The sequence below is a fragment of the Pseudarthrobacter siccitolerans genome, assembly GCF_001046895.1.
Classification (GTDB): Bacteria; Actinomycetota; Actinomycetes; order Actinomycetales; family Micrococcaceae; genus Arthrobacter; species Arthrobacter siccitolerans.
Window position 1 is genome coordinate 56,065 of the sequence record NZ_CAQI01000053.1, and the last position, 442,703, is coordinate 498,767.

Sequence of the window (442,703 nt, forward strand, 5' to 3'; positions counted from 1 at the left end):
GGGTGATGCGTTCGTCGCCTCATCCCGGGCCCTTGATGTCCACCTGACGGGTCTCCGGGCCAAGCTTGGACTTCCGGGCTTCATCATCAACGTCCGGGGCGTGGGCTACCGCATCGAGGCGGATTCTGCGTGAGGCTCCGCGTCCTCGGGGTCCTGAGCGTCCTGTCCGTCCTTCTGGTCCTCATCGCGTCCAACACCATTCTGGCCTCGGCCGGCAGAGAACTTACCCAGGAACTCCAGATCAACCGGGCCGCGTCCCTGAACCGGCTCGCCCAGGTTGCCTTCGATGCCGGGGCCGACGGCGGCGACGTCACCCAGCTGCAGGCCGAAATGGACCGGTACTCCGAGCTCTACGGCGAGGGCGTCCTCATCCGGCTGCAGCAGGGAACCCTGCGCTCCGGCGGCCTCAGCGAGGACAGGGCCGACGTGCGCGATGCCCTGGCCAGGGCGGGCCTGAACCTGAGCGACACCACGTTGGCGCCGCTTCAACCCTTCGGCACCGGCCCGGCAGTGATTTCCCGCTCCTTCGGAAGTGCCAGCCAGGTGCTCGGGGCGGCCGTCCTGGAAGTCAACCAGGACGCTGCCCGGCAGAAACTGCGCGAACGCTGGCTCGCCGTCGGACTGGCCGCAGCCGCCCTCGCGGCCCTGCTCCTCATCGCCGCGGCCCGGGTGACCCGTTGGGTGCTGCGCCCGGTCCACCGGCTCAATGCCGCCGTCGCCGAGCTTGAAACGACCGGCCGGAGCGGCCGGCTGCCGGAGGAAGGCCCGCCCGAGCTGAGGGAGCTGAGCCGGTCCTTCACGTCCATGGCACAGAGTGTCAGCGACAGCATCGAAGCCCAGCGCCAGCTCATCGCGGATACCTCCCATGAGCTCCGCAACCCGGTGGGAGCGCTGCGGTTGCGGATCGACCTGCTGCAGCTGGAGCTGAAGACCGCCAAGGAGCGGGTTGCCGCCTCCGCCGTCGTCACCGAGCTTGAAAGTGTGGAGGAGATCCTGGACGGCGTGTTGAAACTTGCCGCGGCGGAGCACCGGGCCTTCGCGGACTCGGCCGGAACCCCGTCCGGAGGCCCCTCCCCCGACGACCGGACTCCTATTGACCCCTTTCCCGTCCTGCAGGGGGAAGCCGAACGGGCAGGACCCGCCGCTCGGCTGGCGGGTGCCTCCATCGTGCTCGGGAGCCCGCCTCAAGTGCCGGCACTGATCTCCTGCCGCCCGGACGACCTTTCCCAGATGGTTGGCGAACTGCTGAACAACGCCATCAAGTACGCCGGCGGCGCCACCATTGCGGTTGGAGTCAGCGCACGCGGCAACACTGTGGTGATCGAAGTGTCCGACGACGGGCCCGGGCTTTCGTTCGAGCAAAGGTCAGTGGCCACCCGGCGTTTTTGGCGCTCGCCGGAGCACACGGCGGTCAGCGGTAACGGCCTGGGCATGACCATCGTGGACAAACTTGCCGTGGCGAACGGCGGACGCCTTCTGCTGGCCGCGGCACAGCCCCACGGCCTGCTCGCCTGTCTCGAGTTCCCGCGAGCCGGCTCAGAGCTGGGAGACGAACCGGCAGGCGGCACGGCATGAGTGACCCGTCTTCCCTTCTGACCGCACCCTCGATATCCAGGCGTTGGGTGCTCAAAGCCGGTACGGCCGCTGGACTGGCGGGAATTGTGCTGCCGGCGCTGGGCGCCTGCACTCCGGAAGACCGGGTGGATTCTTTAGTTGTGGCTGGTGGCGAGCCGGGCGGTTTCTACCTCGAGTTCGCTACCCTGCTTGCCGCCTCGCTGCAACGCAACGGGGTGGCCCGGCAAGCCACTGCCCTCCAGACTGGCGGCAGCCTGGACAACCTCGAGCACCTCCTCGCCGGGCGGGCCACGTTCGCGGTCGCCCTTGCTGATTCGGCGGCCGAAAAGGCAGCGGGGAGGATCGCATCCGAGGCGGGAATCGCAGCCCTCGGCCGGGTCTACGAAAACTACGTCCACTGTGCTGTCCGGCAGGCCAGCGGTCTTCGCGCCATCTCGGATCTGGCAGGCAGGACGGTGGCTGTGGGTGAGCCGGGGTCCGGAACGTCCCTGACCACACCGCGCCTGCTCGAAGCAGCCCGCCTTACTTCCGTCACCGCCGGTGGTGCCGCCAGCGGTGGCGGACAAACGGTGACGGTCCTGAACCTGGGACTCAATGACGGGCTGTCGGCACTCCGGGACGGATCAGTGGATGCCTTGTTCTGGTCCGGCGGCGTGCCCACCGCCGCCATCGCCGCCGCGCACCACGACGTGGGCCTCGCTTTCCTGGATCTGTCCGTGCTGCTTCCAGTGCTGCGTGAGGAGTACGGCACCTTTTACGACCGGGTGCTTATCCCGGCCGGAGCGTACGAGGGGCTTCCCGCAGTCTGGACGGTGGGGGTGACCAACCTGCTGCTGTGCCGGAGCGATCTGGGGGATACCACTGTGAAGCGGACGGTGGAGCTGCTCGTGGGCCGCGCGGAGGAGCTCATTCCCCAGTCCAGCCTGGGCGTCCAGTTCCTCAGCCCCGAATCCCTCATCAACACCGCCGGCCTGCCGCTGCATCCTGGAGCAGCTGCCGCATACCGCGAGCTCCACGGGTAGTTCCGGCGTACCGGCCTATGCCATTCGAAAAAGCCTGGACTGACCCTGGAATCGGGCCCCCACTACCACTTGAAGTTGCGTGGCAGTCGGTGTCACAGCCCTTGCATACGCTCTGACCATGAATACGCCACTTAATTCTATAAATCAGCTTCATACCATTGGCCTCAACGAGCGCAGAAGCGTCTCATTTGATGTGGGCGTCATTTTCTTAGGCGGCCTGTTCATATGGGCGATGCTCATACTTCTCCTGTCGGGACCCGACTGGTCCGTGGAGGTTCGCGAGGTGTCCTTTCTTGACGGACGGATCCTCGGTGCATTCCTGGTACTGTCCCTCGATCCCACCGGTATCACGCAGTTTGTCGCCTTGGCCGGCGTGGTTCTCGCTTTGAGCCGCTTTGACCGCCATTCCTCAGAAGATCTGGGAATGGAAGACGCAGTCAGGCTCTGGACCCGACTTGAGTTCAGGGTGCTGATTCAGTTCTTCCTAACCCTGGTCGCGGCATCTGCTCCATATCGCGCCATCAGTTGGATAATCCTCCACGTCAATGAAGTCGGCTGGGATCAACAGGCCGCTGCAAGTGCTGGGACCTGCATCATTCTCTGGCTGCTGCTACTGCTGGCTGGACCGACGTCAACGTTCTACGGCCTTAGCGAGATTCAAAGGAAGTGGCGTGTTGTCGACGTACTCCACAAGGCTGGAATTCTTGAAAGAGCGTGGGGCTACCGATGGGGTCAAGACCTTTACGACAGCGACATACAGAGTCGGGTGGCTCTGCGTATCATCGGCAACTGGTTAGCAATTTGTGGCCTGTCTGTTGCGTGCGTTGATGCATTAGGGAGGCTCTTAGATCCGGCATACCAGCAGCTTTCTGATCCACAGCACATCCGGTTCTTGATCTTAGTCGGGGTGAATCTTGGAGTCCTCGGCTTTGCCGGAGTTCTAGTAGGCGTGGGCCTGGCTCTGTTGTCGATAAAGGCGAGAAATGAAGGACGAGCAAAGGGTTCCTATATAACGCGTGTGTTTGCTCTGGCCGTCCCCTTTCTGTTTGCGACTGGGACCGTGATCGCAGTTGGCATGCCCTACCTTCCCCTGCTCAGCGCCATTTTGTTGATTGGCTTAGTTCAACTGGCATGCATTCGGGGGCTATTAAGTGACAAGCCTTTGACTAAGCAGGCTTGGAACCCGGTTCGTATATTCGTCCAGAATCTGAGGTATCTCATTCATAGACGCGCGCACTTACGTTCCGTAGCGCTTCAGGCTCGATGGCGCTCAGCTATCGAGGGGCTGGGATCGCGTGAAGGAAAAAAAGCATTAAAAGAAGCACGGGGCTGGAGGGCCTCGCAGAATCTTCGCCTGCCGTTCTTGAACTCCTGACCCCGGCGTTAACTCCCGGAGTGCGCCTGCAGGAAGCTGTACACCTCGGTTTCGTCCACGCCCGGGAAGGCTCCGGGCGGCATGGCGGCCAGCAGGTGCGAGTGGGCGCGGGCGGACGGCCAGGCGTTCCCGGCCCATTCGGAAGTCAGCGATTCCGGCGGCCGCTTGCAGCAAGTGGGATCCGGACAGTTGGAAGTAGCCCGCGCCGTCGTCTCCCGCCCTCGGAACCACTTCACGTGCTGGTAAGGAACGCCGATGCTCAATGAAAACTCGCCGCTGGGCGACCGTTCAGTGCGGGCGGTGCACCAGTACGTGCCGGACGGAGTGTCCGTGTACTGGCTGTAAGCGCTGAACTTATCCGGCACGTCAAACACTGCCCGGGACGTCCAGGCCTTGCAGGACGGCTGCCCCTCGATGGCGCCGGTGTGATCCTGCGGAAAATTCACGCCGTCATTCTCGTAGGCCTTGTAGATGATCCCGCTCTGGTGCGTCTTCTGGAAATGGGTGGTGATTCCCAGGTGCTTGGTGGCCAGGTTGGTGAAGCGGTGGGCCGCGGTTTCGTAGGAAACGGCGAACGCGTCCCGGATATCCTCGACCGCGATCTCCTTCGCTGTCTTGGCTTTTTGCAAAAATTCCACCGTTGCCTGCTCGGGGAGGAGTAGGGCGGCGGCGAAATAGTTGGTGGCCACCCGCTGCGCCAGGAAGTCACCGTAGTTCCGGGGCGTCTCATGCCCCAGAACGTAGTGGCCCAGGGCCTGCAGCAGCACCGAGCGGGGATCGTGGTCCTGCCGCTGGCTCTGCGTCAGATAAATTTTGCGGTTCTTCAAATCTGTCACTGACCGCGTCGAATGAGGCAAATCGCCCACGTGATGGAGGGTAAACCCGAGGTGCGCCGCGATGTCCGCGATCACGTGCTGGCTCAGCGGCCCGGTGGTGTAACCCACCTCTTTGAGGACCTTCTGCGCTTCGGCCTCATACTCCGGAAAGTAGTTGCCCCGCTCCCGCATCATCGCCCGCAGTTCACCGTTGGCCCGGCGGGCTTCTTCCGGGGTGGCCACCTGCTCGTTCATCTTGCGTTCGAGCTCCTGCAGCAACCCCACCTGGGCCTCGAGCACATCCAGCGGAAGCCGCGAGCTGATGCGGATTTTGGGCAGGTTCAGGGATTCATAAAGCCGCCCGCGCTGGTACCGTTCGAGCTCGATTTCCAATGCCGCCCGGCGGCTGGGAGGTTCGGCCCCCAGCAGTTGGTCGATGGTGACGTTAAGGGCCCCCGCAAGGTGCTGGAGCAGGGTCAGCTTAGGCTCACGCTTGCCGTTTTCAATCAGGCTGAGCTGGCTTGGAGCGGTGCCAACGGCGGCGCTCAGGTCATCGAGCGTGAGCCCGGCTTGTTTGCGCAGATGGCGGACGCGGCGGCCTAGGGCAATCACGTCCAGTTCCGCTGCGGCGGTGGACGGCGGTTGGGACACGTCCCTGTTCCAGCTTGAAGGTGGCATTTCTGAAGAATACGGGAAGAAGTGCATTTCTTTCCACACCTTTCATCTAGAAAGGGGGTTGAAAGTGCTGAAAAGTAGTGGCTACGGAAAGAAACACCGCACCGGAAAGCCGGTGGGAACCTCAACGACGCGGTTCCCACCTACTCCATCCGGAGCTCAACCAAGGAGATCAACGATGACTGCAGCATTTGAGCCCACCCAGCAGACGCCCGAACAGCAGGCCGCCGCCCTGGAGCTCGAGTGGGCCGCCAACCCCCGCTGGGAAGGTGTGACCCGGGACTACTCAGCCTCCGACGTCGTCCGCCTCCGCGGCCGCGTCTCCGAAGAGCACACCCTGGCCCGCCGCGGTGCCGAGAAGCTGTGGAAGCAGCTCACCGAAGAGCACAAGACCGGCGGCTACACCAATGCCCTGGGCGCCCTGACCGGCAACCAGGCCGTCCAGCAGGTCAAAGCCGGACTCCGGGCCATCTACCTTTCCGGCTGGCAGGTCGCTGCGGACGCCAACAACTCCGGCCACACATACCCGGACCAGTCCCTCTACCCCGCCAACTCCGTCCCCACGGTGGTGCGCCGGATCAACAACGCCCTGCTCCGGGCCGACCAAATCGAATTCTCCGAGGGCGTCCAGACCGTTGAGGACTGGCTGGTCCCGATCGTCGCCGACGCCGAGGCCGGCTTCGGCGGCCCGCTGAACGCCTACGAACTCATGAAATCCATGATCCAGGCCGGTGCCTCCGGTGTTCACTGGGAAGACCAGCTCGCCTCGGAAAAGAAGTGCGGCCACCTCGGCGGCAAGGTCCTGATCCCCACCCAGCAGCACGTCCGTACCCTGAACGCCGCCCGCCTGGCCGCCGACGTCGCAGGCACCCCTTCGGTGGTTATCGCCCGCACCGACGCCGAGGCAGCAACCCTGATCACCTCGGACGTGGACGAACGCGACCAGGAATTCATCACCGGTGAGCGCACCCCTGAGGGCTTCTACAAGGTCCGCAACGGCATTGAACCCTGCATCGCCCGTGCCAAGGCCTACGCCCCCTACTCGGACCTGATCTGGATGGAAACCGGCACCCCGGACCTGGAGCTGGCCCGCAAGTTCGCCGAAGCGGTCAAGGCCGACTTCCCGGACCAGATGCTCTCCTACAACTGCTCCCCGTCCTTCAACTGGCGCAAGCACCTGGACGACGCCACCATCGCCAAGTTCCAGCGCGAACTCGGCGCCATGGGCTTCACGTTCCAGTTCATCACCCTGGCCGGCTTCCACGCCCTGAACTACTCGATGTTCGACCTCGCCCACGGCTACGCCCGCGAAGGCATGAGCGCCTACGTCGAACTCCAGGAAAAGGAATTCGCCTCCGAATCCCGCGGCTACACCGCAACCAAGCACCAGCGCGAAGTCGGCACCGGCTACTTCGACACCATCGCCACAGCGCTCAACCCGAACGCGTCCACCCTCGCCTTGGTCGGATCGACCGAAGAAGGCCAGTTCCACTAAGTCTTTCCCCCTTTCCCGTTGCCCTATCACTTATGGTCCTCAATCCCTGCTTTTGAGGACCATAAGTGATAGGGCATCAGCGGACTTTCAAGGAGTCACTCCAATGAACAGCTTTACTGACAGCTTCACGATCAATGGCATAACCCTGACCGCCCAGCCGATTTGCCGGCAGGACGAGGTGCTGACACCGGATGCCCTGGCCTTCATTGCAAAGCTGCACCGGGCCACTGCTGAGCGGCGCCAGGAGCTGCTGCAGGCCCGTCGGACCAGGCGTGCTGACATCGCCGGCGGGCAGGATCCGAGGTTCCTGCGGGAGACCGAGCACATCCGCAACGATCCGTCTTGGCGGGTGGCTCCCCCGGCCCCCGGCCTGGAGGACCGGCGGGTGGAGATCACCGGGCCCGTGGACAAGAAGATGACCATCAACGCCCTGAACTCCGGCGCCAAGGTCTGGCTGGCGGACATGGAAGACTCCTCCACCCCCACCTGGCGCAACGTGATCAAGGGCCAGCTGAACCTCACCGACGCCCTGGAACGCCGGATCGACTTCACCAGCCCCGAAGGCAAGGAATACAAGCTCCGCCCCGCCGGCGAATTGCCCACCATCGTGGTCCGCCCCCGCGGCTGGCACCTGCCCGAAAAGCACATGCTCATCGACGGCGCCCCGATCGCCGGCGGGATCGTGGACTTCGGCCTGTTCTTCTTCCACAACGCCCGCCGCCTCCTGGCCCAGGGCAAAGGCCCGTACTTCTACCTGCCCAAGATCGAAAACCACCTCGAAGCCCGGCTCTGGAACGACATCTTCATCCTCGCCCAGGACCTGCTCGGCATCCCGCAGGGCACCATCCGCGCCACCGTACTGATCGAAACCATCACCGCAGCCTTCGAAATGGAAGAAATCCTTTACGAACTGCGCGACCACGCCTCCGGCCTGAACGCCGGCCGCTGGGACTACATCTTCTCCCTCATCAAGAACTTCCGCACCCGCGGCCCCCGCTTCGTCCTCCCGGACCGCGGCCAGGTAACCATGACCCAGCCCTTCATGCGCGCCTACACCGAACAGCTGGTCCGCGCCTGCCACAAACGCGGCGCCATGGCCATCGGCGGCATGGCAGCAGCAGTCCCCAACCGCAAAGACCCCGAAGCGAATGCCAGCGCGTTCGAAAAGGTCCGCGCGGACAAGACCCGCGAGGCCAACGACGGATTCGACGGCTCCTGGGTGGCCCACCCCGACCTCGTGCCCGTCGCCCGCGAAGTTTTCGACAGCATCCTGGGTGAGAAGCCCAACCAGCTCGACCGCACCCGCGAGGACGTCACCCCGGACGACCGGGCCCTGATCAACGTGGCCGCGACCCAGGGCACCATCACCGAACAGGGCATCCGGAACAACATCGAAGTCGGGATCCGCTACATCGAATCCTGGCTCCGCGGCAACGGCGCCGTCGCCATCCACAACCTCATGGAAGACGCCGCCACCGCCGAAATCTCCCGCTCCCAGCTCTGGCAGTGGATCTACGCCCGGGCCATCACCGACCACGGCGAAATCATCACCCACCACTGGATCGAGGAACTCCTCGACGAAGAATTCGCCCGGCTCGAACGCTTCGACGGCGACCGCTTCGAAGACGCCCGGGACATCTTCGAAGAAGTCACCCTCGGCCACGACTTCCCGTCCTTCCTCACCCTGCCCGCCTACGCCCGCTACCTCACCGAAGCGCGTGAAAAGGCAACTGTGGAGGAGCTGGCCGCAGTGTAAGCGGCGAGCAGGGAAACCCAACTTCCGTCCGCCGGGCCAGCACGCCCTTCGCAACAGGCACCTCCGAAATCCGGAGGGCCGGCCCGGCGACGGAGCACCAGCTGAGCACGCCCGCGCATCGGAAGGCCTTACCTGCCACAACACCCCCGGACGCTCTCTCACTTAACGTGCGAAATCAACCGACGCTCTCTCACTTTCCAGAAGAAAGTGAGAGAGCGTCGGTTGTTAAACCACATTAAGTGAGAGAGCGTCGCGGGCCGGGCGACGGGGAAGGGCAGACGACGGCGGCGGTCCGGCTAGCGCCCCTTCGGCACCCGCCGCACGGACAGGGTGGAGGCGACGAAGAATGTCAGCACCGACGCCAGGATGACCAGCAGGGCCGGTGTCCAGGAACCCGAAACATCGTGGACAAAGCCCACCAGCGGGGGTGCCACCGCACCGAAGCAATAGCCCAGGCCCTGGACGGTGGCGGACATCCGGCCGGCGGCAACCTGGTCCCGGGCCAGTTTGATGATGGCGATGAAGATCAGGGTGATCCCGCCGCCCTGGGCAACACCGCCAAGAACAGACCACAGCCACCAGAGCCCGGGTACCAGCAGGAGGCCGGCGGGCACGGACGTCCACAACATGCCCAAGGTGACCGCCGCCGTCGTCGTACTGAAATACTTGGCGGCAAAAGGCACGCCCAGGCCGCCCACGATGGCGAACACCTGGAACAGCGAGGACCCGGCGCCCGCTGCCGAAGCGGACATTCCGAGTTCGTCGTTGAGGTAGCTGGGCAGCCATGCCGTGAGGGCGTAGTAGGAGAATGCCTGGCCGGCGAATGCCGCCGTGAGCCCGGCAGTGGTCCAGGCCGAACCGGCCACGGCCGCCGGCCGCTGACCGTCCGGAACGGGAGCGGCGGCTGGCACGAAGGCGGCACGAAGTCCGATGGCGAGGAGCCAGCACACGATGGCCGCCACCGCCAGGAGCGCGGTGGACGCGAGCGCGAGCTGCCACCCAGCTAGTTCGGCCAGGGGCGCCGTGACCATCGATGTCACGAATGAGCCCACGTTCAGGGCAGCCGTATAGACACCCATGGCTGTTCCCTGCCGCAGCGGCGGGAAGTCGCGGCGGATGATGAGGGGCGCGGCGATGTTGCCGATGGTGATGGCCAGGCCGATCACCACCGTCCCGGCCAGCACCAGCGCGGGGCCGCCGGCGGACCGGATGATGACGCCCGCCAGCACGCCCAAAATGGTGACGGTCACGGCGAATTCGGCGCCGCAGCCGCGCGCCACCAGCGAGGCAAGGGGTGCCGCCAGCGCGAAGCACAGCACCGGAATGCTGGTGAGCAGGCCCAGCACCACCGGTGAAAACCCCAGGTCCGCCTGCATCACGTCCACCACGGGGGCAACGGCCACGAACGGGCCCCGCAGGTTCAAAGCCAACAGACCGATACAGGCCAGCAGGATCCAGGTCCGCGGAAGCCGGGACAGGAATCGGGCGCTCACCGGCCGGGCGTGGGGGTTGGATCTTTTTTCATCACCCTCATTGCTATCACGGGCATTACGCGGGCCAGTCCCCGATTGCCGCGCCGTCCTGCCATACGATGAACATCACTGCCGCAGACTCCGGGACGAAGGACACAACATGCAGCATCGGCTTGCCATCCTTGATGACTACCAGGACGTGGCGCAGGGATTCGCCGATTGGTCCTCCCTGGCGGCCGACGGCGTCACTGTCACCACGTACCGCGAACCGTTCCCCTCCCCGGAGGTTCTGGAGTCCGCCCTGGCTGATGCGACGATCGTCATCGCCATGCGGGAGCGGACTGCCTTTCCCCGCGAAGTGCTCGAAAAGCTCCCTGCCCTCCGGCTCCTGGTCACCACCGGAATGGCAAACGCGTCCATCGATGTGGCCGCGGCGGCCGACCTCGGCATCACAGTCTGCGGCACCCCTGGATCCCCCACCGCTGCCCCGGAGCTGACGTGGGCCCTGCTCCTGGCCCTCGCCCGCAACATCCCTGCAGAGGACAGCTCGCTGCGCGCGGGGTCATGGCAGAGCACGGTCGGATTCGAACTGGCGGGCAGGACCCTCGGCGTGGTGGGCCTGGGCAAGATCGGCCGCAGGATTGCCGCCTACGGGAAGGCCTTCGGGATGGACGTGCTGGCCTGGAGCCAGAACCTGACCGATGAGGCGGCCGCCGAGGCAGGGGTCCGGAAAGTATCCAAGGAGGATCTTTTCCGGAATTCCGACGTCGCCACCCTCCATCTGCGCCTGTCTCCCCGTTCGGAAGGCATAGTGGGCGAGCCGGAGCTGAGGCTGCTCGGCCCCGACGGGATCCTGGTGAACACCGCCCGCGGGCCGCTGGTGGACCAGGACGCGCTGGTCCGGGCGCTGGCGGAAGGCTGGATCGCAGGTGCCGCGCTGGACGTCTTCGACCACGAGCCCCTCCCGGCAGGCCACCCCCTCCTCACCGCCCCGAACACCGTGCTGTCCCCGCACCTCGGCTATGTCACCCGGGAGAGCTACCGGCAGTTTTACGGCGGGGCGCTGGAAGACGTAAAGGCCTGGCTCGCCGGCTCGCCGCTGCGGGTTCTTTCGGTCTAGGACCGGCGCGCCTCGGAGGGAGGCAGCCAAGGAGTTCCTAGCCGGCGGCCTGCAGGGTTGCCTCCACGGCAGCGGGAGACAACACATGCTGCGTGACCATCTGGCTGGCGCCCAGGATGGCAGCCCTGTCCCCGGCCATCGAAAGGGCGATCCTCAGGTGGGCCGTGGCAAGGGGCAGGGAGCGCCGGTAGACCACTTCGCGCACCCCGGCCATCAGGTGCTCCCCCGCCTGGCCCAGGCTTCCGCCAATCACAATGACTGACGGATTGAGCAGGTTGACCACCGCGGCCAGGACGTCCCCCACGTCGCGTCCGGCCTGGCGCAGGACCTGGATGGCCTGCAGGTTCCCCTGCGCCACCAGCCGCAGCACGTCGCTGCCCCTTGCGGCGGGCAAGCCCTGGCGGTCCAGTTCAGCGGCCAGGGCCGGGCCTGAGGCCAGCGCCTCCAGGCAGCCGTAGTTGCCGCAGCGGCACAGCACGTCGTCGCCGCGCGGGACCCGCACATGGCCAAGGTCACCGGCGGTGCCGTTGGCGCCGCGCTGCAACGTCCCGCTGCTGATGATTCCGGATCCCACTCCGGTGGCCACCTTGATGAACAGGAAATTGTCGTGTTCGGGCCAGTGGGCGGTCCGCTCCCCGAGGGCCATGATGTTTACGTCGTTGTCCACCAGCACGGGGACCGCCAGCGAGCGCTGAACGTAAGATACGACGTCGAACCCGTCCCAGCCCGGCATGATGGGCGGCTTAACCGGCCGTCCCGTCACGTGTTCCACCGGCCCCGGCAGGCCAATGCCCACTCCCGCCACGTCCTCCGCGCTGCGTCCAGCCGCGTCCACGAGCAGCAGGCCTTCCCGCATCACGCGGTCAAGTACTGCCTCCGGCCCGTCCGCCACGTCCTGCGCCAGGCGCTGCTCGGCGAGCACCTCGCCGCGAAGGTCAGTGACAGCGACGATGACGTGGGTGGCTCCAACGTCCACTGCCAGCACCACGCGGACGGCGGGATTGAAGGCAAAGCGCGACGGCGGCCTGCCGCCGCTGGAGTTGGCCTCCCCCGCAGGACCCACCAGGCCGGAAGCGATGAGGGCATCGATCCGGGACGCCACGGTGGAGCGTGCCAGCCCGGTGGTCAGGGCCAGTTCGGCGCGGGTGCGTGCTTTGCCGTCACGCAACAGCTGGAACAGCACGCCGGCCCCTCCCTGGGCAAGGGCAGGCTCAGGCACGGCGCTGCTCCCCGCTGTCTTGGTCATAGGACATAGATAGCACGGCCACTTCTGCATGTCACGCCAGCGACTTTTGCTTGACGCGCAGCAAAAGCCATCCTAGCGTTGCAGTAGCCGAAGAATTTGTGGCCGGGCCCACCCCGTGTCCGGATCCACCGCCGCTCCGGAACCTCCCAGAAACCAGGAGACTTCAATGTCCTACTCGCTCCAGCTCTACACCTTGCGGAACGCCATCCAGGAAGACCTCCCCGGCACCATCCGGAAAGTAGCGGAGATCGGCTTCACCCAGGTGGAGCCGTACAACTTCGTCGCCACGGCACAGGAACTGGGGGCGGCGCTGCGGGAGAACGGCCTGACCGCACCGTCCGGCCACGCCCCGCTGCTGAGCCAGGACCAGGACCAGATCTTCGCCGCCGCCAAGGAACTGGGCATCACCACCGTCATTGAGCCGTACATCCCGGCGGAGCGCTGGCAGAGCGCCGAAGACGTGCAGGCCACAGCCGCGCTGCTGAACGAGGCAGCCAAGAGGGGCGCCGAATACGGCATCCGGGTGGGATACCACAACCACCAGTGGGAGCTGGAGTCCATCATCGAGGGACGCACGGCGCTGGAGTACTTCGCAGACCTGCTGGACCCCGAGCTGGTCCTTGAGGTGGACACGTACTGGGTTGCGGTGGGCGGGCAGGACCCGGTGGACATCCTGGGCAAGCTCGGAAACCGCGTGAAGTTCATTCATATCAAGGACGGCCCCCTCACCACCGACACCAAGGCCCAGCTGCCCGCCGGCCAGGGCAAAGTGGCCGTGCTGGACGTCATCGCAGCGGCGACGTCGCTGGAAGTCGGCGTGGTGGAGTTTGACGACTACAGCGGCGACATCTTCGAGGGCATCAACGAGAGCCTGTCGTTCCTGATGGCTTCAGGCGAAGGAATCAAGGCATGAGCGCCACTGGTACAGGCCCGGTGGGCGTTGCCGTTATCGGTGCCGGGAACATCAGCAAGCAGTACCTGGACAACCTCACCGTTTTCCCGGACCTCAAAGTGCACGTCATCGCCGACCTGTTCGAGGAAGCGGCCCAGGCACGGGCCAAGGAGTACGGCATCCCCGAGTGGGGCGGGGTGGAGAAGGCGCTGGGCCACCCCGACGTGGACATCATCGTCAACCTGACCGTCCCGGCCGCCCACGTGGAAGTGGCCACCGCCGCCGTCAACGCCGGGAAGCACGTCTGGACCGAAAAGCCCTTCTCGCTGGACCGCGAATCGGGCCTGGGCCTGCTCAAAACCGCTGACGCCGCAGGGCTCCGGCTGGGCTGCGCGCCGGATACCTTCCTGGGCGCAGGCCTGCAGACGGCGCTGCGGATCATCCAGCGCGGCGATATCGGCACTCCGCTGACGGCCATGACCACGTTTCAGACTCCCGGGCCGGAATCCTGGCACCCCAACCCGGCCTTCCTCTTCCGGCACGGCGCCGGGCCCCTGTTCGACATGGGGCCCTATTACCTCACCACTTTGATCCAGGCGTTCGGCTCCATCCGCAAGGTGGCCGCCGTCGGCTCCAAGTCCAAGGACGTCCGCGCGATCGGTTCCGGCCCGAAAGCCGGCGAGGAATTCACGGTCGAGGTGCCCACCCATGTCTCCGCCATGGCCCAGTTCGAGTCCGGAGCGTCCTCCCACAGCGTGTTCTCCTTCGAGTCCCCCCGCGTCCGGATGGGATTCGTGGAGATCACCGGCACCGAAGCCACCATCTCGCTGCCGGACCCCAACTTCTTCGACGGCGACATCAAGCTGTGGCGGGCAGGCGACGAGGACTGGACCGCCATCCCTGCCACCGGCCCGGCGAACGGCCGCGGCCTGGGCGTGCTGGACATGGCCCGCTCCATCCGTGCCGGTGTCCCCCACCGCGCCACCGGAGAACTGGCCTACCATGTGCTGGACGCCATGGTCTCCATCAACGAATCCATGGGATCCGGCACCTTCGTGGACGTGGCCAGCAACGCGCCTGTGTCACAACCCGTCCCCGAAGACTGGTCCCCCGAAACCCTGACGCTGGGAGAAGGCGCATGAGCAACGAACCAGTCCAGTCCCCCCTGGGCGTGGCGATGATCGGCTACGCCTTTATGGGCAAGGCACACTCGAACGCGTGGCGGAACGTTGCCAGCTACTTCGACGTCCCGGCCGTCGAGCAGAAGGCCCTGGTGGGCAGGGACGCCGACGCCGTTGCGGAAGCCGCCGCCAGGTACGGCTGGAAGGAAACGGCCACGGACTGGCGCGCGGTCCTGGACCGGGACGACATCCATATCGTCGATATCTGCGCGCCGGGCTGGATGCACGCCGAAATCGCCATCGCCGCCCTTGAAGCCGGCAAGCACGTCCTGCTGGAAAAGCCCCTGGCCAATACGTTGGCCGAAGCTGAGGCCATTACCGCGGCCGCCCAGGCCGCCAGGGCACAGGGCGTGCAGTCGATGGTGGGCTTCAACTACCGCCGCGTCCCGGCCCTTGCCCTTGCGAAGGAACTGGTGAGCGAAGGCAGGCTGGGTAACGTCCGGCAGGTCCGCGCGGCCTACCTCCAGGACTGGCTGGCCGACGAGTCGGCACCAATGACCTGGCGCCTGCGGAAAGAGACCGCCGGTTCCGGGGCCCTGGGTGACATCGCGTCCCATGCCATCGACCAGGTCCTCTTCCTGCTCGGTGACAAGGTCACGGAAGTCTCGGGCCGGCTGCAGACGTTTGTGAACCAGAGGCCCGGCGCGCAAGGGCCCGAAGACGTCACGGTGGACGACGCCGCCTGGGCAACCCTGGCCCTCGCCTCCGGAGCCATCGCCTCGGTGGAGGCATCCCGGGTGGCAACCGGCCGGAAGAACTCCCTGCAGATCGAGATCTACGGCGATAAGGGCGCCCTCCGCTTCGACCTCGAGAACCTCAACGAGTTGGCCTTCAGCGACGCCACCTTGCCCGCCCGCGAGCAGGGGTTCCGCCGGATCGTAGTTACGGAACCGGAGCACCCGTACCTGGACGCCTGGTGGCCCCAGGGCCATATCATCGGCTGGGAGCACACCTTCACGCACCAGATCCGCGATTTCCTGCTGGCCGTCGACGGCGGCACCGCGCCCTCGCCGTCGTTCGAAGACGGCCTGGAAGTCCAGCGCATCCTCGCCGCCGTCGAGGAGTCCGCCGCCGCGAGAAGCGCCCTCATCCAGCCGTCCACCACTGAAGGAGCCTGACATGCCCCGCCCGTACACCCTGTTCACCGGCCAGTGGGCCGACCTGCCCTTCGAAGAAGTCGCGCGCCTGGCGTCCGGCTGGGGCTACGACGGACTGGAGATCGCCGTCTCCGGCGACCACCTGGACGCCTGGCGCTGGGACGAACCCGGCTACGTCGAATCCAAACTCGCCGTCCTGGAAAAGTACAACCTCAAGGTCTGGGCCATCTCCAACCACCTCAAGGGCCAGGCCGTGTGCGATGACCCCATCGACTTCCGCCACGAAGCCATCGTCGGTGCCAAAGTCTGGGGCGACGGCGACCCCGAAGGCGTCCGCCAGCGCGCCGCCGAGGAAATGAAACACACCGCCCGGCTCGCCAAGGCACTCGGCGTGGACACCGTCGTCGGGTTCACCGGCTCCTCCATCTGGCAGTACGTCGCCATGTTCCCGCCCGTCCCCGAAAAGGTCATCGACGCCGGCTACCAAGACTTCGCCGACCGCTGGAACCCCATCCTGGACGTCTTTGACGAATGCGGCGTCCGCTTCGCCCACGAAGTCCACCCGTCCGAGATCGCCTACGACTACTGGACCACCGTCCGCACCCTCGAGGCGATCAACCACCGCCCCGCGTTCGGCCTGAACTGGGACCCGTCCCACATGATGTGGCAGGGCATCGACCCCGTCTCCTTCATCTGGGACTTCAAAGACCGGATCTACCACGTGGACTGCAAGGACACCAAGGTCCGCCAGACCGGCCGCAACACGGTCCTGGGCTCCCACCTGGCCTGGGGCGACCCGCGCCGCGGCTGGGACTTCGTCTCCGCCGGCCGCGGCGACGTCCCCTGGGAAGCGTCCTTCCGTGCCCTGTCCGCCATCGGCTACAACGGACCCATCTCAGTGGAATGGGAAGACGCCGGCATGGACCGCCTGCACGGCGCCCCCGAAGCCCTCGCCGCCCTTAAGAAGTTCGACTTCCCGGCGTCGAACACCTCCTTCGACGCCGCGTTCAAGCAGTAACCCGAGGGCGAAACGTAGAATCCCTGCATGCCGCATTCCATCCGCACAGCAACAACGGACGACGCCGGGGCGCTGGCGGCCCTGGCGTCCGTCACCTTTCCGCTGGCGTGCCCGCCGTCGGCGTCCCCTGAGGATATTGCCGCCCACCTGGCGAACACCCTCAGTGAACGCCACTTCCTGGCGTACCTCGCCGATCCCGATGTGACAGTCCTGGTGATCGATGCCGACGGCGGCCTCCGCGGCTACAGCCTGCTGGTGGACCGTCCGGCGACAGACCCGGACGTTGTTGCATCCCTGGAGATCCTGCCGTCGGTGGAACTAAGCAAGTGCTACGTGCACCCGGAACACCACGGGCTCGGTGCCGCCGCTGAACTGATGCATGCCAGCCTGGCGGCGGCCGCCGAAGCCGGCGGGAAGGGGGTCTGGCTCGGGGTCAACAGCCAGAACGCCCGGGCCATCCGCTTTTATGAGAAGTCAGGCTTCCGGAAGGCGGGCACCAAGTCGTTCCGGCTGGGCACTTCGGTGGAGCATGACTTCGTGCTGGAGCGCCCCGTTCCCTGACTGGCGCAGCGCCCTGGCGTGCGCCGCCAGCAGGGCGTCGTCACACGTGCTGATGGGCATTGGGAGCGTAGGCCAGGGGCGGACGTGGTTCCGATAAGAGTTTGAGTCCCGGCGGGAGCCCGTCGATGCTGCCGCCGGTCCCGTGCGCCCGGATGGTGATGCGGGAGGTGTCGATCAGGACATTGGCTGCCTGGAAGTCGCCCATGTCCTCGGGGAGGATCGGTGCCAGGTGCACCACTCCGTGGGTGTAGACGGGGTCGAAACGAAGCAGCACACGCATCAGCTGCACCGGCGCCGCCGCTGCCCAGGCCTGCGGCGAGCACGCGGTGGGATAGGGGACGGGCCCGGGGAATTCACCGCGGTCGAAACCGCAAAACAGTTCCGGCAGCCGCCCGTCAAAATGTTCTGCGGCGTCAATAAGGCCTGAAGCGACCCGCCGGGCCTCCTCCACGAATCCGTACCGCATCAGCCCCGTTGCCACCAGCGCCGAGTCGTGCGGCCACACCGAGCCGTTGTGGTAGCTCACCGGGTTGTAGGCGCCCATGTCCGAGCCCAGGGTGCGGATGCCCCAGCCCGTGAACATCTGGGGTGACATCAGGTGCTCCACTACGGAAGGCGCCTTGTCCTCGTCCACGATGCCCGTCCAGAGGCAGTGGCCCATGTTCGAGGTACAGGCATCCACCGGCCGCTTGTCCTTGTCCAGTGCCTCCGCGAAATAGCCCTTGTCCGGCAGCCAGAACTTCTCGTTGAAGGCCGCCTTCAGGGCGGCGCCCTTGTCCGCCCAGTGCTGTTCCAGGGCTGCATCCCCATCCCAGCGTGCCAGCAGCGACCTGCCGATGTAGGCGGAGTAGACGTAGGCCTGCACTTCACACAGGGCTATGGGGGCTTCGGCAATAGTGCCGTCGGCAAAGTTGATGCCGTCCCAGGAGTCTTTCCAGCCCTGGTTCACCAGCCCGTGGTCGTTGGGCCGCTGGTACTCCACGAATCCGTCGCCGTCACGGTCGCCGTACTTTTCAATCCATTCCAGGGCACGGTCCGCGTGCGGAAGCAGCGGGTGGATGATTTCCCGGGAAAGGCCCCACCGGCTGAGTTCGCCCAAGAGACCCACGAACAGCGGAGTGGCATCAGCCGTCCCGTAGTAGGCTGTGCCGCCCAGGGACAAACCGGCAGTGACCCCAAGCCGCACCTCGTGCGGGATGCGGCCCGGTTCTTCCTCCGAGTCCGGATCAACCTTGGTTCCCTGCAGCCCGGCCAGGGTCTGCAGCGTGCCGGCGGCCAAATTGGGACTCACCAGCAGGCTCATGTAGGACGAGAGCAGCGAATCCCGGCCGAACAGGGCCATAAACCACGGGGCTCCGGCGGCCACCGCCACGCGGCCCGGATGATGGTCGTCGAAGATCCGAAGCGAGCCCAGGTCGCTCTGGCTCCGGTTCAGCACCGCCTGCAGGTTACTGTCCGTCACGGTGACCTGCGGGACGTTTTCCTCCCAGGCGCGGTGCCGGCGCACGCCTTCGCGGTGGCGCGGGAGCCGCGCCTCGGTAAAGGGATCGGCAGGGGGCTGCCCGTTGACCAGGGGCACCACAATCACGCTGGTGGCCCATTTCCCCCGGGCCGGGACGGTGGCGCGGAAACGGAGCCCGTCGGTGCTGGCCTCGGCACCCTGCGCCCTGATGGAGCTTCCCCGCCGTTGTCCGTGGCGTGCGGCTTCAATAACCAGGCTGCCGTCCACCACTTCGCGGGTGGCGGCGGCACCCTGGGTAGTCCGGCCGCCCTTGACGTCGAAGAGATCGGCTTGGTCGGCGTCCACGAGCAGTTCTATCTCGCAGTCCACCGGCTCCGCGGCGTAGTTTTCCAGGGTGATGTCGTCCTGCAGGCCCGGACCGATGTGGCGGACGTGGCGGACCACCAGCGGGCTGTCGAACCTGCCGTCCGGCCATTTGGCGCGGCCAACAAACGTGGCTCCGAACGGCTGCGGCTTCTGGGCTGCCAGGGGCTCCCGCAGGGATCCGTTGATGCGGAGGATCCAGCGGGAGATGATGCGGGTGTCCTGGAAGAAGGCCCCGTTCGTACCGGCGACGGAACTGATGTCACCCGTTTCGGACGAGATGCAGAACGAGGACCCCTCCACGACGGTGACCGAACCTGACTCGGATGCGCCGGCCTCAGTATCGGCGTTCCATGCGGTCATGGATGCACTCCTTTGCTAGGCGACGGGCTTGCCGCGGATCGCCAAGACCGTGCCTTAAAGATTCTGGTGCAAGCCGACCCTATCCGGAACCCCTGCGGGCATCTCCCCTGCCGCCAGCTTCCCGAACAGCCAGAGGTGCTCGCGCACCATGCGTTCCTCGCCGAACCGTTCCCGGGCAACTTTTCGGCAGGTTGCCCGGCTGAGGCCGGTCGCCTCCTGCACGAAGCCCGCAAGCTGCTCCGTGCGCCCCAAAAATCCGGTCCGGCCGTGGTCGATAATTTCGGGCGCGGAGCCGATCGGGGTACCGATCACGGGGGTACCTGTTGCCAGCGCCTCGATCATCACCAGCCCGAAAGGCTCGGACCACTGGATGGGATTGAGGAAGGCCAGCGCTTCACCCATCAGCCCGTACTTGGCGGCATCATCCACTTCGCCCACAAAGTCCTCGTTGGGCCCCAGCATCGGCTCGATGACCTCGCGGAAATAGCGGATTTCGTCAGGTTGGCGCATCTTGACCGCTATGCGCAGCGGTATCCCGGCCTCCCTGGCGATCATGATGGCCTCCAGAAGACCCTTGTCCGGGCATGCCCGGCCAACGAAGCACAGGTAGCCGCCGCTCCCCGACCCTACGGGGACGGAGGCCACGTCCATCCCGTGGTGGATGACCCGTGTCACCGGCACCTCCGGTGCACGGGAGCACTGGTCGCGGGAGATAGCGATGACGGCTGCATGCCGGCCAATGGCACGGTAGATGTCCACCGCTTCCTCGTTGAGCGGGCCATGGATCGTCGTCACCAGGGGGACGCGTTTGGGCCGCTGCATATACAAGGGCCCGGTCAGGGTGTGGTCATGGATGATGTCCACATCCCCCATTGCCTCGTAGGCCCGGGTGACATGGCTCAGCTCGGAGATGGTGAAACCCAGATCGTCGATTTGTGCTGGCCGCATGCCCGGCGCCAGTGGTACCGGACAGGTGCTGTCCGACGGCGCGGCCAGGACAACCTCGTGCCCGGCAGCAGCAAAGCCCCTGGCCAGGCTGTCCACTACCCGTTCAATACCGCCGTACGTCACCGGCGGAACCGGAATCCAGGGTCCCGCAACAAGTCCTATCCGCATTCCCTGCCTCGCAAGAATACAGGCCGGGCTCCCCAGCTGACCGGGCACTTCCGACCACGCGCCGGCTCCGGCCCGCGGTGCAATCGGTTTTCCTATGGCGTCTGTTTCACCTAACTCAGACTATTGCCTACGTTGCAGCCCCACCGCAAGACCTCGTGTGGCGCAAATAACGTGCTGCCTCGGAATGGCCGCCCGGAGAGTGCAGTTATGCCCAGCATGAAGATTGAGATCTGGTCAGACGTTGCGTGCCCATGGTGCTACATCGGCAAGCGCCGCTTCGAGAGCGCCCTTGCCACGTTCGAGCACCGTGATTCCGTGGAAGTGACATGGCGCAGCTACCAGCTGGATCCCACCCTGCCGGAGCACTATGACGGGACCGAGCTGGAGTATCTGAGCACACGTAAGGGCATTGCGCCGCAGCAGGTTTCGCAGATGTTCCAGCATGTCACCGAGCAGGCCAAGGGCGAGGGCCTGGACTACCGGTTCGATTCGGTGGTGGTAGCGAACAGCTTCACCGCCCACCGCCTGATCCATCTTGCAGCTGCCCACGGCAAGCAGGATGAAGCCAAGGAGCGCCTGCTCAGCGACCACTTCGAACACGGCAAGGACATCGGCAGTCGCGAGTACCTGACCTCCCTCGCCCTGGACCTGGGCATCAACAGGGACGAGGTGGAGGAACTGTTCACCACGGACAAGTACGCCGCGGACGTCCGGTCAGATTTCGAGGAAGGCCGCGCGCTGGGCATCAGCGGCGTGCCGTTCTTCGTGATTGACCGGAAGTTCGGCCTTTCGGGCGCCCAGCCTGCCGAAACGTTCACTGCAGCCCTCAATGAGGCGTGGCAGGCCGCCAATCCCCTGGTGCTGGTCAACTCCACCGACGGCGACGCCTGCGGACCGGACGGCTGCCAGGTCTAGCCGGCACCTGCCGCCAGGCAGCGGGACGTTTACTGACACTTCGCGGTAAAGTGTCTGTATGCCCAGGATTTCAGCGGCCAGCAATGCCGAGCAGCGCGCGGAGACGCAGCGCCGCATCCTCACCGCCTTTGGTGAGCTCCTCTTCTCCCATGGGCTGCCCGGGCTGACCATGACCGATGTTGCCCGGCACGCCGGGGTGGGCCGGACCGCCGTCTACAACTACTACGCGGACATTGAAGAGCTCCTGATCTCCTACGCGCTGGATGAGACCGAAAAGTTCCTGTCCGAGCTGCGCGATGCCCTGGGCCGCCTCGACAATCCCGTGGAGCGGCTGGCACTGTACGTCCGCGCCCAGGTGGTGGACCTCAGCCGCCGCCACCTCCCCCCGGGACCTGCGATGGGGGCCGTCCTGTCGCCGTCGTCCTTCGCCAAACTCGCCGACCACGTGGGTGAGCTGAGCGTCCTGCTGCAGGGCATCCTGCGCGACGGGATGGAGCAGGGCTACCTTCCCGTGGCCGACGTGGGCCAGCAGGCGCAACTGATCCTCGGGACCCTCTCGTCCAGCGCGGCGCGGGGCAGCGACGAGCCTGCGGAACTGGAAGCCCGCGTGGCCCGGACGGTGCGGTTCATCCAGCTGGGTGCGGGAGCGAGGTTCGACGACGCCGGCCGGCCGGTCCGCGTTGCCCCGCTTCCCGCCGTGGCCCGCTAAGGGATTCTTCAGCGGGTGGGCGCCGCCGAGGGCATGACCGGCCATTTGTCCTCATCGGCGACGCGGCGGCTTTCACGCGGGCAGCTGAGCGTGCCCGGCGTCTGGTCAACGAGCTCCGGCGGAGCCAACGCCTTGTAGTCCTGGGCCAGGATCACGTCAACGCTGCCGTCGGTCCTGCCGTCCTGGAAGTAGTCCGAGCCCGGCAGGTTGCGTTGGACGCTCAGCGCCGCGGACTGTCCGGCCGGACCTGAAACCACCGCTGCGATGCCCCGGTAGCCGGCCTCGGTGTTCGCCACCGCGCCCACCACGAACTTCCGCGCGACAAACTCGTCGGCCACGGTACGCGCCAGCCCGGGCCGGTTGGTGGCGTTATAGACGTTGAGGTTGATTTCGCCGTGAGGGGTGTAGTCAAAGGTGCCGGCCGGGCAGGAGGAGACCGTGTCCTCTGCCGGTTCCGCGGCGGGAATCTTGAGCCGTCCGTTGATAATGGCCAGCGCCGTGATGATGGCGGCGGCGATCAGTCCGATGAGGAGTACAAGCACCACGCCGTGAAGCACGCGGCGGCGCACCCTGGCGGTGTCATCGGCGTCGTGCCCTGCCTGGAAGGTGGCCCTGAGCTCAGGGCCGGTGACAACGTGGTGGCCGTGGAGGACGCTCGCGTCCTGCTGCTTCTTCCTAGCCATCTATGACCAGCACACGGGCGTGGATCGCCGTGCGCTGGTGCAGGGCGGTCCGGACGGCGCGGTGCAGGCCGTCCTCAAGATAGAGGGTTCCCTGGTACTGCACGACGTGTGGAAAAAGGTCGCCAAAGAAGGTTGAGTCCTCGGCGAGGAGCGCCTCCAGGTCGAGGGTGCGCTTGGTGGTCACCAGTTCGTCGAGCCGGACCGGCCGGGGCGGCAGCGCAGCCCATTCCTTGGGAGTGTTGTAACCATGGTCAGGGTAAGGGCGGCCCTCGCCCACAGCTTTGAATATCACCATGCCACACTAGGCACCCATCGGTTCCAGCGAAAGTATCCGGCACGCCCCGGGGAAGGTTGTAGCCAAACAGTGACCATGTGTCACACGCGGTGATCTTCCCGGAGCGGGCCAGGAGTTTACGGCCCTGCTGACAGAATGGAGCCATGACAGCAACCGAGTTCACTGCTTCCTCCGCCCCTGGTGTCCGCGTGCCCGCCACGCCGCCCCTCGCGCTGCTGCTGGACGTGGACGGCCCCGTGGCCAGCCCCGTGACCCGTGACGTGAAACAGGAAATCATCCTTGACCTCGTGGGCCTGGCTGCAGCGGGCATTCCTGTAATTTTCAATACCGGCCGCTCGGATGCCTTCATCCGCGGGCAGGTCATGGAGCCGATGATCGCCGCGGGAATGCCGGCCGGCACCATCATCCACGCCATCTGCGAAAAGGGCGCCGTCTGGTTCAGCTACACCGCTGCCGGCCCCGGCCCCATCCACGTGGACCGTGAACTGGCCGTGCCCGCAGCCTACGGCGACGACATCCGCCGCATGGTGGCCGAAGACTACTCAGCGCATATGTTCTTCGATGAAACCAAGCGGGCCATGGTGTCCGTGGAACAGCACATCGAGGTTCCCAACGCCGAATACCTGGACGAACAGAAACTTTTCGACGCCGACGCCATGGAGCTGATGGCCCGCCACGGCCTGGGCGTGGTCCGGCTGGACCACCACGCCCCCAACTCCGACGACGAAGTGGACTACCGTGTGGACCCCACCATCATTTCCACCGACATCGAGTCCGTGCGGCTGGGCAAGGACCTGGGTGCCAGCCGGGCCGTGGAACTGCTGGCCGCCCAGGGGATCACGCCGCAGGCCTGGCGGACGGTGGGTGATTCCCGCACGGACTACGCCATGGCAGACTGGCTCCACCACAACGACCACGAGGTGAAGCATGTGGACGTCCGCCCGGCGGACGGTGTTCCGGACAAGCCCTACGACGTCCTGACCGCCGTGGACCTGGGACTGGATGCCTCAGTGATCCACGACGACGCCGGCGGCGCTTTCCTGCGCAGCTGGCGGGAGGCGCTAGGCGTCTGAGCCCCTTCCGCGGCCGGGTGAGCCCGGCCGGAAACCTTCCGTTTCCACCGCGCGGCTATCATGCAGGTAGGAAGGCTTACTTACTTTGACCAGCTCGGAGAACATCATTACAGAAGCACCGGTACAGGACGAGGTCTACTACGGCAGCCAAGCGTCCGTAGAAGAACAATTTCATGCAGAGGTTACGTCTGCGGCGGCGGAACAGCGGCTCAGGCACCGAGCCGATGTACTCAGGCACAAGGGCCGCTACGCCCTGATCAATTACAACAGGACTCCTTACCAGGCCATGGTGGAGGACCTGCTGTTCCTGCGCAATGTCCTGGTCAGTGCAGATCTTGCCTACCTCTTGGTCCGCGGCAACAACGACCGGCCCGTGCTCGCCCTGGACTGGAAGGACCGGAAGAAGCTCCGGGCTGCCCTGGTGGCGGCCTGCCGGGACGAGCCGTTCTACTCCATGACGGTGGATGCCAAAAAGAAGACCTCCGTACTGGTGGCAGACGGCGAGCTCTCCTCAAACCGGCAGGCCCGCATCTTCCGCTTGTACCGGCCCCGGGTTGAACCCGTGGGCGGCTTCGAATTCGGTGCCTCCGCCGGGGTGCAGATCGAGCTGTGGTCCTTCGAAGGCGAACAGCTGATCCTGCCTATCGAGAATTCCCTCACGCGCCGCACGCTGCTGCGCCAGGACGCCGTCCGCGGCACCGTGGAGCGCTACGGCCACACCTGGCCAACCATTGAGAACATGTTCGCGGACCATGCCAGCGACATCAGCTTCGACATCGACTTGGTGTTCTCCTGGGTGGACGGCAGCTCGCCCGAATACATCGCGGCCCGGCGTTCGCAGCAGCAGGGCGTGGTTTTGGGTGAAGGCGACGACCACGAAGCCCGGTTCCGGCAGATTAACGAGCTCAAATACGCGCTCCGGTCCGTCTACATGTTCGCGCCGTGGATCCGCCGCATCTTCATCGCCACGGACTCCCCCGCGCCCGCCTGGCTGGCGGACCACCCGGCCGTCACCATTGTCCGCAGCGAAGAGTTCTTCGCCGATCCTGCCGTACTGCCCACCCACAACTCGCAGGCGGTGGAATGCCAGCTGCACCACATTGATGGGCTGTCAGAGCATTTCCTGTACTCGAACGATGACATGTTCTTCGGCCGTCCCGTGGGCCCGGACATGTTCTTCACCCCGGGCGGCATCACCAAGTTCATCGAGGCGGAAACCCGGATCGGTCTGGGCGAGAACGCCGCTGAGCGCAGCGGCTTCGAAAACGCGGCCCGGGTCAACCGGAAACTGCTGTGGAACCGCTTCGGACGGATCACCACCCGCCACCTGGAGCACACCGCGGCCCCGCTGCGGCGCAGCCTGGTGGCGCAAATGGAGCAGGAGTTCCCTGAAGAGTTCCGGAAAACGGCAGCCAGCCGGTTCCGCGCGGCGGACAACATCTCCGTCACCAACTCGTTCTACCACTACTACGCGCTGCTTACCGGCCGGGCCGTCACCCAGACAGCGGCCAAGGTCCGTTACGTGGACACCACCATGCGCGCCGGGCTGAACTACCTGCCCAAGCTGCTGGCCAAACGAAATATGGATTTCTTCTGCCTGAACGACGGCAGCTTCCCTGAAGTCGGGGCGGACGAGCGGGCCGAACTGGTGACGGACTTCCTGGAAAAGTACTTCCCCATCAAGGCGCCCTGGGAAAAGTAAGGGCCTGGGGCAGGGTCCGCACCGCCGTGGCGGCGCGGATCCTGCCGAACCCTTCGTACCGTCCCGGTCAGTGGCAGCCCTTTTAGTGGCTCGTGGGCTGGCCTTGCTTAATGCTGCTCCGCTGCTTCGCAGTTTCGGGGATCCGGATGCCTGCGGCAGCCAGCCGCCGCCCTGTCTCCTCCGGGGAAACATACTCGCCCACCGTCGTCGCACTTCCCAGCGGGACTACCGAGTGCACGATGGTGTGCTCGTAAACGTGCACCAGGTTAAACGACTGCCCGGCATCCTGCCCGCGGGAACCGCCCACGGGGACGTTCAGGTCCTGGGTGTAGCAACTGGCGGAGGCGACCGAAACGGGGACGCCCGCAAAGCTCGCTGTGGTGGAGTAGTGCAGGTGCCCGGCCAGGATGGTCCGGACGTCCGAGTCCCGGACCACCGCTGCCAGGGAGGCCTGGTCCCGAAGCTCCACCAGGACCGACAGGTCCAGGACCGAGGGAACAGGCGGATGGTGGAGCGCCAGGATGGTGCCGTCCGGAGCAGGGGTCTCGAGTTCCTGCGCCAGCCAGTCCAGCTGTGAGTCATCAAGTTCGCCATGGTGGAAGCCCGGGACTGACGTGTCCAGGGTGATGACGCGCAGGCCGTTGATGAAGTAGCTGTGGTCCAGCGGGTCGTCGTTGCCGGGCTGGTCCAGGAGGCCCTTCCGGAGGTTCGCCCGGTTGTCATGGTTTCCCATGGCCCAGATGACTTCCGCGCCGAGTTCCTCACAGGCAGGCTCAACGATGGCCCGGAGCTTCACGTACGCTTCCGGATGGCCCTTGTCTGCCAGGTCTCCGGTGAAGATGACGGCTTCCGGCTTCGCGCCGGATGCCTTGACCTCATCGAAGAGCTGGATGAGCCGTTTTTCGCTGTCTACGACGCCGTAGAGGGGATCCGGACCTCCCAACAAGTGGGGATCACTCAGGTGGAGTAGGAAGTGGCGTGGCCGGGGATGTTCGGCCTCGATGTGCTCCATTGCTGCCTCTGTGGTCGGTGGGAAGCCGTTCTTCCCTTCTACCCTTCAGTAATCTTTATCCAATCAGACATTTGGCAAACTTGGGGTGAATCGCCGAAGCCCGTGTGGAAAAAGCTAAAAGAACTGCGCTTTCCTGGTGTTAATTCGGGAAAGCGCAGTGTCAGCCCAGGGCGCTTTCGACGGCGTCGATAACTTCCGCTGAGTCCGGCTCAACAGTCGGGGCAAAGCGGGCCACCACTTCGCCGTCCCGGTTGACCAGGAACTTCTCGAAGTTCCATTTCACCAGTCCCGGCAGCAGCCCCGTCTTGAATCTGGTCAGCTCGGCGTAAAGCGGGTGCTGGTCCTTGCCGCGGACGTCGGCCTTGGCTGTCAGGGGGAAGCTCACGCCGTAATTCCGCTCGCAGAACTCGGCGATTTCGCTGTCGCTGCCCGGCTCCTGGCCGGCGAACTGGTTACAGGGGACGCCCAGGATTTCGAACCCGCGGTCGCGGAACTTCTCATACAGCGCCTCAAGCCCGGCGTACTGGGGTGTCAGGCCGCAGTTGGATGCGACGTTGACCACCATCACCACTTTCCCTTTGAACCTGCCGAAATCAGTCTCGGTTCCATCGTTCAGGGTCAGTGGGATCGGGTACAGGGGTGTCACAGGCTGCGTCCTCAGGAAGTTGTTCATACATGGAATTCGTGGCCAACGGCTCAGGGTACTGGTCCGGGCTGGACGTTTCCTGTGCAGGCTGCACAAGGCACTGCTCCGGCTCCTTCGCAGCAGGAGTTTCCCCCGGATCAGAGGGCTGGGTGGGTGCCGGCGAAGGCGTCTGTTCCGGCGGTGTCGGGGACGGCGAGGCCTCAGTGGACGACGGCGAGGGTGAGGTTGCCGGCGCCGGAGCGGTTACCGGCGTCGTTATGGAGGTCGTCGGGGACGGCTCACTGGGCGACGGCGCTGGCGGTTCAGTCGGTGAGGCAGTCGCAGTGGGTGTGGGCGTCGGGGTTGGTGTTGGTGTTGGTGTCGAGGTTGTCTCAGGCGCCGAGGGTGTCGGTGACATAGAGGGCTCAGTCGGTGACGGCGTCGGCGTCGGTGTCGGTGATACGGCCGGCTCACTCGCCGACGGTGTCGGTGTCGGTGACACGGCCGGCTCACTCGGCGTCGGTGACGGTGACACGGCCGGCTCACCCGGTGACGGCGAAGGGGCACTAAGGGCAGGCACGCCCGCCTCCAATGGCGGCGGTGCCGGCGTCGTAGGCGTTCCGGCACCACCCACACCTACATGGTCATCCGGACCAAAGCCGACCGGAATGATCCACTGCAGCCACCCCAGTGGGGAACCGCTGCCGGGGGCATAGTTTTGCAGGTGTTCTGCGCCGTTGCCGGCAAGGGGACGCGCCGGCAGCAGTTCCCACGTCAGCGGAGTGACGTGGCGCCCGTTGAGGATCGTCTCGAAGTGCAGGTGGCACCCGGTAGACCATCCCGTGGTTCCCAGCTCGGCGATGAACTGGCCCACATTGACCTTGTCGCCCGTGTGCACAGCAATAGCGTCCAAGTGGTTGTAGGTGGTGACCAGGCCGTTGCCGTGGTCGATCTCCACCCTGTTGCCACCGCCCCACGCGTGCCAGCCTGCTGCCCGGACCACTCCCGAGTCCGCCGCATACACCCTGGTTCCGCACGGCGCCGCATAATCCTGGCCGAGGTGGAAGTCTCCGGCGGCCCCGGACAGTGGGCTCACCCGGTGACCGAAAGGTGAACTGGAAACCAATAGTTCAAGGGGCGCCCGGAGGAAGCCGGCAGGGGGCCTGTCCAGCCCTGCGTGCCCCACCGACAGCGGCAGGGAACTGTCGCCGGTGTAGCTGCCCAGCGCCGGACGGGGAAAGGAGACCAGTGCTGAGGGATCTGTGACGATGGTTGTCTGCAGGCTGCCGGCGCCCACAACCCCGGACGGCAATTCGCCCTGGCGTCCGGACACCGCCACGGCCGCACCAGAGCCGGCGGAGATGGCAGCCATGCCGGCCGGTCCCGCCGCCGTTGACGTCACATCCGCTGCGGTTCCCGAGAGGTTCAGGGCCCAGATGGAGAGGGCAAAGGCGCCCGTGGCCGCGGCGGCGCGCATCAAGGCACCATGTGGACGGCGCGGCTCAACGTGCTTATCCGGTCTCCGATGATTCCCCAAAATACTGACTCCAGAACAAGATCTACCGCCCGCTGTCATGACAGTTCTCCCATGGGACCACATGGCAGGAAGCCTGTGAACCCCGTAGCGTGACCCGGGTCAAATAATTGAGCAAACCTTGCGGTGTATGCTGCCCCTGCCCCCAAGGGTCTTACCGTGGGCAACAATGGGGTATGCGCAGTTTCCTTCGGAAATGGCAGGACGAACTCAAGAAGACGTTCACCGGCAGGGCCGATGCGGTCCCTGACTGGGTAACGAAGCTGGCTGAGGGGGAAGACCCCGGCTACCATCTCCCGGGCTCGGCAGTGTGGGCGGTGCACGGCTCCATGTCTCCGATTGTGGCCGGAATCCGGACGCTGCTGATGCAGTCCCTTCACCCCGGCGCCCTTGCCGGCGTGCACGAGCACTCCAACTTCCGCGACGATCCCCTCGCCCGCCTGGCGGCGACCATCCGATGGATCTTCACCGTGACGTACGGATCCAAGGCCGCTGCCGAGGAAGCTTCCCGGCGGGTGCAGCGCCTCCACGAGCCGGTCCAGGGCAAGTTCGTGGACAATTCGGGGGTCCAGCGCGAGTACAGCGCCAATGATCCGGAACTGGCCGGCTGGATCCACATCGCGTTTACGGACGCATTCCTTACAGCGCACAAATTGTGGGGCGGTCCCATTCCCGGCGGCCCGGATGCCTACATCCGCGAATGGGCGCAGGCGGGGAGGCTGATGGGCGTCCAGGATCCGCCGCTGAGCGAAGCTGACATGCGGGCGCAATTAGACCGGTGGTATGAGAGCGGTGAGTTGCGGATGGACCGCCAGGTGGCTGAAACGGTGTCCTTCATCCGTAACCCGCCGCTGAGCCCGATGCTCCGGCCCGGGTACCGTATTCTTTTTGCCGGCGCGGTTTACAGCCTGGAGCCCCGGTACCGGCAGATGCTCGGCCTGTCCTTGCCACGGCTGGGCCCGTTCCCGCTCCCGGTGAGGTTGGCCACCAAGGTAGTGCTCGGCGTCGTACGCCTTGCCCTGGGCAGGCGCGGCCCAAGTGAACTTGCAGCGAGGGAACGCCTTCGCCGACTGGGCTACGCCGAGGGTCGAACTCCCCAGTGAACGCCTGGCCGCCTAAAGCATCCCAACGCCCCATCACCTCCTAATGAGGTCCGACGGCGGTGCTGCCGCGGCAGCGCGCCTTCGATGCCACCGGCAGAGCCCACACGTGATGTAAGGTTCCCCGATGTGTGGCAGGACGTGATGGAGCGTCGTGCAATTCCTTGCAGGAGGTGGTGGAGCACCAGGGATCTGCACCCGCAGTCCAAATGGCCCTTGAACCGCCGGGCCGTGCGGGTTCAGCGGCAAACGAAAGAACCCGGTCCCAACGATGCGGGACCGGGTTCCTACCGGCGGAGAATGGGGGATTTGAACCCCCGAGGGCGTTAACCCAACACGCGTTCCAGGCGTGCGCCATAGGCCGCTAGGCGAATTCTCCAACTGCTTCTGAATCAAAAGCAGGTACTAGACTACCTGATGTTTTCCGCTTCGCCCAATTGACGCTCGCGGGCCCGATTTCCCGGCTGGCCGGCCGCTCCCGGAAGCTTGCCGCCCGGGCTTAACCCAGAAATGGACGCCCCCAACGCGCCCATTCCATCGGAACCCCGTTGAGCTGCCGGGTCCGGCTCCGTTCAGCCAGGCCTCGCAGCTCACAATCTTGAGATTGCCCCAATCGGTGTACATACCCATGATCGTGTCTGGCGGCCGGATAAGCAATGGATTTCCCGGCCTTTGCGGTAACGGATGGGGAACTATGGGAGGCATGAACGAACTGCACGCCCTGGTGTTTTACGTTCCGGTCACGCACACGGAACGGGTCCTGAAGGCAATTGGTGACGCTGGCGCCGGCCGGATCGGAAACTACTCGCACTGCTCCTTCACCTCCCGGGGAACAGGCCGTTTTACTCCACGTGACGGTGCGAACCCCTACCAGGGGCGGCCGGGCATTCCGGAGGAAGCTGCCGAGGACAGGGTTGAATGTGTGGTTGAAGGGCCGTTGCTGCAAAGCGTAGTGGCGGCCTTGCGGGCCGCGCATCCGTATGAGGAGCCCGCGTTGATGAGCTGGAAGGTCGAGGCCTGGCGCCCGCCGGAGGCCGATTCGAGTCGTGCCTGAACTTCGGGTAAAGTAACTGGCGGCCCCTCATGTGGCGTCATCCTGTTGAACTCCCCCAGGACCGGAAGGTAGCAAGGGTAAATGGGCTCTGGCGGGTGCATGGGGGGTCTTTACTATTCCCCCACAGGGCGGCAGACTGTCAGCCCGGATTGGTAGGGTTTTCTCTGTGACAGTTACTACCGCCCTGTACCGCAGATACCGTCCAGACTCGTTCGCTGACGTTATCGGGCAGGAGCATGTCACCGAGCCGCTGATGACGGCTTTGCGGAAAAACCGCGTCAACCATGCTTACCTGTTCTCCGGCCCCAGGGGCTGCGGCAAAACCACCTCCGCCCGCATTCTGGCCCGTTGCCTGAACTGTGCCAAGGGCCCCACGGACACCCCCTGCGGCTCCTGCCCCAGCTGCGTTGAGCTTGCCCGCGGCGGGTCCGGGTCCCTGGACGTCATCGAGATTGACGCCGCCAGCCATGGTGGCGTGGACGACGCGCGTGACCTGCGCGAGCGGGCCACGTACGCCCCGGTGCGGGACCGCTACAAAATCTTCATCATTGACGAAGCCCACATGGTTACCTCGGCGGGGTTCAACGCGCTGCTGAAGATCGTAGAAGAGCCACCGGAACACATTAAGTTCATCTTTGCCACCACGGAGCCGGACAAGGTCATCGGCACCATCCGCTCCCGGACGCACCACTACCCGTTCCGGCTGGTGCCGCCGGAGCCGCTGATGGCTTACCTGGAACTCCTGTGCAACCAGGAGAACGTTCCGGTGGCGCCCGGAGTACTGTCACTGGTGATCCGTGCCGGCGGGGGTTCCGTCCGTGACTCCCTATCTGTCCTGGACCAGCTGATGGCCGGTGCCGGGCCCAACGGCCTGGACTACGAGCTTGCCGTAGCCCTCCTGGGCTACACCCACGCGTCGCTGCTGGATGATGTTGTGGAGGCTGTGGCCGCCTCGGACTCCGCCACCGTTTTCCGCGCCGTTGACCGGGTCATCCAGACCGGCCATGACCCCCGCCGGTTTGTCGAGGACCTGCTGGAGCGCTTCCGCGACCTCATCATCGTCCAGGCCATGCCGGAAAGCGCGCAGACCATTCTTCGCGGCATGCCGGCGGACCAGATTGCGCGGCTGAAGAACCAGGCCCACAACCTGGGCACCGCCGAGCTGTCGCGCGCCGCGGACGTCACCAACACAGCCTTGACCGAGATGACCGGCGCAACCTCCCCGCGGCTGCACCTGGAGCTCTTGTGTGCCCGCATCCTGCTGCCCAGTTCCGAGCAGAACGAGCGCGGTATGGCGGCGCGGATTGACCGCGTGGAACGCCGGCTCAACTACGCCGGAAACGACGTCGGTGCTCCCGCCGTTGAGCCGGGTCACCAGCCTGCCCCTGCTGGTCACGCCGTGCCCGTTGGGGACACCGCATCAGCTACTCCGCCAGCCCCCGCCTCTGTCCCCGGTGCTGCCCGGCCGGAAGCCGCCAGCCCTGCGCCAGCAGTGCAGAAACCGGCACGGACGGGACCATCAAGCCCCGCGCCTGCCGCGGCCGAACCGGGCGCCGCGCATGCTTCACAGAATGCGGCGCGTCCTGCGGGAGCAACGGGTCCGGGCGGCACGCCAGCGGCCGCCGCTTCACCAGCTGATGGTGAAACCCGTGCGCCGCTGACCGCGCCCCGCGTGAGCACCAGCGATTGGCCGGTCGAGGGTTCCGCCGGAACCTCGCCTGCCCCTGCTGGTTCGTGCCCGGCCCCCGCTGACCCGCGCTCCGACGAGCGCAATACGCCTGACGTACGGCCCGAGCCCGCCCCGGTTCAGCCCGTCCAACCCGCTCAGCCGGTTCAGCCCAACCAACCCGCTCAGCCGGTTCAGCCCAACCAACCCGCTCAGCCGGTTCAGCCCAACCAACCCGCTCAGCCGGTTCAGCAGGCAACCGTTCCTGCCGGGCAGACGCAACCTGGCCCGGCTTCCGCGGGGCCCGCTGCCTCCGCTCCCCCGGCGGCCATGGGCGACGTGGAAGTGCTGCGCCGCGCCTGGCCGGACGTCCTGCAGACCCTGACGAAAATCAAGCGCAGCACCTGGGCGCTCGTTGAGCCGAACGCCCAGGTGAGCGCCTTCGACGGACAGACCCTTACCCTTTCGTTCACCACGTCCGGACTTGCGGGCGCCTTTGGCCGGGCAGGCCATTCGGAAAACCTCCGGCAGGCAATCCACAAGACTGTGGGCATTGACTGCCAGATCACCGCCGTGGCCGGCAGCGGCGGCCGGACGAGCTCTGAACCAAACCCAAAAGCACCCGCTAGCCGGCCTGCCCCGGCAACGTCAGCCGATGTTGCCTGGGGACTGGCTCCCGCCGCCCCCGCAACCGCGGCGCCGGAGGCACCAGCACCATCCGGTGCTGCTACGGCTCCCGGCCAGGGGCACGCTCCTGGAAGCGTTGCGGGCCAGCCTGGAATCAATACCCCAGGGGACCGCCCTGCAGCGTCGGACTCTGGACTTCACCAAGGGGTGAACGTCCAGGGCGCCTCCGCCACCGATGACATCGCAGCCCTTACGCCAGCCACCCGCCCGGCCCAACCGGCGTCCGCAGCTCCGGCAGCACCTTCAACTCCGTCCCCTTCGATTCCGGTCCCGTCACCCCAACCGGCGGCGGACAGTTCCGCCGCACCTTCGGCCCCCGCCGACCCGTACAGCGGCGCCGCCGGCGACTACTCGTACTCTGACGACGACTGGGGACCGCCCCGGGACGAGGACGCTCCACCGCTGGATGAAGAGCCTCCCCTGGACTGGGACCCTTCGGCGCGTTCGCAGCCCCGCTCCACCCGGGGCGGTTCGGCGGGCCAGCCGAGCCGAGACCCGGGGGCAACTGTTCCATCCGGCGCTTCAGCCGCGGGAAACCTGCCGGCCAGCCAACCCGGAACCCGGCCAACCCCCGGTACCCCCGCAGGGACCGGAACCGTGCCGGCGACGCCCTCCACCGGAGGGGATGCACCACACGATCCGTGGACCCGCGCTGTGGAGCAGGCACCGGGCGTCTGGGTGGTTGGGGAAGAGAGCAACATCGGCAAACTGGCGGCTGCCGTCGTCCCGGAAAAGGAACCTGCCGTCTCCGCTCCAGCGCACCATTATGAGCCCGCTACTGCGCAGATTCCCCCGTCCATCCCGGTCACCAGCACGGCGTCGGCCGTAGACGCCGAGTGGGGCCTGGCAGCACCGGCCTCATCGGCGCCACAGGCAACAGGCCACGGCAGCGAACCCTCCCGGCCTGCCCCGGAACCGGCTCGAGAGTTCGCCATGGCGTCAGCCGCTCCCGCGGCAGCGCCAGTTACGGCAGCACGGCAAGCTACCGTTGCCCCGCCTGTACCTGCGGTGCGGCAAGCTCCCGCGGCCGCGGCGGCACCTGCTGCCCCACAGGCGCCGACCGCTCCGGCGGCGTCCCCTGCCGCGGCCGGAACGCGGCAGAGCCTTTACCAGCGGCTGTCCAACAGTCCGGAGGCGGAGGCAGGCCGGGCAAAAGCCCCTGCCCGGACGGTCCCGGCCGAGGCCACCTACGTCCAGGACATCCCGAGCCCCGACGATGAGACCATTGAGGCATCCGGCGTCTTCGGCCGTGCCGCGGTGGAACGTATCCTCGGCGGGAAGCTGATCGAAGAACGCTCACTCGACGGCAGCCCCGTCCCGCCCCGCTACTGATCCAACCACTATCCACCCCTAGCTAAAGAGGAAAACGTGTACGAAGGTGCTGTCCAAGAGCTGATAGACGAGCTCGGACGCCTTCCCGGCGTGGGCCCCAAATCCGCACAGCGGCTGGCGTTCCACATCCTTGAAGCGGATCCGCAGGACATGAAGCGGCTGGTGGAAGCCATCACCACTGTGAAGGAACGGGTCAAGTTCTGCACCGTCTGCGGCAACGTGACCGAGCAGGAACTCTGCAACATCTGCCGCGACCCCCGGCGCGATCCGGCAGTGATCTGCGTGGTGGAGGAATCCAAGGATGTACTCGCCGTGGAACGCACCCGGTCCTTCCGGGGCAGGTACCACGTACTGGGCGGCGCCATTAATCCCATCGCCGGCATCGGTCCGGAACAGCTGCGGATCCGCGAACTCCTCACCCGGTTGAACGACGGCGCCATCCAGGAAGTCATCATCGCCACCGATCCCAACCTGGAGGGAGAAGCAACGGCCACCTACCTGGCCAGGATGCTGAAAACCATCGGGATCACCGTGACCAGGCTGGCGTCCGGGCTGCCCGTTGGCGGCGACCTCGAATACGCGGACGAGGTCACGCTGGGTCGGGCCTTCGAGGGCCGCCGCAACGCCCTCACCTAAGCCTGGGCACAAAAAAATGGGCCGGAGTGGAATCACGCCGCTGGTCACTGACCGGCTCGTCCTGCGGCTGGTCGAGGGCTCGGACGAGTCCGCCATCCACAGGTACCGCAGCAACCCCGCCGCCACCCGGTACCTCTCCCACGAACCGCTCTCCGTCGAGGCCAACCGGAAAAGGCTCACAGAGCTCCTGGCCCTTGCCGAGGCATCCACCGGCACCTGGTTCAACTACTGCTGGGCCATCACACTCCGGCAGTCCGGAGAGGTAATCGGGGATGCCCGCACCTGGAACAGCACAGCGGTCTCAGAGCCGGGTGTACTCGCCCCGGGAATGCATCCGGCCGGACATGCTGCCCTGGCCTATGTGCTGCATCCCGATCACCACCACCAGGGTTACGGACGTGAGGCCGCAGCCGCCCTCGTGACCTGGCTCTTCACCCAGCGCGGAATCAATGCCGTTGCAGCTGCAGTCTATGAACCAAACAGCCCCTCCATCCGGCTCCTGCGGAGTCTTGGCTTCCAGAGTGACCCGGTTCTTCCTGTGGACCGGGATCGGGCAGGCAAGGGCCTCCCCTTGCTGATGTTCCGGCTGGACCGTCCGGATTCATCCCCCTGAGGCGGACTTGTTCCCGGCGGTCCTGGAACCGCCGGCGAGGAACAGCCCGCCCATGGACAATTGCACTGCGATACCTACCGCTGCCAGCGGCAATTCCGTTGCCGTGCGGTCGCGTTCCTGGCCCTCCACGCAGGGGACCTGGGAGCCGTCAGCCGCGTTTTGCATCTCCCCCGGCAGCCACACCAGGGCGCCATCCTCGGAACCGGACCCGGCCGCAAGCAACCCGAAAAGGACCAGCGGATTGCTCGCAGCTATCCAGACGATCCGCTCGGTGTGATCGACCTCGGTAAAACCCCGCAACTCGGGCAGGCATTGCCATGACACCAACCGCCCGGAGTCGTCGCGTTCGATGTTTACCGCCACAAGGACGCGTTCGGTGGTCCGCACGGTGGGAAGAAGCGCCGCAACGGCAAGGACATTTCCCACCAGGAGCAGGAAGGCCGCACTCCACGCCACAACCCGGCCCGTGGTCTTGCTGAACCACCACACTGTTCCCGCCCCGACCGCAGCGAAGACCAGGACCTCCAGGAAGACCAAGGCGGCCGCGACTCCGGCGACCGCCGGCGATGACTTCGTTGCGTAAGCAAGGGCAAGCAGGAACAGTGCAACCAGCACGGCAAAAACCGCACCGCGGCCACAAGCCACGGCCCAGTGCAGGAACGGCCCGGCAGCCGGATGCTCCCGGATTGCCTCCGTCATGCCCGGGCGGCGAGCCCACGTAAGGGCCAGCACGCAGGAAACCACAACCAGTATGGCCGCCGTGAGAATGCATGCACCTCCGGCGGAATCAGGCGGAACGCGGCCTCCGTTCGCCACCATCAGCACTAACAGCGCAGCACCCAGCGAGGCCAGGAGAATCGCGGCCCCCTGCCACCAGAACCGCCCCGACCGGACAAACCCGGCGATCTCCACTAAGGCTTGGCCCAGGACTACCCGGGCGGCACCCGGTCCCCGGGACACATCGCCGTCGTCCCCGGCAGCCTCAGGGTTCAGCCTGCCCGCCCCTATGACCTCGTACACAGGTTCTTCGACGCGCGGGCCTTCGTCCTGCCGTTCGTCACCAACCACAGTTCAACCCCATCTACAGCAAAAGGCCCGGTCCGGGCAGCCACGGGCTAATCCCATGGTGGTCCGCCCGGCCGGGCCTGTCCACAGGAGCAGCTAAGCGATGCGGGTTCCCCGCGCCAGCCTGTGGGCGGGTGTGCGCAGTGCACGCCAGCCCAGCCACATCAGGAGTGCGGCGACCACCAACTGCAGGCCCAGTCCGAGGGGCCACAGCGGGGTGGACTGCGCCAGGTACCGCGGCTTGACCTCGCCGTTCGCGCACGGGTAGGTCTCCTCCGGCCCGGCCATGGCATAACGTGCGCCCTGGCTGATGTTCTCTATTGCCCCCACGGATGTGTAGTTGCGCTCCTGCGAACGGTCCTTGTACGGGATCGCATCGGCCACCACCACGTAAGGATTCATCGCCAGCAACCAGGCCACCCGTTCGGTCCGCATCGCAGGCTGTTCCTGCAGCGGTCCGGAGCAGGTGTACTCCGGCTCCACTGGTCCTTGCTGGACTGCCTCCTGGGAGAGCGGCTCATAGGCCCGGTACTGCGCCTGGTTGGCCATGATGGTGCCCTGGGTCAGCCCGGTTCCCAGGCCAAAAGCGATCAGGGTTCCCACGGCAAGACCCGCCACGGCCAGGTAGGTGACCACGATCGAAAACAGCGGCCGTCCGGCGAGCGCCGAAATGCCAACCCCGATGGCGCAGACAACTCCCACCTCGACGGCAAGCATGAGCAGCGCTACCAGCACATGGCCTGGAGTCATGCCGCCCAGCGCCACCCCGATCACCAGGAAGGGTGTGCTGGCCACAAGGAAGGCCAAGGCTGCTGCCCATGCCGCCACGAATTTTCCCCACAGGATCTGGCCGGGCTGCAGCAGCGTCACCTGGAGGATGGCCAGAGTCCCGCCGGCCCTGTCACCGTTAACGGCGTTGGCGGACAGCGCCGGGGCAACCAGCAGCGCAAAGAGCAGGACAAAGGCCAGGACAACCTCGAAGATCATTGAACCTGGGCCGGTGTCCGGCGGCGGCACGTAGCCGGGGTAACCGCGCTGCGCCTCCTGGGTGGCATTCCAGCTGGCCCAGGTCAGCCAGGTCACCAGGCCGGTGAGGGCAAACCAGATGGCCAGCATGATGTACCAGCCGCGGGACCGCAGCCGCTGCTTGAGCTCAAGCACCACCACGTCCCGGATGCCGGGCAGGTAGCCGCCGGTTGTCCTGCCGCGGGTGTCCTGCCGGTCTTTTGTTGCGTGGCTCATTGCAGCTCCCCCTCAAGGCTCATGTAGGTCTCTTCCAGGGCGCCCGTTGCCGGGGCAAAGGAAGTTACCCCGACGCCGGCAAGCACCAGATCGCGCAGCAGCCGCTCGGCGCCGTTATCACTGCCCAGCATCAGGCTGACCGCGGGACGGCGTCCGTCCTCCCGGCGGAACGCCAGGCCCAGCTCCCCAAGTTTGGCAGCGAGCGCTTCCGTGTCGGAGGCAGTGATGGCATACCGGCGTCCTGACGCCGCAGCCTCCTCAGTGGTTTGCTGCCTGACGGTACGGCCCTTATTAACGAACACCGCGCCGTCGGCAATTTCATCAAGTTCGCTGAGCACGTGGGACGAAACCACCACTGCCTTGCCCTCAGCCGCCAGTTGCCGCAGCATCAGCCGAAGCTCCACCCGGGAACCGGGGTCCAGGCCGGACGCCGGTTCGTCGAGCAGAAGGACGGAAGGGTCATGAATCAGGGCCCGCGCCAGGCTGAGCCGCTGCTGCTGCCCGCGCGAGAGCACCCGCGCCGGCTGGTCTGCAAGGTCATCAAGCCGGACCCGTTCCAGCAGCTCAGCAACCCGCCGCCCGATGCCCTCCGCCGGAAGCCGGTAAAAGCGTGCCATCTGGGTGAGGATTTCACGGGCGGTCAGCGACTCCCACACGCCCAGGGTGTCCGGCATCCAGCCCACCCGGCTGCGTACTTCCGCCCTGTCGCGGCGCGGATCGAGCCCGCCCACACTGATGCTGCCTTCATCGGGCGCCAGCAACGATGCCAGCATGAGCAGCAGCGTGGTTTTGCCGGCCCCGTTCGGCCCGATCAGCGCGGTCACCTTGCCCGCCGGGGCATGGAAGTCCATATGTTCGACAGCGTGGACCGCGCCGAAGCTGCGGCTCACCGCACGCGCCGTGATGCCGCCGTCGGGCTCCCGGCCTGCCGTGCTGTCCGGTAATTCAGAAATCATTGCCATATTGTGCGCACCTGTCCCCCACAGTTTTTGATGCATGCTGACACTTTTGAGCGTACGCCCGCGGACAGTGCCGGCACGCCCCCGAAAGGCCAGGATTCGGTCACAATTCAACCCCTGGCCGCGGGCGGCGATAAACTGGTGCGAAGAAGTCGCGCCAATCATGGCGTTAGTTCCCCCGGGTCAGGGCCAACACAGCGTTACTGCTGCCTGGCCGGACTCCAATCGATCCAGTGAAGGTTCGCGCATGAGTACGCCCACTACCGAAGTGCACAACGCAACGCAGCCGCAGGAGCTGCCCGCCGGCGGCGCCGTGACCAAACAGCTCATCGTGCAGAAGTTTGGCGGATCCTCCGTGGCGGATGCCGATGGCATCAAGCGCGTGGCAAAGCGCGTGGTGGACGCCCAGATTGCCGGCAATGAAGTGGTCGTGGTGGTCTCGGCCATGGGCGATACCACTGACGAACTCCTGGACCTTGCCGCCCAGGTGACGGACTCCGCCCCCGCCCGCGAAATGGACATGCTGCTGTCCGCCGGAGAGCGCATCTCCATGGCCCTGCTTGCCATGGCCATTAACAAGCTGGGCGCCTCGGCCCAGTCCTTCACTGGTTCCCAGGCCGGCATGATCACCGACGGCATCCACGGCAAGGCCCGGATCATCGACGTCGACCCCCACCGCATTCGCACAGCGCTGGACAAGGGAAACATCGCCATCGTGGCCGGTTTCCAGGGCATGAGCCGCGCCACGAACGAAATCACCACGCTGGGCCGCGGCGGCTCGGACACTACTGCCGTGGCCCTGGCGGCAGCCCTTGAGGCCGACGTCTGCGAAATCTACACGGACGTGGACGGCATCTACACGGCAGACCCGCGCGTGGTTCCCTCCGCCCAGAAGATCGACAGGATTTCCAGCGAGGAAATGCTTGAACTCGCAGCCTCCGGGGCCAAGATCCTGCACCTTCGCTGCGTCGAGTACGCGCGCAGGTTCGGCGTGCCGCTGCACGTCCGCTCGTCATTCAGCCAGCACGAAGGCACCTGGGTCATCCCCAGCGCCGAAGACAAGATCACCACACAAGAGGGAGTTGCCTTGGAGCAGCCAATCATCTCCGGCGTTGCGCACGACCGTTCCGAAGCCAAGGTCACCGTTGTTGGTGTTCCGGATATCCCCGGCAAGGCTGCCGCCATCTTCCAGGTCATCGCCGACGCCCACTCCAACATCGACATGATTGTGCAGAACGTGTCCACGCACGGCACCGGCCGGACGGATATTTCGTTCACGCTGCCCATCGTGGAAGGCGCCGACGCACTGGCGGCCCTGCACGCAGCACAGGACCAGATCGGTTTCGAGACCATCGAATACAACGAGCAGATCGGCAAGCTGTCCCTGATCGGCGCGGGCATGCGCTCCCACCCGGGCGTGTCGGCCACGTTCTTCAAGGCGCTCTCGGATGCGGGCATCAACATCAACATGATCTCCACCTCGGAGATCCGCATCTCCGTGGTCACTCATGCTGACCTGCTGGACGAGGCCGTGCGGGTCATCCACCGGGCTTTCGAGCTGGACAGCGAGAACGAAGCCACGGTGTACGGCGGCACCGGCCGCTAGCCGCTCCCTGCACCACAGGCCTTGCAAAAAAATGCACTGGTGGCGGACTCAGTCCGTTACCAGTGCATTTTGGTCTGACCTCAGCAGCGCTGCCCGCGTCAGGCCTCTTTCTCGAGGTCTTCGCGGCGTACCGCGTAGTGGTGTCCTGACGTATCGGTTTCCACCACAAAGTGCGTCAGTTCCTCCTCCGAGGCCTGTTCGAACTCGTCATGCTTGTGTACCACAGGCGAACTGGAGTCCAGCCGGGTGGCGGGGCCAAAGATGAAGCGGAGCCTGTCCGTCAGGCTCATGAACCCATCGACGATATGTGCCACTGTTTTCCACCCCCTTCCCGCGTGCCGGGGAAAGAGCATTCCAAGGAGAAACCTGGCGGAGCCAGTGCCCTTATTTTACGCCCGGCATCCTGAAAAGGATCTGCAGCCGGGCAGAACAAGGTGCAGGTTGTAACAGCTGCCGGCCCGGCGATGGCCCGGCGGCGGAGTCAGCGAAGCGACTGGTCCTCGGGATTCCGGGGCACCACATAGGTGCTGCCGTCGGCACGCGTGACTGTCTCCCACTGCAGGGTCTCGGCCTCGCGCTGCGCCAGGAGCCGCTGGTTCTCCTCCGTCATGTCATGGACCAGGGACGAACGGTTGGCGGGGCCAAAAACGGCCCGCAGCTTGCCGGTTGCCCGCATGAAGCGCTGCGAAGCGTTTCCCTTGCTTCCCGAGCTTGCCTTACCCATGAACCAGATCCCTTCCACTACCCTCGTACTGACTACAGTGTACGCTAATGATTAGTGCACTAACAATTGGAGGCCCTGATGAATCCTGCAGCCGGAACCGCCACCGCAGCCGGCACTTCCACCCGTGCCGGGACGGCCGGCGCGGACACCCCGCAGGAGGATGACCTGCTGCTGGAGCATCAGCTGTGCTTCGCCCTGACCGTTGCCGCCCGCAGCGTGGTGGGAGCCTACAAGCCGGTGTTGGAGAAAATGAACCTCACCCACCCGCAGTACCTGGTGATGCTCTGCCTTTGGGAATCCAGTCCCCGGACCGTGCGGAACATCAGTGATGCGCTCGCGCAGGAACCGGCCACCATCTCGCCCCTCCTGCGGCGCCTTGAGGCATCCGGCCTGATTTCCCGACGGCGGGTGGATGGCAACGAGCGGGCCCTTGCCGTTGACCTGACCCCAGCAGGTGCAGCGCTGCGGCAGGAGGCGCTCAATGTTCCCGGAACGATGATGGAGCGCCTGGGCCTGACGCGGGACCAGGTAGGCGAGCTGCACGCGTCCATGATGGGACTCATTGCCGCAACCTCCCAGGCCCCACGGTCTTAGCCGGGCGCAAGGGATACGGCAGTAGAATGGCACCATGACGGACAGGCCCCGGCGCAGACAGCACGTGCCTTCAGGCACGGGGCAAGCAGCGGCGCTGATACTGGCGGCGCTCCTGCTGTTGCCTGCCTGCTCCCCCGGCCAGGGCGGCGGCACTCCGTCCGGTGGTACCCCGGCGAGCCCCACAGTTTCCGCTTCATCATCCGCTTCGCCCACCCCCACCGGCAGCACGGCCCCGGACGCCGAATCAACCGTACCGGCTCCCGCACCGGAGCCACCCGTTGGGCCATCGTCCGGTCCGGGACAAGGCAATGCCGAGCTGGCGATCACGCTTAAACCCTCAGCCGGCGAACCGGAAGTCCACTACACACTGGTCTGCGTCAACGGCGTACCCGACGCCGAAAGCAAGCACCCCACCGCCGATGCTGCCTGCGCGGCACTGAAAAACAACGCGGGCCTGCTGGCCTCCCCTGCCCTTCGGACCGACCAGGCGTGCACTGAGCAATACGGCGGCCCCCAGGAAGCCACTGTCACCGGCGTGGTGGACGGCGTACCTGTCGACGACGCCTTCAAACGCACCAACGGTTGCGAGATCAGCTCCTGGAATGCCGCGAAGGACGTCATCGGTGCCACCGGTGGAGCAGCTTAGCGTCCTGGCGGCGGACGAGTGGCGGGCAAGGGAGGAAGCCCACCAGCAGCGCGTCAGCCGCTATGCGGACCCCTACATTGCCCGTCGTTCTGCCGGGCAAAAGCATCCGGTGGAAGACTTCCTGTTCACGTACTACACCCAGAAACCAGGCCAGCTCCGGCGCTGGCACCCGGGTGCCGGCATCGTCCTTGCGGGCGGTGAAGCGGCCGCCCGCAGCGGCTGGAAACACTACCGGACGCTCGACGACGGCGAACTCGCCGCCCTGGGGCTGCCGGCAGGAAGTACCGCGGTCACCATGGACCTGGACGGCTTTCTTGCCGACCGCAAGGATGCCGTCTCCTTTGCCGGCATCATCCTCCGCGGCACCGCTGCGCGGCCGGCCCAGTTTGGCTGCTTCGGCCTGCATGAATGGGCCATGGTCTACCACCAGGACCGTTTCGACCTGCGGCACGAGTACCTGCAACTGCGCCTCGGTCCGGCAGGGACGGACAAGGTGGTGGAGGACAACCGGATCCGCTGCACCCACTTTGATGCCTTCCGCTTCTACACACCGGACGCCATCCCGCTCAACGAACTGGCCCCCAGCCGGGAGTCCCAGCGGCATCTGGAGCAGCCGGGCTGCCTGCACGCCAACATGGACCTGTACAAATGGGCCTACAAACTGCTGCCGGCCCTGCCCAGTGAACTGGTGATGGACTGCTTTGAACTCTCCTGGCGCATCCGGACCATGGACATGCAGGCTTCCCCTTACGACCTCGCCGAGTGGGGTTATCCGGCCATTCCCATCGAAACCCCGCAGGGCAAGGCCGCCTACGTGGAACACCAGCGTTCGTTCGCCGCAGAGGCAGCGGGGCTCCGGGAAAAGCTTGCTCTGGAGCTTGCCGCACTTTCCAGGAGCCGTGCGGCATGATCGACCTGACCATCAGGCTGCGGGAGGACCCTGACGCAGCCGAATACCTCTTCCGGCTGGTAGCCGACGATGACGGCCCGTCGGCTGAAAGCACCCTGCCGGACCCGGAAGCTGCACTGAGCGCAGTCCGGGAGCACGGCGAGGACGTTTTCTTCCCGAAACCCGGGCCACCCAAACTGTGCACCCAGCAGTACGGCGGACCGCAGGTTGCCGTGGTCACCGGGACGCTCGAGGGGCGGGCTGTGGAGTCGGTTTTCACACGGACCGACGGCTGCGAAATCGCCCGCTGGAGAGCAATGGCACCGCTGCTGGGCAGCGCGGGTGGCGCCTGGGACAACACCTAGGCCTACAAGCAAAAAGCAGGGTCCCGGGTGGTTCAACCACCCGGGACCCTGCTTTGTAAAACAACCGGCTGCTAGGCGGCAGGCACGCCGTTCGCGAAGGTTACCTGCGGAGCTCCGGACGGGGCAGCGGAGGCTGCACCCACCTGTACGTTGACCCAGGTCCTGATGCCGTTATCGCCCAGGCTCAGGCGCGACAGGTAGGTCCCTTCGGACAGGCCTGTCCAGGACAGGGTGGCCGAGGTGGCGGTGCCGTTGGGAGCCACGATCGGGTTCGGGTCCACCGTCAGATTGCCGGCATCCCCGGCGAAGGAAACCGCCTGGACCGCTGCACTGGCCGGTCCGTTGCCCGGGGTTGAGTAAAGGTTGGCCACGATGTAGTAAGTGCCGGCGCGTGGCGCCTCCAGATCCAGGAACTCGCTGGCGGAAGCGGTGGCCACCTGGGTGGCGGTCAGCCCTCCCAGCGCATTCGGCGCGAATACCACCATGTCCCAGTCGACGTCGTTGGATTGGGCCTGGACACCCAGGCGGGCGAAGGACGCCCCTTCCGGCACTGCCACCTGGACCAGCGCGTTGTGCTCATCGTTGGCCGGTGCGTATGGGCCGGGGGTCTTGGTGATGGCCGTCTGGCTCAGCGGAGCGAGGCCTTCCACCCCTACCTTGATGGGGGTATCCGACCCGGAGACCAGCTCCATGGTTCCGCTGCCGGTTCCCGTGGACGACCTGAAGGAGAACGACGGCGCGATCTGCGCGTCGACCGGCCTGACCGCGATCGGCGAACTCACAGTGCGCGGACCCTTCCAGGTGAGGTTTCCGGTGCTGAACTTGCCCATCGGGGCACTCACGTTCCTGATGGTCAGGGTAACTTCACGCGACTGGCCCTCCTTGGAGAAGTTCAGTACCTTGGGCTCGACGTCGACATTGAAGCCTGGCAGGTTGACCTCGGGCCGGTACATGCCGGGGACCAGGGCGGTCAGCTGGCGCTTGACCTGGACTTCGCCTACCAGGCTGCCGAGCGCGATGGATGGCAGGTTCAAGTCCCGGGCGGCGATGGTGCCGGCTTGTGGAGCACCGGTGTCCACTCCTTGGCCATTGAGGAAGGCCAGCCAGTCCTTGACGCCGGATTCGTAGACCAGACCGGGATCCAGGACACGGGTTGAGTCGATGTGCCCGGCCCCGCCCTGGAACGGATCCGTATTGGGTGAACCGTCGGCGTTGACCAGCGGATAGGCGGTGGTCATCATGGCCGACTTAACCGTGGCGGGGGTCCACAGGGGCTGCTTGCCCAGTACCAGTGCGCCGAAACCGGCAATATGCGGTGCCGCCATGGAGGTGCCGGACATAAATCCGAACTGTGCGCCGTGGTTGCCGATGGTGGAGACGCCGGCCAGGACATTGACGCCGGGGGCCGCGATGTCCGGCTTCAGCAGGTCGCCGCCGGAAGCAAGGCTGGGGCCGCGGGACGAGAAGCCCGCGATCTGCGGCGCGGGGGCCGGTGGTTCACCGGTCAGGTCTCCCTTGACCAGGCTGACAGTCAGCGCGGGATTGGCTTCCAGCTTGGACTTCAGTTCCAGGCTCGTCGGGGCGTTCACATGGACGGTGGGCAGCACGTGGTTGTCCGCGTCTTCGGAGCTGCTGGTGAGGTTCACCAGGATCATTCCGACGCCGCCCTTGTCCTTGACCTCCTGGCTCTTGGCCGTCCTGTCCACCACGCCGCGGTCGCACACCACTACCTTGCCTGCCACCTTGGCGGCATCAAGCGAGCCGGGGCCACAGAGGTTTGGATTGGCGGCACCTGCTGCTGCCGCGACGGCCGCGACAACAACCGGCTTGTCCGCCACTTCAGATTTCATGATCGAAGCTCCCCGGTACAGCGAACCGTCCGAGACCTTGACGGTTCCCAGCAGCTCACTGGGGAACGTGGATGCAGCCACCGTGGTCAGCCATGGCGCGGCGTGGTTGACGGTGGACACCGTGGGCCCGGAGTTGCCGGCGGAGGCCGACACAAAAACGCCGGCGGCGGCAGCATTCAGGAAGGCCAGCGCCACAGGATCGGTGGTGCTGTTGTTGTTTCCTGAGATGGAGTAGTTCAGGACATCCACGCCGTCCTTGACGGCCGCGTCCACTGCCTCCACCGCAGCGGAGGAGTAGCAGCCGCCGGTATCCGGGTTGGTGTCCTCCCAGCAGATCTTGTAGACGGAGACCTTTGCAGCGGGGGCGACGCCGGAGCTCTTGCCGAAGCCGGCGCCGTCAATGACCTGCTCCACGTTCGCGTTGCCGGCTGCTGTTGTGGCGGTGTGGGTGCCGTGGCTGCCCACGTCCACCGGTGAAATAAGTTCCTGCGGAGCACGGTTCGCCGGTGGCACGTACTGCAGGAAGGAATCGGCGAAGTACCTGGCGCCGATGACCTTGGAGTTGCACAAGGAACCGTCGAAGGACGCACCAGTTCCCTGGCCCTTCTGGCAATCACCCTCGAAGGTGGAGCCATCGGCCTTGAGCATGGCGATCTTGCCCTCCGGCGTGCGGTAGGGGACGCCCACCTGCGCCGGGCCGCTCAGCGGCTGCACGGGTTCGCCCTGGAGGAAGGGGTTATCGGGAGCGTAGCCGGAGTCGATGACACCCACCACAACACCCTTGCCGGCGTTGGTTTCCCCGCCAAACTGTGTGGCCCACATGCCGTCCGGCCCGGTCAGCTTGAGGAAATCCGACGTGGTGTAATCCGGGGCATTTTCCGCGTCCGGCGTCACTGCCAGGACCTTGTTGTTCCGGGACAACTCCATGGCCTGCGCCGCAGTCAGCTGGGCGCTGAAGCCGTTGAGGGCAGCGGTGAACTGCTTTTGCGGCGTAACCCCCTGGCTGGCGGCGATGTCCTGCTGCTGCTTGCGGAGGTGCGCATCGTAGGCCTTGTAGTTGGCGCTTCCCGTATCCAGCTTGCGGCCATTCTGCGGTTTGGTGGGCGCGAGCCCCGGCGTTTCGCCCTCATACGCGGCGGCTGCCGCGCCCGCGACGACGACAATGTAGCGGCCGTCCCTGAACTCGGCCGGCGCTGCATTCTTTGCAGCGACCGCCAAGTCCTGGCCTACCGGCGCCGCGGTAGCGGGGCTTCCGGCCAACGGGGTGAGGAGAAGCGGCAATCCCACGGCCAATGCCGCAGCCTTCCGGAATCCCCCGCCCCGCAAGGGGCTCTTTCCAGTAGATCTCACGTGCAACCCTTTCATGAGGAACCGGCCCAGCCATGGTTGGGGGGCCAGAAACGACAGGCGCGGCACACGAAGTTACAGGTTTTGTCATTCCGTGACACCGGCTGACTCAAAGGCTACAGACTGATAGCCAAATATGACATAGGGCACAAAAGCGGATTTTGCGCCTGTCACTGCCGTCCCCCAACAGGGCGGAGGGAAGCAAGAAATGACGCCCGGGCGGTTACTCCGGCAACGTCACGCAGGGTGCCGGACCGGCTATTCCCGGGGCGTCCTGACGACGTCGCTGATCCACTGCCTGGTCTTTTCATCCATTGGGCCGGCAACCCGGTTCTCCCGGGCGAACCGGTCGGCCTTGATCTTCTGCAGGACCATTCGTCCGAGGCCGGCAAACACTGCGGCGGCCATCACCGGCAACAGCACGGATCTCGATTTCTCAGCCATTCGGCAATCCTAGTGACACCACCAGAACAACTCCAGAACCCAGACAAAAGTGCCCCGGCCCACTCCTCAAAAGCCCCTCACCTCACGTCGCTTCAAGCCGGGATGAGGGCGGAAACAGGCCGAATACAGGGTGTGGCGCTCCGGCCGGTAGAATGGACTAGCAAGCTCGCGGAGCGCCCGTCCACCATGTCTTTCAATGTGTCCCCCAACACCTCGGTACGGCGTGAGACGGCACCAGTGAGCTGCGCCCTTACCCAAGCTCACGCACAGGAGTTACCGGATGCCCCGGATCGTTGTTGACGTCATGCCCAAGCCCGAGATTCTGGACCCGCAGGGGAAGGCTATCGTCGGCGCCCTGCCTCGGCTGGGCTTCACCAGCTTCAGCTCTGTCCGCCAGGGCAAGCGTTTCGAACTGACGGTCGACGGCGAGGTGACCGAGGACATCCTGGCCCAGGCACGCGATGCCGCAGCGACCCTCCTGTCCAACCCCGTGATCGAAGACGTCGTCAACGTCGAGGTCGTCGAGGCCTGACATGACTGAACTTCCCCTGATCGGCGAGGCAATCGCCGTGGCAGCCGACGCCTCTGGTGCTCGCGGGCTCGCTGGCGCGCGAATCGGCGTCGTCACCTTCCCGGGCACCCTCGATGACCGCGACGCCGCCCGTGCCGTCCGCCTCGCCGGCGGCACCGCCGTCGAGCTCTGGCACGCGGACGTCGAACTCGGCGACGTGGACGCCGTGGTTATTCCCGGCGGTTTCTCCTACGGTGACTACCTCCGCGCCGGAGCCATCGCCCGCTTCGCACCGCTGATGTCCAAAATCATCGACGCCGCCAACAGCGACGCCAAGCTGCCCGTGCTCGGCATCTGCAACGGCTTCCAGATCCTCACCGAGTCGCACCTGCTGCCCGGTTCAATGATCAAGAACGACCACCTGAAGTTCATGTGCCGCGACCAGGTGCTGCGCGTCGAGAACAGCAACACCGCCTGGACGCTGGACTACCAGGCGGGCCAGGAAATCACTGTGCCGCTGAAGAACCAGGACGGCCAGTACATCGCTGACGAGAAGACCCTTGACGCGCTCGAGGCCGAGGGCCGCGTGGTGTTCCGCTACGTCGGGTTCAACCCGAACGGCTCGCGCCGGGACATCGCCGGCATCTCCAACGCCGCCGGCAACGTGGTGGGCCTGATGCCGCACCCCGAGCACGCTGTGGAGGCCGGATTCGGCCCGGAGTCGCTTGACGGCATCGGCGGGTCCGATACCGACGGGCTGGGCTTCTTCACCTCCGTTTTGACCAAGATTGTGGGAGGCGACAAGTGAGCATCGAAACCACCAAGAAGTTCAATATCGACACTGTCGAGAACGCCGCGAAGACCCCGGACACCGAACTGCCCTGGGCCGAGCTGGGCCTGAAGCAGAACGAGTTCGACGAGATCGTAAAGGTCCTGGGCCGCCGCCCCACCGGCGCCGAGCTCGCCATGTACTCCGTGATGTGGAGCGAGCACTGCTCCTACAAGTCCTCCAAGAACCACCTGCGCCAGTTCGGCGAAAAGGTGACCCCGGAGATGAAGAAGGACATGCTGGTGGGCATCGGCGAAAACGCCGGCGTGACCAACCTCGGGGACGGCTGGGCCGTGACCTTCAAGATCGAGTCGCACAACTCGCCGTCGTTCGTTGAGCCCTACCAGGGTGCGGCGACCGGCATCGGCGGCATTGTCCGCGACATCATCTCCATGGGCGCCCGCCCTGTTGCCGTGATGGACCCGCTGCGATTCGGCGCGATCGACCACCCGGACACCGCCCGCGTCATGCACGGTGCCGTGGCCGGCATCGGCGGTTACGGCAACTCGCTGGGCCTGCCGAACATCGGCGGCGAAATGGTCTTCGACTCGGTGTACCAGGGCAACCCGCTGGTCAACGCCCTCGCGGTTGGCGTGATGCGCCACGAGGACATCCGCCTCGCCAACGCCTCCGGCAAGGGCAACAAGGTGGTCCTGTTCGGTGCGCGCACCGGCGGCGACGGCATCGGCGGCGCCTCCGTGCTCGCCTCGGAGTCCTTCGATGACACCAAGCCCTCCAAGCGCCCCGCGGTGCAGGTGGGCGACCCCTTCGCCGAAAAGGTCCTTATCGAGTGCTGCCTGGAGCTGTTCAAGGGCTCCCTGGTAGAAGGCATCCAGGACCTCGGCGCCGCCGGCATCTCCTGCGCCACCTCCGAACTGGCTTCCAACGGCGACGGCGGCATGCAGGTTGAGCTGACCTCCGTGCTGCTGCGCGACCCCACGCTGACCCCGGGCGAAATCCTGATGTCTGAGTCGCAGGAACGCATGATGGCCGTTGTCACCCCGGAGAACGTTGCGGCGTTCGAAGCCGTGATGGACAAGTGGGCTGTTGAATACGCCTGGCTGGGCGAGGTGACCGATACCGGCCGCCTCATCATCACCTGGGAAGGCGAGGTGATTGTCGACGTCGATCCCCGCACCGTGGCACACGACGGTCCGGTCTACGACCGCCCGTTTGCCCGTCCCGAGTGGCAGGACGCCGTCCAGGCAGACACCTTCACCGGCTCCGTTCAGGACGCCGGCCGGCCCTCCGCCCCGGCTGAGCTCGCGGCCGCTGTGACTGAACTCGTGGCATCGCCGAACATGTGCTCCAAGGCCTGGATCACCAACCAGTACGACCGGTACGTGGGCGGCAACACCTCCATGGCGTTCCCCGACGACGCCGGTGTGGTCCGCGTGGACGAGGAAACGGGCCTGGGCGTTGCCTTGGCCACAGACGCCAACGGCCGTTACACCTACCTCGATCCGTACCACGGCGCGCAGCTGGCCCTGGCTGAGGCGTACCGTAACGTTGCCACCTCCGGCGCCGTTCCGATGGCCGTCAGCGACTGCCTGAACTTTGGCTCCCCCGAGGACCCGGACGTGATGTGGCAGCTGGCCGAGGCCATCCGCGGCCTGTCCGACGCCTGCCAGGTGCTCGGCGTCCCGGTCACCGGCGGCAACGTCTCGCTGTACAACCAGACCGGCACCACGCCGATCCATCCCTCCCCCGTGGTGGCAGTGCTGGGCAAGCTCGACGACGTCGCCCGGCGCACGCCGTCGGGCTGGCGTGAGGACGGCCAGGCAATCTACCTGCTGGGCACCACGGCTGCCGAGCTCGACGGCTCCGAGTGGGCCAACATGCGCGGCCACCTGGGCGGCCAGCCGCCCAAGGTTGACCTCGACGCCGAACGCGCCCTGGGCGAGATCCTGATCAACGCCTCACGCGACGGCATGATCGACTCCGCCCACGACCTCTCCGAAGGCGGCCTCGCGGCTGCCCTGGTGGAGTCCTCGCTGCGCTACGGCGTAGGCGCCCGGATCGCGCTGCAGGATGTTCTGGACCGGGACGGCGTGGACCTGTTCACGGCGCTGTTCTCCGAGTCCCAGGGCCGCGCTGTTGTGGGCGTGCCCCGCTCGGAGGAAGTCCGCTTCACGGATATGTGCACCGCCCGCGGCTTCGCCCACACCCGCATCGGCGTGGTGGACGCTGCCAGCGGAACCCTGGACATCAACGGGGTGGAGAGCCTGTCCCTGGACACCCTCCGCGAAGCCCACGAAGGAACCCTGCCGAAGTACTTCGGCTGATCCCACCCTCCCCCACCACGCTCGCCTCGCAGGCTCAGACAGGGAACCTTGGCGGCGTGGGCCACATCGATTGCTCTGCAGTCGTCGTTTTGAACCCTCAAAACGACGACTGCGGAGCAATCGATTTTTAAGTGGCCTTTCTCCAGCCGGCCTGCACCAACGCACTCCGCACCTTCACGACAGCGGCTTTGGCGTCGTTGTGCATGTGTCGTTTGGAGATCCTGACCTCGGTCCAGCCCAGGGCGGCGTAGCGCTCCGATCGTTCGATGTCCCGAACGATCTGGCCTTCTTCGCCGTGGTGTTCACCCTCATACTCGATCCCGATCCGGTACTTCCGGTAGGAGAGATCCGGCTCGTGGTGCCGTGTTCCATCCGCCGAGATGATGGGAACGTTCAGCTCGGGTTCGGGCAGTCCGGCCCGCAGCACAGCCAGCCGGAGCAGTGTTTCCTGGGGTGAGTCTGAGCCAACGCGGACCAGTTTGATCGCCTCTTTGGCTTTCCTCAGCCCACGCTTTCCCTTGTGCCTGTCGATCATTCGTTGAAGGTCGGCGATGTTGCACAGCGGCATATCCCGGCCCTCAAACTCCGGACGGGGCACACGGACACAGCTGTCCCCCGCCACCACAAGCTCGTCCACGCTGAGCAATTCAGCGAGGTCAAGCCACGTGCGCTCCGGCGTAGTGACCGGTATACCCTGATGGACCGTCACTTCGTCGTCGTAGAGCTTCATTCGGTGCACGATCACATGCGGCCGGTTGAGATGTGCTGCACCCTCGGGACGGATGATGTGAAACATATCGTTTGGCTCCTTTCGCTGTCGACGCGGCAGTAAAAGGAGCTCCTCCGCCGTGAGATGCGACGCTGCGCATCTCTCGTTGACCTCTATGAAGGGGCGCACCCTGGCACTCAAGGGGAGCTCCGCCGTCGTGCGTTCCATGCGGATGCCCCTGCCATGGCGCTCCAATGACCCGTGCCGCCAGCGCCGCGAAGACACTCCCGTGAGCGAGGCGTCAGCAAGGGTGAAGGGGCGTCCCCGGAGCTCCTCCGGCAACGGGCGTGGGGTCTTCATCGGTCCATAAGACCAGATTTGGGGAAAGACCGCAGAAGTTATCCACATCCACCATCGATTGCTCCGTAGATGCCGTTTTCCCGTACCAAAACGACATCTATGGAGCAATCGATGGGGTCAATCAGTCCTCGCTGTGCAGCTCCCGCTGCCGGGCGCTGAGCAGTTCGATTTCGGGCCGCGCGGCCACAAGGCGTTCGACGGCGGCCAGCACCTCCACGAGGTGGGCGCGGTCCGCTGCCACGAGGCCGACGCCCAGCCGGGTGCGGCGGTACTGGTCGTGATCGCCCACCTCGGCGACGGAAACGTCGAACCGGCGCTTGACCTCGGCAATCAACGGCCTGACGACGGAGCGCTTTTCCTTGAGGCTCTGAACGTCACCGAGGAGGATGTCGAATTCGATCCAGCCGATCCACATCAGATGGTGAGCTCCCCCATGCGGTCCCAGGCGTCGCCGTCGAGCTGGCGGCTGATGATCCGGGGCGTTTCGGCGAGGGCCTGGGGCATGTCTGCCATGGCCTGCTTGAAGTGCGGGCTGTTGACGTGGTCGCCGGCGGCATCGTCCTTGAAGGCTTCCACCAGGACGTACTCGTTCGGGTCCTCGAGGCTGCGGGACCAGTCAAACCAGAGGTTCCCCGGCTCCTGCCGCGTGGCTTCAGTGAAGCCGGCCACCAGGCCGGGCCAGCGCTCGGACCATTCCGGCTTGACCTTGAACTTGACGACGATAAAAATCACGGGCGTAGTCCTTCCGCGGCGAGTTGGCGTGCCCCTTCAATGTACCGGGAAGTAACGTAGCGCTGCGCCGCCCGGGTCACCAGTCCGCCGGCCGCGTAGAACCAGTTGCCCGGTTTGCTGAAGGCGCGGATCCGCAGGTGTACATCGGCGCCGCCGTTGATCTCCACTTCGAAGGATTCCTCGCCGCGGGCCGGGTGGCCCGGCAGGGCTCCGTACCCAAATCCCGCTGACTGCGGCACATCCGCCGGCAGGGGTTCACGGACCCACACCACCTCGCAGGGTGCATTCAAGCGAAAAGGCCCGACGCCGAAGCCGCTCACCACCCGCGCTCCCGGCACCACCCTTGGCGAATCCGTACGCACCCGGAGGCCGGCCCGGCGCTGCAGCTCCCAGGAAAGGATGCCGGCGGCCACCCGCCTGTACACCGCGAAGCCCGTACCCAGCTGGACCTCTTCCAGGACGCTGGCGTATCCCTCCGGCGCAAGCCCGTGTTCGGTGCCCCCAATTCCGGGGTAATCAAGGTGGTGCACCCTGCCCTGGGGCGACCTGTTGGCTTTCACTGGTTGACGCCCCGGGAGCCTGCCAGGCGGGCCCAGCCAAGCTGTTCCTGCTGCTTCCTGGTCAAGCCTGCAACCACGAGATCGTAGGAATCCTCCACCATGTCCCGGATCATGTCGTCCGGCAGCGTCCCGTCCAGGCGGACGCCGTTCCAGTGTGTCTTGTTCATGTGCCACGCGCCGGTAATCTCGGGGTGCGCGGCGCGCAGCTGCACAGCGAGGGTCGGCTCGCATTTGAGGTTGACGTACAAGTCCCGGGGATCCATGCTGCTTAGCGCGAAGAGCTTCGCCTCATGCCTTGCACCCCCGGCGATGTTGGCGCGGACCTTGAACACGGCGGTCTCCGGACCGAACGGATAATCCTCGTAGGCGCCGGGAAACGCGAGGCAGATATTCCTCAATGCAGCAAGGTCCATGCAGGAAGCCTATAAAGCCGGCTGCCGCGGTGCTAGTCTGCGAGGATGTCACACGATCAGGGGCCCATTCCTGTTCTGGACCTGGGCAAGGCACGGCAGGACGACGGTTCATTCAGCCCCGACTTCATCGAGCAGCTGCGCCACGCGACGCACCATGTGGGTTTCTTCCAAATCACCGGTTACGGCGCGTCCCCCGGCCAGCCTGAACGGCTGCTGGACCTGATCAGGCGGTTCTTTGCACTGCCGCTGGAAGAGAGGATGAAGCTGGACAACCGGCTTTCCCCGCATTTCCGCGGCTACACGCGGATGGGCACCGAGGTGACCCAGGGACGGGCGGATGCGCGGGAACAGATCGATTACTCGCCCGAACGCGAGCCGGTCACCGATTACCCGGAGGACCAGCCGTATTGGCTGCTCCAGGGCCCGAATCTCTGGCCGGAGGACTCCTTCCCGGAGCTCAAACCGGCCGCCATGGAGTGGGCCGAACTGATTTCGCGGGTGGGCATGGAACTGCTCCGGGCCATCGCGGTCTCACTGAAACTGCCGGAAGACTACTTCGACGAGCCTTTCCAGGGTTCCCCCGCCTGGATGGGAAAACTGGTCCATTACGTGGGCGGCGTGGTGGAGGCGGCCGGCGACCAGGGCGTGGGCTCGCATGCGGACTACGGGTTCGTCACCCTCCTGCTGCAGGACGACATCGGCGGGCTGGAGGTTCTTCCGCCCGGGGCAACTAACTGGTTGCCCGTGGAGCCCATCCCCGGAGCCCTGGTGGTGAACCTGGGCGAGATGCTCGAAGTCGCTACCGAAGGCTACCTGGTGGCCACGATTCACCGGGTCCAGGCGCCGCCTCCGGGCGTGGACAGGTATTCGGTCCCATTCTTCTGGTCGCCCCGGCTGGACGCGGTCATCGACCCCGTCCCGCTGCCGCCCGAACTCAAGGCGGAAGCGCGGGGCATCTCGGGTGACCCCGCCAATCCGCTGTTAGCTTCCTACGGGATGAATATGCTCAAGGGCAGGATGCGGGCCCACCCGGACGTAACGGAGCGCCATTATCCGGAGCTCCTTACGCGCTAAATCTGCAGGAACGTCAGAGGTTGTATTTCCAGGCCTGCTGGGCGGGGCAGGAATCCATCACAACGTCCAGCCCGGCGGCCTTGGCCCGTTCCGCCGCGGCCTCATCGATGACGCCCAGCTGCAGCCACACCGCTTTCGCTCCCACCGCAATGGCCTGGTCCACCACGTCCCCCACCTTTTGCGAGTTCACAAAGCAGTCCACGACGTCGATGGGATGCTTTTCGGGAGGAATGTCGCCAAGGCTGCGGTAGCCCGTTTCCCCGTGCACAGGTTCGCCCGGAAGGTTGACGGGGATGATCTCCATCCCCAGCCGGTCCCGGATAAAAAGCGAGGTGTCGTAAGCTGCACGCCACTCATTCGTAGTGAGGCCAACGATGGCCCAGCGGCCCTTGGTCCGCATCAGGCGTTCAACAACGGCAGGATCATTTTTGTGGCCCATGGGCTTAGCCTACGTTGCCCGCCCGCTACCGGTTGAACTTCTGCAGCCAGCTTTTGCCGGGGACAGCGGCCAAGGCACTGCCGGCGGTGTCCGCGGCCGACTGCAGCGTTTCACCCGCCACCCCGGCAAGGACCCCGGGAACGGCACCCACCACCGTGCTTGGCGCGTCGGAAACACCAGGGGTGCCCTGTCCGGCGGCATGCTCCGGCTGCCCCGCAGCGCCCTCCTTTGCGGGGGCGGCAGCCCCGGCGTCGGCCTTTCCGGCCCCCTCAGCAACACCCTGCCCCGCGCGGGCCGGTCCGTTGGCCCTTCCGTCGGCACCGGGCGCGGCAGGGATTTCCGCGGGCGCCGGGCCGCGGCGGGAAACTGCAGGGTCTTCCGCCGCGCCGCCACTGCTGGGCGGGCTGCCCGCTGCTTCGCTGACTTCCGGTCCGGAATCTGCTGGTTGCCCTGCTTCCGATGGGCTGCCGGGCACGGCTTCCGGCCGCACCGAACCGGCGGCGGCCTGCGGCACCGGAAGGCTCCAGCCGGGCGCCCAGTCCTTGAGCAGATGCTGGATGGAAGGACTGCCAGGCTGTCCGGGAGGAAGCGAGCTGGCAGCGACTCCGCCCGCACCCATTCCCATCCCGGCTATCAGGGCGATGCCCACCACCGTTGGGCGGTGGGCGCGCAGCCAGCGGCGACGGGCCAGCTCGTCGCCGGCAGATCCGCCGCCGTCTTCTGCCAGCAGCGCGGCAAGGTCGCCGGATGGAGCCGGTGCGGGCAGCGATGCCAGGGCTCCCAGCGAGAGGAGGGCGGAGCGAAGCGCGTCATCCTGCCCGAACCCGGCGTCGAGGAGCATCTCGTCCACGAGGCCCGGCAACACGTTGGCGTGCGGTGTCATGGCTTCAGGTACTCCTTCACGGCCGAAAGTTCGCGGAGCTTACCCAGTGCCCGTCGTTGAAGCTGCTTCACTGCACCCGGGCTTTTGCCCAAGGCCTGCGCTGTCTGCTCCACCGTGAGTCCCGCCACGAGGCGCAAAGAGAGGACCTCGCGCTGTTCCCCGGGCAACCCGTCCAGCAGGGCCAGGACCTCTTGCGGGGAAATGCGTTCGAGCGCTTCGGCCTCGGCAGAGGAGTCTTCCCGCTGGTCCAAGTCGGGCTCGAAGGGCAGCCTGGCGGGCATCCGGCTTTGGCGGCGGTGGTCGTCAACCATCCGGGCATGGGCCACGGAGAAGATCAGCGTACGGAGCCCGGCGGAACCGCCGTGGATGGTGCCAAGACGCGGCAGGACGGCCAGGAACACTTCCTGCATGGCCGCCTCCGGATCCTCGACGCCCCGGGCCGTGAGATAACCGAGGACTTGTGATGCATACGTGCGATAGACAGCACTGAAACCGGATGACGCGATGTCCTGGTCCCCAGGGGCCAGGTCAGTCAGTGCATCAGTCACGGACGTAGTGCTTTCAGTCAAAGAGAGGTGGCGTGAAGGAGCAGGCTCCGCTGCATGGAATGCCTTTTCCCCGGATCACTTTACCCCTCGGTAACCACTGTCCAGGTGCGCCACGCGTTGTTGCGGCAGCAGGTGCTTTCCGGACCAAAAATGAAAGAGCCGGCCTGGAACGTGATGGGGGACAAGTTCCAGACCGGCGCTACATAGGGGTAATCGCTTGGGGCACGCCAAGGGTTACGCCCGGAGGCAAAAAACTTTAAGGAATATTCCGGCCCGCTTCAGCGGGCGGCCGCGGTGATCCAGCGGGGCCGGCTTACCTGCCGGCGTGGCCCTGTGGCCAGGCTGAAAGTGTGGGCGTTGGCGGCTGCGCGCCGGTCGTCGCAGTCATCCTGGACGGCCGAGGCGGCCTGGACGGCTGCGGCGGCCTGAACGGTTGGAGCAGGCGTCTGGCGCGACACCGTGCCGGCAGGGCAAAGATCGGTGACAAGTCCTGTGCCTGCGCATTCCCTGACGGCGGCGATACCGGCCGCGAGGGAGGACTTGCTGTCGAAGGGGCCGGAAACGGCCATAACGGTGCCGTCCGGGGCAAGGAGGCGGAACCTGAAAAAGGAATCGTGGTCTACAAACGCTTCGAACTTACCGGCCATAACAAATCCTTCCGTTCTGCGGGTCCGTGTCCGGAGGCGCCATTGCCACCGGCCGGTCCGGGCGCATCACTGCCCCTTATTCCCGCGGGTCTGGTCGAACGATTGGTGATCGGGTCACCGGGTGTACCTAAGAGTCTCGCCCGTAGGCCAGCAGCGCCGCAAGACCTGAGGCGTTAACCCTGTGTAAATTACAGTCATTTTCCTGCCAAACGCACGCGGCGGGCCACCTGTGAAGGTAACCCTCCCCGCTACCTCCCCAATCTCGCAAGCTCGATTGGGGCCCCTCGGTAGCGTGGGCCCAGGCGTGGGCAAATGCGTCAGTCGTTGATGAGGTCGTTGACCACGATGGTCTGGTCCCGGTCCGGGCCGACGCCGATGGCGGAAAAACGCGTACCGGACAGCTTTTCGAGGGCAAGTACGTAGTTGCGGGCATTCTCCGGCAGGTCCGCCAGTGTGCGCGCCCCGGTAATGTCCTCGGTCCAGCCCTCGAAGTACTCGAAGATGGGCACCGCGTGGTGGAACTCGGTCTGCGTCATGGGCATCTCGTCGTGGCGGACGCCGTCCACGTCGTAAGCCACGCAAACGGGGATCTGCTCGATGCCGGTGAGCACGTCGAGCTTGGTGACGAAGTAGTCCGTGAAGCCGTTGACGCGGGAGGCGTGGCGGGCCAGGACGGCGTCGTACCAGCCGCAGCGGCGGGGCCGGCCGGTGTTGACGCCGAATTCGCCGCCGGTCTTTTGCAGGTACACGCCCATCTCGTCGAACAGTTCGGTGGGGAACGGCCCGGCGCCAACGCGCGTGGTGTACGCCTTGATGATGCCGATGGAGCGGGAGATGCGGGTGGGGCCGATGCCCGAGCCCACCGAGGCGCCGCCGGCGGTGGGGTTGGACGAGGTGACGAAGGGGTAGGTGCCGTGGTCAACGTCCAGGAACGTGGCCTGGCCGCCTTCCATCAGCACTACCTTGCCCTCGTCCAGCGCGGTGTTCAGGACCAGCGTGCTGTCGATGACCAGCGGGCGGAGCCGTTCGGCGAAGGACAGGAAGTACTCCACGATCTCGTCCACCACCACGCCGCGCCGGTTGTAGATCTTGACCAGGAGCTCGTTCTTCTGCCGCAGCGATCCTTCCACCTTCTGGCGCAGGATCGATTCGTCAAACACGTCCTGGACGCGGATGCCCAGGCGGGCCACCTTGTCCATGTAGGCAGGGCCGATGCCGCGGCCGGTGGTCCCGATGGCGCGGCTGCCGAGGTAGCGTTCCGTCACCTTGTCCAGCACCTGGTGGTACGGGGCCACGAGGTGGGCGTTGGCGGAGACGCGGAGCTTGGAGGTGTCGGCGCCGCGCGCCTGGAGGCCCTCGATTTCCTGGAAGAGTGCCTCAAGGTTAACCACGCAGCCGTTGCCGATGATGGGGACGGCGTTGGGGCTGAGGATGCCGGCCGGAAGCAGCTTGAGTTCGTATTTTTCACCGCCTACGACGACGGTGTGCCCGGCGTTGTTGCCGCCGTTTGGTTTGACGACATAGTCAACGCGGCCGCCCAGAAGGTCGGTAGCCTTGCCTTTTCCTTCGTCGCCCCACTGGGCTCCTACGATCACAATTGCTGGCATGGGATCCTCCCCCATTCGTTCGGGCTGCCCGGCCCGGCCACAGCGTGGCGGGCCTGTACAGCGCCGTTCATGAGAATGCCCCGAATCGACCGGCCTTCACCGGTCCGCGGGGCGGCACGGCGAAGCAAGAGTTCCGGGGCTCTTACCACCCAAGTTTAGCCGATAGGCGGCTTTGTCCACCCGCCAGGCCGCCGCGGTCCTTCTTGCGGAGCAAAAGGACTCCGCAAGGGACCGCAGCGGCCTTCGGCAGCTGCTACTCGCCGTCGGCCTCCTCGCCCGGGCGGGAGGTCTGGGTGGCGAGGCTGTCCCAGAAGGAGGTGTCGGCGTCGGCAATGGACCCGTCAGCGATGGCAGCGGCCGTGGCAGTGAGCGTGGTGACCGTCTGCTTGATCAGGTACCCGTTGCTGCGGAGGCCCAAGGCGTATCCGTCCAGGTAGTGGTCCGACATGCCGCGCATCTCGAACAGCAGGGTTGCGATGTTGTATTCGACGGCGATGCCGTTGCGGCTGATGGTTTCGGCGCTGCCGCCCACGTACTTGCCGAGGTGGCCCCAGCCGGTGGAATCGACATTGTTGAACACCACGGCGCCCAGCTGCTTGGACTTCTCCACAACTGCAGGATCGGCGTTCGGCGTGGTGGGGTAAAGGATGGAGCCGGAGACAAGCTCGCCGTCACGCTCGCTGCGGGTGCCCTGGTGGTGGAGGTCGATCATGTAGTCGACCTCGTACTTGCGCATCACGTTGTTGTGCAGTGCCTGGGTTTCGGGCTGGACCTTGTCCACGTGGTCGCGGTTGAGGTCCACTTCTTCGGCGTTGTAGCGGGTCATGTTGCGGTCGCCCTTGGCCTGGTAGCCGTCAAGGGAGAAGTTGACGTCACCCATGGCACCGTCTGCGTTCAGCATGGGAACGATGAGGATGTTGACTCCATCCAGGACGTCCCCCGACTTTGCGGTGCCGAGGTGCTTGACAAATTCCAGGGCGCCTTCGGTGGTGAGCTGCTCATTGCCGTGCTGCTGGGTCAGGTAGAGGATGGTGGGCTTGGCCGGATCCGAAATGTATTTGACCAGGTGGATGTCCCGCCCCTTCACGGTCTGGCCGATGACTTCCAGTTCCATGGCCTGCTGGCGGGCGTCCTGGTCTTTGAGGAATGACACCATCTGGTCGTACGTGGCCAGCTTCGAGGTGGTGATCTGGCCGTTCCCGTCATAGTTGGGCCCTTCGCCTACGGCCATCGCCGGTGCCGGAACGGTCACTGCTGCCAGGGCCAGGGCTCCGGTCGCGGCCAGGGTCCTGAAAGTTGCCAGGGTTTTTCTCACGGTGCGTTACCTCTTTCGAGTGCATTGGGTGCGTGCAGGCCGCCATGTCCCCCATTGCGGCCTGTGACAAGAGCCAACCAAGCTGAACGAAAGCTGTCAATGGATATAACAGATCCCAGCATTCAGTTATTACGATCCGGAACGTGCGCCATCGCACGCACGATACTTGCCCCCGGAAGCGCCGGCCCCGCGTTTCGTCTCCCTGGGCTTGCTAAACTGGTCAAGGCCGACCCGGAATCGGCCCACCCCATTTCAACCACCTCGGATGTGTTGCGCCATCGTGCGCCCATTTTCGCGGTGGCAGCAACACCAATCCCCGCAGGAGACCCAGCCCTACATGACCGCACTGGCACCCGAATCTTTCCATGAGCAGCTTCTGAGCCGCCGCTACGAACCCAATGTTGCCGCCGTCAACGAGCTGTGCGATTCCCTGCAGGAGGCAAAGCCCGGCACGGTGGTGCCCTACGTTGACCCCATGCACGACGTGGATGAGTGCAGGATCATCAGCCTGTATTCGAATATCGGCGAGGCCGACAAGTCCGGCTTCATCACGCCCGGCGACGCCGACGCCGCCGCCCGGATGCTCGGCATCCAGTGGAAGCTGGGCCTCCGCCCGGAGTACGTGATGCCCTGGAACGTCCACCCCTGGCACATTCCCGGTGAGCCGAACGGGAAGTTCACCCCGGACCAGGTCTCCGCCGGCCTGAAGCCGCTGCTCAAGTTCCTGGCCGTGGTTCCCCGCGCTTCGGTGATCGTGGCGCACGGCACCGAAGCCAACCGCCTGGCCAACCTGCTGCTGAAGACCGAAGTTCCGCTGCTGTGGCGCCGCGGCCTGAAGACCTACAAGGTACGCTCGCTCAGCGGCCGCGCCTTCGCCGGTTCGCCTGCACGCCAGGAGGAATACCTCGAGGCCATGCGCGTGGCCTACGCCGATGCCATGGCGCGCACGGGCCTGCAGAAAGCCAGCTAGTCCCCCCAAACCTATGAGTTTTTGTCCAGATATGCAGGCCAAAACAACGTTTTGAGCTGCATATCTGGACAAAAACTCCTGCAGGTACGACGACGGCCGGTTACCTTTTCTCAAAGGTGACCGGCCGTCGTCGTACTTGCTATTTCGCTTCGATGGCTGCTTTCGCTGCGGGATCGGAGTCGTTCAGGAACTTCTCGATCCGCTCCGGCTCTTCTGCCTCGCCGATGGCAGCCGACGCCCGGCCCAGCGAATACAGGGCCCGCAGGAAGCCGCGGTTGGGCTCATGCTCCCAGGGGATGGGGCCCACGCCGCGCCAGCCGTTACGGCGCAGCGAGTCCAGTCCGCGGTGGTAACCCACCCGGGAGTAGGCGTAGGAATCGATGGTGCGCCCCTCTGCCCAGGCCTCTTCGGCGAGCAATGCCCAGAGCAGCGAGGACGTGGGGTGCTTGGCCACAAGGTCCAGGGGCTCCTGGCCCGCTTCCAGCTGCTGGTTGACCTCGGTCTCGGCAGGCAGGAGCGTGGGCTCGGGGCCCATGAGGTTCCGGCGGAACTCGTCAGACATTCCTAGAAGGTCTTTCCGGCCGAACCGAGCTGCTTGGTTGCCTCCACCACGCGGGCTGCCAGGCCGGCTTCAGCCGATGCGCCCCAGACGCGGGGATCGTAGGTCTTCTTGTTGCCCACTTCGCCGTCAACCTTGAGCACGCCGTCATAGTTGCGGAACATGTGGTCCGCCACCGGACGCGTGTAGGCGTACTGGGTGTCGGTGTCGATGTTCATCTTGATGGTGCCGTAGGAAACTGCGTCCGCGATCTCCTGGTCCGAGGAGCCGGAGCCGCCGTGGAACACGAGGTCGAACGGGCTGTCCTTGCCGATCTTGGCGCCAACCTGTGCCTGGATGTCCTTAAGGATCTCCGGGCGCAGCTTCACGCCGCCCGGCTTGTACACGCCGTGGACGTTACCGAAGGTCAGCGCGGTGATGTAGCGGCCGTTTTCGCCGGAGCCCAGCGCTTCAACGGTGGCCAGGGCGTCTTCGACTGTGGTGTAGAGCTTTTCGTTGATCTCGTTCTCAACGCCGTCCTCTTCGCCGCCCACGGTGCCGATTTCGACCTCAAGGATCATCTTGGCGGCAGCGGTGCGCTCAAGCAGTTCGCGGGCGATGCGCAGGTTCTCCTGCAGGGTTTCGGCTGAGCCGTCCCACATGTGGGAGTTGAACAGCGGGTTGCGGCCGGCCTTGACCTCAGCCTCGGAGGCTGCCAGCAGCGGCAGGACGAAGCCGTCCAGCTTGTCCTTCGGGCAGTGGTCCGTGTGCAGGGCGATGTTGACGTTGTAGTTCTTGGCCACCTCGCGGGCGAAGGCCGCGAAGCCCAGCGAACCGGCAACCATGTCCTTGGTGGAGGCGCCGGACCAGTAAGCCGCACCGCCGGTGGAGACCTGGACGATGCCGTCGGACTCAGCTTCGGCGAAGCCGCGCAGGGCTGCGTTCAGCGTCTGGGAGGACGTCACGTTCACGGCGGGGAATGCGAAGCCGCCCGCCTTTGCGCGGTCGATCATCTCGGAGTAGATCTCTGGGGTTGCAATGGGCATGCTGACTCCTATGCTGAGGTTCGTCTATGGGCTGGTAACCCTGGAGTACCGCTTACGGCTAGCACCATCCTAGTCATTTCCGCACCGGGAGTGCTGTGGGTTACGCCCCGCCCGCACCCGCACCTGGGAGGTCGGCCCGGCACCCGCGGAGCTACACGTGCTGGTTGAAGACGTGGCGGCGCACCCAGGCGTGCATGGCGATTGCGGCGGCGGAGGCTGCGTTGATGGACCGGGTGGAGCCGAACTGCTCGATGGACAGGGTAGCGACGGCGGCCTCGTGCACCTCGGGGGTCAGGCCCGGGCCTTCCTGCCCGAAGACCAGCACGCAGTCTTTGGGCAGTTCGTAGGTTTCCAGCGGCACGGAGTCGGGAAAGATGTCGATTCCGATGATCGCCAGCCCCTCCCCCTGCGCCCAGGCGACGAAGTCCTCAACGGTGGGGTGGTGGCGGACGTGCTGGTAGCGGTCGGTGACCATGGCACCGCGCCGGTTCCACCGGCGTCGGCCGATGATGTGCACTTCCTTCGCGAGGAAGGCGTTGGCGGTGCGCACCACCGTGCCGATGTTGAGGTCGTGCTGCCAGTTCTCGATGGCGACGTGGAAGTTGTGGCGCCGCGAGTCCAGCTCGGCGACGATCGCGTCGTGCTTCCAGTAGCGGTACTTGTCCAGCACGTTCCGCCGGTCCCCGTCCGCGAGGAGGTCGGGATCCCAGTGGTCGCCTTCGGGCAGTTCGCCTTCCCAGGGCCCGACGCCGACCTCCGCCTTTTCGGGCGCGGTTTCGTCCGGCTCGGGCTGGGTTTCGGAGGTCATACCGGGCGTTTGGTTCACCCCTCAACACTAGACTGGACCTTTCGGGCTTTCATCACGGGTGAAGAGGTAGGCATGGCAGAAGCGGACAAGGTTGCAGGCAATCCGGCGGTATATCGCAGCGGCCAGGAGATCGAGTGCTGGCTGACGGACATGGACGGGGTCCTGGTCCACGAGAACCAGGCAGTGCCGGGCGCCGCAGAGCTCATCCAGCGGTGGGTGGACACGTCCAAGCGCTTCCTGGTGCTCACCAACAACTCCATTTTCACGCCGCGCGACCTGGCGGCGAGGCTGAAGGCTTCCGGGCTCGAGGTTCCGGAAGAGAATATCTGGACCTCCGCGTTGGCCACCGCCCAGTTCCTGAAGGACCAGGTGGAAGGTTCCGGATCGGGCAACCGCGCCTACACCATCGGCGAGGCAGGGCTGACGACGGCGCTGCACGAGGCCGGTTTCATCCTCACCGACCAGGATCCTGACTTTGTGGTCCTCGGCGAGACGCGCACGTATTCCTTCGAGGCCATCACCACGGCCATCCGCCTGATCCTGGCCGGGGCGCGCTTTATCGCCACGAACCCGGATGCCACCGGCCCTTCCAAGGATGGCCCCCTGCCGGCAACGGGAGCGATAGCCGCACTTATCACCAAGGCCACGGACCGGGAACCCTACATCGTGGGCAAGCCCAACCCGATGATGTTCCGTTCGGCGATGAACCAGATCGACGCGCACTCGGAGACCACCGCCATGATCGGTGACCGGATGGACACGGACATCATCGCCGGCATGGAAGCGGGGCTCCACACTGTCCTGGTCCTGAGCGGCATCACCCAGCGCGAAGAGATCGGTTCGTACCCGTTCCGGCCCAACCAGGTGCTGAACTCCGTGGCGGACCTGAAGAACCAGATCTAGCTAGAAGACCGTCACCCGGGATCCGCCGCGGGGCAACGGGAAGTTTTCGTCCAGCAGCTGCTGCAGGATGGGCCGGTAGACAGTGGGATTCCAGCCCGGGCTGGCGTGCGCCGGAAGAGCACCCTCCGTCTGCAGATCGCTGGAGACCATGTTCGCCTTGAACGCTACCGCCCAGGCCTCAGCCGCCGTCTGGTAACGGACGGTACGGTCCCGGGGATTGCCGATGTACGCCATTTTGGCGCTGCCCAGCCTGTCCACGAACCGCATGCCCTGGAAGTGGTAGATGTATGCGGATTCGGACTGGATGAGCAGGTTGGACGGGGCGATCGGAGACAACTGTTCGAGCGTCTGGTCAAGGATCTGGCGCCAGGTCCTTTCGTCCTTGTGAATGACCCGCTCCCCCAGTTCGTATCCGCCGCGCAAGGTGGACGGGAACCGGATGCCGCGCTCGTAAAGGAACACCACGCCGTCGAACCAGCTTTGGTCCAGCACGTCATGCTTGCTGTAAGGGCTGGAGTCCAGCACGATGAACTCCACCTGCACCCCGTGGATTTCAAGCAGCCGGGCGGCCACCTGCGTCGCCACCATCCCGCCGAAGCTGTGCCCATAGAAGAACAGCTTGGTGAGCTTCTGCGCGCGGACGTATTCGATGATGGAAATGACCAGCCCATCGATGTCCAGCCCCTGGTTTGAATAGCCGACGGCGGCGAGCCGGGCACGTTTGTTCAGCGCGCCGCGGAGGGAGTTCAGGATCCACTGCGCCTCCTCCCAGCTGGTTTTGTACCCGGGGAACAGGAACCAGCTGGCGTCCGGGTAGTAAGCGTCGGCGAAGTCGTCCGGCATGGTGAGGATCCTGTTGGACCGGCGCTGCGACTGTACCTCGCGGGTGAGCAGCATGTCGGCGGCGAGCACGCCGGAGGCGCCGGCACCGGTCAGGAAGGCGCGCCGCGAAAACTGTTTGAGCGCAGCGGCTTCCGCCAGCAGCCGGGCTCCGGAAGCCCCCCGCCTGTCCTGCGGACTCGTGTCCCCCTCATACGGCACACCCCTACCGTAGGCACAAGGGAAGAGGCCGCCGCAAGCAGGCGGCGGTAACCATTCAGTGACGCCTGGTCAGCAGGGGTGGTTCAGCTGGCGGCCTGTCCTTCCGTGGCGGGGAAAGGGCTGAGGGTGTCCTGCTGGCGCCTGGTGATCTCCCGGCCGATGTCCTCGTACCGGCCCAGCAGGTCGGAGCCGGCAAACGCCCCGGGGTTATCCAGCAGGGCAAAGAGCGTGTCGCTGGCCAGCAACAGTTCCTCATCCGAATACTCCTGCAGCGCCCGGCCGCCCCATGCCCCGAGCCCTGCCAGTTCCAAGGACTGCCCCTCATCGAGGCCGGTCGAGGCTGCCGCCGGTTCGATGGCGTCAGGTTCAGGCAAGGAATCAGCTTCTGCGAAGGCGAGAACCGACAGGGCGTCCGTAACCGTCAGCAGTTCTTCGTCCGGGAACTCGTCGTCGGAAGGCGAAAGGTCCAGCGACACGCCGGCGCCGTGGATTCCCATCAGGGTGCTGGCATCGATGGCGTTGAGTTCAAGGCGAAGGCCCGCCAGCGCGGCCGACTCTACGAGCGCAGCCCGTGAAAGCTCAACACGGATATGGGAACGGATCCCCATGCGCCGGACACGCCGGACGATCTGGACAAGGCCGGGGCGGGAATCCTGGCTGAGGGTTCCCTGGACATCGATGCGGACAACGTCGGCGGGGACATCGAGATTGACGAGGGCATTAAGTGCGCGGTCCATAGGTACTCCAAAAAAGGGTGTCTATGGCCGACGGCTCAACCTCGGCAAGCCTAACCTCCCGCAGGAGTTCCGCACAAGCGAAGCGCTACGCTGTCTGGTCCGCCTGCAGCTGCCCGGGCTCCTGGAAATGGGTGCGCGTTCCGGCTCCGCCGACGGAATCCACGAGGGACTTGGCGATCTCCCGCAGCTTGGTGTTGCTGTTGCTGGCGGCCTCGGTGAGGATACTGACCGCAGCTTCCTGGCTGCACCTGTTCTGCGCCATGACGATGCCGATGGCAATATCGATGATGGTCCGCGATTGAAGGGTGGCCCGGAGGTTTGCAGCGCTGTCGGAGTGAAGCGAGAACCGTACGGCCAGCCGGAGCGCCTGGGAAATTTCCCGGGTGAAGCCCCGCGCCTTGGCGGTGGCGCGTTCGTCGAACTTCCGCGGCACGTCTGAGTACAGGTTCAAAGCCGCCTTGGCATCGCCCTGGAGGTTAAACGGCAATGACAGCACTGACCGCAGCCCGTGGGAGGCCACAGCGGAGGCATAGTCCGGCCCCCATCGGTTTTCCTCAAACAGGTCGGGAACGTGGACTTCCCGCTCCTCTTTTGCAGCAGTAAGGCATGGCCCCTGCGACAGGGAATACTGGATTTCGTCCACTATCCGGGCAGAATCACTGCTCCAGCCGATCGTGGCCGCCTTCCGGTCGCGGAGCAAGGTGATGCCACAAAGGGCATCATCGCCGTCACCGGCCACCTGGTGCGCCGAAAACCGGGCAAGTTCATTCATGAAGTCTTCGAAGTCGGCGCTGTCGAGGATAAGGTTCTGGACCTGCTCGGTGGCGGTCAGGGGCTGTTCAGGGTGGAGCATGGTGCACGATCTCCGTACGGGAATGAGGGGTTAACGCAAATGATAAAGGACTCCCACCCCAGATCCAACAATGCTGCCCGGGACGCAGGGGGCCCGGGCAGCATTTGGGTGCTACGAAAGGCCAAGCTCGTCCTTGCCGAACGCGAACAGGTAGGGCACACCCGTCTCGGCCTCGATCTTTTCCTTGGCGCCGGTGTCGCGGTCCACGATGACGGCAACAGCCACCACGTTGCCACCGGCCTTCCGGACGCCTTCCACGGCGGTCAGCGCCGATCCGCCGGTGGTGGAGGTGTCCTCCAGGACCAGCACCTTGCGGCCCTCCACCGCGGGGCCCTCCACCTGGCGGCCCATGCCGTAGGACTTCTGGGCTTTGCGGACCACAAACGCGTCAACGGTCCGGCCGGCGTCGCGGGCGGCATGCATCACTGCCGTACCCACGGGGTCGGCTCCCATGGTGAGCCCGCCGGCGCACTCAAAGTCGATGCCGGCGTCGTCCGCCAGGGCCAGCATGACCTGGCCCACCAGCTTCGAGGCCTCGTGGTGCAGGGTGATGCGGCGGAGGTCGATGTAGTAATCGGCTTCCGCTCCGCTGGACAGGATCACCGTGCCGCGGACCACGGCGAGCTCCTTGATCAGTTCCAGCAGGCGGGCGCGGGCGGCTGCAGTGTCTAGTGCAGTGTCACTGGGGGAAGTCATGGTCTCCAGTTTAGTGCGGGCCTGCCGGTGTGGATGCTTGAGCGCCGTTGACACTGCTGGCTAGGCTTGACCACATGCGCGAACTCCAGGCCAGGATCATTGAAGAAATGGGCGTACAGCCCCGGATCGACCCCGCCGGGGAGGTGCGCAAACGCGTCACGTTCCTCAAGGATTACCTTAAAGCCACCCATACCAAGGGGTTTGTCCTGGGCATTTCGGGCGGCCTGGACTCCTCGCTGGCCGGCCGTCTGGCCCAGCTCGCCGTCGAAGAGCTCGAGGCAGAGGGCGTGGAGGCGAACTTCGTGGCCGTGCGCCTGCCGTACGGCGTCCAACATGACGAGGAAGACGCCCAGGCTGCATTGGACTTCATCCAGCCCAAAACGGAGTGGACGTTCAATATCTCAGCCGCGGTGGACGGCTTCGAGGACGAGTTCGAAAAGACCGTGGGCTCTGAGATCTCCGACTTCCACAAGGGGAACACGAAGGCCCGCACCCGCATGATTGCCCAGTATGCACTGGCCGGAGAACACAACTACCTGGTGATCGGCACAGACCACGGCGCGGAGTCTGTCACCGGATTCTTCACCAAATACGGCGACGGCGGCGCCGACATCCTGCCCCTGTTCGGCCTCAACAAGCGGCAGAACCGTGCCCTGCTGGCCGAACTTGGCGCACCTGCCCGCGTCTGGGAAAAGGTGCCCACCGCGGACCTGCTCGATGGCAAGCCCGGCCGCACCGACGAAGACGAGCTGGGCCTCAGCTACGACCAGATCGACGATTACCTCGAAGGCCGGGACGTTTCCGAATCTGTGGCGGAATCGATCGAAACGAAGTACCTTCGCACGCGGCACAAGCGCACTGTTCCCGTCACGATTTTTGACACCTGGTGGAGGGGTGAGGGCCCCGAGGAGCCCCGCGCCGGGCTGTAGCCCTGAGGACGTACGACGGCGCGTCGCACCCAAAAGGGGCGGCGCGCCGTCGTCATTCCCTGGCAAAGCCGGGAAGCTCAGCGGGCCCGGCCGCCTTTCCCCTCCGTCCCCAGCTGCTGGGTGATGCGGTGCGCCTCGGTCATCAGGAGGTTGCCCAGCTCCGCCTGCCGCTCCGGTTTGAACCGCGGTTCGATGCCTGTCAGTGAGAGCGCCCAGGCCGGCCGGCCGGACTGGTCGAACACGGCGGCACCCATCCCCCAGCTGCCCTCCAGCACCAGCCCCGGATTCACGGCGTAGCCATTAAGCCTGGTGCGCTTGAGGTTGGCCCGGACAAGTTCCTCCGGATGGCCCGCTGCGAATGCCCCGGCATGCGCTGCCCAGTCATGCAGCAGTTCCTCCTGCTCGGGTTCCGGCAGGAAAGCCAGGATCGCGGTGCCCGCCGAGGCCACGCCCAGCGGGAACCGGACACCCTCGTGCAGCACAAATGACCGCACCGGGAAACTCCCCTCCTCGCGCATCAGGCATACCGTCTCGGCGCCGCGGCGAATGGAAAAGAAGGCACTCTCGCCGGTTGCCTCAGCCAGCCGCCGGAGGCTGGGGCGGGCCAGCTCCTCCAGGGGGAAGCGGGCCGACGCCACCGACCCCATCAGGAAAATCTCCGGACCCAGCACCCAGTGACCGCTGGCGGGGTCGTGGTCCAACAGGCCCTCGGAAGCCAGCGAGGACAACAGCCGGTGGACCGTGGGCCGGGTAAGGCCGGATTCGTTCACCAGGGCGGACAGCTGCATGCCGTCCGGGCTGCGCCCGACGAGCCGGAGCAGCCCTGCGATGCGGCTGACCACCTGGGCGCCCGGAATTGGGGAATTGCTCACTTTCCTCCTTGGTATATCCATATTATGGACATCTAGTACTCTACCGTCCACAGTGTAAGAGAGCGCATTTTTGGCACTATTCCTTGTCTTGACAGCCCTCCCAAACCGCCCGTAGGGTCCATAACCAGACCCATCGTCCACAAAGTGGACAGCATCTGCGGGGAACTCAACGAGGAGGCGCCATGTCCAAACTTCAGCCAGCTGCCGCCGTCGCCCTTGAAGGGGCGCTGCGGGATGGAATGACTCTTGCCGTGGGCGGATTTGGCCTCAGCGGCATCCCGGCGGACCTCATCGACGCCGTCCGGGATTCAGGCGTGAAGGACTTGACGGTGGTCTCGAACAATATGGGTGTGGACGGCAAAGGCCTCGGCATCCTGATCGAGGCGGGCCAGGTCCGGAAGGTCGTTGCCAGCTACGTCGGTGAGAACAAGCTGTTCGCGGAGCAGTATCTTGCCGGCCGCCTGGAAGTCGAGTTCACCCCGCAGGGCACGCTCGCTGAACGGCTGCGGGCCGGCGGTGCGGGTATTCCAGCGTTCTACACCAAAACCGGTGTGGGCACCCTGGTTGCCGAAGGCAAGCCGCACGAGGTGTTCGACGGCGAAACGTACGTCCAGGAGCGCGCCATCCGCGCCGACGTCGCACTGGTCCATGCCCACACCGCGGACACGGACGGAAACCTCATCTACCGGTACACCGCCCGGAACTTCAACCCGGTGGTCGCGACGGCAGGGCTCCTGACCATCGCCGAGGCTGAGGTGATTCTGGCACCGGGAGAACTGGACCCCAACCACATCGTCACCCCTGGCGTCTTCGTCCAGCGCCTGGTCCAGGCGGGCAACAGGGTCAAGGACATCGAGCAGCGGACCGTGCGGCAGCGTCCTGTTTCCGCAGAAACCGAAGCCCTGGCCGTCTGACCATCGAATACCTAGCGACAAGGAGAACCCCATGGCCTGGACCAGGGATGAAATGGCCGCCATCGCGGCCGAGGAACTGAACGACGGCGACTACGTCAACCTGGGCATCGGCATCCCCACGCTGGTGGCCAACAACCTCCGCGACGGCGTCCGCGTTGTCCTGCAGAGCGAAAACGGTCTGCTGGGCATGGGGCCGTTCCCGTACGAGGGCGAGGAGGACGCCGACCTCATCAACGCCGGCAAGCAGACCGTCACGGTGCTGCCGGGCGGCAGCATCTTCGATTCCGCCACCTCCTTCGGCATGATCCGCGGCGGCCACGTCAAAGTGGCCATCCTGGGGGCCATGCAGGTTTCCGGCAGTGGAGACCTCGCGAACTGGACCATCCCCGGCAAGATGGTCAAGGGCATGGGCGGCGCCATGGACCTCGTCGCCGGGACACCGCGCGTGGTGGTCCTCACCGAGCACAACGCCAAGGACGGCAGCGCCAAAATCGTCCGCGATTGCACCCTGCCGCTGACCGGCCTTGGCGTGGTGGACCGGATCATCAGCGACCTTGCGGTCTTTGACCTCGTAAAGCGCGACGGCGGGGGGCGGCAGCTCACCCTGACCCGGCTGGCGCCCGGGGTCTCCTTGGAGGACATCCGTGAGAAGACGGAGGCGGAGTTCACTGTTGCCCTGGACGGGTCCGGTGTCGGAGAGTCCGGCGTCGGGGAATCCGCCCTGGAAGGAGCAACGGCATGAGCCTGCAGGAACAGTTCGGCAAGGATGTCCTGCTCACCGGCTGGGGACACAGCCGTTTCGGGAAGCTGACGGACGAGACCTTGGAGTCGCTGATCGTCCAGGTTGCCAGCCAAGCCATCAGCAACGCCGGCATCGAGCCCGGCCAGATCGACGAGATCTACCTCGGCCAGTTCAACTCCGGCATGATGCCCCTGGCGTTCCCGTCATCACTGGCGCTGCAGGTCTCCCCCGACCTGGCAAACGTTCCAGCCACCCGGGTGGAGAACGCCTGCGCCTCCGGATCCGCCGCCTTCCAGCAGGGCACCAAGTCCCTGCTGGCCGGTACCGCGAAAACGGTGCTGGTGATCGGTGCGGAGAAGATGACGCACGCCGGAGCCGACGTTGTAGGCGCGGGCCTGCTGGGCGCCGACTACGACATGGCCGGCAAAGCATCCACCACCGGCTTCACCGGGCTGTTCGCCGAGGTAGCCAAGCACTACGAAAAGCGGTACGGCAGCGTTTCCGACGTCCTGGGCTCCATCGCCGCCAAGAACCACCGCAACGGCGTGGACAACCCCTGCGCGCAGCTCCGCAAGGACCTCGGCCAGGACTTCTGCCGCACGGTGTCGGACAAGAACCCCATGGTCGCCGACCCCCTGCGCCGCACGGACTGCTCCCCCGTGTCCGACGGTGCTGCCGCCGTCGTGCTGTCCACATCCGCTACCGGCGGCACCACTGCCCCGGTAAGGCTAGCCGGCTTTGGCCACGCCAACGACTTCTTCCCGGCCGCGCGGCGGGATCCGGTGGCCTTCAACGCCACCCGGGTGTCGTGGCAGCGGGCACTGGCGATGGCCGGCGTGGGACTCGACGGTCTGGACTTCGCCGAAGTGCACGACTGCTTCACCATCGCGGAGCTGCTGATGTACGAGGCCATGGGCCTGACCGAACCGGGCCAGGGCGCGCGCGCCATCGAGGAAGGCTGGGTGTACAAGGACGGCAAGCTGCCGGTCAACGTTTCCGGCGGGCTCAAGGCCAAGGGCCATCCGGTAGGCGCCACCGGCGTTTCCCAGCACGTCATCGCCGCCATGCAGCTCACCGGGACCGCCGGGGACATGCAGCTGGCCGGCCCCCGCCGCGCCGCCGTCCAGAACATGGGCGGCGTGGGCATCGCCAACTACGTCAGCGTCCTCGAGGCTGTGTAGGCCGCCGGATTTCCCCACCTTTGAGGGACCACGACGGCGCGTCGCACGGAAAGTGCGGCGCGCCGTCGTCATTTCCGGCAAAAGGTGGGGAATCTCAGCGGGACGGCATCTGGAGCTCAGCCGCGGCTGCGGATCAGGGCGGCAATCTCCGCGAACCCCAGACGTTCGGCGTTCTGCAGGGCCGTTCTTCCCTCCGGGTCCCGGATGTTTGGGTCGGCACCGGCGTCGAGGAGCAGCCGGACCACCTCCTGCTGCCTGGGTCCGCCGTTGTTCAGCAGGATGGCTTCCTGCATGGCGGTCCAGCCCAGGTTGTTGACATGGTTCACCGGGACCCCGGCCGCGATCAGGATCTGCACCGTTTCCACGTGGCCGTGTTCGCTGGCCGGGATCAGGGCTGTGCCGCCGTAGCGGTTGGTGCTTGTAACGTCTGCCCCGGCGGCCAGCGTCAACCGCAGAACCTCGTTGAACCCTTCGGCGCCCGCATAGAGGAATGCCGAGTCCTGGATCGCATCCTTGGTGTTGACGTTTCCGCCGCGACCGATCAGCTCAGCGACGAGCGGCGCGTTGTTGGCCTTGGCAGCGGCAATCAGTTCCTGATCGAGCTGCGCCTGTTCATCCGCGGGCAGGACCGGCGGGGCCGTCACCGGGTCAGGCGGCGGTGCGGTTGCCGAGGTTGGCTCCGCTTCCGTGCTGACGGCCGACGGCGGAGCTGACTGAGGCGGCTGCGTTTCCCCAGGTGCCACCTGGCACGCTGCCAGGAACACCGCCATGCCTCCTGCGGCAATGAGTGCTGCCCCGCTGCGGCTCCACGTCATACGTGCAGCCTACTTTGCAGTCCCGGCAGCAGCGATGGCGTCAGCACCGGCCGTGGCGCAAGCTGCATCCAGGGCCCCGTCGGGAGCACCGCCGACGCCGATCCCCGCCACGGACACACCGTTCACCTTCAGCGGGACGCCACCGGCCAGGAACAGGGTGCCGGGGAGGTCGGCGATGCTGGGGCCGTTTCCGTTGATCCGCTTGGCCAGTTCACTGGTGGGGGTGCCAAAGGCTGCCGCCGTGTAAGCCTTCTGCTTTGCGGCCTCGATGGTGTGCTCGGCGGCGTTGTCGCCCCGCAGGAGCGCCTGCACGGTGCCGAAGCGGTCCACCAGTGCCACGGTGACAAAGGGCAGCTTGTCCGCCTGGCACTTCGCGAGCGCAGCGGAAACAGCCTTGGCGGAAGCGCCCACGGAGATACGGTTCTGCTGGACCACGTTCTCCGGCACGGGCTGGATGTCAGCAGCAGGGACGGCCGTTGGAGCAACACTGGTGCCGGCGTTTGCGGTGACAGTCGCGGCGGCGGTCAGGGCAAGGGCGCCGGCGGCGGCCACGGCGAATACTTTCGAGGACTTCTTCATGCTGATTCCTTTGGTTCTAAGCCCCAGCGGCGGTTCCGGGCCGGGTACCTTCCCATCCTGTCCAAAGTCCGGGCGGCTGCCATCGGGCCTTTGGCTGGCGCCTGCTGCTCCGAAAGGCCAGCCGTATCAGCCAAAAGGCTGAGAGACGGAGCAGGGCCCGGGGCCATAGCATGGTGGCTAGCAACCCTCCTCCCGAACCGGACTTTCCATGCCTTCCCGAGCCACCACCAGCCACGCCGCCCCAGCCCCGGACCAGCGTGGTGCCGGGCCTGCCGGGGCTGGCTCCTCAAACAGCACCTTCCCGCGCCACCCCCGCCTCGGCAGGATCGACACCGCGGTACACCTTGGCTTCGGCGTCCTCCTGGTGGCGTCGCTGGTCCGCTACGTGATGCGCCACAGCCCCGCAGACAACATCCTGGTCTTGTGCCTGGCCGCCGGCGCCTGCCTGCTGTATGTCGCCGTCGCCGTCCAAGCACGGCGCGGCAGTCCGGGTGCCCCATGGATGGCCGCACTGCTGGGCGTGTGGGCCGTCCTGGTCATCGCTGCCCCCAGCTTTGCCTGGTGCTCGTTCGCGCTCTTCTTCCTGTGCCGCAGCGTCTTCACTGGAGCCGCAGCGTACGTGGCGGCAGGTGTTACAGCGGGTGCCACCGCCGCTGGCCTGTTCAAGCTGAGTGAGGGCACCGACCTGGCCATGCTCCTGGGCCCGGTCGCCGTGGGTGTGATGCTGACCTTGGTTTATGACCGGATCCAGCACGACGCCGAGGAGCAGCGCCGCCTGCACGCGGAAGTATCGCTCGCACAGGGACAGCTCGCGGCCAGCGAGCGCCGGGCCGGAACCATCGCCGAACGTGAACGCGTATCCCGGGAAATCCACGACACCGTCACCCAGGGCCTGGCCAGCAGCCTCCTCCTGCTGGAAGCGGCCGGCAGGGCGTGGCCGCGCGATGCAGCGCGGGCGGACCTTGCCCAAGCTACCGCACTGCTGAGGGGCAACCTGTCCGAGACCCGGAACCTGGTCCACGAGCTCGCCTCCCCCGGACTGGACGGGTCGCCATTGCCCGACGCCCTTCTGGTCGCAGCCAGGCAATACGTCCCGGCGGCCCGGCTCCTGGTCACCGGCGAACCGCGGCCGGTGCCGGCTGACGTCCGGCACGCACTCCTGCGGATGGTCCAGAGTGCCGCCTCAAACATCACACTGCACGCTTCCGCGTCCACGGCCACAGTGACGCTCGGCTTCCTGCCGGACGCCGTCACGTTGGATGTGTACGACGACGGTGCCGGCTTTGATCCGGCGGCGGCAGCACCGCCGTCGGACGCCGGAGGGTACGGCCTGCGCGCCATGCGGCAACGCGTGGAACAGCTGGGCGGCGTCTTCTCCGTGGAAAGCGCACCCGGCGAAGGGACCGTTGTCGCAGCCCAACTGCCCGCAGCAGAGTCCGATGCCCCGGGAGGGACACAATGAGCCCCATCAAGGTATTGCTGGTGGACGACCACCTCGTGGTACGGAGCGGGCTGCGGGCGCTGCTCGGCACCCAGCCGGATATCGACGTCGCGGCCGAGGCGGCGTCCGGCGAAGAAGCGCTGCAGCTGCTGGAACGGGATCCTGTGTCGGTGGTGGTGATGGACCTTGCCATGGGCCCGGGGATGGACGGCATCGAGGCCATCCGGAAAATCCGCGAACGGAACGCCCGGCAGGCCATCCTGGTGTTCACCACTTACGATTCCGACGCCGATATTGTCCGGGCGGTGGATGCCGGCGCTATGGGATACCTGCTGAAAGACGCCGCCCCTGACGAAATTTTCGCGGCCATCCGCGGCGCCGTGCAGGGCAAAAGCGTGATGAGTGCGCCCGTGGCGTCCCGCCTTTTTCAGCAGCTGCGCAACCCGGACGAGATCCTGACGCCGCGCGAGGCCGAACTTCTCAGCCTCCTGACCGAGGGCCTCAGCAACCGCGAACTGGGCCAACGTCTCTTCATCTCCGAGGCGACGGTAAAGACCCATCTGGCGCACATTTATGCCAAGCTCGGGGTGGACACCAGGGCTGCTGCCATCGCCACCGCAATCCGCCGCGAAGGCATGCGTTGACGACTTCGAGTGCCCATACCCTTGCAAGGTTGGCTCCGGCCCCGTACGTTGGGGACAGCGGGGGACGTTCTCCGCGCACCTCGGACCGCTGGGTCCGGGGAGAGAATCAGAGTCACATGAAGGAATGCAGCCATGGCAACAGGCACAGTTAAATGGTTCAACGCCGAAAAGGGTTTTGGCTTCATTGCCCCCGATGACGGGTCCGCTGACGTTTTCGCCCACTACTCCGCAATCGCCAGCAGCGGATACCGCTCACTCGATGAGAACCAGAAGGTTGAATTCGATGTGACCCAGGGTCCCAAGGGCCCGCAGGCAGAGAACATCCGCCCGCTCTAAGGCTTCGGCGTCCTCCCGCACCTGCAGGAGGAAACCCGCCACGCAGCGGCCCCTCCAACACCTGTTGGAGGGGCCGCTGTTTTTCTGTCCCCTCCCCCCTCCGACGCTCTCTCACTTAACGCGCTATTTTCTCCCACGCTCTCTCACTTAACGCGCCATTTCCCCCGACGCTCTATCACTTTGGGCGGGGGCGACGGCGGTGCTGCCGCGGTCTTCGTGCCGGAGGTCCCCGACGGGACCCGGGGAGCGATGGAGCGTTCCCAAAAAACCGACGTTAAGTGATAGAGCGTTCCCCAAAACCCCACATCAAGTGATAGAGCGTCACCCGAAATGCCGCATCAAGTGAGAGAGCGTTGCCGGGGAGCTGTCGGGTTGCCGGGTTTGGGATAATTGGGTTATGACCGGACAGCACCCGGACAACGTTCCCGGCAACAACGCGGGCAAGGATCCGTGGGAGGAGTTTGACCAACTCCCACCCGCCGTGCCGGATCGTGTCCCGGGGCATCCTGGCGGGGAACCGCTGGGCTTCGGTTTCCGCACTGGGGTCCGCAGCGCGCGTGTCGCCGTCGGATTTGCCGTCTACACCCTTGTCCTCGGAACCATCCTCGCCCTGGCAGGATCCATTGTGTTTATTGCCGAGCAACAATGGCTGCTCGTGGCCCTGATGCTCCTCATCGAAGCGGTCTTTGTTCTTGCCTTCACCCGGCTCGTTACGCAGGCCCGCCAGCGTTCTCCACGCAACCGTCAGCGGCCCCGTTCCCCTCGCCGTCCGTTCCCGGAAGAACCCGCTTGACCTTGACGCTGCGTCAACCCCTACGCTCGGAGCATGGAAGCAACCGAAACCACCGCAGGCACTGACTGGTCCATCCAGGATGTCGCCAGGATGGCAGGGACCACCAGCCGGACGCTGCGCCACTACGACGACATCGGGCTCCTGAAACCCAGCCGCGTTGGCAACAACGGATACCGCTACTACAACGGCGCAGCGCTCCTGCGGCTGCAGCGGATCCTCCTGCTCCGGGAACTCGGCCTGGGGCTGCCGGCCATTGCCGAGGTATTCCAGCACGAGACAGACACCGTCAATGCGCTAAGCCGCCACCTGGACTGGCTCCGGCAGGAGCAGGAGCGGCTGGCACGGCAGGTCCTGTCTGTACAGCAAACGATTGAAACAGTAAAAGGAGGAGGCGAACTCATGGCCGAGAAAATGTTTGACGGCTTCGACCACACCCAATACAAGGACGAGGTGGAGCAGCGCTGGGGTAAGGACGCCTACGCGAAGGGGGACGCCTGGTGGCGCGGCATGGAAACCGCGGAGAAGCAGGAGTGGAAGTCCCGGGCCGAAGAGCTGGGCAAGGACTGGACGGCCGCCTCTGAATCTGGACTCAGCGCGGACAGCCCGGAGGCGCAGGACCTGGCACGGCGGCACGTTGAGTGGCTGACCTCCATCCCCGGCACTCCGGCGTCGGAGCCCGGCGGAGACGTCAAAGGCTACGTGGTGGGCCTGGGTGAGATGTACGTTGCCGATTCGCGTTTCGCCGCAAACTACGGTGGCGAGGCGGGCGCCGGCTTTGTGCGGGACGCCTTGCGAGCCTACGCCGACAGGAACCTCCAGTAAGGCCTGAAGCACGACGGCGGAGGCTGGCTTGGCGAGACAGGTATGGCCCCGCAGCTCTCAGCCCAGCCGCTTCCGCACGGCGAGCATGCCTGCGGCGAGCAACGCGGCGGTGCCGATCCGCCGTTGTGCCGTTCGGCGTCGTCCGTGCCATCCGCCCCCGGTGGAAGTCTTCCGGATGCCCTGCGAGGCCTGGTGCAGGTTTCCCGAGGTGACGGGGGCGGACTGCCGCCGGGACAGCTGGCTCCTGTCCACTTGGCGCGCAGTGGTAGCTTCGACGGCGTCAGGGGTCATCTTGTGCTGCAGCACCAGGAGGCGCCCGGCCAGTCCTCCGGCGACAGTTTCCCGGCGCGGGCGGTCCACAAGCCCCACGATGGCTTTCGCGACCCGCTCCGCGGTGTACACAGGAGGCATCGCCTTGGGCCGCCGGCCGGTGTAATTGGCCGCGTTTTGGTAGAAGGGCGTGTCAATGGTGGCAGGCAGAACGGTGCAGACCTTCACCCCGTCAACGCCTTCGCGGGCCAATTCGGAGCGCAGGCTGATGCTCAGGGAACGCACGGCGGCTTTGGAGATGGAATAGGCGGCGGAGTACGGCAAAGGGATTTCCGCCACGATGGATGCCACGTTGATCAGGACACCGGTTCCCTGCGCGCGGAGACGGGGCAGTGCGGCCCGTGCACCGTTCACGTACCCCAGGATGTTGACGTCGAGGACGCGCTGGAAATCCTTCGGCGGAATCTCGGTCAGCAGGCCGAAGGCACCCACTGCGGCGTTGTTGACCCACACATCCAGGCGCCCGAACTCCTGTTCGGCCCGGGCTGCCAGTTCTTCCATGGCGCCCACATCGGTCACGTCGGTAGGAACGGCGATGGCTTTCGCACCGCGTTTCCTGCAGGCCCCGGCCACGTCTTCCAGGGATTCCGCTCCCCGTGCGGCCAGGACCAGCCGGGCCCCTTTCGCAGCGAAACGAAGGGCCGTGGCCCGCCCGATCCCGCTGGAGGCGCCGGTGATCACCACAACTGGATTCTTGACACGCATTCGGCATCCCTTTCTGTCCGGTGGACGGCCCCCCGCATAAAACTAAGCAGGCTTAGTGTTTGATGCTACCGATCACAGGGCGGCGGGACAACGGCTGCGCCCGCAGCCGGGCAGGGTACCTAATGGAAGGCGGATTTGCCAGTGACCGCCCTGCCCACAATGAGCGAGTTGATCTCGTAGCTGCCCTCGTAGGTGTAGAGAATTTCGGCGTCGCCGAACAGCTTGCCCATCTCGTAGTCGCTGCTGATTCCGTTGCCGCCCAACAGCGAGCGCCCCATGGCCACCGTGGCCCTGGCCAGACGCGTGACTGTGGCCTTGGCCATCGCGGCCTGCACCATTTCCAGCTTTCCCTCCTGCTGGATGCGCGCCAGCTGCGCCATCAGCGCCAACGAGGCCGAAGCGTTGCCCAACATGTCGGCGAGCTGCTGTTGGACCAGCTGGAAGCCGGCCAGTTCCCTGCCGAACTGCCGACGGCTCAGGGCGTAGGCGCGGGCCACGTCGAAAGCGGCCAGCTGGATGCCCGCGCCCTGCCAGCCAACCCAAGCGCGGGAGTCCCGCAGGAGCTCGTTGGTCCTGGAAAAGCTCGTGGCGCCGGGCAGCAGGTTATCCGCGGGGATCCGCACGTCCGCCAGCACAATGTCCGCGTTCTGCATGATCCGCAGGCCGATCTTGTTGGAGATCTTGGTGGCTGTATAGCCCGGCCTGTCCGTTTCGACGATGAAGCCCTTGATCTCACCGTCCGCCACGTCCCGGGCCCAGACCAGGGCGAAGTCGGCGATAGTGGCAGCACCGATCCAGCGTTTGGCGCCGTTGATGACCCACTCGCCGCCCTCCAGCCTGGCCGAGGTTTCCAGCCCGCCGGCGATGTCAGAGCCATGGTCCGGCTCCGTCAGCGCAAAAGCCCCGAGGTGCCTGAAGGATTTCAGGCCAGGCAGCCACCGGGCCTTCTGCTCACCGGAGCCCAGCTCGCTGACCATCCCGAGAATGAGCTCGTTGTGGATGCCGGCGAGCGCCGACAGGGACACGTCGGCTCGGGCAAGCTCCACGTACATCAGGCCTTTGAACAGTGTGGAACTTCCATCCAGCTGAAGTGCGCCGAGGCCATGCTTTCCCAGGTCCGCCAGCAGCCCGAAGGGGAACTCTTCGCGATTCCAGTACTCAATGGAGGCCTGGCGGACAGAGGACTGGAGGAACTGGCGGATGCGGAAATACGTGTCCCGTTCCGGAGGCGCCAGGAGGTCAACGATGTACATCAGGTCCGCATCAGGAAAGGGCGCTGCTCCGTGATGTCCTGCGGGCTGCCCGGGCATTGGTCCCCTCGCTCTGCCAGACTGCTTTACGAAACCGTTGGATGTCCTAGTATATTGCACAGGCTCACCCAACGCGTGAGGCACATCACAGGCGAAAGGCTGGCTATGGGCATCCCGCTCTCCCGTGACCCCATCGCTGATGCCCGCCGGAACTGGGAGGAACGCGGCTGGGCGGACGTGGCCGCTCCCATGGCCGCCATTACCGCCATTATGCGGACCCAGCAGATTCTGCTCGCCCGGATCGAACTGGTGCTGAAGCCTTTCGGACTGACTTTCGCACGCTACGAACTGCTCGCCCTGCTGAGCTTCGCCAGGAACGGGTCCCTACCCATGAAGAAAGCGAGCACGCTCCTCCAGGTCCACCCCACCTCCATCACCAACGCGGTTGACCGGCTGCAGGACGCCGGGCTGGTGCGCCGCTCTCCCCATCCAACCGACGGGCGCACCACGCTGGTTGAGCTCACTCCTGACGGCCGCACCCTGGCGAAACGTTCGACGGCGGCACTCAACTCCGAGGTTTTCGGCGCCTCCGGTTTCGGCCCGGAGGACGTCGATCAACTGATCCGGATACTGGGAGATTTCCGTCGGAATGCCGGCGATTTCACCGACGCCTGAACGGGCCGGCAGGAGGCAAGGCCAGGTACGAGGCAGGGGCAGGCCGGGCAGCCGGGTCAGGCAGGAGACAGTGCCAGCAGAGAGCAGGGTCAGGCAGGGAGAGCAGGGTCAGCGCGGTGCTTTGGCGCGTTTGATCCGCCGGGCGACCAGCAGGATTACGGTGACGCCCACCGCCGCATACACCGCGTAGTTCAGGAAGCGGGAGTATTCCTCGATCAACCGGTACTGCGTGCCCAGCAGGTACCCGAACCCCAGCAGCAACCCGTTCCAGAGCCCACTGCCGGCGAGCGTGTAAATAGTGAACGTGCCCAGCGGCATGGCTGCAGCGCCGGCCGGAAGGGAAATGAGGCTCCGCACGCCGGGCAGCAGCCTCCCGAAAAAGATGGACGACCGTCCGTGGCGGCGGAACCAACCGGCCGCGTGTTCAAAGTCCTCCCGGTCCACCAACGGAAGCTTGGACAGCCCGCGGATGGAGCGCTCCAGGCCAAGCTTGGCCCCGAGCCAGTACAGGAACACCGCGCCAAGGTAGGCGCCCAGCGTGCTGGTCACAAAAACCAGGAGCAGGTTCAGGGAGCCCTGCCGGGCAAGGTAGCCGGCCAGCGGCAGGATGACTTCGCTGGGGATGGGCGGCACCACTGTTTCCGCCAGGGTGAAGAGCCCCACACCCCATTCCCCGAGCTGCTCGATGCCGCGGGCAGACACGCCCACCAACCCTGTCAGGTTATCCGCCGAACCGCCCGCGTCCGATGCCGTCCCCCACATAAAACTCCCCATCCACGCCGCAGCCATGCTGTCTTCCCGGTTCTGTCTACCTTACGCACCTGTGTAGAAGCTGGGCCCGGCCTGCATCAGGCAGGCTTGGCCCGGACGTGCATCCTCTCCCCCTGGGTGCCAAAGAGGCTCAGGAACTCCACCGGGTTGCCGTCCGCGCGGCCGAACCAATGCGGGACCCTGGTGTCGAATTCCGCGGCTTCCCCCGCAGTAAGCACCAGGTCCCGGCCACCCAGGACCATCCGCAGCCTGCCGTTAAGCACATACAGCCACTCGTATCCTTCGTGCACCTGGGGGTTGGGTTCCTCCAGCCGCCCGGCGGGCAGGATGTGCTTGTAGGCTTGGATGCCGCCGGGCTTTTTGGTCAGCGGAATGATGGTCATTCCCCGCACCTGGAGGGGCCGCAGGTGCACCCGGGGATCTCCCGTGGCCGGAGCGCCCACCAGTTCATCCAGCGGAACCTGGTATGCCTTGGCCAGCGGCAGCAGCAGCTCGAGGTTTGGCCGGCGCTGGCCGGACTCCAGCCTGGATAACGTGCTTACGGATATGCCAGTGGTTTCGGACAATGCTGTGAGCGTGATGCCGGCTGCCTGCCGAAGCACCCGCAATCTGGGGCCCACCGCTGCCAGGACATCGTCGATCTGTTCTTCCATGCCCTCATCTTGCCATTCCGGCAAATTATTTTGCCAGCACAAACCGAGGCGGGACACCATGGGAACCATGACAAACCACAACTCATCAATCGCCGATGTCCTGATCATCGGCGGCGGCGCGGCCGGCCTCAGCGCGGCACAAATGCTCGGCCGGTCCCGCCGGTCAGTCATCGTGATAGACAGCGGGGACCCGCGCAATTCCCCTGCTGAAGGCGTCCACGGCTTCCTGTCCAGGGACGGCATCAAACCCGCCGAACTTCTGGCCATCGGCCGGGCGGAGGCCGAGCGATACGGAGCGCGGGTGGTCCGGGGCACCGTGGCAGCCAGCCGGGGCAGCCTGGCAGAGGGCTTCGAAGTAACGCTCGACGACGGCATGCAACTGCGCGGACGCCGCGTCCTTGTTGCCACCGGGCTGAGGGACGAACTCCCGGATATCCCCGGCCTCCGGGAACGCTGGGGCAAGGAAGTACTGCACTGCCCGTTCTGCCACGGCTGGGAAGTCCAGGACCAGGCGATCGCCATCCTGGGTAACGGTCCCTGGTCAGTGCACCAGGCCCTGCTTTTCCGGCAGTGGAGCAGCAACATCACGCTGTTCCTGAACAATCTGGTTGTCCCCTCGGAGGCGGAGGCTGAACAACTGGCGGCCCGCGGGATCAAGGTGGTTGCGGGGCAGGTGGAATCCGTGCGCGTGGCAGGTGACCGCGTGCGGGGCATCGCACTGGCAGGCGGTCCGGAGCTTGCAGTGCAGGCTGTGGTGGCGGGGCCAACGGCACATGCACGGCTGGAGGGCCTCGCCGGCCTCGGCCTGGCCCCGTCGGCGCACCCGTCGGGAGCGGGAACGCACCTGGCCACCGATGCCGACGGCGCTACGTCCGTCCCCGGCGTCTGGGCAGCGGGCAATGTGGCCGACCTGAAAGCACAGGTCCTCGCGTCCGCAGCAACTGCCGCGTGGACCGCCGTTATCATCAACAACCACCTGATGGCGGAGGAGATGGCAGCAGATCTGTCCGCCTACCGGCAGTCGTTGACGCTTAGCGGTGCCGGAATTCAGGCTGGCGCTTCTCAGTGAAGGCCGCCATGCCTTCCTTTTGGTCCTCCGTGGCGAAGAGTGAATGGAAGAGCCGGCGCTCGAACACCACTCCCTGGGCGAGGCCGGTTTCGAAGGCCGCGTTCACGGCCTCTTTTGCCACCATGGCCACTGGTTTGGACTTGGACGCGATCACTTCCGCAGCCTTAATGGCTTCGTCCACCACGTCCTCGGCCGGAACCACGCGGGACACCAGGCCGCACCGGTCAGCTTCCTCCGCGCCGATGAACCTGCCGGTGAGGATGAGGTCCATTGCCTTGGCCTTGCCGATGGCCCGGGTGAGACGCTGCGATCCGCCCATACCGGGCAGCACCCCCAGGTTGATCTCGGGCTGGCCGAACTTGGCATTGTCCCCGGCAATGATGAGATCGCACATCATGGCCAGTTCGCAGCCGCCGCCCAGCGCGAATCCGGAGACTGCCGCGATGGTGGGAATACGGACCCGGGTGAAGTCCTCCCACCCCCGGAACCAGTCCGCGGCGTACATATCCATGTAGCCCTGGGCCGCCATTTCCTTGATGTCAGCGCCGGCGGCGAACGCCTTGCTGGAGCCGGTGATCACCACCGCTCCCACCTCGGGATCCGAGTCCATGGCGCGGACGGCCTGCACGAGCTCCTCCATGGTGGCCTTGTTCAGGGCATTGAGCGCCTGTGGCCGGTTGAGCGTCACCAGCCCCACCCGGCCGCGCTGTTCCACCAGGATGTTCGTGTATTCCGTCATTCAGGGCTCCCATCGTCCTGCGCTGCACTGCCTGCTGTACCCGTTGTTGCCGCCTGCGGAGCGCTACTGCTTCCGGGCTGGTTCTTGTTCCCCGCCCCGTCCCCAACCTCGGACTTATCCCGGATGTCCGTAATGATTCCGGAGAAGTCGCGGCCGGCGCCGCCTTCGGCGGCAAACGTATCGTAGATTTCCGCGGCGAGCGGACCCACCCGGGCCGCCACTCCGGTGCTCTGCAGTGCATTCACGGCAAGTTTGAGGTCCTTGGCCATCAGGGCTCCGGCGAAACCGGGCTGGTAATCGCGGTTGGCAGGGCTGGTGGGGACCGGCCCCGGCACGGGGCAGTTGGTGGTCAACGCCCAGCACTGCCCGGACGCTGCCGATGCCACATCGAACAGTGCCTGATGGCTCAGGCCCAGCTTCTCCCCCAGGACGAACGCCTCGCTCACGGCAATCATGGAGGCACCAAGGATCAGGTTGTTGCAGATTTTGGCAGCCTGCCCGGCGCCGTGGGCGCCGCAGTGCACCACGCGTTTGCCCATCACTTCGAGCAGTGGACGCACTGCCTCGAAGTCCTCCGGATCGCCGCCCGCCATAAATGTCAGCGTCCCGGCCTCGGCACCCACCACGCCGCCGGAAACCGGAGCATCCACTGACCGGTGGCCGGCGTCGATGGCCAGCCTGGCTGCTTCGCGGGCTTCGTCAACATTGATGGTGGAGCAGTCCAGGAACATGGTTCCGGGGGCAGCAGCAGCCAGCAGGCCGGGTCCGCCGCCGCTTCCCTGGTAGGCGTCCAGCACGTGCCTGCCGCTGGGGAACATGGTCAGGACTACAGCAGCACCGGAGGCTGCTTCAGCGGCGCTGGCAGCAACAGGTATCCCGTTAGCCCGCGCAGCGTCAAGCGCCGCAGGCACCACGTCGAAACCCGCCACGGTGTAGCCGGCCCTGACCAGGTTGACTGCCATGGGTCCGCCCATATGGCCAAGGCCCAGGAACGCGATGGTGTAGTTCTCAGGCATGGCCCGTCTCCTTCACTCCAAGGTCCAGTTCCCTGCTGCCCAGCGGCTCAAAAAAGCGCTCCACCTCTTCAGGGTGCACCTCGGCGAGAGTTGCCGGGCGCCAGCGGGGTGTGCGGTCCTTGTCCACCACCTGGGCCCGGATCCCCTCGCGGAAATCGGGCGTTGCCAGGAACCGCAGTCCCGCCCGGTATTCCTGTGCCAGGGCTTCATCGAGGGTCATTCCGCGCACCCGCCGCAGCGACGCCAGCGTGACCTTCACGGAGGTGGGCGACTTCGCCTCGATGGTCTCGGCGGCGTTGGCTGCCTCCTCATCCCCTTCCCCGTCAAAGTTCCGGAGCCGCCGGACGATCTCCCCGGCGTCGTCAGAGGCGTAGCAGCTGTCGATCCATCCCCGCTGCCGGGCAAGTGCCGAGGGCGGAGCGTCCTCGGTGAAACGCACGACGGCGGCATCCGCACTTTCGCTTTCCAGCGCCGCCAGCAGTTCCGCGAGACTGGCGGACGGGACGTAGTGGTCGGCCAGCCCGAGGTGGAGCGCATCGCCCGCACTCAAGTGCGCGCCGGTCAGCGCAGCATGGGTTCCCGCCTCGCCGGGCGAGCGGGACAACAAAAAGGTCCCGCCGACGTCGGGTGCAAAACCAATGGTGGTCTCCGGCATTCCCATCCGGGTGCGTTCCGTCACCACCCGCACGGAGCCGTGGGCGGAAATTCCCACGCCCCCGCCCAGGACCAGCCCGTCCATGAGGGCAACATAGGGCTTGGGGTAGCGGGCGATCAGCGAGTTCACCCGGTACTCGGTCTGCCAGAAGCCGGCCGTCCGACCTCCCCCGGCGGGGATGTCCTCATAAATGGCCACAATGTCGCCGCCGGCACACAGCCCCCTGTCCCCGGCCCCGCGCACCACAACCGTGGCAACGCCGTCGTCGTCCGCCCAGGCGGTGAGCTGGTCCAACAACGCCTCCACCATGCCGGCAGTCAGCGCGTTTACCGCGCGGGGCCTGTTGAGGGTGACCACCCCCAACTGCCCGCGGCGCTCAAACAGCACTTCGGCATTGTTTTCCGTACCGGTTTCCGTGGTGTCCGCCATCAGCTTCCTTCCGGCATAACGAAGCTGGCCCCGTGCCGTATCCCTGATGGCCACCGGGTGGTAACCGTTTTCGTCTTGGTGTAGAAGCGGAAGGCGTCGGCGCCGTGCTGGTTGAGGTCGCCGAACCCTGATGCCTTCCAGCCACCGAACGTGTAATAGGCAAGGGGTACCGGGATGGGGACGTTGATGCCCACCATGCCCACGTCCACCCTGGTGGCAAAATCCCTGGCGGCGTCCCCGTCGCGGGTGAAGATGGCCACGCCGTTGCCGTACTCGTTTTCGCTGCAGAGCCGGAGCGCTTCGTCGTAGTCGGCGGCCCGCACAACGCTGAGGACGGGGCCGAAGATTTCCTGCCGGTAGATGTCCATCTCGGGTGTCACGTGGTCGAAGAGGGTGGGGCCCACCCAGAAGCCATCCTTGTAGCCTTCCACCGTGAGGCCCCGGCCGTCCGCCAGCAGGGTGGCGCCCTCGTCCACACCCGCCTGGATGCAACCCTCGATCCGTTCCTTGGCGGCAGCCGTGACCACGGGGCCGAAATCAGTGCCCTGGTCCAGGCTGTGCCCCACCTTGAGCGACGTGACCCGGTCCTGCAGCCTGGCCACCAGCCGGTCAGCTGTTTCCTGTCCCACCGGAACGGCCACTGAAACGGCCATGCAGCGTTCCCCCGCGGAGCCGTACCCGGCGCCGATGAGGGCGTCCGCGGCCTGGTCCAGGTCTGCGTCGGGCATCACCACCATGTGGTTCTTGGCACCGCCGAAGCACTGCGCCCGCTTTCCGTGGGCAGCGGCGGTGGCGTAGATGTATTGGGCAATCGGGGTGGAGCCCACGAACCCGACGGCTTTGACAAGCGGGTCCTCGAGGAGGGCGTCCACGGCTTCCTTGTCCCCGTTGACCACGTTGAACACCCCGTCCGGGACGCCCGCTTCGGAGTACAGTTCGGCCAGCCGAAGCGGCACGGAAGGATCGCGTTCGGAGGGCTTGAGGATGAACGCGTTGCCGGCAGCCAGGGCCGGCCCGGACTTCCACAGCGGGATCATGGCGGGAAAGTTAAACGGGGTAATCCCGGCCACCACGCCCAGGGGCTGCCGCAGCGAATGGATGTCTATCCCCGATCCGGCCTCGGTGGAGAACTCACCCTTGAGCAGGTGCGGCGCGCCGGCGGCGAACTCCACCACTTCCAGCCCCCGCTGGATGTCTCCCCGGGAGTCCGCGATGGTCTTTCCATGTTCGGAGGACAGCAGCCGCGCCAGCCCGTCCATATCCCGGTTGACCAGGTCCACGAACCGAATCAGGATCCTCCCCCGGCGCTGCGGGTTCATGGCCGCCCATTCCTCCTGGGCCTTCGCGGCGGCGGCCACGGCGTTGCGGACCTCGTCCCGGCTGGCCAGCGGCACGCGGGCCTGGACCGCGCCAGTGCAGGGATCAAAGACCTCGCCGAAGCGGCCGGACATGCCTGCTGCCTGTTGGCCGCCGACGTAGTGGGAAAGCTCGCGCACCATGAGCGGACGCTCCTTTGTATGTGACCCAGGTCATCTGTGGTTGCGAATATACTCGGACTTCCAACTAAACTCCACCGGCCCCCGCACCCCCGGATACAGCCCGCGCCGGGCTGCCGCAGCGTGCTTTACCTGCGGCCGCACCGCCAAGGTAAGTTAGGAACGTGAAGATTGCTACCTGGAATGTGAATTCGCTCCGTGCCCGTGCCGACCGTGTGGAAGCCTGGCTTCAGCGCAGCGACTGCGACGTGCTGGCCATCCAGGAAACCAAGTGCAAGGATGACAACTTCCCCTGGGAGCTCTTTGAACGGATGGGCTACGAGGTGGCGCACTTCGGCGTCAACCAATGGAACGGTGTAGCCATCGCCTCCCGGGTGGGGCTCGACGACGTGGAGCGGACGTTCCTGGACCAGCCCTCGTTCGGCAAGGCGGGCAAGGACCCCGTGCAGGAGGCCCGCGCCATGGCCGCCACCTGCGCCGGCGTCCGGATCTGGAGCCTCTACGTGCCCAACGGCCGCTCGCTGGACGACGAACACATGCCGTACAAGCTCAAATGGCTGGAAAGCCTGAAGACACACGCCCAGGAACTGGTGGCGCAGAACCCCGAAGCCCAGGTGGCGCTGATGGGCGACTGGAACATCGCCCCGTTCGACGAGGACGTCTGGGACATCGATCTCTTCGTCAACAACCGCTACACCCACGTCAGCCCGCCGGAGCGCGCGGCCTTCCACGCCTTCGAGTCGGCCGGCTTCACCGATGTGGTGCGGCCCTACACTCCCGGCCCGGGGGTCTACACCTACTGGGACTACACGCAGCTGCGCTTTCCGAAAAAGGAAGGCATGCGGATCGACTTCGTCCTGGCCTCTCCGGCCCTGGCCGCCCGCGTCACCGGCGCCGCGATCGACCGCGAGGAGCGCAAGGGCAAGGGCGCCTCGGACCACGCCCCGGTGCTGGTGGAACTGGCCGACTGATGACAGAATCCTGGACCCATTCAAGGAGACCGTGATGACGGGAAACCTCTACCGGGGCCAGGCCGGCCTGCCGTTCTCGTCAACCCTGCGCGTCTACGAACCGCTGGATGCCTTCCCGGAGGAGCAGCGCGCCGCGATCCAGGCCGCCGGGGCGCGCTCTGCCTCGCGTGCCGCCGTCGAAAACGCCGAACTGCTGGCCTCGCTCGGCCGCATCACCCGTTCCGGCGGCGATCCGTTTCCCACGGGGCGCACCGACCTGGTGCGCGTCACCACTGCCCCGGCGGCGCCGGCCGGAGCGGACGACGACGGCGCTGACGCCGACCCGGTGCTGCTGTACTGTCCCAGCCAATTGGTGTTGCGGGCGGGCCTGGCTGCCAATGCCCTGATGGAGGGCATCCACGGCCCGCTGGCCGAGCTGCTGATTCCCGAGGAGCAGCGGGACAAGCACCAGGAACGGATCGACCAGGTGAAGGCCCGCGACGGGTCCATCCGCGTCCACACCCGGGCATCCACCTGGGGTATCCCCTTCAGCTGGTTTTCCCTGTTTATGGAACAGGACCACAAGGACGTGGTGGAGGCTGCCGGCCGGATCCTCACGGTCCGCGTATGGGCGCCCATCACCGAAGCCCTGGAACGGGCCCGCTACGCCGTGGCCAACTTGGCACTCGCGGCGCCGGACCTGGACATGCTCGACGACCTCGCCCAGCTCACCGAGTGGCTGGAGACGTTCCACGTGGAGTCGATGGTGGAACTGGACTACGGGGCCGTGGCTGACAAGGTGTACCCGGACGATTCGCCCATGGACATCCGGCTGGGCATTGAATGCCTGGCTGAGGGCGACATGACCGGCGCTGCCGCTGCATACCGGCGCCTGGCGTCACGCTGGATCCCCATCCGGCAACTGGCCCGTGCGTCCTGACAGCGGGCGCCCTCACAGTTCGTCCTGACAAGGGCGTCCGGAACCGGCTCCGAACTGAACTTAACCCCTAGGACTGGGGCGGCGCCGTCGTCCTTCTGACGATCAGTTCGTGCGGCGCGACGGCGGACCGGACCGCCCCGGTGTCCCCGTCCAGTTCATCGAGGAGCATCTTGGTGGCCAGCTCGGCCTGCTCGTCGGGCCGCTGGCCTACGGTGGTCAGGCCCATGGCGTCGGCGAAATCATGGTTGTCGATGCCCACCACGGAGAGTTCCTCCGGCACCCGGACCCCCAGCCGCAAGGCTTCAAAAATGACGCCCATGGCCATCTCGTCCGAAGCGCAGAAGATGGCGGTTGGCCTGTCCCCGCCCTTGGCCCAGAGACGGCGGAACGCCTCCTGCCCGCTGCGGACCGTAAAGTCCCCCCATTCGTCCCATTCCGGCCGGGTGGGGAGGCCGGCGGCGGTCATCACATCCTTGAAAGCCAGGATCCGGACGCGGGGAACATCGAAGTTCAAATCAGTTTCGTCGTCGCCATGGAGCAGCGCGATGTTGCGGTGGCCGAGGTCGATCAGGTGCCGGACTGCGGTGGAGGCGGCGGCATAGTCATCGATACCGATGTAGGCGCACTCTTCCACATGCCCGCCCACCACCACCAGCGGGATGTCGATCTTCTGGAGGTGGTCCAGTTCGTCATGGGACAGCGCCATACACAGGACCAGCAGGGCGTCGATCTGCTTGTAGACCATGGTCTTGCTGAAGAGCCGCTCCCGGTTGCTGCCGTGGCCGCCGAGGTTGAACAGCGAAAGGTTGTAGTTCCGGGCGTGAAGTTCGCGGTCCGCGCCTTCGATGGCTTTGGAGAAGAACCAGCGGCTCACGAAAGGGGCGAGCACCCCGATGGTCCTGGTCCGTCCCGTTGCCAGGCCGGACGCGGAACTGGACGCTACATAGCCCAGGTTCCCGGCCACCTCAAGGATCTTTTCCCGGGTGGCCGGTGATACCCGCGGCAGGCCCCGGACGGCGCGGGATACGGTAGCGGTGGAAACTCCCGCTGCCGCGGCCACGTCCTCAATGCTGACACCACTGTGGCCGCCCCGTTGGGACCTTTCACTTGTGCGAGCCACGGTGCCCCCTCAATACTTCCTGCAGGCCTCCGCCATGCTTCGTGCGATGCCCCCACGCCATAGTATTTGCGGCGCCGGTGTGTATCGCAGTGTTACCTTGGGCCGGATGGCCGACGGCGGGGGCCAGGCGCGTGCCCTACCTCCGGTCCGGCAGCTTCCGGCGCAGACGCACCATCCCGTAGAGCGCAAGGAGAATGGCCAGCAGGCCCAGTGCCCAGCCCAGTGCGGGCTGCGCGGTCACTTCCATCCAGACAGTGACAACAAGCAGGACCACCGCCCAGAAACCCAGGAAGCCGATGATGATGTCGAAATCCTGTCCCGACCTCACCCGGCGGCGGTCACTTCCCGCCCCTGTGGACCGGGGGCGGGAAGGGCCGTTTGTCACTTGACTGCACCAGCCGTCAGGCCGGCGACGATCTTGCGTTGGAAGACCAGCACCAGGATCACCAAGGGGATGGTGACGATGGTGCCCGCTGCCATGATGGCGGTGTACGGGATCTGGTTCGGCTGAGCGCCGGCGAAGCTGGCAATGGCAACCGTGACCGGCTTGGTTGCTTCGTTCGACAGCTGGCTGGCGATCAGGAACTCGTTCCAGGAGGAGATGAAGGCCAGGATCGCGGTGGTGAAAATGGCCGGTGCCGCGAGCGGCATGATGACCTTCCGGAACGCTTCGCCCTGCGTGCAGCCGTCAACACGGGCTGATTCTTCAAGCTCCCACGGCATCTCGCGGAAGAAGGAGGTCAGCGTGTAGACGGTGAGCGGCAGGACGAAGGAAATGTTCGGAATGATCAGCGCCTGGTAGGTGCCCATCCAGCCGATATTGGTGAACAACTGGAACAGCGGGGTGATCAGGGCAACGCCGGGGAACATGGAAGCGCCCAGGATAAAGCCCAGCACCAGGTACTTGAACCGGAAGTTCAGGCGTGCCAGTGCGTACGCTGCGAAGACGCCGATCACCAGCGAGATCACTGTGACAGTGACGCCGATAATAATGCTGTTAATGAGTGCTTGGCCGAACTTGTTGCCGAACGAGGTATCGAAGGCGGTGATGAAGTTGTCCAGCGTTACGTGCGTTGGCCAAGGCGTTGTGTCGTAGGTGAAGCCCACCTCGCGGAACGCCGTAACCACCATCCAGTAGGCCGGCGCAAGGCACCAGATCAGGATGACGGCGGCACTGATGTAGGTGCGGACGCTTGCCCACTTTTCGCGGTTCTGGGCAGTCTTGCGGCCCTTGTCCTGGCGTGCCCGCAGGTCTGAGTTTGCTGTTGAGGTGGTCATTTCTTCCCCTTACCGGTGGCTCCGCTTTGCTCCACGACATTTGCCCCGAGGAACCGGACAAAGATGAACGCCACCAGGAAGATGATGATGAATGTGATGGTGGACAACGCGGCCGCCGAGTTGAACCCTTGCCTGATCTGGTTGATGACCAGGATGGACAAGGTGGTGGTGTTGTTGGCACCGCCGGTGAGGATGTACGGCAGGTCGAACATACGCAGCGCATCCAGGGTGCGGAACAGGATGGCAACCATCAGTGCCGGCTTGACCAGCGGAAGCGTGATCAGCCGGAAGCGCTGCCAGGCGGTAGCTCCGTCAACCTTTGCTGCCTCATAGACCTCTGCCGGGATCATCTGCAGGCCTGCCAGGATCAGCAGCGCCATAAACGGCGTGGTCTTCCAGGTATCAGCAATGATCACAGCCCACTTGGCCGGCCATTCACTGCCGGTCCAGAGGATGGAGACATTGAACAGCTTGTTGATGATGCCTTCGAAGTCGAACATAAACAGCCACAGCTGGGCGGTGACGGCCGTGGGGATGGCCCACGGTACGAGCACAGCTGCACGGACCAGGGCGCGGCCCTTGAAGGTGCGCGCCATGATCATGGCCATCCAGAAACCGAGCACGGTTTCAAAGAGGACCGTGATGGCAGTGAAGAGGAAGGTGGTTCCGGTAGCGGTCCAGAACTGGCCGCCCAGGGTGCCCGGGGGGCACGCGACGGTGCCGCCGCCCGGGGCAGCACACTGCTGCCCCAGCCAGTTGACGTAGTTCTGGATGCCCGCCGGCCCGCCGGCGGTAAACAGGCCCGTAGCGGGGTCGAGTCCCGCGTCCTTCTGGAACGACATCACGATGGCGCTGATGATCGGGTAAACGATCACCACTCCCAGGGCGATGATGGTGGGGGCCAGCAGCCAGGATGCCCACTTGCCCTGGCTGAGGATCGCGTTGTCTTCACCTACGCCCTTGGGTGCGTGGTGTACATCGGGAGTGCCCGACGCCGGCTTGACCGGCGTCGGGCCCAATTCGGTTGCCATGGCTAAACTACGATCCTGCGCCAGCGGACTCGATGGACTTCTGCATGTCGCTCAGCGCCTGCTTGGCAGGCTTCTCACCCTTGAGTGCCGCGTAGGCGTTCTCCTGGATGGCCTGGGTAACAGCGGGGTAGAACGGCGTCACCGGACGCGGAACCGCGTTCTCGATGGACGTCTTCAGAACCGGCAGGTACGGCAGCTTGGAAACCAGTTCCTGGTCTTCGTACAGTGCGCCATAGACCGGAGCCAGCGAACCCTGCGTTGCGAAGAACTTCTGCTGCTCTTCTTCAATCAGGAACTTCACGAAGTCCAGGGCTGTTGCCTTGTTGTCGGAGTAGACGCTGACGGCAGCGCTGTGGCCGCCGAGGGACGAAGCACCCGGACCGTCCTTGCCGGGGAGGGCAGCCATGCCCAGCACATCCTTGACCTTGGACGAACCCTCAGTGGTTGCCAGGTTGTAGACGTAAGGCCAGTTGCGCAGGAACAGGAGCTTGCCGTCCTGGAAGGCGCGGCGGCTTTCCTCTTCCTGGTAGGTGATCGCTTCGGCGGGGATGTTGCCGTTCTTGAAGGCATCAACCAGGTTGTTCAGGCCTTCTTCAGCCTCGGGAGTGTTCAGGTCCGGCTTGCCCTCATCGTTCAGGACAGAACCGCCGGCCGAGTTGATGGCTTCCGAGGCGTTGACCGTGAGGCCTTCGTACTGCTTGAACTGGCCGGAGTAGCAACCAATGTTGTTCTGCTTGGCGATGGAGCACATGTCCATCATCTCGTCCCAGGTCTTGGGAGCCTCGGGAACGAGGTCCTTGCGGTAGTACAGGATGCCGCCGTCGGAGGAAACGGGAGCGGCGTAAAGGGTGCCCTTGTAGGAACCTGCTTCAACCGTGGGCTCCAGCATCCCCTCGGTCTCGATGGCCATCTTGTCCTTGAGCGGCTGCAGCCAGCCCTTGGCGGCAAATTCTGCGGTCCATACGACGTCGACGCTGGCCACATCGTAGTCCGCGTTCTTGGCCTGGAAGTTCTGGACGAGGTCGTCGTGCTGCTGGTCAGCCTGGTCCGTCTGCTCCTTGAACGTGACCTTCTCGTCCGGATGGGCCGCGTTCCACTTCTCAATCAGTGGACGGACAACGTTGCTGTTGTCCTTGCCCTGGACGTAGGTGATGGGCCCCCGCTTGTCGAGGTTGGCCTCGGCATCGCCGCCGCCGCCGCCCGTGGTCCCGCCACCGCCGCCGCCGCAGGCGGTCATCGTCAGGGCCAGAATGCCGGCAGTAGCTGCCGGGAGTAGGAATCTAGGGGTTTTCATTGGCTTGAAGCTCCTCGCTGAGTGACAAGTACGTCGACAGTGCGTTTGCTAGTGAGGTTGATGTGGTGACGCTCACACTAGTAAGGTTGCGACAGGTTATGCAAGCGTTTACATCAAAAAGTTATCTGAGAGGAACCAAATGTCCAACCCGGACGTTCCCGCCGGCGAGCCAACGCGAACACCTTGGTGGGCCGACGCCGTCGTCTACCAGATCTATCCCCGGTCCTTTGCGGACGGCAACGCCGATGGCATGGGGGATCTTCGCGGCGTAACGGACCGTTTGCCCTATCTGCAGCAGCTGGGCGTGGACGCCGTCTGGCTCTCACCGTTCTACAAATCACCCCAGGCGGATGCGGGTTACGACGTGGCGGACTACCGCCAGGTGGACCCCCTGTTCGGCTCATTGGAAGACTTCGATGCAATGTTGCAGGAAGCTCACCGGCGCGGCCTGAAGGTCATTGTCGACCTGGTTCCCAACCATACTTCCGACGAGCATGCATGGTTCCAGGAAGCGTTGGCCGCACCTCCCGGCTCCCCTGAGCGCGGCCGGTACATCTTCCGCCAGGGCAAGGACGATGTTCCCGGCTCCGGAGACGGCAACCGGGCACCCAACAACTGGAAATCGATTTTCGGCGGACCGGCCTGGAGCCGGATCACCGAGGCGGACGGCTCACCGGGCGAGTGGTACCTCCACCTTTTCGACACTAAACAGCCGGACCTGAACTGGGACAACCCGGAGGTCCATGAGGAGATGCGCTCGGTGCTGCGCTTCTGGCTGGACCGCGGCGCGGACGGCTTCCGGGTGGACGTCGCCCATGGCCTGGTCAAGGAGGCGGGCCTGCCCGACTGGGAGGGCGTTGCCGCCATGGTTGAGGGCACGCCGGAAGTGAAGCGGGAGCCGCTCCCTCCCGGCGACGCCCCCGGCGCCCATACTGATGCGGAGGAGCCGCACCGCGCCGTCTCACCCGTTTATCCGCCCTCGCCGTTTTTCGACCAGGACGGCGTCCACGACATTTACCGGGACTGGCACCGGGTCCTGGCCGAGTACGACGGCGACCGTATGATGGTTGCCGAAGCCTGGGTGGAGCCGGCGGAACGGCTGGCCCGCTACACCCGGCCTGACGAAATGCAGCAGGCCTTCAACTTCGATTTCCTGCTGGCCGGCTGGGACGCCGAGCGGATGGCGGAGGCCATTGAGTCGTCGTTGGACGCCGCCGCCTCGGTGGGAGCGCCCTGCACCTGGGTGCTGAGCAACCACGACACCGTCCGCCACACCACCCGGTTCGGACTCAAGGACCCCACCACCTTTCCCAAGGGCATCGCCGCTGACGATGAGCAGCCTGAGCCCGCGTTGGGACTGGCCCGCGCCCGTGCAGCCACGCTGATCTCGCTGGCCTTGCCGGGTTCGGCCTACCTGTACCAGGGCGAGGAACTGGGCCTTCCGGAGCACACCACGCTCCCGGCGGAGGCACGGCAGGATCCGACGTTCCACAGGACCAAGGGGGCAGAGATCGGCCGGGACGGCTGCCGTGTCCCGCTGCCGTGGAGACAGGAAGCGCCCGGTTACGGTTTTGCAGCAACCGGAAGTGCAGCAGCACCCTGGCTTCCGCAGCCGGAAAGCTTTGGTCCGCTGGCGGCCGACCAGCAGGAAGGCGTGGAGGGCTCCACCCTGGAGCTCTACCGGGCCGCGCTTGCGTTCCGCTCAGCCCGGCAGCTCGGCAGGGGTTCCTTCAGCTGGGCTGAGGTACACGCCCCGGACAGCGGGCTGCTGGCCTTCCACAACGGGGACGTACTGGTCCTGGGCAACCTGGGCTTCGCCTCCGCTCCGGTCCCCGAGGGCTATTCCGTGGTTCTTTCGAGCGGCCTTGAGCCTGCTGCCGACTGGAACGGCATGGACGAGGTGCCGGTGGACTGCACCGTCTACCTCACCAAGGATTAGGACCGCTGCCGGTCAGCGGACGCGCTCTGCCCTGCGGAAGCGCGTCCGTGCACCGGCGCCGATGTGGATCAGCACGGGAATCCTTGTTCCCACCACGGTCTCAAGTGCGCCCACCAGCGCGTGCACCTCGTCTGCGAGCAGGTGCGGGGCCACCCCCTGGCGCGGCAGCAGGCGGATCTTCAGTGCCGGGGTCCCTTTGACGTCGTAAGTGGCCACAGTGGCCCCCGCCAGGTCCGGCCGGTTTGCGAGGGCGTGCTTCAGGGCTTGCTCAGCCACTCCCCCGCCGATCCGGACGTCGCCGGGCACTTCACCTGGATCGTATTCCAAGGCCAGGAGGTCCGCCCGGCCTTTTCCTTGCTGGGCTACCCAGGCCACCATGAGCCCGATCAGCACCAGCAGGACCAGGGCCACCAGGATCCACAGCCAACTTTCGGACCGCCCCGGGAACCGTGTGGCGCTGAAGGCCTGGTTGGCTCCGGCCCAGACCCCGGCGGACCAGGAGTGCCACCATGAAGCGACGGCAGGGACGGTAGCCAGCAGTATCAAGAGGACGCCCGCGGCCAGCAGTTTCAGGCCCAGGACGGCGATGAGGATCCGGTTGAGCAGGGTGGGTGTGCTGTTCATGCCCCGATAACTCCCGACGGCGCAACATTCACCTGCACCACAGGCGAGGGGTCCAGCGCCATGGCAGCAAGTTCGCTTTCGACGGCGGCCAGCACGGCATCGTGCTCCACCGGCACGCCTGACGTGGGCCGCACATTCACCACCACCTGGCGCTTCGAGACAACCACCATGACCTGTTCGGGCGTGACGTTCGCGGCGAGCCGGGCACGCCGGGCCAGCGAGGAGGCCACAACTTCGTCGTCCACCACCACGGCAGGGCCCCCCGTATCCCGGCCGGAGGCCAGCACATGCCGGGCACGGCGTCCCGGAAGGATCCCGTTGAGGAAGAAGACGAGGCCGAACATCGCCAGCACGCCTCCGATGGCGCCCAGCAGCAGCGGCGTGATCCCCGCAGGCAGGGCAACCAGGCGTTCAGCGGCCACCTGCGGCTCGATCAGCCAGGCAGGTTGGCCGATGGCGTGCACCCCGGCTTCAAGGAGGCCGTAGGCGGCGGCGACAATGACGAGGACTGCCGCGGCAGTGGCCACCACTGCACGTGTTGAATGCGTTTCGCGGTACAGGATCCGTCCCATGTCCGGCGACTGGTCCTCCTGGCGCCTGCTCATCGCACCCGTCCCCCTTCGCTGATCTTTGCTCCGCTGATCCTGATGTCCACCCGGCTCAATTGGGCTCCGCTGAGCTCAGCCACTGTTGCCAGGATGCGTGCCTTTGCCCTGACGGTGCGGTCCCTGATGGATCCGCCGGCCGCGTCCACCCGCGATGCATCGGCTGCCACCGCTTTCAAAGGCGGGATGCTGATGGGTGTGACGAGGGACAGCGCCAGCATGCCGTCGTCGTCCGTCCAGTCAGCCCGGACGTCCTCCGCCTCCACCCCCAGGAACTGGGCTGCAGCGGCTCTCGCGAGGCTGGTCAGCGCCTGGGTGCTGATGCGGTTGTGGCCGCTGAACCCCTGCGCCCGGACCAGCGGGGCGGTGGGGCTCATGAGGACGAGCGCCGGCCGATGATGGCGTCCAGGACGCCGCGGAGGTCCAGCTTTCCTTCCGCGGCGCGGCCCAGGAGTGCCCCGATGGCCATAAACAGCAGGGATATCAGGAAGCCCCACAACCCGAATTGGAGGGACATAAAGGCGACGAAGGCGCCCATGGCGATGCCTGCGACAGTGAGGTTCACAGCAGCGCCTCCCGCTCGGCAGGGCCGGAAAGGCTGGGCTTGACCGGCGGCGGCACGTAGACGTCAGTGATTTCGACGTTGACTTCGATCACCTGCAGCCCCACCAGTTCCTCCACTGCCCGGTACACCGCGGCGCGCACCCCGTTGGCCAGGGAATGCAGCGGTGTTCCGTAGCTGGCCACCAGGCTGATGTCCACGGCCACCTGGGTTTCGCCCACTTCGGCGTGCACCCCGGCGGCATGGTCCGAACTTCCGACGGCGTCGCGGATGGCGCCCAGGGCACGTGACGGTCCGGAGCCCAGCGAGTACACGCCGGGGACGGCACGTGCGGCGATTCCTGCCACCTTGGCCACTGCTGTTTCGGAGATTACTGTGCGGCCGAGGCCGGGCACGGGAACCGGTACCGTAGCCGGCACTGCGTGGCTGCCCTGGCCGGGTTGTGGGTTCTGGTATTCCATCAGGCACTCCCCCTTCTGTTGATCCCAACCCTATCCCCTGGCCGCATCGATGTGCTGGATACCCTGCCGCCAGTGTAAAAGGGCCCAGGCGGGGACGCCCCCAAGGACATCCCCGCCTGAGCGGTGCCGCCGGTTTCAGCGGCGTTGCGGCAGGTGCCGCAGCCTATTTGTAAAGGCCTTCGCCGCCAACCTTGACGTTGGTGGGCAGGTAACCGAGCGGGCCGAGGCCGTTCTGGCCGAAGCTGCGGTCAACCTGGGTCACGCCGTTCTTGAAGTTGATCTTGACGGTCGGGGACAGCGAGCCGCCGCGAACACCGTTGACGTTGTCGATGAAGGACTGCACCAGGCCGCCCGGCTGCACGTAGTGCGAGTAGGCCTGGAACTGCCGGCCGTTCTGCTGGCCCGAGATGGTCCCGCTCGGGTTGTTGGCCGGCAGGTTCAGGTCGGTGGGGGAACCGAGGGCCAGGCCGCTGTTGTTCACCGGCTGGTAGTCGGAACGGACGCCGTCGCCCACGAAGCCGTAGACGCCGTCGGGGCCGCGCATGCCGGCCGCGTACGTGAACTGGTGGCTGATCGTGTACAGGTAGTACTTGTTCTTGCCGTTCTCGTTCTGGATGAAGATCTGCGGGCGCTCAGTCTGGTCGTTCACGCAGTTGGCGGAGAGGATGGGCGGCAGGAAGGACCATTTGGTCAGGTCCTTGTTGTCTGCCACGGCCAGGCCCACGTTGGCGGTCTGGTAGTGGGCGCCGCTGTTCTGGACGTCGGTGACATTCTCGGCCTGGGGGTCGCCGGGCCGGTAGCCCAGGTCTTCGCCCTTGCACTGGTAGTCGCCGCGGTTTCCGGCGGTGTTGCCCTCGAAGACCATAAAGGTCTTGCCCGGGTGGGCGGGATCGGCGAAGGTGTACGGGTCGCGGAAAGCGAAGCCGGGGTTCTGCGCCTTTGTCTGGTACATCTTTCCGTCCGGCTCCAGCAGCTTGGTGTGCTCGAAGCCGTCGAACGTGACGCCGTTCTGGTCGGCGTGGATGTTGCCCAGCGCCTTGGCAATTGCCGCGTCCGGTGCGATGCCGCCGCCGCCCGCATTGCGCTGAGCCACGTCATGGAAGGTGGTGGCGGTGTAGAACACGTTCACGTGGTTGCCCTGCATCAGGCGGGTGGAGCCGGACCACTCGGTGTTGCCGATGGAGGTGTTGTCCAGGAACAGGTGTCCGCCGTAGTTCCACTTGTCCTTTGCCGGATCGGCGTCGGTCTTGCGGAAGAAGTAGCCGATGCGGGCGTTCCAGTGGCGCTGGTCAAAGCCGTAGCCGGCGTGGCGGTCGGCCACCAGGGAGAAGATGACGTCCCAGCCCTTGTAGCTGATCTGGTTGGCGTTCTCGTCCGTCAGGGACCAGGTGTCCCAGACCCAGACGTCGTCATTCATGGCGGGGAAATCCTCGGGGATCTCCGGCATGGAGACGTCCGGGCTCATGGAGTTCTGGCCGGGGGCGACGCTCGGGTCGCTCTGCGCCATGATCTGCTTGGCATCCGCGCGGGTCCACTTTGAGGTGAAGTCCGACGCCGGATCGAAAGCCTGCTGCGTGTGTTCCGTGGGGAGTGCGAAGCCCGGGGTGGGGGCCGGCAGCTGCTGGCTGGCCGGCGGATCCGCCGGCTCGTTGGCCTGCGCGGAGGGAACGGCCAGGAAGGCCGAGGCCGCCACGGCCATTGCCAGTGCTGCGGCGGCAGGACGCCACCGCAGCAACCGGGGGGTTTGGGGGTGCTTGTGCATTTTTGCTCTTCTCGCGGAGTTGAAACTGTTCGTGGAAGACGGGCTGGTGCCCAGGTCCTCGAACTCCGGCGGTCCCAACAACACTTCAGGCGTCATCGGGGACGCCGTTGTATCGAGGGGAACGGGGTTGGGTGGTCCCCGTAGAAGAGGCCCAGTACGCGGTGCGTTCCCGGGCCGGTCTCCACGCTAGGCAGCCTTGCCGGTGCATTTCAAAACGTGTTGCGGGGGCAGTTTTCTTCGTGGGGCACCCGTTGCGCAAGCGCTTACACATTCCAAGGCGCGCGCGTGCCACAACGGTTTGGCGGGAGTCAAATGTTTCAAATGTCAGTCAAATTTTTTTCTATGGTCTTTGAGGCGGAGTGCTCGGGCTCTGTGGGATGTGGCCAACAGCACTGGGGTTCAGCGGCTGGCTGCGCAAAAACACTGGCGGGAAATGCGTCCCGCCGTGGGAGGCGGTGCGGCGAACTGGGCCAACAGGAGCTTGTTCGCAGATCCCAACCATCAAGGCGGGGTTTTGCGAACAAGCCTAGGAACTTCGCGGGCCCGACCAGGAAATGGGGCCAGCCGGACACCGCGTTAAAGAAGAAAAGCACCAGTTCCGAAGAACTGATGCTTCCCAGTGGTGGCTCCGACCGGCGTCGATCCGGTGACCTTTCGATTTTCAGTCGAACGCTCTACCAACTGAGCTACAGAGCCTAGGTGACTAGTCACCATGAGAGCCGGAATTGCTTCCAACAATCAGAGCGACCCTGACGGGACTTGAACCCGCGACCTCCGCCGTGACAGGGCGGCGCGCTAACCAACTGCGCTACAGGGCCTTGCGTTTCTTGCTTCACAGTATCTCTACTGCTTTTTTTCAAGGCTTCCAGCCTACCAGACATTTTTTGTCTGTTTGACCAGTTCCTTGCGTACCCCCAACGGGATTCGAACCCGTGCCGCCGCCGTGAAAGGGCGGTGTCCTAGGCCGCTAGACGATGGGGGCCAGAACCCGTTCGGAACAAAATAAAAGGCGTAAAGCTTGGCTTTGCGTCTTTGTCCTTTGCGTTTCTCCGAACTGGACTCTAAAACTATAGGGCCTACTCAGGAATAATCCAAAATCGGCTATTTCAAGCCCCAAAGACGGGGAAGAACAGGTGAAGATGGACTGATGGATGCCGTTGCAGCACTCAACGAGATCGCCTTCTGGCTGGAGCGCGGCCGCGCTGCCACCTTCAAGGTGCAGGCCTTCCGGAAAGCCGCGGCGGTGATCGCCCCGCTGGCGCCGGAGGAAGTGGCGGTGCGCACCCGGACCGGCCGGCTGAAATCCATGAAAGGCATCGGTGACCGGACGTACCAGGTCATCCAACAGGCGGTGGCCGGCGAAGTCCCCGACTACCTGGCGGACCTCCGGGAAAGAGGCGCCCAACCGCTGGCTTCGGGCGGCTCCGACCTCCGGGCGGCGCTGCGGGGTGACCTTCACAGCCACAGTGAATGGTCCGACGGCGGCTCCCCCATTGAGCTGATGCTGGCGGCCGCCGGGGTGCTGGGGCGGGAATACCTGGCACTGACCGACCACTCCCCCAACCTCACCATCGCGAACGGGCTTTCGGCCGAACGCCTCCTCCAGCAACTGGACGTGGTGGAGGACATCAACGCTGGAACACATCCAAGCCTGGACGGTCAGCCGGACCACAAAGCGCAACTGCTGACCGGCATCGAGGTGGACATCCTCGAGTCCGGTGAGCTGGACCAGGATCGGGAACTGCTGGACCGCCTGGACATCGTGGTGGCGAGCGTCCATTCCAAGCTTCGCGCCGATTCGAAGACGATGACCCGGCGCATGCTGGGCGGGATCATGGACCCGCACACAAACGTTCTGGGCCACTGCACCGGCCGCCTGGTGGAGGGCTCACGGGGAACGCGCCCGCCGTCGGACTTCGATGCCCAGGAGGTGTTCGCCGCATGCGCCGAACACAACGTGGCCGTGGAGATCAACTCCCGGCCCGAGCGCCAGGACCCGCCGGACGCGCTGATCCAGCTGGCGCTGGACGCGGGTTGCCTGTTCTCGATCGACAGTGACGCCCACGCGCCGGGCCAGCTGGATTTCCTGCAGTACGGCGCCGAGCGGGCCGAACGCAACGGTGTCCCCGCTGAACGGATCATCACCACCTGGCCGGTGGAGCGGCTGCTGGAATGGGCCGCCGCAAAATAGCCCCTACTTGGCCGCGTCCGCGAGTTTCTGCCGGAAGTCCGCCTTGGTGGTGAGGGTCAGCTTTTCCCCGTTCAGGAAGAAGGTGGGTGTCCCGCTCACTCCCAGGGCCTTGCCGTCCTCGATGTCCGCCAGGATGCGCTCCTCCGTCTGCGGATCCGCGACGACAGCGTCGAATTTCGCCAGGTCCAGCCCGAGCTGCCCGGCATAGGTGCGGAAGAGCGGCGCCTGGGACTGCTGGCTGCCGGCCCACTGGGACTGGGTCTCGAACAGTTTGTTGGCCATCTCCTGGTACTGCCCCTGCTGGGCTGCGGCCTCTGCAGCCAGGGCAGCCTGCCCCGAGTTCGGGTGGGCGGCCAAGGGGAAATTGCGGTGGACGAACGTGATCCTGTCCCCGAACTCGGCCTGGAATTCCTGCACCACGGGGTGGATGGAGCCGCAGGAGGGACATTCGAAGTCGAGGAATTCCACCAGTTGCGCCTTCTCCACCGCCGGGCTGGTCAAGCGGTGGCTGTCTTCCCGCACGAGTTGTTCGGCACCCGCAGCAGGCGGCGCTGGTTGCTCGGATTTCCCCAGGGTCAGCACGGCGTACCAGGCCACCCCGGCCACCACCAAAGCGGCAAGGACCAGCCAGATGATTTTCCGGACCAGGCGTGCGGTATCACTGGGAGGAGCAAGGTTTGAGACCATAACCGGCATCCTAACCGGCTCGGTCATCCCCAACGGCCCAACTTTGGCGAATCTTTGGCAGGAACTTGGCTAGACGTGGCCGATTTCCGCCAGCCTGCCGTCCCTGTCCCCGGCTACATTGGCAGCATGCCATCAACCACCGCCGCCAGCACAAGCGGCATCCCGCCTCTTTCGTCCCGGATCAAAGCCCTCGGAGTCGCGGCCATGGTCACCACGGTGGTGCTGTGGGCGTCCGCCTTTGTGGGCATCCGGGCCATTGGCCCGCACTTCTCCCCCGGCTCCCTGACGCTCGGCAGGCTGGCGGTTGCCGCCGTCGTGCTGTCCCTGCTTGTCCTGCCCCAGCTGCTGAAGAGCCGCCTCCTGCCCAAGGGACGCGAGTGGTGGCCCATCCTCGCCTACGGCGCCATGTGGTTCGGCGGCTATAACGTGGCGCTCAACGCAGCGGAGCACGTGCTGGATGCCGGCACGAGCGCCCTGCTCATCAACGTCAACCCCATCCTGGTGGCCGTTATGGCCGGAATAGTCCTCAAGGAAGGTTTCCCCCGCTGGCTCATCATCGGGAGCCTGGTTGCCTTTGCCGGGGTGGCGCTGATCGCCGTAAGTTCCGGCCAGCCGTCCCAGCCCGGGGAAAGTCCGACGGCGGATGTTGCGGGTGTGCTGCTCTGCCTCCTTGCCGCCGTGCTCGCCGCAGTCAGCGTCATCATCCAGAAGCCTGTGCTGCGCAAGTTTCCGGCCGCCCAGGCCACCTGGTTCGGTATCCTGGTGGGGGCTCTATGCTGCCTGCCGTTTACCGGCCAGCTGGTTTCTGAGATACAGGCCGCACCGCCGGAAGCGACGCTGGGACTGCTCTACCTCGGCGTTTTTCCGACGGCGATCGCCTTCACCACCTGGGCCTACGCGCTCTCCCTGATCGATGCCGGCAAGCTCGCCGCCACCACCTACCTGGTGCCCGGCACCACGATCCTGATTTCCTGGCTCCTCCTGGGTGAGAGCCCCACCGCACTCGCACTGGTGGGCGGCCTGATCTGCCTGGCGGGCGTGGGACTGACCCGGCGCAGGTCCCGGACGGTGATCCGCCATGACGCTCCGGCCGGTGCTGCCGGGCAAGCTCCGGGGCAAGTTGCAGGACCGGTTGCTCCGGGATCAGGTCCGGGGCAAGTTGCAGGACGGGCTGCTGCGGGAACAGACGCCAAGCGGAGCGCTTCCCGCTAGAGTCGGAGTATGCCAGCCAGCCTGCCGCCGGGCCTGCCCATCGTTCCCGAAGGTCCCAGCGAGCCCCTGCACGCCAGCGGTCCGGCCCACTTCTCCCAGCCGCAGGCGTTCAGCATGTCCGCGGACGAGTTCGAGGCTGCCGTCCAGGACGCGCTGGACAGCATCCCCGCCAAGCTGGCGCAAGCGATGGACAACGTGGCGGTGTTTATTGAGGACGACTATGTGCCCCGGCCCGGGGAGGACCCGGACACGGTCCTGCTGGGGCTTTACGAGGGTGTGCCGCTGACCGAACGGGACTCGTGGTGGGACGCGGGTTCGCTGCCGGACCGCATCACGATTTTCCGCGAACCCATCCTGGAAATCTGCGGGTCGCGAGAGGCCGTGATCCACGAAGTGGCGGTCACGGTGGTCCACGAGATCGCCCACCACTTCGGGATAAACGACGACCGTCTGCACGAACTCGGCTGGGGCTAGCCTTGAAGGCATGGGACACAACCACAGCCACACGCATGGCGTCACCGCAACAGGCCGGCACCGCAACCGGCTGGTGGCCGTCCTCGCCATCACGCTGGCCGTGGTGCTCGTCCAGGTGGTGGGTGCCGCCCTCTCGGGGTCGCTGTCACTGCTTGCTGATGCCGGGCACATGCTCTCGGACGCTGCCGGGGTGACCATCGCGCTGCTCGCCGCCTGGATTGCCGGCCAGCCCGCGAGCGACCAGCGGACCTACGGGTACCAGCGTGCTGAAGTACTCGCCGCCCTGGCCAACGCCCTGATCCTGATCGTGATCTCCGTGGTGATCTTCACTGAAGCCATCCGGCGGATCGGGGCAGCACCCGAAGTCCAGACGGACATCATGCTTTTCGCCGCCATCCTGGGTGCCGCCGCGAACCTGGTGTCGCTGCTGATCCTGCGGGGCGGGCACCAGGAAAGCCTCAATGTCCGCGGCGCCTACCTCGAAGTCCTGGGCGACCTGCTGGGCTCCTTCGCCGTGATCGCCGCTGCCGTGGTGATTATGGCCACCGGGTTCCAGGCCGCGGATACGATCGCCTCCGTGCTGATCGCCGTGCTGATCCTCCCCCGCGCCTGGACCTTGCTGCGCGATGTTGTGGACGTGCTGCTGGAAGCCAGCCCTAAGGGCGTGGAAGTCCAAATGATCCGCGAACACATCCTTTCCGTCGAGGGCGTCTCGGACGTGCACGATATCCACATCTGGACCATCACGTCCGGCGTCCCCGTCTTTTCCGCACACGTGGTGGTGGAGGACGGTGTGCTGACCGCCCGGGGCGCGGACCAGTTGCTGGACAAGCTGGTCACCTGCCTGGGCTCGCACTTTGATACGGACCACTGCACCTTCCAGCTTGAACCGGCCACCCACTCTGAACACGAAGCGCACCAACACGCGTAGACCGCCTTTTTTGCGTCCCGTTCCGCCATTGCAACCTCCGGGCGCCTCCGGGGCAGCGACCCGTCTTCGCGACACGCCGCGCCCACATGCAGCACGCCATGCCTTCTTGCAGTTACTGTTACTGAGGTGACCAGTGTTGCCAAAGTGCAGCCAGTCACGTAGCCTCGGACTGCTGGGGAGCAGGCCAGGGGCACAGCCCTGCCGCGGTCAGGACCTCCCGGCCCTACCGTTTCGAGGTTTCAACAGATGGTTTCGACTGGATCCGGCCGCAAGGCTGCCCTCCTGACTGCCGCCGTCGTACTGGTCACGGCACTGGCAACACCGGCTGCGGCGGTTTCCGCGCCGCTGTCCCCGGCCGTTGCCGTTCCGGCCGCTCCGGAAATACCTTCGCCGGAGGACATTGCCGCGGCGAAGGCCAACGAGGCCGCCACAGCGGACCAGGTGGCCACCATTGAGCGCATCCTGGAGACCGCGGCAACGGCCCAGCAGGCGGTTTTCGCTGCCGCCATGCAGGCCAACAACGCCTACAGCGAGGCACTGGTGGAGCTGGAGCAGCGGTCATCGGCGACAGCAGTTGCGTCAGCGAAAGCTGCAACTGCCAGGGAGCAGCAGGACAAAACCAGGAAACAGGTGGGACAGCTCGCGGGAGACCTCTACCGCAACGGCGGGCTGAACCCCTCCCTGGGCACTTTCGTCAGCGGCAACGGGGAAACCCTTCAGCAGGCTGCAACCCTCCAAGCTATTTCGGCCAGCCGGAGCCGGACGTTCGAGGCCGCCGATGCCGCCGCCCAATCATCAATCTCGCTGACCGCGGCGGCGGAGGATGCCACCAGCGCGGCCGACGACGCGGCGCGTACAGCCGAAGCACGGAAAGCCCGGGCCGAGGAGGCCAACGCAGCCGCTGCCAAAACTGTGTCGGATGCCAAGGCCCAGCGGGCCGTCCTGGTGGACCAGCTGGCCGAGCTCCGAAACACCACGGTGGCGCTCGAATCCGCGCGCGTGGATGCACTCGACCGGCAACGGGAGGAAGCCCGGCTCGCGGCGGCTTTTGCAGCTGCAGAGCGGACTGCCCGGGAGCAGCCAGCCGCCCCTGCTGACATTCCCGCCGCGGCAGCGCCTGCCCCTGCAGCTCCCGCTCCGGCTGCGGCCGCTCCTGCCCCGGTTCCCGCACCCGCGGCGCCCGCACCGGCTGCCCCAGCCGCGCCAGCGCCCGTTCCGGCTCCCGCGCCAGCACCCGCTCCAGCCGCCCCCGCGCCTGCTCCTGCACCTGCCCCCGCGCCTGCTCCTACCCCTGCCCCCTCAACCGGCAGCGGAACCTACGAGGCCGCCATTTCGGTAGCCCTCAGCAAGGTGGGCGCACCCTACTATTACCAATACGGCGGCACCGGGCCCTACGGCTTCGACTGTTCGGGCCTGGTGCAGGCATCCTTTGCTGCGGCCGGAAAGTACCTCCCGCGCACTGCCGGCCAGCAGTATGCCGCCGCACCGGTCCACGTTCCCATCTCACAGGCCCGGCGGGGTGACCTGCTGGTCTGGGGATCGCCGTCGAACTTCTACCACGTTGCCATTTACCTCGGTAACGGCCAGGTGGTGCAGGCACTCAACCCGCAGGAAGGAATTGGAGTGACGCCGCTGAACGCGATGGCCGGCATGGAGCTTTATGGCTACGCGGCCCGCTACTGACCCTGCCCCTACTGAACCTGCCCGCCATCGGGACAGGCGGGCTGAACGTCAGCTCAGGACGTCCTTGGTGACAAACCGCCCGTAAGCGAGCGCTCCGAACACGGCCACGTAGCCTCCCTGAAGCCACGCGTTGTCCGCGAACGAATCCCACAGCACAGGCTGGCGGAGCAGGTCCCCGAATCCCAGCCAGTAGTGGCTGAAAAGCCACGGATGCAGCCACTCCAGCTGCGGCAGCTGGTCAAGGACCTGGGACACCACAGAGACCACCACTGTGGCGGCCATCGCACCCACTGGGACCACCGTGAGCGTGGACAGGAACAGGCCCACGGCGGAAAGCCCGGCCAGGGACACGGCCAGGTACGCGGCGATCAGCAGGATGCGCAGCGCCGCTTCCGGAGGCTCTATGACGTCTCCGGACAGCAGCGTCACGGGGCCGACCGGGAAAAGCGCCGCCCCGATCGCTGCTCCGGCCAGTCCTACCGTGAGGGGCGCGGCGAGGCAGAAGGCCAGCGCCGCCGCGTACTTCACCAGGAGCAGCCGTACCCGGCCCGTCGGGGCAACCAGCAGGTACCTCAGCGTTCCCAGGTTGGCTTCCCCCGCGATGGTGTCCCCTGCAACCACTCCCACCGTGAGTGGCAGGAACAAGGGAACGGACACCAGCATGGCGGTGAAGGCGACGAACAGGCCGTTCTGCGTGATGCGGTCCAGGAATGCCGGCCCCCGTCCGGCAGGAACCGCCGAAGAGATCCGGACGGCAACCGCAATCAGCACCGGGATCGCGGCGAGCGCCAGCAGCAGCGCCCAGGTGCGCCGGCGCCCGAACAGCACCCGGAGTTCCGAGCGCAGGAGGGAAAGTCCTGCTCCGCGCGGCCTCGCTGCCACCGCCGTCGGCCTGGCTAATCCGGCGCTCTCCGAATGTGCGCTACTGGGCAACGTCAAACCCCTCCCCCGTCAAGGCGACAAACCTGTCCTCAAGGCTTTCACGTTCCACAGCGAACCCGCGGACCCGGACGCCGGCCTGCACGAGGGCGGCCACAATGTCCTCCGGGGCGGTGTTTCCCTGGCGTGTGTCCAGCGCCGCCGTCAGCACCTGGCCCTCCGGCTGCCCTGCTGTTTCCTCCGGCACCAGCCCCAACCGGGCAAGGCCTGCCAATGCCGCCCCGCCATCAGGCGTGACAAGGCGGATGCGGGACGTGCCGGAACGCCGCAGCTCCGCCAGCGGACCCTGGGCCACCAGCCGGCCGGCGCTCATCACGGCCGCGTGGGTACAAATCTGTTCCACCTCGGCCAGCAGGTGGCTGGACACAAAAACGGTGGTTCCGTCCGCCGCGAGGGAACGGACCAGGTTGCGCACCTCCCGGGTCCCTTGCGGGTCCAGCCCGTTGGTGGGCTCGTCCAGGACCAGCAGTTCGCGGGGCGAGAGCAGCGCGTTGGCGATGCCCAACCGCTGCTTCATGCCGAGGGAATACGCGTGAACCCGCTTGCCTGCGGCGTGCCCCAGCCCCACCCGTTCCAGCGCCTGATTCACCCGTGCCTTCCGGGTGGCGGGGGCTGCATGCCTGGTGGCGGCGTCGAGGCGGTGCAGGTTCGCGGTGCCGGAGAGGAACGGATAAAAGGCCGGGCCCTCCACCAGTGCGCCCACCTGCGGAAGGACTTCCTGGAACCGGCCCGGCATGTCCATCCCGAGCAGCCTGACACTTCCGGCGGAAGCCGCGGCGAGGCCCAGCAGCATCCGGATGGTGGTGGTCTTGCCCGAGCCGTTGGGGCCCAGGAAACCAAAGACCGCGCCCTGCGGCACCGCAAGGTCCAGTCCGTCCACGGCCAGCTGCTGCCCGAACCGCTTGGTCAGCCCCTGCGTCTGGATGGACAGCCCGGACGTCCAGGATCCGGAGTCCTGCGCAGCGGCCGTCACGGAGCCGTGGAAGCGGCTTGCAGCCTCTCCGGCGGGACCATGCCCGCGAAGATACGGCCGTCGTCGGTGAGCAGGACGTTGAAGAGTGCGGTGGAAATCAGCCGGCCGCCAGGGACGGCGGCAGCAGCCTGGGCCAGCAGCGGGTTGCGGGTCAGCAGGGCGCTGAGGCCAGAGCCGGCGCCTCTTTCCGCAGGGATTTCCACTACCGTCTCCCAGCCGGAGCCGGACTGGTAGCGCCGGGCGTTGTCCTGGGCGTTTCCGGCCGGGCCGTCAGGAGTGATGTACGTTCCCGGTGTTTCGGGGAACGCTGCACCGGCCGGGTGGTGGAACTGCAGTTCCTTCACGGTGCTGCCCGCCGGCGGGGTGAAGTTGAACAGTGCCGCCTCCGGCGCTTCCAGGGAAAGGCTGGTGAATCCGGCGCTGAAGGCAGGCGCGGCAGCACCGCGTGCAGTGACCTTCACGGAGAGCGGCATGCCGTTCCCGGCGTCGACGGCGACTGCTATCTTTCCCACGAGCGTGCCGTCAGTGCGGGGCTCAAGCACCAGGTTGTACGCGCGGCGGCCGGCAGTTTCAACGTCAGGACCCACAGTTACCGCAGTGGTGCTGTCCGCTGCTGCCAGGAACTTCTCCGCCAGCTCCTCAGGCGTGCGCGGGACCTTCATGTGGTTATGGTGTCCGTCCGCCGGAGGCGTTCCGACGGAGCCCGGGTCAGTCAGGGGCCCGGCCTGGGACGGGTCCGCCAGCGGCAGGTCACGGGCGTGGGCCGGCAGGGTCAGGTGGGCCGCCGAGTTGTCCTTGGACGAGTAGAACCAGACGTCGTTGTCGTGGCGGATGATGTCCCGTTCCGCGAGCCGGTCCACCACCTGGATGCGCGCCTTGGCGGTGCCGTCCATAAACACCCGTGCGGTGTGCCCGCCGCTGAGGAACTCCATCAAGGAGGCCACGCCGTCAGGTGATGCCGGGCCGGAAGCAGGCGGCGTTGCGGGCAGTTCCGGCAGCCCCAGCTCCGAGACCTGCTCGATGGTGCCCGAGAAAGTGTGCGTTTTGTGCGAGGCGAGGAGGGCCATGACTTCGGCCGGGGTCTTCGCAGGCAGGGGGTCGCCGGCCCGCGCTGGGATGGTTCCTGCCAGCGCTCCGGCAGCGATCATCGCAGGTACCGCCACCGCGGGAACCCAGCGCAGCCACGGGCTGCCCATGGCGTGCCTCAGGCCGCGGTCCCTGGCCCTGTTGCTGGCCAATTCGTTGGTCCCGTGGCTTGTCCGGTTGCTGATACTCCGGTTCATCGCCGGCAGTCTCCGTTGTTGGAGCCCATAGTCCAAGGGTACGCCTCGCCGGCGCACCCTACACCTGCCCGGGCAAACCCCCAAGGGGCTGCGCGGGCAGCACCGTTCCCGCACCGCCGTCGACCGTTATGTGTTGTCCCGTGGTCAGCCGGAGCGTGGCTTCAGGAACCCCCACCACGGCCGGGATGCCGTACTCCCTTGCCACGACGGCACCGTGGGAATTCGGCCCGCCCATCTCCATCACCAGGCCGCCGGCAGTAAGGAACAACGGCGTCCAGCCGGGATCGGTGGACGGCGCCACCAGAATCTCCCCGGGTTCGAGATGGGCTCCGACGGGATCCAGGATGACCCGCGCCGGAGCTGTGACGGACCCGGCTGAGGCGGGGCTGCCGGTCAGGGCCCCATCCGCCGCCGCAGCACCGCGTGAGGACAGCACCTCCGGCTCGGTGCCGTCCGAGAGCAGGACCCTGGGAATGTGGCGCCTGCCTAGTTCACTGGAATACGCGGCCCGCCGCTCCACCACCAGTTCGCGCAGGTTGCGGTGCCGGCCGGCCCCGTCCCCACTGGTGCCGTTTAGCGCGTTCCGGAGCACATCAAAGTCGAGGAAGAAGACGTCGTCGCCGCTCTCGAGCCGGCCGTCGGCGGCCAGTGCGGCACCTACGAGCGCAAGTTGTTTCCGCACTTCAGCAAGTCCCAGGACCAGCTGGTACTTGGGCAGTTCCCGCAAACCGGCGAACAACCTGGTGCGTTGCAGTGCGGTGCGCACCAGCAGGGCCCGCACCCTGCCGCGCCTGCGGGCCTCGGCTACAAGCCGGTCCACAGCCGCTTCTGCCTCCGCTTCGGCCCGGCTGAACTGCGCGTCCGGGGCCATGGCGGGATCGGCCAGGCGGAGGTAGTTGGCCAGGACGCCCAGGATATACGCGGGTTCGTCCTGCCACCGCGGCATCCCCACATCAATCTCGGCGACGGCACGGTGACCGTACCGCTCCAGGAACCGGGTCAGGCCGGCATGCAGCACGGGAGGCAGACTGCCGCCGCTGAAGTCCGCGGCAAGCAGGGACGGCGCGCGCGTCTCGAGGGCCTCGCGCGATTCCCTGTCGTCCTTCATGGCCGACGCCAGGCGCCACAAATCGAGGTCCATCTCAGTGGTCACATTCTGCGGCAGGCCCCGGAGCACTTTCTGCAGCTCTTCCCCGCGGCCCGGGCCGCCCAGCAGCTTTCCCACCGCCCACAGCGACGCAAAGGCCAGGGCCGGCAAGGGCAGGATGGCCGGAACAATCGCAAAAAGCCGGCTGCCAAGAAGCCGCTCGGCGTGGTCCAGCCGTTCAACGGGGCCCGCTCCTGCCCCCAGCTCCAGGTTGTCCGCGAACTGCCGGGTGAAACGGTCGAGGCGGCGGAGCGCCGACCTGGGCATCAACACCCCGCGGAGCAGCGTTTCCGGAGCCCTGGTGCGCACCGCGGCGGGCAGGACATGGCGCAGCAGTCCAAACGGAGTCTTCCGGGTCACCGAAAACCGGGGGTCCGCAAAGATCCGGCGCAGCACCGTGGCGGAGCGGGCCTCCATAACGTCGAACACGCGCGGCAGGATGCGGCGGCCAACGGTACTCCGGACCGGCGTGGTGACGTCGACGTACATGCGCTGCGCCGCCTCGGCATACGGCGAAGGACCGCGGCGGGGGTCAGGGACGTCGAACCCCGCCGCCTTGGCCACGGAGGAACCTATAAGCCGCAGTGACGCCAACCCCATGGGAGTGAGGGGGCGGGTGAGCCCTTGGGCGAGGCTGAAGCACAGATACACCCGGATTCCCCCGGCCGCCGCGGAACGGCTTTCGGGGACCGGGTACATGGTAGTGACGGGCCGGGACTGCGTCAGCCAGAACGCGCCGCCGGCGTCAATGGCCCACTCGGTGTCCTGCGGCGCGCCGAAATGCCGCTCGGCTTGCAGGCCAAGGGCGGCGAGTTCCAGCGCCTGCGCATCGGTCAGGCTGGAAGTGCCCGCCCCGTCCTGGACGGTGCGGGTTTCGGTTCCACCGCCAGGCAGGCTCCGGACGGCCACGCGCTTATCGCCAAACTTCCGGTCGAGGACCCGGTTTGTTGCCGTGTCCACCACGAAGTGGTCCGGGTTGACTGCACCCGACACGACCGCTTCGCCAAGCCCCGGAGCGGCATCGATGACAACCTCCCGGCGCCTTCCGGTCAACGGGTTGGCGGTGAACATCACGCCCGCTGCCGCGGCGTCAACCATCCTTTGGATCACGACGGCGAGGGCTACTTCGTGGGGCTCGATGCCCAGGGCCGCCCGGTAGGCAACAGCCCGGTCGGTCCAAAGGGACGCCCAGCAATCCCGCACTGCCTCCAAAAGCGCTTCGGCCCCAACGACATTCAGGTACGTGTCCTGCTGGCCGGCGAAGCTGGCGAACGGAAGGTCCTCGGCCGTCGCAGAGGACCTTACCGCCACCGGAGTTTTATGCCCCAGCGCGGAGTAGGCCTGTTCCACCGCTGCGGCGATGTGCGGCGGGACCGGTATGCCGCGGATTGCTTCGCGTACCTTGCCGGCACTGGCGGCCAGGGCAGCGGCCTGGTCCGCGCTTCCCTGTGATGTTTTTTGAACGTCCCCAAGCTGCCGGAGGGCACCGTCGCGGATCCCGGCGGTGGCCTCTTTGTAGGCCTTGGTGGTGAGGCAGAACCCGTCAGGCACGGGCAGTCCTGCTGATATCAGTTCACCAAGATTGGCTGCCTTGCCGCCCACCAGCGGAAGCATGCCGCCGTCGAGGTGGCTGAGGCGGACCACCAGAGTGTGGCCATTTACCCCGCCCGGATGGCGGGGCTCCTGCCCCGCCCCTCCTGAATAGTCGGCAGCCATGGTGGCGTTCCGAAGACGCCGTACCGGGTCAGGCTGCGCCGAGGATGGGCCCGAAACGCGCCCGGTCCGCCAGCCGCGGATCCTCACGGTCCGGAACCACCATGACGGGGCCCTTCGAGTGGTGGAGGACGCCGTCTGACGTTGAACCCAGGAGCATGCCTGTGAAGCCGCCGCGGCCGCGCGTTCCGACCACTACCAGTTCCACGTGGCGGCTGGCTTCCACCAGCACATCCACCGGCGAGCCGTCCAGCAGTTCACATTCCGCCGGAAGGTTGGGGTAGTGGCTCCTGAGCCAAGCCATCCCGGCGTCCAGGGTCACCTGAATGTCTGCGAAGAGCGCCTTCCGGTCCATGGGCGCCGGCACCCAGGCCAATGAGCCGCTGTACTGAGGCACGGCGCACACCACCCGGAGCGACGCGCCCAGCCGTTCGGCCTGCTCCGCGGCTTCAAGGACGGCAACCCGGGCCTGCTCCGAGCCGTCAACGCCTACCACCACCACATTGTCCACGCGCCGGTGCCCGGCCTTGGCCTGCTCGGCCCGGACCCGTTTGTCCTCGGTGGTTTCGCCGAGGCGGTCCGAACACACCAGGGGCACCGTGACGGTGGGGCACTGTGCATGGGCCGGCAGCGCACTGCTGACCGAACCCAGCAGCCTGCCCACAAAACCGCCCCGGCCCCTGGTCCCGAAGACCAGGAGCTCGGCCGTCCGCGACATTTCCAGCAACACACCCGACGCGTCCCCGTTTTCCACGGAGGCGCTGACGTTGATGTCGTAAGCGGAAACCTTCTCCAACGCCTGCTTGACCACGGCTTCCGCGCCCTCACGGATCACCGAATCGTCCACTGTGGCGTATCCGCCGTCCAGCCCGGAGGCAGCAAAAATGGGCACGGAATAGGCGGTGACTATGTGCAGGGGGCGGCGGCGGCGCTGGGCTTCCCGGGCCGCCCAGACCAAAGCGCACTGGCCGTGGTCCGAGCCGTCCACGCCAACAACAATGCCGTCGGGAGCGGCAGGAGCACCACCGTTGTCCCGTGCCGGGTCCGGATGCAACTCTTGTGCGCCCATGGGGCCGCCTCCTCGCGATACTGCCGTATGTTGCGGCTATTCTGCCAGAAACCGGACCCTTCCCCGTGCACCCGTTCAGCAGCAGCCGCTGCGAAGGAAGGCCCTGCTTCCAGTTCTCACTATTCTCCGTCCACCGTTCCTTAGCAAGCCTGTTCAGGGCCGGATGGGTCAGGTTATCCACAGGCTTGCGGGGCTGCCGTCGCGGGCCGCCCGGGAGTACCTTCCCAAGCCCCTGGGCACCCTCAAGCCCGCCCTCTCGGCGTGGCCGCGGAAAGCGTGTTCACCCGCAGGAGAATGTTTCCGGATTGGGCTATCCAGCACTGCAATTGTTCTGTAGTCTTCAGGACATTGTTGGTCCGGGACGCCTGCTTCCATTCGAGTGGGCGCTGCCCGGGCCATGCACTGCGGCCGGGCTTTGGGGGTAACGGGACGCGCGCGGGCGAGGACGCCTGCACCTGCCGAATCTTCGAAGGAGGGAAACTGTAGTGTCAAGCATGCCTGGGAATGCCGGGACCGAGCAGACCACCACTGTGATCATTGGCACGGGCCTGTCCGGCCTGGCCGTGGCTGCCGAGCTGTGCCGCCGTGGGGTTGATTCGATAGTGGTGGACGGACTGGACCTCCTGGGTGCGGCGCAGCCGGCCAACACGGCATCCCTCCAGCGCTGCGACGCGGCGGACCCTGTCACCCTCCGTGAACGGAACGAGATCCTGCGCCACCTGCGCAACTATGCCGCCAGCCATGACGTGGATGTCCGGAACACCACCAGGGCGGTCCAGCTGACCATGGTGAAAGGCCTAACCGGGGGGACAGCTGTTCCGCAGTGGCAGGTTCACACCCCCACCGGCATCCTGATTGCCGACCACATCGTTTTGACGCGGTGCGCCCACAGCCAGCTGCGGCGGATGATCCACGAGTTCGGCATTGCGGTGGGCCGCAACGTGGTTGCTGCCATGCGGGCCATCGGCATCTACCTGGTGGGTGTGGGCGAACTGATCACCCCATCCCCGAAGGAAGTGCTGCGCCAGGCCAAAACCGTGGGCCACGCCATCTCCGCCAAGGTCAACCCGGGCGGCGTTGCGTCCCCGTTCACCGAAAGCCTGGCGATTCTGCCCTGCTAGCGCCGGTCAGCGCTCGTCGTCAGTGCCCGCCGTGAGCCTGCGGCGGGCCAGGATGGCGAGGGCGGCGAGCAGCCCCACCGCGGCGGCGGCGAAGATCACGATGCTCCACTGGAACGGCTCACCCGAGCCGGCGGTATCCGGCGCTGCTGTCTGTCCCGGCTGGGCGGTGCCGATGGCTGGAACTGTTGCCGCCGCCGTCGTACTGGCCGCCGAAGCAGCCCCGCCGGCAGCCGCAGCGGCCGTGAAACTGAAGGTCCCCTCGATGGGGTGCGAGTCTGAACTCACCGCCCGCCAGGCAACGATGTATTGCCCCGCCGGCGCACCGGCCTTGAGCTTCTGGCTGGCCACGTTGTCCACAATCTCCACGGGGCCGTCCGCCCACTCCGTGCCTGCGGCGTCCTTGATGGAGAAGGATGAGCCGATTCCGAGCGGGTTGTTGTTGAAGGTCACCGACACCTTCTCCGGCACTACGGCCACGGAGGCGCCCTGGGCGGGGCTGCTGGATTCGGCGGCGTCATGGGCGGCCGCCGGGCCGGCCAGGCCCAGGACAGCGGCGGCGCAAACGAAGGACGCGAGCAAAAAGCTCAATAATTGGCGGCGGATGGAACCCATGCGTGGACTGCTCCCTTGGTGTTGGCTTCCTAACAGACTAGGCGAAATTGGCGGGCATCCCGCCGGGGCCGCCATAGGATTCAGGTATCCCCACAGACTTCCCCGGAGGACTAATGCTTAAGCAAGGCTCTGCCCTGGACCGGTATTTTATGATCACCGAACGCGGCTCCAACCTCTCCCGCGAGATCCGCGGCGGCTTCGCCACCTTCTTCGCCATGAGCTACATCGTGGTGCTGAACCCCCTGATCCTTTCCGGCCCCGACTCCAGCGGCACCACGCTCGGATTCCCTGCCGTTGCCGCCGTCACAGCCTTTGTTGCCGGCATCCTGACCATATTGATGGGGGCCTGGGCCAAGCACCCCTTCGCACTGGCCACCGGGCTGGGCGTCAACGCCTTCGTGGCGGTCACCGTTGCCACCAACCCGGGACTGACCTGGCCGGACGTGATGGGCCTGGTGGTAATATCCGGCGTCACCATGCTGATCCTGGTCCTCACCGGATTCCGCACCGCCGTGTTCAAAGCGGTTCCGGACGGCCTGAAGACGGCCATCGTGGTGGGCATCGGGCTGTTCATTGCCCTGATCGGGCTGGTCAACGCAGGCTTTGTCCGCCGCATCCCGGACGTGGCAGGCACCACCGTCCCGGTTGGCCTCGGCTTTGAGGGCAAGCTCCTGGGCTGGCCGACCGCCGTGTTTGTGTTTGGCCTGATCCTGACCATCGCCCTGGTGGTGCGGAAGGTCAAGGGCGCCATCCTGATCGGCATCATCTCCTCCACCCTGATTGCCGTGATCGTTGAGATGACGCTGCACATCGGCCCCAGCGTGCAGCCCGGCAAGCCCTTCAACCCGCAGGGCTGGTCGCTGGTGGCCCCCACGTTCAGCGAATGGGCCGCGCCGGACCTGTCCCTGATCGGCAAGGCCAACCCGTTCGGCGCCTTCGAGCACCTCGGCTTCGTGGCCGCCACCCTGCTGGCCTTCGTGATCCTGCTCAGCATCTTCTTCGACGCGATGGGCACCATGGTGGGCCTGGCCAACGAAGCCGGAACGGTGGACGAGCACGGCAACATCCCCGACGTCGACCGGGTCCTGCAGGTGGACGCCCTCGGGGCGATCGCCGGCGGCGGCGCATCCGTGTCCTCCAACCAGATCTACGTCGAGGCCGGCGCCGGCATCGGCGAAGGCGCCCGCACGGGCATCGCCTCGATCGTCACCGGCCTGCTGTTCCTGGTGGCCATGTTCTTCACCCCGCTCATCAACCTCGTTCCCTTCGAAGCCGTGGCTCCGGCCCTGGTGGTGGTGGGTTTCATGATGGTGTCCCAGGTGGGCAAGATCGACTGGCAGGACTGGGGCATCGCCATCCCGGCCTTCCTGACCTTCACGCTGATGCCGTTCACCTACTCCATCGCCAACGGCCTGGGCGCCGGGTTCATCGCGTACGTCCTGATCCGCACCGTGCAGGGCCGGGTCAAGGACATCCACCCGCTGATGTGGGCTGTGGCCGGGGCGTTCCTGCTGTTCTTCGCGATCGGCCCCATCGAGGCCGCCGTCGGAATGTAACCGTCGGGATGTAACGGTCGGGTTGTAACGGCCGGGTTGTAATGCCGGGAGGCAGCAGGCGGCCTACACGGGCGTGTTGGGGGCCAGGCCCTCATCTCCGGAGACAGCGCGGGCCTTTTTCACGCGGAGCCTGTCCAGCCGGTTCATCAGCGGTGAGGTGGTGGCGCCATGGATCACGATCGAGAGCGCCACCACCAGGCCCACAAAAGCCCACAGCCACTCCGCCTGGCCGGCAAACCGGCCCTCGCCCAGGGCATAGGAGAGGTAGTACAGGGAGCCGATTCCGCGGATTCCGAAGAACGAGAGGGCAATCCGTTCCCGCGGGCCGGTCTTGCCGCCCAGCAGCCCGAGCCAGCCTGCCAGCGGCCGCACCACCAGCAGGAACGCAAGCGCCACCAGCACCTCGGCCCAGCCGATTCCCGCCAGCAACCCGCGGGCGATGGCGCCGCCCAGCAGGACCAGGATGACCACGGTGAGGAGCCGTTCCAGCTGCTCCACGTAGGAGTGCAGCACCCGGTGGTACCCATGCGTACGTTCTGCGGCGCGGATGGTCACGGCGCAGACAAACACGGCGATGAACCCGTAGCCCTCAACCATCTCGGTGACGCCGTAGGCCAGGAACGTGGCCGCGAGCGCCACAAAGCCTTCGGAGTGGTTGGACAGCCGCAGGCTGTCCGCCCGGGCGGAGAAGAAGAGCCTGGCCAGGACCTTGCCGGTCAGGAAGCCCAGCAGCAGCCCGACGGCGAGCCGCCACAGCACGTCCACGCCGAACCATTCCGGAAACCACGCGGAAGGCGATGACCCGGCGATACTGATGGCGATGGACAGGTAGACGAACGGGAAGGCCAGGCCGTCGTTGAGGCCGGCTTCGGAGGTCAGGCCAAACCGGACCTCGTCCTCCTTGTTGGTGCCGCCGTCGTCGTCAGCGGGCTCTCCCACCTGCACCTCGGAGGCCAGGACGGGGTCCGTGGGTGCGAGGCTGGCAGCCACCAGCAGGGCGGCGCCAAGGCCCAGGCCCAGGAACCACAACCCCAGCAGGGTCAGGCCTATGATGCAGAGCGGCATGGCGATTCCCAGCAGACGCCAGGTGGTTGACCACAGGCGCCGCCCTACGGGCCGGTCCAGGGCCAGCCCGGCGCCCATCAGCGAAATGATCACGCAGATTTCTGAGAGATGCAGGACAAAGTCGCCGTGCGCTACCGGGTCCGGGTCCGGAAGGGTGGGAATCAGGGCGAACGCGCCCATGCCCGCCCCGAGGAAAACCATGGGCATGGAGAACGGCATATCGCGCAGCAGTTTGGGGAGCACCGCGGCGGTGAACACGGCAAGTCCGGCGGCGGCAAAGAGGATGTTGGGGGCTTCAAACACGGCGATGTTCTCCGGCCTGGGTCGAGTGCACCCTGGTTGCGGGGCAAGATGGCATGGGTCCCGTAGGGGATTGCTCCACCTTAGCCCCTCCGGATTCCGCCGCAGGTTCTCAAATTCCAGACACTGCGACGGCGGCGCTGCTGGTTTTCGTCCCCGGCATGCGGTGAGCTTGAACCATGCCTGCCTCAACCCCTGCCGTCGACGTCCCGCCCCAGCCCTGGACCGGCAGGTTCGACGGCGACGGCGCCGAACACCGCCGCTGGTGGCAGGCGGTAGCCAAATACGACGCTGGAGCCACCGCTGGCTCCGCAAAACAACCTGCCGCGCTGCTCGGCTTTTGCAGTGACGAGGGGGTCCGCCGGAACAAGGGCCGCCCGGGAGCGGCTGCCGCACCCGCCGCACTGCGTGCCGCGCTGGGCCCGCTGGCATTCCACCTGGACCGACCCGTGGCGGACGCCGGTGACGTCGTGGTGTCCGGCTCCGGCCTGGAGGCCGGCCAGGAACGCGCCGGCCGCGCCATCAGGGGAATGCTCGACTCCGGGCAGCTCACCGTGGTGCTGGGCGGCGGCCACGAAACCGCTTACGCCAGTTATTCGGGCGTTGCCGCATCCGCCGCCGTCCAAAGCGGCCGGCGGCTGGGCGTCCTGAACCTCGATGCCCACTTCGACCTGCGCGACGAGCCTGTACCCAGTTCCGGCACGCCGTTCCTCCAGATGGCCCGCGCGGAAGCCGCCGCCGGACGCGAGTTCCGGTACGCCGTCGTCGGAATCTCCGAGCCCAACAACACCCGCACGCTGTTCAGCACGGCGCAGGAGCTGGGCGTGCGGTACCTGCTGGATGAGGACTGCGGCGCGGAGCAGGTGCAGGAGTTCGTTGCTGGGTTCCTCGCGGACATCGACGTCCTCTACCTGACCATTGACCTTGATGTGCTGCCGGCAGCGGTGGCGCCCGGAGTCAGCGCACCCGCTGCGTACGGCGTGCCGCTTCCGGTCATCAGCGCCGTGTGCCGCCAGGTGGTCCGGTCCGGGAAGCTGCTGCACTTTGATGTCGCTGAGCTGAACCCGGACTTCGATGTGGACGGCAGGACGGCGAAGGTTGCCGCACGGCTGATTGACACCCTGCTGCGCTGACCGGCTACTTGCCCTTCATGACGTAGCGACGCTCCGGGCGCCCCACCCCATACTTCAGCCTCACGTCCAGCGTTCCTTCGTCGTGCAGGTACTCGAGGTAGCGGCGGGCGCTGACCCGGGACGTCCCCAACTGTTCGGCCACCTCCGCCGCGGACAGGTCACTCTCCGCGGCGTTGAGCGCGGCTTCCACCAGCTTCAACGTCTCGATGCTGCAGCCCTTGGGCAGCGGGCGCTCCGTCCGGTCCAGGCCGAACACCCGGTTCACATCCGACTGCTCCGCGACGTCCTTGGCCGAGTCCAGGCCCTGGTACGCGCTGCGGTAATGCTCCAGGCGCTCCTGCAGGTCAGACTGGGAAAACGGCTTGATCAGGTAGTGCACAATTCCGCCCCGCAGGGCCTTGCGCACGGTTTCGACCTCACGGGCCGCGCTGATCACCAGCACGTCCAGTTCCGGGGCAACATCGCGCAGCTGGTGCATAAGATCCAGGCCGTTGATGTCTGGAAGATGGATGTCCAGCAGCACCAGGTCCGGCTGCAGCCGCTCCGTTTCGGTGACGGCCTGGGCGCCGGTATGGGCAGCACCCACCACGGTGAAGCCGGGCGTGCGCTGGATGAAGCCGGCGTGCACCTTTGCCACCATAAAGTCGTCGTCAACGATCAGCACCTTGATCATGGCTTCGCTGCACCCCTTTTGTGCTGGGTTGTACCTCTGGTGAACCGTGCGGTGAAGACTGCTCCGTTGTGGTTGGCCACAGTGAGATCGCCCCCGGACCGACGGCAGACCACGAGGGACAGGGCCAGGCCGAAGCCGCGGCCGTCCGCGGGCCCCACCTCTTTGGTGGTAAACCCTTGGCGGAAAATCTCCTCCACTGCCTTCTCCGGGACGCCCGGGCCATTATCACGGACGGTGACAGTGACCTGGCCTGCACCCGTCCGCGCGTCCCTGCCCTCTTCCACCAGCACGCGGACAGCGGCGTCCGGAAGTCCCGTCACGGCGTCGAACGCGTTGTCCACGAGGTTCCCCACCACCGTAGTGAGGTCGCGGGACAACTCGTCGCTGACCGGATGCAGGGCGGACTCGGGATCCAGCTGCAGGGCCACACCCCGCTCGGTGGCAAGGCTGGATTTGGCAATCAGGAGCGCAGCGAGCGCGGGATCCTGGATGCGGCTGGTGACCTCATCATTAAGCCTGGTCCGGTCCACGGTGGCGCCATTGACGAACTGCACCACCGAATCATATTCACCGATCTGGATCAGGCCGGAAATCACGTGGAGCTGGTTGGCGAACTCGTGGGCTTGCGCGCGGAGGGTATCCGTGGCGGTGCGGGTAGCGCCCAGCTCACGCTCAAGGGAGGACAACTCGGTCCTGTCACGCAGCGTGGTGACTGAGCCGATGTCACGGCCACGCGAGCGAATGGGGACCCGGTTAGCCACCACCAGCCGCTCGCCCACCAGCACCAGCTGGTCCGGATCCGGCTGGTCGCGCGTGAGGACACCCTTCAGCGCGGGGTCCACGGGAAGGGATGAAATCTTCTTGCCCACGCAGTCCGCCGGCAGGCCCAGCAGTTCCCGGGCGCTGTCATTGGCGACGGTGATCCGCTCGTTCGGATCGAGCGCCACCACCCCTTCCTTGAGCCCGTGCAGCATGGCTTCCCGGTTTTCCACCAGGCCGGTAATCTCACTCGGTTCCATGCCCAGGGTCTGGCGCTTAACCCGCCGGGACAGCAGCAGGGAACCGGCCACCCCGAGGACACTGGCAACGCCGAGGTAGGTGAGCAGGTTGGGTACCGCGTCCCCCAGCCGTTCCAGGGTGGTGGGATAGTTCCGGCTGATGGCGGCGATCCCGATCATTTTTCCTGCGTCATCGAGGACGGGCACGTGCGCGGACAGGACGGCAGCGTTGCTTTCTGCCACCACGCCGGTCCAGGCCCGTCCCTCCATAACCCGGCTGGCCCCGATATCCAGCTTCCCGCCCAGCAGGCCGGGATCGGAGGAAGCCACCACGGTGCGGTCCAGTTTCGCCAACGCCACCTGGGACGATCCGGACAGCGTCCGCACCGCTTCCGCCACTGCGGGAAGTGCTGCTCCCACCCGTGGCTGCGCGTCCGGCAGCAACGAGCGCACAGCGGGGTTGTTGCCCAGGGCTTCGGCGGCAGCGAGCGCGCGCCGGCCCTCCACCCGCTCAAACGTGGCGGCGGACTGGGCCAGGGAGATGGCCACCACCGCAACCAGGACCGCCAACACAATCAGCAACTGCAGCACGAGGTATTGCCCCGCGAGGGACATCCCTCTTCGTCGAGTCACAGTGGTGGTCCTTTGGATGGTTCAGCGTCTGTCTCCGGCCAGGCTGCGGCATTTTGGCCGCTGGGCGGAGGTACGGGAACTATACCGCAGGCAGCGCCCGGGCCACGGCCGCCGGCCTTTTCTGACCCAGCCGCGCGCAGCCACGGTTGGTTCGCTGAAACGTGAACGCAATGAACTTAACTTTCTCTGCGTACATAAGAGTGACCGGCATCACCGCGGAACCTAGCATCGAAACACCAAGTCAGTCTTGCTGATCATTTTTATGAGAAGAGGAACACCATGCGCCAGATCCGCGCATTGCGTATTGCCGCCGTCGCCGCCGGCATCGCCCTGATGGCCACCGGCTGCGGTGCCACCGGAAAGAGCTCCACCGGTACGGAAAGCTCCGGCGCTGCCGCCGGGCCCCTCACCGGCCTGCAGATCATGGTCCCCAACACCCCCGGCGGCGGGTACGACACCACCGCCCGCGCTGCAGCCAAGGTCCTCGACGACGAGAAGATCTCCACCAACACCGAAGTCTTTAACCTCGCCGGCGCCGGCGGCACGGTGGGCCTGGCCCGCGTGGTGAACGAAAAGGGCAACGGGGACCTCACCATGCTGATGGGCCTGGGCGTGGTGGGCGCAAGCTACACCAACAAGTCCGAGTCAAAGCTGACCGAAACCACACCGCTGGCCCGCCTGATCGAAGAGCCCGGCGCCATCATGGTCAGCAAGGATTCGCCGTACAAGACCATCGATGACCTGGTCAAGGCCTGGAAGGCCGATCCCGCTTCCATCTCCGTGGGCGGCGGCTCCTCCCCCGGCGGCCCTGACCACCTGCTCCCCATGCAGCTCGCGGGCGCAGTAGGCATTGACGCCACCAAGGTTAACTACGTGGCCTACGACGGCGGCGGCGACCTGCTCCCAGCAATCCTCGGCAACAAGCTTGGCTTTGCCGCCTCCGGCGCCGGCGAGTACCTGCAGCAGATCCAGTCCGGCGAGGTGCGCGTCCTGGCCACGAGCGGTGACGAGCGGCTCGAAGGCGTGGACGCACCCACGCTGAAGGAATCCAACATCGACCTGGTGTTCACCAACTGGCGCGGCGTCGTGGCCCCTCCGGGCATCAGCGATGACGACAAAGCCAAGCTGATTGCCGCCCTGGAGAAGATGCACGGCACCGAAGGCTGGAAGGAAGCGCTGAAGACCCACAGCTGGACCGACGCCTTCATCACCGGCGACGAGTTCGAGACCTTCCTCACCGACCAGGACAAGCGGGTGGCGGACGTCCTCACCAAGCTTGGGTTGGCGTGAGCTCCCTGACAACAGGCCTTAAAGGCCGCGCCGAGCTGGGAGTTGCACTCCTGCTCGGCGCGGCCGGCGTCCTGGTCTTCGTGGACGCCAACCGCCTGGCAACCCCGTATTCCCAATCCGATCCGGTCGGTCCCAAAACCGTTCCCTACATCGTGGCCGGCCTGCTGGTGGTCTGCGCCATCCTGCTGGCCATCAACGTGCTCCGCGGCGGCCAGGGCGAGGCCGAGGGCGGCGAAGACGTGGACCTCACCCACCCTGCCGACTGGAAGACCGTCCTGCCCCTGGCGGGCGCCTTTATCCTGAACATCCTGCTCATCGACTGGGCCGGCTGGGTCATCTCCGGCACTGTCCTGTTCTGGGGCTGCGTCCTTGCCCTCGGGAGCAGGCACTACATCCGCGACGGGCTCATCTCCGTGGCCCTGGCCCTGCTGACCTTCTACGGCTTCTACCTCGGCCTTGGCATCGCCCTTCCGGCCGGACTCCTGGAAGGAATCCTCTAAATGGACGTCTGGTCCTCATTGATGGACGGCTTTGCCACCGCCCTCACCCCCATGAATTTCCTTTACGCCGTTATCGGCGTACTCCTGGGCACCGCCGTCGGCGTCCTTCCGGGCCTCGGCCCGGCCATGACCGTAGCCCTGCTGCTTCCGGTCACCTATGCCCTGGAGCCCACCAGCGCCTTCATTATGTTCGCCGGCATCTACTACGGCGGCATGTACGGCGGCTCCACCACCTCCATCCTGCTGAACACCCCGGGCGAATCGTCGTCGGTGGTGACGGCCATCGAAGGCAATAAAATGGCCAAGGCCGGCCGGGCGGCGCAGGCGCTTGCGACGGCGGCCATCGGCTCGTTCGTTGCCGGCACCATCGGTACCGCCCTCCTGGCCGTCTGCGCACCGATCGTGGTGCAGTTCGCCGTCAGCCTGGGCGCCCCCAGCTACTTCGCCATTATGGTCCTGGCCCTGCTGGCCGTCACTGCTGTGCTGGGCTCGTCCCGGCTCCGCGGGTTCGCCTCGCTGGCGCTCGGCCTGGCCATCGGCCTGGTAGGCATCGACTCCGTCACCGGCCAGCGCCGCCTGACGTTCGGCCAGCCACTGCTGGCGGACGGCCTGGATATCGTGGTGGTGGCCGTGGCCATCTTCGCGGTTGGCGAGGCCCTTTGGGTTGCCGCCCACCTGCGCCGCACCCCGCTGCATGCCATTCCGGTGGGGCAGCCCTGGATGGGCAAGTCCGACTGGAAGCGGTCCTGGAAGCCGTGGCTGCGCGGTACCGCCTACGGCTTCCCCTTCGGCGCACTGCCGGCGGGCGGCGCCGAGATCCCCACATTCCTTTCCTATGTCACAGAAAAGCGCCTCAGCAAACACCCTGAAGAGTTCGGCAAGGGTGCCATCGAAGGTGTCGCCGGACCGGAAGCCGCCAACAACGCTGCCGCCGCCGGCACCCTGACACCCATGCTGGCGCTGGGCCTGCCCACCAACGCCACGGCCGCCGTTATGCTCGCCGCCTTCACCTCCTACGGCATCCAGCCGGGCCCGCAGCTCTTCAGCAGCCAGGGTCCCCTGGTGTGGGCGCTGATCGCGAGCCTGTTCATCGGCAACCTCCTGCTCCTGCTGATCAACCTGCCGCTGGCACCGATGTGGGCCAAGCTACTGCAGCTCCCCCGCCCGTACCTGTACGCGGGCATCCTCTTCTTCGCCACGCTGGGCGCCTACTCGGTGAACCTGCAGGCGTTCGACCTGGTGATCCTGCTGGTTCTCGGTGCACTCGGATTCATGATGCGGCGCTTCGGGCTGCCGGTGCTGCCGCTCATCCTTGGCGTGATCCTTGGCCCGCGCATCGAAGGCCAGCTCCGGAAGACGCTGCAGCTCAGCGCGGGCGACCCCGCCGGCCTCTTCAGTGAGCCGATCGCCGTCGTTGTTTACATCATCGTGGGGCTGATCCTGCTGTGGCCGCTGCTCTTCAAGCTGATCCTGCGGAACCGTCCGGCGCCAGCCACATCAGGTCCGGCCACACCTTCCGCACCGGATGCTCCTTCCGGCAGCTCTGCGCATGCAGACCTGCCAGTCCATTCAGAAAACGCCGTCCAGTCAGAGAAGAAGGAGACACCATGACCATAGTGGTGGGATACGTCCCGACCCCGGAGGGTGAAGCAGCCCTGACGCAGGCCATCGCCGAAGCCAGGAAGACCAACACGAGGCTCCTGGTCATCAACTCGTCCAAAGGTGACGCCCTGGTGGACAACCGCTACGCCCAGGAGCCGGAAATCCAGAGCATCGAGGACCGGCTGGCCACCCAGGGCATCGACCACGTGATCAAGCAGCCGGTCCGTGGCCACGATGCCGCCGCCGAAGTCCTGGATGCGGCGGAGGAGAACAACGCTGAACTGATTGTGATCGGGCTGCGGCGCCGGACCCCGGTGGGCAAACTCATCATGGGCAGCGTGTCCCAGCGGATCCTGCTGGAAGCCGACTGCCCCGTCCTGGCCGTAAAGGCCTAGCTGGACTGAAGCTGTTCCTGCGGCGCCTGCTCCGCAGGCGCCTGCATGGCCGGCCGGGCGCTTGCTGGACGTGCGCGGAACAGTTCCTGGCGCTGGCGCCCCAGGCCTTCAACCTCAACCTCCACCACGTCCCCCGGCTGCAGGTATGGGAAGCGGCCGCTGAGAGCAACACCTTCTGGAGTCCCGGTGATGATCACATCGCCGGGCTCCAGCCGCATGTACTGGCTGCAGTGGTGCACCAGAGTGGCGACGTCGAAAATCAGCCCGGCGGTGGACGAGTCCTGCCGGGGTTCACCGTTCACCCGGCTGCGCAGGGGCAGGTTGCCGGCGTCGATCCCATCCGCCGGAACCAGCCACGGGCCCAGCGGCGTGGAACCGGGCAGGGATTTGCCCTTGGTCCACTGGCCCGCGGCGCCGGGAATCTGGTATTCGCGCTCAGAGAAGTCGTTGGCCGTGACATACCCGGCGATGCAGTCCCGCGCCGCCTCCACTGACTCCAGGTAGCTGGCCTCCCTGCCGATCACAACGCCCAGCTCCACCTCCCAGTCGTACTGGGTTGAATGCGGCGGGACCGGGGCAGGATCAAAGGGACCAGTGACGGTGTTCGTCGGCTTCAGGAACACGACGGGAATCTCCGGTGGTGCGGAGCCGGACTCCGCCGCGTGCGCGGCGTAGTTCATGCCGATGCCCACTACCGCCCCTGGACGGGCCACCGGAGCGCCCACCCGCAGCCCGGCACCTCCCTCAATGACCGGCAGGACGCCGGCATCGAGGGCTTCCCGCACCTTCGCAAGACCTCCGGCGGCGAGGAAGGCGCCGTCAACGTCCCCGGTCAGGGGCAGCAGGCTGAAGTACTCTTCCCCTCCGTCGGCGGACCTTGCCAGAACGGCCGGCTGTTCCTTGCCGATGTCTCCGAGGCGCATGATCTTCATACAGGATGTCCTTCTCTCCGCAGTCCGGCCGCAATCCGGTTGATGATGGCTTACCACCATGGTGTCCGAGCCGGGCGGGACTTCGCCACTGCGCCGATTGTGACTGCACGTGCGGCGGCAGGTTCGCGCCGTTCTGCCCGTACAAACGCCCGCTTAGAGGACAGTCATCTGACATTCGGATCCTCAGCCGGTAGACTGGGTTGGCCCTGGGGGACGAAGAAACAGAAAGTTCAGTACATGTCTACAGCCACTCTGGAACGCCTGCCGGCTCCTTCCGCTTTCGCCGAAGAGCCGCTGAACCGGACCATCGACCTGGAGTTTTCCACTGCCGGGGAGATGCACGCAGGCCTGGAAGAAGCAGTCGCCGGGCTGATCGAGGTGGCCGCCAAGGACGCCTCCTGCGGGATTCTCGTCACGAGGCTCCGCCCGGGACGCTACACAGTGGCGCTGGATGAATCAGTGCCGTTCGGCGAGACCTACGAGGCCATCGCCGCCTGACAGTTTGCGATGGAAACGCCTCTTCCGCGCACAAACAAAAGTTCCCGCCCTGCAGCACGCAGGGCGGAACTTTTGTTTGTCTTGCCAAACCCGTCAGCCGCGGCGCACCTGAACGCCGTCGGACTTCAAAAAGAGCTGCTTCTCGGAAGGACCAGAGGGCACAAGCCACAAAACGTTGCCGCTCTGGGAGACTTCCTCCACCTCCCCGGTGGCCACCACATGCGCCTGCTTGATGATCTCCACGCGTTCCCCGGCCCGGAGGGTCCTCCAGTCGGAAATAGCGGCGGAATGGGCATTGCGCCTCGATAAGACTGCCCCACGTGCTTTCATCTGAACTTCTACCCCTTTGTATATGTTCTTCCGCCACAGCCTCTTTGATGTGACTTTCACTACACCTTCAGTTCTACTACACTCCCCGCCCGCCCGATGACCGTGTCGGCGGAAATTTCACCAGGCGGACGGTTAGTGTTGTGGTTCCGAAGATTCTTCTTCCTTACGCCAGTGAGCCGACGGCGGATTCGGCCGCCCGGCGCACCTCACCTGCGGCGACGAACTGGTCAGCCGCTTCGAGTTCGGGCGAAAGGAACCGGTCCGTCCCCGGCCCGTCCACCACGGCGCGGAGGGCAGCGACGACGGCAGTGCCCGCCGGTCCCGGGGTCAGCACGCCGCCCGAGAGCTGCGTGCGGATGTCCAGTGCCCGCGCCGAGGTCACCAGTTCGATGGCCAGGACGCGGCGCAGGTTCTCCACTGCCTTGCGCAGTTTGCGCGCCGCGTGCCAGCCCATGGACACATGGTCTTCCTGCATGGCCGAACTCGGGATGGAGTCCACGGACGCCGGGACGGCCAGCCGTTTGTTGTCGGACACCAGCCCTGCCTGGGTGTACTGGGCAATCATCAGGCCCGAATCCACTCCCGGGTCAGCCGCCAGGAAGGCGGGAAGGCCATGGGAGCGGGCCGGATCCAGCATCCGGTCCGTCCTCCGCTCGGCGATTGAGCTCAGGTCGGCGACGGCGATCGCCAGGAAGTCCAGGACGTAGGCCACGGGGGCTCCATGGAAGTTGCCGTTGGAGCTCACCCGCCCGTCCGGCAGGACCACGGGATTGTCGATGGCGGCTGCCAGTTCGCGCGATGCCACCAGGGCAGCGTGGTCCAGCGTGTCCCTGACCGCGCCGGCCACCTGCGGTGCACAGCGGAGCGAGTAGGCGTCCTGCACCCGGGAGTCCCCTACCTTGTGGGAGGCCACGATGGGCGAATCGGACAGCACGCGCAGCATATTGTCGGCACTGGCCGCCTGTCCCGGGTGGGGACGGAGGGCGGCGTGCAGCTCGGGCAGGAACACCTGGTCGGTGCCCAGCAGCGCCTCGACGCTGAGCGCGGCGGTGATGTCCGCCGTGGTGAGCAGCTGGCGAAGGTCGGCAATGGCCATCAGGAGCATGCCCAGCATGCCCTCGGTGCCGTTGACCAGGGCCAGGCCTTCCTTCTCGGCGAGGGTGACGGGTTCGATGCCGTGATCGGCGAGCAGTTCCGCTACGGTGCGCTGGCCGGCGCCGCCCACCAATTCGCCGTCGGGCCCTTCCGCCTGGCCCTCACCCATCAGGACCAGCGCGCAGTGGGACAGCGGGGCGAGGTCCCCGGAGCAGCCCAGTGACCCGAACTCGCGGACCACGGGAGTGATGCCCGCGTTGACGACGTCCACCATGGTCTGCAGGACCACAGGGCGGACGCCGGTGCGGCCGGAGGCAAGGGTCTTGGCGCGCAGGAACATGATGCCGCGCACCACTTCGCGTTCCACGGCCGGGCCCATGCCGGCGGCGTGGCTGCGGATCAGGCTCTTCTGGAGCTGGGTGCGCAGTTCGTTGGGGATGTGGCGGTTGGCGAGGGCGCCGAAGCCCGTGGAGATGCCGTACGCCGGGACGTCGCTGGAGGCGAGGCCGTCGATGTGGGCGCGGACCTTGGCCACCGTTTCCAGGGCATCCGCGGAAATGGTGACCCGGGCGTTGTGGCGCGCGACGGCGACAACATCCTCGGGCGTGACGCCGCTGGAGCCGAGGGTGACGGTCAGCGGTTCGTGGGTTATAGCGGTCATTGGAAGTTCCTTGTGGTGAGGTTCCATCGACTGCTCCGTACTTGTCGTTTTCGAGGCTCTGAACGACACCTACGGAGCAATGGATGAGGGTTGGTCCGGGATCAGCGGGTTTCGGCGGGGCCTTCTTGCATGGGGATGCGGACGCCGCGTTCTTTGGCGACGTCCAGGGCGCGGTCGTAGCCGGCGTCGGCGTGGCGGATGACGCCCATGCCGGGGTCGTTGGTGAGAAGGCGTTCGAGTTTCTGCGCGGCGAGGTCGGTGCCGTCGGCGACGGAGACCTGGCCGGCGTGGATGGAGCGGCCGATGCCGACGCCGCCGCCGTGGTGCAGGGAGACCCAGGTGGCGCCGGATGCGGTGTTGAGCAGGGCGTTGAGCATGGGCCAGTCGGCGATGGCGTCGGAGCCGTCGGCCATGGCCTCGGTTTCGCGGTAGGGGGAGGCGACGGAGCCGGAGTCCAGGTGGTCGCGGCCGATGACGATGGGCGCCTTGACCTTGCCTTCCTTCACGAGCTGGTTGAACAGCAGCCCGGCCTTGGCGCGTTCGCCGTATCCGAGCCAGCAAATCCGTGCCGGCAGGCCTTCGAATTCGACCCGTTCCTGCGCGGCGTCGATCCAGCGGTGCAGGTGCTTGTTCTCGGGGAACAGTTCCTTGATGGCCTCGTCGGTGACGCGGATGTCTTCCGGGTCCCCGGACAGGGCCACCCAGCGGAACGGGCCCAGGCCCTCGCAGAACAGGGGCCGGATGTAGGCGGGAACGAAGCCGGGGAACTCGAAGGCCCGGGTGTAACCGCCCTTGCGGGCTTCGTCGCGGATGGAGTTGCCGTAGTCGAAGACCTCGGCGCCGGCGTCCTGGAATTCCACCATGGCCTGCACGTGCCGGGCCATCGATGACTGGGCCTTCTTGGTGAAGCCCTCGGGGTCGGCTTCGGCCTCGCGGTGCCACTCGGCCACCGTGATGCCCTCGGGCAGGTAGGACAGCGGATCATGGGCGGACGTCTGGTCGGTGACGATGTCCACCGTGAGTTCGCCGGCCTTGTGGCGGCGCAGGATCTCGGGGAAAACCTCCGCGGCGTTGCCCACGTAGCCCACGGACCAGCCGCGGCGCTCTTCCTTGGCCGCCAGGACCTTGGCGATGGCGGCGTCGAGGTCGGTTTCCACTTCATCGAGGTAGCGCTTGCCGGCGCGGCGGCGCAGGCGGGTCTCGTCGACGTCGACAATCAGGCAGGCGCCCTCGTTCAGGGTGACGGCCAGCGGCTGGGCGCCGCCCATGCCGCCGCAGCCGCCGGTGAGGGTGAGGGTGCCGGCGAGGGTCCCGTTTTCATCGCCGGTGAGCTTGCGGGCGATCGCGGCGAAGGTTTCGAAGGTGCCCTGCAGGATGCCCTGGGTGCCGATGTAGATCCAGGATCCGGCGGTCATCTGCCCGTACATCATCAGGCCTTCGGCCTCGAGCCGGCGGAACTCGGGCCAGGTGGCCCAGTCGCCGACGAGGTTGGAGTTGGCCAGCAGCACGCGCGGGGCCCATTCATTGGTCCGGAACACGCCCACGGGCTTGCCGGACTGGACCAGGAGGGTCTCGTCCTTTTCCATGGTTTCCAGGGTGCGGGTGATCGCGTCGAACGCGGCCCAGGAACGGACCGCCCGGCCCGTGCCGCCGTAGACCACCAGGTCATCCGGACGCTCAGCCACCTCGGGGTCCAGGTTGTTCATCAGCATCCGCAGCGGCGCTTCGGTCTGCCAGGACTTGGCGGTGAGCTCCGTGCCCCGGGCAGCTTTGACCGGGCGCGCACCGGTGGTGAAATCGGCGGGTGCCATGATGGCTCCTTTTCGTTGTGTCTGTTATTTCAAGAAGTTCTGTATCAACTAAAGCCCTTGGAGAAGGGGCTTTACAGTGGTTTCGGAAGGGTGCTGTTCGGTATTCCAGACGCTCCCCACCCTCCAGTCGCACCATCACTTTTGGCTGCCAAAACCCCCGGATAGGGACCAAAGGTGATGGTGCAAAAAGGCGAGGGCGGTTACTTGACGGGGCGGCCGTGGAGCCGGAGTGACAGTTCGTCGGCGACCTTCCGGACCCGCCCGGCCAGCACCGGCCATTCCTCCACGGGCAGCTTGTCCTCGAGGAAGGTCACGGCGACTGCCGCCGTCGGCCATCCCAGGTGATCCGTGACGGCGGCGGCGATCGAGCCGAAGCCTGGGGTCACCTCGCCGTGTTCAGTGGCATAGCCGCGCTGCCGGACCTGGTCCAGGTGGGAGGACAGCGCGGAGTACTTCATGATGGCGCCTTCCACCTCGTGCCGGGCCGTGAAGGCGGCGGCATTCGGGTACAAAGCCCGCACCTGGGACTTGGGCAGCGCGGCGAGGATGGCCCGTCCGCTGGCGGTGAGGTGGCTGGGGAGCCGGACGCCGACGTCGGTCACCAGGGACGGGCGGTTCTTGGCCCGCTCCTCCACGATGTACAGCACGTCGCGGCCATGCAGCACGGCCAGGTGGGCACTCTCGCCGAGGGCGTCAACGAGGCTTGCGAGCAGGGGCCGGCCGAGCCGGGACAGCGGCTCCTGACGGGAGTAAGCAGAACTGAGCTCGAAGGCGCTGATCCCGAGCCCGTATCGCTGCTCCTCATGCAGGTGGAGCACGAAGCCGTTCGCCTCCATCACGCCGAGCAGGTGGTAGACGCTGGACCGGGGCAGGCCCAGGGTGGAAGCAATCTGCGACGCCGCCATCGGTCCCCGCCGGGAAGCGAGCAGTTTGAGGATGCGGAGCGTGTTTTCCGCAGCGGGTACCTTCGATGCCATCTTCGAGGCCGCTTTTGATTCGACGCCGGCCTGCGGCACTGCTTCCGTAGCTAACACCGGAGCCTCCTTCGTTTTTCGCTCTACATCCCACTGCTATCCGGGATCCCGTACTTAAGCTTGCGCCCTACTCCCGCCCGCAAACCTCATACAAACACGCTTGGTGTCTGGAATACGAGACGCGCACGTCAGCCGGGTCCTGCTGCCCCAGCCGCGGCGGGGCCGTTATTGGGTAGAGTCCGTCTATGGACGAAAAAGAGACGCTGCACCGCTATCTCCGGGCAAGGCGTGACGACCTGCTCGGCAAACTGGATGGCCTGAGCGAGTACGACGTCCGCCGGCCGCTTACGCCCACCGGAACCAACCTGCTGGGCTTGGTCAAACATGTGGCCAGCGTGGAAGTGGATTATTTCGGCGTGGTGTTTGGCCGTCCCAGCGGACGCCACCTTACCTGGCTGGACGAGGGCGCCGTCCCGGATGCGGACATGTGGGCGACCGCTGACGAGTCCCGCGAGGACATCATCGAGTTGCACCGCTTCGCCGCTGCGCACAGCGACGCGACCATCGAAGCATTGCCCGCTGACGCCCCCGGAGTGGTTCCCTGGTGGCCGGACGACCGGCGCAATGTCACCCTGCACCAGATACTGGTCCATATGGTGACCGAACGCGCCCACCACCTGGGCCACGCTGACATCCTGCGTGAACTCATCGATGGCAGCGCCGGGCAGCGCCCGGGTGATCCGAACCTCACCAGGCGCAGCGCCGAAGAATGGGCCGCCCACCGCGCCGCCATCGAAGCTGCGGCGAGGCAGGCATGAGCACGCGTGACGTTCCCGCTCAAATAGGAGATCTGCCCCCGGTTGGCCGGCCCGCCAACAGCGCCCTCCTTCAGGCGGGCATCATTTCCCTGACCGAGGTGGCCTCCCTTGGGCGCCGGGAACTGCTGGCCATGCACGGGATTGGCCCCAAAGCCTTACGGATCCTCGAGGAAGCCGCCGCCGAGCGGGGACTCACCTTCGCCGCCTGAGGAAGCGGTAGTCCCGGATGATGGGGGTGATGCTGAAAAAGAAGGAGCCGGTGTCCCTGGATACCCAGCGGACAGCCTGACTTTGAATGCGTCGAGCCGGGCTTCGATCCTTTCGAACTCTGCGAGCTGGCCCATATAAAAGCCCCTTCTGGCAACTGCATCCACGGTGCGGCCGTAGGGCGATGGCGGGCTATTTTCCATGGCGGCCCCCGGACCAGGACACCCCAGAGTGCCCAGTGGATTGCCTCAAGAGCTCGTCTGTTTGCGGCGTCCCAGTCTGCTTTGCTTTCCATGCCTCCAGCGTCCCGGACGGGCCCGCCCGGATCATCCTGCCTTCTTGCCTATGTGCATAACCTGTCCCGCTCAGACCCTGACAACCACCTTGCCGCGACTCCGCCCCTCACGGAGGTACCGGATGGCGGCCGGCGCTTCGGCAAGGGGAAAGACCTTGTCCACCGCGGGCTTCACGCTGCCGCCTCCCATCAGCGATGCCAGGGCCTCGAGATCCAGGTGCGTTTCCTTGGCGACAAGCCCCTTGAACTTCCGGCCCCAAAAACAAGGAGGCCAGCGGCGCTCCGAGGGACCGCTGGAACCCGCCGGTCAGTTTGCCGCCGTTTTCGCCGCCAATGATCACCAGGGTGCCCTTGGGGACGAGCAGCCGGCGCAGGAGGGACAGCGGCCGGTTTCCGGCTGTGTCCAGGATGACGTCGTACAGCTTCCCGGCGCCCGCAATATCGGTTGTGGTGTAGTCAATGACGGCATCCGCCCCGAGGGAACGCACCAGCTCCACCTTGCCGGTGCTGCAGACCCCTGTCACGTCTGCTCCGAAAGCCTTGGCCAGCTGGACCGCGAAGGACCCCACTCCCCCGCCCGCACCCAGGACCAGCACCTTCTGGCCGACCGTGACCTGGCCCGCGTCGCGGACAGCCTGCAGGGCGGTGACACCGGAGATCGGCGCGGCCGCCGCTTCCTCGAAGGAGAGACCACCGGGTTTGCGGGCCGCCTTGTCCTCCTCGGCGCAGGCATATTCGGCAAAGGATCCCTCGCAGGTTCCAAACACCTCGTCCCCGGGAGCAAAGCGGGTCACTCCACCGCCCACTGCTTCCACAACGCCCGCCACTTCCCGGCCCCGGACGGGAACTTTCGGCTTCTTCAGCCCGTAGCCAAAGAGGCGGATAAGGTACGGAAGCCCGGCCATCAGATGCCACACGCCCTGGTCGACGCCGGCCGCCCGCACGCGGATCAGCACCTCGCCGTCGCGGGGCCCGGGCCTGGCAATATCCCGCAGCTCCAGCACGTCCGCCGATCCATAAACGTCCTGCACGATCGCTTTCACCATGATCTCCTTCAGGCTGACGGTACGGGGGCACAACAACCTCATCCGTCCGGTTACCGGCGGCCCCTCAGGGTAAGGAAAAGGCCGGGGTCGCGTCAAGGGTCCGCCTCTGAACCGAAAACGCAGCGATCCACCGTCCAATCTGAAATGAAAGACACCAAGGCCCCGTGAGGCTCATCACGTCAGCCTCGGAGGTGGTCTGCTGGTTACCGGCCCCCTCCCAAAGACGAGAAGGTATTTGTATGCAACAAGCCCCAACCCCAACCAGGAACGACAGTGCTGCCGGAAAACAGAAGCCGGCTGCCGCCGTCGGAAGCGTCCTGAACCGGGGGCTGAACGTGCGCCACATCCGGTTCATGGCCCTCGGCTCGGCAATCGGCACCGGCCTCTTCTACGGTTCAGCCTCCGCAATCCAGAAGGCCGGCCCGGCCGTACTGCTGGCCTACATCATCGGCGGGGCGGCAGTTTTTATGGTGATGCGCGCGCTCGGTGAAATGGCCGTCCGGCACCCGGTGTCCGGCTCCTTCGGCCAGTACGCCAGCCGCTATCTCGGCCCGCTGGCCGGCTTCATCACCGGCTGGACCTACGTGTTTGAAATGGCCATCGTGGCGATCGCGGACGTCACGGCATTCAGTATCTACATGGGCTTCTGGTTTCCCCAAGTGGAGCGCTGGGTCTGGATCCTGGCGATCATCTTCTTCCTGGCCGCCCTGAACCTGCTGAGCGTGAAGGTCTTCGGCGAACTCGAATTCTGGTTCTCGCTGATCAAGGTGGTGGCCATCATCGCCATGATCGCCGGCGGCGCCGCCATTATCGTGTTCGGCTTCCAGGCTGCCGGTACAACTGTCGCACCAGGCCTGGGCAACCTCGTGGAGCACGGCGGGTTCCTCCCGTTCGGCTTCGAAGGGCTGCTCGCGTCCTTCGCCGTGGTGATGTTCGCCTTTGGCGGGATCGAGACCCTCGGCATCACCGCGGGCGAAGCAGCCGACCCCAAGAAGGTCATCCCCAAGGCAGTCAATACCGTTCCCGTCCGCGTCCTGCTGTTCTACGTCCTCACCCTGGGCGTGCTTATGAGCCTCTTCCCGTGGAACGAGATCGGCAGCAACGGCAGCCCCTTCGTCCAGATTTTCAGCGGGCTGGGCATCCCCGCCGCCCCGCATATCCTGAACGCCGTGGTGATCACGGCCGCACTCTCCGCCATCAACAGCGACATCTTCGGCGCCGGCCGCATCCTCTTCGGACTCTCCCGCCAAGGCCACGCCCCTGCCGCTTTCGGCAAGGTGTCCCGGCATGGGGTGCCGTGGATGACGGTAGTGATGATGGCGGGCATCCTCCTGGTGGGTGTGGTCCTGAACGCCGTCATTCCCGAGGACGTCTTTATCCTCATCGCATCCATCGCGACCTTCGCCACCGTCTGGGTCTGGGTGATGATCCTTGCTTCGCATGTGGCCATGAAGCGGGAAATCGCGCGAAGCGGCCTGCCGGCGTCGGAATTTCCTTCGCCATGGTGGCCTGCCGCGTCGGTCCTCACCATTGCCTTCATGGCACTGGTGATCGCCGTCCTCGGCGCCTTCGAAGACACCCGGATCGCCTTGTATGTTGGCGGCGCCTGGCTGGCGCTCCTCGTCCTTGCGTACCGTTTGTGGATCAAGGGTGACGGACGACGGCGGGCCGAACTGGTGGATGAAACGTCGCCGCTGCCGGTGGTCACCACCGCTGTTTCCGCCCGCAGCTAGGCATCGACCCCCGGCGGGGCCAGGGCTATCATCAGGCATGGTTCCGTTCCCCCATGTCCTGGCGTTTGCGCTGACCTCGCTGGTCCTCATCGCCATCCCCGGCCCCAGCGTGCTGTTTGTCATCGGCCGTTCGCTCGCCCTCGGACGCAAGGGCGGACTCCTGAGTGTGCTGGGCAACGCCCTGGGGATGGTGCCGCAGATCATCGCCGTAGCCCTGGGGGTTGGCGTAGTCCTGGCACAGTCGGTGGTGCTGTTCACCATCATCAAAATCGCCGGTGCGGCCTACCTGGTGCACCTCGGTATCCAGGCGATCCGGCACCGGGGCGGAACGGCGGCGGCCGGCCCGGTGCCGCCGTCGTCCACGTGGCGCATGGTGCGGGAGGGTTTCCTGGTGGGTGCCACGAACCCCAAGACGATCGTGTTCTTTGTTGCGGTGCTGCCCCAGTTCGTTGACTACGCGGCGGGCAGCATTCCGCTGCAACTCGCGTTGCTCGGTGTCATTTTCCTGGTAATAGCGCTGGTTTCGGACAGCATCTGGGCCTTGGCCGCCGGCACCGCCCGGCACTGGTTCGCCCGCTCCCCGAAGCGCATCGCCAGCCTCAGCGCCGCAGGCGGAGTCATGATGATCGGCCTCGGCGGAACACTGGCACTGACGGGCAGCAAGTCCTGATTGCCCTCGTCACCGCTGCGCCGCGGCCGCCCCGGTGGCGGCCAGCATGTCGGTGAATGTCGCCGTCAGCATCCTGTCGATCAACGGGCCGGTGAAGCGGCCGATGACGCCGCCCCGGGGAACATACCGGTAGTCGAAGGTGGCCAGGGTCCCGTTGCCGTCCTGCTCGAGCCTGAGCGAGGAGGCGGCCCGCTTGAACGGCACCAACGCACTCGGCTGGTTCCCGGTATCGATCCGGCGGCCTTCCTCCCAAGCGGTGACGGTCTCCTCCATGCTGCCTATAGGCTTCAGGTCTACGTGGCGCCGGGCGCCCACGCCGGTGGCCTGGTCACCGATGGCTCTCGTTGCCCTCAAGCCACTCCAATGGTTCGCGAGGTTCGGGAAGTCCGCGTAGAGCGCCCATACGGAATCCCTGGACGCCGACATGCGGCGTTGCACCATGATGTGGCGTTCCGGCATGATCATCACTCCAAGCGTCCGGCTGCCTGCAGGGTAACGCGCTGCTCCGTTCATCATCACGCCGGTGGATGCAGCGGCGCAATGCCGTTGGACTGCCGACTTCGGGGTCCTGGTTGGCCGGCAGGCATGGCCGGGCAACCAGGACCATTCCGTCAGTCGGCGTCGGTCAGGCGGCGACCGTCAGGCTGTGACGACGGCTGAGCGTACAGCCTCAGCCAGGGACGTCGTCGGGCGTCCGATCAGCTTGCGCAGGTCCCCGGTGCTGACCAGGAGGTCTCCGCGGGCGATGCCAAGATCGGAATCGGCGAGGATGTCCGCGAACGTTTCCGGTACTCCGAAGCCTGCCAGCATTCCGGCATATTCTGGCGCCGGAAGGTCCTGGTATGAAATATGCTTTCCTGCGGCAGCGCTGATCTCGGCGGCAAGCTCCGCCATGGTGAACGGTTCGTCGCCGCCCAGCTCGTAGATCCTGCCGGCCTGTCCGTCGGCAACCAGGACAGCGGCAGCGGCGTGGGCGTAGTCGGCCCGGGCAGCGGCACTGACGCGGCCTTCCCCGGCGCTTCCCGCGATGGCACCTTGGGCAAGAGTGCCGGGCAGCTGGTCGGTGTAGTTCTCGAGGTACCAGCCGTTACGCAGGAGGACAAAGGGAACACCGGATTCCCGCAGGATGGCTTCCGTGGCCTGGTGCTCGGCGGCCAGCTTCATCCCTGTGGTGTCCGCGTTGGCGATGCTCGTGTAGGCAAGCAGTTCAACGCCCTCCGCCTTGGCGGCTTCAATCACCGTGCGGTGCTGCTCCACCCGCTGGCCCACCTCGCTGCCTGAAATGAGGAGGACCTTGGAGGCACCCTTCAGGGCCTCAGCCACGGAGGCGGGATCAGCGTAGTCCATGCCCTTGACCTGGACGCCGCGCTCCGCGAAGTCCGCAAGCTTTTCAAGGGAGCGCCCGGTGGCCACAATCTCCTGGGCGGGAACTTTGCGTTCCAACAGTGCCTCGACCACGTGACGGCCCAGCTGGCCGGTTGCGCCCGTAACAACGATGCTCATGAATCTTCCTTCCGTAGGGGTTGTTCATGGGACACAACCATGAGGCTGCGTTGATACTTCCCAAAAGAGAGTACGCACTTTGAGGTAAGGTACTGACATGAAAGTAAGTACCGCCGCTCCCGCGCATGCCGAACTCCTCCCCGCAGCGCTTGCCGACGGCGTTTTCCCGGCCGGGTGCCCCAGCCGGACGGTACTGGACCACATCACCAGCAAATGGGGCCTGCTGATCCTGCTGGCCTTGTCGGAGGGTGAGCAGCGGTGGAGTGAACTGCGCCGGCGGGCCGAGGGCATCAGCGAGAAAATGCTGGCACAGACCCTCAAGACCCTTGAGCGTGACGGCCTGGTCAGCCGGCAAGCCCAACCGGTCATTCCGCCGCGGGTGGACTACAGCCTCACCGACCGCGGCTACGAACTGAGCGCGCTGCTGGTTCCGCTGGCCGCCTGGGCATTCGAGAACGCGGAAGAGATCGTCAACGGCCAGCGCTGAGGGGCACGAACCTCTCAGTCCCGGAGCAGCAGCAGAGGCAGGTATGCCCGCCTGCCAAAAGCGAGTACATGTTACTGGTGTGACTGATGTGATTAGCGCATAGCTTTGGCGTAAGGTGCCGACCGGAATAGGAGGGCCGCCCTCTGCTGGGAGCGTTCCGGTTACCTGCACCGCCAGTGGGTGGCTGCACTGCCGCCCGCAAGGAGTTGGTATGCATGGTGAAGACCTTTGTCCCCGACCCGGCCGGCCTGGGGCAGCCCATCAGCCTTGCCATGGCCGCCGCGAGAGCGTGGGACCGCGTAGTGGCCGCCTTCAAACCACGGTCCCCCTACAGGATCGGGGACGCCGTGGTGGGTGATGATCCCTTCAACGGCCGGCGCGAGGGCGTGGTCATCTCGCAACGAAAAACAGCGGTGGGCGTGCACACGGCCCACGGTGTTTTCTTCTACGACCACCGGCAGCTAAGGCAACAGGACTGAGTTTTTGTCCAGATATGCAGGGCTGGAGGGCGGAAAAGTCTGCATATCTGGACAAAAACTCCAGAGGGACGGGGATGGCCTAGCGGGCCGACCAGCCGCCGTCCATGGTGTAGCTGGCGCCGGTGACCATGCCGGCGTGGTCGGAGGCGAGCCACGCAACCAGCGAAGCGACCTCCTCGGGCTCCACCAGGCGCTTGATGGCAGATTCGGTGAGCATCACCTTGGCCAGCACCTCGGACTCCGGAATGCCGTGCACCTGCGCCTGGTCCGCGATCTGCTTCTCCACGAGTGCGGTCCGGACGTAGCCGGGGTTGATGCAGTTGGACGTAACCCCGTGGTCGCCGCCCTCAAGCGCCGTCACCTTGCTCAGCCCCTCCAGGCCGTGCTTGGCCGAGACGTAGGCGCTTTTGAACGGCGAAGCCCGGATCCCGTGCACGGACGAGAGGTTGATGATGCGCCCGAACCCGTTGGTGTACATGTGCGGCAGGGCGGCCCGGATCAGCAGGAACGGCGCCTCCAGCATGAGGGCGATGATCCGGCGGAACTGCAGCGGGTCAAACTCCTCGATGGGGCTGATGCGCTGGATCCCGGCGTTGTTCACCAGGATGTCGCAGTCCAGGCTCAGGGTGGCGAGCGAGTCCACGTCCAGCAGGTCAACCGCCCAGGAAGTGCCGCCCACCTCGTCGGCGAGCGCGGCGGCGCCGGCGGAATCGACGTCGGCCACCACCACTTTCGCTCCGCGTGCGGCAAGCTCGCGTACGCACGCCGCGCCGATTCCGCTGGCTCCGCCGGTGACCAGGGCCTTGCGGCCGGTCAAAGTGTTGTCCATTGCAGTTCCCTTACGCTCGTCCATCAGACTGTCCAGCTGCTTGAGCAGCTCAGCGGTTCCTGGCGGGGAGCAGGCCTTCGCGGGCGGCGTCGGCCTTGTCCACGTCCTCCAGGGCGATGCCCTTGGTTTCCCGCAGGCTCAGCACCGCCACGGAGGTGAGGATGCAGGCAACCACCAGGTACAGGGCAGTGGGCACCCAGGAACCGGTGTCCTTCAGCCACTGGGTGGCCAGCAGCGGGGCGAGCGAACCCGCGAAAATCGACGTCACCTGGGAACCGAGCGACACACCTGAGTAACGCATCCGGGTGGGGAACAGTTCCGCCATAATGGCGGGCTGGCCGGCGTACATAAAGGCGTGCAGGCACAAGCCGATAGTGACGGCGGCGACGATGATCACGGCGTTGCGGGTATCGAACATGGGGAACGCGAAGAACGGCCAGGCGGCACCGGAAATGGCGCCGATCAGGTACACGGGCTTGCGTCCCAGCGTGTCCACGAGCCGTCCCACCTGCGGGATGACCAGGAAGTGGATGACGTGGGCGATCAGCAGCGCCAGCAGGAGCGAGGACGTGTCGTACTGGTGCACGCTCTTGAGGTAGACAATGGAGAAGCTCACCACGAGGTAGTACATGATGTTCTCGGCGAAGCGCAGGCCCATTGCCTGCAGGATGCCCTTGGGGTACTTGCGGACCACTTCAAAGACGCCGTAGCTGACGGCCTGTTCCTTCTCCACCAAGGCTTTCGCCTCGAGGAAGATGGGCGCCTCGGTGACATGGGTGCGGATGTAGTAGCCAACGAACACAATGACGGCGGACAGCCAGAACGCCACGCGCCAGCCCCAGCCAAGGAATGCCTCGGGGCTCAGTGTGGAGGACATGATGAACAGCACCAGGGTGGCCAGCAGGTTGCCTACGGGTACTGCCGCCTGGGGCCAGCTGGACCAGAAGCCACGGGACTTGTTGGGGCTGTGTTCGGCAACCAGCAGCACGGCACCGCCCCATTCGCCGCCCAGCGCGAAGCCCTGGATGAAGCGCAGCGCCACCAGCAGGGTGGGCGCCAGGTAGCCGATCTCGGCGAAGCCGGGCAGGCAGCCCATCAGGAACGTTGCCACTCCCACAATAACGATGGTCAGCTGCAGCGTGGGCTTGCGGCCCAGCTTGTCGCCGATCTGGCCGAACACGATGCCGCCGAGCGGACGTGCCACGAAGCCGACGGCATAGGTGATGAAGGCCTGGATGATGCCGTCCAGCTCGTTGCCGGTGGCCGGGAAGAAGTACTTGCCGAAAACCAGGGTGGCTGCGGTGGCGTAGAGGAAGAATTCATACCACTCCACCACGGTGCCCACCATGGAGGCGGCGACGATCTTCTTCAGCCCCGACCCTTTGGCTGCGGACCCGGCATTGTTGTCTGCCGGGCGTTGCTCTACGCTCACTGTTTCTCCTTTAGTGTCCACATTGACACGTGCTGTGATCTACAGCACTGATGACTCCCCTGAGTATTGCTGCACAAACTTGCGGCTTCAATGACCAAAGTGGCACCAGCTGTGTGCAGAATTGCAGATATGAAAGCCAACCCTGACGACCTGCTGGTACTTCTCGCCGTGTCCCGGTCCGCAAAATTTACGACGGCGGCGCAGGCTTTGGGACTCAACCACACCACCGTCTCACGCAGGATCGCCGCGCTCGAGAAGGCGCTCGGCGGCCGCGTCCTTGCACGCGCTACGGGCGGCTGGGAGCTGACGGACCTCGGCGCCCAGGCGGTGCAGGTGGCCGAACAGGTGGAGGCAGTGGTGGGCACGCTGGGAGCTGCCGGCCAGGCACCCGACCCGATTACCGGCGTCGTCCGCATGACCGCCACCGACGGGTTCAGCGCCTATATCGCGGCACCAGCGGTGGCCCGGCTGCGGCGCGACCACCCGGGGCTCAGCGTGGAGGTGGTGACCATGACCCGGCGGGCCCTGCAGCAGCGTTCGGGACTGGACATTGAAGTGGTGGTGGGCGAACCCCAGGTGCACCGGGCGGAGGCCGTGCGGCTGGGCGACTACATGCTGGGGATGTATGCCTCCCGCGCCTACCTGGCCGAGCACGGGACCCCGGCCACCGTGGCCGAACTCAACGCGCACCCGCTGGTCTATTTTGTGGACTCCATGCTCCAGGTGGACGACCTCGATGCGCCGCGGCGGCTGGTGCCCGCCATGCGCGACGGCCTGACATCCACCAACGTCTTTGTCCACGTGGAAGCAACCCGGGCCGGCGCCGGGATCGGCTTCCTGCCCTGCTTTATGGGCGATCTCCACGAGGACCTGGTGCGCCTGCTGCCCGCCGAAATCGCCGAGCTGCTGCCGTACTGGATGGTGCTGCGGCCGGACTCACTGCGCCGCCCGGCCGTGGCTGCCGTAGTCCAGGCGCTTCGCGAACAGATGGCGGAGCACCGGGACTGGCTGCTGGGCCGGGGCAAGGATCCGGCCGGATGAGCTACTCAGGAGCGGGGTCGTGACGGACAGGTATGCCGGCCGCGAACGACCGGACCTGGGCGTCGTCCCAAAGGTGCGCGGGCACTGCCCCGCCCAGGAGCCGGCGGTGCAGCTTCGGGTCGTCGCCGAAGGGGACGTCGCTGCCGGCCATCACCATGTTTCCGTAGCGGCGGCCCTTGAGCATGGCCGGGTCCGCGATGATCACGGTGTGCTTGAAGGCAGCGGCAATGGTGGCAGCGTCCTCGCGGGCGTTCTTGAGATCGGGGGCGTCGCCGGAGTTCACCACGTAGAGCCCGCCCGGCGCCAGGACGCGCTTGACGTGCTGGTTGAACTCGGCCGTGGTGAGCGAGCGCGGGGTGAGGGCGCCGGCGAAAACGTCGCGGATGATGAAGTCCCGGGTTTCGGCGGTCAGGGTTTCGGTGACCTCGCGGGCCTCCCCCACCCGCAGGCGCAGCAGCGGGGCCTTGGGGAGATCGAACCAGTTGCGCACATGTTCGGCGAGCTTGCCGTCCAGTTCAACCACCACCTGCCGGGCCTCGGGATAGACGGCATGGAAGTAGCGGGCCAGCGAGCAGGCGCCGCCGCCCAGGTGCAGGCCGCGGAGTCTGGGCCTGGTCCCGGAAACGCCCGACGGCGGCCAGCGCGACTCGATCAGCGCCGACATCCACCGCATGTACTCGAAGTCCAGGAACAGGGGGTCCGCGAGGTCGATGTGCGAGCTCATCACACCGTTGATCTTCAGGAGCCAGCCGGTGGAGTTGTCCTGGTCGGCGATCAGTTCGCAGTCCCCGGTATCGATGTAATACACACCTTCAACCGGTCCGCTCTGACGGGAACCGGCCGGCACCTCCACAACCCCGGCCACCGAGCGCAGGCCGTTCCGGCCCCCTGACCTTCCGCGTTTTGCCATTACCCGTGCCACGCTTCAGTCATGCTTCAACCCTAGCTGCCGGGCACCGCCCCTTCGCCCTCGCGGATCCGCTTCACCACTGCGGAGGTGGACCGCTCCGCCACGTAGTCCAGGATGGCCACCCGGCCGCCGTATTCCTCCACGGCGGGCGTCTCCGCCAGCATTTCGGGCGTGTAGTCCCCGCCCTTCGCGTACACCTCGGGCCGGAGCTGCCGGATCAGCGGCGCCGCCGTGGGGGTGTCGAACACGGTCACGTAGTCCACGCAGCTCAGCGCAGCCACCACGGCGGCACGGTCCGCGGACGAGTTGATGGGCCGGCCGGCGCCTTTGAGTTTGCGCACGGAATCGTCGCTGTTGAGCGCCACCACCAGGACGTCGCCCAGCTGCTTGGCCTGGTTGAGGTAGCGGGTATGGCCGCTGTGCAGCACGTCGAAGCAGCCGTTGGTGAGCACAATGCGCTGGCCCTGGGAGCGGTGCAGCGCCAGCTGCCGCTCGAGTTCATCGGCGCCAAGGGCGGTGTCGGCGAAGGCCTTCAGGTACCGGCTGAGCTGGCCCGTACTGCAGACTGAGGTGCCCGGCTGGTGCACCACCACGTCCGCGGCCGACTGGGCAAGGTCCAGGCTCGCCGTCAGCGGCAGCCCTGCCGAGCGCGCCAGCGTCAGCGCCGCCACGAACGTGTCGCCGGCGCCGGAAGCCTGTTTCTCGGCTGCGGGACGGGCCCACGTACGGTGCGTGACGCCGTCGGGCCTTAGCAGCACGGTGCCGTCACGGTCCAAGGTGACCACTACGGCACCCGCGCCCGTCGCTTCCAGCAGCTGCCCTGCGTGCCGGCTGACAGTTTCCACCCTGTCCTGCCCGTCCGGAAGGCGGAGGTCCAGCATCCGTGCGGCCTCCTGGGCGTTGGGCGTCACCAGGTCGGGGCGGAGCGGGGCCCAGGGGCGGGGATCGTGGGAGTCGACCACCAGCAGCGGGCGGTCCCCGCGGCCAGCGGGGGCCTCGCCCAGCGCTTCGATCAGTCCGTTGCGGACGGGATCGGCAAGGACGCCGTTGCCATAGTCGCACACCAGCACCGCGTCCTGGCGTTCGACGGCGGCCCGGACCGAGGCGGCGAGTGATGCCAGCGCTTCGGCCGGGACGGTCTTGGCGGAGTCGTCCAGGCGGAGCATCACCTGGCCGCCGCTGCTGATCCGGATTTTGGTGGTGGTCACCATGTCCGGGTGGCTGTGCAGATGGGTCACGTCGATGCCCGCGGCCACGAGCTGGCTGCGCAGGTCCTCACCGGCGTCGTCAGTTCCGATGATGCCGGCCACGGAGACCCGCGCACCGAGGGCGGCCAGGTTCATCGCGGTGTTGGCTGCCCCGCCGGGAACTGATTCGCGGACCTGGATATCCACCACCGGAGCCGGGGCTTCCCGGCACAGCCGCTCGATGCTGCCGCTCCACCAGCCGTCCAGCATCAGGTCGCCGATCACCAGGATGGCCGCCTCCTCTGCGGCCAGCCTGCCCGGCAGCCATTCGGACAGGGCGCGCTGGCTGGACAGGTCCACCAGTGCGGGGTCCACCGGCACGTCGCCGGGAGAGCCGGGCAGGTCGTCGGGAAGAAGGCTCATGACTTGTCCTGTCCAGTGACGGCGGCTTCCGGGCCAAGGCCGTCAGCAGCGCCTGCGTTGTGCTTGGCAACTGCCGGCGGCGCCGCGATATGCACGACCTTCACCCGGCTGAACTCGTCCAAAAGCTCGGGGCCATAGCCGAAGCCGGCACCACTTTCGCCCCGGGGCTGGGCCGCGCCGCCCGGGGCGCCGCCGAACACTTCGTTGATCTTCACGGTACCCACCGGGAGGGCGGCCACCGCCTGCTGGATGTGCGCGATGTTGCCGCTCAGGACGCTGGCGGCCAGGCCGTACCTGCCGCTGCACGCGAGCCGCAGCCCGTCGTCGAACGATTCCACCACCTGCACCGGTGCCACGGGCCCGAAGGTTTCCTCCGTCATGATCTGCATGCTGCCGGTGCAGCCGAGCAGGACGGTTGCCGGGTAGAAGGAGCCCGGGCCGTCCGGAAGTGCACCGCCCTCCAGCGCCCGTGCGCCCTGGGCGAGCGCGTCGGCCACCTGGGCGTGGACTTCATCCCGCATCCTCAAATCCACCAGGGGTGCGACGGTCCCGTTGCTGTTCCGGCGGGCCGCTTCGGCTTCCAGGGCAGCGCAGAACTCGTCCGCGATGTCCTTATGGACGTAGATCCGCTCCACCGCCACGCAGATCTGGCCGCTGTTGCTGAAGGCACCGATGGCTGCCTGTTCAGCGGCCCACACGGGGTCAACGTCGCGGTCCACCAGCAGCGGATCGTTGCCGCCGTTCTCCCGGATGACGTGGGCTCCCGTGAGCGCCCCGGCCCTGGCGATCCGCCCGCCGGCCGCGCTTGAGCCGACGTGCGCGATCACGTCCACCCCGGACTGGGCCAGCAGCGCGCCCACGGCCGCGCCGCCGGACACCGTCTGGAACACGCCGGGAGGAAAGGCCGGAGCGAGGACTTCCCCCAACGCCTCACCCAGCCGCGGGCAGCGCTCGCTGGGCTTGTGCACCGCCGTGTTTCCGGTGGCCAGCGCGGCGCCGATCAGTCCGCATGCCACCGCCACCGGATCGTTCCACGGGGTCAGGAGGACAGCCACGCCGCGTGGTTCGGCCACGGTGTAATCGGCGGCGAGCCGGTTGCCGCGCAGGCTGTGGCCGCGGTGGACGGGACCCAGTTCCGCGTACTGCTCCAGGGTGGAAACGCCCGCGCCGATGCCGGCAATGGACTCCTCCACCGGCCGGCCCGTCTCGCTGAAGTTGAGTTCAGCCAGTTCCTGCGCGGCCGCCGCAAGCGCTTTCGCCGCTTTCCGGAGGGCGGCGCCCCGCTCCGCAGGCGCGGTGGAGGCCCAGTCCGCCGCAGCGCTCCGTGCCACCTCTACGGCATGGTTCACGGCGGCCGGTTCCGCTTCCGGCACGGTCCACAGGACGTCACCGGTCCTGGGGTTCCGGATGGTGATGATGCCGGTGCTGTCCGTTGTTTCCTGTTGTGCAGTGGAGTCGAGTGCAGTGGTGTCTGTGGCAATGCTGGGCATGATGTTCCTCCCGTCGGTTCCGGCGTGGATGGTTCAGCGTTTAGGGCCAGGAGCCCTCTTCCTCATGGCAGATCAGCATTTCGCGGACCTCGCAGCCGGTGGGCTGGGACAGCGCAAAAAGGATCGCCTGCGCCACGTTGGACGGGTCGTTGAGCCGTGAATCGTCCTGGGGCTTGTACTGCTCAGTGCGGTCGTCGAAGAAGCGCGTCTTCATGCCGCCGGGGATCATGGTGGTCACCCCGATTTCGCCGCCGGTCTCCGCTGCGAGCGCGTGGCTGAAACCCACCACACCGAACTTGGACGCGCAGTAGGCGGTGGCATCGGCCACCGCACGCTTGCCCAGCGTGGAGGCAACGGTCACGACACGGCCGTGTGAGGACTTGAGGTAGGGCAGTGCCGCCCGCACCACGGAGACGGTGCCCATCAGGTTGACCCCGATGACCTTCTCCCATTCCGTGGCCTCGACGTCGGCCAGCTTGCCGCAGCGGTCGATGCCCGCCGCGGTGACCACGGCTTCGAGGCCGCCGAGGGATTCGGCGGCCTCCTTGACGGCGGCCTCCACGGCCAGCCGGTCCGAAACATCCACTTCGAAGGCCTTCACGGAAGACACGTTGCTGATGTCGCGGTCCAGCACCACGGGGGTGCCTCCCGCTTTCAGGACGGCGTCGACGACGGCGGCCCCCAGTCCGGAGGCACCTCCGGTCACGAGCACGCGTCCGGGTGTTTTCAACTCTGCAGTCATGGTGTTCCTTTCGATCGGGAAAACAAACTTTTTATGGGCGGGCCAGGCCGCCCTGCCGGGCAGGTGGCGGTCAGCTCACCTTGGCGAGTGCATCGGCCAGGCCGGTGGTGGACCGGGCCGGGTGGTAGGGGACGGTGACGCAACGCCCGCCCCAGCTCTCCACCAGCGCAGCCTCGGGCAGGCTGGCGCCCTTGTAGTCGCCGCCTTTGACCCAGATGTCCGGGCGAAGGCGTTCCAGGGCAGCTTCGGGAGTGTCTTCGTCGAAGACCATCACCGCGTCCACGCATTCCATGGCGAGGAGCAGCTCGGCACGGTCGTGCTGACCGATGATGGGCCGCTCCGGGCCTTTGAGCCGGCGTACCGAATCGTCCGAGTTGAGGCACACGATCAGGCAGTCCCCCAGTTCCCGGGCAGCCGCGAGGGACCGCACGTGCCCGGCATGCAGCAGGTCGAAGCACCCGCCGGTGGCCACCACCTTGCCGCCGTTCTCCCGCACGGCGCGGGCCAGCAGCAGGGGGTCGCTGATGCGGGGCTGGACTGCCGCGGGCTCCTCTGCATCAGGGAGGGCGGACACCCCGCCGCCGGCCAGGAAGTCGGCAGCGTCGTGGACTGCGAGCACCGCGGCTTCGTCCAGACCGCGGCCGGCGAGGAGGTGCACGGCAAGGCTGGCCGCAAGCCGGTCCCCGGCCCCGCAGGGATCACCGGCCTCCACACGCGGGGCCGGAACGGCTTCCGGTGCACGGCCCCGCCGGCACAGGACAGCGCCCTGTTCGCCCTTGGTGACCAGGACAGCCTTGCTGCCCCATTCCTCCAGCAGGACAGCGCCTGCCTCGGCGGCCGGATCACCGCTGTGATCGGGATCGGGTGCAGCGGACAGCCGGGCAGCAGCAGTCTGCTGCCGGCTTTCCTTCCGGCCGCGCGCCTGCACGGCTTTCTGCGCCTCGGCCAGGTTCGGCGTCACGACGGCGACGCCGGGCACCGGATCCGGCCCGGCCGGGTGCGGGTCCCACACAATGGGCACCTCATCCGCCAGCCGGGCCAGGAGCTCCCGAAGCTGCGGGTTCGCGGCCAGGCCGCGGCCATAGTCGGCGACAATGATCACGCCGGCCTTCTCCACCGCGCGGAGCATGGCCGGGCTGACCTCCGGGACGGGCGTCTTTTCGCAGCCTTGGTCGAAGCGGACCACCGGATGCGATCCTGCCCGGACCCGGGTCTTGACCGGGGACGGATAACCGCTGGGACCTGACACGAGCCGCACCCCGGCAAGCTGTGCTTCAAGCTGCCGGCCGGCGTCGTCATCGCCCAGGACCGTCACCAGCGTGACAGGCCAGTTGTCCCCGGCCAGCATCCGGGCCACGAGGCCTGCTCCCCCGGCGCGGCGCTTGACGCCGGACACATCCACCACGGGCACGGGTGCGTCAGGGCTCAGCCGTGTGGCCTCACCGGAGAGGTCCACGTCCAGCATCACATCGCCTACCACCACAATCCTCATGCCGCACCGCCCCGCTTCTGCAGGCCCTGGTTCTGCACGCCGAGGTTCGTCAGGGCCGGCGCGTCAGCCGAGCCGCGCCGGGCCACTTCCAGGTCGAAGGCGCGGCAGACGGCGTGCACGGCAATGAGGTGCCCCTCCTGCGCGTTGGCGTTGAGCGCGTCAATCATGACCGCCTCGTCGCAGGCGTCGGACAAGGGATTGGGGCCACTCCCGGTGAGCGCCCAGGTGGTGATGTTCAGGCGCGAGGCAGCTTCGGCAGCACGCAGCAGGTTCCGGCTCTTGCCGCTGGTGGAGAGCAGCATCAGCACGTCCCCGGACCTGCCGTGGGCGCGCACCTGGCGGGCGAAGACGTCGTCGTAACCGTAATCGTTGGCGATGGCAGTCATAGCCGAAGACTCCGCGTGCAGCGAGATCGCCGAAAACGGCACCCGCTCGCCGTCGAACCTGCCCACCAGCTCCGCTGTAAGGTGCTGTGCCTCCGCGGCTGAACCGCCGTTTCCGGCGGCGAGGAGACGCTGGCCGCGGAGCAGGCGCTGGGCCAGCTCCACGCCCCAGGCAGCGAGCCGGCCGGACTGGCTCCGCAGCGAATCAAGGGCCGGCACCACATTGTCCAGGTGGGTCCGCACGGCCTCCGCGCTGTCCTGATCAACAAAAGCGGCACCGGGCAGCACCGCGGGCAGGGGGGCCGGCCGCGCCAGTACCGGCAGGTCGGCTTCACGAAGGGACCATTCAGCAGTCACAGTGCTGCTCCTTCCATCGGGACAACGCCGGCGGCGGCCCCGGCCACCGCCAGCTGATAGGCCTTTTCGGTCTCGGCGGCCACCCGGTCCCAGGAGTACCGGGTGCGGGCGCGCCGCTTGCCTGCAGTGCCCAGTTCCGTCCGCAGGGCGGGGTTTTCCAGCAGCAGGGCCAGGGCGGAAGCGATGGCCTCCGGGTCCCGCGGCGGCACGTGCAGCCCGGTCCCGTGGTCAACCACCGTGTCCCTGAGCCCGCCCACGGCGGCAGCAACTACGGGGACGCCGCAGGCCATGGCCTCGAGCGGGACGATGCCGAACGGCTCGTACCAGGGTGCGCACACCACGGCATCGGCGCTGCGGAAGATGCCGGGCATCTCACCGCGTGACACCTGGCCCTGCAGGTTCACCTGGTCCGCAACCCCCAGTTCCTCGGCCAGCTTCAGCAGGCGGCGGACCTCCGGGTCGGCGTGGAGCACGTCCGATTCCGCGCCGCCGCCCACAATCAGCAGCTCGACGTCCTCGAAGCCCGCGTCCTGCAGGTACGGCAGGGCCCGGATCACCAGATCCACCCCCTTGCGCGGCACCAGGCGGCCCACCGAGAGGATGCGGTGCTTGCGCTGCCTGTCGGGCACCGGCCCGTCTGCGGAAAAGAAGCCCAGGTCCACGCCGCACGGGGCGATGGAAATCTTTCCTGTGTTGATGCCCATGGCCTTGAGCTCAAAAACTTCGTCGGAGCAGGTGGCGACAATCCGGTCCACGGAACGCCCCACTCCGGGCTCAAGCCACCGGCGTTCGGCCGGGCTGGTGTCCTCCGCGCCCTGGTGCCGCCGCTTGACCGTGCCCAGGGCGTGGAAGGTCTGGATGACGGGCACCCGGTAGCCCTGCGCCGGGCGCCGGGCGGCGTCCAGGGCCGCCAGGCCGGACATCCAGAAATGCCCGTGCACCACATCGGGAGGACGCTGGCTCCAGTCCCTCGCCACGCCGTCGGCAAGCTCGCCCATGTACGGCAACAGTTCATCCTTGGGGACGTGCCGGGCGGGACCGGCGTCCACGTGGACCACTTCGAACCGGCGCCCCACACGGACCCGCTCCGGAAGCTCCGTTGCGTCCCGGCGGGTGTAAACAGTAACGTGGTGGCCCCGCTTGGCAAGGGCTTCGGACAGTGCGGCAACATGCACGTTCTGACCGCCGGCATCCACTCCGCCCAGCGCCGCCAGCGGACTGGCGTGCTCGGAAATCATGGAGATCTTCATGGCGTCTTCCTCTCTCGCGCCGGAACAAGGATCTTCTCTTCCAGGCGTCCGTTGTCGGAGTGCCGGAGCCGGCCGCCCAGGTCCGCGAGGAGCTCGTCCCAGCGGTCCTGGAACCTGCCCAGGCTGTAGCGTTCCAGTGCCGCCTCACGGGCGGCAACGCCCCGCCGTCGGGCTTCATCCGGATTGGCGACCAGCCGCTGCGCGCAGCGGAGCAGCTCATCGATATCGGCGGACACGATGCCGGCCTCCGGCGGCACCGCCCGCGGCGCTTCGGTGGTGGCCAGGGCAACCACCGGCATTCCCAGGTGCATGGCTTCCAGCAGGGACAATCCCAGGGAAGTCCAGCGCATCGGGTGTACATAGACGCGGCAGCGGGCCAGTTCCCGGTGCAGCTCACCGGTCCGGAGGTCGCCCCGCACCGTGAGCCGCGACGCGTCGATCCCCGCGGCGGCGGCCAGGCCATCGGTCTTCATGCCGAAGACGTGCAGCGGGGCAACCGAAGCAAATGCGGGCAACAGGTCCGTTCCGGTGACCCGGCCGCGGCGGATGGGTTCATTCACCACCACGCCCAGCTCCGGCAGCTCCCCCGTGTAAAGCTGCCCCGGGTCCGGGATCCCGTGTTCGATCACCAGGCTGCGGGCGGATCCGTTGTCCCAGGCCAGCCTGTTGAAGTGCGTGACGTGCACCAGGGGGATGGTCCGCTGGTCCGCGAGCGGGTGCCGGGTAAACGGGAAATCACCCTTGGGAGTGTTGTGCTCCACGTACACCGCCGGCAGGTCCGCACCGGGCGTCCGGCCCAGCAGGCGGGCAACTTCGTCGATTTCCTCCGGGCGCTGCAGCACGACGGCGTCAACAGCGTCCGCGTCCAGCGCCGCAAGATCCACCTCCCGCACTGATGCCGGCCAGTCCCTGCCGGCACGGCCCAGCCCCCAGGCGCCACCTCCCGGCAGGACCGGAAGGAGGTACTCATGACGGCCGCGGACAAACGCGTCCGTCCAGGAACCGTGGACATGCCAGAGCAGGATTCTCATCTGTTGCGGGCCTTTCTACGGGTGCTGACGTGGGTGCTGAAAGAGCTCACTCCGCCGATCAGCCGTTCCACGGCCGCCACCACTTCCTCGGGTGATACGGAGTCAAGGCAGGGGTGGCCGGGGACGGGACAGACGCGGGCCCGGGACATGCGGCAGGGGGCGTTCTGATCGCCGAGCAGTTCCAGTGAGACCCCATACGGCGCCCAGCGGATGGCCGGGACCACCGGCGAAAAAAGGCAGGCCACGGGAGTGCCCACAGCTGCGGCGAGATGCGCGGGGCCGGTGTTTCCGGTGACGACGGCCTCAGCCCCGGCCATCACTCCCGCGAGGGTGTGGAGGTCCGTTTGTCCGCCGAGGTCCAATGCCGAGGGTCCGGCAACGGTGGCGGTCAGTGAAGTCTCGCCGGGGCCTCCGGTCACCACCACGCGGCGCCCCGCGCCCTGCAGGAGCTCGACGGCGGCGGCATGGTGCAGCGGCGGCCACGCCCTGGCAGGGACCGCGGCACCGGGGTGCACCACCACATACGGGTCATCGCCCACGAGGTCGCGGACGTCGGGTACGGACGTGAGGCGGAGTTTGCCGTCGTCCCCGGCCGGGAGCCGGAAACCGGCCGCCTCCGCGATGCCCAGCGCGCGTTCGGCTTCGGGCTGGTCTTCGGGGAAGTCTTCGCCGGGCTTGAGCCGCACATCCAGGAGGGAGCCGGCGTAATCGGTGGACGCACCGGTGATCCGTTCCACCCCTGCCAGCCGGAGCAGCAGGGCCAGCGGAAGGGGCGACTGGTGGAAGGAGGTGAGGATGACGGCTTCGGTGATCCTGGAGTTCCGGACATACTCGATGAGCCTGTCCGCGTGCGGGCCGGTCATCCGGGGGGCCGGGTTCATGATCCACGGGCTGTCCCAGGTGTACACCTCTGCTGCGCCGGGCAGCATTCCCGCCGCCGCTTCGCCCTGCCGTCCGCAGAGCATCACCACCTGGTTTGGCCGGCTGCCGTCAGGGAACCGCCCGTTGGCCACGGCCCGCACTGCGGGTCCGGCCAGGAGGACGTCGCCCATGCTGTCCAGGCGTGCCACCAGGACGCGGCCCATCAGGGCTGCCCCACCAGCAGCGAGACGGCCTCGGCCAGGTTGCGGGCCACCAGCCCGGCCTCGGCCACTTCTTCAGCCCGGGTGACCGGCGTTGGAACCAGGATGCCGGTGGCTCCGGCGGCTTCGGCTGCGCGCACGTCGGCGCCGATATCGCCGATCAAGGCTGCTTCCGATTCCCGGATGCCGAGCTTGCGGCAGGCGCTGTGCACCATTCCCGGAGCGGGCTTGCGGCAGGAGCAGCGGTCCTGCTCGGAATGCGGGCATACCTCCCACACGTCGAAGGGCCCCAGCAATTCCTCAACCCGGGCGTTGACGCCGGCCACGTCGGCAGCGGTGATCAGGCCGCGGGCGATGCCGGACTGGTTGCTGATGACTCCGGTGGCTATCCCGTCTGCCCGGAGGGCGTCAAGGACTTCCTTGGCACCCGGCATTGGGGCGACCCGTTCGGGGTCCCCGTTGTAGGGCACATCGACCACCAGGGTCCCGTCCCGGTCGAACAGGACAGCGCGGAACTTCGAGGTTGCGGAGCTTCCCATACCCACTCCGTTCCCCACTGCTGCTGCTCCTAAACACGGGTTGCTGCTTTTCTCACCTTTCGACTGGTAACGGGAGAGCGGTTTGAACAGGCAAGATAGGGCTGCGCTGGCTTTCCGGCCGGTGCCGGCGCGGCCGCCGGAACGCCGCCGAAGCTACCGGCGCCCGGTCCCGGAAGCGGCCCGGGACGTGCTCCGGCGGGAGGTGACTTTGCCGGAAACCGCGCTCGAACCTACCGGCGCGGCCGTGCCCCGCAGCGACCGGCTGGCACCGGCGGCCCCAGCTGCACGGTCCGGTTCCGTCCGGACGCTGTCCACGTGCCCGTTGTTCAAGAGGCGCCGCTGGAGTTCCACGAGCACCCGGGCCAGCCGGCGCGAAACCTGCATCTGGGACATTCCCAGCCGCTTGCCCAACTGGACCTGGGTTTCCTCGCAGAAATAGCGCCGGTACAGCAGTTCACGGTCCGCGGCGTCCAGGTCCTGCATTGCCTCACGCAGGCAGGCAAGGTCCTCGAGCCGCTCCAGGGGCGTTTCCGGACAGGCGAGCAGGTCGCCGATGGACGGTGCGTCGCTGTGCGGGTTGGCTGCGTCCAGGGAGTCCGGGTGCATGCTGCTCGATGCCGAGATGGCCTCCTGCACCTCCGCGGCGTCGGTTCCCAGCTCGGTTGCCAACTCGGCCACGCTCGGGTTCCTGCCCAGCGCCTGCACCAGCTCCGGCTCCACCCGGAACATCCTGGTGCGGAGGTCCTGGATATGCCGGGGCGGCCGGACCACCCACGTCCGGTCACGCAGGTACCGCTTCAGTTCACCGGCAATGGTGGGCGCGGCGTAGGCCGGGAAGCTTTCCCCCTTGGACTGGTCGAAGCCGCGGGCGGCCTTGACCAGTCCAAGGTAGGCCACCTGGTTCAGGTCGGCACGTTCCCGGCCCCGGGCCTCGAAACGGGCAGCGAGGGCTTCGGCGAGGTCCAGATAAGCCAGGACCAGGTCGTTTTCGAAGGTCTCCCGCAGCCGCCCTTGTTTACTGGCGGCCCGGTTTTCCCGCGGAGGTTCTGGGCATGGCTCCGGGACGGGCGTAATATCCACGGCAAGCGCGGCGAAGGATTCGGGCATTGTCGTTGGTTCCCTCGGTCTGGTTCCGAAAGCCTGCGGCAAGACTTAGCAGTAGGAAATCATAAGGTTGCTTATAAAACAATCCTTCGCGGCATTAGGCTCGGCATGTAAGACGAAACCGCACACCCCTGCCAAGGAGTTCCTGCCATGCGTATCGCCATTACCGGAGCCAGCGGAAACGCCGGGACAGCCCTGCTGCGCAACCTGCAGCGCCAGCTCGCCAGGAAGCCGGGCAGCCTGCAACTGACAGGGATCAGCCGGCGCCTTCCGGACACTTCACGGGCCCCCTACGCCGGGGTGGCGTGGCATACGCTCGATGTGGGCCTGGAAAGCCACCGCCCACGGCTGGAATCCGCACTGGCGGGTGTTGATTGCGTGGTGCACCTGGCGTGGCAGATCCAGCCGAACAGGGACCTGGACCAGCTGTACCGGACCAACGTCACAGGCACAGCGAACGTGGTGGAAGCAGCCCGGAAGGCAGGGGTGAAGCAGGTGGTCTGCGCATCATCGGTTGGCGCCTACAGCAAGGCCCCCAAGGACCGCCGGTCCGATGAGTCCTGGCCGGCCACGGGAATAGCGGGCTCACACTACAGCCGCCACAAGGCCGCCCAGGAAGAAGTTCTCGACAAATTTGCGGCGGCCGAGCCGGGCATCGCAGTGGCAAGGCTCAGGCCCGGACTGATCTTCCAGCGTGATGCCGGCAGTGAGATCGGCAGGTACTTCCTGGGGCCGGTCATCCCCCGGTTCCTGCCGAAAAGGCCATGGATTCCCCTGCTGCCTGCGCCGGACAACCTCATCTTCCAGGCCGTCCACGCCGACGACGTGGCCGAGGCCTACTGGCGCGTCATCGACCAGCGGGCCTCTGGCGCTTTTAATATCGCAGCCGAGCCGGTGCTATCGCCGCAGGAACTTGCGCGGATAGTCCGGGCGCGCAGAATCTTTCCCCTCCCCATGGGCATGCTCCACAAACTGGTGGGGTTGGCGTGGCGGCTCCGCCTTCTGCCGACAGACTCAGGATGGGTCGAAATGGCGGCGGGCGTACCCGTTATGGACACCGACCGTGCGCGCAGGATCCTGGGATGGGAAGCGGAACACTCATCAGTGGAGGCAGTCCTGGATGTGCTGGAGGGCATGGGAGCGGGGGAAGGAGTAGCCCCTTCCCCCGTCCTGAAACCCAGAGGCATTCCACTGAAAAACCAGGCGCCGCCCCTTCGGCGGAGGTAATGCCGCCCGGGCTACTGCCTAGATACCGGAATGCGGATTATCACGATCCACGTGGGAACCGCCCTGGCCGGGATTGGCACCATCGCCGCGGCGATCATCGCGGGCGGCGTCCCGGGCACCCGCTCCGCGGGCTGCCTCAGCAGCGTCGCGTGCCGCATTAGCATGGCCGGTATTCCGGCCGTCGCCGTCGCGGTCCGCCTTAACATCGGGGTCGAGTTCGTCAGCCTTCCGCGCCCTTTCACTCACGTCATCACGGAGCGACTTCGCCTCGGTTGCCTCCTGGTCCGCGTGCTGGCGCAGCCGCGCCGCCTCAACCTGGGCCTGCTCGGCGTCTGCCCGGGCGCGTGCCGCCTTGGCCTCACGCTCGCGGGCATCGAGTTCCCGGTTTTCAGCCTCCCGGCGAATTTCGGCGGCCTGCTCGCGATGTGCGTCGTCCCGCTTTTGCTGGATCGCCTTGCGGCGCCGTCCCGTTGCCAGGAGCAGCAGCACAATCAACACCACCACAACAACGGCCACTATGACCCAAACCCATGGAGCTGTTTCCACGCTATCCACCACTTTCACCTTGTATTGTCCGGGCGGGCGAAGATCCCTTCCGGCTGACAATTTTTGGAACCGTTACGAACTCGCTTAGCAAGGGTACTTACCTTTTATTAGTAATCATGCTTATTATTTTACGGCCAGTATCGCTGGTTCTTGATCAACAACCGGCCTTCTTGGAAAGAGAGAGCGAAGATGACAGAGAACCAATGGCCCGAGGACCCCGCTTACACGGCTCCGCCGGCCTCCACAGGAATTCCGGGCGAGCGAAGCACCCCATTCCCGTCCACCGCTACTCCCCCATATGGCGAGGTACCCGCTGGTAACACCTCCGGGACGTCCCGCAAGGAAGCAGCGAAGGAAGAAGCCGCAGATGTGGCACGGACTGCGGCAGGCTCCGCGCAAAACGTGGCCCAGACGGCAAAGGAAGAAGCCGCCAACGTCGCCGCCGAGGCGAAGTACAGCGCCCAGGATCTGCTGGCACAGGCAAAGTCAGGATTGACCAGCCAGGCCGGCACGCAGCAGCAGAAGGCCGCCGAAGGCCTCCGCACCATGTCCAGCCAGCTGCACAGCATGGCAAGCGCTCCCGATCAGCAGGGCATGGCCAGTGACCTCATCCGGCAGGCCGCCCAGCGCAGTGAGTCCGTGGCTTCCTGGCTGGAGAACAGGCAGCCGGGCGACTTGCTCGGCGAAGTACAGAGGTTCGCCCGGAACCGCCCCGGCACCTTCCTCCTGCTCGCAGCAGGCGCGGGCGTCCTGGCGGGCCGCCTCACCCGCGGCCTCACCGCCGGCGCAACCGAAAGCCAGACCGGCACCGGCAGCAGGGGGCTCTCAGGCCAGTATTCCAGCCCGTACGGTGATCAGTACGGCAGCACGTACGGCGACCAGTACAGCGAAGGCTACGCTCCCGCCGGCGGAACAGTCCCGCCGCCTCCGGTCCAGATGCCTGGCCCGGCCACCACGACGGCTGGCTATGACACGGCTCCCGGCACCGCCTACCCGACGGCTGCGTCCACTGCCGGTCCCTTGGGCAGCCCCGACCTGGTGGAAGAAGAACCTTGGTCCGGCAACCGGACGGCTGAGGATCCCCTGGGCAACCGGAGCCTTGCCGATGACCCCATGGCCGGCGACCCCCTTACCCGGGACCGCTCCAGGGACGGCCAGTCTGGCGGCCTGTGATGAGTAGCCAGATTCCGGAGATGCCGCCGAGTGAGGCGCACGCGAAAGCGGACAACGCGTCGCTGGGTGAGCTCCTGGGCGAGGTGACCCGGGACTTGTCCACCCTGATGCGCCAGGAAGTGGAACTTGCCAAGGCCGAACTGAAACAGTCCGCCACCAAGGCCGGCAAAGGCGGCGGAATGCTCGCCGGCGCCGGCGTGGCCGGACACTTCGTCCTGGTATTCCTGTCCCTGGCCCTGATGTTCGCCCTGGGCGCGCTGATGCCGCTGGGCTGGGCCGCCGTGATCGTCGCCGTGATCTGGGCCATCATCGCCGCGGTCCTGGCCTCGATCGGCCGCAAGAACCTCAAGCAGATCCAGGGCATGCCCCAGACGGGCGAAACACTCTCTGAAATTCCCCCAACCCTAAAACCAGGTGAGGTAAACCGATGAGCGATAACCCGGACGCAATCCGTTCAGACATAGAAGCCACCCGCGCCCGCCTGGGCACCAACGTCGACGCGGTCGCGGACAAAGTCACCCCGTCCAACATCGTCCACCGCCAGACCGACAAGGTCAAAGACGCCGTCACCGGCGTGAAGGAGCGAATCATGGGAGCAGCCGACTCAGCAACATCCTCGGTCCAGGACAGGGCCCACTCGGGCGCAGGGCACACCACCGACGCCCTGCACAGCACCGGAGAGACCCTGCACGGGGCCAAGGACAACGTCAGCGCCAAACTCTCCGACGCGGGCACCGCGATCTCGCACGCACCGAACCAGATCAAAACCCAGACCCAGGGCAACCCCCTGGCCGCGGGGCTGATCGCGTTCGGCGCCGGGATGCTCATCTCGTCCCTGATCCCGGCCAGCCAGAAGGAACGCGAAGCGGCCCAGCAGCTCAAGACGGCCGCCGAACCCCTGGCCACCCAGGTCACCGACGCCGCCAAGGACATGGTCCAGGACCTCAAGGAACCAGCCCAGGAAGCGATGGAAAACGTCAAAGCCACCGCCACCGAAGCAGCCCAGAACGTCAAAGCCGAAGGCCAACACGCCGCCACCGACGTCAAAGACCGCGCCACCGACGCCAAAGACCACGTCCAGAACACGTAAGCACCGACGCGGCACCCAAGGCATGAGCATCATCCTGACAGGCCGGCCCCGCCATCCCGCGGAGCCGGCCTCTCAGCTTTTGCACCCTTAGCGAGAGGACAACCCCATGGCCACTCAGGATTCATCCGAAACCAGCACTGCCAAGGCAGGGCAGGCACCGGATCCCAACGACCCACGGAAGCCGGACAGCCCCCCGGACCTGGACAAGCCGAACTGGAAATACATCCTCAAGAAAACCCTGCGGGAGTTCACCAAGGATGATTGCCCGGACCTTGCTGCAGCCCTGACCTACTACGGGGTTTTGTCCCTGTTCCCGGCCATTCTGGCGCTGGTTTCACTGATCGGGCTTTTCGGAGACCCGCAGAAGACGACAGACGCCCTGCTCCAGATAGTGCAGGGATTTGTCCCCGCCGAGACAGTGGACACCGTCGGGGGCGTTGTCTCGGATCTCGCCAACGCGCCGGCAGCAGGCTTCACGCTAGTGATCGGCCTCGCCACAGCTCTCTGGTCCGCCTCCGGCTACGTCGGTGCCTTCGGCCGGGCCATGAACCGCGTGTACGAGGTGGACGAAGGCCGCCCGTTCGTCAAGCTGCGCGGCACCATGCTGGCAGTCACTCTCCTGGCGATCGTCATCGTCGCTGTCCTGGCCGGCATGCTGGTGCTGAGCGGCCCCGTGGCGGAGGCAGTGGGCGGGCTGATCGGCCTTAGCGGTGTCTTCCTCGCCATCTGGAACATCGCCAAATGGCCCGTGATGGTGGTGCTCATCATCGTGATCATTGCCGTGCTTTACTACGCCACACCCAACGTCAAGCAGCCCAAGTTCAAGTGGATGAGCATGGGATCAGGAATTGCCTTGTTCGTCTTCCTGCTCGCGTCCGTTGGCTTTGGTTTCTACGTGGGCAACTTCGGAAACTACAACAAGACCTACGGCGCCCTGGGCGGTGTGATCGTTATGCTGCTGTGGCTGTGGATCCTTAACATGTCCTTGCTCTTCGGTGCGGAGTTTGACGCCGAGATGGAGCGTGGCCGCCAGCTTCAGGCAGGCATCGAGGCGGAAGAGACCATCCAGCTGCCGCCGCGGGACACCAAGAAAAGCGAGAAGCTGCAGAAGCAGGAGGAAGAGGACATCCGGCACGGGCGCGAACTTCGCGAAAAGTACAGTGCAGCAAACGGCGGGGACGACGGTTCCGGTGAGAACGCGGACCGGGGCCAGCGTTCCGGCCAGTCCGCTGAGCGGCACCGCGACCGCGTCCGGGACAAGCTCCGCGAACGCAGTACCGGCAAAGAGTAGTTAGCAGCGCGAACCCGGGGGCGGCGGAAGGGCGGGCACGGCGCGCCGTCTCCGGGGGCTAGGCAGGACCTGAAAGATGGGGGAAAATTGTTGCAAAGGTTCTGTTGAAACTTCCCGGGTCAACAAGGTGGTCCGGGACAAGGCGGGGCCGGCGGTGAGATGGCCTCTTCTGAGACCGAGGCCAGTCCCCCCAGTCGCCGTCGGCCCCCTCGATCTCCGGAACTAACAGCTCGACTGGACAAAGTGAACCGCCCTGCCATAGTTTCATGTTTACTCTGCTCGGCATCCCAGAAGCCGCGCAGGGCCGCTGAAGCAGATACGGCGGCATCACGGTCGACCCTGAATGAGCGAACATGCCCGCCACCCATTTTGAACAATTTATCGCTGAAGCAGTCGTCGCAGACCGGGAGCCCGGACTGGGCCTTCGCCGCGACGAGCTCTATGGCCTCTACACCAGCTGGTGCCTGCTCCAGAAAGAGCAGCTTCAGGCCCCGGAAGCCTTGTGGGATGCACTCCACGCCCACGGGATCAATCCGGACAGCAACAACCTGTCCATGACGGGCCCCGCCGCCGCGGACTACATCGTAGCCAGCGCCCCGGACCTGGTCTGAGTTCTTATCCTGGGTTCCTTGCCAAGCCTGTTGAAGCTGACTTTGGCTGGCTAGCATAAGAGCATGGCCGGCGCATTACCGTCCGCCGGCCACCAGCCGAAGGGAGAATCACCATGGGTTTGGATGACAAGATCGACAATGCCGCGGAGAAGATGGGCGGCAAGGCCAAAGAGGCTACAGGCGCTGCTACGGATGACGAAGGCCTGCGCGCCGAAGGCAAAATGGACCAGTCCAAGGCCGACCTGAAACAGGCTGGCGAAAAGATCAAGGACGCCTTCAAGAAGGATTAGGTTCCAGGGACCATGCCGGTAAAACGAACAGGCTCGTACGAATAAGGGGCTGCTGCGGAATTCCGCAGCAGCCCCTTATTCATTCTTCCGGCCCGGCTTCGCACCAGCTTCAGCGAAATACCGGCTAGGCAGGCTCGGTGACAGCCGCCGTGGCCGCCATGGTTTCAGCATTGACCATCCAGGCCAGCTGTTCCAGGCGTTCGATGGCAGCGTGCAAAAGGTCGGCGCTGGTGGGATCTTCCTCGTCCACCTCATCATGGACGTCCCGCATGGTTTGGACGGTCCGTTCCAGCCGCCCGGTGATCATCTTGACAGTGTCCTTCGTGGTGACCAGCCCTTGCGGAAACTCCTCCAGCCGGCTGCCGGATGAGACGGTGCTGCTGCGGCCGTCCGGAAGTGCGTGCAGGGCCCGCATCCGCTCAGCCGCCTGGTCCGCGAAGAGCCGGGCAGCGGCGATAATCTCGTCCAACTGCAGGTGCAGGTCACGGAAATTGGTCCCCACCAGGTTCCAGTGGGCCTGCTTACCCTGAAGATGCAACTCGATGAGGTCCGTTAGCACCATTTGCAGGTTGCTGGCAAGGGTGGGCGACGCTTTCATCATTTTCCTCCACTGCGGCTGATATCCGGCTGCGGATCAACCGGATGCTTACTGTAAGCATACTTACCAGTTTGGTTGAGGCCGTGCCAATACCGCCGGGCAGCGAGCTACTTTATCCGGGCCAACGCGAATCCATCCCAGCCTTTGGAGCCCACCGTCTGGATGACGGTGGCGTCGAGCCGGGGATGGCTGCCCAGCAGCTTCAGCGCCTCAACGATTCCCGGTGCGTTGACAGGGTCCATGTCCGGGTCAAGGACTGCGCCTTCCCAAATGGTGTTGTCCAGGACCACCGTGGCCCCGGGCCGGCCCAGGCGCACCGCCCACTCCAGGTAGCGGCTGTTGTTCTCTTTGTCGGCGTCGATGAAGATGAAGTCGAAGGGCTCCCGGTCCTCCTCTGCCAAGGCGGCGAGTGTGTCCAGGGCAGGCCCGAGCCGGATCTCCACCTTCTGTCCCAGCCCAGCGAAGTCGATGTTTGCCCACGCTACTTCCGCGTGCTTGGGGAGGAACTCACACGTCACCAGCGTGCCGTCGTCGGGCAGGCCCTGCCCCATCCAGATGGTGCTGAACCCCGCCAGCGTGCCGATTTCCAGGATCCGGCGTGCCCCGGACAACTGCACCAGGAGCTTCAGCAGCTTGCCGGCGTTCGGCGCCACCTCTATGGCCGGCATGCCGGCCTCAGCCGCGGATTGCACCGCACGGACCAGGGCCGGATCCGGATGAACCACCACGTCGGACAGGAACTCTTCAGTGGCGGCCCACTCCGGCCGCGGCTTGTGCTCAAACATGGGCACAGTCTGGCACGCGGCTTCCCGCGGGTCCAGACAATTAACCCGTCAGGAAATCAGCGCCGGCCGCTGCAGTGGCCGGTCATGAACCTTCGCCGGCCAGAGCTTCTTCGAGCCGCTCCACCTTGGCCGTTAACTCGCCGGAATAGCCGGGCCTGATGTCCGCCTTGATCACCAGCGAGACCCGGCTGCCGTAGCGGCCCACCGCCTCGGTTGCCCGCTTTACGACGTCGAAAACTTCGTCCCATTCACCTTCGATAGTGGTGAACATGGAATCCGTTGTGTTGGGGAGCCCTGACTCCCTGACGATTTTCACGGCGGCCGCGACGGCGTCGTGAACGGACGCGTCCGCGGGCCGGGAACCTTCAGCCGGGGTACCGGAGGGGGCAACAGAAAAGGCAAGCAGCATAGGGCCAGTGTGCCATGGCAGGGCTGCGGGCGCAGGCCGAACGTACCGTTGGGGCCGTCACAAAACCCCCTACCCCTCAGTAACGGTGAACGGCAGGACCTGCGTTGCTAATCTTTTGGCATGAGCCTCGCAGTCGCCCGCAAACCCCTCCGCGCCGACGCAGCGCGGAACGTGGACAAGATCATCACGGCGGCGCGCCAATGCTTCCGCGAGTTCGGCCCGGAAGTTCCCCTCCAGACCATCGCAGCGACGGCCGGCGTGGGGCCCGCCACCTTGTTCCGGAACTTTTCGGACAAGGAGGAACTGGTCCTGGCAGCCCTTAACCGGCAGCTCCGGCTCACCGTTGACCCGGTGGTGGACGGCGCCCTGGCCGATATCGACGCCACCGCCGGACTGCTGCGGGTCATGGAAGCCCTCATGGCTGCCGCCAGCGACGACGCCAACCTCCTTGGGGCTGTTGCCGGCCGCCGGGAACTGCTCACCGGCATTACGGGTTCACTGATGGAATCGATCAGTGTGCTGCTGGTGCGGGGGCAGGGCCAGGGAAGCCTGCGCGAGGATATTTCCATGACGGACATGTTCCGGCTGCTGGCGATGCTTATCGGGGTTGTGGACACCATGGAACCCGGATCTGATGCGTGGCGCAGGCCCCTTGCGCTGGTGGAGGATGCCATCAGGACAGTCAGGCCCAGCCGACCGCTTCCCGTCCATATACCGGTCCCTGCGGCTCCGCTGACGCCGGTTCCCTGACAGACTTTACCGGTGGTTTAGACGCCGGAAGCGGGCCCGGGCTACCCTGGCGGCCGCGGGGATCTCTCCCTCGCACGGGCTGCGGTTTCCCCCATTGTCGGCGTTCAGCGGGTGCAATACACTTCAAGTGGGTTACGCAGCCAGCCTCTCTGTTCTTTCAGATGGAGCCATCCATGCCCCAGTTCCTGCACCTCCGGCCGGCGGCCGAGCCGTGATGAACACTTCCCGGCTTCTGCACTACATCAACGATCCGCGCGGCCCGGAAGAAGTTCTGCCCACCCTGGCGGCCGAGGAACTGGCAAAACTGCTGGATGCCCTTTTCCAGAACCTGGATACCCCCGAGCCCGAGTACGGCGCACAGGCCTGGTACGAGATGGCAGTGGAAGAAAGCTTGCGCCGTTCCAGTCCGGTGGGCTCAAACGCAAGCGAAAGCGCTGCGCACGGAGTAGCGTGACCTGGGAGTTGCCGCCCAGGTCAGCCTGACTCACCTTCCTGCTCACCGGGCGGAGTGGCCGGCGCACAGTCAGCCGGTCCAGGTGCCGCCCGCCGGTCCCCTCGCCCGGATCTCCTCGCGAACCAGGGCCTGCAGTGCCAGGACCTGGGAGGCGGGGTCGAGGTCCATCGTCCTTTTCAGGCTTTCTGACAGCGCCTCGAGATCTTCAGCGGGGACGTCGGACAAGCCGGCAAAACGCCTGAAGAAACGTTTGGCCGGAAGGCCTGCGCGGCGTCGCGCATTTTTGCGGAAGACGGGCCGCCCGGGTCTTTCCCCGGCCGCGTGCAGTTGATTTTCCATCGTCGCCATTCATACGAAACGTTCGCGGCCAACTGCATAGCCGCTTTCATAGTACAACTCCCCTGGCTCCGCGCCAGTGACCGGTGTCACGCCACCAGCAGTTCTTCAATTCCAGCCGAGCATCCTCAGCACGGCAGCAGTTCCCGCACCCAGCACCACCACCAGCAGGAACGGCGCCCGCAACGCCAGCGCGATGGCTGCAGCCGCGAGCGCACCAAGGCGTGCATCCGCCGCCAGCGACTGACCGGAAGCCACAGTGTTCACAACAGTGAGCGATGCCAGCAGGCCAATGGTCATGGTTCCTGCGACCCGTGACATGCGGGGGTCTTCAAGGAGCTTGGCTGGGACAAGATATCCCACCAGCTTCCAGGCGTAGGCCAACGCACATGCAATGAGCAGCCAGATCCAGAGGCTCACGTATCCGCCCCCGAGACCCCGTTGCCGTGCCGCCGCCCGTCACCGTGGCGTTCCGGGCCCCGGCGATCCGGTCCATGGTGGTCCGCGCCGTGGTGGTCCGCGCCGTGGTGGTGCTCCCGGTACGGATCAACGTCAGGCTCCAGGCCCTCGTCGCTGCGGCCGTGGCTGTACCAGCCGATCACCGCCGCCACGACGGCCGCCACCAGGATTGGCACGCCGGCGGGAACGAACGGCACCGCCACGACCGTGGCAACAGCGCAGACCGCCGCGATGGCCACCGGTTCGCGGCCCTTGAGCCTGGGCCAGAGCAATGCCAGGAAAGCGGCCACGGCCGCCCCGTCCAGTCCCCACTGTTTCGGGTCGCCCAGCCCGCTGCCGGCAAGCGCCCCCACCGCCGTGAACAGGTTCCACAGCACGTAGATGCCGATTCCAGCCGCCCAAAAGCCGCGGCGCTGCTCAGCGGGATCGGTCTGGCCGGTGCTGGTGGCGGTGGATTCGTCGATGGTCACCTGCGCGGCGACGTACCTGCGCCAGCCGGTGGGGTGCAGCAACGCGTTCAGCTGCATCCCATAGATCCCGTTGCGCATGCCCAGCAGCGTGGCAGCGCTCATGGCTGCGATGCCCGAGCCGCCCCCGCCCACAACGCCGATGAACGCGAACTGTGAGCCGCCGCTGAACAGCAGGAGGCTCAGCGCCATGGTTTGCCAGAAGTCCAGTCCCGACGTCACGGACAAAGCGCCGAACGACACTCCGTATAAGCCCGTGGCGACACTGATGGACAGACCCACCCGAACCGCAGGGGACTGCAGGAGCTTCACGCCCAGGCTCCCGGCGCGTGCCCGCTAAGCTTCGGAGCAGGCTTTCGAAGGCTCCACGCCCACAGGATGAGGGGCGCCTGCAGCGGCAGGCGCAGCGTATGCACCTTGCGTTGGGCCGGAGTTCCTTCCGGGCCGTAAGCCCGCCGGATGGCGTCGACGTGTCCGGCCACAAAGACGGCGAACATGGCGGTGAGGGCAGTGGCGGTCGCCCTGCGGGCCGGCGGGACCAGGATGCCGGCGGCAGCGGCGAGTTCCAGCAGTCCGCTCACGGCAATCCATTCCTCCCGGGTCATCACGGCGAACGGCCGACGGCGGTCCGGTTCCGAACCGCTGTCCCTGCCCTCCAGGCAGAGGTAGTCAGGCACCACATGGCGGTAGAACCGGGGGTCGCGGAAGTGTTTCATGGCGCTGGCCAGCAGGAGGGCGCTCATGGTTGCGGCGGAAAGGCCCTGGAGGGCCCGGCCGGACCGGGGAAAAGGCATGCCTCCACTCAATCACAAGCCCGGCGTGCCCTTGAACCGGTCAGGTCCAGGCCAGCGGGGAACTTCCATAGGGCGGCGGCGGGGTGCTGTAGTCCAGCGGCTGGCCGTCCAGCAGGAGGGGCGGCCCCACATAGCGCAGCTCCCCGTAGCTGCTGGCCATACTCCGCAGTCCGGGTGCGGGCAATGGCGGTTCCGGAACGCCGGAGGCAGCGGAACCGGGGGCAGCTGCTTCGGTGTGCCGGACAGGAGCTGCAAGGCTGCCGGAAGGCACCGGCGGGAAACCCTCCGCCGGAAGGGAGAAGAGTTCCTCGGCGGTCCTGGCCAGGGACAGCCGGGCCGATCCGCCCACCCCCGTGTGCAGGCGCCTGGCGAGCAGGGCAATGGCTGCCGCCGCCGCGCCGTATCCTGTGGCATGGTCCAATGCCTGCACGGGGAGCGCACCCGGCCGCCGCCCGCCGTCGTGGTTCCCGATGGCGTAAAGATCGGCAATGCCGGCGGCTGCCTGGACAATGCTGTCGAAGCCCCGCTGCCTGCTCCACGGGCCCGTGCTGCCCCAGCTGTCCAGCGTGACCACCACCAGCTCCGGCCGCGATGCCAGCAGCGCTTCCGGTTCCAGTCCGAAGCGGTCCAGCGAGCCGCGGCGGTATCCGCTAATGACAACGTCGGCGGCAGCCAGCAGCTCTTGCAGCAGGTGGCGGTTCCGCGGGTCTGCAAGGTCCGCCTCGGCGCTCCTCTTGCCGAACCCGGTGTCCACGAACTGGTCGGTGATTTCGGGAAGCTGTGGCGGATCAATCCTCAGGACGCCGGCGCCGAGTGCCCCCAGCAGCCTGGTGGATACCGGACCTGCGATCACGCGGGTCAGGTCCAGCACCCGCACCCCCGCCAGCGGACGGTGGGGATCTTCTCCGGACGGCCGAACGGGCCTGCGCCGCGATGGTTGCCCGGAGGCGAGGTTCACGTCGATCCACGGCCCGCTGCCGGCCGCGCTGCCCATCCCGGACGTGAGCCACTCCCGGCGGCTTCGGACAGCCGCGGCCACCCCGCCCCGGGCTTGGATCGCTGCTTCTGCTTCGAGCGAGGTCATAGCGGCGAGGGCGGCGGCCACCCCATCTGGCGTGGTGGTGTCCAGCGCCTGCATCAGCCGCTGTTCATGGTGCGGGTAGTTGGTGTGGAGCCGGATCCACCCGTCGCTGGTGCGGCGGAAACCGGACAGCGGAGCGAAGCCCCGGATCTTCCGCCCGTCAATCCGCAGGTAGCCATAGGAGTCGAAGGCTGCGGCGGCCAGCGACGCCGTGGTGGTGAACCTGCCAGGCGTTCCTGCCAGGAGGTTCAAAGCTGCGGCCGCCGCCCCTACGGAACCCAGCGCCAGCCCTTCCACATCCAGCGGCCCGCCCCACCAGCGGCGGGGACCGGTCCAGGACGCGGCCTCCCCATCCAACACCAGCCCCGCGTCCGCGAACACCGGGTCCAGGTATCGGAACAGCGGAGGAACCCCGCCGGCGCCTTGCGCCATCCCGTCCCTATCTTCCCTGCGGCGAGGCCATGTGCAGCTGCCCCAACACGCGGGCGGGGACGTTGGTGGTGATCTCGTGGATCCCCAGGCCCTGGCACAGCGCCACATCCTGGTCGCTGTCCACTGTCCACACCCGCAAGCGCCGGCCCCGCTCCAGCCACCGCAGGACGGTGCCCGGATGCCGCCGGACATATTCGACGCCGGGACCGGCCAATCCGGCTTCGCCGGCGTCCAGGATCCGTTCCCCTTCCAGCTGGGCAGCTTTCATCACATTGGCGATCGCGCCCCCGGTGATCAGCCCCAGGCCCAGTTCTTCCCGGAGTTCGCGCACGTCCACGTCATCCACCAGCTGGCAGACGTATTGCGCCGGAACGGAACGGAGCAGCCGGCGGACGGATTCCGGGCTGAAGCTCATGAAGGTCACCGACACGTTATCCACCGAAGAGTCCGCCGCATTCCAGCCCTCGGCCCGCAGGACCTCAATCACCCGGTCCTCCAGCTTGAGCTGGTAGGGGCTGGGATGCTTCAGCTCAATCGCCAGTCCCACTGGCCTGCCCGCACCGCGGAGGATCTCCAGCAGTTCCGGAAGGGTCAAAAACTGCTCCGAACGAGCACCGTAGATCTCGGGGATGCGGACCCCCTTCCACGATGAGAAGTCCAGGCGACGGAGCTCGCGCAGCGTCCGCTCCGCCACGGGCCCGGTCCCGTCGGACGTGCGGTCCAGGTTGGCATCATGCAGGAGGATGACGTGCTGGTCCCGGGTCAGGTGGACATCGCACTCAACACCGTCGGCGCCGTCCGCCAGCGCCTGAAGATAGGCGGCCCGCGTGTGTTCGGCGAACGCAGCGCTCGAGCCGCGGTGGGCAAAGACCAAAGGCCGCTGCGGCAGTGACTCTTCGATAGTCATGCAGCCACGGTAGCCGACCCGGCCCGGACTGCGGGGCTAGGCTTGGCACATGCAGGTGAACTCTGAGCCAACTACCCGGCAAGCACCCACCAGGCCCGCATCGTCCGGGGCTCCTCCCGGGCGGGACCGCACAAAGGCGCGTGCCGCCGTCGTCCGCCAGCAGCTCACTGCCGGTGATGCTGAGAAGGCGGCAGCGCTGCGGAAAATGAAGCTTGTGGCGCTGGGACTGCTCATCGCCATGGCCGTGGTTTTTGTGTTCGCCTTCGCCCTGCAAAAAGAGTATCCGTGGCTCCAGTACGTGCGGGCGGCCGCCGAGGGCGGCATGGTGGGCGCGCTGGCCGACTGGTTCGCCGTCACCGCACTGTTCAAGTACCCCATGGGCATCAAGATCCCGCACACCGCGATCATTCCGCGCCGCAAGGACCAGATCGGCGCCTCGCTGGGTGAGTTCGTGGAGACGAATTTCCTGTCTGAGCAGGTGGTCCAGGACAAGCTGGCCAGCGTGAACATCGCCCGTCGGGCCGGTGAGTGGCTTGCCACCCCGGCCGGTGCCGAGCGGGTGGCCAAGGAGGGCGCGGCCGTTATCCGGGGCTTGTTCAAGGTCCTGAACGACGACGACGTCCAGGCAGTCATCGAGGGAATGGTGCGCAAGCACCTGCTCACTCCGCCGTGGGGACCTCCGGTGGGCAAGATGGCGGAGCGGATTTTCCACGACGGGCACCATCACAAGCTGGTGGACCTGCTGGTGGACCGGGCGGCCGACTGGGTCAGCGAAAACCATGAGACGGTCAGCCGGCTCGTCTCGGAGCGCTCGCCAACCTGGGTTCCACAGTTCGTGGACGGGCTGGTGGGCGACAAGGTCTACATCGAGTTCCTCAAATTCGTCCGGGCCGTGCAGTCCGATCCGAACCACCAGGTCCGGCAGTCCATCGATAAGTACCTGAACGATCTTGCCCAGGACCTGCAGCACGACCCGGTGATGATCGCCCGCGCGGAGGACATCAAGGCACAGGTCCTCGGCGATCCCGAAGTCCGGGAACTGGCCTCCCGCACGTGGGGCACCGTGAAGAACGCCCTGCTCGGCGCCGTGGAGGATCCGGACAGCGACCTGACCATCAAGTTCAAGGCCGCCGTCCGTGACTTCGGTTCACGGCTCGTCAACGACCCCGAACTCGCGGGTAAGGTGAACGCCTGGATCGGCGACGCCGCGGGCTACCTGGTGCGGACCTACCGCTCGGACATTGCCGGGGTGATCACCGATACCGTGGCCCGGTGGGATGCCGAGGAAACCTCGCAGAAGATCGAGCTCCAGGTGGGCAAGGACCTGCAGTTCATCCGCATCAACGGCACCGTGGTGGGGTCCCTGGCCGGCCTGGCGATCTTCACGGTGGCGCACCTGATTTTCGGTTGAGTGCCGTCAGGCGAATGCTTCCAGCTCCACGCCGGCGGCCTCCAGCCCGGCACGGACGGCCGCGGCCATCCCCACCGCACCGGGGGTGTCGCCGTGGATGCACAGGGAGTCCGGCTGCACCTGGACCAGGCTGCCGTCCAGGGCCACCACTTCTCCCTTGGTGGCCAGGCGCACGGCCCGCTCAACGATTGCGTCGACGTCGTGCAGGACAGCACCTTCCTGCGACCGCGGCACCAGCGTCCCGTCTGCCTGGTAGGCGCGGTCCACAAAGGCTTCGATGAAGACCGGGTGCCCGGCTTCCTTCGCCTGCTTCAACAGCTCAGACCCGGGCAGGCCCAGGATGGGCAGGCCTGGATCGTAGGAGTTCACGGCGGCCACCACTGCGGAGGCCTGCTCAGCGTCATGGACTAGCCGGTTGTAGAGCGCCCCGTGCGGCTTCACGTAGTCCACCGAGGCACCCACGGCGTGCGCCACGCCGTCGAGCGCGCCCAGCTGGTACAGGACGTCGCCGAACAGCTCGTCAAAGGACATGTCCAGGGACCGGCGGCCGAAACCGGCGAGATCGCGATAGCCCACGTGCGCACCGACAGTTACGTCCAGCTCGTACGCGGCGCGGCAGCTGTCCAGCATGGTGACGGGATCACCGGCGTGGAACCCGCAGGCAACGTTGGCGCTGGTGACCAGCTGGAACATCGCGGCGTCGTCCCCCATGCTCCAGGAGCCGAATGATTCGCCGAGGTCAGCGTTGAGATCCAAGGTTGTTGCCTTCCAGCGTCAGGTGGTCCGGTGCGGCGGCGTTCAGCTCGCCGGGAATGGTATCCGGCATGGGACCAAACGCTTCCTTCGCGTTGCCCACCACTGCCCGCCCCATCATGAGGTTACCGGCTCCGCCCACCACTGCCCCGATGCCGAACGGCAGTGCCCGGCCGAACAGTGCAGTCCCCTGGCGCTTGAGGAGGTTCTTCAGGAAGGCTTTCTGGATGCGGTTGCGGACCGAGCCGAAGCCTGGCACGGCCATGGATTTGGACAGGACGTTGCCCCACGCACTGGAGGCGCCAATGCCGTTGCCGGCGGCTTGGCCGCTGAGCGTCCCGAGCAGGGCCGTGCCTTCCTCGCCCAGCATGATGGCCATCACCATGGTGCTGGCCTTCTCCGGGTTGGTGAGCCGGATGCCGTGCAGCTCCGCAAGGGAGGTGGCATAGAGGGCAGTGGCTTCCAGGAACCCCACCGTCGCCGCAGCGGACAGTCCCAGGGACGCCACCGTGCCAACGCCGGGAACGACGGCGGTTGCCCCCACGATTGCGCCGCCTCCGGTGACGGCACGCAGGTAGTCGCGCTCCAGGATGTCTGCCAGCTGGGCGGCGGTGGCGCGCGGGTGTTTTTTCTGGAGCCGGCGGATATACGCCAGGACCAGCGGGCGCTGGATCTCCACCGCCTTCAGGAGCGCGTTGTGGACGCCGGGCTTCGGCTTTCCGTCGGCGTCGAACACCGCGTTGTGGGCGGTCTCGGTTGCGATTCGTACTGCGGGGTTGCTGCGCCTGGCCATGGTCACCTCTGTTGGTCTCGACGGCCGCATTGGTTGCGGCTCTCCTGATACTAAGGTTGCTTAACACTAGGCCACGGCACCCCCGCTGCCCCAGCCTGCCAAGCCGGGGGAGCAATCCGGGTGCCGGGATATCCGGCCAAACCCTAGACTTACCTTATGCCCGCTCCCAAAGCCTTGCGGCCCTTTGTCCACCGTGAGTACCGGGTACTGATTTCGGCGCTGGCCATCTCCATTTTCGGTTCCGGCATGTGGGCCGTCGCCATGGTCTACCAGGTGATCCATCTCGGCGGCGGCCCGCTCGAGCTGTCCCTGGTGGCCGCTGCCGGCAGTGTGGGCCTGGTGGCCTTCGTCCTGGCCGGCGGCATCGCCGCCGACCGGATTCCGCAGCGCCGCCTGATCATCGCGGTGGAGGGCGCCAACCTCGCCGTCATCGCCGCGATCAGCGGGCTGGCCCTCGCCGGCTGGCTGCAGCTCTGGCATGTCGCCGCAGGCGCCTTTGTGCTGGGCGTTGGGGCTGCCTTTTTCTTCCCCGCCTATTCGGCCATCCTGCCGCGCATCCTTCCGGCGGAGGACCTGCTCGCCGCCAACGGTATGGAGGGCTCCATGCGGCCGGTGCTCCAGCAGGCCGCCGGACCTGCCGTGGCGGGCGTGGTGGTGGCAGCCTTGTCGCCGTCGCACGCAGTCACGGCTGTGGCCCTGTGCCACCTTTCTGCCTTCATCGTGCTGAACTTCCTGGGCCAGCATGCGCTGGCCGCGCCGGTCAATGGCGCGGAAGGCCATGGCGTCCCGGGTAGTAAATCATCCTTTTTCCAGGACCTGCGGGAAGGTGTCAGCTATACGTTGCGGACCCCGTGGCTGCTCTGGACCCTGATCTGGGCGTGCATCTCCGTGCTGTTCCTGATCGGCCCCATCGAAGTGCTGCTGCCGTTTGTGGTCCGCGACCAGCTGGGCGGCGACTCCAGCATGTTCGGCTTCCTGCTCGCCGTGATGGGCGTGGGTGCCGCACTGGGCTCGCTGCTCACGGCCTCCCTGCGGCTTCCCCGGCGCTACCTCACCGTGATGATGGTGAGCTGGGGCGCCGGCAGCCTGCCGCTCGCCGCCGTCGGGATCATGGACAGCTTCTGGACCATTGCGGCGGCGCTGTTCATCTTCGGCGCCACCGGCAGCGTGGGCATGGTCATCTGGGGAACACTGCTCCAGCGGCGCGTTCCGCCCCACCTCCTGGGCCGGGTGTCCAGCCTGGACTTCTTTGTGTCGCTCGCCCTGATGCCGGTCTCGATGGCCCTGGCCGGACCGGCCGCCGAAGTCCTGCCCATCTGGCTGATCTTCGTGGTGGCCGGAGGCGTCTGCCCCATCATGGCGGTCATCGCCATGATGGTGGCACGGATGCGTAACGACGAGCTGGCCCACCCCCTGGACCGGTCACCCGCGGCAGAACGGACGACGGCGGGCGGGGACCAGGCAGCGACAGACCAGGCCGTCGGCGGCTAGCTGTACCGCTGCGGCTTAGGCTGCCGGGCGCGGCACGTCGCTGTTGGCATGCACTATCGGAATGCTCGCCGTCGGATGCCCGCTCGGGAACACAGTGGACTCCGGCTCAGGGACGGGTGCAAGTGCCACCTGCACGGGCTCGCCACCCACGGTGAGCTGCCGGCCGCGGACGTCCACCTCGAGTGCGACGCCTTCCTTGATGGTCAGTGTGATCGAGCCCGCACCGAGCTGGACCAGCAGCAGCCGTCCGCGGATCTTGAGGTGGAAGGTGAGCCCGTCCCACCCGGCAGGCAGCCGGGGATCGAAGAACGGGACGGGGCCCTGGTCCCGGAGGCCGGCGAAGCCGCAGACCAGGGAGCTCCACACCCCGCCGGTGGAAGCGATGTGCACGCCGTCGATGGTGTTGCCGTGCGTGTCGTCCAGGTCGATGAACACGGCGTTGGTGAAGTGCTCCAGCGCTTCGCGGGAATACCCCACCTCGGCGGCCATGATGCCCTGCACGCACGCGGAAAGCGTTGAGTCTCCGGTGGTCAGCGGGTCGTAGAAGTCGAAGGCCCGGTGCTTTTCCTCTGCGGTGAAATCCTGCCACTGCAGGAACATCGCCAGGACAGTGTCCGCCTGCTTCAGGACCTGGTGGCGGTAGATCACCAGCGGGTGGAAGTGCAGGAGCAGGGGGTACTTGGACCGGGGCGTGTTCCAGTCCCACGACTCAAGGGTCATAAAGTCGTTGTCCTGCGAATACACCTGCATGCGCTTGTCGAACGGCAGGTGCATCCGGCTCGCCGCCGCCTCCCACAGCTGCCGCTCTTCAAGGGTGACCCCTGCGTGCTCCAAGGCAGCGGCGGCCCGCAGATTAAAGCGGGCCATCACGTTCGTGTAGAGGTTGTCATTCACCACTGCCGTGTATTCGTCCGGCCCTGTCACACCGTGGATGTGGAACATGCCGTCTTTGCCGAAGAAGCCCAGCGATATCCACATCCTGGCCGTCTCGATCAGCAGTTCGGCGCCGATGTGATCGCGGAATCCAACGTCCCCGGTGGCCCACACAAACCGGTTGGTGGCGAAGGCGATGGCCGCGGCAATGTGGAACTGGGCTGTCCCGGCTGCGTAGTAGGCGCTGGCTTCGAGCCCGTTGATGGTGCGCCACGGGAACAATGCGCCTTCCACGCTCAGTTCTTTGGCCCGGATCTTGGCTTCGGGGAGCATGGCGTGGCGGAACTCCAGGACCCGTCGGGCGCCCACGGGGTTGGTGTAGGTCAGGTACGGCAGGAGGTAGACCTCCTGGTCCCAGAAATAGTGGCCCTCATAGCCCGAGCCCGTCACGCCCTTCGCCGGGATCCCGGCCACGTCGGCGCGGGCCGTTGCCTGGGCCAGCTGGAACAGGTTCCAGCGGATGGCCTGCTGCAGCCCGGCCTGGCCGCCGTCCACCACGATGTCGGCGGTGGCCCAGTGCCCGCGGTAGTGCTCAACACTTTCGGCGAAGATATCAGCAACCGGCCGCAGGCCCTCTTCGGCCACCGCGGCCGCGTCAACGGACGCGTCCTGGATTGCGGCACCGGCAGCGTAGCTGACGCTTTTCTCCAACCGGAACGGCTGGTCCGCGTTCACGGCGAGCACATAGCGGACGCTGCTGTCGTCCTGGTCCACAAGGGTTTCGAACGGCTGGTGGCCTGCCGAGGTCCAGTGGTCCACGGCAACGCCCACACGCTGCTTGGATTCGGCGGCTTCCCAGGCGAGGCGGAGCGAGCCGTCGCCGCCGTCGAGGCGCAGCGGCAGCAGCACGCGTCCGGCGTGCCGGCCTGCCCGGCGGGGGTCATGGACTGAGTGGTCCTCCACCGGCTGGTCCTGGCGGTTGATCACGGAGGAGGTGACATCCACGGAGATCTCGCGGTCCGTGGCCACCTCGAGCGAGATCCCGAGGGCTCCGCGGGTGGCGAACCCGACGGCCCGGCGTTCAGTGGTGGTGACGACGGCCCCCGAGCGGCACTGCCAGGTGATGCGGCATTCATAGACGCCGGTGGCGAAGTCAACGGAGCGGCGGTAGTCCCGGACCTCGGATTCGGCCAGGCTGAGGGACTCGCCGTCGATGACCACGGTGAAGTTGTTGGCATCCGGGATGTACAGGATGCGCTGGCCGGTGCGGGCAAAGCCGAAGGCGTTTTCGGCGTGCTTGATGTCCCAGATCTCGTGCAATCCGTTGATGAAGCTGCCGGGAAGGTCGGAGTCGGCGGCCGCCCAGTGGGCGCCGCGGATTCCCAGGTGCCCGTTGCCGAGGGCGAAGAGGGTTTCCAGTGCACCTTCCATACCCGGCTCGTGGCGGGTTTCGACGAGTTGCCAGGGGGTGTCGGGGAACCGCTCGCGGTCTGCGGTGATGATAGCCATGGTGTTGGGGTCCTTAGGCGGGTGCTGTGGCAGCTGTCGTTGGCCCGGGGGCGCGGCAGCTTGGGTGCTGCTGACTGCTTGCTTAAGTTAGTTCGTTGGGGCCGGGTGCCGGGATGGGGAATCGCGGCACCCCGTCCGGGGCCGGTTAGAGGAGTTCGTCGAGGTCGTTGACCACCACGGTTGCTCCGGCGTCCAGCAGGGTTTGCCGTCCGGCGCCGCGGTCCACTCCGATCACCGAGTGGAACGAGCCGGCCTCTCCGGCCTGGACTCCGGAGACGGCGTCTTCCACCACCACGCATTCCTCGCTGGGCAGGCCCAGCAGCCGGGCGGCGTACTGGTAGGTGGCGGGGCTGGGTTTGCCCGGCAGGCCTTCCCTGGCTGCCACCACGCCGTCCACCACCACGGCGAAGTGGTGGCTCAGCCCGGCGGCATCCAGGACTGCGGGGGCGTTGCGTGAGGAAGAGACGACGGCGACCTTCAGGCCGTGGCCCAGTACGGCTTCCAAAAACCGGACCGAGCCTTCAAACGGTTCCACGCCCGTGCTGACGATGTCGTTGAAAATCCGGTTTTTGCGGTTGCCCAGGCCCTGCACGGTGGTGTTGGCGGGGTCGTCGTCGGTGGGGCCCTCCGGGAGGACGATCCCGCGCGAGGCCAGGAAATCCCGGACACCGTCAAAACGCGGCTTGCCGTCGATGTGGTCGAAGTAGTCGCTCTCGCTGTAGCCCGTGACCTCGGGCCGGGAGGAGAGGTAGCCCTCGAACAACTCCTGCCACGCCTGCTCATGCACCGTGGCGGTGGGCGTCAGGACGCCGTCGAGGTCAAAGAGGATGGCGGAGGCTCCGGTCCATGCCGTGAGGCTGGTGACCGGATGGTGCGTTGCAGTGTTTTCACTCATGCGTGGTGCGGTGTCCTTTCAGACGGCGGGCAGCCTCGAAGGCGGGGTTGCTTCTGGGATGTGGTGGCTTCGGCGCCCGGATCATCTGCAGAGTCGGCGGGCCGGCCGGCGTTACACGCGCAGCGGTCTTGTTCCACCGTGGGCCTCGTTGGCGGCCCTGCTGATCCATCTGTCCCTACCATCACGGGCCTGTTCCGGGCTGCCGGACAAGCGGGCGGAATGTCCGGCTCCACCGCGGGGGCCAACAGTGATGCGCCTCAATGGGCTGCCGCAAAGCATCCGCACCGCACCGCCCTCCTTGTCTGCCCAGTTCACAGCCGCGCGCGCGGCCGAAGACGAGTGTAAGCGCTTACAAATTTGGCTGGCAACTGTTTTTTCTTCAACCCTCTTTGTGACGCACATCTCGCCGCATGCCCCGCAGGTGCTAGGAGCCGGCGGAACCGTTGGGGCGGAGCACGTAGTGGCGGAGGAAGGCGCTGACGTCCACCATTTCCGTCTTGGACATGGCGTGGCCCATGCCGGGGTAGGTCCTGGCGGTGAGGAGCGTGTTCGCCTGCAGCCACTCTTCGGTGTACGCCACAGCGTCTTCGTTGATCACCAGGTCCGCCTTATCCCGGCCCCAGAAGAAAGGCGGCGGTGTATCGAAGGACTCAGTGAGGGACAGGAGCTCATTTTCGAGCACAAAGCCGGACAGCCCCACAACTGCCTCATAGTCCTTGGGATGCAGGCGCAGCAGGGTGCTCGCCATAGCCATGTGAATAGCCAAGGAGACTGACGCTGGAGTGCCGGCCCTTGACGCTGCTGATCCAGGTCTGGACTGCATTGGCAGCCTTAATGACATCCGCGAAGTCATTGGCCAGGAAGTAGTCCAGCAGGAACCAGCCATAGTGGTCGCCGATGGCCATGGGAGCCCGGAGGGCCGCGCAGGTGAATTCCGCCGGAAGGTACTCAAAAAGCCGCACCATCCGCGACTCGTCGGTGCCATAGCCGTGCATCATCACCAGCAACGGCGTGCCCGCCCGTTCGCCCTCCGGCTTCGACCACACAACTGTTTCCATCGGATCAGCCTATCGAGGCAAGCAGCGGCCCTCAGTCCACGGCCCGCCAAAATGTTGCTCATTCGAAACGCCCGGCGACCGGCCAAAGCATTGAACAGGGCATCCCGGCGCTGTAGCGTGGCGCGTGACGGACAGCATACTTAGCATCCCGTCACGGGCCTGGACAAGGCCCCTCCGCGACCAGCAAGGAGCAGCACATGAGAATCGGCTCTTCCATCTTCCTCATCGCACTTGGCGCCATCCTCGCCTGGGCAGTGGCTCCAGGCTTGATTCCCTTCGTCGACCAGGTGCTCATCGGCTACATCCTGATGGCCGTGGGCGTGATCGGCCTGATCGCCTCGCTGATCCTCGCCTCCCCGGGCCGCAGCCGGCGGGTCAGCGAAAGCCGGTCCGTGGTGGACCCGAACACCGGCGAGCGCATCACCAGGAACGAAAGCCGCGACGGCGGGCTGTAGCAAGGACAGAAGGAATCCCGGGGACAGCAACCCTCCAATGAACCCGCAGAAGCCGGGCCGGACCACTACGGTCCGGCCCGGCTTTTTCGCACCCCGCTCCGAGTTTTTGTCCACATATGCAGACTTCAGGGGCCCGCAACCCTGCATATGTGGACAAAAACTCCCAAGCTGGGAAGGGGGATTTTGTTTCATGTGGGTTTCCATTGACAAACCAACAGAAGCAAAGATAAAGTCAAGTAACTCAACATCTTGTGATGCCAGTCACTGACAGCAAGCCTTACGCAACGGAGGGTATGTGTTCGCCGAGGAGCGCCAGCAAAAGATTGCCGAGCTTGTTGCCGGCACCGGCCGGGTCACCGTGACCCACCTGGCTGAGCGCTTCCGCATCACCACCGAAACCGTCCGGCGCGACCTGGCCACCCTCGAAACCGCCGGCACGGTCCGCCGGGTGCACGGCGGCGCCGTTGCCACGGACCGGTTCAGCACCACCGAGGAAAGCGTCACCGAGCGGGCCATCCAGCGTCCGGACCAGAAAATCCGTATCGCGGAGGCAGCCTTGGCGCTCATCCCCCGCAACTCCCCCGGCAGCGTCCTGATCGACGGCGGCACCACCACCGAAGTGCTGGCGGACCTGCTCTCCCGGCGCACCGCCGGGGAACCCTCGGATGGAGCAGAAGACCGCGCCGAACTGGTGGCCATCACGCACGCCCTTCCGATCGCCGGCAAACTGTCCAACATTCCCGGAATAGCCCTCGATGTCCTGGGCGGACGGGTCCGCGGAATCACGCAGGTTGCCGTAGGACAGGCAACCGTTGAGGCCGCGGGCAGGATCCGCCCGGACATTGCCTTCATCGGCACCAATGGCATCCACGCCTCCTTCGGCCTCAGCACTCCCGACCCCGAGGAAGCCGCCGTCAAGGCAGCTTTCGTCCGATCGGCACGCCGCATCGTGGTGCTGGCCGATTCCTCCAAGCTGGACACGGAAACCCTGGTCCAGTTCGCCTCCCTGAAAGATCTGGACACCTTGATTACAGACAGCGAACCCGGCCCGGAACTGGCAGCCGCCCTTGAGGACGCCGGCGTAGACGTGGTGGTCGCATGATCGTCACCTTCACGGCCAACCCCAGCCTGGACCGTACCGTTGCCCTTCCCGGCCCGCTTGAACGGGGCGAAGTGCAGCGCGCCGTTTCCGTCAGCCAGGAGTCCGGCGGCAAGGGCGTCAACGTCTCCCGCGCACTGGTGGCCTCCGGCCTTGAATCCATAGCCGTCCTCCCCGGCGCGGACAGCGACCCGGTCCTGGCCGGCCTGCGCGAAAACGGCGTGCCCTTCGTCTCCCTGCCCATCGCTGAGCCGCTGCGCACCAACGTTGCCCTCACCGAACCGGGCGGTGTGACCACCAAGATCAATGAACCGGGCCCCGTGCTGGATGAAAACCAGCAGGAAGCCCTGATTAAGCTGCTGGTGGAGACCGCCCGCGGCGCCAGCTGGGTGGTCCTGGCCGGTTCGCTGCCGCCGGGGTTCCCGGCAGGCTTTTACGCGACGGCGGCCCAGCGCCTGCGTTCTTCCGCCGACGGCGCGTCTCCGGAACGGAAGCCGCTGATCGCCGTCGACTCGTCCGGCCAGCCCCTCGCCGCTGCCCTCACCGGTGGCGCCGGCGGCATGCCGGACCTTCTCAAACCCAACGCCGAGGAATTGGCGGAACTGGCTGCCGCAGCCGGCTTCGCTTCCCCGGCCACCGCTGAGGAACTGGAAGCGGACCCGGCTGCTGCCGCAGCGGCAGCCGCCGCCGTCGTACGTTCCGGCGTGGGAGCTGTGCTGGCAACTCTCGGATCCAAGGGAGCTGTCCTGGTAACGGCCGACGGCGCGTGGCTGGCCACGCACCCGCCGGTCGCCGCTGTCAGTACGGTCGGCGCGGGCGATTCAGCCCTGGCCGGCTACCTGCTCGCCCAAGGCCAGGGCGCCGCCCCGGCCGATTGCCTTCGTCAGGCGGTGGCCCACGGTGCCGCAGCCGCCTCCCTGCCGGGCTCCACTGTCCCGGCAGTTCACCAAACCACCCCGGATGCCGTAACCATCACGGCCCTTCGAAAGGATTGACAGTGACCCAGCTCATCACCACGGAACTGGTCGAGCTCGACCAGAACCTGGGCAACTCCCCCGAGACGGTGATCCGGCACCTGGCAAGCAAAGTAGCTGCCACCGGACGCGCATCAGAAGTTGAAGGCCTCTTCGCCGACGCCTTCGCCCGCGAGCAGAAAACCGCCACGGGCATCCCCGGCGGCATCGCCATCCCGCACTGCCGCTCCGCCGCCGTGATCGAACCCACCCTGGCCATGGCCCGCCTTGACCCCAAGGTGGACTTCGGCGCCAAGGACGGCCCGGCAGACCTGGTGTTTTTCATCGCAGCCCCGGACGGCGCGGACCAGGCGCACCTGAAGCTGCTGTCCAAGCTAGCCAGGTCCCTGATCAAAAAGGACTTCACCGCAGCCCTGCGCAACGCCTCCTCCCGCGAAGAGATCGTGGAACTCGTGGACGGCGCACTGGCTGACAAGCCCGCCGCCCATGCCGCCGCTCCCGCGGGCGTTGCCGCCGGCGCCGCCGGCGCTCCGGCCGGTTCCACATCGGCAGGCCCGGTTTCCGCAAGCTCAGCCGCCGGGGATTCGGCAAGCTCACGGCCCAAGCGCCTCGTGGCCGTGACCGCATGCCCCACCGGCATCGCCCACACTTACATGGCAGCCGACTCCCTGGTGGCGGCCGCCCAGGAGGCCGGCGTCGACCTGCAGGTGGAGACGCAGGGTTCCTCCGGCGCCAAGCCGCTGGATCCCGCCGTCATCGCGGCCGCCGACGCCGTCATCTTCGCGGTGGACGTGGACGTGCGCGGCAAGGAACGCTTCGCCGGCAAGCCCGTGATCAACGCGCCGGTCAAGCGCGGCATCGACGAGCCGGCCAAGATGGTCCAGGAAGCCCTCGCCGCGGCCGACAACCCCCACGCCCGCCGTGTCCCGCACTTCGGGGCTGAAGAGCAGGCAGAGCACGAGGCGGACGAAAAGGGCGAGCACATCGGCCAGAAGCTGAAGCGCGCACTGCTCACCGGTGTCAGCTACATGATTCCGTTTGTGGCCGGCGGCGGCCTGCTGATCGCCCTGGGCTTCCTGCTGGGTGGCTATGACATCACCGAAGTTGCGGACACGGTGGTTGTAGAGAACAACTTCGGCAACCTGCCTGAGGGCGGCCTGACCACCTATCTCGGTGCAGTGCTGTTCAAGATCGGCGCGCTGTCCATGGGCTTCCTGGTCCCTGCACTGGCCGGCTACATCGCCTACGCCATTGCCGACCGGCCAGGCATTGCACCCGGTTTCGTTGCCGGGGCAGTCTCCGGCTTTATGGGCGCCGGCTTCCTCGGCGGCATCGTCGGCGGCCTGCTGGCGGGCTACATGGCCCACCTGATCGGGACCTGGCAGGTGCCGCGCTGGCTCCGCGGCCTGATGCCCGTGGTGATCATCCCGCTGCTCGCCTCCATCTTCGCCTCCGGCCTGATGTTCCTGGTCCTCGGCGGCCCCATCGCAGGCCTCACGCTGGCCCTCAACGGGTGGCTGTCCGGCATGACCGGTGCGTCCGCCGTCGTCCTGGGCATCATCCTCGGCCTGATGATGTGCTTCGACCTGGGCGGTCCGGTCAACAAGGTGGCTTATGCCTTTGCCGTCGCCGGCCTGAGCGCCGGCAGCGCCGACAACCAGGCACCGTGGCAGATCATGGCCACCGTCATGGCTGCCGGCATGGTCCCGCCGCTGGCAATGGCCCTGGCCACGGTCCTGGACAAGAAGCTCTTTAGCCTGGCCGAGCGTGAAAACGGCAAGGCAGCCTGGCTGCTGGGTGCGTCCTTCATCTCCGAAGGCGCCATCCCGTTCGCCGCGGCCGACCCGCTGCGGGTCATCCCCGCCAGCATGGTGGGCGGTGCCCTCACCGGCGCACTGTGCATGGCTTTCAACGTCACGTCCCAGGCACCCCACGGCGGCCTCTTCGTCTTCTTCGCCATCGGCAACCTGCTGATGTTCGTGATCTCGATCATCGCCGGAACCATCGTCAGCGCGCTGGCCGTGGTGGCCCTCAAACGCTGGGCAGCCCCGAAGAGCGCTGCTACGGTGGAGACCGTTCCAGCAACCGTCTGACCCTGCCCCACCCACTACCTCAACCCGGCATACCAGCCCGCCGGAAGACAAAGGAGCAAAAATGCCAGAACGCACAGCAACAGTCGCCAGCCGCGTGGGCCTGCACGCCCGCCCCGCCGCCATCTTTGCCGAGGCAGCAGGAGAGTACGACCTGGACATCACCATTGCCCGCGAAGGCGAGCCGGCCGACGAGGCGATGGACGCAGCCAGCATCCTGTCCCTCATGAGCCTGGGCGCCTCGCACGGCGACGTAGTGGTCCTCCGGGCCGAGGGCGACGGCGCTGACACTGCCCTGGACCACCTGGTCCAGATCCTCGAAACGGACCACGACGCCGAGTAGCAGCCTCGCTGCCTGGCAGCAGAGCGTACGGCCGCCGTCCGGACTCTCCCGTCCCCGGGAGGTGTCCGACGGCGGCTGTTGCGTTTAAGCGCTCCCCCTCCCCTGCCGGGTGGGTCACCCGCGTTCCGAGAGCCTCTTGACGTCCGCCACCAGCCGGTCCCACATGCCCTGTGAGTGCTCGGCCGCCTCCGCTGTGGGGTTGTTGTCCTGGGCCAGCGTCAGCAGCGTCCGGCCGCCCTGGTCCCGCAGCGTCCAGGTCAGCGTGTGGTAGTTCTCCGGTTTGTCCTCCTGCCCGCCCAGCGGGCTGAAGTGGGTGTACACCAGCCGCTGGCCCGGTTCCACTTCGAGGATTACGCCCCTGTCTTCGTATTCCTTGCCTTCCCAGCTCCCCCGCCAGGTAATGGGTCCGCCCACGCTCCAGTCCGTGGCGAGCTCGGCGCCGAACATAAACTCCTTCGTGGCCGCAGGGTCCGTAATGACCTCCCACACCCGGCCGGGCGGGGCGTCGATGGTGGCGGACGACGTCGCCACAAAGTCATCCGGCATTACCCTTGGCCTTCTTCGCCGTGAACAGCAGGTACTCCCATTCCATCTGGAACGGGGAATCGCCGTGGGCATCGCCGAAGGACTCAGCCAGTTCGGTCAGCGCAGCATCGAGCGCCTTGACCTTGTCCGGATCCTCCGCGATGAACTTGTACACCGAGATAGTGGGCCCGTAGTGGGACTTGAAGTAGCGGACGAAGTCCTCGGGCTGGTGGAAACTCCGGACGGCCAGGGATTGCTTGCGGGCCTTGACGTCGGTGACCCTCCCGCCGAGCAGTTCCCGGACGTGCTCCTCGCTTCCCCACAGCGGCGCGGGCTGCGCCCCCGGTGGCGGCGGCGGGGCAAACGGCTTCAGCGCGGCGAACATCTTGCCTATGAACCCTCCGGGGGTCCAGCTGAGCAGGCCGATGGTGCCGCCCGGCTTGCAGACGCGCAGGAGCTGGTCCGCGGCGGCCTGGTGATGGGGCGCGAACATCACGCCGAGGCAGGACATGACGGTATCGAACTCGTCATCGCCGAACGGCAAGGCCTCCGCGTCCCCCTCCTTCCACTCCAGCTCAACGCCGCGGTCCGCGGCCTGGTGCCGGCCGGCGTCGAACAGCTCAGGAGTGAGGTCGCTGGCCACCACCTTCGCGCCCATCATGGCGGCGGGGATGGCCGCGTTCCCCGAGCCGGCAGCGACGTCCAGGACCCGCTGGCGCGAATTGATGCCGCAGGCTTCAACGAGGATTGCCCCCAGCTCCGGGAGCAGCTCACTTGCGAGCGCAGGATAATCCCCCGATGCCCACATGGCCCGGTGTTTTTGCTTCAGCGCCCGGTCCGCCTCCAGAACATCAGCCTGGTCATTCATGGCTGTGCCTCCCTACTGCGATGGTTCCCAGTGAGTTAACAGCACGCCGCCGGCACAGCGGAGGCTGCGATGCGACTCATTGTGGACGCGCCTGCCGCCGCTGTAAAGAGCGTTTGTACAACGACTATCGAAAAGCAAGCAAGCTTAGTAGTTTCATAGACATGGCATTCCCCAAGGCGGCGCCCCCGGCAGGCCCACGAGTATCACGCGGGCTTGCGCGCCCTGGTGCCCGTCGCCTTGCCGGCAGTGGTCTTCGCGGCAGGTTTATCGGCAGTTTTGCCCGCCGTGGACTTGGCGGTGGATTTGGCGGCCGTGGTCTTGGCTGCACCGGTCTTCGTGTCCGCCGCTTTCGATGTGGACTTGGTGGCGGTCTTTCCCGTGCCGGTCTTGGCGGCCGTGGACCTGGCTGCCGTGGATTTGGTCCCGTCAGACTTGGCGGCCGCCGTCTTGCCGGCCGTGGCCCGCTTGGGGGCGGGCTTGCCCTCTTCCTCGTCGTCGGAATCCGCGGCCTCCTCCCCGGAACCGCTGCCCGCGGTTCCGGACCCGCCGCCGCGTTTCCGGTCCAGGCTCCGCTTCAGCGCCTCCATCAGGTCGATGACTTCGCCCTTGCCGCCTTCACCGGCTTCCACACCAAAGGTCTCGTCCGTGTCCAGCGCGTCACCCTGCTCGAGCTTGGCCTCGATGAGCTGGCGCAGCTGCACCTGGTAGTCGTCGGTGAAATGCTCGGGATCAAAATCGGCCGCCATGGACTCCACCAAAGCCGCGGACATGTCGCGTTCCTGCGGGGAGATCTTGATGGATACGTCCAGGGACGGGAAGTTGGCTTCGCGCACCTCGTCCGGCCAGAGCAGGGACTGCAGCACCAGGACGTCGTCCTTGATCCGCAGCGCGCCAAGCCGCGTCTTCTCGCGCAACGCGAACTGGACGATCGCCACCCGGTCCGTGTCCTCCAGCGCACGCCGGAGCAGCACGTAGGCTTTGGGCGACTTGGAGTCCGGCTCCAGGTAATAGCTCTTCTCGAACATCATCGGTTCAAGCTGCTCGGAGGGGACGAACTGCACCACTTCGATTTCGTGGCTGTTCTCGGCGGGAATGGCCTGGAGCTCATCCTTCGAGAGGACAACGGTTTTGCCGTCCTCCTCGTAGGCCTTCTCGATGTCCGAGTAGTCGATGACCTGGCTGCAGACCTCGCACCGGCGCTGATAGCGGATCCTGCCGCCGTCGGCATTGTGCACCTGGTGCAGACTGATGTCATGATCTTCGGTTGCGCTGTAGACCTTTACGGGGACGTTGACCAGGCCAAACGCGATGGCACCTTTCCAGATGGCTCTCATTCCCTAAGTCAACAGCACGCAGCGCCGGAGGTGAAGACCTGTGGCCGCCGCTAAGGAGCGTGTCCGGGTTGCGGGCCGGGAATTGACCCTCACCAACCTGGGCAAAGTCATCTATCCGGAGACCGGCACCACCAAGGCGGACATCCTGGCGTACTACGCCGCCGTGGCACACGTCCTCATCCCCGCCGCGGCCAACAGGCCCGCCACAAGGAAAAGGTGGGTCAACGGCGTTGGAACCGAGGAGAAGCCCGGCGAGGTCTTCTTCCAGAAGAACCTTGAGGATTCGGCCCCGGGCTGGCTTCCCCGCGCCGCCATCACCCACAAGGACCGGACCATCTACTACCCCATGGTGAACGACCCCGCCACGCTCACCTGGTTCGGGCAGATCAACTCGCTGGAAATCCACGTTCCCCAGTGGCAGGTGGATTCGCACGGCAACCAGCTGAACCCGGACCGGCTGGTCCTGGACCTCGATCCCGGTGTGGGCGCCGGGCTTGAGGAGTGTGTGGAAGTGGCATTGCTGGCGCGCGGCATCCTCGAGGACGTGGGCCTGGACCCGGTCCCGGTGACCAGCGGCAGCAAGGGCATCCACCTGTACGCCGCCCTGGACCGGAGCCAAACCTCCGACCAGATTTCCGCGTTCGCCCGGGAGTTGGCCCGCGCACTGGAAGCAGACCACCCGGACCTTGCCGTCAGCGACATGAAAAAGACGCTGCGCAAAGGCAAGGTGCTGGTGGACTGGAGCCAGAACAACGCGGCGAAAACCACCATCGTGCCCTATTCACTGCGGGGCCGCCCCACTCCAATGGCGGCCGCACCGCGAACCTGGGAGGAAATCAGTTCCCCGGGCCTGGAGCACCTGGACTACCAGGCCGTGCTGCGCAGGGTGCAGGAAGGCACTGACCCGTTCGCCGCCGTCGTCCGCGCCTCAAACCAAAGCCTGGACGTACCGGACCAGCATCACGACGGCGACCCGCGCCTGGGCAAGTACCGCTCCATGCGTGATCCCAACGCCACCCCGGAACCCTTCAGCGGCATGGCCGGCAGCGGGGACGCGTTTGTCATCCAGGAGCACCACGCCAGCCGGCTCCACTTCGACCTCCGGCTCGAGCACGACGGCGTCCTGGTGTCCTGGGCCTTGCCGAAAGGCGTTCCCGAAAGCGGGGGCAAGAACCACCTGGCCGTCCAGACCGAGGATCATCCGATGGACTACCTCACCTTTCACGGGACCATCCCCAAAGGCGAATATGGTGCCGGCGAAATGACCATCTGGGACCACGGCACCTATGAACTGCACAAGTGGATCAACGGCAGGGAGGTCATTGTTACCCTGCACGGTTCCGAAGGCGGCGGCCTGGGCGGAACGAAAAAGGTGGCGCTCATCCACACGGGCCGCAGACAGGGCAAGGACGCCGAAAGCCAGTGGCTGATCCATCTCATGGACAAAGACCGGCCAGGCATCCGGCAGCGGCCTGTCGCCGTACAGGAGGAGCCGGAGGAAGCGGCGGAGTCGGAGAAAGAAGGCAACGAGCCGGAGGAAGTCCCGGAGCAAGGGCAAGCGGAGGATTCCCCGGCCGCCGCTCCAATAGCACCCGAGGACTTCAGCCCGATGATGGCCACGTCCGGGACCACAGCGGACCTGCAAGGCAGCAACTGGCAGTTCGAGCTGAAGTGGGACGGGGTGCGCGCCATCCTCGTGGCCGACGAGGAAACCATCCGCATCTTCAGCCGCAACGGAAACGACGTCACCAGGACCTACCCGGAGTTCACTGACCGGGACTGCTGGCCGCCCCAGCCGTTCGTCGCCGACGGCGAGATTATCGCCGTCGGACCTTCCGGCCGGCCTGACTTCGGCCTGCTCCAGGGCCGCATGAAGCTCACCCGGCCCGCCGACGTCGCCAAAGCACGGAAGGCCATCCCCGTGCGGCTGATGCTTTTCGACCTGCTGTACGACGGCGGCACGGACCTTCGCGCGCTGCCCCTCGCCAAGCGGCGCAGCCGGCTGGAGCAGTTTTTCACGGCGTCGGACTGCCCCGTGGACCTGTCCCTGGTCCTGAAGGAACAGGTGGAAGACATCCTTGAGAGTGCGCAGGAACTCGGCCTTGAAGGCGTGATGGCCAAACGCACCGACGGCCGGTACGTCACCGGACAGCGGACCCGCACCTGGATCAAGCTCAAGCTCGACCAGACCCAGGAGGTGGTGGTGGGCGGCTGGCGGCCCGGCAAGGGCGCCCGCGAAGGGTCGGTGGGATCGCTCCTGGTGGGCATCCCCGACGGGCGGAACCTGCGGTACGTGGGCCGGGTGGGCAGCGGCTTCAGCTGGCGCGAGCTCACTGAGCTCCGGCAGACAGTGGACCGGCTGGCGAGGAAAACGTCGCCCTTCCAGGATGTGCCGCGTGAAGATGCGGCCGATGCCCGCTGGGTGAGTCCCCAGCTGGTGGGTGAGGTGACGTACAGCGAGTGGACCGGAACAGGGCGGCTCCGGCACCCGGTGTGGCGCGGCTGGCGGCTGGACAAGGAACCATCGGAGGTTGTGCCGGAGGCGTAAAGCTCCCGGGCGGCCCGCAGATTTGCGGGACACGGAAACGGCCGGGCGAACCCATAAGTGTGGGTGTCGCCTGGCCGTCTCCGCGTCACGGGGCTCGGTGCGTGTCCTAAACCCGTGTGATCCTAGGACGAGTGTGGCATCTGCGGCCGGCTGGTGCGGTGGACCGCCGTCACGGCAGCCCCCTGCCCCATGCGGCCATGGCCGGATCCGCGTTCCTTGGGGTGCCGCCGCTTCCCGTTGCCATCAGGCCACGTTCCCGGGGCGCCCGCACCCGTCGGGGCCACCGGAGCTGCGGCCCCGGGCATGTCCGGGGCTTTCATTGCCTGCGCCAGGTGGTCGGCCACCTCCGGGGCCAGTTTCTTTCCAGTCATGTCGTCAGCCATCTGTTCTTCCTTTCCACGATGAAACGAAGTGTTACCAAAAGTGAGGCCGCCGGGGCCTTATTCGCGATGGGCGGCCGGCAATGGCCTGGCCGCAGGCGTCCGCCCGCCTTTAAGAAAGTGTTCCCATGGCACAACCTTAGGGAAGCGCCGGGCCCCTGTGAACCCCTCAAGGGCCGTCGGGATGAGGGGCGCCATGCGGCGAGGACGACGCCGGCCCCCGCATGCCGGCCCGGACAGCCTTCGCAGGTGGTCCGGAAAACCGTGGCGGCCGTCACGATTAGCCGCCGGGAGCGCGCCAAAAGCGGCTGCCGCCGTCGTACTTGCGAAAAAATTCGGTAACGATTGCGCGGTGCCCCGCCATTCCCTGTGCTGGCGCGGGAAAAGCGGGAAAAAGATACCGGCCAAACCGTCCTGAAAGGTGCCGAAAAGGGTTGATCCTACGGCATAAAACGGGCGGGCGCCATGGGTTTCGCGTAAAATTGAAGGCCTGCCCGGAGCGGGGCAGCTACAAGTCGCAAGCAAATGACCTCCACAGGAGTTGCCCAAATGCCCACAGACCGAAGCATCACCGACTCTTCCGCAGGCACCTACAGCGCCTCCGGAACCAACCCAGCAACACCCCCCGGCACCCCACCCGCGGCTGCCAAGGCACCACGGAAGCCCATCAAACTGGGCCGCCGCCGGCTCAAGGAGTCGGACGTCAACGTGGTGAACCAGCCCATGCTCAAGAAGGCACTGGGCGGAACCATCGTGGGCAACACCATGGAATGGTACGACGTAGGCGTTTTCGGCTACCTCATCACCACCATGGGCCCGGTCTTCCTGCCGGAATCAGATCCCACCACCCAAACCCTGTTCCTGCTCGGAACGTTCGCCGCAACGTTTATCGCCCGCCCGCTCGGCGGCGTGATCTTCGGCTGGCTTGGCGACAAGGTGGGCCGGCAGAAGATCCTCGCCACCACTTTGATGATCATGGCGGCAAGCACTTTTGCCATCGGACTCCTCCCCGGCTACGCGCAGATCGGCCTGTGGGCAGCAGGCCTGCTGGTCCTGCTGAAGATCGTCCAAGGCTTCTCCACCGGCGGTGAATACGCCGGTGCCACCACCTTCGTGAGCGAGTACGCCCCGGACAAGCGCCGCGGCTTCTTCGCCAGCTTCCTGGATATGGGCAGCTACTTCGGCTTCGCCCTCGGCGCCGCCCTGGTCTCCGTGCTGCAGCTGACCCTGGGCCAGGGTGCGATGGAAGAGTGGGGCTGGCGCATCCCGTTCCTTGTGGCCGGTCCGCTGGGCCTGATCGCGATCTACTTCCGGAGCAAGATCGAGGAATCCCCGCAATTCCAGGCCACCCTGGACGCGCAGGAAGACCTCGCCAAGCACGCCGCCGCAACCGACGAGGCAACGGCAAAGGGCCCGGTAGGAATCGTAAAGGCTTACTGGCGCTCGATCATTGTGGCGATGGTCCTGGTGGCCGCCGCCAACACCGCCGGCTATGCGCTGACGTCCTACATGCCCACCTACCTCACGGAGTCCAAGGGCTACGACGAGGTGCACGGCACCCTGCTGACCATCCCCGTCCTGGTGGTGATGAGCCTGTGCATACCGCTGACCGGCAAGCTGTCCGACCGGATCGGCCGCCGGCCCGTGCTGTGGATCGGTGCGCTGAGCACAGTTGTCCTGGCCGCCCCGGCCTTTATGCTGATCGGCGTCGGCGAGATCTGGTCCACACTGTCCGGCCTTGCGCTCATCGCGTTCCCGGTGACGTTCTACGTGGCCAACCTGGCCTCGGCCCTCCCGGCCCAGTTCCCCACGTCCAGCCGCTACGGCGCCATGGGTATCGCCTACAACTTCTCGGTGGCCATCTTCGGCGGCACCACGCCGTTCATCGTGGCGGCCCTGATCAGCGCCACCGGCAACGACATGATGCCTGCCTACTACCTCATGGGCACCTCACTGGTGGGCGCCGTCGCCATCTACTTCCTGAAGGAATCGGCCCAGCGGCCCCTGCCCGGCTCAATGCCCAGCGTGGACACCCAGGCTGAGGCCCGCGAACTGGTGGCTACCCAGGACGAGAACCCGCTGATCGACCTGGACGAGCTCCCGTTCGAGACCCAGGACATCACCGATTCAAAAGCCGAAAAGGTTCCCGCCCAGGTCTAGCGGCCACCAGCAGCCCACGCTCCCAAGGCCCGTCCAGCGCAGCTTCCACAAAAGCGCGCGGGGCGGGCCTTTGCCGTGCCGCGCCCGATGTCGTTTTGTTTCCCCGGGACACGTCAGGAAATGCCGGCAGGCGGCGCCCGATGATACTTTCCAAAGGGACCTTGAAGGGGACCCGGAATACAGGCAGGGACGGTGCGGCATGAGGCTTCTGATGGAGCAAATGCGCGCCCTCCACCGGCTGGAGCCCGCAAACCGCGACCACCTCGCCGCCCTGCGCGTCGCCATCAGCGTCGCCGTCCCCTCGCTCCTCCTCCTGGCCGCCGGCCGGACCGACCTCATCATGTACGCCGTCTTCGGCGCCCTGACCGGGATGTACGGCCGCTCGGAACCGCACCAGCTCCGCTTCCTGCACCAGTGCCAGGCCGCGGTGGTCCTGTTGGGCGGCGTGACGGCAGGCCTCCTGCTGTCCGTCAACCACCTGCAGTCCTGGTGGCTTGTCGCCGTGGAAGCGGTCCTGGCCGGCGTCGGATCGGTCTTCGCCGACAGGGTGCGGCTCAAGCCGAACGGGCCGTTCTTTGGCATCCTGGCGCTGGGAGCCTGCGCCTCGGTCCCCGTACCAGTTCCCTGGTACCTGGCCCTGCTCATTGCGGCCGGCTCAGCTGCTTTTTCCCTGCTGGTGGGTTTCGGCGGCTGGGTCCGGCACAGATCCTGGCAGCGGGGTACCGCCCGGACCCCGGCGGCCCAGCCCGCCGGCCGGCGCGGGTTGCTGGTGCACGCCGCACGGTACGTGCTCGCCGTGGGGGCCGCCGGTACCGTGGGGGTCCTCAGCGGCAGCGGCCACCCGCACTGGGCCATGGCCGCCGCAGCCGTTCCCCTGGCCGGCGCCGACCTGCCCAGCAGCGTCCGGCGGGGCATCCACCGCATCGTCGGAACGTTTGTGGGGCTGGCCGTCACCGCCGTCGTCCTTCTTCCCGGGCCGTGGACCCTGGCGGGCCTGTTTCCCGGGCAGCAAGCGGTGCTGCTGGCCCTCCTGGTGATCCTGTTCCAGTTCACCACGGAGCTGTTTATGGCCCGCCACTACGGCCTGGCGATGGTCTCCTTTACGCCGGTGATCCTGCTGATGACCCAGCTCGCCGCACCGATCGACCCCGCGGTCCTGATCCTGGAACGCGGCGTGGAGACCCTGGTGGGCGCGCTGGTGGGCATCGCAGTGGTGGCCGCGGTGCGGCGGGCAGGATCACGGACTGTTGCTGCCCTCATCGGGCTTCCGCGGCGGGCCCGCCACTAGTTTCGCCGGGGCTATCCGCGCCAGCGCAGCGACCAGTTTGTAGCGTTTGGTGGGGATGGAAACGGCTTTGCCCCGGGCATTGTCCGCCAGCCCTTCCCGGACCACGCGCCCCGGGCGCAGCCAGGTCCAGGATGGAACCACGGACTTGTCCATGCCCATGCGGTCGTGGAATTCGGTGTGGACAAAGCCCGGACACACCGCCGTGACTTTTACGCCCCGCGGACCGTAGGCGAGGTTGGCCCATCGGCTGAAGCTCACCATCCACGCCTTCGCCGCGGAATACGTGCCCCGCGGCAGGAAGGCGGCGATGCTGGCCACGTTGATGATCCGCCCCTCGCCTCGGTCCAGCATGCCCTTCAGGGCGGCATGCGCCAGCAGCATGGACGTTTCCACATGCAGCTTCAGGTGCAGTTTCTCCTCGGAGACGGGGTTGTCCTCGAAGTTGTGCAGCAGACCGATGCCCGCGTTGTTGACCAGGATTCCCACCGGCCGCAGGGGATCGGACAAGCGTCCGACGACGGCGGCCACGTCCGCGTCGTCCGTCAGGTCCGCGGGAAGCGCCTCAGCCGTGATTCCGTAGCGCCGTTCCAGGCCCGCCGCTGCTTCCTCGAGGCGGGCCCGGTCCCGCGCCACCAGCACGAGGTTGTAGCCCTGGGCAGCGAGCTGGCGTGCGAACTCGGCGCCCAGGCCTGCACTTGCCCCGGTAACCAGGGCCGTAGTTCCGGAAATCGAAGTTGGTCCGGAGATATCTGGGGTCATGGTGCCAGCCTAGCCGTGCACCTTTCCGCCAGTCCTTCTTCCCGTTGTTTTACCCCGCGAACCTCGCCAAGGGATTCGCGAGGCGGCCGGCCATTTGGAGCCCGCCGGAGGGATCCGCCAGGTCCAGCATCTGCTGGTTGTTGCGGAGCTGGAGCCGGTTCAAACAGGACAGTTCGAAATCCTCCGCAAACAGGTCGTGGCGCGCGAACTGGTCCGAGAATTCCGGATGCTGCCCCTGGTAGTCGCGGATGCTGGCGGCAGCGGTCCGCCAGAACTCCTCCTGGCTGACCTTGCCGTCCTCCGCCAGGAGTGCGGCCAGGAAACGGAAGATGCAGTCGAAGATGTCCGTGAAGATCGCCAGCACCTTTTCCCCGTCCGGGATGTCCGCCTTGATCCGGGACACCTCCTCCGGAAGGTCCAGCCGGTCCCCCATCACCACAATCTCCTCGGCAATGTCCTTCATGACGGCCCGCACCGGCACCCCGTCTTCGAGGATGAGGATCACATTCTCACCATGCGGCATAAAAGCCAGCTCATACTTGAAGAGGCAGTGGACCAGCGGGACCAGGTAGGCCTCGAAGTACCGCCGGAGCCAGTCCGCGGGGGCCAGTCCGGACCGCTCGATCAGCGCCGAAACCATCGGTTTCCCTTCGGCGTCCACATGCAGCAGCGAGGCCATCGTGGCCAGCTGCTGGCCTTCCTGCAGCAGCGGAAGCGGGCTTTCGCGCCAGAGGGCGGAGAGCATCTTCCGGTACGGCGACCCCTTGGCGGAGGCGGCCTCGTAGTATCCGTTGTGGTAGCCGATCGCGGCGAGTTCGCCGATCATGGTGAACCCCCGGCTTTGGAGGGCATTATCGGATTCGATCAGGTTCCGCAGCCAGTCATTGATCGCCGGCGTGGCCTTCATGTACTGCGGCGACAGTCCGCGCATAAAGCCCATGTTCAGCACGGACATGGCGGTTTTGACGTAGTGCCGGGCCGGGGCCGTGGTGTTGAAGAAGGTCCGGATGGACTGCTGCGCCTGGTAGCTGTCCCTCCCGGTACCCAGGTACACAATCCGCTGGCGGGCGATCTCGGCCGCGAACGTCACGGTGAGCTTGTTCTCCCACTGCCACGGGTGCACGGGCATCAGGAAGTACTGGTCCGGGTCGAGGCCCAGCACCTGGAGTTCGGCGTCGAAGCCGCCCAGCAGTGAACCCAGCTCGGCGTCCAGGTGCGCGCGGTAATCCAGTCCTGCAGTTGCGGTGAACACCGCGTGGCTCCGGTGCACGGCGATCCACTGCAGCTGCACCGGGGCTCCCGTCTCCGGCGCGAAGTCGTGGTAGTCGGTGATGCCGAAGCCGAGGCGCCCGTTGTTGGCCACAAAGCAGGGGTGGCCTTCGGTCATGCTGCGCTCGATGGCCTGGAAGTCCACGGCCGGGTTGAGCCCGCCGGTGACTCCGGCTGCCAGTTCCGCCGCCGTGGGCTGGCCGGCCCACTGCTTGTACGTGTGGCTTGCCAGGGTGCTGCTGACCTCCTCGAGGTACACCGGCAGCATCTGCAGGTTGATGCCCAGTGTGCCGTGGAACGCGGTGATGAACTCCAGCACGTCCAGCGGCTCTTCGGCTCCGTCCCGGAAGCAGCGGATGGAACTGGCGTCGATGGACCAGTGCTCCAGTTCCAGGAGCCTGGCAGTGAAGCGGCACTCCAGCGTGCCGTCGTCGCTGCGGACCCGGTAGTTCCCGGCCTTTTCGTCCAGGGGCTCGGGGGCAAGGATCCGTTCGTGGGAGAACTCGGCGAGTGCCTTGCGGAGCAGGTGCCGGTTGGCGTTGTCCCACCGCTCTGCGCTGAGGTGCGGGGCCGCGTTGGCCGTGCCGGCAGCAGCCGGATCCATGCCGGGTGCAGGTGCGGAATCGAGGTGGACGGTCATAGTGAGGCTCCCTGCATGACGGGTGTGGACAGAGTGTTCAGTGCCGCACGCGCGGCCAGGTAATCGGTGCGGCTGCAGAAGCTCAGCAAGGCGTCTTTGTCCGGCAGTGTCACCACGCCGGCAGGCTGGAAACCCAGCCGTGCATTGAGCGCGTGGATCTTGGTGTTCCGGGCATCCGGCTCCACAACGATGCGCTCCACTCCCGGTTTGGCGAACAGCCGGTCAAGGACGGCGTCCATCACCGACGTGGTGTAGCCCGGCACGGGAGCGTCCCGCGGCGGAGCCACCAGCAGGTGCATCCCCACGTCGCCGGGCTGGACAGCGTACAAGCCCGCCAGCGGCGAGGATTCCGGCAGGTACTCCTCCATCAGGAAGGCGGGGACGCCGTCGTCGAGCCCCAGCAGGGCGTGGTGGTGGCCGCTGGTCTGGATCCTGGTGTATTCCGCCACCACATCCTCCAAGCTGGCCGTCAGCATGCCCCAGAACGAGGCGTACGGCCGGGTGACCCAGCTGTGGAGGAGCGGTGCGTCGGACTGCGCGTCAAGGCAGCGGAACGTGAAGCTCATGCCGGCACCCCTGCCGCGGGGTCTGCAGGTGCACTGACATCCGCCGGTACAACCACGTCCGGTGATGCACTGAGCTCCGCGGGCGCGCCGAACTGCTGGAACGCGATGCTCCGCTCCACGGGGTACACCTCGCGGCCGGTGATTTCGCGCAGGATGCAGGAGTTGCGGTAGGCACCCATACCCAGGTCCGGGGTGACGAACCCGTGCGTATGCAGCTCGGCGTTCTGGACGAAGATCTCGCCCGGTTCCACGCCGGTGCTGTAGTTCCGGTCCACGGCGAACCTGCCCGTGCCGTCCCGCGCGATGCGGTCCTGGATGCCGCCCAGGAACCCGGGTTCCTGGTAGCCGTAGCCGGTGGCGAGCACCACCGCTTCGCTGTCCAGCGTGTAGGACGTGCCCTGTTCCCCGTGCTCCAGGTGCAGGATGTGCGTCCGGGCCTCCGGGTCCCACCGGGCGCCGGCCAGGGTGGAGTGGGTCAGCAGTTGAGTGTCCACCAGGCCGGAGATGCTCTTGGTGTAGAGCAGGTCGTAGATGGCATCGATCAGGTCCGAGTTGATGCCCTTGTAGAGGTTCTTCTGCGTCTTGTTGAGGTGGTCGCGCTGGTGCTGCGGCAGGCCGTGGAAGTAGTCCACGTACTCGGGCGAGGTCATCTCGAGCGTCAGCTTGGTGTACTCCAGCGGGAAGAACCGGCCCGAGCGGGTCACCCAGTTCAGCTGGTAGCCGTGGACGTCCGATTCCTGCAGCAGCTCGTAGTAGATCTCGGCGGCACTCTGGCCGCTGCCCAGGATGGTGATGCTGCGCTGCTGCTGCAGCTCGGCCTTCCGGGTCAGGTATTCGGCATTGTGCAGGACCACTCCCCCGCGGCCGGCAGCGGCGTCAGCCGCTATTCCCGCCGCTGCCTCCGGCACGTACGGGGAGGTTCCGGTGCCCAGCACCAGCCGCCGCGCCAGCAGTACCTCCGGCCCTTCGGGACCCGAGACGGACAGCCGGTACACGCCGTCGTCGTACGCCGTATCCAGCACAGCTGTGCCAAAACGGACGCCGGGCAGCTGCCCGGCCACCCACTGGCAGTACTGGTTGTACTCGGCCCGCAGCGGGTAGAAGTTTTCGCGGATATAGAAGCGGTACAGCCGGCCGGTCTGCTTGAGGAAGTTCAGGAAGGAGTAGGGCGAAGTGGGATCGGCCAGGGTGACGAGGTCCGCCATAAAGGGCACCTGCAGGTGGGCCGGCTCCAGCATCATGCCGGGGTGCCAGTCGAAGGATTCCCGGCGTTCCAGGAAGACGCCGTCCAGCCCGTCCACCGGCTCGGCAAGTGCGGCCAGGCCCAGGTTGAAGGGCCCGACGCCGACGGCGGCGAAGTCGTAAATCCTGCCGTTGCCTCCAGCTCGGTTATTGGTGCTCATGCGGAGACCCCGCTCTGCAGCAGGCCGGCGCCCGTGTGGCGCAGGAGGGTGATGATCTGGGCAATGTCCTCAAGGGTGGCCTCAGCGTTGAGGAGCGTGAACTTCAGGTAGTGGCGGCCGCCCACCTTGGTTCCCGCCACCACCGCTTCCCCGGAGGCGAAGACGGCGGCGCGGATGGCAGGATTGAGGGCATCGGCGGCGTCCTCGGCGAGGCGGTTCCCGCCCTCCAGGCGCGGCCGGTACCGGAACACCAGGGTGGACAGCTGCGGCGGTGCGGCCAGTTCGAAGTCGTCATCCGCGGCGAGCAGCGTGCCCACCCGCGCTGTGAGATCGATGGCTTCGTCGAACAGGGCGCCGATGGCGTCCGCGCCCATGATCCGCAGGGTGAGCCACAGCTTCAGTGCGTCGAACCGGCGGGTGGTCTGGATGCTTTTGTCCACCTGGTTGGGGATGTCGGCGAGGGCGGCGCTTTCCGGGTTGAGGTAATCGGCGTAGTACGTGATGTGGCGCAGCATGGTCCGGTCGCGGACCAGCAGGGCGCTGGAGCTTACCGGCTGGAAAAACGTCTTGTGGAAGTCAACGGTGACTGAGTCCGCGAGCCTGGTTCCGTCCAGGAGGTGCCGGTAACGGCCGGAAACCATGAGGCCGCCGCCGTACGCGGCGTCGATGTGGAACCAGGCTCCGTAGGCCCTGGCCAGTGCGGCGAGCTCGGCGAGCGGGTCCACCGCGCCGAAGTCGGTGGTGCCGGCGGTGGCCACCACGGCCATGGGGGTCAGGCCGGCGTCGCGCGCTTCCGCCAGGGCTTCGGCGAGGGCGGCCGGGTCCATCCGGTGGTCAGCGGTGCAGGGGACGGTGACCACGGCGTCGAACCCCAGTCCCAGCATGGAGGCCGACTTCTGGATGCTGAAGTGGCTGTCCTCCGAGGTGAAGATCCGCAGGGTGTCCAGCAGGGCAGGCAGCCGGAGTGCGCTGCGTGCAGAGTCCTGGCGGAGGCCGGCGACAGCGTGGTTGCGGGCAATGAGCAGGGCCTGGAGGTTGGACTGGCTGCCCCCGGAGGTGAAGATGCCGTCGGCCGCGTCGCCGAGGTGCAGCCGGCCGGCGGCCCACTCGATGAGGCGGCGCTCGATCATGGTGGCCCCGGCGCTCTGGTCCCAGGTGTCCAGCGAGGAGTTCACCGCGGAGAGGACAGCCTCGCCCACCAGCGCCGGAATCACCACGGGGCAGTTGAGGTGGGCGGCGTACTTGGCGTCGTGGAAGTAGATGGCGTCACGCAGGTACACGTCTTCGAGTTCCTGCAGCGCTGCTGCCGTGTCCGGCAGGGGTGTTTCCAGGTCCACCGCTCCCACGCGGGCCTTCAGCTCTGAAGGTCCGACGCCGGTGAACGGCCGGGTGGTCCGCTCCAGTTTGGTAGCCACAGCCGTGACGCCCTGCAGCACCTGGGCCACGTAGCGGGGTGAGTTGCGCGCGTTGAGCAGGTGGTTGCTGGCCGCGAGCGCGAGTTCCACCCGCGAGCCAAAATCCTGGCCCGGAGATTCCCCGCGGTCTCGCGGTTCGTCCACTTCTAACTCATCAAGGCGGGGCATCAGCGGCACTGGTCATCCTTTGGGTTGGCGTTTCACTCCGATTGCAAAGGCAAGCCTTACTTAGGGGAGCCTTTTAATCAAACTTTCGTGATGTATTTATCAGGAGTCCCGGAATTCAGCGGTTTTTGGGCTTCCGCCCACGTCATTGACTGGCGGCCCGCGGCCCTTCTGCTGCAAAATACCCCGCCGCCGCCCTTGAGCTGCCAGTCCATAGGCGGCGCCGGGAGAGTTAGGGTTGGAATACAGGCAGCCGGCGCGGCTGCAGATCCATCAGGGGGAAACATGGAGCAGTCAGCGGGCATGATGGGCTTCCGGGAAGTGGACCAGGATGGAAATCCGGTGGGCCTTGGGGACAGCGCGGCAGCGGCGGAGGACCAGCCCGGCGGGCGCCTTCCTGCCGCCGTAAACCCGTTCATCGTTACCTTGTGGGTGCTTGCCGCCACACTGCTGGGCGGCGGAGTCTGGGCTTTCCTCAACACCAGCGTTGCGATCGGGCCGTCCCCCGCATCCATGCCGTTGTCTTTTGTGGTTTTTACTTTTGCCCCGTATGCGGCACTGAGCGGCATCATCGCGATTATCGGGCTTCTGTTCTGGCACGCCCACCAGTGGCAGCGGAAGCGCACCCGGGCCCTTTAGGGCTCGTCCGCGGACCTGGAAATGTGACCTGGGGAACACGCGGATTTGTTTTGGGATTAGTAAGCATGCTTTGCTTATGGGGTAAATGAACCTCCGCAAGCAATCGCGGCGGGCTGCCAACGCCGGCAGGACCGTAAGAAGCCCAAGGACGAACATCATGACCACCGCTACACCAGACCAACTCGCGGCCCCCATGGAAACGGCAGGAGAAGGCGGAGCTCCTGTGAGCTCCCTCCGTCCTGCAGATATGGGTTTGCTGGAGACGTTGAGTTCAAAAATGCACTGCCGAACTCCCATGAAGCGCGTGGATCCGGACGAGACGCCTCTCTTCCAGCCGGTGCTCGTTGACGGCGCCACGGTCATTCCCGTCGGCACCGCATCCCCGGCCGGCCCGTCGCCCGCCGCCGTCGAAACCTACCGCTGCGCCTGCGGCTTCACCATCGATGTCCCCATGGCCGAGGCACACGCCCTGGCCAGCTGACCCACCGGGCGGCACTGCGCCGCCCCTGCGGTGCCGGATGGCCAGGGCGAGCCCGCTAACGTGCTGAAGCTCTGGCAGCTTCCACCGCCAGCCGGGTATCTTCCAGCACCAGGTCGGCATTGATGGCGGCGGCAGCTTTCAGTCCGGCGGCCGCCGCCGTCATCACCTGTGCCGACACATCCGTCACATTCCCTGCGGCCCATACTCCCGGGCATGATGTCTGCCCGGAAGCGTCGGTGTGCAGGCGGGTTCCCGGCCCTTCCTCCAGCCCGACCGGTTCCAGCCCAAGGACCTGGAGCATGTTCGTTCTGCTGACCGTCGCCGGACTCACCACCAGCACCTCCAGCGGTACCGCCGAACCGTCCTCGAGGGTGACTGCCGTGAGCTTGTCGTCCTGGACCACCAGCCCGCGCACCCTGCCATCAACCACCCTCACGCACCGGGCGTCCAGCTGTTCCCTGTGGCCGGGGCTAAGGGTCAGTTCACCGTTGAGCAGGAGAGTCACGTCTTGGCTCCACTGCCGAAAGGTCAGGGCCTGAAGCACGGCATGGGAACCGGCAGCCAGGACCCCCACCTTTTGGTTACGGATCTCCCAGCCATGGCAGTAGGGGCAGTACAAAACGTCCCGGCCCCAGCGCTCGTTCAGGCCAGGCAGGTCCGGAAGCTCATCCTCGCTGCCCGACGTGATCAGCAGCCGGCGGGCCGTGCAGGTGGAGCCGTCCTCCAGTGACAGCACAAAGTTCCCGCACTTCCGCTCAGCGGACCTGACGAACCCGGTCACGGCCGTCCCGCCGTAGCCCGCCAGCTCTGCCCGTCCGGCAGCCAGGAACTGCTGCGGACTCATTCCCTCACGCGTCAGGAAGCCGTGGACTCCCTCCGCCCGGAGGTTCCGCTGCCCGCCGGCGTCGATCACCACTACTGAGCGCAGCGCCCTGGCCAGGGCAACTCCGGCGCTCAGCCCGGCCGGCCCGCCGCCAATGACGGCAACATCGAAAAGTTGCTCGAAGTTGTTCATCCCCGGTTCCTTCCCGGTGTGCGCAGCACTGTAAAGCGTGCGCATTCACGATGCGCGCGCCCTCTGCAAGACCGCGCTCAGGAGGAATTACCCGGCCCTGCGGCAGAATAACGTTCGGTCCTCGGATCGGCGGGATGGAGGGCGGGAAGGACCAACGTCTACCGGCGCCGGGTCACGCTCCCAAACCTGTGCTGGCCGGCCGTTCCGGCCAGTCCACGCACTGTTCATAGCCCTCGTGCTTGCGCAGGTAGGCGGCGATGAACGGGCAATGCGGAATGATCCGCTTTCCTGCTGCCACAACGTCGTCCAGCGCAAAGTGGGCGAGGACCTTTCCCAGGCCCTGGCCTTCAAAGTCCGGCGAGGTTTCGGTGTGGCTGAAGTCGATATGGCCGGGCAGGTCCTGGTAGAAGGACTGCACGGCGAGTTTGCCGCCCACCAGCAGTTCGTAGCGGTGCTGCGCGTCATTGCGCCGCAGCGTGACGTCGGGGGTGAACCTATCCTCGGTGGACATCATGTTCTCGGTCATGGTTCGACACTGGCACTACTTCACCCCGCTGGCAATGCCCGGGAGCCCCCTCCTGCGGCTTCCCGGGACGCTGGCCCGCAGGAGGGGGACACTGGTCCGGCAGGAGGGGGACACTGCGGGCTAAGGAGCGGCCGCGGCGTCAGGCCATGCGGAGGAGGGCGAAAAGCCCCAGCACGACGGCGAGCAGGGGCAGAGTGCCTTGGGTGGCAGCGGGCCGGAGGTACTTCCTGCCCGTCAAGGCCAGGACTGCCGCAGCCAACACCATCGAACCGCAGCTGCTGAAGACGAGGGTCCAGCCCGCCACCCACGGTGCCGATCCCCCGGGTGCCAGCGCCACGCAGCCGACGCCGATGAAAGCTCCGACGGCCAGGAAGAGGTTGTAGAAGCCTTGGTTGTAGGCAAGCGGCCGGGTGGTTTCGGCGTCGGCCTGGGAACCCACCCCGAAACGCTTCCAGGTGGCCGGCCTGGTCCAGGTGACCGACTCCATGGTGAAGATGTAGACGTGCAGCGCAGCGGCCAGGAACGCAAAAAGGAGGGAGACCAGGATCATTGCTTGATCCTAGCCTCCCCCTCCCGGAGTTTTTGTCCAGATATGCAGGCCTAATGAGGGTTTAACCCTGCATATCTGGACAAAAACTCGAAGGGAATGTCAGCGCGTGAGGGTCGCCAGCGTGGTGCTGGCGAAGCTGCGGGCGGCCTGGTTCCAGTGGCTCAGGAGACCCTGGAGGTTTTCGCCGTCGGAACGGTGGGCCGGAAGCTGGGCCTGCAGCGTGGCCAGGACGCCGGTGCGGAGTTCGGTGTTGAAGTTGACCTTGCCGACGTTCATGGACGCCGCCTTCACCAGTTCCTCTGCAGGAATGCCGGAGGCGCCGTGGAGCACCAGCGGGATATGGGTCCGCACGGCGATGTCCTGCAGGACATCCCACCGCAGCTGCGGCTCCCCCTTGTACTTGCCGTGGACATTTCCGACGGCGACGGCCAGCAGTTCCGCGCCGGTCCGGGACACAAAGTCCTCCACCTGCGCCGAATCCGTCAGCCCGGCCACCGACACGCCGGACTGGTCTGCGCCGAAGGCGCGGTCCTCGTCTCCGGCCAGGCCGCCCAGCTCGGCTTCCAGCACCACGTCCGGACCCAGCAGATCCCGGGCGGCGCGGACCAGCGCGATGTTGTCCTCGTAAGGGAGGGACGAACCGTCGGCCAGGACGGAATCCGCCCCGGCCGTAACGGCGTCGGCCATCACTGAAAGGTCGGTGGCGTGGTCAAGCTGCACCGCGACCGGAACGGCTGCGGCGTCGGCGAGGCCGCGCAGGGCTCCAATGAGCCGCAGTCCGTTGGGTGTGGCGGCTGTTTTGGGTGCGACCAGCAGGATGACGCCGCGGCCGGATTCCTCCGCAGCGGCCACCACTGCCAGCGCGGTGGTGAAGTCGTAGCAGGTGAAGGCCGGGACCGCCGAGCCGTGCTGCAGTGCGGACGTGACCAGGTGGTCGAGTCGGGTGCGCATCAGACGGCAAGTCCGCCTGTGAGGATCCAGACCAGGAACGTCAGGGCGAATCCGGCCAAGCCCAAAACGGTGGTGAGCACCGTCCAGGTCTTGAGCCCGTCCGCCACTGAGAGGCCAAGGAAGCGCGTCACGATCCAGAAACCGGAGTCGTTGACGTGGCTGAGCCCCAGCGCGCCGAAGCCCATGGCGACCAGGATGAGTGCCGTCTGGAAAGGTGAGAAACCGCCGTCCGCCACGGAAGCTGCCAGCAGTCCCGAGGTGGTGATGATGGCAACTGTTGCAGAACCTTGGGATGCACGCAGGATGGCTGCGAGGACGAAGGCCATCACGACCACCGGGAGGCCGGCAGTCTGCAGCCCTTCCGCGAGGGCCTTTCCGATGCCGGACACGGTGAGTACCTTGCCGAAGACGCCGCCGGCGCCGGTGACCAGGATAACGATCGCGGTGGGGGCGAGTGCGGAGTCCATGACCTCACCGGTGTGCTGCGAGGACCACCCGCGGCGGATTCCCAGGAAGTAGTAGGCCAGGCCAAGGGCGGTGAGAAGGGCGATCAGCGGAGCTCCAACAAAGGCCGCGAGCTGGGCGGGGAAGGAATCCTTGGGCAGGATCACAGCGCCGACGGTTCCCACCATGATCATGAGGATCGGAAGGACAATCAGGGTGATGATCATGGCCGGGCTGGGAGCGGTCTTGACCTCGCTCTTGACGGCAACGCTGGAAGTGCCCTGGGCAGCCTCCTGCTCGACCTGTGAAGTCCCGGTACCAAAGAGCCGGAACTGCTCGGCGGTGGAGGGCAGCATGGTGAAATCGCGGCGGTTGAGCCGGCGGGCAACAAAGTAGCCCAGGACGCCCACGGGAATGCAGAGGGCGAGGCCGATGATGGTGGTCCAGCCGATGTCCGCGCCGAGGATTCCCGCGCCGCCGACGACGCCGGGGTGCGGCGGGACAACAACGTGGATTGCCAGCATGATGCCGCCAACGGGCAGGCCGATCTTGACCGGGTTCACCCCGGCGGCCTTGGCAAATCCGTAGATGATGGGGATCAGGATGATGAATCCGACGTCAAAGAAGACCGGGATGGCCAGCAGGAAGGCTGCGGAGGTCAAGGCGGCGATGACCCTGCGGGGACCGAGCAGCTGCGTGAATTTACCGGCGAGGGACTGTGCGCCGCCGGAAATCTCGATCATCTTGCCCAGCATGGCGCCAAGGCCCACCAGGATGGCGACGGAACCCAGGGTGCCGCCCATGCCTTCAGTAACGGTCTTGATGACGTCCGGCAGCGGGATGCCTGCCACCAGGGCCACTGCAACGCTGACCACGAGCAGGGCAAGGAATGCGGGGATTTTGAACTTGATAACGGCCACAAGGAGCAGGGCGACGCCCGCCGCTGCTATGGCCAGAAGAGCTAGTGCGCTCATCGTGTGTCTCCTTTGACGTCGCTGGCTAAGCCTAGCGAGCTTGCTGATTAGGGGAACGCTGGGAGGTACGGCGACGGCGGAGGGGGGACCGCCGTCGTCGTCCTTCTTTGGAGTTTTTGTCCAGATACGCAGGGCAAACAGGCCCTTAAGTCGGCTTATCTGGACAAAAACTCCTGGCGGGGAGGTACGTGCTACTTGGTGCGCCTGGTGGGGGCGACCACCTTGATGACGGCAGAGTCATCGGCCGCGGCGAGTCCCTGGGCCTGGCCCAGGAGGTAGAGCTGCTCGGCAGCGGCGGCAACCGGGGCTGCCAGTCCGGCCGCGCGGGTGGCTTTGCCCACGATGCCCATGTCCTTGACGAAGATGTCCAGGCGGGACAGGACCTCGGCGCCTTCCTCGTTATAGGCCTCGAGGATGCGGGGACCGCGGTTGGAGAGCATGAACGAGCCGGCGGCACCGGCTTCGAGGGCGGCGAGGGTCTTGGCCTGGTCCAGTCCCAGCGCGTCCGCGAGGGCCATGGCTTCGGCGGCTGCGGCGATGTGGACGCCGCAGAGGAGTTGATTGACCGTCTTGAGGGCCTGGCCGTCGCCGGGCTTGTCGCCCACCACGGTGAGCGTGGAGGCAAGCAGTTCCAGGGCGGGGGCAGCCTTTTCACGGGCCTCGGGGGAAGCGCCCACCACGATCAGCAGGTCGCCTTCGCCGGCGCGCTTGGGGCCGCCGGACAGCGGGGCATCCACGAGCTCAACCCCGTATTCGGCCAGCTTCGCGACGGTGGCGGGGATGGCCTCGGTGCCCACGGTGCTGCCGAGGATCACGACGGCGCCCTGCTCCAGCACGGTGGCAACGCCGTTCTCACCGAAGAGGACGTCATTGAGCTGCTCGCCGTTGCGGACAGCCAGCAGGACGGCGTCGGCACCCTTGGCGGCTTCGCGGGCGGTGCTGAACGTGGCGATGCCGGCTTCTTCGGCGAGCTTGAGGCGGGGCTCTGCGATGTCGAAGCCGTGGACGGTCAGCTGGGATGCGAGGCGGGTGGCCATGGGCAGGCCCATGGCGCCAAGGCCCAGGACGGCGACGGTGTAGTTACTGGTCATGGTGTTCTCCATTGAATTTTTTGCGGGGGTTTCGACGGGCTCAATCACCGGTGTGGGGATTAGAAAGTGTTGCTGAGTTTGCGGGTGACGTCGGCGAGGGACTGGTCGTCGCCCACGTTGCCGGCGAAGACGATGTACGGGATGCCCTTGGCGGGGCCGTCCACCGGTTCCCAGAGCGAGACGATGCCGGGAAGCATGGGCCCGCGGACGATGGCGTGGCGGATTTCCAGGCCGTGCGCCGCCACATCGGAGGAGGTGATGCCGCCCTTGGCGATGACGAACCGCGGCGGGAAGGTCTTCAGCGTCCGGTTCACCACGGCGACGACGGCGGCGGAGACGGTGCGTGCGATCCGCAGGCTTTCGGCGGGGTCGTCCGTCTTGATCAGCAGGCGGCTGGTGTGGACGATGACGTCGCCGCCGCGGAGGGCTTCGACGACGGTGTCCACAGTCTGGTCCAGGTGTTCCTGTGCGGTGCCGCCGAGGAGTTCCTCGACGTCGATCTCCACGATCCGGGCGGCGCTGTGCTGTTCGGTCAGGGCCTTGAGCTGGCGGGTGGTGACGCCAACGTGGGAGCCGACGACGATCAGGCCGCCGGCCTCGGACGGGGTGTTCCCGGCGTACGCTTCAGCGCCGCTGAGCTCGGCGCGGATCTCCTGCCCGATGCGGGCGCGGCCAAACGGCGGACCCACCCGGTAGAGCAGCTTCTTGCCCCGGCGTTCGGCTTCTTCGAGGCCGAGGGACAGGGCGCGGAGGTCGTTTTCGGTGACGATGTCAGCCACGATGGGGGTGGAGTCCGTGGCGGCTTCGATGGCGTCGGCGATAGCGTTGGCGCTGGTCTGCGCACCCTCGGCAGGATCCTTGGCCGTTGCTCCGGCGCGGATGGTATTGAGGTCCAGGACGATCACGGAGTCCGCGGCGAAGCGTCCCTGGGACTTTTCCTGGACGTAGTCGGCCATCACGGAGGTGGTGAAGCCGAAGGTGGCGTCCTTGGCGAATTCGGTCTGGGACACCGGGGTGAGCGTGCCGGCTGCCTCACCGGTGCCGCGCATGTAGTGGACGCCGCCGATGGTGACCCGCCCGGCGTCGGGGAACGCTGGAACCAGGACCACGCCGTCGGTCCTTTCCCCGCTGACCTCGGCCACGGTGGCGGCGATGACGTCCGGCTCGAGGGGGTAGTGGCCGCGGAGGGTGGAATCGCTGCGGCTGACGAAACCGAGGCGCAGTTCAGCGGGTGACCCGGCGGCGGCGAGGGCGTTGCGGACCACTTCCTCGTTGCGGGCTGCGGCTTCCGCGGGGTCCAGGCTCCGGGTGTTGGTCAGGACGTAGACGGCGGGCTTGGACTGGCCGAAGGCCCAGATGAAGTCCTCAACGTCCCAGCGGGTGAGCACGGGCAGATCCGCCACGGACTGGGTTCCCGTGGGGTCGTCGTCGAGCACTACCAGCACCCGCGGGGTCTCCGCGTTGGAGGCGGCCAGGGTGCTGGCCACCAGTTCGGCGGGAATCCGGACCTCGGCCGGATAGGCGGCCAGGACGTCTGCTTCAAGCTTCACGGTGCACTCCGTTGTGTATGGGTCCTCGGAACCTGCTGGAACTGTAAGATGTCTGACATCTTGCATTTGAATGTTAGTGTGGCACAGGACATAAAGACGCGCAAGTAGACTTGTCTGACATATCCGCAAAGGCAGTAATGGGGGCAGCAGCATGGCAAGGAAGTCGCTGGTAGGCCAGGTGGCCGACGAGCTCCTGGACCGCATCATTGCAGGCGAATTCCCGCCGGGCTCACTCGTCCCCGGAGAGCACGAACTCAGCGCCCGGCACGAAGTCAGCCGCATGACCGTCCGCGAAGCCATGAAAACCCTCGAAGCGCAGCACATCCTCAGCGTGGAGCGCGGCCGCGGCACGTTCGTCAACCCGCTCAACCGGTGGGCATCCCTGGAAGCAGTGCTGCGCGCAGCGTCAGAGGGCAAAAACGAAGGCGACGCCTCCGTCCAGCTCATCGAGCTCCGGCGGATGCTGGAAACGGGCGCCTGCGAACTGGCGGCGGGACGGATCAGCGACAGCGACATCCAGACGCTCTTCGGCCATGTGGCCGCCATGCGCGCCGCCCACGAGGTGAACGACGTTGCCGCCTTTGTGGCAGCTGACCTGGCTTTTCACGACCTGATCCTGCATGCCTCAGAAAATGTTTTTGTGGCCGTTTTGTTCGAGCCGCTCCATCGCGTGCTGGAGAAGCGGCGCACGGAGACTTCGGCCGTGCCCCAGATCCAGGAGCACGCCATCGGGCATCACCAGAACATCGCTGAAGCCCTCGAATCCCGGGACCCCGCACGCTCCCGCGAAGCGATGGACGCGCACATGCAGCAGACCCTGGACGACCTCAAGAACCTGGTACTCGAGGCGAAGTAGCTTCGGCGCCTTCGAGTCAGGGCTGCGGCGCGGCAGTGGTCCCGCGGACCACCAGTTCCGTGGCCACTTCCAGGGCCGTCGGCGTTCCGGAGGCAGGCTGGTCCTGCTGTTCGGTCAGCATCCCCACCGCCATCGAGGCCAATTGTGCCAGCGGTTGGCGGACAGTCGTCAGCGGCGGGGACGTCAACGCGGCCTGGGCAATGTCGTCAAAGCCCACGATGCTGAGGTCCTGCGGGACACGCAGCGATCGCTGGGCCGCCGCGTTCATCACACCAAGCGCCTGAAGGTCGCTGCCCGTGAAGATCGCTGTGGGCGGCTGCGGCAGGTCAAGCAGTTCCCCGCCCAGCCGCATCCCCGACTCGATACTGAAATCCCCGTCCTGCACCAGCTCGGGCAGGACCGGAAGCCCGGCTTCATGCAGTGCTGCCGCATAGGCGGCATAACGTGCCCGGCCATGTCCGGCGCTGTGCTTTCGGCCGGTGATGATGCCGATCCGCCGGTGGCCCTGCCCCAGCAGGTGGCTCACCGCGGCGAGCGCTCCGGAGAACGACGCCGGGCTGACGCTGGGAACTGCCAGGCCTTCGGTTCCTTCCGGGTCGATGGCGACGGCCGGAATCTTCAGGGCCCGCACCATGGTGACCAGCCGGGAGCCCTTCCGGGGCGCCAGCAGCAGCACGCCGTCGAGCCGGTTCACTGACGGCTCCCGCAGTTTGCGCCAGCGCTCCGCCGTGGTGTGTTCTGCGCGGGCGTACGCCACCGCGTATCCCAACCGGTCCGCCGCCGCCTCCACACCCGCCATGGTCTCCAGGACCCAGGGCGAATCGAAGTTGTTGACCACCAGCTGCAGGAAGCCCGGTTGGGCAGGCGCCGCCGCACGCTTGGAGTAGTCCAGCTCCTCCAGGGCCTGCTGCACCCTGGCGCGGGTGGCGTCCGAGACATGGGTCCGGCCGTTGAGCACCTTGGAGACAGTGGGTACGGAAACACCCGCCGCGGCCGCGACGTCAGCAATCTTGGGACGCGGGGTGGCGGTCACGGGGGCAGTCCTCGGGGTCATGTGGTTGCGGCGGCGAGTTGCGGGGTGGCTGTGCGCCGCGGGGGCGAAACATCCACGCGCACGGGTCCCACGATAACATTGCCGCCTTCTTCCGAACCCAGTGGAGACGTGGCGAAAAGGCCCAGCTCGGCGCCGATCCACTGCCCCTTGGCTACCTCGAAGTTCCAGCCCTGGACCTCCCACGGCTCCCCCGGCCCGGAACGCCAGGCGAAGGTGGACCGGGGTGTTCCGTCGGTCCGGATCTGCAGCTCTATCCGGGGACCCGGCAACCCAATCCTCCGCCCCAGCTGCTGCTCATGCGGCCCCCCGCCCCCGGTGCCGTCGCCCAGGACGTAGCCCTCGGCTGTACGGATGATGCCGAGCCAGGCGTACTTCAGGCCAAGCACCACCACTCCCGCCCGGGTTCCCACCGGCACGTCCTGCAATTCAATGGAGGTGGTGAAGGTGGACGGCGTGCCTGGCAGGATCTGCCCCAGCACGTTGGGCAGCTCGCGCAGGTTCACGGGATCGTTGGCCTTGGGCTTCAGGACCAGGTGCCCGCCCCCGCGCTGGTGCGCCCAGTCTTCCTGCGGGTTCGCCTGCCAGTGCCACTGGGGCCCGAGCCGGGACGAGGAAAAATCGTCGCTGGCGGGCGGTGCCACATCCTGGGCAGAAGTACCCGAAGGGTAGGTATGCGCGGATACCGGGGTGCCCGGTCCGCCGTCGGGATCCCGCTCGCCCATCCAGGGCCAGCCGTCCTCAGTCCAGCCCATGGGCTGCAGATGCACCACGCGGCCGTACGGCCCGCGATCCTGGAAATGCAGGAACCAGTCCTCGCCGCGGGGGCTGGTGACCCAGGCGCCCTGGTGCGGCCCGTTCACCTCACTGCTCCCCTGCTCCAGGACGCGCCGCTCCTCATAGGGCCCGAACGGGGACCTCGAGCGGAACACAGACTGCCAGCCCGTGGCCACCCCACCGGCCGGGGCAAAGATCCAGTACCACCCGTCGCGCTTGTAGAACTTCGGTCCCTCCAGGGTGGTGTAACCGGGCAGGTCAGCGCCGTTGATCACGTGGGTTCCGTTGTCCAGGAGCCGGCTGGCATCCGGGCTCATGCGGTGGACCGTCAGCCGGTTCTTGACCCCGATCCGGCTCTGCGCCCAGCCATGCACCAGGTATGCCTGGCCGTCGTCGTCCCACAGGGGGCAGGGATCGATGAGGCCCCGGCCGGCGTAGAGCAGGTGCGGCTCGGTCCACGGCCCCTCGGCCTTTTCTGCGCTCAGCACGAAGATGCCGTGGTCCGGGTCCGGGTAGAAAATCCAGAAGCGCCCGTTGTGGTGGCGTAGCGCCGGGGCCCACACGCCGCTGCCATGCCGCACCAATGAATAGTGGGTGGCCTGCGGCAGTTGGGTCAGCGCATGGCCAATGTGCTCCCAGTCCACCAGGTTCCGGGAGCGCAGGACCGGCAGCCCGGGCACCCTGTTGAAACTGGAGGCAATGAGGTAGTAGACGCCGTTGACCTGCACGGCGTCGGGGTCCGGCCAGTCGGCGTTAAGGATGGGGTTGCTGTACACGGGGGCGGGGAGCCGGGTGGTCATGGTGTCCTGTCGGAAGAGCCGGAGTTAATGAGGGGGTGCTGGTTCAGGAGTTCAAGGGCATGCGCGGCCGTTGACACAGGCCCGTCATGGATGACGGCGTGCAGGGCGAGCTTCAGCGGGTTGTGGTGGTCCACGGCGGCGGGTTTGGCCCACGCCACCGCCGGTCCGGCCCCAATGTAGCCCTCAGCCCGGACGAACCAGGGCAGGATGCGGCCGGCATCCTGGGCGAGGAGAACTGTCACGGGTGCGCCATTGATGTGCATACCGATGGACAGCCAGCGCGAGCCGGAACCGTGGGCGGCATCCGCGCCATGTCCCGCCTCGGACAGGACCAGCGCCTGGCTGGCGTTCTCCGGAAAGCGCCAGAAAATGCCGCCGTAGCCCGCACCTTTCCGTCCTTTCACGGCCGACGACGACACCTCCAGCCGCTGTACGTCCGCCGCCGGGACAATTACCGAGGACAGTGAAAGGGCCCAACTCGAGGGTCCGGTGCTGCGGAAATACTGGATGCGGCGTTGTTCGGCGGCCACTTCCCGGCCGTCGGCGGCGAGCCAGGAGACCAGGCCTGTTTCTTCCCGGCTGTGTTCCTCGCTGCCTTCCTGCGATGGGGACTGCCAACCGTGCGGCACCTGCTTTCCGTGGTTGGGCAACTGCAGTGGGCCGTTGGCTGCCGTGTAGGTGGACCCGCCCCAGAAATTGGTTCCGTTGACGTCGGAAAACGCGATGGACAGCCCCAGATGGTGCGGGTGGTCTGAGGGTTCGGCGTCGGTCACAACTGTCCCCGCCTCTGACCGCAAAGGGTGGAGATAGGGCCGAGGCGACAAGCTCGCGGGTTGCCGCAGTGCAGTGTTGTGCGTGGCCAGCGGATGCTCTTGCCACGCAAAGCGGCGTGCCGCAGCAGTGGTATCGAAGGGAATGGACAAGCAGACCTCCCGTGAGGGGCAGTTCCAGGATGTGGGCATCAGCATACGCAGAACAGAAAAAAAGGGCAATACTAAAAGAAAGTTTCCGAACTCAGGCATCAGCCGAGTTTCTAATTATGTGTTGACAGTCACAGCTTTCTCTTGCTAGAAATCGTTTACTGAGTTTTTGTTCCGGGGATACTCACTCACAAGTCTTGACGGCGCAGTAGCCAGTGGATCCTTTATCCCTTACAGAAACTTTCCTAACTTTTGCGCAGAAATCCACTACCTTTCGGCTGGTGGAAACCCCTTTTAGAGAGGCGTCATTCAATGATGAAGACAGTCAGTACTTCCATCTCCCGCAGGCTGGTCCTGGGTGCAGCCATCACTGCTGCAGGGCTGGCGTTGAGCGGCTGCGGAGGAGGTGCAACCCCGTCGGCCGGCGGTGATGTGGAGCTCAACTTCGTCTTCTGGGGAGACGCCAACCGTGCCAAGGTGACCGAGGAGGCGCTGCGGATCTTCGAGGAGAAGAACCCCGGCATCAAGGTGAAAACCGAATACCAGGACAGCGGCCCCTACGCGGACAAGCTGGCCACCCGGTTCGCCGGCGGAAACCCGCCGGACGTGCTGGCCATGGCCAACCGCAGCCTCCTGGAGTACGCCCAGCGAGGCACCCTGGCGGACTTGAAGAGCCTTCAGGAACTGGACCTCGGCAACGTGCCGGACACGGTGCTGAGCCGTGGCGAAGTGGACGGCAAGCTCTATGGCCTTGCCACCGGCGTCACCACCATTGGCATGGTGGTCAACAAGACCATCACGGACCAGGCCGGCGTCACCATCCCGGACGACAAGACCTGGAGCTGGGAAGACTACGCGAAGTTCGCCACCGAGGTGACGCAGAAGACCGGCGGCAAGGTCTACGGCGCCGGTTACGACGTGTCCACCGAAACCGGACCCATCATGCTCGCCAGGCAGCGCGGCGAGGATTTCTACACCAAGGACAACAAGCTGGGCGTCAGCGAGGAGACCATCCGCGACTGGTTCCAGTACAGCGTTGACCTGCGCAATGCGGGGGGCTATCCGCCGGCCGGCTTCTTCGAGCAGATTGGCGGTTCCCCCGCCCAGTCCTACCTGGCCAAGGGCACGGTGGCCTCACAGATCATCCCCATCAACAACTACAAGGGCTACAACGATGCTGTTGAGGGAGAAGTGGTGCTGCTGCGTATCCCCGGTGAGACCTCCGGCGAGCGCCGCGGCTATTCTGCCGACCCCACCATGCTGTGGTCCATTGCCGCCAAGTCCAAGCACCCCAAGGAAGCTGCCAAGCTCCTGGACTTCCTGACCAACGACGCCGACGGCGCCGCCCACACGCTGACGCAGCGAGGCGTTCCGGTCAACCCCGAGGTTGCCGGGTCCATCACCTCCAAGCTCAGTGAAGACGACAAAAAGTTCGTTGACCTGATGGCCGACATCCAGAAGGACGACCTCGCCCCCGCCTACGTGTACCCCAAGGGTGCCAGCGTTGTGGCGGACACCCTCAAGCAGCTGGCCACTGAGGTGGAATTCGGCCGCGTCACCCCGGCTGATGCAGCGAAAACCTTCCTTGAGAAGAGCAATGCGGCGATCAACAAGTAGGCATCCCGCCCTCTTGCCACAATCCGAAGCCGCCACAACCAACACCGGCAGATCCGACGATAGGAGCCTGGCGCCATGTCAGTGCTGACAAAGCAAGCCCCCGGCGCGGCCGCCACCTTGGCCGCGCCGGGCGGGAAACCCGGCCGGGCACGCCTCAAACGCAAGAACCAGCGTTCGGGCTACCTCTTCCTGCTGCCATGGTTTATCGGCATGCTGTTCACGATCATCCCGTTCTTCGCTTCGCTCTACCTGGCGTTCACGGACTACAACCTCTTCACGGAGCCGAACTTTGTGGGCCTGGCCAACTTCCAGGCCCTGTTCGAGGATCCGCGCCTCCTGCAGTCCCTGAAAGTCACGTTTATCTACACGTTCGTGTCAGTTCCCATCTCGCTGGCAGTGGCCCTGCTGATAGCGCTGGTGCTGAACCGCGGCCTCCAGGGCCTGGCGATTTACCGCTCCGTGTACTACCTGCCGTCCCTGCTGGGCGGGAGCGTGGCGATTGTGATGCTGTGGCGCTACATCTTCGGCAACGAAGGCATCGTCAACGGTTTCCTGGGCCTCCTGGGAATCCAGGGCCCGGCCTGGGTCACCGACCCGGAATTTGCCCTGGGGACCCTGATCGTCCTGAACGTGTGGACCTTCGGCTCGCCGATGGTGATTTTCCTGGCAGGGCTCCGGCAGGTCCCCACCATGTACTACGAGGCCGCTGCCATTGACGGCGCGTCGCGGTGGCGCCAGTTCCGCAGCATCACCCTGCCGCTGATCAGCCCCATCATCTTCTTCAACCTCATCATGCAGCTGATCGGGTCTTTCCAGACCTTCACCCAGGGCTATGTGATGAGCGGCGGCACCGGCGGGCCGGCGGATTCCACCTTGTTCTACAACCTGTACCTGTACCAAAAGGGCTTCACGGAGTTCGAGATGGGTTATGCCTCGGCCATGGCGTGGCTGCTCCTGATGATCATCGCGGTTTTTACTGCCATCAACTTCATCGCATCCAGGTTCTGGGTCTTCTACGACAATTAAGGCACCGCTATGGCTCTCCTCGAACTACCTCTCAAAAACAAGCAGAAGAAGGAAGCACCTGCGGAAGATGCCTTGACTGGCACCACGGGGACCCGCTTCTCCCGGCACCTCATCCTGTGCCTGGTCGGGCTGGTGATGCTCTACCCGCTGCTGTGGCTGATCTCAAGCTCGTTCAAGCCCAGCAATGACATCTTCCGGCAGCTTGGGCTGTGGCCCGAGAACTGGGACTTCAGCAACTACGCCCAGGGCTGGACTGCCTTGGACCAGCCCTTCCATGTGTACCTGATCAACTCACTGATCGTGGTGGTGTTTTCGATCGTGGGCAACATCTTCTCCTGCGCCCTGGCCGCGTACGCCTTCGCCCGGATGGAGTTCACCGGCCGGAAGCTGTTCTTCGCCCTGATGCTGGGAACCCTTATGCTCCCCGGCCACGTGCTCCTGGTGCCGCAGTACATCATCTTTTCGCAGCTCGGCTGGCTGGACACCTATCTGCCGCTGATCGTTCCCAACTTCATGGCCACCAACGCTTTCTTTATTTTCCTGATGGTCCAGTTCATGAAGGCCCTGCCCAAGGAGCTCGACGACGCCGCGCAAATCGACGGCTGCGGGCCCTTCCGGACTTTCCTGCGGGTCATCCTGCCGCTCTGCGTACCGGCGATGGCCACCACCGCCATCTTCACGTTCATCTCCACCTGGAACGAGTTTTTCGGTCCCCTGCTCTACATCCAGAACCAGGACCTCTACACCGTTCCCCTGGCGCTGCGGGCCTTTATGGACTCTGAAGGCCAAAGCATGTGGGGTCCAATGTTCGCCATGTCGGTGGTGTCCATTGCCCCCATCATTGGATTCTTCATCGCCGGCCAGAAATACCTCATCAACGGCATTGCGACCACAGGCCTGAAGTAGCGCAGGCCTGACATCGGGCGGGCCTGAAGCAGGGCAGCCCGAACCGGCAACGGACTGGACCGCAAACCGGAACCATCTCCGCACGCATCATCAGCACATCAACCATCCCTCATTGCACGTGCCCGGGCCGGAGGCTGCCCGGGCACAAAAACAAAGGAGTTTTTGTATGAGTTTGCGACGCCTTCTCGGCGCGGCCACCGCCGCCGCCCTCTTGGGAAGCCTGGCGGCGGTTCCGGCCGCCACCGCTGCCCCGCCCGCCCTGCAACAGCCGGGCGCCCTGCCCGCAACCCTCGCACCGGCCGCCGATGCCGCCCCCGAAGCGCTGTGGAAACAAACCCCGGACGGCTTCGCGGCACTGCCCGGCTACGGCCTGGCAGGAACCACCGGCGGGCAGGCGGGCCGGATTGTCACGGCCTCCACCATCGAGGAGCTCAAGGAGTATGCCGCGGCACCCGAACCCCTGGTCATCTTCATCAGCGGCAGCCTGAAAGCCACGGACTACATCAAGATCCCGGTGGCCGCCAACAAGAGCTTCATCGGCATGGGTGCGGGCGCGGAGGTGGTGAACGCCGGCTTCAAACTCATCAACGTCTCCAACGTCATCTTCCGGAATTTCACTATCCGCGACGCCTATATCCCGGGTGACTGGGACGGCAAGACTCCGCAAAATGACCGCGACGGCATCCAGCTGGATACCACGCACCACGTCTGGGTGGACCACATGAAGATCCAGCGCATGGGCGACGGCCTGATTGACACCCGCAAGGACTCGGACCTGGTCACCTATTCCTGGAACGTGTTCTCGGACAACAACAAGGCGCTGGGCGTGGGCTGGACTGCCAACGCCGTAACCCGCATGACCATCCACCACAACTGGATCCGTAACACCACCCAGCGGAACTTCAGCCTGGACAACACCGCGGCCGCGCACGTCTACAACAACTTCCTGCAGGACATCGGCCAGTACGGCATGATGGGCCGCAACGCCGCCAAGGTGGTCCTGGAGGGCAACAGCTTCAGCGCTGTCCAGGACCCGATTGTGGCCAAGGATCCTGCCACCGAGGTGGTCAACCGGGACAACGTCTTCAACGGCACCCGCGGCCGCAGGGACAACGTGGGGGCCGCCTTTGACCCAACGCAGAACTACAGCTATCAGAAGGACGATGCTGCCCGCGTTCCGGAGATTGTTGCCGCCGGCGCAGGCCCGCGGGAGAACAACGCCCCGAACACTACCACCAGCATCACCGTTGCCCTGGACGGCACCGGCGACTTCAGCAGCCTGCAGGCCGCGATCGGCTCCATCCCCAGCGGAAGCACACTCCCCCGCACTATCACCGTCAGACCCGGCACCTACCGGGAATCGGTGAACATCTGGGCGGACCGCCCCAACCTCACCATCCAGGGCGCAACGGCCAACCCGGCCGACGTCGTTATCAGTTACGACCTGCCGGCCAACGGCGTCAAGTTCTTCGGCGGCACCTGGGGCGCGGGCGGCAGCGCCACCCTCAACGTCCTCGCCGAAGGAACCACCATCCGGAACCTCACCGTCGAAAACGCCTATGACGAGGCCGCCAACGGCGGAAGCCAGGCCCTCGCCGTACGCACCGTGGCGGACCGGGTAACGTTCGACGGCACCCGCTTCCTGGGCAACCAGGACACCTACCTGGCAGACACCGCCGGCCGCGACGCGACCGCCCGCACCTACCTCAAGAACTGCTATATCGAAGGCGACGTTGACTTCATCTACGGCCGGGGAACGGCTGTCCTGGACGGCTGCACCATCCACTCCCTGGACCGCGGCAGCGACACCAACAACGGCTACATCGTGGCCCCGAGCACCAAAAACTCGAACCCGTACGGCATCCTCATCTTGAACAGCGCCCTGACCTCCGATGCCGCCCCGGGCACCGTCAGCCTGGGGCGCCCCTGGTTCGCCAGCAGTGATCCGGATGCCCACCCGATGGCCGTCATCCGGGACTCCGTGCTGGGCAGCCACATCGCGGTCCGCGGCTGGGCGGACATGAGCGGACACGCCTGGACCGAGGGCAGGTTCGCTGAATTCAACAACACCGGCCCCGGCGCCTACATCAACGAGTTCCACCCGCAACTCAGCCCGGAAGAGGCTGCCAGGTTCACCGTGGAAACCTTCCTCGGTGACTGGACCCCGGCAGGGCGTGGTTGAGGTGGCTGAAGCTTCGGGAATGATGGTCCGACGGCGGAGCTTCCTTGCGGCGGGCCTGACAGCCGGCACTGTGGTTGCGTCCGGCCTGCTGGGCCCGGCAGCCAAGGCGGCGGGGCCCGTGGGCCGGGCTGCCGCCGTCGGCTCCAACGGCTTTGCCGAAGCAGGGCTTCCAGTGGGCCAGGCTCTCGGCGGTAACGCCTGGGCCGGGACCCCCACCGGCTTCGCCGGCGTAGCAGCCCAGGGCCGCGAAGGCGCTGCCGGCGGCGCGGGCGGGGCGCTGGTCCATGCGAAGACACCGGGCCAGCTCCGCACTTATGCCAAGAGCCCGGACCCGCTGGTGGTGATCCTGCACGGCGAACTGGTCTTTCCGCAATACGAGAAGCTGGCGGTGACTTCCAACAAGTCCTTCCTGGGAGCAGGCGTTGGAACAGCGGTGGTGAATGCCGGGTTCAAGCTGGTCAACGTCTCAAACGTGGTGTTCCGCAACTTCACCGTGCGGGATTCCTACATTCCGGGCGACTTCGAGGGAAAACGCCCGGATAACGACCGGGACGGGATCCAGATGGACACCTCCACGCACGTCTGGGTGGACCACATGCACTTCACCCGGCTGGGCGACGGCCTCGTGGACATCCGGAAGGACTGCGACAACGTCACCCTGTCTTGGAACGTTTTCTCGGACCACAACAAGGCGCTGGGCGAAGGATGGACCTCGAACGTGGTCACCCGTCTCACCCTGCACCACAACTGGATCCGGAACACCCACCAGCGCAATGCCAGCCTCGACAACACCGCGGCGTCGCATGTCTATAACAACTACCTGGAGGACATCTCCAGCTACGGGATGCTGGGGCGCAACGCTGCCCTGCTGGTGGTTGAAGGCAACTACTTCCGGGACGTACGGAATCCGCTCCACCACCAGGGTGCGGGCGGTCAACTGGTGGCGCGGGACAACATTTTTGAAGCCTGCACCGGCAACACCGGCCAGGAGCGCGGGCCCGCCTTCGATCCATCGGCAGCATACGGCTACGAGCTCACGCCAACGGCGGCGGTGCCTGCGCTGGTCCGCCACTTTGCCGGTCCGCTGGGCGGCACGGAACCTGCGCCCGCACGCGTCATCACCGTCGCCCTGGACGGCACCGGCGATTACGCAAGCATCCGGGCGGCCGTGGGTGCTATTCCCGCCAACAATCCGGGGCCCGTCACGGTGCTGATCCAGCCGGGCACGTACCGCGAGCCAGCCGTATTGTGGGGCGACAGGCGCAATGTCACCCTGGCAGGGGCAACCGGAAATGCCGACGACGTGGTGCTGACCAACAGCGAGGGCGTCACCCTGCTGGTGGCCGCTGACCAGAGCACCGTCAAGGATCTGACGGTCACGTCAGACACACCGCAGGGCGGCGACGTCCTGCGCACCGCGGGCAGTAATGTGGCCTACTCCAACGTTACGGTTCTCAACGGAACATCCGTATAAGGGCTGGCCAACGTTCTTGAAGTGCTACTAGTCTTCAAGAACGGCCCGCAACCGGGAGCCCCAAGGCAATCACGAGGAGCGAAGTTGTCCAACCACACGTACAGCATTTCTGAAATTGTCGGCACGTCGGAACAGGGAGTGGACGACGCCGTCCGAAACGGTATCGCCAAGGCCTCCCAGACACTGCGCAACCTTGACTGGTTCGAAGTGAAGGAGATCCGGGGGCACCTGGAAGAGGGCAAGATCGCTGACTGGCAGGTGACCATCAAGCTCGGCTTCCGGCTCGAAGAGCACTAGTCCAATCACAACTGACCCGCAGTTAACGTCGCGAAAACCCGAAACGGGGACGTTAGCTGCGGGTCAGTTGGTGTTTAAGCAGGACCTAGTTGGCCGAGACAGTGCCCGCTGTACGCCGCCGCCACACGGTGGGAACGCCGTCGAACGCTGGAAAAACGTGGCCTTCGAAGAAGGACAGCACCGTGTGCGGGTCCTGGTCAGGGCTCCAGAGACCGGACACGGGGCAGTGTGATCCGGTGGCGGTGGAGGGAGTGCCGGCGGGTGAGGCCTGGCGTTCCTTGAGCAGTGCGATGCGTTTCATCGTTGAGACCATCCTTGGGTAAGCAGTTCGTGCTTCCAGCCTAGGAAGGCGGCAGCAGCTTCCCAATGGGCTCCTGGCCAGAATCAGCCCGTGGAGCTGGCCAAATGTACAGCACCCTGCAGCGGCGGGAGTTATTCGCCGCTTTCGGCTACGGCGGCAGGTGCGTCCTCCGAAATAATGTCCGGCCGCGGGGCCTTGGTTGCGGCGCCCAGGCTCCCCAGCAGGGCGAGGGCATCCGCCGACGGCGAGCCGGGCCGGGCGGAATAGATCCGAAGCGTCTGGTCGGGATCGTCCGGGAGGACAAGGCTTTCAAAGTTCAGTTCGAGGTCCCCGACGGCGGGGTGGTGGAGGCGGACGGTCCCGGCGGACCGGCTGGCCACCCGGTGTCCAGCCCACCATTGCCGGAAGTGTTCGCTGTTGACCGCCAGTTCACCCACGAGATGGTTGGCCTGCGCGTCATTCGGGTGCCGGCCAACGTCGAGGCGGAGCGCTCCTGCGGCTTCCGCGGCCACGGTCTTCCAGTCGCGGAACAACTCGCGGGCAGCGGGGTCGAGAATGAGCCAGCGCGTCAGGTTCCGTTCCGCCGCCGGCAGCGCAGGGAAATCGGTGAAAAGCTCGAAGGCCAGCCTGTTTCCTGCCAGGACGTCACTGCGGCGCCCCAGCACCATCGCCGGCACGTCCCCCACAGCTTCCAGAAGATGGCGCAATGCGGGGCGGACCCCCTGCGCCGGCTGCCCGGCAGACCGGGGCGACGCCGCGCAGTTCTCCAGCAGGTCCATCATGTGTGCATGCTCGCTGCTGCTGAGCCGGAGCGCCCGGGACACCGAGTCCAGTACCGTGCGTGAAGGGTGGATGTTCCGGCCTTGTTCCAGCCGGACGTAGTAGTCCGTGCTGACTCCGGCCAGCCGGGCCACTTCCTCGCGCCGCAGTCCGGGCACCCTGCGGGCGCCGGAGGCAGGACCGGCTCCGATGTCCTCCGGACTCAGCCGGGACCGCATCGCTTTGAGGAATTTTCCGAACTCGGCGCTTTGACCCATGCAGACCATTGTGACCCGCGCGGCCCACCAGGTTCCACAACCGGCCGCCTGCTTTCTACAACGAAGGTAGGACTGGCAGTCCTAGGAAAAACAAGATCAGCCTTGCTTACTGACAGGGCAGCCAAAAATGCATAGGCTCAATAACGAGCCAAGCGGAAAACGCTTTCTCCCGGTCGAGCCATCGGCACCCCGCACCCCTGACCTTTTCAAGGAGCCATCCATGTCAGAGCTGACACTGAACAACGGCATCACCATCCCCCAACTGGGCTTCGGTGTTTTCCAGGTACCGCCGGAGGACACCCAGCGGGCTGTGGAGGACGCCCTCGAGGCCGGATACCGCCACATCGATACGGCCGCCGCGTACCGTAACGAGGCCGGCGTGGGAGCAGCCATCGCGGCTACGGGCATTGCCCGCGAGGACATCTTCGTCACCACCAAGCTCCGGAACGGCGAACAGGACCGGGCGCAGGCCGCCTTCCAGAACAGCCGCAAAGCCCTGGGCCTTGACTATGTGGACCTGTACCTCATCCACTGGCCGGTCCCGTCCCAGGGGCTGTATGTCCAGGCCTGGAAGGAGATGGAGCGCCTGTACGAAAACAACGAGATCCGCGCCATTGGTGTGTCCAACTTCCTCGCCGAGCACCTGGACAAGCTGGTGGAGTCCGCCGAAATTGTTCCGGCCGTGAACCAGATCGAACTGCACCCCAGCTACCAGCAGGCGGAGCTGGCGGACAAGTGCAGGAGCCTGGGCATCGCCGTGGAAGCATACAGTCCCCTGGGCCGCGGCGCCGACCTGAACGGCAACGCGGTCACCGCCATCGCCAACGCCCACAATGCCACCACCGCCCAAGTGGTACTCGCCTGGCACCTGGCCGCCGGGAATATCGTGATCCCCAAGTCCAGCCAGGCCTCGCGGATCCGGGAGAACTTCGCCGCCTCAGCCCTCACGCTGTCCAGTGAGGAGCTCGCGGCCATCACGGCCCTCGAGTCAGGCGCCCGGCTGGGTTCCGATCCCGCCGTCGCCTCCTTCACCCAGATGTAGCAGCGCTCAACCCAAAGGATCCAATCATGCAGTACACCCACCTTGGCCGCTCAGGCCTGAAGGTCTCAAGGCTCTGCCTGGGCACCATGAACTTCGGCCCGCAGACCGAGGAGGCCGATGCCCACAGCATCATGGACTCGGCGCACGATAACGGCATCAACTTCTTCGATACCGCCAACGTGTACGGCGGTGCCGGGCACCGCGGCTGGACCGAAGAAATTATCGGCCGCTGGTTCGCCAAGGGCGGCGAGCGCCGCGAGCACACCGTCCTGGCCACCAAGCTGTACGGCACCATGACGGACCGGCCCAATGAATCAAAGCTGTCCGCACTGAACATCCGCCGCGCCCTGGATGCGAGCCTGAAGCGCCTGCAGACGGACTACATCGATGTCTACCAGTTCCACCACATTGACCGGGACACCCCCTGGGATGAGATCTGGCAGGCCATCGAAGTCGCCGTACAGCAGGGCAAGATCCTGTATTCGGGAAGCAGCAACTTCGCCGGGTGGCACATCGCCCAGGCGCAGGAAGCTGCCCGCCGGCGGAACTACACCGGACTGGTCAGCGAACAATCCATCTACAACCTGTTCATGCGCCAGGTGGAACTGGAAGTCATCCCGGCCGCCCAGCAGTACGGGCTGGGCCTCATCCCCTGGTCCCCGCTGCAGGGCGGGCTCCTGGGCGGCGTCCTGAAGAAGGAGCAGCAGGGCGTCCGGCGGAGTGAGGGGCGTGCCGCCGAAACGCTCAAGAAGCACCAGGACCAGATCCAGCAGTACGAGGACTTTGCCGATGAACTGGGCCAGGAACCCGGCGACATCGCCCTCGCCTGGCTGCTGCACCAGCCCGCCGTCACTGCACCCATCGTGGGGCCGCGGACCCAGGAACAGCTCGACGCCGCAATCCGGGCGCTGGACGTCACCCTCGACGCCGACGCCCTCAAGCGGCTCGACGACATCTTCCCCGGGCACAGGACGGCGCCGGAAGACTACGCGTGGTGAACCCACTCGTTCGCGAGGCCGATACGGTGGCGCCGAAGAGCATCCTTTTCATCGGCGGCACCGGGGTCATCAGCGCGACGGCGGCAGAACGCGCCGTCGCGCTGGGCCACCGGCTGACGATCCTCAACCGTGGCCGGTCCACCCGGCCGGTCCCGGAAGGGGTGGAAACCCTGTGCGCAGACGTCCGGGACGCCTCGGCCGTCCGCGAAGCGCTGGCGGGGCGGGAGTTTGACGCCGTTGCCGACTTCATCACCTATACCCGCGACCAGGCCAAGGCCAGCCTGGACCTGTTCACCGGCAGGACCGGGCAGTACGTCTTTATCAGTTCCGCCTCCGCCTACCAGAAGCCGCCAACGCGGCTGCCCATCAGGGAATCCACGCCGCTGAAGAATCCGTTCTGGCAGTATTCGCGGGACAAGATCGCCTGCGAGGAACTGCTGTTCCAGGCCTACCGTGAGCAGGACTTCCCGCTGACCGTGGTGCGCCCTTCCCATACCTACGACCGCACCAAGATTGCGATGGTGGGCGGCTGGACGGACATCCACCGGATGCGCGCCGGGTTGCCCGTCATGGTGCACGGAGACGGCACCTCGCTCTGGACGCTGACCCACAGCCGGGACTTTGCCAAGGCCTTCGTCGGGCTGCTGGGCCGTCCGCAGGCGGTGGGCGAGAGCTACACCATTACCTCGGACGAGTACCTGCCCTGGAACCAGATCTACCAGCTGTTTGCCCGGGCAGCGGGGGTTCCGGAACCGGAACTGATCCACGTGGCCTCGGAAACCATCGCCGCGCACAGCGAAGAGCTGGGACCAAACCTCCTGGGCGACCGCTCCCATTCGGTCATTTTCGACAACACCAAAATCAAGGCCTTGGTGCCGGAGTACTGCGCAACGATCCCGTTTGCCGACGGCGCCCGCGAAATCGTGGAGTGGCACGACGCCAACCCCGGTCTCCAGGTGGTGGACCGGACATTTATGGACCTGAGCGACCGGCTGACCGGCTGGGCCCGCGGCCGCGCCTGAGCAGCAACACTGCGCGCCGGCCGGCGGCGACAACTCGCCGGCCGGCTTCTACAACGTTCTAAATACTGCGTTTCGAGCCAGACCGCAAGGCTTGTTTTCCCCTCACCCCACCACTAAATTGCTGGGGAAGCGTTTTCCCGTTCTGAAATTGAAAGGATTCACTGATGAATCCAAGCCGTACTCCCGCGCGCCTCCTCTCCGTCGCCGCCCTCGGCGTCGCCCTTACTTTCGGCTGCCTCGCAGCCCCGGCCGCCGCCGTCGGCTCCTCCCCCAAGGCCGGTGCCGCCGGCGTACAGCTGGACCACCTGGACCGCGGGCTGGTGGCCGCCAAAACGTCAGAAGGAGTCTTCCTCAGCTGGCGCCTGCTCGGCCACGAGGCCACCGGGTCATCAGACACCGGCCTCACCGGCACGGACTTCAACGTCTACCGGGACGGGCAGAAGCTGGCCACCGTCACGGACAGCACCAACTTCCAGGACCCTGCTGGAACCGCAGCGTCCGAGTACCAGGTGCGGGCCGTCGTCGGCGGTGTTGAAGTGGACCGGAGCGCGACTGCCACGTCCTGGGGCGGAAACTTCAAGGACATCCCGCTGAAGAAGCCGGCCGACGGCGTAACCCCCGCCGGACAGGCCTACACCTACGCCGCCAACGATGCCTCGATCGGCGATGTGGACGGCGACGGCCAGTACGAGTTCGTCGTCAAATGGGACCCCAACAACTCCAAGGACGTCTCCCAGGTGGGCTACACCGGCAACACCTACGTGGACACCTACAAAGCTGATGGGAGGCTGCTCCACCGGATCGACCTCGGCGTCAACATCCGCTCCGGCGCGCACTACACCCAAATGCTGGTCAATGATTTCGACGGCGACGGCCGGGCCGAGATGATGATGAAGACCGCCCCGGGGACCAAGTCCACCAACTTCAACGCAGACGGCAGCGTCGCCTCGGAGAACTTCATTTCCCTGCTGCAGTCTGACATCAACGCCGGCTACTCAAACTCGGACGACTACCGCATGAGCGCCGCGGACTACTACCAGCACATGGTAAAGACCTTCCAGGGCTGGACCGAGCACCCGGAGGTCAAAGCCGGCCATTGGCCCGCCACGCTCGAGGAAGCGTTCGGCATCGCGCCGAAGTACCAGTACCCGCTGTCCCAGGCCGACGCCGAAGCGCTGACGGACTACTTCATGGACGTCTACGCCCCGTCGCGCAGCGCCCGGAACAACCTGCGCGGCTTTGAAGGCTTTATTGTGTCGGGCCCGGAATACCTCACCGTGTTCGAGGGTGCCACGGGCAAGGAACTCAAGACAGTCGCCTACGAGCCGGGCCGGCACGACGACGGACTGATGTGGGGCGATTACGCCATGGCCCGCATCGAACCGGGCAACCGCGTGGACCGGTTCCTGGCCGGCGTCGCCTACCTGGACGGCAAGAAGCCGGCGGCGGTCTTCGCCCGCGGCTACTACACCCGCAGCACCCTCGCTGCCTACACCTGGGACGGATCCGACCTCGCCCCCGTCTGGAATGTGGACTCGGGCTGGGCGCCCATGACCAACCCGTTTAATGATTCCCCGCACGGCCGGGACGGCACCGATCCGGAGTTCGGCAAGCTCACCACGCAGGGCTTCCATTCGCTGAGCGCCTCTGATGTTGACGGCGACGGCAAGCAGGAGATCGTCTACGGCTCGGCCACCATCGACCACGACGGGTCCCTGCTGTACAGCTCGTTCGACACCCTGCCAGCGGGCAGCGCCGTACCCGGCGACGAAGCGCGGCTGGGCCACGGCGACGCCATGCACGTCACGGACATCGACCCGGCCCGGCCCGGCAAGGAAATCTTCACCGTCCACGAAGGTGCCGCCTACGCGCCCTATGGCTACGCCATGCGCGACGCCGCCACCGGCGAGGTCCTCTTCGGCGCCTACTCCGGCAAGGACACCGGCCGCGGCATGATCGGCGACGTCGATCCCTCAGTTCCGGGCATTGAGAACTGGGCGATCGGCATGCAGTCCGCCGACGGCGACAAGCTCTCCTCGTCCGTTCCCGGAACCAACATGAGCATCAAGTGGGCCGCGGACATGACCACGCAGATCGTCAACGGTTCCGGCGAGCAGACGCCCGGCATCGATGACTGGAAGCGCGGCCGGCTCCTCACGGCCACCGATACCCGCACCAACAACAGCACCAAGGGCAACCCCAGCCTGGTGGCGGACGTGGTGGGCGACTGGCGCGAGGAACTCCTGGTCCGAACGGCTGACAGCTCCGCGCTGCGTATGTACCTCAGCACCGAGGTGACCAACCACAAGCTGTACACCCTCATGCACGATCCGCAGTACCGTGCGGAGATTGCGCGGCAGAACACCGCCTACAACCAGCCGGCGTACACGGACTTCTACTTCGCCTCCGACATGGACTTCGCCGATGTTCCCCTGCGGGCCGCCTGGCTGCCCGGAAGCGTGAAGGCGCTGGAGCATGCGCTGGAGGACCTGGTGGATTCCGGGGACGTGGCAGGGCCGGTAGGCAGCCAGTTGACGGCGAGCGTGCAGCAGGCAGCGAAAGCCGTCGAAGAAGGCGACGCCGGCAAGGCAGCGCAGGCGCTGAAGCGCTTCGTGGACTTCCTGGGCCAGCAAAAGGGCCCTGACAAGGTGTCCGACACCGCCCGCGTGTCCCTGACGTACAACGTCGAAAATATTCTGCGGGCGTTTGAGGGGTAGGTTTACCTCGATAAGGGAGAGACTGTTGAAATGACACTTGCACCGCTGCTCAAACTCAATGACGGTTACTCCATCCCTCAACTGGGCCTCGGCACCTGGCCGCTGGACGACGATCAGGCGGCGACCGCCGTCGTACAAGCCCTGGAAGCCGGGTACCGGCACATCGATACAGCCGTGAAGTACGGCAACGAAGGCGGCGTGGGGAACGGTGTCCGGGCCAGCGGCGTGGACCGCGCGGAGCTGTTCATCACCACCAAGCTGGACGGGCAGTTTCAGGGCAACGACCGCGCCATTGCGGGGTTGGACGGGGCGCTGGAGCGGCTGGGGCTGGACTACGTGGACCTGCTCCTGATCCACTGGCCGCTCCCCCAGCGCGACCAATACGTGTCCACGTGGAAAACCTTCGAGCGGCTGCAGGCGGAGGGCAAGGTGCGCTCCATCGGTGTTTCCAACTTCAAACAGGCCCACCTCGAGCGGCTGATGGCCGAAACCGGGGTGGTCCCGGCGGTGAACCAGATCCAGCTCAGCCCGGCCATCACCCGCACGGCGGAGCGGGAGTTCCACGAAAAGCACGGAATCGTCACCGAGTCCTACAGCCCGCTGGGTGGATCCGGGGCAAGCCTGCTGGACGCTCCCATCCTGTCCCAACTGGCCGAAAAACATGGAAAAACACCCGGCCAGCTGGTCCTCCGGTGGCATATTCAGCACGGACTTGTAACGATTCCGAAGACGGCCAATCCGGAGCGGATGAGGGAGAACCTGGACGTCTTCGATTTCGCCCTGGATCCGCAGGATCTCGCGGAATTGGCTATCCTCGACGAGGGTCCTGGAGCAGGCAATGATTCCGACGTAACCGGGCACTGAAACAGGCCTGAACTGCGCTTTTTGTTATCTTCGGGGCTGGCAAAGAGATAGTAAGCATGATTACTATTGAGGCAGAAGGATGAAGTGCTTCCGGGATCCGGAGGCCTCCTTTACTTAGGAAGAGGAACGAAAAATGGGATTTATTGCATTTCTGATTCTCGGACTTATTGCTGGTGCGATCGCTAAGGCGATCCTTCCAGGCCGGCAGGGTGGCGGCTGGCTCATCACCCTCGTCCTGGGCGTCGTTGGAGCACTCCTCGGCGGTTGGATCGGCGGAATGATCTTCGGCACCGGACTGCAGGAGTTCTTCTCCCTGCAGACGTGGCTGCTGGCCATCGGCGGTGCGCTCATCGTGCTGCTGGTCTACGGCCTGGTCACGAACCGCGGCGCGCGCCGCTAAGCGGAGCGCAAGCCATGGAAACCGGCCCGGGGACACCATCCCTGGGCCGGTTTTTCCCTTTCCCGGCCTCTTGGTTTCTCCTGGGCCGGAACTGAAAACCTTCTCAAGGAGCAGGAGTTCATCATGAAAAACAAACTTCTTTTGGGCGTCGGAATCGCCGCCGGGTACGTTCTCGGCTCGCGCTCCGGCCGTGCGGCCTACGACAAGCTGAAGGCACGGGCAGCCGGAATCTGGGACAGCAAACCTGTCCAGGACAAGGTCACCGTTGCCACCGAGGCCATCAAGGAAAAAGCCCCTGAGGTTGCGGATCAACTGACTGAGGCGGCCCGGCGTGCAGGCACCGTGATCGGTTCTGCCATGCACCGCGACGGCTCGTCCGGCGACGGCAAGCCTTCAACGTCCGACGGCGGCACTTCCGCAGGTGCTCCTGCCGGAACTTCAAGCGGGCTTGGCACGTCGGGTACCTCCGGCACCACTGGCACTGCCTCTGCAACAGGCACGGCTTCTGCTGCAGGCACTCCTGCCTCGGCCGCTGACCTTGACGACAGCCATATCCCGGCGCACAGCACGCACCCGGAAACGCTCAACCTGGATACCTCCAGCGGGGAAGCGCAGTCCAAGGCGTAGGTATTCGCCTGCTCATGACGTGGCATTCCCCTTGTGACAAGGGACCAGGCCCGCTCATGTGTTACAACTAGATGGTTTTGCTGGCCGTCGCGATCCTTGGGGGACGCGGCGGCCGGCGGCGTTTTAACCGAGCAGGCGTTTTAACCGAGCCGCGTGTTACTTGGCTGGCGCTTGAACTGGCCACCTTGCCTCTTTTCTGGCTAACTCTTTGGGCCGACATGCGCTGCAGTTGCAAGGCGCTTCGGAGTTTTCCACATAGCTTCGGTTGCAGCCACTTTTGTCAGTGCCCTTTGGCAGAGTTGACCTATGGAAGCCATTGGGGAACGTCCTGGGGAGTACGGCGGCAACGTCGTGGTGCTGGGGCGTGCCGGGGTTGCTACCCAGCCGGCCCCTTCGGGCTTCAATAATCCGGCAGCAGGCAAGTCGGGTTCCTTCACCGCTTCCAGTCCCTACGCATCCGCCGACTTGGACGACGCAGCCGTCCCACTTAGTCCCGGGTGGCCCCTTCAGGCCGTGCCCACGGAGACTGCCGAGCCCACGGTGGCTGATGCCGCATCAGCAGGGTCGGCAGCAGGGTCCGCAGATGCTGATGCCGAACCAGCCTCGTTCGCAGAGGCTGAATCCCAATCAGCGCCGCCACAGCAGGCTGATTCCGCAGTCTCCGCGCCGTCGCTGGCTGATGCCGAGTCTGCGGTGCCCGTAACAGGGCCCGGGGCGGCAGATTCCCTCCGTGCCGCCGCTGGGTCTGGCGGAGCTCGGCAGGCTCGTGGCGCAGGCCGCTGCTGCCGCGCCCTCGATCCTTGCCGGGGCCAGCTACGTTGAGGCCGCCAGCTACGCCGCTGACGTGGAGGACCTCTCCCGGACTGTGGAGTACCTGCAGGTCCTGTCGGCCGGGACCGTGGACCGCACCCGCACCCAGGCCATCGCCGCCGCGGACACCGCACGCGCCAACCGGTCCCGTTCCGGCAAGGTCTGGGTCACCGGCTGGGACAACGGCGTCGAAACCCTCAACGCAGTCGAAGCCCTGGACGAAACAGACACCAACTGGCCCGGCCAACCAACAGCACCCCTCACCTCACCGGCCGATGACGGCTGCGCCAACACCGGCGAGTCCCTCCGGCTCCTCCTACGGATCGGTAAAAGCGAAGCCAACCGCCGCCTGGCCCTGGCAAAAGACATACTGCCCGCCAGCACCCTCACCGGCGACACCATCCCCGCACCCCGCCAACACCTCGCCACCGCCCTCACCCCCAGCACCAGCACCAGCACCAGCGCCAGCACCAGCGCCAGCACCGGCCCGGGCACTCCCAACACCGAAGCCAGCACCGGTCCGGAAGACGGCACTGGCACCGGGGACAGCACCGGCACGGGTACCGGCAGCGATGACACCATCGGCAGCGAAGAGCCCTTGGCCGCCGACAACCGAGTGCAGGGCACAGCCGCTGCCTGCCCGGCGGTCTCGTCCCGGGCCGGGACCATCATCGCCCTGACCCTGAACCGGCTCCAGCACCTCACCACACCCGCGAAACTGGCCCTGATCGAGGAAAATCTCACCGCCACCGCGGCCACATCAGACCCCGACTTCCTCGCCCGCGTCGCCCGCCGCTGGGCCGACACCATCGACGCCGACGGCACCGAACCCAGCGAAGAAGCCCTCCGCCACACCCAAGGCGCGTTCATCCGCAAACCCCGCCACGGCCTGCACCACCTCGAAATCTTCGCCACCACCGACCAATACGAACACCTCCTCACCGTCATGAACACCGCCACCAACCCCCGCACCACCACAACCACCACCAGCAGTGGCAGTAGCGGCGATCAGGACGGAAACACTCAGGACCGGGTCTGGAACGAGAACAACACCGGCCCGGACCTGGACCGGCGCACCCGGCCGCAAAAACAACTCGAAGGACTCGTCGGCGCCGCCAAACTAGCCCTGGCCACCAACACCCTGCCCGCCACCGGCGGCAACCGCCCCCAAATCATCGCCACCATCAACTACCAAGACCTCTTCCCCCACCCCACCCCCACAAACACAAGCACTGCCACGAGCACAGCCACAGGCACGGGGACGGACGCCGGCACCGACACGAACACAGGCACCCAGACCGGCACCGGCACGGGGAACTTCGTGTTCACCGGCCCCGTCGCCGCCGCAACCCTGCGCAAAATCGCCTGCGACGCCGACATCATCCCCGCACTCCTGGGCACCCACGGCGAACTCCTGGACCTCGGCCGCAAAACCCGACTCTTCACCCCAGCCCAACGCACCGCCCTCACCGCCCGCGACCAAGGCTGCGCCTTCCCCAACTGCACCATCCCCGCACCCTGGTGCGAAGCCCACCACATCACCTACTGGTCCCACCACGGCACCACCAACACCAACAACGGCGTCCTGCTCTGCAGCGGCCACCACCACCTCATCCACAAAGAACAATGGACCATCACCACCACCAACAACACCCCATGGTTCACACCCCCAAAACACCTCGACCCCCACCAAAAACCCCAACAAAACACCTACTTCAAACCACCCCCACCACCCCGCGAATAAACCAGGGTTCCCCGTCAAAACCAGCGGACACCCCCAAACCGAAGCGGCAGCAAAAGAGACACTGACAGCGGTGCACTACTGGGAGCGGAGAGTGCCAACCACTACAGTTCCGTCCAACTCCTCCGAGTGAACAGTTCGTGCCACCAGCCCCGCCGCCGCCATGATTCCAGCGGTTCCTGCGGCCTGGCGTTCACTGGTTTCAATGGCGATAAGTCCGGAGGGATCCAACCACTCCGGGGCTTCGACGATGACCCGGCGGTGGAGGCTCAAACCGTCCGGGCCGCCGTCGAGCGAGATCCGCGGCTCATGGATCCTGGCCTCGGGCGGCATCGTCGGCAGCACATCCGTGGGAACGTACGGAGCGTTGACCACAATGAGCTGCACCTGCCCCCTGAGCCGGGAAGGGAGGGCCGCATACAGATCCCCTTGGTGGACCTGCCCACCTAAAGTTGCGAGGTTCCGGCGAGCACAGCCCACGGCGGCGGGATCAATGTCGGCGGCATGAAGTTCCTTCACCGGCACTTGGGACGTAACCGCAACACCCACAGCTCCGGATCCACAACAAAGATCAACAACGACGCCGGGCTCCTCACCGGCAGCGAGGCGTTGCCTCAGCAGAGTCACGGCTTCAGAAACGAGGAGTTCCGTACGGCGGCGCGGCACAAAAACACCGGGATCAACAGCAATGCGAAGACCACTAAAGCCGGCCCAGCCAAGAACACATTCAAGCGGCTCACCAGAAACACGGCGGCCAATCCATTGCGTGAGCTCATCGAGGCCGGGCGCCTCGGACAACAACAACTGCGCTTCTTCCTCGGCGAAAACACAGCCGGCCGCCCTCAGCAGGGTGACAATTTCGGCAAAACGGGGACTGGCAACTGATGCGGGACGCGGCATGGGAACGCCTTCCGGTGGGCCGGCGGGCACTCGCACGTCTTCCAGCGGTTGACCTAACTAGCCTTGGCGGCCCGTGCGGCCCTGGAAGGGAGTACCCGAAACAGATGAAGCAGTAACCGGGCTCACCTCCTTTGGCCATGGCTGGAATCCAATGCTAAACCGCAGTTCCACCGAATGCGGGCACTTTGTTGGCAGGATGGAGCTATGACTTCCCCCGCCCAGCACCCCATCATCTGGATCGGCACCTACACTCCCGACGGCGGCGGCCGGGCAGAAGGGATCGGAGCCCTGTCCGCCCACCCTGACGGGACGCTGGAATGGCGGGGTACGGCAAGCAAGGCGGATTCGCCGTCGTTCGTTGCTGTCCACCCCAAGCTGCCCGTGGTGTACGCGGTGGCCGAGCAGCGCAAGATGGTGCGGGCCTTCCGGCGAACAGGCGATTTCGGCCTTGAGCCCCTGGGCGACCCGCAACCCGCTGGAGAAGCGACGTGCCACGTGGCGGTAGACCCGCAGGGACGCTTCCTCACCGCCACCTGCTGGGGAGATGGCCAAGTACTGCTCTACGAACTGGATTCCAACGGCGGCATCACGGCACGCTTTCCCGCGCCCGCTTCAGTGGATCCACACTCCGCCCAGACCCCGGGTGAACCCCGGCAGAGCCGCGCCCACGCCAGCCTTATGCTGCAGGACGGCCGGATCATGACAACAGACCTGGGGCACGACACCCTCCGCATCTGGAACTACGTGCCCGGATCAGGACTGGAAGCAGATCACGAAGTCGCCCTTCCCTTCGGCTGCGGACCCCGCCACCTCGTTCAGCACGCCAGCGGCAACGTCTTTGTGGTTTCCGAATACTCCATCGAGGTCTTCGTGGTCCGGCCCGAGGCCGGGACATTCGAACTCGTTTTCCGGGGCCCCGCGACCTCCGGCGGCAGCATGCCGGATGACTCCGCCGCGGAAATCTGCCTCGACCGGCAGGGAAATCACGCCTACGTCGGCGTCCGCGGTTCCAACCTGGTCAGCGTCCTGGACGTCGCTGCCGACGGGACGGAGCTGCTCCCCGTCCAGGACTTCCCCAGCGGAGGCAACTGGCCGCGCCACCACATTGTCAGGGGACAATGGCTCCACGTTGCCCACGAACGCTCGGACAACATCGCCACTTTCGAGCTGGACGCAGCAAGCGGGCTCCCCGGGCCCCTGGTCCACGACCTGCGGACACCGTCGCCCACTGCCCTGGTGCCGGCGCCCGGACAGTAAGCAGGCCGTTAGCAGGCCACCGCAGGACATAGCCCAGGTGCACTAATCCGGGTTGCCCAAGGCTTTTCCTAAACGCTGGAGTTATCCAGTGCAAGCGCTTACAGTTGTGACGTGGTTCACAGGGGCAAGGGGGCCTTGTTGACCCGGCAGCCTCATGCCACACCCCCTGCCCCGGCAAGCCTGTACAGCAGCGCAGCTACCAGGAAAGGTCTCTTCCTTGATATTCCGCACCCTCCCCGGCGCATCCCCACGCGCCGGAACGAACACCAGAACAAGCCTCACATTATCCATCACACCCCGTCCATCATCCAGCCGCCTTACCGCCGGCCAGCGGGTTCAACCCGTCAGCAGAACATCAATGCGTTCAGCCGCTGCCCTCGTTGCCGCCGTGGTCGCCATTTCTGCCTCGGTTCTTCCCGCCCAGGCTGCCCCCGGCGGCAAGGACCCGGGGTCGAACGGGCAAGGCAACAAAAACCCGGGCTCGACGTCGGCCCTGCACAGCCTGCGGGCGCCCGTCACGGACGAGAATTTCTACTTCGTTATGGCCGACCGCTTCAGCAATGGGAGCAGCACCAACGACGACGGCGGTCTGGGCAGTGATCCCATGGTGTCCGGCTTCGATCCCACCAAAAAGGGTTTCTACAACGGCGGCGACCTGGCCGGCCTGCTCGACAAGATCGACTACATCCAGGGCCTGGGCACCACTTCCATCTGGCTGACCCCCAGCTTCAAGAACAAGGCGGTCCAGCCCGAGGACAAGTCCGCCGGCTACCACGGCTACTGGATCACTGACTTCACCCAGATCGATCCCCACCTTGGCACCAATGACGAACTCAAGGCACTGATTGACGAAGCGCACAGCCGCGGCATGAAGGTGTACTTCGACATCATCACCAACCACACCGCTGACGTCATTGGCTACGAGGAGGGTGCCCGGAAGGGCTATGTCTCCAAGGACGCGGTTCCGTACAGAACGGCGGAGGGAGCCGCATTCGATGACCGGGACTACGCGGGCACCGGGAACTTCCCCAAGCTCAGCCCAGCCACGTCGTTCCCCTACAAACCGGTGCTGGAACCGGGCGAAGAAAACCTGAAGGTTCCCGCCTGGCTGAACGATCCCACGCTGTACCACAACCGTGGCGACACAACGTTTGTGGGCGAGGACTCGTTCTACGGTGACTTCTTCGGCCTGGATGACCTTTTCACCGAACACCCCAAGGTGGTGGACGGGATGAAGGACATCTACAAAACCTGGATTGGCGACTTCGGCGTGGATGGCTTCCGGATCGACACCATGAAGCACGTCAACAACGAGTTCTGGCAGGAATTCGGCCCGGACGTCCTCAGCTACGCCAAAGAGCACGGCAAGGACGAGTTCTTTATGTTCGGCGAGGTCTTCGACACCACCAAGAGCTTCACCTCGCAGTTCACCACCCGGAACAGCATGCAGGCAGTACTGGACTTCCCCTTCCAGGACGCGGCACGGAACTTCGCGTCCAAGGGCCATGACGCCACCGCGCTGGAAACATTCTTCGCCGGTGATGACTGGTACACCGACGCTGATTCGAACGTCTACCAGCTCCCCACTTTCCTGGGCAACCACGACATGGGCCGCATCGGCAGCTTCATTGCCGCGGACAACCCCGGATCAACCGACGCTGAACAGGTGGCCCGAGACCAGCTCGCCCACGAGCTGATGTACTTCTCCCGCGGCAACCCGGTGATCTACTACGGCGACGAGCAAGGTTTCACCGGCCCGGGCGGCGACCAGGACGCCCGGCAGACGCTTTTTGCCAGCCAGGTGCCGGAGTACCTCGACGACGACCTGCTGGGCACTGATGCCACCCACGGCACGGACAACTTCAACACAGGGCATCCGCTTTACGCCAAGATCAGCCAGCTCGCGGAACTGACCAAGGAACACCCGGCACTGCGCGACGGCGCCCACCAGCACCGGTACGCTTCGGACGGTCCCGGCATCTATGCCTTCTCCCGCACCGACGCCGGGGACCAGCGTGAGTACGTGGTGGCCCTGAACAACAGCGAGCAGCCGCAGACCGCCGAGGTTCCCACCTACATCGGCAAGCGCAACTACACCCGGATCTATGGTGAAGGTGCGGATGAGGCCAAGACCTCGGAAGACGGCAAGCTCGCCGTCACGGTTCCCGCGCTTTCCGCTCTGGTGTACCAGTCCTCCGGCCGGATTCCGCACTCCAAGGCGGCACCCGCCGTCGTCCTCCAGGCGCCGGCCCCGGCGCAAGGTGACAACGGGCGGCTTAAAGTGACGGCCGACGTCGACGGTTCCTCGTTCTACGAGGTCACCTTCGAGGCCAGGACGGCAGGCGGCGAGTGGCAGCCCATCGGCACTGACGACACGGCGCCCTACCAGGTGTTCCATGACGTGGCGGCCCTGGATGCGGGCACTCCCGTGGAGTACCGCGCCACCGTACTGGACAACGGCGGCCACACCGCTGCCTCCCAGCCCCGCGCCGCCACCGTTCCTGCGCCAGTCCTCACTCTCCAGAAGCCCATTGAGGGCAGCAGCGTGAAGGGCTCCGTGGAGCTCAGCGCCACAGCCGACCCGGAGAAGGCCAGCCACGTGGTGTCCTTTGAACGCAGTGTGGCCGGCGGGGACTGGACCGCGGTGGGTTCGGACGACTCCTCCCCGGTGTACTCGGTAAAGGATGACGTGTCGGGCCTCGGGGACGGCACCCAGGTGCGGTACCGCGCCACCATGTCCGGCACCGGTTTCAACGCATCCAGCGAAGTCCGGACCGTCACGGTAGGCGACGCGCCGCAGCCTGATTCCGTCACCGTGGCAGGCTCCCTGAACCAGGCCATGGGCTGCGCTAAGCCGTGGGACCCCGAGTGCACCCAGGCCATGATGGTCCTGGACCCCGCGGACAACATCTGGCGCCTGACCGTTGATGCTCTTCCCGCCGGAAAGTACGAGTACAAGGCCGCACTCAACGGCAACTGGAACGTGAATTACGGAGCTGATGGCGCCTTCAACGGATCAAACATCGTGTTGGACCACCCGGGCGGCCCGGTGACGTTCCGCTACGACAACAGCACGCACCAGCTCAGCACGGTGTATGCGTCGCAGCAGCCGAAGGCCGTGTCTGTGGCCGGGAGCCTGGGGTCTGAGCTGGGGTGCAGCGCCGACTGGCTGCCCGAATGCGACCAGGCACAGCTGGCACTGGATCCGGCAGACCTGGTGTGGAAGCTGACCGTTCCGAACCTGCCGGCGGGCAGCTACGAGTTCAAGGCGGCCCTGGACCGGTCCTGGAACGTCAACTATGGCGCCAACGGCGGGCCGAATGGCGGCAACATTCCGTTTGCGCACGACGGCGGCCCAGTCACCTTCCGTTACGACCACTTCACGCATCTGATCAGCGCGGCGCAATAGCAACGTGGGCCCACACGCCGGGTCCCTGGCCGAGCTTGAGGCCTGGGCGCGAGTGGTGGGCCCACGCCCGCAGGGTTCCCTGGCCGAGCTTGAGGCCCGGGCGCGGGTGGTGGGCCCCCGCGTTGTTGCTGGCGGACCGCTTACCGGCAGGCCGTCAACCCTTGACGGCGTGCCCCAGGCTCGTGACAAGCCTCCGCACGGCATCCTCCGCGGTGGGCGGCGGGCCGAAAACTTCGGTCTGCCGCGCGGTGTCCGCAACGTACCTGCCGGTCTGGAACCAGCCCATCATGGCCGCCAGGTCCTTCGCCATCGGGTTGACCGGACCCATCACGGCACCCGCTGCCCGAACCACCCCGACGGGAACGGACTGGACACGGATCTCCTCGCCGGTCAGCCGCTCTGAAATATCGGCGAACTCCTGCATGGAGATGGGCCTGTCCCAGCCGATATCGATCCGCTGACCCTCCACCCCCGGAGCGTCAACGGCGGCCGCGAGGTATGCCGCCAGATCCGGGGTGAGCACGAAAGTCAGCGGGATTCCCGGCGAGCCGAACCACCTGACCCGATGCTTGGTGATGGGGTCGCCGCCAAACCGGGTCACCTGGTCCAGGAAAGCTCCCGGACGCAATGCGACAAACGGGACGCCCAGGGCCTGCAGCCTGTCCTCCATCAGCCGCTTGTGCCAAAAATGCGGCACCTCCGGCGTCTGGTCGCAGGTGAGGATGCTGGTGAGCACGAATCGGCGGATCCCGGCACGCTTGGCAGCATCAGCGAGGTTGGAGTTGCCCACAGTATCGATGTTCGGGTTGTCCCCCTTGCGGTGCCTGGTGTAACCGGCGGCCGAGGTCACCACCGCGTCGGCACCAGACATGGCGCGGACCAACGAGTCCGGGTCCATCATGTCCCCGCGTGCAATTTCCACCCCGGCTGACTCCAGCCGGGAGGCGTCCGAGCCGGGGCGTACCAGGGCACGAACGTGCTTACCCCGGTTCAACAGTTCGGTGACAACCTGGCCGCCCACCATGCCCGTGCCGCCTACAACGAGTACTGATCCTTCACGCATCGCCTTCTCCTGACTGTTGGCCCGGCTGTCGTGGGCAGCCTGGCTGGCCCGCCTGCGCTAGCCGTGCAGGGTCTCCTCCACCGCCGCCAGCAGTGAGTTGAACCGCGGGTTGGCGGGAAGATCATCCAGGAGGACAGGCCGCCCGTCCGGTCCTGCCAGGGGAACCTGCCAGTTCGGGTAGAGGGCTTCAGTGGTGCCGGGCTGGTTCTGGACCCGCCGCTCACCCACGGCATCCACCAGGGCAACACCAAGCAGGACCGACGGCGCCTGGGCCAGCAGCAGGTGCAGCGCCTCGATGGTCCTCTCTTCGTGTCCGGCCGCTCCCCCGGGCCCGTCCTCGGGCAGGTACCCGCGTTCGCGGAGCAGGGCAAACATCTTTTCCAGCGAGGCGTTGTGCTCTGCCCGCTCCTCCGCCTCCGAACGCTCCAGCAGGCCCAGTCCGCTCCGCAGGGCCACGTGGTCCCCGGCGAGGTAGCCCGCGGTGGGCGGCAGGTCGTGCGTGTTGACGCTGGCAAGCGCCTGCGTCCGGTACCTTTCCGGCGCAAGGGGCGAATCGCCGTCGTACTCAAACCAAAGGATGGACGTGCCCAGGATGCCGCGGGCGGCAAGGTAGTCCCGGACCCACGGCTCGAAGGTGCCCAGGTCCTCGCCGATCACCACGGCCCCGGCACGCTGCGCCTCCAAAGCCAGGATGCCGATCAGTGCCTCGTGGTCGTATTTCACGTACGCGCCATCGCCCGGAGCGTTCCCGGACGGGATCCACCACAGCCGGAAGAGGCCCAGGATATGGTCCACCCGAACTCCGCCGGCATGGCGCAGCACGGTGGCGAGCATGTTCCGGAACGGAATGTAGCCGGCCTCCGCCAGCCGTGCAGGGTGCCATGGCGGCTGCCCCCAGTCCTGGCCCTGCTGGTTGTACATGTCCGGTGGCGCCCCCACGCTGGTGCCTGGCGCCAGAACATCCCGCAGTGTCCAGGCGTCAGCGCTGCTGTGGTCCACGCCGACGGCAAGGTCGTGGACCACCCCAAGCCGCATGCCGGACCGCAGCGCCGCCCGCTGGGCGTCTTCGAGTTGTTCGTCGCAAATCCACTGGAGCCAGCGGTGGAACCCGATGCGGTCCGCCAGCCTTTCCCGCAGCGCTTCTGTCTGCGGCGTGCCCAGTGCGCAGGCCGGGTCCGACCAGAACGGGTCGCCGGCCGGCAGGTCCTCCCGGATCGCAGACCACAGGGCGAAGTCGTCAAGGCCCTGGCCGGAGATCCGGCAGAACTCGTCAAACGCGGCCTGCCGGGCCGGCGACCGGCGGGCATGGTAGAGCAACTCGAGGGCCTGCAGCTTGGCGGCGTACACGGCGTCGCGGTCCAGCCGGTTGCCCTCCTTGTTCAGTCCCGCCACCTCCTCGTGGAGCCTCTCCACCGTGGCGCGCTTGCGCGGCTTGAGGTAGGCCACTTCGGGGATGGCCTCAATGCGAATGTACAGCGGGTTGAAGAAGCGCCGGGTGGACGGCGAATACGGCGACGGCTGCAGGGGCGGAACCGGCTCGGCAGCATGCAAGGGATTGACCAGTACGTAGTCCGCCCCGCGGGTACCGCTGAGGGCAGCCAGGTCGGCCAGGTCGGAGAAGTCGCCGATGCCCCACGAGCGCTTGGAGCGCATGGAGTAGAGCTGGGTAGCCAGTCCCCATCCGCGGCGCTCTTCCAGCGGAGCTGCGGTGGTCAGCCGTGCGGGCACGACTACCAGGGTGGCGGACGCGGTGGTTCCTTCAGCTTCGGCGTGCAGGGTGTGCCATCCCAGCGGCAAGTGCTGCGGCAGGGCGAAGGTGGCACGTCCGGTCGCAACGCCGTCGACATCCCGCGGCTGCACCCAAAGATCCTGCTGGACTGCTTCTACAGACCCGGCCCCGCCTTCCAGGGTGATGCTCAGCCGGGCGGTAGCGCCGTCGCGCACGTGGACCGGAACCTGCGCCGGTTCACCCTGCTGGATCACGACGGCGGGCGGCAGCATCCGACGCCAGGGCGCCAGTTCGGCTTCCGCCAATGCCGCCTGGATGAGCTGGCTGGTGTGTGCCTGCACTCCGAGGGAGGCGAGGACTTTGATCAGGGTGTCTTCGGCAACATTGTGCGGCAGGCCGTCCCAGCCCTGGAAGGAGGTTCCCACCCCATGCGCATCCGCCAACTGCTGGAGGAGGTGCGGATCCACGGGCTCCCTGGCAGCAGTTTCACCGGCAGCCGGTGGAAGATCCTGCGCCTCTGTTGGCGCCGGCGATGGTGGGAACTGCTGCTGGTCTGAAGCCGTCATTCGTGTCCGCCTCGTCTGGTGTGATGTGGCCCGAACTTACAGTGCTGCCTGTTGCACCGGGCGTTTGCACCCCGCGCACAACCGTTGGTTCAGATTATTGCAGGCCGGCGCGCAGGTGAAACCCAGACTGGTTTGAGTCGGCATCAGGGGTCAAAATGCGTGCTGATTGTGCCCGTGCTGACCTGGCCGAGGATGTCCGCTGCGAGGTCGCGCAGCTTCCGGTTGCGGTGGCTTGAAGCCTTGGTGAGGACGGCCATGGCTTCCTCCTGCGAGCACCTGTTCTGAGCCATCACCACGCCGCAGGCCAGGTTGATGACTGTACGATGCTCCAGGGCCGCGGTGAGGTCCTCCGCGAGGTTCTGGGCATCAGCGATCCTCAGGGCCAGCCGCACTGCCCGTCCCGCCAGTTCGGCAAAACCTTCTGCCCGCCGTACCACCGCATCCGTGAAGAGGCCTGGTTCGGAAGCGAAGAAGTTCAGTGCCGCAGTGTGGCTGTTGTCCAGCGCGAGGGGCACGCCCAGCACGCTGGCACAGCCGTTGTCCTTAAGAAGCTTCTGATACTCAGGCCAGCGTGAGTCTGTTGCCACGTCGGCAAGGACCACGGGCTTCATCGTTTCCAGGGCTGTCAGGCACGGCCCCTGCCCCAGTTCCTGCTCGAGCTTGTCCAGCAGGGTTGCCCGCGCGCTGCTTCCGGCTACGGTGGCACTGCGCTTGCGCTGCCGGAGCGTAACCCCGCACTCAATGAGGGAACCTGCGGTCTCGCCAAGTGTCGAGGCAGCGAGAACGGACAGCTCGCCAAGGAACGCGCTCACGTTGGCGCTGCCGATAATCATGTCGTGCAGCTTGACGAACTGCTCGTCGCTGCTGGGAGTGTCCATGCCTCAATATATGCGACGCAGCCCCTGTCCTGCGCTCCACAAAACGTCACACCAGGCCCGGGCATTACTCCAAGAGTCGAAAAGAGAAGCACTAAGGCGGAGTTCTGCAGCAGCACCACCGATCTGTGTAGCCTCGTGACGATCAAGGGCATATGTCAAAAGCTGCATGCCGAAGAGACTGTGAGGAGACCGGAAAATGAGCCTCAGTGAACTGCGGGTGTTCGGGCGGTCAGGCACGCCGATCAGCCCGCTGACCCTGGGCACCATGAACTTCGGCGAGGGAACCGGCGGGCCGCCCGGTGCCCCCACCGGAGCCGAGGAGAGCATCCGGATCATCCACTCCGCGCTGGACGCCGGCATCACCGCCATCGACACCGCGGACGTTTACTCCCAGGGAGAGTCGGAGCAGGTTGTGGGGCGGGCATTGCGCGGACGCCGTGACGACGTCTTCCTGGCCACCAAGTTCCACGGCCAGATGAGCCCCAATCCTGCCCATTCCGGCAACTCCCGGCGCTGGATCACCCAGGCCGTGGAGGGCAGCCTCCGCCGTCTGCAGACTGACCGGATCGACCTGTACCAGGCGCACCGGCCGGACTACAACACCGATGTGCTGGAGACGATCACCACCCTCAACGACCTGATCAGGCAGGGAAAGATCCTCTACTACGGCACCTCGGTGTTCACCCCGGCGCAGCTGGTGGAGGCCCAGTGGCTTGCCACCACCAACCACCTGATTCCGCCGCTGGGGAACCAGGTGCCCTACTCGATGCTGGTTCGGGCCAACGAACGCGATGTGTTCCCGATCGCCCAGCAGTACGGGCTCGGCGTGCTGGCTTACGGCCCGCTGGCCGGGGGCTGGCTCTCAGGCAGCTTTGTCCTGGAATCGGGAACCGCCCCTACCCGGGTGCATTCACTGCCGGGCCGCTACGACATCTCCGGCCCGTCCAGCGAGCGGAAGCTGCACGCTGCGGATGCCTTGGCGCGGCTGGCCGACAAGCTGGAGCTGTCGCTGGTGGACCTCGCACTCGGCTTCGCCCTGACCCACCCTGCCATCAGCAGCGTGATCATTGGCCCGCGCAGCGAAGCGCACCTGGCCGCCTACCTGAAAGCGGCCGACGTCCAGCTCGGCGAGTCGGTCCTGGACGCGATTGACGACGTCGTGGCGCCTGGCACCAACTTCGTGGAGCGGGACGCGGGCGCCATCGTTCCCTCCCTTGAGTTCGCAGAATTACGACGCCGGTAGTCCAGTACCGCGGTGGGGCCGCCTGAGCGGGAGCCCGCGCAGCCCGTACCCTTGACGGAAGGCGGCAAGGCTCCTACGGTCAGTATCGATAGTCCCGAATTGAGATTTCAAGGGCGTCCAATGCCAATGTCCGAGGAGGAGCGCAGGCTCCTCAAGGAGCTGGAGCTCGGGCTGATAGCCGACGACCCCCACCTGGCGATGGAGCTGCTGTCCGGCTACCCATCGCGCCGGTTCAGGTCAGGCATTTACTACGGTTCAGCCGCGGGCTTGCTCGGCCTTGCGCTTTTTATGACCGGCATCGGCGCCTCCAGCATCGGAGTCGGCATCTGCGGGCTCCTTCTAATGGCCCTTGGCCTCTACCTCGCGCTGCGCAGGCGCAGGCCCAACCGCCAGGGACGGCACGGTCAGGCGGGGTAATCCGCCGTTCCCGGGGTCCTCATCCTGCTTTCAGAGCGTGGCAGCAGGAAAACCAGCCCCGCCAGGACAGCTGCCGCCCCGATCCAGCCCGCGGCGGGGAGGCGCTCCCCCACCACAAGGACTGCCAGCGCGGCTGCCACCACCGTTTCAACCAGGGAAAGGCCCGTGGCGGTGCTGGCACGGACACGGGCCAGGCCCCACCCGAACAGGACGTACCCGGCAAACATCGGGACGAGGGCCATATACGCTCCGACGCCGAAGCTGGTCCAGGATTCGGCGAGCGGGCGGCCGGTCAGGAGGAGTACGGGCATCAGCAGTACGCCGCCCATTCCGAACACGGCGCCCATGGTGGCCCGTGAGGAGAGTCCTCCACGAATCAGGCGATGCGCTGCCCACGAATAGAGGGCGTACGTCACGCCCGCAACCAGGCCCAACACGATGCCCGCCGGCGCGGCCCAGGAATCCAAGGGGGATCCCACTCCAGCCCCAGCAGCGTCGGCGCCCCCGGGCCGGTGTCCGGCAACGGACAACAGAACCGCCCCGCCCACGCCGAGCAGTGCCCCGGCCAGCCACCGGCGGGTGAGCGGTTTCTTGTCGGCCCAGCGCTCGATGACTGCTGCGGCCACGGGGGCTGAACCAATGGAAACCACGGTACCTACCGTGACGCCGGCAAGGTGCATGGAGGTGTAAAAGGCCAAGGGATAGACCGCAACGGCCGCCGCTCCCAACAACACCAGCCGCCATTGCTCCAGCAGGTCCCGCCATTGGCTGCTGATCGGCCTTGCTGCATACAGGGCCTGGAGCAGCCCCCCGATACCCATGGCTACGGCACCAATGGCAAGGGGACTCACTGCCGGGGCGAACGTGGCAGCAGTTCCGGTAGTCCCCCACAGAACCGACGCGGCCAGCACAAAAACAGCACCCCAGCGCGGCCCCTGCAGACCGCCGCTGCCAACCAGGACGCGGCTCCGCTGAAGCGGCGCGGAAGGGCGGCCGGTGGAACCCGTCACAGCTCGTCCAGCATCCGGGCGGCAATCGTCCGGCCCTGAAGGAGCCGGCTGTCCCCGCCTTCGAGTCCTGCCCGCACCATGGCGCCTTCCAGCAGGAAGGCCAGGTGTGCGGCCAGCCCTGCACGGCGTTCATCCTGCCCCGGCAGCAACTCTTCCAGGTGCTTGGCCAGGAGCGCCTCAACTTCTTCCTTATGTCGCCGGACGGCGAGCCGCCCCGGGCTTCCGGCAGGCAGTTCTGCCGCCGCGTTGAGCAGTCCGCAACCGCGGAATCCGTGCTTGTAGGCGAAGTTTGCGTGATCCACGTAGGCGTCGAAAATGGCAAGCAGCCGTTCCCGTGATCCGGCAGCAGCTTCCGCCCGCGCGCGGTACAGGCCGAGCCATTCTTCATGCCGGGCTTCGAGGTAAGCGGTCACCAGGTCCGCCTTGGAAGCGAAGTTGTTGTACAGGCTCTTTTTCGCCACTCCAGCCTCGGCCGTGATCGCGTCAATCCCGGTGGCACCAACACCCTGGGCGTAAAAGAGCCTTGCCGCGGCGTCAAGCAACAGCACGCGCGCACGTTTTTTGGGTGGCAGGGAGACATCGGTCGGAGACACTGGGGATCCTCTTCCTGGCGGGTAGGTAGACCAGTCTACCTACCATCTTGTCGTCAGCACCTTGCTTTCTCAGGATGTGGGTGATGAAACTCCTTGCCGGGCGTAACCTGAAGGCGGTTTCGGCGCTGAGGAGACGGCAATGGGTTCAATGGATGGTCGCCTTGCACTTGTCACGGGTGCGACAGGTGGTCTGGGGAAGGCGATTGCCGCGGGGCTGGCGCGTGAAGGAGCTGCGATCGTCGTCGTCGGACGTTCCACTCCTCGGGCGGAGGAGGCGATGGCGGGCATCCGCGGCCAGGTGCCGGACGCCCGGCTTGAGCCGCTTGCCTGCGACCTGTCGGACCAGGCCAGCATCCGGCGGGCGGCCGCGGAATTTTTCTCCCGCCATGACCGGCTGGACGTGCTGGTCAACGCTGCGGGCGTGTTCCGAAAGGAGCGCCACGTAACTCCTGACGGCCTTGAGTTGACTTTCGCCACCAACGTGATGGCCTACTTCCTGCTGACCAACCTGCTGCTGGATGCCTTGAAACGGGGCGGAGCGGGGACCGGTGGAGGCGCGGGGCGCATCGTGAACGTGGCCTCGAAATACGGCACAACAGCACTGAACTTCGATGACCTCCAAACAGCGAACGGCAAGTACAGCTACCTTCGCTCGACACCGCCCACCATGCTGGCCAGGGTCCTCCTCACCCAGGAGTTTGCCGAACGGCTCCGCGGTGCGGGCGTGGTGGCAAACGCAGTGCACCCCGGGCTGGTCAAAAACACTGGCCTGCTGCAGGACGTGGGCGGCCCGTTCCGCTGGATCACCAACACATTTGGCGGCCCTGCAGAAAGAGCAGCCGACACCGCCATCTGGCTTGCCAGCTCACCCCAAACCGCAGGGGTTTCCGGGAAGCTGTGGGCAAAGCGTAAGGAACTGCCCACGCCGGGGATGGGCTCGGATCCTGACGCCCGGAGGCGTTTATGGGAGGCCTGCAACCGGCTGGCAAAACTTTCCTGAGTTCCCGCCCATCCAGTGCGGTAGCGGCTCCGAACATCAGGGGAGAATACTCTCTTTGCGGCAGGCGGGGCCATGGACGAGCAGGACCAGCAGGCGCTGACCGCGGGAATCATTCAGGAGCACCATCTTGACCTGGCGCAGTTGTGGCTCGAATACATCGCTTTGGGCGGGAATGCTACGCAAGAGGAAATCAAGGACTACAGCGCGGGTCTCATCAGCCTTCCGGCCAAGGAACGCGACGTCCTGTCCCAGGCCGTCAATGAGCATTCCGACCCTGAAGGCCGCCCCCGTGAACTGCTGGCCATGGCCCCCTACAGCGACTCTCCCCTCACCAAGGTGGGAAAGGATCCCTCCGGCCCCGCCAGGTAGGGCTCTAGCCCCCAGCGCGGGCGTTGAGGGTGTCCCTGATTCCGTTCAACGCCGGATCCCGCAACGACATAAACGCCGGCTTCAGGAGCGGCTGGATGATTTTCGCCGGCCCCTTGATGCTGAACTCTGCGGTGTACTTCACCACGGATCCCGCGCCGGCGGGACTCACATCGATGGAGTCGAAGGCGGTCACGGTCTTGTTTTCGCCACGTAGCTTGATGTGGTTCTCCGTCAGCTCGATGACCTCATATTCCAGGGACTGCCGCTTCCCCCGGAACTCGGACTCGGCGTGGTACCGGTGGCCCACAGCAACCGGACCAGGCGTGAGTTTGTCCATCACCGGGGTGCTGGGATCCCACTCGCTGGTGTTCTCGAACTCCCGCATGTAGGCGAAGGCCTGGTCCGCGGGCAGTATTGTTTCCACGCTTCCGGTGACTGTAATCATCACCCCAGTGTAGGAACCCCGCTTCCGGAAGCCCACCCCTATCAGCGACGCGGCGCAAAGAGTTGGCCGGCTGCCATCTTGAAGCACAGTTTTCCGTCCAACTCCTGCGGCCTGATCCACACCTCAAAACCCTCTGCAGCCGCAAAGAGCGTCCTTCCACCGCTGGCATCAGCCGCGATCCACAAGGCTGAGGAATCGTCCATGGCGTCATCCACCACGCCTGCCCGGACGATCTCGAAGTCCTTGCGGACCTCCACCGGTGTTCCCACCAGCCGGCGCCAGTCGTGGTAGCGGTACGGCTTCACAGCGCTGTTCCTGCGTCCGGCCGGACTGTTAGTGGAGGTGGCTTCCGCCGTTGATGTCGATGGTGGTGCCCGTGAGGTAGGCGGAGTCCTCGGAGGACAGGAAGGTGATCACGGCTGCCACTTCCTCGGTAGTGGCGTTGCGGCCCAGCGGGATGCCGGCGTTGATGGCTGCCTCCTGCTCCTCGGTGCTGCCCACGCGGATGTTGGTGTCCACAGCGCCGGGGGTGATGGCGTTGACGGTGACGCCGGTGGTGCCGAGTTCCCGGGCAAGCGCCTTGGTGAAGCCGAGGATGGCTGCCTTCGCGGCGGAGTAGGGAACTTTGCCGAAGACGCCGCCGCCGCGCTGGGCGGACACCGAGGACATGTTCACGATGCGGCCCCAGCCGTTCTCGATCATGTCCGGCAGGAAGGCTTTGGTGACAAGGTAAGTGCCGGTGGCGTTGACATCCATCACCTTGTGCCACAGCTCCAGCGTGGTCTCGAGGAACGGGACGGGCGAGGTGATGCCTGCGATGTTGGCGAGGGCACCGACGGGCGGCAGGTTGCCCGCGGCAACCTCGGCGGCGACGGCGGCCTGTGCGGCCGTGACGGAGGCTTCGTTGGCGACGTCGATCTCGTGGCCGAAGGCGGGAACGTTGAAGTCGTTGCCGATTTCGGCGGCGACCTTGGCGGACTTCTCGCCATCGAGGTCCAGGATCACCACCGCCCAGCCCTGGTTGGCGTAGCGGCGGGCGGTAGTCAGCCCGATGCCCCGGTCCGAAGTTGCCCCGGTGAGTACGGCGGTGCGCTGAAGAGTGGTCATGGTTACTCCTTGGACGTGTGGTGGCGGTAAGCGGTACTTGGCCAAGGAGCCTCGTCGGTCCTTGTACTGCACGCTCTTGCTCAAGTGATGAGGAACACACTACGGCTTACACTGTTAACAGTCAACCTCAAACATTGACTGTTGACACGTGAGCATGATGGAAGTCACACTTAGGGATATCATTTGTTAACAGTCGACAGCGGCGGATCCTCAGCTGCCTATCGAAAGGGAACCACCATGAGCAATGAAGCTCTGAAAATGCGCGGCCATGTGCATGGCACCAAGGACGCCAAGCGCGTAGCTGTCGGCTCCGGTGTGGGCGCCGTCATTGAGACGTATGACTTCATCGGTTTCGGCACCGCCGCTGCGCTGTACTTCGGAACCGCGTTCTTCCCCACCGGTGATCCCGTCACCGGCACCCTGGCAGCTTTCGCCACCCTGGGCGTCGGCTTTGCCGCCCGCCCGCTGGGCGGAATCATTGGCGGACACCTCGGCGACAAAGTGGGCCGCAAGCCTGTGCTGGTCGCCTCCCTGATTCTGATGGGCGTCGCCACCTTCCTGATCGGCCTCCTGCCCACGTACGAGCAGGTCGGCTTGCTCGCTCCCGCGCTGCTGGTCTTCGTTCGCGTGGTCCAGGGCCTGGCCTTCGGTGCTGAATGGGGCGGCGCCATCCTGATGAGCTACGAGCACGCACCGTGGAAGTCCAAGGGCAAGTACACCGGCATTGTGCAGGCCGGCTTCCCGGTGGGCCTCCTCCTGGCCAACCTCGTCTTCCTGGTGAGCGTGAACCTGGGCGGCGAGCTCGCCTGGCGCGTTCCCTTCCTGGCGAGCATCGTGCTCGTTGCCGTCGGCCTGATCATCCGCTCCAAGGTGCCCGAGTCCCCCGTCTTTGACGAGGTCAAGGAGAGCGGCTCCATCGTCAAGAACCCCATTATCGAGGTCATCAAAACCGACTGGCGCAGCATCGTCCGCGGCATCGGCCTGCGCGTTGCCGAGACTGCCGGCTACGCCGTGTCCGTCACCTACATGATTTCCTACCTCCACACCCAGCAGTTGGCGGACAAGACGGAAACCCTTATCGCCCTCTGCATCGCCTCCGCCGTCGGCATCTTCGCCACCATGGCCTGGGCCCGCCTGACGGACCACGTCGGCCGCCGGCCCCTCTACATCTGGTCCACCGCTTTTGCCGCACTCTTCGCGATTCCGATGTTCCTGCTGGTCAACACGGGCATGTTCATCTTCGTCATCGCGACCATCGTGATCTCCTACGCGGTTTGCCAGAACTCGCTTGCCGGCGCCCAGGGGGCCTGGTTCCCGGAACTGTTCCAGGCCAAGACCCGCTCCTCCGGTGCCAGCCTGGCCTACCAGATTTCCGCCATGGTCTCCGGCTTCACCCCGTTCATCACCACCCTGCTGTTCGTCAGCTTCGGCTGGATGGGCCCGGCACTGCTCTTCGGCACCTACGCCCTGATCGGGCTCTGGGCCGCAGTGGCCACCCGGGAAACCTGGGGCAAGCGCGAACGCCAGCTGGCTGACGAAGCCACCAAAAGCACCCCCAACACCGTGAGCGTCTAATGACCGTCACGCACGAAACGAATACGGAGCACGCAATGCCAACACACACTGTCCAGGACCGCGCAGCAGCGGTCGGCGCACCCGGAAACGGAGCGGCGCGTGGCCGGGTAACCCAAGAGCGCATCGCAAAGGCCAGCGCGGCTGCCTACCGGATCCGGCATCACGCACTGAACATGGGCGAGGTCCAGGGCCAGGGCTATGTGGGCCAGGCCCTGGGTGCGGCTGACATGTTCGCCACGGTCTACGGTGACCAGCTGAACTTCCGTGCCGAGGACCCGCACTGGGAAGCCCGCGACCGGTTCCTGCTCTCCACCGGCCACTACGCGATTGGCCACTACGCTGCGCTGGCAGAGGCCGGCATCGTGCCGGTCGAAGAGCTCGAGACCTACGGTTCGGACGATTCCCGGCTGCCGATGTCCGGGATGTCCACGTACACCCCCGGCATGGAAATTTCCGGCGGTTCCCTGGGCCACGGCCTGACCATCGCCGTAGGTATGGCACTGGGCCTGCGCTACCAGGGCTCGAACGCCCGGGTGTTCAACTTCCTCTCGGACGGCGAACTCGATGAAGGTTCCACGTGGGAGGCGGCCATGGGCGCCCACCATCACCAGTTGGGCAACCTCACCGCGATGGTGGACATCAACGCCCTTCAGGCCGACGGCAAAACCGACACCGTGCTCCGCACCGAACCGGTCACCGAAAAATGGGAATCGTTCGGCTGGTACACCCAGCGCGTGGACGGCAACGACGTCGGCGCACTGCTCGCAGCCTTCGACAACGCAGCCGCCCAGGCCGCCGCCGTCGGACGCCCCTCGGTAATCCTTTGCGACACCAAGGTGGGCCGCGGCGTACCCCTCCTCGAAAATCGCGAAAAGGCGCACTTCATGCGCATCGAAGAACACGAATGGCAGACCTGCCGCGAGCAGCTCACCGCCGGTTATGAAGGAAAGGCTTCAGCATGAGCACCACCACCCAGGCCGCTTCGGCACCTGCAGCCACTACAACGGCGGCCAAGCCGAAGCTGAAGACGTCGGCGATGATCGCGTCCTTCGCCGATCCCGGCCAGAAAACCAGTTCCGCGCCGTTCGGGCACGCACTGGTCAAGGCCGCGCAGGAGAACGACAAGATCGTGGGCCTGACAGCTGACCTGGGCAAGTACACGGACATGCACATCTTCGCCAAGGCCTTCCCGGAGCGGTTCTTCCAGATGGGCATGGCCGAGCAGTTGCTCTTCGGCGCGGCTGCCGGGCTGGCCGAAACAGGGCTGGTGCCGTTCGCGTCCACCTACTCAGTGTTCGCCGCCCGCCGCGCCTACGACTTCCTTTGCCTGGATGCGGCCGAGCCGAACCTGAACGTCAACATCGTGGGCGGACTGCCCGGCCTCACCACCGGGTACGGCCCCAGCCACCAGGCCACGGAGGACATGGCGATCTTCCGCGGCATGCCCAACCTGACCATCGTTGACCCCTGCGACTCGATCGACATCGAACAGGCAGTCCCCCAGCTCGCAGCCGCTGACGGACCCACCTACCTGCGCCTGTTGCGCGGCAACGTCCCCACCGTGCTGGACGAGTACGACTACACGTTCGAACTCGGCAAGGCCAAGGTCCTGCGCGGCGGCAACGACGTGGTGTTCATTTCCTCCGGCCTGATGACCATGCGGGCGCTCCAGGCAGCCAAGGCGCTGGCGGCACATAACGTGGACGTCGCCGTCGTACACACCCCCACCATCAAGCCGTTCGACGCCGAAACCGTCCTCAAGGAAATCAACACCGACCGGCTCGCCGTCACCCTGGAAAACCATTCCGTGGTGGGCGGCCTGTTCGAAACGGTCGCCTCCGCCGTCGTCACCGCCGGGGTAGGCAAGCGCGTGGTCCCGGTGGCACTGCCGGACCAGTTCCTCGACGCCGGGGCGCTCCCCACACTGCATGACCGCTACGGCCTCGCCGTGGACCGTATCGTGGCGAAGGTGCTGGCCGAGCTGTCATAAGCGAAGACCGGGACAGATTTTAGCTAACGCAGAAAGCACGGCACCGCCCTCAGCGGACGCCGTGCTTTCTGCCGTACCATCGAGTAATGACTGTAAACAGTCAACTTAGAACATTGAGGACAGACGCCATGGCCGGAGTGACAGCACCGTTACTGGGACTGCAGAAAAAAAGCCTGCGCGAGCAGGCGCTGTCGGCGCTGAGGACCGCTATCACCAGCGGTGAACTCGCGCCCGGCCGGCACCTGGTGGAAACTGAGCTGTCCGAGATGCTGCAAATCAGCCGGGGAACCCTCCGCGAGGCCCTGCGCCAGCTCGAACAGGAGGGCCTGCTGTCCGCCGGGCCCCGCGGCCGGCTCTCCGTCCGGCACCTGGACGAAAAGGAGATTCGGGACATTTTCGCTGTCCGGGCAGCCCTTGAATCCTTGGCTGCGCGCACCCTGTGCGAGCTCCCGGACCGCGCCCACGTGATCCAGACCCTGCATCAGACAATTGACGTGATGGAGGCGGCCCAGGACGCGTCATTGGAGGAGCGGATCGAGTCCGACATGGAATTCCATCGCACTCTTTGCCGGCTGACCGGCAATGAGACCCTCCTCCACTCTTGGGAGTCGCTTGAAGGCTCCATCCGGATGTCCATCATGTTTGGCGGCCTGGAAAAGGGCGTCAAGAACATGAGCGTAGACCGTCACCGGGAGATCGTGGCTGCCATCGAAACCGGCGACGCGTCCCTCTCGCGCAAGACCATCCGGGAGCACATGGACAGCGCCGCCGCGAACCTGGTGGCCTAGTACCCCCGGCCGGGAATCCCTTTGAGTTGCTGACCGTTAACTGAATGTGCGGAAGAGTCCGCGCCTTCAGACGAGGGATTGAATGAACGCGAAGTTTGTATCAGTTGAAGACGACGCCGGGAAGGTCACCCGCTACGCCCGCCATGCCAACGGCGGCGGCCTCATCGCTCCGGGCGCAACTGTGGCCGGGAGCGCGACCATCGGTCCGATGACTTATGTGGAGTACGGTGCCCGGATCGGCTCGGGCTGCCGCATCGGGCACGGCAGCTGGATTGACCGCGATGCGACCATCGGCGACCGCACGGTCATCGGTGACGGCGTACGGATCGGCCGCGGCACGGTGGTGGGCAGCCGGGTGCACATCGGAAGCCATTCGAGGATTGGCTCCGGCGCGCTCATCGAGCACGGCGTGCACCTGCACGCGGACACAACAGTTCCCGACGGCGGGCACGTCCCGTTGAGTGCGCGGACCCATGCCCCGGATCAGGCGAAGCACCGGCCGCACCGGAAGAGCAAGGGCCGGATGGCGGCCTGAGTAGCTGCTCCAACGGGCGGGGCTCAACGTTGCCGGGCCCGGTGCGCGCGCCTGAGCTCCGGGCCGCTGCGTTCCGCGTCGCTCCTGCTAGGTCTCGGGCTGCCAGCAAGCCGCGCCTTTAGTGCCGCACCACCCCACACCAGGAGCATCAGGGCAACCAGCAGCAGGCCGGCGTCGCCGAGGTCTACGGACCCCAGCCAAGCCGTGAGGGGATCCTCCAAAGCGAAGGCGGCATCCGCAAACCCGCCCAGCGTGATGGCCGCGATGAACAACGCGGATACAGCGGAAATGCCCGTGACCAGGGCATTAAAGCCGAGTTTGCGCTGGGGGTCGGCGAGGGCCGAACGGTACATCCGCATCATGGCCAGCCCGTTCAGCGAATCGCATAGGGTCATGGCGGCCGTGAACGCGAGCGGCAGCGCCAGCAGGGCGAACGGCGGCACCCCGGCCAAGGACGCCGCCGTCGTCATCATCAGCAACCCGACGGTGGTGGCGGTGTCGAAGCCCAGTCCGAACAGGAAGCCGATGACGTAGATGTTCCGCGGCCGCCTCACCTTCGCAAGCGGACGGGCGAGAAGCCGGGCCACCAGCCCCTGGGGCTCCAGGTCCTGAGGAGCTATGGTGCCACCTCTGCGGGAGCGGCGGTAGGCGCGTGCCGAGCGGGCAAAGGCCGAGCCGTTGAACAGGCCCATCGCCAGCAGGAACAGCCCGGACACGCCGCTGCCGATCAGGCCGAGGACCAGGCTGCCCGTGGAGCCGTCCTGCATAACCTCCCCCACCATCGCGGCACCCGCAATCACCAGCACACCGGCGAGCGTCACCACGGAGCTGTGGCCCAAACTAAAGGCGAACCCAACGCTCACCGGATCCTGCCGGTCGGCCACAAACTTGCGGGTGGAGTTGTCTATGGCCGCGAGATGGTCCCAGTCGTAGCTGTGCTTCACGCCGGCGAGATAGGCGGTCGCTACCAGCCCCCAGGTGAGTGCCTGCGCACCGGTGCTGCCTGGCGTTCCGCTGAGGAGAAGTACGACGGCGGCGGCGTGCAGGGCGGCCACGGCACCGAACATGCACACCAGGCGGGTCCGCAGCGACAGTGTTTCCCGCTCCCGGTAGAGCGCGGCGATGTTCGTCATCAGTGCTTCCTCAGGTTCAGCGGTTCCTGGCCGTACCACCGCTTCCGGAGGAGGGCTATGCAGGCCCCAAGGAGGAGGTTCAGTTCGCCGGTGCTGTTCGAGAGCGCGCGCAGGACCAGCCCGGTGGTTCCCCCCACAGTGCGGGTGAGGGAGATTCCGGTCAGGGCATCGTTTTCCGAGGTCAGGCGGTGCAGGTCATCGGCGAGCGCCTGGTCCACCCGCGGGTCCACCACGATCATCGAGCCGAGGTGGCTGAACCCCTCCATAAACCCCAGCCCAGTCACATCGCCCGACGGCGGCCGGATCAGCAGGTTGTCGAGCGCCAGGAGTTCGCTGCCTTCGTCCGTTTCAACATGGATCCCGTTCCGGAGCCGCACTTCCTCGTACCGGAACGCGGCTCCGTCGGGCGACCACCCCGGCGTCACCACTTCAGCCATGACCAGGCTCGACGTCGGCCGTAAGGTCACCGAGGTCCGTTGCCGATAACTTGCCTCCCGGTAGGCAATGAGCTGGTCAGGCACAAGCTCCAGCCGCGCTGCCTCCCCCAGCCGAATTGCCATCCGCTGCTCAGCAAAAGACCCCGGAGTCCGATAAACCTTCGTCGCGGACTGGGTAGTGAGAACAAGCTCCGCCCCTGCTTGCACCTCAACATCCAGCAGAAAAAGATCCGCCCCAAGATAAGCCCCGCCAGGATTCACCACGACGTAGCAAACCTGCCCCGAGTCATCGAGGTAGTGCGGTCGAAGAACCCGAAGAGCGCCCTGATGGAACTGTGTGGCAGCGATGGACCTACCAGCCCGAGCCTCGATGCCGAGCTCTAAGCGCCCCATCGGTGGTGCTTGTCCGTGGCTGGGTCCGGCGGCTTCGCCGGATTTGGGGCCGTGCCCGCTTCGCGGTGCCCACCACGCCGCGGCCCCCAAATCCGGCCTCGCCGCCTCTGCGGTCAAGTCACCTTCAGGCGCCACTTGGGGAACCGTCGTCACTGAGCGAGGTCAAGCATCAGGACATCGCGCCTTACCCAATCGATGACCTTGTCCAGGCCCTCGTCAGTTTTGAGGTTGGTGAAGCAGAACGGCTTGTTCCCGCGGAACTCTTTGGAGTCCCGTTCCATGATGGACAGGTCCGCGCCGACGTGGGGTGCGAGGTCGGTTTTGTTGATGATGAACAGGTCGGACTTGATCATTCCCTGGCCGGCTTTGCGGGGGATTTTTTCGCCCTGGGCTACGTCGATGATGTAGATGGAGAAGTCGACGAGTTCGGGGCTGAAGGTGGCGGAGAGGTTGTCGCCGCCGGATTCGACGAAGATGACCTGGAGGTCGGGGTGCCGGGCTTTGAGTTCCTCAATGGCGGCGGTGTTCATGGAGGTGTCTTCGCGGATGGCGGTGTGCGGGCAGCCGCCGGTTTCGACGCCGATGATCCGGTCTTCGGGGAGGATGCCGTTTGCGGCGAGGATTTTGGCGTCTTCGATGGTGTAGATGTCGTTGGTGATGGCCGCCATGGAGATTTCGCCGCTCATGTGCCGGGTGAGGCGCTCCACTAGCTGGGTTTTGCCGGCTCCGACGGGTCCGCCGATGCCGATCTTGATGGGTTCGCTCATTGTTTCCTCCTTGAATCCAAAAACACGGTTAGTGATCAAACGCAGTTAGCTCATGAACATCCGGGCACGTTGGCGTTCGTGCCGCATTTGCGCGATTTCGAGCCCGGGGCTGACGGCGCCGAAGTCGTCCGGCGCCAGGTGCGGGATCCGTTCGACGGCGGCAGCAACGTCGTCGGCCGCTTGCCGCAGCAACCGCTGGCCTGCGTTTTGGCCCAGCGGGATGGCACGGACGGCGTTCTGCGTCAGGGAGGTGACGGTGGCGAAAAGGTAGGCGGCAAGTGCCTCCGGCAGCGGCACGCCAAGTGAACGGGCGACGACGGCGAACGCCAGCGGCTGGTGCCCGGCGGCCCGGCCCTTGGTCACCAGGTCCCGGTACAGCCCCAGCTCCGCAGAGGGAAAGACCTCCACCCCGATCTCAAGCAACCGAAGCCCCATCTTCACGGAAGCCTCCCGAACCTGCCGAGGCAAGAGCGAAGCAGAGAGGAGAGCATCAAGTTCAAGAACATCAGCCCCGTCAAAAAGGAACCGAATAGCCAACCCGTCCGAGTAGGTCAACTGCTGAGAGATAAAAGCAGCCAACCACCGCCGAAAAGACCCCTCATCCCGAACCATCCCGGCGTCGATGTAGGACTCAAACCCAAGCGAGTGAGCAAAAGCCCCAGTAGGAAGCGCCGAGTCAACAAGCTGCTGCAAAGCAAGCTGGTAACTGCTCACCGCACGGCCGCCCAACGCAACGCAGCAAAGCGACGGCCCGGATTGGGGGCCGCGGCGTGGCGGGCACCGCGGAGCGGGCACGGCCCCCAATCCGGGGCGGCGCACCCAGCTTCAACGCCCTGTGGAGCGCGCAGCGCGGCGACAAGATAATTAGTGCGAGTGTTCAGCATGGCGGAAAGGAACAGGCATAACGCGTTCCTGCCGGGAGTAGGGCACGGAGGCGTGGACGAGGTAGTCCTCGACGGTGTGGTCGTAGGCGCACACCATGACGTCCGCTTTATATTCGGATGACGAGTCGAAGAACTGGGCCTGGAGGTGCCGGTTGCCGAGGGAGTGGGCCACGACGCCCATTTCGTGGATGCTGCGGGGCGCGATCACGAGCACGTCGGTGGGCAGCACGGACACCACGATCATGTTGGACTCTTCAACGTGCAGGATGTCGCCGTCGCGCAGGTCCCCGGAGCCGGAGGGGAGGCGGATGCCGATCTCCTTGCCGTGGTCGGTGGTGGCGCGCTGGATGCGCTTGACCAGCTGGGCGCTGGGGAGGACCACTTTTTCCTGGTGCAGGTTGGCGTAGGTGTGCGGGTCCGGCAGTTCGTGCAGGTTGCCGAGGACTTTTTCGATAATCATGGGTGGCTCCGGGGTCAGGAGGTGCTTTAGAAGAGGAAGTAGCGCTGGGCCATGGGCAGGACGTCGGAGGGCTCGCAGGTGACGTCCTCGCCGTCGACCGTTACTTGGTAGGTTTCCGGGTCCACCTGGATGTCCGGCGTGGCGTCGTTGTACTTCAGGTCCGCTTTGGTGAGGGTGCGGATGCCTGAGACCGGCCGGATGACTTTCTCCAGCCCCAGTTCGTGGGGCACGCCGGCGTCGATCGCCGCCTGCGACAGGAAGGTGATGGAGCACTGCTGGACGGCTTTGCCGAAGGCGCCGAACATCGGGCGCATGGTGCGTGGCTGCGGGGTGGGAATGGAGGCGTTGGCGTCGCCCATGAGTGCGTAGGCGATCTGGCCGCCTTTGAGCACCAGTTCCGGTTTGACACCGAAGAAGGCGGGGTCCCACAGCACCAGGTCCGCGAATTTGCCCACTTCCACCGAGCCCACCGAGTCGGCGATGCCCTGGGCGATGGCCGGGTTGATGGTGTACTTGGCCACGTAGCGCTTGAGCCGGAAGTTGTCGCTGCCCGCGGAACCATGGAAACCGGCAGCGCTGTCCCCCCGGGGGTCATCCAGGACCCCCCGCTGCTTCTTCATCTTGTCCGCCACCTGCCACGTGCGGGTGATCACCTCGCCCACGCGGCCCATTGCCTGGGAGTCCGAGGAGGTGATGGAGAAGATGCCCAGGTCCTGCAGCACGTCCTCGGCGGCGATGGTCTCGGCGCGGATCCGGGAATCGGCGAAGGCCACGTCCTCGGGGATGTCGGGGTTGAGGTGGTGGCACACCATCAGCATGTCCAGGTGCTCTTCGATGGTGTTGCGGGTGTACGGCAGGGTGGGGTTGGTGGAGGCCGGCAGGACGTTCGGCATGCCGGCGATCTTGATGATGTCGGGGGCGTGCCCGCCGCCGGCGCCTTCGGTGTGGAAGGTGTGGATGACGCGGCCGTTGATGGCGCGGATGGTGTCCTCCACGAAGCCGCACTCGTTCAGCGTGTCGGTGTGGATGGCCACCTGGACGTCGAACTCGTCCGCCACCGTGAGGGACATGTCAATGGAGGAGGTGGTGGAGCCCCAGTCCTCATGGACCTTCAAGCCGATGGCGCCGGCCCGGATCTGCTCGGCCAGGGGTTCGACGGCGGACGCGTGGCCCTTGCCGAACAGCCCGATGTTCATGGGGAACCCCTCGGCCGCCTGCAGCATCCGCTGGATGTGCCACTTTCCGGGCGTCACCGTGGTGGCCTTGGTGCCTTCGGCCGGGCCGGTGCCGCCGCCGATCATGGTGGTCACACCGCTGGTGAGCGCCGTGGGGACCTGGTCCGGGGAGATGAAGTGGATGTGGGTGTCCACGCCGCCGGCGGTGAGGATCTTGCGTTCGCCCGCGATGATTTCAGTGCTGGCGCCGATCACAATATCCACGCCGTCGGTGATCTGCGGGTTGCCCGCCTTGCCGATCTTGAAGATATGCCCGTCCCTGAGGGCCACGTCAGCCTTGTAGATGCCGGTGTAGTCCAGGATCACCGCGTTGGCGATCACGGTGTCCGGGATGTCGTCGTCGCGGACCGCCTGGCCGTTCTGGCCCATGCCGTCGCGGATCACCTTGCCGCCGCCGAACACCACTTCCTCGCCGTAGACAGTGCGGTCCTTCTCGATCTCAAGGAACAGTTCGGTGTCTGCCAGGCGGATCCGGTCGCCCGTCGTCGGGCCGTACAGGTCTGCGTACTGCCGGCGGGGAATCTCGAAGCTCACTGGGCAGTCTCCTTCGCGTCGTTGGCGGCGCCGCCGTCCCCCGGCCCGCCCTTGAGCGGCCCGTTGACGGCGTTGCTCAGCCCGTACACCTCACGCCTGCCGGCCAGTTCGATCAGCCGCACGTACCGTGAGTCACCGGGTTCGAACCGGGCGGCGGTTCCGGCGGGAATGTCCAGCCGGCGCCCGTAGGCTGCTTCACGGTCGAAGGCCAGCGCAGCATTGGCTTCGGCAAAGTGGAAGTGCGAGCCCACCTGGACGGGCCTGTCGCCGGTGTTGGTGACGGCGACGTCGATGGCCTGCCGGCCTGCGTTCGCCGTCACCGGTTCCGGCCGAAGGATGTACTCTCCTGGAATCATGGCCTGCCCCTTCAGCGGATGGGATCGTGGACGGTGACGAGCTTGGTGCCGTCAGGGAAGGTTGCCTCGATCTGCACGTCGTGGATCATCTCCGGCACGCCCTCCATCACGTCCTCCCTGCCGAGCAGCGTGGTGCCGTAGCTCATGAGCTCGGCGACGGTGCGGCCGTCCCGGGCGCCCTCGATCAGTTCGTAACTGATGATGGCCACGGCTTCCGGGTAGTTGAGCTTGAGTCCGCGGGCCTGGCGGCGGCGGGCCAGATCTGCGGCCACCACGATCAAAAGCTTTTCCTGCTCACGCGGCATCAAATGCATGGGGGTCCCTTCAGCGGCCAGCGGACGGCGTGGACCCAGAATAGGTGGCGGACGTTTCGGGCAGGTTTCGGCAGGGTAATCCCAGTCTCTCCGCCGCCGGCGCTGCACCGGCTCCCCGGCTGCGCGCTGAATCTCCCCAGGTTTTGGCTCAGGGAAGGCGATGACGACGGCGTTTCGCCGGGACACGCCGTCGGCCGTCCTTAAAGCTGGGGAGACTCAGTGCCCAAGGCCGGTATTCAACCCAAAAGGCCGGAGGCTCAGGGGTTACTTTGCCCCATTGAGCCGGGCGAGGATCTCGTCCGTGGACTGGACGGGCTGGCGGTAGGTGGTGGACAGGATGCGCAGCATGTCCGCCGCGTCCTGCCTGTCCTCCGAAGCCATGGCTTCCTTCGCGTACGTGACCCTGATGTTGTGGGCGAAGGCGTCGGCGCCGGTCTGGGCGATGCAGTTGTGGGTGGAGACGCCGGCAAGCACCACTTCGTCGGCACCCCAGTTGCGGAGGCGGGACAGCAGGTTGGTGCCCACGAAGGCGCTGTCCCGCGTCTTGTTCAGCTGGGGCAGGCCGTCGATAGCCAATCCGGGGACAGCCTCGGCCTGCTTGCTGCCGCGGAAGATGAAGCCCTGGTCGTCGTCGAGCATGTTCAGCGTCCAGGTGGACTTGTCCCGTTCATGCTCGGTGCCCACCATCAGCGCCTTGTGCCCGCCGGCCCTGAACGCCTCAAGCAGCCTGTTGCAGGACGCCACGAGGCCCTCCTGCTGGGCTGCCAGTTCCGGCGCCTCAAAGTATGCGTTCTGCATGTCGATGACAAGAAGGGCGATCATCCGCGCCACCTTTCTGACGTTTGTTCGTCCCGGAAATGTACCCCCGGGGCCGCCCGGCGAAACCTAGGGTGCGGATTCGCGGATCTGCAGCTGGAAGCCCGATTCCACCTGCACGCCTTCGCCTGCAGTTTCCCGGCCTTCGATCCTGTCAATAAGCAGGGCGATGGAACGCTCGGCGATCTCGGCCATACCGGGTGACACCGTGGTCAGGGAGGGCGAGGCGAACCGGGCCTCGTCAATGTCGTCAAAACCGGCAACCGCCACCTGCTCCGGCACTTTGATGCCCCGGATGAGGAGCTCGTGCATGGCCCCGAGGGCGATGGCGTCGTTCAGTCCGAACACCGCATCAAAGTCGATGCCCCGGTCCAGGAGCCCGGCCACGGCGGCCGCTCCCTCGTCCCGGCGCCATTCGCAGGGCGCCACGAGGGCGGGGTCGAAGGGGATCCCGGCCTTGTCCAGTGCGCTCCGGTATCCGTTGAGCCGGAGCCCGGCGCTTCCGGCGGATTCGTCGGCGCGCGCGCCAAGGACAGCAATCCGACGGCGGCCGCCCGCCACCAGGTGCGATGTCAGTGCTGCGGCGGCTTCCCCGTTCTTCATGGTGACCAGGTCGAACCGGGGGTCCAGGATGTGTTCGCCCAGCATCACCAGCGGTTTTTTGCCCAGCCGGCCGGCAATGGCGTCAGCGTCCATGACCAGGGGGGTGAACAGCAGGCCGTCTGTGAGTTGCCGGAACGGCCCCTGCAGGGCGTTCAGCTCCGCGTCCCCCACGGCGTCGGACTGTTCCACCAGGACCCTGTAGCCCCGCTGCGCTGCGGCCTTCATCAGCCTTGACGCCAGCTCCGCGTAGTAGGGGGCTGAGAGGTCGGACAGGACCAGCCCGAGCATCCGGGTCTTGCCGGAACGCAGGCTGCGGGCGGTCAGGTTGGCCTCGTACCCCAGCTCGGCGATGGCATCCTGGACCCGCTGCTTGGTGGCGGGACGGATGAACTCGTAGTCGTTAAGAACGTTGGAGACCGTTTTCAGCGACACACCCGCTGCCCTCGCAACGTCATTCATGGTGACCGCCATGTGGCTCCTTCTTATGGTTCCGCCTGTTCCTGCCATACATCGTTGCAGAAGATGGCACTGTGGCGGGAACCCGCCGTCGGGACGGACAGCGGCGGGCCGGTCAGTCCTTGGCCTTCGCCGCTTTCGCTGCCGCCTTCGCCGCCTGCTTGCTGGCCCGGACTTTGGCCAGGGATTCGGGATCAACGATGTCGGCCACGGAGAGGTAGGAACCTTCCTGTCCGTAGTGCCCGGCGGCCTCCCTCCAGCCGGGCGCCTGGAGGCCGCGCTGCTTGCCCAGCAGGGCCAGGAAGATCTTGGCCTTCTGTTCCCCGAAGCCAGGCAATGCCTTGAGCCGCCGCAGGACCTCGGCGCCGTCAGGGTCATCTTTGGTCCAGATCGCGGTGGCGTCGCCGTCCCATTCGTTCTGGACTGCCTCGGCGAGCGCCTGCACCCGTGCGGCCATTGAGCCCGGGAAACGGTGGACAGCCGGGCGTTCCTTGAACATGTCCACGAAGGCCTGCGGCTCCTGCGAGGCGATGGCCTCCGGTGCGATGGAACCGATCCTGGTCCGGATTTTCTCCGGGCCGGCGAACGCCGATTCCATGGTCACCTGCTGGTCCAGCAGCATGCCCGTCAGCAGTGCAAAGGCGTCCTCACTCAACAACTTGTCCGCGGCGGGATCCCCCGTGATGTGCAGTTCCATGCCGTCCATCCTCCCAGAGGAGTGCCGCCGTCGTCATGCCGTCCCGTTTCCCGGAGTTTTTGTCCAGATATGCAGGCTTTTTCGCCATTTATGTCGGCGTATCTGGACAAAAACTCCGCTGGCAATTACTCCCCGACTGCGAGCCGGATCATGGACCAGGACACCGCCGGGAGCGTGCCGGTGAGGCGTCCGCCGTCGGCCTTGACCGAGACGTTTTCGCTGGGCAGGACGGATGTTGAATCGTCCGCGGTGGCCTGCCAGTACGGGTCCTTGTTCGCGTAGGTCACGGCCTCCACCACCCGGACCGCGCCCAGGCCGGACACCACTGCATCCAGGCCAAGCGCATCGGTGGCCGAGCGGTTCACGGCGAACACCACGGCCTCGCCCTTGTCGGCGTTGAACGTCGCGACGGCGGACAGTGCGGCAAAGTCAGCGGTCTTACCGCCGCTGACCAGCGGGGATTCGACGGCGAGCTGCAGCACGGTGCCGGAAGCGTGCCGGGAGGTGAGCGCGAACGGGTGGAATGTGGTCTGCTTCCAGGCCCTGCCACCGGGCTCCGTCATGATGGGGGCGATCACGTTGACCAGCTGCGCGAGGCTGGCTGAGTGGACGCGGTCAGTGTTCTTGAGCAGCGTGACCAGGAGATCCCCGACGACGACGGCGTCCGCCACCGTGTAGGTGTCCTCGAGCAGGACGGGTGCCACCGGCCAGTCCTTGCCCGTGGGCGCCCGGGATTCGTCCCGGCTCATGTGCCAGACGTTCCATTCGTCAAAGGAAATGTTGACCTGCCTGGTGGACTTCTTCACCGACTTCACGTGGTCGATGTGGCTCACGATGTCGTGGATAAAAGTTTCCATCCGGTGGCCGGCCGAGAGGTGTTCCTGCAGGTCGCCGAAGTCCTCGAAGTACTGGTGGGCCGAAATCAAGTCCACCAGCTCGTAGGTCTCGGAGAGAACCATTCGTTCCCATTCACCGAAGGTGCTCATGGTGGGTCCGGAGCTGCCGCATGCCACCAGCTCGAGGCCGGGTTCGATCATGCGCATGCCGCGGGCGGTGTCGGCGGCAAGCCGTCCGTACTCCTGCGCGTTTTTATGCCCGATCTGCCAGGGACCGTCCATCTCGTTGCCCAGGCACCACATCTTGATGCCGTAGCCGCCTTCCGCCCCGTTGGCCCTGCGCTGGTCCGACAACGCCGTTCCGCCGTCGATGTTGCAGTACTCCAGCAGGTCCAGTGCCTCCTGCGTCCCGCGGGTACCGAGGTTTACGGCCATCATGGTTTCGACACCGGCCTTGGCGGACCACTTCGCAAACTCGTCCACACCCACCAGGTTGGGATCAGTGGAGTGCCAGGCGAGGTCAAGCCGGACGGGGCGCTTGTCCGCCGGACCCACGCCGTCCTCCCAGCGGTATCCGGAGACGAAGTTGCCGCCCGGATAGCGCACCGTCGACACGCCCAGTTCCCGGGTCAGCTCCAGCACGTCACCACGGAACCCGTCTTCATCCGCTGTGGGATGTTCCGGCTCGAAGATGCCGGTGTACACACAACGGCCGAGGTGCTCCACAAAGGCACCAAACGTGCGGCGCCGGACCGGCCCGACGGCGAAGGCAGGGTCCATGGTTATTTTTGCCGCTGCGGATCCAGATGCAGGACCAGTGGCCGGGGATTCTGGTCCGGCGCTCTTGGTTGGCCTGTCATGGGCGGTGGGTTCTGTCAATGCCACGAAAACGTCCTCGCTTCTCTCTATTTACAACGTTATAGAAATATTGTTCGTGGTCCCGCGGCGTGAGTCAAGCACTCCCCCGCCGGCCGGCGCCGCAGAAGCGTTGTTAGGCCACCCGCGGCCATATGCCGCCCACCTGCGGCAACACCGAAAGCAGGTAATGGCGTCAAAAAACCAAGTAGTACCTAATCTCAAAAACAAGTACCGGTTACGCGTTCACTGCCATCCGCCACGCAACTACGTTTTTCTCAGAGACAAGACGAGTTTTGAATGGCAGTACTTGGCTCACGAGGGGGTGTGAGACTGGCAATGCACGCACAATACGCAAGCTCCGGTTTCCCGGGTCGTCGGACCCGGGCACTAGACGGGGCCGGCGACGAGGAGGTCTTCGAGACCAAGGCCTCTCCCCCAGCCGTCGCCGGCCCTCTGGTTTCCCAGCAGGGCCCTTTCCACCACCCGCACGGGCCCGCCACGCATGGAAGTCCCTCACGCGGACGGGCTCCGGAAGCCCACCCAGCACCAGGAAACGCGGCACCCGATAGCGCACGGCAGCGCAAGGCCCCGGTGGCCGCCGACGGGAAGCAGACCGGAATCCTGCTGGACCTGGTGACCGGCGCCGAAACGCTGCGCGACTCCCTTGAACTGCTGGCAACCGCATCGGCCCGGGCTGTTGTCGGGACGGCGGGCCTCGTAATCGAATGCGGCGTGGTGGTGCGGCAGGCGAAGCGGGCCCCGCTCATCACGGGAACGTCCGCGGAAGTCATCCGGCTCCTGGAATGGGAACAGGAGAAGGGCGAAGGGCCGGTCAGCGATGTCCTGGCCGGCGGACATCCCGTGGCCGTGCTGCAGAGGAGCGGTGACTTCCGCTGGCCCCGGTATTGCCAGGAGCTGCAGGTTGCCAACCTTGGCAGCGTCCTGGGGATGCGCTTGCGCGTGGACCAGGACAGCGGGGCAAACAACGCAGCGGCCACCAACAACAGCAGTGCGGCCAGGGACAGCAGCACCACCAGGGACAACGGGGCACCCGGAGACGCCATCCCCGTCCGCCAGACTACCGCGGCCCTGGCGTTCTTTGCCCAGGACGCCAAGGCGTTCCCGCTGCAGGTCATCTCGGAGGCCCGCTCGTTTGCCGGCCTGGCCGCGAAAAGCCTTCAGATGGCCCTGGACCTCCATAACGCGAGGTCAACCGCGTCGGATTTGCGGCTCGCCCTGGACAGCCGGACGTCCATCAACGTTGCCTGCGGTGTGATCATGGCCCAGAACAGGTGTTCCTACCACGAAGCTTTTTCCATCCTCGCCCGGGCCTCAAGCCACCGGAACATCAAAGTACGCCGGGTGGCGGAGGACATCCTCGAGCGGCTGCCCGAGGGCCCTCCGCGCGCGCACTTCGGCCACTAGGCCTAGATGCCGCCGGCCAGCTTGTAATAGGCGGCGTTCCAGTTCAGGTCCTTCTTGAACTGGCGGATGGTGGTTCCCTCGTCGATGGTCAGCAGTTCGGTCCTGGCGATCTCCGCGAAGTCCTCGAACACGTCCATACCCACCTGTGTTGAGAGCACGGTGTGGTGGGCGGCGCCGGCAGTGAGCCAGGCTGCGGCGGAGGTGGTGAAGTCCGGCTTCGGCTGCCACAGGGCGCGTGCTACGGGGAGGTTGGGCAGCGGCTGGTCCAGCGGGACCACGTCCACGGCGTTGGCCACCAGGCGGAACCTGTCCCGCATGTCGGACAGGGCCACGACGACGCCCGGGGAGGCATCGGCGTCGAACACCAGGCGCACCGGGTCTTCCTTGCCGCCAATACCCAGCGGGTGGATCTCCAGGCGGGGCTTGCCGGCGGTCAGCGACGGGCAGACCTCCAGCATATGTGCGCCGAGGATCTTCTCGGAGCCGGGTTCCAGGTGGTAGGTGTAGTCCTCCATCAAGGAGGCGCCGCCGGGCAGGCCGGCACCCATCACCTTCGCGGCCCGGACCAGGATGGCGGTCTTCCAGTCGCCCTCGGCCCCGAAGCCGTAGCCGGCAGCCATCAGCCGCTGCACAGCCAGGCCCGGAAGCTGCCGCAGGGCGCCCAGATCCTCGAAAGAGGTAGTGAACGCGGCCGAGCCGTTGCCTTCGAGGAAACTGCGCAGCCCAAGCTCAATCCGGGCCCCGTACCGGAGCGATTCGTGCCGGGCCGCGCCTGCGCGGAGCTCCGGCACCACGTCATAAAGGTCCTCGTACTCGGCAACGAGCGTGTCGACGTCGTCCTCTTCAGCGCCGTGCACGGCGTCGGCGAGCTCGTTGACGGACCAGGTGTTGACGGCGACGCCGAAGCGCAGCTCCGCCTCGGTCTTGTCGCCCTCGGTGACGGCGACGTTGCGCATGTTGTCGCCGAAGCGGGTCAGCTTCAGGGTGCGCACGGCGGCCCAGCCGGCCGCGGCGCGCTGCCATGAGCCGACCTGCCGGGCGACTTCCGGGTTGGAGACGTGCCCGACGACGGTCTTCCGGGCGATGCCCAGGCGGGACTGGATGTAGCCGAACTCGCGGTCGCCGTGCGCTGCCTGGTTCAGGTTCATAAAGTCGAAATCGATGTCCGCCCACGGCAGGTCCCGGTTGGCCTGGGTATGCAGGTGCAGCAGGGGCTTGCGGAGCAGGTCCAGGCCCTGGATCCACATTTTCGCCGGGCTGAACGTGTGCATCCAGGCGGTGACGCCGATGACGGAATCGTCCGAGTTCGCCTCCAGCGCTGTGCGGCGGATAGCATCCGAATCAGTCAGGACGGGCTTCCAGACAATCTTGACCGGAACGTCGGAACTGGCGTTGAGCTGGTTGGCGATCTCCTGCGACTGCGCGGCCACCTGCTTGAGGACGTCCTCGCCGTAGAGGTGCTGGCTGCCGGTGAGGAACCAGACCTCATAACCGTCAAGGGATGTGTTTGCTGCGCTGCTCATGGGTTCTCCTGAAGAGTTAAAGGGGAGGCGGTGAATTACTGTCCGTAGACGTTCTGGTAGCGGGCGTACAGCGAGTCGATGTGGCCCTGGTCAATGGGCAGCGGTTCGCCCAGCTGCCGGGCAATGTGGACGGTGCGGGCCACTTCCTCGCACATCACTGCCGCCTTTACCGCGGAGCGGGCGTCCTTGCCGATGGTGAAGGGGCCGTGGTTCTGCATCAGCACGGCCGGCGAGTTGGAGTTCTTCAGCGTCTCCACAATGCCCTGGCCGATCGAATCATCGCCAATCAGCGCGAACGGCCCCACCGGGATGGAGCCGCCGAATTCGTCGCCCATCATGGTGAGCACGCACGGAATAGCCTCCCCGCGGGCGGCCCAGGCAGTGGCATACGTGGAGTGCGTGTGGACCACTCCGCCCACCTCCGGCATATTCCGGTAGACGTACGCATGCGCCGCTGTGTCCGACGACGGCGACAGGTCCGGGTTGCCCCACTCACCTGTTGCATCTCCCGCCACGGGCTCCCCGTACAGGTCGGTGACAATCATTAGCTCAGGCGTGAGGTCCTGGTATGCAACTCCCGAGGGCTTGATCACCATCAGTTCGTGGCCGGGCACGCGGGCGGAGACGTTTCCCGCCGTCCACACCACCAGTTCATAGCGGGTCAGCTCGGCGTGCAAGGCGCAGACGTCCTCGCGGACCCGGGCGATGCTTTCAATGACTCCGGTTCCGGCGCTCATGCCAGCACCCCCGCGCCGGCATCGGTGCGTTCAGCCGCATCGGTGTTTGCCGGTTGTCCGGCGGAACCGAAGCCTTGGTGTGCTCTGCGCTGGATGGCCTTGAGACGGTGCATCACGTCGTTGGTACCGCGGCCGAAGTAGTCGTGCAGGGTCTTGTATTCCTGGAACAGTTCCTCGTAAGCCGCCACGTTCTCGGGAATAGGCGTGTACACCTCGCCCGGTTCCGACCCCATGGAGGCGGCGGCTTCGCGGATGTTGGCGTACTTCCCGGCAGCCACGGCGGCGTGGATGGCCGAGCCCAGGGCCGGACCCTGCGCCGAACCGATGGTGGACAGCTGCAGTCCCGTGGCGTCCGCGTAGATCTGCATCAGGAGCGGGTTCTTGAGCAGGCCGCCGGCCACGATGAACTCCTTGACCGGGACGCCGGCGTCCCGGAAGGCGTCCACGATGGTGCGGGTGCCGAAGGCGGTGGCTTCGAGCAGCGCGCGGTAGGTGTCCTCGGGGCGGGTGGCGAGGGTCTGCCCCACCACGATTCCGGACAGCTCATGGTCCACCAGCACTGACCGGTTGCCCGAGTGCCAGTCCAAGGCGATCAGTCCGTGTTCCCCGATGGCCTGCCGGGATGCCAGTCCGGTGAGGTATTCGTGGATGCCCAGGCCCGCAGCTTCGGCGGCCTGGTGGTATTCCGGCGGCACCCCATATTTTGTGAACCAGCCGAAGATGTCTCCCACGCCCGACTGGCCGGCCTCGTAGCCCCAGAGCCCGTCAACGATGCCGCCGTCCACTACGCCGCACATACCCGGCACTTCGCGCAGTTCGTCGCCGTTCATAACATGGCAGGTGGAGGTGCCCATGATGGCCACGAGCTGGCCCGGATCCACTGCTTTCGCCGCCGGAGCGGTCACGTGGGCGTCAACGTTGCCCACGGCCACGGCGATGCCCTCGGGCAGGCCGGTCCAGGCTGCAGCCTCAGCGGTAAGGTATCCGGCGGCGTCGCCCAGGCGGCCGATCGTGTGCTCGAGTTTAGCGCTGACGAAGTCCTTGAAGGCCGGGTTCAAAGCGGCCAGGAAATCCTCCGACGGGTAGCGCCCGTCCTGGTAGATCCCCTTGTAGCCGGCTGTGCACGCATTCCGGACATACTGGCCGCAGAGCTGCCAGACAATCCAGTCCGCCGCTTCCACCCAGTGGTCCATCTCGGCGTAGGCCTCGGGGTCCTCTTCCAGCAGCTGCAGGCCCTTGGCGAACTCCCACTCTGAAGAAATCAAGCCGCCGTAGCGGGGCAGCCACTCTTCGCCGCGTTCTGATGCCAGCTGGTTGATCCTGTCGGCCTGGCCCTGCGCGGCGTGGTGGCGCCAGAGCTTCACGTAGGCGTGCGGCCGGTTTTCGAACCCCGGGAGTTCGTTCAGCGGGGTACCGTCCGCCTTCGCCGGCACCATGGTGCACGCGGTGAAATCCGTGGCAATTCCGACGACGGCGGCCGGGTCGATCCCAGCCTCGGCGACGGCAGCCGGGACGGCAAAACGCAGGACGTCGCGGTAGTCATCAGGCACCTGCAGCGCCCATTCCCCCGGAAGCCGGACGGCTTGTCCGCCAGCGTTTTGACCCGCCACGTCCTCGGGAAGTGCATCAGTGACTACTGCATGCGGGTACTCGTACACACCACTGCCGAGCTCCTTGCCGTCCCGCACCCGGACCACCACGGCCCGGCCCGAGAGGGTGCCGTAGTCCACGCCGATGACGTAGCTGTCCATGTCCACTCTGACGTCCATAAAAGATCCTCCAATAGCTGCCGCAGCTTCGCGGCCTTTCAATTGTGAGCGCTAACAAAGGTGAAGTCAATGGGCATTCCAGGTCTCGAGCAAGCCGGGCAACACTTCACGGAAGGGAAGGAAGCTCCACAACGCACTACACGCGCTGGCACCTCCGGATGGCTGGCATGTCCGGAACGCTGGTATCTCCGGATCACCCCCGCCTCCGGATCGCTGGTATCTCCGGATCACCCCCGCCTCCGGATCACCCAGCGCTTCACCCCAAGGCGTCGTGAACTGTGGGACGGGGCCAAAAAAGGGTAGGGACATGATGAACCCGGAACTGATGCCGACCACAAGGAAGGGGCCTCGTTGGAAAGCGTGCAGCTGAAAGAGCGAACCGGGTCCCGTGCGTGGCTTGCCGGTCCGCTCTGCACAGGACTCGGCCTGGCAGCGCACCTGGCCGCCGGCGGTCCGGCTCCCTCTTTGATGATCCTCGCGGCCGTTGCAGCGCTTCTCGGCATGGCGGCAGCGATGATGGGGCGCTTCGTCCTGCCCGGCTGGGCCGTGCTGCTGGGGTGCGCGCTGGCCCAGCAACTGCTTCATCTGGGGTTTGCAGTCTTTTCCGGCGGCTCAGGGGATGGGATAACGGGCCACGGGCACGGCGGCAGTGCGCCGGGCGTGGTGCAGGACGCCGCCCAGGCTCCTCCCCCGGATGCCGGGGCGGCAGCGCCTGCGGCGTACTCGCTCCACCTGATGCTGCACCTGCATTTGGCGGCGGCACTGGCAGCCTATGCCGTCATCAATTACTGGCCCAAGTGGGCCCGATGGGCCCGTCACGCTCCGGCAGCCCGGCAGAAATCACCCGCCGCCTAAGTCTTCAGTCACCGGCCGCTTAAGTCTTCGTGGAGGCGGATCAGGGCTGATCCGGGATCAGGGCTCATGCGGAATCAGGGCCGCCAGAGCTGTGCCAGGGCGGCAATGTCGTGCGGCGTTGTCCTGCAGCAGCCGCCCACCAGGCGCGCGCCACGTTCCTGCCACTCCCGGACTCCCTCCACAAGGCTTGCGGGCGCCCGTCCGGACCCGGCCGCGCCTCCGTTGCCAGCAACAGCACGGGCGTCAACCGCACGTCCGGTGTCAGCAACAGCACCGGTGCCGGCAGCGGACGACTCGGCCGGCCCCCAGGTCTTGGTGGCGGCATCATAGGTTTCCCCGGAGTTAGGGTAGGCGATCAGCGGTTTGCCGGTGGCCCGGCCCAAAGCTTCCAGCGCCGGGGTGACCAACTCCAGCGGAACGCAGTTCACACCAATGGCAGCCACAAGCGGCTCAGCATCGCAGAGTTGCGCCACCTGTTCCAGCGGAGTTCCGTCACTGATGTGCGCTCCATCCCGGAGGGTGAACGTCAGCCAGGATTCGACGCCGAACCCGGCAATCAGTTCCAGCAGCGCCTCCGCTTCTGGCAGGGAAGGCAACGTTTCGCAAGCGAGGACATCCGCTCCGGCTTCCACGAGCGCTGCCACCCGCGGCCGGTGGAACTCCAGGAATTCGTCTCGGCTCAGGGTGTAATCCCCGCGGTATTCGGACCCGTCGGCGAGGTAGGCGCCGTAGGGACCAACGGAACCGGCCACCAGCAATGGTCCGGCCGCCGGGTTCCCGGCCAGGTACTCGCGGCGGGCTTCGTCAGCCAGGCGGACGCTGAGGGCAACCCGGTCCAGAGCCTCGGCGGCGGAGATGCCCCGCCGCGCAAACCCCAACGGCGTGGCCTGGTAGCTGGCTGTGATGGCGGCGCGTGCCCCGGCCCTGAAGTAGTCGAGGTGGACCTGCTTGACGAGCCCGGGCTGTTCAAGCAGGACTTTCGCGGACCACAGCGGGTCCTCAAGGTTGCAGCCGTACGCTTCAAGTTCTGTGGCCAAAGCACCGTCCAGGACCAGGTTCTCTCCGGCGTCGAGCAGGCGGGACAGCGCGTTGTTGCGGGGCATGGTGTCAGGCTGGGGCATCAGTTCAGGCTACAGCGAACGCGGACGCACCAGGCCCGCGGTGCTCTTCCGCCGTACCAGTTCAGGGGTGACCACCGTGGAACTCACGGGGGCGCCTGCCTCGATCTCCTTCAGCATCGCATCCACGCACCGCCTGCCCAGCTCTTCGAAGTCCTGCCGCACCGTGGTGAGGGGCGGGGTGAAGTAGCCCGATTCGGGCTGGTCGTCGAACCCCACTACGGAGACGTCGTCGGGCACGCGCACGCCTGCCTCGTTGAACGCGCGCAGCACACCGAGGGCCATCTGGTCGTTGCCTACGAACAGGGCTGTTGCCGTCCGCTCCGCCGCCAGGCGCCGCCCGATCGCGTAGCCGCTTTCCGCGCTCCAGTCGCCTTCCAGCAGCAGATCGTCCTGCAGGCCGGCCTGCTGCAGTGCCTCACGCCAGCCCTCGGTGCGCAGTGCACTGTCCAGCCAGTCCGCCGGCCCTGCGACGTGGCCGATCCTCCGGTGCCCCAGCTCGATGAGATGGCCGACGGCGATCAGGGCCCCGCGCTTCTGGTCCACCATCGCGCCGCTCACGGCAGCATCGCCCGGCGAACCGACGGCCACCACAGGCACCCCGGGGTTGAACTCCTCCAGGATCCGCAGCGTCTCGGTGTGCGGCACCAGGACGGCGATCCCGTCCACGGACTGGTCGGTGAAGTGCTGCAGCGCGTCGAAGATGGCGTCCCGGCCGACTGAGCGGAGCGCCGCGATGCTGACGAAGTAGCCGGCATCCCGCGCGGCACGCTCCACTCCCAGCAAGGTGTGGGCGGGCCCGTACTGTGAAAGCTCGCTGCCCAGCACGCCGATGGTCTGCGAGCGCCGGGTCACCAGGCTCCGGGCCGCGGTGTTCCGGCGGTAGCCCAACTGCGCGATGGCGGCCTCGACCTTTTCGCGGGTTGCCTTGCTGACGTTGGGGTGGCCGTTGACCACCCGGGAAACGGTCTGGTGCGAGACACCAGCCAATCCAGCCACGTCCTCAAGGCGCGGCAGCCGCCCGGTGCTGCTTTTTGTCATGCCACCATTGTGCCCGTTGCTGCCATGGCGCGTTTGCTGCAGCCGACGCGCGTGGGGTGAACGAAAAATCCCCCGGCGGCCTGGAAGGCTGCCGGGGGATTCCCGCTCTTCGCTAAAAGAGTGGGCCCTGTGGGGCTCGAACCCACGACCCACGGATTAAAAGTCCGATGCTCTACCAACTGAGCTAAAGGCCCCTGCCGGGCTGTTTCGGCACCAAGTGCCAGCCTGCCCGGCCCAGTCCATTTCTGGACATTTAATACTCTAACCCATGGTTCCGGCCCTTATGCACGCAGGCAGGGACGCGTCGTCGGGCCCGTGGGCAAGGGGCCTGATGCTCGATTTCCGGCACGGCACAGGAGTAGCGTGGGTGGCATGAGCGAGCAACCAGGTCCCAGTCCATACGGCGGCGCCAACCGGCACCACAAGCCGAAGCCTTTTGCGCCGGTGGACTTCGAGCCGTTTGCCGGCGGCGCGGACCCCGCACGCGTGTCCGAAGCCGCCCACCTCGCCGCGCAGGCCCTGGTCCGGCACGGCCGCGACAGCGACGATCCGGCCGTGACCGAGCGGCTCGTTAAGCTCGCGGACGAGCAGGGGCTGGAGGCCATCGCGGAGATGTGGGCGGAGAGCCCTGCCCGGTCGCTTCCCGGTGCACTCTGGCGCCTCTATGCCTTGCGGGCGGCCACGGTGCAGGACCCGGAGCGCATTTCCGTCTACTTCCGCGCCGGCAAGGACACCGCCCAGGTTTCCAACGTGGTGGCCGGCGCTGCCGAGCCTCCCGGAGCCGACGAGATGAAGACGATGGCGGACGCCATCCTCTCCGGCGCGTTCGACGGCGAGTTCGACGTGGCGCTGGAACGTTCCGCCGCGTTCTGCCGGGTGGTGGCGCTCGGCCAGGCAACGCTGGCCGATGGTGCCGAGCACGGAAACGAGGCCCACGCCAGCAAGCTCACCCGCAACTCGCACCAGCTGGTGAAAACCGCTGAGGACCTCGAGCACGCCGCCAACGCCTGGCGGCTGGGCGAACTCGACTAAAAGGGTCCATGCTCTGGCCCAAGAGGCCCGATCTGTCAATGTTGACTTGGGCCAACCAACGTAGAACACTGAAACTGGTGCCGAGCCGCGAAACCCCCGGGCTTCAACATTCAGCCGCCTAGAGCGGCCTACCGCCGAGAGGCGTATCCGGTTCGGCACCATTTTTATGTCCGCTGACTGCCGGCCCCGTCTTGGCGGGTGCGTTACTGTCTGCCCATTTCAGGGCTCCTTTTGCGTGCCGGTAGAGTTAGCGTTGGTTGCGCCGGGGTCAAGTCACACGGCAGGCAACTCCCGCCCTGAACTTTTCCCGGAGACCGGTAACTACGTGAAACTGCGCCTTTTTCCCCAGGAGCCCGCCGGGCTGAACCTCCTATCGCAAATGGCGCAGCAAATTGTGCTCGGCAGCGCCACCCTTGCCGAGATCCTCGGCGTCCCGGCGGCGGAGCACGGCAAGCTCGTGGAGGACATGCACAACCATGAGGCCCGGTCCGCCGAACTGCATTTCGCCCTTCTGACGCATATGCGGACCAGCTTCGTGAACCCGCTGCCGCGTGAGGACATGTACGCCCTATCGCGCTACCTCAACGAGGCCATCGAAAAGCTGGATGCCGCCGCGGAACTGGTGGCGCTCTACCGGCTGGAGCGGCTGCCCAAGCGGGCCGCTGACCAGCTGGAGATCATCAGCCGCCAGGCCGAGCTCACCGTCGATGCCATGCGCCGGCTGGACAACCTGGATGACCTGGAGGACTACTGGATTGAAATCCTCCGCCTGGCCAAGCGCGCCGAACGGACGCACCGGGTGTGGGTGGCGGACATGATCAGCGAGATGAAATGGGCGCAGTACTCCCGCAACCGGGATATCGCCAACCAGCTGGTGGACGTCACCAAGGACATGCGGCGCATCGCCACGCAGGTAGGCAGCATCATCGTCAAGGAATCCTGAGGTGACGGCAGCCGTCTTCGGCGCGGTGGTGGTCCTGGCCGCCGTATTCGCCTTCGTCAACGGGTTCCGTGACGCCTCCACCTCTGTTGCCCTGGCCGTGCGCACCCGTGCGCTCACGCCCAGCGTGGCAGTGCTGCTTGCAGCCTTCTTCAACTTCATCGGCGCCCTGCTCAGCGCAGGCCTGGCGGTGGCCGTCAGCCAGACCTGGATCAACCTTCCGTCCGGAACGGACGGGCTCAGCATCCTCCTCGCCGGCCTGGCCAGCGCCATCGCCTGGGGCATCATCCTGTGGTGGCGGGGCATCCCGGCCTCCTCCACCCACGCGCTGGTGGGCGGCCTTGCCGGGGCCGGGCTCGCCAGCCTCGCTGTGGGCGGGGCAGGCGTGGGAGGGGTGGACCGCTCCCTGTTGTTCCAGGTCATCCTGCCACTGGTGCTGTCGCCGCTGGTGGCCTACAGCGGGGCGTTCCTGCTGGTCTACCCCGCCACCTGGGCAGCCCGCCACACCCAGCCGAACGTGGTGAACCAGAGGTTCCGCCGGAGCCAGTCCATCGCCGCGGGGGCAGTAGCGTTCGGCCACGGCCTGCAGGACGGGCAACGGATCAGCGCGGTCCTCCTGCTGGCCCTGCTGGCCGGCGGCTATTCCGACGGCGGCACCCTCCCCGTGTGGGTGGCGCTGCTTTCCGCCGTGATGATTACCGCCGGAACAATGTACGGCGGCTGGCGGATCTCGCACACTATCGGCTACAAAATCACCAGGATCGATCCGCTGCGGGGTTCTGTGGCGCAGATTTTCAGCGCCGTCATGCTTTTTGTGGGCGCCATCGGCCTGCACTGGCCGCTCTCCACCACGCACACCGTCACCTCGGCCGTGCTGGGCGCAGGCGAAAACCAGCACTTTTCGGTGACCAACCGGAAGCTGGTGATCCGCATCGTGGGGCTCTGGATTCTCACCCCGGCGGCCACGGCCGCGCTCGCTTTTGTGCTGGCGCTGGCGCTGTCGCCGCTGCCGGGATAGCGGCGCTGGACTGTCCTCCGGCCTGCGGCCGGTCCAGTAGCGCGGGCCGGGAACGAGCGCGGGGCGGGAAACGAGCGCGGGGCGGGAAACGAGCACCCCAGGGAACACCGCCGTCGCCCCCTGCTCCCCTGCTCCCCTGCCGTGCCGGGGATGCCGGGACTCCTGAAGCCGGTGATCTGTACAGCCGGACGCCGGTGACGTAGATTCAAAAGTAGGCCCCCAGCGCTGCTGCCGGGTCTGACATCCGCCGCCGGGTGCAGGGCCGCGGAGCATGCCGCTGAAGCACATCGGCGGACTGGATGCACATCCTGGAAAAGGCCAGGCGCCATGTCTTCCTCGACACCCCGGCACAACCTCCCCCAGCCGCGGCGCATGCGCTGCGAGCTGTGCGGGACCGAACAAAAGCTGACCATCCACGCAATCATCGCGATGGGAGCGGCCAACGGCGACCTGGTCACCGTCTCCTACACCTGCAATGAGTGCCGCCGGTTCCAGGAGCACCTCGCGTACGCGGCCGACGTCGCTGCGGCCCTGGGCCAGGTGCGCTGGATGGCGAAGGTCATTATGTTCGGCGACGAGTACATCCACTGCGGATTCCCCATGGAGGAAGCAGAGTTTGAGATAGAAAGGCTGTGCTACCGCAGCAGCAGCAGCGGCGGACTCAGCACCGTGTCACTGCCCACCAGGGTGCTGCGCTGCAGGTGCGGCTTCCAGCTCGAAGTACCCGAGTAGGCATTCAGTCCCGTTAGGCGTACGACGGCGGCGCTTGCGAGGCACCCGGCAGGGCAGCCGTCCGCCGGCAGAGCCTTAGGATGCCGCCTGCGTTGCCACCTGCGTCCCCGGCTTCAGGATGTCGTCCAGCTCCCCCGGCGTGATGTTAGCGGCTTTGCAGAGCTCCCGAGGGTCGGCACCTGCTTCCGCTGCCCGCCGAACTGCCTGCAGGAGGGACTCGTGGGCTGCGTCCAGCTCCCACTGGACGCTTTCGAGATAGGAACTTGCAAGCCACACGTCCCGGGAACACATTTCAGGCACGGCCGCTGCCGGGATTGCCGCCTGCTGCGGCAGTGAACCATGACCGGCAATCCTCAGCTGTTGGTGCATGGGCCTGCTTGCTGTCTGCGTCACGGTGGGACTCCCTGCTCAACTTGTTGCTAGCCAGCCTAGTAACTAGGTAAGCGTACTAAAACGGATGCGCTCTTGCCACTGGACTCGGCCGGCCTCAAGCGGCAGGGTGACGTCCGGCGTCCAGGCGGCAGGGTGACGTCCTCCGGAGGCAGCGGCTGCCGGAGGCGCGGCTCACCCGAAGCGGCCGGAGACGTAGTCTTCCGTTGCCTTCTGGGTGGGGTTGCTGAAGATGGTGTGGGTGTCCCCGATTTCGATGAGCTTGCCCGGTTTGCCCGTGCCGGCGATGTTGAAGAACGCGGTGCGGTCCGAAACGCGGGCGGCCTGCTGCATGTTATGCGTCACGATCACCACCGTGTACTGGTCCTTGAGCTCGTTGATGAGGTCTTCGATGGCCAGCGTGGAGATGGGGTCCAGGGCGGAGCACGGCTCGTCCATCAGGATCACCTGGGGCTCCACGGCGATGGCGCGGGCGATGCACAGGCGCTGCTGCTGGCCGCCGGACAGGCCCGAACCGGGCTTGTCCAGGCGGTCCTTGACCTCGTTCCAGAGGTTGGCGCCCTTCAGCGAACGTTCCACCAGGACGTCGGCCTCACCCTTGGAGATCTTTTTGTTGTTCAGCTTCACGCCCGCCAGCACGTTGTCCCGGATGGACATGGTGGGGAACGGATTGGGCCGCTGGAACACCATGCCGATCTGCGAGCGGACGGTGACGGGGTCCACGCCGGGGCCGTACAGGTTGTCCCCGTCGAGGAGCACCTCGCCCTCCACTCGGGCGCCGGGAAGTACCTCGTGCATGCGGTTCAGGGTCCGCAGGAAGGTGGACTTGCCGCAGCCGGAGGGGCCGATGAAAGCGGTGACGGACTTGGCCTCGATGTTGATGGTGACGTCCTCCACGGCGAGGAAATCGCCGTAGTACACGTTCAGGTCCTTGACGTCGATGCGCTTAGACATGGTGTTCCTTCACTAACTGGGGATGAATTGAAGTCTAGGTTCCGGCCCGAAGGATCGGAATGGGGTGTTCAGGATGGCGCCCGCCGCCGCGAGCAGGCGTCAGCGGCCGGTCTTGGGGGCGAAGATCCTGGCGATCAGCCGGGCGCCGAGGTTGAGGATCATCACCAGGATGATCAGCACCAGGGCGGCGCCCCAGGCCCGCTGGGAGGACGGGTCCGGGTTGGCCGGTGAGGTGGGGTTCAGGATCTGGGTGTAGATGAAGGTGGGCAGCGAGGCCATCCAGCCGCTGAACACGTTGGAGTTGATGCTGGTGGCGAAGCCGGCGGTGACCAGGATGGGCGCCGTCTCGCCGATAACACGCGCGATGGCCAAGGTGACGCCCGAAGCGATGCCGGAGATCGCCGTCGGTATCACCACTTTGATGATGGTCCGCCATTTGCGTACGCCCAGCGCGTACGCCGCTTCCCGGAGTTCGTTGGGCACGATCTTCAGCATTTCCTCGCTGGAGCGAACCACCACGGGGATCATCAGGACGGACAGTGCGACGGCGGCTACGGCGCCTGTCTTGGTGCCCGGGCCCACCACGGCGAAGAAAAAGGCGGCGGCGAAGAGGCCGGCCACGATGGACGGAATGCCGGTCATCACGTCGACGAAGAAGGTGATGGCGCGGGCCAGCCGGCCGTCGTTGCCGTACTCCACCAGGTAGATGGCCGTCAGCAGGCCGACCGGCACGGAGATGAAGGTGGCCAGCAGGGTGATCTGGATGGTGCCCAGGAGCGCGTGATAAATGCCGCCCAGTACCGGGGTACCGTTCTCCACCGCCCTGTTGTCAAACACGCCGGTGACGCCGTTCATGGAGGTGCTGAGGAACCCGGGGGTAAGGAGGCCGGGCACGCCGTTCACGAGGACGGTCCAGATCACCGAGATGAGCGGCAGCAGTGCCACCAGGAAGGATCCCACCACCAGGCAGGTGGCCAGTTTGTCCTTCGCCTTGCGGGAACCCTCCACCGCGGCGCTCCAGGACACCAGGCCGACGGCGAACAGGATCGCGGAGACGATGCCCCAGCCGAAGGCGTTGAAGCCCACCAGCGCCAGGATGGCGGCGCCCACAACCAGGGCGGCGGCCAGGACCACATAGGGGGCATACTTGGGCAGCTGGCCCTTCGTGAGCGCCGAGCGCTTGCTGCGGACGGGCGTGAGCGTGGAGGTCATTTAGTTGGCTCCCGAGAATTCTTTGTGCCGGGTGATGATCCAGCGCGCGATCATGTTCACGGCCAGTGTGATGACGAACAGGACCAGGCCGGCGGCGATGAGTGTGCTGACTTTAAGACCGCTTGCCTCCGGGAAGTTCAGGGCGATCTCCGCGGCGATGGTCTGGTTGCCGGACTGGATCAGGCTGGCGGTCAGGGCGCCGGAGGACAGCACCAGGGCAACTGCCATGGTCTCGCCAAGGGCGCGGCCAAGGCCCAGCATGACGGCGCTGATGATGCCCGGCCGCGCGAAGGGCAGGACGGACATCTTGATCATTTCCCAGCGCGTGGCACCGAGGGCAAGCGCGGCTTCCTCATGCAGTTTGGGGGTCTGCAGGAAGATCTCGCGGGACAGGGAGGTGATGATGGGCAGCACCATAACGGACAGGACGATGCCGGCCGTCAGGATGGTCTTGCCGGTGGCGGAGGCAGGTCCCTGGAAAATGGGCAGCCAGGCCATGTTCGCGGCGAGCCAGTTGTAGGCCGGGGAGATTTCCTTGGCCAGGAACGCAGCACCCCACGCGCCGTAGACCACGGACGGGATGGCGGCGAGCAGGTCCACCACGTAGCCCAGTCCTGCCGCGAGGCGGCGGGGGGCGAAGTGCGAGATGAACAGGGCCACGCCAATGGCGATCGGAGTGGCGATCACCAGCGCGATGGCAGCCGCAATGAGCGTGCCGATCACGATGGGCCAGATGTACGCGAAGAAGCCCGCCCCGCCCTGGATTTGTGCGGCAGGCGCGGTCAGCGCCGGGATGGCCTGGACCACCAGGAAGAGCGCGACGCCGAAGAGGACGGCGAGGATGAGGCAGCCGGCGGCCAGTGCTGCGCCGGAAAATATCTTGTCCCCGGCGCGGCCGGCGCCCTGGGTGCTGGTCAGGGGGGTGGCGGTCATTCGACGGCCCTTCGATCGTTTACTGACACTGGAAAATGCTGCGTCCAAACCGAAGTTCCCCGCACTGCCTCTCGGCAGGCGGGGAACCCGGTTTTGGAGCGGTAACTAGGACTTGACCTTGATGCTCTCGATGGCCGTGGCGGCCTTCTCTGCAAGGGCCGAAGACAGCGGGGCGGACTTCGCGGAGTCAGCGGCGGCCTGCTGGCCTTCCTCGGAAACTACGTAGCTCTCGAAGGCCTTGACCAGGTCAACGGTCTCCTGGCTCTCGTAGGTGGAGCAGACGACGTGGAAGGACACCAGCACGATGGGGTAAGCGCCCTCGCTGGTGGTCTTGCGGTCCAGCTTGATGGACAGGTCGTTGGCAGAGCGGCCATCCACCGGGGTGCCCGCGTCAACAGCCTTCGCTGCGGCTTCCGCTGAGATTTCGGTGAAGGTTTCGCCGACCTTGATCTGCGCAACGCCGAGGGATCCGCCCACTGCGGAGTCGTCCGCGTAGGTGATGGCGCCGGGGGTGTCGGTGACGGTCTTGACCACGCCGGAGGTGCCCTTGGCGTTCTCGCCCTGCAGGGAAGCAGGCCAAACGCCGGAGGCCTCGTCCGTCCAGACTTCAGGTGCTGCGGCAGCCAGGTAGTCGGTGAAGTTGGTGGTGGTGCCCGAGTCGTCAGAGCGGTTCACCGGGGTGACCTTGAGGTCCGGCAGGGTGACGCCCTCGTTCAGGGCAGCGATGGCGGGATCGTTCCAGTTGGCGATCTCGCCGCGGAAGATCTTGGCAACGGTGGCGGCGTCCAGCTTCAGTTCCGTGATGCCGGGCAAGTTGAAGGCGACGGCGATCGGCGAGATGTAGACCGGGATGTTCAGTGCGCCGTCAGGACCACAGACAGTCTGGGAGGTGGCGTACTCGTCGTCCTTCAGGTAGGCGTCGGAGCCGCCGAACTGGGCGGATCCGTCCAGGAGGGCCTTGCGGCCCGCGCCGGATCCGTCCGGCGAGTACTGCACCGTGGCGCCGGGGTTGGCGGCGGCGAACTCGGTCTTCCAGGCGTCCATTGCCGCGCCCTGCGCGGAGGAGCCGATGCCGGTGAGCGTGCCGGTGACCTTCGAGCCGCCAGCAGTCTGGGTGCCGCCGGGCGCAGTGTTAGTGGCGTTGTCTGAACCGCAGGAGGTGAGCGCGAGTGCGCCGGCTGCGATAACAGCGATAGCCGCGTGGCGGCCGAAGCGGAGTGCCTTCACTAGGTGTACCCCTTCCAGGGTGTTTATGTGCGGGCGGGGCGGAGAACCCTGCAGCGCGATGCGTACGTTTTGTACCTTCATCGAAGTTAGGGGCCGCAGGTAAAGGGATGGGCTGTCCAAGGTGAACGGAACGTTAACGACGGCGGGATATTGGCTTACAAGTACCGGGTTCCCATTGCGCGTATCGCAGCTCCGGCCGTAGTGCACGGCGCTGGCCGATAAAAGGGCGGGCCAGCAAATACACTGGACGTCATGGCTTCGGCAGCAGGACTCTCAGCGGGCAGGCGTTTTTTGCGCGGGCGTATCCGCACCGGCCTGATCCGGAGCCGGAATTCGCTGGTTCCCGCCGTCCAGATGACCTTGTGTGCCGTGGGCGCCTATGCCTTCGCCGAGTACGTGCTGGGCCATTCCGGGCCCCTGTTCGCTGCCACTTCGTCCCTGATCGCGCTGGGCTTCTCGCGCGAACCGCGGCTGCGGCGGGTGGTGGAGGTGGGGCTGGGCTGCACTATCGGCATCGCGGTGGGCGACCTCCTCCTGCACTGGCTGGGCAGCGGAATCTGGCAGGCCGCCGTCGTCCTTCTTTTCTCCATCCTGCTGGCCCGCTTCCTGGACAGCGGCACTATCTTCACCACGCAGCTGGGGCTGCAGTCGCTCCTGGTGGTGCTGCTGCCGGCGCCGGCAGGCGGGCCTTTTACCCGCAGCATCGACGCCGTGGTGGGCGGCCTGTGCGCGCTGCTGGTGACCATCCTGATCCCCAAGGATCCGCGCCGGGAGCCGCGCAAGGACGTCCAGAAGCTGCTCCATGAACTGGCGGAGGTGCTGCGCGAGTGTGCCGGCGCGCTGGCCAACAGTGACTCCACCCAGGCCTGGCATGCGCTCATCCGGGGCCGGAACTGCCAGCCGCTGGTCGACGGGATGCGCCAGTCCCTCCGCGCATCAGGGGAGGTGGCCACGCTGGCGCCTGCCTACCGGCGGCACCGGGAGGAGCTGGACCAGCTGAAAGTGTCGCTGGACTTTATCGACCTGGCATTGAGGAACAGCCGGGTTTTCGCCCGCCGGCTGACCAGCGCCATCAACCACGCGGCGCTCTCGGACGAGGCCACGGAGAACATCGCAGAGGTGCTGCAGGAAACCGCTGCCGCGATTGACGAGTTGTCGCTGGGCCTGGCGGAAACGCACGACGGCGTCCGCCGCGCCCACCTGCGCACGGCCCGCCGGGACCTGAGCGGGATTGCCCTGCGGCTGCACCCGAAGCTGCTGGAAGTGCAGCGGCTGGAAGGCGAAACGGTGGTGATGCTGTACCGGCCCCTGATGGTGGACCTGCTTGAGGCCACCGGGATGGATGCCCGCGAGGCCCGGGACGTGCTGCCGGCGCTTTAGCTTGTCCCCCCGGGTCGTTGACCCGGCTAAAACCCTAAACGTCGTTGGGATACTGCAGCCCGAGCTGCTGCCGTGCTTCGTCCAGCAGCTGCATCATCTGCACGGTTTCGGCCCAGGGCATCAGCGGGCTCTCCTGGAGACCGGCGCGGATACAGCGGGCCGTTTCCCGCAGTTCGTGGATGAAGCCCTCGGTCTCCTCGGGAAATTCCTCAACCCGGATGCTGCCGTCCAGGCCGCAGATTTCCAGGCTTTTCGGGCGGTACAGCGGCGAACCGGTCCTGATCCAGCCGGCGGTTCCGGCGAGTGTTGCCATGCCCGGGCCGGCAGACGAGAGTGAGGAGGTCAGCTGGGCTGCGGCACCCTCCGGGTATTCGAGGGTGAGCGTATTCTGCACGTCCACGCCGTCCTGGTTCAGGTGGCCTGCGGCGGTGAGCCGGGTGGGAAACCCGAGGGCAGCCACAGCCCAGGTCAGCGGGTACACCGCGAGGTCCAGGAGGGCGCCGCCGCCGGCAGCCGGATCCCACAGCCTGTCCGCGGGATCGTAAACAGCCGGAAAGCCCAGGTCCGCCTGGACCCAGCGGACCGTGCCGATCGCGCCGCTGCCGGCAAGCTCCAGCGCGCGGCGGGTGGCCGGCAGGAAGCGGGTCCACACCGCCTCCATGAGGAACACTCCCCGTTCTCCCGCCAGCCGGGTCAGCTCCCGGGCTTCCCCGGCGTTGATGGTGAGGGGTTTCTCGCACAAGACGTGTTTGCCGGCGTCGAGGGCCGCACGGGCAACTTCGAAGTGCTGGGCATGCGGCGTGGCGATGTACACCACGTCCACCAGCGGGTCGGCGAACAGCTGCTGGCAGCCGGTTGCGGCGGCAGTGTCGTGGTAGCAGGTTGCAAAACCATGTTCTTCCGCGAAGGCCCGGGCAGAAGCGGCGCTCCGCGAACTCACGGCGTACAGTGCGGCATCCTCAAGGCAGGCGAGGTCCCGGGTGACGCGGTGGGCAATCCTGCCGGTGGCCACAACACCCCACCGCAACGGGCGCGCGCCGTAGACGGAACCCTTCTCCGCGCTGCCCATCAGGCGGACCCGCGTACTACGAGTGAGGTGGGAATCTGTGTCACCCGGTCGGGGTCCTTGCCCTCGATCAGGTTCACCAGGATTTCCGCCATTTTCTTTCCCATGTCGATAATCGGGTGGTGCACGGTGGTGAGCTGCGGATCCACGGAAACAGCGAACGAATCGTCGTCGAACCCCACCACGGCAACGTCCTCGGGTATCCGGAGCCCGCGTTCCTGCAGCACGGTGTAGGCACCGGCGGCCATCTGGTCGTTGGCGACGAACAGGCCGTCCACCTGCCGCCCGCTGCCCAGCAGCCGCCGCATAGCTTTGGCCCCGGAGGCATGGGTGAAGTCCCCGTACTCCACCATGGAATCATCCAGTCCCGCTTCCGCCATGGCTTTTCGCCAGCCGTTGACACGGTCAATGCCCGGCGGCATGTCCTGGGGGCCGGCGATGGTGGCGATGTTGTGCCGTCCCCGTTCGATCAGCAGCCGGGTTGCCCCTGCGGCTGCAGCCTCATTGTCAACATCCACGTAGTAGCTGCCGCTTTCGCGCAGGGGCCGGCCGGCGAACACCATCGGGATGTAGTCGCCCAGGTGGGTCCAGGACGTGTCCCGGCATGGTGGGACACCACCAGGGCCCCTGCCACGCTCCCCCCGAGCAGGAAAGCCCGCGTCTTTTCCGGCTTGGCCTCGGAGGCGATCACCATGTTCAGGGTGTAGTCCGTGTCTGCCAGATACAGGGCAACGCCCTGCACCACTGATGCGAAGAACGGGTCCGCGAAGACCTTGGACGTGGACTCCGGCACGATCAGGGTCACCGAGTTGGGCCGCCTGCTGGCCAGGGTACGGGCAGCCCGGTTGGGGGTGTAGTTCACGGCGAGGATGGCCTGCCGCACCTTGGCAGCGATGTCCTCATCCACGCTCGGCACGTCATTAACCACCCGCGAAACGGTGGCGCGGGAAACGCCGGCCAGCGCCGCCACCATTTCAAGGGTGGGCGCTGGCCTGCTGGCGCTGGGGTCTTGCTTCACAATCTTTGCTCCGTGATCTAGCTGGCACTGGGCCGGGGATTTCAGTTTAGGCGGGCAGGGACACGGCGGGTCGTGGAATGTTCCGCTTGGCGGCGGCGATCAATCCGGCGTAGGCCTTTCCGCTGTCCTTGACGGTGCGTTCGAAGCTGCCGTAATCCACGCGGACAATCCCGAACCGTTTTCCGTAGCCCCACGACCATTCGAAGTTGTCCAGCAGTGACCAGACGAAGTAGCCGCGGACGTCCGCGCCCTGGTCTATGGCTTCGCCTACGGCGGCCACATGGTCCAGGATGAAGCGGGCCCGCTCGTCGTCGTGGACGGCGCCGTCCGGGCTGACAGTGTCCTCGTAGGCGGCACCGTTTTCGGTGATGTACAGCGGCGGCAGGGACGGATACTCCTCACCCAGCCGGACCAGCAAGGTGCGCAGGCCCTTCGGGTTAACTTCCCAGCCCATGGCTGTCCTCGGCAGCCCCCGGCTGGGGAACGCGATGTCCTCGGAGCCGATCCAGGGTGAGGCGGTGGGACGTTCGGCGCCGCCGGAGTGGCCGTCGCTCCCGGCGGCGTCCGCGTGGCCGCTGATCAGGTCATCGTGGTAGTGGTTCACGCCGAGGAAGTCCAGGGGCGCGCTGATGATTTCGAGGTCGCCCGGACGAATCACGTCCTGCAGGCCAAAAGGTGCCAGGTCCCGCAGCGAATCCTCCGGGTAACTTCCCCGCAGAATGGGATCCAGGAAAATCCTGTTCTGCAGGGAGTCGAACCGGCGGGCGGCGTCGAGGTCCGCCGGGTCCTGGCTGTCCCGCGGAATCGAATTGCTCAGGTTAAGGGTGATACCCAACTGCCCGGCTCCACGGCTTCGCAGCGCATTGACTGCCAGCCCGTGGGCCAGGTGCTGGTGATGCACGGCGGCGATGGCAGCCGCGGGCTCCTGACGGCCCGGCGCATGGACACCGGCCCCGTAGCCCAGCAGTGACGAACAGAAGGGTTCGTTGAACGTGGTCCAGTGGCGCACGCGGTCCCCCAAGGCCGAGTACACATCGTCCGCGTACTCCACGAACCGGTAGGCGGTGTCCCGGTTGGCCCAGCCGCCCTTCTCCTCAAGTGCTTGCGGCAGGTCCCAGTGGTAGAGGGTGAGCCACGGCAGGATGCCTGCTTCGAGCAGCTCGTCCACCAGCCGGGAGTAGAAGTCCAGCCCCTCGCGGTTCGCGGTCCTGTCTCCGGGGCGGACCCGCGCCCAGCTGGTGGAGAACCGGTAGGAATCCAGTCCCAATTCCTTCATCAGCCGGACGTCCTGGGGCATCCGGTGATAGTGGTCCACTGCCTGCTCGAGGGTGTCACCGTTGGCTATGGCGCCCGGGATCCTGGCGAAGTGGTCCCAAATGGAATCTTCCTTGCCGCCTTCGTGGCCGGCGCCCTCGACCTGGGCGGCCGCCGTTGCCGATCCCCAGAGGAAGCCCTCGGGCCATTGCCGCTTATATGTTGAGTGCTGCATTCAGCCCTTCACTGCTCCTTGCATGATTCCTGAGATGAGTTGTTTTCCTGCGAGCACGAAGAGCACCAGCAGCGGGAGGGTTGCCAGCACCGCGCCGGCGAGGACCACGGAGTAGTCCACGTAGCGGGCCGACTGCAGCTGGCTGAGCGCCGTCTGCAAGGTGGGGTTGCCGGCGTCGAGCACCAGCAGGGGCCAAAGAAAATCGGTCCAGGCCGTCATAAAGGTGAACAGGCCCAAGATAGCCATGGCAGGCCGCGCGGCCGGAATGGCGACATGCCGGAAGGTGGAAATCATGCTGGCACCGTCCATCCTGGCGGACTCGATCAGTTCGTCCGGGATGACGTCCACCAGGTACTGCCGCATAAAAAAGACGCCGAACGCGGTCACCAGGGTGGGCACCACCACGGCCCCGATTTCGCCGGTCCAGCCCAGGGTGCGCATCACCATAAAGAGCGGGATGATGCCCAGCTGGGTGGGGATGGCCATGGTGGCCACCACCATCAGCATCAGCCCGTCACGGCCCTTGAAGCGGAGCTTGGCGAACGCGTAGCCGGCCAGGGTTGAGAAGCCCACCACCGAAACGGTGATGATGCAGGAAATCAGCACGCTGTTGCCCAGGGCGAGCCAGAAGGGAATGGTGTCGAAGACTTCGCCCACGTTGGTCCAGAAGTTTCCGCCTGGAAGCAGTGGCGGCCAGGTTTCGCCGAGGGCCTCGTTGGACCGGCTGCCGATCACGGCGGACCACCACAGGGGGTAGGCCGAGGACAGCAGGAACGCCAGGAGGAGGCCGTAAGTCAGGAAACCGGGTTTTTCCCCGGAGCCGAAGAAGCGCTTGCGGAGCCCTGTGGACCGGCCGGGCGCAGCCGTTCCGGAGGTGCGGGATTCGGCAGGTGCGGGGGCTGCCCCTTCGATGGTGCTCATCGTGTGGTCCTTTCGGCGCGTCTCCGGGCAGCCCGGGAGGGTTTGGCGGCGTCTGCGGTGGCGATGCGCCGGGAGATGAGGTAGTTGATGACGCCGAACAGCACGATGATCAGGAAAAGCAGCCAGGCGATGGTGGATGCCTTGCCGAAGTTCTGGCGCTGAAACGCCATTTCCCAGAGGTACAGCACGGTGGTCTGGAACTGCCGCTGGGAACCGCCGGCGGTGGCGGGATCGAACAGCCGCGGCTCGGTGAAGATTTGCAGGCCGCCGATGGTGGATGTGATGACCACAAACACCATGGTGGGGCGGATGCTCGGCAGGGTGATGCTGAAGAACCGCCGCACGGCTCCGGCTCCGTCCAGTGCGGCGGACTCATAGAGGTCGCGGGGTACGGCCTGCATGGCTGCGAGCAGGATCAGCGCGTTGTAGCCGGTCCAGCGCCAGTTCACCATGGTGGCGATGGCGATGTGGCTGGGCAGGGTTTCGCTTTTCCACATCACGGGGTCCAGGCCGAAGTTGCCCAGGACGTTGTTGATCAGGCCGTACTGCTCGCCGAACATGTTGGTGAAGATCATGGCCACTGCCACCGGCGTCACAACGTAGGGCAGGAGGACGCTCATCCGCCAGAAGGTCCTGGCCCGGAGGTTCTGGTCAAGCATTGCGGCCAGGAAGAGTGCGATGGCAAGCTGCGGGACGGCGGAGAGCAGGAAGATGCTTACCGTGTTGAACAGGGAGTTCCAGAAAAAGCGGTCCTGCAGGACTTCCGCGAAGTTCTGGAGCCCCACGAAGTCCCCCTGGCCCTTGAGCAGGTGCCAGTCGAAGAGGCTCACCACAAAGGTGTACACCAGTGGAAAGAGTCCGACCAGGGCGAAGAGGATAAAGAACGGGGCGATGTAGAGGTATGGCGACGCTTTGACGTCGAAGACGTTCAGGCGCTGCTTGAAGGTTGGTTTCGGCTTGATGGCCACGGGTTTGGCGGTCCGGTTCAGGGTGGTTGTCATGGGCTCTTGCCCTCCATCGGGGGGCCTCCCTTCCGGGAGGCCCCACAGCGGGTGGTGCTAGTTGTTTACGACCAGGTCGTTGAGGAGGGCCAGCGCTTCGGACCAGGCCTTGTCAGCGTCGGCGGTCCCGCCGTCGAGCATTTTCATGGCGGGCCCGAACACGTTCTCCTGGATGACGGAATCGTCCGGTCCCTTGAACTGGGCCACCACTCCCTTGGCGCGGTTGGCGAGGATAACGCCGGTGGGGGCGTTGTTGAACAGCACGTTGGGGGTGGCATCCGCTACGAGCTTTTCCTGTGCCTTGAGGGTGCTGGGGAAATTGTTGGCGGCGGCCGACTGCTTCACCTGCTGCTCAGGGGCGGTGAGCCAGGCTGCGAGCTTGGCAGCTTCCGCGGGATGCTCGGAGGTCTTGGGCACTGAGAGGAAGGCACCGCCCCAGTTGGAGGCACCTCCGGGGAAGACGTCGGCGAAGTCCCAGCCGCTGTCCGCCCCGCCGCCCGCTGATTCAAGCTGGCCCTTGATGGTGCCGAGCATCCAGCCGGGGCAGACGAACGTGGCGAAGGAACCGTCAGTGAACGCCTTGCCGTTGCCCCAGTCCCACTGGGTTTGGTTGGCGGACAATCCGGCCGCGGTTCCGGCAGCCAGCAGCTCGAATTTGGCTTTCATCTCCGCGTTGCCATCGACGTTCAGCTCCCCGTCTTTGGTGTAGTAGCCCTCTTCCATCTGGTTGACCATGGAGTTCCAGACAAAGCCGGACTGGTCGTACCAGGCCTTGCCGGTGGCTGCCTTGTACTGCTCGCCGAGCTTGAAGTAGGTCTCCCAGGTGGCGTCCTCGCCGCCGAACAGCTTCGCTACCGATTCGCGGTCCTTGGGCAGGCCGGCAGACTCAAACAGTTTGCCGTTGTAGCAGAGGCCCTGCGGTCCGATGTCAGTTCCGTAACCAATGACGCGGCCGTCGGGATCGGTGCCCTGCTTGAACTTCCAGTCAACCCAGTTGTCCTTGATGTCTGCTGCCCCGTGCTCGTTGAGGTCCACGAACTGGTCCGAGACTTCCATGATGGACCCCAGCCAGCCTTCCTCGATGGCCACAACGTCGCTGAGGCCTGAACCGGCAGCAAGTTTCGTGAACGCGTCGGTGCGGGCGTTGGCTCCCCGGTCGATGTTTGTGGCCTTGATCTTGACTCCGGGATTGGCCTGCTCATATTCACCGTAGAGATCGTCATAGCCGAAGGTTCCGAAGGTGGTGACCGTGAGTTCCACGGGGTTGTCTGCGCTGGCTGCCTGTTCTTTGCTGCTGCTGCAGCCGGTGGCCATCAGGGCCAGGGCTGCTGCGCCCGCGATGGCGGCCGCAGTATGTCGTGCGAATTTCAAGGTCACTCCTTTGTGGGGGATTTACCGGCGCTGAGAGAGCGCTCTCTGGCAAGTTCTTCAACTGTAGAGGTGGCGCAGATCACTGTCAAGAGAGCGCTCTCTCGGTGCGTCACTTGGTGGGAGGTTAGGGTGCGGGCGGGGAATGTCCGGGCCCGCCGTTAGGGTGGACCCCATGGCTACAAAGACTTCCCGGGCGTCCAAAGCGCCCGCCTACAAGTGCGCCGAGTGCGGCTGGACCACCGTCAAGTGGGTGGGGCGCTGCGGCGAGTGCCAGGCGTGGGGCACCGTTGAGGAAACGGGCGCCGCGGTTGCGCGTACGACGGCGGCCACAACAGTCCTCGAGCCGGCCCGCCGGATTGCCGAGGTGGACGCCACCACGGCTGCTTTCCTGCCCACAGGCGTCGATGAGCTGGACCGCGTGCTGGGCGGCGGCCTGGTACCGGGCGCGGTGATCCTGCTCGCCGGTGAACCTGGCGTCGGAAAGTCCACGCTGCTGCTGGATGTGGCCGCGAAGTTTGCCCGCACCGCGCAGGACGTCCTGTACGTGACGGGTGAGGAGTCAGCCGCGCAGGTGAAGCTGCGCGCTGAGCGGATCGACGCCGTCGCGGAGTCCTTGTACCTTTCGGCGGAAACAGACCTGGGCCAGGCGCTGGGGCAGGTGGAGAAGATTGAGCCGCGGCTCCTGATCGTGGACTCGGTGCAGACCCTCAGCAGCGCCGACGTCGACGGCAGTGCAGGCGGTGTTTCGCAGGTCCGGGAAGTGGCGGCGTCCATTATCGCGGCGGCCAAGCGGCGGAACATGACCACCCTGCTGGTAGGGCACGTCACCAAGGACGGCTCCATTGCAGGGCCCCGGCTGCTGGAGCACCTGGTGGACGTGGTGTGCCAGTTCGAAGGCGAGCGGCACTCGAGGCTGCGGCTGCTCCGGGCGGTCAAGAACCGTTATGGGCCCACGGATGATGTGGGCTGCTTCGACCTGAACGAGAACGGTATCGAAGGCCTCGCAGATCCGAGCGGACTGTTCGTGAGCCGCACTAAGGAACCGGTCTCGGGCACCTGCATCACAGTGACCATGGAAGGCCGGCGTCCGCTGCTGGCGGAGGTACAGTCGCTGCTGGCCGAGAGCCCCAATTCGCAGCCGCGCCGGGCCACCAGCGGGCTGGACAGTTCGCGGGTCTCCATGCTGCTGGCCGTCCTGCAGCAACGCGCCGGAACCCTGCTGCACAAGGACGATTCCTACGTTGCAACCGTGGGCGGAGTGAAGCTCAGCGAGCCCGCCACGGACCTTGCGGTGGCCCTTGCCGTCGCCTCAGCCAAGGCACGCAAGCCGCTGCCCATCCGCCTGATTGCCTTCGGCGAAGTGGGGCTGGCCGGAGAGGTCCGGCCCGTTCCGGGGATCAACCAGCGTATCCAGGAAGCCCACCGGCTCGGGTTCACCCACGCCGTTGTCCCGGCGAGCCATGCCGGCCCTGGCCCCATCCCGGCCGGTTTTTCGGTCCGGGAAGTGGAGCACCTGACCGAGGCCCTGAGCCTGTTGATCGGCTAGCGCCTGAAGCATTGCCGCGGCTGCCGCATAGTTTCAGGGGTGCTCCGGCAAGGGGTCCGGGTCGTCCAAGTGTGAGTTAACGAGCCAGCCGGACACGTCGCTGCGCAGCACCAGCAGCGGTCCGCCGGTGGCGCTCACGTTTCCGTTGGGCACGTAATAGCCGCGGCCGGAACCGGCACCCCCGGCTGCCCGGTCCAGGGCGTCCACCAGATGGCGCGGCAGGTGGCCCTGCGGGCCAAGGATGCGGAGCTCTTCACGTTCTTCCGGCGTCAGCCGTCCCAAAACCTCAGCAATGTTGGCCATGACTGGTCCCTTCGAGCAGAGTGCCTGAAGGAATAACCTAAATCAGGGCTGTGAACTGCGGGTTAACGCCGGACGGCGAATACGCTTCTTTTGATAAGCGTCTGGAAATGGAGGCCACATGCCGGTTCGAAGCGCGGGAATCCTCCTGTACAGGACGGGCACGACGCCGGTGGCGGGCACGGGAAACTCCCCCGGCAGCATGTCCGGGGTCCCGGCGGAACTGGAGGTATGGATCGCCCACATGGGCGGGCCGTTCTGGGCCCGCAAGGATACCCACGCATGGTCCATTCCCAAGGGCGAGTACATGCAGGGCGAGGATCCACTGGCGGCGGCCCTGCGGGAATTCGCCGAGGAGGTGGGGACTCCCCCGCCCGCGGCCGAGTACGAGTGCCTCGGCGAATTTCGCCAGCCCTCCGGCAAGATCATCACCGTTTTCGCCGCGGAGCAGGACTTCCGGCCGGAACGGATCGAGAGCAACACGTTTCCGATGGAATGGCCCAAGGGCTCCGGCCGGATCCAGCACTTTCCCGAAATCGATGACGCGCGCTGGTTCAGCGAGGAGGAGGCCAGGCTCAAGCTGGTCAAAGGCCAGGTGCCCGTACTGGACGCGCTGGCTGCACACGTCAGCGCACAGCAGTAGGAGCGCCCTCCCCTGGAATGGCGCTCTTACTGGACAGCTGGTTTGACTGTGGTGTCAGGCCGCAGCGTGTTCCCGCTGCGGCAGCTTGGTAACGGCAATGTTGTCAGCGGAACAGAGCATGGTCCGTCCGGCGCCATCGTTCCGGATCATCCAAAAGACGCTGCGGTCGGCGGCGATCATGTCGATGATGCCGGCCATGGTTTCCCCACCCGCCTTGCGCACCTCCACGTGGTCGTTCCTGCAGAGCCTGGACCAGTCAGGGACCGGTGCAGCTGCCGGCGCCGGGCCGCGGCGGGCGGCGTTGTGTTTGTACATGGCGCTTCCCCTCACCTGGGTCAGAAGTTGCCGCCGTCGGCCTTGACGGCCAGGACCGGCCGGTCCGCCTGCATCAGGATCTGCTGGGCATGGCTGCCCAGGATGAACTTTCCCACCTGGGTGCGGTGCCGCAGGCCGATGACGATGAGCGAGGCATCAACCTCCCTGGCTACGTCGAGGAACTCATCGGCCAGATCGTGCTGGTAGGGCGGCTGGATGACAGTTGCGGCCACTCCGACGTCGGCGGCCCGCTTGGCGGCCTGCTCCAGTACGTCTTCGGGAGCCACTGACTTGTCCACCAGGGCACCCTGCCGCGCCGAGTTGACGATCACCAGGTCCTCGTTGCGGAGCTTCGCTTCGGCGATGCCTGCTGCGAGTGCCGCCTGTCCTGCGGGCGTTGGGACGAATCCGACGACGATGCTCATACCTTCTCCTTGATATCCGGCGTGACGGCTGTTGTTGGGGCTGTTGAATGGCGCTTGCGCCTGGCGATGCCACTGCGGATGGCTGGAAGCACTGCCACCAGGACAAAGACCACCAGCAGTGTGGCCGAGATGGGACGCCCGAAGAATCCTGCCGGATCACCGCCGAACACCAGCAGTGAGCGGCGCATGGAACTCTCCAGGAGTTCGCCGAGCACGAAGGCCAGCACCAGGGGGCCCGGTTCGAAACCGAACTTCTTCATGAGGTAGCCGATGATGCCGAAGACCACCACAAGCGTCACGTCGAACATGCTGTTGTTGATCGTGTAGGCACCGAGCAAGGTGATCAGGGCGGTAACGGGTGCCAGGATCGCTGCCCGGACGCGGAGGATCTTCACGAAGATTCCCACCAGCGGCAGGCTCATGATCAGCAGCAGGATGTTGCCGACGTACATGGAGTTCACCACGCCCCAGAACAGCTCCGGGTTCTGCTCCACCAGCTGCGGGCCGGGCGTAACGCCCTGGATCAGCAGCGCACCGAACATCAGCGCCATGGTGGCGTTGGCCGGTATGCCGAGGGTCAGCAGCGGGATGAAGGACGATGTAGCTGCGGCATTGTTGGCCGTTTCCGGTCCGGCGACGCCCTCCGGGGCACCCTTGCCGAAGCGCTCGGGCTGCTTGGCCCGCTTCTTTTCCATGGCGTAGGAGGCCATGGAGGCGATCGTGGCGCCGCCGCCCGGGAGGATGCCCAGGAAGAAGCCCAGCACGGAGCCGCGGCCGATGGCACCGGAGGCCTGCTTGAGGTCCTTGCGGGACGGCCACACATTGGTGACTTTCGACGGCGCCTTGGCGGCCCGGTGCCGTTCCTCAAGGTTGTAGAGGATTTCGCCGAGGCCAAAAATGCCCATGGCGATCGGTACGAAGTCGATGCCGTCAGCGAGCTGCAGGCTGCCGAACGTGAAGCGGCTCTCACCCGTGAAGACGTCCCGGCCCACCGTGGCGAGGAGCAGTCCGAGCGCCGCGGCGATCAGAGCCTTGGCCTTTGACCCGCTGCTGATGGTTGCCACGAGGAGGATGCCGAGCATGGCCAAGGCGGTGTATTCGGGGGGCCCGAAATCCAGGGCGAAGCCGGCCACGATGGGGGCTAGGAAGGTCAGGCCGACAATGGCCGCGGTCCCGCCGAAAAACGAGCCGATGGAGGCCAGGCCCAGCGCTGTGCCGGCCCTCCCCTGCTTTGCCATCTGATAGCCGTCGAACACGGTGACCACCGAGGAAGCTTCGCCCGGCAGGCGCAGGAGGACGGAGGTAATGGTGCCGCCGTACTGCGCGCCGTAGAAGATTCCGGCGAGCATGATGATGGCGGTGACCGGCTCCACGTTGTAGGTGAGCGGAAGCAGGATGGCAATGGTTGCGGCCGGCCCCAGCCCGGGCAGCACACCGATCAGCATGCCGATCACGACGCCGATCAGGCAGTAGAGGAGGTTGGTGGGCTCCAGGACTACCCCGAATCCGTTGATAACGGGATTAAGAAAATCCACGGGAGGTCTCCTAGAAGAGGTGGGGAACGGAGGTGTTCAACGCGAATACGAAGATGGCATAAAAGGCGATAACGACGCCCGCACTGACCACCAGGGTGGAGCGCCAGGTTTCGCCGCCAAGGAAGCGCATCCAGATGATGCAGAGCACCAGGGCAGGCAGTTCGAAGCCAATCAGCGGCATCAGCGCCACCATGGCAGCGAGGGTCACCAGGCCGGTGAGCGGCGCGGCGGACATCCGCGTGAACTTTTCCGCGTCCCGGTTGTGCCGGCCGGCAACCAGCTGGAACAGGCCCAGGGCCGCCATGACGCAGCTGATGATGAATGGCCACAGACCGGGCTGCGGGGCGGCCGGCGTGCCGAGCCCCATTGCCATCGAGAGGACGGCTGCAGAAATGCCGACCCCGAGGACCACCAGTGATGATGCAGCGTTCGCGAGCGCCCCGGCGGCGGGAGGTTTCTCTTCCTCCCATTGTGCTGCCAGCTGCTCGGGCGTCAGGTCATCGAGGACTTCATCGGGGAAAGTATGGGGGGCGTCCCCGCCGGAGGCAGCAGTCGTGCTGTTGCCTCCAGCGGGTCCGAAAGGGGTTCCTTTCACAGGAATCACTTATTTCCGCTCAGGCTGATGCTGTACTTTTCCACCAGATCCTTGTACTTCGCTGCGTAGGCCTTCCATTCCGTGACGACTTCCTCGCCCGAAATCTCCTTCGGGGTCAGCGAGTTCTTCTTGTTGAACTCCTTGTACGCGTCGGACTTGAAAGATTCCTGGAACGCGGCGAGCAGCTTGTCCTTGACCCCCTGCGGCGTACCCTTCGGAGCGGCCACTGCGCGGTACTGGGCAACCGGAACGTCGTAGCCGGCTTCCTTTGCCGTGGGCGTATCGGGAAGGAAGCTGGTGCGCTCTTCCGAGAAGACCAGGAGCGGGCTCACCTTTCCTGCCTCGATCTGCGGCATAGCTTCGCCGAGCTGGATGGTGGCGAGCTCCACCTGATTGCCGAGGACCGCGGTCAGCGCGGGCTTGCCGCTGTCGAAGGGGATGTCGGTGCCCTTGACGTCGGCCTGCTTGAAGAGCACGGTCTGGGCCAGCTGGCTTCCTGTGCCGACGCCGGTGGTGCCGAAGGTGACATTGCGTCCCGCTGCCGTCACGTCCTGGAAGGTCTTGAATCCCGAGTCGGCGCTGGCTACGAGCACGTAGTCGTCCTGCGAGAGGCCTGTGATGATGTCCAGGTCGTCAATGTTCACGGCTTCATCGGCGCTGACTGCCAGCGGGGTAATGGTGATCAGGGATGCGTTGAGCAGGACCAGTTCCTGGCCATCGGCGGGCTTGCCGGCCACTTCCTTGGTGGCCAGGGCACCGTTCGCCCCGGGCTTGTTGACCACGGGCATCGGCTGGCCGAGGGTCTTGGAAGCCCCTTCGGCGAGGGCACGGGCGATCAGGTCTGTACTGCCGCCGGCAGCCTGTCCCACGGAGAGGTTGACGGGGCCGGACGGGTATTTGCCGGAGTCTGCCGTGCTGCCGCCGGCGACGTTGCCGCATGCCGTCAGCGCCAGCAGCGTGACGGCGGAGGCCGCTCCAAGAATGGTGCGGCGTGTGGGGAAGTGCTTCATTGGAACTCCTAGTTGGCGCGGGGGGCGTGGTGCCGCTCTTCTGTGAAGCGGGTCACCCGTTTTCGCTTTGTCGAGTGTAGGGAGCCGTTATGATGCTTGTCTAAGCCCAAAACAGCATCACTTGATACCCGGAAGGCATCATGTTTACTTTCGACCAACTGGCCGGATTCATCGCCGTGGCCGAGGAACTGCACTTTGGACGGGCAGCGGAACGGCTGAACATGACCCAACCGCCGCTGAGCCGGCAGATCCAGAAACTCGAGAAGATCATCGGCGCCGAACTCCTGGAGCGGGACAACCGGAAAGTCCGGCTGACATCGGCCGGCCAGACCTTCCTGGACGAGGCGCGCCGCCTGATGGCGCTGGCGGAACGTGCCCCAGTGACGGCTCGGCGGATTGCGTCCGGACGCGCCGGCGTCCTTCGCGTCGGCTTTACCGCGGCCAGCGGCTTCAGCATCCTGGGGCCGCTTCTCGAGGAACTCGCCGGCATCATTCCGGACGTGGACATCGACCTCCAGGAACTGGTGACCGGCGACCAGCTCAATGGCTTGCTGACCGGCGAACTGGACCTTGGCCTGGCCCGGCCCCCTTTTGACAAGGAAACCTTCGATTCCCACCTGCTGTACCGGGAATCCCTGGTTCTTGCCGCTCCTGCCGGTCACCCGCTGACTGTGTTGAACCGGGACATCCTCCCGGAGGATTTCAAGGATGAACCGCTGATCATGCACTCGCCCACCCAGGCGCGGTATTTCTACGATCTGGTAGTGCGGATGCTGCCCATCCGCCACACCAATGTGGTGCACACTGTCAGCCAGATCCTGACCATGGTGTCGCTGGTATCGGCCAACCGGGGCCTGGCTTTCGTGCCGCACTCGGCCACCCTCCTGGGCATCAAGGGAGTGGAGTTCCTGCCACTGGCAGTGGGCGACGCCGAACAGGTGGAGCTGCACGCCATCTGGAACCGCAGGATCACCAACCCGGCACTGGCACGTCTCCTGCGGGACCTGGAGTTCGCCATGGAGTAACTCCAGACATTCCGCGACATCATGCCTGAAAGGTATCAATACATATCAAAATGCACTTAGACAGGCATCAGCCGCGCTCCTAGTCTGGAAAGGAACCATCAGCCTGCCGCCCGCGGCGCACACACCAAAGGACCACATCGTGGCAAAGTACTCACCCCAGGAACTGGCGGACACTCTCAAGGAAGGCCTGCTGTCCTTCCCCGTCACCTCGTTCGACGCCGAGCTGCAGTTTGATGAGGAGAACTACCGCAAGCACCTGGCGTGGCAGGCCAGCTTCCCGGTGGCGGGCCTGTTTGCCGCCGGCGGCACCGGCGAAGGCTTTTCCCTGACTCCGGCGGAGTCCGAACGCGTCGTCCGGACCGCCGTCGGCGAAGTCGGCAGCCAGGTTCCGGTCCTCGCGTCCGCCGGCGGATCCACTGCCCAGGCCATTGAGAACGCCAAGGCGGCTGAAGCAGCCGGCGCCGACGGACTCCTGCTCCTCCCCCCGTACCTCACTGAGGCTGACCAGGGCGGCCTGGTGGAACACGTCAGCGCCATCTGCAGCGCAACGTCCCTGGGCGTCATCATCTACAACCGGGCCAACGCCATCTACAAGGACACCACCGTTGCCACGCTCGCAGACCGCCACGAAAACCTGATCGGCTTCAAGGACGGCGTGGGCGACCTTGAGCACGATGCCCGCGTCTACGCCAAGCTCGGCGACCGGCTCTTCTACCTCGGCGGACTGCCAACTGCCGAAACCTTCGCACTGCCGCTGTTGCAGCTGGGGATGAGCACCTACTCCAGCGCCATGTACAACTTCGTTCCGCAGTTCGCCCTGGACTTCTACCAGGACGTCCGCAACAACGACCGCGTGGCCGTGAATAAGAAGCTCAACGAGTTCGTGATCCCCTACCTGGACATCCGCGACCGCGTGAAAGGCTACTCGGTGTCCATCGTCAAGGGCGGCCTGGACGCCATCGGCCGCTCCGCAGGGCCCGTGCGCCCGCCGCTGCAGAACCTCGCAGAGCAGGACCTCGCGGACCTGAAAGCCCTGATCGCCACCGTTTCCTAGCCGTCACCCCAGACACAGGAGAAAACCACATGACCCTCACTGGACATTCCCTTATTGCCGGGCAGCCGGTCGTTGGCGAAGGCAAGACGACCTTCGGCTTCAACCCGGCCACCAACCAGGCCCTGGAGCCCACCTACACGCTGCTCACCGAGGACCAGCTCAAGGCAGCCACCGCCGCCGCAGCCGAAGCCTTCCCCTCCTTCTCCACCCTTGACCCCGGGACCCACGCCGCCTTCCTCGAAGCCATCGCAGACAACATCGAAGCCATCGGCGAGGAACTCATCACCCGCGCCGGCCAGGAAACCGGCCTGCCCGCCGCCCGGCTCCAGGGAGAGCGTGCCCGCACCACCGGCCAGCTGCGCCTCTTCGCCACCGTGATCCGGCAGGGCGACTACCGCGGCGTCCGCATCGACCCGGCCATCCCGGACCGCACCCCCCTGCCCCGCGCCGACATCCGCCAACGCCAGATCCCGCTCGGCCCCGTCGCCGTGTTCGGCGCCAGCAACTTCCCCCTGGCCTTCTCGACGGCGGGCGGAGACACCGCCTCCGCCCTCGCCGCCGGCTGCCCCGTCGTCTTCAAAGCCCACAACGCCCACCCCGGTACCAGCGAACTCGTCGGCCACGCCATCACCAAAGCCGTCAAAGACAACGGGCTCCACCCCGGCGTGTTCTCCCTGGTCTACGGCCCCGGCTCCAGCATCGGCCAGGCCCTCGTGGCCGACCCCGCCATCAAGGCCGTCGGCTTCACCGGCTCCCAAGCAGCCGGCACCGCCCTGATGCGCACCGCCGCCGCACGCCCCGAACCCATCCCGGTCTACGCCGAAATGTCCTCCCTGAACCCGGTCTTCGTCTTCGAAGGCGCCCTCAAAGGCTCCACCGAACACATCGACGCCCTCGCCCGGCAATACGTCGCCTCCGTCACCGGCAGCTCCGGCCAGCTCTGCACCTCCCCCGGCCTGCTCTTCGCCCCCGCAGGCGAGGCAGGAGACAAACTCGCCGCCGCCGTCGGCCGCGCCGTTTCCGCCTGCGCCGGGCAGACCATGCTCACCGAAGGCATCGCCAAGTCCTGGAACACCGGCACCCAAAACCTCGGCGGCGCCGACGGCGTCCAGCTCATCGGCCAAGGCACCCCCGGCCCCACCGAGAACGCACCGGCGCCCGCAATCTTCGGCACCGGCGTCACCGAATTCACGTCCAACCCGGTCCTGCACGAGGAAATCTTCGGCGCCGCCTCCCTGGTAATCCGCTACGCCTCCGTCGAGGACCTCCTCCAGGCCACCCGCCGCATCGAAGGCCAGCTCACCGCCTCCCTGCAGCTCACCGAAGAGGACTACCCGACGGCGGCACGCCTCCTGCCCGTCCTCGAACAGAAGGTAGGCCGCATCATCGTCAACGGCTGGCCCACCGGCGTCGAAGTAGGCCACGCCATGGTCCACGGCGGCCCCTTCCCCGCCACCTCCGACTCCCGCACCACCTCCGTCGGAACCCTCGCCATCAACCGCTTCCTCCGCCCCGTCGCCTACCAGAACCTCCCCCAGGAACTGCTCCCCGAAGCCCTCCAGGACAACAATCCCTGGCACCTGAACCGGCGGATCGACGGCGAAACAGTAGCCGCTGCGGAGAAGGCCGAGGTGGGCGCATGAGCAACCAGCCCATCATTGCCGCCGTTGAAGTAGTGCCGGTTGCGGGCCATGACAGCATGCTGATGAACCTCAGCGGCGCGCACGGCCCCTTCTTCACCCGCAACGTAGTGATCATTACCGACTCCGACGGCCGCACCGGCCTGGGCGAGGTTCCCGGCGGCGAGAAGATCCGCATCACCATCGAGGAAGCCGGGACCCTGATCAAGGGCAAGCCGGTGGCCCGCTACCGCTCGCTCCTGCGCGGGGTCGCGTCCGCGTTCGCAGACCGCGACGCCGGCGGCCGCGGCCTGCAGACCTTCGACCTGCGCACCACGGTCCACGCCGTGACCGCCGTCGAGTCGGCACTGCTGGACCTGCACGGCCAGTACCTGAATGTTCCCGTTGCCGAACTCCTCGGGGACGGCCAGCAGCGGACGTCTGTCCCGATGCTCGGTTACCTGTTCTTCGTCGGAGACCATGCCCGCACCGACCTGCCCTACCTCGTGGAGGACGCCCCGGCCGACCGCTGGGAGAAGCTTCGCCGGCAGGAGGCAATGACTCCGGAAGCCGTCGTCGCGCTGGCCGAAGCGGCACAGGAGCGCTATGGCTTCAGCGACTTCAAGCTCAAGGGCGGCGTGCTGTCCGGAGACGACGAAGTGGACGTTGTGACCGCCCTGGCCAAGCGCTTCCCGGAAGCCCGTGTGACGCTCGATCCGAACGGTGGCTGGCTCCTGGACGAAGCCATCCGGCTGGGCAAGCGGATGCAGGGCGTCGTGGCCTACGCCGAGGACCCGTGCGGTGCCGAAGGCCGGTTCTCCGGCCGCGAGGTCATGGCCGAGTTCCGCCGGGCCACCGGGCTGAAGACGGCCACCAACATGATCGCCACGGACTGGCGCGAGATGTCGCACGCCATCCGCAGCAACGCCGTGGACATTCCGCTCGCCGATCCGCACTTCTGGACCATGCACGGCTCGGTCCGCGTGGCCCAGATGTGCCACGAGTTCGGCCTCACCTGGGGCTCGCACTCGAACAACCACTTCGACATCTCGCTGGCCATGTTCACCCACACCGGCGCCGCGGCGCCGGGCGGGATCACGGCACTGGACACGCACTGGATCTGGCAGGACGGCCAGGGCCTCACCAAGGAGCCGCTGCAGATCAAGGGCGGCGCCATCGAGGTTCCGGACGCCCCCGGACTGGGCATCGAACTGGACCGCGAAGCCCTGGACAAGGCCCACCAGCTGTACCTTGAGCACGGCCTCGACGCCCGCGACGACAGCATCGGCATGCAGTACTACATCGACGGCTGGTCCTTCGACCCCAAGCGGCCCTGCCTGGTCCGCTAGAAGCTGTCCGCTAGCAGAGCCTGCGGACATAGTCCGGTAAAGTAGTGGGGTCGCTGTGACGGGCCCCACTACTTTCCTGTGCCCTGCAGCCGGCCTGCGTTATCTACCCCCAAAGGAAACATTCAATGATGTCTGTGGACAATGCCGTCGCGGACGTGGCCTCGGCCACGAAAAAGTTCTTCAAGCGCGTGCTGCCCATCATGCTGGTCATGCTGGTGTGCAACCAGCTGAACCGGTCGAACATCGGCTACGCGCAGGACCACCTCCAGGCTGACGTGGGCATCGGCGCCGCCGCCTACGGGTTCGGTGCCGGGCTGTTCTTCATCGCCTACGCCATTTTTGAACTTCCCAGCAACGTGATGATGGAGAAGTACGGCGCCAAGGTCTGGCTGGCACGGATCATGGTCAGCTGGGGCATCGTTTCCTTCCTGATGGCCTTTGTGCAGAACGAAACCATGTTCTACGTCCTGCGCTTCCTGCTGGGCGCTGCGGAAGCCGGATTCTTCCCCGCCGTCATCTTCTACTTCGCCCGCTGGGTACCCGCCGGACAGCGCGGCAAGGCCACAGCGATCTTCATCGCCGGCTCGTCCATTGCCGCTGCCATTTCCGGGCCCATCGCCGGGATGCTGCTCAGCCTCCACGGCGCTTTTGGCCTGCGCGGCTGGCAGTGGCTGTTCGGCTTCGAAGGCGCGCTGTCTGTAGTTGTGGGCATTACCGTGTTCTTCCTCCTGGACGCCAAAATCAGGGACGCCAAGTGGCTCACCGCTTCCGAAAAGGACTCGCTGTCCCAGGCGATTGCTGATGAAGACGCCCGGCACACCACTGCCGGCGGCGGAAAGATCAACCGCTGGAAGATGCTCCTGAACCCGCAGATCCTGCTGCTGTGCGGTATCTATTTCTCGGTCCAGCTGTCCATCTACGCCAACACGTTCTGGCTCCCCAGCATCATCAAGCAGATCCCTGGCACCACCGACCTAACTGTCGGTTTCCTGTCCTCCATTCCGTGGATCTGTGCGGTGTTCGCCATGTACTTCGCTGCAAAGTGGCAGGACAAGGCCAAGTCCAAGCGTCCGCTGCTGGTGGCCGCACTCCTGGTCGCCGCCATCGGTACGTTCGCCGCCGCCGTCGCGTCCCCGGTGATGGCGCTGGTGTTCCTCGCCATCGCCGCCATCGGCTTCAAGAGCGCTTCGCCGCTGTTCTGGACCATCCCGCAGTCCGGGCTGCACCCGCTGGTTTTGGCTCCGGCAATCGCCATCATCAACTCGCTGGGAAACCTGGGCGGGTTCGTGGCGCCATTCGGGTTCGGCATCATCAAGGAGCAGACCGGAAGCGTTATCCCGGGCCTGTTCGCCCTGGCCGCCGCGTCCACCATCGCCGCCGGGCTGGTGTACTTCCTGAAGGAACGGCGCAACGACACGGAGCCGGCCGCCGAGGCCGGCGACCGCACCGTAGAGGCAGCGGTACCCAGCCGGGCGTAGGTGGGCGATTGCGGCTACGAGCCCGTGATCACCAGGGCAACGCTGTGCCCGCCGAAACCGAAGGCGTTGACCAGTCCGGCCGAGGGAGTTCCCGGCTGGAGGTGGCAGACGTCTTCGGTGACGACGTTAAGGGCCACTTCGGGGTCCAAAGCCTCCACGTTGAGGGTTCCCGGCAGCATTCCGGTCCGCAAGGCTTCCACCACCACAACGGCGGCCAGTGCACCGGCGCCGCCCAGCAGGTGGCCGGTGTGGCCCTTGGTGGAAGTCACCGGGATGCCGGCGCCGAAGATGGCGTTGATGGCCTGGCCCTCGAGCCGGTCGCCAACCGGGGTGGAGGTGGCGTGCGCGTGCACAAAACCGATGTCTTCCGCCTTCAGGCCGGCAGACTCAAGGGCCTTCTGCATCACGCGCCGCTGCATGGCAGGATCGGCGGCCACGATGTCGTTGGCGTCGGAGGTTACCGCTCCCCCGGCTACTGCCCCCAGCACCGCCGCGCCACGGGCGCGCGCGTGCTCTTCGCTCTCCAGTACCACCACGCCGGCGCCCTCCGCGAGCACAAAGCCGTCCCGGCCGCCGTCGAACGGCCGTGAGGCCCGCTGGGGATCGTCATTGCGGGTGGACAGCGCACGGATCTGCGAGAAGCCGGTGACCACCAGGTCGTTGACCGAGGCGTCCACGCCGCCGGCAATCACGACGTCGGCAGCACCGGAGCGGATCATCTCGGCTGCCTGGACGATCGCCTCAGCCCCGGAGGCGCAGGCGCTGACAGGCGTCCGGGCGCCGCCGCGGGCGCCGAGGTCGATGGAGACCCAGGCCGCGGGCCCGTTGACCATCAGGCGGGTCAGGGTGTGCGGGGAGACCTTGCGGGGCCCCGATGCGGCAAGGGTGCGGTCCTGTTCCAGGGTGGAGCCCAGTCCGCCGTAGGCCGAGCCGATCACAACGGCGAAGCGCTCCGGATCAACGTCCGGCGCCCCGGCCTGCTTCCAGGCTTCCCGCGCCGCGATGAGAGCCAGCTGCCCGCAGCGGTCCATGCGCTTCATTTCACGCGTGCTGAGGTGCTCGTTGAGGTCGGCGGTGACCTGTCCTGCCATCTTGACGGGAAGCTGTTCAGCCCACTCCTCTTCCAGTGCGGCGATGCCGGACTTGCCCGCCACGAGGGCGGCCCAGGTTTCAGGCACTGACGCGCCGAGCGGGTTGATGGTGCCGACGCCGGTAACCAGCGCGCGCGGTTGGGTTGCCCCGGATTGAAGTGCGTTCACGGTGCCTACTTTGCCGGGTTGTGGGTACCGATGGGCACCAGGGTGAGGTCGGGATGGTTCTTTTCGATGCGGCGCAGTGCCCACACGTCATTGAAGAGGGCGAGGTACTCGCCGTCGGACCGCAGCAGCACCTCCGCACCGACGACGTTGGCCAGCGCAGGCATGGCATCCGCCGTCGAAATCCTGGCCAGCGAGTAGGGCAGGCGTTCCAGCCGCATGGGCGCGCTGAAGTCGTGCGCCATGCGGTCCTCCACCACTTCGAACTGCATGGGGCCGACGGCGGCAAGCACCGGTGCCTGGTCGCCGCGAAGGTCAGAGCGGAGCAGCTGGATGACGCCCTCATGTTCGAGTTGTTCAATACCGCGGCGGAACTGCTTGAACTTGCTGGGGTCCTTGGAGCGCGCAACCTGGAAGTGCTCAGGGGCGAACAGCGGGATGGCGGGGTATTCCACCGGTTCCTCAAGGAACAGGCTGTCGCCCACGCGCAGGGAGGAAGCGTTGACCAGCCCCACCACGTCCCCGGGGTAGGCCTCGTCGATGACTTCGCGTTCGCGGCCGAACACCTGCTGCGCGTACTTGGTGGCGAAGGACTTGCCGGTGCGGGTCTGGGTAACCACCATGCCGCGTTCAAACACGCCGGAGCAGACGCGGATGAAGGCCACATGGTCGCGGTGGGCCTTGTTCATGCCGGCCTGGACCTTGAAGACGAAACCGGAGAACGGGGACTCAACAGGGCGCGGGTTGCCTTCGATGTCCGGGCGGGGAGCTGCCGGCGGTGCGAAGTCCACCAGCGCGTCCAGCAGTTCCTTGACGCCGAAGTTGAGGGCGGCGGAGCTGAACAGGATGGGGGTGGCCTTGCCGGCATGGAAGGCCTCGACGTCGAACTCAAGGTTCGATTCGATGACCAGGCCTGCCTCGTCCACAGCGTCGGACCAGTTGCTGCCCTGGGTCTCGGCGGCCTCTTCCGGGGTGAAGTACTCGGTGATGGCGATCTGCGCGCCGGCGTTGTTGCGCTGGAAGCGGGCAAACCGGTCATTGCGCAGGTCCCAGACGCCGCGGAAGTCGCCGGAGATGCCCACGGCCCAGGTGAGCGGCATGGGCTGCAGGCCGGTGCGCTCAGTGATCTCGTCCATCAGGGCGAGCGCGTCCAGGCCCGGCCGGTCCCATTTGTTGATGACGGTGATGATGGGCAGGTTGCGCTGTTTGCAGACCTCGAAGAGCTTCATGGTCTGGGTTTCCAGGCCCTTGGCGGCGTCCACCAGCATTACCGCGCAGTCGACGGCGGCGAGCACCCGGTAGGTGTCCTCGGAGAAGTCGGCGTGGCCGGGGGTGTCCAGGAGGTTGATGACGGTGTCCCGGTAGGAGAACTGCAGCGCTGCGGAGCTGATGGAGATGCCGCGGTCCTTCTCCATCTGCATCCAGTCAGAGACGGTTTCCTTGCGGTTGGCCTTGCCGCTGGAGGCCCCTGCCGTGCCAATCACTTTTGCGTGCAGGGCCAGCGCCTCGGTCAGCGTCGACTTGCCGGCGTCGGGGTGGGAAATGACAGCAAAGGTCCTGCGTCGGCCCGCCTCTTTATGAATCTCCGAGATCCGGGCGGGGGTGAGGACATCTTGGGACACGGTGCTACTTTCGCTGCGGGTGGGACTGCCCGGGCGCTTTTCGGGCACTGCGCGCCGAAGCGCTGCGGCCCGGCCGGGAAACGGACTGGCGGAAAGCCAAGTTCCAGTTTATCGCAGCGCGGCAAATCGCCGGAGGTCCGCTTAACGCCCCCGAAACCACCAGTTCAAAGCCTCGAAATGAGGGCCCACTACCGTGACCGCATGATGACCCTCAGAAGCGCCTCCCGCGGCGCCCCCACGTCCCTCCGCGTTTCCATGTCCGGCAGGGACATGTCCGGCAGCGAAAGGAACTGACCGGCCGTGCACGGTATCTCTTTCCCGGGCAACCTCTTTTTCGATCCCCTGGCCACGGGGCTCGTGACGCCCAGTGGTGCCACCGGCGTACGCGGCCGCGAATCCGAAGACGGTGCGGCCGTCACGCCACGGCGACGTACGACGCAGACCGCCGCGGAGCAGAAGGCACTCCGGGCCGCATCGCTGGTAAAGGTCAGCAGGGACCTGGAGCGGATGGTGCGGGAGCGTTCCCGCTAAGGCACAGCGCTGTATTCTGGTGCCAGTGACACTTCATTTTTCTCTGTGACCCAGAGCTTTTATAGCGGTTTCGGCCCGCTCCTCCCCGCAGGAGTGGTGATTTTGTGCGCCCACGGGAGGGAACTCCGGTTCCCCATACCCCAGCCACTTCGAATCCCTATGCCTGGAAGATCACATGCTCAAACCTTCATCGCCCCTCACGCCGTCTTCACCAGCCACGGGGCGCCAAGCGCTCCGTCCTGACTGCGCCAACTGTTTTGCCCTTTGCTGTACCGCCTTTGGGTTCACGCGGTCTGTTGACTTTGCCGTAGACAAACCGGCAGGAACCCCGTGCGGCAACCTCGCCGCTGACTTTTCCTGCACCATCCACCACGGCTTGCGCGCCAGGGGCTTCCGCGGCTGCACAGTGTTTGATTGCTTTGGTGCGGGCCAGAGGGTGTCCCAGGATCTCTTCGGCGGAGACAGCTGGCTGGAGCATCCGGCCACAAAGGAAAAGATGTTTGCAGCCTTCAAGGTTGCCAGGCAACTGCACGAGATGCTTTGGTACCTGGCAGAGGCACAGGGGCGCTGTTTCGATCCTGAGGCCTCCCTGGACGCTGCCCGGTACCGCAGCTCCATCGAAAAGGCGTTCGGCGGTGGACCGGACCAGGTGCTGGCACTTGACGTCCAGGAGCTGCACGCCGAAGTAAGGTCGCTGTTGATGGCCGTCAGCGAAGAAGTTCGGGCGTCCTACTTCGCCACAGGGGATGACCAGGACCCGGAACTTAGGCCGGGCGCCGATCTCATCGGAAAGGACTTGCGGTCCCGCCGGCTGTGCGGGGCTGATCTCAGGGGCAGCTACCTGATTGCTTCCGACCTTCGAGGCAGCGATTTGACGGCCGTGGACCTGCTGGGCGCGGATCTCAGGAACGCGAAACTCCAGGGCGCGGACCTGTCCCGGGCCCTGTACCTGACCCAACCGCAGATTAATGCTGCGCGCGGTGACGTTCGTACGCTTTTGCCTGCTGACCTGGCAAGCCCTTGGCACTGGCGCTGATGGCGCGATTATCAAGTGAGGCAGCCGGGAGGTGCTGGAGGAATCCCGAAAAATGCACCCCCGGCTGCCCGCCGTCGAACCCTTTTTGTCCGTGTTCCAGCCACCCCCTAACGAGGCACTTTAGGGCTTGCCCGTGCGGAAGTTGGGCACTCTTGCCCCTATCATTGAGCTTGCGGGAAAATGAGCATTTTTTGATCCTGCCGGCGAAACCTCTAACCGGCATTTCTGCGGGCGTCCGGCCCGCACCTTTGAAGGGACACACTTAATGGCGCGGAGCCCCGAAGAATCTCTCAGGGCAACCCTGGCCAGAGTGGCACCCGGAACCCCCCTTCGCGACGGTCTGGAGCGGATCCTGCGGGGCCGGACCGGCGCACTGATAGTCCTGGGCATGGACAGGACCATCGAATCCATCTGCTCCGGTGGCTTCGATATCGGCATCGACTTCTCCCCCACCCGGCTCCGCGAGCTTGCCAAGATGGACGGCGCCATCATCTGCGACAAGGACGCAGGCAACATCCTCCGCGCGGCCGTCCAGCTCGTCCCCGATTCCAGCATCGAAACCCAGGAATCCGGCACCCGCCACCGCACGGCCGAACGCGTGGCCATCCAAACCGGCGTGCCCGTTATCTCGGTCAGCCAGTCCATGCAGATCATCGCCCTCTACGTCAACGGCCTGCGGCACGTCCTGGAAGGATCCGAAAAGGTCCTGGCGCGCGCCAACCAGGCCCTCGCTACCCTTGAGCGCTACCGCTCCCGCCTGGACCAGGTCACCAGCTCGCTGTCCGCCCTGGAAATCGAAGCGATGGTCACCGTCCGGGACGTCGCCGTCACCCTCCAGCGGCAGGAAATGGTCCGCCGCATCTCCGAGGAAATCTCCCAGTACGTCCTGGAACTCGGCGAGGACGGCCGGCTCCTGTCGCTCCAGCTCGATGAGCTGACGGTAGGGCGTGGTCCGGGAAGCGACGTGATCATCCGCGATTACGCCAGCCCCAACGCCTCCGCCGAGGACATCGAAAATGCAGTCAACGAACTGGTGAACCTGGGCCCCACCGAGCTGATCGACCTCGGCAAAATCTCCGGCATCGTGGGGTTTGCCGGCGGTGAAGCAAACCTGGACGCCGTGGTGCAGCCACGGGGCTACCGCCTGCTGTCTGGCCTTAAAGCAGTTCCGAAGGCTGTTGCGGACCGCCTGGTGGACCACTTCGGCGGCTTGCAGTTCCTGATGGCAGCCACCATCGACGATCTCATGACCGTGGACGGTATCGGCGATCAGCGGGCCAGGACCGTGCGCGAGGGACTCAGCCGGATGGCGGAAGCAAGCCTGCTGGACCGTTTCCTGTAAATCAATCGACTGCCGAATAACTGCCGTTTTGAGCAGCCAAAAGGGCAGTTACGGAGCAGTCATTTGGAAGGTGCCGTCAGTTCAGCTGGAAAACTGCCTTCGGGCTGGCTTTGGAGCCGAGCTTGGCTGTGAAGATGTAGTACGCGCCGCCGCCTCCGGGTTTGGCTTCGACGGGCTGGCAGCCTTCAACAGAACGGTTGCGCGGCCACGGGAAGTTTGCGGTTTCGCTGGCACCCGGCGCAATGGTTTTCACCAGGTCCTCGCTCTTCGCCTGGCAATCCTTGGACGAGAAGATCCGGTCCGCGCCGCTGGTCACCAGGAATTCCATCTGCGAGGTTCCGATGTTCACCTCGCAGGGCATGGTGCCGCCGTTGGTCACCTTGAGCGTCAGCATCGGGTTTTCCTCGGGGCCGTAGGCCGCCTTGTCCGTCGAAGCCGACACGGTCACCAGGTTCTGGTTGCACGCGGGGGTCGGTGACGGCGTGGGGGTGGGCGCCGGAACAGAGGACGACGGCGACGCCTGGCCGGACGGGTCAGCGGACGCGGTTGCGCCGGCGGCAGGGTCCGTGGATGATGCCTTTTCCGAGCTGCCGCTGAAGGCGCCGGCGAGGGAGAAGCCGCCCACCACCAGTGCGATCACCACCAGCAGGGCCGCCCCCAGGAACAGCCGGCGCCGGCGGTACACGGCAGGGCTCGGCTTGCGGACCGTACTCGATCCGGATGCCGTTGTCCTGCCGCGTGATGATTCGCCTTGCCCGCCCATCCTTCTAGGCTAGAGAACGGCCGCGGATCTGCCCGGCCACCACGCCGCCGGTTGCCCCATCGCTCTGGTCACATGCAGCCAGGCGGCGGGGGCTCATTCATCGTTTCGGGCTCCGGAAACTGATCCATTACAGTGTTGGGATCGATACTGAAGCCTTAACCACCGCTGCGCCTGCCCGTTTCCCCACCGGGCCGGAGCTGCAGGAGCTGCACACCCGGATCAACACCTGGTTCGCCGGCATTGCCCGCGAGCTGCCTTGGCGCGAGCCTGCCTGCTCGGCTTGGGGTGTGCTGGTCAGTGAAATCATGCTGCAGCAAACCCCGGTGGTCCGGGTCCTGCCGGTTTGGCACGAATGGCTGAAACGCTGGCCCACTCCGGCCGGCCTGGCAGGCGAGCCCGCGGGCGAGGCAGTGCGGTCCTGGGGCCGGCTGGGTTACCCGCGCCGGGCCTTGCGGCTGCATGCGGCAGCAGTTGCCATCGTCGAAGAGCACGGCGGCAAGGTTCCGGACAACTACGCCGAGCTGCTGGCGTTGCCCGGAGTTGGCAGTTACACGGCGGCGGCGGTGGCGGCCTTTGCCTACGGTCGCCGCGAAACCGTAGTGGACACCAATATCAGGCGCGTCCACGCCCGGTTGATCTCCGGTACTGCCCTTCCGGCGCCGGCACTTACGGCTGCGGAGATGCGGCTCGCCGCGCAGCTCCTCCCGGACGACGACGCCACATCAGTCCGGTGGAACGCCGCAGTGATGGAGCTGGGGGCGCTGGTGTGCACAGCCCGCGCGCCCAGGTGCGGCGACTGCCCGGTCCGGGACTCCTGTGCCTGGCGGGCTGCTGGTGAGCCGCCGCCGTCGTACATCCCCAAGGGCCAGGCGTGGCACGGCACTGACCGCCAGGTGCGTGGAGCCGTGATGGCCGTGCTGCGGGTGGCTGAGGCGCCGGTGCCTGCGGAGATGTTCCAGCGGGAGCCGGCGGACCTGGGTTTCGCCGCGGAGGGCATCGGCGTGCCCCTCGCGGCCCTGCACCGGCTCAACTCCGCCCCCGAGCAGCTCGAGCGGGCGCTGGCAGGGCTGCTGGCCGACGGCCTGGCCGTAGTGCACCACGGCGGATACCGGCTCCCCGCGTAGATCCATCCTCAACCGCGCCGTGGCCACCATAACGATGTTTGCATCACTTCCAGGCTGAGCGGAGGCAGGCGCCGTCCCCGGCTTTAGGCTGAAGTATGGGCAAGCGCGGGCTGCTTTTGGCGCTCATAACGACGGCGGGACTGGTTACCGCGTGCGGGCCCGGCCCCGGCGCGGTCCCCTGCCCGGCCATCGCCCAGGCCACCGCTGTTTCTGTCACCGTCGCCGCCGGCTACGCGCCGCAGGTGGAGAAGCTGCACCTGTTGGCCTGCCAGGACGGGCAGTGCACGGAAGAAGATGTAGAGCTGCGCCCCGGCAGCGCGTCGATCGACCAGGGCTGCACCCCGGAGGGCATCTGCTCCGCCACGGCGTCGCCTGACGGGACCAAGATCGCCGCACTGTTCCTGGAAACCCTGACGGAATCCCCCATGACAGTCACGGCTTCCGCAACGGCCCCTGACGGATCAGCCCTGCCCGTCCGGACCCTGGATTTCCGGCCGCGGGCCGACTACCCCTTCGGGGAGCAGTGCGGCAGGTTCATTTCCGCGTCCGTGCTGCTGGACGCCCAGGGACTGCGGGAAACCCCCTGATCCTAGAAGAGGGTGGGCTGGCCGAAGTTGTCCTCTGCGGAAGGCTCGGGGCCGCCGGCTCCGGCCGCCCCTTCCGGCGACCACTCAAAGCCCAAGTCGGCGAGGAGTTCCTCGACGGATATCTGCCCCTCCAGCACTGCGATTTCCGGGGTGATGTCTTCGAGGTCGAGCCGTTCCATGGCATCGAGCATATTCGCAGGAGTCCGCTCCAGCGGTGCGAACACACCGCCGCGCCGTCATTCGGGCTGTTCAGGCACTCCCGGCGGGCCTACGGCTCGCCGAAGCCGGCCTGCACCAGCCCGCCGACGTAGTTCACGGCGCGTTCGGCGTCTGCGCCCCACGCTTCGATATGCAGCACGGACCCCTTGCCCGCCGCCAGGGTCATCAGCGCGGTCATGGAAGTGGCGTCCACGCCGTTGATTTGGACTTCGGCATCCAGGGACGAGAGGCCCCCGGCGATCTTGGCCGCCGGCCGCGCATGCATGCCGGCCTGGTTGATGAGCTCAAAGTCGCCGGTGAAGTCCGGGCCGGACCCGGTGACGGAACCTTCCGCCACCTCCTGGACTGCAGGGTTTTTGGGGTGCCGGGCCGGGCCGCGGACGGCTTCCGCTGCCCGCTTGACCGCCTGTACGTCCCCGCCGCCCTGGGCCGCCACCGCCGCGGCCACAAGACCTTCCACCAGCGGCGCGTCCGCCAGCACCACCCCGGCTGGGTTCTCCACGAATTCCAGCGCCGATTCCGCGGTCATCACGGCCGACCCCAGATCGGTGAGGATCACCGCACCACCGCCGTTGGGCACCTTGTCCAGCGCGGCCATCACCTTCTCCAGGCTGGTGCCAATCCGTCCATCGGTGGTGCCGCCGGCTGGCAGGATCACGACGTCAGGCGCCATTTGCGCGGCAAGTTCCGCGGCGCCGTCGGCAATCTTTTCACTATGGGAAACCACCACGATGCTGACGGTCACGCAGCCGCCTTCGCAGCGGCGCGCATAATCAGGGCGCTGGAAGCCGCGCCGGGATCGCGGTGCCCGGCGCTCCGCTCCCCGAGGTAGCTGGCCCGCCCTTTCCGTGCCACCAGCGGATCGGTGGCCACTGCCCCCGCCTCCGCGGCCTCGGCGGCGGCAACCAGGACAGTCAACGGATCCGTGCTGCCGTTTGCGGCCGCACGGCCTGCTGCTTCGGCCGCCGGTGTCCAGGCGTCCACCATGGTTTTGTCCCCCGGCTCCGCTTTCCCACGGGCCACAATGCCGTCCCGGGCCGCGGTGAGGGCGCCGGCCCAGGCGGCAGGATCGATCTCGGCGGCGTCTCCCAGAGACGTTGCCGCGCGCAGGAATGCCGTGCCGTACAGCGGACCCGCAGCCCCGCCCACCTTGGACATCAGGGTCATGGCCGTGAGTTTCAATGCCGCAGCCGGGGTTTCGGGCGGCGATTCTGCCAGCTTGTCCAGGACAGCCTGGAAGCCGCGGTCCATGTTCTCGCCGTGGTCCGAATCCCCGATGGCCCGGTCCAGCTCGATCAGTTCCACCCGGTGCTCCGCCATGGCCTGCGCGCACAGCGTCAGCCACTTCACCGTCCAGTTGACATCCAGGACCACGGCTACACGCCCCAACGCAGTGCTGCAGTGTGTACCGGCGCATCCCACAGTTCCGTCAGTTCGTCGTCCAGTCTCAACACGGAGATGGAGCAGCCCTGCATTTCCAGCGCGGTGATGTAATTGCCCACCAGGGACCGCTCGACGGCGGCGCCGCGGCTTGCGAGCACCTGCGCGGCCCGCCGGTACACGATGTACAACTCGCTCAGCGGAGTGCCGCCCATGCCGTTGACAAACAACAGCACCCTGTCCCCGGCGGTGATCCCCAGATCGGTGAGCACTGGTTCCAGCAGCCGGTCGGTGATCCCGTCCGCGTTTTCCATGGGGATGCGGTGCCGGCCGGGTTCACCATGGATCCCGATGCCGATCTCGATTTCGTCCTCGGCCAGATCGAAGCTTGGCGAGCCCGCGTGCGGGACGGTGCAGGCAGACAGCGCCACACCCATGGTGCGGACGTTGCTGTTGACCCGTTCTCCGATCGCGGCCACCGCATCCAGGTCGTCGCCGCGTTCGGCAGCAGCACCGGCGATCTTTTCCACCAACACCGTTCCGCCCACGCCGCGGCGGCCCGCCGTGTACAGCGAGTCCTCCACGGCCACATCGTCGTTGACCAGGACTGTCCGTACGTTCACGCCCTCAGCCTCGGAAAGTTCCGCTGCGGTTTCAAAGTTCAGCACGTCGCCGGTGTAGTTCTTGACGATGTGCACGACGCCGGCACCTGAGTTGACGGCGAGCGTCGCCGGAAGGATCTGGTCCGGCGTGGGCGAGGTGAACACAGCCCCCGGGACGGCGGCGTCGAGCATGCCCCTGCCCACGAAGCCGGCGTGGAGCGGTTCGTGGCCGCTGCCGCCGCCCGAGACGAGTCCTACTTTCCCACTGACCGGCGCGTCCTTGCGTGTGATGTACGTGGGATCTGAACTGACGTTTACAAGGTCTGCGTGCGCCTGGCCGAAACCCTGCACTGATTCCTCAACTACCGTCTTTGGATCGTTGATGAGCTTTTTCATGGCGTTGCTCCTGGCATGGTTCCTGGAGGGTGACATTTCCGACCCTACTACCGGCAGGCGGCGAGGCGGTAGGGCGCGGATCCGCACAGGTACAGAAAAGGGACAGCCCCCAATGACTGTCCCTTTCCCTGGGCCCCCAACCCGGCCGCAGCCAGTTTATCCATCAAATCGAGTAAAACAAAGCTGGTCAGCGCGGTGCAGTAGCTATTTCTTGACCTGAGGAAGGCGGCCAGGCGGGGGCTGGGGCAGTTCCTGGCGTTTCGTCCCGCCAGTAGTTTTGGGAGCAGTCTCGTCAGAGGAACTTGATCATCCGGGTGTTGCCAAGGGTGTTCGGCTTCACCCGGGCCAGGTCCAGGAACTCCGCCACGCCTTCGTCATGGGACCGGAGCAGCTCCGAGTAGACGGTGGGGTCAACGGCGGATTGGTCTGCCATGACTTCAAAGCCGTGGCGCTTGAAGAAGTCCACCTCGAAGGTGAGGCAAAAGACGCGCGCGACTCCCAGTGCACGGGCCTCCTCAAGCAGGCTCTCCACCAATACGTGGCCAACACCGCGCCCGCGCCAGTCTTCGGAAGCAGCAAGGGTGCGCACCTCAGCCAGGTCTTCCCACATCACGTGGAGCGCTCCGCAGCCGATCACGTCGCCGTTGTCCGCCTCGGCGATGCGGAACTCCTGCAGGCTCTCGTAATACGCCACTGTTTCCTTGGCCATCAGGATCCGTTGCTCTGCCAGCGGCGCAACAAGTTTCTTGATGGCGGACACATCGCTGGTGCGGGCTGGGCGGATATGGAAGGAGTCAGTCACAGAGCCATCCTAGTTCGCCTCACTGACAGCCTTGAGCTTCACTGTTCCGGCTACTGTTCTTCACAAAGAAGCTGAGTTGAAGCTCTGCTTACGCTCGGACACGAGAACCTCTGCGGAGTGTGAAGACTTCTGCGTCCACATCCGGCAGCGTTTGCGGACGCGGGCTGGCAACAACCAGTGTTGCGGATGTTATCCACGTCACCCTAAAGGTGCAGCCGCACAACCCGGAGGAAAAATGGCCATAGGCTCCCCCACGCTGACCGATGAACCATTGGCGCAAGACGAGAAACAGGGCCTTCGGCGGTCCATGGAGGCCCGCCACCTGGTGATGATCGCCATGGGAGGTGTCATAGGGTCCGGGCTGTTCCTTAGTTCCGGCTACACCATCGCGCAGGCTGGGCCGCTGGGAGCGATCATCGCCTACCTCCTCGGCGCCGTGGTGGTGTACATGGTGATGGCATGCCTGGGTGAGCTGGCGGTGGCGTACCCGGTGTCCGGTGCCTTCCACATTTACGCTGCCAGGTCGATAGGTCCCGCCACGGGCTTTGCCACCGCCTGGCTTTACTGGCTCTGCTGGGCGGTTGCCCTGGGTTCGGAGTTCACCGCGGCCGGGCTTTTGATGCAGCGCTGGTTCCCGGAGGTGGATGTGTGGATCTGGTGCCTTGTTTTTGCGGCCGTGCTATTCACGCTCAACGCGATCTCTTCCCGCGTGTTTGGTGAATCGGAGTTCTGGTTCGCGTTGATAAAGGTAGCCGCCGTCATCGGGCTGATTGTCCTGGGCGGGGCGGCATTGCTCGGCTTTCATCCGCTGGCCGAGAATGGCTATCCGTTCCTCGGTGAAAACCTGAATACACCGCAGGGGCTGTTTCCCAACGGAATTACCGGCGTCCTGATCACCACGCTTGCGGTGTTCTACGCATTCTCAGGGTCTGAACTCATTGGTGTGGCAGCGGGGGAAACGGCCAACCCCGCAGTCAATATCCCAAAGGCGATGCGAACCACCGTGATCCGCCTGATGATTTTCTTTGTTGGCGCCATCGCTGTTATCGCCGGTACGGTGCCGTACGAGGAAACGTCGCTGGAACAGAGCCCCTTTGTCACGGTCTTCTCGCAGCTTGGCATTCCCTACGCCGCCGACGTCATGAATTTCGTCATCATCACTGCCCTTTTGTCCGCCGGGAACTGCGGCCTGTTTTCCTGCGCCCGGATGCTTTTCTCCCTGGCCGATGAGGGCCACGCCCCCAAGGCCCTGCAAAAACTCACAAAGCGCGGCATCCCCCTGCTTGCCCTGTGCGTGAGCATGCTGGGCGGCCTGGCGTCACTGATCAGCAGCGTGGTGGCGCCGACCACCGTCTACCTGGTCCTGGTCTCCGTTGCCGGTTTCGCGACCGTCGGTGTCTGGATGTCCATCACGGCGGCCCATTTCTTCCACCGCCGGAATTTCCTGCGAGCAGGCGGTGACACGGCATCGCTCCCCTACCGGGCGCCGCTCTTCCCACTGCTGCCCATAGCCGCGTTTATCCTCTGCGTGATCTCCCTGATAGGAATAGGCTTCGACCCCACCCAAGCAACAGCCTTGTATTTCGGAATCCCCTTCGTAGCAGCCTGCTACGCCTACTTCCACTTCAAACACGCCCGCGGAAAGAAAGAAACTCACCAACCTAAGGTCCTGGTGAATACGAAAGACGCCCCCTAACCCACAAAAAGCAAGGCGCGGGGCGTTCCGGCTGGTGAGAGACTGCGCTCGAAGGCACACGCCAGTCAGAAGGCGACAAGGGAGGGCGCGCATTTTGCATCACGTGCCTAGGCGACCGCCAGCACGAGGTGAAGGAGGCTGGGACATTTACGTAGCTTGCGTCAGAGCGACGAAGGAGCAGCAAGCGGTAAATGTCCCAGCCTCCGAGCCGGAGGCGATTAGGGCCTCGGAGTCGGGAGCCGGAGGCGATCAGAGCACCACCCCCGAGAGGGGCTAAAGTCCCAGCTCGGAAGGCAATGGCACATCCTGGTCCAGGACGTTCCGGGCCAGGAAGTGCTCTACGACCCCGTACCAGACCTTCGCATGCTGCGGCTGCAGGACCCAGTGGTTTTCGTCCGGGAAGTACAGGAAGCGGTGCGGGGTGCGGCCGTCCTGGTCTGCGGCGAGCTGGGACTTGGACAGCAGTTCGTACCAAAGGCGCAGCCCCTCGCCAATAGGGACGCGGTAGTCTTTGTCGCCGTGGATCACCAGCATGGGCGTGCTGATCTTTTCGACGTGTTGGTGCGGTGAGTTCTCCCGCGCCATCTCTTCGGTCATTTCCTTGAGCCAGTATTGGGAGGCGTCCGTGGTGGGGCCGAACTGGTCCAGGGCCCAAAGGCTGGCGTGGGTCACCACGGCCTTGAACCTGTCGGTCTGGCCGGCGACCCAGTTGGCCATGTAGCCGCCGAAGGAGCCGCCCATGGCGGCGGTGCGTTCCGCGTTGATATCGGGCCGGTCCACGGTAGCGTCAGTTACCGCCATCAGGTCGGTGAACGGTGCCTTGCCCCAGGCACCCCACCCGCGCTGGATGTAGTTCTGGCCGTAGCCGGTGGAGAGTGCGGGGTCCGGCAGGAGCACGGCGTAGCCCTTGGCAGTGAGCAGCCAGGGGTTCCAACGCCAGGTCCAGGCATTCCAGGATCCCAGCGGGCCGCCGTGGATCCACAGGAGCATCGGAGCCGGGGACTCCGCGGAGGCCCCCTCAGGCAGCGCCAGGTAGGCCGGAACACGCGAACCGTCAACTGCTGTGGCCGCGATCCGTTCAAGCCTGCCGGAGCGGACGGGGCGGTCTGCAGGGGCCGGCAGGCGGGTGGTTTCCCCGGTCTGCAGGTCGATGCGCACCGCCTCAGGCGGAAACTCGTACGAACTGCGGAGGGCATAGGCGTGGCGTCCGTCGGGTGAAATTACGACGTCGGTGTATGCCGCCGCGTCCTGCGTCACCCGGGAAACGCCCACCTCAGCGGCAGCAGCCGGAACGCTGATGCGGAAAACCGGCGACGCGCCGTCGTCGTCCGCCGTGACCAGGAGGGCGGAACCATCCGGCAACCAGGCTGCGGGCTTGGCCCAGCGGTCCCAGTCGTGCGCCAGGGGCGTGAGCCGGGCTGTTCCCGGCTCCACCTCGTCGGATACGTCCAGGAGGTGCAGTTTGACCTGGGGAGCCTGGTGCGGGGTGCTGTCGCTTTCGCTGACCACCACCAGGGTGTTTCCGTCCGGGCTGACGGGGCCAGGGAAGTAGCTCATGCCTTCGTGGTCCAGGAGTACCTTTGTGGTTCCGGATGCTGCGTCAACGGCCACCAGGATGGAGCGGCTGTCTGCCTTTGCCAGCGGCCTGGTGTAGCTCGTGTAGATGGTCCGGCCGTCGGGGCTGACAGAGGTCTCGGCTTCGCGCAGCCGTGGTCCCGCGTCCGGGGTGAGGTTCCGCAGTGCCAGCGGGGCGGCAGCGTCCACGGTGGCGGGCTTCCCAGGTTCCTGGTCCTTTCCGGGCTCGACGGCGAAGAGGCGCGGCTGCCCGGGCCCCAGGTCCGCGTCCCAGTACCGCACCGGATATTCGCTGTGCAGGATGGCGGAGACTTTGTTGTCCTTGCGCGCTTTGCGGCGTTCGGCGTCGTCTTCCTCATCAGCCGAACCGGCGAGGACTTCCGCCACCACGAAGGTGGCGTCAGCGTTCCTGGCAGTCAATACCGAGGACACACCGCCTGGCCGGTTGAGCACCACGCGGGCCTCACCGCCACCCGCGGGCAGCAGCCAGAGGGCGTTGACGGGATCGCCCTCGGGGCTTTCGGGGTCCGGCCGCGCAGAAGTGAAGTAGACGTCGCCGTTGGCTGCGAATGCCGCCCCGGCCTCGCCCTTGGTGCTGCGGGTGATCCGGCGCGCCTGCTTCTGCCCGGCAGGATCAAGCTCCCACAGCGCTGTGGCATATTCGGTGCCTTTGCCGTTCAGGGTGGCCACGGTAGTGACCAGCCGTGTGCCATCCGGGCTTAACGCCAGCCCGCTCACCCGCGGAATGGCGAGGTAATGGTCAAGGTCGTGAAAAGGAGTCAAAGGTCGCTCTTCCGGGATCACCGGTTCCAAGTTAGCCATGCCCCGATTCAACCCGAGTTGTGCTTCCAGTCACAACCGCCACCCGCACCCGGGTTTGTCTCCGTGGCCAGTCCGCACCCGTCCCGGCGCCCGGCTTTGGTACTTTCCCGCGGCTGGGTCCGCTCCGGCCCCGGCGCCCCGGGTTTGGGTGCATTCCTGTGGCTGGGTCCGGAGCCGGCCATCAGAGATTTCCCGGCGCCTGCTCCTTCGTCGCTTTGACGGCGCCTACATAAATCCCTGATGCCCGGCACCTCGCACGGAAGGACCGGATGGGCCGCGGCAGGACGACAGCACAAACGGCCCGCGGCCGCAAAAACGGCCCCGGTCAGCACCGTTCATGCGGGGCAGGGCCGCTCAAGTCCCCAACCTGTGGCGGCACGTCCTGTCTGAGCACTAGCGAGGGCGCCGGTGCCGGAGCGAACCCAGCCGACGGGACCCGCGGACTCAACCTTTGGGTGGTGCGGGTTAAAAGCGAAAGCCCCGCCTGCTCTGGGAGCAGGCGGGGCTTTCGGGTGATGCTTTAGACGCTCGGGGCGATTTCCGGGATGCGCGGCTTGGCGTTGCCGGCGAACGTGAACTTTGCGTCGTCGCCGTCGCCTTCCACGTCCACTACGACAATGTCGCCGGCGTGGATCTCGCCGAACAGGATCTTCTCGGAGAGCTGATCCTCGATCTCGCGCTGGATGGTGCGGCGCAGCGGCCGGGCACCCATGGCGGGATCGTAACCGCGGGTTGCCAGAAGCACCTTGGCGGCCTTGGTCAGTTCGATGCCCATGTCCTTGTCCTTGAGCCGCTTCTCGAGGCGGGTCACGAACAGGTCCACGATCTCGATGATCTCGTCCTGGGTGAGCTGCGGGAACACCACAACGTCATCCACACGGTTCAGGAACTCGGGGCGGAAGTGCTGCTTGAGCTCCTCGGTCACACGGGCACGCATGCGGTTGTAGCCGGTCTGCGTGTCGGTGCCGGACTGGAAGCCGGTGGCAACACTCTTGGAGATGTCCCGGGTACCCAGGTTGGTGGTCATGATGATCACAGTGTTCTTGAAGTCCACCACGCGGCCCTGGGAATCGGTCAGGCGGCCGTCTTCCAGGATCTGCAGCAGCGAGTTGAAGAGGTCCGCGTGGGCCTTTTCCACTTCGTCGAAGAGCACCACGGAGAACGGACGGCGCCGGACCTTCTCGGTCAGCTGGCCGCCTTCCTCGTAGCCGACGTAGCCCGGAGGGGCACCGAAGAGCCGCGAGACGGTGTGCTTCTCGGAGTACTCGGACATGTCCAGCGTGATGAGGGCGTCCTCTTCACCGAACAGGAACTCCGCCAGTGCCTTGGCCAGCTCGGTCTTGCCGACGCCGGTGGGGCCGGCGAAGATGAACGAGCCGCCGGGACGCTTGGGGTCCTTGAGCCCTGCACGGGTGCGGCGGATGGCCTGGGACAGTGCCTTGATGGCCTCGTCCTGGCCCACCACGCGCTTGTGCAGTTCGTCTTCCATCTTCAGCAGGCGCGAGGACTCTTCCTCGGTCAGCTTGAAGACCGGGATGCCGGTGGAGTTGGCCAGCACCTCGGCGATGAGATCCTCATCCACCTCGGAGATGTCGTCCATGCCGCCGGACTTCCAGTGGCGTTCCTTTTCGGAGCGCTCGGTGATCATCTTCTGCTCCTTGTCACGGAGCGCAGCTGCACCTTCGAAGTCCTGCGCGTCGATCGCGGACTCCTTCTCCATTTTCAGCTTGGCGATGCGCTCGTCCATGGCCTTGAGCTCCGGCGGAGCGGTCATGCGGCGGATGCGCAGCCGTGCGCCTGCCTCGTCGATCAGGTCGATCGCCTTGTCCGGCAGGAAGCGGTCCGAGATGTAGCGCTCGGCGAGGCTGGCCGCGGAGGCCAGGGCGCCGTCGGTAATGGTGACGCGGTGGTGCGCTTCGTAGCGGTCACGCAGGCCCTTGAGGATCTCGATGGCGTGCGCCACGGAGGGTTCCTTGACCTGGATGGGCTGGAAGCGGCGCTCCAGCGCGGCGTCCTTCTCGATGTGCTTGCGGTATTCGTCAAGCGTGGTGGCACCGATGGTCTGCAGCTCACCGCGGGCCAGCATCGGCTTGAGGATGGAGGCAGCGTCGATGGCACCTTCGGCGGCACCCGCACCCACCAGGGTGTGGATTTCGTCGATGAACAGGATGATGTCGCCGCGGGTGCGGATTTCCTTGAGGACCTTCTTCAGGCGCTCTTCGAAGTCACCGCGGTACCGGGAGCCTGCCACCAGGGACCCGAGGTCCAGGGTGTAGAGCTGCTTGTCGCGGATGGTCTCCGGGACATCGCCGCGGACAATCGCCTGGGCGAGGCCTTCGACGACGGCCGTCTTGCCGACGCCGGGCTCACCGATCAGCACCGGGTTGTTCTTGGTGCGGCGGGAGAGGACCTGCATAACGCGTTCCATCTCCTGCTCGCGCCCGATGACCGGATCCAGCTTGTTTTCGCGGGCGGCCTGAGTCAGGTTGCGGCCGAACTGGTCCAGCACCACGGAACCGGCCGGAGCGCCTTCGGGCTGGCCTGAGCCAACACCTGCTCCAGTGGTTTCCTTGCCTTGGTAGCCGGACAGGAGCTGGATGACCTGCTGGCGGACCCTGTTCAGGTCTGCGCCGAGCTTGACCAGCACCTGGGCTGCAACACCCTCACCCTCGCGGATGAGGCCCAGCAGGATGTGCTCCGTGCCGATGTAGTTATGGCCCAGCTGGAGGGCTTCGCGCAGCGAGAGCTCCAGCACCTTCTTGGCACGGGGGGTGAAGGGGATGTGCCCGGATGGCGCCTGCTGGCCCTGCCCGATGATCTCCTGCACCTGCTCGCGAACGCCGTCGAGCGAAATGCTCAAGGACTCAAGAGCTTTGGCGGCAACGCCCTCACCCTCATGGATAAGACCCAAGAGGATGTGTTCGGTACCGATGTAATTGTGGTTCAGCATGCGTGCCTCTTCTTGGGCAAGCACAACTACGCGACGGGCACGGTCCGTAAATCGCTCAAACATTTCGCCACACTCCTAGCTACGACGTACTTTGATGCTACGTGGCCAGCCCATCGTTGTGGAGCGTGTTCGCCACGGGGGAAACCGGAGTCGTCACGGAATAATTGCAGCGGCCCCTTCGAGGACCCCCGCCGCCGTCCACTGAGGGCAGGGAAATGTGCCTTCAGCCCCTTGCCCGCACAACCGCAACGGCCCATTCTTGGCGGTAGCGGAGTTGTTGTTGCGGGGCTGCAGTTGCGGAAGAAGCGGCGGGAGGGCAGGAAGATGCCGGAGGTAAACCTGGAAAGCGTCAAGCGGCCCGCGGGGGTGGCTTTGGCTGCCGGCGCGGTGTGGCTCGCCGGGATCAGTCCGGTCTCCCGCGTGTATCTGGAACCGGATCCGGTTCGGCGGCTCGCGATGCTGCGCAACGGGCGGAGGTCCTGGGTGCTGGGGCAGCATGTTGCCGCAGCAGGAACCGCCGCCATGCCCGCAGCGTTTGCCCGGCTTGCCCTTGCCCTCCCCGCCGGAAGGACCAGGGCGCTGGCAGGGACAGCCGCCGTCGCCCTCGCCGCAGGGGCACCCATGTTTGTGTCCCAACTCGCGATGCGGGCGGCTGACCTTGAAGGATTCGCCGCCCGCCGCTTTCCGGCATGGCCGTTCCTTAGCTACGCGTGGCTGCATGTGGTCGCCCTCGGATCGCTGTCAGCCGCCCTGGCAACCTTGCCGCACAAGGAAAAAGAAGCGGCAGCACTGGGACTCGCCGCGCTCGGCTCCGGCGCCGTGCTGGCGAAAACGGGCGACATTCCGCCGTTCGTGTTCTATCTCTGTGAACAGCTCGCCGCAGCAAGCCTGCTGCGCGGCACATCTGCCAACCCCCACAGCAGCCCGGTGCCGCCGCAGTAATTTACCGGGACTTCCGTCCGTTTCAGTTTCCGGGACCGAAAAAGCCCTGCTCCCAAAACAGGAAGCAGGGCTTATTACCGGACTGGCACCGTAACTAGGAATTGGCCTTTTGGTAGGCTTCCTGGATTTCAGCCTGAATTCGGCCCCGGCTGTTAACCGTGTAGCCGTTTTCGCGGGCCCATTGACGAATCTGGGCCGAATCATGGCTGCGGCCACCGGCGGCGGCTTTGGTCCGGGCAGTCCGGCCGCTGCTGCTGCCGGAAGCCTTTCGTGCTGCACCGATAAAACGCTCCAATGAGGAGCGAAGTTCCGCGGCATTAGCTGCGGAAAGATCGATCTCGTAGTTGACCCCGTCAAGGCCAAACTTAACATTCTCGTCTGCGGATCCCCCATCCAGATCATCAACGAGGATGATGTTTACTTTCTGTGCCATTAAAAGTCTTCCTTTGGGAAAGGTTCGGGTTTTCAGAAAAGCAGGATGTTTCCTAAAAAGTATGACTCTCTTTATGGCAACGCGTCAAAGCGCCTAATGGCTCTTGGGGATAAAGGCGGGAAATTAGGGGGTTTTATCTTTTGATTCGGGGTCCGTGCGCTCGGCAGGAGTTGCCGCCCGGGCTTCGGCTTCCGCCTGTGCCCGGGCTTCAGCCTGGCGTTCGGACTTGTCCGCATTAAAGATCGCTTTCATGGCGAACCAGAAGAGCAGTCCCACCACGATGGAGGGCAGCAGGACAGCTACGTATTCCATGGTTAGTGACCCTCGGGCTTGAGCAGCGGGAACAGGATGGTTTCGCGGATGCCGGCACCGGTGAACAGCATGACAAGCCGGTCGATTCCGAGTCCGATCCCGCCCATGGGCGGGGCGCCGTATTCGAGTGCCCGCAGGAAGTCCTCATCCAGCTGCATCGCTTCATCGTCGCCGGCCGCTGCGTGGCGGGACTGCTCCGTGAGCCTCTCGCGCTGGATCACGGGGTCGATCAGTTCGGAGAACGCGGTGCCGCGTTCCATGCCGCCGATAATGAGGTCCCAGGCCTCGATCAGCCGGCCGTCCTCGCGGTGCGGACGGGCCAGCGGCTGGGCGGAGGGCGGGTAGTCGTAGACGAAGGTCGGGTTCCGCAGCGTGGGCTCGACGATTTCGCCGAAGAGCTCAACCACCAGCTTCTCGGCGTCCCACTTGGGGTCAACCTTGACCTCGTGCTTCCCGGCAATCCCGCGAAGCACCTCCAGCGGAGTGTCCGGGGTGATCTCCTGGCCAACGGCGTCGGACAGTCCGGGGTACACGGACACCCAGGCCCAGTCGCCGTCGAGGTTGATCTCCCCTGCTTCGGTCTGCAGGACGCGGCCGGCACCCACGGCGTCGGCGGCGTCGAGGATGATTTCCTTGATGCGCTCCGCCATCACAAACTGGTCCGCCCACGCCTCGTAGCACTCAAGGGTGGTGAATTCCGGGCTGTGGGTGGAGTCCACGCCTTCATTGCGGAACACCCGGCCCATGTCGTAGACGCGGTCGATGCCGCCCACCACGGCGCGCTTGAGGTACAGCTCGGTGGCGATGCGCAGGGTCATCTTCTGGTCGAAGGCGTTCATGTGGGTCTCGAACGGCCGGGCCAGCGCGCCGCCGTGGACCAGCTGCAGGATGGGGGTCTCCACCTCAACGTAGCTGTGCCGGAAGAGCGTCTCGCGGATGGAGCGGGTGATGGCAGCCCGGGTGTAGACCATTTCGCGGGCTTCGTCGCGGACCATAAGGTCCACGTAGCGCTGGCGGACGCGGGTTTCCTCGTTCAGCTCGGCGTGCAGCACCGGCAGCGGGCGCAGAGCCTTGGACGCCATGGACCAGGAGTCGGCCATGATGGACAGCTCGCCGCGGCGGGACGAAATCACCTCACCCTTGATGAACACGTGGTCGCCGAGGTCAACGAGGGCCTTCCAGTCGGCGAGCGCTTCCTCCCCGATGTTGGCCAGGCTGAGCATGGCCTGCAGGCGGGACCCCTTGCCGTCTGTGCCGCCCTCCTGGAGGGTGGCGAAGCACAGCTTGCCCGTGTTGCGGACGAACACCACGCGCCCGGTGACGCCCACGGTGTCGCCGGTGGTGTCATCGGCCTGGAGGTGGGCGTACTTTTCGCGGATCTCGGCGAGGGAGTGCGTCCGCTCCACACCCACCGGGTACGCCTCGGTGCCGCGCTCAAGAAGTTTGGCGCGCTTTTCCATGCGGATCCGCATCTGCTCGCTGGCGTCCAGCGGCTCCGGGGCGTTCTTGGGCGAGGGGGTGTTTTGGGAAGTCACAATCATCAAGTTTACCGGGCATCGGGCCGGCCTGGCTGCGCAGCCTCCCAACCGCCCCTGCCTAGGATGGGGTGGTGAAAGAACGGGTACTTCCAACGCACGACGGCGGCCGGCTGGCTTTGTACAGTTACGGCACCGGGGATGCGCCTGGCGAACGCCGCGTGGTGCTGATCGGCGGGGCGTTCCTCACCGCCCTGATCTACCGGCCGTTTTCGACAGCGCTGGCAAAGGGCCTGGGCGAGGGCTGGGCCGTGGACGTTTATGACAGGCGCGGCCGCGGCAGCTCCTCCGAACAACCGGCAGACTACTCGATGGCCACCGAGATAGCGGACGTCCGCACGGTCATGGACGCCACCGGGGCGCGAAACATCCTGGGCCACAGCCTGGGTGGCTCGGTGGCACTTAACGCCGTGCAGGAGTTCACCGGCACCCGGTATGTTCCGGACAAGCTCGCGGTGTACGACGCCGCCGTGAACATCGACGGCAGCATCGACACCGCCTGGCTGGACGGTTTCGAAGACGCCGTCAACAAGGGCAAAGTGGGCCGCGCCCTCGCCCATATGAAGAAGGCAACCAAACCAGACTCGCCCTTGGCAAGGATCCCGGAGCCCGTCCTCGCCGGGCTGATGGCCGTGATGTCCCGCACCAAGGTGAACAGGATGTTCCAGGAGGTGATGCCCAGCGGCGTGGGCGAACTCCGGGCGGCTTACAACGAGCCGGACCATGCCAGGGACTTCAGCCTGCTCCCCGCCAATACCCACTTCATGGCGGGCGGCAGGAGTCCCGGTTATTACAAGGCAACGGCTGAGCGGCTGCACGCCGCAGTCCCCGGCAGCACCTACGAGCTCTCCCCCAAGTGCTTCCACGGTTCCATCCCGGCCGCCGTGGATGAACTGGTCACGGACATCTCCGAGTACTTCAAGGGCTGAGGCCGCACCAACTTCCTGCCCCCGAGTTTTTGTCCAGATATGCAGAGATAAACCGCCTCGAAGCCTGCATATCTGGACAAAAACTCCCAGGGGGTAGCTGCGGTCAGGCGCGCTCTCCCCTGCTGAAACCCCGCCAGCGCGGCATCGCCCAGGTTCTGCCACAGGCTCTTGTGCCGGCCCTGTTGGTCCTTGGCTGCCAGCCAGTCGCCGTAGCGGGTGATGTCCTCACCGCCGGCGGCCGCCACGGCATCGCAGGAGAACCCCACGGCCCTGGAACCGTCGGCCAGTTCGATGGCCCCGAGCAGCATGGGTTCGGGGAGTTCGGCCAGGAACCGCCCCAGCCCCGCTTCCGAGACAAGCCACCGTTCACCGGCCAGCTCCGCGCCGTCGTCGGACCGGTACACCCCCGGCTTCGGCGGGACGGTGTCCAGGGACACCATCCGGTAGCGCGCAGCGGTCCGCACGGGCCCGTCCCAGGCGGCGCCGAGCGCCTCGAGCTGCGGAGCCAGCGGCTGGCCCTTGCGGTGCGCGCCCACCACCACCAGCGGCACGGCGGTTGCGCCGGCGGCCACGGGCCAGGGAGCGGACGACGACGGGCCGTCGCCACTGCGGGCAACCGCCGGAGCCGCGCCCGCGGCGAAAAGCGCGGGAGCCGCCGGGGTTGCCTCCAGGCGGCGGGCAATGTCTGCGGCAACAGCGTCATCGAAGGTCCGGCCCACCACGGTCAGCCCGAACTGGGCGCCGTCTACTTCGGCGGCGGGCACTGCCACAGCGCACAGGTCGAACAGGTTGCAGAAGTTGGTGTACGTGCCCATCAGGGAGTTCACACCCACCGGGTCCGCGGCCACCTCGGCAAGGGTGGGATGGAACGGGGCGGTGGGGATCAGGAGGGCGTCAAAGCCCTCCAGCCCGGCCATCGCCTCCTGCTTGAGCGTTTCGAGCGCGGCCGTATCGGCCACGTAACGGTGGGCGGGCACTGTGCCCGCTGCCCGGATGATGCGTTCCACGGTGGGATCGATGCCCGCCTGGCTGTCCGCGCCGCCGTCGTGCTTGTCCAGGAAAGCGCCCACGGCGGCGTAACGCTCGGCCACCAGCGCGCCGTCGTACAGCAGCCGGGCCGCCTTGAGGAAGGCATCGAACTCGATGGGTTGGGCGTCCACTCCCGAGTCGCGGAGGTGCTCCACCTGCCGGGCAAACTCTGCCGCCCAGGTGTCCGGGAGTGCCGGCAGGGTTGCCGGGTAGGCGACGCGCGGCTTTTCCGGAGCCGCCAGCCGGATGTCCGCCGGCCACGCCCGTGAGTCCCCCGCCATCACCCCCATGGCAAGCTCGGCAGTGGAGAGGTGCCGGGCAAAGATGGTGACGGCATCCCAGGACTTGCAGGCGGGCACCACACCGGCCGTGGACACAACATCCAGGGTCGGTTTGATGCCCACGATGCCCTGCAGCCCGGCAGGGACGCGGCCAGAGCCGGCCGTGTCCGTCCCGATGGCGATGTCCACCAGCCCCAAGGCGACGGCAACCGCGGAACCGGAGCTGGAGCCGCCGGAGATGAACTCCGGGCGGCGCGAGTCCCGGACTGCGCCGTGCGGGCTGCGCGTGCCCACCAGTCCCGTGGCGAACTGGTCCAGGTTGGTGGCGCCCAGGACCAGGGCTCCGGCGGCCCGCAGCCGGGCCACCGCTTCGGCGTCTTTCTCCGGAAGGTAGGCGAAGCCGGGGCACGCCGCCGTCGTCGGTATTCCTGCCACGTCAACGTTGTTTTTGACCCCGAGCAGGAGCCCGGCAAGGGGCAGGTGAACGCCGCGGGCCACGGCCGCATCGATGTCAGCGGCTTCGGCCAGCAGATCAGCCTCCCCGCGCAGGGTGATCCAGATTTCCGGGCGGTCCACTGCTTCGAGTGCGGCGAGCGCTGCCTTGACCCGTGCAGCGGCTCGGTTGGTGATCTCGTTGATCATACTGCTGCTTCTTCCAGTTTCTGGGCTTCGCCCGCCAGTTCAACCTCCAGGTCCGAGCCGCCGAGGACCAGCACAGCCTCGCCGGCCACCACCTGCGACCCGGCAACCGGCAGCACCCGCAGGACCACGCCGTCGCACGGCGCCTCCAGCACGGTTTCCATCTTCATCGCTTCGAGGGATACCAGCGGCTGGCCCTTGACCACCCGATCGCCCTCCGCCACGTCAACCTTCCAGACGCTCGCCGCGAACGGCGCGGCCACGAGGGAACCGCCGTCCGGAACCTCCACCTCGTCCGCAGCCGGTACCACGACGGCGGCCAGGGCATCGGCACGGTCAAACTCGCCGGCGTCGGCCCATGCCTGCCGTTCGACGGCGAAAGCCGCACCCTGCTTTTCGCGGAACGCCGCGATGGATTCACGGTTTTCCGCAAGGAACACCTCGTGCTCGGCCAGCGAAAAGGTGCCCTCCTCGATCTCCACACCGCGGCCGCGGCCGGCGGCCATGTCAGCCCGCAGATCCAGCAGTTCCTCGGGGCTGACGGGGTACCAGGAGATCCGGTCAAAGAAGCGCAACAGCCACGGTGAGCCCGGCTCGAAGGGGGCGGAATCCGCGTAGCGCGACCAGACCTGGGTGGTGCGGCCCACGAACTGGTAGCCGCCCGGTCCTTCCATGCCGTAAATGCACATGTAGGCGCCGCCGATGCCCACCGCGTTCTCCGGCGTCCAGGTGCGGGCCGGGTTGTATTTGGTGGTGACCAGGCGGTGGCGCGGATCGAGCGGGGTGGCCACGGGAGCGCCAAGGTAAACATCGCCCAGGCCCAGGACCAGGTATTCGGCGTTGAAGACGGTGTCGAACACGTCGTTGACCGAGTCCAGGCCGTTGATGCGGCGGATGAATTCGATGTTCCAGGGGCACCACGGCGCGTCGTCGCGGACACCGGCCATATAGCGCTCGATCGCTTCGCGGGTGGCGGGGTCATCCCAGGAAAGCGGCAGCCGGACGGTGCGGCTGGGAACCACCAGTTCGGAGCTGGCGGGCAGCGCCGCCTCGATCTCCTGGACCAGGCCCAGCAGCCGGTTGGTGGACAGCACCGAAGGGTCCACCTTGATCTGCAGGGAACGGATGCCTGGAGTAAGGTCCACGATTCCCGGCACCCGCAGCTCTTCGATGTGCTGGTGCATGGCGTGAACCCGGGCGCGGAGCCCGAGGTCCAGCACCATGTCGCCGTATTCCACGAGCAGGTTGTCATCCCCCGAGCGGCGGTAGGTGACCGCCGGGCGGCCGGCGCCTTCGGGCACCCGGCCGAGCACGCCGTCGTCGCCATCCCCGCGCCGGGTCGGGGCGGGAGAAGTGCCGGCTGCGGCGGCGGTGACGGAGGAGATATCCCCGGACCACCCGGCGTCGCCCGGCAGGACCAGCTGGCGGCCGGGTCCCAGGTCCCCGGCCGACGGCGCCTGGCTGGCTTTGATGGGAACGAACCGGACCTTGTCCCCCGGCCGGAGCTGGCCGAGCTTCCAGCGGTCGGCGGTCACCACGGTGACCGGGCAGACGAAACCGCCCAGGCTGGGACCGTCGGGGCCCAGCAGGATGGGGGTATCGCCGGTGAAGTCCAGCGCGCCCACGGAGTAGGCGGTGTCGTGGATGTTGGAGGGGTGCAGGCCGGCCTCGCCGCCGTCCGTACGGGCCCAGCGCGGCTTCGGGCCGATGAGCCGGACGCCGGTCCGGGCTGAGTTGAAGTGGACTTCGTACTCCGCGGCGTACAGTTCCTCGATGTCTTCGCGCTGGAAGAACTCCGGGGCACCGTGCGGGCCTTCCACCACCGAAAGTTCCCAGGCCGAAGTCAGGGCCGGCCGGCTGTCCAGCGGCACTGCGGCCGTGGGGGCTTGTCCGCTGCTGGCAGCCTTGACTGCCCGCAGCACATCCCCGGCGCGCAGCACCCGCCCGGCGTGGCCGCCGAACTGTCCCAGGGTGAAGGTGGAAGCGCTGCCCAGGTACTGCGGGATGTCCAGGCCGCCCTGGAACAGGATGTAGCCGCGCAGGCCTTTGCTGCCGGCCGTGCCGACGTCGAGCGTTCCTCCCGCGGGGACCGTGACGGGCGCCCAGCCGGGCACCTCGGTCCCGTCAACTGTCACGGTTACTTCAGCGCCCGTGACGCACACGGCGGTGGCGTGGGTGAAGGTCAGGCTGGGGCCGGTCATGGTGAATTCAAGGCCGGGAGCACCTTCCGGGTTGCCCAAAGCCGTGTTTCCGAGCCGGAAGGAAAGATCGTCCATGGGGCCGCTCGGAGGTACGCCGATCTGCCACAGGCCCATGCGGCCGGGCCAGTCCTGCACGCTGGTCTGCAGGCCGGGGCGGAACACGGTGATCCGCGGTTCGGGATCCCCTACGCTGTCCAGCGTGCTGGTGGAGTGCTGGACGGTGCGGACCACGTCGAGGGCGGTGGCGGCGCGGAGCAGCCCGAGGTTGGTTTCGATCCCGTCGATCCGGGTGTCTTGGAGCGCTGCGGAGAGCCGGTCAAGGGCTTCGGTGCGGTTCGCGCCGGAAGTGATGATCTTGCCCAGGAGGGGATCGTAGTTGGTGGACACTTCGGTGCCGGTTTCGGCCCAGGCGTCCACGCGGACGCCCTCTGTTTGCGGGTAGGCGGCGTTGGTCACGGTGCCGGCGCTGGGCTGGAAACCGCGGGCCGGGTCCTCTGCGTAGACGCGTGTTTCCACTGCGTGGCCTGTGACCGGGAGGCTGTCCGGCACACCGGCAAGGACGGTTGAAGCTTCGTTGCCGCCTTGGGCCAGGCGGAGCATCCATTCCACCAGGTCCACGCCGGTGACGGCCTCGGTGACGGGGTGCTCCACCTGCAGCCGGGCGTTGACCTCAAGGAAGGATGCTTCCCGGCGGGCGGAGTCGTAGACGAATTCGACGGTCCCGGCGGAGCGGTAGTTGAGGGAGGCGCAGAGGGCGCGGGAGCTGCGGTGGAGTTCTTCGCGCAGTTCCTCGGGCAGGTCCGGGGCGGGCGCCTCTTCGAGGACTTTCTGGTGGCGGCGCTGCAGGGAGCAGTCACGGTCGCCGAGGCTGACCACCCGGCCTGCGCCGTCGCCGAAGACCTGGACCTCGATGTGGCGGGCGTTCTCCACGTACCGTTCAGCGAACACGCCGGCGGTGCCGAAGCTGGCGCCGGCGAGGCGTGCGACGCGGGGAAAGCTCTCCATCAGTTCAGCCTCGTTGCGGCACACTGTCATGCCGATGCCGCCGCCCCCGCCGGTGGCCTTGAGCATCAGCGGGAACCCGATTGTTGCGGAGGCTGCGACTGCGGCGTCCACGTCCTCCAGCAGCCCGGAACCGGCGATCATCGGCACCCCGGCCGCCCGGGCGGCGTCGCGCGCTGTGTGCTTGGTGCCGAAGATGCGGAGCTGCTCGGCGGTGGGGCCTACAAAAACCAGCCCGGCTGCTTCCACGGCCTCGGCGAAGGCGGCGTCCTCGGACAGGAAGCCGTAGCCGGGGTGGATGGCGCCGGCGCCGGTGGATGTGGCGGCCTCGAGCAGGGCGTCGACGCGGAGGTAGGACTCCTTGGCAGGTGCCGGCCCCAGGAGGACGGCTTCATCGGCGAGCCGGACGTGCTTGGCGCCCCGGTCCGCTTCGGAGAACACGGCAACGGTGCGCAGTCCCAGCTTCCGGGCGGATTCAATGATGCGGCAGGCGATCTCGCCGCGGTTGGCGATCAGCAGGGTGTCAAAGTTGGTCACAGTGCAGCCTCCGGCCGGGTGACGATCATGCGGACTGGGGTGGGGTTGAAGCCGTTGCACGGGTTGTTGATCTGGGGGCAGTTGGAGACGAGCACCAGGGTGTCCACCTCGGCCCGCAGCGCCACGCGCTTGCCGGGCGCGGACAGTCCGTCCACGATGCCCAGGGCGCCATCCGGATCCACCGGTACGTTCATAAACCAGTTGATGTTGGACACCAGATCCCGCTTCCCGAGGCCCCAGCGGGAGCCCTCGATCAGGAAGTTCTCCACACAGGCGTGCTGTTCGCGGGTGTGCTGGCCGTAGCGGAGGGTGTTGGATTCCTGCGAGCAGGCGCCGCCGATGGTGTCGTGCACGCCCACCTCGTCCGCCACAACGGTCATCAGGGCGGCGCCGGTATCTGCCCGCAGCACGGAGCCGGTGGTGAGGACAATCGACTGCTGCCGGGCGATGGTGACAGGCGCGGAGTAGCGAACCGTAGTGTCCGCCGCCGCGTACAACAGGCAGTCCACGGCCTGGTTGCCTTCAAGGTCCACGATGGTCAGCACGTCACCGGCCGCCACGACGGCGGACCAAGGGCCGCGGGCCTCGACGAATTCATCAAGGACCACATCCCCGGGAATGAGCGCGGTGTCACGGGCGTCCGCGGCGGGCTGGGTGTAGGTGGCGGTGTTCATCGTGCGTTCCTTGCAGTGAGGTCGTGTTCGGTGTTGTGCAGTGCCTGCCGGTGCTCGGGTGACAGCGGGCCGGCAAGGGTGCCGGCCTCGAGGGCTGGCAGGTCCTGCGGCGCCTGCCAGGCAACGATGTCCACGGCGGTGCCCGTGAATTCTGCGCGAGGGTCCAGCGGGTGCGCCGTATTGGCAAGGACCAGCACGGCGTCCATCTGGAGCAGGAGTTCGACGGCGGCACCCGGCCCGGCGCTTCCGGTGAAGGTGATGCGTCCGGCCGGGTCCACTGCGGTGCCCTTGAAGAGCGACAGGGACGGGGCCACGTCACGCGGGCCCAGCCCGTTCTTCAGCGCTCCGAGGGTGAGCAGTTCGCGGGCGGCCGGGGATGCGCTGTGGGCCGTTCCGGCACCGTACTTTGCGGTGTTGCCCTCCAGGGTGGTGGCACCGGTCAGGGCGTCGTGGCGGGAGGATGAATCGGCGACGATGGTGGCCATCAGGCGGCCGGCGTCGGACAGCAGCGGGTGTCCGGTGGTGGGGTAGGCCTGCCACGGGACCTTGACCGTGTCAGCCGCGTTGAGGCGCTCGTGCAGTGCTCCGGTCCGGTAGAGGATGGTGTGCACGCAGGCGTCCCCGCCTGTGTCTGTGAGCCTGATCCGGGTGCCGCGGGCCAGGGCCAGGGTGGTGTAGCGGCCGAAGGCGAGGGATTCGGCCCAGGTGGGGAACGCGCCGTCGGGCAGTCCGCTCAGAAGGTGTGCCGGGGCGCCGGCTGCCGGGACGTGCCGCATGGTGTCCACGGTCCGGCCGTGCTGCTCCCTTGCATGAGCACGGGCGCCGGCGGTGGTGGCAGTGCCTGCGGCTGCTGGACTCTCAGTTACTTGTGTCATGTCAATCCTGTGTTCTTAAGGCTGTGTTTGTGCGGCTTGTGTTCTGGAAGGCTCTTATGCGGCGGTTGCCAGGTTCCGGCGCCGGACCCAGACGCCCAGGAGCAGGACCACTGCCACCATGAGCGGCGCCGAGTAGAGCAGCACCGGGTTTTCACCGGACGGGTCGTAGACCTCGGGCCGCGGCCAGGCGAGGTTGACCACCATCATGGCGCCGTAGAGGACGGCGAGGATGTTGACGGGCAGGCCCCAGCGGCCCAGGGAAAAGAGTCCGGCGGGAAGGGTCTGCCCCACCTGGTTCCAGTCGCCCCGGAGCCTGTTGAGGAGCTGCGGCACGGTGACCAGGAGGTAGGCGAGGTAGACCATCACGATGCAGACGCTGCACAGGGTGGTGAACAGGGCGGCGTTGCCGACATTGATGGCGAGGACGCCCACGGCCAGGGCGCCGATGACAATCGAGGGCCACATGGGCGTGCCGCGGGTGGGGTGGACTGAGGACAGCAGCGCCGATGCGGGAAGTTTGCCGTCGCGGGCCATGGAGAACACCAGGCGTGAACCGGCGGTCTGGATGGCCAGGGTGCAGACGAAGATGGCGATGGCTACGTCCACCAGCAGGACCTTGCCCCAGAAGGTGCCCAGGACGGCGGTGAGGACGTAGGGCAGGCCTTCGGTGGCGAGGCGGCCGTCGTCGAGGCTGGGGGCTGCCATCAGGGCGGTGATGATCATCAGCGCGCCGCCGATGCCGGAGATGAGCAGGGCCGAAAGGATGGTGCGGGGAGCGGTCCGGCGCGGGTCCTTGGTTTCTTCGGAGAGCTCGCCGGCGGAGTTGAAGCCCACCATGACGTAGGCGGCCATCAACCCGGAAACCAGGAACGCTCCCACGGCGCCGAGCTCGGAATTCTGGAGCACGGTGGTCTCCGCAACAACGTCCGGCCCGCGCTGGGCGGCGCTGATCAGGGCCAGGATGACGGCCACAACGCCCACGATCTCGCAGGTGACGCCCACCGAGTTCACGTGGGCCATAAGCTTGACGCCCAGTGAGTTGATGATGGTGGTGGCCACCAGAAGCACGGCGCCCAGGATCACGGCATTCGCGGCTCCCGTCACGGTGTTGAGCGCGGGATCACCGCCCACCAGCTGGAACCCGGACCACAGCTGGGGCAGCACCACCTGAAGGGCGATGGCGGCGGCCGCGGCGGTGACCACCTGGGCGATGGCCATGAACCAGCCGGCAAACCAGCCCACACCCTCGCCGCCCACACGCCGGGCCCACTGGTACACGGCTCCGGAGAGCGGGTAGCGGGCAGCGAGCTCCGCGAAGTTCAGGGCCACGAGGAGCTGGCCCACCAGTACTACCGGCCAGGTCCAGAAGAAGGCCGGTCCCGCGAACGAATAGCCGAAGGCGAACAACTGGAAGATGGTGGTGAGGATGGAGACGAAGGAAAAGCCGGCGGCGAAGGAAGCGTAGCGGCCGAGTTTCCGGTGGAGGGTGGGCTCGTAGCCAAGGGACGTCAAATCTGCATCGTCCGCGTGGACGGTGGGAAGAGCTGTTGAGGTCATCGGATTCTCCGGGGGCTGGAACGGCGAGGGGGCCGGCGGTAATGCAGCCCTCGGCCGATGGCTGCGGAATACCGGTCACTTGATAGTTTTCCAGCGTGATGTCCCCAAAGAGTTTCACCTCTGTAAAAGGCGGATAGACATCTTGTTTCCGTTGTATTTCCGTCCCCTCACCGCCGATCAAAAGGCCCAAAGGGCCCGCGGCAGGATGCAAGAATGAGGCAGTGACTTCAGCCGGACCCGGACGCCCCCGCAGCCAACAGCCCTCCAGGCCGGGCGCCACCGCCCGGGAGGAGATCCTGGATGCGGCGGCCGAGCTCTTTACCACCCAGGGCTTCGCCAACACCTCCACCCGCTCCATCGCCGATGCCGTGGGAATCAGGCAGTCCTCGCTGTACCACCACTTCAAAACCAAGGACGACATCCTCGAGGACCTCCTGCAGGGCACCGTGTCCGGCGGGCTCGAGTTTGCCCGGACGGTGGCGGCCCTGCCGCCGGCGGAAGTGCCGCCTGGAGGCCGGCTTCACGCCGTCGCCCTTTATGACGGGACGCAATTGTGCAGCGCCCGCTGGAACCTCGGCGTCCTGTACCACCTGCCCGAGGCCCGCAGCGGCCGCTTCGAACGGTTCCTGGCCGGACGGCAGGAGTTGCGGAAGTTGTACGGTGACCTCGGCGCGGCCCTCTCCCCCGCCGGAACTTTGGCCCTGAGCGGTGCCAATCCCGGCGACCTGGCCTTCCGCCTGGTCGAATCGCTGATCAACCTCCGGGCCGACGGCCTCGCCACTTCCGCCTCTCCCCTGCAGGCAGCGGATGCCGGGCTCATCCTGTGCGGGTTGGGCGCAGAGCTGCCGGCGATCCGCGAGCAGAGCGCGGCGCTCATCAAACGCCTGGGTTGACGGCTGCGCCGATCGGCTGGCGCAGTGTCCATGGTGCCCGCGTTCAGGTTGCTCGGCTAGGCTCGGAACATGACGCGTGAGAACATCAGGACCCCCGACGGCGGCACTCTGGAGCTCTTTTCCACCGGCGTGGAACTCACTTCGGCCGGTTCAGGCGTGGTGGTTGTCCCGCCGTCCCTGGTGACGGCCGCCGATTACACCAAGTTCGCGCAGAAACTCAGCGCTGCCCTGGGCCGGCCGGTCCACACGTTCAACCGCCGCGGCCGGGGCTCGTCATCGCCCCAACCGGAGGATTACACCCTGGACGTGGACATCCGCGACCTCGATACCGTGATGAAGCACACCTCCAGCACGGACGTCTTCGGACACAGCTTCGGCGGGGCTGTTGCGCTCCACGCGGCGCGGACGCTGCCGGTGGAACGGCTCGCCGTCTACGATCCCGCCGTCTCCGTGAACCACAGCGTCAAGGCGGACTGGACCGCCGAGTACGAGCGCGCCATCGCGGCCGGGGATGACGACCGCGCCCTCGCCGTCCTGCAGCGGGGCCTCGAAGCCGGCGGCGCCTTCTCGTCCCGCATGCCGCTCTCCATGCTGACCCTGGCCAACAAGCTCACGGCAGGTACCTCCGAGGGCAAGCAGCAGCGCGAGCTCATGCGCACCGGCGTCCGGGAGATCAAGGCAATTATTGCCGCGGACATGCCGGCCGAGCCTTTCCTGGAACTGCCGCTGGAAACCCTGATCGTGGTGGGCGAAAAGAGCCCGGCCTACTTTGGCGTGGCGTGCGGCCAGATCCACGATGTGCTCTCCGGCTCCAGCTACACCATCCTGCCCGGCTTCGGGCACGACGGCGTCATCAAGGCTCCGGACAAGCTGATCAAGGAGCTGGCGGACTTCTACGCCGGCTGACGCTCCAGGCAAGTAGCGCCAAGTGTCGTTTTGATGCTCCAAACGGCACTCAGCGCTACCTGGTTGGGTCAGTGGCCGCCGTGACCCGGCCCGGCACCTTCTGTCTTGCGCATCATGGCGGAGAGTACGACGGCGGCGAGGGCAATGACGGTCGCCGTCAGGAAGGCGGCGCTCATCCCCGCGACGAGGCCCGACGCGGCTGAGACCACGGCGAAGATGGACACCAGCAGCGCCGTACCGGCGGCTCCGGCCACCTGCTGCATGGTGCTCATGATCGCGGACCCGTGCGAGTACAGGTGCGGCGGAAGCGGGTTCAGGCCGGTGGTGAACGCCGGGGTGAACAGCAGCGCAAGTCCGAAACTCAGCCCCACATGCAAGGTGACGATCCACCAGACGGGAGTGCCGGCGTCGAGCATTGAAAACTGCCAGAGGGTCACCACCATCAGGATTGACCCTGTGACGGTGAGCGGCAGCGGCCCTACCTTGTCGAAGAGCCGGCCGATGACCGGGCCCAGCAGACCCATGGCCAGGCCGCCGGGAAGCAGCGCGAGGCCTGTCTCGAGGGAGCCGAGCCCGCGGATTTCCTGCAGGTACAGGGGCAGCAGGATGACGCCGCCGAACAGCGCCATCATGGCCACCACCATCAGCAGGACCGAGACGGTGAACATACGGAAGTTGAACGCGCGCAGGTCCAGCAGCGGAGCGTCGCCCTTCTGCAGGCGGAGCTGGCGGAGGACAAAGACGGTGAGGCTGGCGACGCCGATGACCAGTGCGGCGATGGCTGCAACACCCGGCCCGGCCTGGCCGCCGTGGCCGCCGCCGATCTGGCTGAGGCCGTAGACCAGGCCGCCGAATGCGGGGACGGTAAGGATGACCGAAAGTGCGTCGAGCTTGGCCTTTTCCGTCTCGCCAACGTTGGTCAGGTACTTGGCACCGATGGCGAGGGCCGCGAGGGCCACCGGGAGGACAAACACGAACATAAAGCGCCAGGTGAAGTGCTCAAGGATCAACCCTGAAACGGTGGGGCCCATGGCCGGTGCCACGGAGATCGCGATGCTGACGTTGCCCATCACGGCGCCGCGCTTGGCCAGGGGGACCAGCGTGAGGATGGTGGTCATCAGCAGGGGCAGCATAATCGCGGTGCCGCCGGCCTGGACAATGCGGGCCAGCAGCAGGATCTCGAAGCCCGGAGCCACTGCGGCAAGTGCGGTACCGCCGGCGAAAAGGCCCATGGCGAGCATAAACACTGCCCGGGTGGACAGGGTCTGCAGGATGAATCCGGTGGTGGGAATGACCACGGCCATGGTGAGCATAAACCCGGTGGACAGCCACTGGACGGTGGGGGCATCCACCTGGAGATCCACCATGAGCCGCTGCAGGGCGACGTTCATGATGGTCTCGTTGAGGATCACCACAAACGTCGCCACCAGCAGTGTGGTGATGACTGTTACCGATTCGCGGGACATCTTCTCCGGCGCGGCGGGCTTGGCTCCTTCGGTTCGGACGGACTTGCCGCTGGCGTTCGGAGAGACTTCGGTAGACATGGGTGTTCCCTCAGGAGGTTGTTTGAAAGGTGCGCGATCAGCGTCGCTGCAGACTCCAACACTCTACCGGCTGGAGTAATTCCTCCGCACGGTATCTTTTCTATAACCCTGAGGGAACAATGGGTGCATTCAGGCCGTCTGGCCGGCGTGCTGGCCTTCGGAAATCTCCTCGACCAGCTTGCTGTTGAACGCCGGAAGGTCGTCCGGGTTGCGGCTGGTCACCAGACCCTGGTCCACCACCACTTCCTCGTCAGTCCAGTTGGCGCCGGCATTCTTCAGGTCCGTCTGGAGCGTGTGGTACGAGGTGACGTTCCGTCCGCGCAGCACACCGGCCTCGATCAGCAGCCAGGGTCCGTGGCAGATGGACGCCACGGGCTTGTGCTGTTCAAAGAAGCTCCGGGTGAAGGCCTGGGCGTCCTTGTCCACCCGGAGGTGGTCGGCATTAACAACGCCGCCGGGCAGGACCAGGGCATCAAAGTCCGAGGCGTTCGCCTCTGCCACGGTGAGGTCGACGTCGAACGTGTCGCCCTTTTCCGTTCCCTCGAAACCCTGCAGCTTTCCGCTCTTGGGCGCCACCAGGGTGGGCTGGCCACCGGCCTCCTTGACCGCCTGCCACGGGCTGGTCAGCTCAATCTGCTCCACGCCGTCCGTCAGCAGGAATGCAACCTTCTTGCCGGCGATGCTTTGTTCTGACATTTTTCCTCCTCATGCGGGCGGCACGCCGCGCGCTATTGAGGGCGCGGACTACCGCTTCGAGAGTTGTTTGCCTGACAGCTTCAAGCGTAGGAAAAGGAGAAGTGATAAGCAAGCTGACTATATTGGCTTGCATCCTGTGTAAGTGCCGGGCACTAAGGACCATTACGACGGCGGGCGGGCGGCGGCGTGCGACGGCGGGCATCGGCGGGCGTGCTACCTTCCCGGCCATCTTCGGCCAAGGCCCGTCTGCGAATTGTCAGACCCCCATTAGATGATTCTTGTATGGGAAACGGCACGGGCACGGCAGCAGCGATGGAGGGCATTCACGCCTCCACCGCTCGGCTCGATGCGCTGTTCCTCGAAGATGCCCGGCTGGAAGCTGACACTGGCGCCGCTGCCGTTGCGGGTGCCGATGGTGCTGCTGGCGGCGGCGCTGTTGTGGATGTGCTGCAGCGCAGGTTCGAGATCCGTTTGGAGCGCTTGGCGGTAACGAAGCAGCTGGAAGCCCAGATCGCGGGCGTCAAAGCCCAGGACACTGCCGAGGCCATCGAGCTCCAGCACGCAATGACCCCGCCCGAAGCGCCCACCCACGAACGCACCTACGCCGAGATATCCGCGGTCGAGGAAATCGCCGGGGTCCTGACCATCAGCTCCGCCGCCGCCGGAGCACTTATCACCCAATCCCGGCAACTCGTCGCCCTCCCACCGGCCATGGACGCCCTCACCGCCGGGACCATCTCCTGGCAACACGCCAAAATCATCGCCGACGAAACCGACAGCCTCGACCCCGCCGGCGCCGCCGCCCTCGTCGCCCACGCCCTGAACCCCAACCCCGCCCGCGGAGCCACGTCCGGCGAACTCGTCCCCTCACGGTTCCGGTCCCGGGTCCGTAACTGGCGCGAACGCCACCACCCCGAATCCCTCGAGAAACGCCACGCCAAATGCGCCGCGGACCGGAGAATGGAATACACCCCGGACCGCGACGGCATGGCCTGGGTCTCCCTCTACATCCCCGCACACCAGGGCTCAGCCATCTGGAACCGCACCACCGCCATCGCCCGCGGACTCCACGGCCCCAACGAACCCCGCACCATCACCCAACTCCGCCCCGACATCGCCGCCAGCCTCCTCCTCCGCGCCGGCCCAGCCCTCACCCACACCAACGCACCCAACACCAACGGAACCAACACCAACGGAACCAACACAGGACAAAACACCAGAGGCGAAGGAAACCCGGGGGAACACGCGACCGGTCAAGGCAGCATGGGGGAACGCAACCCGAGACAAGACAACACGGGACAAGGCAACCCGGGTGAAGACAGCACGGTAACCATCGAAGACGGCGGCCAGGACACCATCGGGCTGGCCTCGCTCACGCCGGCCGACGTCAACGACACCGCCACCGGTACCACCACCGGCAGCACCGACCATGAGGCTACCGCCGCCACCGGCACCGCCGAGTACGAGAGCACCGCCGACCATGAGACCCCCGGCGCCGCAGAGCAGGAAGCCAACGGCGGCAACGAGTACGCGGAACTCGGCACCGTCCCGGTCCCCAAGGCAGACGTCCTCGTCACCGTCCCGATGGCCGCGCTGCTCGGCCAGACCGACGAACCGGCACACCTGGACGGTTTTGGTCCGATCCCCGCCTCGATGGCCCGCGAACTCGTCGCCAACGGCGCCAGCTCCTTCTACCGCGTCCTCGTCGACCCCCGCGACGGAGCACCACTGGAAATTGGCCGCACCAACTACCGCCTCACCAAAGCCATGAAAAAAGCACTGCAACTCAGGGACGGAAAATGCACCTTCCCCGGCTGCAACAACCCATCCCTCGACAACGAGACAGACCACCTTCAAGCCTGGCAGCACGGCGGCAACACCGGGATCAGCAACCTGGCCCAACTCTGCCCAAAACACCACCACCTCAAACACAACAGCCGCTGGAAACCCACACCAGCCACCACAACCGAACCACCCGGCTGGACCTCACCCACCGGCCGACACTACAAAGCCGAACAACCCGACCGCGAACCACCCCACTGGCCAACCGGCCTACTAACCCCTGCAACCGACACAGCCGGGCCCCCACCCGATCCACCGGAAGCACCCAGGCTCCTGCCGGTCGAAGAGAGCCAGTTCGAAAATGCCCTCATGGCCTTGCTGTCGAGTTAAGGTCGGCGGCGGAAATTGCTTTGGGCTGCACCCAACACCGGACGAGCTGCGACCGGCGGCGGCGGCTTCAAGCGGTCAACTTTCTGGGTGCAGTTTCAACAGGGCACCAAGGCTTCAGGTACTCCATCAACAAATCGCAAGGGCTAACCCAACCGGGCTTCAACGGGCGGTGCCAACGAGCCTGCAGGCTCAAACAACCCGGCGTTAGCGGTGGTGCTCGATCAGCCAGCCGGCCATCTGTTGGGCGCGCTTGGCTGCCTGCATATCGCCCTCCGTGGCGGAGATGATAGAGCCCTTCATCAGGATGTGCCATGAGCGGGCGAACTCGTCGGGACGCTGGAGCCCGGCTTCTTCAGCCAGGGCCTGGACGTGTCCCCGGATCTTCGCGAGGTAGTCGATGCTGGCCTGGCCCAGCGGGTGGGCCGGTCCCATTTCCAGCAGGACATTGATGAAGGAGCAGGCCTCAAAGTCCTCACGCAGGAACCAGTCCCCGAAGACGTCGAAAATGGCCAACAGTTGCTCGGTGGGCGTGCTTCCCCGGCGCCGGGCTTCCGAAACGATCGCGTTCACTGTCCACTGCTTGTCCCGCTGCTCAAGGAAAGCCAGGACCAGGGAGTCCTTGGATGGGAAATGACGGTAGAACGTGGCTTTTGCTACCCCGGAGCGCTCAATCAGTTCGTTGACGCCGACATCCCGGACACCGCGTTGCGAAAAAAGTTCATAGGCCACCGACATGATCCTGGCCACGGATTTGGCGGCGGCGCTCTCCGGCACGGGCGCTTCCGTGACAACTGGCACCGGAACTGCGGCGGAAGGCTCGGCTGACTGTGCCTGGCCAAGCGCACCGACCGCTGGATACTCCGCTTCTGGATTCATGACACCTCCAGTTTACCGCCGCAGGGTGAAGACAGACCGGTCTTCCCCGCTGTAATGTTTCACTACGCGCAGTGCTTACGACAACGCAGTCGAATCGGTGCAAGGAGGCCCCAGTGTCAGCAGAGCGGATGTTCCAAAGCCTGCCGTCGGACCCTGATCCGTGGATGGCCAGCGATACCCCGGTCGAAATCCGGGAATTCGCCATTGAATCACTTCGGTGGCAGGCCCAGGAGATCATCAACGAGGTGCTCTGCAGTAACGAACCGGGCGAAGAACTGGCCAGGGCCAGGCTTCGCCGCTGTGTCGCCCGGAATCCGGGCAGGCCCGAACGCGCGCTCCTGGAGCAGTTGATGACCAGCCGGGGCAGGCCCGGCCTCTAGCTTGGCTCGCAGGAACCTAGGAACGCAGGGGCATGTTGTCGATCAGCCGCACCGGTCCCACCTTGGCAGCGATGAGTGCCAGGGCCTCGCCCCGGAACGGGGTCTCACGGCAGTTCTCTGCCAGCGGTTCCAGGGTGTCCGGATCCACCACATCAAAGTAGTCCAACCCCACCAGTGGCTGGGACTCCACCATCGCCTGCGCGGACTCAAGGTCCAGCGGCTGCCGCGCTTTGGCCCGCTCCTCAAGCAGCCGCAACGCCCGCGACAGTACCAGCGCAGCCTCGCGTTCGTCGTCGGCCAGGAAACGGTTGCGGCTGGACAGCGCGAGCCCGTCGGCTGACCGGACAGTGGGCACCCCCACGATATCCACAGGGAAGTTCAGGTCCGCCACCATCCGCCGGACCAGCGCCAGCTGCTGCGCGTCCTTCTGGCCGAAGTAGGCACGGTACGAGGACAGGCCAGCTTCACCATGCGCTCCCTTACCAGCGGGCAGCCCGGCGCCGGGGATCCCGTAATGCAGCAGCTTGGCCACTACAGTCAGCGCGCCGTCAAAGTGGCCGGGACGTGAGGCTCCCTCCCACTTCTCACCGAGCCTTCCGGAGGTGATCCGCACCAGCGGCTCGCCGCCGGGATACACCTCCTCCACGGTCGGGGCAAAAGCCAGGTCCACGCCTTGCGCTTCCAGCAGGGCAAGGTCGGCATCCAGCGTCCGCGGATAGCGGTCCAGGTCCGTGGCATCACCGAACTGCAGCGGGTTGACGAAGATGGTGGCCACTACCACGTCGTTCTGCTCGACGGCGGTCCGGGCCAGTGCGGCGTGCCCCTCGTGGAGTGCGCCCATGGTTGGAACCAGGCCCTGCGACGTTCCGTTTTTCTCGGTGAGGAGCCGCGCGCTCTGGGCGTGCAGCTCAGCAACAGTTGTAACGAGTTTGATGGGCATGTTCAGTCTTCCTCCGGTTCCAGGGCCTTGCGCAGTCCCCCCAGCTGGTCAGGTTTCAGCAGCCCGCGCCCCTCGGCACGGAGGGCTGTGGCGCGCGCCATCGCAAGGTAGGCGGCCAGCACGTCGCCCTGCCGGCCGGCGTCGAACTCCCGCAAGGCCTCCGCATGGGCCCTGACTGTTCCTACGTCGCCGCGCGCCACCGGTCCGGTCAGGGCGGACTCCCCCGACGCCAGCGCATTCTCCAGGGTGGCCCGCAACAACGGACCCAGCATCCGCTCGGGCATGTCGACGCCAACATCACTCAACAGTTGGGACGCCTGCGCAACCAGGGTCACCAGATGGTTCGAGCCGTGCGCCAGGGCTGCGTGGTAAAGCGTCCGGTCCGCTTCGGCAATGACCACCGGTTCGGCACCCATCTCCACCACCAGCGCCTGCGCAATCGGCAGCATGGCGGCATCGGCGGTGACCCCGAACGTGCAGTCCAGCAGGCGCGTCAGGTCCAGGCTCATGCCGGTGAAAGTCATCGCGGGATGCAGGGCCAGGGGGACGGCTCCGGCCGCGCGCACCGGACGCAGCACACCTACTCCGAACCGGCCCGACGTGTGCGCAACCAGCTGGCCGGGCTGCCATGCTCCGAGCTTCGCTAGTCCATCCACCAGGCCGGGCAGGGCGTCGTCGGGCACCGCCAGCAGCACCAGCTCCGCCCGCTCCACGATCTCCTGGACCTCCAGGACCGGTACGCCGGGAAGCAGCGTCCCGGCACGTTCCCGGCTTGCCTCCGAAACAGCTGAAACCCCGACGACGGCATGTTCCGCTGAACGCAGGGCCGCGCCGAGTACGGCGCCCACCTTGCCCGCACCGATGATTCCGACGCCGAGGCGTCCGGGCTTAGCCATGCTGCTGGCCTTTCTGCGTGGGGACTGGAGATTCGGTTGGCCCAACCAGAGGCTGGGGCTCAACCACAGGCCGGGGCGATACCTGCCCGCCATCGCCGGGTGGGATGTCCGGGGCCACCTGCGCCAGCCATTGTTCAGTGGTCTGCCGCTTCCGGGCCAGCCGCGCACGGGCGGACTGGGCGTCAAAAAGCGCGACAGCCTGCTCCACTCCGGCCTGCTGGAGCCGCGGCGAAACCGGCCCCACAGTTGTGTGCAGCACGAGGTCAGCCACCTTAAACCGGCGCGCCAGCGGGCCTTGGTGCAGCGCCATGGACTGGGTCCGCTGGTGCGGGACCAACACCAGCTCCCGCCACCAGCGGCCGGAGCGGATCAACAGCGCGGTGTCCGTGGCGGCAAAACCGTTCCGCCGCCATCCCAGCGGCGCCAGGAGGCGGGCCCTGCGCGGCGTGGCAACGAAACCGCCGTCGGACCCCAGGCCATGGAGCCCTGCGCCGAAGACGGCGGCAGGATCCGGCGTGCCCGGATCGGGAAGAACCAGCGCGAGGATCGCCATCACATCCTGCAGCCGGCCCACCGGCAGGAGCGTTGTCCGCGCCGAGCCCTCGGCCGCATTCTCCACGCCGCCGTAGCCAGCCACATTGACCTGGATCCGGTACCAGCCCAGTGCCCGCCACAACGGGGGCTGGGCCACTTTCAGCGCCTGGATCCGCCCCGGTGGAAGCGTCTGCGCCTGGGTGTCCAGCAGCCCATAGCGCAGCCGGATGCCGTCCGGCGAGATCGCTGCGGTGAAGTTATAGCCCTTGTTGAACGGATTCCAGTAGCTTGCCGCCAAGCCGAGGGCAGCGGGAATCAGGTAGAAGTAAAAACTGCGGTTGTCGGTGACCGCGGAAAGAACCACGGTAGCCGCGCCGCCCAGCACCACAAAAACACTTTGCTCGCTGAGCAGCAGCGAACCGATAAGGCGCGACGGCGGCACCGCCAGGACCGGATACTCCGGAGCCTCGGGTGCCGGGGCGTCGGGGCGGGACGGGTCCACGGGCACGCCGGCCGCGCGGGCCAGGATGGTGGCGCGGAGCTGGCGGGCCTCGTCCATTGAAAGATAGGCAAGACGTACGGCGGATTCCCCGGCGTCGGCCACCTCGAACTTGAGTTCGGCCAGTCCAAAGATCCGTGCCAGCAGCGGCTGCACAATGTCGATGGCCTGCACCCGGTCCAGCCGTGCCTGGCGTTGCTGCCGGAAAATGAAACCCGTGTTGACCCGGACGTAGCCTCCGGATACCTGGTACTTGGTGAAGTACCAGGTGAGGATGAATCCCAGCACCGCGATGAGCAGCATGATGCCGCCCGCGGCCAGCAACCAGGGCGCGCGGCCGGCGAACTCGTCCTCCAGGATGGGCCGGCCCTGGAGGGCACGCTCAAAAACGTCCCGGCCGGCGAAGAACCCGATCGCTGCCAGGGCCACCCAGCCGCGCACAAAGGGTGACGCCGGGTGCACCCGCAGCCACTCGCCGTCGGCCGGGCCGGCTGGAACACCATGGAGCGGGGCATTGCCGGAAACAGCAGGGGCGGTGCCGGGAACGCCAGGGGCAGAGGTGGGAGCCTCAGGCTCCGGACGCGGTCCCTCTGCGGTCACAGTCCAGCCAGCCTGGCTTCGCCGCGGGCCGCAAGCTGTTCACGGAGCCGTGCGCCTTCGGCTGCGGGCAGCCCGGGGATGTGCGCGCGGGTGCCTGGTGAAGCGGTATGGAGTTTCAGGGTGCACAGGCCCAGCCCGCGTTCCACCGGTCCGACGCCGATGTCCACGTACTGCATGCGGCCGTAGGGAACGGCCATGGTGCGCTGGAAGAAGATGCCGGTCCTGATCAGCAGGTCCTCGTCCCGTTCGGCGTACCCGATGGCCCGGACCTGGCGCGGGATCAGCACCAGCCGCCACAGGGCCAGCACCAGCGCGGCGGACGGGACGGCAATGGCCAGCCACAACGGCGGCCACTTCCACACCTTCAGGAGGACAAACAGCAGCGGCAGGGACAGCAGGAGCACCGTGATGAGGTTCGCCAGCGCCCACTCCACCAGCCGGACCGTAACGTATTTGGGTGACACCCGCTGCCAGATGATTCCCGGCGGGTCAATCGCCTCGGTATGCATATTCGCCTTCCCCCGTGGCTTCACCGCGTACCGGGCGGCCCGGCTTCCCGTCCGCACCGTTGGTCTCGCCATCCTCCGGCGGGATCCTGCAGAACCGCTCCACCAGGAAGCCAACCACGATCATCGCCAGTCCGCCGCCCGCCATCGCCAGCGCCAGCCAGGTAATGCCCTGGTTGCTGCGCAGGCTCCAGATCCGCAACTGGTCCAGGAAGATTCCCACGTGCCAGCCCAGCAGGACGGTGCCCGCATAGGCGCAGGCCTGCGCGAGCACCAGGGTCCGGGCCGCGAGGAGCGGATCGAGCAGTGTCTTTTTCTTGGTGCTGTTGGGTTTGTTGCTGTTGCGCCACCGCAGGATCCTGATGCCCAGGATCAGGGTGATGGCCACAATCACGCCCATGGTGGCCAGCGCGGTGGCCGGCAGCACGGGAGTGGCCATGCCGTAGCGGCTGGTCACCACCGTGGCCGACCAGCCCGCCACGGCCAGGATGACGCAGATCAGCATCAGGCGCAGCGGATTGAGGGGTTTCATCGCTCCTCCACAGCTCCTGCCGTGGGCAGGCCGTCGAAGTCGCCGAAGCCGTCGAACAGGGCCAGGTCACCGAAATCATCGGCGCGGGTGGCAAGGGCGCTGATGCGTTCGCCGTTCAGTGTGGCAGCGGGCTCGATCAACGACCAGGGGTACAGGACGAAGGCCCTGGCCGCCGCGCGGGGATGCGGCAGGGTGAGAACAGGGTCATCGCTGCGCAGGTCGCCGTAGGTAATGATGTCGACGTCGAGCGTCCGCGGCCCCCAGCGCACCTCCCTTACGCGGTGGTGCTTGTTTTCCACCGACTGGCAGTGCTCGAGCAACTCTTCCGGAGTGAGGCTGGTTTCGACGGTGATGACCATGTTCAGGAAGTCCGGCTGGTTCGGCGGACCGCCCACAGCTTTGGTCTGCACAATGGGCGAAACCGCGAGAAGGCGGATCTCGGGCGGGTCCACGAGGTCCGCGACGGCCTCGGTCAGGGTCTCGTTACGCTCGCCAAGGTTGCTGCCCAAGGCCAGCACCACCTTGGAATACCCGGAGTTCATGCGGCTTCCCCCTGCGCTGGTCTCTCCCCGTTGTCCCGGTCTGAGCTGTCCCGGTCCGCGTTGTCACGGCGCCGGTCGCTCCTGGTCCGGTGGACACTCACCGCCACATCGCCGAAAGGCACCTCGATGGGTGCCTGCGGTTTGTGCACGGTGACGTCCACTGCCTCAAGCCGGAATTCGCTGAGCAGGCTGTCCGCGATCCGGACGGCCAGGGCCTCGATCAGGTTCAGCGGTTCGCCGGAAATCCATTCAGTAATACGCTGCGCAACCTCGCCGTAGTGCGCGGTGTCCCGGACGTCGTCCGATTCCGCGGCCTTGGCAAAGTCCAGGTACAGCACCGCGTCCACCACAAAGGGCTGGCCTTCGCGGCGCTCAAAATCAAAGACGCCGTGATGGCCGACGGCGGTGACACCGGTCAGCGTAATCCTGTCCATGGCTGGGCCTACTGGGTGGTTCTTGGGGCGGCCAGGCGCGCGGCAACCTTGACGGCGTCCAGGCTGGGGCCGACGTCGTGCACGCGCACTGCCCAGGCGCCCCGGTAGGCGCTGATGGCAGTGATGGCTGCGGAGGCGTCGTCACGTTCCTGGGGGGCGGCGGTCTTGCCGGCAACGGTCAGGAGGGTGCCGAGGAACCGTTTGCGGGAAGCACCCACCAGGACCTTGTGGCCCAGGCTGTCCAGCTGGTCCAGGTTCTGCAGGAGCTCCCAGTTCTGGGCGTCGTTCTTGGCGAAGCCCAGGCCCGGATCGATGATGATCTGCTCCGGGCTGACGCCGGCGGCATAAAGCTTGTCCCGCACTCCGGCCAGTTCGGCCGCTACTTCGCCGGCAACGTCCTTGTACTCGGCCAGCGAGTTCATGGTGCGGGCGTCGCCGCGGCGGTGCGTAAGGATGTACGGGGCCTTGGAGGATGCTGCGAGCTCGGCCATTTCGGGTTCCATCGTGAGCCCGGAGACATCGTTGATGATGGCCGCGCCGGCCTTCAGTGCGGCCGCCGCCGTAGCCGCGTGGATGGTATCGATGCTGACCAGGGCGCCGGCCTTCACCAAAGCCTCGATCACCGGAATCACGCGCCGCTGTTCTTCTTCCGGGCTGACCTCTTCTGCGCCCGGGCGGGTTGATTCGCCTCCGACGTCGATGATGTCCGCTCCCGCATAGAACATCCGCAGCCCGGCGGCGATGGCGGAGTCCGCCGTACCGTGCTGGCCGCCGTCGCTGAAGGAGTCCGGCGTGACGTTGACGATGCCCATGACCAGAGTGCGGTCGGTGGGCAGGTCTTCGAAACGGGCTGCCGGCCGCGGCTTGCGCAGGACGGGCAGTGGCGAGGTTGCCGGGCCGGTTCCCGGCGCTGCAGCGAGTGAATCCATGGTCTGTTGATTACCTTCCGAGGATGAGGCTCATGGCTTCGGCACGGGTGGCCGGGTCATGAAGCTGCCCGCGGACCGCACTGGTGACGGTCTTTGCTCCGGGCTTGCGGATACCGCGCATGGACATACACATGTGTTCGCATTCAACAACGACGATGGCGCCGCGCGGCTTGAGGTGGCGGACCATCGCTTCAACGATCTCCGTGGTGAGGCGTTCCTGCACCTGGGGACGGCGGGCATAGATATCCACGAGCCGGGCCAGCTTGCTCAGCCCGGTCACTTTGCCCTCATGCGAGGGAATGTAACCCACGTGGGCCACACCATGGAACGGCACCAGGTGATGCTCGCAGGTGGAGTAGAAGGGGATGTCCTTGACCAGCACCAGTTCCTCATGGTCCAGGTCAAAGGTGGTGGACAGGACGTCGGCGGGGTCGTGGTGAAGCCCGGCAAACACCTCGGCGTAGGCCTTGGCCACCCGCTTGGGGGTGTCCACGAGGCCGCCGCGGTCCGGGTCTTCTCCAATGGCCAGGAGGATCTCGCGGACGGCAGCCTCAATGCGCGGCCGGTCCACCTTCTGGTGCTTTGAATGGTGGGCGCCGCCCTCCGCCGGGTAGCCGGCGGAGGCGGGAACGTCGTCGTCGTCGAAGTGGGTCACGTAAGAAAGCTTAGCCGCGAAGGGCGTCAGGCCCCGAGTCGGGGATGCCTCCCTGGAACGGGGCATCTTCCGGAACACCCTGCGGATGCGGCGGCTGGGCGTCCAGCGGCTCGTCCAGGCGGGCCTGCTTGGCTTCTTCCTGGGCTTCACGCTCAGCCTGCTCCCGGCGGGACTCCACGGGCCCGGCTTTCTGCACCGGACGGGTCTCCTTGGACAGCCACACCTCGCGGAAGTCGCGCTTGCGGATGTCACGGAAGATGTCGGCGATTTCAGCCTGGTTCAGCGTTTCGCGCTCCAGCAGCTCGAGGGCCAGCCGGTCCAGGACATCGCGGTTCTCGGTAAGGATGGCGTAGGCCTCGTCATGGGCCTGGTCGATCAGCCGGCGCACTTCCTCGTCCACCACGTAGGCGATCTGGTCCGAGTAGTTGCGCTCGTGCCCGGCGTCGCGGCCCAGGAACGGCTCACCGCCGCCCTGGCCCAGCCGGACGGCGCCAACGCGTTCGCTCATGCCGTACTCGGTGACCATCTTCCGGGCGGTGCCGGTGGCCTTCTCGATGTCATTGGAAGCGCCGGTGGAGGGATCGTGGAAGACGATCTCCTCGGCCACGCGGCCACCCATGGCGTAGGCCATCTGGTCCAGGAGCTCGTTACGTGTCACGGAGTACTTGTCGTTGTCCGGGACCACCATGGTGTACCCCAGGGCGCGGCCGCGGGGAAGGATGGTGATCTTGGTGACCGGGGCGGAGTTCCGCAGCGCCGCCGCCACCAGGGCGTGGCCGCCTTCGTGGTAGGCGGTGATCTTGCGCTCGTGCTCCTTCATGACGCGGCTGCGCTTCTGCGGGCCGGCCATAACGCGGTCGATGGCCTCGTCCAGGGCGCGGTCGTCAATCAGGTTGGCGTTGGAGCGGGCGGTGAGCAGGGCCGCCTCGTTCAGGACGTTGGCGAGGTCCGCGCCGGTGTAGCCGGGCGTTTTCTTGGCGACGGCTTTGAGGTCCACGGAGGGTGCCATGGGCTTGCCCTTGGCGTGCACCTGCAGGATCTGGTCGCGGCCGATCATGTCCGGTGCTTCCACGCCGATCTGCCGGTCGAAACGGCCGGGACGCAGCAGAGCGGGGTCCAGGACGTCCGGGCGGTTCGTGGCGGCGATGAGGATGACGTTCGTCTTGACGTCGAAGCCGTCCATCTCCACCAGCAGCTGGTTGAGGGTCTGCTCGCGTTCGTCGTTGCCGCCGCCGATGCCGGCACCACGGTGGCGGCCGACGGCGTCGATCTCGTCCACGAAGATGATGGCAGGCGAATTGGCCTTGGCCTGTTCAAAGAGGTCGCGGACGCGGGAGGCACCCACACCCACGAACATTTCAACGAAGTCCGAGCCGGAGATGGAGAAGAAGGGGACGCCGGCCTCACCCGCAACGGCGCGGGCCAGGAGGGTCTTACCGGTACCCGGAGGGCCGTACAGCAGCACGCCCTTGGGGATCTTGGCGCCAACAGCCTGGAACTTGGCCGGTTCCTGCAGGAATTCCTTGATCTCCTGCAGTTCCTCCACAGCCTCGTCGGAACCGGCCACGTCAGCGAACGTCACCTGCGGCATGTCCTTGCTGACCATCTTGGCCTTGGACTTGCCGAACTGCATGATCTTGGAGCCGCCGCCCTGCATCCGGGTCATCAGGAACCAGAACAAGGCACCGAGCAGGATGACAGGGATCAGCAGCGAGAGCAGGCCGGAGAACCAGTTGCTTTCGATCGGCTGGTCCGTATAGCCCTCGGCCGGCTTGGCATCGGTGACTGCTTTAACAACGTCCTGGGCGCGGGCATCCACAAAGAAGAACTGGACGCTCTTGCCCTTGTCCTGACCGTCCAGCTGGAGATTGTCCTTCAGCACCAGGTCAACACGGTTTTCGCCGTCGAAGATCTTTGCCTGCTCCACATTGTCGCCGGAGAGCAGTTCGAGGCCCTTGTCAGTGTCGATCCGGGCTGCACCGCCGGGAGCGAGCGTTGCAAAGGCCACCAGGAGCATCCCGATCACAACGACGATCCAGATGCCCGGGCCCTTGAAGAAGTTCTTAGCTTTCATCTGTTCGGGGGCTGGCCCCGTCCCTCCTGGTAGTGCTGCACGGCGAGTACTCTGCGCGCGTGATGGTGCTGCGTCAGCTTCTAGCTATACACCGTCCGGAGTAGATCACGCATGGTGTGGGGCAAAAGTTCCCTGTGGGCGTAGCGGCCGGCGGCACCCCCGGAGCGCAGGTCAACAGGCCTGATACCGGGGTGGGGCCACGGAACTGCGGGTCACCAGCGGGCAGTCAAGGAGGACCGGCCCAGGCGCGGCGGCGTCCGGGAGCTGCGTCCCCTCAACCGTGTCTATCAGCCGTTGGGCGGCCCAGGCGCCCATCTCATAGTGCGGCAGCGCAACGGTGGTCAGCCCGGGGTGCAGGTTGGCGGCAATCAGCTCCTGGTCGTCAAAGCCCACCACTGACAGGTCCACGGGAATGTCCAGGCCCAACTCGGCGGCTGCCCGGTATGCCCCCATGGCCATGCGGTCGTTATAGCAGAACAGGGCCGACGGCGGGTGGCCGCCTTCAAGCATGCGGCGCGCGGCCTCGTAGCCGCCCTGCGCATCAGACGAGGCTGCCTCCACAGGTGCCGCACCGCCGTCGAGCCCTGCTCCGTGCAGTGTTTCGCGGAAGCCGCGGAGCCGTTCGCGGGTGGAGGGCTCATCCTCGGTGTTGTTGATGAATCCGATCCGGACGTGGCCCGCGGCGAGCAGGGTTTCGACGGCGGTACGTGCTCCGCCGTACTCGTCCGGGACCACCGAGGTGAAGCCGCCGCCTTCGCTGACCGCGTCAACGAGGACGGCCGGAACCTTGCCCAGGTTGGGCGGCGCCTCCACCACCCGGTGGTACATGGTGGCGTAGAGGATGCCGTCCACCTGCCGCTCAAGGAGCGCGTCCACGTCCGCTTCGCGCGACGCCAGTCCGGCGGCGACCGAGGTGTTGATGACCATCAGGGTGTAGCCGCGTGCCCTCGCGGCATCATCGGCGCCCAAAAGGATGCGGCCGGCGTGCGGCGTGGTGGCGATGTCCTCGCTGACCAGGCCGAGCATGCCGGTGCGTTTGCTCCGCAGGGCCTGCGCCAGGCGGTTGGGGCCGTAGCCCAGTTCCACGGCCGCGGAGCGGACCTTGTCCCGCGTTTCGGCGCTGACGCGCGCGTAGGCAACATCGTTCAGGACATGGGAGACCGTGGTGGCGGACACGCCGGCGGCCAGGGCCACGTCCTTGATGCCAATGTTTTTACGCAAGTCCGGGCGGCGCAGCCTACTCGTAGACGTGCGGCGCGAGGGTGCCCACGAAGTCCAGGTTGCGGTACTTCTCGGCGTAGTCCAGGCCGTAGCCCACCACGAACTCGTTGGGGATGTCGTAACCGACGTACTTGACGTCGATTTCCACCTTCGCCGCCGTCGGCTTGCGGAAGGCGGTGCAGATCTCCACGGAGGCGGTGCCGCGCGATTCCAGGTTGGTCTTCAGCCAGGAAAGGGTGAGGCCGGAGTCGATGATGTCCTCGACAATCAGCACGTCCTTGCCCATCAGGTCCGTATCCAGGTCCTTCAGGATGCGGACAACCCCGGAGGACTGGGTACCCGAGCCGTAGGAGGAAACAGCCATCCAGTCCATCGAGATGTGGCTGTGGAGTGCCCGGGCGAGGTCGGCCATCACCATCACGGCACCCTTGAGGACGCCCACCAGGAGGATCTCGCGGCCCTCGTAGTCCTTGTCGATCTGCGCAGCGAGCTCGGTGATCCGCTGCTGGATCTGCTCCTTGGTGTAGAGAACGTGCTTGAGGTCTGCCTGGACGTCGTTTGAATCCACCAATGGCTCCTGTGTAGATGCGGGGGTGCGACTATTTTGCGGGCGGTTTTTGAGGCCGGAATACTAGCTTCCCACAGCGTGCGCCTCCGCGGGGAACGGGAGTGCCGGCGTCGGGCCGGGCCGCATCCGCTGCGTCCTCCCCCGAACCGGACGGCTGCGCGAGTTGGGCCAGCGAGAGCCGGTACACGCTCACGCCGCCGGGCAGTTCAACCGGACCTGCGGACCCCTGCCGCCGCAGCAGCGCTTCCGCAGCCAAAAGGCGCTGGTAGCTGGGCTGCTGCCCCCCGACATCGGCCGCTGCCTTGGCGATCACGCGGAACCTGATGGCGGGTGCCAGGGTTCGCAACGCATCCTCCGGAAGGCTCAGTTCGCGGCCGTTCCGCTCCACGAGCGAGGTGAAGGTGCTTTCCGCCACATCCTCGAGGTAGTCGGCGTCCAGTTGCAGGATGGCGGCTGTCCGGGCCAGGGATTCGGCAACGCCGGGCCCCAACTTTTCTTCAAGGTGCGGCAGGACTTCCACGCGGGTGCGCGAACGGGCGAAGGCCGGATCCGAGTTGGTGGGATCGTGCCACGGGTCCAGCTCCTCGACGGCGCAGATATCTTCCGTGTCCGCCCGGCGGAGACCCAGGAAGGGCCGCAGCAGCTTGCCGCGGGCAGGCCTCATCCCGGCAAGCGACCGGGTTCCGGAACCCCGTGCCAGGCCCAGCAGAACCTGTTCCGCCTGATCGTCCAGCGTGTGGCCCAGCAGGATGGCATCAGCGCCCTGGTTCGCAGCGGCTGCCTCCAGCGCTGCGTGCCGGGCTTCGCGTGCGGCCGCCTCGGGGCCTGTGCCGGCGGTAGCCACTGTCACAGTCCGGATCTCCACGGGGGCAAGTCCGAGTTCCTGCAACACGCGGGCTGTTTCAGCCGCCACCAGGGCGGAACCTTCCTGCAGCTGGTGGTCCACCACCACGGCACCCACCGTCACGGGGTGGCCGTCCACGTGGCCGCGGCGGGCGAAGTAGGCGGCCACTGCTGCAAGCGCGAAGGAGTCCGGTCCCCCGCTGCAGGCCACCAGGAGGTGCCGGGGGTAGCCGGCCTGGGCCAGCGCGTCCTGGAGCATCTTGCGTGCAGTGCCGACGACGGGCGCCAGCCGTCCGGGCCGCCGTCGTCCGCTGTGTTGCGCTGGCTGGCCGGGCCGGGGAGCGGTGTTAATCAGAGTCCCATCCGCTCAAGCCACAGCTTGGCATCGTGGATTTCGGGCTCGGTGGGCAGGTGGTCGGCCGACTCCCACACCCTGTTGAAGCCTTCCATTCCGGCGACGTCCACTACTGCACGCACGAACCGCGCGCCGTCGGAATACTGGCGCATTTTGGCGTCCAGGCCCAGCATGCTGCGGATGAACTTTTCGATGATGCCCCGGTCCTTGCCGCGGTCGTTGAACCGCTGCCGGATGGTCTTGACCGACGGCACGATGCTGGCGTCCACTGCGTCCATCACCACGTTGGCGTGGCCCTCGAGCAGGCTCATCACTGCGGTGAGGTGCGAGATGGCGGCCTTCTCCTCCGGATCCTGCAGCAGGTCCAGGATGGCGCCGCGGCCGGGTGTGTTCCCGTTGCCGGTGCGGTCCTTCAGCGAGCGGGCAGCAGCCGTTGCGCGCTCCATCAATGAGTCGACGTTGCCCAGCAGGTGCCCGCTGAGGTCGTCGATCTGCTGCAGCATGTGGTGCCGCAGCCAGGGGGCCGCGGCAAACTGGACCCGGTGGGTCTGTTCGTGCAGGCAGACCCAGAGGCGGAAATCCTCGGGCGTAACGTTCAGTTCGCGCTCCACGGAGATGATGTTCGGGGCCACGAGCAGGAGCCTGCCGCCGGACGGCGCATGGGAGCCCTCGGCGAGCGCCGCGAACGGATCGTATTGGCCCAGGACCTTGCTGGACAGGAAAGCCAGGACAGCACCCAGCTGGCTGCCGGTGATGGCGCCGCTGACACTGGCGGCGGCCGGGCTGAGCGAACCGCTCCGGCTTTCGAGCATCTTTTCCATCGCGGGCTTCAGCATGACGGCGAAGCTTTGGGTGTTGGCCTTGGCCCAGGAGGCGCGGTCCACCACCAGCACGGTGGAATCCCGCAGGTTCCGTGCCGCTTCCAGCCCCGTGATCTCGTGGACGTGTTCCACCGAGGCGTCGGCGAGCCGGCGCAGGCTGTCCACGGCGTCGCCGATGGCGGCCTGGTTCAGGACCGGACCGGCCGGGGTCAGCCGCGCCGCCGTGGAGGCGGCAAGGTCCCAGTTGATCAGGGACGAGGCCTGGCTGGACAACGTTTGTGCTGACGACTCACCTGCAGTGGACTCCATAGGTCCCATCAGAACACAGCAGGCTGGGGATAGTCCTTAAGTTCGCTCACCGGCGAACCCCCACAGCGTTCCCAAACACCCGCCGCCCGCGCACACGAACACACCAGCCCACGCCTGTGCGGCCCCTGAAACACGGCTTCTACACCGCACGGACGGCCCGGGCCCGCATAAGCGGCGCCGGGCAGCAACGGCTAAGCGGGCCAGGGCCGCTCCTGCGGAGGCGCGGGGTGCTATCTGCAGCCGCAGCCCGCGAGCGCCGTGGCAGCCCGGTCCAACGCCACCTTGTTGCCGGCGGCGCCGGGCGTGAGCCCGTTGCCGATGAAGGAGAAGACCAGGAGGCGGCCGTCGGCGTCCACCACGTAGCCGCTGAGCGCCAGCACCGTGTTCAGGGTGCCGGTCTTGGCGCGGACCAGCCCAGCGCCGCGGGCGGTTGAGTCCTCGCCATAGCGCGTGTCCAGCGTGCCGGTGAGGCCGGCCACGGGGAAGCCGTCCAGCGCGGCGCGCAGCCGGCTGTCCATGCCGGCGGCGATGGCCCGCACCACTTCGGTGAACTGGCGTGCTGACACCTGGTTTCCCATGGCAAGGCCGCACACATCCACGAGCCTGATGCCGTCCACGTTGATTCCGGCGTCGGTGAGCTGCGCCCGAACGGCAGCCGTGGCGCCGTCGTTGCTCCCGGGACCGCCCGCCGCCACCGAAGCCATCCGTCCCAAAACTTCGGCAAGGTAGTTGTCTGAGGCCTGCAGCATCAGGTCCACCTGATCGGCCACCGTGGCTGACTGTGCCTCCGCCAGGACCGCCCGTTCCCCGCCTGTTGGTGCTGCACTCGGGGAACGTTCGACGGCGGCTGCCACAGTCAGTCCCGCTGCCGCGCCTGCCGCCCGCAGCCGGGCTGCGAATTCCTCCGCCACCGTGACGGCCGGGTCCTGAGGACGCGGGCCGGTGGTAACGGCGGGATCGTAGCGCGCTGAGTTCAGCGCCAGCGGGTAGACCGGCGCCACTTCCCCCGCAGCAACGTCCCCGCTTTCCCAGGCGGGGTTAAGGGCCGGGCCGGTGAACAGGGAATCGTCCACCAGCACTCTGATCTCGCCTAATGTGCCTGCAGCTTTCAGCGCTTCCACAGTCTGCGCAGCCAGCGTCGCCAGGCCGGCGTGGCCCATCGCCTGGTCCGCGTTCGACTCCCCGGCACCAAGGAGGACGTCGCCGCCGCCCACCAGCAAAACCTGACCGGCAGCCGGGCCTTGCACCACGGACGTTGTGAAGCGCTGCTCCGGGCCAAGCGAGCGCAGGGCCGCCACCGCGGTCAGCAGTTTCAGGTTGGAGGCCGGCACACGGCTCTCGGAACCGCCGCGGTCAAAGAGGACCTGCCCGGTGAGTGCATCCTGTACCAGCCCCGTAAAGTTCCCGCCGCCGTCGGCCTTCAACAGCGGTTCCACCTGTGCGGTGACGCTGGCCGCGGCCGGAATGCCGGCCGACTCGTCCAGCGGAGCAAGCCCCCGTGCGGCAGACAGTGTGGCGGGGGCCTGCTGCCATTCCGGCGGCGGCGGGGCGGGGGCCGGGGCCTCCGGGCCCACGAACCCCGGCGCAACCAGCAGTGCTGCGGGGATCATCAGGACCACCAGGAGTGCCGTCAGTGCAACCCAGGGCCAGGACGCTCTCAAAGCCGGGACGGCGCCCCGGAGACCGCGGCGGATGCGGTCAGGCCACGGCTCCGCGGCAGTTGGTTTGGTCATGCTGGTGCTGGTCCTCAAGTCCTGAAATTTCCCCACAAGTTCCTGATTCCAGGGCCTCTCGCTATATCCTCAATAATAGTCGGCGGCACGGACACTCCCTTTGGTGAGCGGTCAAGTGTGCCGCGAACCCCCTGCAATTGCCGAGGAGCATTCCATGAAGCACGACGTGACCATCGAGATCCCCAAGGGATCACGCGTCAAGTACGAAGTTGACCACGAGACCGGCCGCGTCCGCCTGGACCGCGTCCTCTTCACCTCCATGCAGTACCCCACGCACTACGGATACTTCGAAAACACCCTCGGCGAAGACGGCGACCCGCTGGACGCGCTGGTACTCCTGCAAGATTTCGACCTGCATCCCGGCGTCATCGTTGAATCCCGTCCCATCGGTGTCTTCAACATGACCGACGACGGCGGCGGAGACGCCAAGATCCTCTGCGTTCCGGTGGATGCCCGCTTCGACCACATCCAGGAAGTCAGCGACGTCAACGAGTTCCTGATCAAGGAAATCGAGCACTTCTTCACCCGCTACAAGGACCTGGAGCCGGGCAAGTGGGTCAAGGCCGAGGGCTGGGGCGACCGCGCCGCCGCCGAAGCCGAGCTGGAAGCCTCCATCAAGCGTTACGTGCCCACCGGCCACTAACGTCTGCTTTATCGTTCGACGGCGGGTGCCCTGTTCGCAAGAGCCGGGCACCCGCCGTCGAACTTTAAGTCCCCGCCCTCGGGCTCGGAGTTTTTGTCCAGATATGCAGACTTCCGGGCATCGGAACCCTGCATATCTGGACAAAAACTCTCCGGGGAGGTGTGGCATTGTGGGTTGGTGAACTCCCAGCCTTCGTTCTATCCGCCCTGCGGTCCCGTCACCGGCCGGCGCGACGGGGACGTCCTTCGGGCCACCGGCATTCCCTACGCCAGGGCCGCACGCTTCCAGCCTCCCGCTCCTGCGCCGGACCGGACCGAACCGCTCGCGGCCACTTCCCCGGCCCCGGCCTGCCCGCAGGGCCCGGTTCCGTTCCTCGACGACGTCCTGGGCACCCGCTACGGCGAACTTCCGGGCAGCGAGGACTGCCAGAACCTCTCCATCACCATGCCGGCCGACCTTGCCACGGAAGAGCGGCTGCCGGTGATGGTGTGGATCCACGGCGGTTCCTACACCACCGGCTCGGGCGACCTGGCCATCTTTGATCCGGCAGTTCTGGTGGCCGAAAACCGCGTAGTAGTGGTCTCGGTGACCTACCGGCTGGGGTTGTTCGGCTTCCTGGCCACGCATTCGGGCCGGCCCGGAAACCTGGGCCTGCTGGACCAGCTTGAGGCCTTCCGCTGGGTGCAGCGGAACATTGCCGCGTTCGGCGGAGATCCGGGGCGGGTGACGGCGTTCGGGCAGTCCGCCGGCGGCGATGCCATCGCCCACCTCATGGCCACCCCGCAAGCGCCGCAACTGTTCCAGCGGGCCATCATCCAAAGTGCACCGCTGGGCATTTCGCGCGGCCGGAGCAAGATGAACCATGCCATGGGCATCGCGGCCGAAGCGGTCACCGACGACACTCCGGCAATGGAGGTGGTGGAGCGGGAGGACCACGTGACGCAGGTGGCCCGGAAGTTCGGAATGCTGGCAGCCATGCCGTTCGGGACGCAGTACGGGCACGCGCCGCTGCCGGAGGAACCGGACATCGAGGCCGCGTGGAACCGATCCGCGCCCGGGATAGAGGTACTGATCGGGCACACGTCCGAAGAGGCGCGGCTCTTCCTGCCCCGCAGCCCGTACCTGAGCCGGCTGGCCCGCGTGCCGGTCGCCGGAACCGCCGTTGTCCGGGCCATTGACTGGGTGGTCACCGAGACCGTGTACGGCAGGGCGGCCAGGAAGTTCGCCCGACGCCATGCCAAGGCAGGCGGAAAAGCCCATCGGTACGTGCTGCACTGGCATGCGCCCGGCAACATTTTCGGCGCTGCCCACACCATCGACCTGCCCCTTCTCTTCGGGAACCGGAACACCTGGGACGGCGTCGGGCTGATAGCCGGCGCCGCATGGGAGGACGTGGACGACGTCGGGCGGCAAGTCCGGAGCCTCTGGGCGGCTTTCGCGCGGGGAGACTCCCTCGGCGAGAAGGGCGGGATTCCCGGCGCGTTGACGTACCAGGCGGCCTGACTGAAGCAGGGGGTCAGTGGCCGGCGATATTGCGGATGGCTTCCACCAGGATGTCCTGGCGCTGGAAGTAAGCGTTGTGGCCGGCGTCTTCGACCACCAGGAGGCTGGCGCCGGGCACCGTTGTGGCCACGTGCTCAGCCCCGCGGCGGATCCGCGGCCTTTCCTGGTCCCCGATCAACACCAGCAGAGGGCTGGAGATGGATTCCAGTCCGTGCTGGAACCAGTCCACATCCGAGGGATCCGGGCTGAGGAACTCCCCCTGGCTTTGCTCGAGGCTGCGCGGGTAACGGGCGGCCTCGATGGCGGCGGCAGTGGAGCGGACGCGGATGTAGCGGGCATAGTCCTTGGGGTTCTCAGCGATCCACTGGTCCGTGAAGGAGTTCCCCACTCCGAGCCAGATCCGCTCATCGGCGTCCAGCGAGCTGAACACCTCGAATTTCTCCGGCTCGCCTGCCTGCCCGGGCGGCGGCACCACCAACGGCCAGCCCATCCCGCAAACCACCAGTGCTGCGGCACCGCCGGGATTCCGGACCGCCCAGCGGAGGGCCGTCATGCCACCCATGGATTGGCCCACGATCACCGGCTTCTTCAGGCGCAGCGCACTGATGAACCGGTCCAGCTCTGCGACGCGGTCCACCAGTAGTCCTTGGCGGGGCGAGTTCGAAGACCAGCCGTGATCGTAGGTGTCGTAGGTCAACACCCGGAAGTCCTGCTCCAGTTCGGCGGTGATCGGCTCCCAGCAGGCTGCCGCGGAGGCATGGCCGTGCAGCAGCATTATAGGCTGGCCCCGGCCGGAGTCCGTGTAGTGGATGTCGTTGCCGAGCACATCGAGCCAGGGCATGGGGTTGGTCCTTTCGGGCGTGGCCTGCCGGGCGGGCGGCTACGCACCAGAGTTCCAGATTCAGGGCTCTGAGTCATCCGGTGTCCAGAACGGGTCCACGGCCGCCGGGGGTGCCGCCGGAGGTAGAGTCTGGTTCCGTGAGAACGCTCGGAGTGGACCTTGCCGCGGCCACCAAAAAGACGGCGGTGGCAGTGCTCGAATGGGGCCAGGGCTCCGCGCGGCTGGTCCACCTCGCGCTCGACGTGGCTGACCAGGACATCGTCGAACTGTTCGGAGCCGCCGACATGACGGGCATTGATTGCCCTGTCGGCTGGCCGCAGGCGCTGATCCCGTTCCTCACCGGGCACCTGGAGTTCGACGCCGGCCCCGTGTTGGCGTACGACGGCATCGAGGGCCGGCGCCTGCTGGCTTACCGCGACACGGACCGCTTCGTCACCGCCCGGACCGGCTTGATCCCGCTCAGTGTCTCGGCGGACCGGCTCGCGCACCCGGCCATGCGCTCCGCCGTTATCCAGGCCAAAATCGCCGCACTCCACGGTCCCCAGCCGAGGGACGGCTCCGGCAAACTGGCCGAGGTCTACCCCGCTGCCTCACTAAAGCTCTGGGGCCTGGGCGCCCGCGGCTATAAAGGACGCGGCACCACCGAAGCGGATCGCCTCTCGGTGCTGCTCGAAAGCCTGCGCGCGCAGGCGCCGTGGCTGGACTTAGCCGGCCAGGAGGACCGGCTGGCCGGCTCGGACGACCTGTTTGACGCCGTCGTGGCTTCCCTCACCGCCCGTGCGGCCGCCGTCGGGCTGACCCTGCGGCCTGACGATGACCATGCGGCAGCGGCCCGCAAGGAAGGGTGGATCCACCTGCCCGCCAGCGGCCTCCCTGCCCTCGCCACGTAGAGTTTTTGTCCAGATATGCAGGGTTCCGGGGCCCGGAGGTCAGCATATCTGGACAAAAACTCCAGGGGTCAGCCGAGTTTCCAGTTCCGGATCTCCTCGGGGTCCTCACCGTGGGTGCGGGTGTGCTCGCGGGCCCGGATCCGCCGGTCCTGGAGCTCCTGCCGCAGCATCGAGTGCTTCTCCGCCAGGCCCGGCACCCGGTCGATGGCGTCGATAGCGAGCTGGAACCGGTCGATGCCGTTCAGCATTGCCATGTCGAAGGGTGTGGTGGTGGTCCCTTCCTCCTTGTAGCCGCGCACGTGCAGGCCCTCCTGGTTGGAGCGGCGGTAGGCCAGCCGGTGGATCAGCGACGGATAACCGTGGTACGCGAAGATGATGGGTTTGTCCGCGGTGAAGATCCCGTCGAAGTCCCGTGCCGGAAGCCCGTGCGGGTGTTCACTCTCGTCCTGCAGCCGCATCAGGTCAACGACATTGACCACGCGGACCTTCAGTCCCGGCGCGCCCAGCCGGAGCAGCTCCGCCGCCGCCACCGTTTCCACCGTGGGGACGTCGCCGGCGCAGGCAAGCACAACGTCGGGCTCCTCCCCCGGCACCTCCGACCCCGCAAAGTCCCAGATGCCCAGCCCGCGCTGGCAGTGCGTGGCGGCGTCCGCCGGGCCCAGCCAGGTAGGCGAAGGCTGCTTTCCGCTGACCACGATATTCACGTAATCCGTGGACGCCAGGCAGTGCTCCATCACGGACAGCAGGGTGTTCGCGTCCGGCGGCAGGTACACCCGGATGACCTCAGCTTTCTTGTTCACCGCGTGGTCGATGAACCCCGGGTCCTGGTGCGAAAAACCGTTGTGGTCCTGCTGCCACACGTGCGAGGACAGGAGGTAGTTCAGTGAGGCGACCGGCTGGCGCCACGGCAGCTTCCGGTGCACCTTCAGCCACTTGGCGTGCTGGTTGAACATGGAGTCGACGATGTGGATGAAGGCCTCGTAGCAGCTGAAAACGCCGTGCCTGCCGGTCAGGAGGTAGCCTTCCAGCCAGCCCTGGCACAGGTGCTCGCTGAGCACCTCCATCACTCTGCCGGAGCGCGCAAGGTGCTCGTCGGCGTCGTCAATGCGGTACTGCCACACCTTGTCCGTGACCTCATAGACGCTCTGGAGCCGGTTGGACGCCGTCTCGTCCGGGCCGAACAGCCGGAACGTTTCCATGTTCAGGGCCACGACGTCCCGCATCCATGAACCGAGCGTGATCATCGGGCTGACACGTTCGGTCCCGGCCCGGGGAACCTCGACGGCGTGGTCCAGGTAGGCGGGCAGCTTCAGCGCGCGGCGGAGCAGACCGCCGTTCGCATGGGGCGTGGCGCTCATCCGGAAGTCGCCGGTGGGGGCGCCCTCGGCGACGTCGGGCCGGAGCCGCCCGTCGCCGTCGAACAGTTCCTCCGGGCGGTAGGACTTCAGCCATTCCTCCAGGAGCCGCAGGTGGTCGCCGTTGGTTCGGACCTCCGAGAGCGGCACCTGGTGGCTCCGCCACGTCCCCTCAACCTGCAGCCCGTCCACTTCGCGCGGCCCGGTCCATCCCTTTGGTGAGCGCAGCACCATCATGGGCCAGCGCGGCGCCTCAGCAGCTTGGTCTTCCGATGGCGTCCGCCGCGAATCCTGGATGGCACGGATGTCCGCCATGCAGGATTCCAGCGCCGCCGCGAAGTCGCGGTGGGCCTGCTCCGTGTTGTCCGGGTCCTTGACGGTGACGAAGTAGGGCTCGTGGCCGTAACCGCGCAGGAGCTGCTCAAGCTGCGCTTCGGGCATGCGCGCCAGGACTGTGGGGTTGGCGATTTTGTAGCCGTTCAGGTGCAGGATGGGCAGCACCGCGCCGTCCGCTGCCGGGTCCAGGAAGTTGTGGGAGTGCCAGCTCGCGGCCAGCGGCCCGGTTTCCGCCTCGCCGTCGCCAATCACGACGGCGGCCACCAGCTGGGGATTGTCGAGGACCGCACCGTAGGCATGGGCGAGCGAGTACCCGAGTTCGCCGCCCTCGTTAATGGAGCCGGGCGTCTCCGGGGCGGCATGGCTGGGGATCCCGCCGGGGTAGGAAAACTGCCGGAAGAGCTCCGCCAGGCCATCCTCGTCGTTGCCCACATGGCCGTAGATTTCGGAGTACGTGCCTTCCAGCCAGGCGTTGGCGACGACGGCGGGGCCGCCATGGCCGGGACCTGCCACAAAGAGCATCTCGGCCGAGTCGCGGCGGATGATGCGGTTCAGGTGGGCATAGATGAAGTTCAGCCCGGGTGTGGTGCCCCAGTGCCCCAGCAGCCGGGACTTGGTGTGCCCGGCCGCCAGGGGTTCGCGCAGCAGCGGATTGGAGCGGAGGTAGATCTGGCCTACCGACAGGTAATTGGCGGCGCGCCACCAACGGTCCACCAGTTCGAGTTCGTCCTGCCCCATGCTGCTGGTCATAACCATCCTCACGTCGCGGTCACCGCCCAAAGGCGGCCGTTGCTCCATCGCACCAGATGGGCCCGGACGAGGCAACCCCGCTTGCCGGGGCGAGGCTGCCTGCGGGTAGGCTGTGCTTTCAGATGTTCACGCTGACAATCAACCAGACCGATAGCCGGCGCGATGGTGACCGGGTGCCGCAGCTGCTCAAGGACCTGCGGCACATTCCTGCGCGCCTGGACTTCGACCGGTCCGTGGAAGACGAAGTCCAGGGCATCGTGGAGTGTCCGCACCAGGCTGTGGAAGCGGCGCTGATCGCGCTGCGGGCCGGTGTGTGGTACGTGGGTATCGGCGTCGGCCCCGTCAATGAACCGCTTCCCAACCAGATCAAGGACGCGTCCGGCCACGGGCTGGTGTACGCCCGCCGGGCGGTGGACAGGCTGCGGAGCAGCAAGGAACGGGTGCCCGTCGCCGTGGAGGGTCCGCTCGCCGACGTGGCCCACGATGCCGAGGCCGTGCTGAGGCTGCTGGGGCATATCGTCCGCGACCGGTCCGGTGCCGAATGGCGGGTCCTTGACCTGCTCACCCCTGGAGTCCGCGGGCAGCAGAAGGCCGTGGCCCAGGAACTGGGGATCACCACGCAGGCGGTCAGCAAGGCGGTGGCCCGTGCTCAGTGGAACGAGGAACACGCGGCCCGGCCGGCCGCAGCACGGTTGCTGGCGTTGATCCTCGAGGTGCGCTAAGGCTTACTTGCCGTTTCGTGCGCGTCAGCGTGGTCTCACGGGCCAGCCGTGGCTGGCCGGGCCTTAGCCCTGACTGGCCGCCATCACCGGCTCGCCGTTGAAGTATTCCAACTGCCAGCCCTCGATCGCGTGGTGGTGCGCCAGATTAAGGACGGCGTTGTCGATGCTTTTCAACGTGCTGCCCACGGCACGGCTGAGGCTCACGCGCAGGAGCGTCCCGTGCGCGACGACGAGAAGGCGCCGTCCGCGGTATTCCTGGGCCAGTGCCTCCAGGGCGGCCAGGCCCCGGTCAGCTGCCTCGTCCTCGCTTTCGGCGCCGCGGAAGCCGCCGGGAATGCGGAGCGCGTCCAGTTCCGGGCCGGGCTGCATTCCCTCCGCCGGTCCGAAGCTCCGCTCGGTGAGTTCCGGCATGCGGCGGACCTCGGCGAGCCCGAGCCCGGCCGCAATGACATCGGCGGTTTCGGCGGCGCGGCTCAGCGGCGAGGACACGATGGCGTCCCATTCGTACGCGGACAACACGGCGACGGCGTCGCGCGCCTGGGCCCGGCCGACGTCGTTCAGCGGGATGTCCGTTGAGCCCTGCAGCCGGCGCTGCGCGTTCCAGTCGGTCTGGCCGTGACGGATGAGGGCGAAGGTCGTGAGGGTCATGCTTTCCATTCTGCCCGACAGCGGGCTTTACTTAGGGCAGGGCCGAGCCAATGGCCGGAACGGGGATCAGTGAAGGGCAAGAACCAAGTAGGCGACGGAGAGGGCCAGTGCCACCGGCGTCATAACCGCCCGCTCGGGCTTGCTCCGCGATACGGCGTTCATCAACACCCCGAGGGCGAAATACCCGGTCAGCACCCACATGACCACCAATGTAACTGTCTCATTGCCAAGGGTTGGCACCAACCCGGCCTTGACGAGCGCCACGTACCCGAAAGCCGCGTACAGGATGATCGACACGGCGCTTCCCACCCGCAACCGGGCAGGCAGCACCCTGTGTTGTCCTCCCCACGCCAGCCTTCCGAGCGGAGCACCGCCGATGAGGGCGGCCTGGAAGATGGCAAGGCCTGCCAAAACAGCGCAGGCACCAAGGGCAGCCACGTGGGCCGGAAGCACCCCCAGGTCCCCTCTACAGGAGGCTGCGGAGCACGTGGGCGGCGCCGTCGTCGTACACGGAGTGGGTTACCTCGTCCGCGGCGGCGATCACTTCTTCCGGGGCCTGGCCCATGGCCACTCCCCGTCCGGCCCAACTGAGCATTTCGATATCGTTCCGGCCGTCGCCTACCGCCACCGTCAGGTGCGGTTCGATGCCCAGGCGCCCGCGCAGGTTCTCCAGGGCGCTGGCTTTGGTGACGCCGGCGGCAGCGATGTCCAGCCACGCCGTCCAGCCCACGGAGTAGGTGACACCGGCGAGGCCCACGTGCTCGATGGCCTCGTTGAACTCTTCGGGTGTGTTTTCGGTGCTGAAGACCACCACGCGCACGGCGGTTGCTTCGAGCATGGTGTGGAAGTCGACGCCCACCGCCTCCACGCCGAAACTCGGGTCCTGGAAGCGCTCGGTGGACAGGAAGTTGCCGTCCTCGTCCTCCAGTGCGTACTTGGCGGACGGAAGCCGCTCGCGGAGGGCCCGGAGGGCCGGCGCCGGATCGAACGTGGCCTTGTGGATGACCTCGTAGCCGTTGTCCAGCTCGGGATGCAGCCTTAGCGTCACACCGCCGTTGCAGCACACCGCGTAACCGCGATCAATGCCAATGTTTTCAATGATGGGCAGCATGGCGTTGAGGGACCGGCCGGTGGCAATCATGACCTCGTGGCCGGCGGCTACTACTGCCTGCGCCGCTTCCCGGACGGCCGGGGACATGTGGCCGTCGTGGTCCACCAGGGTGCCGTCCACGTCCAGGGCGACCATCAGTTTCTGGCCTGCGTTGTTGTTTTCGTTGTTGTCTCGCCGGTCATCGTTGCCGGCGACTGAGGTTTCAGTCAGCGTTGTCATCCATCAAGTAGAGCAGATGCCCTCGAAAATCCGCTAGGACGCGCGCCACAGCGTTATTGAACAGTTGGTTAATGGCAGCTGACTCCCGCTCGGCCTACGCTCCTAAGCTTGTTCGCGAAACCGAACCTTCAAGGTGCGGATCTGCGAACTGGCCTCCGATCTTTGGGCGCAGCCCCGCCGCCAGGAGTTTCCGCCTCAGCCGCTCCGGGTTCTCCACATCGGCCCAGCCCCACCGCACGAAGCCAAGGCCCAGCGCACGGATGCGGTCCTCGCGGAGCTTTTCCCGGTACACGGCTTCCTCAGCGGAGGCTTCACCGCGCACGGCGGCGTCGACGTATTTCGCTTTCCCGTCGAACTCCCCCACAACCCGGCTCCGCGGCCACCAGCAATCAGCCCTGCCGATGAACCCGTCGGTGTCGCGGAAGACCTGCTGGAGGACAGGTTGCTCGAAGCCAAGAATTTCAAAGGCTGCCCGGCTGTAGGACTCACCAACGGACTCGGCCAGCGGGCTTGCGAGCGCTGCCACCCGTTCAGCCCGGCGTTGCGCCGAAGAGTGGGGATAGGACGAAATGCCCTCCACAATCCGGGGCAATGACAGCAGATTGGCGTCCGCAGGCAACGTACCCTGGCGATGCAGCATCCGCGCCAGTCCGTCGGCGACCACCAGGGCCTGGTTCAGGTGGCCGCCGGCCATCAGGTCGAGGCTCGTTTGAATAGGACTGGTGCACCGGAATTCCCCGCGGACCACCGTTTCAACCTCGCGCTTCAAGCAGTAACGGAGGGGATAAGAACGCTGCTCCCGGACCTGCCGGGCAGCCGCATCCCCGCCCAGGACCATCAGGGGCGACCGCCGTACTCCGCTCCGCCCGGGAAGCGTAGTGGCCAGTTCCACGCACGCCGGCGTCCGCAGCGTGGGCAACCCGTTGACCAGCGCTGCGGTTTCCCCGCACAACACCGCGCCCTTCACTGACCGGGCGATGGCCGCCGTCGTCCACGCAAATCGCTCTGAGGGCCGGGCATTCAGCCAGTCTGTCGTCCGGATGTAGAAACCGCGGCGGATCCGGACCAGCTGTCCTGCCCGGAACGCCCTGTGAATGGCATCCGTAGTCCCCTGCGTGCGCAGGACGGCGGCGGAATCGATGAGCCCAGGCAAGATTTCCATGCCACAAGGCTGGCGGGAAGCGGCCCTGAAGTCAGCAGGCGGGCCGGCTTATGTGGACAAACTCGAGGGCAGGAGCCCGCGGACTTGCCAAGGTTCAGAAGCTTGTTCGCGGATCCGCACCTTCAAGGTTTGGATCCGCGAACAAGCTTAGGACCGGTCGGGAAATTACAGGACCGGGAGGACCTCAAGCCCGCCGAGGTACTTCTGCAGCGCCTTGGGCACGTTGACCGAGCCGTCGGCGTTCTGGTGGTGCTCCAGGAGCGCAACCATCCAGCGCGTGGTGGCCAGCGTTCCGTTAAGGGTGGCGACAGCCCGGGTGCCCTTGGCGACGCCCTCCGCGTTGACCGCGCGTTCGCGGATGTTAAGGCGGCGGGCCTGGAAGGTGGTGCAGTTGGACGTCGAAGTCAGCTCGCGGTACGCGCCCTGGGTGGGAACCCACGCTTCACAGTCGTACTTGCGGGCTGCGGAGGTGCCGAGGTCGCCGGCCGCGGTATCAATGACCCGGTACGGCAGCTCGCACTTGGCCAGCATCTCCTCTTCCCAGGCCAGGAGCCGCTGGTGCTCCGCGGCGGCCTCCTCAACAGTGGTGTAGATGAACATTTCCACCTTGTTGAACTGGTGGACGCGGATGATGCCGCGGGTGTCCTTGCCGTGCGAACCGGCCTCGCGGCGGTAGCAGGAGCTCTGGCCGGCATAGCGGATGGGGCCGTTGGAGAAGTCCAGGATTTCGTCCGCGTGGTACCCGGCAAGTGCCACCTCCGAGGTGCCCACCAGGTAAAGGTCGTCTTCGGCGAGACGGTAGATCTCGGCGTCGTGCTTTACATCGAAGCCTGTGCCCTGCATGGTCTCGGGGCGCACCAAAGTGGGCGTGATCATGGGGATGAAGCCGGCCTCGATGGCCTGGTCCATGGCCATCTGCAGCAGCGCCATCTCCAGCCGGGCACCCACGCCCCGGAGGAAGTAGAAGCGCGCGCCGGACACCTTGGCACCGCGCTCCATGTCGATGGCGCCGATCAGCTCACCGATTTCCAGGTGGTCCTTCGGCTCAAAGTCCGGGAACTCGCGCGGCGTGCCCACGGTCTTGACCACCACGTAGTCGTCCTCGCCGCCTTCGGGCACACCGTCTTCGATGAGGTTGGGGATGGTGCGAAGCAGTTCTTCCTGCTTGGTCTGGGCGGCATCCGCTTCCGCGGAGGCTGCCTTCACGGAGTTGGCGAGCTCCTTGACCTCGGCCAGCAGGGCCTTCTTCTCGTCGCCCTTGGCCTGCGCCACCTTCTTGCCGAAGGCGTTCTGCTCGGCGCGGAGGTTCTCGAAGCGGATGAGCGCGGCACGGCGTGCGGAGTCGGCGGAAATGATCGCGTCCACCACCGATTCGTCCGCACCGCGGGCGCGCTGGCTGGCTCGGAACTTCTCCGGGTTTTCGCTGAGGTCTTTTACGTCGATCACCACATAAGGGTATCCAATCCGTCAGGAGTACGACGGCGGCGGGCCAGCGGGCGTCAAAGCCCGGCTGCCGCCGGGATACTGTTGGGGAACTATGAGCGACCTGATTCTCTACGTGCTGATCGCGGTGGCGCTTGCCTTCGCGATCTCCAGCTGGTGGGGAGTCCGCAGACTCAAGGCGCTGCACATGCGCAGCGCGGTAGGCGGCGAGGCGCACGAAGCTGGCCTCAGCCAGCAGCGGGTGGCCGTGATCCTGAACCCCATCAAAACCCGCGCCGAGGAAGCAAAAGCCACCATCCAACGGGCCTGCCTCACAGCGGGCTGGGACGAGCCCGTCTTTTACGAAACCACTGCCGAGGACCCCGGCTTCTCCCAGGTGCAGGCAGCGCTGGCGCACAAGCCCGACGTCGTCCTGGTGGGCGGCGGCGACGGTACAGTGCGCGTGGTGGCCGAGTCCCTGGCCCGCACCGGGGTTGCCATGGGCCTGATCCCGCTGGGCACCGGCAACCTCCTGGCCCGCAATGTGGACCTGGACGTCAACGACCTCCACAGCAACGTGCAGACGGCCCTTTTTGGCCACCAGCGCTACATCGACACCGCCCGGATGGGCATCGAAAATTCCAGGACCGGGCACTCTTCGGAACATGTTTTCCTGGTGATCGCAGGAATCGGCATGGACGCCGAGGTGCTGGCCGATACCAACGCCGGCCTGAAGAAGACGCTCGGCTGGCTCGCCTACACCGAGGCGGGGATGCGCCACCTGCCCGGCCGGCGCAAGAAGATCTCCATCTCCCTGGACGGCAGCCCCGACCAGGTCCGGAACATCCGCAGCATTCTCTTCGCGAACTGCGGCCTGGTTCCCGGCGGCATCGATTTCATCCCGCAGGCCATGATCGACGACGGCATGCTGGACGTGGTGGTGATGAGTCCGCGCAGTGCGATCGGCTGGCTGCTGATGTACGTCAAAATCTTGTTTAAGCACAGCGGGAAGCTGCCCATCATGACCGTGTACCGGTCCGGCCGGATCATCATCAAGTGCCCGGAACCGATGCCCACCCAGCTCGACGGCGACACGGCCGGAGAGGCAACGAAAGTCACCGTCCAGGTGGAACCGCGTTCGTTATTGGTCAGGGTTAAGGGTCAGGCGTCTCCAGCCTGAAACGAGTCCATACTGGAACGTGTCCCGGGCTCAAATAGTCCGGGCTGAAGCGCTGGGTCAGGCGTGGGCTTCCTTGTTCGCCTCGGCTGCGGCCTTGGCGGCGGCACGGGCCTCGGACTGCTCACGGATCATGGCCTGTTCCTCTTCGAAGCGCAGGCGGTCAGCACGGTCAGCGTCGTCGCCGTCCCAGTCCTGGTTGTCGGCAGTGGGACGAGGGTTGACGATCATTCCCTGGCCATCATTGTCGCTGCTGCTGGTAGTCATGACCCGCTCCCTTCGTTAGGGGCCATCCCCATGGTGGATCAAGTAAGCATACGCATTGTCCACAGCCCGCGGAAGTGGTAGAGGAGGCAATTACCTACGCTGTGGGCGAAGCGGCGGAAGCGCTTTCCACGCCCGCCGGTCCGGGCTGCAGCCCCGCCACCCATGCCCGCGCTGCCCGGAACGCCGCGTCCGAGGTGTGCGGTTCCACCACCGCCTGCTGCTGGTCCGCCCGCGGGTACGAGCCAAGGAAACGGGTGGCCGGGCTGATGCGGTGAAGCCCAGCCAGGGCATCCGCCACCCGCGCGTCACCGAGGTGCCCGTCGGCGTCGATGCTGAAGAAGTAATGGCCCAGGTACTGCCCGGTGGGCCGGGACTCGATCCGGCTGAGGTTCACGCCGCGGCTGGCGAACTGGTCCAGGATCTCCATCAGGGCGCCTGGCCGGTCTTCGGGCAGCGGCACCACCACCGAGGTCTTGTCCGCACCGGTGCGTTCGGGCAGGCTGCCGGGCCGGCTCACCAGAATGAACCGTGTTACCGCATCCGGATTATCGCCGATGTTCTCAGCGAGCACGGCGAGTCCCGGCTGTTCGCGTGCAACCAGCGGTGCGCAAATGGCGGCGTCGTAGTGGCGGTCTTCCTCCAGCAGTCCCATGGCAGCGGCCGCGGTGGATGGACCCGGAACGTATTCAGCATCGGGAAGGTGGGCGTCCATCCAGAGGCGGCACTGCGCCCAGGCATGGCCGTGGGTGGAGACCCGCCGGACGTCCTTCAGCGCCACTCCGACCCGGGCCACCAGGACAAAGCTGATGGGCACCAGGACTTCACGGATGATCCGCAGTTCCTCCCCGGTGGCGATGGCGTCGAGCGTGGCGGTGACGCCGCCTTCCACAGAATTTTCGATGGGCACCATGGCAGCGTCAGCGGAACCGTCGCGCACTTTATCCAGCGCGGCATTAACGTTCGACGCCGGGACGCGGCTTGCGTGCGCGGCGCCGGGCACCTGCAGCAGTGCGGCCTCGGTGAACGTGCCAACGGGTCCGAGGAAGGCATACGTGAGCGTGGACGCAGGCATTGAGGTTCCTTTGAAAGGTGTGAGCTGTGCCGTGTGGTGCAGGGACGCGAAGCGTCGGTCAGGCTGCGGGCTAGAGCACCAGCGGCTTCATGCCGCTCTCGGAGACGAGGGGCTTCCCGGCTTCCAGCCATTGGTCCATGCCTCCGGCGACATTGATGGCGGTGTAGCCCTGGCCAGTCAGCCACTGCGCAGCACGGAAGGACCGGCCGCCGGTCCGGCAGATGACGTAGACGTCCTGGTCCGGGTCGAGTTCGTCCAGCCGGGCGGGCAACTGCTCCAGCGGGATGTGCAGGGCGCCGTCCGCATGGCCGGCCACCCACTCGTAGTCCTCACGGACGTCAAGGATCGCGGCGTCGTCGGGGATGTCACTGACGCGGACGGTATCGAAATCACTCATAGGAAGTCCTGTCTGGCAGATCGTTGTCAGCTTTAAGCCTAGTACCCGGCCTTGAACCTGGTACCCGGCCCTCCCTTGCTGTCCCGCGACCTGTCGCGCGCATCAACCGGCAACCCTTGCCTGCTCCCACCCCTTGCCTGCTCCGAAGGGCCGCACGTTAGGCTTTTGGGACCTTCGTTGTAGCAAGAACCCTGGGAGGAACCTTGCCTGCAAACCAGCCAGCCCGCTCCGGCGGTACCGTCCGGGATTCCCTGAGGCAGCGCCCGGAGTCCCTGGAGCCGCGGTACCTTGGCTGAGCTCCACGAATTTTCCGCCGTCGCGCTGCGGGACCGCCTGCGCAAGGGAGATGTTTCGGCTGCGGAGGCCATGGACCATTTTCTTGCCCGGATTGAAGAGCAGAATTCCCTGCTGGGCGCCTTTGTCACGGTCACGGCCGAGCAGGCACTGGAAAAGGCCCGGGCCGCCGATTCGCTCCATACCCGTACTCCCCAGGACGAGCTCCCGCCCCTGCACGGAATGCCACTTGCTTTCAAGGACCTCACGGACGTGGCCGGTGTGGTGACCACCCACGGCAGCGCCGCCCTGGACCACAAGCCAGCGGTCAGCGACAGCCCCCTCGTGGCGCTCTTCAAGGAAGCGGGCGTGATCTCCCTGGGCAAAACCCAGGTGCCCGAATTCGGACTGACGGCTTACAGCGAAAACCGCGTGGCGCCGCCGTCGCGCAATCCCCATGCCCTAAGCAGGAGCTCAGGAGGGTCCTCGGGCGGCAGCGCCGCAGCCGTGGCCGCCGGGCTGCTTCCCTTCGCGCCGGGAACGGACGGCGGCGGTTCCATCCGGATCCCCGCGGCGGCCTGCGGGCTGGTGGGCCTCAAACCGGGCCGCGGCCTGGTCCCCGCGGGGGAAAGCCTGGGCGATCCCGCCCGGCTGGTGGTGGCCGGTCCGCTGGCCCGGAGCGCAGCCGACGCTGCATTGATGATGGATGCGCTCGCCCCGGACGGATTGGCGGAAGGCAGCTATCTTGCGGCGGTGGACCAGGAACCGCCGAGGTTGCGGATCGGCGTCACACTGGACAGTCCTTGGCAGGGGACCTTCCCGTTCACCCCCGAGCGGGCGGCCATGGACGCACTCCAGGCGGGTGAAAAGCTCCTGGAGGATGCTGGCCATGCCCTCAGCGACGCCGCCGTCCGCTACGACAACCGGTACCCGGATGCCTTCACCACCGCATGGACGGCGGGAGTAGGCGCCGCGCGGATCAGTCCGCACCGCGAAGCGCTGCTGGCACCGCTGACCCGGACGTTCCGCCGCCGGGCCCAACAGCGCAGTCCTGCCAAGCTGAACGAAGCCCTGGCCTTCCTGCGGCAGTTCGAGCGGGACACGGTAACACAGTACGCCCAGTGGGACCTGCTGCTGATGCCGGCACTCGCGCAGACACCGCGCCCCGTGGGCTGGTTCACCGGAACGTCGCATTCCAGCGCAGCCTGGCCGTCTGCGCAGTGGCCAGGCGATGCCGACGGCGACTACCGGAAACAGTGCGAATTCGCCCCGTGGTCCTCCATGGTCAATGTGTGCGGCCTGCCGGCCATCAGCATCCCCGTCCACTGGACAGGGGGCGCGCCCGGTGAGGGCCTGCCAATGGGGGTCCAACTGGTGGGCCCCCGAGGGTCGGAGGCACTTTTGCTGCAGGTGGCCCGGCAGGTGGGTTTCTGACGCCCGCGCTTTCACTGCCGGTGGCGTGTTGACCTGGATCTAACGCGCGCTTCATGCGCCTGTAACCCGGGGCGAGCACACTGGCAAGCACCAGATGGCTTCGCGTCCCGGAAGGGGCCATCACTCGACGGGGAGTTGCCGCCATGAATGCAGAATCCTCCACCTCAGTAAGCAGCGGAACAACGCGCCCGTCGGACGGCCGTCCGGACCTGAGCAACGCCAACGTGCGGGAGGACCTGGCCACCACCGGCCGGTGCGCCATGGTGCATCTGCCCACCGGACGGACCTGCCTCTTGCCAATCCGCCACCAGGGGCCATGCCACTTCCACCAGCCGCAGGAGGCTGAGGAAGTATTGGCCGGCGGCTGACCACGGCGGGCAGTCGCGTTTTTTCGGTCCGCATTTCGCTTCGCCCCGCGGACCGGCGCTCTCCCGACCGTCACTGTCCGGCCGGTAAACGTCCGCAGGGTCAATGCCCGCAGTGTCCGCACCTCGACTCCATGGGCGAACAGGAGGACGATTAAAGGGCAGTCACCAAGAGGAGGCCTGTGATGTGCTATTCATCCAGCAAAGATTTCGGGTGGGGCGTCAGGAAGGAAGCTGACCGCCAGCCCGAGGCGAAGCAGGAAACCCCGGTGGAAACTCCGGAGAAGCCGGTCAAGGCGCAGGACTTCACGTTCTGGGCATTCCCCAACTGGCGCAGGACGCCAGGGCCCCGCACCCCTTCGGCTGAAAAGAGCAAGGAGAGGGTCTGACGCCATAACGGTGTACACAACAGAAGGGACTCCACCGGAGGCCCTTCCGTTGCGTTTGCCGGGCCGTGTTTGCGAGAGGCGTGTTTTCGGGGGCTGTCTCTGCGGAGACCGGGTTTGCGGCTGTTGTCTTTGCGGGGGCTTGTTTGTTGAGCACGGCAGGTCGCTGCAGCACTAACGATGCATTGGCGGAAGGATCAGCGCGGTGAACGGACTGTATGTGCACGCAGCCACCCTGCTGATGGATGGCGCCGCCGATCCTGCCGCTCCCGGCGCCGCGGTCACTAACGCCTTATGCGGGCACTGGGAACATCCGCCGCCGTGCCTGCTGGCCGCGCACCATACCGGTTGGTCCCGGGACGGGGACAGGGTTTCGCTGCGGATCGTCTTCGCCACCGCACCGGCTTCTGAACGGAAAGTGCGGGGGCTCATCGACACCGCCTTGGTATCCGGCGCTTTCGACAGACCCGACGGCACCGTCTCCCGTTGGACGCTCGTCACAAGCGGTCCGGCGGAACTGAGCGGCCCGGAACGCGAGCACGCCGAGAGGATTTCCGGAACGTAACGCCACACTTCCCGGACCCGGCGTTGCAGTAACGGAATACTGCGGCTGGCGGCGGGCCCGCCTCGTACGTCCACAACCCGGCGGTTGCGTCCGGTGGAAAGGGCTGCAAGACGGCCTGCCCCCTGCGGCTCCTCTCTGGTCCCCGCTTTACGTTGTGCTGTTCGGAGCGCACCTACTATGGTGGGACAATAAGCATGCTTAGTATCGCATCCATAGAAGTCCTGGGAAGGGAACCAGCATGAGCACCGGAAACTACCCGCCGGCCGGAGGGCCCGAGTCCACCGGAGATTACGCCGCGACCAACCTGCCTGCCGAAACATCATCCCGCCCCGGCACCGCCGCGGAAGCACAGGGCAGTGCTCCGGGGTCGCAGGTACAGGGTTCCGGGCCGGTCCCGGATTCAACGCCGGCAGCCGCCACCCGGCCAGCCACCGACCGTCCTGCCGATCAGCCTCGGGTGACCCGCGCCGGGGTGGTGTGGGCCGCCGTCGTGGCCTCCCTGGTACTCCTGATCCTGCTGATCATCTTTATCCTGCAAAACCAGGAGCAGGTGGCCGTCCGCTATTTCGCGCTGGAAGGATTCGTCCCGCTGGGCATGGCCCTGTTTATCGCCAGCGTGTCCGGGGGTGTCCTGGTGGCAATGGCCGGCGGAGCCCGGATTCTTCAGCTTCGCAGGAACGCCCACCGGGCCCGGTCCGCCCAGCGGAGGTAATAAAGCAAGGCAGCCGGGCGCCGGTGAGCCCGCCTGATCACCCCGCACCCAGACTCCGGTACTTCGCCGACCTGGCCGCCACAAGGTCCGCCACAGGTGTGCCCGCCACGGACCCCAGTTCGTACTCGATAGCCAGCGCCATGCGGCGGCAGAACTCCTGCGGCTCCAGGCAGGCGTCGTCGCTTTCATCCACGATGTGGTTCACCAGGCCGTGGGCGTAAAGCGAGGCGACGTTCACTCCTTGCGCCTGCGCCATGGCCGGAGCGTGCGCCGTGGTCCGGTGGACTATGGCGCTGGCCCCCTCCGGAGGCAGCGGTGACAGCCAGCTGTGCTGCGCCGCGATGGTCCGGTCGGCGGGCAGCAGGGCGAGGGCTCCTCCTCCGGCGCCCTGGCCCAGCAGGACCGAAACGGACGGCGCCTCCAGCCCGATGAGCTCGTGCAGGGAGCGCGCGATTTCACCTGCCAGCCCTCCTTCTTCCGCCTCCTGCGAGAGCGCCGCGCCCGCGGTATCTATGACCGTGAGCAGAGGCAGCCGCAGTTCCTCGGCGAGCTTCATGCCGCGGCGAGCCTCACGGAGCGAGCCGGGGCCCATCCCGGCCGCGTCCCTGCGCAGCGGGCGGGCGTGCCCCAGGACAATGCAGGATTGTCCGCCGAAGCGGGCCACGGCCAGGAGGAGCCCGGGGTCCTTCTCCCCCTGCCCGGTTCCGTTCAGCGGCAGGGAGTCCGTAGCACCGTACTTGAGGAGCTGCCGCAGGTCCGGCCGGCGCGGACGCCGCGAAATACCGATGGAGGTCCATGCGTCAACCGGAGCCGGCCGGACAGCGAGCGTGGCCGGCTCTGGCGGGATCGTGCCGCGGCGGGCGCAGAGGATATCCAGCGCCCTGGCCACCAGGTCAGCAAGATCGGCGGGCTCCACCACGCCGTCGATCAGTCCCTTGTTGAACAGGTTTTCGGCCACCTGCACGTTGTCGGGAAACTGTTCACCATGCAGGGCTTCGTATACCCGCGGGCCCAGGAAGCCCAGGAGCGAACCGGGTTCGGCCACGTTGATGTGACCCAGGGATCCCCAGGAGGCCATGACGCCGCCGGTGGTTGGATGGCGCAGGTAGACCAGGTAGGGCAGGCCGGCCTGGCGGTGGGCCCGCACCGCCCCGGTGATTTTCACCATGGACAGGAAAGCCAGTGTCCCCTCCTGCATCCGGGTGCCGCCGGAAGCGGGCCCGGCCAGCAGCGGCAGTCCTTCGGCGGTGGCCCGCTCGACGGCGGCCACGATCCTTTGCGCCGCAGCGTGGCCGATGGATCCGGCCAGGAAGGAAAATTCGCTGACGATCACCGCCACCCGGCGGCCGCGGATTAGTCCGGCGCCAGTGATAACGGATTCGTCGGTCCCGCTGCGTTCCCGCGCTTTGGTGAGGTCGCGGAAATACTCCTCGGACAGCGCTGGTTCCTGCGCCGGTGAATCCCAGGAGACAAAGGAGCCCTCGTCCATCACGGCTGCCAGCAGTTCGGCGGCGCTCAAATGGCGCACCTTTTCAGCGGTGGGCATGTCAGGACACTCCCGCAGCAACAGTCGCCAGTCCCAGCCATTCACGGATGGCCGGCCCATCCTCGTCCAGCAGCGGCGGCGCGTCATGCTCGGTGACGGTGGTTTCCGCGGCGTCGCCTGGCGCAAAGAACCTCAGCGGCGGCCCGGGCAGGCTGACCTTGCCGAGCACCGGATGGTCCACATCCACCACGAGACCCTGGGACGCCACCTGCTCCCACGCGTACACCTCATCAAGGGAGCGCACCTTCCCGGCCGGGATCCCGGCGTCGTTCAGTTTCTGCAGCAGCTGCGCTGCCCCATAATCGGCAAAGACACGTTCGACGGCGGCAATCACCCCGGCGCGGTTCCGCACCCTTTCGGCATTGCTGGCGAAGCCCGGCGCCGCCGGTTCCAGTCCGAAGGCGGCGGCGAACGAGGCCCAGAGCCTTTCGCTGCCGACGCTGATCTGCACGCTGCCGTCCTTGCAGTTGAACAGGCCGTAAGGGGCTATGGAGGGGTGGTGGTTTCCCTGCGCCTCGGGGACTTCCCCTGCCACGGTGGTGCGTGTGCCCTGGAAGGCGTGGACCCCGATCAAGGATGCCAACAGCGAGGTCCGCACCACCTGGCCGCGGCCCGTCCGCTCCCGCTCCACCAGGGCCGCCAGGACACCGAAGGCACCGTTCATGCCCGCGAGCAGGTCCGCGATGGGGACACCAACACGCTGGGGATCGTCGGGCCCTGAGCCGGTGAGGGACATCAGCCCCGCCTCGCCCTGAAGGATCTGGTCATAACCGCTGCGCTGCGATTCCGGCCCGTCGTGGCCGAAGCCCGTGATGGACAGGATCACCAGCCGCGGGTTGAGCCCGTGCATGGCCGAAGGCGAGAAGCCGAGCCGCTCCATTACCCCGGGGCGGAAGTTTTCGATCACCACGTCAGCGCGTTCCAGAAGCCCCCGCAGGACCTCCTGCCCGTCGGAGTTTTTCAGGTCCAGGCTGATGGATTCCTTGTTGCGGTTGCAGGACATGAAGTAAGTGGACTGGAGGTCATTGGCGGGGCCAACGAAGGGCGGGCCCCAGCCTCGGGTGTCGTCGCCGGTTCCCGGGTTCTCCACTTTGATGACGCGGGCGCCCAGGTCCGCCAGCATCATGCCGGCGTGCGGGCCGGCCAGGGCCCGGCTCAGGTCCACCACGAGATGGCCGGCAAGGGGGCCGCGTGCGTTGTCAGTTCTGCTCATGTACTGGTTCCTTTTCTCGAACAGGCGGGGAAGCTTGGGGTGGCCGGGCCGTTACAGCCAGCCGGGCACTACCAGCGCCAGCCACGCCAGGGCAGGCCCGGCAACGATCACGATGCCGCTGTAGCCCAGGATCTTTTTGTAGAAGCGGTCCTTGTCCACGCCCTCGGGAGCGTTGGCGAGGACCAGCGCGCCGTTGGTGGAGAACGGGGAAACGTCCACGATGGTGGCGGAAACGGCGAGCGCGCAGATGACGCCCACAGCCCCGATTTCGCCGCTGGAGAGGAACGGCACGGCCAGCGGGATCAGGGCCGCGAGGATGGCGGTGGATGAGGCGAACGCGGAGACTACGGCGCCGATGTAGCAGATCAGGAGGGCTGCCAGCAGCGGCAGTCCCATGCCGGCCACACCGTTGGAGACGAATTCGATGGTTCCGGCTTCCTCCAGCACGCCGACGAAGGTCAACATGCCGCAGATCAGCAGCACCGTGGACCAGCTGATCTTGTTGATGGCGCCCTTCTGGGCCGCCGGCGAGACCAGGGCCAGCACGATGGCGATGGTGATGGACACAAACCCGACGTCCACCTTGAATCCGAGGGCGATGACGGCCAGCGCGATCAGGCCGGCGATGGTGACCAGCTGCGGGATCCGCTCGGAGCGCTCTTTGGTGGCGGCGACGCCGTCGCCTGCGGGGTCACGGGGGCCGTACATGCCGGAGCCGAAGCCCTTGAAGGAGACGTCGGAGCCGGCCTTGGCACCGACGCTGACGGCCATGCGGGCCTCAGCGGCCTGCTCCACGAAGTGGCTGACCTTGGAGGACAGGAGTCCGCGGCCGCCCAGCACAACAAAGAGGACCAGCGAGATGAGGAGGTTGAAGACGAAGCTGGACAGGAACAGCGCGGTGGGGCTGAAGGCCAGGTCGGTCTTGGCCAGGATGCCGTTGACCGTGACGCCGTAGACGGCGATGGGCGAAAAGCCGCCGGCCTGGGCGCCGTGGATGACCATCATGCCCATCAGCAGCGGGCTGATCTTGTACTTCCCCGCAAAGCTGAGCGCGATGGGAGCAATGATGGCGACGGCGGCGGGAGACAGTGCGCCCACGGCCGTGATGACTGCGGTGATGGCAAACATCACCCAGGGGATGAGCGCCACGCGGCTTCCCACCAGCCGGACGGCACCGCGGACCAAAAGGTCGATCGTACCGTTGTTCTGGGCGATGGCGAACAGGTAGGTGACGCCGACGATGGTCAGGAAGAGGCCGCCGGGGAAGTTGGCAAGGATTTCGTTGGTGGACATGCCCAGCACCACGGTGCCGAGCAGGAACGCGCCGACGAAGGCGAGGGCACCCATGTTCAGGGGCAGGACGGTGGCAAGCAGGAACATCGCCGCCAGGATGATGATCGACAAGACAGGAGCGGACATCGTTGGTCCTCCGTTGGGGAAAGAAAGTGTGACGTGAGTTACTGGCTCACTGGACTAGCCTCTTAGACACTAAGTCTATCTGTCAATAGGGAGTGGCATGTATTCTGTAGGGACCTACGACGTAGACGAGGCTTTGTGGAGAAAACAGCACGGCTTGGACTGGAGCGGGTGACGCGTCCGCGGCTGTACGAACAGCTGGTGGAGCAGATCCTCGCGTACATCGAGTCTGCCCAGTTGCGGCCCGGGGATTTGCTGCCGGCGGAGCGGGACCTGGCCGAGCGCCTGGGCGTTTCCCGTGCCACACTTGCCCAGGCCCTGGTGGCCCTTGAAGTGCTGGGAGTCATTGACGTCCAGCATGGAACCGGCGCCGTGCTGGCGCGGCGGCCCAGTGTTGCATCCGTGATCAAGGGATTGCGCGAGCACCGCAGCCGCCTGCCGGAAATTGTGGAGGCGCGCAGCACGCTTGAGGTGAAGCTCGCCGCCCTCGCTGCTGCCCGCCGGACCGACGAAGACCTTGCCGCGATTGACCATGCCCTGGACGTCATGTCGCAGGAGATTAACGACGGCGACCGCGGCACCCACGGCGACGAACTCTTCCATCAGGCCATCACCGCGGCCGCCCATTCCGGCGTGCTGGCGCAGCTTATGGCCTTCATCGCCGAGATGATCCTCGAGACGAGGATGGAATCCCTGGGCCAGCCGGGCCGGCCGGAGCAGTCCCTCGCCTCGCACCGCACGATCGCCGATGCCATCCGCGCGCAGGACCCGGAAGGGGCGGCCGAAGCCATGCTGGCGCACATCGAGCTCGTCTCGGATGTGGAGCTGCTCCGCTGATGGCCGCCTGCTAACGACACACCTGGGTCCGCCGCCCCTGTCTGATTGAACGAACGTTTATGACAGCGCGCTCTACACCGGACCGGTCATCAAGTGGCTGGGCGGCGCGGACATCTCCTGGCTGGTGGGGATCGCCGTCACCCTCGCCGTCTACTACCCGTGGGCAAAAGCCACCAACAGCGTGCCGGCCGAATCCATCTATCCGGAGGCGGCAGAGGGACGCGGTTCCGCTGGCCGCCGCCGGCAAAGCCTGAACAACTGAAGTTGCCCCATTACTTTTGGTCCCTAAACCCCTTACTTGGGGACCAAAATTGATGGGGCAACCGGAGATTCAGAAGGTGTAGGACGAGCTGGTGGATGAACTGGCGATGGCCAGGCCGATGATCGCCAGCAGCCAGAAGGCGCCATAGCCCAGCAGGCACAGATACCCCAGCACCAGGCCGGTGATGGACATGCCCTTGCCCGAGGGCTCGCGTTTGAGTGCCAGGTGGCCCGTGACGATGGCGGCGATCTGCGGCAGCAGGATCCAGCCCATGATCACCGAGGCGATGCCGCACACCATACTGGCGATGCTGAGCGTCTTCGGTTCCGCCGGCATTCCGTAATAGCCCTGCTGGTTGTACGGGCGCTGCTGGTTGTACGGGCTCTGCTGACCATAAGGACTGGTTGGCTGGCCATAGGGGCTGGCCGCCTGGCCGTAAGGACCCGGCTGCTGGTAGGCGCCGTACTGACTCTGGCCTTCATAGGGGTTCTGGCTGTAACCGCCCTGCCCGTAGCTGCCCTGGCCGTACTGCGGCTGGGACGGCGCCTCGGAACCATAGGGCGGGGCGAACCGCGGTTCAAAGCCCGGCGGCGTGCTGCCGTCGGGAATCTGGGATTCAGGCCGGTGGGCGGGCTGGTCAGTCAAGGTATTTCCCCCTGGAAGTTTTGCTTCCAGCCTACCGCCGCCGGAGCCCCGGCCAGAGTGAAGGTCAGCGTCCCAGATAGGGCAGCACGTACACGGCGAAGATGACGAACGCGGCGAGGAGCGCAAGCCGCCCGGCGCCGGTGGTGCGGCGCTCGCTGTTCTTCGGGTTGCGACCGCCCGCCTGGGACACACGTCCGCGGACCGCAGAGCTTCCCGACCCTCCGCGCGATGAAACCGACCGCGCGGGTACAGGGCGCGGGGGTACAGTGCGCGCGGGTACAGTGCGCGCGGGTACAGTGCGCGGGGCTGCCGGATCCGGGTTGCCGTCTGGCCGGAGGGACGCAGGGCGCGGGTCGGCCGGCTTCACCACGGTTCCCGGCCGCACGCTCCGGAAGGCAGTGATGCCCGGCTCCTGTTCATGCGTGAGCTGCTGTCCGAGCTGCGCGTAGAGCCCCACAACCGCCTGCTGGTCAAGCACCGGAGGCAGGGCCTCGATGGCTCCCACCACCCGCTGGGTGCCCACCACGGCGACATCCGAATTCGTGACCCCGAAGAGGTCCGGCTGGGCGGCCATACAGATCAGCGGACGCACCATCCTGCGGTGCGGAGGCGCCAGGACGGAGGCGACGGCGGCGCATTGGGCCAGTGCCCCCTCCACTGCCTGGGTGCGTGCGTAGCGGCCCTGCCACAGGACGCCGGAGGAGACCTTCACTTCGCCGGTCCAGTTCTTGGCGTCGACCACCACGACGCCGCCGGGCCCTACCAGGACATGGTCGAGGTTTGCCTTCGGCCGGCCCGGCCAGTGGACGTCGTGCAGCACGTACCAGCCCCGCGGAACCAGCTCGCTGAGCTTGTCCGCCACCTCGCGCCCGCCGGCAGCACCCGCGTCCCAGGCCTTCGTGGTGCGTTCGGCCTGATCGAGCTGGCGCTTGAGCCTGGCGACCCGTTCAGCCGCCAGCCTGGACTGCTCCGCCGCTCCGTCCCCTGCCCCCATGGCCGTCCCTGCTTCCCTGCCGGAGATACACGGCGGAAGGCCGCCGTCGTCCATTTGCACCCGGACATTCCGTCCGATTTTTCGAAAGTAACAGGGCGCGCAGGCGGCGGTATATAAGTACTTTGCGGGGCAGGTACTCAGTCTGGCTACCTGTTTATCGGCACCGTCGCCCAATGGCAGGGTGCTTTTGCGGGCGCCTCCCCTTGATGACGCGGCGGTGTCACAGGGCCGGACACATGGTCCGGATTTTGCCCGGGTCGTTTTGACTGCGGCTCCCGTCTGGCATGCTGGTCCCATGGCTAGCCGCGCGGGTACAGTTGCCCAACCCCAGGACCTTGTTGACATCACTGCGCTTCTTGACGCGTATTACGACATCACGCCGGATCTTGGTGATCCCGGCCAGCGCGTGGTGTTCGGCACGTCCGGGCACCGCGGTTCCAGCCTCAAGGCGTCATTCAACGAAAAGCACATTGTCGCCATCACCCAGGCGATCGTGGAATACCGGGCCGCGGAAGGCGTCACGGGTCCCCTGTTCCTGGCCAAGGACACGCACGCCCTGAGCGAGCCCGCGCAGAACTCGGCGCTCGAGGTGCTCGCCGCCAACGGTGTGCAGGTCCTTATCGATGCCCGCCACGGCTACACGCCCACACCCGCCCTGAGCCACGCCATCCTCACCTACAACCGGAACGCCGGCGCCGGCGCACCCCAGGCTGACGGCATCGTGGTCACCCCGAGCCACAACCCGCCGGGCGACGGCGGCTTCAAGTACAACCCTCCGCACGGCGGCCCCGCCGATTCGGACGCCACCGGCTGGATCGCCAACCGCGCCAACGAACTGCTCGAAAACGGCCTCCGCGGCGTCAAGCGCATCCCGGTGGCAGACGCGCTGGCGGCAGACACCACCGGCAAGTTCGACTTCCTCAGCAGCTACGTGGACGATCTCCCCTCTGTCCTGGACCTGGACGCCATCCGCGAAGCCGGCGTCCGGATCGGCGCCGACCCCATGGGCGGCGCTTCCGTGGACTACTGGGGCGAGATCGCCGAACGCCATCAGCTCAACCTCACCGTGGTGAACCCCACCGTGGACCCGCAGTGGGCGTTTATGACCCTGGACTGGGACGAAAAGATCCGGATGGACTGCTCCTCGCCGGCAGCCATGGCCTCGCTGATCCAGCGCATGTCCGGCAACGGCACAGGCGCGGGGGCCTCGTTCGATGTGGCCACGGGCAATGACGCCGACGCCGACCGGCACGGCATCGTCACCCCCGACGGCGGGCTGATGAACCCGAACCACTACCTCGCCGTCGCCATCGATTACCTGTACCGCAACCGCAGCGGCTGGAACCCCGGATCCGTGGTGGGCAAGACCCTGGTGTCATCCTCCATCATCGACCGGGTGGCCGAGAGCCTCGGCCGCAAGCTCGTGGAAGTCCCGGTGGGTTTCAAGTGGTTTGTGCCCGGCCTGCTCTCCGGTGAGGGCGCGTTTGGTGGCGAGGAATCGGCCGGCGCCTCCTTCAACAAAAAGGACGGCAGCGTCTGGACCACGGACAAGGACGGCATTCTGCTGGCCCTGCTGGCCTCGGAGATCACCGCCGTGACCGGCAAGTCCCCGTCCCAGCTCTACAACGGCCTCACGGACCAGTTCGGCGCCCCCGTATACGCCCGCATCGATGCCGCCGCCACCCGCGAACAGAAGGCTGCACTCGGCAAGCTGTCGCCGTCGGACGTAACGGCCACCGAGCTCGCTGGTGAGGCAATCACCGCGAAGCTCACGGCAGCACCCGGCAACGGCGCTTCCATCGGCGGCCTGAAGGTGGTCACCGAGAACGCCTGGTTCGCCGCCCGCCCGTCCGGCACCGAGGACGTCTACAAGATCTACGCCGAGTCCTTCAAGGGCGAGGACCACCTCAAGCAGGTCCAGGCGGAAGCCAAGGCGCTGGTGGACAGCGTCATCGCCTAGAACCTTTTGCCGCCTCTTTGGTTCAGGCTCCAGAGCCTGAGGACGCGCCGGACGGTACGGTCACCGTCCGGCGCCATGTCCACCAGCGCGATCCGGTCAAGCACGACGGCGTCGCCCGGCTGCAGCGGCGTGTCACCATGGTGTGACACGTGGGGCCGATAGCCGGCCAGGGTATGGGCCGGCGTGAGCACCTTGCCGCCCAGGCTGCCCACCGCGGCGACCAGCTGCTCGTGCAGGCTTTGCAGGTCCGGCTGCGGCTCAATAAGGCTCACTGGCACGGAACCGTGCCGGCCGAACCCCGCGTCGTTCCCCACCATGAGGTTGGCGCCCAGGGCTGCCATGGCCGGCCCTTCCGCGAGCGCTGCAAGGCGTTCCGCAGGGTCGGCACCATCTGTTGTGCCGGCGTCGAACCTCACCAGGGTGATGTGCAGCGGCCAGTCCGTCCGCGGGAACACCAGCCCTTCGGTCACGGGCTCCACAAAAGCAACCAGGATGAGGTTCCGCATCAGGCCATCTTCCCACCGCCGCCCCGACGCTCTCTCACTTAATGCCGGTTAAACGCCAACGCTCTCTCACGAATGAGAGAGCGTTGGTAGAAAAGGCGCATTAAGTGAGAGAGCGTTCCAACCGGCCGGAGGGGGTTAGACGGTGCGGACGACCTCGTCGTAGGAGAACTTGGGCTTGGCTTCGCCCCAGGCGTCCTCGGCGGGCTGGCCGATGTTGACCACCAGGAAGCTCTTCTGGTCGCCGGCGGGGAAGAACGCTTCATCGATGGCACCGAAGTCGGCACCGGTCATCGGGCCGGCAGCGAAGCCGAGCGACCGGACGGCCAGGATGAAGTAGCCGGCCTGCAGGTGGGCGTTGTTGTTGCCCGTGGCGGCGGCCAGTTCCGGGTTGTCGTCGTACATGGCCTTCGGGGCGTTGTAGCCGGGAAGGAAGTTGTCCCACTGGCCGGCCCAGTCGGTGTCGTAGCTCAGGATGGCAACAAGCGGGGCGGACGCGGTCTTGGCCTTGTTTCCGTTGGCGAGGGCGTCAACGAGCGTGGCGCGGGCTTCGGCGGAGCGGACGTAGGTCACGCGCAGCGGCTGGGAGTTGAAGGCGGTGGGCCCATACTTGGTCAGCTCGTAGATGGCCTGGGCCTGTTCCTCGGTCACCTCTCCCGTGAAGGAGTTGGCGGTGCGGGCCTGGGCGAAAATGGCGTCGACGGCTGCCGAATCGATAACCGCTTCTTCGTGGGCAATAGTCATTAGCGTACCTTTCGCTGCGCCGCCCCGCGTGCCGGGGTGGCCTGTTCGCTTTCCATAGTTGCAACTTCAACCACCCGCGTCCTCTTCCCGTGACGGCCCGTGACGTTAGCCACAGCAATGCCCGCGGGCAATCCGGCGGCGCGGGGTGAAAAGCTTGGCGGTATTCTGGACCCAGTTGATCTTCGCCCTCCGCGGCAACCCCCTTGAAAGGCCTCCGCCCATGAGCATGCTCGGAATCAAATGGAAGCTGCACGGCACCGGCAAGTCCATCAAGCCGGGCCACGTGGTGGCCCCCGATGAGCGGCTCGCCTGGCCGCTGACCATCGGTGTGGGCATGCAGCACGTGGTGGCCATGTTCGGCGCCACCTTCCTGGTGCCCATCATCACCGGCATGCCGCCCGCCACCACCCTGCTGTTCTCGGGCATCGGCACCTTGCTGTTCCTGGTGATCACCAAGGGCCGGGTGCCCAGCTACCTGGGCTCAAGCTTTGCGTTCATCGCCCCCATCATGGCCTCGCAGCAGCAGTTCGGCGTCCCCGGAGCCCTCGGCGGCGTGGTGCTGGCCGGCGCGGTCCTGGCCCTCGTGGGCGCCATTGTGCAGAAGTTCGGTGCGGGCTGGATCAACCGGCTGATGCCGCCCATCGTCACCGGCGCCATCGTGGCGCTGATCGGCCTCAACCTCGCCCCCGCGGCCAAGAACAATTTCGACGCCGCCCCGGTCACCGCGGTGATCACGCTGGCCACCATCATCCTGGTGAGCGTCCTCTTCCGCGGCATCCTTGGCCGGCTGAGCATCCTGGTGGGCGTGGTGGTTGGCTACCTCGTGGCCATGCTCCGCGGCGAAGTCAGCTACGACAAGATGGAGGCCGCCGCCTGGGTGGGCCTCCCCCAGTTCCAGGCCCCCGAATTCCACGTCGGCGTCCTGGGCCTGTTCGTTCCCGTGGTACTGGTGCTCGTGGCTGAGAACATCGGCCACGTGAAGTCCGTTGCCGCCATGACAGGCCAGAACCTCGACGGCGTCTCCGGCCGCGCGCTGATGGCCGACGGCGCCGCCACGGTACTGGCCGGCTTCGGCGGCGGATCCGGCACCACCACCTACGCGGAGAACATCGGCGTTATGGCCGCCACCAAGGTCTATTCGACGGCGGCCTACTGGGTGGCGGGCATCTTCGCCATCCTGCTGAGCTTCTCCCCCAAATTCGGCGAATTGATCGCCACGGTCCCGCCGGGGGTCCTGGGCGGCGCAGCCACCATGCTCTACGGCATGATCGGCATCCTGGGCGTGAAGATATGGGTGCAGAACAAGGTGAACTTCTCCAATCCCGTAAACCTGACCACCGCCGCCGTCGCCCTGATCATCGGCATCGCGGACTACACCTGGACCATCGGCGAGCTCAAGTTCACGGGCATCGCCCTGGGTTCGGCCGCGGCGCTGGTGATCTACCACGGCATGAAGGCCATCGCGAAGGCCAGGGGCACTGTGGCGGAACCCGAGACCGAGCAGGCAGGGCTGCCCCCGGCCGCCAAGGCGGCCATGAATGCGGCCGCGAAACGGGCGCCCAAGAAACGCTAGGCAGTGCTAAGCGGCGCCATGTGAATCCGCTCCCCCACGTCCGAGGCCAAAGACCGGGCCAGGCAGCGGCCGCTTGGGTTCCAGCGGCTCCCCGGCACGGGGCCGAAGCCTCCGCAGGACCCACGGGAAGAAGTACTGCCTCGCCCAGACCAGGTCCTCCGCCCTGGCCTGGGTCCACCGATGGGACGGGACCGGCCGCGGCTGCAGGAGCTTGAGCGAATGCGGCACCGCGAGCGCGTCGAGGGCGGCAACGGCAACAACGTGATGCCCCAAGGGCGAAAGGTGAAGCCGGTCCCTGTCCCACATCCGGGCGTCATGGAGCGCCGGAAGGCACCACAGATCCACCATCACCGCGTGATGGCGCATGCCAATCGTATGAAGGTGCTCGTTGTAGATTGCCAGCCTTCCCCGGACCTGGCCCAGCACCGGCGTGCCGCCCCAGTCCGGTCCCGCGAACAACATAACGGTGGCCCCTGTATCAGCCAGCACGCCAACGGCCTGGTCCATCTTCTCCGCGAGTTTGTCCGGGTCGCCCAGCCGGAACACAATGTCGTTGCCGCCGCCGGACATGGCTACCAGGTCCGGCTTCAGCGCCAGGGCCGCCGCGAGTTGCCCGTCGATGATTTCCTGGAGCACCATCCCCCGCACTGCGAGGTTCGCGTAGGCGAAGTCATGCTGCCCCTTGGCGAGTTCCTCCGCAGCCCGGTCAGCCCAGCCACGGAACCCGCCGATGCTGCGGGGTTCCGGATCACCGATTCCTTCCGTATAGGAGTCTCCGAGGGCTACGAGGCGGTGCCAAGGGTGGCGTTCGCCAGGGATGCGCGGCTTCCAGGTTTCCTGCTGTTCGGTGGTCATCCCGGCCGTCCTTTCGCGGTAGGAGGATTCGCTTCCGGGCCAGCCCCTGCCTCAGGCGGCTGCCCCAGTTCTGCCGGAGCCAGCAGGCGGAAGTCCTCAACGCCGTCGGCCATTTCCCTCTCCACCGCCGAAGGGTCCCTGCCGGGAACGGTCGCGACCACATTCAGGGCTGCGTCGCGGAGGCCGAATTCATGGTGCGACGCCTCGCGCTGAAGGAAGCGCAGTGCCCCTTCCCGGCTGAGGCCGTACTCATCCATGAGGCTGCGGACGGCAAGGTCCACCAGGACCAGGGAACTTTGGGCGACGGCGATGCCCGCCGCTGCCTCGGCACGCTCCGCCACGCGCACCACCACCCGCAGTGCGCGGGCCACCTGCCGTGCATAGTTTTGGCTTCGCAGGAGGTCGTCGCTGCTGAACACGTGCGGTGAGGGTGCGTAAAGGCTGATGGCAGCGCTGGTCATGCCCTCCGAAACGATGGGCATGGACAGGAGCGACTGGACACCGTGGCCGGCCGCTGCGCTGGCGTACCCTGGCCAGCGGCGATCCCGCCGGACATCGGACAGCAGCACGAATCCGCCGCTGCGCAGGGCTTCGAGGACGGGCCCGTCAGCGAAGGAGCATTGTTCACGGTCCGCTTCACGGGCCTGATCACTGCTGGCCGCGAGGGTTCTTGCCTTCCCCAGGCGGAAGAGCGTGGCAGCCCAGCCGATGCCGCGGCGCTCACCTTTGATGTCCTTCATGAACTCGTGGGTGACTTCCCAGAGATAGTCTTCAACATCCTTGCTGTCGAAAACCGGCTCTGGCGAAAGTGGAAGCGGTCCCCAGCCAACCTGCCCCGTGGGTTCAGCGGCCATTTTCCACGCCTTGCTTGAAGCGCTCCGGCCTACTGCAAAACCTTGTACTTACAGAATACGTCGATTTCCCCGCCAGGCGGGAGGGGCAGCGGGCTTCCCGGTCAGTCGGCGGCGGCGCTGTTCCCTGCGTAAGCATGGGAAGTTTCGCCCAGGACGACGTCGTAGGCTTCCACCCGCCGGTCGGTCACCGTGGTGGGTGACTCCAGATGCACGGCCCCCGACGGCAGTATGCCGGCGGCACCGTACCTTTCCATGACCTGCCACTGGGCCACGACGTCCTCCCCGGCGTGGTCCAGTGGGAGGCTTGGCCAGAAGGTGAAGCCGCCCGAATCGTTCAGGGCCCCGCGCCGGTACAGCACGCACCCGCCGAGCCAGGCCACCCGGTACGGCAGCCACTCCCCCGGCGCCAAAGAAAGATCCGCGCTGAGGTGGGTCAGGTTGGCGGCGTTGTGCAGCGGCCAGCGCTCGAATCCGGGGGCACCGGGCCTGATGCGTTCCGCCGTGACCGGCCCGTCCCACATCTCAAAACCTGCGGTTTGCTCCGGCCGCCTGTCATCAAGGTAGGACAGGCCCTGGGGTGCCATCCCCACAAAGCCGCAGTTAAGCTCGTCAAGCGCCCGGTCCAGCCGCTCCAGCGCGCCCGGTTCCAACCACACATCATCGTCCAGGAACAGGCACTTCGCCGCGTTTGACTGGTCAAGCAGGAACTGGCGGTGCTCAGCGAGCCCGCGCCGCGGCAGATGCCGAAGCAGCGTGACCGGCCGGCCCTGGGCTTCGAGGACCCGCACCATGGCAGCGGCCGCCGGGTGTTCCCACGCGGGCGCATCGCTGGACTGGTCGCTGATCACTACACGGAAGGGCGGGTCCGCCTGTGCGGCCAGGCCGGCCAGCGTCACCGCCAGCTCGGCAGGGCGGTTGCACGTGGGTACCAGCACGTCAACGGCCGCCCGTTCCGGCACCTCCCCGCGGCGTGCCCACTGTTCTGAAGATCTCCTGCTCACAGCCCACCTCCTGGCGCCGGCATCGGCATCGTTAGTGAATGGGTTCCGTCATGTTCTGTACCCACATCACCCGGATGTATGCGGGCACGGTAAAGGCCTCCGCCTGGTGCCGGAATCATGCAGCAGGCGGAGGCCTTCAGCGGTAGGCGCGGCGGACTCAAGCAGCCGCGGCTGCCCTGTCAGCCGGCGTCGAAACTTTCCCCGCCGTCGTCGTTCGGTGACTGTTCCCGGGGCAAGTCATCGCCGCTGCCGTCCGGAATCCCGGCGGCTTCCTGCCCGGACTCGGAAGAGACGGGAGCGGACCCCTTCGAGTCGTCGTTGTTCTCGTCGATTTCAGCCGCACTGGAGGGAAGGTCCGTGTCGTGGGGCACGGGCTCACCGCCGGTGCCGGACTGGGGCTCGTTGGTGTCCACGCTGCCCGCCCCGCCGTCACCCGTGGTGGCCGAGCCGCTGGCCGTGCCCTGGGTTCCGCCCAGTTCCTGCTCCGCGGTGGGGGTGCCGTATCCGCCCGGATCGGTCTCGGGCTGCGCGTGCTGGTTTTCCTGCGTCATGGTTCCTCCTGCTGTGCGTTGGATGGATGGGTTGGACTTTTGATAATGCCGAGCTGCTCAGAGCCCCTTTCCGCCGGTCACCGGCAGTACGGCCCCGGAAATATAGGATCCGTCCTCCGAGGCCAGCAGGACATAGGCCGCGGCAAGTTCGGCGGGCTGGCCCGCCCGTTCCAGCGGTGTGTCCTGGCCGAATTTCGGAAGCTTCTCCGGCCATTCGGTGGCCGGGATCAAGGGCGTCCAGATGGGTCCCGGAGCCACGGCGTTGACCCGGATTCCCTTGGGGCCAAGTTCCTGCGCCAGCGCCTTGGTGAAGGCCACCTGCGCCGCCTTGGTCATGGCGTAATCGATCAGGCCCGGGGACGGGTTGAATGCCTGGACCGATGCCGTGGTGATGATCGAGGCGCCGGGTTTGAGATGTGGAACGGCGGCCCGGGCCGTCCACAGCAGCGAGTAGAGATTGGTTTTGAAAACCCGGTCGAATTCCTCCGTGGGCAGGGACTCCAGGCTTTCCCGGTTCTTCTGGTACGCGGCGTTCAGCACCACCACATCCAGGCGGCCGAACTCCGCCGCCGTTTCGTCAGCGATCCGGGTGCTGAACTCCTCCTCGCGGCCGTCGCCGGCAAACAGGAGGACCCGCCGGCCCGCCTTCCGGATCCAGTCCGCGGTGTCCTGGGCGTCGTCCTCCTCTTCGGGGAGGTAGGAAATGGCGACGTCGGCCCCTTCGCGTGCAAACGCGATGGCGGCCGCCTTGCCGATGCCGGAGTCTCCGCCGGTGATGAGGGCGGCCTTGCCCTGCAGTTTTGCGTGCCCCTCATAGCTGAGTTCACCGTGGTCCGGTTTCGGCTCCATGGGCGCCGTCAGGCCGGGCTGCTTCTGCTCCTGCTCCGGAAACGGGCCTGCGTGGTAGCCGCCCCGCGGATCCCTGGGCTGGTCTGTCTGCTTGTCCGTGTCGCTCATAATCCCCTACTCACTCTGTCGGTTTCCGCGGGCCCCCGCGCACCGGCCCTTCGAAACTATCCCCGCCGGTGGAGCGAAGTCCACCGTTCAGTTCCAATAATCAGTAAACTTATCAAATGGTGGCGGCGGCGCAACGTTGCCCTTGTTTTTGGGTAGCTAAGGGGTAGAAAGATACCCAGGGACTGGTTGGGGCAGGAAGGAGAGGCAATGTCGGACGTGGAGGATTACACCGGCAGGACGGGCAGGAATGAGACCCGCGAGGAACAGTTGGACCGCAACTGGGCTGAACTGCTCCAGGAGATGCGGGTGCTGCAGATGGGCGTGCAGATCCTCGCCGGCTTCCTGCTGACACTGCCCTTCCAGGAGCGGTTTGAAGACCTTGATGACTTCCAGATCACCCTCTACCTGACGAACGTGGTGGTCGCTGCGCTGACCACAGCGCTCATTCTTTTGCCGGTGAGTGTCCACCGGCGGCTTTTCCGGAAGCGGCTCAAGGAAACCCTGGTCTCCAGCGGTGACACCATCGCCAAGATCACCCTTGCCGGAATCGCGCTGCTGAGCGCCGGCACTGCCGCCCTGGTCTTTGACGTGACCGCCGGACGCTCAGCCGGCCTCACCGCCGGCGGAGCGCTGATGGCCGTGATGCTGGTCCTGCTGGTCTACGTTCCCATCCACCTGAACAAGCGGGCTGAAGCGGCCAGGTAACGGCACCCCTGGACAGCGCGGGCCAGCGCCGCACTCCGGATCTGCCCCGGATACTCCGTCACACCACGTTTCCGTCCAGCGACAACATGTGTCCCCTTACCAGCCAGGCGGCCGGACAACCAGCCGCTGACAACGACAGGAGAAACATATGAAAACACTTTTGAGGACTGCCTTGGCGGCCCTGCTGCTCCTTGCCGCGCCGGCACTTTCAGTCGGCGCGGCCCACGCCTCGATGGCGCCCGGCAGTGCGGGGACCACCGTTGCGATCTCGGCCGCGTCTCCCACGCCATCCCCCGGCGATACCGCTTCCACCGGCCCGGCCAATCCGGGAACCGGCGAATCAGCCGCAAACGAGTCCACCCGGCTCGATTACACCCCATGGTTCATCGGCGCGGTGGTCCTGGCCACCCTGATAGTGATCCTCATCTGGCGCCGCCGCCGCAACACCACCATTGTTTAGCGGGACAAGTGTGTAACAGCAGGGAGTTCAGCTAGGCGCCTTCAAGTACCTGGCTTGTTGCCCAGGCCAGGTACTTGGCGGCGTTGGCCACCGCGTCCTGGGGGCTTGAAGCCACGTCCAGCAACTGGGCGGCGGCAACCACGCCGTGCCCGGCGAGGTCTTCCGGGGTGACCAGGATCCTGCCGGCCACCACAATCACCGGGATACCCCGCTCTCGGGCCGCATCCGCGAGCGCGATCGGGGCTTTTCCGGTCAGCGACTGGCCGTCCATGGACCCTTCACCGGTGATCACCAGGTCTGCCGCGGACAGCTGGTCCGCCAGGCCGGTGAGTCCCGCCACCAGCGCGAAGCCGCCTTCCAGCGCGGCGTCGGTGAAGGCAAGGAACGACGCCGGGAACCCGCCGGCCGCGCCCGCTCCCTCGACGTTGACGTCCCGGCCCGTTGCCTCCCGCAGGAGGGATGCCCAGTTGCGCAGGCCGGCGTCGAGCAGTTCCACGGCCTCCTCGTCCGCGCCCTTCTGGGGCGAAAAGACGTGGGCGGCTCCCAGGGCTCCGTACAGCGGGTTGCGTACGTCGACGGCGATGCGGAAAGTGGTGGCGGCCAGGCGGGGGTCGAGTTCGGAGACGTCCAGCGCCACGACGTCAGCGAGTGAACCGCCACCCAGCGGCACAACGTTTCCGGCTGCGTCCAGCGGCTTCAGGCCGAGGGCGCGCAGGGCGCCGCTGCCGGCGTCGGTCATTGCCGATCCGCCGAGCCCCAGGACGATTTCCGTGGCCCCGGCGTCCAGGGCGGCCGCGATCAGCTGGCCGCAGCCGTAGCTGTGGGCGCGCAGGGCATTGGCGGGAGTGGGTTCCATCCCGGCCAGGCCGGAGGCCTGCGCGGTTTCGATCACGGCGGTGACCTTGCCGCCGTCGGCCTTCCTGATGGCCCACGCCGCGCCCACGGGGGCAAGGATGGGGCCCACTACGGCATTGATGCGCTCCTCGTAACCCGCTGCCACCGCGGCTTCCAGGGTGCCCTCGCCGCCGTCGGCAATGGGGAACTGGGTGGCAACGGCGTCCGGGTAGACGCGCAACGCGCCCTCGGCAATCGCGGCGGCCGCTTCAGCGGCCGTGAGGGAACCTTTGAACTTGTCCGGAGCAATAAGAATGCGCATGGGCTCCATCATGCCAGCCAGAACCTGGAAAGCGCTTGCCCGCTCCGTAATGCAGACACGCGCCCACCGTCGAAGCAGCTGACTCCCGGAAGGCAGGACGCGCGGCTACCCCTGCCGCCAATCATGGCTGGTAATGTGCGAGCCGGCCTGAGGACCCATCTGCAGCATGCCGCCATCCACGGCCCAGGACGCCCCGTTCACGTAGCTCGAAGCGGGAGACGCAAGGAAGGCGATCACAGCGGCGATTTCCCGGGCATCACCGGGCCGGCCCAGGGGAACACCGGGCCTGTCCTTCGTGGTGGGGTCTTCATCCTCCTGCCCCGTCATGGGCGTTGCTATTTCGCCGGGGGCCACACTGTTGGCCGTAATGCCGTGTTCGGCAAGTTCCAGGGCGAGGGTTTTCATGAGCCCGCCCAGCCCATGTTTGGAAGCATCATAGGCGGACGATCCCACCCGGGGCTGGAATTCGTGGACGCTGGTCACCGCAATAAGCCGCCCTCCCCTGCCTGCGTGGACCATGCGCCGGGCGGCCGCCTGAAGGCAGACGAACGCGCCATTGAGGTTGGTGTCGAGGGTTTGCATCCAGGTCTCGACGTCGAGATCCAGGAACTTTGTCCCGTCACCGGCGCCCGCGTTGTTGACAAAAACGTCCACGCCGCCGAGTTCTTCCGCCAGTTCGTCGATGACGGCGCCCGCGCCCTGGAGGTCGGTGGTGTCCAGGCGGCGCACCACGGCCTTGCGCCCCAGACCGCGGATCTCTTCCGCGGTCGCCTCGGCGCCTTCCTTGTCGGAGTGCCAGGTGACGCCCACGTCCATCCCCGCTCTGGCAAGGGCCACGGCGGTGGCCTTGCCGATTCCGGAGTCTGATGCGGTGACGATGGCGGTAGTTGGGCTAAAATCCGCGGTTTCCTGCATGGTGGCTCCTTGTCACTGGGGAGGGGCGGTCTATGGCCTGGCGGCTTTGGTGATCAGGCGGCTTTGGCGATCAGGCGGGACGGCGGAGTTCGGGCGGCTCCCGGTAGCCGTCGTCGTTCGCTTCGGGCAGGCTGTCCCGCACGGCCATCAGCGGGACAGCAAAGGTCACCACTGGCCGGGGGTGGGCGTCGTCGGCAGACCTGACGGTCAGGCTCCGGGTTCCGGGCGGCACCGACGGGGTAAAGACCTGCAGGTTCCGGGAACCCAGGGTGGCCGATTCACAAAGGGAGTACTCGGTGCCGAAGTGGTCCTGGAGGATGATTTCAGGTTCCGGTTCGCCGTCGGAGGCCAGCTGGATATTGACCACCAGGCCCGTGGACCAGATCTCCACTGAGAGCACCGTAAATTCCGTGGAATCCGTGACATGCCGGCCGTAGGTGGGCGGCAGCAGCATTCCGCGGAGGGAACCGGAAGGGATAAGTTTGCGCATGATAGTTCCTGTAGTTTTGCGCCTGCCGACGACGGGACAGCGCCGGAGGTCATCCGGTGCAGGTCTTCCGGGGGTACGGCAGGACGGATGCGGCTTAGGCGTCTTCCCGGCCGGGATTTTCCAGCCGGAAGAAATTGGATTGCTGGCCGTCGCTGCGCTGTTCCTGGTAAATGAAATTCAGCTGGCGGGAGTCGAAGGTGTCAAACCATTCCTCCCAGCTGATGTGGCGAAGTTTGTCATTTTCGCCGCCGAAGTCGATCCGCAGTACCCCGAGGTGGTCGCCATGCTCCGTGCCTTCCACAGCGGCCGGAACGCCGTCCCGCTCCTCCGCCCACTGCCTGATGACTTCATGGTGCGTGGTGACCAGGCTGCGGCCCTCGCGCTCCGGTTCATCCTCAGTTGAGGTGACTTCCTGTGAGTACTTCAAGGATTTCGATGTTTCCGGGCCGGTGCGCATCTTCCCGCCGTCGGGTCCGGGGCCCAGATCTTCTTCGTCCTGGTCCGCTTCAGCTTCGCGCGTCTTGTTGCCTTTGTCTTCTGCCATGATGGCCATCCTTTCCCCTGGAGGTAACTAGTAAGTCTACTTACTATGGAGCCTCCCGACCAGCCTTCGTGTCAAGGGGCGGGCCCGGCCGCGCAGCGTCCGCCGGGGCCCGGCCGCGCAGCGTCCGCCGGGGCCCGGGACAGTTAGGGCCGCGGGCGCAGAACCGCGTAATAGCCGGGGATCCGGCTCTGCGCGGCAACGTCCGTCATCTGGTTGGTCTCGATGACGACGCTGCCATCCTCGAGCAGGTCCCAGCTCTCGCCGGGCAGGACGCGGGAGCGCTCGGCAGGACCGAAATGGCCGGGCATCGGCAGTTCCCGGATGGCCCGTTCAAGAGGGGCCGGGATGCCCTTGGGGGTGGCTCCCAGGTGCGCCACATAGTCCACCGGGTTGCCCTGGAAGTTGGTCTCGGTGAGGAAGACCGTGCCGCAACTGCCGGCCAGGACCCGGAGGTTCTCCACCAGTGCCGCCTGGTCGCCGGGACTGAGCACGTGAAGCACGCCGCGGATGAAAATGTTCGCGCCGCGTTCGCCCGCCAACCCGCGGGCGGCGTCGGGTGCCGTCATGTCCCGTGCTTCGTAGCGGACGCGGCCTGCCGGGCCGTCCAGCGCTTCGGACTCGGCGCGGGCCCGGGTCACTGCGTGGGCTGATACGTCCACACCGATGACATCGCGGAAGGTGCCGGCCAGTGCACGCGTGAAGCTACCGTGTCCACAGCCCACGTCAACCACGGGAAGATCCGGATCCAGGTAGCGCAGCAGCACCTCCCGGTAGCCCATGAACTCATGGTCCCGGCCCGAATCCCACAGCACCTCGCCGCCCGGGCCTGTCGACTTGATGCCCGCCCAGTACTTGTCCCACGCCAGCCGCCTGTCCTTGGGCGCGGAACGGGACAGCCTGGCAAGCTTGGGGATCATCAGGTACTTCTGCCAGGAAGCGCGCACCGGTTTTACTGGGGAGGACACAGTCCAAATATATGCCGCGCAGCATCAGGCAGGCGGTTTGCAGGCCCGACGGCGGTTCGCCGCCGGTCCGCAAGGGGCATTGTTCCGTCACGCTGGTGCGATGTGCAGCTTCCAAGGGACCATCCGGGACGAGCCGCCCTACAATGTACTCAACTGGGAGCGAAGGGGGCATTGTGGCGGCTGATTTGCCGTGGGACCCGTCTGTGCCACGCACCGCTTATGTAGCGGACCCCGACGACGGGCGCCTGGCTTTGAATGCGCAGGCACTGCACGAGGCTGGTTACGAGGTGCGCACAGCGCGCGATGCCCACGGCCTCGCCGGCTTGCTGGCTGCAGGCGAACCATCGGTCATCGTTGTGGACACGTCCCTGTCCGCCGTTGAAGCAGAGGCACCCGTCCTGGTGATGGTGGACCTGGACAGCCCGGCGGAGCTGGCAGCCATGCAGCCTCCCGGCGTCCACGACTGCATTGCCAAACCCCCGCCGCCCAAGGAACTGGTGCACCGGGCCAGCGCCCTCATCAGCCAGGTGTCCAGGCGCAAAATTGCCCGGCAGGAGGCCGAGGCTCTCCGTGAACAGCTCCGGCTGGTATCCGCAGCCGTACGCGGGACGAATAATCCGCAGGAGATCGCCAACCATGTGGTCACTGGTTTTGGGGAAACCTTTAAGGCTGACCACGTCCGGCTGACCACCTTTGAGGACGAGCGGGTTCCCCGCATCAATGCCACGTGGACCCGGCCCGGCCTTGAACCGCTGGCGGACGCATCGCTGCCGGACGAAGCATCTGCGCGCCAGACCGCGGACATGCTGTGGGCCGGGGCCGAAACGCTCTCCTCCGAGGCGTCCGAGGAGGAGGGGCACACCGGCGAATCCGCTGGCACCCGGCACCTTGGCCCCGCCGCCTCGTTGCTGGCGGTGCCGGTGGGTGAGGGCAATTCCTCACTGGGCATCATTTGGATCGTTATGCTGGACCAGCCGCGGCAATGGTCCCGGGCCGAGCTCGGCCTGATCCAGCACGTCGCCGGCAATGCCGCACACGGGCTGATCCAGAGCCACCTGATCAGCAGCCAGCAGCAGGTGGTCAAGCAGCTGCAACAGCTTGACAAGGCAAAGACGGATTTCCTCGCCACCGTCAACCACGAGCTGAGGACGCCGCTGACGTCCATCATGGCGTACCTGGACATGATCCAGGAAAGTACCGAGCAGCCTGTTTCGCCCGAGGTCCACCAGATGCTGGACATTGTTGTCCGCAACACCGAGCGGCTCCGCATGCTGATCGAGGACATGCTGAGCGTGTCCCGCAACGGCCTCGAGGACAACCTGATGCATCTCACCCCGGTGCGGCTGGGGCAGACGCTGGACCTGGTGGCCGGGGCGCTGCGGCCCCTGGCCCAGCTGCAGAACGTCACTATCGCCGTGGATCCTGCTCCCGAGGACCCTGAGATCCTGGCCGATGAGGTGCAGTTGCAGCAGGTGTTCACCAATCTGGTGTCCAACGCCATCAAGTTCACGCCCAGCGGCGGCCGGATCGAGGTGGGCAGCGAATCGCACGCCGCGGCGGACGGCACCCGGTGGGCAACCATCAGCGTGGCTGACACCGGCATCGGCATTTCCAGCGAGGAAATCGACCACGTCTTTACCCGGTTCTACCGCGCGTCCAATGCCATGTCCGGAGCCATTCCCGGTACCGGGCTGGGACTGGCGATCACCAAGGACATCGTGGCCCGCCACGGGGGCCACATCGACGTGGCTTCCACGCTGGGCGCCGGCACCACCGTCACCGTGAGCCTTCCGTTGGATGCCGACCGCCACCAGGCCAACTGAGCACGGAAGGGAGGAACCGATGTTTGCCGACAACGACCCCCGGCTTTCCCAACTGCTCGAAGGTATTGTCCGGCTGGCATCGGGAGACCTCAGCTCGCGGATAGAAGTATCGGAAGCCCGGGACGAGCTGGATGCCATCATCATGGGCACCAACCTCCTGGCCGAGGATCTGCAGATCATCTACGAGGAACTCGAGCAACGGGTGCAGGTGCGCACCCAGCTCCTGCACGAAGCGCACCTGGAGATGCAGAAAATGGCCATGCAGGACCCCCTGACGGGCCTGGCCAACCGGTCTGCGCTCATCGACGCCCTCAGATCCGCCATCGAGGACGATGACGCGGAGGAGGGGCCCGTGATCCTGCTGATGGACCTTGACGCCTTCAAGTCCATCAACGACAGCGCGGGGCATACCGCCGGCGACAAAGTACTGATCACCGTAGGTGAACGGATCCGCGCCGCAGTGCGTGAGACCGACGTCGTGGCCCGGCTGGGCGGGGACGAGTTCGCGATCGTGATGCCGGGTGTCACCGCAGACCAGGCGGCAGTGGTGGGGCACCGCATCCTGGCATCGTTGAATGAACCCATAGAGCTTTCGGGGCGCAGCCTGCGCTGCGGCGCCAGCATCGGGCTGAGCGTTGGCGGTGCGGGCCAAACTCCTGAGGACATGCTTATGGAGGCCGACGTCGCCATGTATGCCTCCAAGGCCGAGGGGCAGCACAGGCTGCACCGGTTCGAACCCGGCCTCCTGCTGGTCCGGCGGCTCCGCAGCCAGCTGGTGGAAGACCTCCGGAACGCCATCAGGACCGACGGACTGACGCTGCACTACCAGCCCGTGGTGGAGCTGGGCTCGGGCCGGATCGAAGGCGTGGAGGCACTGGTCCGCTGGAACCACCCCACCCGCGGGCTCATTATGCCGGACGAGTTCATTCCGCTGGCCGAGGAAGCCGGGCTGATCTCCGAGCTGGGGCTGTGGGTGCTGCGGACGGCGGTGCACCAGTTGCGGAAATGGATTGACGGGCACTTGGTGGACCAGCGCTTCTCGGTCCGGATCAACATCTCCGCAACGGACCTGCAAAGCCTGCAGTTCATCGAGGATGTCCGGAACGTCCTCAAGGAAACCGGGGTGGGGCCGGACCAAGTGGTCCTGGAACTGACTGAGGTAGCCATCGTCAAGGGCAACGAGCTGGACCGTTACTCCCTGGGCGGGTTGCGCGGGCTGGGCGTGGGCATCGAAATTGATGATTTCGGCACCGGCTATTCGTCTATCAGCTACCTCCGCCGACTGCCGGTGGACCGCGTGAAGGTGGACCGTTCGCTGATTGACGGGCTGGGCAGCGATCCCAAGCAACCGGCCCTGGTGGCGGCCGTCCTGCAGCTCATCCGGGCATGCGGGCTGGAGGCCGTCTGGGAGGGCGTGGAAACCGCGGAACAGGCCGAGATCCTCCGGGGCCTGGGCTGCCTGAGTGCGCAGGGCTATTACTTCAGCAGGCCCGTTCCGCCGGAGCAGGTCCCCGACCTGCTGGCAGCCCAGCCGGAAAGCGCTAACCAGTAAATCGAAAACTACTGCGCTTTTGCCCACCCCGATATACGATCATCGTGCTGGGTCTGTTTTATATCGCCGTGATATTGCGGCTTGCCAGCAGCATTGGACTTTTTAGAAGCGGTAGAAATTGAACAACAAAGGGCCACTGGGTCATTACTTCGTCAACTGGGGGCGTAGCTAATGTCGGTTCGTGTACAGGCGTGGGGAATCATTGCCGCTGTTTTAGCGGATCCGGATCCGTCCGGCGCAGCAGTCCGGCAACGCCTCAGCAAGAGCCTCGATGAGAATCCCGGCGTGCCCGAAAGGGCGTTGCTGGAGTATCTCCTGGAGACGCGCCGCAGCGACGCAAACACTGTTGAGACGCTGGACAGCGCCAGGAAAATGCGCCTGGAGTCAACCGCCATTCCGCCGCAGCTCGCTGAACAAATAGACGCGATCCGCAGCATGTCGCGGATCAGCGCCTTGCTTGAGAGCCACATGCTGATGACGGCTTTCCAGCCCATTTACGGGCTGGCGGACGAAACCGTGGTGGGGGTCGAAGCGTTGTCGCGCTTTGTCAGCGATGACGGCGCGGCTGCTGAATTGTGGTTCGCGGAAGCAGCCGCGGTTGGCCTGGGTGCAAACCTGGAGTTTTCCGCCCTGGGATCCGCCGCCGCCGCAGCCCGGGACCTTCCGGAGAACCTGTACGTCTCCCTGAACATTTCGCCCACGTCGTGCCTGGACCCGCGGCTCCCGGAGCTGTTCGAGCACATCGAGCTTCCCATCAACCGGGTGGTGCTCGAACTGACGGAATCGGTCAGCGACGAGGAGTACCCGCAGTTCATCGCGGCCATCAATCCGTTGCGCGAGCAGGGCCTGCGCCTCGCTGTTGACGACACCCACCCGGGCGCCGGCGCGCTGAGCCGGATGGTGCACCTGCGGCCGGACTTTTTGAAGGTGGGCCGGAACGTCATCGGGGATGTGGACAACGACGGCATCCAGCGTGCCCTTGCCGGCTGCCTGGTGGACTTCGCCGAGCAGATCGGCACCACCCTGATCGCTGAGGGCATCGAGACGGTGGGCGAACTCAAGGTCCTCACGGAGCTGGGCATCAGCGCCGGCCAGGGCTATCTCCTGGGCCGGCCCTCCGTCAGGCCGCAGGACTGGGCAAGCTGGAACACCAGGCTGGATATGGACGGCCTGAAGCGCCAGCTCGTAGGCCCTGAACAGGGCAGCCACGTTCCACCCAAAGAGTCCCGCTGACCCAAGCGCCATTGACGCAATCACGCTGACCCCAGTTCCCCTGGGGTCAGCCGGCCTGGCTACTCGTCGTGGCCCTGGTCCGCGCTCATCTGGTCCTCGGCCGGCGGCGTCTCGCCGGGAGGAACTCCCCCGCCGGGCTCCAGCCCGGTGACGTTGCCTTCCGCCGGGTCCGGGTTCGGCGAGCCCGCAGAGTCCCTGCCTCCCTTGGACCCGGCTGGACCTGCGCCTGAGTGACCAGCGGCTGGCTGGTCCTTGCCCGGCTGGTCAGGATTCGCGGGTTCGTTTTCCGGATGGTAGCTGCTCACGGTAGTTGTCCTTCCTGTCCGGCCGGGGCCTGTTGCCTCAGCTCTGGACTAATTGTAAGCATGCTGATAATTCTGGAAGGGTAATGTTCCGGCGATCCACTGGGGGCGCCGGCGCGCGATGTCGGAAGGAGCAGTCACATGGGTATCGGCGACAGCATCGGCAAGGCAGCAGAAAACGCCATGGAGGATCTCGCCGGGACAAGCGATCCCGTCGAGAAACGGGATGTTCCTGACCCCTCGGATCCTAACAGCGACGTGGAGGTCCACTCCTCCCTCAGTGAGGGTTCGAATGCCATGGAAGCCGAGAAGCAAAAAGCCCCTGGGCTGAAGGCAGGAGCCGCTCCGGGTCCGGTATCGGAATCACCCTTCGGCGGGGATGTTGATGACCGCCGCGATGACCAGGCAAATGACGACGACGGCGGCCTGGCGGGCAGCGCGTCCGCTCCCGGCGGGGCAGCAGGGTCAGCAGGCGCCGGCGGGACGGGGAACGTTTCCGGCGTCGCCGGCGGATTGCCGGACAGTAACCCTGACGAACTGCGGGCCGATCCAACCGAAGGCGACCAGGACCCGTCCACCAGCACGGGCCGGGACCTGAAGGAATAGCCGGTCAGTCCGGCTCCCCGCCCCGCCACTCACCGCGTTCGAGGAGCACGTCGCGGAGCAGGTCCGCGCGGTCGGTGACGAGTCCATCGACGCCCAGTTCCAGCAGGCGGCGCATCTGAGCGGGATCGTTGATGGTCCAGACGTGGACCATCAACCCCAGCCCGTGGGCGCGCCGGATAAAGCCGGGTGTGACAACTTCGATGCCGCTCCTGCGCGCAGGTACTTGGAGCGCCTGGACGTTCCAGAGGATCCGGCGCATGGTCCAGCGGAAAACTGGCCCGGGCAATACCCGCCCCAGCACAACAAACAAGGCCACGGGCACTACGCCGGCCGACGACGCGACCGGCCGGCTCAGCCGCTTCAGGACCGCCCGCCGCCGCCGTTCAGAAAAGCTGGTGACCAGCACCCGGTGGTGCGCCTGGTGGCGTTCGATGGCCGCGGCAAGGCTTGCGACCGAGTTCCGGTCCTTGACGTCGACGTTGAGGCGCACGCCGGGCAGCCCGCCAATAAGGTCGTCGAAGGTGGGCACGGGCTCGCGTCCGCCGATCTGCGCCCGTGCCACGTCGGCAGCGGCCAGGTCCGCGACCCGGCCGGTCCCGTCGGTCACCCTGTCCAGTGTGTCGTCATGGAAAACGAACACCACGCCGTCCGCGGTGGTGTGGACGTCCGTCTCGAGGTACTGGTAACCGAGCTCGACGGCGGCGCGGAACGCTGCCATGGAGTTCTCCAGCCCTTCCCGGGAAAAGCCGCGATGGGCCATGGCAACCGGCAGCTGCCGCCCGCTGGCGTCAGGGCTGGCAAAGAACGGCAAGGTCACCCTGCGAGCGTACCCGAGCCGGGAGGCGGCGGGACCTTGCCGCCACCGCTCAGCCTTCTTCCGGAAGAATCTCCACGCCGTCGCTGCAGTGCAGCAGCGTTCGCCCGCGGCCGCCGTCGAGGTTGACCCATACCGCAGAGTGGTCCCCGGTGACGGCGTCCACCAGGCCGCCGGTTTCGAAGCCGGGTGTGAGCACCACCCGGACGCGGTCACCCTCCCGCAGCTGCTTCCAGTGCGGAGCCGGTGTTGCCGTGTGTAGCGGCGCATCAACGGCGCTGGGTTTTGCGTTTCGTGCCATCGTTTACCCCTTGAGCCAAAAAGGGGAGGTGTCGCCCCCTGCCTCCACCGTAAGGAACAAAGGTGAACGCCAGGTGAGCGTAACCTGTGAAAAGACCTCAGGGAAGCTGGACGCCAAGCGAAGCGAGCCTTGCCTCCAGGACCTGGGCCACGCCGTCGTCGTCAAAATGCGGTGCCTGCTGCCCCGCAGCCAGGATGGCTTCCGGATGACCGCTGGCCATCGCATAGCCATGGCCGGCCCAGCGGAGCATCTCGATATCGTTTGGCATGTCGCCGAAGGCCACAACGTCAGCCGCGTCTATGCCCAGCGAGGTGGCGTATTCCGCCAGCGTGACCGCCTTGTTGACGCCTGGAAGGCAGAGCTCGAGCATGGCCACGCCCGGTGACGAGTGGGTAACTGCCGCCAGATGTCCGACGGCGGGCCGCACCTCCGCGAGGAAGTCGTCCGGGGTGCCCTCCCGCACGATTGCCAGGAACTTCACCACCGAATCATCCGTGGCGAGCGTTTCGGCGAGCGGCGCCGGGGTGAACTCGCTGAGGAGTTCACTGGACCCGTTTTCAATGAAGCCCGGTTCAAGGTGGAAACCGGTCAGTGTTTCCGCGGCGAACAGGGCGGCCGGGCGGAGCTCCTTGATGATGCGGCGGACCTCCAGCACGGTATCGATGGCCAGGGTGCGGGCGGAGACCAGCTGTTCGGTTTCGAGGTCCCAGACCACGGCGCCGTTGGAGCAGATGACGGTGCCGGTGTGGCCCAGCCGGTCCTGCAGTGGGTGCAGCCAGCGCGGCGGACGGCCGGTAACAAAAACGAGTTCGACGCCGGCGTCGCGGCAGGCGTGGAAGGCGCGGACGGTGCGGTCACTGATTTTTCCGTCGTGTCCAAGGATCGTTCCGTCAATATCGCTCGCTACCAACCGCATCATGCAAGTCTACGTGGCTGTCCCCTGCTGGAAGCTTGCGAGGGTGAGCCCCAGGCCCAGGAGGCCTCGGCCTGCCTGCTCAAGGATCGGATCGGTGGCCAGTGTCGGATGGTTGAGCAGGACGCTGACGTCGCGCTGGATCCGCTGGAGGGGATGTGCAAGCCGGTGGGCGCTGCCGCCGGAGCCGGCCATGATCATGGTGACAGCCTGCGCGGACGCCTCGCCGCTCAGGGCAAAGGACAACCGGTATTGCGCCTTTTCCTCCTCGGTCATTCCCGCGCCCGATACCTGCCCCGGATGCCGCCGGTGGGAAGCTGCCAAACGCGCCGCAGCCGTGCGGTTGTGACCAGCCCGTACGCCTGGGCATACCGGGCCTGTGCGAGCGGCGAATCACCCTGGCGGTTCTCCACCGTGTTCTTGACCTTGCGCTTGAGCATCTGTCCGCGGAACAGTTCCAGGGCATATTCCGCCGCGCCCAGGGCAGCGGACGGTGCCACGATGTTCAGGAGCGTGGCCATGGTCGTATGGATCATTGGATCCGGATGGATCCGGCTGCCGGGATTGTCCGCAGCGGCCAGGAGCGACCACTCCACGGCCCTGTGGGCGGGAACGAACAGCCCCTCGGCATGGATGTCATTGCTCCCGGTGCCCCTAAGGCCGGCGGTGTGCCACGTGTCCACCACCTCCACATCATCAATGGGAACGAGGCACTGCAGCCGGACTTTGCTGCGCCCGGGCCGGTTGTGTTCAACTGCCAGAAGTGCCCACTGTGAGTGCAGCACTCCCGAGGCGAAGCTCCAGCGGCCGGTGATACGGAACCCACCGGGCACCTGCTCGGCAATACCAGGCGGCGCGCCGGTAGCGGCGGCCAGAGGATCGGGGCCCTCCGCGAAGACTTCATCCTGGGCCTCCTTGGGCCAGCGGGCGAGCATCCAGACGTGCTCGATCAGGTGCCCAGCGTTCCAGGCAGTGGAAGGGCAGCCCTGCGCCAGCCGGCGCACCACCTCGACGTAGGTTTCCACGCCCATGCCGTATCCGCCCACCCCCTTGGGCGCGAGGATTTTGAAGACGCCCGCCTCCTGCAGCTCAGCCATGGTGCTCTCGGGGATCCGCCGGAGGCGTTCCGTTTCCTCGGCACGCTCCCGCAGCGCGGGAATGAGGGCATCCACCCTGGCCAGCAGTTCTTCGTGGCTGGGGATGTGCCCGTGCACTTCGCTCAAAGCATGGAAGCCGGCATCAAGGTCCAACGCCGCAATCGCGGGGTCGTCAAGAAAAATTGTCATGTGCGGTCCTGTTCGGAAAATGGCCGGGCTCAGGCGGGCAGGTTCAGCGTGTGCCCGGTGTGGTCCCGCTTGGCTGCCAGGTAGCGGTGGTTGGCTGCGGAGAGGTGCACGCCGGTGGGAACCTGCTCGGCGACGCTGATGCCGTGGCTGCTGAGTTGCGCCGCCTTATCCGGGTTGTTGCTCAACAGCCGGATGGAGTCCACGCCCAGGGTGGTAAGCATCTGGGCGGCAGCAGTGTAGTCCCGCTCGTCCTCGCCGTGCCCCAGGGCCACGTTGGCTTCGTAGGTATCCAGGCCCGTGTCCTGGAGTGCATAGGCATCCAGCTTTGCGTAGAGACCAATTCCGCGGCCTTCCTGCCGGAGGTAGAGAAGGAAGCCGCCGGTGGCTGCAACTGCGTCGACGCCTTCGCGAAGCTGGGGACCGCAGTCGCAGCGTTCACTGCCAAAAACGTCTCCGGTGAGGCATTCACTGTGAAGCCGGACCAGCGGCGCCGGGCGCCCGGGTCCCTGTTGCAGCAATGCCTGTTCCCATTCCCCCAGCGCCAGGAGCAGGTGCTCTTTGCCATCAGCCAGTCCATGGAAGGTCATAACGTCGGCCGGGACTGTGAATCCGTCGTCGAACCGAAGCGGCACCGAAACCTGGCTCCGGACGCTGACCTTGGGCCCCGCCCCTTCACCCCACCCGCTGGCGGCGCCGGGAAAGCGGGGGACGTGCTGGTGAAGGGTTGTGGTCATGTCATTTCCTAGGGGCTTGGTTGAGTCTTCAACTAACCATACGTCCTATTGCTTGAAGCTTCAAGCATTTTCGTGAAATGACAGCAGGATCTCAGGCTTCCGCTGGAACTCCTTGCCTCGGGCCGGTACCACCCAGCCTGGCCGTGACTTTCGCCGCCGCGGCGGCACACGATTCGCCAAGTGCCTGCAGCCGGTCCTGGGACACCCGGAACCGCGGGGCCGGGATCAGCACGGCGGCCACAATCTCGCCGCGGTGGTCGAAGACGGGGGCAGCGAGCCCCACTTCGTCTATGGAGGTTTCACCGTAATTGATGGCCCAGCCGCGACGGGCGTCGTCCTTCAACCGGACCAGGTAGGCGTCCAGGCTGGGTTCGTCCAGGCCGGGGTAGGTAATGGCGCCGCTGCTGAGGAGGGACCGGACGCGGGGTTCGGGTTCCTGGGCGAGGAAGACCTGCACGGAAGCACTGAAGGCGTCACTGTAACGGGCGCCCAAAGGCGTGGTGTGCTTGATCTGGTGGCGGCTCGCGATCTGCTCCACGCAGATCGATTCATCGCCGCTCCACACCATCAGGGCACTGGTTTCGCCGGTTTGCTCGGACAGCTCGCGGAGCACGGGGTAGGCCACGCGGCGCTCCTCCAGCTCCGCCAGCAGCGGTCCTGCCACGGCAATCAGCCCGAGTCCCAGCCGGAACCGGCGCGTCTCGGCATCGCGTTCCACCAGATGCTCCTGCTCGAAGGTGGCCAGGATCCTGGAGACCGTGCTTTTGTGCAGGCCTACGCGGTTGGCGATCTCGGTGACCCCGAGGAGCGGTTCGTCCGCAGTGAAGGTCCGGAGGACGGCAACCGCGTTGACGATGACGGAAGCGCCCTTGGTGTCGCCGTTGGCTGTGCTCTCGGATGCTGTTGCGCTCATGATGTAAACCATCATTCCCTAGTGGGGGCCGAAAGCGGCGCCGGCAGGTGCCGGCGCCGCTTCGGGTGTTGGTAATGCGTCAGGCTCCGATGATGTTGTACTCGGGGCCGAACGGGAACTTGGTGATGTTCTCCGCACCGTCCTCCCCCACCACCAGGATGTCGTGTTCGCGGTAGCCGCCGGCGCCCGGCTGCCCGTCCAGGACCGTGATCATCGGTTCCATGGAAACCACCATGCCCGGTTCCAGCACAGTGTCGATGTCTTCGCGCAGTTCGAGCCCGGCTTCCCGGCCGTAGTAGTGGCTGAGGACGCCGAAGGAGTGCCCGTAGCCGAAGGTGCGGTTGGCCAGCAGGCCGTGACCGACGTAGATCTCGTTCAGCTCGGCGGCAATGTCCTTGCAGACGGCGCCGGGCTTGATGAGCTCCAGCCCGCGCTTGTGCACCTCCACGTTGATGTTCCACAGCTCCAGTGAGCGGGCATCCGGTTCGCCGTAGAACAGGGTTCGCTCGAGGGCGGTGTAGTAGCCGGACGTCATGGGGAAGCAGTTCAGGGACAGGATGTCGTGTTCCTGGATCTTGCGGGTGGTGGCCCAGTTGTGGGCGCCGTCAGTGTTGATGCCCGACTGGAACCACACCCAGGTATCGCGGATCTCCGAGTTGGGGAAGGTCCGGGCGATCTCGTGGACCATGGCCTCGGTGCCGATCAGGGCCACCTCGTATTCGGTGATGCCGGCCGTGATGGCGTTGCGGATGGCCTCGCCGCCCAGGTCGCCGATGCGTGCGCCGTGCTTGATGACTTCAATTTCTTCCGCTGACTTGATCATGCGCTGGCGCATGGCGGCCTGGGCCACGTCCACCAGGGTTGCCGACGCGAATGCGGCCTGGATCTTGTTGCGGTTGTCCAGCGGCAGCGAGTCGTCTTCTACGCCGAGGCGGCGCGGGTTGATGCCGCGGGTGCGCAGCACTTCCTGGATGGCAAAGATGTAGTTGTCCCGCCGCCAGTCCGTGTAGATGATGTTGTCGCCGTAGCTGCGGCGCCAGGGCATCCCGGCGTCGATGTTTGCTGTCACGGTGACGTTGTCATCCTTGGTGACCACCATGGCGTAGGAACGCCCGAAGGTGGTGAACAGGAAGTCGGAGTAGTACTTGATGGAGTGGTAGCTGGTCAGGACGACGGCGTCCAGTTCCTTCTCGGCCATGATGCGACGGAGGCCCGCGAGGCGCCGCTCGAACTCGGTGCCGGAGAACGTGAGGCTGACTTTCTCGCCGTTTTTGAGTACCTTCAGGCGCTCCAGTTCGGCCACGGACGTTGCGTTCTCGGTGGTGATGGTCATCGTAATGATGCCTTTCTGTTGATGCATTTCTTGGGTGAGGTTGGTCTGGAAGGGAAGCTATTCGTGACGCAGGGGTTCCCGGCAGGTTTCCCTGGACAGGGCCACGGCCACCAGGGACACCAGCGCGGCCGCGACGAGGTACCAGGCCGGTGCCAGGTCACTGGCAGTGGCGGCGATCAGGAGGGTTGCCATGAACGGGGCGGTGCCGCCGAAGAGGGCATTGGAGAGGTTGAAGCTGACGGCGAAGCCGCTGTAACGGACGCGGGTGGGGAACATCTCCGCCAGGAAGCTGGGAAGCGTGCCGTCATTGAGGGTGAGCATGGCGCCCAGCAGGATCTGGACCAGGACCACCACCAGGAAGTTTCCCGTTCCCAGCAGGGCGAACGCCGGCACTGTCAGCAGCATGAAGCTCACCGACGCGGCGATCAGCACTTTCTTGCGGCCATACCGGTCCGAGAGCATTCCCGTGAGGAAAATGAAGCCGATGTAGGTAACCAGCGCCACCGTGGTGGCCAGGAATGATTCCGTGGCGCCCAGGCCAAGCTCGGAGGACAGGTACGTGGGCATGTAGCTGAGGATCACGTAGAACCCGACGGCGTTGAGCAGCACTGCCCCGACGGCCTGGAGCAGCTGGCGCCAGTGGTTCCGGAAGAGGCTGGAGACGGGCGCCTTGACGGCCTCGTCCTCCTTGGCCAGTTCGCGGAAGACCGGGGTGTCCTCGAGCTTGGTCCGGATGTACCGGCCAATAAGGCCCATGGGGGCAGCCAAGAGGAAGGGCAGGCGCCAGCCCCAGCTCTGCATTGCTTCGGAACTGAGCAGTGTGGTCAGCAGGCCGGCGAGCAGCGAACCGAGGAGGAGCCCCGCGGCCGTGCTTGCTGGAACGACGGCGGCATACAGGCCGCGGCGGTTGGCGGGGGCGTATTCCACCAGGAAAGCGGACGCTCCGGCGTATTCTCCGGAGGCTGAGAAGCCCTGGACCACCCTGATAATCAGGAGCAGGACAGGAGCCCACAGCCCGATTACGTCGTACCCGGGGATCAGGGCAATGCAGAACGTGGCACCGGACATGATCAGGATGGACAGCGACAGTGCTGTCCGCCTGCCCACACGGTCTCCGATGTGCCCCCAGACAAAGCCGCCGAGCGGGCGGACCAGGAATGAGATCGCAAACAGGGCAAAGGTCAGGAGCAGCCCGGCTTGGGGATCAGACTGCGGGAAAAAGACCGCAGCGATGGTGACGGCCAGGTAGCCGTACACCGCGTAGTCGAACCATTCAACAAAGTTTCCAATGAAGCTGGCCGCGATCACCCGGCGGCGGGTTTCCTTGCTGACTGCATTGTCCGCGAAGTTCAGGCCGCCCGGTTCCGCGTGCAGGCCCGGGCTCGGGGCCGCGGAGGAAGTTTCGTTACTCATGTATCCACCAAAGTTGTTGTGGTTGCATTCAGCGCAACGCTGTTGCATCAGATTAGGCGTGATACAGAGCACAGTCAATAGGCTTTTGAAGACACAGAGTTTGCTTATGCGAGCCCCTGAAAACTTGCCGACGTCCCGCTCAGCCCGTGAGAGGATGGATATTTGTTGCTGCAATAGCATCAGTGTTGCATCAAGAGTATTTTTTGGTCTCGGAAGTCCGCGCCGACCGGGCGCAGCCCTGGCCCGTTCTCTTGACAGTTGGTGTGACGGCTGACATATTTTCGAGTACGCACTATGCGAATCGTGTTGCGCATTACACAATGCGGTTCCGCTAGTAGCGGGTCGAACTATCCCTTCGGATCGGCTGCCCACCCCTTTGGGCAGCGGGCCGGAGAAGCCGCTGCTTCTAGAATTGTTAGTCGGGTCGGGATCGTCGTTCGGCCAACGAAAGGAACACAGGAATCATGGTTCACAAGGTCAAGGCCGTTATTGCCAAGGAAAAAAACGCTCCGGTGTCACTGGAGACCATCCTGGTGCCGGATCCGGGACCGGGTGAGGCACTGGTGGACATCCTCACCTGCGGCGTCTGCCACACCGACCTGCACTACAAGCAGGGCGGCATCAACGATGACTTCCCCTTCCTGCTGGGCCACGAAGCAACGGGCGTTGTCAACGCCGTGGGCGACGGAGTGACCTCCATCGCCCCGGGCGACCGCGTCATCCTGAACTGGCGTGCCGTCTGCGGCGAATGCCGGGCGTGCGCCAAGGGCCAGCCGCAGTACTGCTTCAACACAGCCAACGCCACCCAGAAGATGACCCTTGAGGACGGCACCGAGCTCTCCCCCGCCCTGGGGATCGGCGCGTTTGCCGAGAAGACCCTGGTTGCCGCCGGGCAGTGCACCAAAGTGGATCCTGAAGTTGATGCTGCCGCCGTTGGCCTGCTGGGCTGCGGCGTGATGGCCGGCATTGGTGCCGCGATCAACACCGGCGAGGTCAAGCGCGGCGAGTCCGTTGCGGTGATCGGCTGCGGCGGTGTGGGCATCGCCGCGATTGCCGGCGCCAGGCTGGCCGGCGCCACCACCATCATCGCCGTGGACATCGACGCCAACAAGGTCGAAATGGCCAAGTCCCTGGGTGCCACGCACGGCATCGATTCCAGCAAGGAAGACCCCATCGAGGCCATCCGCGCCCTCACGGGAGGCAACGGGGCCGACGTGGTGATTGACGCCGTCGGCCGCCCTGAAACGTACAAGCAGGCCTTCTACGCCCGCGACCTCGCCGGCCGCGTGGTCCTGGTGGGGGTCCCGACGCCGGAGATGACGCTGGAACTGCCCTTGCTGGACGTCTTCGGCCGGGGCGGGTCGCTGAAATCCTCCTGGTACGGCGACTGCCTGCCCTCCCGGGACTTCCCCATGCTGGTGAGCCACTACAAGCAGGGCAACCTGGACCTGGATGCCTTTGTGTCCGAGCGCATCAGCATCGACCAGGTGGAGGAAGCCTTCGAGAAGATGCACGAGGGCAAGGTCCTGCGTTCCGTTGTTGAACTGCCTGCCGCGGGGGCGGCTTCCTGATGGGCGTCCGGATCGAAAACCTGGTCACCTCGGGTACTTTTTCGCTCGACGGCGGCACGTGGGACGTGGACAACAACGTCTGGATCGTGGGCAATGACGCTGAATGCGTCATCATCGATTCCCCGCACGACGCCTCCGCAATCATCAACCAGGTGGGCGGCCGGAAGGTCAAGGCCATCCTGCTGACCCACGCTCACAACGACCACATCGGCGCCGCACGCGAGGTCGCAGACGCCGTGGGCGCACCGATCTACCTCAACCCGGAGGACCTGGTGCTCTGGGAGCAGGTCTACCCGGACGCCGGGCCCGACCAGGAGCTGCACGACGGCGACGTTTTTGAGGTGGCAGGGGCGAGTCTCAAGGCTATCCACACACCGGGCCACTCCCCCGGTTCCACCTGCTTCCACCTGGAAGGCGAAGGAACGGTCTTCACCGGGGACACGCTCTTCAACGGCGGGCCCGGTGCCACGGGACGGTCCTACAGCGACTACCCCACCATCCTCACCTCGATCCGGGAACGGCTGCTGACGCTGCCCGGTAACACGGTGGTCCGCACCGGACACGGCGACAACACCACCATCGCCGCGGAGCAGGAAACCCTGGCGAAGGTGCCGCAGTAGCCATCGAAGCAGCAGAAGTGTCCAGCAAAGGCGCGCCGGGAACCTTGGTGCGCCTTTGCTGGTGCCAGAACAACGTATGCCGGTAAGGAAGTTGGAACGATGAAGTTCGGTAAGCAGCCCGCCCCCGTCGCGGACATCGACGAGGACGACCTCGAAGTCCACAAGCCCAAGACCGAGGCGGCCGGTGTCAAGGCCGTGATGGTGGCGCTGGAACGCGCCGTGGCGCAGGCCGGGGTGACCCGGACCGCGCAGTCGTTGCTGCGCTTGAACCAGCGCGGCGGCTTTGACTGCCCCGGGTGTGCATGGCCGGAGTCGGACAAGAAGCGCAAGGCGGCCGAGTTCTGCGAGAACGGCGCCAAGGCCGTGGCCGAGGAAAACACCCTCCGTACGGTGGGCGCAGAGTTCTGGGCCAAGCACTCCATCGCCGAGCTGTCCAGCAAGACGGAGTACTGGCTGGGCAACCAGGGCCGGCTGAGTGAACCGGTGGTGATCCGCGAAGGCGACACCCACTACTCACCGATCTCCTGGGCCGATGCGTTCGAGCTGATCGGTGAGCACGTCCGGGCATCCAGCCCTGACCGGTGCGTTTTTTACACCTCCGGGCGCACCGCGAACGAGACAGCCTTTATGTACCAGCTGTACGCCCGGGCCCTGGGCACCAACAATCTGCCGGACTGCTCCAACATGTGCCACGAGTCCTCCGGTTCGGCGCTGAACCCCACCATCGGCATCGGCAAGGGCACCGTCTCGCTGGATGACATCCACGATTCCGAGCTGATCTTTGTGGTGGGCCAGAACCCGGGCACCAACCACCCCCGGATGCTGTCGGCGTTGAAGGAGTGCAAGGACAAGGGCGGCAAGGTGGTGGCGGTCAACCCGCTGCCCGAGGCCGGGCTGTTCAACTTCAAGGACCCGCAGACCGTCTCCGGCGTCGTCGGGGGCGGCACCCCGCTGGCCGACGAATACCTGCAGATCAAGGTGGGCGGGGACCTTGCCCTGTTCCAGGCCCTGGGCCACCTGCTCCTGGCCGAGGAGGAACGGAACCCGGGCACCGTCGTCGACCATTCCTTCATCGCCGCCCAGACCGATGGGTTCGACGCCTACCGCCAGGCCCGCGCCACGCTGGACTGGGCCGAGACCGAAAAAGCCACCGGCCTGACCCGCGCCCAGATCGAAACAGTGGCCGGGATGCTCATCAAGTCCAAGGCGTCCATCTTCTGCTGGGCGCTGGGCGTGACGCAGCAGCCGCACTCGGTGGACACCATCAAGGAAATGGTCAACGTCCTGCTCCTGCAGGGCAACTTCGGCAAGCCCGGCGCAGGCGCCTGCCCGGTCCGTGGGCACTCCAACGTCCAGGGCGACCGGACCATGGGCATCTGGGAAAAACCCAAAGAATGGCTCCTCGAAGCCCTCGACACCGAGTTCGGCATCACCTCCCCGCGGCACCACGGCTACGACGCCGTCGAAGCCATGGAAGCGTTCGAACGCGACGAAGTGGACGTGTTCGTCTCCATGGGCGGGAACTTCTCGCTGGCCTGCTCGGACACCGAGACCCTGGAAGCCGGGATGCAGCGGATCGGGCTGACCGTGCACATCTCCACCAAACCGAACCGCTCCCACATCGTCCACGGCCGCACCTCGCTGATCCTGCCCACCCTGGGCCGGACCGACAAGGACGACAAACACCCCAAGGGCGCCCAGTTCCTCTCCGTGGAAGACTCCATGTCCGTGGTCCACTCCACCCAGGGCCGGCTCACACCGGTCTCCGAACACCTGCTCGCCGAACCTGTCATCGTGGCCCGGATGGCCGAGGCCACGTTCGGCCCCGACCACTCCGTGGACTGGAAAGCCATGGCCGAGGATTACGACGTCATCCGCAACCACATCGAACGCGTGCTTCCCGGCTTCGAGGACTTCAACACCCGCGTCCGGACCAAAAACGGGTTCGTGCTGCCCAACCCGCCGCGCGACACCCGGTCCTTCAAGACCGACATCGGCCGCGGCCGTTTCACCGTCAGCCCGCTGGAATACCTCACCCCGCCCGACGGGCACCTGGTCCTCCAGACCATCCGCAGCCACGACCAGTACAACACCACCTACTACGGGCTGGATGACCGGTACCGCGGCATCTCCGGCGGCCGGCGCGTGATCCTCATCCACCCCGAAGACCTGGCCGAGCTCGGTTTCGAGGACCGCGACCTTGTGGACGTGGTCAGCACTTTCCGTGGGCAAGACCGGACGGCGGACAAGTTCCGCCTCGTGGCCTACCCCACCGCGAAGGGCTGCGCCGCAGCCTACTTCCCCGAAGCCAACGCCCTGGTCCACAAGGAAAACGTGGCCCGCGAATCCAACACCCCCGGCTTCAAAGCCATGTTCGTCCGCTTCACCCCCCACGTGGCGGAAAGCGCCGCCGAGGTAGCTGCCGGAGAGCTGGAACCGGTCACCGCAGGCTAGTAGAGCAGCGGCCAGTACTGCAGCTTGCCTCAAGGGTTTCCCCACGAGCCAAGAGGTACGACGGCGACGTCGGGCAAAGCGCCGGAGGTCGCCGTCGCTTGTTTATCACTCGGTCGCGGCCTAGAGAGGGTTGTTGCCGTCGGGCTGCTCGTCGGGATCCACGTCGTCGCCGTAGCCGCTTGCCGAAGCAAGCCCTGCTACCTGCTGCCCTGCGTTGGTCTGCCCGGGCCTGAAACTCGTGTCCGGGGAGTCTGCCCCGGCCTCCGGCGCGACGTCCTGCCGCAGGTGCTCATCTGAGGGAATGTTCTTGGAAACCTCGTCATCTGCCATGCCAACAGCCAAGCACCAGCCGCAAACGAGGGCAAGAGGAAGGCGCGGAGGAAGCCAGGGCCGGTAGGTGATCATGACTGACCCGGTGGCCGAGCCTGCAGTTCACACGCACAGGTGGTTGAGCCTGCAGTTCACAGGCACCCGCTGGCTGAGCCAGGGCCCACGGCCGCCGGGTCTGCCCGGGCCTGAAACTCGTGTCCGGAAGCGGCTGGGGAACGAAACCCAGCAACGAGTCAGGCGGGTGGGGCATGCAGGAACCACTCGAGTGCTTCTTCGCCTGGCGAGAGCCCAAAGTAGACAAAGTCCGGAGGATCCCCAGTCGCGGACTGTAGTTGGGCAGGCAAGTGTGGTGGTTCCCAGTCGTGGTGTTCGGCTTTGTAGTGGCGGCCGGTGGGTGAGGTCCAGCCCGGTGGCCCGGTTTTGGTGGCAGGGGTGGGCGTCCAGCCGGTGGCGTGTTTGAGGCGGTGGTGCTTCGGGCAGAGCTGGGTCAGATTGCTGATCCCGGTGTTGCCGCCGTGCTGCCAGGCGTGAAGGTGGTCTGCCTCGTTGTCGAGGGAGCGGTTGTTGCAGCCGGGGAAGGTGCACTTGCCGTCCCTGAGCTGCAGTGCTCTTTTCATGGCGTTGGTGAGCCGGTAGCTGGTGCGGCCGATCTCCAGCGGCGCCCCGTCCCTGGGGTCCACCAGCACCCGGTAGAACGAACCGGCACCTTCAGCAACGAGCCTGCGGGCCATCGAAGGCGGGATCGGACCATACCCGTCCAGCATCGCCGGCTCGTCCGTTGATCCCTGGAGGGAGAGTACCGGCACGGTCACCAGCACCTGCGCCTGGATCCGCGATGACGGGCCAACCGCCGCACCGGAGTCGTCACCGCCTGCACCGGCAGACCTGGCGTTGTTGCCGGTGCCAAGGATCGCCTCGGCGAAGGTGTCGGCCTTCAACTGGGTGAGGGTGCGGGGCTCGTTGGGTCCTTGCATTCCGCGGGCGAGGGCGGTGAGCCGGTTCCAGCCCGCCATGGCCCGGTCCGCGGGCAGGCAGGCGGACAGCCAGGCCATCCCGTCGCGGTCCGGCCGATATTCCACCCGCCGGTCCGCCAACCCCTTAGCGTGGCGTTTCTCGATGCATTCCGGGTGGTGGCGTTCCCGCCAGTTCCTGGCCTTGGCACGGAACCGGTACGCCGGCAATTCCCCGACAGGGGCGGCCGTAGCCGGCCGGGGCACGTCCGGGTCCAGGAAGTGGGCCTCGAGTGCGGCGGCGCCGGCGGGGTCAAGGCCGGCGGTTTCCTCCACCATGACCAGGGCGTGCGGCCAGGTAATCGACCCTTTCTGCAAGGCAGACAACGTCAGCGGCAACTCCTTGGTCACGGTGTGAGAGGCGGCCAGGAACACCCCGGCTGCCCGGGGACCGAGGGCCAGGAGGGCGCCGATTTCCGCGGCGACAGCCATTTCCAGCGCCTGCACCGGCGTGTCCGGCCCGGCGATGGCCTGGGCAGTGTCCGCATAGGTCACAGCAGCCCGGGCCTTCACAGCAGCGAACCCGGCCTCCGCCACCCCCGCCCCGGCAAGGATATCCAGGCACCCATCACCCAAACCTGCCAGTGGATCAGCATCCGAGAACGGCTCCGACCCACACCCAGCCGCCTCGGCATTGAGCACGGCAAGAGCGGCATTGATGTCCTCAAACGCCTTCACCACCGCCGCTTTCCCCATACAGCAATCATCGCAAGGGGGTCTGACAATTCGGCGGCAGGAAGTGAAAAGCGGGGGCCGCCGGTTTCGGCGACCCCCGCTCTCCAGGCGGATTTGTTATTCAACCACGGGTTAGCCGCGGAGGCGCTCCATGCCCGGGTCGAAGAGGGGCTCAGGCGTGACGGTGGCGGCGATGCGCTTGCCGAAGTACTCGATCTCGACGGCGTCGCCCTCGGTCACCGAAGCCGGCAGCCAGGCGTAGGCGATCGGCTTGCGCACCGAGTAGCCGTAGGCCGCGCTCGTGACGTAGCCCGCGGCCTCCCCGGCCACGTACACCGGTTCCTTGCCCAGCACGAGGGACGTGCCGTCGTCGACCGTCAGGCAGCGCAGCGCACGCGTGGCGGGCTCTTCCTTCCGGGCCGCCAGGGCCTCGGCACCTACGAAGCCCGTCTTGTCCTTGGCCACGGAGAAGCCCAGGCCGGACTCGTACGGGTGGTGCTCGGAGGTCATGTCCGTGCCCCACAGCCGGTAGCCCTTCTCAAGGCGCATGCTGTTGAAGGCGCCACGGCCGGCAGCGATGATGCCGTGCTCCCGGCCCGCTTCGAACAGCAGGTCCCAGAGCTTCAGGCCGTACTCGGCGGTGGTGTAGAGCTCCCAGCCGAGTTCACCCACGTAGGACAGCCGCATGGCGGTGACGGGGATGCCGCCCACGGAGATTTCCTTGGTCCGGAAGTACTTCAGGCCGTCGTTGGTCAGGTCGTCGGAGCTGACCTTACCGATCACTTCCCGGGCCAGCGGCCCCCACAGCCCGATGCAGCACGTGCTGCCGGTGATGTCCGAAACATGCACCCACTGAGCGGGATCGGCGGCGGACTGCTTCCGCGCCTCCACCCGCAGGTAATCGAAGTCCACGTTGCTGTTGACGCCCAGCTGGAAGTCTTCCTCCGCGAGCCGTGCGACGGTCACGTCACTGCGGATGCCGCCGTCGTGTTCCAGCAGCAGGCAGTACGTCACGGCACCCGGCTTCTTGGCAATGTTGCCCGTGCTGAGCCGGTGCAGCAGCGCCTGCGCGCCCGGGCCCACCACGGACAGCCGCTTCAGCGGCGTCATGTCGAAAAGTCCGACGGCGGTACGCGTCTTCCACGCCTCGGCCGCCGAAATGGGGGACGAGTACAGGGCGGACCAGGCATCCCGCTCGGGCGTCTGCCACTCCTCCGGCAGCTCCTCGAGCAGGCCACGGTTGGCCTCGAACCAGTGCGGCCGCTCCCAGCCGGCGGACTCCAGGAAGAACGCTCCCAGCTCCTTCTGCCGCACGTTGAACGGGCTGACGCGCAGGTCCCGCGGGGATTCCCTGGGCTGCAGCGGGTGCATAACGTCGTAGATTTCCACGAAGTTCTGCTGGGACGTCTCGCTGACATAAGCGTCGGAGGTCTGCACCTTCTCGAAGCGGGTCAGCTCGCAGCCGTGCAGGTCCGTGCGGGACCGGCCTTCCACCAGCAGCTCCGCCATTGCCTTGGCCACGCCGGCTGAGTGCGTGACCCAGACGGCTTCGGCCACGAACAGGCCGTCGAGCTCAGGCGCCTCGCCCATGAGCGGACCGCCGTCGGGGGTGAAGGAGAAGATGCCGTTGAAGCCGTCCTCGATCGCGGAGCTGCGCAGCGCCGGCAGCAGGTCCTGGCTGTCCTCCCATGCGGGCAGGAAGTCTTCCAGGGTGAACTCCAGCCGCGAGGGCATGTGGTGGTCCGACATGTCCTCTGCGGCGACCTTCGGCAGGGCGGACATGTCCACCGGCATGGGGCGGTGGGCGTAGCTGCCGATGCCGATGCGGTTGCCCCATTCGCGGTAGTACAGGTCCTTGTCCTGGTAGCGCAGGATGGGCTTGCTGGCACCCTTGGGAAGTTCGTTGACGCCCTCAAGTTCCGGCAGCGGAGTGCTGACCACATACTGGTGCGCCAGCGGCAGCAGCGGCACTTCAAGGCCCACCATCTTGCCGAGCTCACGGCCCCAGAAGCCAGCACAGGAGACCACGATGTCTGCCGGGATCAAACCCTCGGGCGTCTCCACGCCCGTCACCTTGCCGCCCTCCTGGGCGATGCCGGTGACGGTGGTGTTGCCCTGGTACGTCACACCGGCCTCGCTGGAGCGCTCGATCAGCAGCTGCACCGCACGGGCGGCCAGGGCCAGGCCGTCGGTGGGGATGAGCAGGCCGCCCAGGACCTCGCGGCCGCCGGTGAGCTTGCCGGTGTTCAGGAGGGGGTAGATCTTTTCGCATTCGTCAGCGTCGACGATCCGGCTTTCGACTCCCCAGGAGGTCATTACGCCCATCTTGCGGTGGAGATCGGCCAGCCGTTCGGGGGTGGTGGCCAGTTCCAGGCCGCCTACCTGGTTGAAGCAGGACTCACCGTCCTTGCTGAGGGCGAGGAACTTGTTGACCGTGTAGGTGGCGAATTCGGTCATGGTCCGTGACTGGTTGTTCTGGAACACCAGGCCCGGAGCGTGCGACGTGGAGCCGCCGGCTAATTCCAGCGGGCCCTGTTCCACCACCGTGATGTTGGTCCAGCCGCGGGTGGCGAGTTCGTCGGCAAGGTTGGTTCCGACAATGCCTGCGCCGATAATGACAACGCGTGGTGATGCGCTCATGGGTGTTGTTTCTCCTGTTTTGCGTGGGCGTTGGCGTTAGCGGAAGACGACGGTGCGGGTGTTGTTGAGCAGGACCCGGTGCTGGCAGTGCCACTTAACTGCGCGGGACAGCGCCTGGGACTCGGCGTCCCTGCCTACCGTGACCAGTGCGTTCGGGTCCAGGCTGTGGTCCACCCGGAACACTTCCTGCTCGATGATCGGGCCCTCGTCCAGGTCTGCGGTGACGTAGTGCGCGGTGGCTCCGATGAGCTTCACGCCGCGGTCATAGGCCTGGTGGTAAGGCTTGGCACCCTTGAACCCGGGCAGGAAGGAATGGTGGATGTTGATGGCGCGGCCGCGGAGGCTGGCGCACAGGTCGTTGGACAGGACCTGCATGTAGCGTGCCAGGACCACCAGGTCCGCGTTGTACTCGGCCACCAGTTCCAGCAGGCGCGCTTCGGCTTCGGGCTTGGTGGCGGCCGTTACCGGGACGTGGATGAATGGCAGGCCGGCGGCTTCCGCCATGGGCCGCAGGTCCTCGTGGTTGGAAACCACGACGGCGATATCCGCACCCAGGCTGCCGGCGCGCCACCGGAAGATGAGGTCGTTGAGGCAGTGGCCGAACTTCGAAACCATCACCAGCAGGCGCTGGGGGCGGCCGTCGTGGATGGAGAATTCCATGTCGAACTCTTCGGCGACGGCAGCGAACTCCGCGCTGAGGCCTTCCGCGGAAACTTCATTGTCTCCCGGGGTGAAGGCCGTGCGCAGGTAGAGCTTGCCGCTGATGTGGTCATCGAACTGCTGGTGTTCAACGATGTCGAAGCCGCGGTCAGCGAGGAATGCGGTGATCGCCCGGACGATTCCGGGGCGCTCCGGGCACGCAAGGGTAAGGACGAACTGTACGGTGTCAGTGCCGCGGACGCCGGCAACGTCGCCGGCCTCCACCGTCACGTTACCGGTGGGGCGGCCTTCGAGGACTGTGGTCATGGTCTACTCCTGGTTCTTTGCGGGTGCTTGGGTGTCAGCGGAAGCCGCGCAGCGGCCGTCGTCCGGACAGCGCTGATCACATTGGTGCTTGGTAACGAGATCGAACTGGACGCCGCCGTGCTGGTCCACGCCACTGCGAATGGCGCGCTCCACTACGGAGTCCGCGAGCCGGCGCCGGAGGGACAGCGGATCCCGGCGCAGGTCCTTCACCAGGGCGAAGCACAGCAGGAGCATGACCAGCACGAACGGCAGGGCCGCCACGATGGTGATCCGCTGCAGGCCGGAGAGCGCCTCGGACGGTTCATCGCCGCCGGCCAGCATCATCACGGCGGCTACCGCACCGGTGAGCAGGCCCCAGAAGATGACCAGCCCGCGCTTCGGGTCGGCGGACCCGTTGGAGCTCAGCGATGCCATAATGATCGATGCGGAATCGGCTCCGGTGACGAAGAAGATGGCCACCAGGACCATGGCGAGAACCACAACAGCTGCCGTGAGCCAGGCTGGCATGGACATGTTCCGCACAAGGTCGAACAATGCGCCGTCGAAATCGATGGACGGTGACCCGCTGGCCATGGACACCAGGCCGGGAGTGCCCGCCTTGTCCGCTTCTTCCTGGACGTGGAAGGCAGTGCCGCCGAAGATGCCGAACCAGATGACGCTGACGATGCTGGGGACCAGCAGGACGCCGGTGACGAACTGGCGGATGGTGCGGCCGCGGCTGATACGGGCGATGAACATGCCCACGAACGGCGTCCAGGACACCCACCAGGCCCAGTAGAAGATGGTCCAGCCGGACATCCAGGTCCGGAGCGCTTCGTCTCCGACGGCTTCGGTGCGGGAGGACATCTCCGCGAGGTCCCTGGCGTAGTCACCGACTGCTGCGGGAATGAGGTTGAGGATAAACAGGGTGGGCCCGGCGAGGAAAACGATGAGCGCCAGGATCACGGCAAGGACCATGTTGATGTTGGACAGCCACTGGATGCCGCGGCTGATGCCGGACACCGCAGAGGCCACGAAGCAGGCTGTCAGGACGGCGACGATGGCCACGAGGACAGGTGTTCCCACTTCGCCGATCCAGCCGTTTGAGGTGAGTCCGCTGCCGATCTGGAGGGCGCCGAGGCCCAGGGAAGCTGCCGTGCCGAAGAGCGTGGCGAAGATCGCCAGGATGTTAATGAACTTGCCTACCGGCCCTTCCACCGTCCTGATGCCGAACAGCGACGTGAAGGCAGCAGAGATCAGCTGCCGGCGTCCCAGCCGGTAGGTGCCGTAGGCCATGGCAATGCCAACGACGGCGTACATCGCCCAGGGGTGCAGGGTCCAGTGGAAGATGGAGGTTGCCATGGCCGTCTGGATGGCTGCCGGCGTCCGTCCGTCCACCGTTCCCGGCGGCGGGGAGATGTAGTGGTAGAGCGGCTCGGCCACACCATAGAACATCAGGCCGATGCCCATGCCGGCCGCAAACATCATGGCGACCCATGACACGGTGCGGAACTCGGGCTTTTCGCCGTCCTTGCCCAATGGGATGTTGCCCCACTTGCCCAGTGCCAGCCAGAGGACGAAAACAACGAACAGCGAGGCCAGGACCATAAAGAGCCAGCCGGTGTACTCCATCACCCACCCGAGGGCGGCTGTTGAGGTGGCGGCCAGGCTGTCCCGGCCCAGGAAGCCCCACGCCACAAAGGCCAGGGCGAGGACACCGGTGATGCCGAAGGTGGCCTTGTCGAGCGTGAGCTTACGGTTCCGCCGCTGGGCCACTGCCTGTTCGGCCTTGGTCTGGCGGAGTTCCTGCATGATTTGTTCGGTGTCCTCCGCTTCCAGTGATTCGTGGGCGGAAGGAGAGTTCTCCGGTGCAGGAACCAGGTTGGGCTCCTCCGGCTCAAGGGGGGTTTGGGCATCCGTGCGGATGTCGCTGTTCAAAGCCATGTCAGTCCTTTGGTTTGAATTCATGGGCTCACGCTGTACCGGCGTCCCCAAACCGGGCGGAAGATCGGGGCCTTCCTGGCTATTCGTTGATGAAGGTCAGTTGTGCTCCAGCCGGCCGGTTGTTCCGTAAAGAACAACACGTCTCGCCATAAGCAACACAGTGGCCTGAATCACAGTCTCCTGTCAAGGTATTTCTGAAGTCTTAAGCCCCATTTCAGGGGTTCCGGCTGCGCCTTGACAGTAGACCGGAACGGGGGCTAGGCATCGATGACGAGGTCCGTCTGCGCCGTGGAGCAGCAGGGCAGGAACTTGCCTGCAGAGATTTCCCGCGCCCGGATCCCGCCCTGGTGGTTCATCTCGACCTCTCCTGAAAGCTTGACGACCTTGCAGGAGCCGCACATGCCTTCCTTGCAGTTCGCGCCGATCCTGACACCGGCCCGCTGGGCCGCCTCGAGGATGTGTTCGGTGGGGTCGATCCGGACGTTAATGCCGGTGCGCATGAAGGACATGGTGAGGCTCCCTGTTCCCACCGTGTTGAAGGTGGAGGCGTCAGGGGCACCGGCTTCCGGTTCCATGCCCGGGCTGTCGACGGCGGGGTTGGAGCCGGGTGCCTCCGGATCGCTGATTTCCAGCGGAAGCCCCGAGGCCTGGAGAGTCCCGTCCGCATCATAGCCGGGCTCGTAGAGCCCGAACGCGGCGGGCTGGCTTTCGTAGTAGTCCTCGGCGGATTCGGCGATTTCCTCTGCGATTTCCTCTGCAATGTCCGTTGCCAGCGCCACCTCCGCCTGGTATTCAAGGAGCGTCTGGCGGTCTCCCGAGAAGAACTCCATATAGATGGAAGTGTCATCGACGCCGACCTTCTGGAGGAGCTCGGTGGCGGTGTTCAGGTAACCCTCGGGACCGCAGGCGTACACCTGCCGGCCGTTGGCATCGGGGGCCACCTCCTCGAGCATGGCCGCCGTCAGCCTTCCCCTGAGCCCTTCCCACCCCTCCGGTACGCTGCGGTCGCCCAGCGAGTAGTGGACCTTGAAGCGGGAGTCCACGGAGGCGATGTAGGCCAATTCCCGGTGGAAGGCAAAGCCTCCAGCATCCGAGCCGTGGTAGAGCACCACAACATCGGCATGTCCGGGCAGGGAGTGGATGGTCCGCACCATGGACATGATGGGCGTGATCCCCGCGCCGGCAGCAAGCAGGAGATACCGTGCACGCCGGTCGGCGTCGGGCAGGTGGAATGCTCCCACCGGTCCCAGCATTTCCAGGACAGTGCCGGGTTTGACGTTCTCGTGCACCCAGGGCGAGACCAATCCCGTGGGGTCGCACTTGACCGTAATGCTGAAGGTCCAGGGCTCGGTGGGTGAACTGGACAGCGAGTAGCTGCGGTCCACCGGTTCCTGGTCCTCGCCATTGACGGGAAATGCGACGTTCACGTACTGGCCGGAGCGGAACGCCAGGGGCGCACCGTCGCAGCGGCGGAACACGAAGGTCATCATGGCGCCGGCCTCGGGAACGGCCTCGACACATTCGGCCATAAACTCCTGCGGGTGCCACGGGCCCAGCGCCCGGGCTGCCCGGGCGGGTGCCTCCGGGCTTCCCATCACCCTGTTCCACGGCATCTCAAGTCCGCGGATACGCTGTGGTTCCTGGATGGCCGTTTCCGTGAGGAGTTCAATCATGCCAAGTGCTCCTGCACACGCTGCACGTACCAGTTGATGAATGCCTCGACCTGGTATTCGCTCTTCATGTAGGGGCCGGGCTCGTAGGCGGGACTTCCGGCACCCTGCTGGCACAGCTCCACAAAGGCCTTGTCCTGCAGGTTCGTCTGCTTCCAGGTGTAGGTGAGCTTCTCCAGGTCGTAGTCGACGCCTTCCACGGCGTCGTCAGCCACCAGCCAGGTGGTGCGTACGAGGCTCTGGTGTTCGTTGATGGGGAAGACGCCGAACGTGATGACGTGGTCGCCGAGGAAGTGGAACCAGCTGTTGGGCTGCAGGTGCATCGAGCAGCGGCCAAGGCGGAAATCGGGCAGATCACCCAGCAGCTTCTTGGAAAGCCTCCGGCCGTCCGCGGAGAACGATTCACCCTCTCCATCGAGTGATTCCCGTGAGATCCGGATTCCCGCGATGCGCGTGTCAAGCTGCTCGACCACCTCGTAGGGAAGGCCGTAACGGCGGCAACGCTCCTCAAGGGAGGACTGGGCATCCTTGTTCCGGTTCCAGACTTCCTCAAGATGGGGCGGGATCAGGCCCTCCGTCAGGCCCCAGGTGGGGAAGAGGGAGCAGGCGAGCTCAGGGTGGCCGTCGCAGTGGTAGCACTCACGGTTGTTCTCCATGACGAGCTTCCAGTTGCCCTCTTCGATGATGTTCTGCTGGTAGGCGATTTTTGTCTTCGAGAGATCGTGGGGCGCCAGGTAGGGCTCAAAGATCTTTGCGGTTTCGTCGAAGTCCGTCGGCGGTTCATCAGCGATGCAGACGAAGATGAGTCCGGCGACCTCGCGGCCGTGGGCGCGCTTGAGGCCGAAGCAGCTCTTGTCGAACTTCGTTTCCCCCGGCGCGGAAGCATGGATCAGGTTGCCTTCCGGGGAGTAGGTCCAGGAGTGGTAGCCGCAGACCAGGTTTCCGGTTGACCCGGCAGCTTCGGTGAGGACGCGGGCGCCACGGTGGCGGCATACGTTGTGCAGGACGTTCACGGCGCCGTCGTCGTTGCGCAGCACAATCAGGGAGTAGGGCCCGTAGTCGACGGTGACGTAGTCGCCCGGTTCCGGCAGCTCGGCGGTGCTGGCGGCAAAGATCCAGTGCTGGCCGAAAATGGCCTCCATGTCGATGTTGAAGATCGTGCGGTCGGTGTAGAAGGGGGCATCGAGGGAGTAGCCGGTGCGCCGGAACTCAAACAACGCGCTGATTTCCGCCAGCTGCTCGGCGGGCAGGGACGCAGCGAGTTTTCCGCGCGAATTGAGGGGCACGTTCACTGAAGCAGTCATGGGTTTCCTCCCGGGAGGCATGGGTAGTGGGTGTTGCGGTGGCCATGCGTGCGCGGGGTGCTACCGGCATGGTCGAAGTAGTTGTATTGATGAGATTAGGGTCACAACAGCTGCAACAAAAGCGCAAGATTTTGAAGATAACCCTGCACAATAGATGCATGATCGATCCACGGCTCATCACACTTCGGGTGTTTGCCCGGTGCGGCACTGTCGGCGCAACCGCGGAGCTCACGGGCTATTCTCCATCCGCGGTCTCCGCGCAGTTGCGGGAGCTTCAGCGCGTGCTTGGAATGCAGCTGCTGACGAAGGACGGCCGGGGGGTGCGGCTGACCGCCACGGGCCGCTTTCTCGTGGAGGGCTCGGACACCCTGATCGCGGAATGGGAGAGCCTGCGCGCCGCGGCCATGGAGGCCGGCGACCAGGTGCAATCCCGTTTTGGCCTCGGCGGATTCTCCACCGCGGCCGCCCAGTTGCTCGCGCCGCTAGCCGCCACCCTGCGCTCAACACGCCCCCTGCTGGAGGTGCAGGTTCTTGAGGCTGATCCGGCCCGCTGCTTCGACCTGTTGGTTGCGGAACGAATCGACCTTGCAGTCATTGTTGCCATGCAGTCCGACAGTTATGGCGAGGACGATCCGCGCTTCGAGCAGCGAGTTCTGCTCGACGATCCGCTGGACGTCATCATTCCCGGTGACCATCCGCTGGCATCACGCGAAACGGCGACGCTTGAAGAACTGGCATCGGAACCCTGGATCACCGAGTCCGCCGGTTCCACCTACCATTCCCTTTTCACCGCGGCGTTCACGGCGGTCGGGGTGACACCGCGGATTGCCCATGAAGCCGTCGAATGGGAAACCCACATCGCGTTCGTGGGTGCGGGGCTGGGCGTCGGCCTGCTGCCCCGGCTGGCGCCTTTGCACGGTGCCGAAAACGTGGTTCGGCTGCGCATCACCGGGAAGACGAAGCCCACGCGCCGCATTATCGCCGCGGTGCGCAGGGGCAGCATCGCCTCACCCCTGATCCAGGAGTCGCTCGGCATCCTGCAGGTCAACGCCAACCGGATCCTCACCAGCCGGCTCGAAGAGGACCTCTAAGCGCTGCCGGCGGGGGCGCGCCGGTTCCGCGATCAGGTCCCGATGGTCGCCAGTACAGCGCCGGCAGTCACCACGCCGCCGGCTTCCGCCCGGATATCCATGATGGTCCCGCCGCGGTGGGCAGCCACCTGGGTTTCCATCTTCATGGCTTCAAGGACGACGACGGGGTCCCCCGCCGCCACTTCGGCGCCCGGCTTCACAAGCCACTTCACCACAGTTCCCGCCATGTCCGCCCGCAGCTCACCGGGGTCAACAGCGGCGGGGCCAACAGCGCGGGCGGCAGCGCCGCCGTCGTGCACTTCCTCCACGGAAGCGCCTTGGGGAAGGCCACCCCCTGAGCGCGCCCAGCCATCCAGCAGGTCCGCGGGAAGGCCGACGGCGAGGCGCCGGCCGTCGACGTCAACGGTGATGGTGCGCCGCGCACCCTCCGGGACGGAGGTGGCATATCCGGGATCCGCCGCGATGGCATCCGCGAAGTCCGTCTCGATCCACCGGGTGTGGACGGCCAGCGCCGTCTCAGACGTGAAGTCGGGGGCCTGGACCACGGCGCGGTGGAACGGCAGGACGGTGGCTACGCCGGTAATCTCCATTTCGGCGAGGGCGCGGCGGGCCCGGCGCAGCGCCTGCTGCCGGTCGGCGCCGGTGACGATCAGCTTGGCCAGCAGGGAATCGAACTGCGGCGCCACGATGGAACCCGCGCGCACCCCCGAGTCCAGCCGGACTCCCGGGCCCGTAGGCCCGCTGAAGGTGGTGATGGTTCCCGGCGAGGGCAGGAAACCCCGGCCCACGTCCTCGGCATTGAGCCGGAATTCAAAGGAGTGTCCGCGCGGCGTGGGATCGGAGGCGAACCGCAGGGGCTCGCCGGCGGCGATGCGCAGCTGCTCTTGGACCAGGTCCACGCCGGTGGTCTCCTCCGTGATGGGGTGCTCCACCTGGAGGCGCGTGTTCACTTCGAGGAACGCGACGGTCCCGTCCGCGGCCACCAGGAACTCCACGGTCCCGGCACCGGAGTAGGCGGCTTCCCGGCACACGGCCTTGGCCGCGTCGTAAATCTGCCCGGTCTGCTCCGCGGTGAGGAACGGTGCCGGCGCCTCTTCCACCAGTTTCTGGTGCCTGCGCTGCAGGGAGCAGTCGCGGGTTCCCACCACCACCACGTTGCCGTGACGGTCCGCCAGGACCTGCGCCTCCACGTGCCGGGGCCGGTCCAGGTACCGTTCCACAAAGCATTCGCCGCGGCCGAAGGCCACCACCGCTTCGCGCACTGCCGAGTCGAAGGCTTCCTCGATCTGGTCCATCTCGCGGACCACTTTCAGCCCGCGCCCGCCCCCGCCGAAGGCTGCCTTGATGGCCACCGGCAGGCCGTGCTCTTCGGCGAAGGCGCGTGCTTCGGCCGCCGTCGCCACCGGTCCGTCGCTGCCCGCCACCAGCGGGGCGCCTGCCCGGACGGCGATCTCCCGGGCCGTGATTTTGTTGCCCAGCAGCCGGATGGCTTCCGGTGACGGCCCGATCCACGTCAGGCCGGCATCCAGGACAGCCTGGGCAAAGTCCGCGTTCTCGGACAGGAACCCGTATCCCGGGTGCACCGCGTCCGCGCCGGACTCCGCGGCGACGCGCAGCAGCCGGGGAATGTCCAGGTAGGTTTCGGACGGCGCGTTGCCACCCAGGCTGTAGGCCTCGGAAGCCGCGCCCACATGCAGGGCGTCGGCATCCACGTCCGCGTACACCGCTACGGATTCAAGGCCGGCGTCCTCGCAGGCACGGGCGATGCGGACGGCGATCTCTCCGCGGTTGGCAATCAGGACCTTGCGCATATGCTGCTCACTTCGTCTGGGTAGCGTCGGGGGAAGTATGGGTATTGGCGGGCAGTGGATATCCGGGAGCCCAGCGGAACCTGAGGCGTCCGCCGATGGGGACCTGGGCGGCGACGTCCAGCTGGTGGTCCACCACGACTGCCACGACTGGGTAGCCACCCGTAATGGGATGGTCAGCCAGGAACAGCACCGGCTGCCCCTCGGGCGGAACCTGGAGGGCTCCGGCGACAGTCCCCTCACTGGCCAGCTCTCCGCTCCGGCTCCGTTCCAGGGGGGTGCCGTCCAGGCGCATCCCCACACGGTTGGACCTGGGAGTTACCGTCCAGTCCTGGCTGCAGAGCGAGTCCAGCGCGGCGGCGTCGAACCAGTCCTCCCGCGGTCCCGGCACGATATCCAGGACGGTCACTCCGGTGTCCGGATAGTCCGGCTGGACTTCAGGATGGCCCACCACGTTTGAGGAGGTGGCTTTTCCCGCCTTGATGAAGCCGCCTGCCGACAGGGGTGCGGGGCCGATGCCGGACATGGTGTCCGTGGAGCGGCTGCCCAGGACGGGTGGGGTGTCCACGCCGCCGCGGACGGCAAGGTAGGTCCGGAATCCGCGCTCCGGTGCCCCCAGGGTCAGGACTTCGCCGTCCAGCAGGGCGAACGCCGTGGCCATCGGTGCGTGGCGCAGCTGCCGGGGCTGGCCGCCGCTGTCCCCAGCTGTGCTTTCCCCGCCCGTGCCGGCGCCGGGAACGTCCGACGGCGGCGCAATCGTCAGTGCCACCGGGGCACCAGTGACGGCGAGGACCTGGTCGCCAACCGCCTGCACGCGCAACCCGCCGGCCACGCTTTCCATGACGGCCGCCGACGGCTGGTTGCCCACAATCCGGTTCGCGCGGCGCAGGGAGGAACGGTCCAGCGCCCCCGCCGCGGACACTCCCAGCCCGCCGTGGCCGTGGCGGCCCAGGTCCTCGATCAGGCTTTGGAGTCCGGGCGACAGGATGCGCAGCCCGGAAGCGGCGCCGGCATCCCGGGCACCGGCATCTGTAACGCTTTCAGCCGGGGAAGTGGGATCCGGCATCTCCACCAGCTCCCGCACCGCCCGGAACTGCACCCGGTCCCCCGGCGCAGCCAGAGCCGGCTGCTCCCGTCCAAGGTCCCACATCCGGGCGGCAGTGCGGCCGATCAGCTGCCAGCCGCCCGGCGACTGCCGCGGATACACCGCCGAGTAGTTGCCGGCCAGCGCCACCGATCCCGCCGGGACCGCGGTCCGGGGTGAACTCCGGCGCGGGACTTCCAGCCGCTGGTCCTCCCCCACCATGTAGCCAAAGCCCGGCGCAAAGCCGCCGAACGCCACGGTCCAGACCTGCCCGGTGTGGGCTGCCACAACTCCCTCAACCCCGAGCCCCGTCAGCCGGCCCACTTCGGCGAGGTCCTCGCCGTCGTACACGGTGTCGATCTGCACGAGTTTGCCTTCCGCCTGCCCCTGGACAGCCAGGTCCAGCACAGGCAGCCGGGCTGCGATGCGCCGCGCGGACTGGGGCGAATCGGCCTTGACCAGCACGGTTTCGGCGGCAGCCAGGACATCAACCTGGCCTGGCAGCGGGTGTTCCAGGAGCACGGCCTGCAGCGCCAGCACGTCATGGAGCCCTGCCATTTCGGCCAGCACTGCGGTGGTGCCCACAGGCCGGACAGCCACTACCCGGGCTGCGGGGACGGCGGTGGTGTTAGTGACTGTTTCCATGGAAGACGGCCGCGCCGCTCAGGCGCGGCTCTCCCCTGCCTGGCCGGCGTGGAGCAGCTGGAGGTCCGCTTCCGGCTGCGGATCGCGGCCCAAACGCATGCCCACGATGGTCACCACAGCGGTCAGCGCGATGTATCCGGCGATCAGGTACCAGCCGCCGGATGCTGCGCCGTAGAGCGCCGTAAAGATCAGCGGAGCCACGGCACCGCCCACCACACCGGCAAGGGTGTAGGCCAGGGAACTGCCGGCGTAGCGGAGCCTGGCCGGGAACTGTTCGGTGATAAAAGCGGCCTGCGGGCCGTACATAAAGGCGTGCAGGGCGAGCCCGATCACCACGCCGATGGTCAGCATCACCACGGACTTGCCGGAGATCATGAGGAAGAACAGCGGGATGTAGGCGGCGGTAACGGCGGCCGTGATGCCGTACAGCCAGCGCCGGTTCACGCGGTCGGTGAGGGCGCCGGCTGCCGGGATCAGGAAAAGCTGGAATGCGGAGCCGATAAGGATTGCGGCCAGGACGTTGCCCGTGGTCATGCCCAGTTCCTTGGTGGCGTAGACGGCCACGAACACGGTGAACAGTGAGTAGAGGACGTCGGGGCAAACCCGCGAGAGGGCGGCGGACACCAGGGCGCGCGGCTCGGTGGCGAAGACTTCCTTGATGGGCGCCTTGGGGCGCTCGCCCTTGGCCTGGATGGCCTTGAAGACCGGGGTCTCCTCAAGCTTGAGGCGGATGATCAGGCCGAAAACCACCAGCAGGGCGGAGGCCAGGAACGCTACGCGCCAGCCCCAGGAGAGGAATGCTTCGGTGCTGAGTGAGGCGGCCAGGATGGCCAGGACGCCGTTGGCCATGAGGTTGCCGGCGGGCGGGCCGATCTGCGCTGCGGAGGACCAGAAACCGCGCTTGTTGGGGTCGCCGAATTCGCTGGACAACAGCACCGCGCCACCCCATTCGCCGCCGACGCCGATCCCCTGGGCCAGGCGCAGGAGCACCAGGATGGTGGGGGCTGCTGCGCCGATGACCGAGTAGTCGGGCAGCGCACCGATGAGGACGGTGGCGACGCCGATCAGCACCAAGGTGAATACGAGGACGTACTTGCGGCCGATTTTGTCGCCCAGGCGGCCGAAGATGACGCCGCCGATGGGGCGGGCCAGGTAACCCACCGCAAAGGCGGAGAAGGAGAGGAGCAGCCCCACAAACTCGTCATTCGAGGGGAAGAAGATCTTGGGGAACACCAGCGCCGAGGCGACGGAGTAGATGGCGAAGTCGTAGTACTCCAGCGATGTGCCGGTGAGGCTGGCGATGTAGGCCTTCAGCGCGCCGGCCGGCGGCTTCCTTGCCGCGGTCCTGGCTGCCTTGTTGGTGCCGGTCATGTTTCCTCCGGGGGATGGGGGATGGGGATGGGGATGGGGATAGTGCGGGGATTAGAGGAACGAGCCAATGCTGACACCGGCGTCCCCGAGTACGGACTTCACGGCGGCGGCCATCGCTACGGCCCCCGGTGAGTCACCATGCACGCAGATGCTTTCTGCGTGGATCTTCAGGATTGATCCGTCGACGGCCCGGACGGAGCCTTCCGTGGCCATCCTTAATACATGCTCGGCCACTTCGACGGGGTCGTGAAGGACCGCTGCGGGCTGTGAGCGGGACACGAGTGTTCCGTCAGGGTTGTACGCCCGGTCCGCAAAAGCCTCGGTCACCGCGCGCAGACCCGCTTGCTCCGCAAGCCGCAGGACCTCGGAACCGGGGAGGCCCAGAATGGGCAGGCCCGGGTCAACCGACTTCACGGCGTCGACGACGGCCTGCGCCTGGGCTGTGTGACTGACGATGGCGTTGTAGAGGCCGCCGTGCGGTTTCACGTACTGGACACGGGCTCCCTCCGCTGCTGCCAGGGCCTGCAGGGCACCGATCTGGTAGACGACGTCGTCGGCCAGTTCCACAGGGCTGACATCCAGGAAGCGGCGGCCGAAACCTGCCAGGTCCCGGTAGCCCACATGGGCCCCGATGACGACGCCGGCCGCCGCCGCTTTCCGGCAGGTCCTGCGGATGATGGTGGGATCACCGGCGTGGAATCCACAGGCCACGTTCGCGCTCGACACCGAACCGAACATGGCCGCGTCGTCGCCCAGGGTCCAGCGCCCAAAGGATTCGCCCACATCGCTGTTGAGGTCGATGGTTGTCATTTGTGATTCCCGTCTCATTGGTGGCTCCCTACTAGGATGCACCAAAAATGAGAATTGTTCAACGATCCTTCGATTCAACGATGTGGCGATCGTGTAAATTTTGGGGTATGACCTCTTCGAGCCCCAACGTCCGGCCGGCTCCTGGCCGCCTCCGGGTCGCAGTACCTTCCGTGGCCGAGCGGGTGGCGGATGAGCTGCGGCGCCAGCTCGCGGAGGGTACACTGCTGCCGGGTGCCCGGCTCACCGAGTCCACCATCGCGGAGGATTTGGGGGTCTCCCGCAACACCGTCCGGGAGGCGTTCGCCGAACTTGCCAGCGAACGGCTGGTGGTCCGCCTCCCCAACCGCGGCGTTTTTGTGGCCACCCTCGATGCCGGGGACATCCACGATGTCTATACGGTCCGGCGCGCCATCGAGGTCAGCGCCGTCCGCGGCGGAGGCAGCGCCGAGGACATCGCCGCGGTCCGGGCAGCCGTGGAGGAAGGCAAACGCGCCGCGGAAGCCGGAGACGACGAAGCCCTGGGCACCGCAAACCAGCATTTCCACGGCGCCATCGTCGCGATGGCCGGCAGCGCGCGGCTGAACAGCATCATGAGCCAGGTGCTGGCGGAAATGCGCCTCTACTTTCATAAAGCCACCATGGATGCAGACTTTTACCGGCATTACCTGCCGGAGAACGAGGCGATCTGCGCGGCCCTCGAGTCCGGGGAGCTGGACCGGGCAGCCAACCTGCTGCTGGCCTACCTGGACCGGTCGGAGGACAACCTGAGCGATGTACACGCACAGTAAGAATGCTGGGATTCCTGGCCAGGGGCCTGCTGACCATCAGTGCGGCGTTCGATTTTGGCTTGGTATCCGGCGGGTGCATCCACAGGTGCAGGCAGCAGCTAGCGCCGGGTGTAGCCCATCCTGGCGCTGACCTGCAGCCCGGCCTGCCGGAGGCCCTCGATGAGTCCCGGCGCTGTCTCCGGATCGAAGCGGAAGGCCGGTCCGGAGATGCTGATGGCCCCGATCACCGCGCCCAGGTGGTTATAGACCGGAACAGCAGCAGCCGTGAGGCCGATCTCGAACTCTTCGCGCACCACGCCGTAGCCGTCGCGGGCGACGTCGAGCAGCTGGGTTTCGAGTTCCTTCCGGTTGGTGATGGTCCGCGGAGTCCGCGGCGGCAGGCCTGTTTCCTTCAGGATGCGGTCCCGCTCCTCGGCAGGCAGGGCGGCCAGCAGGACCTTTCCGCTGGAGGTGGCATGGAGTGGTGTCAGGTTGCCCACCCAGTCGTAGGTGGCCAGGGTGGACGGGCCCATCGCCTGGTCCACGTTGACGGCGTAGTTGGAGCGGAGGACGGCAAGGTTCACCGTTTCCTTGAACTCTTCGGCGAGGGCCTCGAGTACGGGCCGGGCCTCGCGGACCAGGCTTAGCCTGCCCGGGATGGAGCTGGCCAGCCGGAGGATGCCAAAGCCGAGCTGGTATTTGCCGCGCTCGCTGTTCTGGTGGACCATTTCCCTGCTCACCAGCGAACCAAGCAGCCGGGAGACGGTGGATTTGTGGATGCCCATTTCCTCGGCGATGTCGCTCACGCCCGCGTGGCCGTCCCGCGCCAGGATCTCCAGGACCGCGAGGGCACGGTCCACCGACTGCACGCCGCCGTGGGCCGCCTCCGCGTCGGCATCGGGTTCCCGGTCATTCTTCGAAGCCACGATCCATACTCCCGCCCGTGGCACCATGGGGTTGGTTCCACATTTCGATCCTAGACCGGGAGCTGTGACGGAGCTGACATTGCGTTAAGCGCGTTAACGCAGGCCGTTGCTGTGCGCGAGAGCCATGGCTTCCGTCCGCGAGGAGGCGCCAATCTTCCGGTAGAGGTTGCGGAGGTGGAACTTCACGGTGTTTTCGCTGATGTGAAGTTTTGCGGCGATGCCGCGGTTCCGTTGCCCTGCGGCGAGCAGCTGCAGCACCTCAAGTTCCCGCTCCCCCAGGTTCCAGTCGGCTGCCTCTGCCAGCGGACGGGCCGGCGGATCCAGCGGGAGCGCGACGGCGACGTCGGCACCCCAGCCGGGCATCACGTCCACGGCCATGCTGCCGTTGAGGGCCTCGACGCGCTGGACGAGGCGCGCCATGGCCGGCGCCGATGCGGACAATTCGCCGGGACCGTCGTCCCGCACGTTGATGAGCAGGTTCACGCCGTCGCAATCCCACTGCGTCCGGACCCGGCGGACGCCTTCCTGGTCCACCATCGCCAGCACCAGTCCCCGCACAATGGCCCGCGCCGCGTGCGCAACCTCGCCCGGAAGCGCCCTGCCGTTGACCGGCGGTTCGATGAACTGCAGGTCGATCCCGCTGAAGTTCACCAGCGGGCGGAGGTCGTCGCGGAGGCGCTGGAACGCGGAGGCTACAGGCTCTTCGACGAGGTCAGTGGTCCGGTCGCTGAACGTGCGCAGGCCCACGAGGGCTTTTGCTGCCACGTCCGTTGCGGCAGCACGGGCGGCAGCGTCTGCCAGCGCGGGGGACCTGAGCGCCGCAAGCAGGGTCTCGAGGGTGGTGGAGTGCTGGTCCACCAGTTCGGCCGTCACCCGCAGGCGCTCCGCCGAAGCGGCGCGGGATTCGATGAGGTACGACGGCGGCGCATCAGCCACCTTTTCCCGGATCCGTTCAGCCGCCAACCGCCACAGGTAGTTGAGCAGCCACTGCGGGTCCGGCCCGGCGCCCGGAAGCGGCTGCGGGTCGGAGAGGACCAGCAGCGCATTGCTGGGGGACGAGACAGCAAGGACCTGTCGCGTGCCGCCGCCGAAGGTGGCTTCACCGCGCCACCACCCGGCGCCACCGTCGGCAAGGAGTGTGGCCCGGATGGCGTCAAGCTCGGCGATCGAGACCCTGCTGATGATCGCCTCGGCACCGGACTTCTTCTGCGGGCGGCCGGTGCAGTCCTCGGTGAAAATCACCAATGCAGTCGATTGCCAGCAGGGACTGATGGCTTCCCGCAGCCGGTGGGCAATCTCCATCAGCGGAGCACCAGACAGGGCGGCGACGGCTTCAAGCAAGGCGAGGTTGGGGCGTTCCACCTGCCCAGTGTACGGGCCCTGGGCGGAACCACCTACCCTTTTGGGCAGTGCAGACTGTCCGATCATGGCGTTGGACCCACCCGCAGGACGGGCGAGCATTGAAGGGTCACAACGTCCAAGGAGGTACGCATGAGCGCTATCGCAGCAACAGACCCGGCCCATACAGCCCTGACCGGCACGTCCCGCGCGTTTGACCGGAACCGCGCCCTGGTCCTGGATGAGATCAGCACCGTCTTCCAGCGGGTAGATCCCGAAGAGGTGGCCGCCCTGGTGACGGAGCTGAGGCTGGCCGCCAGGATCTTCGTGACCGGCGCCGGCCGCAGCGGGCTGGTCCTGAAAATGGCGGCAATGCGGCTGATGCACCTCGGACTGACCGTCCACGTGGTGGGCGAGACCACATCACCTGCCATCCGCGCCGGCGACCTCCTGCTCGCCGCATCCGGTTCCGGCACCACCGCCGGCGTGGTCAAAGCGGCGGAAACCGCCGTCGCCCAGGGTGCCCGCGTGGCCGCCTACACCACCAGCAAAGGCTCCCCGCTCGCCGACGCCGCGGCCGCCGTCGTCCTGATTCCTGCGGCGCAGAAGACGGACCACGGCTCGGCAGTGACCCGGCAGTACTCCGGGAGCCTCTTCGAGCAGGTGCTGTTCGCCACCACCGAGTCCGTATTCCAGAGCCTGTGGGACGAAGAGGCCACCGCCCCGGAGGACCTCTGGCAGCGCCACGCGAACCTCGAATAAGCATCCCCTACCAAGCCTCCGCAACAAACCCTCAACCCGAAAGAGATAGAACATGAAACTGCAAGTCGCCATGGATGTCCTCACTGTCGAAGCCGCCCTTGAGCTCGCCGGCAAAGTCGCCGAATACGTGGACATCATTGAACTGGGCACGCCGCTGGTGAAAAACGCCGGGCTGTCCGCCGTCACCGCCGTCAAGACCGCCCACCCGGACAAGATTGTTTTCGCCGACATGAAGACCATGGACGCCGGCGAACTGGAGGCCGAGATCGCCTTCGCCGCCGGCGCGGACCTGGTTTCCGTCCTGGGCAGCGCCGACGACTCCACCATTGCCGGGGCTGTGAAGGCGGCCAAGGCCCACAACAAGGGCATCGTGGTGGACCTGATTGGCGTTGCGGACAAGGTCACCCGGGCCAAGGAAGCCCGTGCGCTCGGAGCCAAGTTCATCGAATTCCACGCCGGCCTGGATGAGCAGGCGAAGCCCGGCTACAACCTGAATGTCCTGCTGAGCGCCGGCGAAGAGGCCCGCGTCCCGTTCTCCGTGGCCGGTGGCGTGAACCTTTCCACTATCGAAGCGGTGCAGCGTGCAGGTGCTGACGTGGCCGTCGTCGGCGGGTCCATCTACAGCGCCGACGACCCCGCCGTGGCTGCCAAGGAACTGAAGGCCGCGATCATCTGATCCTGCTGCGAGAGCTCTCGAAACCTGAGCTTATATAAATTACGACGGCGGCCCTCACCTTCGTGGTGCGGGCCGCCGTTTCGGCGGGCCGGCTATATGGGCCTTTACGACGGCCTGCCTGAACGGGGACTGTCCATCCCCCGCTTGGATAGATACGACGACGGGGGCGCGGCGTCATGTCGAGGCGCTGATCACCCGGTTCCGCCCCGCGAGCAGACCCGTCATGGCGAGAACCGCCATGATCCCCGCGGTGACCAGGAGCGGAAGTGTCCAGTCTCCGCTCAGGTCGCGAAGCCCGCCGAACATCACGGGCCCAACGGCAGCGAGGCCATAACCAACGGACTGGGCCATGCCGGACAACGATGCCGCCTGCGGATGGTTCACGGTCCGGAGGCTGAACAGCGACAGGGCAATGACGATGAGGCTTCCGCATCCGATTGCTCCCAAAACAACCCACATCAGAATAAGGTCCGGCGCGGTCGCCAGGCCCAGGAACGTCACAACCATCACCGCTCCGCTGGCGAAGGAAACAAGCCGCTGGTCTGAACCGCGGTGAAGAATTCCGCCTGCCCCGAGGCTTGCGAAAACGCTGACGAGCAGGAAAAGAGCCAGATGGATACCGGCGGTAGCGGCCGGGACCCCGCGGCTTTGTTCGATGGTTGGCAACCAGGCCATCAGGACGTAGAAGGCGATCGACTGAAGTCCCATAAAGATGGTCACCTGCCAGCCCAAGGCTGATGCCCACGGCGACCGGTAGGAGACCGCCGGCTTGGCGGCGTTCACAGTGCCGGAGCTGTGCCGGCGGAGCCATGGCAGGAGCACCGCCATGGCGATGAGGGCAAGTCCCGCCCATATACCAAGGGCAAGCCGCCACCCCGCGGGGGACGTTTGCGCCACGGGAACGACGACGGCGGCCCCCATGGCGGCGACCGCGGCCTGGGTGGCGGTGTAGCTCCCCGTCAGTTGACTGACCCTCAGGGGAAAGTCGCGCTTGACGAGGGAGGGCAGGAGCACATTGAGGAACGCGATGGCCAGACCGATCAATGCCGTGCCCGCCCAGACCAGGCCGGGCACAGGCAGGGAGCGGAGCACGATGCCCGAGGCCAGGATCAGCAGGGACATCCACAGCGCACGGTCGAGGCCCAGGCGGGAAGCGAAGGCGGGCGCCACGGGTGAGAAGACAGCGAAAGCAATGAGGGGAAGCCCCGTCAGGAACCCTGCCGCAGCACTCGTCAGGCCAAGATCGCTGCTGATGTTGGCGAGCACCGGCCCCACGGTAACAAAGGACACCCGAAGATTGACGGCGATGAGCAAAACGCCGATGAAGGCGAAGCCGAACCTGATGGTGTGGTCCTGGGCGTTCCAAGTGGCAGCGGGCCTGGCGCGCATTCCATCCTTTCAAGGGCGGGAGAGCGTCCCGGTTCGGCGTTGGGTGAGAGAGCGTTCCGGTTGATTCGACGTTAAGTGAGAGAGCGTCCCGGTTTATTCGACGTTAAGTGAGAGAGCGTCCCGGGCGGGCTAGAGAATCTTCCGGATGGTTTCCTCGAAGCTGGTGACGTGGTGCAAGGCCAGCTCCCCTGCCTTGTCCGCGTCACCGGCGGCGACCGCCTTGAGCAGGTCCACGTGCTCGGTGATGTGGCCGGTCACCGAAGGGACCTTGTCCAGCACCACGCACCAGATCCGCGTGGCCAGGTTGTCATAGCGGATCAGTGTGTCTTCCAGGTGCGGATTGGCCGCGGCCTTGTAGATCAGCCGGTGCACCATCAGGTCGTAGCGCATCAGGTCGCGTGATTCGCCGGCGCCGGGATCGATGCTTGCGATGGCATCGGCCACCTGCAGCAGTTCCCGGCGCATGCTTTCGCTGGCCCTGTCCGCCGCGCGGCGCGCCGCGAGGGGCTCCAGCAGCTCCCGGATCTCGGACACGTCGGCCAGCTCCGTAAAGTCCACATTGGTGGCGAAAGTCCCGCGGCGGGGATACGAAATCACCAGATGGTCCACCTCGAGCCGCTTGATCGCCTCGCGCACGGGAGTACGGCCAAAGCCGAGCTCGGTGGCCAGCTGGCCGTCATTGATGGGCTCGCCGGGACGGATTTCCAGCATGATCAGCTTGTCGCGCAGCTGCCGGTAGGCGGCCTCCGCCTGCGACGGCGCTTCCTCCTCCGCCGGCGTCAGGGCAAGAAGTGCATTCAAAGGGCTGCTCCGTTCTTAGATACCCGCCGGAATCCGAAACTCGTAGCTTTCAGCCGCTTTCGGTCCAGCTATTGACTCTGCTGTGATCTCAATCATACCATTAACCTCACACTGATATATCAGTCATTGAACAAGTGGTATTTCAAAGGAGCATCCGTGGTTGAGCAGTTGAACGAGCGACTTTCCGCAGTCGATCCCGAAGTCCAGCAGGCCATTGCGCAGGAGCTGGTGCGCCAGCAGTCCACGCTGGAAATGATCGCCTCCGAGAATTTCGCCCCGTCCGCCGTGATGGAGGCTCAGGGTTCGGTCCTCACCAACAAGTACGCTGAGGGTTACCCGGGCAAGCGTTACTACGGCGGCTGCGAGCACGTGGATGTTGTTGAGCAGCTGGCCATCGACCGGGTCAAGGCCCTGTTCGGCGCAGAATTCGCCAACGTCCAGCCGCACTCCGGCGCCCAGGCCAACGCTGCCGCCATGTTCGCCCTGCTGAACCCGGGCGACACCATCATGGGCCTGAGCCTGGCCCATGGCGGCCACCTGACGCACGGCATGAAGATCAACTTCTCCGGCAAGCTCTACAACGTGGTCCCGTACCACGTGAGCGAATCCGACCTCCGCATCGATATGGCCGAGGTGGAGGCGCTGGCCCTGGAGCACCGACCCAAGCTGATCGTTGCCGGCTGGTCCGCCTACTCCCGCCAGCTGGACTTCGCCGAGTTCCGCCGCATCGCCGACCTCGTTGGCGCCTACCTCATGGTGGACATGGCGCACTTCGCCGGCCTGGTTGCGGCCGGCCTGCACCCCAACCCGGTTCCCTACGCAGACGTTGTCACCACCACCACGCACAAAACCCTGGGCGGCCCCCGCGGCGGCGTCATCCTTGCCAAGGAGCAGTACGGCAAGAAAATCAACAGCGCCGTGTTCCCCGGCCAGCAGGGCGGTCCGCTGGAGCACGTGATCGCCGCCAAGGCCGTGGCCTTCAAGCTCGCAGCCTCCCCCGAATTCAAGGAGCGCCAGGAGCGCGTCCTGCAGGGATCCAAGCTTCTCGCCGAACGGCTCCTCCGCAACGACGTTGCCGCAGCAGGAATCTCCGTAGTCAACGGCGGCACCGACGTCCACCTGGTCCTCGTAGACCTCCGCAACTCCGAGCTGGACGGACAGCAGGCCGAAGACGCCCTGCACCGCATCGGCATCACCGTGAACCGCAATGCGGTCCCGTTCGACCCCCGCCCGCCGATGGTCTCCTCGGGCCTAAGGATCGGGACCCCCGCGCTGGCCACCCGCGGCTTCGGCGCCACCGAGTTCGCTGAAGTTGCGGACATCATCGCGACGGCGCTCATCGCCGCTGCAGGCAACGGCACCATTGGTGACGCAACCGTCGTCGAACTCCGCGCACGCGTCACGGCCCTTGCCGAACAGTTCCCCCTGTACCCCCACCTCAGCGAAGGCTCCGACGTTGCCGCCTTCGAAGCAGATTTGATTGGAGCCACCAAGTGAGCACCCACCAGCTCCCCGAGCACCCGGACTTCCTCTGGCGCAACCCCGAGCCCAAGTCCTCCTACGACGCCGTGATCGTGGGCGGCGGCGGGCACGGCCTGGCCACCGCCTACTTCCTGGCGAAGAACCACGGGATGACCAACATCGCCGTCCTGGAAAAGGGCTGGCTGGCCGGCGGCAACATGGCCCGGAACACCACCATCATCCGCTCCAACTACCTCTGGGACGAGAGCGCGGCCATCTACGAGCACGCCCTCAAGCTCTGGGAAATCCTGCCCGAGGAACTCGAATACGACTTCCTCTTCAGCCAGCGCGGCGTCATGAACCTCGCCCACACCCTGGGCGACGTCCGCGAAAGCATGCGCCGCGTCGGCGCCAACAAGCTCAACGGCGTGGACGCCGAGTGGCTTGACCCGCAGCAGGTCAAGGAACTCTGCCCCATCCTGAACATCAGCGACAACATCCGCTACCCCGTGATGGGTGCCACCTACCAGCCCCGTGCCGGCATCGCCAAGCACGACCACGTGGCCTGGGCCTTCGCCCGCAAGTGCGACGAGATGGGCGTGGACATCATCCAGAACTGCGAAGTCACCGGCTTCGTCAAGGACGGCAACCGCGTGGTGGGCGTCAAGACCAACCGCGGCACCATCAACACCGAGAAGGTGGGCCTCGCCGCTGCCGGCCACAGCTCGGTGCTGGCCGAAATGGCAGGCTTCCGGCTCCCCATCCAGTCGCACCCGCTGCAGGCGCTGGTGTCCGAACTGCACGAACCGGTCCACCCCACGGTGGTCATGTCCAACCACGTGCACGTCTACGTTTCCCAGGCCCACAAGGGCGAACTGGTGATGGGCGCCGGCGTCGACTCCTACAACGGCTACGGCCAGCGCGGCTCGTTCCACGTCATCGAGCACCAGATGGCTGCCGCCGTCGAGCTCTTCCCCATCTTCGCCCGGGCCCACGTGCTCCGGACCTGGGGCGGCATCGTGGACACCACGCTGGACGCCTCTCCGATCGTGGGCAACACCCCGGTGGAAAACATGTTCGTGAACTGCGGCTGGGGCACCGGCGGCTTCAAGGCCACCCCCGCCGCCGGCATGACTTTCGCCCACAACATCGCCACCGGCGAACCGCACAGGCTGAACAAGCCGTTCGCACTGGAGCGCTTCGAGACCGGCGCCCTGATCGACGAACACGGCGCTGCCGCCGTCGCCCACTAGCCGCCCGACGCACTTTAGAAAGAAGACGCACATGCTGCTCATCTCCTGCCCCAACTGCGGCTCCCGCGACGAGACCGAGTTCCACTACGGCGGCCAGGCCCACGTGGCTTACCCGGAAAGCCCGAACGAACTGACCGACCGCGAATGGGCCGAGTACCTGTTCTACCGGGACAACACCAAGGGCGCCTTCGCCGAGCGCTGGCTGCACAGCACCGGCTGCCGCCAGTGGTTCAACATGCTCCGCGACACCGTCACCTACGAGATCCAGGCGATCTACCCGATGGGCTCCCCCCGGCCGGACGCCGCGGGCAAGGTGACCGCCGAAACCGGCACTGCCAGCACTGCCGCTGACAGCACCACTACCGGAAGCGCGGCACCCGGCATTGCTGCCACCAGCACTTCCCCTACATCCAGCACCACCGCCCCGGAAGGAGCAACCAAGTGACTTCCCAGAACGCCCGCCTCGCCGCCGGCGGACGCATCGACCGCACCATCTCCTGGCGCTTCACGGTGGACGGCGAAGAGTTCACCGGACACCCGGGAGATACGCTCGCTTCCGCCCTGCTGGCCAACGGCCGCGTCGCCGCCGGCAACTCGCTCTATGAGGACCGCCCCCGCGGCATCATGTCCGCCGGGGTGGAGGAAGCCAACGCGCTGGTCAAGGTGCAGCCCCGCTTCCCCGGCCACGTGGCCGAGTCCATGCTCCCCGCCACCACCGTCACCCTGGTGGACGGTCTCAAGGCGGAATACCTCAACGGCCTGGGCAAGCTGGACCCGGCCGATGACCGCGCCGAATACGACAAGAAGTATGTCCACACGGACGTCCTGGTGATCGGCGGCGGCCCCGCCGGCCTGGCAGCAGCCCGCGAGGCTGTCCGCAGCGGCGCCCGTGTGATGCTGCTGGACGACCAGCCTGAACTGGGCGGCTCCCTCCTCTCCGGCTCCACCGCACCCGAGCTCGCAGAGACTATTGAAGGCAAGCCGGCCCTGGAATGGGTGGCAGACGTCGAGGCCGAGCTCGTCTCCGGCTCCGAGTCCACGGTGCTGAACCGCACCACGGCCTTCGGCGCCTACGACGCCAACTACGTGATCGCCGTCCAGAACCGGACCGACCACCTGTCCTCCCCCGCCGCTTCCGGGGTATCCCGCCAGCGTATTTGGCACATCCGTGCCAACCAGGTGGTCCTGGCCCCCGGCGCCCACGAACGCCCGCTGGTGTTCGAGAACAACGACCGCCCCGGCATCATGCTGGCCTCCGCCGTCCGCAGCTACCTGAACCGCTTCGCGGTGGCAGCCGGCCAGCGTGTGGTCATCAGCACCACCAATGACAGCGCCTACGCCCTGGCAGCAGACCTGCGCGCCGCCGGCGTCAAGATCGCTGCCGTGGTGGACGCCCGTCCGCAGCTGACCGACGTGGCGGCAGCCGCCGTCGAGGCCGGCACTCGCGTGCTGATCGGCAGCGCGGTGGCCAACACCTCCGGAGATTCTGACGGCCGCCTGGACGGCGTCACCGTCCGCAGCATCAACGACGACGGCGAACTCACCTCGGGCATCGAAAAGATCGCCTGCGACCTGCTGGCTGTCTCCGGCGGCTGGAGCCCGCTGGTCCACCTGCACTCACAGCGGCAGGGCAAGCTACGCTGGGACGAGGACTTGGCCGCCTTTGTGCCAAGCACCGTAGTCCCCAACCAGCAGACCATCGGCTCCGGCCGCGGCTCCTTCGACACGGCAGACTGCCTGGCTGAGGGCATCTCCGCCGGCATTTCCGCCGCCATCGCTGCCGGCTTCAGCCCGGAAAATTCAGACGCAGTCGTCGAACCTTCCCCGCTGGGTGAGCCGAGGGCCTCCGCCCCCACCCGCCAGCTGTGGCTGGTTCCGGGCGAGCAGGGCACCCCGGACGACTGGCACCACCACTTCGTGGACTTCCAGCGCGACCAGTCCGTGGCTGACGTACTGCGTTCCACCGGCGCCGGCATGCGGTCCGTGGAGCACATCAAGCGGTACACCTCCATCAGCACCGCCAACGACCAGGGCAAGACCTCCGGCGTCAACGCGATCGGCGTCATCGCCGCCGCGCTGCGCACCGCCGGCGAAGCCTCCCGCGGCATCGGCGACATCGGCACCACCACCTACCGGGCACCCTTCACCCCGGTGGCGTTCGCGGCACTGGCCGGACGCCAGCGCGGCGAGCTGTTCGACCCCGCCCGCGTCACCTCCATCCACCCGTGGCACGTCGCCAAGGGCGCCCTGTTCGAGGACGTGGGGCAGTGGAAGCGGCCCTGGTACTACCCGCAGGCCGGCGAGGACATGGACGCCGCCGTGCTCCGCGAGTGCGCCGCCGTCCGCGAATCCGTGGGCTTTATGGACGCCACCACCCTGGGCAAGATCGAAATCCGGGGCAAGGACGCCGGCGAGTTCCTGAACCGGGTGTACACCAACGCGTTCAAGAAGCTCGCCCCGGGCTCCGCCCGCTACGGCGTGATGTGCACCCCCGACGGCATGATCTTCGACGACGGCGTGACCCTGCGCCTCGACGAGGAAACCTACTTCATGACCACCACCACCGGCGGCGCTGCCAAGGTGCTGGACTGGCTGGAGGAATGGCTGCAGACCGAGTGGCCGGAACTGGATGTGCACTGCACGTCGGTGACGGAGCAGTGGAGCACCATCGCCGTCGTCGGACCCAAATCCCGTGAGGTCCTGGCCAAGGTGGCACCGGAAATGGCCGCGAACGGCGGGCTGGACGCCGAAGCTTTCCCGTTCATGACCTTCCGCGAAACCACCCTCGCCTCCGGCGTCCGCGCCCGGGTCTGCCGCATCTCCTTCTCCGGTGAACTCGCCTACGAGATCAACGTGCCGTCCTGGTATGGGCTCAACACGTGGGAAGCCGTGGCAGCCGCCGGCGCAGAGTTCAACATCACCCCCTACGGCACGGAAACCATGCACGTGCTCCGCGCCGAAAAGGGCTACCCGATCGTTGGCCAGGACACGGACGGCACCGTCACCCCGCAGGATGCAGGGATGGAATGGATTGTCTCCAAGGCCAAGGACTTCATCGGCAAGCGGTCTTACGCCCGTGTTGACGGTCAGCGTGAGGACCGCAAGCACCTGGTGAGCGTCCTGCCGGTGGACGGCGGCTTCAGGCTCCCCGAAGGCACCCAGCTCGTGGAGAAGGGCCGTTCCACCAACCCCGCCTACGGGCCGGTTCCGATGGAAGGCTTCGTCACCTCCAGCTACCACAGCGCAGCACTGGGCAGGTCATTCGGCCTGGCCCTGATCAAGAACGGCCGCAACCGGATCGGCGAAACCCTCGTGGCAGCCGCCGGCGACCAGCTGGTGGACGTTGTTGTCGCAGAAACCGTACTTTTTGACCCCGAAGGAGCCCGCAAAGATGGCTGAAACAGCAGCACCCGCAAACTCCGCCCAGAAGAACCTCTCCCTGCGCGTCAGCCCGGCCGCCCCGCTCGGCGAAGCTTTTGAGTCCGGCTCCGTCCAGGGCGTGGTGGAACTGCGCGAGGTCTCCTTCCTGACCATGGTGGGCCTCCGGGTTGACCGGAACAGCCACGCCGGACAGCGCATAGCCGCCGTCACCGGCGGACTGCCCGCAGCGTGCGGCAGCGTCAGCGGCACCGGCGATACCTCCGTCCTGTGGCTCGGGCCCGAAGAATTCCTGGTGGTGGCACCGACGGAAGCCCACGAGTCCCTCGGCGGCGACCTGATCCAGGCGCTGCGCGAAGCCCTGGCCGACGGCGCAGGCCAGGTGGTGGATCTCTCCGCCAACCGCACCACCTTCGAACTCACCGGACCGCGGGCCCGTGCAGTCCTGGAGAAGGGCTGCTCCCTGGACCTGCACCCCCGCGTCCTGTCGGCCGGAACGGCGCTGTCCACCGAAATCGGCAACATCCCCGTGGTGCTGTGGAAGACCGGCGGGGAGTCCTTCCGGATCTTCCCCCGCGCCTCGTTCGCCGATTTCCTGGGCCGCTGGCTCCTGGACGCAATGCGGGAGTACGCCTCCCCCGAGGTCCCTTAAATGGCGCTCAGCGTCCTGGACCTGTTCTCCGTTGGCATCGGGCCCTCGTCGTCACACACGGTGGGCCCGATGCGGGCAGCGAAGCTGTTCGCCGACGGGCTCAAGGGCGAAGGACACCTGAGCTCCACCACGCGGGTCCAGGCCGAGCTGTTCGGCTCGCTCGGTGCCACCGGGCGGGGCCACGGCTCGGACAAGGCCGTGGTCCTCGGTTTCAAGGGCCTGGACCCCGAAACCGTGGACACCACCACCGCCGATGACCAGGTGGCTGCCGCCGCGCTCGACGCCGAACTGTGGATCGGCGGCGACCACCGGGTGGACTTCAACTGGGACGAGGACGTGGTGCTGCACCGCCGCAAGTCCCTCCCGGCCCATCCGAACGGGATGACCTTCCGGGCGCTGGACCACTCGGGAGCCGTGCTCACCGAACGGAGCTTCTATTCGATTGGGGGCGGCTTCGTGGTGGACGGCGATGCCGACGCCGGCGACCGGATCGTGGAAGACTCCACCGTCCTCCCCTACCCCTTCAGCACCGCCGACGAACTGTT

Annotated in this window: 425 protein-coding genes, 5 tRNA genes, 1 other RNA gene and 4 pseudogenes (2 of these 435 only partly in view); 174 read left to right on the forward strand and 261 right to left on the reverse strand. The window is 66.2% G+C overall.

Annotated features, from left to right (window positions below; all coding sequences use genetic code 11):
• The 4 genes from ARTSIC4J27_RS17280 to ARTSIC4J27_RS17295 all read left to right on the forward strand — a co-directional run.
• On the forward strand, window positions 1-133 hold the 3' portion of the coding sequence (locus ARTSIC4J27_RS17280; protein WP_050056441.1) for a response regulator transcription factor. 536 nt of this gene lie to the left of the window's left edge; 133 of the gene's 669 nt are visible here — the last part of the coding sequence; its start codon lies off the left edge, out of view; it ends in the stop codon at window positions 131-133.
• Window positions 130-1,575 carry a sensor histidine kinase gene (locus ARTSIC4J27_RS17285; RefSeq protein ID WP_050056442.1) on the forward strand — a complete coding sequence of 482 codons (1,446 nt, stop codon included), beginning with the start codon at window positions 130-132 and terminating at the stop codon, window positions 1,573-1,575. The genes ARTSIC4J27_RS17280 and ARTSIC4J27_RS17285 overlap by 4 nt, the downstream gene beginning before the upstream one ends.
• Complete coding sequence (locus tag ARTSIC4J27_RS17290) at window positions 1,572-2,597, forward strand: TAXI family TRAP transporter solute-binding subunit (RefSeq protein ID WP_050056443.1); 1,026 nt, start codon at window positions 1,572-1,574, stop codon at window positions 2,595-2,597. Before ARTSIC4J27_RS17285 ends, ARTSIC4J27_RS17290 begins: the two co-directional genes overlap by 4 nt.
• Window positions 2,598-2,715: 118 nt before the next feature.
• Entirely contained in the window at window positions 2,716-3,972 is a 1,257-nt protein-coding gene (locus ARTSIC4J27_RS17295) for a hypothetical protein (protein ID WP_152683910.1), read from the forward strand.
• 8 nt (window positions 3,973-3,980) lie between these two features.
• On the opposite strand, the gene ARTSIC4J27_RS17300 is transcribed toward ARTSIC4J27_RS17295, so the two are convergent.
• Entirely contained in the window at window positions 3,981-5,492 is a 1,512-nt protein-coding gene (locus ARTSIC4J27_RS17300; protein WP_050056445.1) for a helix-turn-helix transcriptional regulator, read from the reverse strand.
• 148 nt (window positions 5,493-5,640) lie between these two features.
• On the opposite strand from ARTSIC4J27_RS17300, the gene aceA reads away from it, so the two are divergent.
• Together aceA and aceB are read left to right on the forward strand one after the other, a co-directional pair.
• The gene (gene aceA / locus ARTSIC4J27_RS17305; protein ID WP_050056446.1) at window positions 5,641-6,957 is read left to right on the forward strand and encodes an isocitrate lyase; all 1,317 of its coding nucleotides are present in this window, start codon (window positions 5,641-5,643) and stop codon (window positions 6,955-6,957) included.
• Between the two features lie 103 nt (window positions 6,958-7,060).
• The gene (gene aceB / locus ARTSIC4J27_RS17310) at window positions 7,061-8,713 is read left to right on the forward strand and encodes a malate synthase A (protein WP_050056447.1); all 1,653 of its coding nucleotides are present in this window, start codon (window positions 7,061-7,063) and stop codon (window positions 8,711-8,713) included.
• Window positions 8,714-9,009: 296 nt separating this feature from the next.
• On the opposite strand, the gene ARTSIC4J27_RS17315 is transcribed toward aceB, so the two are convergent.
• Window positions 9,010-10,206 (reverse strand): MFS transporter, encoded by a 1,197-nt coding sequence (locus tag ARTSIC4J27_RS17315; protein WP_050056448.1) that lies wholly within the window; start codon window positions 10,204-10,206, stop codon window positions 9,010-9,012.
• Between the two features lie 139 nt (window positions 10,207-10,345).
• On the opposite strand from ARTSIC4J27_RS17315, the gene ARTSIC4J27_RS17320 reads away from it, so the two are divergent.
• Window positions 10,346-11,305: a D-2-hydroxyacid dehydrogenase family protein gene (locus tag ARTSIC4J27_RS17320; protein ID WP_050056449.1), complete on the forward strand. Its 960-nt coding sequence runs from the start codon at window positions 10,346-10,348 to the stop codon at window positions 11,303-11,305.
• Between the two features lie 37 nt (window positions 11,306-11,342).
• Here ARTSIC4J27_RS17320 and ARTSIC4J27_RS17325 read toward each other — a convergent pair whose 3' ends face one another.
• Window positions 11,343-12,551, reverse strand: a complete 1,209-nt coding sequence (locus ARTSIC4J27_RS17325) for an ROK family transcriptional regulator (protein WP_050056450.1) — start codon at window positions 12,549-12,551, stop codon at window positions 11,343-11,345.
• Window positions 12,552-12,717: 166 nt separating this feature from the next.
• On the opposite strand from ARTSIC4J27_RS17325, the gene ARTSIC4J27_RS17330 reads away from it, so the two are divergent.
• From ARTSIC4J27_RS17330 to ARTSIC4J27_RS17350, 5 genes are read left to right on the forward strand one after another with little or no spacing between them, the layout of a single operon-like run.
• On the forward strand, window positions 12,718-13,464 hold the full coding sequence (locus ARTSIC4J27_RS17330; RefSeq protein WP_050056451.1) for a sugar phosphate isomerase/epimerase family protein: 747 nt from the start codon (window positions 12,718-12,720) through the stop codon (window positions 13,462-13,464).
• Window positions 13,461-14,585, forward strand: coding sequence for a Gfo/Idh/MocA family protein (locus ARTSIC4J27_RS17335; protein ID WP_050056452.1), 1,125 nt, complete (start codon window positions 13,461-13,463; stop codon window positions 14,583-14,585). The genes ARTSIC4J27_RS17330 and ARTSIC4J27_RS17335 overlap by 4 nt, the downstream gene beginning before the upstream one ends.
• Window positions 14,582-15,742 carry a Gfo/Idh/MocA family protein gene (locus ARTSIC4J27_RS17340; protein WP_050056453.1) on the forward strand — a complete coding sequence of 387 codons (1,161 nt, stop codon included), beginning with the start codon at window positions 14,582-14,584 and terminating at the stop codon, window positions 15,740-15,742. The genes ARTSIC4J27_RS17335 and ARTSIC4J27_RS17340 overlap by 4 nt, the downstream gene beginning before the upstream one ends.
• Window position 15,743: 1 nt before the next feature.
• The gene (locus tag ARTSIC4J27_RS17345) at window positions 15,744-16,739 is read left to right on the forward strand and encodes a sugar phosphate isomerase/epimerase family protein (protein WP_050056454.1); all 996 of its coding nucleotides are present in this window, start codon (window positions 15,744-15,746) and stop codon (window positions 16,737-16,739) included.
• A 27-nt stretch (window positions 16,740-16,766) separates the two neighbouring features.
• A complete protein-coding gene (locus ARTSIC4J27_RS17350) occupies window positions 16,767-17,300 on the forward strand; it encodes a GNAT family N-acetyltransferase (RefSeq protein WP_050056455.1) in 534 nt (177 codons plus the stop codon).
• Window positions 17,301-17,340: 40 nt separating this feature from the next.
• Here the strand turns inward: ARTSIC4J27_RS17350 and ARTSIC4J27_RS17355 are convergent, their stop codons facing one another.
• Both ARTSIC4J27_RS17355 and ARTSIC4J27_RS17360 read right to left on the reverse strand, forming a co-directional pair.
• Window positions 17,341-19,488: an amylo-alpha-1,6-glucosidase gene (locus ARTSIC4J27_RS17355; protein WP_050056456.1), complete on the reverse strand. Its 2,148-nt coding sequence runs from the start codon at window positions 19,486-19,488 to the stop codon at window positions 17,341-17,343.
• A gap of 54 nt (window positions 19,489-19,542) precedes the next feature.
• Window positions 19,543-20,604 carry a glycosyltransferase family 4 protein gene (locus tag ARTSIC4J27_RS17360; RefSeq protein WP_050056457.1) on the reverse strand — a complete coding sequence of 354 codons (1,062 nt, stop codon included), beginning with the start codon at window positions 20,602-20,604 and terminating at the stop codon, window positions 19,543-19,545.
• Between the two features lie 216 nt (window positions 20,605-20,820).
• Between ARTSIC4J27_RS17360 and ARTSIC4J27_RS17365 the strand changes: the two genes are divergently transcribed.
• Together ARTSIC4J27_RS17365 and ARTSIC4J27_RS17370 are read left to right on the forward strand one after the other, a co-directional pair.
• Window positions 20,821-21,519, forward strand: coding sequence for a DsbA family oxidoreductase (locus ARTSIC4J27_RS17365; protein WP_050056925.1), 699 nt, complete (start codon window positions 20,821-20,823; stop codon window positions 21,517-21,519).
• Window positions 21,520-21,577: 58 nt separating this feature from the next.
• Window positions 21,578-22,228, forward strand: a complete 651-nt coding sequence (locus tag ARTSIC4J27_RS17370) for a TetR/AcrR family transcriptional regulator (protein ID WP_050056458.1) — start codon at window positions 21,578-21,580, stop codon at window positions 22,226-22,228.
• Window positions 22,229-22,236: 8 nt separating this feature from the next.
• On the opposite strand, the gene ARTSIC4J27_RS17375 is transcribed toward ARTSIC4J27_RS17370, so the two are convergent.
• Together ARTSIC4J27_RS17375 and ARTSIC4J27_RS17380 are read right to left on the reverse strand one after the other, a co-directional pair.
• Entirely contained in the window at window positions 22,237-22,911 is a 675-nt protein-coding gene (locus ARTSIC4J27_RS17375) for a LytR C-terminal domain-containing protein (RefSeq protein WP_050056459.1), read from the reverse strand.
• Entirely contained in the window at window positions 22,904-23,203 is a 300-nt protein-coding gene (locus ARTSIC4J27_RS17380; protein ID WP_170850843.1) for a type II toxin-antitoxin system VapB family antitoxin, read from the reverse strand. Before ARTSIC4J27_RS17380 ends, ARTSIC4J27_RS17375 begins: the two co-directional genes overlap by 8 nt.
• Window positions 23,204-23,349: 146 nt before the next feature.
• Between ARTSIC4J27_RS17380 and ARTSIC4J27_RS17385 the strand changes: the two genes are divergently transcribed.
• Window positions 23,350-24,279 (forward strand): hypothetical protein, encoded by a 930-nt coding sequence (locus tag ARTSIC4J27_RS17385; RefSeq protein WP_050056461.1) that lies wholly within the window; start codon window positions 23,350-23,352, stop codon window positions 24,277-24,279.
• Between the two features lie 286 nt (window positions 24,280-24,565).
• On the forward strand, window positions 24,566-25,981 hold the full coding sequence (locus ARTSIC4J27_RS17390) for a stealth family protein (RefSeq protein ID WP_050056926.1): 1,416 nt from the start codon (window positions 24,566-24,568) through the stop codon (window positions 25,979-25,981).
• Window positions 25,982-26,063: 82 nt separating this feature from the next.
• Here ARTSIC4J27_RS17390 and ARTSIC4J27_RS17395 read toward each other — a convergent pair whose 3' ends face one another.
• Both ARTSIC4J27_RS17395 and ARTSIC4J27_RS17400 read right to left on the reverse strand, forming a co-directional pair.
• Entirely contained in the window at window positions 26,064-26,993 is a 930-nt protein-coding gene (locus ARTSIC4J27_RS17395) for a phosphodiesterase (RefSeq protein ID WP_050056462.1), read from the reverse strand.
• A 160-nt stretch (window positions 26,994-27,153) separates the two neighbouring features.
• The gene (locus ARTSIC4J27_RS17400; protein WP_200900854.1) at window positions 27,154-27,666 is read right to left on the reverse strand and encodes a glutathione peroxidase; all 513 of its coding nucleotides are present in this window, start codon (window positions 27,664-27,666) and stop codon (window positions 27,154-27,156) included.
• A gap of 2 nt (window positions 27,667-27,668) precedes the next feature.
• Between ARTSIC4J27_RS17400 and ARTSIC4J27_RS22965 the strand changes: the two genes are divergently transcribed.
• Window positions 27,669-28,334: a hypothetical protein gene (locus tag ARTSIC4J27_RS22965; RefSeq protein WP_050056463.1), complete on the forward strand. Its 666-nt coding sequence runs from the start codon at window positions 27,669-27,671 to the stop codon at window positions 28,332-28,334.
• Window positions 28,335-28,408: 74 nt separating this feature from the next.
• Here ARTSIC4J27_RS22965 and ARTSIC4J27_RS22275 read toward each other — a convergent pair.
• Window positions 28,409-29,218: pseudogene (locus ARTSIC4J27_RS22275) on the reverse strand (M23 family metallopeptidase); the annotation flags it as partial.
• A gap of 110 nt (window positions 29,219-29,328) precedes the next feature.
• On the opposite strand from ARTSIC4J27_RS22275, the gene ARTSIC4J27_RS17410 reads away from it, so the two are divergent.
• Window positions 29,329-30,255 (forward strand): oxygenase MpaB family protein, encoded by a 927-nt coding sequence (locus ARTSIC4J27_RS17410; protein WP_050056464.1) that lies wholly within the window; start codon window positions 29,329-29,331, stop codon window positions 30,253-30,255.
• A 291-nt stretch (window positions 30,256-30,546) separates the two neighbouring features.
• Here the strand turns inward: ARTSIC4J27_RS17410 and ARTSIC4J27_RS17415 are convergent.
• Window positions 30,547-30,631: transfer RNA gene (locus tag ARTSIC4J27_RS17415), tRNA-Ser, on the reverse strand.
• A 324-nt stretch (window positions 30,632-30,955) separates the two neighbouring features.
• Between ARTSIC4J27_RS17415 and ARTSIC4J27_RS17420 the strand changes: the two genes are divergently transcribed.
• The 5 genes from ARTSIC4J27_RS17420 to ARTSIC4J27_RS17435 all read left to right on the forward strand — a co-directional run bounded on the left by ARTSIC4J27_RS17420 (window position 30,956) and on the right by ARTSIC4J27_RS17435 (window position 36,240).
• Window positions 30,956-31,306: a hypothetical protein gene (locus ARTSIC4J27_RS17420; protein WP_050056928.1), complete on the forward strand. Its 351-nt coding sequence runs from the start codon at window positions 30,956-30,958 to the stop codon at window positions 31,304-31,306.
• Window positions 31,307-31,324: 18 nt separating this feature from the next.
• Window positions 31,325-31,421: signal recognition particle sRNA small type (gene ffs, locus ARTSIC4J27_RS22280), an RNA gene on the forward strand.
• Between the two features lie 51 nt (window positions 31,422-31,472).
• Window positions 31,473-34,991: a DNA polymerase III subunit gamma and tau gene (locus tag ARTSIC4J27_RS17425; RefSeq protein WP_083435521.1), complete on the forward strand. Its 3,519-nt coding sequence runs from the start codon at window positions 31,473-31,475 to the stop codon at window positions 34,989-34,991.
• 36 nt (window positions 34,992-35,027) lie between these two features.
• Complete coding sequence (gene recR / locus ARTSIC4J27_RS17430; protein ID WP_050056466.1) at window positions 35,028-35,627, forward strand: recombination mediator RecR; 600 nt, start codon at window positions 35,028-35,030, stop codon at window positions 35,625-35,627.
• Between the two features lie 16 nt (window positions 35,628-35,643).
• A complete protein-coding gene (locus ARTSIC4J27_RS17435) occupies window positions 35,644-36,240 on the forward strand; it encodes a GNAT family N-acetyltransferase (protein WP_050056467.1) in 597 nt (198 codons plus the stop codon).
• Here the strand turns inward: ARTSIC4J27_RS17435 and ARTSIC4J27_RS17440 are convergent.
• The 3 genes from ARTSIC4J27_RS17440 to ARTSIC4J27_RS17450 form a co-directional block, all read right to left on the reverse strand.
• Window positions 36,229-37,308 carry a hypothetical protein gene (locus tag ARTSIC4J27_RS17440; protein WP_050056468.1) on the reverse strand — a complete coding sequence of 360 codons (1,080 nt, stop codon included), beginning with the start codon at window positions 37,306-37,308 and terminating at the stop codon, window positions 36,229-36,231. The genes ARTSIC4J27_RS17435 and ARTSIC4J27_RS17440 overlap by 12 nt on opposite strands.
• 93 nt (window positions 37,309-37,401) lie before the next feature.
• Window positions 37,402-38,547: an ABC transporter permease gene (locus ARTSIC4J27_RS17445; protein ID WP_050056469.1), complete on the reverse strand. Its 1,146-nt coding sequence runs from the start codon at window positions 38,545-38,547 to the stop codon at window positions 37,402-37,404.
• A complete protein-coding gene (locus ARTSIC4J27_RS17450) occupies window positions 38,544-39,509 on the reverse strand; it encodes an ABC transporter ATP-binding protein (protein WP_050056470.1) in 966 nt (321 codons plus the stop codon). Before ARTSIC4J27_RS17450 ends, ARTSIC4J27_RS17445 begins: the two co-directional genes overlap by 4 nt.
• A gap of 244 nt (window positions 39,510-39,753) precedes the next feature.
• Between ARTSIC4J27_RS17450 and ARTSIC4J27_RS17455 the strand changes: the two genes are divergently transcribed.
• Window positions 39,754-41,112 (forward strand): aspartate kinase, encoded by a 1,359-nt coding sequence (locus ARTSIC4J27_RS17455; protein WP_050056471.1) that lies wholly within the window; start codon window positions 39,754-39,756, stop codon window positions 41,110-41,112.
• Window positions 41,113-41,210: 98 nt separating this feature from the next.
• Here ARTSIC4J27_RS17455 and ARTSIC4J27_RS17460 read toward each other — a convergent pair whose 3' ends face one another.
• Both ARTSIC4J27_RS17460 and ARTSIC4J27_RS17465 read right to left on the reverse strand, forming a co-directional pair.
• The gene (locus tag ARTSIC4J27_RS17460; RefSeq protein WP_050056472.1) at window positions 41,211-41,426 is read right to left on the reverse strand and encodes a hypothetical protein; all 216 of its coding nucleotides are present in this window, start codon (window positions 41,424-41,426) and stop codon (window positions 41,211-41,213) included.
• A 167-nt stretch (window positions 41,427-41,593) separates the two neighbouring features.
• Window positions 41,594-41,836, reverse strand: coding sequence for a hypothetical protein (locus ARTSIC4J27_RS17465; RefSeq protein WP_050056473.1), 243 nt, complete (start codon window positions 41,834-41,836; stop codon window positions 41,594-41,596).
• 78 nt (window positions 41,837-41,914) lie between these two features.
• Between ARTSIC4J27_RS17465 and ARTSIC4J27_RS17470 the strand changes: the two genes are divergently transcribed.
• The 4 genes from ARTSIC4J27_RS17470 to ARTSIC4J27_RS17485 are packed head-to-tail and all read left to right on the forward strand — an operon-like array spanning window position 41,915 to window position 44,330.
• Window positions 41,915-42,430, forward strand: a complete 516-nt coding sequence (locus tag ARTSIC4J27_RS17470) for a MarR family winged helix-turn-helix transcriptional regulator (protein ID WP_235436744.1) — start codon at window positions 41,915-41,917, stop codon at window positions 42,428-42,430.
• A 34-nt stretch (window positions 42,431-42,464) separates the two neighbouring features.
• On the forward strand, window positions 42,465-43,076 hold the full coding sequence (locus tag ARTSIC4J27_RS17475) for an SSI family serine proteinase inhibitor (RefSeq protein ID WP_050056474.1): 612 nt from the start codon (window positions 42,465-42,467) through the stop codon (window positions 43,074-43,076).
• A complete protein-coding gene (locus ARTSIC4J27_RS17480) occupies window positions 43,033-43,986 on the forward strand; it encodes a hypothetical protein (protein ID WP_050056475.1) in 954 nt (317 codons plus the stop codon). Before ARTSIC4J27_RS17475 ends, ARTSIC4J27_RS17480 begins: the two co-directional genes overlap by 44 nt.
• Window positions 43,983-44,330: a serine protease inhibitor gene (locus tag ARTSIC4J27_RS17485; RefSeq protein ID WP_050056476.1), complete on the forward strand. Its 348-nt coding sequence runs from the start codon at window positions 43,983-43,985 to the stop codon at window positions 44,328-44,330. The genes ARTSIC4J27_RS17480 and ARTSIC4J27_RS17485 overlap by 4 nt, the downstream gene beginning before the upstream one ends.
• A 71-nt stretch (window positions 44,331-44,401) precedes the next feature.
• Here ARTSIC4J27_RS17485 and ARTSIC4J27_RS17490 read toward each other — a convergent pair whose 3' ends face one another.
• Window positions 44,402-47,506: a S8 family serine peptidase gene (locus tag ARTSIC4J27_RS17490; RefSeq protein ID WP_050056477.1), complete on the reverse strand. Its 3,105-nt coding sequence runs from the start codon at window positions 47,504-47,506 to the stop codon at window positions 44,402-44,404.
• 279 nt (window positions 47,507-47,785) lie between these two features.
• Window positions 47,786-47,971: a hypothetical protein gene (locus tag ARTSIC4J27_RS17495; RefSeq protein WP_050056478.1), complete on the reverse strand. Its 186-nt coding sequence runs from the start codon at window positions 47,969-47,971 to the stop codon at window positions 47,786-47,788.
• A 280-nt stretch (window positions 47,972-48,251) separates the two neighbouring features.
• Between ARTSIC4J27_RS17495 and purS the strand changes: the two genes are divergently transcribed.
• Genes purS through purL form a run of 3 tightly spaced genes read left to right on the forward strand, consistent with a single transcriptional unit; the run spans window position 48,252 to window position 51,596 of the window.
• On the forward strand, window positions 48,252-48,503 hold the full coding sequence (purS, locus tag ARTSIC4J27_RS17500; RefSeq protein ID WP_050056479.1) for a phosphoribosylformylglycinamidine synthase subunit PurS: 252 nt from the start codon (window positions 48,252-48,254) through the stop codon (window positions 48,501-48,503).
• A 1-nt stretch (window position 48,504) separates the two neighbouring features.
• On the forward strand, window positions 48,505-49,290 hold the full coding sequence (gene purQ, locus ARTSIC4J27_RS17505; protein ID WP_050056480.1) for a phosphoribosylformylglycinamidine synthase subunit PurQ: 786 nt from the start codon (window positions 48,505-48,507) through the stop codon (window positions 49,288-49,290).
• A complete protein-coding gene (gene purL / locus ARTSIC4J27_RS17510) occupies window positions 49,287-51,596 on the forward strand; it encodes a phosphoribosylformylglycinamidine synthase subunit PurL (RefSeq protein ID WP_050056481.1) in 2,310 nt (769 codons plus the stop codon). The genes purQ and purL overlap by 4 nt, the downstream gene beginning before the upstream one ends.
• Before the next feature lie 127 nt (window positions 51,597-51,723).
• Here the strand turns inward: purL and ARTSIC4J27_RS17515 are convergent, their stop codons facing one another.
• The 5 genes from ARTSIC4J27_RS17515 to ARTSIC4J27_RS17535 all read right to left on the reverse strand — a co-directional run bounded on the left by ARTSIC4J27_RS17515 (window position 51,724) and on the right by ARTSIC4J27_RS17535 (window position 54,370).
• The gene (locus ARTSIC4J27_RS17515) at window positions 51,724-52,392 is read right to left on the reverse strand and encodes a hypothetical protein (protein ID WP_050056482.1); all 669 of its coding nucleotides are present in this window, start codon (window positions 52,390-52,392) and stop codon (window positions 51,724-51,726) included.
• Window positions 52,393-52,786: 394 nt separating this feature from the next.
• Entirely contained in the window at window positions 52,787-53,080 is a 294-nt protein-coding gene (locus ARTSIC4J27_RS17520) for a DUF503 domain-containing protein (RefSeq protein ID WP_050056483.1), read from the reverse strand.
• Window positions 53,080-53,397 carry a putative quinol monooxygenase gene (locus ARTSIC4J27_RS17525; RefSeq protein WP_050056484.1) on the reverse strand — a complete coding sequence of 106 codons (318 nt, stop codon included), beginning with the start codon at window positions 53,395-53,397 and terminating at the stop codon, window positions 53,080-53,082. The genes ARTSIC4J27_RS17520 and ARTSIC4J27_RS17525 overlap by 1 nt, the downstream gene beginning before the upstream one ends.
• Window positions 53,394-53,957, reverse strand: coding sequence for a DUF1990 family protein (locus tag ARTSIC4J27_RS17530; protein WP_050056485.1), 564 nt, complete (start codon window positions 53,955-53,957; stop codon window positions 53,394-53,396). The genes ARTSIC4J27_RS17525 and ARTSIC4J27_RS17530 overlap by 4 nt, the downstream gene beginning before the upstream one ends.
• A complete protein-coding gene (locus tag ARTSIC4J27_RS17535) occupies window positions 53,954-54,370 on the reverse strand; it encodes an MmcQ/YjbR family DNA-binding protein (protein WP_050056486.1) in 417 nt (138 codons plus the stop codon). The genes ARTSIC4J27_RS17530 and ARTSIC4J27_RS17535 overlap by 4 nt, the downstream gene beginning before the upstream one ends.
• Before the next feature lie 45 nt (window positions 54,371-54,415).
• On the opposite strand from ARTSIC4J27_RS17535, the gene ARTSIC4J27_RS17540 reads away from it, so the two are divergent.
• Entirely contained in the window at window positions 54,416-55,444 is a 1,029-nt protein-coding gene (locus ARTSIC4J27_RS17540) for an isopenicillin N synthase family dioxygenase (protein WP_050056487.1), read from the forward strand.
• 13 nt (window positions 55,445-55,457) lie between these two features.
• On the opposite strand, the gene ARTSIC4J27_RS17545 is transcribed toward ARTSIC4J27_RS17540, so the two are convergent.
• The 6 genes from ARTSIC4J27_RS17545 to ARTSIC4J27_RS17570 all read right to left on the reverse strand — a co-directional run bounded on the left by ARTSIC4J27_RS17545 (window position 55,458) and on the right by ARTSIC4J27_RS17570 (window position 60,883).
• Complete coding sequence (locus tag ARTSIC4J27_RS17545; protein WP_050056488.1) at window positions 55,458-55,883, reverse strand: CoA-binding protein; 426 nt, start codon at window positions 55,881-55,883, stop codon at window positions 55,458-55,460.
• A 25-nt stretch (window positions 55,884-55,908) separates the two neighbouring features.
• The gene (locus ARTSIC4J27_RS17550) at window positions 55,909-56,766 is read right to left on the reverse strand and encodes a hypothetical protein (RefSeq protein WP_050056489.1); all 858 of its coding nucleotides are present in this window, start codon (window positions 56,764-56,766) and stop codon (window positions 55,909-55,911) included.
• A complete protein-coding gene (locus ARTSIC4J27_RS17555; protein WP_050056490.1) occupies window positions 56,763-57,314 on the reverse strand; it encodes an RNA polymerase sigma factor in 552 nt (183 codons plus the stop codon). The genes ARTSIC4J27_RS17550 and ARTSIC4J27_RS17555 overlap by 4 nt, the downstream gene beginning before the upstream one ends.
• Window positions 57,315-57,592: 278 nt before the next feature.
• The gene (locus ARTSIC4J27_RS17560) at window positions 57,593-57,961 is read right to left on the reverse strand and encodes a YegP family protein (RefSeq protein WP_050056491.1); all 369 of its coding nucleotides are present in this window, start codon (window positions 57,959-57,961) and stop codon (window positions 57,593-57,595) included.
• Between the two features lie 317 nt (window positions 57,962-58,278).
• Window positions 58,279-59,568 (reverse strand): adenylosuccinate synthase, encoded by a 1,290-nt coding sequence (locus ARTSIC4J27_RS17565; protein ID WP_050056492.1) that lies wholly within the window; start codon window positions 59,566-59,568, stop codon window positions 58,279-58,281.
• Window positions 59,569-59,821: 253 nt separating this feature from the next.
• Window positions 59,822-60,883: a M14 family zinc carboxypeptidase gene (locus ARTSIC4J27_RS17570; protein ID WP_050056493.1), complete on the reverse strand. Its 1,062-nt coding sequence runs from the start codon at window positions 60,881-60,883 to the stop codon at window positions 59,822-59,824.
• Window positions 60,884-61,220: 337 nt separating this feature from the next.
• Between ARTSIC4J27_RS17570 and ARTSIC4J27_RS17575 the strand changes: the two genes are divergently transcribed.
• Complete coding sequence (locus tag ARTSIC4J27_RS17575) at window positions 61,221-61,853, forward strand: uracil-DNA glycosylase family protein (protein ID WP_050056494.1); 633 nt, start codon at window positions 61,221-61,223, stop codon at window positions 61,851-61,853.
• A gap of 139 nt (window positions 61,854-61,992) precedes the next feature.
• Here the strand turns inward: ARTSIC4J27_RS17575 and ARTSIC4J27_RS17580 are convergent, their stop codons facing one another.
• The 3 genes from ARTSIC4J27_RS17580 to ARTSIC4J27_RS17590 all read right to left on the reverse strand — a co-directional run bounded on the left by ARTSIC4J27_RS17580 (window position 61,993) and on the right by ARTSIC4J27_RS17590 (window position 64,245).
• Window positions 61,993-62,415: a DUF3151 domain-containing protein gene (locus ARTSIC4J27_RS17580; RefSeq protein WP_050056495.1), complete on the reverse strand. Its 423-nt coding sequence runs from the start codon at window positions 62,413-62,415 to the stop codon at window positions 61,993-61,995.
• 2 nt (window positions 62,416-62,417) lie between these two features.
• Entirely contained in the window at window positions 62,418-63,437 is a 1,020-nt protein-coding gene (gene fbaA, locus ARTSIC4J27_RS17585; RefSeq protein ID WP_050056496.1) for a class II fructose-bisphosphate aldolase, read from the reverse strand.
• Between the two features lie 151 nt (window positions 63,438-63,588).
• Window positions 63,589-64,245: a TrmH family RNA methyltransferase gene (locus tag ARTSIC4J27_RS17590; RefSeq protein ID WP_235436778.1), complete on the reverse strand. Its 657-nt coding sequence runs from the start codon at window positions 64,243-64,245 to the stop codon at window positions 63,589-63,591.
• A gap of 72 nt (window positions 64,246-64,317) precedes the next feature.
• Here ARTSIC4J27_RS17590 and ARTSIC4J27_RS17595 point away from each other — a divergent pair, with 72 nt between their 5' ends.
• Window positions 64,318-65,148 (forward strand): HAD-IIA family hydrolase, encoded by an 831-nt coding sequence (locus ARTSIC4J27_RS17595; protein ID WP_050056498.1) that lies wholly within the window; start codon window positions 64,318-64,320, stop codon window positions 65,146-65,148.
• Here the strand turns inward: ARTSIC4J27_RS17595 and ARTSIC4J27_RS17600 are convergent, their stop codons facing one another.
• From ARTSIC4J27_RS17600 to pyrE, 4 genes are all read right to left on the reverse strand, one after another.
• Entirely contained in the window at window positions 65,149-66,189 is a 1,041-nt protein-coding gene (locus ARTSIC4J27_RS17600; protein ID WP_050056499.1) for an alpha/beta fold hydrolase, read from the reverse strand. It abuts the gene before it with no gap.
• Window positions 66,190-66,272: 83 nt separating this feature from the next.
• The gene (locus ARTSIC4J27_RS17605) at window positions 66,273-66,926 is read right to left on the reverse strand and encodes a hypothetical protein (RefSeq protein ID WP_050056500.1); all 654 of its coding nucleotides are present in this window, start codon (window positions 66,924-66,926) and stop codon (window positions 66,273-66,275) included.
• Between the two features lie 85 nt (window positions 66,927-67,011).
• Window positions 67,012-67,779: a GAF and ANTAR domain-containing protein gene (locus ARTSIC4J27_RS17610; protein WP_050056501.1), complete on the reverse strand. Its 768-nt coding sequence runs from the start codon at window positions 67,777-67,779 to the stop codon at window positions 67,012-67,014.
• Between the two features lie 111 nt (window positions 67,780-67,890).
• Entirely contained in the window at window positions 67,891-68,475 is a 585-nt protein-coding gene (gene pyrE, locus ARTSIC4J27_RS17615) for an orotate phosphoribosyltransferase (RefSeq protein ID WP_050056502.1), read from the reverse strand.
• A gap of 74 nt (window positions 68,476-68,549) precedes the next feature.
• Between pyrE and nadE the strand changes: the two genes are divergently transcribed.
• Window positions 68,550-69,404 carry an ammonia-dependent NAD(+) synthetase gene (gene nadE / locus ARTSIC4J27_RS17620; protein WP_050056503.1) on the forward strand — a complete coding sequence of 285 codons (855 nt, stop codon included), beginning with the start codon at window positions 68,550-68,552 and terminating at the stop codon, window positions 69,402-69,404.
• Window positions 69,405-69,481: 77 nt separating this feature from the next.
• Here nadE and ARTSIC4J27_RS17625 read toward each other — a convergent pair whose 3' ends face one another.
• Window positions 69,482-70,297 (reverse strand): IclR family transcriptional regulator, encoded by an 816-nt coding sequence (locus tag ARTSIC4J27_RS17625; RefSeq protein WP_050056504.1) that lies wholly within the window; start codon window positions 70,295-70,297, stop codon window positions 69,482-69,484.
• A 161-nt stretch (window positions 70,298-70,458) separates the two neighbouring features.
• Here ARTSIC4J27_RS17625 and ARTSIC4J27_RS17630 point away from each other — a divergent pair, with 161 nt between their 5' ends.
• Genes ARTSIC4J27_RS17630 through ARTSIC4J27_RS17640 form a run of 3 tightly spaced genes read left to right on the forward strand, consistent with a single transcriptional unit; the run spans window position 70,459 to window position 73,113 of the window.
• Window positions 70,459-71,190, forward strand: a complete 732-nt coding sequence (locus ARTSIC4J27_RS17630; RefSeq protein WP_050056505.1) for a CoA transferase subunit A — start codon at window positions 70,459-70,461, stop codon at window positions 71,188-71,190.
• A gap of 31 nt (window positions 71,191-71,221) precedes the next feature.
• On the forward strand, window positions 71,222-71,932 hold the full coding sequence (locus ARTSIC4J27_RS17635) for a 3-oxoacid CoA-transferase subunit B (protein WP_050056506.1): 711 nt from the start codon (window positions 71,222-71,224) through the stop codon (window positions 71,930-71,932).
• A complete protein-coding gene (locus ARTSIC4J27_RS17640; protein WP_050056507.1) occupies window positions 71,929-73,113 on the forward strand; it encodes an acetyl-CoA acetyltransferase in 1,185 nt (394 codons plus the stop codon). Before ARTSIC4J27_RS17635 ends, ARTSIC4J27_RS17640 begins: the two co-directional genes overlap by 4 nt.
• A 116-nt stretch (window positions 73,114-73,229) precedes the next feature.
• Here the strand turns inward: ARTSIC4J27_RS17640 and ARTSIC4J27_RS17645 are convergent, their stop codons facing one another.
• Together ARTSIC4J27_RS17645 and ARTSIC4J27_RS17650 are read right to left on the reverse strand one after the other, a co-directional pair.
• The gene (locus tag ARTSIC4J27_RS17645) at window positions 73,230-73,928 is read right to left on the reverse strand and encodes an ankyrin repeat domain-containing protein (RefSeq protein ID WP_050056508.1); all 699 of its coding nucleotides are present in this window, start codon (window positions 73,926-73,928) and stop codon (window positions 73,230-73,232) included.
• Window positions 73,929-73,937: 9 nt separating this feature from the next.
• Entirely contained in the window at window positions 73,938-74,507 is a 570-nt protein-coding gene (locus ARTSIC4J27_RS17650; protein ID WP_050056509.1) for a GlcG/HbpS family heme-binding protein, read from the reverse strand.
• A gap of 208 nt (window positions 74,508-74,715) precedes the next feature.
• Between ARTSIC4J27_RS17650 and ARTSIC4J27_RS17655 the strand changes: the two genes are divergently transcribed.
• The 5 genes from ARTSIC4J27_RS17655 to ARTSIC4J27_RS17675 all read left to right on the forward strand — a co-directional run bounded on the left by ARTSIC4J27_RS17655 (window position 74,716) and on the right by ARTSIC4J27_RS17675 (window position 78,543).
• Entirely contained in the window at window positions 74,716-75,969 is a 1,254-nt protein-coding gene (locus tag ARTSIC4J27_RS17655) for a sensor histidine kinase (protein ID WP_083435522.1), read from the forward strand.
• A complete protein-coding gene (locus ARTSIC4J27_RS17660) occupies window positions 75,966-76,592 on the forward strand; it encodes a response regulator (protein WP_050056510.1) in 627 nt (208 codons plus the stop codon). The genes ARTSIC4J27_RS17655 and ARTSIC4J27_RS17660 overlap by 4 nt, the downstream gene beginning before the upstream one ends.
• Window positions 76,593-76,724: 132 nt before the next feature.
• Window positions 76,725-76,928 (forward strand): cold-shock protein, encoded by a 204-nt coding sequence (locus ARTSIC4J27_RS17665; RefSeq protein ID WP_013599688.1) that lies wholly within the window; start codon window positions 76,725-76,727, stop codon window positions 76,926-76,928.
• A 397-nt stretch (window positions 76,929-77,325) separates the two neighbouring features.
• A complete protein-coding gene (locus ARTSIC4J27_RS17670) occupies window positions 77,326-77,721 on the forward strand; it encodes a hypothetical protein (protein ID WP_050056511.1) in 396 nt (131 codons plus the stop codon).
• 33 nt (window positions 77,722-77,754) lie between these two features.
• Entirely contained in the window at window positions 77,755-78,543 is a 789-nt protein-coding gene (locus ARTSIC4J27_RS17675) for a MerR family transcriptional regulator (RefSeq protein ID WP_050056512.1), read from the forward strand.
• 57 nt (window positions 78,544-78,600) lie between these two features.
• Here ARTSIC4J27_RS17675 and ARTSIC4J27_RS17680 read toward each other — a convergent pair whose 3' ends face one another.
• The gene (locus ARTSIC4J27_RS17680; protein WP_050056513.1) at window positions 78,601-79,578 is read right to left on the reverse strand and encodes an SDR family oxidoreductase; all 978 of its coding nucleotides are present in this window, start codon (window positions 79,576-79,578) and stop codon (window positions 78,601-78,603) included.
• A 119-nt stretch (window positions 79,579-79,697) separates the two neighbouring features.
• Window positions 79,698-80,888, reverse strand: coding sequence for an acyl-CoA dehydrogenase family protein (locus ARTSIC4J27_RS17685; protein ID WP_050056514.1), 1,191 nt, complete (start codon window positions 80,886-80,888; stop codon window positions 79,698-79,700).
• Window positions 80,889-80,993: 105 nt separating this feature from the next.
• On the opposite strand from ARTSIC4J27_RS17685, the gene ARTSIC4J27_RS17690 reads away from it, so the two are divergent.
• Entirely contained in the window at window positions 80,994-81,503 is a 510-nt protein-coding gene (locus ARTSIC4J27_RS17690) for a MarR family winged helix-turn-helix transcriptional regulator (protein ID WP_050056515.1), read from the forward strand.
• A 108-nt stretch (window positions 81,504-81,611) separates the two neighbouring features.
• On the opposite strand, the gene ARTSIC4J27_RS17695 is transcribed toward ARTSIC4J27_RS17690, so the two are convergent.
• Together ARTSIC4J27_RS17695 and ARTSIC4J27_RS17700 are read right to left on the reverse strand one after the other, a co-directional pair.
• On the reverse strand, window positions 81,612-82,265 hold the full coding sequence (locus tag ARTSIC4J27_RS17695) for a DedA family protein (protein WP_083435523.1): 654 nt from the start codon (window positions 82,263-82,265) through the stop codon (window positions 81,612-81,614).
• A gap of 86 nt (window positions 82,266-82,351) precedes the next feature.
• Entirely contained in the window at window positions 82,352-82,927 is a 576-nt protein-coding gene (locus tag ARTSIC4J27_RS17700) for a helix-turn-helix domain-containing protein (RefSeq protein WP_050056517.1), read from the reverse strand.
• 67 nt (window positions 82,928-82,994) lie between these two features.
• Here ARTSIC4J27_RS17700 and ARTSIC4J27_RS17705 point away from each other — a divergent pair, with 67 nt between their 5' ends.
• The gene (locus ARTSIC4J27_RS17705) at window positions 82,995-83,996 is read left to right on the forward strand and encodes an NAD(P)/FAD-dependent oxidoreductase (protein WP_050056931.1); all 1,002 of its coding nucleotides are present in this window, start codon (window positions 82,995-82,997) and stop codon (window positions 83,994-83,996) included.
• On the opposite strand, the gene ARTSIC4J27_RS17710 is transcribed toward ARTSIC4J27_RS17705, so the two are convergent.
• From ARTSIC4J27_RS17710 to ARTSIC4J27_RS17725, 4 genes are read right to left on the reverse strand one after another with little or no spacing between them, the layout of a single operon-like run.
• Complete coding sequence (locus ARTSIC4J27_RS17710) at window positions 83,959-84,735, reverse strand: enoyl-CoA hydratase (RefSeq protein ID WP_050056518.1); 777 nt, start codon at window positions 84,733-84,735, stop codon at window positions 83,959-83,961. The two genes, ARTSIC4J27_RS17705 and ARTSIC4J27_RS17710, sit on opposite strands and share 38 nt — an antisense overlap.
• Entirely contained in the window at window positions 84,732-85,751 is a 1,020-nt protein-coding gene (mmsB, locus tag ARTSIC4J27_RS17715; RefSeq protein ID WP_050056519.1) for a 3-hydroxyisobutyrate dehydrogenase, read from the reverse strand. The genes ARTSIC4J27_RS17710 and mmsB overlap by 4 nt, the downstream gene beginning before the upstream one ends.
• Entirely contained in the window at window positions 85,744-86,835 is a 1,092-nt protein-coding gene (locus ARTSIC4J27_RS17720; protein WP_050056520.1) for an enoyl-CoA hydratase/isomerase family protein, read from the reverse strand. Before ARTSIC4J27_RS17720 ends, mmsB begins: the two co-directional genes overlap by 8 nt.
• Window positions 86,835-88,334, reverse strand: a complete 1,500-nt coding sequence (locus tag ARTSIC4J27_RS17725; protein ID WP_050056521.1) for a CoA-acylating methylmalonate-semialdehyde dehydrogenase — start codon at window positions 88,332-88,334, stop codon at window positions 86,835-86,837. Before ARTSIC4J27_RS17725 ends, ARTSIC4J27_RS17720 begins: the two co-directional genes overlap by 1 nt.
• A 161-nt stretch (window positions 88,335-88,495) precedes the next feature.
• Here ARTSIC4J27_RS17725 and ARTSIC4J27_RS17730 point away from each other — a divergent pair, with 161 nt between their 5' ends.
• Together ARTSIC4J27_RS17730 and ARTSIC4J27_RS17735 are read left to right on the forward strand one after the other, a co-directional pair.
• Window positions 88,496-89,302: an exodeoxyribonuclease III gene (locus ARTSIC4J27_RS17730; RefSeq protein WP_050056522.1), complete on the forward strand. Its 807-nt coding sequence runs from the start codon at window positions 88,496-88,498 to the stop codon at window positions 89,300-89,302.
• Between the two features lie 34 nt (window positions 89,303-89,336).
• Window positions 89,337-90,221, forward strand: coding sequence for a hypothetical protein (locus tag ARTSIC4J27_RS17735; protein ID WP_050056523.1), 885 nt, complete (start codon window positions 89,337-89,339; stop codon window positions 90,219-90,221).
• Between the two features lie 67 nt (window positions 90,222-90,288).
• Here ARTSIC4J27_RS17735 and ARTSIC4J27_RS17740 read toward each other — a convergent pair whose 3' ends face one another.
• The 5 genes from ARTSIC4J27_RS17740 to ARTSIC4J27_RS17760 form a co-directional block, all read right to left on the reverse strand.
• A complete protein-coding gene (locus tag ARTSIC4J27_RS17740; RefSeq protein WP_050056524.1) occupies window positions 90,289-91,341 on the reverse strand; it encodes a LacI family DNA-binding transcriptional regulator in 1,053 nt (350 codons plus the stop codon).
• 136 nt (window positions 91,342-91,477) lie between these two features.
• Complete coding sequence (locus ARTSIC4J27_RS17745; protein ID WP_050056525.1) at window positions 91,478-91,726, reverse strand: hypothetical protein; 249 nt, start codon at window positions 91,724-91,726, stop codon at window positions 91,478-91,480.
• Complete coding sequence (locus ARTSIC4J27_RS17750) at window positions 91,723-92,619, reverse strand: carbohydrate ABC transporter permease (RefSeq protein ID WP_050056526.1); 897 nt, start codon at window positions 92,617-92,619, stop codon at window positions 91,723-91,725. Before ARTSIC4J27_RS17750 ends, ARTSIC4J27_RS17745 begins: the two co-directional genes overlap by 4 nt.
• The gene (locus ARTSIC4J27_RS17755; RefSeq protein ID WP_050056527.1) at window positions 92,616-93,650 is read right to left on the reverse strand and encodes a carbohydrate ABC transporter permease; all 1,035 of its coding nucleotides are present in this window, start codon (window positions 93,648-93,650) and stop codon (window positions 92,616-92,618) included. Before ARTSIC4J27_RS17755 ends, ARTSIC4J27_RS17750 begins: the two co-directional genes overlap by 4 nt.
• 7 nt (window positions 93,651-93,657) lie before the next feature.
• Window positions 93,658-94,944, reverse strand: coding sequence for an ABC transporter substrate-binding protein (locus tag ARTSIC4J27_RS17760; protein ID WP_050056528.1), 1,287 nt, complete (start codon window positions 94,942-94,944; stop codon window positions 93,658-93,660).
• A gap of 139 nt (window positions 94,945-95,083) precedes the next feature.
• On the opposite strand from ARTSIC4J27_RS17760, the gene ARTSIC4J27_RS17765 reads away from it, so the two are divergent.
• Window positions 95,084-96,883: a glycoside hydrolase family 13 protein gene (locus tag ARTSIC4J27_RS17765; protein ID WP_050056529.1), complete on the forward strand. Its 1,800-nt coding sequence runs from the start codon at window positions 95,084-95,086 to the stop codon at window positions 96,881-96,883.
• Window positions 96,884-96,895: 12 nt separating this feature from the next.
• Here ARTSIC4J27_RS17765 and ARTSIC4J27_RS17770 read toward each other — a convergent pair whose 3' ends face one another.
• The 9 genes from ARTSIC4J27_RS17770 to ARTSIC4J27_RS17810 form a co-directional block, all read right to left on the reverse strand.
• Window positions 96,896-97,507 (reverse strand): hypothetical protein, encoded by a 612-nt coding sequence (locus ARTSIC4J27_RS17770; protein ID WP_050056530.1) that lies wholly within the window; start codon window positions 97,505-97,507, stop codon window positions 96,896-96,898.
• Entirely contained in the window at window positions 97,504-98,112 is a 609-nt protein-coding gene (locus tag ARTSIC4J27_RS17775) for a hypothetical protein (RefSeq protein ID WP_050056531.1), read from the reverse strand. Before ARTSIC4J27_RS17775 ends, ARTSIC4J27_RS17770 begins: the two co-directional genes overlap by 4 nt.
• Window positions 98,109-98,489, reverse strand: a complete 381-nt coding sequence (locus ARTSIC4J27_RS17780) for a hypothetical protein (RefSeq protein ID WP_050056532.1) — start codon at window positions 98,487-98,489, stop codon at window positions 98,109-98,111. The genes ARTSIC4J27_RS17775 and ARTSIC4J27_RS17780 overlap by 4 nt, the downstream gene beginning before the upstream one ends.
• Window positions 98,486-98,677 carry a hypothetical protein gene (locus ARTSIC4J27_RS17785; protein WP_050056533.1) on the reverse strand — a complete coding sequence of 64 codons (192 nt, stop codon included), beginning with the start codon at window positions 98,675-98,677 and terminating at the stop codon, window positions 98,486-98,488. The genes ARTSIC4J27_RS17780 and ARTSIC4J27_RS17785 overlap by 4 nt, the downstream gene beginning before the upstream one ends.
• Window positions 98,674-99,135 carry an Asp23/Gls24 family envelope stress response protein gene (locus ARTSIC4J27_RS17790; RefSeq protein WP_050056534.1) on the reverse strand — a complete coding sequence of 154 codons (462 nt, stop codon included), beginning with the start codon at window positions 99,133-99,135 and terminating at the stop codon, window positions 98,674-98,676. The genes ARTSIC4J27_RS17785 and ARTSIC4J27_RS17790 overlap by 4 nt, the downstream gene beginning before the upstream one ends.
• A gap of 163 nt (window positions 99,136-99,298) precedes the next feature.
• Window positions 99,299-100,897, reverse strand: a complete 1,599-nt coding sequence (locus ARTSIC4J27_RS17795) for a glycoside hydrolase family 68 protein (RefSeq protein WP_050056535.1) — start codon at window positions 100,895-100,897, stop codon at window positions 99,299-99,301.
• A 620-nt stretch (window positions 100,898-101,517) separates the two neighbouring features.
• Window positions 101,518-101,593 (reverse strand) — tRNA-Phe (locus tag ARTSIC4J27_RS17800).
• Window positions 101,594-101,641: 48 nt separating this feature from the next.
• A tRNA-Asp gene (locus ARTSIC4J27_RS17805) sits at window positions 101,642-101,715 on the reverse strand.
• Window positions 101,716-101,806: 91 nt separating this feature from the next.
• A tRNA-Glu gene (locus ARTSIC4J27_RS17810) sits at window positions 101,807-101,879 on the reverse strand.
• A gap of 165 nt (window positions 101,880-102,044) precedes the next feature.
• Here ARTSIC4J27_RS17810 and ARTSIC4J27_RS17815 point away from each other — a divergent pair.
• Window positions 102,045-103,088 carry a PHP domain-containing protein gene (locus ARTSIC4J27_RS17815; RefSeq protein WP_050056536.1) on the forward strand — a complete coding sequence of 348 codons (1,044 nt, stop codon included), beginning with the start codon at window positions 102,045-102,047 and terminating at the stop codon, window positions 103,086-103,088.
• Window positions 103,089-103,091: 3 nt separating this feature from the next.
• Here the strand turns inward: ARTSIC4J27_RS17815 and ARTSIC4J27_RS17820 are convergent, their stop codons facing one another.
• Window positions 103,092-103,775 (reverse strand): DsbA family protein, encoded by a 684-nt coding sequence (locus tag ARTSIC4J27_RS17820; RefSeq protein WP_050056537.1) that lies wholly within the window; start codon window positions 103,773-103,775, stop codon window positions 103,092-103,094.
• A 126-nt stretch (window positions 103,776-103,901) separates the two neighbouring features.
• On the opposite strand from ARTSIC4J27_RS17820, the gene ARTSIC4J27_RS17825 reads away from it, so the two are divergent.
• From ARTSIC4J27_RS17825 to ARTSIC4J27_RS17840, 4 genes are all read left to right on the forward strand, one after another.
• Window positions 103,902-104,987 (forward strand): DMT family transporter, encoded by a 1,086-nt coding sequence (locus ARTSIC4J27_RS17825; RefSeq protein ID WP_083435551.1) that lies wholly within the window; start codon window positions 103,902-103,904, stop codon window positions 104,985-104,987.
• Window positions 104,988-104,996: 9 nt separating this feature from the next.
• Entirely contained in the window at window positions 104,997-105,461 is a 465-nt protein-coding gene (locus ARTSIC4J27_RS17830; RefSeq protein ID WP_050056538.1) for a metallopeptidase family protein, read from the forward strand.
• Window positions 105,462-105,471: 10 nt separating this feature from the next.
• On the forward strand, window positions 105,472-106,392 hold the full coding sequence (locus tag ARTSIC4J27_RS17835) for a cation diffusion facilitator family transporter (RefSeq protein ID WP_050056539.1): 921 nt from the start codon (window positions 105,472-105,474) through the stop codon (window positions 106,390-106,392).
• Between the two features lie 246 nt (window positions 106,393-106,638).
• Window positions 106,639-108,075: a C40 family peptidase gene (locus ARTSIC4J27_RS17840; protein ID WP_050056540.1), complete on the forward strand. Its 1,437-nt coding sequence runs from the start codon at window positions 106,639-106,641 to the stop codon at window positions 108,073-108,075.
• A gap of 48 nt (window positions 108,076-108,123) precedes the next feature.
• Here ARTSIC4J27_RS17840 and ARTSIC4J27_RS17845 read toward each other — a convergent pair whose 3' ends face one another.
• The 5 genes from ARTSIC4J27_RS17845 to ARTSIC4J27_RS17865 form a co-directional block, all read right to left on the reverse strand.
• Window positions 108,124-108,957 carry an ABC transporter permease gene (locus ARTSIC4J27_RS17845; protein ID WP_152683913.1) on the reverse strand — a complete coding sequence of 278 codons (834 nt, stop codon included), beginning with the start codon at window positions 108,955-108,957 and terminating at the stop codon, window positions 108,124-108,126.
• Window positions 108,958-108,997: 40 nt separating this feature from the next.
• Window positions 108,998-109,987, reverse strand: a complete 990-nt coding sequence (locus ARTSIC4J27_RS17850) for an ABC transporter ATP-binding protein (RefSeq protein ID WP_083435524.1) — start codon at window positions 109,985-109,987, stop codon at window positions 108,998-109,000.
• Complete coding sequence (locus ARTSIC4J27_RS17855; RefSeq protein WP_327077660.1) at window positions 109,984-111,270, reverse strand: hypothetical protein; 1,287 nt, start codon at window positions 111,268-111,270, stop codon at window positions 109,984-109,986. The genes ARTSIC4J27_RS17850 and ARTSIC4J27_RS17855 overlap by 4 nt, the downstream gene beginning before the upstream one ends.
• 58 nt (window positions 111,271-111,328) lie before the next feature.
• Complete coding sequence (locus tag ARTSIC4J27_RS17860; protein WP_235436780.1) at window positions 111,329-114,031, reverse strand: PEP/pyruvate-binding domain-containing protein; 2,703 nt, start codon at window positions 114,029-114,031, stop codon at window positions 111,329-111,331.
• 130 nt (window positions 114,032-114,161) lie between these two features.
• Window positions 114,162-115,199: a universal stress protein gene (locus tag ARTSIC4J27_RS17865; RefSeq protein ID WP_050056542.1), complete on the reverse strand. Its 1,038-nt coding sequence runs from the start codon at window positions 115,197-115,199 to the stop codon at window positions 114,162-114,164.
• A 494-nt stretch (window positions 115,200-115,693) separates the two neighbouring features.
• On the opposite strand from ARTSIC4J27_RS17865, the gene ARTSIC4J27_RS17870 reads away from it, so the two are divergent.
• Window positions 115,694-116,320, forward strand: a complete 627-nt coding sequence (locus tag ARTSIC4J27_RS17870; protein WP_050056543.1) for an FAD-dependent monooxygenase — start codon at window positions 115,694-115,696, stop codon at window positions 116,318-116,320.
• A gap of 6 nt (window positions 116,321-116,326) precedes the next feature.
• Here the strand turns inward: ARTSIC4J27_RS17870 and ARTSIC4J27_RS17875 are convergent, their stop codons facing one another.
• Window positions 116,327-116,932 (reverse strand): copper resistance CopC family protein, encoded by a 606-nt coding sequence (locus ARTSIC4J27_RS17875; protein WP_050056544.1) that lies wholly within the window; start codon window positions 116,930-116,932, stop codon window positions 116,327-116,329.
• Window positions 116,933-117,045: 113 nt separating this feature from the next.
• Between ARTSIC4J27_RS17875 and ARTSIC4J27_RS17880 the strand changes: the two genes are divergently transcribed.
• On the forward strand, window positions 117,046-118,488 hold the full coding sequence (locus ARTSIC4J27_RS17880; protein ID WP_050056545.1) for an NCS2 family permease: 1,443 nt from the start codon (window positions 117,046-117,048) through the stop codon (window positions 118,486-118,488).
• A 63-nt stretch (window positions 118,489-118,551) separates the two neighbouring features.
• Here the strand turns inward: ARTSIC4J27_RS17880 and ARTSIC4J27_RS17885 are convergent, their stop codons facing one another.
• On the reverse strand, window positions 118,552-119,856 hold the full coding sequence (locus tag ARTSIC4J27_RS17885) for a cation:proton antiporter (RefSeq protein ID WP_050056546.1): 1,305 nt from the start codon (window positions 119,854-119,856) through the stop codon (window positions 118,552-118,554).
• A 176-nt stretch (window positions 119,857-120,032) separates the two neighbouring features.
• Here ARTSIC4J27_RS17885 and hutG point away from each other — a divergent pair, with 176 nt between their 5' ends.
• The gene (gene hutG, locus ARTSIC4J27_RS17890) at window positions 120,033-120,986 is read left to right on the forward strand and encodes a formimidoylglutamase (RefSeq protein ID WP_050056547.1); all 954 of its coding nucleotides are present in this window, start codon (window positions 120,033-120,035) and stop codon (window positions 120,984-120,986) included.
• Between the two features lie 4 nt (window positions 120,987-120,990).
• Here hutG and ARTSIC4J27_RS17895 read toward each other — a convergent pair whose 3' ends face one another.
• Window positions 120,991-121,659: a response regulator gene (locus tag ARTSIC4J27_RS17895; protein WP_050056548.1), complete on the reverse strand. Its 669-nt coding sequence runs from the start codon at window positions 121,657-121,659 to the stop codon at window positions 120,991-120,993.
• A complete protein-coding gene (locus ARTSIC4J27_RS17900; protein WP_050056549.1) occupies window positions 121,656-123,272 on the reverse strand; it encodes a sensor histidine kinase in 1,617 nt (538 codons plus the stop codon). Before ARTSIC4J27_RS17900 ends, ARTSIC4J27_RS17895 begins: the two co-directional genes overlap by 4 nt.
• Before the next feature lie 297 nt (window positions 123,273-123,569).
• Between ARTSIC4J27_RS17900 and ARTSIC4J27_RS17905 the strand changes: the two genes are divergently transcribed.
• The 4 genes from ARTSIC4J27_RS17905 to ARTSIC4J27_RS17920 are packed head-to-tail and all read left to right on the forward strand — an operon-like array spanning window position 123,570 to window position 127,077.
• Window positions 123,570-124,580, forward strand: a complete 1,011-nt coding sequence (locus tag ARTSIC4J27_RS17905; RefSeq protein WP_050056550.1) for a Bug family tripartite tricarboxylate transporter substrate binding protein — start codon at window positions 123,570-123,572, stop codon at window positions 124,578-124,580.
• Complete coding sequence (locus tag ARTSIC4J27_RS17910; protein WP_050056551.1) at window positions 124,577-125,080, forward strand: tripartite tricarboxylate transporter TctB family protein; 504 nt, start codon at window positions 124,577-124,579, stop codon at window positions 125,078-125,080. Before ARTSIC4J27_RS17905 ends, ARTSIC4J27_RS17910 begins: the two co-directional genes overlap by 4 nt.
• Complete coding sequence (locus ARTSIC4J27_RS17915) at window positions 125,081-126,691, forward strand: tripartite tricarboxylate transporter permease (protein WP_050056552.1); 1,611 nt, start codon at window positions 125,081-125,083, stop codon at window positions 126,689-126,691.
• Window positions 126,688-127,077 (forward strand): universal stress protein, encoded by a 390-nt coding sequence (locus tag ARTSIC4J27_RS17920; protein ID WP_050056553.1) that lies wholly within the window; start codon window positions 126,688-126,690, stop codon window positions 127,075-127,077. The genes ARTSIC4J27_RS17915 and ARTSIC4J27_RS17920 overlap by 4 nt, the downstream gene beginning before the upstream one ends.
• Here the strand turns inward: ARTSIC4J27_RS17920 and ARTSIC4J27_RS17925 are convergent.
• Complete coding sequence (locus tag ARTSIC4J27_RS17925) at window positions 127,074-128,009, reverse strand: fumarylacetoacetate hydrolase family protein (RefSeq protein WP_050056554.1); 936 nt, start codon at window positions 128,007-128,009, stop codon at window positions 127,074-127,076. The two genes, ARTSIC4J27_RS17920 and ARTSIC4J27_RS17925, sit on opposite strands and share 4 nt — an antisense overlap.
• Before the next feature lie 237 nt (window positions 128,010-128,246).
• On the opposite strand from ARTSIC4J27_RS17925, the gene ARTSIC4J27_RS22970 reads away from it, so the two are divergent.
• Entirely contained in the window at window positions 128,247-128,507 is a 261-nt protein-coding gene (locus tag ARTSIC4J27_RS22970; protein ID WP_050056555.1) for a hypothetical protein, read from the forward strand.
• Window positions 128,508-128,600: 93 nt separating this feature from the next.
• Here the strand turns inward: ARTSIC4J27_RS22970 and ARTSIC4J27_RS17935 are convergent, their stop codons facing one another.
• The 4 genes from ARTSIC4J27_RS17935 to ARTSIC4J27_RS17950 all read right to left on the reverse strand — a co-directional run bounded on the left by ARTSIC4J27_RS17935 (window position 128,601) and on the right by ARTSIC4J27_RS17950 (window position 133,381).
• Window positions 128,601-128,837 carry a hypothetical protein gene (locus ARTSIC4J27_RS17935; protein ID WP_050056556.1) on the reverse strand — a complete coding sequence of 79 codons (237 nt, stop codon included), beginning with the start codon at window positions 128,835-128,837 and terminating at the stop codon, window positions 128,601-128,603.
• Between the two features lie 163 nt (window positions 128,838-129,000).
• Window positions 129,001-130,593 (reverse strand): histidine ammonia-lyase, encoded by a 1,593-nt coding sequence (gene hutH / locus ARTSIC4J27_RS17940; RefSeq protein ID WP_050056557.1) that lies wholly within the window; start codon window positions 130,591-130,593, stop codon window positions 129,001-129,003.
• Between the two features lie 101 nt (window positions 130,594-130,694).
• On the reverse strand, window positions 130,695-132,404 hold the full coding sequence (gene hutU, locus ARTSIC4J27_RS17945) for a urocanate hydratase (protein WP_050056558.1): 1,710 nt from the start codon (window positions 132,402-132,404) through the stop codon (window positions 130,695-130,697).
• A gap of 200 nt (window positions 132,405-132,604) precedes the next feature.
• Complete coding sequence (locus tag ARTSIC4J27_RS17950; protein WP_050056935.1) at window positions 132,605-133,381, reverse strand: IclR family transcriptional regulator; 777 nt, start codon at window positions 133,379-133,381, stop codon at window positions 132,605-132,607.
• Between the two features lie 242 nt (window positions 133,382-133,623).
• Between ARTSIC4J27_RS17950 and ARTSIC4J27_RS17955 the strand changes: the two genes are divergently transcribed.
• Both ARTSIC4J27_RS17955 and ARTSIC4J27_RS17960 read left to right on the forward strand, forming a co-directional pair.
• Window positions 133,624-134,196, forward strand: coding sequence for a DinB family protein (locus tag ARTSIC4J27_RS17955; protein WP_050056559.1), 573 nt, complete (start codon window positions 133,624-133,626; stop codon window positions 134,194-134,196).
• Window positions 134,193-134,405 (forward strand): helix-hairpin-helix domain-containing protein, encoded by a 213-nt coding sequence (locus tag ARTSIC4J27_RS17960; protein WP_050056560.1) that lies wholly within the window; start codon window positions 134,193-134,195, stop codon window positions 134,403-134,405. The genes ARTSIC4J27_RS17955 and ARTSIC4J27_RS17960 overlap by 4 nt, the downstream gene beginning before the upstream one ends.
• A 363-nt stretch (window positions 134,406-134,768) precedes the next feature.
• Here the strand turns inward: ARTSIC4J27_RS17960 and ARTSIC4J27_RS23430 are convergent, their stop codons facing one another.
• Window positions 134,769-134,915 carry a zinc-binding dehydrogenase gene (locus tag ARTSIC4J27_RS23430; RefSeq protein ID WP_327077667.1) on the reverse strand — a complete coding sequence of 49 codons (147 nt, stop codon included), beginning with the start codon at window positions 134,913-134,915 and terminating at the stop codon, window positions 134,769-134,771.
• 154 nt (window positions 134,916-135,069) lie between these two features.
• Window positions 135,070-135,786, reverse strand: a pseudogene (locus tag ARTSIC4J27_RS23435) (NAD(P)-dependent alcohol dehydrogenase); the annotation flags it as partial.
• A gap of 197 nt (window positions 135,787-135,983) precedes the next feature.
• On the opposite strand from ARTSIC4J27_RS23435, the gene ARTSIC4J27_RS17970 reads away from it, so the two are divergent.
• Both ARTSIC4J27_RS17970 and ARTSIC4J27_RS17975 read left to right on the forward strand, forming a co-directional pair.
• Window positions 135,984-137,477, forward strand: a complete 1,494-nt coding sequence (locus ARTSIC4J27_RS17970; RefSeq protein WP_200900855.1) for an amino acid permease — start codon at window positions 135,984-135,986, stop codon at window positions 137,475-137,477.
• A 37-nt stretch (window positions 137,478-137,514) separates the two neighbouring features.
• Window positions 137,515-138,147: a LysE family translocator gene (locus ARTSIC4J27_RS17975; protein WP_050056561.1), complete on the forward strand. Its 633-nt coding sequence runs from the start codon at window positions 137,515-137,517 to the stop codon at window positions 138,145-138,147.
• A gap of 9 nt (window positions 138,148-138,156) precedes the next feature.
• Here ARTSIC4J27_RS17975 and ARTSIC4J27_RS17980 read toward each other — a convergent pair whose 3' ends face one another.
• Together ARTSIC4J27_RS17980 and ARTSIC4J27_RS17985 are read right to left on the reverse strand one after the other, a co-directional pair.
• The gene (locus ARTSIC4J27_RS17980; RefSeq protein ID WP_050056937.1) at window positions 138,157-138,606 is read right to left on the reverse strand and encodes an SRPBCC family protein; all 450 of its coding nucleotides are present in this window, start codon (window positions 138,604-138,606) and stop codon (window positions 138,157-138,159) included.
• Window positions 138,607-138,786: 180 nt separating this feature from the next.
• Window positions 138,787-139,650 (reverse strand): SDR family oxidoreductase, encoded by an 864-nt coding sequence (locus ARTSIC4J27_RS17985; RefSeq protein ID WP_050056562.1) that lies wholly within the window; start codon window positions 139,648-139,650, stop codon window positions 138,787-138,789.
• A gap of 97 nt (window positions 139,651-139,747) precedes the next feature.
• On the opposite strand from ARTSIC4J27_RS17985, the gene ARTSIC4J27_RS17990 reads away from it, so the two are divergent.
• On the forward strand, window positions 139,748-140,137 hold the full coding sequence (locus ARTSIC4J27_RS17990) for a winged helix-turn-helix transcriptional regulator (RefSeq protein ID WP_050056563.1): 390 nt from the start codon (window positions 139,748-139,750) through the stop codon (window positions 140,135-140,137).
• A gap of 215 nt (window positions 140,138-140,352) precedes the next feature.
• A complete protein-coding gene (locus tag ARTSIC4J27_RS17995) occupies window positions 140,353-140,616 on the forward strand; it encodes a hypothetical protein (RefSeq protein WP_050056564.1) in 264 nt (87 codons plus the stop codon).
• A 79-nt stretch (window positions 140,617-140,695) separates the two neighbouring features.
• Here the strand turns inward: ARTSIC4J27_RS17995 and ARTSIC4J27_RS18000 are convergent, their stop codons facing one another.
• Both ARTSIC4J27_RS18000 and ARTSIC4J27_RS18005 read right to left on the reverse strand, forming a co-directional pair.
• Entirely contained in the window at window positions 140,696-141,445 is a 750-nt protein-coding gene (locus ARTSIC4J27_RS18000) for a 3-hydroxybutyrate dehydrogenase (RefSeq protein ID WP_050056938.1), read from the reverse strand.
• A gap of 49 nt (window positions 141,446-141,494) precedes the next feature.
• The gene (locus ARTSIC4J27_RS18005; protein ID WP_050056565.1) at window positions 141,495-142,877 is read right to left on the reverse strand and encodes an MFS transporter; all 1,383 of its coding nucleotides are present in this window, start codon (window positions 142,875-142,877) and stop codon (window positions 141,495-141,497) included.
• A 129-nt stretch (window positions 142,878-143,006) separates the two neighbouring features.
• On the opposite strand from ARTSIC4J27_RS18005, the gene ARTSIC4J27_RS18010 reads away from it, so the two are divergent.
• The gene (locus ARTSIC4J27_RS18010; protein WP_050056566.1) at window positions 143,007-143,918 is read left to right on the forward strand and encodes a LysR family transcriptional regulator; all 912 of its coding nucleotides are present in this window, start codon (window positions 143,007-143,009) and stop codon (window positions 143,916-143,918) included.
• 1 nt (window position 143,919) lies between these two features.
• On the opposite strand, the gene ARTSIC4J27_RS18015 is transcribed toward ARTSIC4J27_RS18010, so the two are convergent.
• The 11 genes from ARTSIC4J27_RS18015 to ARTSIC4J27_RS18065 form a co-directional block, all read right to left on the reverse strand.
• Window positions 143,920-144,828, reverse strand: coding sequence for a spermidine synthase (locus ARTSIC4J27_RS18015; RefSeq protein ID WP_050056567.1), 909 nt, complete (start codon window positions 144,826-144,828; stop codon window positions 143,920-143,922).
• A gap of 32 nt (window positions 144,829-144,860) precedes the next feature.
• On the reverse strand, window positions 144,861-146,438 hold the full coding sequence (gene rfaE2, locus ARTSIC4J27_RS18020; RefSeq protein WP_083435526.1) for a D-glycero-beta-D-manno-heptose 1-phosphate adenylyltransferase: 1,578 nt from the start codon (window positions 146,436-146,438) through the stop codon (window positions 144,861-144,863).
• Window positions 146,435-147,928, reverse strand: coding sequence for an aldehyde dehydrogenase family protein (locus ARTSIC4J27_RS18025; protein WP_050056568.1), 1,494 nt, complete (start codon window positions 147,926-147,928; stop codon window positions 146,435-146,437). The genes rfaE2 and ARTSIC4J27_RS18025 overlap by 4 nt, the downstream gene beginning before the upstream one ends.
• 40 nt (window positions 147,929-147,968) lie before the next feature.
• Window positions 147,969-148,670: an SDR family oxidoreductase gene (locus tag ARTSIC4J27_RS18030; protein ID WP_050056569.1), complete on the reverse strand. Its 702-nt coding sequence runs from the start codon at window positions 148,668-148,670 to the stop codon at window positions 147,969-147,971.
• Window positions 148,671-148,740: 70 nt separating this feature from the next.
• On the reverse strand, window positions 148,741-150,162 hold the full coding sequence (locus ARTSIC4J27_RS18035) for a PfkB family carbohydrate kinase (RefSeq protein WP_050056570.1): 1,422 nt from the start codon (window positions 150,160-150,162) through the stop codon (window positions 148,741-148,743).
• A complete protein-coding gene (locus ARTSIC4J27_RS18040; RefSeq protein ID WP_235436748.1) occupies window positions 150,159-150,902 on the reverse strand; it encodes a D-sedoheptulose-7-phosphate isomerase in 744 nt (247 codons plus the stop codon). The genes ARTSIC4J27_RS18035 and ARTSIC4J27_RS18040 overlap by 4 nt, the downstream gene beginning before the upstream one ends.
• Window positions 150,899-152,152, reverse strand: coding sequence for a glycosyltransferase (locus ARTSIC4J27_RS18045; protein WP_050056571.1), 1,254 nt, complete (start codon window positions 152,150-152,152; stop codon window positions 150,899-150,901). Before ARTSIC4J27_RS18045 ends, ARTSIC4J27_RS18040 begins: the two co-directional genes overlap by 4 nt.
• Window positions 152,149-153,183: a glycosyltransferase gene (locus ARTSIC4J27_RS18050; protein ID WP_050056572.1), complete on the reverse strand. Its 1,035-nt coding sequence runs from the start codon at window positions 153,181-153,183 to the stop codon at window positions 152,149-152,151. Before ARTSIC4J27_RS18050 ends, ARTSIC4J27_RS18045 begins: the two co-directional genes overlap by 4 nt.
• Window positions 153,180-154,268, reverse strand: a complete 1,089-nt coding sequence (locus ARTSIC4J27_RS18055; RefSeq protein ID WP_050056573.1) for a glycosyltransferase family 9 protein — start codon at window positions 154,266-154,268, stop codon at window positions 153,180-153,182. Before ARTSIC4J27_RS18055 ends, ARTSIC4J27_RS18050 begins: the two co-directional genes overlap by 4 nt.
• Window positions 154,268-154,804: a D-glycero-alpha-D-manno-heptose-1,7-bisphosphate 7-phosphatase gene (locus ARTSIC4J27_RS18060; protein ID WP_050056574.1), complete on the reverse strand. Its 537-nt coding sequence runs from the start codon at window positions 154,802-154,804 to the stop codon at window positions 154,268-154,270. The genes ARTSIC4J27_RS18055 and ARTSIC4J27_RS18060 overlap by 1 nt, the downstream gene beginning before the upstream one ends.
• A gap of 153 nt (window positions 154,805-154,957) precedes the next feature.
• Complete coding sequence (locus tag ARTSIC4J27_RS18065; protein ID WP_050056575.1) at window positions 154,958-155,911, reverse strand: sigma-70 family RNA polymerase sigma factor; 954 nt, start codon at window positions 155,909-155,911, stop codon at window positions 154,958-154,960.
• A 147-nt stretch (window positions 155,912-156,058) separates the two neighbouring features.
• On the opposite strand from ARTSIC4J27_RS18065, the gene ARTSIC4J27_RS18070 reads away from it, so the two are divergent.
• Window positions 156,059-157,135 carry an NAD-dependent epimerase/dehydratase family protein gene (locus ARTSIC4J27_RS18070; RefSeq protein WP_050056576.1) on the forward strand — a complete coding sequence of 359 codons (1,077 nt, stop codon included), beginning with the start codon at window positions 156,059-156,061 and terminating at the stop codon, window positions 157,133-157,135.
• Between the two features lie 18 nt (window positions 157,136-157,153).
• On the opposite strand, the gene ARTSIC4J27_RS18075 is transcribed toward ARTSIC4J27_RS18070, so the two are convergent.
• Entirely contained in the window at window positions 157,154-157,681 is a 528-nt protein-coding gene (locus ARTSIC4J27_RS18075; protein WP_235436749.1) for a hypothetical protein, read from the reverse strand.
• Between the two features lie 189 nt (window positions 157,682-157,870).
• Between ARTSIC4J27_RS18075 and ARTSIC4J27_RS18080 the strand changes: the two genes are divergently transcribed.
• The 6 genes from ARTSIC4J27_RS18080 (at window position 157,871) to ARTSIC4J27_RS18105 (ending at window position 162,136) form a co-directional block, all read left to right on the forward strand.
• Complete coding sequence (locus ARTSIC4J27_RS18080; RefSeq protein ID WP_050056578.1) at window positions 157,871-158,854, forward strand: hypothetical protein; 984 nt, start codon at window positions 157,871-157,873, stop codon at window positions 158,852-158,854.
• Window positions 158,854-159,285, forward strand: coding sequence for a phage holin family protein (locus ARTSIC4J27_RS18085; RefSeq protein ID WP_050056579.1), 432 nt, complete (start codon window positions 158,854-158,856; stop codon window positions 159,283-159,285). Before ARTSIC4J27_RS18080 ends, ARTSIC4J27_RS18085 begins: the two co-directional genes overlap by 1 nt.
• Window positions 159,282-159,944 carry a DUF3618 domain-containing protein gene (locus ARTSIC4J27_RS18090; RefSeq protein ID WP_050056580.1) on the forward strand — a complete coding sequence of 221 codons (663 nt, stop codon included), beginning with the start codon at window positions 159,282-159,284 and terminating at the stop codon, window positions 159,942-159,944. Before ARTSIC4J27_RS18085 ends, ARTSIC4J27_RS18090 begins: the two co-directional genes overlap by 4 nt.
• Window positions 159,945-160,050: 106 nt before the next feature.
• The gene (locus ARTSIC4J27_RS18095) at window positions 160,051-161,235 is read left to right on the forward strand and encodes a YihY/virulence factor BrkB family protein (RefSeq protein ID WP_050056581.1); all 1,185 of its coding nucleotides are present in this window, start codon (window positions 160,051-160,053) and stop codon (window positions 161,233-161,235) included.
• A 353-nt stretch (window positions 161,236-161,588) separates the two neighbouring features.
• Window positions 161,589-161,846, forward strand: a complete 258-nt coding sequence (locus ARTSIC4J27_RS18100) for a hypothetical protein (protein WP_050056582.1) — start codon at window positions 161,589-161,591, stop codon at window positions 161,844-161,846.
• A 113-nt stretch (window positions 161,847-161,959) separates the two neighbouring features.
• Window positions 161,960-162,136 carry a CsbD family protein gene (locus tag ARTSIC4J27_RS18105; RefSeq protein ID WP_050056583.1) on the forward strand — a complete coding sequence of 59 codons (177 nt, stop codon included), beginning with the start codon at window positions 161,960-161,962 and terminating at the stop codon, window positions 162,134-162,136.
• 124 nt (window positions 162,137-162,260) lie between these two features.
• Here ARTSIC4J27_RS18105 and ARTSIC4J27_RS18110 read toward each other — a convergent pair whose 3' ends face one another.
• The 3 genes from ARTSIC4J27_RS18110 to ARTSIC4J27_RS18120 all read right to left on the reverse strand — a co-directional run bounded on the left by ARTSIC4J27_RS18110 (window position 162,261) and on the right by ARTSIC4J27_RS18120 (window position 163,928).
• The gene (locus tag ARTSIC4J27_RS18110) at window positions 162,261-162,734 is read right to left on the reverse strand and encodes a Dps family protein (protein WP_050056584.1); all 474 of its coding nucleotides are present in this window, start codon (window positions 162,732-162,734) and stop codon (window positions 162,261-162,263) included.
• 107 nt (window positions 162,735-162,841) lie between these two features.
• Window positions 162,842-163,519 carry an O-methyltransferase gene (locus ARTSIC4J27_RS18115; protein WP_050056585.1) on the reverse strand — a complete coding sequence of 226 codons (678 nt, stop codon included), beginning with the start codon at window positions 163,517-163,519 and terminating at the stop codon, window positions 162,842-162,844.
• 82 nt (window positions 163,520-163,601) lie between these two features.
• Entirely contained in the window at window positions 163,602-163,928 is a 327-nt protein-coding gene (locus ARTSIC4J27_RS18120; RefSeq protein WP_050056586.1) for a thiamine-binding protein, read from the reverse strand.
• A 120-nt stretch (window positions 163,929-164,048) separates the two neighbouring features.
• Between ARTSIC4J27_RS18120 and ARTSIC4J27_RS18125 the strand changes: the two genes are divergently transcribed.
• Window positions 164,049-164,678 (forward strand): TetR/AcrR family transcriptional regulator, encoded by a 630-nt coding sequence (locus tag ARTSIC4J27_RS18125; RefSeq protein WP_050056587.1) that lies wholly within the window; start codon window positions 164,049-164,051, stop codon window positions 164,676-164,678.
• A 214-nt stretch (window positions 164,679-164,892) separates the two neighbouring features.
• Window positions 164,893-165,132 (forward strand): hypothetical protein, encoded by a 240-nt coding sequence (locus ARTSIC4J27_RS18130; RefSeq protein ID WP_050056588.1) that lies wholly within the window; start codon window positions 164,893-164,895, stop codon window positions 165,130-165,132.
• 69 nt (window positions 165,133-165,201) lie between these two features.
• On the opposite strand, the gene ARTSIC4J27_RS18135 is transcribed toward ARTSIC4J27_RS18130, so the two are convergent.
• The 6 genes from ARTSIC4J27_RS18135 to ARTSIC4J27_RS18160 form a co-directional block, all read right to left on the reverse strand.
• The gene (locus ARTSIC4J27_RS18135; RefSeq protein WP_235436750.1) at window positions 165,202-165,480 is read right to left on the reverse strand and encodes a hypothetical protein; all 279 of its coding nucleotides are present in this window, start codon (window positions 165,478-165,480) and stop codon (window positions 165,202-165,204) included.
• 96 nt (window positions 165,481-165,576) lie between these two features.
• A complete protein-coding gene (locus tag ARTSIC4J27_RS18140) occupies window positions 165,577-165,888 on the reverse strand; it encodes an AzlD domain-containing protein (protein ID WP_050056590.1) in 312 nt (103 codons plus the stop codon).
• Window positions 165,885-166,706, reverse strand: a complete 822-nt coding sequence (locus tag ARTSIC4J27_RS18145; RefSeq protein ID WP_083435527.1) for an AzlC family ABC transporter permease — start codon at window positions 166,704-166,706, stop codon at window positions 165,885-165,887. Before ARTSIC4J27_RS18145 ends, ARTSIC4J27_RS18140 begins: the two co-directional genes overlap by 4 nt.
• A complete protein-coding gene (locus ARTSIC4J27_RS18150; protein WP_050056591.1) occupies window positions 166,703-167,188 on the reverse strand; it encodes a DoxX family protein in 486 nt (161 codons plus the stop codon). Before ARTSIC4J27_RS18150 ends, ARTSIC4J27_RS18145 begins: the two co-directional genes overlap by 4 nt.
• Window positions 167,189-167,228: 40 nt before the next feature.
• Window positions 167,229-168,701 (reverse strand): CoA transferase, encoded by a 1,473-nt coding sequence (locus ARTSIC4J27_RS18155; RefSeq protein WP_050056592.1) that lies wholly within the window; start codon window positions 168,699-168,701, stop codon window positions 167,229-167,231.
• 7 nt (window positions 168,702-168,708) lie between these two features.
• A complete protein-coding gene (locus ARTSIC4J27_RS18160) occupies window positions 168,709-169,608 on the reverse strand; it encodes a glycerophosphodiester phosphodiesterase (protein ID WP_050056593.1) in 900 nt (299 codons plus the stop codon).
• Window positions 169,609-169,657: 49 nt separating this feature from the next.
• Here ARTSIC4J27_RS18160 and ARTSIC4J27_RS18165 point away from each other — a divergent pair, with 49 nt between their 5' ends.
• Window positions 169,658-171,019 (forward strand): DUF445 domain-containing protein, encoded by a 1,362-nt coding sequence (locus ARTSIC4J27_RS18165; RefSeq protein ID WP_050056594.1) that lies wholly within the window; start codon window positions 169,658-169,660, stop codon window positions 171,017-171,019.
• 6 nt (window positions 171,020-171,025) lie between these two features.
• Here the strand turns inward: ARTSIC4J27_RS18165 and ARTSIC4J27_RS18170 are convergent, their stop codons facing one another.
• Window positions 171,026-171,775 carry a LamB/YcsF family protein gene (locus ARTSIC4J27_RS18170; RefSeq protein ID WP_050056595.1) on the reverse strand — a complete coding sequence of 250 codons (750 nt, stop codon included), beginning with the start codon at window positions 171,773-171,775 and terminating at the stop codon, window positions 171,026-171,028.
• On the reverse strand, window positions 171,759-172,565 hold the full coding sequence (locus tag ARTSIC4J27_RS18175) for a hypothetical protein (protein ID WP_050056596.1): 807 nt from the start codon (window positions 172,563-172,565) through the stop codon (window positions 171,759-171,761). The genes ARTSIC4J27_RS18170 and ARTSIC4J27_RS18175 overlap by 17 nt, the downstream gene beginning before the upstream one ends.
• A gap of 156 nt (window positions 172,566-172,721) precedes the next feature.
• Between ARTSIC4J27_RS18175 and ARTSIC4J27_RS18180 the strand changes: the two genes are divergently transcribed.
• A complete protein-coding gene (locus ARTSIC4J27_RS18180; RefSeq protein WP_050056597.1) occupies window positions 172,722-174,056 on the forward strand; it encodes an MFS transporter in 1,335 nt (444 codons plus the stop codon).
• Between the two features lie 15 nt (window positions 174,057-174,071).
• Here the strand turns inward: ARTSIC4J27_RS18180 and ARTSIC4J27_RS18185 are convergent, their stop codons facing one another.
• The 3 genes and pseudogenes from ARTSIC4J27_RS18185 to ARTSIC4J27_RS18195 form a co-directional block, all read right to left on the reverse strand.
• Window positions 174,072-176,438: a glycoside hydrolase family 65 protein gene (locus tag ARTSIC4J27_RS18185; RefSeq protein WP_050056598.1), complete on the reverse strand. Its 2,367-nt coding sequence runs from the start codon at window positions 176,436-176,438 to the stop codon at window positions 174,072-174,074.
• Window positions 176,439-176,583: 145 nt separating this feature from the next.
• On the reverse strand, window positions 176,584-177,333 hold the full coding sequence (locus ARTSIC4J27_RS18190) for an HAD family hydrolase (RefSeq protein WP_050056599.1): 750 nt from the start codon (window positions 177,331-177,333) through the stop codon (window positions 176,584-176,586).
• 424 nt (window positions 177,334-177,757) lie between these two features.
• Window positions 177,758-178,391, reverse strand: a pseudogene (locus ARTSIC4J27_RS18195) (alpha/beta hydrolase).
• A gap of 197 nt (window positions 178,392-178,588) precedes the next feature.
• Between ARTSIC4J27_RS18195 and ARTSIC4J27_RS18200 the strand changes: the two are divergent.
• The 5 genes from ARTSIC4J27_RS18200 (at window position 178,589) to ARTSIC4J27_RS18220 (ending at window position 183,352) form a co-directional block, all read left to right on the forward strand.
• Window positions 178,589-178,846, forward strand: a complete 258-nt coding sequence (locus ARTSIC4J27_RS18200; protein ID WP_050056600.1) for a DUF6458 family protein — start codon at window positions 178,589-178,591, stop codon at window positions 178,844-178,846.
• Between the two features lie 295 nt (window positions 178,847-179,141).
• Window positions 179,142-179,948: a DeoR/GlpR family DNA-binding transcription regulator gene (locus ARTSIC4J27_RS18205; RefSeq protein WP_050056601.1), complete on the forward strand. Its 807-nt coding sequence runs from the start codon at window positions 179,142-179,144 to the stop codon at window positions 179,946-179,948.
• On the forward strand, window positions 179,945-180,940 hold the full coding sequence (locus ARTSIC4J27_RS18210) for a 1-phosphofructokinase family hexose kinase (protein ID WP_050056602.1): 996 nt from the start codon (window positions 179,945-179,947) through the stop codon (window positions 180,938-180,940). The genes ARTSIC4J27_RS18205 and ARTSIC4J27_RS18210 overlap by 4 nt, the downstream gene beginning before the upstream one ends.
• Before the next feature lie 2 nt (window positions 180,941-180,942).
• Window positions 180,943-183,012, forward strand: coding sequence for a PTS fructose transporter subunit IIABC (locus ARTSIC4J27_RS18215; protein WP_050056603.1), 2,070 nt, complete (start codon window positions 180,943-180,945; stop codon window positions 183,010-183,012).
• 61 nt (window positions 183,013-183,073) lie between these two features.
• On the forward strand, window positions 183,074-183,352 hold the full coding sequence (locus ARTSIC4J27_RS18220) for an HPr family phosphocarrier protein (protein WP_013599585.1): 279 nt from the start codon (window positions 183,074-183,076) through the stop codon (window positions 183,350-183,352).
• Between the two features lie 114 nt (window positions 183,353-183,466).
• Here the strand turns inward: ARTSIC4J27_RS18220 and ARTSIC4J27_RS18225 are convergent, their stop codons facing one another.
• From ARTSIC4J27_RS18225 to ku, 3 genes are all read right to left on the reverse strand, one after another.
• Window positions 183,467-183,898 carry an SRPBCC family protein gene (locus ARTSIC4J27_RS18225; protein ID WP_050056604.1) on the reverse strand — a complete coding sequence of 144 codons (432 nt, stop codon included), beginning with the start codon at window positions 183,896-183,898 and terminating at the stop codon, window positions 183,467-183,469.
• Window positions 183,888-184,745 (reverse strand): class I SAM-dependent methyltransferase, encoded by an 858-nt coding sequence (locus tag ARTSIC4J27_RS18230; protein WP_050056605.1) that lies wholly within the window; start codon window positions 184,743-184,745, stop codon window positions 183,888-183,890. Before ARTSIC4J27_RS18230 ends, ARTSIC4J27_RS18225 begins: the two co-directional genes overlap by 11 nt.
• A 203-nt stretch (window positions 184,746-184,948) precedes the next feature.
• Entirely contained in the window at window positions 184,949-186,079 is a 1,131-nt protein-coding gene (gene ku, locus ARTSIC4J27_RS18235; RefSeq protein ID WP_050056606.1) for a non-homologous end joining protein Ku, read from the reverse strand.
• Window positions 186,080-186,119: 40 nt separating this feature from the next.
• Here ku and ARTSIC4J27_RS18240 point away from each other — a divergent pair, with 40 nt between their 5' ends.
• Window positions 186,120-188,627: an ATP-dependent DNA ligase gene (locus ARTSIC4J27_RS18240; RefSeq protein ID WP_050056607.1), complete on the forward strand. Its 2,508-nt coding sequence runs from the start codon at window positions 186,120-186,122 to the stop codon at window positions 188,625-188,627.
• 122 nt (window positions 188,628-188,749) lie between these two features.
• Here the strand turns inward: ARTSIC4J27_RS18240 and ARTSIC4J27_RS18245 are convergent, their stop codons facing one another.
• Complete coding sequence (locus ARTSIC4J27_RS18245) at window positions 188,750-189,010, reverse strand: hypothetical protein (protein WP_050056608.1); 261 nt, start codon at window positions 189,008-189,010, stop codon at window positions 188,750-188,752.
• A 546-nt stretch (window positions 189,011-189,556) separates the two neighbouring features.
• Between ARTSIC4J27_RS18245 and ARTSIC4J27_RS18250 the strand changes: the two genes are divergently transcribed.
• The gene (locus ARTSIC4J27_RS18250; RefSeq protein WP_050056609.1) at window positions 189,557-191,167 is read left to right on the forward strand and encodes an MFS transporter; all 1,611 of its coding nucleotides are present in this window, start codon (window positions 189,557-189,559) and stop codon (window positions 191,165-191,167) included.
• 199 nt (window positions 191,168-191,366) lie between these two features.
• A complete protein-coding gene (locus ARTSIC4J27_RS18255; RefSeq protein WP_050056610.1) occupies window positions 191,367-192,455 on the forward strand; it encodes an FUSC family protein in 1,089 nt (362 codons plus the stop codon).
• Here the strand turns inward: ARTSIC4J27_RS18255 and ARTSIC4J27_RS18260 are convergent.
• The 5 genes from ARTSIC4J27_RS18260 to ARTSIC4J27_RS18280 are packed head-to-tail and all read right to left on the reverse strand — an operon-like array spanning window position 192,405 to window position 198,675.
• Window positions 192,405-193,214 (reverse strand): SDR family NAD(P)-dependent oxidoreductase, encoded by an 810-nt coding sequence (locus ARTSIC4J27_RS18260; RefSeq protein ID WP_050056611.1) that lies wholly within the window; start codon window positions 193,212-193,214, stop codon window positions 192,405-192,407. The two genes, ARTSIC4J27_RS18255 and ARTSIC4J27_RS18260, sit on opposite strands and share 51 nt — an antisense overlap.
• Before the next feature lie 49 nt (window positions 193,215-193,263).
• Complete coding sequence (locus ARTSIC4J27_RS18265) at window positions 193,264-195,087, reverse strand: IucA/IucC family protein (protein WP_050056940.1); 1,824 nt, start codon at window positions 195,085-195,087, stop codon at window positions 193,264-193,266.
• A gap of 32 nt (window positions 195,088-195,119) precedes the next feature.
• Complete coding sequence (locus ARTSIC4J27_RS18270) at window positions 195,120-195,689, reverse strand: GNAT family N-acetyltransferase (protein ID WP_050056612.1); 570 nt, start codon at window positions 195,687-195,689, stop codon at window positions 195,120-195,122.
• Complete coding sequence (locus tag ARTSIC4J27_RS18275) at window positions 195,686-197,092, reverse strand: lysine N(6)-hydroxylase/L-ornithine N(5)-oxygenase family protein (protein WP_050056613.1); 1,407 nt, start codon at window positions 197,090-197,092, stop codon at window positions 195,686-195,688. Before ARTSIC4J27_RS18275 ends, ARTSIC4J27_RS18270 begins: the two co-directional genes overlap by 4 nt.
• A complete protein-coding gene (locus ARTSIC4J27_RS18280) occupies window positions 197,089-198,675 on the reverse strand; it encodes a pyridoxal phosphate-dependent decarboxylase family protein (RefSeq protein ID WP_050056941.1) in 1,587 nt (528 codons plus the stop codon). Before ARTSIC4J27_RS18280 ends, ARTSIC4J27_RS18275 begins: the two co-directional genes overlap by 4 nt.
• Before the next feature lie 282 nt (window positions 198,676-198,957).
• Here ARTSIC4J27_RS18280 and ARTSIC4J27_RS18285 point away from each other — a divergent pair, with 282 nt between their 5' ends.
• Entirely contained in the window at window positions 198,958-199,311 is a 354-nt protein-coding gene (locus tag ARTSIC4J27_RS18285; RefSeq protein WP_152683915.1) for a hypothetical protein, read from the forward strand.
• Between the two features lie 277 nt (window positions 199,312-199,588).
• Window positions 199,589-199,792, forward strand: coding sequence for a hypothetical protein (locus ARTSIC4J27_RS23270; protein WP_235436752.1), 204 nt, complete (start codon window positions 199,589-199,591; stop codon window positions 199,790-199,792).
• A 55-nt stretch (window positions 199,793-199,847) separates the two neighbouring features.
• On the opposite strand, the gene ARTSIC4J27_RS18295 is transcribed toward ARTSIC4J27_RS23270, so the two are convergent.
• The 7 genes from ARTSIC4J27_RS18295 to ARTSIC4J27_RS18325 all read right to left on the reverse strand — a co-directional run bounded on the left by ARTSIC4J27_RS18295 (window position 199,848) and on the right by ARTSIC4J27_RS18325 (window position 206,893).
• Complete coding sequence (locus tag ARTSIC4J27_RS18295) at window positions 199,848-200,807, reverse strand: NAD(P)/FAD-dependent oxidoreductase (protein ID WP_050056616.1); 960 nt, start codon at window positions 200,805-200,807, stop codon at window positions 199,848-199,850.
• Between the two features lie 172 nt (window positions 200,808-200,979).
• Window positions 200,980-201,333 carry a GNAT family N-acetyltransferase gene (locus ARTSIC4J27_RS18300; protein ID WP_050056617.1) on the reverse strand — a complete coding sequence of 118 codons (354 nt, stop codon included), beginning with the start codon at window positions 201,331-201,333 and terminating at the stop codon, window positions 200,980-200,982.
• A gap of 139 nt (window positions 201,334-201,472) precedes the next feature.
• Window positions 201,473-201,883, reverse strand: a complete 411-nt coding sequence (locus ARTSIC4J27_RS18305) for a DUF1304 domain-containing protein (protein WP_050056618.1) — start codon at window positions 201,881-201,883, stop codon at window positions 201,473-201,475.
• Window positions 201,884-201,982: 99 nt separating this feature from the next.
• Window positions 201,983-202,834 carry a class II fructose-bisphosphate aldolase gene (locus ARTSIC4J27_RS18310; RefSeq protein ID WP_050056619.1) on the reverse strand — a complete coding sequence of 284 codons (852 nt, stop codon included), beginning with the start codon at window positions 202,832-202,834 and terminating at the stop codon, window positions 201,983-201,985.
• Window positions 202,834-204,252, reverse strand: a complete 1,419-nt coding sequence (locus ARTSIC4J27_RS18315; RefSeq protein WP_050056620.1) for a GntP family transporter — start codon at window positions 204,250-204,252, stop codon at window positions 202,834-202,836. The genes ARTSIC4J27_RS18310 and ARTSIC4J27_RS18315 overlap by 1 nt, the downstream gene beginning before the upstream one ends.
• A gap of 191 nt (window positions 204,253-204,443) precedes the next feature.
• On the reverse strand, window positions 204,444-205,343 hold the full coding sequence (locus tag ARTSIC4J27_RS18320) for an NAD(P)-dependent oxidoreductase (RefSeq protein ID WP_050056621.1): 900 nt from the start codon (window positions 205,341-205,343) through the stop codon (window positions 204,444-204,446).
• A gap of 59 nt (window positions 205,344-205,402) precedes the next feature.
• Entirely contained in the window at window positions 205,403-206,893 is a 1,491-nt protein-coding gene (locus ARTSIC4J27_RS18325) for a four-carbon acid sugar kinase family protein (RefSeq protein WP_050056622.1), read from the reverse strand.
• Between the two features lie 151 nt (window positions 206,894-207,044).
• On the opposite strand from ARTSIC4J27_RS18325, the gene ARTSIC4J27_RS18330 reads away from it, so the two are divergent.
• Entirely contained in the window at window positions 207,045-207,749 is a 705-nt protein-coding gene (locus tag ARTSIC4J27_RS18330; protein WP_050056623.1) for a FadR/GntR family transcriptional regulator, read from the forward strand.
• 16 nt (window positions 207,750-207,765) lie between these two features.
• Here ARTSIC4J27_RS18330 and ARTSIC4J27_RS18335 read toward each other — a convergent pair whose 3' ends face one another.
• From ARTSIC4J27_RS18335 to ARTSIC4J27_RS18345, 3 genes are read right to left on the reverse strand one after another with little or no spacing between them, the layout of a single operon-like run.
• A complete protein-coding gene (locus ARTSIC4J27_RS18335; protein ID WP_235436753.1) occupies window positions 207,766-208,782 on the reverse strand; it encodes a LacI family DNA-binding transcriptional regulator in 1,017 nt (338 codons plus the stop codon).
• A gap of 17 nt (window positions 208,783-208,799) precedes the next feature.
• Window positions 208,800-210,377, reverse strand: coding sequence for a glycoside hydrolase family 43 protein (locus ARTSIC4J27_RS18340; protein ID WP_050056625.1), 1,578 nt, complete (start codon window positions 210,375-210,377; stop codon window positions 208,800-208,802).
• Window positions 210,374-211,300, reverse strand: a complete 927-nt coding sequence (locus ARTSIC4J27_RS18345) for a DUF6807 domain-containing protein (RefSeq protein WP_161799587.1) — start codon at window positions 211,298-211,300, stop codon at window positions 210,374-210,376. Before ARTSIC4J27_RS18345 ends, ARTSIC4J27_RS18340 begins: the two co-directional genes overlap by 4 nt.
• A gap of 309 nt (window positions 211,301-211,609) precedes the next feature.
• On the opposite strand from ARTSIC4J27_RS18345, the gene ARTSIC4J27_RS18350 reads away from it, so the two are divergent.
• The 6 genes from ARTSIC4J27_RS18350 to ARTSIC4J27_RS18375 all read left to right on the forward strand — a co-directional run bounded on the left by ARTSIC4J27_RS18350 (window position 211,610) and on the right by ARTSIC4J27_RS18375 (window position 218,799).
• The gene (locus tag ARTSIC4J27_RS18350; RefSeq protein ID WP_050056627.1) at window positions 211,610-212,914 is read left to right on the forward strand and encodes an ABC transporter substrate-binding protein; all 1,305 of its coding nucleotides are present in this window, start codon (window positions 211,610-211,612) and stop codon (window positions 212,912-212,914) included.
• Between the two features lie 75 nt (window positions 212,915-212,989).
• Window positions 212,990-213,940, forward strand: coding sequence for a carbohydrate ABC transporter permease (locus tag ARTSIC4J27_RS18355; RefSeq protein WP_050056628.1), 951 nt, complete (start codon window positions 212,990-212,992; stop codon window positions 213,938-213,940).
• 9 nt (window positions 213,941-213,949) lie between these two features.
• Entirely contained in the window at window positions 213,950-214,846 is an 897-nt protein-coding gene (locus tag ARTSIC4J27_RS18360; protein ID WP_050056629.1) for a carbohydrate ABC transporter permease, read from the forward strand.
• Window positions 214,847-215,012: 166 nt separating this feature from the next.
• Window positions 215,013-217,028: a pectinesterase family protein gene (locus tag ARTSIC4J27_RS18365; protein WP_050056630.1), complete on the forward strand. Its 2,016-nt coding sequence runs from the start codon at window positions 215,013-215,015 to the stop codon at window positions 217,026-217,028.
• A complete protein-coding gene (locus ARTSIC4J27_RS18370; RefSeq protein WP_235436754.1) occupies window positions 217,000-218,502 on the forward strand; it encodes a pectate lyase family protein in 1,503 nt (500 codons plus the stop codon). Before ARTSIC4J27_RS18365 ends, ARTSIC4J27_RS18370 begins: the two co-directional genes overlap by 29 nt.
• Window positions 218,503-218,586: 84 nt before the next feature.
• Complete coding sequence (locus ARTSIC4J27_RS18375; protein ID WP_050056631.1) at window positions 218,587-218,799, forward strand: dodecin; 213 nt, start codon at window positions 218,587-218,589, stop codon at window positions 218,797-218,799.
• Window positions 218,800-218,884: 85 nt separating this feature from the next.
• Here ARTSIC4J27_RS18375 and ARTSIC4J27_RS18380 read toward each other — a convergent pair whose 3' ends face one another.
• Together ARTSIC4J27_RS18380 and ARTSIC4J27_RS18385 are read right to left on the reverse strand one after the other, a co-directional pair.
• On the reverse strand, window positions 218,885-219,100 hold the full coding sequence (locus ARTSIC4J27_RS18380) for a hypothetical protein (RefSeq protein ID WP_050056632.1): 216 nt from the start codon (window positions 219,098-219,100) through the stop codon (window positions 218,885-218,887).
• 131 nt (window positions 219,101-219,231) lie between these two features.
• Window positions 219,232-220,137, reverse strand: a complete 906-nt coding sequence (locus ARTSIC4J27_RS18385) for a helix-turn-helix domain-containing protein (protein ID WP_050056633.1) — start codon at window positions 220,135-220,137, stop codon at window positions 219,232-219,234.
• A gap of 220 nt (window positions 220,138-220,357) precedes the next feature.
• Between ARTSIC4J27_RS18385 and ARTSIC4J27_RS18390 the strand changes: the two genes are divergently transcribed.
• The 8 genes from ARTSIC4J27_RS18390 (at window position 220,358) to ARTSIC4J27_RS18425 (ending at window position 230,361) form a co-directional block, all read left to right on the forward strand.
• Entirely contained in the window at window positions 220,358-221,179 is an 822-nt protein-coding gene (locus ARTSIC4J27_RS18390) for an aldo/keto reductase (protein ID WP_050056634.1), read from the forward strand.
• 26 nt (window positions 221,180-221,205) lie between these two features.
• Window positions 221,206-222,177, forward strand: a complete 972-nt coding sequence (locus tag ARTSIC4J27_RS18395; protein WP_050056635.1) for an aldo/keto reductase — start codon at window positions 221,206-221,208, stop codon at window positions 222,175-222,177.
• The gene (locus ARTSIC4J27_RS18400; protein ID WP_050056636.1) at window positions 222,171-223,199 is read left to right on the forward strand and encodes an SDR family oxidoreductase; all 1,029 of its coding nucleotides are present in this window, start codon (window positions 222,171-222,173) and stop codon (window positions 223,197-223,199) included. The genes ARTSIC4J27_RS18395 and ARTSIC4J27_RS18400 overlap by 7 nt, the downstream gene beginning before the upstream one ends.
• Window positions 223,200-223,363: 164 nt before the next feature.
• A complete protein-coding gene (locus ARTSIC4J27_RS18405) occupies window positions 223,364-225,916 on the forward strand; it encodes a rhamnogalacturonan lyase (protein WP_050056637.1) in 2,553 nt (850 codons plus the stop codon).
• Between the two features lie 30 nt (window positions 225,917-225,946).
• Window positions 225,947-226,780 (forward strand): aldo/keto reductase, encoded by an 834-nt coding sequence (locus ARTSIC4J27_RS18410; RefSeq protein WP_050056638.1) that lies wholly within the window; start codon window positions 225,947-225,949, stop codon window positions 226,778-226,780.
• A gap of 133 nt (window positions 226,781-226,913) precedes the next feature.
• Window positions 226,914-227,180 (forward strand): GlsB/YeaQ/YmgE family stress response membrane protein, encoded by a 267-nt coding sequence (locus ARTSIC4J27_RS18415; protein ID WP_050056639.1) that lies wholly within the window; start codon window positions 226,914-226,916, stop codon window positions 227,178-227,180.
• A gap of 123 nt (window positions 227,181-227,303) precedes the next feature.
• Window positions 227,304-227,807, forward strand: coding sequence for a hypothetical protein (locus ARTSIC4J27_RS18420; RefSeq protein ID WP_050056640.1), 504 nt, complete (start codon window positions 227,304-227,306; stop codon window positions 227,805-227,807).
• 730 nt (window positions 227,808-228,537) lie between these two features.
• Window positions 228,538-230,361: an HNH endonuclease signature motif containing protein gene (locus ARTSIC4J27_RS18425; protein WP_050056641.1), complete on the forward strand. Its 1,824-nt coding sequence runs from the start codon at window positions 228,538-228,540 to the stop codon at window positions 230,359-230,361.
• A 75-nt stretch (window positions 230,362-230,436) separates the two neighbouring features.
• Here the strand turns inward: ARTSIC4J27_RS18425 and ARTSIC4J27_RS18430 are convergent, their stop codons facing one another.
• Window positions 230,437-231,258, reverse strand: a complete 822-nt coding sequence (locus ARTSIC4J27_RS18430; RefSeq protein ID WP_050056642.1) for a putative protein N(5)-glutamine methyltransferase — start codon at window positions 231,256-231,258, stop codon at window positions 230,437-230,439.
• Between the two features lie 204 nt (window positions 231,259-231,462).
• Between ARTSIC4J27_RS18430 and ARTSIC4J27_RS18435 the strand changes: the two genes are divergently transcribed.
• Entirely contained in the window at window positions 231,463-232,515 is a 1,053-nt protein-coding gene (locus tag ARTSIC4J27_RS18435) for a lactonase family protein (RefSeq protein ID WP_083435530.1), read from the forward strand.
• Window positions 232,516-232,873: 358 nt separating this feature from the next.
• The gene (locus ARTSIC4J27_RS18440) at window positions 232,874-235,924 is read left to right on the forward strand and encodes an alpha-amylase family glycosyl hydrolase (RefSeq protein WP_152683916.1); all 3,051 of its coding nucleotides are present in this window, start codon (window positions 232,874-232,876) and stop codon (window positions 235,922-235,924) included.
• Window positions 235,925-236,078: 154 nt separating this feature from the next.
• Here the strand turns inward: ARTSIC4J27_RS18440 and ARTSIC4J27_RS18445 are convergent, their stop codons facing one another.
• The 3 genes from ARTSIC4J27_RS18445 to ARTSIC4J27_RS18455 all read right to left on the reverse strand — a co-directional run bounded on the left by ARTSIC4J27_RS18445 (window position 236,079) and on the right by ARTSIC4J27_RS18455 (window position 240,160).
• The gene (locus tag ARTSIC4J27_RS18445; RefSeq protein ID WP_050056644.1) at window positions 236,079-236,987 is read right to left on the reverse strand and encodes an NmrA family NAD(P)-binding protein; all 909 of its coding nucleotides are present in this window, start codon (window positions 236,985-236,987) and stop codon (window positions 236,079-236,081) included.
• A 57-nt stretch (window positions 236,988-237,044) separates the two neighbouring features.
• Window positions 237,045-239,282, reverse strand: a complete 2,238-nt coding sequence (gene malQ / locus ARTSIC4J27_RS18450) for a 4-alpha-glucanotransferase (RefSeq protein ID WP_083435531.1) — start codon at window positions 239,280-239,282, stop codon at window positions 237,045-237,047.
• 143 nt (window positions 239,283-239,425) lie between these two features.
• The gene (locus tag ARTSIC4J27_RS18455) at window positions 239,426-240,160 is read right to left on the reverse strand and encodes a GAF and ANTAR domain-containing protein (RefSeq protein WP_050056646.1); all 735 of its coding nucleotides are present in this window, start codon (window positions 240,158-240,160) and stop codon (window positions 239,426-239,428) included.
• Between the two features lie 196 nt (window positions 240,161-240,356).
• Between ARTSIC4J27_RS18455 and ARTSIC4J27_RS18460 the strand changes: the two genes are divergently transcribed.
• Together ARTSIC4J27_RS18460 and ARTSIC4J27_RS18465 are read left to right on the forward strand one after the other, a co-directional pair.
• Window positions 240,357-241,403, forward strand: a complete 1,047-nt coding sequence (locus ARTSIC4J27_RS18460; RefSeq protein ID WP_050056647.1) for an aldo/keto reductase — start codon at window positions 240,357-240,359, stop codon at window positions 241,401-241,403.
• A 120-nt stretch (window positions 241,404-241,523) separates the two neighbouring features.
• Entirely contained in the window at window positions 241,524-241,820 is a 297-nt protein-coding gene (locus ARTSIC4J27_RS18465; RefSeq protein WP_050056648.1) for a DUF3040 domain-containing protein, read from the forward strand.
• Here the strand turns inward: ARTSIC4J27_RS18465 and ARTSIC4J27_RS18470 are convergent.
• Entirely contained in the window at window positions 241,808-242,830 is a 1,023-nt protein-coding gene (locus tag ARTSIC4J27_RS18470) for a DMT family transporter (RefSeq protein ID WP_407681139.1), read from the reverse strand. The two genes, ARTSIC4J27_RS18465 and ARTSIC4J27_RS18470, sit on opposite strands and share 13 nt — an antisense overlap.
• Window positions 242,827-243,378 carry a TetR/AcrR family transcriptional regulator gene (locus tag ARTSIC4J27_RS18475; protein ID WP_152683917.1) on the reverse strand — a complete coding sequence of 184 codons (552 nt, stop codon included), beginning with the start codon at window positions 243,376-243,378 and terminating at the stop codon, window positions 242,827-242,829. The genes ARTSIC4J27_RS18470 and ARTSIC4J27_RS18475 overlap by 4 nt, the downstream gene beginning before the upstream one ends.
• 184 nt (window positions 243,379-243,562) lie before the next feature.
• Between ARTSIC4J27_RS18475 and ARTSIC4J27_RS18480 the strand changes: the two genes are divergently transcribed.
• Both ARTSIC4J27_RS18480 and ARTSIC4J27_RS18485 read left to right on the forward strand, forming a co-directional pair.
• Window positions 243,563-244,423: an SDR family NAD(P)-dependent oxidoreductase gene (locus tag ARTSIC4J27_RS18480; protein WP_235436755.1), complete on the forward strand. Its 861-nt coding sequence runs from the start codon at window positions 243,563-243,565 to the stop codon at window positions 244,421-244,423.
• Window positions 244,424-244,495: 72 nt separating this feature from the next.
• A complete protein-coding gene (locus ARTSIC4J27_RS18485) occupies window positions 244,496-244,792 on the forward strand; it encodes a hypothetical protein (protein ID WP_050056650.1) in 297 nt (98 codons plus the stop codon).
• A gap of 4 nt (window positions 244,793-244,796) precedes the next feature.
• Here ARTSIC4J27_RS18485 and ARTSIC4J27_RS18490 read toward each other — a convergent pair whose 3' ends face one another.
• From ARTSIC4J27_RS18490 to ARTSIC4J27_RS18500, 3 genes are read right to left on the reverse strand one after another with little or no spacing between them, the layout of a single operon-like run.
• Entirely contained in the window at window positions 244,797-245,237 is a 441-nt protein-coding gene (locus ARTSIC4J27_RS18490; protein ID WP_050056651.1) for an SRPBCC family protein, read from the reverse strand.
• 41 nt (window positions 245,238-245,278) lie between these two features.
• Entirely contained in the window at window positions 245,279-245,542 is a 264-nt protein-coding gene (locus ARTSIC4J27_RS18495) for a hypothetical protein (protein ID WP_050056652.1), read from the reverse strand.
• A gap of 28 nt (window positions 245,543-245,570) precedes the next feature.
• Window positions 245,571-246,344, reverse strand: coding sequence for an SDR family NAD(P)-dependent oxidoreductase (locus ARTSIC4J27_RS18500; protein ID WP_050056653.1), 774 nt, complete (start codon window positions 246,342-246,344; stop codon window positions 245,571-245,573).
• A 237-nt stretch (window positions 246,345-246,581) separates the two neighbouring features.
• Here ARTSIC4J27_RS18500 and ARTSIC4J27_RS18505 point away from each other — a divergent pair, with 237 nt between their 5' ends.
• From ARTSIC4J27_RS18505 to ARTSIC4J27_RS18525, 5 genes are all read left to right on the forward strand, one after another.
• Window positions 246,582-247,919, forward strand: coding sequence for an MFS transporter (locus ARTSIC4J27_RS18505; protein WP_050056654.1), 1,338 nt, complete (start codon window positions 246,582-246,584; stop codon window positions 247,917-247,919).
• A 35-nt stretch (window positions 247,920-247,954) separates the two neighbouring features.
• Window positions 247,955-248,881: a transketolase gene (locus ARTSIC4J27_RS18510; RefSeq protein ID WP_050056655.1), complete on the forward strand. Its 927-nt coding sequence runs from the start codon at window positions 247,955-247,957 to the stop codon at window positions 248,879-248,881.
• On the forward strand, window positions 248,878-249,909 hold the full coding sequence (locus ARTSIC4J27_RS18515; protein WP_050056656.1) for a transketolase family protein: 1,032 nt from the start codon (window positions 248,878-248,880) through the stop codon (window positions 249,907-249,909). Before ARTSIC4J27_RS18510 ends, ARTSIC4J27_RS18515 begins: the two co-directional genes overlap by 4 nt.
• A gap of 128 nt (window positions 249,910-250,037) precedes the next feature.
• A complete protein-coding gene (locus ARTSIC4J27_RS18520) occupies window positions 250,038-250,697 on the forward strand; it encodes a GntR family transcriptional regulator (protein WP_050056657.1) in 660 nt (219 codons plus the stop codon).
• A gap of 82 nt (window positions 250,698-250,779) precedes the next feature.
• A complete protein-coding gene (locus ARTSIC4J27_RS18525) occupies window positions 250,780-251,232 on the forward strand; it encodes a transferase (protein ID WP_050056658.1) in 453 nt (150 codons plus the stop codon).
• A gap of 23 nt (window positions 251,233-251,255) precedes the next feature.
• Here ARTSIC4J27_RS18525 and ARTSIC4J27_RS18530 read toward each other — a convergent pair whose 3' ends face one another.
• From ARTSIC4J27_RS18530 to arfA, 12 genes are all read right to left on the reverse strand, one after another.
• Window positions 251,256-252,365, reverse strand: a complete 1,110-nt coding sequence (locus ARTSIC4J27_RS18530) for a HoxN/HupN/NixA family nickel/cobalt transporter (protein WP_083435532.1) — start codon at window positions 252,363-252,365, stop codon at window positions 251,256-251,258.
• Window positions 252,365-253,195 (reverse strand): urease accessory protein UreD, encoded by an 831-nt coding sequence (locus ARTSIC4J27_RS18535; RefSeq protein WP_050056659.1) that lies wholly within the window; start codon window positions 253,193-253,195, stop codon window positions 252,365-252,367. Before ARTSIC4J27_RS18535 ends, ARTSIC4J27_RS18530 begins: the two co-directional genes overlap by 1 nt.
• Window positions 253,196-253,344: 149 nt before the next feature.
• Complete coding sequence (gene ureG / locus ARTSIC4J27_RS18540; RefSeq protein ID WP_050056660.1) at window positions 253,345-253,962, reverse strand: urease accessory protein UreG; 618 nt, start codon at window positions 253,960-253,962, stop codon at window positions 253,345-253,347.
• A gap of 45 nt (window positions 253,963-254,007) precedes the next feature.
• Window positions 254,008-254,676 (reverse strand): urease accessory protein UreF, encoded by a 669-nt coding sequence (locus tag ARTSIC4J27_RS18545; protein WP_050056661.1) that lies wholly within the window; start codon window positions 254,674-254,676, stop codon window positions 254,008-254,010.
• 150 nt (window positions 254,677-254,826) lie between these two features.
• Window positions 254,827-255,306, reverse strand: coding sequence for an urease accessory protein UreE (gene ureE / locus ARTSIC4J27_RS18550; protein ID WP_050056662.1), 480 nt, complete (start codon window positions 255,304-255,306; stop codon window positions 254,827-254,829).
• 26 nt (window positions 255,307-255,332) lie between these two features.
• On the reverse strand, window positions 255,333-257,075 hold the full coding sequence (ureC, locus tag ARTSIC4J27_RS18555; protein WP_050056663.1) for an urease subunit alpha: 1,743 nt from the start codon (window positions 257,073-257,075) through the stop codon (window positions 255,333-255,335).
• Window positions 257,072-257,431 (reverse strand): urease subunit beta, encoded by a 360-nt coding sequence (locus ARTSIC4J27_RS18560; protein WP_050056664.1) that lies wholly within the window; start codon window positions 257,429-257,431, stop codon window positions 257,072-257,074. The genes ureC and ARTSIC4J27_RS18560 overlap by 4 nt, the downstream gene beginning before the upstream one ends.
• 11 nt (window positions 257,432-257,442) lie before the next feature.
• Complete coding sequence (locus tag ARTSIC4J27_RS18565) at window positions 257,443-257,745, reverse strand: urease subunit gamma (RefSeq protein WP_050056665.1); 303 nt, start codon at window positions 257,743-257,745, stop codon at window positions 257,443-257,445.
• A gap of 264 nt (window positions 257,746-258,009) precedes the next feature.
• Window positions 258,010-258,567: a cysteine hydrolase family protein gene (locus tag ARTSIC4J27_RS18570; RefSeq protein ID WP_050056666.1), complete on the reverse strand. Its 558-nt coding sequence runs from the start codon at window positions 258,565-258,567 to the stop codon at window positions 258,010-258,012.
• Window positions 258,568-258,630: 63 nt separating this feature from the next.
• Window positions 258,631-259,635, reverse strand: a complete 1,005-nt coding sequence (locus ARTSIC4J27_RS18575) for a LacI family DNA-binding transcriptional regulator (protein ID WP_050056667.1) — start codon at window positions 259,633-259,635, stop codon at window positions 258,631-258,633.
• 100 nt (window positions 259,636-259,735) lie between these two features.
• The gene (locus ARTSIC4J27_RS18580) at window positions 259,736-260,326 is read right to left on the reverse strand and encodes an HhH-GPD-type base excision DNA repair protein (protein WP_050056668.1); all 591 of its coding nucleotides are present in this window, start codon (window positions 260,324-260,326) and stop codon (window positions 259,736-259,738) included.
• Between the two features lie 116 nt (window positions 260,327-260,442).
• The gene (gene arfA / locus ARTSIC4J27_RS18585; protein ID WP_050056669.1) at window positions 260,443-261,933 is read right to left on the reverse strand and encodes an arabinosylfuranosidase ArfA; all 1,491 of its coding nucleotides are present in this window, start codon (window positions 261,931-261,933) and stop codon (window positions 260,443-260,445) included.
• 669 nt (window positions 261,934-262,602) lie between these two features.
• Between arfA and ARTSIC4J27_RS18590 the strand changes: the two genes are divergently transcribed.
• Window positions 262,603-263,436: an ANTAR domain-containing protein gene (locus ARTSIC4J27_RS18590; protein ID WP_235436756.1), complete on the forward strand. Its 834-nt coding sequence runs from the start codon at window positions 262,603-262,605 to the stop codon at window positions 263,434-263,436.
• 2 nt (window positions 263,437-263,438) lie between these two features.
• Here the strand turns inward: ARTSIC4J27_RS18590 and araA are convergent, their stop codons facing one another.
• From araA to araB, 3 genes are read right to left on the reverse strand one after another with little or no spacing between them, the layout of a single operon-like run.
• Window positions 263,439-264,959: an L-arabinose isomerase gene (gene araA / locus ARTSIC4J27_RS18595; protein WP_050056671.1), complete on the reverse strand. Its 1,521-nt coding sequence runs from the start codon at window positions 264,957-264,959 to the stop codon at window positions 263,439-263,441.
• 35 nt (window positions 264,960-264,994) lie between these two features.
• Window positions 264,995-265,696 carry an L-ribulose-5-phosphate 4-epimerase gene (locus ARTSIC4J27_RS18600; RefSeq protein WP_050056672.1) on the reverse strand — a complete coding sequence of 234 codons (702 nt, stop codon included), beginning with the start codon at window positions 265,694-265,696 and terminating at the stop codon, window positions 264,995-264,997.
• Window positions 265,693-267,465: a ribulokinase gene (gene araB / locus ARTSIC4J27_RS18605; RefSeq protein WP_050056673.1), complete on the reverse strand. Its 1,773-nt coding sequence runs from the start codon at window positions 267,463-267,465 to the stop codon at window positions 265,693-265,695. Before araB ends, ARTSIC4J27_RS18600 begins: the two co-directional genes overlap by 4 nt.
• A gap of 360 nt (window positions 267,466-267,825) precedes the next feature.
• On the opposite strand from araB, the gene ARTSIC4J27_RS18610 reads away from it, so the two are divergent.
• Window positions 267,826-268,320 (forward strand): hypothetical protein, encoded by a 495-nt coding sequence (locus ARTSIC4J27_RS18610; protein WP_235436784.1) that lies wholly within the window; start codon window positions 267,826-267,828, stop codon window positions 268,318-268,320.
• 74 nt (window positions 268,321-268,394) lie between these two features.
• On the opposite strand, the gene mmuM is transcribed toward ARTSIC4J27_RS18610, so the two are convergent.
• The 3 genes from mmuM to ARTSIC4J27_RS18625 form a co-directional block, all read right to left on the reverse strand.
• Window positions 268,395-269,423, reverse strand: a complete 1,029-nt coding sequence (gene mmuM, locus ARTSIC4J27_RS18615) for a homocysteine S-methyltransferase (RefSeq protein ID WP_050056946.1) — start codon at window positions 269,421-269,423, stop codon at window positions 268,395-268,397.
• Window positions 269,424-269,450: 27 nt separating this feature from the next.
• Entirely contained in the window at window positions 269,451-270,479 is a 1,029-nt protein-coding gene (locus tag ARTSIC4J27_RS18620) for a LacI family DNA-binding transcriptional regulator (RefSeq protein ID WP_050056675.1), read from the reverse strand.
• A 121-nt stretch (window positions 270,480-270,600) separates the two neighbouring features.
• Window positions 270,601-270,673 (reverse strand) — tRNA-Lys (locus tag ARTSIC4J27_RS18625).
• Window positions 270,674-270,851: 178 nt separating this feature from the next.
• On the opposite strand from ARTSIC4J27_RS18625, the gene ARTSIC4J27_RS18630 reads away from it, so the two are divergent.
• The 4 genes from ARTSIC4J27_RS18630 to ARTSIC4J27_RS18645 all read left to right on the forward strand — a co-directional run bounded on the left by ARTSIC4J27_RS18630 (window position 270,852) and on the right by ARTSIC4J27_RS18645 (window position 274,201).
• Entirely contained in the window at window positions 270,852-271,511 is a 660-nt protein-coding gene (locus tag ARTSIC4J27_RS18630) for a hypothetical protein (protein WP_050056676.1), read from the forward strand.
• Window positions 271,512-271,836: 325 nt separating this feature from the next.
• Window positions 271,837-272,454, forward strand: a complete 618-nt coding sequence (locus ARTSIC4J27_RS18635; protein ID WP_050056677.1) for a DUF47 domain-containing protein — start codon at window positions 271,837-271,839, stop codon at window positions 272,452-272,454.
• 1 nt (window position 272,455) lies between these two features.
• Window positions 272,456-273,469: an inorganic phosphate transporter gene (locus ARTSIC4J27_RS18640; RefSeq protein ID WP_050056678.1), complete on the forward strand. Its 1,014-nt coding sequence runs from the start codon at window positions 272,456-272,458 to the stop codon at window positions 273,467-273,469.
• Window positions 273,470-273,796: 327 nt separating this feature from the next.
• On the forward strand, window positions 273,797-274,201 hold the full coding sequence (locus ARTSIC4J27_RS18645; RefSeq protein WP_050056679.1) for a hypothetical protein: 405 nt from the start codon (window positions 273,797-273,799) through the stop codon (window positions 274,199-274,201).
• A 75-nt stretch (window positions 274,202-274,276) separates the two neighbouring features.
• Here ARTSIC4J27_RS18645 and ARTSIC4J27_RS18650 read toward each other — a convergent pair whose 3' ends face one another.
• The 5 genes from ARTSIC4J27_RS18650 to pstS form a co-directional block, all read right to left on the reverse strand.
• Entirely contained in the window at window positions 274,277-274,594 is a 318-nt protein-coding gene (locus ARTSIC4J27_RS18650; protein ID WP_152683918.1) for a hypothetical protein, read from the reverse strand.
• A 171-nt stretch (window positions 274,595-274,765) separates the two neighbouring features.
• Window positions 274,766-275,545: a phosphate ABC transporter ATP-binding protein PstB gene (gene pstB / locus ARTSIC4J27_RS18655; protein ID WP_050056681.1), complete on the reverse strand. Its 780-nt coding sequence runs from the start codon at window positions 275,543-275,545 to the stop codon at window positions 274,766-274,768.
• Window positions 275,546-275,644: 99 nt separating this feature from the next.
• Window positions 275,645-276,757: a phosphate ABC transporter permease PstA gene (gene pstA / locus ARTSIC4J27_RS18660; RefSeq protein ID WP_050056682.1), complete on the reverse strand. Its 1,113-nt coding sequence runs from the start codon at window positions 276,755-276,757 to the stop codon at window positions 275,645-275,647.
• The gene (gene pstC, locus ARTSIC4J27_RS18665; protein WP_050056683.1) at window positions 276,758-277,690 is read right to left on the reverse strand and encodes a phosphate ABC transporter permease subunit PstC; all 933 of its coding nucleotides are present in this window, start codon (window positions 277,688-277,690) and stop codon (window positions 276,758-276,760) included.
• 105 nt (window positions 277,691-277,795) lie between these two features.
• Complete coding sequence (gene pstS, locus ARTSIC4J27_RS18670) at window positions 277,796-278,917, reverse strand: phosphate ABC transporter substrate-binding protein PstS (protein ID WP_050056684.1); 1,122 nt, start codon at window positions 278,915-278,917, stop codon at window positions 277,796-277,798.
• Window positions 278,918-279,169: 252 nt separating this feature from the next.
• Here pstS and ARTSIC4J27_RS18675 point away from each other — a divergent pair, with 252 nt between their 5' ends.
• Window positions 279,170-280,297: an FUSC family protein gene (locus ARTSIC4J27_RS18675; RefSeq protein WP_050056685.1), complete on the forward strand. Its 1,128-nt coding sequence runs from the start codon at window positions 279,170-279,172 to the stop codon at window positions 280,295-280,297.
• Window positions 280,298-280,331: 34 nt separating this feature from the next.
• On the opposite strand, the gene ARTSIC4J27_RS18680 is transcribed toward ARTSIC4J27_RS18675, so the two are convergent.
• From ARTSIC4J27_RS18680 to ARTSIC4J27_RS18705, 6 genes and pseudogenes are all read right to left on the reverse strand, one after another.
• Window positions 280,332-281,366, reverse strand: coding sequence for a Gfo/Idh/MocA family protein (locus tag ARTSIC4J27_RS18680; protein ID WP_050056686.1), 1,035 nt, complete (start codon window positions 281,364-281,366; stop codon window positions 280,332-280,334).
• Window positions 281,366-282,381 (reverse strand): annotated as a pseudogene (locus tag ARTSIC4J27_RS18685) (LacI family DNA-binding transcriptional regulator). Before ARTSIC4J27_RS18685 ends, ARTSIC4J27_RS18680 begins: the two are co-directional and overlap by 1 nt.
• Window positions 282,382-282,427: 46 nt before the next feature.
• Window positions 282,428-283,870 (reverse strand): glycoside hydrolase family 1 protein, encoded by a 1,443-nt coding sequence (locus tag ARTSIC4J27_RS18690; protein ID WP_050056687.1) that lies wholly within the window; start codon window positions 283,868-283,870, stop codon window positions 282,428-282,430.
• Window positions 283,871-284,791 (reverse strand): carbohydrate ABC transporter permease, encoded by a 921-nt coding sequence (locus ARTSIC4J27_RS18695; protein ID WP_050056688.1) that lies wholly within the window; start codon window positions 284,789-284,791, stop codon window positions 283,871-283,873.
• The gene (locus ARTSIC4J27_RS18700) at window positions 284,788-285,792 is read right to left on the reverse strand and encodes a carbohydrate ABC transporter permease (RefSeq protein ID WP_050056689.1); all 1,005 of its coding nucleotides are present in this window, start codon (window positions 285,790-285,792) and stop codon (window positions 284,788-284,790) included. Before ARTSIC4J27_RS18700 ends, ARTSIC4J27_RS18695 begins: the two co-directional genes overlap by 4 nt.
• Window positions 285,793-285,849: 57 nt before the next feature.
• Window positions 285,850-287,106 (reverse strand): ABC transporter substrate-binding protein, encoded by a 1,257-nt coding sequence (locus ARTSIC4J27_RS18705; RefSeq protein ID WP_407681142.1) that lies wholly within the window; start codon window positions 287,104-287,106, stop codon window positions 285,850-285,852.
• Between the two features lie 229 nt (window positions 287,107-287,335).
• Between ARTSIC4J27_RS18705 and radA the strand changes: the two genes are divergently transcribed.
• A complete protein-coding gene (radA, locus tag ARTSIC4J27_RS18710) occupies window positions 287,336-288,709 on the forward strand; it encodes a DNA repair protein RadA (protein ID WP_050056691.1) in 1,374 nt (457 codons plus the stop codon).
• Window positions 288,710-288,742: 33 nt separating this feature from the next.
• On the opposite strand, the gene ARTSIC4J27_RS18715 is transcribed toward radA, so the two are convergent.
• Entirely contained in the window at window positions 288,743-289,012 is a 270-nt protein-coding gene (locus ARTSIC4J27_RS18715; RefSeq protein WP_050056692.1) for a hypothetical protein, read from the reverse strand.
• Between the two features lie 118 nt (window positions 289,013-289,130).
• On the opposite strand from ARTSIC4J27_RS18715, the gene ARTSIC4J27_RS18720 reads away from it, so the two are divergent.
• A complete protein-coding gene (locus ARTSIC4J27_RS18720) occupies window positions 289,131-289,652 on the forward strand; it encodes an NUDIX domain-containing protein (RefSeq protein WP_050056693.1) in 522 nt (173 codons plus the stop codon).
• Between the two features lie 54 nt (window positions 289,653-289,706).
• Here ARTSIC4J27_RS18720 and ARTSIC4J27_RS18725 read toward each other — a convergent pair whose 3' ends face one another.
• The 5 genes from ARTSIC4J27_RS18725 to ARTSIC4J27_RS18745 are packed head-to-tail and all read right to left on the reverse strand — an operon-like array spanning window position 289,707 to window position 293,532.
• Window positions 289,707-289,967, reverse strand: a complete 261-nt coding sequence (locus ARTSIC4J27_RS18725; protein ID WP_050056694.1) for a hypothetical protein — start codon at window positions 289,965-289,967, stop codon at window positions 289,707-289,709.
• Between the two features lie 20 nt (window positions 289,968-289,987).
• Window positions 289,988-290,392 carry a universal stress protein gene (locus ARTSIC4J27_RS18730; protein ID WP_050056695.1) on the reverse strand — a complete coding sequence of 135 codons (405 nt, stop codon included), beginning with the start codon at window positions 290,390-290,392 and terminating at the stop codon, window positions 289,988-289,990.
• Window positions 290,389-291,927, reverse strand: coding sequence for a tripartite tricarboxylate transporter permease (locus ARTSIC4J27_RS18735; RefSeq protein WP_050056696.1), 1,539 nt, complete (start codon window positions 291,925-291,927; stop codon window positions 290,389-290,391). The genes ARTSIC4J27_RS18730 and ARTSIC4J27_RS18735 overlap by 4 nt, the downstream gene beginning before the upstream one ends.
• A gap of 10 nt (window positions 291,928-291,937) precedes the next feature.
• A complete protein-coding gene (locus tag ARTSIC4J27_RS18740) occupies window positions 291,938-292,522 on the reverse strand; it encodes a tripartite tricarboxylate transporter TctB family protein (RefSeq protein ID WP_050056947.1) in 585 nt (194 codons plus the stop codon).
• 5 nt (window positions 292,523-292,527) lie between these two features.
• Window positions 292,528-293,532 carry a Bug family tripartite tricarboxylate transporter substrate binding protein gene (locus tag ARTSIC4J27_RS18745; RefSeq protein WP_050056697.1) on the reverse strand — a complete coding sequence of 335 codons (1,005 nt, stop codon included), beginning with the start codon at window positions 293,530-293,532 and terminating at the stop codon, window positions 292,528-292,530.
• Between the two features lie 140 nt (window positions 293,533-293,672).
• Between ARTSIC4J27_RS18745 and ARTSIC4J27_RS18750 the strand changes: the two genes are divergently transcribed.
• The 5 genes from ARTSIC4J27_RS18750 (at window position 293,673) to ARTSIC4J27_RS18770 (ending at window position 300,057) form a co-directional block, all read left to right on the forward strand.
• Complete coding sequence (locus tag ARTSIC4J27_RS18750; RefSeq protein WP_050056698.1) at window positions 293,673-294,557, forward strand: LysR family transcriptional regulator; 885 nt, start codon at window positions 293,673-293,675, stop codon at window positions 294,555-294,557.
• A 139-nt stretch (window positions 294,558-294,696) separates the two neighbouring features.
• Window positions 294,697-295,611: a 5-dehydro-4-deoxyglucarate dehydratase gene (gene kdgD / locus ARTSIC4J27_RS18755; protein WP_050056699.1), complete on the forward strand. Its 915-nt coding sequence runs from the start codon at window positions 294,697-294,699 to the stop codon at window positions 295,609-295,611.
• A gap of 29 nt (window positions 295,612-295,640) precedes the next feature.
• Window positions 295,641-297,254, forward strand: coding sequence for an aldehyde dehydrogenase (NADP(+)) (locus ARTSIC4J27_RS18760; RefSeq protein ID WP_050056700.1), 1,614 nt, complete (start codon window positions 295,641-295,643; stop codon window positions 297,252-297,254).
• A complete protein-coding gene (locus ARTSIC4J27_RS18765; RefSeq protein ID WP_050056701.1) occupies window positions 297,251-298,579 on the forward strand; it encodes an enolase C-terminal domain-like protein in 1,329 nt (442 codons plus the stop codon). The genes ARTSIC4J27_RS18760 and ARTSIC4J27_RS18765 overlap by 4 nt, the downstream gene beginning before the upstream one ends.
• Window positions 298,580-298,707: 128 nt before the next feature.
• The gene (locus ARTSIC4J27_RS18770) at window positions 298,708-300,057 is read left to right on the forward strand and encodes an MFS transporter (RefSeq protein WP_235436757.1); all 1,350 of its coding nucleotides are present in this window, start codon (window positions 298,708-298,710) and stop codon (window positions 300,055-300,057) included.
• A gap of 14 nt (window positions 300,058-300,071) precedes the next feature.
• Here the strand turns inward: ARTSIC4J27_RS18770 and ARTSIC4J27_RS18775 are convergent, their stop codons facing one another.
• Complete coding sequence (locus ARTSIC4J27_RS18775) at window positions 300,072-301,316, reverse strand: beta-ketoacyl-[acyl-carrier-protein] synthase family protein (RefSeq protein WP_050056703.1); 1,245 nt, start codon at window positions 301,314-301,316, stop codon at window positions 300,072-300,074.
• A gap of 5 nt (window positions 301,317-301,321) precedes the next feature.
• On the reverse strand, window positions 301,322-302,935 hold the full coding sequence (locus ARTSIC4J27_RS18780; RefSeq protein WP_050056704.1) for a peptide chain release factor 3: 1,614 nt from the start codon (window positions 302,933-302,935) through the stop codon (window positions 301,322-301,324).
• A 300-nt stretch (window positions 302,936-303,235) separates the two neighbouring features.
• Here ARTSIC4J27_RS18780 and ARTSIC4J27_RS18785 point away from each other — a divergent pair, with 300 nt between their 5' ends.
• The 3 genes from ARTSIC4J27_RS18785 (at window position 303,236) to disA (ending at window position 305,844) form a co-directional block, all read left to right on the forward strand.
• Window positions 303,236-303,466 carry a hypothetical protein gene (locus tag ARTSIC4J27_RS18785; protein WP_050056705.1) on the forward strand — a complete coding sequence of 77 codons (231 nt, stop codon included), beginning with the start codon at window positions 303,236-303,238 and terminating at the stop codon, window positions 303,464-303,466.
• Between the two features lie 496 nt (window positions 303,467-303,962).
• Window positions 303,963-304,502: a pentapeptide repeat-containing protein gene (locus ARTSIC4J27_RS23490; RefSeq protein ID WP_327077662.1), complete on the forward strand. Its 540-nt coding sequence runs from the start codon at window positions 303,963-303,965 to the stop codon at window positions 304,500-304,502.
• Window positions 304,503-304,767: 265 nt separating this feature from the next.
• Window positions 304,768-305,844: a DNA integrity scanning diadenylate cyclase DisA gene (disA, locus tag ARTSIC4J27_RS18795; RefSeq protein WP_050056707.1), complete on the forward strand. Its 1,077-nt coding sequence runs from the start codon at window positions 304,768-304,770 to the stop codon at window positions 305,842-305,844.
• Window positions 305,845-305,920: 76 nt separating this feature from the next.
• Here the strand turns inward: disA and ARTSIC4J27_RS18800 are convergent, their stop codons facing one another.
• Complete coding sequence (locus tag ARTSIC4J27_RS18800; protein ID WP_050056708.1) at window positions 305,921-306,607, reverse strand: hypothetical protein; 687 nt, start codon at window positions 306,605-306,607, stop codon at window positions 305,921-305,923.
• Window positions 306,608-306,912: 305 nt separating this feature from the next.
• Between ARTSIC4J27_RS18800 and ARTSIC4J27_RS18805 the strand changes: the two genes are divergently transcribed.
• Entirely contained in the window at window positions 306,913-307,731 is an 819-nt protein-coding gene (locus ARTSIC4J27_RS18805; protein WP_235436758.1) for an HhH-GPD family protein, read from the forward strand.
• A 95-nt stretch (window positions 307,732-307,826) separates the two neighbouring features.
• Window positions 307,827-308,318: a hypothetical protein gene (locus ARTSIC4J27_RS18810; RefSeq protein WP_050056710.1), complete on the forward strand. Its 492-nt coding sequence runs from the start codon at window positions 307,827-307,829 to the stop codon at window positions 308,316-308,318.
• A gap of 2 nt (window positions 308,319-308,320) precedes the next feature.
• Here the strand turns inward: ARTSIC4J27_RS18810 and ARTSIC4J27_RS22975 are convergent, their stop codons facing one another.
• From ARTSIC4J27_RS22975 to ARTSIC4J27_RS18835, 5 genes are all read right to left on the reverse strand, one after another.
• Entirely contained in the window at window positions 308,321-308,497 is a 177-nt protein-coding gene (locus ARTSIC4J27_RS22975) for a hypothetical protein (protein ID WP_167344687.1), read from the reverse strand.
• Window positions 308,498-308,586: 89 nt separating this feature from the next.
• Window positions 308,587-309,282: a dihydroxyacetone kinase phosphoryl donor subunit DhaM gene (dhaM, locus tag ARTSIC4J27_RS18820; protein WP_050056712.1), complete on the reverse strand. Its 696-nt coding sequence runs from the start codon at window positions 309,280-309,282 to the stop codon at window positions 308,587-308,589.
• The gene (gene dhaL / locus ARTSIC4J27_RS18825) at window positions 309,279-309,911 is read right to left on the reverse strand and encodes a dihydroxyacetone kinase subunit DhaL (RefSeq protein WP_050056713.1); all 633 of its coding nucleotides are present in this window, start codon (window positions 309,909-309,911) and stop codon (window positions 309,279-309,281) included. Before dhaL ends, dhaM begins: the two co-directional genes overlap by 4 nt.
• Before the next feature lie 2 nt (window positions 309,912-309,913).
• A complete protein-coding gene (dhaK, locus tag ARTSIC4J27_RS18830; RefSeq protein WP_050056714.1) occupies window positions 309,914-310,915 on the reverse strand; it encodes a dihydroxyacetone kinase subunit DhaK in 1,002 nt (333 codons plus the stop codon).
• A gap of 292 nt (window positions 310,916-311,207) precedes the next feature.
• Window positions 311,208-311,717, reverse strand: coding sequence for an amino-acid N-acetyltransferase (locus tag ARTSIC4J27_RS18835; RefSeq protein WP_050056715.1), 510 nt, complete (start codon window positions 311,715-311,717; stop codon window positions 311,208-311,210).
• A gap of 235 nt (window positions 311,718-311,952) precedes the next feature.
• On the opposite strand from ARTSIC4J27_RS18835, the gene ARTSIC4J27_RS18840 reads away from it, so the two are divergent.
• A complete protein-coding gene (locus ARTSIC4J27_RS18840) occupies window positions 311,953-313,413 on the forward strand; it encodes an amino acid permease (RefSeq protein WP_050056716.1) in 1,461 nt (486 codons plus the stop codon).
• Between the two features lie 273 nt (window positions 313,414-313,686).
• On the opposite strand, the gene ARTSIC4J27_RS18845 is transcribed toward ARTSIC4J27_RS18840, so the two are convergent.
• Both ARTSIC4J27_RS18845 and ARTSIC4J27_RS18850 read right to left on the reverse strand, forming a co-directional pair.
• The gene (locus ARTSIC4J27_RS18845; RefSeq protein ID WP_050056717.1) at window positions 313,687-315,810 is read right to left on the reverse strand and encodes a prolyl oligopeptidase family serine peptidase; all 2,124 of its coding nucleotides are present in this window, start codon (window positions 315,808-315,810) and stop codon (window positions 313,687-313,689) included.
• A 520-nt stretch (window positions 315,811-316,330) separates the two neighbouring features.
• Window positions 316,331-318,823, reverse strand: coding sequence for an ATP-dependent Clp protease ATP-binding subunit (locus tag ARTSIC4J27_RS18850; RefSeq protein ID WP_050056718.1), 2,493 nt, complete (start codon window positions 318,821-318,823; stop codon window positions 316,331-316,333).
• A 261-nt stretch (window positions 318,824-319,084) separates the two neighbouring features.
• On the opposite strand from ARTSIC4J27_RS18850, the gene ARTSIC4J27_RS18855 reads away from it, so the two are divergent.
• Entirely contained in the window at window positions 319,085-319,702 is a 618-nt protein-coding gene (locus ARTSIC4J27_RS18855) for a hypothetical protein (protein WP_050056719.1), read from the forward strand.
• A 94-nt stretch (window positions 319,703-319,796) separates the two neighbouring features.
• On the opposite strand, the gene ARTSIC4J27_RS18860 is transcribed toward ARTSIC4J27_RS18855, so the two are convergent.
• The 3 genes from ARTSIC4J27_RS18860 to lysS form a co-directional block, all read right to left on the reverse strand.
• On the reverse strand, window positions 319,797-320,135 hold the full coding sequence (locus ARTSIC4J27_RS18860) for a histone-like nucleoid-structuring protein Lsr2 (RefSeq protein WP_050056720.1): 339 nt from the start codon (window positions 320,133-320,135) through the stop codon (window positions 319,797-319,799).
• Window positions 320,136-320,258: 123 nt separating this feature from the next.
• A complete protein-coding gene (locus ARTSIC4J27_RS18865) occupies window positions 320,259-320,447 on the reverse strand; it encodes a hypothetical protein (protein ID WP_050056721.1) in 189 nt (62 codons plus the stop codon).
• A 2-nt stretch (window positions 320,448-320,449) separates the two neighbouring features.
• On the reverse strand, window positions 320,450-321,988 hold the full coding sequence (lysS, locus tag ARTSIC4J27_RS18870) for a lysine--tRNA ligase (RefSeq protein WP_050056722.1): 1,539 nt from the start codon (window positions 321,986-321,988) through the stop codon (window positions 320,450-320,452).
• Between the two features lie 68 nt (window positions 321,989-322,056).
• Between lysS and ARTSIC4J27_RS18875 the strand changes: the two genes are divergently transcribed.
• Window positions 322,057-322,911, forward strand: a complete 855-nt coding sequence (locus ARTSIC4J27_RS18875) for an alpha/beta fold hydrolase (RefSeq protein ID WP_050056723.1) — start codon at window positions 322,057-322,059, stop codon at window positions 322,909-322,911.
• Here the strand turns inward: ARTSIC4J27_RS18875 and atzF are convergent.
• Genes atzF through ARTSIC4J27_RS18900 form a run of 5 tightly spaced genes read right to left on the reverse strand, consistent with a single transcriptional unit; the run spans window position 322,821 to window position 331,706 of the window.
• Window positions 322,821-324,863: an allophanate hydrolase gene (atzF, locus tag ARTSIC4J27_RS18880; protein WP_235436760.1), complete on the reverse strand. Its 2,043-nt coding sequence runs from the start codon at window positions 324,861-324,863 to the stop codon at window positions 322,821-322,823. The two genes, ARTSIC4J27_RS18875 and atzF, sit on opposite strands and share 91 nt — an antisense overlap.
• Complete coding sequence (uca, locus tag ARTSIC4J27_RS18885) at window positions 324,860-328,600, reverse strand: urea carboxylase (protein WP_050056724.1); 3,741 nt, start codon at window positions 328,598-328,600, stop codon at window positions 324,860-324,862. The genes atzF and uca overlap by 4 nt, the downstream gene beginning before the upstream one ends.
• Window positions 328,597-329,274 carry an urea amidolyase associated protein UAAP2 gene (locus ARTSIC4J27_RS18890; protein WP_050056725.1) on the reverse strand — a complete coding sequence of 226 codons (678 nt, stop codon included), beginning with the start codon at window positions 329,272-329,274 and terminating at the stop codon, window positions 328,597-328,599. The genes uca and ARTSIC4J27_RS18890 overlap by 4 nt, the downstream gene beginning before the upstream one ends.
• Window positions 329,271-330,149, reverse strand: coding sequence for an urea amidolyase associated protein UAAP1 (locus ARTSIC4J27_RS18895; RefSeq protein ID WP_050056726.1), 879 nt, complete (start codon window positions 330,147-330,149; stop codon window positions 329,271-329,273). The genes ARTSIC4J27_RS18890 and ARTSIC4J27_RS18895 overlap by 4 nt, the downstream gene beginning before the upstream one ends.
• Window positions 330,150-330,203: 54 nt before the next feature.
• Window positions 330,204-331,706, reverse strand: a complete 1,503-nt coding sequence (locus tag ARTSIC4J27_RS18900) for an amino acid permease (RefSeq protein WP_050056727.1) — start codon at window positions 331,704-331,706, stop codon at window positions 330,204-330,206.
• Window positions 331,707-331,927: 221 nt separating this feature from the next.
• Between ARTSIC4J27_RS18900 and ARTSIC4J27_RS18905 the strand changes: the two genes are divergently transcribed.
• Both ARTSIC4J27_RS18905 and ARTSIC4J27_RS18910 read left to right on the forward strand, forming a co-directional pair.
• A complete protein-coding gene (locus tag ARTSIC4J27_RS18905) occupies window positions 331,928-332,599 on the forward strand; it encodes a TetR/AcrR family transcriptional regulator (protein WP_050056728.1) in 672 nt (223 codons plus the stop codon).
• A 69-nt stretch (window positions 332,600-332,668) separates the two neighbouring features.
• A complete protein-coding gene (locus ARTSIC4J27_RS18910) occupies window positions 332,669-333,505 on the forward strand; it encodes an alpha/beta fold hydrolase (RefSeq protein WP_050056729.1) in 837 nt (278 codons plus the stop codon).
• Window positions 333,506-333,573: 68 nt separating this feature from the next.
• Here ARTSIC4J27_RS18910 and ARTSIC4J27_RS18915 read toward each other — a convergent pair whose 3' ends face one another.
• Window positions 333,574-335,049: a DHA2 family efflux MFS transporter permease subunit gene (locus ARTSIC4J27_RS18915; RefSeq protein ID WP_050056730.1), complete on the reverse strand. Its 1,476-nt coding sequence runs from the start codon at window positions 335,047-335,049 to the stop codon at window positions 333,574-333,576.
• A gap of 129 nt (window positions 335,050-335,178) precedes the next feature.
• Complete coding sequence (locus tag ARTSIC4J27_RS18920) at window positions 335,179-335,745, reverse strand: type 1 glutamine amidotransferase domain-containing protein (protein ID WP_050056731.1); 567 nt, start codon at window positions 335,743-335,745, stop codon at window positions 335,179-335,181.
• A 282-nt stretch (window positions 335,746-336,027) separates the two neighbouring features.
• Here ARTSIC4J27_RS18920 and ARTSIC4J27_RS23275 point away from each other — a divergent pair, with 282 nt between their 5' ends.
• Window positions 336,028-337,917, forward strand: a complete 1,890-nt coding sequence (locus ARTSIC4J27_RS23275) for an HNH endonuclease signature motif containing protein (protein ID WP_235436761.1) — start codon at window positions 336,028-336,030, stop codon at window positions 337,915-337,917.
• A 204-nt stretch (window positions 337,918-338,121) separates the two neighbouring features.
• Here ARTSIC4J27_RS23275 and ARTSIC4J27_RS18935 read toward each other — a convergent pair whose 3' ends face one another.
• Window positions 338,122-338,793 (reverse strand): TetR/AcrR family transcriptional regulator, encoded by a 672-nt coding sequence (locus ARTSIC4J27_RS18935; RefSeq protein ID WP_407681140.1) that lies wholly within the window; start codon window positions 338,791-338,793, stop codon window positions 338,122-338,124.
• Window positions 338,794-338,906: 113 nt separating this feature from the next.
• On the opposite strand from ARTSIC4J27_RS18935, the gene ARTSIC4J27_RS18940 reads away from it, so the two are divergent.
• Window positions 338,907-339,173, forward strand: a complete 267-nt coding sequence (locus tag ARTSIC4J27_RS18940; protein WP_050056732.1) for a hypothetical protein — start codon at window positions 338,907-338,909, stop codon at window positions 339,171-339,173.
• A 16-nt stretch (window positions 339,174-339,189) separates the two neighbouring features.
• Here the strand turns inward: ARTSIC4J27_RS18940 and ARTSIC4J27_RS18945 are convergent, their stop codons facing one another.
• The 15 genes from ARTSIC4J27_RS18945 to dacB form a co-directional block, all read right to left on the reverse strand.
• Entirely contained in the window at window positions 339,190-340,113 is a 924-nt protein-coding gene (locus tag ARTSIC4J27_RS18945) for a 4-phosphopantoate--beta-alanine ligase (RefSeq protein WP_050056733.1), read from the reverse strand.
• A gap of 2 nt (window positions 340,114-340,115) precedes the next feature.
• On the reverse strand, window positions 340,116-341,009 hold the full coding sequence (locus ARTSIC4J27_RS18950; protein WP_050056734.1) for a Rossmann-like and DUF2520 domain-containing protein: 894 nt from the start codon (window positions 341,007-341,009) through the stop codon (window positions 340,116-340,118).
• A complete protein-coding gene (locus ARTSIC4J27_RS18955) occupies window positions 341,002-342,642 on the reverse strand; it encodes a PH domain-containing protein (RefSeq protein ID WP_050056735.1) in 1,641 nt (546 codons plus the stop codon). The genes ARTSIC4J27_RS18950 and ARTSIC4J27_RS18955 overlap by 8 nt, the downstream gene beginning before the upstream one ends.
• Window positions 342,639-343,151: a PH domain-containing protein gene (locus ARTSIC4J27_RS18960; RefSeq protein WP_050056736.1), complete on the reverse strand. Its 513-nt coding sequence runs from the start codon at window positions 343,149-343,151 to the stop codon at window positions 342,639-342,641. The genes ARTSIC4J27_RS18955 and ARTSIC4J27_RS18960 overlap by 4 nt, the downstream gene beginning before the upstream one ends.
• The gene (locus ARTSIC4J27_RS18965) at window positions 343,132-343,680 is read right to left on the reverse strand and encodes a DUF3180 domain-containing protein (RefSeq protein ID WP_050056737.1); all 549 of its coding nucleotides are present in this window, start codon (window positions 343,678-343,680) and stop codon (window positions 343,132-343,134) included. Before ARTSIC4J27_RS18965 ends, ARTSIC4J27_RS18960 begins: the two co-directional genes overlap by 20 nt.
• A complete protein-coding gene (gene folK, locus ARTSIC4J27_RS18970; RefSeq protein ID WP_050056738.1) occupies window positions 343,677-344,222 on the reverse strand; it encodes a 2-amino-4-hydroxy-6-hydroxymethyldihydropteridine diphosphokinase in 546 nt (181 codons plus the stop codon). Before folK ends, ARTSIC4J27_RS18965 begins: the two co-directional genes overlap by 4 nt.
• Complete coding sequence (gene folB, locus ARTSIC4J27_RS18975; protein ID WP_050056739.1) at window positions 344,219-344,656, reverse strand: dihydroneopterin aldolase; 438 nt, start codon at window positions 344,654-344,656, stop codon at window positions 344,219-344,221. Before folB ends, folK begins: the two co-directional genes overlap by 4 nt.
• A gap of 8 nt (window positions 344,657-344,664) precedes the next feature.
• Window positions 344,665-345,585 (reverse strand): dihydropteroate synthase, encoded by a 921-nt coding sequence (gene folP, locus ARTSIC4J27_RS18980; protein ID WP_050056740.1) that lies wholly within the window; start codon window positions 345,583-345,585, stop codon window positions 344,665-344,667.
• Between the two features lie 10 nt (window positions 345,586-345,595).
• Window positions 345,596-346,240: a GTP cyclohydrolase I FolE gene (folE, locus tag ARTSIC4J27_RS18985; protein WP_050056741.1), complete on the reverse strand. Its 645-nt coding sequence runs from the start codon at window positions 346,238-346,240 to the stop codon at window positions 345,596-345,598.
• 10 nt (window positions 346,241-346,250) lie between these two features.
• Window positions 346,251-348,314 (reverse strand): ATP-dependent zinc metalloprotease FtsH, encoded by a 2,064-nt coding sequence (ftsH, locus tag ARTSIC4J27_RS18990; protein ID WP_050056742.1) that lies wholly within the window; start codon window positions 348,312-348,314, stop codon window positions 346,251-346,253.
• Between the two features lie 171 nt (window positions 348,315-348,485).
• Window positions 348,486-349,535, reverse strand: a complete 1,050-nt coding sequence (locus ARTSIC4J27_RS18995) for a LacI family DNA-binding transcriptional regulator (RefSeq protein WP_050056743.1) — start codon at window positions 349,533-349,535, stop codon at window positions 348,486-348,488.
• 16 nt (window positions 349,536-349,551) lie between these two features.
• Entirely contained in the window at window positions 349,552-350,103 is a 552-nt protein-coding gene (gene hpt / locus ARTSIC4J27_RS19000) for a hypoxanthine phosphoribosyltransferase (RefSeq protein ID WP_018770260.1), read from the reverse strand.
• Between the two features lie 31 nt (window positions 350,104-350,134).
• A complete protein-coding gene (gene tilS / locus ARTSIC4J27_RS19005; protein WP_050056744.1) occupies window positions 350,135-351,205 on the reverse strand; it encodes a tRNA lysidine(34) synthetase TilS in 1,071 nt (356 codons plus the stop codon).
• 92 nt (window positions 351,206-351,297) lie between these two features.
• Complete coding sequence (locus ARTSIC4J27_RS19010; protein WP_050056745.1) at window positions 351,298-352,431, reverse strand: zinc-dependent metalloprotease; 1,134 nt, start codon at window positions 352,429-352,431, stop codon at window positions 351,298-351,300.
• 230 nt (window positions 352,432-352,661) lie between these two features.
• Window positions 352,662-354,164 (reverse strand): D-alanyl-D-alanine carboxypeptidase/D-alanyl-D-alanine endopeptidase, encoded by a 1,503-nt coding sequence (gene dacB / locus ARTSIC4J27_RS19015; RefSeq protein WP_050056949.1) that lies wholly within the window; start codon window positions 354,162-354,164, stop codon window positions 352,662-352,664.
• Window positions 354,165-354,318: 154 nt separating this feature from the next.
• On the opposite strand from dacB, the gene ARTSIC4J27_RS19020 reads away from it, so the two are divergent.
• Window positions 354,319-354,807, forward strand: coding sequence for an inorganic diphosphatase (locus ARTSIC4J27_RS19020; protein WP_018762663.1), 489 nt, complete (start codon window positions 354,319-354,321; stop codon window positions 354,805-354,807).
• A 174-nt stretch (window positions 354,808-354,981) separates the two neighbouring features.
• A complete protein-coding gene (locus ARTSIC4J27_RS19025) occupies window positions 354,982-356,310 on the forward strand; it encodes a carboxylesterase family protein (RefSeq protein ID WP_407681141.1) in 1,329 nt (442 codons plus the stop codon).
• Between the two features lie 13 nt (window positions 356,311-356,323).
• Here ARTSIC4J27_RS19025 and ARTSIC4J27_RS19030 read toward each other — a convergent pair whose 3' ends face one another.
• Window positions 356,324-357,151: an alpha/beta fold hydrolase gene (locus ARTSIC4J27_RS19030; protein ID WP_050056746.1), complete on the reverse strand. Its 828-nt coding sequence runs from the start codon at window positions 357,149-357,151 to the stop codon at window positions 356,324-356,326.
• Between the two features lie 137 nt (window positions 357,152-357,288).
• Between ARTSIC4J27_RS19030 and ARTSIC4J27_RS19035 the strand changes: the two genes are divergently transcribed.
• A complete protein-coding gene (locus ARTSIC4J27_RS19035; protein WP_050056747.1) occupies window positions 357,289-358,041 on the forward strand; it encodes a DUF429 domain-containing protein in 753 nt (250 codons plus the stop codon).
• Between the two features lie 68 nt (window positions 358,042-358,109).
• Here ARTSIC4J27_RS19035 and ARTSIC4J27_RS19040 read toward each other — a convergent pair whose 3' ends face one another.
• On the reverse strand, window positions 358,110-360,482 hold the full coding sequence (locus ARTSIC4J27_RS19040; RefSeq protein WP_050056748.1) for a phosphoketolase family protein: 2,373 nt from the start codon (window positions 360,480-360,482) through the stop codon (window positions 358,110-358,112).
• Between the two features lie 122 nt (window positions 360,483-360,604).
• On the opposite strand from ARTSIC4J27_RS19040, the gene ARTSIC4J27_RS19045 reads away from it, so the two are divergent.
• Window positions 360,605-361,204: a hypothetical protein gene (locus ARTSIC4J27_RS19045; RefSeq protein WP_050056749.1), complete on the forward strand. Its 600-nt coding sequence runs from the start codon at window positions 360,605-360,607 to the stop codon at window positions 361,202-361,204.
• A gap of 63 nt (window positions 361,205-361,267) precedes the next feature.
• Here the strand turns inward: ARTSIC4J27_RS19045 and ARTSIC4J27_RS19050 are convergent, their stop codons facing one another.
• From ARTSIC4J27_RS19050 to serS, 5 genes are all read right to left on the reverse strand, one after another.
• Window positions 361,268-361,852 carry a histidine phosphatase family protein gene (locus tag ARTSIC4J27_RS19050; RefSeq protein ID WP_050056750.1) on the reverse strand — a complete coding sequence of 195 codons (585 nt, stop codon included), beginning with the start codon at window positions 361,850-361,852 and terminating at the stop codon, window positions 361,268-361,270.
• Window positions 361,853-361,918: 66 nt separating this feature from the next.
• Complete coding sequence (locus ARTSIC4J27_RS19055) at window positions 361,919-362,305, reverse strand: hypothetical protein (RefSeq protein ID WP_235436762.1); 387 nt, start codon at window positions 362,303-362,305, stop codon at window positions 361,919-361,921.
• Between the two features lie 13 nt (window positions 362,306-362,318).
• A complete protein-coding gene (locus tag ARTSIC4J27_RS19060; RefSeq protein WP_050056751.1) occupies window positions 362,319-363,182 on the reverse strand; it encodes an HAD family hydrolase in 864 nt (287 codons plus the stop codon).
• Window positions 363,183-363,276: 94 nt separating this feature from the next.
• Window positions 363,277-364,344, reverse strand: coding sequence for a hypothetical protein (locus ARTSIC4J27_RS19065; protein ID WP_050056752.1), 1,068 nt, complete (start codon window positions 364,342-364,344; stop codon window positions 363,277-363,279).
• Window positions 364,345-364,509: 165 nt separating this feature from the next.
• The gene (serS, locus tag ARTSIC4J27_RS19070) at window positions 364,510-365,790 is read right to left on the reverse strand and encodes a serine--tRNA ligase (RefSeq protein WP_050056952.1); all 1,281 of its coding nucleotides are present in this window, start codon (window positions 365,788-365,790) and stop codon (window positions 364,510-364,512) included.
• A 91-nt stretch (window positions 365,791-365,881) separates the two neighbouring features.
• Here serS and ARTSIC4J27_RS19075 point away from each other — a divergent pair, with 91 nt between their 5' ends.
• On the forward strand, window positions 365,882-366,946 hold the full coding sequence (locus tag ARTSIC4J27_RS19075) for a diacylglycerol/lipid kinase family protein (protein WP_050056753.1): 1,065 nt from the start codon (window positions 365,882-365,884) through the stop codon (window positions 366,944-366,946).
• Between the two features lie 57 nt (window positions 366,947-367,003).
• On the opposite strand, the gene ARTSIC4J27_RS19080 is transcribed toward ARTSIC4J27_RS19075, so the two are convergent.
• The 3 genes from ARTSIC4J27_RS19080 to ARTSIC4J27_RS19090 all read right to left on the reverse strand — a co-directional run bounded on the left by ARTSIC4J27_RS19080 (window position 367,004) and on the right by ARTSIC4J27_RS19090 (window position 368,679).
• Window positions 367,004-367,210: a hypothetical protein gene (locus ARTSIC4J27_RS19080; protein ID WP_050056754.1), complete on the reverse strand. Its 207-nt coding sequence runs from the start codon at window positions 367,208-367,210 to the stop codon at window positions 367,004-367,006.
• A 94-nt stretch (window positions 367,211-367,304) separates the two neighbouring features.
• The gene (pheA, locus tag ARTSIC4J27_RS19085) at window positions 367,305-368,282 is read right to left on the reverse strand and encodes a prephenate dehydratase (protein ID WP_050056755.1); all 978 of its coding nucleotides are present in this window, start codon (window positions 368,280-368,282) and stop codon (window positions 367,305-367,307) included.
• A 70-nt stretch (window positions 368,283-368,352) separates the two neighbouring features.
• Entirely contained in the window at window positions 368,353-368,679 is a 327-nt protein-coding gene (locus ARTSIC4J27_RS19090; protein ID WP_050056756.1) for a rhodanese-like domain-containing protein, read from the reverse strand.
• 288 nt (window positions 368,680-368,967) lie between these two features.
• On the opposite strand from ARTSIC4J27_RS19090, the gene ARTSIC4J27_RS19095 reads away from it, so the two are divergent.
• From ARTSIC4J27_RS19095 to ARTSIC4J27_RS19115, 5 genes are all read left to right on the forward strand, one after another.
• Window positions 368,968-370,386, forward strand: a complete 1,419-nt coding sequence (locus ARTSIC4J27_RS19095; RefSeq protein WP_050056757.1) for an amidase — start codon at window positions 368,968-368,970, stop codon at window positions 370,384-370,386.
• Window positions 370,387-370,529: 143 nt separating this feature from the next.
• On the forward strand, window positions 370,530-370,754 hold the full coding sequence (locus ARTSIC4J27_RS19100; RefSeq protein ID WP_050056758.1) for a hypothetical protein: 225 nt from the start codon (window positions 370,530-370,532) through the stop codon (window positions 370,752-370,754).
• A gap of 182 nt (window positions 370,755-370,936) precedes the next feature.
• Window positions 370,937-371,140: a hypothetical protein gene (locus tag ARTSIC4J27_RS19105; protein ID WP_050056759.1), complete on the forward strand. Its 204-nt coding sequence runs from the start codon at window positions 370,937-370,939 to the stop codon at window positions 371,138-371,140.
• Window positions 371,141-371,342: 202 nt separating this feature from the next.
• Entirely contained in the window at window positions 371,343-371,702 is a 360-nt protein-coding gene (locus ARTSIC4J27_RS19110; RefSeq protein ID WP_200900856.1) for a hypothetical protein, read from the forward strand.
• Between the two features lie 238 nt (window positions 371,703-371,940).
• Window positions 371,941-372,414: a LapA family protein gene (locus ARTSIC4J27_RS19115; RefSeq protein WP_050056760.1), complete on the forward strand. Its 474-nt coding sequence runs from the start codon at window positions 371,941-371,943 to the stop codon at window positions 372,412-372,414.
• A 37-nt stretch (window positions 372,415-372,451) separates the two neighbouring features.
• On the opposite strand, the gene ARTSIC4J27_RS19120 is transcribed toward ARTSIC4J27_RS19115, so the two are convergent.
• From ARTSIC4J27_RS19120 to ARTSIC4J27_RS19130, 3 genes are read right to left on the reverse strand one after another with little or no spacing between them, the layout of a single operon-like run.
• Window positions 372,452-373,960, reverse strand: a complete 1,509-nt coding sequence (locus ARTSIC4J27_RS19120) for a carboxyl transferase domain-containing protein (RefSeq protein WP_050056761.1) — start codon at window positions 373,958-373,960, stop codon at window positions 372,452-372,454.
• A 1-nt stretch (window position 373,961) separates the two neighbouring features.
• Entirely contained in the window at window positions 373,962-375,173 is a 1,212-nt protein-coding gene (locus ARTSIC4J27_RS19125; RefSeq protein ID WP_050056762.1) for a CaiB/BaiF CoA transferase family protein, read from the reverse strand.
• A gap of 51 nt (window positions 375,174-375,224) precedes the next feature.
• Entirely contained in the window at window positions 375,225-376,592 is a 1,368-nt protein-coding gene (locus tag ARTSIC4J27_RS19130; protein WP_050056763.1) for an SLC13 family permease, read from the reverse strand.
• A gap of 135 nt (window positions 376,593-376,727) precedes the next feature.
• Here ARTSIC4J27_RS19130 and ARTSIC4J27_RS19135 point away from each other — a divergent pair, with 135 nt between their 5' ends.
• On the forward strand, window positions 376,728-377,426 hold the full coding sequence (locus ARTSIC4J27_RS19135; RefSeq protein ID WP_050056764.1) for a FadR/GntR family transcriptional regulator: 699 nt from the start codon (window positions 376,728-376,730) through the stop codon (window positions 377,424-377,426).
• A 124-nt stretch (window positions 377,427-377,550) separates the two neighbouring features.
• Window positions 377,551-377,688 (forward strand): hypothetical protein, encoded by a 138-nt coding sequence (locus ARTSIC4J27_RS22290; protein ID WP_235436763.1) that lies wholly within the window; start codon window positions 377,551-377,553, stop codon window positions 377,686-377,688.
• A 69-nt stretch (window positions 377,689-377,757) separates the two neighbouring features.
• On the opposite strand, the gene ARTSIC4J27_RS19140 is transcribed toward ARTSIC4J27_RS22290, so the two are convergent.
• Entirely contained in the window at window positions 377,758-378,333 is a 576-nt protein-coding gene (locus ARTSIC4J27_RS19140) for a DUF4190 domain-containing protein (protein WP_050056765.1), read from the reverse strand.
• A gap of 64 nt (window positions 378,334-378,397) precedes the next feature.
• Entirely contained in the window at window positions 378,398-379,327 is a 930-nt protein-coding gene (locus tag ARTSIC4J27_RS19145) for a nuclease-related domain-containing protein (protein ID WP_050056954.1), read from the reverse strand.
• 295 nt (window positions 379,328-379,622) lie between these two features.
• Here ARTSIC4J27_RS19145 and pgm point away from each other — a divergent pair, with 295 nt between their 5' ends.
• Complete coding sequence (gene pgm / locus ARTSIC4J27_RS19150) at window positions 379,623-381,287, forward strand: phosphoglucomutase (alpha-D-glucose-1,6-bisphosphate-dependent) (protein WP_050056766.1); 1,665 nt, start codon at window positions 379,623-379,625, stop codon at window positions 381,285-381,287.
• On the opposite strand, the gene ARTSIC4J27_RS19155 is transcribed toward pgm, so the two are convergent.
• Both ARTSIC4J27_RS19155 and ARTSIC4J27_RS19160 read right to left on the reverse strand, forming a co-directional pair.
• Window positions 381,284-381,793, reverse strand: coding sequence for a 2'-5' RNA ligase family protein (locus ARTSIC4J27_RS19155; RefSeq protein ID WP_050056767.1), 510 nt, complete (start codon window positions 381,791-381,793; stop codon window positions 381,284-381,286). The genes pgm and ARTSIC4J27_RS19155 overlap by 4 nt on opposite strands.
• Before the next feature lie 135 nt (window positions 381,794-381,928).
• A complete protein-coding gene (locus tag ARTSIC4J27_RS19160) occupies window positions 381,929-382,534 on the reverse strand; it encodes a malonic semialdehyde reductase (protein WP_050056768.1) in 606 nt (201 codons plus the stop codon).
• Window positions 382,535-382,754: 220 nt separating this feature from the next.
• Between ARTSIC4J27_RS19160 and ARTSIC4J27_RS19165 the strand changes: the two genes are divergently transcribed.
• Entirely contained in the window at window positions 382,755-384,107 is a 1,353-nt protein-coding gene (locus ARTSIC4J27_RS19165) for a uracil-xanthine permease family protein (protein ID WP_050056955.1), read from the forward strand.
• 6 nt (window positions 384,108-384,113) lie between these two features.
• Here ARTSIC4J27_RS19165 and ARTSIC4J27_RS19170 read toward each other — a convergent pair whose 3' ends face one another.
• The 5 genes from ARTSIC4J27_RS19170 to ARTSIC4J27_RS19190 all read right to left on the reverse strand — a co-directional run bounded on the left by ARTSIC4J27_RS19170 (window position 384,114) and on the right by ARTSIC4J27_RS19190 (window position 388,325).
• Window positions 384,114-384,962 (reverse strand): SGNH/GDSL hydrolase family protein, encoded by an 849-nt coding sequence (locus ARTSIC4J27_RS19170; protein ID WP_050056769.1) that lies wholly within the window; start codon window positions 384,960-384,962, stop codon window positions 384,114-384,116.
• Window positions 384,959-385,816 (reverse strand): GAF domain-containing protein, encoded by an 858-nt coding sequence (locus ARTSIC4J27_RS19175; protein WP_050056770.1) that lies wholly within the window; start codon window positions 385,814-385,816, stop codon window positions 384,959-384,961. Before ARTSIC4J27_RS19175 ends, ARTSIC4J27_RS19170 begins: the two co-directional genes overlap by 4 nt.
• Window positions 385,817-385,917: 101 nt before the next feature.
• Window positions 385,918-386,817, reverse strand: a complete 900-nt coding sequence (locus ARTSIC4J27_RS19180) for a glycosyltransferase family A protein (RefSeq protein ID WP_235436764.1) — start codon at window positions 386,815-386,817, stop codon at window positions 385,918-385,920.
• Window positions 386,818-386,996: 179 nt separating this feature from the next.
• A complete protein-coding gene (locus tag ARTSIC4J27_RS19185) occupies window positions 386,997-387,368 on the reverse strand; it encodes a hypothetical protein (protein WP_050056772.1) in 372 nt (123 codons plus the stop codon).
• 57 nt (window positions 387,369-387,425) lie between these two features.
• Entirely contained in the window at window positions 387,426-388,325 is a 900-nt protein-coding gene (locus tag ARTSIC4J27_RS19190) for an SDR family oxidoreductase (RefSeq protein WP_050056773.1), read from the reverse strand.
• A gap of 207 nt (window positions 388,326-388,532) precedes the next feature.
• Between ARTSIC4J27_RS19190 and ARTSIC4J27_RS19195 the strand changes: the two genes are divergently transcribed.
• Both ARTSIC4J27_RS19195 and ARTSIC4J27_RS19200 read left to right on the forward strand, forming a co-directional pair.
• Window positions 388,533-389,030 (forward strand): DUF6328 family protein, encoded by a 498-nt coding sequence (locus tag ARTSIC4J27_RS19195; protein WP_050056774.1) that lies wholly within the window; start codon window positions 388,533-388,535, stop codon window positions 389,028-389,030.
• Window positions 389,031-389,178: 148 nt separating this feature from the next.
• Entirely contained in the window at window positions 389,179-389,490 is a 312-nt protein-coding gene (locus ARTSIC4J27_RS19200) for a hypothetical protein (RefSeq protein WP_050056775.1), read from the forward strand.
• A 31-nt stretch (window positions 389,491-389,521) separates the two neighbouring features.
• On the opposite strand, the gene ARTSIC4J27_RS19205 is transcribed toward ARTSIC4J27_RS19200, so the two are convergent.
• The 5 genes from ARTSIC4J27_RS19205 to ARTSIC4J27_RS19225 all read right to left on the reverse strand — a co-directional run bounded on the left by ARTSIC4J27_RS19205 (window position 389,522) and on the right by ARTSIC4J27_RS19225 (window position 393,512).
• Complete coding sequence (locus ARTSIC4J27_RS19205; protein ID WP_050056956.1) at window positions 389,522-390,646, reverse strand: glycerate kinase; 1,125 nt, start codon at window positions 390,644-390,646, stop codon at window positions 389,522-389,524.
• A gap of 105 nt (window positions 390,647-390,751) precedes the next feature.
• Entirely contained in the window at window positions 390,752-391,561 is an 810-nt protein-coding gene (locus tag ARTSIC4J27_RS19210; protein WP_050056776.1) for an SDR family oxidoreductase, read from the reverse strand.
• A gap of 70 nt (window positions 391,562-391,631) precedes the next feature.
• Window positions 391,632-392,051: a hypothetical protein gene (locus ARTSIC4J27_RS19215; protein ID WP_050056777.1), complete on the reverse strand. Its 420-nt coding sequence runs from the start codon at window positions 392,049-392,051 to the stop codon at window positions 391,632-391,634.
• A 94-nt stretch (window positions 392,052-392,145) separates the two neighbouring features.
• Window positions 392,146-392,595 (reverse strand): hypothetical protein, encoded by a 450-nt coding sequence (locus tag ARTSIC4J27_RS19220; RefSeq protein ID WP_200900857.1) that lies wholly within the window; start codon window positions 392,593-392,595, stop codon window positions 392,146-392,148.
• Window positions 392,596-392,738: 143 nt separating this feature from the next.
• Window positions 392,739-393,512, reverse strand: a complete 774-nt coding sequence (locus ARTSIC4J27_RS19225) for a class I SAM-dependent methyltransferase (protein WP_083435534.1) — start codon at window positions 393,510-393,512, stop codon at window positions 392,739-392,741.
• A 191-nt stretch (window positions 393,513-393,703) separates the two neighbouring features.
• Here ARTSIC4J27_RS19225 and ARTSIC4J27_RS19230 point away from each other — a divergent pair, with 191 nt between their 5' ends.
• The 3 genes from ARTSIC4J27_RS19230 to ARTSIC4J27_RS19240 all read left to right on the forward strand — a co-directional run bounded on the left by ARTSIC4J27_RS19230 (window position 393,704) and on the right by ARTSIC4J27_RS19240 (window position 398,168).
• Window positions 393,704-395,383, forward strand: a complete 1,680-nt coding sequence (locus tag ARTSIC4J27_RS19230) for an ATP-binding protein (RefSeq protein ID WP_050056779.1) — start codon at window positions 393,704-393,706, stop codon at window positions 395,381-395,383.
• 19 nt (window positions 395,384-395,402) lie between these two features.
• On the forward strand, window positions 395,403-396,935 hold the full coding sequence (locus tag ARTSIC4J27_RS19235) for a putative bifunctional diguanylate cyclase/phosphodiesterase (RefSeq protein WP_050056780.1): 1,533 nt from the start codon (window positions 395,403-395,405) through the stop codon (window positions 396,933-396,935).
• Between the two features lie 171 nt (window positions 396,936-397,106).
• Window positions 397,107-398,168, forward strand: a complete 1,062-nt coding sequence (locus ARTSIC4J27_RS19240) for an EAL domain-containing protein (protein WP_235436766.1) — start codon at window positions 397,107-397,109, stop codon at window positions 398,166-398,168.
• A 59-nt stretch (window positions 398,169-398,227) separates the two neighbouring features.
• Here ARTSIC4J27_RS19240 and ARTSIC4J27_RS19245 read toward each other — a convergent pair whose 3' ends face one another.
• Complete coding sequence (locus ARTSIC4J27_RS19245) at window positions 398,228-398,473, reverse strand: DUF6480 family protein (RefSeq protein ID WP_050056781.1); 246 nt, start codon at window positions 398,471-398,473, stop codon at window positions 398,228-398,230.
• A 138-nt stretch (window positions 398,474-398,611) separates the two neighbouring features.
• Between ARTSIC4J27_RS19245 and ARTSIC4J27_RS19250 the strand changes: the two genes are divergently transcribed.
• Window positions 398,612-399,076, forward strand: a complete 465-nt coding sequence (locus ARTSIC4J27_RS19250; RefSeq protein ID WP_050056782.1) for a hypothetical protein — start codon at window positions 398,612-398,614, stop codon at window positions 399,074-399,076.
• Window positions 399,077-399,080: 4 nt separating this feature from the next.
• Here ARTSIC4J27_RS19250 and ARTSIC4J27_RS19255 read toward each other — a convergent pair whose 3' ends face one another.
• The 9 genes from ARTSIC4J27_RS19255 to ARTSIC4J27_RS19295 all read right to left on the reverse strand — a co-directional run bounded on the left by ARTSIC4J27_RS19255 (window position 399,081) and on the right by ARTSIC4J27_RS19295 (window position 406,783).
• Entirely contained in the window at window positions 399,081-399,893 is an 813-nt protein-coding gene (locus tag ARTSIC4J27_RS19255) for a glycerophosphodiester phosphodiesterase (protein WP_050056783.1), read from the reverse strand.
• Window positions 399,894-399,942: 49 nt separating this feature from the next.
• Window positions 399,943-400,191, reverse strand: a complete 249-nt coding sequence (locus tag ARTSIC4J27_RS22605) for a hypothetical protein (protein WP_050056784.1) — start codon at window positions 400,189-400,191, stop codon at window positions 399,943-399,945.
• Window positions 400,192-400,288: 97 nt separating this feature from the next.
• Window positions 400,289-401,107 carry an HAD family hydrolase gene (locus tag ARTSIC4J27_RS19265; protein WP_200900858.1) on the reverse strand — a complete coding sequence of 273 codons (819 nt, stop codon included), beginning with the start codon at window positions 401,105-401,107 and terminating at the stop codon, window positions 400,289-400,291.
• A 9-nt stretch (window positions 401,108-401,116) separates the two neighbouring features.
• Window positions 401,117-401,380 (reverse strand): hypothetical protein, encoded by a 264-nt coding sequence (locus tag ARTSIC4J27_RS23280; protein WP_050056786.1) that lies wholly within the window; start codon window positions 401,378-401,380, stop codon window positions 401,117-401,119.
• Complete coding sequence (locus tag ARTSIC4J27_RS19275) at window positions 401,377-402,390, reverse strand: acyl-CoA dehydrogenase family protein (RefSeq protein WP_235436768.1); 1,014 nt, start codon at window positions 402,388-402,390, stop codon at window positions 401,377-401,379. The genes ARTSIC4J27_RS23280 and ARTSIC4J27_RS19275 overlap by 4 nt, the downstream gene beginning before the upstream one ends.
• Window positions 402,391-402,419: 29 nt before the next feature.
• Window positions 402,420-403,124: a GTP cyclohydrolase II gene (locus ARTSIC4J27_RS19280; protein WP_083435536.1), complete on the reverse strand. Its 705-nt coding sequence runs from the start codon at window positions 403,122-403,124 to the stop codon at window positions 402,420-402,422.
• Window positions 403,125-403,215: 91 nt separating this feature from the next.
• Window positions 403,216-404,037, reverse strand: a complete 822-nt coding sequence (locus ARTSIC4J27_RS19285) for an IclR family transcriptional regulator (protein ID WP_235436770.1) — start codon at window positions 404,035-404,037, stop codon at window positions 403,216-403,218.
• 79 nt (window positions 404,038-404,116) lie between these two features.
• Complete coding sequence (locus ARTSIC4J27_RS19290) at window positions 404,117-405,370, reverse strand: aminopeptidase P family protein (protein WP_050056788.1); 1,254 nt, start codon at window positions 405,368-405,370, stop codon at window positions 404,117-404,119.
• Window positions 405,371-405,427: 57 nt separating this feature from the next.
• Entirely contained in the window at window positions 405,428-406,783 is a 1,356-nt protein-coding gene (locus ARTSIC4J27_RS19295) for an MFS transporter (RefSeq protein WP_050056789.1), read from the reverse strand.
• 464 nt (window positions 406,784-407,247) lie between these two features.
• Here ARTSIC4J27_RS19295 and ARTSIC4J27_RS19300 point away from each other — a divergent pair, with 464 nt between their 5' ends.
• The 3 genes from ARTSIC4J27_RS19300 (at window position 407,248) to ARTSIC4J27_RS19310 (ending at window position 411,428) form a co-directional block, all read left to right on the forward strand.
• Window positions 407,248-408,354 carry an S-(hydroxymethyl)mycothiol dehydrogenase gene (locus ARTSIC4J27_RS19300; protein WP_050056790.1) on the forward strand — a complete coding sequence of 369 codons (1,107 nt, stop codon included), beginning with the start codon at window positions 407,248-407,250 and terminating at the stop codon, window positions 408,352-408,354.
• The gene (locus tag ARTSIC4J27_RS19305) at window positions 408,354-408,974 is read left to right on the forward strand and encodes an MBL fold metallo-hydrolase (protein WP_050056791.1); all 621 of its coding nucleotides are present in this window, start codon (window positions 408,354-408,356) and stop codon (window positions 408,972-408,974) included. Before ARTSIC4J27_RS19300 ends, ARTSIC4J27_RS19305 begins: the two co-directional genes overlap by 1 nt.
• 99 nt (window positions 408,975-409,073) lie before the next feature.
• Entirely contained in the window at window positions 409,074-411,428 is a 2,355-nt protein-coding gene (locus tag ARTSIC4J27_RS19310) for an FdhF/YdeP family oxidoreductase (RefSeq protein ID WP_050056792.1), read from the forward strand.
• A gap of 120 nt (window positions 411,429-411,548) precedes the next feature.
• On the opposite strand, the gene ARTSIC4J27_RS19315 is transcribed toward ARTSIC4J27_RS19310, so the two are convergent.
• The 7 genes from ARTSIC4J27_RS19315 to ARTSIC4J27_RS19345 all read right to left on the reverse strand — a co-directional run bounded on the left by ARTSIC4J27_RS19315 (window position 411,549) and on the right by ARTSIC4J27_RS19345 (window position 421,946).
• Window positions 411,549-411,758, reverse strand: coding sequence for a hypothetical protein (locus ARTSIC4J27_RS19315; RefSeq protein WP_050056793.1), 210 nt, complete (start codon window positions 411,756-411,758; stop codon window positions 411,549-411,551).
• Window positions 411,759-411,991: 233 nt separating this feature from the next.
• Window positions 411,992-413,464 (reverse strand): HNH endonuclease signature motif containing protein, encoded by a 1,473-nt coding sequence (locus ARTSIC4J27_RS19320; RefSeq protein WP_050056794.1) that lies wholly within the window; start codon window positions 413,462-413,464, stop codon window positions 411,992-411,994.
• A gap of 111 nt (window positions 413,465-413,575) precedes the next feature.
• Entirely contained in the window at window positions 413,576-416,083 is a 2,508-nt protein-coding gene (locus ARTSIC4J27_RS19325; RefSeq protein WP_050056795.1) for a GcvT family protein, read from the reverse strand.
• A 36-nt stretch (window positions 416,084-416,119) separates the two neighbouring features.
• On the reverse strand, window positions 416,120-417,049 hold the full coding sequence (purU, locus tag ARTSIC4J27_RS19330; protein ID WP_083435537.1) for a formyltetrahydrofolate deformylase: 930 nt from the start codon (window positions 417,047-417,049) through the stop codon (window positions 416,120-416,122).
• 3 nt (window positions 417,050-417,052) lie between these two features.
• Complete coding sequence (locus ARTSIC4J27_RS19335; protein ID WP_050056796.1) at window positions 417,053-418,972, reverse strand: BCCT family transporter; 1,920 nt, start codon at window positions 418,970-418,972, stop codon at window positions 417,053-417,055.
• 257 nt (window positions 418,973-419,229) lie between these two features.
• Entirely contained in the window at window positions 419,230-420,645 is a 1,416-nt protein-coding gene (locus tag ARTSIC4J27_RS19340; protein ID WP_050056797.1) for a ferredoxin reductase, read from the reverse strand.
• Window positions 420,642-421,946 (reverse strand): aromatic ring-hydroxylating oxygenase subunit alpha, encoded by a 1,305-nt coding sequence (locus ARTSIC4J27_RS19345; protein WP_050056798.1) that lies wholly within the window; start codon window positions 421,944-421,946, stop codon window positions 420,642-420,644. The genes ARTSIC4J27_RS19340 and ARTSIC4J27_RS19345 overlap by 4 nt, the downstream gene beginning before the upstream one ends.
• A 158-nt stretch (window positions 421,947-422,104) precedes the next feature.
• Between ARTSIC4J27_RS19345 and ARTSIC4J27_RS19350 the strand changes: the two genes are divergently transcribed.
• Window positions 422,105-423,037 (forward strand): LysR family transcriptional regulator, encoded by a 933-nt coding sequence (locus ARTSIC4J27_RS19350; RefSeq protein ID WP_050056799.1) that lies wholly within the window; start codon window positions 422,105-422,107, stop codon window positions 423,035-423,037.
• A gap of 32 nt (window positions 423,038-423,069) precedes the next feature.
• On the opposite strand, the gene ARTSIC4J27_RS19355 is transcribed toward ARTSIC4J27_RS19350, so the two are convergent.
• From ARTSIC4J27_RS19355 to ARTSIC4J27_RS19370, 4 genes are read right to left on the reverse strand one after another with little or no spacing between them, the layout of a single operon-like run.
• Window positions 423,070-424,848: an ATP-binding protein gene (locus tag ARTSIC4J27_RS19355; protein WP_050056800.1), complete on the reverse strand. Its 1,779-nt coding sequence runs from the start codon at window positions 424,846-424,848 to the stop codon at window positions 423,070-423,072.
• A gap of 7 nt (window positions 424,849-424,855) precedes the next feature.
• Window positions 424,856-426,574 (reverse strand): 5-oxoprolinase subunit B/C family protein, encoded by a 1,719-nt coding sequence (locus ARTSIC4J27_RS19360; protein WP_050056801.1) that lies wholly within the window; start codon window positions 426,572-426,574, stop codon window positions 424,856-424,858.
• Window positions 426,575-426,592: 18 nt separating this feature from the next.
• Window positions 426,593-427,945, reverse strand: a complete 1,353-nt coding sequence (locus ARTSIC4J27_RS19365; protein ID WP_050056802.1) for an MFS transporter — start codon at window positions 427,943-427,945, stop codon at window positions 426,593-426,595.
• Between the two features lie 51 nt (window positions 427,946-427,996).
• Window positions 427,997-428,755, reverse strand: a complete 759-nt coding sequence (locus tag ARTSIC4J27_RS19370; protein ID WP_083435538.1) for a LamB/YcsF family protein — start codon at window positions 428,753-428,755, stop codon at window positions 427,997-427,999.
• 107 nt (window positions 428,756-428,862) lie between these two features.
• Here ARTSIC4J27_RS19370 and ARTSIC4J27_RS19375 point away from each other — a divergent pair, with 107 nt between their 5' ends.
• Window positions 428,863-429,543 (forward strand): GntR family transcriptional regulator, encoded by a 681-nt coding sequence (locus tag ARTSIC4J27_RS19375; RefSeq protein WP_050056803.1) that lies wholly within the window; start codon window positions 428,863-428,865, stop codon window positions 429,541-429,543.
• Window positions 429,544-429,641: 98 nt separating this feature from the next.
• Here the strand turns inward: ARTSIC4J27_RS19375 and ARTSIC4J27_RS19380 are convergent, their stop codons facing one another.
• Together ARTSIC4J27_RS19380 and ARTSIC4J27_RS19385 are read right to left on the reverse strand one after the other, a co-directional pair.
• The gene (locus ARTSIC4J27_RS19380; protein WP_050056961.1) at window positions 429,642-430,448 is read right to left on the reverse strand and encodes an IclR family transcriptional regulator; all 807 of its coding nucleotides are present in this window, start codon (window positions 430,446-430,448) and stop codon (window positions 429,642-429,644) included.
• A 93-nt stretch (window positions 430,449-430,541) separates the two neighbouring features.
• The gene (locus tag ARTSIC4J27_RS19385) at window positions 430,542-431,750 is read right to left on the reverse strand and encodes a helix-turn-helix transcriptional regulator (RefSeq protein ID WP_235436788.1); all 1,209 of its coding nucleotides are present in this window, start codon (window positions 431,748-431,750) and stop codon (window positions 430,542-430,544) included.
• 189 nt (window positions 431,751-431,939) lie between these two features.
• Between ARTSIC4J27_RS19385 and hxlB the strand changes: the two genes are divergently transcribed.
• Both hxlB and hxlA read left to right on the forward strand, forming a co-directional pair.
• Window positions 431,940-432,548, forward strand: coding sequence for a 6-phospho-3-hexuloisomerase (hxlB, locus tag ARTSIC4J27_RS19390; protein WP_050056804.1), 609 nt, complete (start codon window positions 431,940-431,942; stop codon window positions 432,546-432,548).
• A gap of 52 nt (window positions 432,549-432,600) precedes the next feature.
• A complete protein-coding gene (gene hxlA, locus ARTSIC4J27_RS19395; protein ID WP_050056805.1) occupies window positions 432,601-433,224 on the forward strand; it encodes a 3-hexulose-6-phosphate synthase in 624 nt (207 codons plus the stop codon).
• Window positions 433,225-433,398: 174 nt separating this feature from the next.
• Here the strand turns inward: hxlA and ARTSIC4J27_RS19400 are convergent, their stop codons facing one another.
• Both ARTSIC4J27_RS19400 and ARTSIC4J27_RS19405 read right to left on the reverse strand, forming a co-directional pair.
• Window positions 433,399-434,613, reverse strand: a complete 1,215-nt coding sequence (locus tag ARTSIC4J27_RS19400; RefSeq protein ID WP_050056806.1) for an MFS transporter — start codon at window positions 434,611-434,613, stop codon at window positions 433,399-433,401.
• Between the two features lie 129 nt (window positions 434,614-434,742).
• Window positions 434,743-435,414: a GntR family transcriptional regulator gene (locus tag ARTSIC4J27_RS19405; protein WP_050056807.1), complete on the reverse strand. Its 672-nt coding sequence runs from the start codon at window positions 435,412-435,414 to the stop codon at window positions 434,743-434,745.
• Window positions 435,415-435,570: 156 nt separating this feature from the next.
• Here ARTSIC4J27_RS19405 and glyA point away from each other — a divergent pair, with 156 nt between their 5' ends.
• The 6 genes in view from glyA to ARTSIC4J27_RS19435 are tightly spaced (at most 31 nt apart) and all read left to right on the forward strand, a layout consistent with a single transcriptional unit that may run on beyond the window.
• Window positions 435,571-436,911 (forward strand): serine hydroxymethyltransferase, encoded by a 1,341-nt coding sequence (gene glyA, locus ARTSIC4J27_RS19410; protein ID WP_050056808.1) that lies wholly within the window; start codon window positions 435,571-435,573, stop codon window positions 436,909-436,911.
• Entirely contained in the window at window positions 436,908-438,128 is a 1,221-nt protein-coding gene (locus tag ARTSIC4J27_RS19415; RefSeq protein ID WP_050056809.1) for a sarcosine oxidase subunit beta family protein, read from the forward strand. Before glyA ends, ARTSIC4J27_RS19415 begins: the two co-directional genes overlap by 4 nt.
• A 31-nt stretch (window positions 438,129-438,159) precedes the next feature.
• Window positions 438,160-438,573 carry a sarcosine oxidase subunit delta gene (locus ARTSIC4J27_RS19420; protein ID WP_050056810.1) on the forward strand — a complete coding sequence of 138 codons (414 nt, stop codon included), beginning with the start codon at window positions 438,160-438,162 and terminating at the stop codon, window positions 438,571-438,573.
• Window positions 438,570-441,527, forward strand: coding sequence for a sarcosine oxidase subunit alpha family protein (locus ARTSIC4J27_RS19425; protein ID WP_050056811.1), 2,958 nt, complete (start codon window positions 438,570-438,572; stop codon window positions 441,525-441,527). Before ARTSIC4J27_RS19420 ends, ARTSIC4J27_RS19425 begins: the two co-directional genes overlap by 4 nt.
• Window positions 441,520-442,158, forward strand: coding sequence for a sarcosine oxidase subunit gamma (locus ARTSIC4J27_RS19430; protein ID WP_050056812.1), 639 nt, complete (start codon window positions 441,520-441,522; stop codon window positions 442,156-442,158). The genes ARTSIC4J27_RS19425 and ARTSIC4J27_RS19430 overlap by 8 nt, the downstream gene beginning before the upstream one ends.
• Window positions 442,159-442,703, forward strand: partial view of an L-serine ammonia-lyase gene (locus ARTSIC4J27_RS19435; RefSeq protein WP_050056813.1) — the 5' portion only. It continues 829 nt past the right edge of the window; 545 of the gene's 1,374 nt are visible here — the first part of the coding sequence; its start codon is at window positions 442,159-442,161; its stop codon lies off the right edge, out of view. It abuts the gene before it with no gap.

Coding starts and splice junctions, on each gene's coding strand:
- ARTSIC4J27_RS17290 (WP_050056443.1), top strand. CDS start 1,572: ATGAGTGACCCGTCTTCCCTTCTGACCGCACCCTCGATATCCAGGCGT.
- ARTSIC4J27_RS17295 (WP_152683910.1), top strand. CDS start 2,716: ATGAATACGCCACTTAATTCTATAAATCAGCTTCATACCATTGGCCTC.
- ARTSIC4J27_RS17300 (WP_050056445.1), bottom strand. CDS start 5,492: ATGCACTTCTTCCCGTATTCTTCAGAAATGCCACCTTCAAGCTGGAAC.
- aceA (WP_050056446.1), top strand. CDS start 5,641: ATGACTGCAGCATTTGAGCCCACCCAGCAGACGCCCGAACAGCAGGCC.
- aceB (WP_050056447.1), top strand. CDS start 7,061: ATGAACAGCTTTACTGACAGCTTCACGATCAATGGCATAACCCTGACC.
- ARTSIC4J27_RS17320 (WP_050056449.1), top strand. CDS start 10,346: ATGCAGCATCGGCTTGCCATCCTTGATGACTACCAGGACGTGGCGCAG.
- ARTSIC4J27_RS17325 (WP_050056450.1), bottom strand. CDS start 12,551: ATGACCAAGACAGCGGGGAGCAGCGCCGTGCCTGAGCCTGCCCTTGCC.
- ARTSIC4J27_RS17330 (WP_050056451.1), top strand. CDS start 12,718: ATGTCCTACTCGCTCCAGCTCTACACCTTGCGGAACGCCATCCAGGAA.
- ARTSIC4J27_RS17335 (WP_050056452.1), top strand. CDS start 13,461: ATGAGCGCCACTGGTACAGGCCCGGTGGGCGTTGCCGTTATCGGTGCC.
- ARTSIC4J27_RS17340 (WP_050056453.1), top strand. CDS start 14,582: ATGAGCAACGAACCAGTCCAGTCCCCCCTGGGCGTGGCGATGATCGGC.
- ARTSIC4J27_RS17345 (WP_050056454.1), top strand. CDS start 15,744: ATGCCCCGCCCGTACACCCTGTTCACCGGCCAGTGGGCCGACCTGCCC.
- ARTSIC4J27_RS17350 (WP_050056455.1), top strand. CDS start 16,767: ATGCCGCATTCCATCCGCACAGCAACAACGGACGACGCCGGGGCGCTG.
- ARTSIC4J27_RS17355 (WP_050056456.1), bottom strand. CDS start 19,488: ATGACCGCATGGAACGCCGATACTGAGGCCGGCGCATCCGAGTCAGGT.
- ARTSIC4J27_RS17360 (WP_050056457.1), bottom strand. CDS start 20,604: ATGCGGATAGGACTTGTTGCGGGACCCTGGATTCCGGTTCCGCCGGTG.
- ARTSIC4J27_RS17365 (WP_050056925.1), top strand. CDS start 20,821: ATGAAGATTGAGATCTGGTCAGACGTTGCGTGCCCATGGTGCTACATC.
- ARTSIC4J27_RS17370 (WP_050056458.1), top strand. CDS start 21,578: ATGCCCAGGATTTCAGCGGCCAGCAATGCCGAGCAGCGCGCGGAGACG.
- ARTSIC4J27_RS17375 (WP_050056459.1), bottom strand. CDS start 22,911: ATGGCTAGGAAGAAGCAGCAGGACGCGAGCGTCCTCCACGGCCACCAC.
- ARTSIC4J27_RS17385 (WP_050056461.1), top strand. CDS start 23,350: ATGACAGCAACCGAGTTCACTGCTTCCTCCGCCCCTGGTGTCCGCGTG.
- ARTSIC4J27_RS17390 (WP_050056926.1), top strand. CDS start 24,566: ATGGTGGAGGACCTGCTGTTCCTGCGCAATGTCCTGGTCAGTGCAGAT.
- ARTSIC4J27_RS17395 (WP_050056462.1), bottom strand. CDS start 26,993: ATGGAGCACATCGAGGCCGAACATCCCCGGCCACGCCACTTCCTACTC.
- ARTSIC4J27_RS17400 (WP_200900854.1), bottom strand. CDS start 27,666: ATGAACAACTTCCTGAGGACGCAGCCTGTGACACCCCTGTACCCGATC.
- ARTSIC4J27_RS22965 (WP_050056463.1), top strand. CDS start 27,669: ATGGAATTCGTGGCCAACGGCTCAGGGTACTGGTCCGGGCTGGACGTT.
- ARTSIC4J27_RS17410 (WP_050056464.1), top strand. CDS start 29,329: ATGCGCAGTTTCCTTCGGAAATGGCAGGACGAACTCAAGAAGACGTTC.
- ARTSIC4J27_RS17420 (WP_050056928.1), top strand. CDS start 30,956: ATGAACGAACTGCACGCCCTGGTGTTTTACGTTCCGGTCACGCACACG.
- ARTSIC4J27_RS17435 (WP_050056467.1), top strand. CDS start 35,644: ATGGGCCGGAGTGGAATCACGCCGCTGGTCACTGACCGGCTCGTCCTG.
- ARTSIC4J27_RS17445 (WP_050056469.1), bottom strand. CDS start 38,547: ATGAGCCACGCAACAAAAGACCGGCAGGACACCCGCGGCAGGACAACC.
- ARTSIC4J27_RS17450 (WP_050056470.1), bottom strand. CDS start 39,509: ATGGCAATGATTTCTGAATTACCGGACAGCACGGCAGGCCGGGAGCCC.
- ARTSIC4J27_RS17455 (WP_050056471.1), top strand. CDS start 39,754: ATGAGTACGCCCACTACCGAAGTGCACAACGCAACGCAGCCGCAGGAG.
- ARTSIC4J27_RS17465 (WP_050056473.1), bottom strand. CDS start 41,836: ATGGGTAAGGCAAGCTCGGGAAGCAAGGGAAACGCTTCGCAGCGCTTC.
- ARTSIC4J27_RS17470 (WP_235436744.1), top strand. CDS start 41,915: ATGAATCCTGCAGCCGGAACCGCCACCGCAGCCGGCACTTCCACCCGT.
- ARTSIC4J27_RS17475 (WP_050056474.1), top strand. CDS start 42,465: ATGACGGACAGGCCCCGGCGCAGACAGCACGTGCCTTCAGGCACGGGG.
- ARTSIC4J27_RS17480 (WP_050056475.1), top strand. CDS start 43,033: ATGCCGCGAAGGACGTCATCGGTGCCACCGGTGGAGCAGCTTAGCGTC.
- ARTSIC4J27_RS17485 (WP_050056476.1), top strand. CDS start 43,983: ATGATCGACCTGACCATCAGGCTGCGGGAGGACCCTGACGCAGCCGAA.
- ARTSIC4J27_RS17495 (WP_050056478.1), bottom strand. CDS start 47,971: ATGGCTGAGAAATCGAGATCCGTGCTGTTGCCGGTGATGGCCGCCGCA.
- purS (WP_050056479.1), top strand. CDS start 48,252: ATGCCCCGGATCGTTGTTGACGTCATGCCCAAGCCCGAGATTCTGGAC.
- purQ (WP_050056480.1), top strand. CDS start 48,505: ATGACTGAACTTCCCCTGATCGGCGAGGCAATCGCCGTGGCAGCCGAC.
- ARTSIC4J27_RS17515 (WP_050056482.1), bottom strand. CDS start 52,392: ATGTTTCACATCATCCGTCCCGAGGGTGCAGCACATCTCAACCGGCCG.
- ARTSIC4J27_RS17520 (WP_050056483.1), bottom strand. CDS start 53,080: ATGTGGATCGGCTGGATCGAATTCGACATCCTCCTCGGTGACGTTCAG.
- ARTSIC4J27_RS17535 (WP_050056486.1), bottom strand. CDS start 54,370: ATGGACCTTGCTGCATTGAGGAATATCTGCCTCGCGTTTCCCGGCGCC.
- ARTSIC4J27_RS17540 (WP_050056487.1), top strand. CDS start 54,416: ATGTCACACGATCAGGGGCCCATTCCTGTTCTGGACCTGGGCAAGGCA.
- ARTSIC4J27_RS17545 (WP_050056488.1), bottom strand. CDS start 55,883: ATGGGCCACAAAAATGATCCTGCCGTTGTTGAACGCCTGATGCGGACC.
- ARTSIC4J27_RS17550 (WP_050056489.1), bottom strand. CDS start 56,766: ATGACACCGCACGCCAACGTGTTGCCGGGCCTCGTGGACGAGATGCTC.
- ARTSIC4J27_RS17560 (WP_050056491.1), bottom strand. CDS start 57,961: ATGGCCGGTAAGTTCGAAGCGTTTGTAGACCACGATTCCTTTTTCAGG.
- ARTSIC4J27_RS17565 (WP_050056492.1), bottom strand. CDS start 59,568: ATGCCAGCAATTGTGATCGTAGGAGCCCAGTGGGGCGACGAAGGAAAA.
- ARTSIC4J27_RS17575 (WP_050056494.1), top strand. CDS start 61,221: ATGACCGCACTGGCACCCGAATCTTTCCATGAGCAGCTTCTGAGCCGC.
- ARTSIC4J27_RS17580 (WP_050056495.1), bottom strand. CDS start 62,415: ATGTCTGACGAGTTCCGCCGGAACCTCATGGGCCCCGAGCCCACGCTC.
- fbaA (WP_050056496.1), bottom strand. CDS start 63,437: ATGCCCATTGCAACCCCAGAGATCTACTCCGAGATGATCGACCGCGCA.
- ARTSIC4J27_RS17590 (WP_235436778.1), bottom strand. CDS start 64,245: ATGACCTCCGAAACCCAGCCCGAGCCGGACGAAACCGCGCCCGAAAAG.
- ARTSIC4J27_RS17595 (WP_050056498.1), top strand. CDS start 64,318: ATGGCAGAAGCGGACAAGGTTGCAGGCAATCCGGCGGTATATCGCAGC.
- ARTSIC4J27_RS17605 (WP_050056500.1), bottom strand. CDS start 66,926: ATGGACCGCGCACTTAATGCCCTCGTCAATCTCGATGTCCCCGCCGAC.
- ARTSIC4J27_RS17610 (WP_050056501.1), bottom strand. CDS start 67,779: ATGCTCCACCCTGAACAGCCCCTGACCGCCACCGAGCAGGTCCAGAAC.
- pyrE (WP_050056502.1), bottom strand. CDS start 68,475: ATGACTTCCCCCAGTGACACTGCACTAGACACTGCAGCCGCCCGCGCC.
- nadE (WP_050056503.1), top strand. CDS start 68,550: ATGCGCGAACTCCAGGCCAGGATCATTGAAGAAATGGGCGTACAGCCC.
- ARTSIC4J27_RS17625 (WP_050056504.1), bottom strand. CDS start 70,297: ATGGATATACCAAGGAGGAAAGTGAGCAATTCCCCAATTCCGGGCGCC.
- ARTSIC4J27_RS17630 (WP_050056505.1), top strand. CDS start 70,459: ATGTCCAAACTTCAGCCAGCTGCCGCCGTCGCCCTTGAAGGGGCGCTG.
- ARTSIC4J27_RS17635 (WP_050056506.1), top strand. CDS start 71,222: ATGGCCTGGACCAGGGATGAAATGGCCGCCATCGCGGCCGAGGAACTG.
- ARTSIC4J27_RS17640 (WP_050056507.1), top strand. CDS start 71,929: ATGAGCCTGCAGGAACAGTTCGGCAAGGATGTCCTGCTCACCGGCTGG.
- ARTSIC4J27_RS17645 (WP_050056508.1), bottom strand. CDS start 73,928: ATGACGTGGAGCCGCAGCGGGGCAGCACTCATTGCCGCAGGAGGCATG.
- ARTSIC4J27_RS17650 (WP_050056509.1), bottom strand. CDS start 74,507: ATGAAGAAGTCCTCGAAAGTATTCGCCGTGGCCGCCGCCGGCGCCCTT.
- ARTSIC4J27_RS17655 (WP_083435522.1), top strand. CDS start 74,716: ATGCCTTCCCGAGCCACCACCAGCCACGCCGCCCCAGCCCCGGACCAG.
- ARTSIC4J27_RS17660 (WP_050056510.1), top strand. CDS start 75,966: ATGAGCCCCATCAAGGTATTGCTGGTGGACGACCACCTCGTGGTACGG.
- ARTSIC4J27_RS17665 (WP_013599688.1), top strand. CDS start 76,725: ATGGCAACAGGCACAGTTAAATGGTTCAACGCCGAAAAGGGTTTTGGC.
- ARTSIC4J27_RS17670 (WP_050056511.1), top strand. CDS start 77,326: ATGACCGGACAGCACCCGGACAACGTTCCCGGCAACAACGCGGGCAAG.
- ARTSIC4J27_RS17675 (WP_050056512.1), top strand. CDS start 77,755: ATGGAAGCAACCGAAACCACCGCAGGCACTGACTGGTCCATCCAGGAT.
- ARTSIC4J27_RS17680 (WP_050056513.1), bottom strand. CDS start 79,578: ATGCGTGTCAAGAATCCAGTTGTGGTGATCACCGGCGCCTCCAGCGGG.
- ARTSIC4J27_RS17685 (WP_050056514.1), bottom strand. CDS start 80,888: ATGCCCGGGCAGCCCGCAGGACATCACGGAGCAGCGCCCTTTCCTGAT.
- ARTSIC4J27_RS17690 (WP_050056515.1), top strand. CDS start 80,994: ATGGGCATCCCGCTCTCCCGTGACCCCATCGCTGATGCCCGCCGGAAC.
- ARTSIC4J27_RS17695 (WP_083435523.1), bottom strand. CDS start 82,265: ATGTGGGGGACGGCATCGGACGCGGGCGGTTCGGCGGATAACCTGACA.
- ARTSIC4J27_RS17700 (WP_050056517.1), bottom strand. CDS start 82,927: ATGGAAGAACAGATCGACGATGTCCTGGCAGCGGTGGGCCCCAGATTG.
- ARTSIC4J27_RS17705 (WP_050056931.1), top strand. CDS start 82,995: ATGACAAACCACAACTCATCAATCGCCGATGTCCTGATCATCGGCGGC.
- ARTSIC4J27_RS17710 (WP_050056518.1), bottom strand. CDS start 84,735: ATGACGGAATACACGAACATCCTGGTGGAACAGCGCGGCCGGGTGGGG.
- mmsB (WP_050056519.1), bottom strand. CDS start 85,751: ATGCCTGAGAACTACACCATCGCGTTCCTGGGCCTTGGCCATATGGGC.
- ARTSIC4J27_RS17720 (WP_050056520.1), bottom strand. CDS start 86,835: ATGGCGGACACCACGGAAACCGGTACGGAAAACAATGCCGAAGTGCTG.
- ARTSIC4J27_RS17725 (WP_050056521.1), bottom strand. CDS start 88,334: ATGGTGCGCGAGCTTTCCCACTACGTCGGCGGCCAACAGGCAGCAGGC.
- ARTSIC4J27_RS17735 (WP_050056523.1), top strand. CDS start 89,337: ATGACGGGAAACCTCTACCGGGGCCAGGCCGGCCTGCCGTTCTCGTCA.
- ARTSIC4J27_RS17750 (WP_050056526.1), bottom strand. CDS start 92,619: ATGACCACCTCAACAGCAAACTCAGACCTGCGGGCACGCCAGGACAAG.
- ARTSIC4J27_RS17755 (WP_050056527.1), bottom strand. CDS start 93,650: ATGGCAACCGAATTGGGCCCGACGCCGGTCAAGCCGGCGTCGGGCACT.
- ARTSIC4J27_RS17760 (WP_050056528.1), bottom strand. CDS start 94,944: ATGAAAACCCCTAGATTCCTACTCCCGGCAGCTACTGCCGGCATTCTG.
- ARTSIC4J27_RS17765 (WP_050056529.1), top strand. CDS start 95,084: ATGTCCAACCCGGACGTTCCCGCCGGCGAGCCAACGCGAACACCTTGG.
- ARTSIC4J27_RS17770 (WP_050056530.1), bottom strand. CDS start 97,507: ATGAACAGCACACCCACCCTGCTCAACCGGATCCTCATCGCCGTCCTG.
- ARTSIC4J27_RS17775 (WP_050056531.1), bottom strand. CDS start 98,112: ATGAGCAGGCGCCAGGAGGACCAGTCGCCGGACATGGGACGGATCCTG.
- ARTSIC4J27_RS17780 (WP_050056532.1), bottom strand. CDS start 98,489: ATGAGCCCCACCGCCCCGCTGGTCCGGGCGCAGGGGTTCAGCGGCCAC.
- ARTSIC4J27_RS17790 (WP_050056534.1), bottom strand. CDS start 99,135: ATGGAATACCAGAACCCACAACCCGGCCAGGGCAGCCACGCAGTGCCG.
- ARTSIC4J27_RS17795 (WP_050056535.1), bottom strand. CDS start 100,897: ATGCACAAGCACCCCCAAACCCCCCGGTTGCTGCGGTGGCGTCCTGCC.
- ARTSIC4J27_RS17815 (WP_050056536.1), top strand. CDS start 102,045: ATGGATGCCGTTGCAGCACTCAACGAGATCGCCTTCTGGCTGGAGCGC.
- ARTSIC4J27_RS17820 (WP_050056537.1), bottom strand. CDS start 103,775: ATGGTCTCAAACCTTGCTCCTCCCAGTGATACCGCACGCCTGGTCCGG.
- ARTSIC4J27_RS17825 (WP_083435551.1), top strand. CDS start 103,902: ATGCCATCAACCACCGCCGCCAGCACAAGCGGCATCCCGCCTCTTTCG.
- ARTSIC4J27_RS17830 (WP_050056538.1), top strand. CDS start 104,997: ATGCCAGCCAGCCTGCCGCCGGGCCTGCCCATCGTTCCCGAAGGTCCC.
- ARTSIC4J27_RS17835 (WP_050056539.1), top strand. CDS start 105,472: ATGGGACACAACCACAGCCACACGCATGGCGTCACCGCAACAGGCCGG.
- ARTSIC4J27_RS17840 (WP_050056540.1), top strand. CDS start 106,639: ATGGTTTCGACTGGATCCGGCCGCAAGGCTGCCCTCCTGACTGCCGCC.
- ARTSIC4J27_RS17855 (WP_327077660.1), bottom strand. CDS start 111,270: ATGAACCGGAGTATCAGCAACCGGACAAGCCACGGGACCAACGAATTG.
- ARTSIC4J27_RS17860 (WP_235436780.1), bottom strand. CDS start 114,031: ATGCTTCCGCTGGTGGGCGGCAAGGCAGCCAATCTTGGTGAACTGATA.
- ARTSIC4J27_RS17865 (WP_050056542.1), bottom strand. CDS start 115,199: ATGGGCGCACAAGAGTTGCATCCGGACCCGGCACGGGACAACGGTGGT.
- ARTSIC4J27_RS17870 (WP_050056543.1), top strand. CDS start 115,694: ATGCCTGGGAATGCCGGGACCGAGCAGACCACCACTGTGATCATTGGC.
- ARTSIC4J27_RS17875 (WP_050056544.1), bottom strand. CDS start 116,932: ATGGGTTCCATCCGCCGCCAATTATTGAGCTTTTTGCTCGCGTCCTTC.
- ARTSIC4J27_RS17880 (WP_050056545.1), top strand. CDS start 117,046: ATGCTTAAGCAAGGCTCTGCCCTGGACCGGTATTTTATGATCACCGAA.
- hutG (WP_050056547.1), top strand. CDS start 120,033: ATGCCTGCCTCAACCCCTGCCGTCGACGTCCCGCCCCAGCCCTGGACC.
- ARTSIC4J27_RS17895 (WP_050056548.1), bottom strand. CDS start 121,659: ATGATCAAGGTGCTGATCGTTGACGACGACTTTATGGTGGCAAAGGTG.
- ARTSIC4J27_RS17900 (WP_050056549.1), bottom strand. CDS start 123,272: ATGTCCCTCGCGGGGCAATACCTCGTGCTGCAGTTGCTGATTGTGTTG.
- ARTSIC4J27_RS17905 (WP_050056550.1), top strand. CDS start 123,570: ATGCGCCAGATCCGCGCATTGCGTATTGCCGCCGTCGCCGCCGGCATC.
- ARTSIC4J27_RS17915 (WP_050056552.1), top strand. CDS start 125,081: ATGGACGTCTGGTCCTCATTGATGGACGGCTTTGCCACCGCCCTCACC.
- ARTSIC4J27_RS17920 (WP_050056553.1), top strand. CDS start 126,688: ATGACCATAGTGGTGGGATACGTCCCGACCCCGGAGGGTGAAGCAGCC.
- ARTSIC4J27_RS17925 (WP_050056554.1), bottom strand. CDS start 128,009: ATGAAGATCATGCGCCTCGGAGACATCGGCAAGGAACAGCCGGCCGTT.
- ARTSIC4J27_RS22970 (WP_050056555.1), top strand. CDS start 128,247: ATGTCTACAGCCACTCTGGAACGCCTGCCGGCTCCTTCCGCTTTCGCC.
- ARTSIC4J27_RS17935 (WP_050056556.1), bottom strand. CDS start 128,837: ATGAAAGCACGTGGGGCAGTCTTATCGAGGCGCAATGCCCATTCCGCC.
- hutH (WP_050056557.1), bottom strand. CDS start 130,593: ATGACCGCTATAACCCACGAACCGCTGACCGTCACCCTCGGCTCCAGC.
- hutU (WP_050056558.1), bottom strand. CDS start 132,404: ATGGCACCCGCCGATTTCACCACCGGTGCGCGCCCGGTCAAAGCTGCC.
- ARTSIC4J27_RS17950 (WP_050056935.1), bottom strand. CDS start 133,381: ATGGCATCGAAGGTACCCGCTGCGGAAAACACGCTCCGCATCCTCAAA.
- ARTSIC4J27_RS17955 (WP_050056559.1), top strand. CDS start 133,624: ATGGACGAAAAAGAGACGCTGCACCGCTATCTCCGGGCAAGGCGTGAC.
- ARTSIC4J27_RS17960 (WP_050056560.1), top strand. CDS start 134,193: ATGAGCACGCGTGACGTTCCCGCTCAAATAGGAGATCTGCCCCCGGTT.
- ARTSIC4J27_RS17970 (WP_200900855.1), top strand. CDS start 135,984: ATGCAACAAGCCCCAACCCCAACCAGGAACGACAGTGCTGCCGGAAAA.
- ARTSIC4J27_RS17975 (WP_050056561.1), top strand. CDS start 137,515: ATGGTTCCGTTCCCCCATGTCCTGGCGTTTGCGCTGACCTCGCTGGTC.
- ARTSIC4J27_RS17980 (WP_050056937.1), bottom strand. CDS start 138,606: ATGCCGGAACGCCACATCATGGTGCAACGCCGCATGTCGGCGTCCAGG.
- ARTSIC4J27_RS17985 (WP_050056562.1), bottom strand. CDS start 139,650: ATGAGCATCGTTGTTACGGGCGCAACCGGCCAGCTGGGCCGTCACGTG.
- ARTSIC4J27_RS17990 (WP_050056563.1), top strand. CDS start 139,748: ATGAAAGTAAGTACCGCCGCTCCCGCGCATGCCGAACTCCTCCCCGCA.
- ARTSIC4J27_RS17995 (WP_050056564.1), top strand. CDS start 140,353: ATGGTGAAGACCTTTGTCCCCGACCCGGCCGGCCTGGGGCAGCCCATC.
- ARTSIC4J27_RS18000 (WP_050056938.1), bottom strand. CDS start 141,445: ATGGACAACACTTTGACCGGCCGCAAGGCCCTGGTCACCGGCGGAGCC.
- ARTSIC4J27_RS18010 (WP_050056566.1), top strand. CDS start 143,007: ATGAAAGCCAACCCTGACGACCTGCTGGTACTTCTCGCCGTGTCCCGG.
- ARTSIC4J27_RS18015 (WP_050056567.1), bottom strand. CDS start 144,828: ATGGCAAAACGCGGAAGGTCAGGGGGCCGGAACGGCCTGCGCTCGGTG.
- rfaE2 (WP_083435526.1), bottom strand. CDS start 146,438: ATGAGCCTTCTTCCCGACGACCTGCCCGGCTCTCCCGGCGACGTGCCG.
- ARTSIC4J27_RS18025 (WP_050056568.1), bottom strand. CDS start 147,928: ATGCCCAGCATTGCCACAGACACCACTGCACTCGACTCCACTGCACAA.
- ARTSIC4J27_RS18030 (WP_050056569.1), bottom strand. CDS start 148,670: ATGACTGCAGAGTTGAAAACACCCGGACGCGTGCTCGTGACCGGAGGT.
- ARTSIC4J27_RS18035 (WP_050056570.1), bottom strand. CDS start 150,162: ATGAGGATTGTGGTGGTAGGCGATGTGATGCTGGACGTGGACCTCTCC.
- ARTSIC4J27_RS18045 (WP_050056571.1), bottom strand. CDS start 152,152: ATGAAGATCTCCATGATTTCCGAGCACGCCAGTCCGCTGGCGGCGCTG.
- ARTSIC4J27_RS18050 (WP_050056572.1), bottom strand. CDS start 153,183: ATGAGAATCCTGCTCTGGCATGTCCACGGTTCCTGGACGGACGCGTTT.
- ARTSIC4J27_RS18055 (WP_050056573.1), bottom strand. CDS start 154,268: ATGGGCCGCGTCCTGGTGGCACGCCTGGACAGCATGGGCGACGTCCTC.
- ARTSIC4J27_RS18060 (WP_050056574.1), bottom strand. CDS start 154,804: ATGGGAAGCTCCGCAACCTCGAAGTTCCGCGCTGTCCTGTTCGACCGG.
- ARTSIC4J27_RS18065 (WP_050056575.1), bottom strand. CDS start 155,911: ATGCCCGAATCCTTCGCCGCGCTTGCCGTGGATATTACGCCCGTCCCG.
- ARTSIC4J27_RS18070 (WP_050056576.1), top strand. CDS start 156,059: ATGCGTATCGCCATTACCGGAGCCAGCGGAAACGCCGGGACAGCCCTG.
- ARTSIC4J27_RS18080 (WP_050056578.1), top strand. CDS start 157,871: ATGACAGAGAACCAATGGCCCGAGGACCCCGCTTACACGGCTCCGCCG.
- ARTSIC4J27_RS18085 (WP_050056579.1), top strand. CDS start 158,854: ATGAGTAGCCAGATTCCGGAGATGCCGCCGAGTGAGGCGCACGCGAAA.
- ARTSIC4J27_RS18090 (WP_050056580.1), top strand. CDS start 159,282: ATGAGCGATAACCCGGACGCAATCCGTTCAGACATAGAAGCCACCCGC.
- ARTSIC4J27_RS18095 (WP_050056581.1), top strand. CDS start 160,051: ATGGCCACTCAGGATTCATCCGAAACCAGCACTGCCAAGGCAGGGCAG.
- ARTSIC4J27_RS18100 (WP_050056582.1), top strand. CDS start 161,589: ATGCCCGCCACCCATTTTGAACAATTTATCGCTGAAGCAGTCGTCGCA.
- ARTSIC4J27_RS18105 (WP_050056583.1), top strand. CDS start 161,960: ATGGGTTTGGATGACAAGATCGACAATGCCGCGGAGAAGATGGGCGGC.
- ARTSIC4J27_RS18110 (WP_050056584.1), bottom strand. CDS start 162,734: ATGAAAGCGTCGCCCACCCTTGCCAGCAACCTGCAAATGGTGCTAACG.
- ARTSIC4J27_RS18115 (WP_050056585.1), bottom strand. CDS start 163,519: ATGTTTGAGCACAAGCCGCGGCCGGAGTGGGCCGCCACTGAAGAGTTC.
- ARTSIC4J27_RS18120 (WP_050056586.1), bottom strand. CDS start 163,928: ATGCTGCTTGCCTTTTCTGTTGCCCCCTCCGGTACCCCGGCTGAAGGT.
- ARTSIC4J27_RS18125 (WP_050056587.1), top strand. CDS start 164,049: ATGAGCCTCGCAGTCGCCCGCAAACCCCTCCGCGCCGACGCAGCGCGG.
- ARTSIC4J27_RS18130 (WP_050056588.1), top strand. CDS start 164,893: ATGAACACTTCCCGGCTTCTGCACTACATCAACGATCCGCGCGGCCCG.
- ARTSIC4J27_RS18135 (WP_235436750.1), bottom strand. CDS start 165,480: ATGGCGACGATGGAAAATCAACTGCACGCGGCCGGGGAAAGACCCGGG.
- ARTSIC4J27_RS18150 (WP_050056591.1), bottom strand. CDS start 167,188: ATGCCTTTTCCCCGGTCCGGCCGGGCCCTCCAGGGCCTTTCCGCCGCA.
- ARTSIC4J27_RS18155 (WP_050056592.1), bottom strand. CDS start 168,701: ATGGCGCAAGGCGCCGGCGGGGTTCCTCCGCTGTTCCGATACCTGGAC.
- ARTSIC4J27_RS18160 (WP_050056593.1), bottom strand. CDS start 169,608: ATGACTATCGAAGAGTCACTGCCGCAGCGGCCTTTGGTCTTTGCCCAC.
- ARTSIC4J27_RS18165 (WP_050056594.1), top strand. CDS start 169,658: ATGCAGGTGAACTCTGAGCCAACTACCCGGCAAGCACCCACCAGGCCC.
- ARTSIC4J27_RS18175 (WP_050056596.1), bottom strand. CDS start 172,565: ATGGCCAGGCGCAGCAACCCCGCAGTACGAATCGCAACCGAGACCGCC.
- ARTSIC4J27_RS18180 (WP_050056597.1), top strand. CDS start 172,722: ATGCCCGCTCCCAAAGCCTTGCGGCCCTTTGTCCACCGTGAGTACCGG.
- ARTSIC4J27_RS18185 (WP_050056598.1), bottom strand. CDS start 176,438: ATGGCTATCATCACCGCAGACCGCGAGCGGTTCCCCGACACCCCCTGG.
- ARTSIC4J27_RS18190 (WP_050056599.1), bottom strand. CDS start 177,333: ATGAGTGAAAACACTGCAACGCACCATCCGGTCACCAGCCTCACGGCA.
- ARTSIC4J27_RS18200 (WP_050056600.1), top strand. CDS start 178,589: ATGAGAATCGGCTCTTCCATCTTCCTCATCGCACTTGGCGCCATCCTC.
- ARTSIC4J27_RS18210 (WP_050056602.1), top strand. CDS start 179,945: ATGATCGTCACCTTCACGGCCAACCCCAGCCTGGACCGTACCGTTGCC.
- ARTSIC4J27_RS18220 (WP_013599585.1), top strand. CDS start 183,074: ATGCCAGAACGCACAGCAACAGTCGCCAGCCGCGTGGGCCTGCACGCC.
- ARTSIC4J27_RS18225 (WP_050056604.1), bottom strand. CDS start 183,898: ATGCCGGATGACTTTGTGGCGACGTCGTCCGCCACCATCGACGCCCCG.
- ARTSIC4J27_RS18230 (WP_050056605.1), bottom strand. CDS start 184,745: ATGAATGACCAGGCTGATGTTCTGGAGGCGGACCGGGCGCTGAAGCAA.
- ku (WP_050056606.1), bottom strand. CDS start 186,079: ATGAGAGCCATCTGGAAAGGTGCCATCGCGTTTGGCCTGGTCAACGTC.
- ARTSIC4J27_RS18245 (WP_050056608.1), bottom strand. CDS start 189,010: ATGGCTGACGACATGACTGGAAAGAAACTGGCCCCGGAGGTGGCCGAC.
- ARTSIC4J27_RS18250 (WP_050056609.1), top strand. CDS start 189,557: ATGCCCACAGACCGAAGCATCACCGACTCTTCCGCAGGCACCTACAGC.
- ARTSIC4J27_RS18255 (WP_050056610.1), top strand. CDS start 191,367: ATGAGGCTTCTGATGGAGCAAATGCGCGCCCTCCACCGGCTGGAGCCC.
- ARTSIC4J27_RS18260 (WP_050056611.1), bottom strand. CDS start 193,214: ATGACCCCAGATATCTCCGGACCAACTTCGATTTCCGGAACTACGGCC.
- ARTSIC4J27_RS18265 (WP_050056940.1), bottom strand. CDS start 195,087: ATGGATCCGGCTGCTGCCGGCACGGCCAACGCGGCCCCGCACCTCAGC.
- ARTSIC4J27_RS18270 (WP_050056612.1), bottom strand. CDS start 195,689: ATGAGCTTCACGTTCCGCTGCCTTGACGCGCAGTCCGACGCACCGCTC.
- ARTSIC4J27_RS18275 (WP_050056613.1), bottom strand. CDS start 197,092: ATGAGCACCAATAACCGAGCTGGAGGCAACGGCAGGATTTACGACTTC.
- ARTSIC4J27_RS18280 (WP_050056941.1), bottom strand. CDS start 198,675: ATGCCCCGCCTTGATGAGTTAGAAGTGGACGAACCGCGAGACCGCGGG.
- ARTSIC4J27_RS18285 (WP_152683915.1), top strand. CDS start 198,958: ATGGAGCAGTCAGCGGGCATGATGGGCTTCCGGGAAGTGGACCAGGAT.
- ARTSIC4J27_RS23270 (WP_235436752.1), top strand. CDS start 199,589: ATGCACTGCCGAACTCCCATGAAGCGCGTGGATCCGGACGAGACGCCT.
- ARTSIC4J27_RS18295 (WP_050056616.1), bottom strand. CDS start 200,807: ATGAACAACTTCGAGCAACTTTTCGATGTTGCCGTCATTGGCGGCGGG.
- ARTSIC4J27_RS18300 (WP_050056617.1), bottom strand. CDS start 201,333: ATGACCGAGAACATGATGTCCACCGAGGATAGGTTCACCCCCGACGTC.
- ARTSIC4J27_RS18305 (WP_050056618.1), bottom strand. CDS start 201,883: ATGATCCTGGTCTCCCTCCTTTTTGCGTTCCTGGCCGCTGCGCTGCAC.
- ARTSIC4J27_RS18310 (WP_050056619.1), bottom strand. CDS start 202,834: ATGCGCACCCGACTCGACCACCTGGTCACGTCCGCACTGCAGCACGGC.
- ARTSIC4J27_RS18315 (WP_050056620.1), bottom strand. CDS start 204,252: ATGAGCGCACTAGCTCTTCTGGCCATAGCAGCGGCGGGCGTCGCCCTG.
- ARTSIC4J27_RS18320 (WP_050056621.1), bottom strand. CDS start 205,343: ATGACCAGTAACTACACCGTCGCCGTCCTGGGCCTTGGCGCCATGGGC.
- ARTSIC4J27_RS18330 (WP_050056623.1), top strand. CDS start 207,045: ATGGCAAGGAAGTCGCTGGTAGGCCAGGTGGCCGACGAGCTCCTGGAC.
- ARTSIC4J27_RS18340 (WP_050056625.1), bottom strand. CDS start 210,377: ATGACCACCCGGCTCCCCGCCCCCGTGTACAGCAACCCCATCCTTAAC.
- ARTSIC4J27_RS18350 (WP_050056627.1), top strand. CDS start 211,610: ATGATGAAGACAGTCAGTACTTCCATCTCCCGCAGGCTGGTCCTGGGT.
- ARTSIC4J27_RS18355 (WP_050056628.1), top strand. CDS start 212,990: ATGTCAGTGCTGACAAAGCAAGCCCCCGGCGCGGCCGCCACCTTGGCC.
- ARTSIC4J27_RS18360 (WP_050056629.1), top strand. CDS start 213,950: ATGGCTCTCCTCGAACTACCTCTCAAAAACAAGCAGAAGAAGGAAGCA.
- ARTSIC4J27_RS18365 (WP_050056630.1), top strand. CDS start 215,013: ATGAGTTTGCGACGCCTTCTCGGCGCGGCCACCGCCGCCGCCCTCTTG.
- ARTSIC4J27_RS18380 (WP_050056632.1), bottom strand. CDS start 219,100: ATGAAACGCATCGCACTGCTCAAGGAACGCCAGGCCTCACCCGCCGGC.
- ARTSIC4J27_RS18385 (WP_050056633.1), bottom strand. CDS start 220,137: ATGGGTCAAAGCGCCGAGTTCGGAAAATTCCTCAAAGCGATGCGGTCC.
- ARTSIC4J27_RS18390 (WP_050056634.1), top strand. CDS start 220,358: ATGTCAGAGCTGACACTGAACAACGGCATCACCATCCCCCAACTGGGC.
- ARTSIC4J27_RS18395 (WP_050056635.1), top strand. CDS start 221,206: ATGCAGTACACCCACCTTGGCCGCTCAGGCCTGAAGGTCTCAAGGCTC.
- ARTSIC4J27_RS18405 (WP_050056637.1), top strand. CDS start 223,364: ATGAATCCAAGCCGTACTCCCGCGCGCCTCCTCTCCGTCGCCGCCCTC.
- ARTSIC4J27_RS18410 (WP_050056638.1), top strand. CDS start 225,947: ATGACACTTGCACCGCTGCTCAAACTCAATGACGGTTACTCCATCCCT.
- ARTSIC4J27_RS18415 (WP_050056639.1), top strand. CDS start 226,914: ATGGGATTTATTGCATTTCTGATTCTCGGACTTATTGCTGGTGCGATC.
- ARTSIC4J27_RS18420 (WP_050056640.1), top strand. CDS start 227,304: ATGAAAAACAAACTTCTTTTGGGCGTCGGAATCGCCGCCGGGTACGTT.
- ARTSIC4J27_RS18430 (WP_050056642.1), bottom strand. CDS start 231,258: ATGCCGCGTCCCGCATCAGTTGCCAGTCCCCGTTTTGCCGAAATTGTC.
- ARTSIC4J27_RS18435 (WP_083435530.1), top strand. CDS start 231,463: ATGACTTCCCCCGCCCAGCACCCCATCATCTGGATCGGCACCTACACT.
- ARTSIC4J27_RS18440 (WP_152683916.1), top strand. CDS start 232,874: ATGCGTTCAGCCGCTGCCCTCGTTGCCGCCGTGGTCGCCATTTCTGCC.
- ARTSIC4J27_RS18445 (WP_050056644.1), bottom strand. CDS start 236,987: ATGCGTGAAGGATCAGTACTCGTTGTAGGCGGCACGGGCATGGTGGGC.
- malQ (WP_083435531.1), bottom strand. CDS start 239,282: ATGACGGCTTCAGACCAGCAGCAGTTCCCACCATCGCCGGCGCCAACA.
- ARTSIC4J27_RS18455 (WP_050056646.1), bottom strand. CDS start 240,160: ATGGACACTCCCAGCAGCGACGAGCAGTTCGTCAAGCTGCACGACATG.
- ARTSIC4J27_RS18460 (WP_050056647.1), top strand. CDS start 240,357: ATGAGCCTCAGTGAACTGCGGGTGTTCGGGCGGTCAGGCACGCCGATC.
- ARTSIC4J27_RS18465 (WP_050056648.1), top strand. CDS start 241,524: ATGCCAATGTCCGAGGAGGAGCGCAGGCTCCTCAAGGAGCTGGAGCTC.
- ARTSIC4J27_RS18480 (WP_235436755.1), top strand. CDS start 243,563: ATGGGTTCAATGGATGGTCGCCTTGCACTTGTCACGGGTGCGACAGGT.
- ARTSIC4J27_RS18485 (WP_050056650.1), top strand. CDS start 244,496: ATGGACGAGCAGGACCAGCAGGCGCTGACCGCGGGAATCATTCAGGAG.
- ARTSIC4J27_RS18490 (WP_050056651.1), bottom strand. CDS start 245,237: ATGATTACAGTCACCGGAAGCGTGGAAACAATACTGCCCGCGGACCAG.
- ARTSIC4J27_RS18500 (WP_050056653.1), bottom strand. CDS start 246,344: ATGACCACTCTTCAGCGCACCGCCGTACTCACCGGGGCAACTTCGGAC.
- ARTSIC4J27_RS18505 (WP_050056654.1), top strand. CDS start 246,582: ATGAGCAATGAAGCTCTGAAAATGCGCGGCCATGTGCATGGCACCAAG.
- ARTSIC4J27_RS18510 (WP_050056655.1), top strand. CDS start 247,955: ATGCCAACACACACTGTCCAGGACCGCGCAGCAGCGGTCGGCGCACCC.
- ARTSIC4J27_RS18515 (WP_050056656.1), top strand. CDS start 248,878: ATGAGCACCACCACCCAGGCCGCTTCGGCACCTGCAGCCACTACAACG.
- ARTSIC4J27_RS18520 (WP_050056657.1), top strand. CDS start 250,038: ATGGCCGGAGTGACAGCACCGTTACTGGGACTGCAGAAAAAAAGCCTG.
- ARTSIC4J27_RS18525 (WP_050056658.1), top strand. CDS start 250,780: ATGAACGCGAAGTTTGTATCAGTTGAAGACGACGCCGGGAAGGTCACC.
- ARTSIC4J27_RS18530 (WP_083435532.1), bottom strand. CDS start 252,365: ATGACGAACATCGCCGCGCTCTACCGGGAGCGGGAAACACTGTCGCTG.
- ARTSIC4J27_RS18535 (WP_050056659.1), bottom strand. CDS start 253,195: ATGGGGCGCTTAGAGCTCGGCATCGAGGCTCGGGCTGGTAGGTCCATC.
- ureG (WP_050056660.1), bottom strand. CDS start 253,962: ATGAGCGAACCCATCAAGATCGGCATCGGCGGACCCGTCGGAGCCGGC.
- ureE (WP_050056662.1), bottom strand. CDS start 255,306: ATGATTATCGAAAAAGTCCTCGGCAACCTGCACGAACTGCCGGACCCG.
- ARTSIC4J27_RS18560 (WP_050056664.1), bottom strand. CDS start 257,431: ATGATTCCAGGAGAGTACATCCTTCGGCCGGAACCGGTGACGGCGAAC.
- ARTSIC4J27_RS18565 (WP_050056665.1), bottom strand. CDS start 257,745: ATGCATTTGATGCCGCGTGAGCAGGAAAAGCTTTTGATCGTGGTGGCC.
- ARTSIC4J27_RS18570 (WP_050056666.1), bottom strand. CDS start 258,567: ATGATCGCCCTTCTTGTCATCGACATGCAGAACGCATACTTTGAGGCG.
- ARTSIC4J27_RS18575 (WP_050056667.1), bottom strand. CDS start 259,635: ATGGCGGTCACCATGAATGACGTTGCGAGGGCAGCGGGTGTGTCGCTG.
- ARTSIC4J27_RS18580 (WP_050056668.1), bottom strand. CDS start 260,326: ATGGACGGCATGGAACTGCACATCACGGGGGATCCCGCCGCGGACAAG.
- arfA (WP_050056669.1), bottom strand. CDS start 261,933: ATGGACCCTGCCTTCGCCGTCGGGCCGGTCCGGCGCCGCACGTTTGGT.
- araA (WP_050056671.1), bottom strand. CDS start 264,959: ATGAGCAGCGCAGCAAACACATCCCTTGACGGTTATGAGGTCTGGTTC.
- ARTSIC4J27_RS18600 (WP_050056672.1), bottom strand. CDS start 265,696: ATGAGCGCCGGAACCGGAGTCATTGAAAGCATCGCCCGGGTCCGCGAG.
- araB (WP_050056673.1), bottom strand. CDS start 267,465: ATGGACGTCAGAGTGGACATGGACAGCTACGTCATCGGCGTGGACTAC.
- mmuM (WP_050056946.1), bottom strand. CDS start 269,423: ATGCCCCGCAACAACGCGCTGTCCCGCCTGCTCGACGCCGGAGAGAAC.
- ARTSIC4J27_RS18620 (WP_050056675.1), bottom strand. CDS start 270,479: ATGACAAAAAGCAGCACCGGGCGGCTGCCGCGCCTTGAGGACGTGGCT.
- ARTSIC4J27_RS18630 (WP_050056676.1), top strand. CDS start 270,852: ATGAGCGAGCAACCAGGTCCCAGTCCATACGGCGGCGCCAACCGGCAC.
- ARTSIC4J27_RS18645 (WP_050056679.1), top strand. CDS start 273,797: ATGTCTTCCTCGACACCCCGGCACAACCTCCCCCAGCCGCGGCGCATG.
- pstB (WP_050056681.1), bottom strand. CDS start 275,545: ATGTCTAAGCGCATCGACGTCAAGGACCTGAACGTGTACTACGGCGAT.
- pstA (WP_050056682.1), bottom strand. CDS start 276,757: ATGACCTCCACGCTCACGCCCGTCCGCAGCAAGCGCTCGGCGCTCACG.
- pstC (WP_050056683.1), bottom strand. CDS start 277,690: ATGACCGCCACCCCCCTGACCAGCACCCAGGGCGCCGGCCGCGCCGGG.
- ARTSIC4J27_RS18675 (WP_050056685.1), top strand. CDS start 279,170: ATGGCTTCGGCAGCAGGACTCTCAGCGGGCAGGCGTTTTTTGCGCGGG.
- ARTSIC4J27_RS18680 (WP_050056686.1), bottom strand. CDS start 281,366: ATGGGCAGCGCGGAGAAGGGTTCCGTCTACGGCGCGCGCCCGTTGCGG.
- ARTSIC4J27_RS18690 (WP_050056687.1), bottom strand. CDS start 283,870: ATGCAGCACTCAACATATAAGCGGCAATGGCCCGAGGGCTTCCTCTGG.
- ARTSIC4J27_RS18695 (WP_050056688.1), bottom strand. CDS start 284,791: ATGAGCACCATCGAAGGGGCAGCCCCCGCACCTGCCGAATCCCGCACC.
- ARTSIC4J27_RS18700 (WP_050056689.1), bottom strand. CDS start 285,792: ATGACAACCACCCTGAACCGGACCGCCAAACCCGTGGCCATCAAGCCG.
- ARTSIC4J27_RS18705 (WP_407681142.1), bottom strand. CDS start 287,106: ATGGCCACCGGCTGCAGCAGCAGCAAAGAACAGGCAGCCAGCGCAGAC.
- radA (WP_050056691.1), top strand. CDS start 287,336: ATGGCTACAAAGACTTCCCGGGCGTCCAAAGCGCCCGCCTACAAGTGC.
- ARTSIC4J27_RS18715 (WP_050056692.1), bottom strand. CDS start 289,012: ATGGCCAACATTGCTGAGGTTTTGGGACGGCTGACGCCGGAAGAACGT.
- ARTSIC4J27_RS18720 (WP_050056693.1), top strand. CDS start 289,131: ATGCCGGTTCGAAGCGCGGGAATCCTCCTGTACAGGACGGGCACGACG.
- ARTSIC4J27_RS18725 (WP_050056694.1), bottom strand. CDS start 289,967: ATGTACAAACACAACGCCGCCCGCCGCGGCCCGGCGCCGGCAGCTGCA.
- ARTSIC4J27_RS18730 (WP_050056695.1), bottom strand. CDS start 290,392: ATGAGCATCGTCGTCGGATTCGTCCCAACGCCCGCAGGACAGGCGGCA.
- ARTSIC4J27_RS18745 (WP_050056697.1), bottom strand. CDS start 293,532: ATGAAGCACTTCCCCACACGCCGCACCATTCTTGGAGCGGCCTCCGCC.
- ARTSIC4J27_RS18750 (WP_050056698.1), top strand. CDS start 293,673: ATGTTTACTTTCGACCAACTGGCCGGATTCATCGCCGTGGCCGAGGAA.
- ARTSIC4J27_RS18760 (WP_050056700.1), top strand. CDS start 295,641: ATGACCCTCACTGGACATTCCCTTATTGCCGGGCAGCCGGTCGTTGGC.
- ARTSIC4J27_RS18765 (WP_050056701.1), top strand. CDS start 297,251: ATGAGCAACCAGCCCATCATTGCCGCCGTTGAAGTAGTGCCGGTTGCG.
- ARTSIC4J27_RS18770 (WP_235436757.1), top strand. CDS start 298,708: ATGTCTGTGGACAATGCCGTCGCGGACGTGGCCTCGGCCACGAAAAAG.
- ARTSIC4J27_RS23490 (WP_327077662.1), top strand. CDS start 303,963: ATGTTTGCAGCCTTCAAGGTTGCCAGGCAACTGCACGAGATGCTTTGG.
- disA (WP_050056707.1), top strand. CDS start 304,768: ATGGCGCGGAGCCCCGAAGAATCTCTCAGGGCAACCCTGGCCAGAGTG.
- ARTSIC4J27_RS18800 (WP_050056708.1), bottom strand. CDS start 306,607: ATGGGCGGGCAAGGCGAATCATCACGCGGCAGGACAACGGCATCCGGA.
- ARTSIC4J27_RS18805 (WP_235436758.1), top strand. CDS start 306,913: ATGCTGCAGCAAACCCCGGTGGTCCGGGTCCTGCCGGTTTGGCACGAA.
- ARTSIC4J27_RS18810 (WP_050056710.1), top strand. CDS start 307,827: ATGGGCAAGCGCGGGCTGCTTTTGGCGCTCATAACGACGGCGGGACTG.
- ARTSIC4J27_RS22975 (WP_167344687.1), bottom strand. CDS start 308,497: ATGGAACGGCTCGACCTCGAAGACATCACCCCGGAAATCGCAGTGCTG.
- dhaK (WP_050056714.1), bottom strand. CDS start 310,915: ATGAAAAAGCTCATCAACGATCCAAAGACGGTAGTTGAGGAATCAGTG.
- ARTSIC4J27_RS18840 (WP_050056716.1), top strand. CDS start 311,953: ATGGCCATAGGCTCCCCCACGCTGACCGATGAACCATTGGCGCAAGAC.
- ARTSIC4J27_RS18845 (WP_050056717.1), bottom strand. CDS start 315,810: ATGGCTAACTTGGAACCGGTGATCCCGGAAGAGCGACCTTTGACTCCT.
- ARTSIC4J27_RS18850 (WP_050056718.1), bottom strand. CDS start 318,823: ATGTTTGAGCGATTTACGGACCGTGCCCGTCGCGTAGTTGTGCTTGCC.
- ARTSIC4J27_RS18855 (WP_050056719.1), top strand. CDS start 319,085: ATGCCGGAGGTAAACCTGGAAAGCGTCAAGCGGCCCGCGGGGGTGGCT.
- ARTSIC4J27_RS18860 (WP_050056720.1), bottom strand. CDS start 320,135: ATGGCACAGAAAGTAAACATCATCCTCGTTGATGATCTGGATGGGGGA.
- ARTSIC4J27_RS18865 (WP_050056721.1), bottom strand. CDS start 320,447: ATGGAATACGTAGCTGTCCTGCTGCCCTCCATCGTGGTGGGACTGCTC.
- lysS (WP_050056722.1), bottom strand. CDS start 321,988: ATGATTGTGACTTCCCAAAACACCCCCTCGCCCAAGAACGCCCCGGAG.
- atzF (WP_235436760.1), bottom strand. CDS start 324,863: ATGATCAACGAGATCACCAACCGAGCCGCTGCACGGGTCAAGGCAGCG.
- ARTSIC4J27_RS18890 (WP_050056725.1), bottom strand. CDS start 329,274: ATGAACACCGCCACCTACACCCAGCCCGCCGCGGACGCCCGTGACACC.
- ARTSIC4J27_RS18895 (WP_050056726.1), bottom strand. CDS start 330,149: ATGACACAAGTAACTGAGAGTCCAGCAGCCGCAGGCACTGCCACCACC.
- ARTSIC4J27_RS18900 (WP_050056727.1), bottom strand. CDS start 331,706: ATGACCTCAACAGCTCTTCCCACCGTCCACGCGGACGATGCAGATTTG.
- ARTSIC4J27_RS18910 (WP_050056729.1), top strand. CDS start 332,669: ATGACGCGTGAGAACATCAGGACCCCCGACGGCGGCACTCTGGAGCTC.
- ARTSIC4J27_RS18915 (WP_050056730.1), bottom strand. CDS start 335,049: ATGTCTACCGAAGTCTCTCCGAACGCCAGCGGCAAGTCCGTCCGAACC.
- ARTSIC4J27_RS18920 (WP_050056731.1), bottom strand. CDS start 335,745: ATGTCAGAACAAAGCATCGCCGGCAAGAAGGTTGCATTCCTGCTGACG.
- ARTSIC4J27_RS23275 (WP_235436761.1), top strand. CDS start 336,028: ATGGGAAACGGCACGGGCACGGCAGCAGCGATGGAGGGCATTCACGCC.
- ARTSIC4J27_RS18935 (WP_407681140.1), bottom strand. CDS start 338,793: ATGAATCCAGAAGCGGAGTATCCAGCGGTCGGTGCGCTTGGCCAGGCA.
- ARTSIC4J27_RS18945 (WP_050056733.1), bottom strand. CDS start 340,113: ATGCCCATCAAACTCGTTACAACTGTTGCTGAGCTGCACGCCCAGAGC.
- ARTSIC4J27_RS18950 (WP_050056734.1), bottom strand. CDS start 341,009: ATGGCTAAGCCCGGACGCCTCGGCGTCGGAATCATCGGTGCGGGCAAG.
- ARTSIC4J27_RS18960 (WP_050056736.1), bottom strand. CDS start 343,151: ATGCATACCGAGGCGATTGACCCGCCGGGAATCATCTGGCAGCGGGTG.
- ARTSIC4J27_RS18965 (WP_050056737.1), bottom strand. CDS start 343,680: ATGAAACCCCTCAATCCGCTGCGCCTGATGCTGATCTGCGTCATCCTG.
- folK (WP_050056738.1), bottom strand. CDS start 344,222: ATGAACTCCGGGTATTCCAAGGTGGTGCTGGCCTTGGGCAGCAACCTT.
- folB (WP_050056739.1), bottom strand. CDS start 344,656: ATGGACAGGATTACGCTGACCGGTGTCACCGCCGTCGGCCATCACGGC.
- folP (WP_050056740.1), bottom strand. CDS start 345,585: ATGGATTCACTCGCTGCAGCGCCGGGAACCGGCCCGGCAACCTCGCCA.
- ftsH (WP_050056742.1), bottom strand. CDS start 348,314: ATGAAAGCTAAGAACTTCTTCAAGGGCCCGGGCATCTGGATCGTCGTT.
- tilS (WP_050056744.1), bottom strand. CDS start 351,205: ATGCTCCAGGACGCGCTGGCCCAGGCCGGCTACCCCCGGCACCTCCTG.
- ARTSIC4J27_RS19010 (WP_050056745.1), bottom strand. CDS start 352,431: ATGGAGTCCACTGCAGGTGAGTCGTCAGCACAAACGTTGTCCAGCCAG.
- dacB (WP_050056949.1), bottom strand. CDS start 354,164: ATGACCAAACCAACTGCCGCGGAGCCGTGGCCTGACCGCATCCGCCGC.
- ARTSIC4J27_RS19020 (WP_018762663.1), top strand. CDS start 354,319: ATGAAGCACGACGTGACCATCGAGATCCCCAAGGGATCACGCGTCAAG.
- ARTSIC4J27_RS19030 (WP_050056746.1), bottom strand. CDS start 357,151: ATGCCCTGGCTCGATGTGCTCGGCAACGACATCCACTACACGGACTCC.
- ARTSIC4J27_RS19040 (WP_050056748.1), bottom strand. CDS start 360,482: ATGACCAGCAGCATGGGGCAGGACGAACTCGAACTGGTGGACCGTTGG.
- ARTSIC4J27_RS19045 (WP_050056749.1), top strand. CDS start 360,605: ATGTTCACGCTGACAATCAACCAGACCGATAGCCGGCGCGATGGTGAC.
- ARTSIC4J27_RS19050 (WP_050056750.1), bottom strand. CDS start 361,852: ATGACCCTCACGACCTTCGCCCTCATCCGTCACGGCCAGACCGACTGG.
- ARTSIC4J27_RS19060 (WP_050056751.1), bottom strand. CDS start 363,182: ATGACAACGCTGACTGAAACCTCAGTCGCCGGCAACGATGACCGGCGA.
- ARTSIC4J27_RS19065 (WP_050056752.1), bottom strand. CDS start 364,344: ATGGAAATCTTGCCTGGGCTCATCGATTCCGCCGCCGTCCTGCGCACG.
- ARTSIC4J27_RS19075 (WP_050056753.1), top strand. CDS start 365,882: ATGAGCGACCTGATTCTCTACGTGCTGATCGCGGTGGCGCTTGCCTTC.
- ARTSIC4J27_RS19080 (WP_050056754.1), bottom strand. CDS start 367,210: ATGACTACCAGCAGCAGCGACAATGATGGCCAGGGAATGATCGTCAAC.
- pheA (WP_050056755.1), bottom strand. CDS start 368,282: ATGCCTGCGTCCACGCTCACGTATGCCTTCCTCGGACCCGTTGGCACG.
- ARTSIC4J27_RS19090 (WP_050056756.1), bottom strand. CDS start 368,679: ATGAGTGATTTCGATACCGTCCGCGTCAGTGACATCCCCGACGACGCC.
- ARTSIC4J27_RS19100 (WP_050056758.1), top strand. CDS start 370,530: ATGAATGCAGAATCCTCCACCTCAGTAAGCAGCGGAACAACGCGCCCG.
- ARTSIC4J27_RS19105 (WP_050056759.1), top strand. CDS start 370,937: ATGTGCTATTCATCCAGCAAAGATTTCGGGTGGGGCGTCAGGAAGGAA.
- ARTSIC4J27_RS19115 (WP_050056760.1), top strand. CDS start 371,941: ATGAGCACCGGAAACTACCCGCCGGCCGGAGGGCCCGAGTCCACCGGA.
- ARTSIC4J27_RS19120 (WP_050056761.1), bottom strand. CDS start 373,960: ATGCCCACCGCTGAAAAGGTGCGCCATTTGAGCGCCGCCGAACTGCTG.
- ARTSIC4J27_RS19125 (WP_050056762.1), bottom strand. CDS start 375,173: ATGAGCAGAACTGACAACGCACGCGGCCCCCTTGCCGGCCATCTCGTG.
- ARTSIC4J27_RS19130 (WP_050056763.1), bottom strand. CDS start 376,592: ATGTCCGCTCCTGTCTTGTCGATCATCATCCTGGCGGCGATGTTCCTG.
- ARTSIC4J27_RS19145 (WP_050056954.1), bottom strand. CDS start 379,327: ATGGGGGCAGGGGACGGAGCGGCGGAGCAGTCCAGGCTGGCGGCTGAA.
- pgm (WP_050056766.1), top strand. CDS start 379,623: ATGGCTAGCCGCGCGGGTACAGTTGCCCAACCCCAGGACCTTGTTGAC.
- ARTSIC4J27_RS19155 (WP_050056767.1), bottom strand. CDS start 381,793: ATGCGGAACCTCATCCTGGTTGCTTTTGTGGAGCCCGTGACCGAAGGG.
- ARTSIC4J27_RS19160 (WP_050056768.1), bottom strand. CDS start 382,534: ATGACTATTGCCCACGAAGAAGCGGTTATCGATTCGGCAGCCGTCGAC.
- ARTSIC4J27_RS19165 (WP_050056955.1), top strand. CDS start 382,755: ATGAGCATGCTCGGAATCAAATGGAAGCTGCACGGCACCGGCAAGTCC.
- ARTSIC4J27_RS19170 (WP_050056769.1), bottom strand. CDS start 384,962: ATGACCACCGAACAGCAGGAAACCTGGAAGCCGCGCATCCCTGGCGAA.
- ARTSIC4J27_RS19175 (WP_050056770.1), bottom strand. CDS start 385,816: ATGGCCGCTGAACCCACGGGGCAGGTTGGCTGGGGACCGCTTCCACTT.
- ARTSIC4J27_RS19185 (WP_050056772.1), bottom strand. CDS start 387,368: ATGACGCAGGAAAACCAGCACGCGCAGCCCGAGACCGATCCGGGCGGA.
- ARTSIC4J27_RS19190 (WP_050056773.1), bottom strand. CDS start 388,325: ATGAGCGACACGGACAAGCAGACAGACCAGCCCAGGGATCCGCGGGGC.
- ARTSIC4J27_RS19195 (WP_050056774.1), top strand. CDS start 388,533: ATGTCGGACGTGGAGGATTACACCGGCAGGACGGGCAGGAATGAGACC.
- ARTSIC4J27_RS19200 (WP_050056775.1), top strand. CDS start 389,179: ATGAAAACACTTTTGAGGACTGCCTTGGCGGCCCTGCTGCTCCTTGCC.
- ARTSIC4J27_RS19205 (WP_050056956.1), bottom strand. CDS start 390,646: ATGCGCATTCTTATTGCTCCGGACAAGTTCAAAGGTTCCCTCACGGCC.
- ARTSIC4J27_RS19210 (WP_050056776.1), bottom strand. CDS start 391,561: ATGCAGGAAACCGCGGATTTTAGCCCAACTACCGCCATCGTCACCGCA.
- ARTSIC4J27_RS19215 (WP_050056777.1), bottom strand. CDS start 392,051: ATGCGCAAACTTATCCCTTCCGGTTCCCTCCGCGGAATGCTGCTGCCG.
- ARTSIC4J27_RS19220 (WP_200900857.1), bottom strand. CDS start 392,595: ATGGCAGAAGACAAAGGCAACAAGACGCGCGAAGCTGAAGCGGACCAG.
- ARTSIC4J27_RS19225 (WP_083435534.1), bottom strand. CDS start 393,512: ATGATCCCCAAGCTTGCCAGGCTGTCCCGTTCCGCGCCCAAGGACAGG.
- ARTSIC4J27_RS19230 (WP_050056779.1), top strand. CDS start 393,704: ATGTACTCAACTGGGAGCGAAGGGGGCATTGTGGCGGCTGATTTGCCG.
- ARTSIC4J27_RS19235 (WP_050056780.1), top strand. CDS start 395,403: ATGTTTGCCGACAACGACCCCCGGCTTTCCCAACTGCTCGAAGGTATT.
- ARTSIC4J27_RS19240 (WP_235436766.1), top strand. CDS start 397,107: ATGTCGGTTCGTGTACAGGCGTGGGGAATCATTGCCGCTGTTTTAGCG.
- ARTSIC4J27_RS19250 (WP_050056782.1), top strand. CDS start 398,612: ATGGGTATCGGCGACAGCATCGGCAAGGCAGCAGAAAACGCCATGGAG.
- ARTSIC4J27_RS22605 (WP_050056784.1), bottom strand. CDS start 400,191: ATGGCACGAAACGCAAAACCCAGCGCCGTTGATGCGCCGCTACACACG.
- ARTSIC4J27_RS19265 (WP_200900858.1), bottom strand. CDS start 401,107: ATGCGGTTGGTAGCGAGCGATATTGACGGAACGATCCTTGGACACGAC.
- ARTSIC4J27_RS23280 (WP_050056786.1), bottom strand. CDS start 401,380: ATGACCGAGGAGGAAAAGGCGCAATACCGGTTGTCCTTTGCCCTGAGC.
- ARTSIC4J27_RS19275 (WP_235436768.1), bottom strand. CDS start 402,390: ATGACAATTTTTCTTGACGACCCCGCGATTGCGGCGTTGGACCTTGAT.
- ARTSIC4J27_RS19280 (WP_083435536.1), bottom strand. CDS start 403,124: ATGACCACAACCCTTCACCAGCACGTCCCCCGCTTTCCCGGCGCCGCC.
- ARTSIC4J27_RS19285 (WP_235436770.1), bottom strand. CDS start 404,037: ATGAGCGCAACAGCATCCGAGAGCACAGCCAACGGCGACACCAAGGGC.
- ARTSIC4J27_RS19290 (WP_050056788.1), bottom strand. CDS start 405,370: ATGACCATCACCACCGAGAACGCAACGTCCGTGGCCGAACTGGAGCGC.
- ARTSIC4J27_RS19295 (WP_050056789.1), bottom strand. CDS start 406,783: ATGAGTAACGAAACTTCCTCCGCGGCCCCGAGCCCGGGCCTGCACGCG.
- ARTSIC4J27_RS19300 (WP_050056790.1), top strand. CDS start 407,248: ATGGTTCACAAGGTCAAGGCCGTTATTGCCAAGGAAAAAAACGCTCCG.
- ARTSIC4J27_RS19305 (WP_050056791.1), top strand. CDS start 408,354: ATGGGCGTCCGGATCGAAAACCTGGTCACCTCGGGTACTTTTTCGCTC.
- ARTSIC4J27_RS19310 (WP_050056792.1), top strand. CDS start 409,074: ATGAAGTTCGGTAAGCAGCCCGCCCCCGTCGCGGACATCGACGAGGAC.
- ARTSIC4J27_RS19315 (WP_050056793.1), bottom strand. CDS start 411,758: ATGGCAGATGACGAGGTTTCCAAGAACATTCCCTCAGATGAGCACCTG.
- ARTSIC4J27_RS19320 (WP_050056794.1), bottom strand. CDS start 413,464: ATGGGGAAAGCGGCGGTGGTGAAGGCGTTTGAGGACATCAATGCCGCT.
- ARTSIC4J27_RS19325 (WP_050056795.1), bottom strand. CDS start 416,083: ATGAGCGCATCACCACGCGTTGTCATTATCGGCGCAGGCATTGTCGGA.
- purU (WP_083435537.1), bottom strand. CDS start 417,049: ATGACCACAGTCCTCGAAGGCCGCCCCACCGGTAACGTGACGGTGGAG.
- ARTSIC4J27_RS19335 (WP_050056796.1), bottom strand. CDS start 418,972: ATGGCTTTGAACAGCGACATCCGCACGGATGCCCAAACCCCCCTTGAG.
- ARTSIC4J27_RS19340 (WP_050056797.1), bottom strand. CDS start 420,645: ATGATTGAACTCCTCACGGAAACGGCCATCCAGGAACCACAGCGTATC.
- ARTSIC4J27_RS19345 (WP_050056798.1), bottom strand. CDS start 421,946: ATGACTGCTTCAGTGAACGTGCCCCTCAATTCGCGCGGAAAACTCGCT.
- ARTSIC4J27_RS19350 (WP_050056799.1), top strand. CDS start 422,105: ATGATCGATCCACGGCTCATCACACTTCGGGTGTTTGCCCGGTGCGGC.
- ARTSIC4J27_RS19355 (WP_050056800.1), bottom strand. CDS start 424,848: ATGCGCAAGGTCCTGATTGCCAACCGCGGAGAGATCGCCGTCCGCATC.
- ARTSIC4J27_RS19360 (WP_050056801.1), bottom strand. CDS start 426,574: ATGGAAACAGTCACTAACACCACCGCCGTCCCCGCAGCCCGGGTAGTG.
- ARTSIC4J27_RS19365 (WP_050056802.1), bottom strand. CDS start 427,945: ATGACCGGCACCAACAAGGCAGCCAGGACCGCGGCAAGGAAGCCGCCG.
- ARTSIC4J27_RS19370 (WP_083435538.1), bottom strand. CDS start 428,755: ATGACAACCATCGACCTCAACAGCGATGTGGGCGAATCCTTTGGGCGC.
- ARTSIC4J27_RS19375 (WP_050056803.1), top strand. CDS start 428,863: ATGACCTCTTCGAGCCCCAACGTCCGGCCGGCTCCTGGCCGCCTCCGG.
- ARTSIC4J27_RS19385 (WP_235436788.1), bottom strand. CDS start 431,750: ATGGAGATTGCCCACCGGCTGCGGGAAGCCATCAGTCCCTGCTGGCAA.
- hxlB (WP_050056804.1), top strand. CDS start 431,940: ATGAGCGCTATCGCAGCAACAGACCCGGCCCATACAGCCCTGACCGGC.
- hxlA (WP_050056805.1), top strand. CDS start 432,601: ATGAAACTGCAAGTCGCCATGGATGTCCTCACTGTCGAAGCCGCCCTT.
- ARTSIC4J27_RS19400 (WP_050056806.1), bottom strand. CDS start 434,613: ATGCGCGCCAGGCCCGCTGCCACTTGGAACGCCCAGGACCACACCATC.
- ARTSIC4J27_RS19420 (WP_050056810.1), top strand. CDS start 438,160: ATGCTGCTCATCTCCTGCCCCAACTGCGGCTCCCGCGACGAGACCGAG.
- ARTSIC4J27_RS19430 (WP_050056812.1), top strand. CDS start 441,520: ATGGCTGAAACAGCAGCACCCGCAAACTCCGCCCAGAAGAACCTCTCC.